General features: G+C 67.2%; 396 protein-coding genes, 7 tRNA genes, 3 rRNA genes, 1 pseudogene and 1 riboswitch (2 of these 408 cut by a window edge). Of the genes and pseudogenes, 199 read left to right on the forward strand and 208 right to left on the reverse strand.

The window, feature by feature from the left end; all coding sequences use genetic code 11:
• Positions 1-434 carry the 3' portion of an alanine--tRNA ligase gene (alaS, locus tag ACZ5XO_RS12710; protein WP_464162700.1) on the forward strand. It extends 2,212 nt beyond the left edge of the window, so the window shows 434 of its 2,646 coding nt (coding positions 2,213-2,646); the start codon falls outside the window, past its left edge; its stop codon occupies positions 432-434.
• Between the two features lie 218 nt (positions 435-652).
• Here the strand turns inward: alaS and ACZ5XO_RS12715 are convergent, their stop codons facing one another.
• Entirely contained in the window at positions 653-1,219 is a 567-nt protein-coding gene (locus ACZ5XO_RS12715) for a DUF2939 domain-containing protein (RefSeq protein WP_464162701.1), read from the reverse strand.
• A gap of 225 nt (positions 1,220-1,444) precedes the next feature.
• Complete coding sequence (locus tag ACZ5XO_RS12720) at positions 1,445-2,665, reverse strand: NADP-dependent isocitrate dehydrogenase (protein WP_464162702.1); 1,221 nt, start codon at positions 2,663-2,665, stop codon at positions 1,445-1,447.
• A 196-nt stretch (positions 2,666-2,861) separates the two neighbouring features.
• On the opposite strand from ACZ5XO_RS12720, the gene ACZ5XO_RS12725 reads away from it, so the two are divergent.
• Positions 2,862-3,998: a DUF1176 domain-containing protein gene (locus ACZ5XO_RS12725; RefSeq protein ID WP_464162703.1), complete on the forward strand. Its 1,137-nt coding sequence runs from the start codon at positions 2,862-2,864 to the stop codon at positions 3,996-3,998.
• 81 nt (positions 3,999-4,079) lie between these two features.
• Here ACZ5XO_RS12725 and ACZ5XO_RS12730 read toward each other — a convergent pair whose 3' ends face one another.
• The 10 genes from ACZ5XO_RS12730 to ACZ5XO_RS12775 all read right to left on the reverse strand — a co-directional run bounded on the left by ACZ5XO_RS12730 (position 4,080) and on the right by ACZ5XO_RS12775 (position 12,934).
• Complete coding sequence (locus tag ACZ5XO_RS12730) at positions 4,080-5,870, reverse strand: DUF885 domain-containing protein (protein ID WP_464162704.1); 1,791 nt, start codon at positions 5,868-5,870, stop codon at positions 4,080-4,082.
• A gap of 87 nt (positions 5,871-5,957) precedes the next feature.
• A complete protein-coding gene (locus tag ACZ5XO_RS12735; RefSeq protein WP_464162705.1) occupies positions 5,958-7,793 on the reverse strand; it encodes a DUF885 domain-containing protein in 1,836 nt (611 codons plus the stop codon).
• 114 nt (positions 7,794-7,907) lie between these two features.
• Positions 7,908-8,153 carry a hypothetical protein gene (locus ACZ5XO_RS12740; protein ID WP_464162706.1) on the reverse strand — a complete coding sequence of 82 codons (246 nt, stop codon included), beginning with the start codon at positions 8,151-8,153 and terminating at the stop codon, positions 7,908-7,910.
• Between the two features lie 6 nt (positions 8,154-8,159).
• On the reverse strand, positions 8,160-8,993 hold the full coding sequence (gene fghA / locus ACZ5XO_RS12745; protein WP_464162707.1) for an S-formylglutathione hydrolase: 834 nt from the start codon (positions 8,991-8,993) through the stop codon (positions 8,160-8,162).
• Between the two features lie 15 nt (positions 8,994-9,008).
• The gene (locus ACZ5XO_RS12750; RefSeq protein WP_464162708.1) at positions 9,009-9,566 is read right to left on the reverse strand and encodes a hypothetical protein; all 558 of its coding nucleotides are present in this window, start codon (positions 9,564-9,566) and stop codon (positions 9,009-9,011) included.
• Between the two features lie 66 nt (positions 9,567-9,632).
• Positions 9,633-10,334, reverse strand: a complete 702-nt coding sequence (locus ACZ5XO_RS12755; RefSeq protein WP_464162709.1) for a hypothetical protein — start codon at positions 10,332-10,334, stop codon at positions 9,633-9,635.
• A gap of 81 nt (positions 10,335-10,415) precedes the next feature.
• Positions 10,416-10,802 carry a VOC family protein gene (locus ACZ5XO_RS12760; protein WP_464162710.1) on the reverse strand — a complete coding sequence of 129 codons (387 nt, stop codon included), beginning with the start codon at positions 10,800-10,802 and terminating at the stop codon, positions 10,416-10,418.
• 94 nt (positions 10,803-10,896) lie between these two features.
• The gene (locus tag ACZ5XO_RS12765; RefSeq protein WP_464162711.1) at positions 10,897-11,283 is read right to left on the reverse strand and encodes a hypothetical protein; all 387 of its coding nucleotides are present in this window, start codon (positions 11,281-11,283) and stop codon (positions 10,897-10,899) included.
• A 62-nt stretch (positions 11,284-11,345) separates the two neighbouring features.
• Positions 11,346-11,810: a GFA family protein gene (locus tag ACZ5XO_RS12770; RefSeq protein WP_464162712.1), complete on the reverse strand. Its 465-nt coding sequence runs from the start codon at positions 11,808-11,810 to the stop codon at positions 11,346-11,348.
• A gap of 17 nt (positions 11,811-11,827) precedes the next feature.
• Complete coding sequence (locus tag ACZ5XO_RS12775) at positions 11,828-12,934, reverse strand: S-(hydroxymethyl)glutathione dehydrogenase/class III alcohol dehydrogenase (RefSeq protein WP_464162713.1); 1,107 nt, start codon at positions 12,932-12,934, stop codon at positions 11,828-11,830.
• 168 nt (positions 12,935-13,102) lie between these two features.
• On the opposite strand from ACZ5XO_RS12775, the gene ACZ5XO_RS12780 reads away from it, so the two are divergent.
• From ACZ5XO_RS12780 to ACZ5XO_RS12790, 3 genes are read left to right on the forward strand one after another with little or no spacing between them, the layout of a single operon-like run.
• Positions 13,103-13,990, forward strand: a complete 888-nt coding sequence (locus ACZ5XO_RS12780) for a LysR family transcriptional regulator (RefSeq protein ID WP_464162714.1) — start codon at positions 13,103-13,105, stop codon at positions 13,988-13,990.
• 10 nt (positions 13,991-14,000) lie between these two features.
• On the forward strand, positions 14,001-14,387 hold the full coding sequence (locus ACZ5XO_RS12785; RefSeq protein ID WP_464162715.1) for a hypothetical protein: 387 nt from the start codon (positions 14,001-14,003) through the stop codon (positions 14,385-14,387).
• Positions 14,384-15,085, forward strand: a complete 702-nt coding sequence (locus tag ACZ5XO_RS12790; protein WP_464162716.1) for an NAD-dependent deacylase — start codon at positions 14,384-14,386, stop codon at positions 15,083-15,085. Before ACZ5XO_RS12785 ends, ACZ5XO_RS12790 begins: the two co-directional genes overlap by 4 nt.
• Here the strand turns inward: ACZ5XO_RS12790 and ACZ5XO_RS12795 are convergent.
• The 4 genes from ACZ5XO_RS12795 to ACZ5XO_RS12810 form a co-directional block, all read right to left on the reverse strand.
• Complete coding sequence (locus ACZ5XO_RS12795) at positions 15,082-15,405, reverse strand: YnfA family protein (RefSeq protein ID WP_464162717.1); 324 nt, start codon at positions 15,403-15,405, stop codon at positions 15,082-15,084. The genes ACZ5XO_RS12790 and ACZ5XO_RS12795 overlap by 4 nt on opposite strands.
• Complete coding sequence (locus ACZ5XO_RS12800) at positions 15,402-15,701, reverse strand: hypothetical protein (protein WP_464162718.1); 300 nt, start codon at positions 15,699-15,701, stop codon at positions 15,402-15,404. The genes ACZ5XO_RS12795 and ACZ5XO_RS12800 overlap by 4 nt, the downstream gene beginning before the upstream one ends.
• Positions 15,702-16,066: 365 nt before the next feature.
• Positions 16,067-16,852 carry an RNA methyltransferase gene (locus ACZ5XO_RS12805; RefSeq protein ID WP_464162719.1) on the reverse strand — a complete coding sequence of 262 codons (786 nt, stop codon included), beginning with the start codon at positions 16,850-16,852 and terminating at the stop codon, positions 16,067-16,069.
• Positions 16,853-17,017: 165 nt separating this feature from the next.
• Positions 17,018-18,049 (reverse strand): phospholipase C/P1 nuclease family protein, encoded by a 1,032-nt coding sequence (locus ACZ5XO_RS12810; protein WP_464162720.1) that lies wholly within the window; start codon positions 18,047-18,049, stop codon positions 17,018-17,020.
• A 402-nt stretch (positions 18,050-18,451) separates the two neighbouring features.
• Between ACZ5XO_RS12810 and ACZ5XO_RS12815 the strand changes: the two genes are divergently transcribed.
• Positions 18,452-19,006 (forward strand): 3D domain-containing protein, encoded by a 555-nt coding sequence (locus ACZ5XO_RS12815; protein ID WP_464162721.1) that lies wholly within the window; start codon positions 18,452-18,454, stop codon positions 19,004-19,006.
• Between the two features lie 104 nt (positions 19,007-19,110).
• On the opposite strand, the gene ACZ5XO_RS12820 is transcribed toward ACZ5XO_RS12815, so the two are convergent.
• Both ACZ5XO_RS12820 and ACZ5XO_RS12825 read right to left on the reverse strand, forming a co-directional pair.
• Positions 19,111-19,443 carry an Mpo1-like protein gene (locus ACZ5XO_RS12820; protein WP_464162722.1) on the reverse strand — a complete coding sequence of 111 codons (333 nt, stop codon included), beginning with the start codon at positions 19,441-19,443 and terminating at the stop codon, positions 19,111-19,113.
• Between the two features lie 50 nt (positions 19,444-19,493).
• Positions 19,494-21,500, reverse strand: a complete 2,007-nt coding sequence (locus ACZ5XO_RS12825; protein ID WP_464162723.1) for a DEAD/DEAH box helicase — start codon at positions 21,498-21,500, stop codon at positions 19,494-19,496.
• Between the two features lie 225 nt (positions 21,501-21,725).
• On the opposite strand from ACZ5XO_RS12825, the gene ACZ5XO_RS12830 reads away from it, so the two are divergent.
• Complete coding sequence (locus ACZ5XO_RS12830; RefSeq protein ID WP_464162724.1) at positions 21,726-21,941, forward strand: flagellar hook protein FlgE; 216 nt, start codon at positions 21,726-21,728, stop codon at positions 21,939-21,941.
• An 18-nt stretch (positions 21,942-21,959) separates the two neighbouring features.
• Here ACZ5XO_RS12830 and ACZ5XO_RS12835 read toward each other — a convergent pair whose 3' ends face one another.
• Complete coding sequence (locus tag ACZ5XO_RS12835) at positions 21,960-22,538, reverse strand: winged helix-turn-helix transcriptional regulator (RefSeq protein ID WP_464162725.1); 579 nt, start codon at positions 22,536-22,538, stop codon at positions 21,960-21,962.
• Positions 22,539-22,706: 168 nt separating this feature from the next.
• On the opposite strand from ACZ5XO_RS12835, the gene ACZ5XO_RS12840 reads away from it, so the two are divergent.
• From ACZ5XO_RS12840 to ACZ5XO_RS12855, 4 genes are all read left to right on the forward strand, one after another.
• Entirely contained in the window at positions 22,707-23,150 is a 444-nt protein-coding gene (locus ACZ5XO_RS12840; protein ID WP_464162726.1) for a VOC family protein, read from the forward strand.
• A gap of 2 nt (positions 23,151-23,152) precedes the next feature.
• Complete coding sequence (locus tag ACZ5XO_RS12845; protein WP_464162727.1) at positions 23,153-23,629, forward strand: SRPBCC family protein; 477 nt, start codon at positions 23,153-23,155, stop codon at positions 23,627-23,629.
• The gene (locus tag ACZ5XO_RS12850) at positions 23,626-24,117 is read left to right on the forward strand and encodes a VOC family protein (RefSeq protein ID WP_464162728.1); all 492 of its coding nucleotides are present in this window, start codon (positions 23,626-23,628) and stop codon (positions 24,115-24,117) included. The genes ACZ5XO_RS12845 and ACZ5XO_RS12850 overlap by 4 nt, the downstream gene beginning before the upstream one ends.
• A gap of 141 nt (positions 24,118-24,258) precedes the next feature.
• Positions 24,259-24,612, forward strand: coding sequence for a DUF1428 domain-containing protein (locus ACZ5XO_RS12855; RefSeq protein WP_464162729.1), 354 nt, complete (start codon positions 24,259-24,261; stop codon positions 24,610-24,612).
• Positions 24,613-24,652: 40 nt separating this feature from the next.
• Here the strand turns inward: ACZ5XO_RS12855 and ACZ5XO_RS12860 are convergent, their stop codons facing one another.
• A complete protein-coding gene (locus ACZ5XO_RS12860) occupies positions 24,653-25,618 on the reverse strand; it encodes a DMT family transporter (protein ID WP_464162730.1) in 966 nt (321 codons plus the stop codon).
• Positions 25,619-25,726: 108 nt separating this feature from the next.
• Here ACZ5XO_RS12860 and ACZ5XO_RS12865 point away from each other — a divergent pair, with 108 nt between their 5' ends.
• Positions 25,727-26,215 carry an Lrp/AsnC family transcriptional regulator gene (locus tag ACZ5XO_RS12865; protein ID WP_464162731.1) on the forward strand — a complete coding sequence of 163 codons (489 nt, stop codon included), beginning with the start codon at positions 25,727-25,729 and terminating at the stop codon, positions 26,213-26,215.
• A 42-nt stretch (positions 26,216-26,257) separates the two neighbouring features.
• On the opposite strand, the gene ACZ5XO_RS12870 is transcribed toward ACZ5XO_RS12865, so the two are convergent.
• The 4 genes from ACZ5XO_RS12870 to ACZ5XO_RS12885 all read right to left on the reverse strand — a co-directional run bounded on the left by ACZ5XO_RS12870 (position 26,258) and on the right by ACZ5XO_RS12885 (position 31,932).
• Positions 26,258-26,521 carry a DUF2798 domain-containing protein gene (locus ACZ5XO_RS12870; RefSeq protein WP_464162732.1) on the reverse strand — a complete coding sequence of 88 codons (264 nt, stop codon included), beginning with the start codon at positions 26,519-26,521 and terminating at the stop codon, positions 26,258-26,260.
• 246 nt (positions 26,522-26,767) lie between these two features.
• Positions 26,768-28,705: an RNA polymerase sigma factor RpoD gene (gene rpoD, locus ACZ5XO_RS12875; RefSeq protein ID WP_464162733.1), complete on the reverse strand. Its 1,938-nt coding sequence runs from the start codon at positions 28,703-28,705 to the stop codon at positions 26,768-26,770.
• A 75-nt stretch (positions 28,706-28,780) separates the two neighbouring features.
• Entirely contained in the window at positions 28,781-30,667 is a 1,887-nt protein-coding gene (gene dnaG, locus ACZ5XO_RS12880; protein WP_464162734.1) for a DNA primase, read from the reverse strand.
• A gap of 128 nt (positions 30,668-30,795) precedes the next feature.
• The gene (locus ACZ5XO_RS12885; RefSeq protein WP_464162735.1) at positions 30,796-31,932 is read right to left on the reverse strand and encodes a patatin-like phospholipase family protein; all 1,137 of its coding nucleotides are present in this window, start codon (positions 31,930-31,932) and stop codon (positions 30,796-30,798) included.
• Positions 31,933-32,128: 196 nt separating this feature from the next.
• Between ACZ5XO_RS12885 and ACZ5XO_RS12890 the strand changes: the two genes are divergently transcribed.
• From ACZ5XO_RS12890 to galE, 3 genes are all read left to right on the forward strand, one after another.
• Positions 32,129-32,395: a hypothetical protein gene (locus ACZ5XO_RS12890; protein WP_464162736.1), complete on the forward strand. Its 267-nt coding sequence runs from the start codon at positions 32,129-32,131 to the stop codon at positions 32,393-32,395.
• Positions 32,396-32,473: 78 nt separating this feature from the next.
• Positions 32,474-32,938 carry a hypothetical protein gene (locus tag ACZ5XO_RS12895; protein WP_464162737.1) on the forward strand — a complete coding sequence of 155 codons (465 nt, stop codon included), beginning with the start codon at positions 32,474-32,476 and terminating at the stop codon, positions 32,936-32,938.
• A gap of 24 nt (positions 32,939-32,962) precedes the next feature.
• Positions 32,963-34,039, forward strand: coding sequence for a UDP-glucose 4-epimerase GalE (gene galE / locus ACZ5XO_RS12900; protein WP_464162738.1), 1,077 nt, complete (start codon positions 32,963-32,965; stop codon positions 34,037-34,039).
• A gap of 57 nt (positions 34,040-34,096) precedes the next feature.
• On the opposite strand, the gene carA is transcribed toward galE, so the two are convergent.
• Both carA and ACZ5XO_RS12910 read right to left on the reverse strand, forming a co-directional pair.
• Positions 34,097-35,257 carry a glutamine-hydrolyzing carbamoyl-phosphate synthase small subunit gene (gene carA, locus ACZ5XO_RS12905; protein WP_464162739.1) on the reverse strand — a complete coding sequence of 387 codons (1,161 nt, stop codon included), beginning with the start codon at positions 35,255-35,257 and terminating at the stop codon, positions 34,097-34,099.
• Between the two features lie 86 nt (positions 35,258-35,343).
• A complete protein-coding gene (locus ACZ5XO_RS12910) occupies positions 35,344-36,639 on the reverse strand; it encodes an amino acid permease (protein WP_464162740.1) in 1,296 nt (431 codons plus the stop codon).
• A 260-nt stretch (positions 36,640-36,899) separates the two neighbouring features.
• Here ACZ5XO_RS12910 and ACZ5XO_RS12915 point away from each other — a divergent pair, with 260 nt between their 5' ends.
• The 11 genes and pseudogenes from ACZ5XO_RS12915 to ACZ5XO_RS12965 all read left to right on the forward strand — a co-directional run bounded on the left by ACZ5XO_RS12915 (position 36,900) and on the right by ACZ5XO_RS12965 (position 45,159).
• Positions 36,900-37,604 carry an HAD family hydrolase gene (locus tag ACZ5XO_RS12915; RefSeq protein WP_464162741.1) on the forward strand — a complete coding sequence of 235 codons (705 nt, stop codon included), beginning with the start codon at positions 36,900-36,902 and terminating at the stop codon, positions 37,602-37,604.
• A 163-nt stretch (positions 37,605-37,767) separates the two neighbouring features.
• The gene (locus tag ACZ5XO_RS12920; protein ID WP_292083616.1) at positions 37,768-38,046 is read left to right on the forward strand and encodes a ribonuclease E inhibitor RraB; all 279 of its coding nucleotides are present in this window, start codon (positions 37,768-37,770) and stop codon (positions 38,044-38,046) included.
• Positions 38,047-38,056: 10 nt separating this feature from the next.
• Positions 38,057-41,356: a carbamoyl-phosphate synthase large subunit gene (carB, locus tag ACZ5XO_RS12925; RefSeq protein ID WP_464162742.1), complete on the forward strand. Its 3,300-nt coding sequence runs from the start codon at positions 38,057-38,059 to the stop codon at positions 41,354-41,356.
• Between the two features lie 114 nt (positions 41,357-41,470).
• A complete protein-coding gene (locus ACZ5XO_RS12930) occupies positions 41,471-41,911 on the forward strand; it encodes a hypothetical protein (protein ID WP_464162743.1) in 441 nt (146 codons plus the stop codon).
• Between the two features lie 82 nt (positions 41,912-41,993).
• Positions 41,994-42,068 (forward strand): annotated as a pseudogene (locus ACZ5XO_RS12935) (DUF1294 domain-containing protein); the annotation flags it as partial.
• A 27-nt stretch (positions 42,069-42,095) separates the two neighbouring features.
• A complete protein-coding gene (locus ACZ5XO_RS12940; protein WP_464162744.1) occupies positions 42,096-42,218 on the forward strand; it encodes a hypothetical protein in 123 nt (40 codons plus the stop codon).
• A 58-nt stretch (positions 42,219-42,276) separates the two neighbouring features.
• Entirely contained in the window at positions 42,277-42,501 is a 225-nt protein-coding gene (locus ACZ5XO_RS12945) for a cysteine protease (RefSeq protein WP_464162745.1), read from the forward strand.
• Positions 42,502-42,563: 62 nt separating this feature from the next.
• Positions 42,564-43,232, forward strand: coding sequence for a glutathione S-transferase (locus tag ACZ5XO_RS12950; RefSeq protein WP_464162746.1), 669 nt, complete (start codon positions 42,564-42,566; stop codon positions 43,230-43,232).
• Positions 43,233-43,300: 68 nt separating this feature from the next.
• Entirely contained in the window at positions 43,301-43,525 is a 225-nt protein-coding gene (locus ACZ5XO_RS12955) for a hypothetical protein (RefSeq protein ID WP_464162747.1), read from the forward strand.
• 141 nt (positions 43,526-43,666) lie between these two features.
• A complete protein-coding gene (gene greA / locus ACZ5XO_RS12960) occupies positions 43,667-44,140 on the forward strand; it encodes a transcription elongation factor GreA (protein WP_400542359.1) in 474 nt (157 codons plus the stop codon).
• Positions 44,131-45,159, forward strand: a complete 1,029-nt coding sequence (locus tag ACZ5XO_RS12965; RefSeq protein WP_464162748.1) for a mitochondrial fission ELM1 family protein — start codon at positions 44,131-44,133, stop codon at positions 45,157-45,159. The genes greA and ACZ5XO_RS12965 overlap by 10 nt, the downstream gene beginning before the upstream one ends.
• Here the strand turns inward: ACZ5XO_RS12965 and ACZ5XO_RS12970 are convergent.
• The gene (locus ACZ5XO_RS12970) at positions 45,156-45,452 is read right to left on the reverse strand and encodes a hypothetical protein (RefSeq protein ID WP_464162749.1); all 297 of its coding nucleotides are present in this window, start codon (positions 45,450-45,452) and stop codon (positions 45,156-45,158) included. The genes ACZ5XO_RS12965 and ACZ5XO_RS12970 overlap by 4 nt on opposite strands.
• 26 nt (positions 45,453-45,478) lie before the next feature.
• Positions 45,479-46,984, reverse strand: coding sequence for a TIGR00341 family protein (locus tag ACZ5XO_RS12975; protein WP_464162750.1), 1,506 nt, complete (start codon positions 46,982-46,984; stop codon positions 45,479-45,481).
• Positions 46,985-47,061: 77 nt separating this feature from the next.
• Here ACZ5XO_RS12975 and trxB point away from each other — a divergent pair, with 77 nt between their 5' ends.
• A complete protein-coding gene (gene trxB / locus ACZ5XO_RS12980; protein ID WP_464162751.1) occupies positions 47,062-48,069 on the forward strand; it encodes a thioredoxin-disulfide reductase in 1,008 nt (335 codons plus the stop codon).
• 36 nt (positions 48,070-48,105) lie between these two features.
• Here the strand turns inward: trxB and ACZ5XO_RS12985 are convergent, their stop codons facing one another.
• Both ACZ5XO_RS12985 and ACZ5XO_RS12990 read right to left on the reverse strand, forming a co-directional pair.
• The gene (locus ACZ5XO_RS12985; RefSeq protein ID WP_464162752.1) at positions 48,106-49,428 is read right to left on the reverse strand and encodes a sensor histidine kinase; all 1,323 of its coding nucleotides are present in this window, start codon (positions 49,426-49,428) and stop codon (positions 48,106-48,108) included.
• Complete coding sequence (locus tag ACZ5XO_RS12990) at positions 49,425-50,120, reverse strand: response regulator (RefSeq protein ID WP_464162753.1); 696 nt, start codon at positions 50,118-50,120, stop codon at positions 49,425-49,427. The genes ACZ5XO_RS12985 and ACZ5XO_RS12990 overlap by 4 nt, the downstream gene beginning before the upstream one ends.
• Positions 50,121-50,245: 125 nt before the next feature.
• On the opposite strand from ACZ5XO_RS12990, the gene ACZ5XO_RS12995 reads away from it, so the two are divergent.
• Positions 50,246-51,307, forward strand: a complete 1,062-nt coding sequence (locus tag ACZ5XO_RS12995) for a hypothetical protein (protein WP_464162754.1) — start codon at positions 50,246-50,248, stop codon at positions 51,305-51,307.
• A gap of 64 nt (positions 51,308-51,371) precedes the next feature.
• A complete protein-coding gene (locus tag ACZ5XO_RS13000) occupies positions 51,372-51,839 on the forward strand; it encodes a hypothetical protein (RefSeq protein WP_464162755.1) in 468 nt (155 codons plus the stop codon).
• A 16-nt stretch (positions 51,840-51,855) separates the two neighbouring features.
• On the opposite strand, the gene ACZ5XO_RS13005 is transcribed toward ACZ5XO_RS13000, so the two are convergent.
• Positions 51,856-53,049 (reverse strand): cell wall hydrolase, encoded by a 1,194-nt coding sequence (locus ACZ5XO_RS13005; protein ID WP_464162756.1) that lies wholly within the window; start codon positions 53,047-53,049, stop codon positions 51,856-51,858.
• Positions 53,050-53,150: 101 nt separating this feature from the next.
• Positions 53,151-53,630, reverse strand: coding sequence for a Dps family protein (locus tag ACZ5XO_RS13010; RefSeq protein WP_464162757.1), 480 nt, complete (start codon positions 53,628-53,630; stop codon positions 53,151-53,153).
• Positions 53,631-53,876: 246 nt separating this feature from the next.
• Between ACZ5XO_RS13010 and ACZ5XO_RS13015 the strand changes: the two genes are divergently transcribed.
• On the forward strand, positions 53,877-54,149 hold the full coding sequence (locus ACZ5XO_RS13015) for a hypothetical protein (RefSeq protein WP_464162759.1): 273 nt from the start codon (positions 53,877-53,879) through the stop codon (positions 54,147-54,149).
• Between the two features lie 37 nt (positions 54,150-54,186).
• Here the strand turns inward: ACZ5XO_RS13015 and ACZ5XO_RS13020 are convergent, their stop codons facing one another.
• A complete protein-coding gene (locus tag ACZ5XO_RS13020; RefSeq protein WP_464162760.1) occupies positions 54,187-54,549 on the reverse strand; it encodes a DUF6481 family protein in 363 nt (120 codons plus the stop codon).
• Between the two features lie 236 nt (positions 54,550-54,785).
• Positions 54,786-54,986 carry a hypothetical protein gene (locus tag ACZ5XO_RS13025; protein ID WP_464162762.1) on the reverse strand — a complete coding sequence of 67 codons (201 nt, stop codon included), beginning with the start codon at positions 54,984-54,986 and terminating at the stop codon, positions 54,786-54,788.
• Between the two features lie 366 nt (positions 54,987-55,352).
• Here ACZ5XO_RS13025 and ACZ5XO_RS13030 point away from each other — a divergent pair, with 366 nt between their 5' ends.
• Positions 55,353-56,432 carry a cell wall hydrolase gene (locus ACZ5XO_RS13030; protein ID WP_464162763.1) on the forward strand — a complete coding sequence of 360 codons (1,080 nt, stop codon included), beginning with the start codon at positions 55,353-55,355 and terminating at the stop codon, positions 56,430-56,432.
• A 12-nt stretch (positions 56,433-56,444) separates the two neighbouring features.
• Here the strand turns inward: ACZ5XO_RS13030 and ACZ5XO_RS13035 are convergent, their stop codons facing one another.
• Positions 56,445-56,654 (reverse strand): hypothetical protein, encoded by a 210-nt coding sequence (locus ACZ5XO_RS13035; RefSeq protein ID WP_464162765.1) that lies wholly within the window; start codon positions 56,652-56,654, stop codon positions 56,445-56,447.
• A gap of 107 nt (positions 56,655-56,761) precedes the next feature.
• Here ACZ5XO_RS13035 and ACZ5XO_RS13040 point away from each other — a divergent pair, with 107 nt between their 5' ends.
• Complete coding sequence (locus ACZ5XO_RS13040; RefSeq protein ID WP_464162767.1) at positions 56,762-57,910, forward strand: acyltransferase family protein; 1,149 nt, start codon at positions 56,762-56,764, stop codon at positions 57,908-57,910.
• Here the strand turns inward: ACZ5XO_RS13040 and nadC are convergent.
• The 5 genes from nadC to ACZ5XO_RS13065 all read right to left on the reverse strand — a co-directional run bounded on the left by nadC (position 57,864) and on the right by ACZ5XO_RS13065 (position 62,728).
• Positions 57,864-58,676, reverse strand: coding sequence for a carboxylating nicotinate-nucleotide diphosphorylase (nadC, locus tag ACZ5XO_RS13045; protein ID WP_464164920.1), 813 nt, complete (start codon positions 58,674-58,676; stop codon positions 57,864-57,866). The two genes, ACZ5XO_RS13040 and nadC, sit on opposite strands and share 47 nt — an antisense overlap.
• Positions 58,677-58,738: 62 nt before the next feature.
• Positions 58,739-60,286, reverse strand: a complete 1,548-nt coding sequence (locus ACZ5XO_RS13050; protein ID WP_464162768.1) for an L-aspartate oxidase — start codon at positions 60,284-60,286, stop codon at positions 58,739-58,741.
• 4 nt (positions 60,287-60,290) lie between these two features.
• Positions 60,291-61,184 carry a metalloprotease gene (locus ACZ5XO_RS13055; protein WP_464162769.1) on the reverse strand — a complete coding sequence of 298 codons (894 nt, stop codon included), beginning with the start codon at positions 61,182-61,184 and terminating at the stop codon, positions 60,291-60,293.
• A gap of 12 nt (positions 61,185-61,196) precedes the next feature.
• Positions 61,197-62,276 (reverse strand): quinolinate synthase NadA, encoded by a 1,080-nt coding sequence (nadA, locus tag ACZ5XO_RS13060; protein ID WP_464162771.1) that lies wholly within the window; start codon positions 62,274-62,276, stop codon positions 61,197-61,199.
• Positions 62,277-62,392: 116 nt separating this feature from the next.
• Positions 62,393-62,728: a GIY-YIG nuclease family protein gene (locus ACZ5XO_RS13065; RefSeq protein WP_464162772.1), complete on the reverse strand. Its 336-nt coding sequence runs from the start codon at positions 62,726-62,728 to the stop codon at positions 62,393-62,395.
• A 174-nt stretch (positions 62,729-62,902) separates the two neighbouring features.
• Here ACZ5XO_RS13065 and ilvA point away from each other — a divergent pair, with 174 nt between their 5' ends.
• Entirely contained in the window at positions 62,903-64,459 is a 1,557-nt protein-coding gene (ilvA, locus tag ACZ5XO_RS13070) for a threonine ammonia-lyase, biosynthetic (protein ID WP_464162774.1), read from the forward strand.
• A gap of 2 nt (positions 64,460-64,461) precedes the next feature.
• Here ilvA and ACZ5XO_RS13075 read toward each other — a convergent pair whose 3' ends face one another.
• The 7 genes from ACZ5XO_RS13075 to ACZ5XO_RS13105 form a co-directional block, all read right to left on the reverse strand.
• Complete coding sequence (locus ACZ5XO_RS13075; protein WP_464162775.1) at positions 64,462-64,761, reverse strand: hypothetical protein; 300 nt, start codon at positions 64,759-64,761, stop codon at positions 64,462-64,464.
• A 49-nt stretch (positions 64,762-64,810) separates the two neighbouring features.
• Positions 64,811-65,212 carry a host attachment family protein gene (locus ACZ5XO_RS13080; protein ID WP_464162777.1) on the reverse strand — a complete coding sequence of 134 codons (402 nt, stop codon included), beginning with the start codon at positions 65,210-65,212 and terminating at the stop codon, positions 64,811-64,813.
• Positions 65,213-65,252: 40 nt separating this feature from the next.
• On the reverse strand, positions 65,253-65,804 hold the full coding sequence (locus tag ACZ5XO_RS13085) for a methylated-DNA--[protein]-cysteine S-methyltransferase (protein WP_464162779.1): 552 nt from the start codon (positions 65,802-65,804) through the stop codon (positions 65,253-65,255).
• Positions 65,785-66,891, reverse strand: a complete 1,107-nt coding sequence (locus ACZ5XO_RS13090) for a bifunctional transcriptional activator/DNA repair enzyme AdaA (protein WP_464162781.1) — start codon at positions 66,889-66,891, stop codon at positions 65,785-65,787. Before ACZ5XO_RS13090 ends, ACZ5XO_RS13085 begins: the two co-directional genes overlap by 20 nt.
• Before the next feature lie 66 nt (positions 66,892-66,957).
• On the reverse strand, positions 66,958-68,088 hold the full coding sequence (locus ACZ5XO_RS13095) for a hypothetical protein (protein WP_464162782.1): 1,131 nt from the start codon (positions 68,086-68,088) through the stop codon (positions 66,958-66,960).
• 23 nt (positions 68,089-68,111) lie between these two features.
• Positions 68,112-68,411, reverse strand: coding sequence for a PadR family transcriptional regulator (locus ACZ5XO_RS13100; protein ID WP_464164921.1), 300 nt, complete (start codon positions 68,409-68,411; stop codon positions 68,112-68,114).
• Between the two features lie 144 nt (positions 68,412-68,555).
• A complete protein-coding gene (locus ACZ5XO_RS13105) occupies positions 68,556-69,878 on the reverse strand; it encodes an amidohydrolase family protein (RefSeq protein WP_464162783.1) in 1,323 nt (440 codons plus the stop codon).
• Positions 69,879-70,168: 290 nt separating this feature from the next.
• Here ACZ5XO_RS13105 and ACZ5XO_RS13110 point away from each other — a divergent pair, with 290 nt between their 5' ends.
• Together ACZ5XO_RS13110 and ACZ5XO_RS13115 are read left to right on the forward strand one after the other, a co-directional pair.
• Positions 70,169-72,820, forward strand: a complete 2,652-nt coding sequence (locus ACZ5XO_RS13110) for a M14 family metallopeptidase (protein ID WP_464162784.1) — start codon at positions 70,169-70,171, stop codon at positions 72,818-72,820.
• A gap of 53 nt (positions 72,821-72,873) precedes the next feature.
• Positions 72,874-73,521 carry a hypothetical protein gene (locus ACZ5XO_RS13115; protein WP_464162786.1) on the forward strand — a complete coding sequence of 216 codons (648 nt, stop codon included), beginning with the start codon at positions 72,874-72,876 and terminating at the stop codon, positions 73,519-73,521.
• Here ACZ5XO_RS13115 and ACZ5XO_RS13120 read toward each other — a convergent pair.
• The 7 genes from ACZ5XO_RS13120 to nhaA form a co-directional block, all read right to left on the reverse strand.
• Positions 73,484-75,091: a hypothetical protein gene (locus ACZ5XO_RS13120; RefSeq protein ID WP_464162787.1), complete on the reverse strand. Its 1,608-nt coding sequence runs from the start codon at positions 75,089-75,091 to the stop codon at positions 73,484-73,486. The two genes, ACZ5XO_RS13115 and ACZ5XO_RS13120, sit on opposite strands and share 38 nt — an antisense overlap.
• A gap of 65 nt (positions 75,092-75,156) precedes the next feature.
• Positions 75,157-76,422, reverse strand: coding sequence for a dicarboxylate/amino acid:cation symporter (locus ACZ5XO_RS13125; protein WP_464164923.1), 1,266 nt, complete (start codon positions 76,420-76,422; stop codon positions 75,157-75,159).
• A gap of 61 nt (positions 76,423-76,483) precedes the next feature.
• On the reverse strand, positions 76,484-77,413 hold the full coding sequence (locus ACZ5XO_RS13130) for a DUF6999 family protein (RefSeq protein ID WP_464162788.1): 930 nt from the start codon (positions 77,411-77,413) through the stop codon (positions 76,484-76,486).
• Entirely contained in the window at positions 77,410-78,150 is a 741-nt protein-coding gene (locus tag ACZ5XO_RS13135; protein ID WP_464162790.1) for an iron-containing redox enzyme family protein, read from the reverse strand. The genes ACZ5XO_RS13130 and ACZ5XO_RS13135 overlap by 4 nt, the downstream gene beginning before the upstream one ends.
• Positions 78,090-79,226: a 3-oxoacyl-[acyl-carrier-protein] synthase III C-terminal domain-containing protein gene (locus ACZ5XO_RS13140; protein ID WP_464162792.1), complete on the reverse strand. Its 1,137-nt coding sequence runs from the start codon at positions 79,224-79,226 to the stop codon at positions 78,090-78,092. The genes ACZ5XO_RS13135 and ACZ5XO_RS13140 overlap by 61 nt, the downstream gene beginning before the upstream one ends.
• Positions 79,227-79,352: 126 nt before the next feature.
• Positions 79,353-81,983, reverse strand: coding sequence for a TonB-dependent receptor (locus tag ACZ5XO_RS13145; RefSeq protein WP_464162793.1), 2,631 nt, complete (start codon positions 81,981-81,983; stop codon positions 79,353-79,355).
• Between the two features lie 231 nt (positions 81,984-82,214).
• On the reverse strand, positions 82,215-83,426 hold the full coding sequence (gene nhaA, locus ACZ5XO_RS13150) for a Na+/H+ antiporter NhaA (RefSeq protein ID WP_464162795.1): 1,212 nt from the start codon (positions 83,424-83,426) through the stop codon (positions 82,215-82,217).
• A 211-nt stretch (positions 83,427-83,637) separates the two neighbouring features.
• Between nhaA and ACZ5XO_RS13155 the strand changes: the two genes are divergently transcribed.
• The 10 genes from ACZ5XO_RS13155 to ACZ5XO_RS13200 all read left to right on the forward strand — a co-directional run bounded on the left by ACZ5XO_RS13155 (position 83,638) and on the right by ACZ5XO_RS13200 (position 94,585).
• A complete protein-coding gene (locus ACZ5XO_RS13155; RefSeq protein WP_464162797.1) occupies positions 83,638-85,095 on the forward strand; it encodes a protein adenylyltransferase SelO family protein in 1,458 nt (485 codons plus the stop codon).
• A gap of 217 nt (positions 85,096-85,312) precedes the next feature.
• Positions 85,313-85,723 carry a DoxX family protein gene (locus tag ACZ5XO_RS13160; RefSeq protein ID WP_464162799.1) on the forward strand — a complete coding sequence of 137 codons (411 nt, stop codon included), beginning with the start codon at positions 85,313-85,315 and terminating at the stop codon, positions 85,721-85,723.
• 150 nt (positions 85,724-85,873) lie between these two features.
• Positions 85,874-86,359 carry a MerR family transcriptional regulator gene (locus ACZ5XO_RS13165; RefSeq protein WP_464162801.1) on the forward strand — a complete coding sequence of 162 codons (486 nt, stop codon included), beginning with the start codon at positions 85,874-85,876 and terminating at the stop codon, positions 86,357-86,359.
• 2 nt (positions 86,360-86,361) lie between these two features.
• Positions 86,362-88,143, forward strand: coding sequence for an acyl-CoA dehydrogenase C-terminal domain-containing protein (locus tag ACZ5XO_RS13170; RefSeq protein ID WP_464162802.1), 1,782 nt, complete (start codon positions 86,362-86,364; stop codon positions 88,141-88,143).
• Positions 88,144-88,254: 111 nt separating this feature from the next.
• A complete protein-coding gene (locus ACZ5XO_RS13175; protein ID WP_464162804.1) occupies positions 88,255-89,418 on the forward strand; it encodes an acyl-CoA dehydrogenase family protein in 1,164 nt (387 codons plus the stop codon).
• Between the two features lie 30 nt (positions 89,419-89,448).
• Positions 89,449-90,342, forward strand: a complete 894-nt coding sequence (locus ACZ5XO_RS13180) for a bestrophin family protein (protein ID WP_464162806.1) — start codon at positions 89,449-89,451, stop codon at positions 90,340-90,342.
• Positions 90,343-90,446: 104 nt separating this feature from the next.
• Positions 90,447-90,710 carry a GIY-YIG nuclease family protein gene (locus tag ACZ5XO_RS13185; RefSeq protein WP_464164924.1) on the forward strand — a complete coding sequence of 88 codons (264 nt, stop codon included), beginning with the start codon at positions 90,447-90,449 and terminating at the stop codon, positions 90,708-90,710.
• Between the two features lie 43 nt (positions 90,711-90,753).
• Positions 90,754-91,473 (forward strand): 16S rRNA (uracil(1498)-N(3))-methyltransferase, encoded by a 720-nt coding sequence (locus ACZ5XO_RS13190; protein ID WP_464162808.1) that lies wholly within the window; start codon positions 90,754-90,756, stop codon positions 91,471-91,473.
• A gap of 69 nt (positions 91,474-91,542) precedes the next feature.
• A complete protein-coding gene (locus ACZ5XO_RS13195) occupies positions 91,543-92,904 on the forward strand; it encodes a glutamate--cysteine ligase (protein ID WP_464162809.1) in 1,362 nt (453 codons plus the stop codon).
• Positions 92,905-92,989: 85 nt separating this feature from the next.
• Positions 92,990-94,585 (forward strand): ATP-binding protein, encoded by a 1,596-nt coding sequence (locus ACZ5XO_RS13200; protein WP_464162810.1) that lies wholly within the window; start codon positions 92,990-92,992, stop codon positions 94,583-94,585.
• Here ACZ5XO_RS13200 and ACZ5XO_RS13205 read toward each other — a convergent pair.
• A complete protein-coding gene (locus ACZ5XO_RS13205) occupies positions 94,582-95,373 on the reverse strand; it encodes a TSUP family transporter (RefSeq protein ID WP_464162811.1) in 792 nt (263 codons plus the stop codon). The genes ACZ5XO_RS13200 and ACZ5XO_RS13205 overlap by 4 nt on opposite strands.
• 148 nt (positions 95,374-95,521) lie before the next feature.
• Here ACZ5XO_RS13205 and ACZ5XO_RS13210 point away from each other — a divergent pair, with 148 nt between their 5' ends.
• The 6 genes from ACZ5XO_RS13210 (at position 95,522) to ACZ5XO_RS13235 (ending at position 99,620) form a co-directional block, all read left to right on the forward strand.
• The gene (locus tag ACZ5XO_RS13210) at positions 95,522-95,728 is read left to right on the forward strand and encodes a hypothetical protein (RefSeq protein WP_464162812.1); all 207 of its coding nucleotides are present in this window, start codon (positions 95,522-95,524) and stop codon (positions 95,726-95,728) included.
• A 23-nt stretch (positions 95,729-95,751) separates the two neighbouring features.
• On the forward strand, positions 95,752-96,357 hold the full coding sequence (locus ACZ5XO_RS13215; protein ID WP_464162814.1) for a hypothetical protein: 606 nt from the start codon (positions 95,752-95,754) through the stop codon (positions 96,355-96,357).
• A 69-nt stretch (positions 96,358-96,426) separates the two neighbouring features.
• Complete coding sequence (locus ACZ5XO_RS13220; protein WP_464162815.1) at positions 96,427-97,176, forward strand: DUF72 domain-containing protein; 750 nt, start codon at positions 96,427-96,429, stop codon at positions 97,174-97,176.
• Positions 97,177-97,342: 166 nt separating this feature from the next.
• A complete protein-coding gene (gene phbB / locus ACZ5XO_RS13225) occupies positions 97,343-98,068 on the forward strand; it encodes an acetoacetyl-CoA reductase (RefSeq protein WP_464162817.1) in 726 nt (241 codons plus the stop codon).
• 48 nt (positions 98,069-98,116) lie between these two features.
• Positions 98,117-98,944 (forward strand): DUF4908 domain-containing protein, encoded by an 828-nt coding sequence (locus ACZ5XO_RS13230; protein ID WP_464162818.1) that lies wholly within the window; start codon positions 98,117-98,119, stop codon positions 98,942-98,944.
• 361 nt (positions 98,945-99,305) lie between these two features.
• Positions 99,306-99,620 (forward strand): YdeI/OmpD-associated family protein, encoded by a 315-nt coding sequence (locus ACZ5XO_RS13235; RefSeq protein ID WP_464162819.1) that lies wholly within the window; start codon positions 99,306-99,308, stop codon positions 99,618-99,620.
• Here ACZ5XO_RS13235 and gloB read toward each other — a convergent pair.
• On the reverse strand, positions 99,617-100,345 hold the full coding sequence (gloB, locus tag ACZ5XO_RS13240; RefSeq protein WP_464162820.1) for a hydroxyacylglutathione hydrolase: 729 nt from the start codon (positions 100,343-100,345) through the stop codon (positions 99,617-99,619). The two genes, ACZ5XO_RS13235 and gloB, sit on opposite strands and share 4 nt — an antisense overlap.
• A gap of 46 nt (positions 100,346-100,391) precedes the next feature.
• Between gloB and ACZ5XO_RS13245 the strand changes: the two genes are divergently transcribed.
• From ACZ5XO_RS13245 to ACZ5XO_RS13265, 5 genes are all read left to right on the forward strand, one after another.
• A complete protein-coding gene (locus ACZ5XO_RS13245) occupies positions 100,392-101,162 on the forward strand; it encodes a class I SAM-dependent methyltransferase (RefSeq protein WP_464162822.1) in 771 nt (256 codons plus the stop codon).
• Between the two features lie 10 nt (positions 101,163-101,172).
• A complete protein-coding gene (locus ACZ5XO_RS13250; RefSeq protein WP_464162823.1) occupies positions 101,173-101,670 on the forward strand; it encodes a SixA phosphatase family protein in 498 nt (165 codons plus the stop codon).
• Positions 101,667-102,023 (forward strand): DUF952 domain-containing protein, encoded by a 357-nt coding sequence (locus ACZ5XO_RS13255; RefSeq protein ID WP_464162824.1) that lies wholly within the window; start codon positions 101,667-101,669, stop codon positions 102,021-102,023. Before ACZ5XO_RS13250 ends, ACZ5XO_RS13255 begins: the two co-directional genes overlap by 4 nt.
• Entirely contained in the window at positions 102,020-103,057 is a 1,038-nt protein-coding gene (locus tag ACZ5XO_RS13260) for a quinone-dependent dihydroorotate dehydrogenase (RefSeq protein WP_464162825.1), read from the forward strand. Before ACZ5XO_RS13255 ends, ACZ5XO_RS13260 begins: the two co-directional genes overlap by 4 nt.
• A 66-nt stretch (positions 103,058-103,123) precedes the next feature.
• Positions 103,124-105,028, forward strand: a complete 1,905-nt coding sequence (locus tag ACZ5XO_RS13265; protein WP_464162827.1) for an ATP-binding protein — start codon at positions 103,124-103,126, stop codon at positions 105,026-105,028.
• Here the strand turns inward: ACZ5XO_RS13265 and ACZ5XO_RS13270 are convergent.
• Together ACZ5XO_RS13270 and ACZ5XO_RS13275 are read right to left on the reverse strand one after the other, a co-directional pair.
• Positions 104,929-105,435 carry a very short patch repair endonuclease gene (locus tag ACZ5XO_RS13270; RefSeq protein ID WP_464162828.1) on the reverse strand — a complete coding sequence of 169 codons (507 nt, stop codon included), beginning with the start codon at positions 105,433-105,435 and terminating at the stop codon, positions 104,929-104,931. The two genes, ACZ5XO_RS13265 and ACZ5XO_RS13270, sit on opposite strands and share 100 nt — an antisense overlap.
• Positions 105,436-105,458: 23 nt before the next feature.
• Positions 105,459-105,947: a redoxin family protein gene (locus ACZ5XO_RS13275; RefSeq protein WP_464162829.1), complete on the reverse strand. Its 489-nt coding sequence runs from the start codon at positions 105,945-105,947 to the stop codon at positions 105,459-105,461.
• 147 nt (positions 105,948-106,094) lie between these two features.
• Here ACZ5XO_RS13275 and ACZ5XO_RS13280 point away from each other — a divergent pair, with 147 nt between their 5' ends.
• On the forward strand, positions 106,095-106,664 hold the full coding sequence (locus tag ACZ5XO_RS13280) for a YqgE/AlgH family protein (RefSeq protein WP_464162831.1): 570 nt from the start codon (positions 106,095-106,097) through the stop codon (positions 106,662-106,664).
• 3 nt (positions 106,665-106,667) lie between these two features.
• On the opposite strand, the gene ACZ5XO_RS13285 is transcribed toward ACZ5XO_RS13280, so the two are convergent.
• The 11 genes from ACZ5XO_RS13285 to coxB all read right to left on the reverse strand — a co-directional run bounded on the left by ACZ5XO_RS13285 (position 106,668) and on the right by coxB (position 116,842).
• Positions 106,668-108,335: a putative bifunctional diguanylate cyclase/phosphodiesterase gene (locus ACZ5XO_RS13285; RefSeq protein WP_464162833.1), complete on the reverse strand. Its 1,668-nt coding sequence runs from the start codon at positions 108,333-108,335 to the stop codon at positions 106,668-106,670.
• The gene (locus tag ACZ5XO_RS13290) at positions 108,332-108,955 is read right to left on the reverse strand and encodes a GNAT family N-acetyltransferase (RefSeq protein ID WP_464162834.1); all 624 of its coding nucleotides are present in this window, start codon (positions 108,953-108,955) and stop codon (positions 108,332-108,334) included. The genes ACZ5XO_RS13285 and ACZ5XO_RS13290 overlap by 4 nt, the downstream gene beginning before the upstream one ends.
• Positions 108,956-108,997: 42 nt before the next feature.
• The gene (locus tag ACZ5XO_RS13295) at positions 108,998-110,212 is read right to left on the reverse strand and encodes a M16 family metallopeptidase (protein WP_464162835.1); all 1,215 of its coding nucleotides are present in this window, start codon (positions 110,210-110,212) and stop codon (positions 108,998-109,000) included.
• Positions 110,213-110,262: 50 nt separating this feature from the next.
• Positions 110,263-110,985, reverse strand: a complete 723-nt coding sequence (locus tag ACZ5XO_RS13300; RefSeq protein ID WP_464162836.1) for an SURF1 family protein — start codon at positions 110,983-110,985, stop codon at positions 110,263-110,265.
• Entirely contained in the window at positions 110,982-111,329 is a 348-nt protein-coding gene (locus ACZ5XO_RS13305) for a DUF983 domain-containing protein (protein ID WP_464162837.1), read from the reverse strand. Before ACZ5XO_RS13305 ends, ACZ5XO_RS13300 begins: the two co-directional genes overlap by 4 nt.
• Before the next feature lie 59 nt (positions 111,330-111,388).
• Entirely contained in the window at positions 111,389-112,267 is an 879-nt protein-coding gene (locus ACZ5XO_RS13310; protein WP_464162838.1) for a cytochrome c oxidase subunit 3, read from the reverse strand.
• A 55-nt stretch (positions 112,268-112,322) separates the two neighbouring features.
• Positions 112,323-112,841 (reverse strand): cytochrome c oxidase assembly protein, encoded by a 519-nt coding sequence (locus ACZ5XO_RS13315; protein WP_464164925.1) that lies wholly within the window; start codon positions 112,839-112,841, stop codon positions 112,323-112,325.
• Between the two features lie 44 nt (positions 112,842-112,885).
• The gene (locus ACZ5XO_RS13320; protein ID WP_464162839.1) at positions 112,886-113,140 is read right to left on the reverse strand and encodes a hypothetical protein; all 255 of its coding nucleotides are present in this window, start codon (positions 113,138-113,140) and stop codon (positions 112,886-112,888) included.
• A 4-nt stretch (positions 113,141-113,144) separates the two neighbouring features.
• Complete coding sequence (locus tag ACZ5XO_RS13325) at positions 113,145-114,113, reverse strand: heme o synthase (RefSeq protein ID WP_464162840.1); 969 nt, start codon at positions 114,111-114,113, stop codon at positions 113,145-113,147.
• Between the two features lie 64 nt (positions 114,114-114,177).
• The gene (ctaD, locus tag ACZ5XO_RS13330; protein ID WP_464162841.1) at positions 114,178-115,830 is read right to left on the reverse strand and encodes a cytochrome c oxidase subunit I; all 1,653 of its coding nucleotides are present in this window, start codon (positions 115,828-115,830) and stop codon (positions 114,178-114,180) included.
• Positions 115,831-115,852: 22 nt separating this feature from the next.
• Complete coding sequence (coxB, locus tag ACZ5XO_RS13335) at positions 115,853-116,842, reverse strand: cytochrome c oxidase subunit II (RefSeq protein WP_464162842.1); 990 nt, start codon at positions 116,840-116,842, stop codon at positions 115,853-115,855.
• 248 nt (positions 116,843-117,090) lie between these two features.
• On the opposite strand from coxB, the gene ACZ5XO_RS13340 reads away from it, so the two are divergent.
• The 4 genes from ACZ5XO_RS13340 (at position 117,091) to tldD (ending at position 120,405) form a co-directional block, all read left to right on the forward strand.
• Complete coding sequence (locus ACZ5XO_RS13340; RefSeq protein WP_464162843.1) at positions 117,091-117,507, forward strand: PadR family transcriptional regulator; 417 nt, start codon at positions 117,091-117,093, stop codon at positions 117,505-117,507.
• Positions 117,504-118,070: a DUF1700 domain-containing protein gene (locus tag ACZ5XO_RS13345; RefSeq protein ID WP_464162844.1), complete on the forward strand. Its 567-nt coding sequence runs from the start codon at positions 117,504-117,506 to the stop codon at positions 118,068-118,070. Before ACZ5XO_RS13340 ends, ACZ5XO_RS13345 begins: the two co-directional genes overlap by 4 nt.
• Positions 118,071-118,089: 19 nt before the next feature.
• Positions 118,090-118,869 (forward strand): GIN domain-containing protein, encoded by a 780-nt coding sequence (locus ACZ5XO_RS13350; protein WP_464162845.1) that lies wholly within the window; start codon positions 118,090-118,092, stop codon positions 118,867-118,869.
• A 105-nt stretch (positions 118,870-118,974) separates the two neighbouring features.
• Positions 118,975-120,405, forward strand: a complete 1,431-nt coding sequence (tldD, locus tag ACZ5XO_RS13355) for a metalloprotease TldD (protein WP_464162846.1) — start codon at positions 118,975-118,977, stop codon at positions 120,403-120,405.
• Here tldD and ACZ5XO_RS13360 read toward each other — a convergent pair.
• Complete coding sequence (locus ACZ5XO_RS13360) at positions 120,402-121,382, reverse strand: TraB/GumN family protein (protein ID WP_464162847.1); 981 nt, start codon at positions 121,380-121,382, stop codon at positions 120,402-120,404. The genes tldD and ACZ5XO_RS13360 overlap by 4 nt on opposite strands.
• Positions 121,383-121,533: 151 nt before the next feature.
• On the opposite strand from ACZ5XO_RS13360, the gene ACZ5XO_RS13365 reads away from it, so the two are divergent.
• On the forward strand, positions 121,534-123,579 hold the full coding sequence (locus ACZ5XO_RS13365; RefSeq protein WP_464162848.1) for a TonB-dependent receptor plug domain-containing protein: 2,046 nt from the start codon (positions 121,534-121,536) through the stop codon (positions 123,577-123,579).
• Positions 123,580-123,715: 136 nt separating this feature from the next.
• Here the strand turns inward: ACZ5XO_RS13365 and ACZ5XO_RS13370 are convergent, their stop codons facing one another.
• Positions 123,716-125,413: a peptide MFS transporter gene (locus ACZ5XO_RS13370; RefSeq protein WP_464162850.1), complete on the reverse strand. Its 1,698-nt coding sequence runs from the start codon at positions 125,411-125,413 to the stop codon at positions 123,716-123,718.
• Positions 125,414-125,698: 285 nt separating this feature from the next.
• Between ACZ5XO_RS13370 and ACZ5XO_RS13375 the strand changes: the two genes are divergently transcribed.
• On the forward strand, positions 125,699-126,880 hold the full coding sequence (locus ACZ5XO_RS13375; RefSeq protein ID WP_464162851.1) for an N-acetyltransferase: 1,182 nt from the start codon (positions 125,699-125,701) through the stop codon (positions 126,878-126,880).
• Here ACZ5XO_RS13375 and mscL read toward each other — a convergent pair.
• From mscL to aroA, 7 genes are all read right to left on the reverse strand, one after another.
• Positions 126,864-127,268, reverse strand: coding sequence for a large-conductance mechanosensitive channel protein MscL (mscL, locus tag ACZ5XO_RS13380; protein WP_105562596.1), 405 nt, complete (start codon positions 127,266-127,268; stop codon positions 126,864-126,866). The two genes, ACZ5XO_RS13375 and mscL, sit on opposite strands and share 17 nt — an antisense overlap.
• Positions 127,269-127,284: 16 nt before the next feature.
• Positions 127,285-127,575 (reverse strand): integration host factor subunit beta, encoded by a 291-nt coding sequence (locus ACZ5XO_RS13385; RefSeq protein ID WP_207823342.1) that lies wholly within the window; start codon positions 127,573-127,575, stop codon positions 127,285-127,287.
• Positions 127,576-127,787: 212 nt separating this feature from the next.
• The gene (gene rpsA, locus ACZ5XO_RS13390) at positions 127,788-129,491 is read right to left on the reverse strand and encodes a 30S ribosomal protein S1 (RefSeq protein WP_464162852.1); all 1,704 of its coding nucleotides are present in this window, start codon (positions 129,489-129,491) and stop codon (positions 127,788-127,790) included.
• Positions 129,492-129,660: 169 nt separating this feature from the next.
• Entirely contained in the window at positions 129,661-130,311 is a 651-nt protein-coding gene (cmk, locus tag ACZ5XO_RS13395; RefSeq protein ID WP_464162853.1) for a (d)CMP kinase, read from the reverse strand.
• A gap of 43 nt (positions 130,312-130,354) precedes the next feature.
• On the reverse strand, positions 130,355-130,651 hold the full coding sequence (locus tag ACZ5XO_RS13400) for a hypothetical protein (RefSeq protein WP_464162854.1): 297 nt from the start codon (positions 130,649-130,651) through the stop codon (positions 130,355-130,357).
• 13 nt (positions 130,652-130,664) lie between these two features.
• A complete protein-coding gene (locus ACZ5XO_RS13405; RefSeq protein WP_464162855.1) occupies positions 130,665-130,952 on the reverse strand; it encodes a hypothetical protein in 288 nt (95 codons plus the stop codon).
• On the reverse strand, positions 130,949-132,184 hold the full coding sequence (aroA, locus tag ACZ5XO_RS13410) for a 3-phosphoshikimate 1-carboxyvinyltransferase (RefSeq protein WP_464162856.1): 1,236 nt from the start codon (positions 132,182-132,184) through the stop codon (positions 130,949-130,951). The genes ACZ5XO_RS13405 and aroA overlap by 4 nt, the downstream gene beginning before the upstream one ends.
• Positions 132,185-132,396: 212 nt before the next feature.
• Between aroA and ACZ5XO_RS13415 the strand changes: the two genes are divergently transcribed.
• The 5 genes from ACZ5XO_RS13415 (at position 132,397) to ACZ5XO_RS13435 (ending at position 134,798) form a co-directional block, all read left to right on the forward strand.
• Positions 132,397-132,864: a TIGR02300 family protein gene (locus ACZ5XO_RS13415; protein WP_464162857.1), complete on the forward strand. Its 468-nt coding sequence runs from the start codon at positions 132,397-132,399 to the stop codon at positions 132,862-132,864.
• A gap of 125 nt (positions 132,865-132,989) precedes the next feature.
• Positions 132,990-133,065: transfer RNA gene (locus tag ACZ5XO_RS13420), tRNA-Ala, on the forward strand.
• Positions 133,066-133,096: 31 nt separating this feature from the next.
• Positions 133,097-133,172, forward strand: a tRNA-Ala gene (locus ACZ5XO_RS13425).
• Between the two features lie 92 nt (positions 133,173-133,264).
• A complete protein-coding gene (locus ACZ5XO_RS13430; protein WP_464162858.1) occupies positions 133,265-133,738 on the forward strand; it encodes a thermonuclease family protein in 474 nt (157 codons plus the stop codon).
• A gap of 148 nt (positions 133,739-133,886) precedes the next feature.
• Positions 133,887-134,798, forward strand: coding sequence for an isopenicillin N synthase family dioxygenase (locus ACZ5XO_RS13435; protein ID WP_464164927.1), 912 nt, complete (start codon positions 133,887-133,889; stop codon positions 134,796-134,798).
• A 75-nt stretch (positions 134,799-134,873) separates the two neighbouring features.
• Here the strand turns inward: ACZ5XO_RS13435 and ACZ5XO_RS13440 are convergent, their stop codons facing one another.
• The 3 genes from ACZ5XO_RS13440 to ACZ5XO_RS13450 all read right to left on the reverse strand — a co-directional run bounded on the left by ACZ5XO_RS13440 (position 134,874) and on the right by ACZ5XO_RS13450 (position 138,575).
• A complete protein-coding gene (locus ACZ5XO_RS13440) occupies positions 134,874-136,691 on the reverse strand; it encodes a ubiquitin-activating E1 FCCH domain-containing protein (RefSeq protein ID WP_464162859.1) in 1,818 nt (605 codons plus the stop codon).
• A gap of 171 nt (positions 136,692-136,862) precedes the next feature.
• Positions 136,863-137,567 carry a monofunctional biosynthetic peptidoglycan transglycosylase gene (gene mtgA / locus ACZ5XO_RS13445; RefSeq protein ID WP_464162860.1) on the reverse strand — a complete coding sequence of 235 codons (705 nt, stop codon included), beginning with the start codon at positions 137,565-137,567 and terminating at the stop codon, positions 136,863-136,865.
• A gap of 42 nt (positions 137,568-137,609) precedes the next feature.
• Positions 137,610-138,575, reverse strand: a complete 966-nt coding sequence (locus ACZ5XO_RS13450; protein WP_464162861.1) for a WD40 repeat domain-containing protein — start codon at positions 138,573-138,575, stop codon at positions 137,610-137,612.
• A gap of 97 nt (positions 138,576-138,672) precedes the next feature.
• On the opposite strand from ACZ5XO_RS13450, the gene ACZ5XO_RS13455 reads away from it, so the two are divergent.
• A complete protein-coding gene (locus tag ACZ5XO_RS13455; protein WP_464162862.1) occupies positions 138,673-139,374 on the forward strand; it encodes an alpha/beta fold hydrolase in 702 nt (233 codons plus the stop codon).
• 182 nt (positions 139,375-139,556) lie between these two features.
• Here the strand turns inward: ACZ5XO_RS13455 and ACZ5XO_RS13460 are convergent, their stop codons facing one another.
• The 5 genes from ACZ5XO_RS13460 to ACZ5XO_RS13480 form a co-directional block, all read right to left on the reverse strand.
• Positions 139,557-139,766: a DUF2093 domain-containing protein gene (locus ACZ5XO_RS13460; RefSeq protein ID WP_464162863.1), complete on the reverse strand. Its 210-nt coding sequence runs from the start codon at positions 139,764-139,766 to the stop codon at positions 139,557-139,559.
• On the reverse strand, positions 139,763-140,860 hold the full coding sequence (locus ACZ5XO_RS13465; protein WP_464162864.1) for a CobW family GTP-binding protein: 1,098 nt from the start codon (positions 140,858-140,860) through the stop codon (positions 139,763-139,765). Before ACZ5XO_RS13465 ends, ACZ5XO_RS13460 begins: the two co-directional genes overlap by 4 nt.
• A 50-nt stretch (positions 140,861-140,910) precedes the next feature.
• Entirely contained in the window at positions 140,911-141,900 is a 990-nt protein-coding gene (locus ACZ5XO_RS13470; protein ID WP_464162866.1) for a cation diffusion facilitator family transporter, read from the reverse strand.
• A gap of 85 nt (positions 141,901-141,985) precedes the next feature.
• Positions 141,986-142,645 carry a hypothetical protein gene (locus tag ACZ5XO_RS13475; RefSeq protein ID WP_314431087.1) on the reverse strand — a complete coding sequence of 220 codons (660 nt, stop codon included), beginning with the start codon at positions 142,643-142,645 and terminating at the stop codon, positions 141,986-141,988.
• A gap of 47 nt (positions 142,646-142,692) precedes the next feature.
• Complete coding sequence (locus ACZ5XO_RS13480; RefSeq protein WP_464162867.1) at positions 142,693-144,009, reverse strand: class I SAM-dependent methyltransferase; 1,317 nt, start codon at positions 144,007-144,009, stop codon at positions 142,693-142,695.
• 202 nt (positions 144,010-144,211) lie between these two features.
• Here ACZ5XO_RS13480 and rplU point away from each other — a divergent pair, with 202 nt between their 5' ends.
• The 11 genes from rplU (at position 144,212) to ACZ5XO_RS13535 (ending at position 151,607) form a co-directional block, all read left to right on the forward strand.
• Positions 144,212-144,691: a 50S ribosomal protein L21 gene (gene rplU, locus ACZ5XO_RS13485; protein ID WP_464162868.1), complete on the forward strand. Its 480-nt coding sequence runs from the start codon at positions 144,212-144,214 to the stop codon at positions 144,689-144,691.
• A gap of 96 nt (positions 144,692-144,787) precedes the next feature.
• Entirely contained in the window at positions 144,788-145,072 is a 285-nt protein-coding gene (gene rpmA / locus ACZ5XO_RS13490; protein WP_207823383.1) for a 50S ribosomal protein L27, read from the forward strand.
• Positions 145,073-145,244: 172 nt separating this feature from the next.
• On the forward strand, positions 145,245-145,778 hold the full coding sequence (locus ACZ5XO_RS13495; RefSeq protein ID WP_464162869.1) for a GNAT family N-acetyltransferase: 534 nt from the start codon (positions 145,245-145,247) through the stop codon (positions 145,776-145,778).
• Between the two features lie 124 nt (positions 145,779-145,902).
• Positions 145,903-145,989, forward strand: a tRNA-Leu gene (locus ACZ5XO_RS13500).
• A gap of 158 nt (positions 145,990-146,147) precedes the next feature.
• Positions 146,148-146,762: a ribonuclease D gene (locus ACZ5XO_RS13505; protein WP_400542033.1), complete on the forward strand. Its 615-nt coding sequence runs from the start codon at positions 146,148-146,150 to the stop codon at positions 146,760-146,762.
• A gap of 8 nt (positions 146,763-146,770) precedes the next feature.
• Positions 146,771-147,433 (forward strand): LPS export ABC transporter periplasmic protein LptC, encoded by a 663-nt coding sequence (gene lptC, locus ACZ5XO_RS13510; protein ID WP_464162871.1) that lies wholly within the window; start codon positions 146,771-146,773, stop codon positions 147,431-147,433.
• Complete coding sequence (locus ACZ5XO_RS13515) at positions 147,430-147,912, forward strand: LptA/OstA family protein (protein WP_464162872.1); 483 nt, start codon at positions 147,430-147,432, stop codon at positions 147,910-147,912. The genes lptC and ACZ5XO_RS13515 overlap by 4 nt, the downstream gene beginning before the upstream one ends.
• A 6-nt stretch (positions 147,913-147,918) precedes the next feature.
• Positions 147,919-148,716: an LPS export ABC transporter ATP-binding protein gene (lptB, locus tag ACZ5XO_RS13520; RefSeq protein ID WP_464162873.1), complete on the forward strand. Its 798-nt coding sequence runs from the start codon at positions 147,919-147,921 to the stop codon at positions 148,714-148,716.
• Between the two features lie 109 nt (positions 148,717-148,825).
• The gene (gene rpoN, locus ACZ5XO_RS13525; protein ID WP_464162874.1) at positions 148,826-150,340 is read left to right on the forward strand and encodes an RNA polymerase factor sigma-54; all 1,515 of its coding nucleotides are present in this window, start codon (positions 148,826-148,828) and stop codon (positions 150,338-150,340) included.
• A gap of 76 nt (positions 150,341-150,416) precedes the next feature.
• A complete protein-coding gene (gene hpf / locus ACZ5XO_RS13530; protein WP_464162875.1) occupies positions 150,417-151,064 on the forward strand; it encodes a ribosome hibernation-promoting factor, HPF/YfiA family in 648 nt (215 codons plus the stop codon).
• Between the two features lie 78 nt (positions 151,065-151,142).
• The gene (locus tag ACZ5XO_RS13535) at positions 151,143-151,607 is read left to right on the forward strand and encodes a PTS sugar transporter subunit IIA (RefSeq protein ID WP_464162876.1); all 465 of its coding nucleotides are present in this window, start codon (positions 151,143-151,145) and stop codon (positions 151,605-151,607) included.
• A 31-nt stretch (positions 151,608-151,638) separates the two neighbouring features.
• On the opposite strand, the gene ACZ5XO_RS13540 is transcribed toward ACZ5XO_RS13535, so the two are convergent.
• Together ACZ5XO_RS13540 and ACZ5XO_RS13545 are read right to left on the reverse strand one after the other, a co-directional pair.
• A complete protein-coding gene (locus tag ACZ5XO_RS13540; RefSeq protein WP_464162877.1) occupies positions 151,639-151,893 on the reverse strand; it encodes a DUF1150 family protein in 255 nt (84 codons plus the stop codon).
• A 61-nt stretch (positions 151,894-151,954) separates the two neighbouring features.
• Complete coding sequence (locus ACZ5XO_RS13545) at positions 151,955-152,374, reverse strand: Hsp20 family protein (RefSeq protein WP_464162878.1); 420 nt, start codon at positions 152,372-152,374, stop codon at positions 151,955-151,957.
• A gap of 205 nt (positions 152,375-152,579) precedes the next feature.
• On the opposite strand from ACZ5XO_RS13545, the gene ACZ5XO_RS13550 reads away from it, so the two are divergent.
• Positions 152,580-153,254 (forward strand): YiaD family glycine zipper/OmpA-like lipoprotein, encoded by a 675-nt coding sequence (locus ACZ5XO_RS13550; RefSeq protein ID WP_464162879.1) that lies wholly within the window; start codon positions 152,580-152,582, stop codon positions 153,252-153,254.
• 69 nt (positions 153,255-153,323) lie between these two features.
• Here ACZ5XO_RS13550 and ACZ5XO_RS13555 read toward each other — a convergent pair whose 3' ends face one another.
• From ACZ5XO_RS13555 to ACZ5XO_RS13565, 3 genes are all read right to left on the reverse strand, one after another.
• Entirely contained in the window at positions 153,324-154,643 is a 1,320-nt protein-coding gene (locus ACZ5XO_RS13555) for a UDP-glucose dehydrogenase family protein (protein WP_464162880.1), read from the reverse strand.
• A 174-nt stretch (positions 154,644-154,817) separates the two neighbouring features.
• Positions 154,818-155,978, reverse strand: coding sequence for an outer membrane beta-barrel protein (locus ACZ5XO_RS13560; protein ID WP_464162882.1), 1,161 nt, complete (start codon positions 155,976-155,978; stop codon positions 154,818-154,820).
• 167 nt (positions 155,979-156,145) lie between these two features.
• The gene (locus tag ACZ5XO_RS13565) at positions 156,146-158,353 is read right to left on the reverse strand and encodes an AGE family epimerase/isomerase (RefSeq protein ID WP_464162883.1); all 2,208 of its coding nucleotides are present in this window, start codon (positions 158,351-158,353) and stop codon (positions 156,146-156,148) included.
• Positions 158,354-158,481: 128 nt separating this feature from the next.
• Between ACZ5XO_RS13565 and argB the strand changes: the two genes are divergently transcribed.
• The 4 genes from argB to ACZ5XO_RS13585 all read left to right on the forward strand — a co-directional run bounded on the left by argB (position 158,482) and on the right by ACZ5XO_RS13585 (position 163,373).
• A complete protein-coding gene (gene argB / locus ACZ5XO_RS13570) occupies positions 158,482-159,411 on the forward strand; it encodes an acetylglutamate kinase (RefSeq protein ID WP_313102387.1) in 930 nt (309 codons plus the stop codon).
• Positions 159,408-160,118, forward strand: a complete 711-nt coding sequence (locus ACZ5XO_RS13575; RefSeq protein WP_464162885.1) for a pyrimidine 5'-nucleotidase — start codon at positions 159,408-159,410, stop codon at positions 160,116-160,118. Before argB ends, ACZ5XO_RS13575 begins: the two co-directional genes overlap by 4 nt.
• A complete protein-coding gene (gene dapD, locus ACZ5XO_RS13580; RefSeq protein ID WP_464162886.1) occupies positions 160,115-160,984 on the forward strand; it encodes a 2,3,4,5-tetrahydropyridine-2,6-dicarboxylate N-succinyltransferase in 870 nt (289 codons plus the stop codon). Before ACZ5XO_RS13575 ends, dapD begins: the two co-directional genes overlap by 4 nt.
• Positions 160,985-161,177: 193 nt before the next feature.
• The gene (locus tag ACZ5XO_RS13585) at positions 161,178-163,373 is read left to right on the forward strand and encodes a S8 family peptidase (protein ID WP_464162888.1); all 2,196 of its coding nucleotides are present in this window, start codon (positions 161,178-161,180) and stop codon (positions 163,371-163,373) included.
• Between the two features lie 78 nt (positions 163,374-163,451).
• On the opposite strand, the gene ACZ5XO_RS13590 is transcribed toward ACZ5XO_RS13585, so the two are convergent.
• Positions 163,452-164,624, reverse strand: coding sequence for an acetyl-CoA C-acetyltransferase (locus tag ACZ5XO_RS13590; RefSeq protein ID WP_464162890.1), 1,173 nt, complete (start codon positions 164,622-164,624; stop codon positions 163,452-163,454).
• Positions 164,625-164,773: 149 nt separating this feature from the next.
• Between ACZ5XO_RS13590 and trhA the strand changes: the two genes are divergently transcribed.
• The 3 genes from trhA (at position 164,774) to ACZ5XO_RS13605 (ending at position 166,539) form a co-directional block, all read left to right on the forward strand.
• Positions 164,774-165,484, forward strand: a complete 711-nt coding sequence (gene trhA / locus ACZ5XO_RS13595) for a PAQR family membrane homeostasis protein TrhA (protein ID WP_464162892.1) — start codon at positions 164,774-164,776, stop codon at positions 165,482-165,484.
• A gap of 72 nt (positions 165,485-165,556) precedes the next feature.
• The gene (gene phaR, locus ACZ5XO_RS13600; protein ID WP_464162894.1) at positions 165,557-166,180 is read left to right on the forward strand and encodes a polyhydroxyalkanoate synthesis repressor PhaR; all 624 of its coding nucleotides are present in this window, start codon (positions 165,557-165,559) and stop codon (positions 166,178-166,180) included.
• The gene (locus tag ACZ5XO_RS13605; protein WP_464162895.1) at positions 166,177-166,539 is read left to right on the forward strand and encodes a hypothetical protein; all 363 of its coding nucleotides are present in this window, start codon (positions 166,177-166,179) and stop codon (positions 166,537-166,539) included. Before phaR ends, ACZ5XO_RS13605 begins: the two co-directional genes overlap by 4 nt.
• A gap of 147 nt (positions 166,540-166,686) precedes the next feature.
• Here the strand turns inward: ACZ5XO_RS13605 and ACZ5XO_RS13610 are convergent, their stop codons facing one another.
• Positions 166,687-167,112, reverse strand: coding sequence for a hypothetical protein (locus ACZ5XO_RS13610; protein ID WP_464162897.1), 426 nt, complete (start codon positions 167,110-167,112; stop codon positions 166,687-166,689).
• Between the two features lie 79 nt (positions 167,113-167,191).
• The gene (locus ACZ5XO_RS13615; RefSeq protein WP_464162899.1) at positions 167,192-167,929 is read right to left on the reverse strand and encodes a glycosyltransferase family 2 protein; all 738 of its coding nucleotides are present in this window, start codon (positions 167,927-167,929) and stop codon (positions 167,192-167,194) included.
• Positions 167,930-168,034: 105 nt separating this feature from the next.
• Between ACZ5XO_RS13615 and ACZ5XO_RS13620 the strand changes: the two genes are divergently transcribed.
• From ACZ5XO_RS13620 to ACZ5XO_RS13675, 12 genes are all read left to right on the forward strand, one after another.
• Complete coding sequence (locus ACZ5XO_RS13620; RefSeq protein ID WP_464162901.1) at positions 168,035-169,708, forward strand: ArnT family glycosyltransferase; 1,674 nt, start codon at positions 168,035-168,037, stop codon at positions 169,706-169,708.
• Entirely contained in the window at positions 169,708-170,622 is a 915-nt protein-coding gene (locus ACZ5XO_RS13625; RefSeq protein ID WP_464162903.1) for a hydroxymethylglutaryl-CoA lyase, read from the forward strand. Before ACZ5XO_RS13620 ends, ACZ5XO_RS13625 begins: the two co-directional genes overlap by 1 nt.
• Before the next feature lie 122 nt (positions 170,623-170,744).
• The gene (locus tag ACZ5XO_RS13630; protein ID WP_464162905.1) at positions 170,745-172,085 is read left to right on the forward strand and encodes a glycosyltransferase family 4 protein; all 1,341 of its coding nucleotides are present in this window, start codon (positions 170,745-170,747) and stop codon (positions 172,083-172,085) included.
• Positions 172,086-172,148: 63 nt separating this feature from the next.
• Positions 172,149-174,836, forward strand: coding sequence for a glycosyltransferase family 2 protein (locus tag ACZ5XO_RS13635; protein WP_464162907.1), 2,688 nt, complete (start codon positions 172,149-172,151; stop codon positions 174,834-174,836).
• Positions 174,836-176,341 carry a hypothetical protein gene (locus tag ACZ5XO_RS13640; RefSeq protein WP_464162909.1) on the forward strand — a complete coding sequence of 502 codons (1,506 nt, stop codon included), beginning with the start codon at positions 174,836-174,838 and terminating at the stop codon, positions 176,339-176,341. The genes ACZ5XO_RS13635 and ACZ5XO_RS13640 overlap by 1 nt, the downstream gene beginning before the upstream one ends.
• Positions 176,338-177,459: a hypothetical protein gene (locus tag ACZ5XO_RS13645; protein ID WP_464162911.1), complete on the forward strand. Its 1,122-nt coding sequence runs from the start codon at positions 176,338-176,340 to the stop codon at positions 177,457-177,459. Before ACZ5XO_RS13640 ends, ACZ5XO_RS13645 begins: the two co-directional genes overlap by 4 nt.
• Complete coding sequence (locus ACZ5XO_RS13650) at positions 177,453-178,535, forward strand: glycosyltransferase family protein (RefSeq protein ID WP_464162913.1); 1,083 nt, start codon at positions 177,453-177,455, stop codon at positions 178,533-178,535. Before ACZ5XO_RS13645 ends, ACZ5XO_RS13650 begins: the two co-directional genes overlap by 7 nt.
• 4 nt (positions 178,536-178,539) lie before the next feature.
• Positions 178,540-179,631, forward strand: coding sequence for an SDR family NAD(P)-dependent oxidoreductase (locus ACZ5XO_RS13655; protein ID WP_464162915.1), 1,092 nt, complete (start codon positions 178,540-178,542; stop codon positions 179,629-179,631).
• Positions 179,631-180,353 (forward strand): class I SAM-dependent methyltransferase, encoded by a 723-nt coding sequence (locus ACZ5XO_RS13660; RefSeq protein ID WP_464162917.1) that lies wholly within the window; start codon positions 179,631-179,633, stop codon positions 180,351-180,353. Before ACZ5XO_RS13655 ends, ACZ5XO_RS13660 begins: the two co-directional genes overlap by 1 nt.
• On the forward strand, positions 180,343-181,725 hold the full coding sequence (locus ACZ5XO_RS13665; RefSeq protein ID WP_464162919.1) for a glycosyltransferase 61 family protein: 1,383 nt from the start codon (positions 180,343-180,345) through the stop codon (positions 181,723-181,725). The genes ACZ5XO_RS13660 and ACZ5XO_RS13665 overlap by 11 nt, the downstream gene beginning before the upstream one ends.
• A gap of 102 nt (positions 181,726-181,827) precedes the next feature.
• The gene (locus ACZ5XO_RS13670) at positions 181,828-182,526 is read left to right on the forward strand and encodes a hypothetical protein (protein WP_464162921.1); all 699 of its coding nucleotides are present in this window, start codon (positions 181,828-181,830) and stop codon (positions 182,524-182,526) included.
• 70 nt (positions 182,527-182,596) lie between these two features.
• The gene (locus ACZ5XO_RS13675; protein ID WP_464162923.1) at positions 182,597-183,277 is read left to right on the forward strand and encodes a hypothetical protein; all 681 of its coding nucleotides are present in this window, start codon (positions 182,597-182,599) and stop codon (positions 183,275-183,277) included.
• Here ACZ5XO_RS13675 and ACZ5XO_RS13680 read toward each other — a convergent pair.
• From ACZ5XO_RS13680 to rfbC, 13 genes are all read right to left on the reverse strand, one after another.
• A complete protein-coding gene (locus tag ACZ5XO_RS13680) occupies positions 183,252-185,387 on the reverse strand; it encodes a glycosyltransferase (RefSeq protein WP_464162925.1) in 2,136 nt (711 codons plus the stop codon). The genes ACZ5XO_RS13675 and ACZ5XO_RS13680 overlap by 26 nt on opposite strands.
• Positions 185,380-187,845 carry a glycosyltransferase gene (locus tag ACZ5XO_RS13685; protein ID WP_464162927.1) on the reverse strand — a complete coding sequence of 822 codons (2,466 nt, stop codon included), beginning with the start codon at positions 187,843-187,845 and terminating at the stop codon, positions 185,380-185,382. The genes ACZ5XO_RS13680 and ACZ5XO_RS13685 overlap by 8 nt, the downstream gene beginning before the upstream one ends.
• 40 nt (positions 187,846-187,885) lie before the next feature.
• Positions 187,886-188,953 carry a hypothetical protein gene (locus tag ACZ5XO_RS13690; protein WP_464162929.1) on the reverse strand — a complete coding sequence of 356 codons (1,068 nt, stop codon included), beginning with the start codon at positions 188,951-188,953 and terminating at the stop codon, positions 187,886-187,888.
• Positions 188,950-190,617: an AMP-binding protein gene (locus ACZ5XO_RS13695; RefSeq protein WP_464162931.1), complete on the reverse strand. Its 1,668-nt coding sequence runs from the start codon at positions 190,615-190,617 to the stop codon at positions 188,950-188,952. Before ACZ5XO_RS13695 ends, ACZ5XO_RS13690 begins: the two co-directional genes overlap by 4 nt.
• A 19-nt stretch (positions 190,618-190,636) precedes the next feature.
• The gene (locus ACZ5XO_RS13700; RefSeq protein WP_464162933.1) at positions 190,637-191,731 is read right to left on the reverse strand and encodes a hypothetical protein; all 1,095 of its coding nucleotides are present in this window, start codon (positions 191,729-191,731) and stop codon (positions 190,637-190,639) included.
• Entirely contained in the window at positions 191,731-191,976 is a 246-nt protein-coding gene (locus ACZ5XO_RS13705) for an acyl carrier protein (RefSeq protein WP_464162935.1), read from the reverse strand. The genes ACZ5XO_RS13700 and ACZ5XO_RS13705 overlap by 1 nt, the downstream gene beginning before the upstream one ends.
• A 57-nt stretch (positions 191,977-192,033) precedes the next feature.
• Positions 192,034-193,203 carry a hypothetical protein gene (locus ACZ5XO_RS13710; RefSeq protein WP_464162937.1) on the reverse strand — a complete coding sequence of 390 codons (1,170 nt, stop codon included), beginning with the start codon at positions 193,201-193,203 and terminating at the stop codon, positions 192,034-192,036.
• On the reverse strand, positions 193,200-195,167 hold the full coding sequence (locus ACZ5XO_RS13715) for a rhamnan synthesis F family protein (protein WP_464162938.1): 1,968 nt from the start codon (positions 195,165-195,167) through the stop codon (positions 193,200-193,202). The genes ACZ5XO_RS13710 and ACZ5XO_RS13715 overlap by 4 nt, the downstream gene beginning before the upstream one ends.
• Before the next feature lie 138 nt (positions 195,168-195,305).
• Complete coding sequence (locus tag ACZ5XO_RS13720; RefSeq protein ID WP_464162939.1) at positions 195,306-196,184, reverse strand: hypothetical protein; 879 nt, start codon at positions 196,182-196,184, stop codon at positions 195,306-195,308.
• The gene (locus tag ACZ5XO_RS13725) at positions 196,181-196,780 is read right to left on the reverse strand and encodes an ABC transporter ATP-binding protein (RefSeq protein WP_464162940.1); all 600 of its coding nucleotides are present in this window, start codon (positions 196,778-196,780) and stop codon (positions 196,181-196,183) included. Before ACZ5XO_RS13725 ends, ACZ5XO_RS13720 begins: the two co-directional genes overlap by 4 nt.
• A gap of 80 nt (positions 196,781-196,860) precedes the next feature.
• Positions 196,861-197,919 (reverse strand): KpsE/RkpR family capsule polysaccharide export protein, encoded by a 1,059-nt coding sequence (locus ACZ5XO_RS13730; protein ID WP_464162942.1) that lies wholly within the window; start codon positions 197,917-197,919, stop codon positions 196,861-196,863.
• A 147-nt stretch (positions 197,920-198,066) separates the two neighbouring features.
• Positions 198,067-198,843 carry an ABC transporter permease gene (locus ACZ5XO_RS13735; RefSeq protein WP_464162944.1) on the reverse strand — a complete coding sequence of 259 codons (777 nt, stop codon included), beginning with the start codon at positions 198,841-198,843 and terminating at the stop codon, positions 198,067-198,069.
• A gap of 117 nt (positions 198,844-198,960) precedes the next feature.
• Complete coding sequence (gene rfbC / locus ACZ5XO_RS13740) at positions 198,961-199,518, reverse strand: dTDP-4-dehydrorhamnose 3,5-epimerase (protein ID WP_464162946.1); 558 nt, start codon at positions 199,516-199,518, stop codon at positions 198,961-198,963.
• 221 nt (positions 199,519-199,739) lie between these two features.
• Between rfbC and rfbB the strand changes: the two genes are divergently transcribed.
• Genes rfbB through rfbA form a run of 3 tightly spaced genes read left to right on the forward strand, consistent with a single transcriptional unit; the run spans position 199,740 to position 202,562 of the window.
• Positions 199,740-200,798: a dTDP-glucose 4,6-dehydratase gene (gene rfbB, locus ACZ5XO_RS13745; RefSeq protein ID WP_464162947.1), complete on the forward strand. Its 1,059-nt coding sequence runs from the start codon at positions 199,740-199,742 to the stop codon at positions 200,796-200,798.
• Positions 200,791-201,693, forward strand: coding sequence for a dTDP-4-dehydrorhamnose reductase (gene rfbD / locus ACZ5XO_RS13750; RefSeq protein WP_464162949.1), 903 nt, complete (start codon positions 200,791-200,793; stop codon positions 201,691-201,693). The genes rfbB and rfbD overlap by 8 nt, the downstream gene beginning before the upstream one ends.
• Positions 201,690-202,562 carry a glucose-1-phosphate thymidylyltransferase RfbA gene (gene rfbA, locus ACZ5XO_RS13755; RefSeq protein WP_464162950.1) on the forward strand — a complete coding sequence of 291 codons (873 nt, stop codon included), beginning with the start codon at positions 201,690-201,692 and terminating at the stop codon, positions 202,560-202,562. Before rfbD ends, rfbA begins: the two co-directional genes overlap by 4 nt.
• 11 nt (positions 202,563-202,573) lie before the next feature.
• Here rfbA and putA read toward each other — a convergent pair whose 3' ends face one another.
• The gene (gene putA, locus ACZ5XO_RS13760) at positions 202,574-205,690 is read right to left on the reverse strand and encodes a bifunctional proline dehydrogenase/L-glutamate gamma-semialdehyde dehydrogenase PutA (protein WP_464162952.1); all 3,117 of its coding nucleotides are present in this window, start codon (positions 205,688-205,690) and stop codon (positions 202,574-202,576) included.
• A gap of 117 nt (positions 205,691-205,807) precedes the next feature.
• Here putA and ACZ5XO_RS13765 point away from each other — a divergent pair, with 117 nt between their 5' ends.
• Together ACZ5XO_RS13765 and ACZ5XO_RS13770 are read left to right on the forward strand one after the other, a co-directional pair.
• Complete coding sequence (locus ACZ5XO_RS13765) at positions 205,808-206,269, forward strand: Lrp/AsnC ligand binding domain-containing protein (RefSeq protein ID WP_207823431.1); 462 nt, start codon at positions 205,808-205,810, stop codon at positions 206,267-206,269.
• A gap of 74 nt (positions 206,270-206,343) precedes the next feature.
• A complete protein-coding gene (locus ACZ5XO_RS13770; protein WP_464162953.1) occupies positions 206,344-207,429 on the forward strand; it encodes a glycosyltransferase family 4 protein in 1,086 nt (361 codons plus the stop codon).
• Positions 207,430-207,541: 112 nt separating this feature from the next.
• On the opposite strand, the gene ACZ5XO_RS13775 is transcribed toward ACZ5XO_RS13770, so the two are convergent.
• The 4 genes from ACZ5XO_RS13775 to phnC form a co-directional block, all read right to left on the reverse strand.
• The gene (locus tag ACZ5XO_RS13775; protein ID WP_464162954.1) at positions 207,542-208,612 is read right to left on the reverse strand and encodes a substrate-binding domain-containing protein; all 1,071 of its coding nucleotides are present in this window, start codon (positions 208,610-208,612) and stop codon (positions 207,542-207,544) included.
• 108 nt (positions 208,613-208,720) lie between these two features.
• Positions 208,721-209,464 (reverse strand): phosphonate ABC transporter, permease protein PhnE, encoded by a 744-nt coding sequence (gene phnE / locus ACZ5XO_RS13780; protein ID WP_464164929.1) that lies wholly within the window; start codon positions 209,462-209,464, stop codon positions 208,721-208,723.
• Positions 209,465-209,529: 65 nt separating this feature from the next.
• Positions 209,530-210,537 (reverse strand): phosphate/phosphite/phosphonate ABC transporter substrate-binding protein, encoded by a 1,008-nt coding sequence (phnD, locus tag ACZ5XO_RS13785; protein WP_464162956.1) that lies wholly within the window; start codon positions 210,535-210,537, stop codon positions 209,530-209,532.
• A complete protein-coding gene (gene phnC, locus ACZ5XO_RS13790; protein ID WP_207823439.1) occupies positions 210,534-211,331 on the reverse strand; it encodes a phosphonate ABC transporter ATP-binding protein in 798 nt (265 codons plus the stop codon). Before phnC ends, phnD begins: the two co-directional genes overlap by 4 nt.
• A 273-nt stretch (positions 211,332-211,604) precedes the next feature.
• On the opposite strand from phnC, the gene ACZ5XO_RS13795 reads away from it, so the two are divergent.
• From ACZ5XO_RS13795 to ACZ5XO_RS13815, 5 genes are all read left to right on the forward strand, one after another.
• Positions 211,605-212,867: a type III PLP-dependent enzyme gene (locus ACZ5XO_RS13795; protein ID WP_464162958.1), complete on the forward strand. Its 1,263-nt coding sequence runs from the start codon at positions 211,605-211,607 to the stop codon at positions 212,865-212,867.
• A 118-nt stretch (positions 212,868-212,985) separates the two neighbouring features.
• Complete coding sequence (locus ACZ5XO_RS13800; protein WP_464162959.1) at positions 212,986-213,306, forward strand: ribonuclease; 321 nt, start codon at positions 212,986-212,988, stop codon at positions 213,304-213,306.
• A 72-nt stretch (positions 213,307-213,378) separates the two neighbouring features.
• The gene (locus ACZ5XO_RS13805; protein ID WP_464162961.1) at positions 213,379-213,894 is read left to right on the forward strand and encodes a hypothetical protein; all 516 of its coding nucleotides are present in this window, start codon (positions 213,379-213,381) and stop codon (positions 213,892-213,894) included.
• Complete coding sequence (locus ACZ5XO_RS13810) at positions 213,894-214,709, forward strand: phosphatase PAP2 family protein (protein WP_464162963.1); 816 nt, start codon at positions 213,894-213,896, stop codon at positions 214,707-214,709. The genes ACZ5XO_RS13805 and ACZ5XO_RS13810 overlap by 1 nt, the downstream gene beginning before the upstream one ends.
• Complete coding sequence (locus tag ACZ5XO_RS13815; RefSeq protein ID WP_464162965.1) at positions 214,709-215,680, forward strand: NosD domain-containing protein; 972 nt, start codon at positions 214,709-214,711, stop codon at positions 215,678-215,680. Before ACZ5XO_RS13810 ends, ACZ5XO_RS13815 begins: the two co-directional genes overlap by 1 nt.
• Here the strand turns inward: ACZ5XO_RS13815 and aguB are convergent.
• From aguB to ACZ5XO_RS13840, 5 genes are all read right to left on the reverse strand, one after another.
• Positions 215,677-216,543 carry an N-carbamoylputrescine amidase gene (gene aguB, locus ACZ5XO_RS13820; protein WP_464162967.1) on the reverse strand — a complete coding sequence of 289 codons (867 nt, stop codon included), beginning with the start codon at positions 216,541-216,543 and terminating at the stop codon, positions 215,677-215,679. The two genes, ACZ5XO_RS13815 and aguB, sit on opposite strands and share 4 nt — an antisense overlap.
• A 2-nt stretch (positions 216,544-216,545) precedes the next feature.
• The gene (locus ACZ5XO_RS13825) at positions 216,546-217,547 is read right to left on the reverse strand and encodes an agmatine deiminase family protein (protein ID WP_464162969.1); all 1,002 of its coding nucleotides are present in this window, start codon (positions 217,545-217,547) and stop codon (positions 216,546-216,548) included.
• 195 nt (positions 217,548-217,742) lie between these two features.
• The gene (locus ACZ5XO_RS13830; protein WP_464162971.1) at positions 217,743-220,178 is read right to left on the reverse strand and encodes a TonB-dependent receptor domain-containing protein; all 2,436 of its coding nucleotides are present in this window, start codon (positions 220,176-220,178) and stop codon (positions 217,743-217,745) included.
• 174 nt (positions 220,179-220,352) lie between these two features.
• On the reverse strand, positions 220,353-221,606 hold the full coding sequence (locus tag ACZ5XO_RS13835) for a capsule biosynthesis protein (RefSeq protein ID WP_464162972.1): 1,254 nt from the start codon (positions 221,604-221,606) through the stop codon (positions 220,353-220,355).
• A 194-nt stretch (positions 221,607-221,800) separates the two neighbouring features.
• Complete coding sequence (locus ACZ5XO_RS13840) at positions 221,801-222,952, reverse strand: outer membrane beta-barrel protein (protein ID WP_464162974.1); 1,152 nt, start codon at positions 222,950-222,952, stop codon at positions 221,801-221,803.
• Between the two features lie 197 nt (positions 222,953-223,149).
• Between ACZ5XO_RS13840 and ACZ5XO_RS13845 the strand changes: the two genes are divergently transcribed.
• Both ACZ5XO_RS13845 and ACZ5XO_RS13850 read left to right on the forward strand, forming a co-directional pair.
• Positions 223,150-224,055, forward strand: coding sequence for an SDR family NAD(P)-dependent oxidoreductase (locus ACZ5XO_RS13845; RefSeq protein ID WP_464162975.1), 906 nt, complete (start codon positions 223,150-223,152; stop codon positions 224,053-224,055).
• Between the two features lie 222 nt (positions 224,056-224,277).
• A complete protein-coding gene (locus tag ACZ5XO_RS13850) occupies positions 224,278-225,480 on the forward strand; it encodes an acetyl-CoA C-acyltransferase (protein WP_464162976.1) in 1,203 nt (400 codons plus the stop codon).
• Here ACZ5XO_RS13850 and ACZ5XO_RS13855 read toward each other — a convergent pair.
• The gene (locus ACZ5XO_RS13855; RefSeq protein ID WP_464162978.1) at positions 225,474-226,181 is read right to left on the reverse strand and encodes a helix-turn-helix transcriptional regulator; all 708 of its coding nucleotides are present in this window, start codon (positions 226,179-226,181) and stop codon (positions 225,474-225,476) included. The two genes, ACZ5XO_RS13850 and ACZ5XO_RS13855, sit on opposite strands and share 7 nt — an antisense overlap.
• Positions 226,182-226,292: 111 nt before the next feature.
• Here ACZ5XO_RS13855 and ACZ5XO_RS13860 point away from each other — a divergent pair, with 111 nt between their 5' ends.
• The gene (locus tag ACZ5XO_RS13860) at positions 226,293-226,904 is read left to right on the forward strand and encodes a glutathione S-transferase family protein (protein WP_464162979.1); all 612 of its coding nucleotides are present in this window, start codon (positions 226,293-226,295) and stop codon (positions 226,902-226,904) included.
• 15 nt (positions 226,905-226,919) lie between these two features.
• Here the strand turns inward: ACZ5XO_RS13860 and ACZ5XO_RS13865 are convergent, their stop codons facing one another.
• The 3 genes from ACZ5XO_RS13865 to otsB are packed head-to-tail and all read right to left on the reverse strand — an operon-like array spanning position 226,920 to position 230,871.
• Positions 226,920-228,326, reverse strand: coding sequence for an alpha,alpha-trehalose-phosphate synthase (UDP-forming) (locus tag ACZ5XO_RS13865; RefSeq protein WP_464162981.1), 1,407 nt, complete (start codon positions 228,324-228,326; stop codon positions 226,920-226,922).
• On the reverse strand, positions 228,323-230,110 hold the full coding sequence (locus ACZ5XO_RS13870) for a glycoside hydrolase family 15 protein (RefSeq protein ID WP_464162982.1): 1,788 nt from the start codon (positions 230,108-230,110) through the stop codon (positions 228,323-228,325). The genes ACZ5XO_RS13865 and ACZ5XO_RS13870 overlap by 4 nt, the downstream gene beginning before the upstream one ends.
• A complete protein-coding gene (gene otsB, locus ACZ5XO_RS13875; RefSeq protein WP_464162984.1) occupies positions 230,107-230,871 on the reverse strand; it encodes a trehalose-phosphatase in 765 nt (254 codons plus the stop codon). The genes ACZ5XO_RS13870 and otsB overlap by 4 nt, the downstream gene beginning before the upstream one ends.
• Positions 230,872-231,054: 183 nt before the next feature.
• Between otsB and ACZ5XO_RS13880 the strand changes: the two genes are divergently transcribed.
• From ACZ5XO_RS13880 to ACZ5XO_RS13890, 3 genes are read left to right on the forward strand one after another with little or no spacing between them, the layout of a single operon-like run.
• On the forward strand, positions 231,055-232,047 hold the full coding sequence (locus ACZ5XO_RS13880; RefSeq protein ID WP_464162986.1) for a KpsF/GutQ family sugar-phosphate isomerase: 993 nt from the start codon (positions 231,055-231,057) through the stop codon (positions 232,045-232,047).
• Positions 232,047-233,321 (forward strand): glycosyltransferase family 4 protein, encoded by a 1,275-nt coding sequence (locus ACZ5XO_RS13885; protein ID WP_464162988.1) that lies wholly within the window; start codon positions 232,047-232,049, stop codon positions 233,319-233,321. Before ACZ5XO_RS13880 ends, ACZ5XO_RS13885 begins: the two co-directional genes overlap by 1 nt.
• Positions 233,322-233,351: 30 nt before the next feature.
• Positions 233,352-234,497: a polysaccharide biosynthesis/export family protein gene (locus tag ACZ5XO_RS13890; RefSeq protein WP_464162990.1), complete on the forward strand. Its 1,146-nt coding sequence runs from the start codon at positions 233,352-233,354 to the stop codon at positions 234,495-234,497.
• 34 nt (positions 234,498-234,531) lie between these two features.
• On the opposite strand, the gene ACZ5XO_RS13895 is transcribed toward ACZ5XO_RS13890, so the two are convergent.
• The 6 genes from ACZ5XO_RS13895 to rpmH all read right to left on the reverse strand — a co-directional run bounded on the left by ACZ5XO_RS13895 (position 234,532) and on the right by rpmH (position 239,251).
• Positions 234,532-235,521 carry an LLM class flavin-dependent oxidoreductase gene (locus ACZ5XO_RS13895; RefSeq protein WP_464162992.1) on the reverse strand — a complete coding sequence of 330 codons (990 nt, stop codon included), beginning with the start codon at positions 235,519-235,521 and terminating at the stop codon, positions 234,532-234,534.
• A gap of 60 nt (positions 235,522-235,581) precedes the next feature.
• Positions 235,582-236,088 carry a DUF3617 domain-containing protein gene (locus ACZ5XO_RS13900; protein ID WP_464162993.1) on the reverse strand — a complete coding sequence of 169 codons (507 nt, stop codon included), beginning with the start codon at positions 236,086-236,088 and terminating at the stop codon, positions 235,582-235,584.
• A gap of 72 nt (positions 236,089-236,160) precedes the next feature.
• A complete protein-coding gene (gene yihA, locus ACZ5XO_RS13905) occupies positions 236,161-236,832 on the reverse strand; it encodes a ribosome biogenesis GTP-binding protein YihA/YsxC (protein WP_464162994.1) in 672 nt (223 codons plus the stop codon).
• 4 nt (positions 236,833-236,836) lie between these two features.
• Entirely contained in the window at positions 236,837-238,636 is a 1,800-nt protein-coding gene (gene yidC, locus ACZ5XO_RS13910) for a membrane protein insertase YidC (protein WP_464162995.1), read from the reverse strand.
• Positions 238,637-238,654: 18 nt separating this feature from the next.
• Positions 238,655-239,083: a ribonuclease P protein component gene (gene rnpA, locus ACZ5XO_RS13915; RefSeq protein ID WP_464162996.1), complete on the reverse strand. Its 429-nt coding sequence runs from the start codon at positions 239,081-239,083 to the stop codon at positions 238,655-238,657.
• A 33-nt stretch (positions 239,084-239,116) separates the two neighbouring features.
• The gene (gene rpmH, locus ACZ5XO_RS13920; protein WP_003164000.1) at positions 239,117-239,251 is read right to left on the reverse strand and encodes a 50S ribosomal protein L34; all 135 of its coding nucleotides are present in this window, start codon (positions 239,249-239,251) and stop codon (positions 239,117-239,119) included.
• A gap of 167 nt (positions 239,252-239,418) precedes the next feature.
• Here rpmH and ACZ5XO_RS13925 point away from each other — a divergent pair, with 167 nt between their 5' ends.
• From ACZ5XO_RS13925 to ACZ5XO_RS13940, 4 genes are all read left to right on the forward strand, one after another.
• Complete coding sequence (locus tag ACZ5XO_RS13925; protein ID WP_464162997.1) at positions 239,419-240,147, forward strand: TVP38/TMEM64 family protein; 729 nt, start codon at positions 239,419-239,421, stop codon at positions 240,145-240,147.
• A complete protein-coding gene (locus ACZ5XO_RS13930; RefSeq protein WP_464162998.1) occupies positions 240,144-241,640 on the forward strand; it encodes a sensor histidine kinase in 1,497 nt (498 codons plus the stop codon). Before ACZ5XO_RS13925 ends, ACZ5XO_RS13930 begins: the two co-directional genes overlap by 4 nt.
• A 65-nt stretch (positions 241,641-241,705) precedes the next feature.
• Positions 241,706-242,593: a hypothetical protein gene (locus ACZ5XO_RS13935; protein WP_464162999.1), complete on the forward strand. Its 888-nt coding sequence runs from the start codon at positions 241,706-241,708 to the stop codon at positions 242,591-242,593.
• A gap of 89 nt (positions 242,594-242,682) precedes the next feature.
• Positions 242,683-243,180, forward strand: coding sequence for a cell wall hydrolase (locus ACZ5XO_RS13940; protein ID WP_464163000.1), 498 nt, complete (start codon positions 242,683-242,685; stop codon positions 243,178-243,180).
• Here the strand turns inward: ACZ5XO_RS13940 and ACZ5XO_RS13945 are convergent.
• Together ACZ5XO_RS13945 and ACZ5XO_RS13950 are read right to left on the reverse strand one after the other, a co-directional pair.
• Positions 243,177-244,208 (reverse strand): oxidoreductase, encoded by a 1,032-nt coding sequence (locus tag ACZ5XO_RS13945; protein WP_464163001.1) that lies wholly within the window; start codon positions 244,206-244,208, stop codon positions 243,177-243,179. The genes ACZ5XO_RS13940 and ACZ5XO_RS13945 overlap by 4 nt on opposite strands.
• 5 nt (positions 244,209-244,213) lie before the next feature.
• Entirely contained in the window at positions 244,214-245,257 is a 1,044-nt protein-coding gene (locus ACZ5XO_RS13950) for a ribonucleotide-diphosphate reductase subunit beta (protein WP_464163002.1), read from the reverse strand.
• A 156-nt stretch (positions 245,258-245,413) separates the two neighbouring features.
• Here ACZ5XO_RS13950 and ACZ5XO_RS13955 point away from each other — a divergent pair, with 156 nt between their 5' ends.
• Entirely contained in the window at positions 245,414-246,061 is a 648-nt protein-coding gene (locus ACZ5XO_RS13955; protein ID WP_464163003.1) for a glutathione S-transferase family protein, read from the forward strand.
• Here the strand turns inward: ACZ5XO_RS13955 and ACZ5XO_RS13960 are convergent.
• The 3 genes from ACZ5XO_RS13960 to ACZ5XO_RS13970 form a co-directional block, all read right to left on the reverse strand.
• Positions 246,058-248,157 carry a hybrid sensor histidine kinase/response regulator gene (locus ACZ5XO_RS13960; RefSeq protein WP_464163004.1) on the reverse strand — a complete coding sequence of 700 codons (2,100 nt, stop codon included), beginning with the start codon at positions 248,155-248,157 and terminating at the stop codon, positions 246,058-246,060. The two genes, ACZ5XO_RS13955 and ACZ5XO_RS13960, sit on opposite strands and share 4 nt — an antisense overlap.
• 104 nt (positions 248,158-248,261) lie before the next feature.
• Positions 248,262-249,581, reverse strand: a complete 1,320-nt coding sequence (locus ACZ5XO_RS13965) for an acetyl-CoA hydrolase/transferase family protein (protein ID WP_464163005.1) — start codon at positions 249,579-249,581, stop codon at positions 248,262-248,264.
• 67 nt (positions 249,582-249,648) lie between these two features.
• On the reverse strand, positions 249,649-250,398 hold the full coding sequence (locus ACZ5XO_RS13970) for a phosphatase PAP2 family protein (RefSeq protein WP_464163006.1): 750 nt from the start codon (positions 250,396-250,398) through the stop codon (positions 249,649-249,651).
• Between the two features lie 274 nt (positions 250,399-250,672).
• Here ACZ5XO_RS13970 and ACZ5XO_RS13975 point away from each other — a divergent pair, with 274 nt between their 5' ends.
• On the forward strand, positions 250,673-252,562 hold the full coding sequence (locus ACZ5XO_RS13975; RefSeq protein WP_464164930.1) for a ribonucleoside-diphosphate reductase subunit alpha: 1,890 nt from the start codon (positions 250,673-250,675) through the stop codon (positions 252,560-252,562).
• Positions 252,563-252,776: 214 nt separating this feature from the next.
• Positions 252,777-253,595, forward strand: a complete 819-nt coding sequence (locus ACZ5XO_RS13980; protein WP_464163007.1) for a lipid A-modifier LpxR family protein — start codon at positions 252,777-252,779, stop codon at positions 253,593-253,595.
• 9 nt (positions 253,596-253,604) lie between these two features.
• On the opposite strand, the gene ACZ5XO_RS13985 is transcribed toward ACZ5XO_RS13980, so the two are convergent.
• Positions 253,605-255,386: a gamma-glutamyltransferase family protein gene (locus tag ACZ5XO_RS13985; protein WP_464163008.1), complete on the reverse strand. Its 1,782-nt coding sequence runs from the start codon at positions 255,384-255,386 to the stop codon at positions 253,605-253,607.
• A 152-nt stretch (positions 255,387-255,538) separates the two neighbouring features.
• Here ACZ5XO_RS13985 and ACZ5XO_RS13990 point away from each other — a divergent pair.
• The 4 genes from ACZ5XO_RS13990 to ACZ5XO_RS14005 all read left to right on the forward strand — a co-directional run bounded on the left by ACZ5XO_RS13990 (position 255,539) and on the right by ACZ5XO_RS14005 (position 261,601).
• Positions 255,539-255,615: transfer RNA gene (locus tag ACZ5XO_RS13990), tRNA-Arg, on the forward strand.
• A gap of 361 nt (positions 255,616-255,976) precedes the next feature.
• Positions 255,977-256,765, forward strand: a complete 789-nt coding sequence (locus tag ACZ5XO_RS13995; protein ID WP_464163009.1) for an ImuA family protein — start codon at positions 255,977-255,979, stop codon at positions 256,763-256,765.
• Positions 256,656-258,215: a Y-family DNA polymerase gene (locus ACZ5XO_RS14000; protein WP_464163010.1), complete on the forward strand. Its 1,560-nt coding sequence runs from the start codon at positions 256,656-256,658 to the stop codon at positions 258,213-258,215. Before ACZ5XO_RS13995 ends, ACZ5XO_RS14000 begins: the two co-directional genes overlap by 110 nt.
• A complete protein-coding gene (locus ACZ5XO_RS14005; protein WP_464163011.1) occupies positions 258,212-261,601 on the forward strand; it encodes an error-prone DNA polymerase in 3,390 nt (1,129 codons plus the stop codon). Before ACZ5XO_RS14000 ends, ACZ5XO_RS14005 begins: the two co-directional genes overlap by 4 nt.
• A 16-nt stretch (positions 261,602-261,617) precedes the next feature.
• Here ACZ5XO_RS14005 and ACZ5XO_RS14010 read toward each other — a convergent pair whose 3' ends face one another.
• Positions 261,618-262,505, reverse strand: a complete 888-nt coding sequence (locus tag ACZ5XO_RS14010) for a hypothetical protein (RefSeq protein ID WP_464163012.1) — start codon at positions 262,503-262,505, stop codon at positions 261,618-261,620.
• A gap of 154 nt (positions 262,506-262,659) precedes the next feature.
• Here ACZ5XO_RS14010 and ACZ5XO_RS14015 point away from each other — a divergent pair, with 154 nt between their 5' ends.
• The 3 genes from ACZ5XO_RS14015 to ACZ5XO_RS14025 are packed head-to-tail and all read left to right on the forward strand — an operon-like array spanning position 262,660 to position 267,004.
• Positions 262,660-264,762 (forward strand): TonB-dependent receptor domain-containing protein, encoded by a 2,103-nt coding sequence (locus ACZ5XO_RS14015; RefSeq protein WP_464163013.1) that lies wholly within the window; start codon positions 262,660-262,662, stop codon positions 264,760-264,762.
• A gap of 11 nt (positions 264,763-264,773) precedes the next feature.
• Positions 264,774-265,907 (forward strand): ABC transporter substrate-binding protein, encoded by a 1,134-nt coding sequence (locus tag ACZ5XO_RS14020; RefSeq protein ID WP_464163014.1) that lies wholly within the window; start codon positions 264,774-264,776, stop codon positions 265,905-265,907.
• A 23-nt stretch (positions 265,908-265,930) separates the two neighbouring features.
• Entirely contained in the window at positions 265,931-267,004 is a 1,074-nt protein-coding gene (locus ACZ5XO_RS14025; RefSeq protein ID WP_464163015.1) for a YncE family protein, read from the forward strand.
• Positions 267,005-267,076: 72 nt separating this feature from the next.
• Here the strand turns inward: ACZ5XO_RS14025 and ACZ5XO_RS14030 are convergent, their stop codons facing one another.
• Together ACZ5XO_RS14030 and ACZ5XO_RS14035 are read right to left on the reverse strand one after the other, a co-directional pair.
• Complete coding sequence (locus ACZ5XO_RS14030) at positions 267,077-267,868, reverse strand: ABC transporter ATP-binding protein (RefSeq protein ID WP_464163016.1); 792 nt, start codon at positions 267,866-267,868, stop codon at positions 267,077-267,079.
• Entirely contained in the window at positions 267,865-268,923 is a 1,059-nt protein-coding gene (locus ACZ5XO_RS14035) for a FecCD family ABC transporter permease (protein WP_464163017.1), read from the reverse strand. The genes ACZ5XO_RS14030 and ACZ5XO_RS14035 overlap by 4 nt, the downstream gene beginning before the upstream one ends.
• Before the next feature lie 68 nt (positions 268,924-268,991).
• Here ACZ5XO_RS14035 and ACZ5XO_RS14040 point away from each other — a divergent pair, with 68 nt between their 5' ends.
• Positions 268,992-269,780: an alpha/beta hydrolase-fold protein gene (locus ACZ5XO_RS14040; protein ID WP_464163018.1), complete on the forward strand. Its 789-nt coding sequence runs from the start codon at positions 268,992-268,994 to the stop codon at positions 269,778-269,780.
• A 56-nt stretch (positions 269,781-269,836) separates the two neighbouring features.
• Here the strand turns inward: ACZ5XO_RS14040 and ACZ5XO_RS14045 are convergent, their stop codons facing one another.
• Complete coding sequence (locus tag ACZ5XO_RS14045; protein WP_464163019.1) at positions 269,837-275,413, reverse strand: IPT/TIG domain-containing protein; 5,577 nt, start codon at positions 275,411-275,413, stop codon at positions 269,837-269,839.
• Positions 275,414-275,623: 210 nt separating this feature from the next.
• Between ACZ5XO_RS14045 and ACZ5XO_RS14050 the strand changes: the two genes are divergently transcribed.
• Positions 275,624-276,574 (forward strand): winged helix-turn-helix transcriptional regulator, encoded by a 951-nt coding sequence (locus ACZ5XO_RS14050; protein ID WP_464163020.1) that lies wholly within the window; start codon positions 275,624-275,626, stop codon positions 276,572-276,574.
• A gap of 56 nt (positions 276,575-276,630) precedes the next feature.
• Here the strand turns inward: ACZ5XO_RS14050 and ACZ5XO_RS14055 are convergent, their stop codons facing one another.
• Positions 276,631-278,832 (reverse strand): TonB-dependent receptor, encoded by a 2,202-nt coding sequence (locus ACZ5XO_RS14055; RefSeq protein WP_464163021.1) that lies wholly within the window; start codon positions 278,830-278,832, stop codon positions 276,631-276,633.
• Positions 278,833-278,951: 119 nt separating this feature from the next.
• On the opposite strand from ACZ5XO_RS14055, the gene ACZ5XO_RS14060 reads away from it, so the two are divergent.
• From ACZ5XO_RS14060 to ACZ5XO_RS14105, 10 genes are all read left to right on the forward strand, one after another.
• On the forward strand, positions 278,952-279,932 hold the full coding sequence (locus ACZ5XO_RS14060) for a DUF1295 domain-containing protein (protein WP_464163022.1): 981 nt from the start codon (positions 278,952-278,954) through the stop codon (positions 279,930-279,932).
• Positions 279,929-280,828 (forward strand): SDR family NAD(P)-dependent oxidoreductase, encoded by a 900-nt coding sequence (locus ACZ5XO_RS14065; protein ID WP_464163023.1) that lies wholly within the window; start codon positions 279,929-279,931, stop codon positions 280,826-280,828. Before ACZ5XO_RS14060 ends, ACZ5XO_RS14065 begins: the two co-directional genes overlap by 4 nt.
• 91 nt (positions 280,829-280,919) lie before the next feature.
• Positions 280,920-282,380 carry a carotenoid oxygenase family protein gene (locus ACZ5XO_RS14070; RefSeq protein ID WP_464163024.1) on the forward strand — a complete coding sequence of 487 codons (1,461 nt, stop codon included), beginning with the start codon at positions 280,920-280,922 and terminating at the stop codon, positions 282,378-282,380.
• Between the two features lie 4 nt (positions 282,381-282,384).
• Positions 282,385-283,530, forward strand: coding sequence for an acetyl-CoA C-acyltransferase (locus ACZ5XO_RS14075; protein ID WP_464163025.1), 1,146 nt, complete (start codon positions 282,385-282,387; stop codon positions 283,528-283,530).
• A gap of 5 nt (positions 283,531-283,535) precedes the next feature.
• Positions 283,536-285,218, forward strand: a complete 1,683-nt coding sequence (locus tag ACZ5XO_RS14080) for an aldehyde dehydrogenase family protein (protein ID WP_464163026.1) — start codon at positions 283,536-283,538, stop codon at positions 285,216-285,218.
• Positions 285,215-286,444: a thiolase family protein gene (locus ACZ5XO_RS14085; protein WP_464163027.1), complete on the forward strand. Its 1,230-nt coding sequence runs from the start codon at positions 285,215-285,217 to the stop codon at positions 286,442-286,444. Before ACZ5XO_RS14080 ends, ACZ5XO_RS14085 begins: the two co-directional genes overlap by 4 nt.
• The gene (locus ACZ5XO_RS14090; protein WP_464163028.1) at positions 286,441-287,919 is read left to right on the forward strand and encodes a class I adenylate-forming enzyme family protein; all 1,479 of its coding nucleotides are present in this window, start codon (positions 286,441-286,443) and stop codon (positions 287,917-287,919) included. The genes ACZ5XO_RS14085 and ACZ5XO_RS14090 overlap by 4 nt, the downstream gene beginning before the upstream one ends.
• A 37-nt stretch (positions 287,920-287,956) precedes the next feature.
• On the forward strand, positions 287,957-289,684 hold the full coding sequence (locus ACZ5XO_RS14095; RefSeq protein WP_464163029.1) for a class I adenylate-forming enzyme family protein: 1,728 nt from the start codon (positions 287,957-287,959) through the stop codon (positions 289,682-289,684).
• The gene (locus tag ACZ5XO_RS14100; protein ID WP_464163030.1) at positions 289,681-290,628 is read left to right on the forward strand and encodes an NAD(P)H-dependent flavin oxidoreductase; all 948 of its coding nucleotides are present in this window, start codon (positions 289,681-289,683) and stop codon (positions 290,626-290,628) included. Before ACZ5XO_RS14095 ends, ACZ5XO_RS14100 begins: the two co-directional genes overlap by 4 nt.
• Positions 290,625-291,110, forward strand: a complete 486-nt coding sequence (locus tag ACZ5XO_RS14105) for a PaaI family thioesterase (RefSeq protein WP_464163031.1) — start codon at positions 290,625-290,627, stop codon at positions 291,108-291,110. The genes ACZ5XO_RS14100 and ACZ5XO_RS14105 overlap by 4 nt, the downstream gene beginning before the upstream one ends.
• 21 nt (positions 291,111-291,131) lie before the next feature.
• Here the strand turns inward: ACZ5XO_RS14105 and ACZ5XO_RS14110 are convergent, their stop codons facing one another.
• The 3 genes from ACZ5XO_RS14110 to ACZ5XO_RS14120 form a co-directional block, all read right to left on the reverse strand.
• On the reverse strand, positions 291,132-292,352 hold the full coding sequence (locus ACZ5XO_RS14110; RefSeq protein WP_464163032.1) for an acetyl-CoA acetyltransferase: 1,221 nt from the start codon (positions 292,350-292,352) through the stop codon (positions 291,132-291,134).
• Positions 292,353-292,371: 19 nt separating this feature from the next.
• Positions 292,372-294,255: an AMP-binding protein gene (locus ACZ5XO_RS14115; protein WP_464163033.1), complete on the reverse strand. Its 1,884-nt coding sequence runs from the start codon at positions 294,253-294,255 to the stop codon at positions 292,372-292,374.
• A gap of 71 nt (positions 294,256-294,326) precedes the next feature.
• Entirely contained in the window at positions 294,327-295,808 is a 1,482-nt protein-coding gene (locus tag ACZ5XO_RS14120) for a carotenoid oxygenase family protein (RefSeq protein WP_464163034.1), read from the reverse strand.
• A 112-nt stretch (positions 295,809-295,920) separates the two neighbouring features.
• Here ACZ5XO_RS14120 and ACZ5XO_RS14125 point away from each other — a divergent pair, with 112 nt between their 5' ends.
• Both ACZ5XO_RS14125 and ACZ5XO_RS14130 read left to right on the forward strand, forming a co-directional pair.
• A complete protein-coding gene (locus ACZ5XO_RS14125; protein WP_464163035.1) occupies positions 295,921-296,991 on the forward strand; it encodes a phosphotransferase family protein in 1,071 nt (356 codons plus the stop codon).
• Entirely contained in the window at positions 296,988-298,172 is a 1,185-nt protein-coding gene (locus ACZ5XO_RS14130; protein WP_464163036.1) for an acyl-CoA dehydrogenase family protein, read from the forward strand. The genes ACZ5XO_RS14125 and ACZ5XO_RS14130 overlap by 4 nt, the downstream gene beginning before the upstream one ends.
• A gap of 137 nt (positions 298,173-298,309) precedes the next feature.
• Here ACZ5XO_RS14130 and ACZ5XO_RS14135 read toward each other — a convergent pair whose 3' ends face one another.
• Entirely contained in the window at positions 298,310-303,850 is a 5,541-nt protein-coding gene (locus ACZ5XO_RS14135) for an autotransporter outer membrane beta-barrel domain-containing protein (RefSeq protein ID WP_464163037.1), read from the reverse strand.
• A gap of 114 nt (positions 303,851-303,964) precedes the next feature.
• Positions 303,965-304,044, reverse strand: a riboswitch (cyclic di-GMP riboswitch).
• A gap of 196 nt (positions 304,045-304,240) precedes the next feature.
• Between ACZ5XO_RS14135 and ACZ5XO_RS14140 the strand changes: the two genes are divergently transcribed.
• Both ACZ5XO_RS14140 and ACZ5XO_RS14145 read left to right on the forward strand, forming a co-directional pair.
• On the forward strand, positions 304,241-305,263 hold the full coding sequence (locus tag ACZ5XO_RS14140) for a helix-turn-helix domain-containing protein (protein WP_464163038.1): 1,023 nt from the start codon (positions 304,241-304,243) through the stop codon (positions 305,261-305,263).
• Positions 305,264-305,652: 389 nt separating this feature from the next.
• Complete coding sequence (locus ACZ5XO_RS14145; protein WP_464163039.1) at positions 305,653-306,816, forward strand: tyrosine-type recombinase/integrase; 1,164 nt, start codon at positions 305,653-305,655, stop codon at positions 306,814-306,816.
• Positions 306,817-306,856: 40 nt separating this feature from the next.
• On the opposite strand, the gene ACZ5XO_RS14150 is transcribed toward ACZ5XO_RS14145, so the two are convergent.
• From ACZ5XO_RS14150 to ACZ5XO_RS14165, 4 genes are all read right to left on the reverse strand, one after another.
• Positions 306,857-307,513 (reverse strand): hypothetical protein, encoded by a 657-nt coding sequence (locus tag ACZ5XO_RS14150; protein ID WP_464163040.1) that lies wholly within the window; start codon positions 307,511-307,513, stop codon positions 306,857-306,859.
• A gap of 85 nt (positions 307,514-307,598) precedes the next feature.
• Entirely contained in the window at positions 307,599-309,227 is a 1,629-nt protein-coding gene (locus ACZ5XO_RS14155) for an RNA-directed DNA polymerase (RefSeq protein ID WP_346487959.1), read from the reverse strand.
• Positions 309,228-309,485: 258 nt separating this feature from the next.
• Positions 309,486-309,755: a sigma factor-like helix-turn-helix DNA-binding protein gene (locus tag ACZ5XO_RS14160; RefSeq protein WP_430820033.1), complete on the reverse strand. Its 270-nt coding sequence runs from the start codon at positions 309,753-309,755 to the stop codon at positions 309,486-309,488.
• A 435-nt stretch (positions 309,756-310,190) separates the two neighbouring features.
• Positions 310,191-310,571, reverse strand: a complete 381-nt coding sequence (locus tag ACZ5XO_RS14165; protein ID WP_464163041.1) for a hypothetical protein — start codon at positions 310,569-310,571, stop codon at positions 310,191-310,193.
• Positions 310,572-310,648: 77 nt separating this feature from the next.
• Here ACZ5XO_RS14165 and ACZ5XO_RS14170 point away from each other — a divergent pair, with 77 nt between their 5' ends.
• Positions 310,649-310,939 (forward strand): helix-turn-helix domain-containing protein, encoded by a 291-nt coding sequence (locus ACZ5XO_RS14170; protein WP_464163042.1) that lies wholly within the window; start codon positions 310,649-310,651, stop codon positions 310,937-310,939.
• A gap of 575 nt (positions 310,940-311,514) precedes the next feature.
• Here ACZ5XO_RS14170 and ACZ5XO_RS14175 read toward each other — a convergent pair.
• On the reverse strand, positions 311,515-312,912 hold the full coding sequence (locus tag ACZ5XO_RS14175; protein ID WP_346487961.1) for a hypothetical protein: 1,398 nt from the start codon (positions 312,910-312,912) through the stop codon (positions 311,515-311,517).
• A 390-nt stretch (positions 312,913-313,302) separates the two neighbouring features.
• Between ACZ5XO_RS14175 and ACZ5XO_RS14180 the strand changes: the two genes are divergently transcribed.
• From ACZ5XO_RS14180 to ACZ5XO_RS14190, 3 genes are all read left to right on the forward strand, one after another.
• Positions 313,303-314,268, forward strand: coding sequence for a toll/interleukin-1 receptor domain-containing protein (locus ACZ5XO_RS14180; protein ID WP_464163043.1), 966 nt, complete (start codon positions 313,303-313,305; stop codon positions 314,266-314,268).
• A gap of 1 nt (position 314,269) precedes the next feature.
• Entirely contained in the window at positions 314,270-314,743 is a 474-nt protein-coding gene (locus tag ACZ5XO_RS14185) for a hypothetical protein (protein WP_040344503.1), read from the forward strand.
• Positions 314,744-315,003: 260 nt separating this feature from the next.
• Positions 315,004-316,293, forward strand: coding sequence for a recombinase family protein (locus ACZ5XO_RS14190; protein ID WP_464163044.1), 1,290 nt, complete (start codon positions 315,004-315,006; stop codon positions 316,291-316,293).
• Positions 316,294-316,420: 127 nt separating this feature from the next.
• On the opposite strand, the gene ACZ5XO_RS14195 is transcribed toward ACZ5XO_RS14190, so the two are convergent.
• The 9 genes from ACZ5XO_RS14195 to ACZ5XO_RS14235 all read right to left on the reverse strand — a co-directional run bounded on the left by ACZ5XO_RS14195 (position 316,421) and on the right by ACZ5XO_RS14235 (position 326,441).
• A tRNA-Met gene (locus tag ACZ5XO_RS14195) sits at positions 316,421-316,497 on the reverse strand.
• 96 nt (positions 316,498-316,593) lie between these two features.
• Positions 316,594-316,708, reverse strand: a 5S ribosomal RNA gene (gene rrf, locus ACZ5XO_RS14200).
• Positions 316,709-316,788: 80 nt separating this feature from the next.
• Positions 316,789-319,568 (reverse strand): 23S ribosomal RNA (locus ACZ5XO_RS14205).
• Between the two features lie 244 nt (positions 319,569-319,812).
• A tRNA-Ala gene (locus ACZ5XO_RS14210) sits at positions 319,813-319,888 on the reverse strand.
• 40 nt (positions 319,889-319,928) lie between these two features.
• Positions 319,929-320,005: transfer RNA gene (locus ACZ5XO_RS14215), tRNA-Ile, on the reverse strand.
• 201 nt (positions 320,006-320,206) lie between these two features.
• Positions 320,207-321,667, reverse strand: a 16S ribosomal RNA gene (locus ACZ5XO_RS14220).
• The 16S, 23S and 5S rRNA genes sit together here with 3 tRNA genes alongside, the layout of an rRNA operon.
• 720 nt (positions 321,668-322,387) lie before the next feature.
• Positions 322,388-323,017 carry a 2-dehydro-3-deoxy-6-phosphogalactonate aldolase gene (locus tag ACZ5XO_RS14225; protein ID WP_464163045.1) on the reverse strand — a complete coding sequence of 210 codons (630 nt, stop codon included), beginning with the start codon at positions 323,015-323,017 and terminating at the stop codon, positions 322,388-322,390.
• Entirely contained in the window at positions 323,014-323,901 is an 888-nt protein-coding gene (locus ACZ5XO_RS14230) for a 2-dehydro-3-deoxygalactonokinase (RefSeq protein ID WP_464163046.1), read from the reverse strand. The genes ACZ5XO_RS14225 and ACZ5XO_RS14230 overlap by 4 nt, the downstream gene beginning before the upstream one ends.
• Positions 323,886-326,441 (reverse strand): glycoside hydrolase family 3 protein, encoded by a 2,556-nt coding sequence (locus tag ACZ5XO_RS14235; RefSeq protein ID WP_464163047.1) that lies wholly within the window; start codon positions 326,439-326,441, stop codon positions 323,886-323,888. Before ACZ5XO_RS14235 ends, ACZ5XO_RS14230 begins: the two co-directional genes overlap by 16 nt.
• 289 nt (positions 326,442-326,730) lie before the next feature.
• Between ACZ5XO_RS14235 and ACZ5XO_RS14240 the strand changes: the two genes are divergently transcribed.
• The 3 genes from ACZ5XO_RS14240 to ACZ5XO_RS14250 are packed head-to-tail and all read left to right on the forward strand — an operon-like array spanning position 326,731 to position 331,276.
• On the forward strand, positions 326,731-329,007 hold the full coding sequence (locus ACZ5XO_RS14240; protein WP_464163048.1) for a WD40/YVTN/BNR-like repeat-containing protein: 2,277 nt from the start codon (positions 326,731-326,733) through the stop codon (positions 329,005-329,007).
• Positions 329,004-330,623 (forward strand): alpha-L-fucosidase, encoded by a 1,620-nt coding sequence (locus ACZ5XO_RS14245; RefSeq protein ID WP_464163049.1) that lies wholly within the window; start codon positions 329,004-329,006, stop codon positions 330,621-330,623. Before ACZ5XO_RS14240 ends, ACZ5XO_RS14245 begins: the two co-directional genes overlap by 4 nt.
• Positions 330,624-330,664: 41 nt before the next feature.
• Complete coding sequence (locus tag ACZ5XO_RS14250; protein WP_464163050.1) at positions 330,665-331,276, forward strand: hypothetical protein; 612 nt, start codon at positions 330,665-330,667, stop codon at positions 331,274-331,276.
• Here ACZ5XO_RS14250 and ACZ5XO_RS14255 read toward each other — a convergent pair.
• The 5 genes from ACZ5XO_RS14255 to ACZ5XO_RS14275 form a co-directional block, all read right to left on the reverse strand.
• Entirely contained in the window at positions 331,273-333,225 is a 1,953-nt protein-coding gene (locus ACZ5XO_RS14255; RefSeq protein ID WP_464163051.1) for a sialate O-acetylesterase, read from the reverse strand. The two genes, ACZ5XO_RS14250 and ACZ5XO_RS14255, sit on opposite strands and share 4 nt — an antisense overlap.
• A 55-nt stretch (positions 333,226-333,280) precedes the next feature.
• Positions 333,281-336,211 carry a glycoside hydrolase family 31 protein gene (locus tag ACZ5XO_RS14260; protein WP_464163052.1) on the reverse strand — a complete coding sequence of 977 codons (2,931 nt, stop codon included), beginning with the start codon at positions 336,209-336,211 and terminating at the stop codon, positions 333,281-333,283.
• Between the two features lie 26 nt (positions 336,212-336,237).
• Positions 336,238-337,884 carry a DUF5597 domain-containing protein gene (locus ACZ5XO_RS14265; protein ID WP_464163053.1) on the reverse strand — a complete coding sequence of 549 codons (1,647 nt, stop codon included), beginning with the start codon at positions 337,882-337,884 and terminating at the stop codon, positions 336,238-336,240.
• Between the two features lie 77 nt (positions 337,885-337,961).
• Entirely contained in the window at positions 337,962-340,967 is a 3,006-nt protein-coding gene (locus ACZ5XO_RS14270; RefSeq protein WP_464163054.1) for a TonB-dependent receptor, read from the reverse strand.
• Between the two features lie 271 nt (positions 340,968-341,238).
• Entirely contained in the window at positions 341,239-342,813 is a 1,575-nt protein-coding gene (locus ACZ5XO_RS14275) for a sodium/sugar symporter (RefSeq protein WP_464163055.1), read from the reverse strand.
• A 166-nt stretch (positions 342,814-342,979) separates the two neighbouring features.
• Between ACZ5XO_RS14275 and ACZ5XO_RS14280 the strand changes: the two genes are divergently transcribed.
• From ACZ5XO_RS14280 to ACZ5XO_RS14290, 3 genes are all read left to right on the forward strand, one after another.
• Positions 342,980-343,753, forward strand: coding sequence for an IclR family transcriptional regulator (locus tag ACZ5XO_RS14280; RefSeq protein ID WP_464163056.1), 774 nt, complete (start codon positions 342,980-342,982; stop codon positions 343,751-343,753).
• A 140-nt stretch (positions 343,754-343,893) separates the two neighbouring features.
• Complete coding sequence (locus tag ACZ5XO_RS14285) at positions 343,894-344,643, forward strand: SDR family NAD(P)-dependent oxidoreductase (protein WP_464163057.1); 750 nt, start codon at positions 343,894-343,896, stop codon at positions 344,641-344,643.
• Positions 344,643-346,439, forward strand: a complete 1,797-nt coding sequence (locus ACZ5XO_RS14290) for an IlvD/Edd family dehydratase (RefSeq protein WP_464163058.1) — start codon at positions 344,643-344,645, stop codon at positions 346,437-346,439. Before ACZ5XO_RS14285 ends, ACZ5XO_RS14290 begins: the two co-directional genes overlap by 1 nt.
• Before the next feature lie 35 nt (positions 346,440-346,474).
• Here the strand turns inward: ACZ5XO_RS14290 and ACZ5XO_RS14295 are convergent, their stop codons facing one another.
• From ACZ5XO_RS14295 to ACZ5XO_RS14325, 7 genes are all read right to left on the reverse strand, one after another.
• Complete coding sequence (locus ACZ5XO_RS14295) at positions 346,475-347,347, reverse strand: aldose 1-epimerase (protein ID WP_464163059.1); 873 nt, start codon at positions 347,345-347,347, stop codon at positions 346,475-346,477.
• Complete coding sequence (locus tag ACZ5XO_RS14300) at positions 347,344-348,198, reverse strand: SMP-30/gluconolactonase/LRE family protein (protein ID WP_464163060.1); 855 nt, start codon at positions 348,196-348,198, stop codon at positions 347,344-347,346. The genes ACZ5XO_RS14295 and ACZ5XO_RS14300 overlap by 4 nt, the downstream gene beginning before the upstream one ends.
• Positions 348,199-348,203: 5 nt before the next feature.
• Positions 348,204-349,646 carry an aldehyde dehydrogenase family protein gene (locus ACZ5XO_RS14305; protein ID WP_464163061.1) on the reverse strand — a complete coding sequence of 481 codons (1,443 nt, stop codon included), beginning with the start codon at positions 349,644-349,646 and terminating at the stop codon, positions 348,204-348,206.
• A gap of 80 nt (positions 349,647-349,726) precedes the next feature.
• Complete coding sequence (locus ACZ5XO_RS14310) at positions 349,727-351,157, reverse strand: sugar porter family MFS transporter (protein WP_464163062.1); 1,431 nt, start codon at positions 351,155-351,157, stop codon at positions 349,727-349,729.
• Positions 351,158-351,227: 70 nt separating this feature from the next.
• Positions 351,228-351,986 carry an SDR family NAD(P)-dependent oxidoreductase gene (locus ACZ5XO_RS14315; RefSeq protein WP_464163063.1) on the reverse strand — a complete coding sequence of 253 codons (759 nt, stop codon included), beginning with the start codon at positions 351,984-351,986 and terminating at the stop codon, positions 351,228-351,230.
• On the reverse strand, positions 351,983-353,134 hold the full coding sequence (locus tag ACZ5XO_RS14320) for a fumarylacetoacetate hydrolase family protein (protein WP_464163064.1): 1,152 nt from the start codon (positions 353,132-353,134) through the stop codon (positions 351,983-351,985). The genes ACZ5XO_RS14315 and ACZ5XO_RS14320 overlap by 4 nt, the downstream gene beginning before the upstream one ends.
• 101 nt (positions 353,135-353,235) lie before the next feature.
• Positions 353,236-354,270 carry a LacI family DNA-binding transcriptional regulator gene (locus ACZ5XO_RS14325; RefSeq protein WP_464163065.1) on the reverse strand — a complete coding sequence of 345 codons (1,035 nt, stop codon included), beginning with the start codon at positions 354,268-354,270 and terminating at the stop codon, positions 353,236-353,238.
• 174 nt (positions 354,271-354,444) lie between these two features.
• Here ACZ5XO_RS14325 and ACZ5XO_RS14330 point away from each other — a divergent pair, with 174 nt between their 5' ends.
• The 7 genes from ACZ5XO_RS14330 to ACZ5XO_RS14360 all read left to right on the forward strand — a co-directional run bounded on the left by ACZ5XO_RS14330 (position 354,445) and on the right by ACZ5XO_RS14360 (position 361,635).
• On the forward strand, positions 354,445-354,609 hold the full coding sequence (locus ACZ5XO_RS14330) for a hypothetical protein (protein WP_464163066.1): 165 nt from the start codon (positions 354,445-354,447) through the stop codon (positions 354,607-354,609).
• 83 nt (positions 354,610-354,692) lie between these two features.
• Positions 354,693-357,305 (forward strand): TonB-dependent receptor, encoded by a 2,613-nt coding sequence (locus tag ACZ5XO_RS14335; RefSeq protein WP_464163067.1) that lies wholly within the window; start codon positions 354,693-354,695, stop codon positions 357,303-357,305.
• A 61-nt stretch (positions 357,306-357,366) separates the two neighbouring features.
• Positions 357,367-358,179, forward strand: a complete 813-nt coding sequence (locus ACZ5XO_RS14340; protein ID WP_464163068.1) for a hypothetical protein — start codon at positions 357,367-357,369, stop codon at positions 358,177-358,179.
• A 96-nt stretch (positions 358,180-358,275) separates the two neighbouring features.
• Complete coding sequence (locus ACZ5XO_RS14345; protein WP_464163069.1) at positions 358,276-360,288, forward strand: oxidoreductase; 2,013 nt, start codon at positions 358,276-358,278, stop codon at positions 360,286-360,288.
• 13 nt (positions 360,289-360,301) lie between these two features.
• Complete coding sequence (locus ACZ5XO_RS14350; RefSeq protein ID WP_464163070.1) at positions 360,302-360,733, forward strand: nuclear transport factor 2 family protein; 432 nt, start codon at positions 360,302-360,304, stop codon at positions 360,731-360,733.
• Between the two features lie 20 nt (positions 360,734-360,753).
• The gene (locus tag ACZ5XO_RS14355; RefSeq protein ID WP_464163071.1) at positions 360,754-361,287 is read left to right on the forward strand and encodes a PadR family transcriptional regulator; all 534 of its coding nucleotides are present in this window, start codon (positions 360,754-360,756) and stop codon (positions 361,285-361,287) included.
• 117 nt (positions 361,288-361,404) lie between these two features.
• Positions 361,405-361,635, forward strand: a complete 231-nt coding sequence (locus ACZ5XO_RS14360; RefSeq protein WP_464163072.1) for an oxidoreductase — start codon at positions 361,405-361,407, stop codon at positions 361,633-361,635.
• A gap of 29 nt (positions 361,636-361,664) precedes the next feature.
• Here ACZ5XO_RS14360 and ACZ5XO_RS14365 read toward each other — a convergent pair whose 3' ends face one another.
• Positions 361,665-362,585 carry a LysR substrate-binding domain-containing protein gene (locus ACZ5XO_RS14365; RefSeq protein ID WP_464163073.1) on the reverse strand — a complete coding sequence of 307 codons (921 nt, stop codon included), beginning with the start codon at positions 362,583-362,585 and terminating at the stop codon, positions 361,665-361,667.
• 113 nt (positions 362,586-362,698) lie between these two features.
• Here ACZ5XO_RS14365 and ACZ5XO_RS14370 point away from each other — a divergent pair, with 113 nt between their 5' ends.
• From ACZ5XO_RS14370 to ACZ5XO_RS14390, 5 genes are all read left to right on the forward strand, one after another.
• Positions 362,699-363,568 (forward strand): pirin family protein, encoded by an 870-nt coding sequence (locus tag ACZ5XO_RS14370; protein ID WP_464163074.1) that lies wholly within the window; start codon positions 362,699-362,701, stop codon positions 363,566-363,568.
• 106 nt (positions 363,569-363,674) lie between these two features.
• Positions 363,675-364,313: a hydrolase gene (locus ACZ5XO_RS14375; RefSeq protein WP_464163075.1), complete on the forward strand. Its 639-nt coding sequence runs from the start codon at positions 363,675-363,677 to the stop codon at positions 364,311-364,313.
• A gap of 63 nt (positions 364,314-364,376) precedes the next feature.
• Positions 364,377-364,673, forward strand: a complete 297-nt coding sequence (locus ACZ5XO_RS14380; RefSeq protein WP_464163076.1) for a putative quinol monooxygenase — start codon at positions 364,377-364,379, stop codon at positions 364,671-364,673.
• 118 nt (positions 364,674-364,791) lie between these two features.
• Positions 364,792-365,688, forward strand: a complete 897-nt coding sequence (locus ACZ5XO_RS14385) for a pirin family protein (RefSeq protein WP_464163077.1) — start codon at positions 364,792-364,794, stop codon at positions 365,686-365,688.
• A 28-nt stretch (positions 365,689-365,716) separates the two neighbouring features.
• The gene (locus tag ACZ5XO_RS14390; protein WP_464163078.1) at positions 365,717-366,115 is read left to right on the forward strand and encodes an OsmC family protein; all 399 of its coding nucleotides are present in this window, start codon (positions 365,717-365,719) and stop codon (positions 366,113-366,115) included.
• A gap of 5 nt (positions 366,116-366,120) precedes the next feature.
• On the opposite strand, the gene ACZ5XO_RS14395 is transcribed toward ACZ5XO_RS14390, so the two are convergent.
• Positions 366,121-367,221 carry an HPP family protein gene (locus tag ACZ5XO_RS14395; RefSeq protein ID WP_464163079.1) on the reverse strand — a complete coding sequence of 367 codons (1,101 nt, stop codon included), beginning with the start codon at positions 367,219-367,221 and terminating at the stop codon, positions 366,121-366,123.
• A 125-nt stretch (positions 367,222-367,346) separates the two neighbouring features.
• On the opposite strand from ACZ5XO_RS14395, the gene ACZ5XO_RS14400 reads away from it, so the two are divergent.
• Both ACZ5XO_RS14400 and ACZ5XO_RS14405 read left to right on the forward strand, forming a co-directional pair.
• The gene (locus ACZ5XO_RS14400) at positions 367,347-368,060 is read left to right on the forward strand and encodes a LamG-like jellyroll fold domain-containing protein (RefSeq protein ID WP_464163080.1); all 714 of its coding nucleotides are present in this window, start codon (positions 367,347-367,349) and stop codon (positions 368,058-368,060) included.
• A 30-nt stretch (positions 368,061-368,090) separates the two neighbouring features.
• Positions 368,091-369,647 carry a carboxylesterase/lipase family protein gene (locus ACZ5XO_RS14405; protein ID WP_464163081.1) on the forward strand — a complete coding sequence of 519 codons (1,557 nt, stop codon included), beginning with the start codon at positions 368,091-368,093 and terminating at the stop codon, positions 369,645-369,647.
• On the opposite strand, the gene ACZ5XO_RS14410 is transcribed toward ACZ5XO_RS14405, so the two are convergent.
• The 3 genes from ACZ5XO_RS14410 to ACZ5XO_RS14420 all read right to left on the reverse strand — a co-directional run bounded on the left by ACZ5XO_RS14410 (position 369,644) and on the right by ACZ5XO_RS14420 (position 372,911).
• Positions 369,644-370,624: an alpha/beta hydrolase gene (locus tag ACZ5XO_RS14410; protein WP_464163082.1), complete on the reverse strand. Its 981-nt coding sequence runs from the start codon at positions 370,622-370,624 to the stop codon at positions 369,644-369,646. The two genes, ACZ5XO_RS14405 and ACZ5XO_RS14410, sit on opposite strands and share 4 nt — an antisense overlap.
• 70 nt (positions 370,625-370,694) lie before the next feature.
• A complete protein-coding gene (locus ACZ5XO_RS14415) occupies positions 370,695-371,909 on the reverse strand; it encodes an MFS transporter (protein ID WP_464164931.1) in 1,215 nt (404 codons plus the stop codon).
• A gap of 174 nt (positions 371,910-372,083) precedes the next feature.
• Entirely contained in the window at positions 372,084-372,911 is an 828-nt protein-coding gene (locus ACZ5XO_RS14420; RefSeq protein WP_464163083.1) for a 2-keto-4-pentenoate hydratase, read from the reverse strand.
• Between the two features lie 171 nt (positions 372,912-373,082).
• Between ACZ5XO_RS14420 and ACZ5XO_RS14425 the strand changes: the two genes are divergently transcribed.
• The 5 genes from ACZ5XO_RS14425 (at position 373,083) to ACZ5XO_RS14445 (ending at position 378,733) form a co-directional block, all read left to right on the forward strand.
• Positions 373,083-374,132 (forward strand): LacI family DNA-binding transcriptional regulator, encoded by a 1,050-nt coding sequence (locus ACZ5XO_RS14425; protein ID WP_464163084.1) that lies wholly within the window; start codon positions 373,083-373,085, stop codon positions 374,130-374,132.
• A 125-nt stretch (positions 374,133-374,257) separates the two neighbouring features.
• Positions 374,258-375,103 carry a 5-dehydro-4-deoxy-D-glucuronate isomerase gene (gene kduI / locus ACZ5XO_RS14430; RefSeq protein WP_464163085.1) on the forward strand — a complete coding sequence of 282 codons (846 nt, stop codon included), beginning with the start codon at positions 374,258-374,260 and terminating at the stop codon, positions 375,101-375,103.
• Between the two features lie 13 nt (positions 375,104-375,116).
• Entirely contained in the window at positions 375,117-375,875 is a 759-nt protein-coding gene (gene kduD, locus ACZ5XO_RS14435) for a 2-dehydro-3-deoxy-D-gluconate 5-dehydrogenase KduD (RefSeq protein ID WP_464163086.1), read from the forward strand.
• Between the two features lie 21 nt (positions 375,876-375,896).
• Positions 375,897-376,943, forward strand: coding sequence for a PfkB family carbohydrate kinase (locus tag ACZ5XO_RS14440; protein WP_464163087.1), 1,047 nt, complete (start codon positions 375,897-375,899; stop codon positions 376,941-376,943).
• A 125-nt stretch (positions 376,944-377,068) separates the two neighbouring features.
• Positions 377,069-378,733: a pectate lyase gene (locus ACZ5XO_RS14445; RefSeq protein ID WP_464163088.1), complete on the forward strand. Its 1,665-nt coding sequence runs from the start codon at positions 377,069-377,071 to the stop codon at positions 378,731-378,733.
• A gap of 27 nt (positions 378,734-378,760) precedes the next feature.
• On the opposite strand, the gene ACZ5XO_RS14450 is transcribed toward ACZ5XO_RS14445, so the two are convergent.
• Genes ACZ5XO_RS14450 through uxaC form a run of 3 tightly spaced genes read right to left on the reverse strand, consistent with a single transcriptional unit; the run spans position 378,761 to position 383,145 of the window.
• Complete coding sequence (locus ACZ5XO_RS14450; RefSeq protein ID WP_464163089.1) at positions 378,761-380,260, reverse strand: UxaA family hydrolase; 1,500 nt, start codon at positions 380,258-380,260, stop codon at positions 378,761-378,763.
• Positions 380,261-380,263: 3 nt separating this feature from the next.
• Positions 380,264-381,733 carry a mannitol dehydrogenase family protein gene (locus tag ACZ5XO_RS14455; protein WP_464163090.1) on the reverse strand — a complete coding sequence of 490 codons (1,470 nt, stop codon included), beginning with the start codon at positions 381,731-381,733 and terminating at the stop codon, positions 380,264-380,266.
• On the reverse strand, positions 381,730-383,145 hold the full coding sequence (gene uxaC, locus ACZ5XO_RS14460) for a glucuronate isomerase (protein WP_464163091.1): 1,416 nt from the start codon (positions 383,143-383,145) through the stop codon (positions 381,730-381,732). Before uxaC ends, ACZ5XO_RS14455 begins: the two co-directional genes overlap by 4 nt.
• Before the next feature lie 41 nt (positions 383,146-383,186).
• Here uxaC and ACZ5XO_RS14465 point away from each other — a divergent pair, with 41 nt between their 5' ends.
• Both ACZ5XO_RS14465 and ACZ5XO_RS14470 read left to right on the forward strand, forming a co-directional pair.
• On the forward strand, positions 383,187-383,369 hold the full coding sequence (locus tag ACZ5XO_RS14465) for a hypothetical protein (protein WP_464163092.1): 183 nt from the start codon (positions 383,187-383,189) through the stop codon (positions 383,367-383,369).
• Positions 383,370-383,487: 118 nt separating this feature from the next.
• A complete protein-coding gene (locus ACZ5XO_RS14470) occupies positions 383,488-386,247 on the forward strand; it encodes a TonB-dependent receptor (RefSeq protein ID WP_464163093.1) in 2,760 nt (919 codons plus the stop codon).
• 83 nt (positions 386,248-386,330) lie between these two features.
• Here the strand turns inward: ACZ5XO_RS14470 and ACZ5XO_RS14475 are convergent, their stop codons facing one another.
• Positions 386,331-387,092, reverse strand: a complete 762-nt coding sequence (locus ACZ5XO_RS14475; protein WP_464163094.1) for an SDR family NAD(P)-dependent oxidoreductase — start codon at positions 387,090-387,092, stop codon at positions 386,331-386,333.
• A gap of 24 nt (positions 387,093-387,116) precedes the next feature.
• The gene (locus ACZ5XO_RS14480; protein ID WP_464163095.1) at positions 387,117-387,914 is read right to left on the reverse strand and encodes an IclR family transcriptional regulator; all 798 of its coding nucleotides are present in this window, start codon (positions 387,912-387,914) and stop codon (positions 387,117-387,119) included.
• Between the two features lie 150 nt (positions 387,915-388,064).
• Here ACZ5XO_RS14480 and rhmD point away from each other — a divergent pair, with 150 nt between their 5' ends.
• The 5 genes from rhmD to ACZ5XO_RS14505 all read left to right on the forward strand — a co-directional run bounded on the left by rhmD (position 388,065) and on the right by ACZ5XO_RS14505 (position 393,137).
• Positions 388,065-389,258, forward strand: coding sequence for an L-rhamnonate dehydratase (gene rhmD, locus ACZ5XO_RS14485; RefSeq protein ID WP_464163096.1), 1,194 nt, complete (start codon positions 388,065-388,067; stop codon positions 389,256-389,258).
• A 12-nt stretch (positions 389,259-389,270) separates the two neighbouring features.
• Positions 389,271-390,134 carry a 2,4-didehydro-3-deoxy-L-rhamnonate hydrolase gene (locus ACZ5XO_RS14490; protein ID WP_464163097.1) on the forward strand — a complete coding sequence of 288 codons (864 nt, stop codon included), beginning with the start codon at positions 389,271-389,273 and terminating at the stop codon, positions 390,132-390,134.
• Positions 390,131-390,883 (forward strand): SDR family NAD(P)-dependent oxidoreductase, encoded by a 753-nt coding sequence (locus tag ACZ5XO_RS14495; RefSeq protein WP_464163098.1) that lies wholly within the window; start codon positions 390,131-390,133, stop codon positions 390,881-390,883. Before ACZ5XO_RS14490 ends, ACZ5XO_RS14495 begins: the two co-directional genes overlap by 4 nt.
• An 11-nt stretch (positions 390,884-390,894) precedes the next feature.
• The gene (locus tag ACZ5XO_RS14500) at positions 390,895-391,797 is read left to right on the forward strand and encodes an amidohydrolase family protein (protein ID WP_464163099.1); all 903 of its coding nucleotides are present in this window, start codon (positions 390,895-390,897) and stop codon (positions 391,795-391,797) included.
• Between the two features lie 62 nt (positions 391,798-391,859).
• Complete coding sequence (locus ACZ5XO_RS14505; RefSeq protein ID WP_464163100.1) at positions 391,860-393,137, forward strand: sugar MFS transporter; 1,278 nt, start codon at positions 391,860-391,862, stop codon at positions 393,135-393,137.
• A 44-nt stretch (positions 393,138-393,181) separates the two neighbouring features.
• Here ACZ5XO_RS14505 and ACZ5XO_RS14510 read toward each other — a convergent pair whose 3' ends face one another.
• Both ACZ5XO_RS14510 and ACZ5XO_RS14515 read right to left on the reverse strand, forming a co-directional pair.
• Positions 393,182-394,762, reverse strand: a complete 1,581-nt coding sequence (locus ACZ5XO_RS14510; protein ID WP_464163101.1) for a DUF5605 domain-containing protein — start codon at positions 394,760-394,762, stop codon at positions 393,182-393,184.
• A gap of 115 nt (positions 394,763-394,877) precedes the next feature.
• On the reverse strand, positions 394,878-395,618 hold the full coding sequence (locus tag ACZ5XO_RS14515; RefSeq protein WP_464163102.1) for a FadR/GntR family transcriptional regulator: 741 nt from the start codon (positions 395,616-395,618) through the stop codon (positions 394,878-394,880).
• A 196-nt stretch (positions 395,619-395,814) separates the two neighbouring features.
• Here ACZ5XO_RS14515 and ACZ5XO_RS14520 point away from each other — a divergent pair, with 196 nt between their 5' ends.
• From ACZ5XO_RS14520 to ACZ5XO_RS14560, 9 genes are all read left to right on the forward strand, one after another.
• Entirely contained in the window at positions 395,815-396,972 is a 1,158-nt protein-coding gene (locus tag ACZ5XO_RS14520; protein WP_464163103.1) for a mandelate racemase/muconate lactonizing enzyme family protein, read from the forward strand.
• A 16-nt stretch (positions 396,973-396,988) separates the two neighbouring features.
• The gene (locus ACZ5XO_RS14525) at positions 396,989-397,939 is read left to right on the forward strand and encodes an aldo/keto reductase (RefSeq protein WP_464163104.1); all 951 of its coding nucleotides are present in this window, start codon (positions 396,989-396,991) and stop codon (positions 397,937-397,939) included.
• Complete coding sequence (locus ACZ5XO_RS14530) at positions 397,936-398,811, forward strand: amidohydrolase family protein (protein WP_464163105.1); 876 nt, start codon at positions 397,936-397,938, stop codon at positions 398,809-398,811. Before ACZ5XO_RS14525 ends, ACZ5XO_RS14530 begins: the two co-directional genes overlap by 4 nt.
• On the forward strand, positions 398,808-400,061 hold the full coding sequence (locus tag ACZ5XO_RS14535; protein ID WP_464163106.1) for an MFS transporter: 1,254 nt from the start codon (positions 398,808-398,810) through the stop codon (positions 400,059-400,061). The genes ACZ5XO_RS14530 and ACZ5XO_RS14535 overlap by 4 nt, the downstream gene beginning before the upstream one ends.
• A gap of 121 nt (positions 400,062-400,182) precedes the next feature.
• Positions 400,183-402,909, forward strand: coding sequence for a TonB-dependent receptor (locus ACZ5XO_RS14540; protein WP_464163107.1), 2,727 nt, complete (start codon positions 400,183-400,185; stop codon positions 402,907-402,909).
• Between the two features lie 138 nt (positions 402,910-403,047).
• Positions 403,048-403,776 (forward strand): SDR family oxidoreductase, encoded by a 729-nt coding sequence (locus ACZ5XO_RS14545; protein ID WP_464163108.1) that lies wholly within the window; start codon positions 403,048-403,050, stop codon positions 403,774-403,776.
• A gap of 22 nt (positions 403,777-403,798) precedes the next feature.
• A complete protein-coding gene (locus ACZ5XO_RS14550) occupies positions 403,799-404,644 on the forward strand; it encodes a fumarylacetoacetate hydrolase family protein (RefSeq protein WP_464163109.1) in 846 nt (281 codons plus the stop codon).
• Positions 404,645-404,728: 84 nt separating this feature from the next.
• Positions 404,729-406,756, forward strand: coding sequence for a right-handed parallel beta-helix repeat-containing protein (locus ACZ5XO_RS14555; protein ID WP_464163110.1), 2,028 nt, complete (start codon positions 404,729-404,731; stop codon positions 406,754-406,756).
• Positions 406,753-409,980 (forward strand): alpha-L-rhamnosidase, encoded by a 3,228-nt coding sequence (locus ACZ5XO_RS14560; protein WP_464163111.1) that lies wholly within the window; start codon positions 406,753-406,755, stop codon positions 409,978-409,980. Before ACZ5XO_RS14555 ends, ACZ5XO_RS14560 begins: the two co-directional genes overlap by 4 nt.
• A gap of 136 nt (positions 409,981-410,116) precedes the next feature.
• On the opposite strand, the gene ACZ5XO_RS14565 is transcribed toward ACZ5XO_RS14560, so the two are convergent.
• The 11 genes from ACZ5XO_RS14565 to ACZ5XO_RS14615 all read right to left on the reverse strand — a co-directional run bounded on the left by ACZ5XO_RS14565 (position 410,117) and on the right by ACZ5XO_RS14615 (position 423,128).
• Complete coding sequence (locus ACZ5XO_RS14565) at positions 410,117-412,210, reverse strand: glycoside hydrolase family 2 protein (RefSeq protein ID WP_464163112.1); 2,094 nt, start codon at positions 412,208-412,210, stop codon at positions 410,117-410,119.
• Between the two features lie 66 nt (positions 412,211-412,276).
• The gene (locus tag ACZ5XO_RS14570; protein WP_464163113.1) at positions 412,277-413,908 is read right to left on the reverse strand and encodes a rhamnogalacturonidase; all 1,632 of its coding nucleotides are present in this window, start codon (positions 413,906-413,908) and stop codon (positions 412,277-412,279) included.
• 92 nt (positions 413,909-414,000) lie between these two features.
• Positions 414,001-415,143: an FMN-dependent L-lactate dehydrogenase LldD gene (lldD, locus tag ACZ5XO_RS14575; protein ID WP_464163114.1), complete on the reverse strand. Its 1,143-nt coding sequence runs from the start codon at positions 415,141-415,143 to the stop codon at positions 414,001-414,003.
• Positions 415,140-415,934 carry a kinase gene (locus tag ACZ5XO_RS14580; protein ID WP_464163115.1) on the reverse strand — a complete coding sequence of 265 codons (795 nt, stop codon included), beginning with the start codon at positions 415,932-415,934 and terminating at the stop codon, positions 415,140-415,142. Before ACZ5XO_RS14580 ends, lldD begins: the two co-directional genes overlap by 4 nt.
• Entirely contained in the window at positions 415,918-416,874 is a 957-nt protein-coding gene (locus ACZ5XO_RS14585) for a 2-hydroxyacid dehydrogenase (protein WP_464163116.1), read from the reverse strand. The genes ACZ5XO_RS14580 and ACZ5XO_RS14585 overlap by 17 nt, the downstream gene beginning before the upstream one ends.
• Positions 416,875-416,882: 8 nt before the next feature.
• Positions 416,883-418,043 carry a fumarylacetoacetate hydrolase family protein gene (locus ACZ5XO_RS14590; RefSeq protein WP_464164933.1) on the reverse strand — a complete coding sequence of 387 codons (1,161 nt, stop codon included), beginning with the start codon at positions 418,041-418,043 and terminating at the stop codon, positions 416,883-416,885.
• A gap of 16 nt (positions 418,044-418,059) precedes the next feature.
• A complete protein-coding gene (locus ACZ5XO_RS14595; protein WP_464163117.1) occupies positions 418,060-418,836 on the reverse strand; it encodes an enoyl-CoA hydratase/isomerase family protein in 777 nt (258 codons plus the stop codon).
• Positions 418,837-418,846: 10 nt separating this feature from the next.
• Positions 418,847-419,983, reverse strand: a complete 1,137-nt coding sequence (locus ACZ5XO_RS14600; RefSeq protein WP_464163118.1) for an ABC transporter substrate-binding protein — start codon at positions 419,981-419,983, stop codon at positions 418,847-418,849.
• Complete coding sequence (locus ACZ5XO_RS14605) at positions 419,980-421,167, reverse strand: CaiB/BaiF CoA transferase family protein (RefSeq protein WP_464163119.1); 1,188 nt, start codon at positions 421,165-421,167, stop codon at positions 419,980-419,982. The genes ACZ5XO_RS14600 and ACZ5XO_RS14605 overlap by 4 nt, the downstream gene beginning before the upstream one ends.
• Positions 421,168-421,189: 22 nt before the next feature.
• Positions 421,190-421,936: an SDR family NAD(P)-dependent oxidoreductase gene (locus ACZ5XO_RS14610; protein WP_464163120.1), complete on the reverse strand. Its 747-nt coding sequence runs from the start codon at positions 421,934-421,936 to the stop codon at positions 421,190-421,192.
• Between the two features lie 13 nt (positions 421,937-421,949).
• Positions 421,950-423,128: an aldose 1-epimerase family protein gene (locus ACZ5XO_RS14615; protein WP_464163121.1), complete on the reverse strand. Its 1,179-nt coding sequence runs from the start codon at positions 423,126-423,128 to the stop codon at positions 421,950-421,952.
• A gap of 90 nt (positions 423,129-423,218) precedes the next feature.
• Here ACZ5XO_RS14615 and ACZ5XO_RS14620 point away from each other — a divergent pair, with 90 nt between their 5' ends.
• On the forward strand, positions 423,219-423,620 hold the full coding sequence (locus tag ACZ5XO_RS14620) for an L-rhamnose mutarotase (protein WP_464163122.1): 402 nt from the start codon (positions 423,219-423,221) through the stop codon (positions 423,618-423,620).
• Entirely contained in the window at positions 423,617-425,062 is a 1,446-nt protein-coding gene (locus tag ACZ5XO_RS14625; protein WP_464163123.1) for an aldehyde dehydrogenase family protein, read from the forward strand. The genes ACZ5XO_RS14620 and ACZ5XO_RS14625 overlap by 4 nt, the downstream gene beginning before the upstream one ends.
• 42 nt (positions 425,063-425,104) lie before the next feature.
• On the opposite strand, the gene adhP is transcribed toward ACZ5XO_RS14625, so the two are convergent.
• From adhP to ACZ5XO_RS14650, 5 genes are all read right to left on the reverse strand, one after another.
• Positions 425,105-426,136: an alcohol dehydrogenase AdhP gene (adhP, locus tag ACZ5XO_RS14630; RefSeq protein ID WP_464163124.1), complete on the reverse strand. Its 1,032-nt coding sequence runs from the start codon at positions 426,134-426,136 to the stop codon at positions 425,105-425,107.
• A gap of 67 nt (positions 426,137-426,203) precedes the next feature.
• A complete protein-coding gene (gene exaC, locus ACZ5XO_RS14635; RefSeq protein WP_464163125.1) occupies positions 426,204-427,721 on the reverse strand; it encodes an acetaldehyde dehydrogenase ExaC in 1,518 nt (505 codons plus the stop codon).
• 132 nt (positions 427,722-427,853) lie between these two features.
• Complete coding sequence (locus ACZ5XO_RS14640) at positions 427,854-428,822, reverse strand: GAF domain-containing protein (RefSeq protein ID WP_464163126.1); 969 nt, start codon at positions 428,820-428,822, stop codon at positions 427,854-427,856.
• A 103-nt stretch (positions 428,823-428,925) separates the two neighbouring features.
• Complete coding sequence (locus ACZ5XO_RS14645; RefSeq protein ID WP_464163127.1) at positions 428,926-429,666, reverse strand: pseudouridine synthase; 741 nt, start codon at positions 429,664-429,666, stop codon at positions 428,926-428,928.
• A gap of 34 nt (positions 429,667-429,700) precedes the next feature.
• Positions 429,701-430,600, reverse strand: coding sequence for a class I SAM-dependent methyltransferase (locus tag ACZ5XO_RS14650; RefSeq protein WP_464163128.1), 900 nt, complete (start codon positions 430,598-430,600; stop codon positions 429,701-429,703).
• A gap of 204 nt (positions 430,601-430,804) precedes the next feature.
• On the opposite strand from ACZ5XO_RS14650, the gene recQ reads away from it, so the two are divergent.
• Both recQ and ACZ5XO_RS14660 read left to right on the forward strand, forming a co-directional pair.
• Entirely contained in the window at positions 430,805-432,679 is a 1,875-nt protein-coding gene (recQ, locus tag ACZ5XO_RS14655; protein ID WP_464163129.1) for a DNA helicase RecQ, read from the forward strand.
• 85 nt (positions 432,680-432,764) lie between these two features.
• Positions 432,765-434,276: a S41 family peptidase gene (locus ACZ5XO_RS14660; RefSeq protein ID WP_464163130.1), complete on the forward strand. Its 1,512-nt coding sequence runs from the start codon at positions 432,765-432,767 to the stop codon at positions 434,274-434,276.
• Positions 434,277-434,280: 4 nt separating this feature from the next.
• Here ACZ5XO_RS14660 and ACZ5XO_RS14665 read toward each other — a convergent pair whose 3' ends face one another.
• Positions 434,281-435,183 carry an alpha/beta fold hydrolase gene (locus ACZ5XO_RS14665; RefSeq protein WP_464163131.1) on the reverse strand — a complete coding sequence of 301 codons (903 nt, stop codon included), beginning with the start codon at positions 435,181-435,183 and terminating at the stop codon, positions 434,281-434,283.
• Between the two features lie 103 nt (positions 435,184-435,286).
• Here ACZ5XO_RS14665 and ACZ5XO_RS14670 point away from each other — a divergent pair, with 103 nt between their 5' ends.
• Positions 435,287-435,739 (forward strand): surface-adhesin E family protein, encoded by a 453-nt coding sequence (locus ACZ5XO_RS14670; protein ID WP_464163132.1) that lies wholly within the window; start codon positions 435,287-435,289, stop codon positions 435,737-435,739.
• On the opposite strand, the gene nagE is transcribed toward ACZ5XO_RS14670, so the two are convergent.
• The 4 genes from nagE to ACZ5XO_RS14690 all read right to left on the reverse strand — a co-directional run bounded on the left by nagE (position 435,736) and on the right by ACZ5XO_RS14690 (position 444,989).
• Positions 435,736-437,442 carry an N-acetylglucosamine-specific PTS transporter subunit IIBC gene (gene nagE / locus ACZ5XO_RS14675; protein WP_464163133.1) on the reverse strand — a complete coding sequence of 569 codons (1,707 nt, stop codon included), beginning with the start codon at positions 437,440-437,442 and terminating at the stop codon, positions 435,736-435,738. The two genes, ACZ5XO_RS14670 and nagE, sit on opposite strands and share 4 nt — an antisense overlap.
• On the reverse strand, positions 437,439-439,976 hold the full coding sequence (gene ptsP / locus ACZ5XO_RS14680) for a phosphoenolpyruvate--protein phosphotransferase (protein WP_464163134.1): 2,538 nt from the start codon (positions 439,974-439,976) through the stop codon (positions 437,439-437,441). Before ptsP ends, nagE begins: the two co-directional genes overlap by 4 nt.
• Positions 439,976-442,087, reverse strand: a complete 2,112-nt coding sequence (locus tag ACZ5XO_RS14685) for a family 20 glycosylhydrolase (RefSeq protein ID WP_464163135.1) — start codon at positions 442,085-442,087, stop codon at positions 439,976-439,978. Before ACZ5XO_RS14685 ends, ptsP begins: the two co-directional genes overlap by 1 nt.
• Positions 442,088-442,250: 163 nt before the next feature.
• Positions 442,251-444,989, reverse strand: a complete 2,739-nt coding sequence (locus tag ACZ5XO_RS14690) for a TonB-dependent receptor (RefSeq protein WP_464163136.1) — start codon at positions 444,987-444,989, stop codon at positions 442,251-442,253.
• Between the two features lie 249 nt (positions 444,990-445,238).
• On the opposite strand from ACZ5XO_RS14690, the gene ACZ5XO_RS14695 reads away from it, so the two are divergent.
• From ACZ5XO_RS14695 to nagA, 3 genes are read left to right on the forward strand one after another with little or no spacing between them, the layout of a single operon-like run.
• The gene (locus tag ACZ5XO_RS14695; protein ID WP_464163137.1) at positions 445,239-445,979 is read left to right on the forward strand and encodes a GntR family transcriptional regulator; all 741 of its coding nucleotides are present in this window, start codon (positions 445,239-445,241) and stop codon (positions 445,977-445,979) included.
• Positions 445,979-447,010 carry an SIS domain-containing protein gene (locus ACZ5XO_RS14700; RefSeq protein WP_464163138.1) on the forward strand — a complete coding sequence of 344 codons (1,032 nt, stop codon included), beginning with the start codon at positions 445,979-445,981 and terminating at the stop codon, positions 447,008-447,010. The genes ACZ5XO_RS14695 and ACZ5XO_RS14700 overlap by 1 nt, the downstream gene beginning before the upstream one ends.
• A complete protein-coding gene (nagA, locus tag ACZ5XO_RS14705; protein WP_464163139.1) occupies positions 447,010-448,176 on the forward strand; it encodes an N-acetylglucosamine-6-phosphate deacetylase in 1,167 nt (388 codons plus the stop codon). The genes ACZ5XO_RS14700 and nagA overlap by 1 nt, the downstream gene beginning before the upstream one ends.
• Before the next feature lie 23 nt (positions 448,177-448,199).
• On the opposite strand, the gene gyrB is transcribed toward nagA, so the two are convergent.
• From gyrB to rpsT, 7 genes are all read right to left on the reverse strand, one after another.
• A complete protein-coding gene (gene gyrB, locus ACZ5XO_RS14710) occupies positions 448,200-450,629 on the reverse strand; it encodes a DNA topoisomerase (ATP-hydrolyzing) subunit B (RefSeq protein ID WP_464163140.1) in 2,430 nt (809 codons plus the stop codon).
• Between the two features lie 134 nt (positions 450,630-450,763).
• A complete protein-coding gene (recF, locus tag ACZ5XO_RS14715) occupies positions 450,764-451,903 on the reverse strand; it encodes a DNA replication/repair protein RecF (protein ID WP_464163141.1) in 1,140 nt (379 codons plus the stop codon).
• Positions 451,904-451,934: 31 nt separating this feature from the next.
• A complete protein-coding gene (locus ACZ5XO_RS14720) occupies positions 451,935-452,489 on the reverse strand; it encodes a hypothetical protein (RefSeq protein ID WP_464163142.1) in 555 nt (184 codons plus the stop codon).
• Between the two features lie 135 nt (positions 452,490-452,624).
• The gene (locus ACZ5XO_RS14725; RefSeq protein ID WP_464163143.1) at positions 452,625-453,047 is read right to left on the reverse strand and encodes a hypothetical protein; all 423 of its coding nucleotides are present in this window, start codon (positions 453,045-453,047) and stop codon (positions 452,625-452,627) included.
• Positions 453,048-453,091: 44 nt separating this feature from the next.
• On the reverse strand, positions 453,092-454,210 hold the full coding sequence (dnaN, locus tag ACZ5XO_RS14730; RefSeq protein WP_464163144.1) for a DNA polymerase III subunit beta: 1,119 nt from the start codon (positions 454,208-454,210) through the stop codon (positions 453,092-453,094).
• Between the two features lie 173 nt (positions 454,211-454,383).
• Positions 454,384-455,820 (reverse strand): chromosomal replication initiator protein DnaA, encoded by a 1,437-nt coding sequence (dnaA, locus tag ACZ5XO_RS14735; protein WP_464163145.1) that lies wholly within the window; start codon positions 455,818-455,820, stop codon positions 454,384-454,386.
• A gap of 529 nt (positions 455,821-456,349) precedes the next feature.
• Positions 456,350-456,562, reverse strand: partial view of a 30S ribosomal protein S20 gene (gene rpsT / locus ACZ5XO_RS14740; protein ID WP_292085084.1) — the 3' portion only. It continues 57 nt past the right edge of the window; 213 of the gene's 270 nt are visible here — the last part of the coding sequence; its start codon lies beyond the right edge, outside the window; it ends in the stop codon at positions 456,350-456,352.

The following is a 456,562-nucleotide window of genomic DNA, read 5'->3' on the forward strand; positions in this document are numbered from 1 at the left end:
GCGTCGAGGGCCTGCAGGCCTCGGTCAAGACGCTGGAGAAGCAGGTCGCCGACCTGAAGAAGCAGCTGGCCCTGGGCGGCGGCGCGGGCGCCAATGCGGCCCCCGAAGAGATCGGCGGCGTCAAGCTGATCGCCCGCGTTCTGGACGGCGTGGACGGCAAGGGCCTGCGCGGCGTGGCCGAGGACTTCAAGAAGCAGCTCGGCTCGGGCGTCGTCGCCCTGGTCGGCGTCGTCGACGGCAAGGCGGCCATCACCGTCGCCGCCACCCCGGACATGGCCGGCAAGGTGAACGCGGCCGACCTGGCCCGCGACGCCGTCATCGCCATGGGCGGCAAGGGCGCCGGCGGCAAGCCCGACTTCGCCCAGGGCGGCGCCCCGGACGGGTCGAAGGCCGAGGATGGCCTGAACGCCATCCGCGCGGCCCTGAAGGGCTGATCTTACCTCTACCCTCTCCCAATGGGAGAGGGTTTGAGCCTCCAAGAGCGCAGCGATTGGCGAAGGCGAAAGGGTGAGGGTTCAACGGTAAAGTCGGCCGAAGGGCGTCGCGCGACGGCTTTCGCCGACTGATGGGACAAGCCCCTCACCCTTTCGCGCAAGAACGGCGGCTGCGCCGCCGTGCGCTCAAGCCCTCTCCCGCCGGGAGAGGGAAGTCATTACTCCGGCCTGCTCAGATCAATCCCCGCCAGCTTCCAGCCGAACAGGTTGCGGCGCTTCATCAGCAGGGAGACCTGCTCGTCCGGCTGGTCGTCGCGGGTCAGGGTGACGGCGAAGGTGTCGAGGTCGCGGTAGCTCCAGGACTGGCGCACCTTCTTGCTCTCGGACTGGTCCTCAGGCTTCGGTCCGGTCTCCGGTTCGACCTTGGCCAGGTCCGGCTTGGGCGCCTCGCCCTCTCGCACCATGGCCGATATGGCCTGGGGGGTGACGAAGGCGTCCACCGCGCCGCCGACCAGGGCCGGGGCCAGAAGCATGCCCAGACCCGACAGGCCGCTGTCGCCCAGTCGGCTGTCCTTGCGCATCTCGGACACCATGCGGGCGCTCAGCTCGTCCTTGAGGCTGGCCCGAAAGGCTGGAAAATCGACCTGACGCTCCAGCGCCCGTTCGTCGCCGCTCCTGGCCGCCTGCACCAGCGACCGCGCCGCCAGGAACGGCGAGGCCGCATAGGCCAGAACGAAGGCCGCCACGGCGACGCCCCCCAGTCGAATGATCAGTTTCCGGTTCATCGGCCCTCCCCTGCCCTACGAACGCGACGGGTAAGCGACATGCTGCGGCACAACCTCGAAAACCCCCAACAGCATTAAGGGCATGGTTCGACGGGGGGCTCAAGGGCGTCGTTAACACCCGGTGTCATTCCGGGACGCGCGCAGCAAAAAGGCCCGCCGGATTTCTCCAGCGGGCCTTGATATTCGCACCTACGCGCTCAAGCAGCGCGAAGCGCGGTAGCGCTACTAGCCGATGTTCGGCAGGGCCTTGCGCAGGTTCTCGGACACCTTGTCCAGGAAGCCTTCGGTGGTCAGCCACGACTGCTGGTCGCCGACCAGCAGGGCCAGGTCCTTGGTCATGAAGCCCGACTCGACGGTTTCGACAACGACGCGTTCCAGCGTCTCGGCGAACTCGAGCAGCGCACCGTTGTCGTCCAGCTTGGCGCGGTGCTTGAAACCGGCCGACCAGGCGAAGATCGAAGCGATCGAGTTGGTCGAGGTGGCCTCGCCCTTCTGATGCTGGCGGTAGTGACGGGTCACCGTGCCGTGGGCGGCTTCGGTTTCCATGATCTTGCCATCCGGCGTCATCAGGACCGAGGTCATCAGGCCCAGCGAGCCGAAGCCTTGCGCCACGATGTCCGACTGCACATCGCCGTCGTAGTTCTTGCACGCCCAGACGAAACCGCCCGACCACTTGATGGCGGCGGCCACCATGTCGTCGATCAGACGGTGTTCGTAGGTCAGGCCACGAGCCTTGAACTCTTCGGCGTAGTCGGCGTCGAACACTTCCTGGAAGATGTCCTTGAAGCGGCCGTCATAGGCTTTCAGGATCGTGTTCTTGGTCGACAGATAGACCGGGTAGTTGCGGGCCAGGCCGTAGCTGAACGAGGCGTGGGCGAAGTCACGGATCGACGAGTCGAGGTTGTACATGCCCATGGCCACACCGGCCGACGGGGACTTGAACACTTCGTGCTCGATGACTTCACCGTCGTCGCCGACGAACTTGATCGACAGGGTGCCGGCGCCCGGCATCAGGAAGTCGGTGGCCTTGTACTGGTCGCCGAAGGCGTGACGGCCGACGACGATCGGCTGGGTCCAGCCCGGAACCAGACGCGGCACGTTCGAGCAGATGATCGGCTCGCGGAAGACCACGCCGCCCAGGATGTTGCGGATGGTGCCGTTCGGCGACTTCCACATCTTCTTCAGGCCGAATTCCTTCACCCGGGCTTCGTCCGGAGTGATGGTGGCGCACTTCACGCCGACGCCGTGCTTCTGGATCGCGTGGGCCGCGTCGATCGTCACCTGATCGTCGGTGGCGTCGCGGTGCTCCATGCCGAGGTCGTAGTAGTCGAGCTCCAGGTCCAGATAGGGGAAGACCAGCTTGTCCTTGATCATCTGCCAGATGATCCGGGTCATTTCGTCGCCGTCGATGTCCACGATGGGGTTGGCGACCTTGATCTTGGCCATGCTCTGCCTCTGTCTCTTAATCAGGGAAGGAATATCGTGCGGGCGGTATAGCGAGACGCGCGCGCGGGCGCAAAGGCTGAGCGGGCAGATCGGCGCCCCGGCGTAAAAAGCCCCCTTACCGCTTGAACCACAGGCCAGCTTGGCCGTTGATGGGCTTCTCCTTTTTCTTCGCCCTTCTGCCGACGAGACGCCCGACATGACGCTTCGCAGCCTGTTGCTGACCGCTTCCGCCGCCCTGACCTTGCCGCTGGCTCTGGGGGCCTGTGGCGACAGGAAGGGCGAAGCGCCGACCGCGACGACGCTCGCCGCCGCCGACGCCGCGATCGAGACCGCGGCGACATCGCCCGCCCCCGCCGCTCAGGCGACGGCCAATCCGCCAAGCGTGACCCGCGAGTTCCGTGATTGGACCGCGACCTGCGACAACACCAACCACTGTGTGGCCTTCGGTTCTGCGCATGAAGACATGGGCTTTGTCCTGGTGTCCCTGGCCCCCGGTCCCGAAGCCCGCCCCGTCGTCCATATGGGCGGCTGGGGTCTGGAGGACGGCCAGGGCTCCGTTTACGCCGTGATCGACGGCCGCCGCTATGCGGGCCAGAACACCAAGATGGACGAGGAGGGCGACGTCATCGCCTTCAGGACCCCCTCGCCCGAACTGCTGCATGATCTGGGCAACGGATCCTTCATGGCCCTGCGACGCGGGGACGAGCAGATGAAGGTCAGCCTGGGCGGGGCCGCCGCCGCCTTCCTGTGGATCGACGAGCGTCAGGGGCGACTGAACACGCCCACGGCCCTGATCCGGCGCGGCGACCGCCCGGCCGCCGAGGTGCCCGCCGGCCCCGCCGCGCCGCGCGTGGCCGTGGCGGCCGCCGTCGCCCAGAACGGACTGGTCCAGGACGATCTTTCCCCCGCCCTTCTGGCCCACGCCAAGGTCAAGGAATGCCTGGCTGAAACCCGCAGGGGCGAACGGTTCGAACCGAGCGTCGAGGTCTTCCGACTGGCGGCTGACAAGCTGCTGTGGGCCGTGCCTTGCGGCGAAGGCGCCTACAACTTCAACCAGGTCTATTTCATCACCCCGGCCGACCGAACCTCGCCCCAGCCGGTCGTCTTCCCCACAGCGACGGGCAGCGAGGAGACCCTGGTCAACAGCCGCTATGATCCCAAGACCCGCACCCTCTTCGCCTTCGGCAAGGGGCGCGGCATCGGCGATTGCGGCCGCATGGGCGTCTGGGCCTGGACCGGCGAGCGCTTCGCCCTGCTGGACGAGAAGGTCATGCCGAGCTGCACGGCCGTTCCCCAGGACCTGTGGCCGACCACCTGGCGCGCGGCGACCTGATCCTCGCTCGGCGTCAGAGATGAAAACGGCCCGGACGCGCGAACGTCCGGGCCGTCTTTCGTTGCAGTCCTGCGCGAGGCCTCAGGCCCGCATCTGGGCCTCCAGCACCGCCAGCGGCAGGGAGCCGTTCATCAGCACCTTGTCGTGGAAGGCGCGCAGGTCGAAGCCGGGCCTGGCCTCGGCCTCGGCCCGCAGGCGGGCGATGACGGTGTGGCCGACCTTGTAGGCGCAGGCCTGGCCCGGCCAGACGGTGTAGCGGTTGATCTCGCTGTTCGAGGCGTCCAGCGGCTTGGCGCCCGAGGCCGCCATATATTCCACCGCCTGCTCGCGGCTCCAGCGCTCGGAATGCAGGCCGGTGTCGACCACCAGGCGCACGGCCCGGAACAGGTAGGACATCAGGAAGCCCACGCGGCCCAGAGGATCAGCCGCATAGGCGTCCAGATCATTGGCGGCGACCGCCTCGGCGTAGAGGGCCCAACCCTCGTTATAGGCCGAGAAGCCCCCCGCGCGGCGCCATTGCGGCAGCTCGCCCGACTCGCGCTGCAGGGCGACCTGCAGGTGGTGGCCCGGCGAGGCCTCGTGATAGGTCAGGGTCGGCAGAGCGAACTTCGGCCAGTTCCCGCTGTCGCGCAGGTTGATGTAGTAGGCGCCCGGACGCGAGCCATCCAGCGGCGGTCCCTGATAGTATCCGCCTGGCGCACCCGACTGGATCGACACCGGCACGCGGCGGATCTCGACGTGGGTTTTCGGCAGACGGCCGAAGACGGTCGGCAGTTTCGGCTCCAGCGCGGCGACCTGTTCGTTCAGCCAGGCCAGCAGTTCTTCCTTGCCCGCGTCGGTGTTGGGGAACAGTTGCGCCGGGTCCCGGTTCAGGGCCTGGACACGTTCGCCCACGGTCCCTTGCGTATAGCCCTGCGACTTCAGGATGGCGTCGATCTCGGCGCTGATCTCGGCGACCTGCGCCTTGCCCATCCGGTGGATCTCGGCGGCGCTCAGGGTGGTGGTCGTGTTGGACTTCAGCCCGTTGGCGTAGAAGGCCTCGCCGTCGGGCAGGCGCCAGACCCCGGCGTCATGCGTCGCCTGCGGGCGGATGGCCTCCAGGGCCGCGACCTGACGGGCCAGGGCGGGCTTGATCTGCTGGTCGACGATGGCGGCGGCGCGGGCGTCATAGCCGGTCAGGTTCAGCGCAGCGGTCTTGCGCACCAGCGACTTGATCATGGCCATGTCTGCGGCCTTGGTGTCGCGCAGGGTGCGGACCTGGGGCAGCATGCGGTCGATGATGAAGTCCGGCGGGATGACGCCCAGGCCGGCGTCCTCGCGCACCTTGTCCGTCTCACCGTCCAGCACGCCCGCGAAGGCCGACAGGCGCGACAGGAAGGCGTCGGCGCTCGCCGCATCCTCGATACGGTGCTGGTTGTCCATGAAGTCCGGCGTCTGGAAATAGGCGCCCGACAACTGGGTCACGACATAGGGCGAGGGCCGGCCCGGCCCCGCGCCATAGGCGAAGCGCGAGGTCTCGGCCGAGGTCTCGCGGCCGAAGGCGGCGATGGCGTAGTTCAGGGCGCCGGCTTCGCTGAGCCCCGTCTGGTCGAAGGCGCGCAGCGCAGCCCAGCGGTTGATGGCCTTGTCGCGATCCTTGCGGATGGCGTCGGGACCGGCTTCGCTGAGTTTGGACGACAGACCGGCGCGCGCGCCCTTGTCCAGACCCAGGTTGGTGGCGCGCTCGGGCGACTCATCGATATCGGCCTCGAACCAGCCGTCCAGCAGGGCGTTCAGGCGCGCGTCGGCGTCGGCGCCAGCGGCATGGGCCAGAGAGGGCGCGACGGCGGCCGTGGCGGCGGCGGTCAGCAGAAGGCGACGGCGATCGATCATGGTCTTTCTCCCCGATGAGGACGGCGCGACGCCGCACGCCCCCTCCCTACGCATACTATCGTCAGGCCGGCGCGCCCGTGTCGTGGTTTAGGCGGGCGTCCAGGCGTTGATGGTCCGCTCCAGCACCGTCAGCGGCACGCCGCCCAGGTTCAGGCCGGTATCGTGGAAGCCCTTGATGTCGAAGCGGGCGCCCAGGCGACGCTTGGCGTCCTCGCGCAGCCTGACCCAGGTGGTGTGGCCGACCTTGTAGCTGGACGCCTGGCCCGGCCAGACGCAGTAGCGCTCGATCTCCGTGGCGATGCTGGATTCCTGATCGCCCAGGGTGTCGACCATGTAGCGGATGCCCTGCTCGCGGCTCCAGCGCTTGTGGTGCAGGCCCGAGTCCGCCACCAGGCGCGCCGCGCGGAACATCAGCGACTGCAGATAGCCGATCTGGCCGAAGGGATCGTTTTCATAGGCGCCGATCTCGTCCGCCAGTTGCTCGGCGTAGAGGCCCCATCCCTCGGAATAGGCCGAGAAGCCCATGACCTTCATCAGCAGAGGGGTGTCCGGCTTCTCCTGCTGCAGGGCGATCTGGAAGTGGTGACCCGGAACCGCCTCATGATAGGTCAGGGTCGGCAGGGTCCACTTGGGCCATTCCGCCGTGTCGCGCAGGTTGATGTAGTAGGCGCCCGGTCGCGATCCATCCAGGGCCGGCCCCTGATAGTAGCCGCCCGGCGCGCCGGCCTCGATGGCCTTGGGCACGCGCTTGATGTCGCACGGCGACTTGGGCAGGCGGCCGAAGTATTCCGGCATGCGCGCCTGCATGGCGACCATCTGGACGTTGAGCTCCTTGATCAGCTCTTCCTTGGCCTCGTCGGTATTCGGATAGACGAAGCGCGGATCCTTGCCGAGAGCGGCGATCCGCTCGCCGACCGAGCCTTGCGTCATGCCCTGCGCCTTCAGCAGGACGTCGGCGCGGGCCGAGATTTCCGCCACCTGTTCCAGACCCATCTGGTGGACTTCATCCGGGGTCATCGACGAGGTGGTGAAGTATTTCAGACCGAAACGGTAATAGTCCTCGCCTTGCGGCAGGCGCCAGACGCCACCGTCATGGGTCGCGCCGGGCCGCACAGCCTTGAAGGCGTCAGCCTGACGCTGGATCGCGGGATAGACCTCATTGGTCAGGATGGCCTGGGCGCGCGCGGCCCAGTCGCCGGGGATGTTCTTCTCGGCGGCGCGACGGGCCAGGGACTGGCTCATGACCGAATCCGCCGGAGCCGTGCCGGTGATGGCCGCCATCTGGGTCAGGGTGCGGTCGATGACGAAGTCAGGCGGCACGGCGCCGGCGGCGAAATCGGCCTGCATGCGGGCGCGCTCGTCGTCCAGACCTTTGGCGAAGTCCGACAGGCGCGACAGATAGGCGTCTGCGTCGTCAGCCGCCTCGATACGGTGCTGGCTGTCGAGGAAGTCGGGGATCTGCTGATAGGCGCCGCCCAGCTGGCTGACCGTATAGGGCGAAGGGAACATGCCGCCGCCATAGGGGAAGGCGTAGCCCTCCTCCACCGTGTCGCCGAAGAACTCCAGCGAGTCGTAATAGGTCTGCTCGTCAGTCGTCAGCTGGGCCCGGTCGATGGCCTTCACGGCCTTCATGCCGTCGCGGAACCTGGCCTTGTCGGCGTCGATCTTGGCCTGCGAGCGGTCGCTCAGCTTGAAGCGGGCGGCGGCCATCGGTCCCCGGTCCATGCCCAGGGCGGTCAGGGTCTCGGGGTCGGACAGGATCATCTCCTGCGCGATCTTGTCCAGCAGGGCCAGGAACTGGGCCGAGGCGGGTCCCGCGGCGGGCGCCGTCGTGGCGGCCTGCGCAAGCGCGCGGGCGGCGCCGGAGGTCGCGAACGCGCCTCCCAGGGCGGCGGTCATCAACAGGCGGCGACGGTCCATCATCGGGCTTCCTCCCAAAAGCAATGGGAGGGGACACTAGCGAAGCCTTGCCGCCCCGCAAGCCGTCACGGTCATGACGCAGATGAAGTTTCGTCCATGCTGCGCCGCCGCATGAAATCAGACCGGCTGGACGTGGGCCTTGAGGCAGTCGCGCACGGCCTTCTTCAGGTCGCCCGGCGCATTGGGCTCGTCCACGCCCTCGGCCGCCAGCACCGCCTTCATCGCCGCGTCCAGACCCTTGGGCAGGGCCGCGATCACCTTCTTCTGACCCTTGTCATGCAGGCAGAAGCCGACCTCGCTGCACAGGGCGGCGAACATCGCGTCGAGGTCCACGTGGGCGAAGTCGGGGGCGGCGTCAGTCATGAAGTCTCAGGCTTTCAGGCGGGTCGCATGGAAGGCCACGTGGTCGTCCACGAAGCTGGCCATGAAGAAGTAGGAGTGATCATAGCCCGGCTGCATCCGCAGGGTCAGCCCCTGGCCCGCCTTTTCGGCCGCCGCGGCCAGCAGTTCCGGCTTCAGCTGATCCGTCAGGAAGCTGTCGGCGTCGCCCTGATCCACCAGGATGTCGTCAAAGCGTCCCGCCGCCGCGCCGCCTTCGATCAGCAGAGCCGCATCGTGTTTCGCCCATTCGGCGCGATCCTCGCCCAGATAGGCGGTGAAGGCCTTCTCGCCCCACGGACAGCGCGTCGGCGACGCGATGGGTGCGAAGGCCGAAACGGACCTGAACAGTTCGGGATGGCGCAGGGCCAGGGTCAGGGCGCCGTGCCCGCCCATGGAATGGCCGAAGATCGAACGCGTCTTCGTGGTCGGAAACGCGGCGTCGATCAGGGCGATCAGCTCGTCCGTGACATAGGTCTCCATGCGGAAATGCGGCGCCCAGGGCGCTTCAGTCGCGTCGACATAGAAGCCCGCGCCCTGGCCCAGGTCATAGGCGGGATCATCCGCCACCCCTTCGCCCCGCGGCGAAGTATCCGGCGCGACGATGATGACGCCGTGCTCGGCGGCGGCCTTGTAGGCCCCGGCCTTGGTGGTGAAATTGTCCTCGGTGCAGGTCAGGCCCGACAGCCAGATCAGGACCGGGAAAGGCCCTTCGCCTGCGGGCGTGAACACCGACAGGGTCATGGGCGTGCCCGTCGTCGCGCTGTCGTGCTTCAGATAGCGCAGGGTTCCGCCGTGAACGACGTGGGTCTTGACCGTTTCCATCAACTCAAACTCCGATCAGTCAGGCCAGACGCGGGCCATGAAGGCGTCGTCCAGTCGGCCGCCGTCCTTCGAGAAATGCGCATACCATTCGCGCGGAATTGGCGGGCTGGCCCCGGCGGGCGGCGCGCCGCCGCCCCAGGCCTCGAAGCCGACCCCGACCAGGATGGGTCCCTCGCGCACGGCGGGCGCGGGCACGGCCTCGACCGCCTTGACCACCGCCGCGAGCGTCTCGGTGTTCGGCGCCGGATCGCCAGTGACGACCCAGGCCTTCGCCCGCCCGCCCGGCTTGACCATCAGCAGCAGCATGCCCGAGGCGCCGGGCTGAACCGGGGCGGCGCGCACGGCGCCCTCGGCCGCCAGCGTCGCGGCGTTGACATAGGGCGACAGGGCCGAGACCTCGACCCGCGCCTTCATGACCGGATCGGGCAGGTACAGAACCACGTCCTTGCCCACCCAGGCCTCGGCCGGCGCTTCGGCCACAGGCGCTCTGTCGGCGCCCCGATCGCAGGCCGCCAATCCCAGCGACAGGCTGAACGCCGCCAGCCCCGCCGTCATCGCCGCTTTCGCCCTCATCTCGTCTCCGCCTTCAAACCCAGGCCCTGCTTTATCCCGTGCGGACCAAGGCAGATAGGCCCGCCGTCAGCCTTCGGGCGTCACCACGCGCGTCGCCTGACCGTTCTCGTCCATAAAGATGATCCGCGCCCCGCCGTCGGCCGCCACGCTGAGCACCAGACGCGCCTTGCCCGCGCCGTCGCGCAGCACCAGTTCCGACGCGCCCGAGCCCTGACGCCCCAGGAAGGCGCGCGGGAAGCCCTCCAGATTGGCGGTCTTCATCGCCTCTTGCTGCTGTTCGGGGGTCAGGCCCGCCAGACTCTCCAGCACGGCGAAGTCGATCGACTCCTCGGGCCGGTCGTTGACGAAGACGCCGGACACCCGTCGCGCCCCTTGCTGGAAGCCCATGATCTGGACCGTCTGGTCCTGTTCATAGCCGTCGAAAGTCAGGCTGCCGCCCGACGTCTTGACGCCGTCGGCGTTCTTGCCGCCGAACACCAGGCCGCCGACCTCGGTGCCTTCCTCGTTCATGAACAGCATGCCCGCCGAATCGCGCCCCGGATGCGGAACCTCGCGCCCGCGATAGGGGATTTCCGGGAAGGCGGTCTGGTTGGAGATCACCATCCGCAGCGTGCCGTCCGGCTCGCGCACATTGATGCGCTGGACGTCGATCTCGGTGAAGCGGGCCGGACCGACGCCCGACACCGCGCCCGAGACCATCACCCCCACAAAGACAGCCGTCAGCACGCCCGAATAGGCGATCAGAGCCTTTTGCGCGTCGAATTTCATGATGATCCTCCCCATTGATCGAGGGGTGGTAGCGGATCAGGCCGACGTCGCCCCGTGGTCAGTTGTCGCAAGCCGGGCTATTTACGACGGCCGGTGAACGGCGCAGATCTTGTTGCCCGACGGGTCGCGCAGATAGGCCAGGTGCATCTCGCCGAAGGGCGTGCGGCGCGGACCGGCCGGGTCCTCGATGGCGACGCCGCCCGCCGCCACGCCGGCCTCGGCGAAGGCGATGACCGCTTCGGGGCTGGCCGCTGCAAAACCGATGGTGCCGCCGTTGGCGTGACAGGCCGCCTGGCCGTCGCGCGGCGTGACCACGCCCAGCATGCCGCGCGGCGTCATGTACCAGATGCCCGGCAGAGGCACATCGCTGGGCGTGCCCGGCTGATGGCCCAGGGCCCCCAGCACCGCGTCATAGAATTTGCGCGACGCCTCGACGTCGTTGGCGCCCAGGGTGACGTGGGTGAACATGGTCTTCCTCCCGATGATGCGCCCGGCCGGTTCGCCGGGCGCAGCAAGCTAGGCCAATAAGGTTTCTTTTGGCAACTGACTAGTTGCACTTCAGCTAGGTGTTAGGTCGCCAGACAGAGCCGTCGCCGCTGACGTCATAGAACCCCACGCCATTTCGCTTGGCGAGGACAAGCCCCAGCTCGCGAGCAATCTCCACCCGCTGCCAGGCGAAGCCTGCATAGATGGCAGTGGGCGCGCAGGAAAAATCACCCGCGTCATCCGGCCTCAACCATGGCCCGAGCCGTGAACGGCGCGGACCGTTGAGAGGCCAGAAACGTCGTCGCATCCCGGCCTCCCACTGCTGCAGACGCGGTGAACAGACAGCAGGATCGTTGTAATCCCACGCCCCGTCCCAGCGCATGAAGGCCTCGTACCATGCCTTGAACGCTTCGGGCTCAGCCGGCACGGCGGACGGCTCAAACACCAGCAAGTCGTAGCTCATCCTCGCCCCCACCCTCGCGCATCAGGTCAAAAGCCTCTTCTGGCAACCGACTATCGCAGAACTCAGACCGGCTTGGCGCCATCGCGGGCATAGCCTTCCATCAATCGACCGTAGTCCTCCACCGGCGGGAACTCGGGATAGTCCACCCGCGCGCCGGACTGGACGCCCGGCAGTCGCTCCGTCGCCCAGGTATCGGCATAGGGGACGACCCAGCCCCCGTCATCCAGCAGGCTGGGCCTCAGGTTCACGAATGCGCCCCCGGCGATGCCGCGCGTGAACAGCCAGTTCTTGCACGACGGACAAAAGTGATGCTCCGGCACAGGATTGTGCAGGCCGCCGATCTCGGTCTCGCCCTCAATCGACAGCCCCGAGGCCGGTAGCATCAGGCTGAGCGAATAGGCCCCGCCCGTCAGCTTCTGGCAGGCGCGACAGTGACAGGCGGCGGCGACAACCGGCGCCTCGGTCACGCGGACCCGCACCTGACCACACAGGCAGGCGCCGCTCCACGGCAGTTTCCAGTCACTCATCGCGCGTCCTTCCGCGTTTAGAAGACGATCACCGAGCGGATGCTCTTGCCTTCGTGCATCAGGTCGAAGGCCTCGTTGATGCGTTCCAGCGGCAGGGTGTGGGTGATCATCGGGTCGATCTCGATCTTGCCGTCCATGTACCAGTCGACGATCTTCGGCGTGTCGGTGCGGCCGCGCGCGCCGCCGAAGGCCGAGCCCTTCCAGACGCGGCCGGTGACCAGCTGGAACGGACGGGTGGCGATCTCCTTGCCCGCCTCGGCCACGCCGATGACGACGCTCTCGCCCCAGCCGCGATGGCAGGCTTCCAGCGCCTGACGCATGACCACGGTGTTGCCGGTGCAGTCGAAGGTGTAGTCGGCGCCGCCGTCGGTCAGTTCGACCAGATGGGCCACCACGTCCGGGACCTCCTTCGGATTGACGAAGTGGGTCATGCCGAAGCGACGGCCCCACTCTTCCTTGTCGCCGTTGATGTCGACGCCGACGATCATGTCGGCCCCGACCAGCTTCAGCCCCTGAATGACGTTCAGGCCGATGCCGCCCAGACCGAAGACCACGGCGTTGGCGCCCGGCTCGACCTTGGCCGTGTTGACCACCGCGCCCACGCCCGTCGTCACGCCGCAGCCGATGTAGCAGGCCTTGTCGAAGGGAGCGTCCTTGCGGATCTTGGCCACCGCGATCTCGGGCAGGACCGTATAGTTCGAGAAGGTCGAGCAGCCCATGTAGTGGGCGATCGGCTGGCCCTTGTAGCTGAAGCGCGAAGTGCCGTCGGGCATCAGGCCCTTGCCCTGCGTGCCCCGGATCGAGGTGCACAGATTGGTCTTGCGGCTCAGGCACGACTTACACTGGCGGCATTCCGGGGTGTACAGCGGGATCACGTGGTCGCCGACCTCAAGGCTGGTCACGCCCGGTCCGACCTCGACCACCACGCCCGCGCCCTCGTGGCCCAGGATCGAGGGGAAGATGCCCTCGGAGTCCAGACCGTCCAGCGTATAGGCGTCGGTGTGGCAGACGCCGGTCGCCTTGATCTCGATCAGCACCTCGCCCGCGCGCGGGCCTTCCAGATCGACCTCGACGATCTCGAGCGGGCGTTTGGCTTCGAACGCGACGGCGGCGCGGGTTTTCATACTTCTGGTCCTTCGGACGTCCCTACGCTCGCGACGCGGTCGCTCGCTGCTTGAGGGACATGAGGGTGGGCGATTGGCGTCTGTTCTACGCCCGTCTGCGTCGTCCCGAAACGGCGACAACCGCAAAACATTATTGTCGTACGACAACAATCATGATCGAACGTCCCGATGAGCCGCTGGGACGGGATCGACGAATTCACCGCTGTCGCCGAGCAGGCCAGCTTCTCGGCCGCCGCCCGGCGTCTGGGTCTGTCGACCTCGGCGGTCAGCCGCGAGATCGCCCGGCTGGAGGACAGGCTGCAGACCCGCCTGCTCCATCGCACCACCCGCCGGGTCGAGCTGACCGACGCGGGCCGCGACTTTCTGGCCTGCTGCCGCCGCCTGATCGACGAGCGCGACGAGGCCCTGGCCGCCGTCCAGCCCGATGATCAGGCCCCGCGCGGCCTGCTGCGCATGACCTGTTCCGTCTCCTATGGCGAGCGCTTCATCGCCCCCGCCGTCAACGCCTTCGCGCGCCAGAACCCGGAGCTGCGGATCGAGCTCGACCTCGATAACCGCCTGCGTGACCTCGTCGGCGACGGCTATGATCTGGCGGTGCGGTTCGGCCACCTGACCGACTCCCGCCTGATGGCGCGACGGCTGGCCTCGCGGCGGCTGATCCTGTGCGTCAGCCCCGACTATCTGGCCCGCCGCGGCGCTCCGCGCGACCTGTCCGAGATCGCCAGCCACGACGGCCTGATCGGCTCGGCCGAGCACTGGCGCTTCACCGAGGCCGGGCGCGAGGTCAGCCTTCGCCCCTCCGGCCGCTGGCGCTGCAACTCCGGCGCGGCGGTGCTGGATGCGGCCTTGCAGGGGCTGGGCCTGTGCCAGCTGCCCGATTTCTATGTGGCCGAGGCCCTGGCCTCGGGCGCCCTCGTCTCCCTGCTGGACGAGGCCCGCCCGCCCGACGAAGGCGTCTGGGCCGTCCATCCCCACCCCCGCCACGTCCCGCCCAAGGTCCGCGCCATGATCGACTGGCTGCACGAGCGGCTGTCGCCGGCGCCCGACCGGCGTTAGGGTCAGGCGAATGCGAAGCCTGCACCCGACCTATCTGAAGATCCGCCGCTGGGTGGATGACAAGCTCGCGAGCCCCGCCAGCCATATTCAGGTCGGCCCGCTTCCCGTTCGGCGCACCCACCTTCCGGCGCTGATCGCGTTCGCGGCCTTCGCACCGCTGCTCGCGCTTCACCTGATCATTGGCCCCCTTCCCGCGCCCGCCTGGTTGATCGGCTGCCTGTGGGCCGTAACCTCGACCGCCTTCATGGGATGGCGCGGCTGGCGATTGATGCGCGCCGCAGGGATCAAGAGCGCGCGCGACTACGACCGACGCGCCAAGTTCAACCTGCCGCGCGAATACGCCGCCTCGGAAAGCCTGCTCGCGCATCAGCGGCGTGAACGGAGAACCAAGCGATGAACCTCGTCGTCCTCACCGGCGCCGGCGTCTCGGCCGAGAGCGGCGTGCCGACCTTCCGCGCCTCGGACGGGCTGTGGGAGGGGCATCGCATCGAGGCGGTGGCGACGCCCGAGGGCTTCGCGGCCGACCCGTCTCTGGTGCAGGACTTCTACAACCAGCGGCGGCGGCATCTGGCCAGGGTTCAGCCCAACGCCGCGCATCGGGCCCTGGCCGATCTGGCGGCGCGGTGGACCGGCGACTTCCTGCTGGTGACGCAGAACGTCGATGACCTGCACGACCGGGCGCACGTCGAGACCCCGCCCGCTGCGGGGTTCGAGCTGATCCATATGCACGGCGAGCTGCTGAAAGCGCGCTGCACGGCGTCGGGCGTCGTCTGCGACTGGACCGGCGATCTGGAGGCCGCGCATGCCTCGCCGCATCACCCGCGCGGGACCTTGCGCCCGCACATCGTCTGGTTCGGCGAGATGCCGCTTCAGATGGAGCGGATCGAGGCGGCGCTGGACGCCTGCGACCTGTTCGTCTCCATCGGCACCTCGGGCGCGGTCTATCCGGCGGCGGGCTTCGTGCAACAGGCGCGCATGGCCGGGGCGCGGACGGTGGAGATCAATCTGGAGCCGACCCAAGGGCATCGCCTGTTCGACGAGGGCGTCTATGGCCCGGCCAGCGAGACCGTGCCCGCCTTCTTCAACGCGCTCTAGCCGCGCGGCCCGAACAGGATCACCCCCGCCCCGATCAGGCAGACCACCCCGCCGATCAGGTCCCAGCGGTCCGGCGTCGTCTTCTCGACCAGCGCCATCCACGCCAGCGAAGCGACGATATAGACCCCGCCATAGGCCGCGAACGCCCGCCCCGCCGTCTCGGCCGGCACAAGCGTCAGCAGCCAGGCGAAGGCGATCAGGCTGAGCACGCCCGGAACCAGCCAGACCGGCGACCGATCCAGCTTCAGCCAGGCCCAGAAGGCGAAGCAGCCGCCGATCTCGGCCAGAGCAGCGAGGGGGTAGATGAGGGCGAGTTTCACGCCTGCACGCGCCGAACCCATGCCCAGAACGGATCAGCCGAAGCCTCGTCGTCCATCCCGGGGGCCGTCTCCACGACCTCAGACGCCGTCTCCGGGATCACCACGCCGAAAGCTTGGCTCAACCAACGTTGGAAATTCAACGGAGGATCAAACGGCGGTGCCTCGGCGTCTCCCCCCCAACAAGCCCCATAGGCTTCGACCGGACGCAGCCGGTGCTCTTCCGGCCAACAGGCATCCAGGTAGCCAATCGCGAGAAAGCGCAGAAACTGGACGGCATCATCGGTAATCACCCCCATCCAAGTGGATCCCGATCCCGACCCGCAATGAACAAACCGCAACCGCCCCTCATCGTCGCGCCACAGACCTGCGTAGGAGCCGTCCCCTCCCGTCCTGACAAACAGATTCAAACGCCTCGAAACTTCGGGGGCGTCAGATACCCAAGTGCCACCCAGGCTCGGTTCAAACTGAATCGCGGACCGGCCAGTCGGAACACCCCATTGGCTGCCAGCATAAAGACTCGCGAAGAGCCGCCCGTCTCGGTCCGCCTCCACCGCCCCAGAGCTCTCCAGCCAATCGAGAGCCTGAGTGATCGGTTCCGGCAGGAGCATCCCCGGCATCGACGCTTGAACCGTTTGACTAAACCGACCTTCAGGCATGGCCTCTACTCGCCCTTCTTCGCTTCCGCCGCGCGCTTTTCGGCCAGCTTGGCCAGCACGCGGCCGCGGCCCTTGGCGAGGGCGTGGATGGCGCCGCGCATGGTGGCGACTTCCTGTTCGGTGAAGGCGGCGCGGCCCAGCATGACGCGCAGGTTCTGGCTCATCGACGGCCTTTTCTCGGGCGGGTGGAAGAAGCCCCCGGCCTCCAGCTCGGCCTCGAAGTGTTCGTACATGCCGATCAGCAGTTCGTTCGACGCGGGCGGCTCGCCCTCGCGGAAGCGCGGCGGCGGGGCGTCGAGGATCAGGGTGCGCCACTCATAGGCGTTGATGGCCACGGCCTGGGCCAGGTTCAGCGAATGGTGCCTGGGATCGATCGGAATGGTGGTGATGCCGGCGCACAGGGCGATGTCGGTGGTCTCAAGACCCGCGCGCTCGCCGCCGAACAGCAGGCCGGTCTTCAGGCCGGACGCCGTGTCGTCATAGAGGATGCGGGCGCTCTCGCGCGGGGTGCGCACCGGCTGGCGCGTCTCGCGCGGGCGGGCGGTGGTGGCGAAGACGGTGTTCAGGTCGTGGATCGCCTCGGCCACGCTGTCGAAGACCCGCACGCCCTCCAGCACCCAGTCGGCGCCCGAGGCGGTGGCCCAGGCGCGGTCCTGGGGCCAGCCGTCGCGCGGGCTGACCAGCCGCAGTTCCGACAGGCCGAAGTTCGCCATGACGCGGGCGACCGCGCCGATGTTCTCGGCCATCTGGGACTTGTCGAGGATGACGACGGGGGGCGTGAGTTCAGTCATGGGGGCTGCATAGTCCTTCTCCCCTTGCGGGAGAAGGTGGCTGGCGAAGCCAGACGGATGAGGGGTCGCGCTGACGCCGACCGCCTCATCCTTTTCGAACCTTGAGAAACCCCTCATCCGAGCCCTTCGGGCCCACCTTCTCCCGCAAGGGGAGAAGGGAGAAATTTAGTCCTCGCCGATCATCGACACCCACGGGTCGACCGTGCCGGCCTCGACCTCGGCCACCTTGACGGCGGGCCAGCCGATGGAAGCCGCGCCGCTCTCGCGCCAGCTGAGAATGATCAGGTCGCGCAGTTCAGACGCGCCCGCCGCCAGACGCTCGTTGACGAAGGCCGCGCCGCGCGGGTCGGCGTCCTTGAAGCCGCCCGCCTTCTCCAGACGATAGAAGGGAATGACCGTACCCAGGGTGGTCTTCAGATAGACGGCGGTGCGGGCGCGCAGGTCCAGACCCGACACCTGCGGCTGGCTCATGGCCGCCTCGACCGTATCGAGGCGGGCGACGCGCGAGGTGAACTCGCCCTCGAAGATCCCGTGGGTGCGGCGCGAGTTGGTGAAGCCCTCGGGGTTCGGGTAGTCGCCCCAGCCATTGAAGTGGATCGAGGTGTGGTGCGGCTGCGAGCCGTCGCCGACATAGTGGGCCAGGACGCCGATGTCGCGCAGGATCAGGGCCTCGCGGCGCTCGCGGTCGGCGCGATACCAGGCCTTCTTGCCGGGGTCGGCCTCGCGGCCCTCGGCGGCGGTGAGGACGCGCCAGTAGGCGAAGTCGCGGCCCAGGTTCTGATAGGCGTCCATCAGGGCGTAGGGCAGGTAGCCGACCTCGTCGATCTTGATCCCCGCCTGCACCAGGGCCGTGTCGAAGTCCGATTTCAGCCGCGGCAGGGCGTCGATATGCGGACCGTTGGCCGTCATCGCATGACCATTGTCGTCGAAGTCGATGAAGTGGGCCGTGTCGCGCTCGCGGTCATGCGGCTGGCCGGCGCCCTTCCAGCGGTCGGGCTCGCGCGCCAGTTCGCCGACGTCGGCGACGGCGCCCGGCGTGCGCAGGAAGGCCGGCAGGTCGTCGCTGAGACCGCGCATGGCCGCCACGCCGATCAGGCGGTGGCCGGTATTGCCCCAGGCGTCCACATGAACGGCGGGGGCCGCGACCAGCATCAGGGCGGCGGCGGAGATCATCAGGCGTTTGACTTGACGCTTCATCGGAGAACACCGGCGGAAAAATTCGTGGGGAAACGACCGCTTATCCCATTCCCGGCCGCGCCTCCAGCCATGCGCCCCACGACGTGGCCGCACGATCACGCCGCCGTTATCTTGAGCCCGAACGCAGACTTTCTTCGCAATAAAGTGTTACATAGCCAGACTTAGGTGTTAACCGAAAAGCTGATCCTCACAGTATAGAACCACAAAGCGCCGAATACTGATTTCGTTGCTGCCACATATGCTGTGACATTTGAGCGATATGCTCATGCACCTGTGGATCAATCGAACGATGATCGTGCTTCGGGCGCACGCCTGATCTCAAGCGACACGTTTTCGCCACAATTGACGGCCAAAAATCCGTCGCCGGATCGTGTCGGGACCGGTGCTTTCCGAGTCTGTTCGATGCTGAACACAGCCGCTGCGCTTGCCATGTTCTGGGCCATGGCCTTCTCCGGTTCCGGAGAGCCTCAACCCTATGAAGCCGTTGTCGCACTCGAAACGGCTGCAATGGAAACCGCTGCGGCGGCTGAAAGTTCCGCTGATGCGTCCGCCCTCTCCGCCGAACAGGCCGAGCTGATGGCGGGCGATCCCGACTGGCGCGCTTCGGCCCGCCTCTATCACGCAGGCGGCGGCGGCGCGACGGGCAACGACTCGCTGGGTTGCCGTCCGATCGCCATGCGCACGGTCGCCGTGGACCCGCGCGTCATTCCGCGCCGCACCAAGCTCTTCATCCGCGAAACCGTCGGCCTGCGCATGAGCGACGGCACCATTCACGACGGCTACTGGTACGCCTCGGACACCGGCGGCGCGATCAAGGGCGCCAAGATCGACCTCTACACCGGTCACGGTCGCGGCTCGATGCGTCAGGCCATGAGCCTGAACATGAAGACCCTGACCATCGCCGACGCCGGCGATTTCGAGGGCTGCCCCCCGGCCTGGGAAACGGCCTCGAACTAAGGGCGACGACGCCCTCCGACAAAAAAGAGCGGCCGGAGCGATCCGGTCGCCCTTTTTGCTTAGGCGGAAACTTGCGAGCCTCGCGACCTCCCGGGCAGGTCCGATCAGAACTTCCGCTTGCCGCTCACGGTCTCGAAGAAGAGCCGGAAGTCGCCCATCAGGCTCCACAGGGGATATTTGAAGGTCGCGGGCCGGTTCTTCTCGAAGAAGAAATGCCCGACCCAGGCGAAGCCGTAGCCGACCAGCGGCATGGCCAGCAGCCACCAGGCGTTGCGCGTCGCGCAGAAGGCCAGGAAGGCGGCGATCACCAGACCCGTCCCGACCACATGGACGCGGCGGCAGGTCCGGTTGGAATGCTCGTGGATGTAATAGGGGTAGAAGGCCCCGAACGAGGCGTATCGGCCTTCTGGCCCTTGGGCGGACTGCTCGGTGTTCATGGCCCCAGCCTGCCCCCGGATCGAACCGGGGGCAAGTCAGGGATCAGCGGTCAGTCGAAGCGCTTGCCGCTCTTCGGACCCTTGGGGCCCTTGGCGAAGGGCTTGCCGGCCGGCTTGAAGCCCGGCTTGCCGCCGGCCTTGAAGTCCGACTTGGGCTTGAACGGCTTCTTGGCGCCCGGCCCCTTGGCGAAGGGCTTCTCATGGGGCTTGTCGAAGAACTGGCTGCTTTCCGGCGCGTCGGCGCGCGGGGCGTAGGGCTTCTTCTTGAAGGCCGGACGTTCGCCCTCGGCCTCGCCCTCGCGCGGTTGCCACGGCTTCTTCTTGAACGGCGGACGGCCGCCCTCCCCGTCCTCGTCGCGGCGGAAGGGCTTCTTGGCGTAGGGGCGCTCGCCGCCCTCGTCGCGGCGGTTGCGCGTTCCGCCCTTGAACATGCCCGAGTGCGGGGCTTCCGAAGGCGTGATGTTCGCCTCCTGGGTGTTCATGGACGCCAGCTTCCTGAAGGCCTCGACGTGGGTGTTGGCGATCTCGAAGCGGGTCTCTTCGGGGAAGGTCTTGATCGAGCCGATCTGCTGCTTGGTGATGCCGCCGATGCGGCAGATCATCGGGATCAGCCACTTGGGATCGGCGTTGCGGTTGCGGCCGATGTCCATACGGAACCAGGACACCTCGTCCGCCTGCAGGCGCTCGAAGGGCGAGGCGCCGGCGGCGAACTTGTCGCCCGGCTCGCGCGGCTTGCGCTGCGGTCCCTGGCCCGGATCGGTCAGGTCTTCGGGCGCCGGCAGATCCTTGCGCAGCAGGACCAGCAGGGCGCGGGCCAGATCTTCCGGCGTGCGCTCGGCGACCAGCTTGGCGATCAGCCCGGCGTCGTCCTCGGCGCCTTCCTGAGCGAAGACCGGGGCGGCCAGCAGGCGCTGCTCGTCCTTGGCCAGGATTTCGTCGGCGGTCGGGGCGGCGGCCCAGGTCGCCTCGACGCCCGCCGAGCCCAGCAGCATCTCGGCCTTGCGGCGACGGCTGCTCGGCACCAGCAGGATGGAGGTGCCCTTCTTGCCCGCGCGGCCGGTGCGGCCCGAGCGGTGCAGCATGGTCGCCTTGTTGATCGGCAGCTCAGCGTGGATCACCAGACCCAGGTCGGGCAGGTCCAGACCGCGCGCGGCCACGTCGGTGGCGACGCAGACGCGGGCGCGGCCGTCGCGCAGGGCCTGCAGTGCGTCGGTGCGCTCGCGCTGGCCCATTTCACCCGACAGGGCCACGGTCGCGAAGCCGCGCTCCAGCAGCGACGACTGCAGGTGACGCACGCTGTCGCGCGTCGAGCAGAAGACCAGTGCGCCCGGCGCCTCATAGAAGCGCAGCACGTTGACGACGGCGTGCTCGATCTCGTTCGGGGCGATGCGCAGGGCGCGGTATTCGATGTCGCTGTGCGGCTGGCTGCGGTCGACGGTGTCGATGCGCACGGCGTCGCGCTGATAGCGCTTGGCCATCATGGCGATGTCGCGGGCGATGGTGGCCGAGAACAGCAGGGTGCGGCGATCCTCGGGCGACTGCTCGAGGATGTATTCCAGGTCCTCGCGGAAGCCCATGTCGAGCATCTCGTCGGCCTCGTCGAGCACCAGGACCTTCAGCGCCGACAGGTCGAGGTTGCCGCGGTCGATGTGGTCCTTCAGGCGGCCGGGGGTGCCGACCACGATGTGGATGCCGAAGTTGAGGGCGCGGGCTTCCTTGCGGGCGTCCATGCCGCCGACGCAGGTGGTGATCTTGGCCTTGGACTCGCCGTACAGCCATTCCAGCTCGGCCGAGACCTGCAGCGCCAGCTCGCGCGTCGGGGCGATGGCCAGCATCAGCGGGGCGTCGGCGGGACCGAAGGTTTCGTTCTCGCCCAGCAGAGACGAGGCCGCCGCCAGGCCGAAGGCCACCGTCTTGCCCGATCCGGTCTGGGCCGAGACCAGCATGTCGGCCTCGCCGTGGCCTTCCAGAACCGCGGCCTGGACGGGGGTGGGCTCGGCATAGCCCTTGTTGGCGAGGGCGCGGTCTAGCGCGGGGTGGATCGCGGGAAAGGGCATATACGACCTGAAAAAGAGCATGGCGGTCGCCGAAACGACCGCGCCCGGCCAAGGCGAACAGCCGGCCGGGCGATGAGGAGGCGGTCTCTATACACCAATAACGGCCCCGATGCGGCGGATTTCCGCAAAAAGACCGCCGTTCACCACGCTTGTTCAGGCGTCATTGACCTCAAAGCCACGATCCTGACCGTCCGCAGAGTTCCTTTCGCCGCCCGGAGACCGATCATGACGATCCCGCCCCTGAGCATCGCCGCCGCCGGAATGCAGAACGCCGCCAACCGCTTCGAGGCCAGCGCCCGGCGCACGGCGACAGGCTCGCTGGACAATCTGGCGGTCGAGGCGGTCGAGCAGATTCGCGCCAGGCAGGACTTCTCCGCCAACGCCGCCGTGGCGCGGACCGCGGACGAGATGACGGGGACCCTGCTGGATATTCTGGTCTAGGCCGGACCCGCCACGCCCTCACCCCGCCTTTTCCGGCAGGTGAAAGAAGTCGATGAAGCGGGCGAAGACGGCCCGGTCGCCCTCGATGCGCATCGCCCCCTCGCCTTCCAGCGCCGCCAGCGGAACCTTGCCATAGACGGCGGCGGCCACGATCGGCGGAGCGGCGCGCACCACGACCTCGGCCTCCTCGACCTCGCCGCGCCGCGTCTCGATCCGCCCGTCGGCCACGCTCACCACCATGCGGTCCTCGTCCAGGGCGAAGCCCAGGCGCATGAGGGCGCCCCCAGCCCGCGCCGGATCGAACATGGTCTCGAACGACTGCATGATGGACACGGCGCTGATCGGCAGGGTCGGATCGTGTTGCGGCGAGCGCGCGGCCCAGCGGCCCAGCACCATGAAGACCGGCTTGATCTCATAGCCCCAGTCGGTCAGCTCATAGACCTGGACCGAGGCGGGCGGCGGCAGCTTGCGCTTCTGGACGATGCCCGAGGCCTCCAGCCCCTCCAGCCGCTGCGTCAGGACATTGGCCGACAGGCCGCACAGGTCCTTTCGCAGGTCGCTGAAACGGCGCGGCCCCATCATGAGTTCTCGTATCACCAGCAAGGCCCATCGCTCGCCGACAAGGTCGAGTCCGTGGGCGGCGCCGCAGGCGTCGTGATAGCGGCGGGAACGCCCGGCGGACTCGTTGGTTACTTTTTCTAACTTCATAGTTGACTAACATAACACGATAGGACACCGTTACGCCAGATCAGGGAGGATCGCCAAATGAACAAGCTCATCTTCGTCAATCTGCCTGTCACCGACCTGCCGCGCGCCGTCGCCTTCTATGAGGCCGTGGGCGCCACGAAGAACCCGATGTTCTCGGACGACACCGCCGCCTGCATGGTGTTTTCCGACACCATCCACGCCATGCTTCTGACCCACGAGAAGTTCTCCAGCTTCACTGACCGCGCCATCCCGGACGCGCACAAGACGGCCCAGGTGCTGATCTGCGTGTCTGAAGACAGCCGCGACGCCGTGGACGCCGTGATCGATCGCGCCGCCGGGGCCGGCGGTCAGGCCGACCCCAACGCCAAGCAAGACTACGGCTTCATGTACGGCCGCAGCTATGCCGACCCGGACGGCCATATCTGGGAGGTCATGTGGATGGACCCCGAAGCCGCCGCCGAGGGCCCCGAGGCCTTCGCCGCCCAAGTCGGAGGCGGCTGATCATGAGCGATCTGTTCGAGCTGAGCGTCAGCCGCGTCTTCAAGGCCTCGCCGGAAACGGTCTGGAAGGCCTTCACACAACACGGAACCGAGTGGTTCACGCCGCGCCCCTGGACCACGCCCCGGGTCGACTACGACCTGCGTCCCGGCGGGCGCGCCGACATCGTCATGCAGTCGCCCGAGGGCGAGCGGCACGAATATCGCGGCGTGGTGCTGGAGGTCATTCCCGAGCGCCGCATCGTCACCACCGGCGCCATGACCGAGGGCTGGATCCCGCAACCGGGCGAGATGAACTTCGTGCGCATCGACACGTTCGAGCCCGAAGGCGACGGCACGCGCTACACCGCCCGCGCCCGCCATTGGGACGAAAAGGCCATGCAGACCCACGCACAGATGGGCTTCGAGCCCGGCTGGGGCGCCGCCGCCGATCAACTGGGCGAGGTGGCCGAGCGTCTCGCCGCACGGGAGACGACGTCATGACCGACAAGATCATTCCCTGCATCTGGTACGACCTGGGTCAGGCGAAGAAGGCGGCCGAGTTCTATGTCTCGCTGGGCCTGCCCGACAGCCGCATCGACCGCGTGGCGACCAGCCCGACGGACAACCCGTCCAGCCCAGAGGGCGCCGAGCTGGTGGTGGAGTTCACCCTGGCCGGACGGCCCTATATGGGTCTGAACGGCGGCCCGACCTTCCCTCAGACCGAGGCCGTCTCCTTCATGATCATGACCGATGATCAGGCCGAGACTGACCGCCTGTGGAACGCCATCATCGACAACGGCGGACGCGCCAGCGACTGCGGCTGGTGCAAGGACCGCTGGGGCGTCAGCTGGCAGATCACCCCGCGCCGCCTGATGACCTTCTTCAGCGACCCCGACCCCGCCCGCGCCAAGGCCGCCTTCGCGGCCATGATGACGATGCAGAAGATCGACATCGGGGCCATCGAGGCCGCTGCTGACAAGGCCGGGTAATCGGCCAAGCTAAGCCGCCTGCCCTGCCGCTTTCCACCAAGACGCCAACCACGCCTGCCCCGACTATCCGCCCCTGCCCCCTCATGCAGCGAGCCGCCGCGCGGCGAGCGTTAGGGGCCAACCTCCGAAGGAGAATGCAAGATGGCCTACATCACCGGCTTCCTGACCCCCGTGAAGACCGAGAACAAGGACCGCTATATCGAGTCCGCCCGCGTCGCCTGGCCCCTGTTCAAGGGCTACGGCGCCCTGGCCCATGTCGAGAACTGGGGCGAGGACGTGCCCGACGGCAAGGTCACCAGCTTCCCCATGTCGGTGAAGCTGGAGGACGGCGAGGCGGTGGTCTTCTCCTGGCTGATCTGGCCCGACAAGAAGACCGCCGACGACGCCTGGGCCAGGATGCAGGAAGATCCCGCCATGGCCGACATGGACATGCCCTTCGACGGCAAGCGCATGATGTGGGGCGGCTTCGAGACCGTCTTTGACGAGCGCGCCTGACGACAAGCGCGGGGGCCGGTCAAGCGCCGGCCCCATCTCTTCAGTGGGCGCTGTCCGGCCTGGCGCGGTGAGCCCGCAGGCAGGTCGCGACACTGAGCACCACCAGGACGAAGGCCAGCGCCTCCATCATCGTCGGCAGGCGTTGCTCCCAGGCGAAGCCGTAGATCAGGGCGAACAGGGTCTCGAACAGGATCATCTGGCCGACCAGGGTCAGCGGCAGCAGCCGGCTCATCCGGTTCCACAGGTTATTGCCGACGATCGAGGCCAGCACCGCCACGCCGACCGAGACGCCCGCCAGGCGCATCCAGTCCCCCGCTTCGTGCTGTGCGCCCGAGGCGATCAGCAGGGCGACCGGCAACAGCAACAGGCTCTGCGCCCCGGTGACGACCCCGGTCAGCAGGTTCCAGTCGTGGGCCGACACCGTCTTCAGTTGACGAAGCCTCCGCGCGTTATTCACCGCAAAGAAGGTCCATGAGGCCAGGGCGCCGACGGCGCAGCCGAAGCCGATCAGCCGCGTCATGTGCGAGGTCTCGGCCGGTGCGGCCAGGGCCTGCCAGCCGATGCAGACCGCCCCGGCGATGCAGAGAAGCAGCGGCAGATGCAGCCGCCTCAGCGGCACGGCGCCATGGTCGCGACTGCCGATGATGGTCACCGCCACCGGCAGAAAGCCGATGACCAGGGAGGTCATGGCGATGCCGCCCGTCTGCACCGCCCCCGACAGCAGGATGTAGTAAAGCGTGTTGCCGGTGAGGCCGAGCCAGAACAGGCTCAGCCAGTCGCCCCGCCCGATCCGCGCCGTCACCGCCTTCCAGCGCGGCGCCAGCAAGGCCGCGGCGATCAGGCCATAGGCGAGGTAACGCCCCACCGTCAGCTGCAGGGGATTGAAGTCCCGCGCCAGCTCCGGAGCCAGGAAGACCAGCCCCCACAGGGCCCCCGCGCCGATCCCGCAGGCCACGCCCGCCGCCGTCCGGTTGCTTCGCCCCTGCTCGATGATGTCCGTCGTCATTTCAGTTCCCGCCTTGTTCGGCGGCGAGCTATATCAAGGGCCGGACGGGGCGTTTCCTCTCGATCACAGGCCCGAACGCAACAAAAACTCGCGCAAAAAAGATCGCCGATGGCCGCACGACCCGCCTCTCCCCAGCGCCCGCTCGACAGCTTCGATCGCGCCATTCTGCGCATCGTGCAGCGCGACGCCCGGACGCCGCAGCGCGCCATCGCCGAAGCCGTCAACCTGTCCGCCGCCGCCGTCCAGCGACGCATCGCGGCCATGGAGGCCAGCGGCGTCATTCGCGGCAATGTCGCCCTGGTGGACCCGAAGGCGATCCCCCTGACCATCACCGCCATCGTCGAGGTCTACCTGCAGGACGAGCGGGCCGAGACGGTCCAGAACGCCAAGGCCCGGTTCCAGAGCGAGCCGGAGGTGCAGCAGTGCTACTACGTCACCGGCGGCACCAGCTTCATCCTGATCGTCGTCACCACCGACATGGCGGCCTATCAGGCGCTGACGCAGCGGTTGTTCGAGGAAAACGACAGCGTCAACCGCTTCCGCTCCCTGATCGCCCTGGACCGGGTGAAGACCGACGCCTCGCTGATCATTCCCTGACATGGGAAAAGGGCGGCCCCGACGAACCGCCCTCTTCTCGCCTCAGCCTTGCGGCGCCTCGACGACCAGACCGACGATCCGGCGCACCAGCGGCAGGATCAGCAGCAGGGTGGGAAAGGCGACCAGCCAGGACAGGCCCCACGCAGACATCCAGACGCCGGGAAAGTCCGGCGCAAGGCCCAGACTGCGGGCCGTGGCGATGGCCGAGACCACAAGGGTCATCAACAGGGACAGGACCAGCGGGGTCACCAGAGCCGCATAGCGCGCCGGCAGGCGACGCAGGGTGATGAAGGCAGGATAGCTCATGAAAGCAGTCTCATGAATGAGGTCGTCGGCCGATATGCATCCGCCCGGTGAACGGGCTGTTCCGGCCGGGACCGGAGGATGCGTTGCCTGACGTGAGACGCTTACGACCTTCACAAGGAAGACGAGTTCGACCTATCGCACCCTCGGGGCCGATACAAGGTCGCCGGTGCGCGCCCCGGCTCCCGGAACGAAAAACGCCGGCGAGGTCGAACCCCGCCGGCGTTGATCGTCAGGCGATCGGACCGATCAGCTGTCCAGGAAGGACCGCAGCTTGCGCGACCGCGAGGGGTGCTTCAGCTTGCGCAGGGCCTTGGCCTCGATCTGACGGATGCGTTCGCGGGTCACGCTGAACTGCTGACCGACTTCTTCCAGCGTGTGGTCGGTGTTCATGCCGATGCCGAAGCGCATCCGCAGGACACGCTCCTCGCGCGGGGTCAGCGAGGCCAGGACCCGGGTCGTGGTCTCGCGCAGGTTCGACTGGATGGCGGCGTCGATCGGCAGGACGGCGTTCTTGTCCTCGATGAAGTCGCCCAGGTGGCTGTCTTCCTCGTCGCCGATGGGGGTTTCCAGCGAGATCGGCTCCTTGGCGATCTTCAGGACCTTGCGCACCTTCTCCAGCGGCATGGCCAGCTTTTCGGCCAGTTCTTCCGGGGTCGGCTCGCGGCCGATCTCGTGCAGCATCTGGCGGCTGGTGCGGACGATCTTGTTGATCGTCTCGATCATGTGAACCGGGATGCGGATGGTCCGCGCCTGGTCGGCGATCGAGCGGGTGATGGCCTGACGGATCCACCAGGTGGCGTAGGTCGAGAACTTGTAGCCGCGACGGTACTCGAACTTATCGACCGCCTTCATCAGACCGATGTTGCCTTCCTGGATCAGGTCCAGGAACTGCAGGCCGCGGTTGGTGTATTTCTTGGCGATGGAGATGACGAGGCGCAGGTTGGCCTCGACCATTTCCTTCTTGGCCTGACGGGCTTCGCGCTCGCCCTTCTGGACCGTCTGAACGATGCGGCGATAGTCGTCGATCGGCAGGCCGGCCTCGGTGGCCACGGCGGCGACGTCGGCGCGGATCTGGGCGATCTGGGCGGCCTCGACCTCGCTGAACTTGGTCCAGCGCACGCCCATTTCCTTGACGCGGTCGGTCCAGTTCGGATCCAGCTCCGAGCCGAAGTAGGCCTTGAGGAACTCGGGACGCGAGATGCCGTAGCTGTCGGCCAGGCGCAGCAGGCGGCCTTCGAGACCGATCAGGCGCTTGTTGATCGCATACAGCTGCTCGACCAGGGCCTCGATGCGGTTGTTGTTCAGCTTCATCGTCTTCAGACGATCGCTGATGGCCGCGGTCAGGGTCTCATAGGCCTTGTGGTCCTTGGCGTTCAGGACCTCGCCCTTCAGGCGGGCCTCGACCAGCTTGTCCTGCAGCTTGCGGAAACCGCCGAAGTCCGAAGCGATCGCGTCCAGGACTTCCATGACGCCGTCGCGCAGCTCGGCTTCCAGAGCCGAGATCGACATGCCGCCGCCGTCGTCGAAGTCGTCCTCGTCCTCGTCCTCGCCTTCCGGCTTGTCGCCGTCGCCGTCAGGCTCGCCGGTCGGCTGTCCCGGCGCAGGCTGGTTGTGCGGCAGGGACGAGGGATTCAGGATGCCGTAGGTGGCGTCCAGGTCGATCACTTCGCGCAGCAGGATGCGGTTGTTCGCCAGTTCCTCGCGCCAGACCATGATGGCCTCGAAGGTCAGGGCGCTCTCGCACAGACCCGAGATCATGGCGTCGCGGCCGGCCTCGATCCGCTTGGCGATGGCGATTTCGCCCTCGCGGCTCAGCAGTTCGACCGAGCCCATTTCGCGCAGATACATGCGCACGGGGTCGTCGGTGCGGTCATAGGCGGACTTGGCCGGGGTCTCGGCCACGGCGGTTTCGGCGGCGGCGGTGACGTCGGTGCCGGTCGCCTCGGCGGCGTCCTCCTCGGCCTCGACGACGTTGACGCCCATTTCCGACAGCATGGCCAGGGTGTCTTCGATGGCGTCCGGGGTCACTTCTTCGGACGGCAGGACCTTGTTCAGTTCCTCCATCGTGACATAGCCGCGGGCCTTGGCCTGCTTGATGAACTTCTTGACGCCGGCGTCCGTCAGATCGAGCAGGGGCCCGTCGGTATTGGCTTCAGTGTCCTGCGTCTCGGTCTGCGCGCTCATTCAGTCTGTCTCCACGACCGCTCGGGGGTGATCAGTCCCCTGCGGCGAAAATACAACGCCCGACGACTTCGTTGGTTACGAAGAAGCCGCGTCTTCCCAAATCGTTCCGGTCTTGATGGCCCGTCGCAATGCATCGCGCTCGGCTTTCACCAGGGTGAAGGCCGAGTTGTCGAACGCCTTGTGGGCATCCGACTTTGCTGACGCCAGCGCCTGCTCCAACGCCGCTACGCGGGTCAGAGCGTCGAACGCCTGCGACCACCGGATCCTCGCCTCGCCGAGGGGCTTGTCTGCAGCCAGGAATGGCGCGCCGGACTTCGCCGCCGCCTTCTCGACCTCGTGCATCAAGGCATCATGACCCGAGTGGGCCAGATGGCGTCGGATCGCGGCCGAGTCAAGGCTCTGCCCCGAAAAGCGTAACCGGACCAGTTCCTGGGCCAGTCCGTCCAGCGCCGGATCGCCGAAGCCGTGCCGGGCGATGGCCTCCAGATGGTCGTCCATCCGCTCGGGGTCATCCACCGCGCCGTGAGCCAGGGCGGCGGCCACGGGCTCGATGGAGCGGAACAGGGCCTGCATGGCCTGGGCGCCCTCGGCCGTCTGGCCCAGCTTGGGCGGCGGCCCACGCCAGCGCCCGCCGGGACCCGGTCGCCCCCCGCCCTGCTGATAGGCCTGCTGCTGTTGCTGCTGACGCGGAAACAGGGCGTCGAAACGCTCGAACAGGTCGCGCCGGTATTGCTCGGCCAGGTCCTTGTCCTGAATGGCGCTGGCCGCCTGACGCAGCCGCCCCTTCAGGCCCGCCTTGCGCTCGGGCGTGTCCAGCGGTTCGGCCTCGGCCTCGCGGCGGAACAGAACCTCGATGAAGGGCCGGGTCTCGTTCAGGGCGTGACGCAGGGCCGGCGCCCCCTTGTCGCGCAGGATGTCGTCCGGGTCCTGCCCGCCCTCCAGCAGGGCGAAGCGGAAGGACCGGCCCGACTTCAGCAGGGGCAAAGACCGCTCGATCGAGCGATAGGCGGCCCGCAGCCCCGCCGCGTCGCCGTCGAAACACAGCACCGGCTCGGCCGAGACCCGCCACAGACGCTCCATCTGCTCCTCGGTCAGGGCCGTGCCCATGGGCGCGACCGCCGGCAGGCCCGCACGCTGGCAGGCGATGACGTCCATATAGCCTTCGACGACGATGATCCCCTGCTCGCCCCGGCTCTCGGCCCCCAGGATGCGGCGCGCCTCGGGCAGGCCGTAGAGGGTGGCGCCCTTGTGAAACAGCGGGCTCTCCGGCCCGTTCAGATACTTGGCCCGGTCGTCGGGGTTCATGGCCCGCCCGCCGAAGCTGACGATCCGCCCGCGCGCGTCCAGGATGGGGAACATCAGCCTGTCGCGGAAGCGGTCATAGGGGGCGCCGCCGCTGTCCGGCGCAATCAGCATCCCGGCCTCGACCAGGTCGCCGGGCCGCGCTCCGCGCTGGATCAGGGCGTTCTTCAGGCCTTCGCGGTCGTTGGGGGCGTAGCCCAGACCAAAGCGTTCCCACTGGTCCTCGGGCAGGCCGCGCTTTTCCAGATACTCGCGCGCCGCCTTGCCGACCGAGCGACGCAGGTTGGCGGCGAACCATTTCTGGGCCAGATCCATCCAGTCGGTCAGGCCCTGTTTCCTGGCCTCGCGCTCCGCCGCCTGAGGGTCCTCGGCGGGAAGCTGCATCCCCGCCTCGCCCGCCAGCCGCTGCACCGCCTCGACGAAGCTGAGACGCTCGGTCTCCTGCAGGAAGCTGATGATGTCGCCGTGCTTGCCGGACGAGAAGTCGTGGAAGAAGCCCTTGTCGTCGTTGACGAAGAAGCTGGGCGACCGCTCCTTCGAGAAGGGGCTGAGGCCCACATATTCCCGGCCCTGCCGCTTGAGCTTCACCGTCCGGCCGATGACGTCGGACGGGCGAAGGCGGGCCTTCAATTCTTCAAGGAAACGATCGTCGAAACGCACGTCTTCAGACACCCCGGCGTGGCGATGAGGGAAAGGCCCGCCGCGACCTCAAGACATGATGATCCCCGACGACCTTTTCCACAGCCCTGTGAAGATCAGGGATAAGTGCGTCGAAACCGGACGCCGCCCTACTTCCACGCCTCGCCGGTGCGGCCCAGGGCCTCGCCCAGATCATAGACGGCCTGCATCGAGGCCTGGTTGAAGTCCAGGCTGTTGGCGCCGTCGTAGTCCTCGGGAATGGCGGCGACATGGAACTCCAGCCCGTTGCGGCTGGCGAAGGCGCGGTTGGCGGCGATGGTGGCGCGAAGCTGGCCGCCCAGCACGGCGTCCAGACTGCGGGTCAGCACCGGGATGGCGGCGTCGCGCGTCACGGCGAAGCGCGGCGCGTCCTTGCCGTTGACCACGACATGCAGGCGCGCGCCCTGGAAGACCCCGGCCACGTCATCCCAGTTCCACATGATCTGCGGCAGGGCCACGAAGGGGTTCATCACCCCGCCGTCGACGTGCATCTCCTCGAACACCGCGCCCTGCCCCTGCGAGCGGATCATGACGGGGGGAAAGGCGCCGGGAATGCTGGCCGAAGCGACCAGCACGTCGCGGAACAGGGCCAGGGCTTCCGGTCCGCCGCGCTCGGCGATGGCGCCCATGTTCCAGATGACGCCGCGCTGGGCGTCCAGATCCGTAGTGGCGACCAGCAGCAGCCGCCCCTTGGCGTGCTCGGCCGCCACCTCGGCCAGCAGGGCCTCGTCGACATTGCGCTCGACCAGTTCACGCAGCGGCAGACCGCTGAACACGCCCGAGCCGACAAAGGCGCGCAAGCCCCGGCTCTTCAGCAGCCCGGTCGCCTCGCCGCCGGTATAGGCCTCCTTCAACCGCGCATCCCAGCGCGGGCCGAGGAAGACGAAGGGGGCGGCCAGGGCGCCAGTCGACACCCCCGTCACCACCTCGAAATCGGGCCGCTTGCCGCTGGCGGTCCAGCCGTTGATCAGGCCCGCCGTGAAGGCGCCGTTGGCCCCGCCGCCGGACAGGGCGATCAGGTCGAAATGACCGTCGGGTCCTTTCGGCACGCCCTCGCCCAGCTGCTGCTCGATGCTCTGCGCCGCCGCCTCGTCCTCGACGGAATAGCGGACATTGGGAAAGCCCACGGGCGAGGCCGCATCACGCTCGTTCAGGCCGAAATCGCTGCGCGCCCCGCTGGCGCAGGCCGACAACAGCAGACCGGCGCTCAGAACGACGGCGACCGTCCGCAACAGGCTGAAACTCATGGGCGTCCTCCAAGGACGAACACCTTAGGCGTGATCGATGACAGATGGAAAAGGACCGGCCACGAAAAACCGCGTTAGGCTTTGATTAACCAAGAAGGCCGCCCCAGCCTCGCCATGGTCCGAATACGAACGAAATACGGGACGACAACCGCATTATCCACAGCCTGTGGATTGATTCGCTTTATGGAAGCTTCCGATGTTCATCGCCATCGCCCGCCCGGCGGTGGAGCCCCAAGGCCCCGACGCCGTCGCCGTCCCCGGCTCCCCCGCCATTCCGTTCCTGACGCCCCGCGCCCTGCACGCGCGCCTGCTGGACAACGCCGCCGCACGGCGTCGCCGGGGACTGGAACGACGGCAGGCTCGCCGCGCCGACGACGCCGCCTACTGGATCGCGGCCGCCCCGATGGCGGTGCGAAAGGCCTGCGAGCTGCGACGGCATTCGACCTTTGTCGAACTGCCCTAGGGCTTTCGCAACCGCAGGAATTACAGAAAACTTCAGAGATCGGGCGCACACCGGCAATACGATCTTCTCGAGTTTTCAATGTCCGATTCCGACCTTCCGCCCGCCGCCTTCCTTCGCCCTCTTCTGGAGATCATGGCGGAAAGACTGGGCGGCGCGGCCATTCTGCACGCCGCGCCTAGCGGACGCATCCTGATGGTGGCGGGCGGCGTGCCAGGCCTGAAAATCAGCGATCCGATCGGCGCCTGCCCCGAGGACTACGCCGACCGCTTTCAGGTTTTCGCCCAGGACGGTTCGATCGCCCGGTTCGAAGACCTGCCGGTCGTGCGGACCATGGCCTCGGGCGAAGCCATCACCGACGAGGTCTGGCTGCTGGGCGGCGTCGACGGCCCTGTGCCGGTCTTCGTCGACTCCTATCCGCTCAAGGACGAGGCGGGCGTCATCATCGGCGTGATCGCCGCCGCGACCGATCCCAAGCGGTGGAGCACACGCGCCGAACGCCTGAAACACACCATATCGGTGCGCGACGGATTCGCCCGCGGCTGAAACCGCCTGCGAAAACCGCATGCCTTGGTCGCGCCCGCCCGCTATATCGGCGGCGTTTCCATCGGCCTGAAGGCGATCATGAGTCTCTCCTCGGACAAGAAGCCCGCCGTTCTGGTAGCGGGCGGCGCCGGCTATATCGGCAGCCACGTCTGCGAGGCCCTGGCCGCGGCGGGCTATCTGCCGGTGACGCTGGACAATCTGTCGACCGGCCACGCCGCCTTCGTCCGCTGGGGCCCTCTGGTCCAGGGCGACGTGACGGACGCCGAAGCCGTGCGTCGCGCCCTGATCGACCATGAGGCGGTCGCGGTCATGCATTTCGCCGCCTCGTCCGTCGTCAGCGAATCGACGGTTCAGCCGCTCGACTACTATCGCAACAATGTCGGCGGTCTGCTGAGCCTGCTGGACGGCATGCGGGCGGCGGGCGTGGACAAGCTGGTCTTCTCCAGCACCTGCGCCATCTATGGCGATCCGAAGGGCGCGGTGATCCGCGAAACCCTGACCCCCGCCCCGATCAGTCCCTACGGCCGGTCGAAACTGATGTGCGAACAGATCCTGCAGGACGCCGCGATCGCCCATGACATCAGGGCGACGGCCCTGCGCTACTTCAACGCTTGCGGCGCCTCGGCCACGGCGGACCTGGGCGAATATCGTCCCGTCGAAACCCACCTCATTCCGCGCGCCATGATGGCCGCCCTGGGTCAGATCAGCGATTTTCAGGTCTATGGCGCGGACTATGACACCGCCGACGGCACTGCGGTGCGCGACTACGTCCACGTCGTCGATCTGGCGGCCGGTCATCTGGCGGCGCTGAACCAGTTGCTGGAAGGACGTCGCGGCTTCACCGCCTTCAATCTCGGGTCTGGCGAAGGCCGATCGGTTTGCGAGGTTCTGAGCGCCGTCACGGCGGTCTCGGGCGCCCCCGCGCCGCGCGCCGTGGGACCGCGCCGCGCCGGCGATCCGCCCTGTCTGGTGGCCGATCCGTCGCTGGCGCGCCAGGAGCTCGGCTTCACCACACGCCATTCCGACCTGGAGACGGTGATCAAAAGCGCCTGGGCCTGGCACAGTCGTCACCATGCACGCGGCAACGTCCTGACGTCCTGACCCCAAGCCTGCGCCCGAAAGAAAAAAGGCGGAGCCTGCGCCCCGCCTTTTTGATCCCTAGGCCTTCATCGAGTCCGCGAAACGGTTGAACAGGTAGAGGCTGTCGGTCGGCCCGGGCGAGGCCTCCGGGTGGTGCTGAACGCTGAAGATCGGCTTGTCCTTGACGGCGATGCCGCAGTTGGTGCCGTCGAACAGGCTGACGTGGGTTTCGACCACGGCGTCAGGCAGGCTGTCGCGGTCCACGGTGAAGCCGTGGTTCATCGACACGATCTCGACCTTGCCGGTCGTCAGGTCCTTGACCGGATGGTTGGCGCCGTGGTGGCCCTGCTCCATCTTCACCGTCTGGGCGCCCAGGGCGATGGCCAGCATCTGGTGACCCAGGCAGATGCCCATCAGGGGCTTGCCGCTGGCGACCAGCTTCTTGATCTCGGGCACGGCGTATTCGCCCGTCGCGGCCGGATCGCCCGGACCGTTAGACAGCACCACGCCGTCGGGATTACGGGCCAGGATGTCTTCGGCCGGGGTATTGGCCGGAACCACGGTGATCTTGGCGCCAGTCGAGGCCAGGGCGCGCAGGATGTTGCGCTTCACGCCATAGTCCACGACCACGACCTTCTTGTCGGTCGCATCGACCTTGGGATAGCCGGCGGGCCATTCCCACACGCCCTCGTTCCAGTCGAAGGCCTGAAGCGTCGAGGCGTCCTTGGCCAGGTCCAGGCCGACCAGGCCGGTCCAGGCCTTGGCCTGGGCCACCAGGGCCTCCAGGTCGAACTGGCCGTCCGGGTGGTGGGCGATGACGGCGTGGGGCGCGCCCTTGTCGCGGATGATCTTGGTCAGCGCGCGGGTGTCCACGCCCGACAGGCCGACCACGCCGCGGCGCTTCATCCAGGCGTCCAGATCCCCTCCCGAGCGCCAGTTGGCCGGATCGGTCGGGACGTCGCGGAAGATGGCGCCGCGGGCCGAGGTCCCCGAACCGTCGCCGATCTGCTCCACGTCCTCGACGTTCACGCCGACATTGCCGACGTGCGGGAAGGTGAAGGCCAGGATCTGGCTCATGTAGGAGGGGTCGGTCAGGATTTCCTGATAGCCCGTCATGGCGGTGTTGAAGACCACCTCGCCGAGGGCCGTGCCGACGGCGCCGACGCCGATCCCCTGCAGGATGGTGCCGTCAGCGAGCGCGAGGACGCCAGTGGCGCCGGACAGAATCTGGGTCGTCATGGCGCAGGCTCCTAACAATGAATACGGGCAGACAAACGGCGGCGTGACTAAAGAGATGCAGGGGCGGGGTCAACACGCCCCGGAGATTAAACCTTCTGGCCCTTTCGCACCCAGACCCAGGCCAGGCTGGTCAGGGCGAAGAATCCGACGCTGGGCAGGATATAGTCGCCCGCCGCCGCCGCGACGGCGAAGGCCGAGAAGACCACGCCCCCGACCGCCAGCAGCCGCCAGCCCGTCTTGCGCGTCAGCTTCCACAGCGTCAGGGCGCAAAGCGCATACATGCACAGGGTCAGGACCGAGGTGACGCCGATCAGGGTCTCGAACTGCTCGTTCAGCTTGGGCTGGGTGCTGGCCACGACCATGGCGCTCATGATGACGCAGTTCAGAATGGGATTGCTCAGCGGCGCCTTGCCCTTCTGCGCCCCGCCGAACCAGCGCGGCAGCCAGCCGGCCTCGGCGGTGCTGCGCGCGGTCTCGCCCGCCAGCATGGTCCAGCCGGCGATGGTGCCCAGCACCTTGATGACGGCGCAGGCCGCGACCAGACCGGCCACCGACGAGCCCATGACCCGCGCCACCAGATCGGCATAGGGGCTGGTCGAATGGACCAGGATATCCGCTGGAATGACGCCGAAGACGGCGATGCTGGCGGCCACATAGACCACGAAGGCCAGGGCCACGCCGCCCAGAGAGGCCCGGCCCACGTCGACCGAGGGGTTCTTGACCAGGCTGGACAGGGCCGCGGCGCTTTCCACGCCCAGGAAGGCCCAGAAGATGATGACCAGCGAGGCCGGCACCGACTTCAGCAGGGGCTGCTCGCCCGGGCTCCACGAGCCGAGGAAGGTGTCGCCGCTGAAGGCCAGGGCCCCGGCGATGATGGCCAGGACGATGGGGATCAGGCCGAGACCCAGGGTGATGGCGCCGAAGCGGGCGGCCGTCTTGGCCCCGCTCGCATAGGCCGCCGTCGTCAGCCAGATCAGGGTCAGGTTGCTGACCATGCCCCACAGGGGCTCCTTCAGCACCGGGAAGAAGAAGGCCAGATAGCCGGTCCCCGCCACCGCCAGTGCCACATTGCCGCTGAGGCAGGCGGCCCAGTAGGCCAGCCCCGTCTGATAGCCGATGAAGCGGCCCATGCCGCGCCGGGTGAAATCCGAAAGTCCGTCGGCGTCGGGCTGCATCCGACCCAGACCGCCGAACACCAGCGCGAGCGTGACGGCCCCCAGGCCGCAGATCAGCCAGCCGATGATGCTGCTGCTGCCCGTCGGCGCCAGGGTCGCCGGCAACAGATAAACCCCCGAACCGATCATGTTGCCGGCCACCACCAGGGCGGCGAGCGCCCATCCGATGCGGTGCGGCGGGTCGGGCAGAATTTCCGTCTGGGTCATCTTCGCCGCATAGACCGAAATGTCGCACCCGTCGCCCCTTTCTCTCCGTCATCCTCCGGCAAGCCGCGCAGCGGCGCCGACCGGGGGACCCAGCGGCGCCCGTCAGGGCGACCCGAAGGGTGGTGCGTAGCAGCCCAAACCCACACGCTGCGCTTGCCGCAAAGATCGCCTTCGGCGCCGCTGGGTCCCCCGGTCTCGCGATGCTCGCCGGAGGATGACGGAAAGTGCTAAACGCCCGCCGACACCTGCGGAGCCTCCCCATGACCATCACCACGGTCGGCCTCGATGCCGACGACACCCTGTGGCACAACGAGACCATCTTCCGCCTCAGCCAGAAGCGTTTCGTGGACCTGCTGGCCGACCACGCCGACGAGCCGGTGATGATGGGGCGTCTGGCCGAGGTCGAGCAGCGCAACCTTCGCCTCTATGGCTACGGCGTGAAGGGCTTCACCCTGTCGATGCTGGAGACGGCCATGGAGTTGTGCGACGGCGCCGCCCCGCCCCATATCGTACGCGAGATCCTGGCCGCCGGCCGCGAGATGCTGGCCCACCCGGTCGAGACCCTGCCCGGCGTCGACGAGGTCCTGGCCGAACTGTCCGGAAAATACCGTCTGGTCCTGATCACCAAGGGCGACTTGATGGATCAGGAGCGCAAGCTGGCGGCCTCGGGCCTGGGCGAACTGTTCGCCGCCGTCGAGATCGTGTCCGAAAAGGACCGCTCGACCTATGACCGCATCTTCGCCCGCCACGGCACCGGCGCGGCCGAGGCCGTCATGGCCGGCAACTCCATGAAGTCCGACGTCCTGCCCGCCATCGAGGCCGGGGCCTTCGCCTGTCACATCCCCTACCACATCACCTGGGCCCACGAGCTGGCCGAAGCGCCGGAGGGCCACCCCCGCTATGTCAGCCTCAGCCGCATCGGCGAACTGCCCGACTGGATCGCCGCCATCGACCGCGCCGACTGAATCCACAACCGCCTCATTCTGGCCCTTGCCCCTCCGGCCCCTCCTCTCTAAACGGGCCGCTTAACCGACAACCTGAACGGATCGGTCGCGGGGGCTCGCCCTGCGTCCGGTTTCTTCGCGCGCGTGGAGCCCGGCGCTGAACAGTCACGAGGAAAAGGATGCTATGGTGCGCGCTGCTCTGGCCGAGCAGGGCGACAGCGGGATCACCCCGCGCCATACGTTGTTCTATTTCTACGGCGACGAGGATGCGCATGGCGATCTCTGCGAGGTCGCGCGTCGTGCGGGTTTTCTGACTCGGGGCCAGGGCGACATGACCGTTCTGGAAACCACCATGCCGGTCGACGAGGCGTCGTTTTCGCCTGTGTCGGCCATGATGCAATCCTGGGCCGCGGCCTTCCAGCTCGACTACGACGGCTGGGAGTGCGCGGTCGTGACGAACTGAGTAGACGCCGATGCCCAAGCGCACAGACATCCAGTCCATCCTGATCATCGGCGCCGGCCCGATCGTCATCGGCCAGGCGTGTGAGTTCGACTATTCGGGCGTTCAGGCCTGCAAGGCGCTGAAGGCCGAGGGCTACCGGGTCATCCTGGTCAACTCGAACCCCGCCACCATCATGACCGACCCGGAGGTGGCCGACGCCACCTATATCGAGCCGATCACCCCGGACATCGTCGAGAAGATCATCGCCAAGGAGCGCCCCGACGCCCTCCTGCCGACCATGGGCGGCCAGACCGCCCTGAACACGGCCCTGGCCCTGAACGCCTCGGGCGCCCTGGCCAAGTACGGCGTCGAGATGATCGGCGCCAAGGCCGAGGTCATCGACAAGGCCGAAGACCGCCAGAAGTTCCGCGACGCCATGGACAAGCTGGGTCTGGAATCGCCCCGCTCGCGCGCCATCCACCACATCGAGGAGGCCGACGACGCCCTGGCCTTCGTCGGCCTGCCCGCCATCATCCGCCCCAGCTTCACCCTGGCCGGCACCGGCGGCGGCATCGCCTACAACATCGAGGAGTTCCACGAGATCGTGGAGCGCGGCCTCGACCTGTCGCCGACCACCGAGGTCCTGATCGAAGAGTCGGTGCTGGGCTGGAAGGAATACGAGATGGAGGTCGTCCGCGACACGGCGGACAACTGCATCATCATCTGCTCGATCGAGAACGTGGACCCCATGGGCGTCCACACCGGCGACAGCATCACCGTCGCCCCGGCCCTGACGCTGACGGACAAAGAATACCAGCTGATGCGCACGGGCTCGATCAACGTCCTGCGCGAGATCGGCGTCGAAACCGGCGGCTCCAACGTTCAGTGGGCGATCAACCCGGCCGACGGCCGCATGGTCGTCATCGAGATGAACCCGCGCGTGTCGCGCTCCTCGGCCCTGGCGTCCAAGGCCACCGGCTTCCCCATCGCCAAGGTCGCCGCCCGTCTGGCCGTCGGCTACACCCTGGACGAGCTGCAGAACGACATCACCCAGGTCACGCCCGCCTCGTTCGAGCCGAGCATCGACTATGTCGTCACCAAGATCCCGCGTTTCGCCTTCGAGAAGTATCCGGGTTCGGAGCCCCACCTGACCACGGCCATGAAGTCGGTCGGCGAAGTCATGGCCATCGGCCGCACCTTCCAGGAATCGATGCAGAAGGCCCTGCGCGGTCTGGAAACCGGCCTGTCGGGCTTTGACGAGATCGAGATCGAGGGCGTCACTGACGCCGACGACGACGCAGGCGCCCGCGCCGCCGTCGTCCGCGCCCTGGGCGAGCCCACGCCGGACCGCATCCGCGTCATCGCCCAGGCCTTCCGCCACGGCCTGACGGTCGAGGAAGTCCACGCCGCCTGCTCCTATGAGCCCTGGTTCCTGCGCCAGATCGCCGACCTGATCCGCACCGAGGGCCACGTCCGCGTCCAGGGCCTGCCCGCGACCGAGATCGAGTTCCGCAAGCTCAAGGCCAAGGGCTTCTCCGACGCCCGTCTGGCGACCCTGACCGGCAAGTCCGAGGCCGAGGTCCGCGCCGCTCGCCGCGCCCTGAAGGTCCGCCCGACCTTCAAGCGCATCGACACCTGCGCCGCCGAGTTCGCCTCGGCCACCGCCTACATGTATTCGACCTATGAGACCGGCGCCCTGGGCCAGATCCCCGAGTGCGAGGCCGAACCGTCGGACAGGAAGAAGGCCATCATCCTCGGCGGCGGCCCCAACCGTATCGGTCAGGGCATCGAGTTCGACTACTGCTGCTGCCACGCGGCCTTCGCCTTCGCCGACATCGGCGTCGAGTCGATTATGGTCAACTGCAACCCCGAGACCGTCTCGACCGACTACGACACCTCGGACCGCCTCTACTTCGAGCCCCTGACGGGCGAGGACGTGCTGGAGCTGATCGACGTCGAGCGCTCCAAGGGCGACCTGATCGGCGTCGTGGTCCAGTTCGGCGGCCAGACCCCGCTGAAGCTGGCCCACGCCCTGCAAGAGGACGGCGTGCCGATCCTGGGCACCAGCGTCGACAGCATCGACCTGGCCGAGGACCGCGAGCGCTTCCAGCAGATGCTGCAGGCCATCGGCCTGCAACAGCCGCCGAACGGTCTGGCCCGCTCGGCCGAGGAAGCCGCGCAGAAGGCCGAGGAAGTCGGCTATCCCGTCGTCCTGCGCCCCTCCTATGTGCTCGGCGGGCGCGGCATGATGATCGTCCACGACCGCGAGCAGCTGGACCGCTACGTCCATGAGGCCATGCGCGTCTCGGGCGACGATCCGGTGCTGATCGACCACTATCTGAACCGCGCCACCGAAGTGGACGTCGACGCCCTGTGCGACGACGAAACCGTCTTCGTCGCCGGCGTGCTGGAACACATCGAGGAAGCCGGCGTCCACTCGGGCGACAGCGCCTGCTCCATGCCGCCCTTCTCGCTGCGCGCCGAGATCGTCACCGAGCTGAAGCGTCAGACCACGGCCATGGCCAAGGCCCTGAAGGTGCGCGGCCTGATGAACGTCCAGTTCGCCATCGAGGAGCCGCACAGCGAAAACCCGCGCATCTTCGTGCTGGAAGTGAACCCGCGCGCCTCGCGCACGGCGCCCTTCGTGGCCAAGACCATCGGCCAGCCGATCGCCGCCATCGCCGCCAAGGTCATGGCCGGCGAGAAGCTCGCCAGCTTCGGTCTGGTCGATCACGAACTGGACCACATCGCGGTCAAGGAAGCCGTCTTCCCCTTCGCCCGTTTCGCCGGGGTCGACACCATCCTGGGCCCGGAAATGCGCTCGACCGGCGAGGTCATGGGTCTGGACTGGAAGCGCGACGGCGAGGCCGATCTGGCCCCCGCCTTCGCCCGCGCCTTCGCCAAGTCGCAGATCGGCGGCGGCACCACCCTGCCGACCGAGGGCTGCGCCTTCGTCTCGGTCAAGGAAGCCGACAAGCCCTTCATCGTCGAGGCCGTCCGCTCGCTTCTGGAGCAAGGCTTCTCGGTGATCGCCACCTCGGGCACCCATGACTATCTGAAGGCCCAGGGCGTCGAGGTCGGTCTGGTCAAGAAGGTGCTGGAAGGCCGCCCCAACATCGTCGACGCCATGAAGAACGGCGAGGTCCAACTGGTCTTCAACACGACGGACGGCAAGCAGGCCCTGGCCGACAGCTTCTCGATCCGCCGCACGGCCCTGATGATGAAGATCCCCTACTACACCACCGCCGCCGGTTCGCTGGCCGCGGCGCAAGGGATCGCCGCCATCCGCGCCGGCGACCTGGATGTCCGCCCGGTGCAGTCCTACAACTGAGCCTCGGCCCAGGCCTGAAAGTCAGCCCCCGGCGTTTCGACGCCGGGGGCTTTTTCATGGCTTGCGCTCGGCCAAGCTTAAGCTACGAGCGAGCGCAACAAGGAGATTTCGCCGATGAGAACCCTGCTGCTGTCGATGACCCTGGCGCTCGCCGTCGCCGCCCCCGCTGCGGCCGCAGAGAGGGAGTATCCTTCGATGACGGACGCCCAGGCGGCAGGGATCGAGCGAGTGACGACGCCCTTCTTTTCGTCGTTGAAGGAAAAAGCCTACGCCAAGGCCTATACGGATCTCTTCGCCGGGACGCTGCTGGCCAGCAAGACCGTCGAGGTCCAGCAGCTGATCAGCCAGACCACCTTCATCATGGAAACCTACGGCCCCATTGAACGGTGGGAGGTTTTCGAATCGGAATGCGCCACCACAGACATCTGTCGGGTTAAGCTCGCGACCTATACGACCAACGGCCCTGTCTACTTCTGGATCAGCCTCTATCAGAGAAACGGGGAGTGGAAGCCGACCTACATCCTGATGGGGGATACGCCCCAGTTCGTCTTCTGAGCCAGACGACCTCCTGTCGGCGCTCACCCTGATCCTGCTGCCCCTGACGCTCGCCAACCTCGTCGCCTTCGGTCTGTTCGCCATTGACAAGGGGCGGGCCAGAGCGGGCCGGCGCCGCATCCCCGAGCGCACCCTGCTGACCGCCGCCCTGTTCGGCGGCCTCGGCGCCGGGCTGGGCCAGCGGTTGCTCCGCCACAAGACACGCAAGCAACCCTTCGCGACCCGGCTGAGCCTGATCGTCAGCCTCTACGGATTGGTCCTGCTGGCGGCTGCGACCCTCCTCGCCTGGCGCAGCCTGACGACCTGAACCGCCGGGCCGCTGATCCGTTCAGGCTTCAGTCGCCCGGCTTTCACGGAGTTCCTCCATGCGCCTGCCCCGCCTCGCCACCCTTCTGGGCGGTCTGCTGCTGTCGCGGCGCGGACGCGGCTTCGCCGGTCGTCACGCCGGCAAGCTGGCCTTGGCCGCCCTGGCCTTCGAGCTGTGGCAGAAGCATCAGGCGGGCCGTCCCGACGCCATGCCGCGCGCCAAGGCCAAGCCCAACGCCAGGCATCACGCCCGCAATCGCTGGAGCGGTCGTCCTCGTCGCTGATCCCTCTGGACGGACCCGACGTCAAGCACTCAAGCTGAGCCTTCATCAGACGGAGCGCGCCCATGATCGTCGTCCATCACCTGAACAACTCCCGCTCGCAGCGCGTGCTCTGGCTGCTGGAGGAGCTGGGCCTGCCCTACGAGATCAGACGCTACGAGCGGAACCCCGCCACCATGCTGGCCCCGCCCGAGCTGAAGGCGGTGCATCCCCTGGGCAAGTCGCCGGTGCTGGACGACGGGGACGTCCGCGTGGCCGAGACCGGGGCCATCATCGAGCACCTGCTGGATACCCATGATCCCGAGGGCCGGCTGCGCCCGGCGCGCGGCACGGTTGAGGGACGGCGTTTCACCTACTGGCTGCACTACGCCGAGGGCTCGGCCATGCCGCCCCTGCTGCTGAAGCTGGTCTTCAGCCAGTTGCCGAAGCGTGCGCCCGGTCTGGTGCGCCCCGTCGTCAACGGCATAGCCGCCAAGGCGCAGAGCAGCTTCATCGACCCGCAACTGAAGGCGCATGCCGATTGGCAGGAAGAGGAACTGGCCGCCACCGGCTGGTTCGCCGGGCCTTCGTTCAGCGCCGCCGACATCATGATGAGCTTCCCGCTGGAAGCCGCCGCCAGCCGCGCCATCGACCTGTCGGCCTATCCCAATATCGCCCGTTTCCTTCAGACCATCCATGCCCGGCCGGCCTGGAAAAGGGCGCTGGAGCGCGGCGGAGATTACGCCTACGCCTGATCCCCACGTTCCCCGATCACGGCTTCGCGACCACGCAACCCCACACGGGCGTTAACGTTTACGACCCCATGCGTCTGTCCGTCATTCAAGTCGTCGCCGCTCTCGCCGCCGCCGTTTGCACCGTTATCGCCTTCATCGCGGCGGGTCTGGGGTTGATCTCGGGTCTGTTCATGCTGCTGGCGATGCTGGCGCTGATCTTCATCGCCTGGACCGCGCTTCGACGCGCCCTGGGACAGGATCGCGCACAGGCCTCGGCGGGTCGCAATACAGGGCCGCCCCGCGCCGAGTCCTGAAGCCCAACCGTGACGATGCTCTTGAGTTTGGCCGAAGGGCGCCCTACCCTCTTGGCCCCGATCGCGTGCGCCCCGTGATCGTGTCTGTGCTGATTTACGTCTCTCATTAGTCTCCGGGCGAAGCAAGAAACTCACGACACAATGGAAAAAGTGCCGATGACGGCCGAGGGCTACCGTGTCCTCGACGAGCAACTGAAGCAATTGAAGCAGGTCGAACGGCCGAGCGTGATTGCGGCCATCTCGGAGGCCCGCGAACACGGCGACCTGTCCGAGAACGCCGAGTATCACGCCGCCAAGGAACGCCAGGGCTGGATCGAAGGCTCGATCGCCGAGATCGAGGACAAGCTGTCGCGCGCCCAGGTCATCGACGTGACCAAGCTGTCGGGCAGCCAGGTCAAGTTCGGCGCCACCGTCACCTTCGTCGACGAGGACACCGAGGAAGAGGGCGTCTATCAGATCGTCGGCGAACACGAGGCCGACGTGAAGCTGGGCAAGATCTCCATCGCCTCGCCGATCGCCCGCGCCCTGATTTCGAAGGAAGTCGGCGACGTGGTCGAGGTCAACACGCCCGGCGGCGTGAAGGCCTATGAAATCCTCAAGGTCGAGTGGAAGTAAGCTCCCCTCCGCACGAGGACGCCACAGGGGCGCGCGGTTCCGCCGCGCGCCCTCTGTCTGTCTGGGTCGCATCCGACGGGCGAACCGGCATCCAGAATCAGGCCCTGGGCCTGGCCGAGGCCGTCGCCCGCCTGACCCCCGCCGAGATCGCGGTGAAGACGGTCCGCTGGCGCCCCGCCTTCGACCGCTGGCCCTCAAGCCTGAAGACCCCCGCCATGCTGGCGCCGGGGTCGTTCGATCCGCGCAGCGTCGCCGAATGGCCCGACCTGTGGATCGCCACCGGCCGCGCCAGCCTGCCCCTGTCGGCGCGCGTGCGCGACTGGAGCGGCGGCAAAACCTTTACGGTCCAGACCCAGGACCCGCGCTGGCGCAACGACCGCTACGACCTGATCATCGCCCCGGCCCATGACGGCCTGTCGGGCGACAATGTCTTCGAGATCATCGGCAGCCCCCACCGTATCACGCCGCAAAACCTGGCCGAGGCCGCGCCCGCCTTCGCCGACCGCATCCAAGCCCTGCCCCATCCGCGCGTCACGGTCATGATCGGCGGCAGGTCGAAAGCCTTCGACCTGACGCCCGCCCACGCCGCCGCTTTAGCCGACCAGATCAGGACGGCGGTTCAGGCGACGGGCGGCTCGCTGCTGCTGACCTTCTCACGCCGCACGCCCGAAGCCGCCAAGGCCGTCATGACCGAGCGCCTGTCGGCCCTGCCCGGCTGGATCTGGGACGGGACCGGCGACAACCCGCTGTTCGCCATGCTGGACGCCGCCGACCATGTCCTGGTCACCGAGGACAGCGCCAATATGGCGACCGAGGCCGCCGCGACCGGCCAGCCCGTCCACATCCTGCCCATGGTCGCGCTGAAGCCCGCCGGCAAGTTCGCCCGCCTGCACGCCGACCTGGCCGCCCATGGCGCCGCCCGGCCTTTCGACGGGTCCCTGGACAGCTGGAGCTACGCCCCGCTCAACGAGACCGAGCGCGCCGCACGCGCCGTGCTGGAGGCGATGCGGACTCGCTAGTCGCAGCCGCCCCCGCCGCCGTCCGACGAACAGCCCGCGTCGCTAGCAGACGACGAAGCGGAAGATCCGGTGTCGGAAATGAAGGTCGCATCGGACCCGCCGCCTTCGCTCTTTTTCTTCGTCTGAGCCAGCATCGCCCCCATCAGGGCCACGCCCAGGCCGCAGCCGATGGCCACGCCCAGGGCGAGCCCCAGAGCCAGGTTGCCCGTCGCCACGCCGACCCCCACCCCGATGGCGACGCCCGCGCCGACGCCGATGGGCAGGAAGGCCGCCGCCTTGGTCGTCGATTTCATCCCGTCTCCCCTCGATGAAACCCGGTCTAGCTGAGCGCCAGTCGGGCCAGATTTTGGTCGCCGCGCTGGCAGGCCGGCCCGGCCTCGTCGCGGATCGACACCCCTGCCGCCGCCAGTTCGGCCAGGAAGACCTGACCCGCGTCCGGTTGGGCCTCTCGGTCGTCTGTCGCCGGCGCGCCGGGCGCCGGGCGGCACAGACTCAGCGCCGGACTGGCCCGCCAGCGCGCCAGGGCCCAGACGGCGCGGGCGCGCGCGTCCGCATCACCCAGGTCCACCGACTTCGGCTCCTGCACCGGCGGCGTCACCCAGACGTCCACACCGTCGAATCGCGCCCGCAGGGCGGCTTCCAGGGCATAGGCGCTGTTCAGATCCAGCCCCGCGTCGGGTCGCAGCAGGACGATGGCGCGCCGCCCCTCGGCGTCGGTCATCACCGCATCGGTGGCGAAGGGCACGGCCTCGGCCAGACGGTTGCGCAGGGCCGCCGCCGGATCGGGCGCCGTCGCCTGACTGGTCTGGACCGCGCGGGCCGCCGCCTGCGGATCGGCCACGACGATCTGATCCAGGGTCGCCGCCACCGGCACGTGCAGGGCCGCCGTCAGCCGCTCCTGCAGCCGCGCCTGGGCGTCGGCCACCAGCTTGCGCGTGCTGACCAGGGTCGAGACGGTCACGCCCCGTCCCTCGCTGCGGGCGTCCAGCAGGGTGATGCGCGACTCGCCCCCGGCGAAGATGTCTTCGACCGCCAGCCGCGTCTCGGCCGTGGCCCGGCTCTCCAGGGCGATGCTGCGCAGCGACAGGGCCAGCGGCACGGCCAGGAGGACGAAGACCACCATGACCGCCACCCCGCGCCAGGGCTTGGGCCGCTCCAGTAGGCGCGGCCGAAAGCCGTAGAAGCCCGCCGTCACCGTCGCCGCCAGGGCGATCGCCACCAGGTTGGTCATGAACAGGAAGAAGGCGCCCCCCGCGATCGACAGGTCGCCGGTCCCCAGGCCGAAGCCCACCGTCGCCACCGGCGGCATCAGGGCGGTGGCGATGGCCACGCCGATGATGGTCTCGCCGCGCTGCCGGATCACCGCATAGGCGCCCGCGACGCCGGAGAAGACCGCGATCAGCAGGTCGAAGAAGTTGGGCCGGGTGCGGGCCAGAATCTCGGCCGTCGGCTCCTTGAGCGGCGACAGCAGGGTCAGCAGGATCGCCACGAACAGCGCCAGCCCCACCCCGACGCCCAGCGCCGTCAGCGACTGCTTCAGCTCGTTCCAGTCCAGCAGCGCCAGCGAGAAGCCCAGGGCCACGATCGGCCCCATCATCGGCGACACCAGCATGGCCCCGATGACCACGGCCGGCGACGACAGCATCAGGCCCAGGGCGGCGATAGAGGCCGAGATCACCGTCATCATCAGATAGCGGCCGTTCAGTCCGCCGTTCTCATAGACGGCCTGGGCGACTTCCGCGTGCTCGACCCCGCGCCGGGCGCTGACCAGCAGGCGGCGCAGCAGGTTGCGGGTCTGGTGAGCGGCGGGATTCTCGACGGTCATGCCCTTTCATACCGCCCTGTGAGGCTTCACGGAACGACGGGCGTCGCGAAATCGGGAATCAGCGCCTAAATAGGGCCATGACCCAAGCTCGTACTGTCCGCCTCGCCGTCATCGGTTCCGGTCCCGCCGGCTGGACCGCCGCCATCTACGCCGCCCGCGCCTCGCTGAACCCGGTGGTCATCGCCGGCCTGCAACCCGGCGGCCAGCTGACCATCACCACGGATGTCGAGAACTATCCCGGCTTCGCCGAGACCATTCAGGGTCCCTGGCTAATGGAGCAGATGCAGGCCCAGGCCGTGCACGTCGGCACCGAGGTCATCCACGACATCGTGGTCAAGGCCGACCTGTCGCAGCGCCCCTTCCGCCTGACGCTGGACAGCGGCGCGGAACTGTTGGCTGAAACCGTGGTCATCTCGACCGGCGCCCAGGCCAAGTGGCTGGGTCTGGACAGCGAAGCTGAATACCAGGGCTTCGGCGTCTCGGCCTGCGCCACCTGCGACGGCTTCTTCTATCGCGGCAAGCAGGTCGTGGTGGTCGGCGGCGGCAACACCGCCGTCGAGGAGGCCCTGTTCCTGACCAACTTCGCCGAGAAGGTCACGGTCATCCACCGCAAGAACGAATTCCGCGCCGAGAAGATCCTGCAGGACCGCCTGTTCGCCCACCCGAAGATCGAGGTGATCTGGGACGTGACGGTCGATGAGATCCTCGGCGTCGTCGACGGCGTGGCCCGCAACGTCACCGGCGTGCGCCTGAAGAACGTCAAGACCGGCGACCTGTCGGAAATCCCCGCCGACGGCGTCTTCATCGCCATCGGCCACGCCCCGTCGTCGGAACTGTTCGCCGGCCAGCTGGAGATCAACTCGGGCGGCTATCTGCGGGTCAAGCCGGGCACGGCCTCGACCGCCATCGAGGGCGTCTACGCCGCCGGCGACGTGACCGACGACGTCTATCGCCAGGCCGTCACCGCCGCCGGCATGGGCTGCATGGCCGCGCTGGAAGCCGCCCGCTTCCTCGCCGAGGAAGACCACAAGGCCGCCCACAATCCCATCAGCCACAAGGAAGCCGAAAAGATCGGCGCCTGGTGATCGACTAAGGCCCGCCCTGTTCCGGCAGGGCGGGCGTCAATCATATTCTCTCAGTCGGGGCAAACGCATCGTCGCCCTCAGCCCGCCCTCGGCGTGGTTGCTCAGGCTCACACGCCCGCCGCTGCGCTCGATGATTGAGCGGCTGATCGACAGCCCCAGCCCCGCCCCGCCTGTGGCGCGGCTGCGCGAGGCCTCCATACGGCGAAAGGGTGAAAAGACCGCCTCCAGTTGATCCGGCGGCAAGCCCGGCCCCGCGTCGTCGATAACGCAGACGATCTCGTTCGCTTCGGACGTCACGGCGACGTCGGCCCGATCGCCATACAGCACAGCATTGTCGATCAGGTTGGTCAGGGCCCGCTCCAGCTGGTCCCGGTCGCCGCGAACCAGATGCTCGCCGTCCGCCGTGAGAGTCACGGCCCGACCCATCGCGACCTGCCGCATCACCACCTCGCGCGCCAAATCCGCCAGATCCAGCGGCTCGACGGTCCACGGCGCGTCCTCGCCCCGGACATAGGTCAGCAGTTGGGCGATCAGACGCTCCATCCGCGCAATGTCGGCGACGGCGACCTCGCGCGGCCCCGCCGCCAGCCCCTCGACCCGCAGGCGCAGGCCGGTCAACGGCGTCCTCAGATCATGGGCCACGGCGGCCATGATGGCGCTGCGCTCCTTCAAGGCCTCGCCCAGACGGTCGCGCATGGCGTCCAGCGCCCGCGCCGCTTCCTGCGCCTCACGCGGTCCGCCGACGAAGGCCTCGGCCCGCCCCTCGCCACGCGCCGCCTCAGCCAGCCGCTGAAACGGCGCCGTCAGCCGTCCCGCCCCCCACAGGGCCAGGGGCAACAGGACAGCAGCGGCGATCAGGAAGGCCAGCCCCATGCGCAGGCGCTGCGGCGTCAGCCAGGGCGACGGCGGCGTCGCCACGACCCAACGCCCGTCCGCATGACGCGCCGCCGCCTCGAAGGGGGCGAAACTCATGCCGGGCGACAGGGCCATGCCCGCCAACAGGGCCTTCAGCCCCTCCGACGGCGCGCGTGACGGAGGCCCGCCCGCCGGAATGCGCTCGGGGCTCAGCGGTCGCACCCGCACCTCGGTCATGGGCGCGTCCAGCAGCACCGCCAGCCCGGCCTGGGCCACCAGAGCCTGTCCCTCGCGCGCGGCCTCAAAGGGCGGCGCGGCGACCACGCGACGCCGCCAGCCCGTCTCCGTTTCTCCGCTCAGGGCCGCCTGCGCATCGGCCAGCGTCACCCGCGCCGGCGGCGGAGCGGGAAAAGCCAGGGCGATGACGAAGGCGACCGTCAGGCACAGCAGGATGGCCGCGACAGTGAAACCTGCCGCGAGAGTTCGGATAGAGAGCCTGTTCATCGCCGTACCGGTGCGCGGAAGCGATAACCTGCCCCGCGCACAGTCTCGATCAACGCCGCCTGCCCCGGCCGCTCCAGCTTGCGCCGCAGACGGCTGACCGCCAGATCGACGGCCCGGTCGAAGTTCTCGGCCAGGGGCCCATGGGTGTTCTCCAGAATCTGGTCGCGGCTGAGGATGCGCGCCCCTGACCGCACGAAGGTCAGCAGCAAGGCGAACTCGCCCGCCGTCAGCTCCACCGCTGCTCCCCCGGGATCCAGCAGGCGCCGCGCCTCGACCTCCAGCCTCCAGCCCTCGAAGGCCAGCGGCCGATCCGTCGCCTCATCGGGCAGCGCGGGACGGCGCAGCACCGCGCGGATGCGGGCCAGCAGTTCGCGCGGCTCGAAGGGCTTGGGCAGATAGTCGGCGGCGCCGACCTCCAGGCCGACGATGCGGTCGGTCGTCTCGCCCATGGCGCTGAGCATCAGCACCGGCGCCCGCCCCTGCAGCCGCCGACAGATCGACAGCCCGTCCTCGCCCGGCATCATCACGTCCAAGACGACCAGATCGGGCAAGGCCTCGGCCAGCCGCGCGTCCATGGCCGCCCCGCCGTCCGCCGTGCGCACGGCGTAGCCCGCGCCCGACAGATAATCGCCCAGCGCCGCCCTCAGGCTGGCGTCGTCATCGACGATCAGGATGTCGGCCGTCGCGGTCATGATCCCCCAGTCCTAGCGCCCCTTCTGTATCTCTGTTGTGTCGGCGCGCTCCGGGCAAGCGCCCTGTCGGACATGAAGGCGATACGGACGCCCGCCAGCCTGCGCCTCCACCTTCGGAGACGCCCATGTCCGCCCTTGTCCTGCTGCTGACCACGACCGCCGCCTCGGTCGCCCTGCTTCACGCCTCTGATTCCCTCTGCACGCGCGCCCTCGCCGCTGCACCTGACCTCAGCTGCGCCGAGGCGGGACGCGGCGTCGCCCTGGCCGCCACCCCGGAGGAGGCGGCGCGGTTGGCCGGCTATGCGCGCGCGGCCGAGGCCCGGTTCGCCGCGCAGTTCGGTCGCGACATCGCCCCCTATGTCGTGATCTCGACCCCGCCCGTCCCGCAGCGCGCGGCCCTGAGCGCCACCGGTTTCACGCACATCCTGCCCTGGCCCGCCCTGCGCACCTTCGACGAGGCCGCCCGTCGCGGGGTTGAACAGGGAACCCGGCGCTTCGCCGCTTCGCAGAACATGACCCCGGCCCAGACCGAGGACGTCGTCGCCCGCGCCCTGTCCCAGATCCCCGACGCCAAGGCCCAGGCCGCACTCGACGCCGGCATGGTCCCCCATGAACTGGGCCACCTGTGGTTCACCCAGGCCTTCTGGCCCCAGCGCGCCTCGACCGACGCCGACGCCCCCCACCACTACGGCGGTCCCGGCCCCGACTGGCTGGACGAAGCCGCCGCCGTCGTTCTGGAGGACGAGGCGACCGCCGCCCAGCGCCGCGACCAGTTCCGCGCCCTGATGAGGGGCGAGACGGTCCCCGCCGTCGGCCCCATCGACGGCCGGTCCCTGCTGCTGGACCTGCCCGGCCTGCTGTCGCGCGAGCATCCCGGTCTGGCGCGCGCCGTCGCCGCCGCCCCTGACGTCGCGGCCAGCGGCGGGATCGGCGTCAGCTTCACCCCGGCCGGCGCCGGTCCCCGGCCCGCCGCGCTGGAGCGCGTCTTCTACATCCAGACCCGCGTCTTCGCTGACTACCTGATCCAGACCTCCGGCCGCCCGACCATCCTCGCCGAGATCGCCGAGGCCCTGGCGTCGGGACGCAGCTTCGAGGCCTGGTTGACCAGCCAGGGCGCCGCCCACGGCCTGCCGGCCTCCATCCCCGATCTGCAGAAGGGCTGGCGCGCCTACGCCGAGCGCCAGTGACCCAACACCCCTTGAATAGCGCCGTTCGCCGCATAGGTTCAGACGGACCGAGGGGGGAAGGCCAATGCTTGTTTTCATGACCGTGACCATGCTGTTGCTGGCCGCTCTGCCCACGACCTCCATAGGGCGGAGCCTGCACCGGCTGCTGGTCGAAGCCCCCGCGCGGTGGCTCAACGCCCTGTCGCCCGGCCGTGTCGCCTTCTACGCGGCCCTGGGGGCGGCGGGCCTGATCCTGTTCGGCCTTTTCGAGCTTGAGGGCCTGCGCCTGTTCAGCCTGTTCACGCCCGAGTTGATCCTCTGGTTCGGCATGTTCGACGTGGCGGTCTTCCTGGACGTCTTCATCCTCGCCGCCGCCCTGGGCGCGACCGCCCGCTTCCGCGCCATGCGCGCCGCTCTGGTGCAAAAAGTCAGTCAGGTCGGCGCCTCCTTGCGGCGACGGCCCGCCGCGAGGCCACGCGCGCCGAAAGCTCGCCCGGTTCGCGCCGACAAGACCGGTTCAGAACCCGACCCAGGCTGGGCTGTCTTCGCCTGACGCCTCGCGCGTCGGGTCAGGCTCCGGGCTTGCCGACTTCCTCGACCGCCATGGCGGTCACGCCGGGCGGCGGCGGCGCCACGGTGACGGTCGGCGCAGGCGCGGCCTCATAGGCCTTCAGCCGCTCATTGATGGCGGCGATCTCTTCCTTGCTGGCCTGGCGACGGCCGCCCAGGCTGGCGACGCCGACGACGCGGGTCTGGCCGTCGATCTCGACCGTGCGCAACTGGTTCGGCGCGGCGCCGGCCAGAGCCTCCTCGACGCTGTCGGCGGCGGTGGCCAGCAGGATGCGAGGCCTGGCGAAACGGGCCTCGTCAATGACGGGCTCGCGGCCCGCCGATCTCTGGACGAAGGCGGCGCTTTCGCCCGGCGCGCCCTTCCAGCGATAGAAGATGTGCGCCCCGACCTGGGTGATCTTGGCCAAGGTCGGCGACCACCAGGGGTGGACGTAGTCGGCGTGATAATGGGTCGCCGTCCCCACCCGCGTCGCCACATGGCCGGCCAGGGCGCGCTCGGCCACGCGGGCCGCGCGGGTCCAGGCCCAGTTGATGGGGGCGCGGCTGAGGGCCCCGTCGCAGGTGAAGCTGAACTGGCAGCCCGTGGTCCGCTCGGCGCCCTGATAGACGACGCCGCAGACCGTGTTCGGATAGTTGGGATCGCGCACCCGGTTCAGCACGACCTGGGCCACGCCCTCCTGCCCCTCGGTCGGCTCCAGCGCCGCCTCGTAGTAGACGGCCTGGGTCAGGCAGCGCAGGGCGCGCTTGCGGTCGGCCTCGGTGGCGGGGCGCAGGTCGAAGGGCAGAGCCGGTTGCAGGGCGCCGAAGGCCGTGGGCATGGCCGCGTTCAGTTGCTGGGCGGCGACGCCCGAGACGCCCGCGTCCAGCGACGGCTTGCCGCCCAGGCTCAGGCTCTCCCACCCCGGCGTCAGGCCGTACAGCTCGGGCAGGTTCAGCGCCGGATCGAAGCGGCGCGCCACGGCCAGTTGCCCGGCGTCCAGCCGCGCCATGACCAGCTGCAATCCGCGCGGGGTCAGATCGCCGCCGGTCGCGCGGGCCACGGCCTCGGCTGTGCGGTCGATGTCGGGGCGCGGGCTGGAGCTGGCCGACATGGCCACGCCCATGACCGCCAGGCTGACGGCCACGGCCATGGGCGCCATGGCGAGGGCCTGACGTCCGGTCGTCTTCAGCTGCGGCAGGCGGCCTTTCAGCATCCAGCGTCCCATGTGCGGCGCTGGCGAGCGCCGGAAGACGATCTCAGTGACCGCCCAATCCGGCGCTTTTCAGGCCCGAAGATTACTGTTCCGTGAGGAGGCTAGCGATCGCCCAGGCTGGAGCGCAGCATCCAGGCGGCCTTTTCATGGGCGGCCAGACGCTGGGTCATCAGGTCGACGCTGGCCTCGTCGCCCACCTCGTCGGCGGCGTCCAGGGCGGCGCGGGCCGTGGCGATCAGCACGCCGTGGTCCTTGATCAGCTCCTTGAGCATCTCGCTGGCGTCCTTCTCCGGGTCGCCGTCCTTGATCGAAGTCAGGTTGGCGAAGGCCGAGGCGCTCTGCGGCGCCAGTTCGCCCAGGGCGCGGATGCGCTCGGCGATGTCGTCCAGCGCGGCCCAGATCTCGTTGTATTGCTGCTCCAGCAGCTTGTGCAGGCTGAAGAACTCCGGCCCGCGGACGTTCCAGTGATAGCCGTGCGTCTTCTGATAGACGGCGAAGCTGTCGGCGAGGACCTTGGACAGTTCGCGGGCGACCTCGTCGCGTTCCCTGGGTTTCAGGCCGGTGTCGATGGCGGCGGTCATGGCGGCTCCTGTTTGCATCACGGTGTGAGTATCCAGCCTAGCAGTTAGGAAATCCGGGCCGCGATCCAAGGGGTCGCGTCCGGCGCCCGACCGGAATCTTCCATCCGCTAACGCCGCAGGTTCGAGCCTGTTGCGTCGTGGAGGTCCCCAGATACGCGGAGCAGAAGTCCCATCACGGACTTGCTACTTCAAAAAGCAATGTTTTCCATGAGAGCTTGCAACCTCAACGCAACTGGAGGTGGCAAAATGACCCGTTTCAAACAGGCCCTGGCGATCATCGGCGTGGCCACGGCGACGACCTTGTCGGCGACCGCGCCCGCCATGGCGCTTTCCGAACCGCTTTACGACTACATCTACTACAGCGACGCCACCAAGACCGTTCAGGTCGGTTCCTGGACGGGGGTCTGCTACAACGGATGGGCGGGCGTCGCCGAATTCCCGGACGGCACGGTCACCGCCCACTTCGACAAGATTCGCACGGGAACCTGCCTGGATAACGGCGGCACGATTCATCAGTAAATGCGACAGCCCCGGCTCGGGCCGGGGCTGATCAACATCAGCGCTGGCGCGCCTTGCGAGCCGCATAGCGCGCGTCACGGGCGGCCTTCTGCTCTTCCTTGGTCAGCTGCTTGCGCTCCTTGCGGGCGGCGCGTCTGGCGGCGTCGACCTCGTCCTGGGCGGCCATTTCGGCGGCCAGACGGGCGGCTTCCTTCTCAGCCTTCAGGCGGCGCTGCTCGGCCTTCTCCAGCTCGAACTGCTGGCGCTGGGCTTCCTTCTCGGCGGCGCGCTTCTCAGCCAGCTTCTCGAACTCGGGGTCCTGCACCGTGGGCTTGGGCTTGAACTTGGCCAGAAGCGCCTTCTTGGCGTCCTGCTGGGCGGAGATACGATCGTTGAAGCCGGTTTGTTTGAGGTCTCGCATGCGTAGAGGCGGTCTTCCTTGAAACTCTGATGGAGGGGCGACGCCGACGTACGGCGGCCCGGCGGGCGTGCAGACATGCGAACGGCCCGGCGCGCTGCCAAAGCCGAATCCGGCGCAAAAAGCAAGCTCTGCCGCCGTTTCGAACCGTCAAACACGCAATTTCGAGCGGAAATCGACGCTCGACAGCCGGATGGGGCGCTTCAGCGCCGCAGACAGGCGACGACTGGAATTGTCAGTCAGCGGTGCGGCTTGTCGATATGTCCGACCGCCGCGCCGGCCGCACCGCCCACGGCCGCGCCGACCGGTCCGGCCACCACGGCGCCGGCGATGGCGCCGGTCGCCGCCTTCTGCTCGATCGTATGGCCGCAGGCGGCGAGACCCAGGGCGGAAGCCCCCAGGGCGAGAACAGCGACGGCGCGGATCGAAATACGGGTCATCAGGCGGAGAACTCCTTGAAATGGTTGAGCTTGCAACGCCTTCGGCCGCGATCAGTTCCGATCTATGGCCGGACTCGGAGCAGAAAGTAGACACTGCCCCCGCAATAGGGTTTCCGCTCCGCCCATCCGGCGATCAAAATCATCGCATTGTAATCGAATACAGATTTCAGAAGATGTTCTGAAGAATAAACACGCCGCATTCATCAAGTGGAAATTGGACAGCTCTAACCGGCGGGCCGCTTTGCTGCGCCGCAATAACAATTGTCGAATCAACCACATTGAGGCCATAAACCGATGGCTTAAGGCCCGCCTTCCGGTGGTCGGCCGTTCGTCGACCCTGGGTCCGGAGCTGGTTCGCGACGCGTCATGTCGCCTGGTTTCGATGAGTACGGGGGCGGCATCCTCGCCCTGCTGAACAGGACTACGCCATTGAGTTTCTCTTCGCACACGCGTGCGCTGATGCACGCCGCCCAGTCTGTTCGCCTGCGCCCCAAGACGGCGGCCGCGGCGTTCGGCGGCGTGGTCAGCCTCGCAGTCGGCGGAGCCTATCTGGGCGGCATGGCCGCCCAGGCCTCCACCGTGCGCGCCCAGGCCGAGCGCCTGCAGGGCGCGGGCGCCGAGGGCTATACCCAGGAAGCCATGGCCGCCGCGGCCGGCGGTCTGGACGCCAGCGCCCTGGCCATCGCTGATCGCCACGATCCCTATTCCGTCGCCGGGTCCGCCCAGCGCGACCGCCAGGCGGAGCTGCTGACCGCCCGTCTGGATGAATCCCGGAACGGCCTGCGCCGCGCCAACCTCGCCAATCCCGCCGCCCAACCCTTCCGCCTCGGAAGCGCCCTGGACCAGTCGCGCGATCTGGATTGCCTGACCAAGGCCGCCTACTACGAAGCGCGCGGCGAAGGCGTCGACGGCATGAAGGCCGTGGCCCAGGTGGTCCTGAACCGCGCCCGTCACCCCGCCTTCCCCAATACCGTCTGCGCCGTCGTCTATCAGGGCTCCAACCGCAGCACCGGCTGCCAGTTCAGCTTCACCTGCAACGGCGCCATGCGCGGCGCCGTGAACCGGGCCGCCTGGAATCGCGCCCGCGACGTGGCCTCCAAGGCCCTGTCGGGTCAGGTCTACGCCGCCGTGGGCAACGCCACCCATTTCCACACCACCGGGGTCTCGCCCGGCTGGCGCAACAGCCTGGTCCGGGTCGGACAGGTCGGCGACCACCTCTTCTATCGTTTCGGCGGCCGCTCGGGCTCCAGCGAATCCTTCCGCTACACGCCCCGCCCTTCGACCGCCGAGCCGCGCCTGATGCAGGCCAGCCTTGAAGCTTCGGAACCGGCCCGATCGACCGGGGGCGCCGTCGCCTATTCCGCGATCCTGGCTCGCGAAGGCGTCAGCCTGCCCAGCGCCCAGCCCGCCTCGTCCGTGACGACCGTCGAGGGCGCGGCCGAATAATCCCGGTCCGCTTCAGCGGTTCTGCGTCTTCCACTGGGGCGTCATGTTCTGCCTCATATTGCCGAACCGCCCTTGTTCACGGGTGTTGACGTCTGCGTCGCCCGGCTGACCGGACTGAACGCCAAGGGCCAGGTCGCGACGATCCCTGGCCTCCTCGACGGAACGCGCGCCGTGGTCCGCGAAGCTGCGCTGCTCCTTCGGGACAGAGGGGGACTTGCTCATGGCGCTCTCCTTTCACTGAAAGGAAACGAGGTCCGGCGCACAGACGTTCCCGGCCTGCTTCTTGCTAGAAGCGGGGCAAACGTCCCAGACGTCCCGGAAAGCGCCGCATGACCCTGACCTCCGCAGCCCCGCCCGCCGCCTCCAAGATGCGCGGCGGCGCGCTCGACGCCCTGAGATTCGTCGCCGCCCTGTTCGTGGTGGTGTTCCATTTCGGGGATACGGCGCCGATCTCGCTGCAGTCGATGCACGGCTTCCTCGGTCGCGGCTATCTGGCCACCGACTTCTTCCTGATCCTGTCGGGCTTCGTCCTGGCCAAGGCCTATGGCGCGGGCGTCGCCAGCGGCAAGGTCTCCCTGGGCCGCTTCTGGCTCAAGCGCTTCGCCCGCTGCTATCCGACCCACCTGATCACCCTGGCCATTCTGGTCGTCATGGTCCTGACGGCCGGCGCCCTGGGGATGCAGGCGACGAACGCGGGGCGTTTCGACCTGGCCGGCCTGCCCGCCCAGATCTTCCTGCTGCACGCCTTCGGTCTGGGCGGCGGTCACTGGAACATCCCCAGCTGGACCATCTCCACCCTGCTGATCTGCTACGCCTTCTTCCCCATGCTGTGGCGGGGCATGCTGAGGATCAACAGCCTCTGGATCAGCCTGGGGCTGGGCCTGGCCATCATCGTCGGCTCCAACGCCCTCAGCCTGGCCCTGCTGGGCGAGCAGCAGTTCAGCCTGCCCTTCCAGTGGTGCATGTTCCGCGCCGCCCCCCTCTTCCTGGTCGGCCTGACCCTGGCGCGGGCGGTTCAGACCGGACGATGGACGGGCGGCTCGGCCCGTCTCGTCGGCTTTGGCGGCGGCGCCGTCCTTCTGGCCAACGCCTGGCTGGTCGGGCCGGACCTGATCAACGTCCTGGCCATCTGCGCCGTCATCATCGGCTGCGGCGCCTCGCCGGTCACCAGGCCTATCCCCGGCGCCGAATGGGGCGCCAAGGTCAGCTTCTGCCTCTTCATGGTCCACACCATCACCGGCGCCGTCTGGTTCGACGTGATCGAGCCCCTGGCCGCCCGCCTGCACCCGGCGGTCGAGAGCGTGGCCTGGGAGGCCTGGGCCATGTGGTTCGGCGCCCTGGCCTTCACCCTGATCGCCTCGGACCTCTACAACCGCTTTATCGACGAGCCGATCCAGAAATGGATCGGCCGCAAGTGGTTCGCCCGGCCGGCTAATTCGCGTCCAGACCCACGTCCAGCTGCGGAACAGAGTGCGTAAGGGCGCCGACCGAGATCACGTCCACGCCCGTCGCGGCGATGCCCGCCACCGTCGTCAGGTTGACCCCGCCTGAGGCCTCCAGCACCACCGGCCCGAAGGCGCTGTCCTTCACCCGGCGCACGGCCTCTTCCAGATCGGCCAGGCTGAAGTTGTCCAGCATGATGACGTCGGGGCGTTCGGGCAGGACCTCGTCCAGCTGATCCAGACCATCGACCTCGACCTCGACCTTCATCAGGTGGGGCGCGAAGGCTTTCGCGCGGCGCACCGCCTCGCCCGCCCCGCCGCAGACAGCGACATGGTTGTCCTTGATCAGGATGGCGTCATCCAGCCCGAAGCGGTGGTTCAGGCCGCCGCCGCAGGCCACGGCGTGCTTTTCCAGCGCGCGCAGACCCGGCGTGGTCTTGCGGGTGTCGGCGATGCGGGCGGTCGTTCCCGCCACAGCCTGCACATAGGTCCGCGTCAGGGTGGCGATGCCGCACATCCGGCCCAGCAGGTTCAGCGCTGTGCGCTCGGCCGCCAGCAGGGCGCGGGCATTCGCCTCGACCTCGACCAGAATGGTCCCGGCCTCGAAGGCCTCGCCGTCGGCGACCTTGAGGTTCACCGTCGCCTGCGGGTCCATGGCGTGAACCGCGATCCGCACCACCGCCCCGCAGGCCATCACCCCGGCCTGACGCGCGGCGAAGACGGCGCTGAGGCGGGCGTCCTCGGGGATGCAGGCCTGGGCCGTCACGTCGCCGACGCGGCCCAGGTCCTCGGCCAGGGCCATCCGTACGACGGGCTCGATCAGCAGGTCCGGCAGGGTTCGGGTCACGCAGGCGTCCTTTAAAATCAGATGGTGGCGGCCAGGGCGGCGAGCACCGCCGCCTCGGCCTCGTCGTCGCGGGCGAGCGTCAGCCGCATCCGCGTATGCTCCGCCGCCGGCAGGCTGTCGGGATAGTCGGCGCGGAAATGCCCGCCCCGGCTCTCGCGCCGGTTCAGTGCCCCCTCGGCGATCAGCCGGGCGGCGGTCAGGACCACGGCGTCAGGATGCGCCCTGGCCAGTCTGTCTATGACGGTGATCAGGGCGCTCAACCCTTCCTCGTCGCGCACCACGCCCGCGAACCGGGTCATGGCGGCGCGCAGTTCGGCCATGGCCTCGGGCGGCAAGTCCCTGGAAACCCGCGTCGCCCTCAAATCAGCCTTCGGCGACTGCACCTCCTGCGCCGCCGCCCGTCCGGCCCGCCGCCCGAAGGCGCCCGCTTCCAGCAGGGAGTTGGAAGCCAGCCGGTTGGCGCCGTGCACCCCGGTCGCCGCGCACTCGCCGATTGCGTAGAGGCCCGGCACGCTTGTGCGCCCCTCGTCGTCGGCGACGACGCCGCCCATGTGGTAGTGGGCCGCCGCCGCCACCGGAATGGGGCTGACGCGCGGGTCCAGACCGGCACGCATGCAGGCGGAAAACACCGCCGGAAACTCATGCGGAAAGGCCTCGCCCACCGCCTTTGTCGCGTCCAGAAACGCTCCGCGCCCGTCCACGCGCGCCGCATGGACCGCCCGCGCCACGATGTCTCGCGGGGCCAGGTCGGCGTCTTCGTCCGCGCCCAGCAGGAAGGCGCCGGTCCCGTCAACCAGCCGCGCCCCCTCGCCGCGCAGGGCCTCGGTGGCCAGGGGCGCGGGGTCCAGACCGACGTCGATGGCGGTGGGGTGGAACTGCACGAACTCGGGATCGAGGATCTCGGCGCCCGCCGCATAGGCCAGGGCCAGCCCCTCGCCGCGCAGGGCCGAGGGGTTGGTCGTCACCTCATAGAGGCCGCCGACCCCGCCGGTGGCCAGGACCACGGCCGGTGCGAAGACCTCGTCCACGCGACCGCCGCTGCGTTCGATCAGGGCGCCGCGCACCCGGCCGTTGACGTCCTGGATCAGGCCGCGCAGCCGCCCGTCCTCCCAGATCTCGATATGCTTGGAGGCCCTCGCGGCGGCCACCACCGCCGACAGGATGGCGCGCCCCGCGCCGTCGCCGCCGACCCGCGCCACGCGCGGCAGGCTGTGCGCCGCCTCCAGCGACACGGAAAAGCCGCCCGCCTCGTCCCGGTCGAAGGGCGCGCCCAGCGCGGCCAGCCATTCCACCGTCTCGCGCCCGCGCTCGGTCAGGGCGCGCGCGGCGTCCGGCTCCACCAGACCGGCGCCCGCCCCTTCGGTGTCCTGCGCGTGCAGCAGGGCGCTGTCCTTCGGCGACAGGGCCGCCGCCAGCCCGCCCTGGGCCCAGGCCGAGGAACAGGCGTTCAGCAGGGGCTCGGGCGTGACGACAAGGGTCTTCGCCGGCGCCGCCTCCAGCGCGGCCGACAGCCCCGCCAGCCCGCCGCCGATGATCAGCGGCCCCTCATGCCGGATGCGCGCCATGCGTCTAACGGCCTCCCACGCCGATGAATCTCAGGCCCATGTCGAAGGCCGGCTCGACCGCACCGCCGGTCAGAGGCAGCAGGGCGCCGATCGCCGCCGCCGCACAGACCGCCGCCGTCGCCAGATAGAGGGCCAGGCTGCGCCCCGCCTCGGGCCAACTCAAACGCCCCCAGGCCGCGCGCCAGACGCCGCGCTTCAGATGGCTGATGACGGCGATGCCGAGGAAGACCGCCAGGATCAGCCGCCCGGTCGACAGCCCCCACCAGACGGCCAGACCGCCGACGGCCAGAAGCGCGACCTGCTCCAGCCGCGGATGCACCCGCGTCAGCACCGGGCCCAGGGCCTTGGACCCGTCCAGCGGCGGGGCGGGCAGCAGGTTCACCAGATTGATCATGGCGATGAAGAAGGCGCCCATCAGCCATTCGGGCGAGCGCAGCCACAGCCCCGCCGCCACGAAGGGGATCATGGCGATCAGACCGAAGGCCGGCCCCGCCAGCGAGACCAGCACTCCGTGCCACTCGCTCTTCGGCTCGCGCTGCGCCTTGGCCAGTCCGCCAAGGAAGGGAATGATGTAGATGCGCGCCGGCCCCATGCCGAGGCGGTTCATCGCCAGAACATGGCCGTATTCGTGGACGAACAGGCCGAACAGGACCGCCCCCGCCACGATGACGCTGCCTGTGATCCACCACAGGAAGCCCGCCATCAGCAGGGTCGAGGCGATGGCCCAGGCCGGATGCTGGCCCTTGTCCTCCAGCGGCGCGGCCTTGCGAGCGCGTGCGGGCTCAGGCGAGGCCTGTTCGGGCGGCAGGTCCCAGGGACCGGGACGGCGCGTGGTGTGGTCGGTGTCGCTCATGGCGTCGAACTGGGCGCGCGACGACCGGCCCGCAACGGGCCGCATCGCCGCAGGGCCTCAGATCAGCTCCACATCGACGTGGTGCCTGGCCTTGATCAGGTCATAGCGCGCCGGGATCGCGGGCGGCGGCAGGTCGATCATCCGCTGCACCGCCAGGGCCGCGCGCTCGGCCATGTCCGGCTCCACCGTCACCTCGAACTTCATGTCGCGCAGGCAGTCGCGAATGTTCTCCAGCGTGATGCGCTTCATGTGCGGGCACAGGTTGCACGGGCCGATGAAGTCGACGCCGGGCACGTCGCCCTTGACGTTCGAGGCCATGGAGCACTCGGTGATCATCACCACCTGCTTCGGCTTCCTGGCCTCGACATAGTCGATCATCGCCGCCGTCGATCCGGCGAAGTCCGACGCCGCCAGCACCTCTTCGGGGCATTCCGGGTGGGCCAGGATTTCCGCGCCCGGATAGGCGGCGCGCATCTCGGCGATGTCATCGGCGGTGAAGCGCTCATGCACCTCGCAGCGGCCCTTCCAGGCGATGATGCCCACGGTCGTCTGGGCCGCGACGTTGCGCGCCAGATATTCGTCGGGGATCAGGATGACCTTGTCGACGCCCCATTCCTTCGCCGCCCATTCCACCACCTGAACGGCGTTGGCGCTGGTGCAGCAGATGTCGGTCTCGGCCTTCACGTCGGCGGTCGTGTTCACATAGGTGACCACCGGCAGGCCCGGATGGCGCTGCTTGATCAGTCGCACGTCGGCGCCCGTGATCGACGACGCCAGCGAGCAGCCTGCCCGCAGGTCGGGGATCAGGACGGTCTTGTCCGGCGACAGGATCTTCGACGTCTCGGCCATGAAGTGCACGCCCGCCTGGACGATGACCCTGGCCTTCGACTTGGCGGCCTCCTTGGCCAGACCCAGGCTGTCGCCGACATAGTCGCCGACCCCGTGGAAGATCTCGGGCGTCATATAGTTGTGGGCCAGGATGACGGCGTCGCGCTCCTTCTTCAGCGCATTGATCTCGCTGATCAATTTTGCCTGCTCCGGCCACTCCAGCGGGGTCACCAGACCCTTGACCTTCTCCCAGACAGGAGCGGTCTCTTCCGCCAGTTCCTTCGACAGACCGAAAGCGCCGTCCGCCATCGCCTCAACTCCCTTGCGGCCGTCTGCGCGGCCCCGACTTATGCTCAAAGTTAGCATAAGCAGGCGCAATGTAGGCTCTTCCGCACACGGCGCAAGGGAAAAGGGCGCGAGCGCCCCTACAGCGCCTCCGCCGCCAGCCGCGCGATCCACAGGGCGGCGCGCTTCTTCAGCTCGTCCTTGCGGGCCATGTCGGACAGGTCCGGCGACAGGCGATCCAGTTGCTCGAAGCGGAAGCTGTCGGCGCCGTGGGCGTTCCATTCGGTCTGAAGCGACCTGTAGGGGCTGCCGCCCATCCTGAGCGCGAACCACAGGCCGTTCTGCTGGGTGTCGATGTGGCGGCTCTGGCCCACCCAGGCGCGGCCGGTGGCTGAACAGATGACAGCGAACACCCCGGCGACGGTTTCGCGGTCCTTGTAGTCGTTGATGAGCGCCTTGCGGTCTACGGACGTCATGGACGCCTCCTTATGTTTTACCCGGATCAAATAGACGAACATATTACCCGGGTAAATATGCAGCGCACAAACAATCCGCCAAGCGCCCGCCGCAAGACCCTTCCCCCGCGTGCGAGTTCTGGCCTAGACCAGAGGTCGTTTGATCCTCCCGACCGCACCGTTTCGAGTTTATTCGTGCAAGACACCGTCCGCCGCATCCTGACCGCCCGCGTCTATGACGTGGCCGAGGAAACCCCTCTGGACCCGCTGAAGCGGCTTTCGGCGCGCATCGGCCGCCCCGCCCTGCTCAAGCGCGAGGACCTGCAGCCGGTCTTCTCGTTCAAGATTCGCGGCGCCTACAACCGCATAGCCAACCTGAGCGAGGCCGAGCTGGCGCGCGGGGTCATCTGCGCCTCGGCCGGCAATCACGCCCAGGGCGTGGCCCTGGCGGCGGCCAGACGCGGCGCGGCCTCGACCATCGTCATGCCCACCACCACGCCGGGCATCAAGGTGGCGGCGGTCAAGGCGCTCGGCGGAAACGTGGTCCTGCATGGAGACAGCTTCGACGACGCCTACGCCCACGCGCGGAAGCTGGAACAGGAGACGGGCGCCGCCTTCGTCCATCCCTTCGACGACCCCGACGTCATCGCGGGCCAGGGCACGGTGGGGCTGGAGATCCTGCGCCAGCACCCCGACCCGATCGACGCCGTCTTCGTCCCCATCGGCGGCGGCGGCCTAGCGGCGGGCGTCGCGGCCATCGTCCGCTTCCTGCGCCCGGAGACGAAGATCATCGGCGTCGAACCCGCCGACGCCCCGACGATGAAGAGCGCCATAGACGCCGGTCAGGTGGTGACCCTGGATCAGGTCGGCCTGTTCGCCGACGGGGTGGCCGTACGCCGCGCCGGCGACGAGACCTTCCGCCTGTGCCGCGACCTGCTGGACGAGATCGTCCTGGTCGACACCGACGCCATCTGCGCGGCGGTGAAGGACATCTTCGACGACGTGCGCGCCGTGGCCGAGCCCTCCGGCGCCGTGGCCCTGGCCGGGCTCAAGGCCTGGGCCGCGCGCAACCCCGGAAGCGGCGCCCTGGCGGCGATCAACTCGGGCGCCAACGTCAACTTCGACCGCCTGCGTCACGTGGCCGAGCGGGCCGAGATCGGCGAGGGCGCCGAGGCCCTGCTGGCCGTGGCCATGCCCGACCGCCGCGACGACTATCACCGCTTCCTGCAAAGCCTCGACGGCCGCTCTGTGACCGAGTTCAACTATCGCTGGTCCGGCGACGGCACGGCCCAGATCTTCGTCGGCGTCTCGCTGAAGACCGGCGGCGCCCTCAAGCAGCCGAGCGCCGCGCGCGAGGCGATAGGGCAAGAAAAAGAAGACCTGATCGAACGCCTGCGCGCCGACGGCTACGCCGTCGAGGACATGAGCGACAACGAAACCGCCAAGCTGCACGTCCGCTACATGGTCGGCGGGCGCACCATCGGCCTGCCGCACGAGCGGCTGCTGCGCTTCGAATTCCCCGAGCGGCCGGGCGCCTTCCTGCGCTTCCTCAACAGCCTGCAGCCCGCCTGGGCCTTGACCCTGTTCCACTATCGCAACCACGGCGACGACGTAGGCCGGGTTCTGGCCGGGATCAGCGTCCCGCCGAACCAGGCGACCGACCTGACGACAGCCCTGGACGAGCTGGGCTATCCCTATGTGGACGAAACCGACAATCCGGCCTGCCGGCTGTTTCTCGACGGCGCGGCCTAGCCTCACGGCCGGGCGAACCAGCGCCAGACGAACAGGACAGCGATCACCGCCAGGGTCACGAGGGCCACGGCCCCGTGCGACATTTCCAGAAAGCCGGTCTGCCACGGGTGCGCGGCGCGCGTGGCGGCGTCGAACGTCCACCATGTGTCCGGTCCTCGAACGCTGGCGCCCCGCCGGATCATCTCGCCGTCGAGGCGTTCCGCCATGGCGGGCCGCACCACGGCGTTCAGCAGGACGCCGACCGCCAAGGGGAGCACATACCAGAGGGAATCGATAAGGGCCTTGCGCCGCAGCGTGGTCATGGACGGAAACAGAGAAGGCCCGCTGGACGATGTCAACGCCGCCGTGCGGTTAGGCCCGGCTGATCGCCTCCGCGATCTCTTCCGCCGGTCGACCGGCCAGATCCTTGGGGATTTCACCGACCAGGCGCTCCTCCAGCGCCTTGTGCCAATGCTTGCGCAGCTGGCCGAGCGTCGTGGGCGCCGCGACCACGGCCAGGGCCTCAATCCTGTTGGTCAGGGCCATGTAGTTCAGAGCCTCGGCCACCCCCATGGCGAAGCCGTCCTCGGCCTGGGTGTCGTTGTCGGGGTTGGCGTCGCTGGATCGGCGGCCCGGCGCGCCGGACAGACGCTCGGGAATCTCTGGCGTCGCCATGGGCTTGAGCTGGATATCGAGGTTGTGGCCGCCGTTGCGGAACAGGCTCAGCTTCGCGCCGTCGGCGACGGCGACGAGGGCCCCGTTGGGCAGGTTCATCATCTGACTCCGGTTTGAGCGCCGGAAAGGGAGGGCGCTGTCAGTCTAGCGCGAACGCCCCTTGCACCGTTCCATCCTGCGACGCTTCGTGCGCCAGCAGCCACCGCTTGCGCTCCAGTCCGCCGGCATAGCCCGTCAGGGTCCCATTGGCGCCGACGACCCGGTGGCAGGGCACGATGACGCCGATCGGATTGGCCCCGTTGGCCAGCCCCACGGCGCGCACGGCGGCGGGCTTGCCGATGGCCTGCGCCAGTTGGCCGTAGCTCCAGGTCCGACCCGCCGGAATGGTCCGCAGCGCCGCCCAGACCGACCGCTGGAATTCCGTGCCGCCGGTCTTCACGGCAAGGTCGTCCAGCGCCGTCAGATCGCCGTCGAAATAGGCGACGACCGCGCCGCGCACCGCCTCCGGCGCCCGCCCCGGCGTCAGCCGGACCTCGCCGTAATGACGGGCCAGCAGCTTCATCATCCGCGCCTCATAGTCGGTGAAGTCGAAGGCGCGCACGGCGCCGTCGGCGTCCGTGACCAGCAGCACCTCGCCCACCGGCGTGGCGATGCGATCCAGGATGAAGACTTCAGGCTGCGTGTTTTTCATCGTCATTCTCCATGATCGCCATGCCGCCGATCCCCGCCTCGCGCAGGTGCAGCACGCCATAGGCCCGCCAGGGCCGCCATTGCTCGGCCCGCCCCGCCAGCCGCTCGTCTTCCAGCCGGTCGCTGGCCATGTCCGCCGCCTCATCCAGCCAGAGGCCCGGCAGACGCAGACCCGGCCGCGCCTTCACCAGCGGCGCCAGCAAGGGGTCCGCCGCCAGATCGCGCCGGATCGCCTCGGGGTCGGCCGACAGGTCGAACAACCGCCGCACCCGCGCCAGCACGCTCGGCAAGGCCTTCAGATCATCCAGCGCCGCCGTGACCGCCAGCCGCTCGCCCGCCTCGAACCGGGCCGAGACCTCGCCCGTCGCCCCGTCCGTCGCGGGGTTCAGAACGCGGCGCCAGACCCCGCCCTCGACCGTCTCGCCGTTCGCTTTCAGCGCCGCCAGCATGGCCTCGACCTCATAGGGCGGGCGATAGGGCAGGCTCAGCCGCACCCCTCCATCCCACGGCCGCTCGGCCCGTGCCCGCAGCGCCGACGGCGGCCGCCCGTACAGGGCTTGAAACGTCTCGTTGAAGCGGCGCACGCTGCCGAAGCCGGACGCCATCGCCACCTCGGCCATCGGCAGGTCGGTCTGGTGGATCAGGGCCTTGGCCAGCAGGACGCGGCGCGTCTGGGCCACGCTGACCGGGGCGGCGCCCAGATGCTGGCGGAACAGGCGGCGCAGGTGTCGCTCGCCCACCCCCAGCCGCGCGGCCAGGGCGTCGACGTCGCCCTCATCCAGCGCCCCGGCCTCGATCAGATTCAGCGCCCGACTGACGGTGTTGGAGGTGCCGCGCCACGCCCCCATGTCGGGCGCAGTCTCGGGCCGACAGCGCAGGCAGGCGCGAAAGCCCGCCTCCTCAGCCGCCGCCGCGCTGACGACGAACCGCATATTCTCCCGCTTGGGCGTCCGCGCCGGGCAGACCGGGCGGCAATAGATCCCGGTGGTCTTCACGCAGGTGAAGAAGCGCCCGTCGAAGCGCGGGTCGCGCGTCAGAACGGCCCGATAGCAGGCCTCCTGATCCAGCATGTCGCGGGCGTTTTCCATGCCCGCAACATGCGCCCGCCGCGCCGCCCTGTCTCGCGGTTTTCGGACATGACGGCGCCGCGTGGTTCAGCGGCTGCGCGCCGTCGCGATCCGCCACAGGTTCTGCGCGATGCTGAAGCCGTAGCCGATCATGGCGATCACCAGAACCCAGCTCAGGACCGCCCCCAGGGTCACAGCGGTTTCCTCCAGCCCGCGTCCTTCCAGACGCAGCGCCTGCAACAGTTCCGTGCCGATCCGGTCAGCAGGCCCGCCCGTCACCTTCGCGACCTGCTCGCCCTGGGTCAGGGTGAACCACCAGCCCGCCTCGAACAGGCGCCACGCGATCCAGATCCCGGCGCCCGCCAGAGGAATTCGCAAGACCCAGGTCACGCGATCCGCTCCACCGCGCGCCACGGTCACGGCGTCCACGACCAGACCCGCGATCACCCAGGCCAGGATGACTCCATAAAGGGTGGACCAGACGGGCGCAGCCGCCACCGCCACCTCGCCGCTGCGCAACATGAACTGGCTCAGCCCGTCAAAGCGGATCACGCCCATCCACCACAGCAGGAAGACGCCGCTGAAAACGATGGACCACAGGGCGTCGGCCACGCGCGCGCCCTGCGCCTTCGCGCCCGCGCCCTTCATTCCCCTAGACAGCCACTCAGCCTTGGCCTTCTCGGTTCCAGCCATCGACGCGCCCCACTTCGCCGGATCGGCCAGACCGAAGGCCGACAGGTCGCGCACCCGCCATTTCGTCAACCAGGCCGGCTTGATGTCGTAATGCTCCATGATCGCACCGGCGAGCGTCAGCGCGCCCAGCAGGGTCAGGGCGCCGGAGAAGAAGCCGTGGAATCCCTGGCTGATGGCCCGGCCGAAATCGGCGGGCGCGCCCAGCACATGGACCATCAGCCCCAGCACCTGCACCGCAGCGATGACGATCAGGCCCGCCTTGGCCCCGAACAGCCAGTAGGGAAACAGCTCCGGTCCGATCAGGCTGTCCGGCCCCTTGCGATAGCGGGCGGCGACGATCAGGGGATGGCCGATCTCGTGCAGGATCGCCTCCTTCTCCTCGTCGCTCAGGGCGCGGCCCAGTTCCTCTTCACGCGCCTCGATCCGGCTCAGGATCAGGTCGCGCAGTTCGGCGACGATGTCCTCGCGGTCCTCGACCGACAGTTGGGCCGCCACGGCCTCCAGATAGCGTTCGATCACGTCCATATCGGTCTCCCTCCCCCGAAATTTCACAGCATTCGATCCAGCGAGGCGTTGATGCCGCGCCATTCCTCGGTCAGGGCGGCCAGCATGGCCTCGCCCCCCGGCGACAGGACGTAGAAGCGCTTCTTGCGCTTCTCTTCCTCGCGCCATTCACTGGTCAGCAGCCCCTGCCCCTCGAGGCGCCGCAGCAGGGGGTAGAGGGTGGATTCCTCCATCTCCAACCCGTCCGCCGCCAGGGCCTGACGCAGGGTGTAGCCGTAGCGTTCGGTCCGCAGGCAGGCGAGCACCGCCAGCACCAGCGATCCGCGCCGCAATTCCAGCCGCATCGTTTCGAACAGATCCTTGTCCACCCGCGGACCACCTCACCTGTCGCCACATAGTGTGTGACACACAGTGTATGAGGCATACTGTATGAGGCTGTCAACAACCTGGGTTGTCTCATTATCGTCGGGACGAGCGCCAAAGCTCTCCTAAGGCGACGTCACCACATCCGTCACGGGCAGGCCGTCGACGATGACGGCGACAATGCTGCGGCTGTTCTCGATCTGCGTCAGCGGGTTGCGGGCCAGGAGCACCAGGTCGGCCTCGTAGCCGGGGGCCAGGCGACCGATCCGGTCAGAAGCTCGCAGCATGGCGGCCCCGCCCGGGCCTGCGGCGTGAAGCGCCTGGGCCGGTGTCAGGCCGGCCCGGACCATCCAGGACAGTTCCTCGTGCGCCGAGTATCCGGGGAAGACGAAGGGATTGTTGACGTCCGTGCCAAGGGCGATCGGAACACCCGCAGCGGCCGCTCGCCTGAGATTGTCCGAGGCCTGAGCCAGATAGCCAAGCGCCCCCGCCTCATCCTCCGCCGCAGCATCCAGAAAGGGCGGAGCCATCAGACTTTCAATGGCCGAAGGCTCGACGCCCGCCAGGGCGTAGGGATCGGACTCTCGCGCCCTGCGCGCCCAGGTAAGGAGACCGTCGTACAGGGCGAACGTCGCCACGAAGGTCATGCCCTGATCGGCCATCCGGCGGATCAGATCATCAGGCAGCGGGTCGACCGGCGCATGCATGAGCCCGTCGACGCCTGCATCCAGCGCGATCCTGACATGATCCGAGGCGCTGACGTGGGCGTACACGGGCAGCGAGTGATCATGCGCCGCCGCGACGATCCGGCTTACCTGGGCGTCGGTCAGACGCGGTTTGGGACGCCAGGGCGGCGGCCCGTCCTCGATGATGATCTTGATCGCATCCGCGCCCGCGGCCTTCCTGGCCGCGATCAGGGCGTCGATATCGGCATCCGCCGCCAGCATGGTCACGCCGACAGCCTCCATGGCCGCTGACGGCGGATCGACAGGCAGGTTGAAGATGGTGGAGATCGGGTGGCTTCCCGGCGCCGTGATCAGAGAACCCGATCCATAGAGGCCGGGACAGGCGCCGCCGTCGGAACGGCAACGCTCGCGCAAGGCCGCGAAGTCCGCATCATTGGCGCCCGTCCCGCCAGGGACGAAGATGGTCGTCACCCCATAGCGCAGGAGCTGCCGCAGGGCTCGCGACCGGGCGGCCTCGTCGGCCGGCGCGATCCCGCCTTCGCCGAGGTGGGCATGAACATCGATCAGCCCCGCCATGGCGAAGCGACCGGCGCCATCGACGCTCGGCGTTCCAGCCGGCGCCGTCAGCGCGCCCGCCGGCGCGATCCTCGCGATCCTCCCGGCCTCGATCAGGATATCCTGCGGCGCCGACGTCGATCCACTTGCGGGATCGACGATCGAAACGCCCGTTACGAGCAGGGACCCCCGCCCCGCCCCGGTCATTGACGGGTCCTCTGTGGACAAGGGCTGCGAAGCCATGGCGCACGACGCCGCCAAGACTGTCAGGCAAGGAAGCAGAGCAGCCAGCGAACGCATCGGCATTCTCCGTCAACACAGGGCGGACCTGTCCACATTCATATATCACAGGTCAATAAAAAGGCCCCAGACCGACAATGTCGGCAGGCGCCGATCAACAGCGAGCCGCCTCATTTCACCGACGGCTGCGCTCTTCGACGAGACTTCCCTTCGTCGTGAAACGACGGTTAAGCTGACGATCAGTCGGGGGAAGTCTCATGTCACGTCGTCGCATCGCCACGCGTCCTTTGCTCGCGCTCAGCCTGGTTCTGGCCGCCGTCGCTTCGCCGGTGACGGCGCAGCAGACGCCGCCGACGCAGGAGGCCGTCCTGGGCCACGCGTCCGGCGAGCGCATCACGCCGCCGGCCGAGGTTCGTCGCTATTTCGAAGCCCTGCGCGCCGCCGCGCCTGAGCGCATGGTCATCGGCGAATACGGCTCGACCTGGGAAGGGCGCCCCCTGTTCTGGGCCGCCGTCGGATCGCCGCGCAACATCGCCCGACTGGACGAAATCAAGGCTTCGGCCCGCGCTCTGGGCGACCCGCGCAAGACCTCGCCGGACCAGGCCCGCGCCCTGATCGCCGACATGCCGGTCATCGTCTGGATGGCCTATTCCGTCCACGGCAACGAGATCAGCCCCGCCGACGCCGCCATGGCCGCCGCGCGCCGCCTGATGGACCCCGCTGACGCCGAGGCCCAGGGCTGGATGCAGAACGCCGTGGTCGTCTTCGTGCCGACCCAGAATCCCGACGGACGCAACCGCTTCATCAACAGCTTCGAAGCCGGCCTCGGGGTCCAGCCCAACCCCGACCCCCTTTCCGCTGAACGCGCCGAGCCCTGGCCGTCCGGCCGCTTCAACCACAACCTGTTCGACCTGAACCGCGACTGGTTCATCCAGTCCCAGCCCGAAACACAAGGCCACGCCGCCCTGATCCGCGACTGGCGCCCCCAGGTCCTGGTCGATTCCCATGAAATGGGCACGGACGAGAGCTTCTTCTTCCCGCCTGAGGCCGAGCCGCTGAACCCCTGGATCTATCCGCCGATCCTGGAAGCGCGCGAACGCTTCGGCCGCAACAACGCCGGACGTTTCGACCAGGCGGGGCTCGACTACTTCACGCGCGAGACCTTCGACGCCTTCTATCCCGGCTACGGCGACGGCTGGCCCGCCTATTTCGGCGCCGTCTCCATGACCTATGAACAGGGGTCGGCGCGCGGGCTGATGGCGCGCCGGTCCACCGGACAGGTCATAACCTATGCCGACACCGTCAAGGGTCACCTGACCGCCACCCTGTCGACCATCGAGACCGCCGCCAGGGATCGCGAACGCCTGCTGAACGACTTCTACGCCTTCCATCGCGACGGCGTGGCGGGCGGACGCGGCGCCTATGTGATTTCACGCTCCGCCGCAGCCGACCCGGCGGCGGCCGACAAGCTTGCGGGCCTGCTGGTCCGCTCCGGCCTGGAAGTCGGCCGCGCCACAGCATCTTTCTCGGCCTGCGGCCAGGCCTACCGGGCGGGCGACTTCGTCGTGAACCTATCGCAACCGCAACGGCGAATGGCGGAGGTGCTGCTGGCCAGAGACGTGCCCCTGGATCCAAAATTCCTGGCGGCCCAGGAAGCGCGTCGCGCCCGCGGTCTCAGCGATCAGATCTATGATCTGACCGGCTGGTCCCTGCCCCTGCTGTTCAATGTCCCCAGCCAGAAGTGCGGCGCCGCTCCTGCGGTGCAGACGGCGGCTGTCGGCCCGGAGATCATCCGCCCCGCCGCGGTCGCCTCGGGCGAGGCGACCTACGGCTACGCCATTCACCCGGGTACGGCGGGGATGCGCTTCCTGACCGCGGCCCTGACGGACAAGCTGCCGGTCCGCTCGATCGAAGAGCCCTTCACCCTGGACGGTCAGGCCTATCCCGGAGGCGCCTTCATCGTGCCGCGCGCCGGCTCGCCCGCCGACCTGGACGACCGTATCCGCCGCCTCGCAGCCGGCAGCGGCGCCCAGGTGACGCCCCTGGCGACGTCCTGGGTTTCCAGCGGCCCCAATGTCGGCTCCGAAGCGGCGACCGTCATCACGGCGCCCCGCGTGGCGATGGCCTGGGACGAACCGACGGATCCGGAGTCCGCCGGTTCGATCAGACACGTGCTGGAGCGTGAATACGGCTGGCCCGTCACCCCGGTCCGCACCCGTCGCCTGTCGAGCGCCGACCTGGCGCGCTATCAGGTGCTGATCCTGCCCTCGGGCGGCGACTATGAGCGCATCCTGGGCGAAAGCGGCGTCGCCAATCTTCGGTCTTGGGTCCAGAACGGCGGCGTGCTGATCGGCGTCGGCTCGGCCAGTCGGCTGCTGACGGATCCTGACGCCCAACTGCTGGACAGTCGCCGCGAAACCGCCGTCTCTCCCAAAGGCGAGCAGGCCGACGCCGGCTCAGGCGCCACCGTGGCCGGCACCGAGATCGCCTCCGATATCGACTACCTGGAGCGGACGGCTCATCGCGACGGCTCGCCGGATTCGGTGGCGGGGGTTCTGGCCCACGCCGTCGTGGATCAGGAACACTGGCTGGGGGCCGGCGTGGCGCGCGAGCTCAGCGTCATGGTGCGCGGCTCGGACATCTACACGCCCCTGACCCGCGATCAGGGCGCCAACGTCGTCCGTCTGGCCGGGCCGGATCAGGTTCTGGCCTCTGGCCAGCTATGGGCCGAAAATCGCCGGCAACTGGCCTACAAGCCGGTCGCCATGGTTTCTGAGGTCGGGCGCGGCCAGGTCGTCGCCTTCACCCAGGACGTCACCATGCGCGCCTTCCTGGAAGGGTTGAAACCCCTCTTCCTGAACGCCGTCTTCCGCGGCCCTGCCCATACGTCGGGGGTGAAGGGCGAATGAGCCCACGTGCGTTCTGTGAAGGAAGCTGAAGCCGTGTTCAGGGCGATAGGGACGTGAGCCGCGCTCCCTGGCCCGGTCTTGCGGCAAGCGCGATCCTGCTCAGCGGTTGCGCCTCCGGCGTCGGCGGCCTGCCGGTGCAATGGCGCGGCGACGGCCCGCCGGTCGTGACCGCCCCGCCCGGCGACTGCCCGCCCCTCGACGGCGCCTACGCCTCGGTCGGCCAGGCGCACGGCGACGAAACGCGGCCGGCCGCGCTCCAGTCCGTGTTCGGTCACGAGCTGGGCCTGACGGAGCTGCTGGCGAGACACGCCGAACCGGCCGTGACCGTCGTCATCGCCCGCGCCGCGGACGGCGACGCCTGGCGCCTGTCCGACGCCCACGGCGCGGTCCGACTGGCGACGGACCGAACGCCCGTTCCCCTCGACCCCGACTGGGCGGTGCACGGCGCGCGCGTCGCCGGTTGCGCGGGCGGACGCCTGTGGATCGGCCTCAGCAGCGTCCGCACCCAGTATGAGACCATGACCGAGACCCGCGCCCTGGGCGTCCTGTCCGTCGGCCCCGACGGCGCCCTGATCGTCGAGACCCGGACGGAGCGTCGCCACCACGCCCTCCTGCCCTGGCCCTCCGTCCAGCGCCGCGCAATCCGCTACGCCTTCCCCGCGATCACTGAAGCCGCGTCGCCAGCGGCGGGGCGGCCGTAACGCTCCAGGCCCGAGGCGCGACCAGAGGACGGCCGCATTTCGCCTCGATCACCGCCCCCTCCTGCGTGGTGAAACGCACCGGCGAGGCGGCCGCGCAGCGCGCCTGGACGGCGAAGAACATCGCCGTCGCCTCCGTCATCGGATCGTGACCCTCGACCGCCGCCAGCAAGGGATCGCCCGACAGCACGCCGCACTTGTCGCCCGTATCCAGCCGCACGCCCTTCTCGGTGCGATAGAAGCCTGTGCTCCCCCCGGCGCAGTTCTCGCCGTTCAGGTGGAACAGGGCCGCCGCGCGGTATTCGTCCGGCGAAGGCTTTTCCTCCAGTGTGACGCCCAACGCCGCCAGCCGCCCGGCCACGCCGTCCCAGCGCGCCGCCCCCGGCCCCTCCATCAGCAGGGCGACCGCGCGTTCGCCCTCAGGCCGTGCGCGGAACTCGGCGACCCCGTAGCCGTCGCCCGCCATGCCCTGGTCCAGAACGTCCTTCCACAGATCGAAGACGTCGCGCGCGCCCGACGACGCCCGGCGCGTCTCCAGGTCGGCCAGCCACTGCACCACCGTCCCGCAGTCATAGACCGCCGAACCGGACCGCAACCGCGCCGGATCATAGTCCCGGTCGCCCAGCGCCTTGCGACACCCGTTCAACCGCTGCGACAGAGCCTCATGCGCCGCCGTCTCCGTCACCGCGCCTGTGGAGACCGCCGCCGCCCAGGCGCCGTATTCAGCCGCGCCCTCGTGCAGCCAGGGCGCCGCCTCGCCGTCCCGGTTCTCCAGCCGATGTCCGTTCCACAGATGGAAGGTCTCATGCCAGACGAAGGTCGCCAGAGCAGAAGCCACGTGCGCCGGCGGTTCGTCCCAGGCCACCCCGTGAAACCGGGTCGAGATGACGCCGCTGTCGCTCACGTCGCCGCGAAAATCCACCGGCCCCGGGCTGTCGGTCGTGACCAGCAGCACCGGCTCATACGGCAGATCCCGCCCCAGCCGCGCGCCGTAGAAGGCCTGGGCCGCGAAGAAGCCGTCGCGCATGATTCCGGCCAGGCTCGGCGACACCGTCTCGCCCATCGCCACCTTGGCCCCTGGATAGGTTTCGACCTGGCTTTGGGGGCCGAGATAGACGGAGCCCCTCTCCGCTTTCGTCGTCGGCAGGGTCGTCTCGCCTGCGGCGGGGCGCGCCGTCAGCTCGGCGTCCATGCCCTGCAAGGCCAGGGCCGGTCCGTACAGAATGCTTCCCGATCCGATGCGCGCCAGGGCCAGGTAGCCGCGGTCCCGCTCGGTCGTGTCGGGCGCGATCAGGATCTCGAAGCTCTGGAACGGCACCTCTCCCTCAACCGCCCCATCCGCCAAGGTCAGGCCCGGCGTCGTCACCGTCCATTCGGTGCGGACAATGTTCTGATCCAGAAACGCCACGCGCGTCGTCGGCTCGGCCAGGCGCCAGGTCACGGCCACCCCGCCGGGCGTCGAGCGCGCCTCGACCGTCGCCGCCTGCTGGGCCAGGGCGGGCGCCGCCACGCCGCACGTCATGACCGCCGCCGTCGCCATCGCGGCGGCCGCGCGCAGAATCGTCTTGTTCATGGTCGCTCCCCTACGCCCCTGGGAGCAGAGCTTGGCCGCGTCGCGGCCGCCTCGTCAACCGAGGTTCACTCGACGGTTTCGGCGTCTCCGCCCTGGACCATGCGAACCACGGCCAGGTCGGCGGTGACATTGCCCAGGGTGCGGAAGATGTCAGGGATGACCTCCACCGCCAGCAGCAGGGGCAGCATTTCCAGCGGCACCCCCATGGCGATGCAGATGGGAGCAATGGAGGCGAAGAAGCTGGCTTGCCCCGGCAGGCCCACCGTGCCGATCGAGATCAGCACCGCCGTCAGCATGGCCGCCAGCAGCTGTCCCGCCGACGGCTCGATGCCGAACAGGTGGGCGCAATAGACAGCGACGCCCAGATTGGCCACCGGGCTGGTGATGCGGAACACCGCCACCGCCAGCGGCAGGACCAGCCCCGCCGTCGATCGCTTGACGCCCAGGTCGTCGACCGCCCGCTCGACCATGACCGGCAGGCTGGCCAGCGACGACTGGGTCGAGAAGGCCACCACCTGGGCCGGGGCCGCCGCACGCGCAAACCGGCCCAGGCTCACCCGACCGAAGATGACGGCCAGCGGATAGAAGATCAGGCCGATGCCGATACAGGCGATGGAGATCAGCGCCACATAGTGCAGCAAGACCCCCGCCGCGCTGGCCCCCGCCGTCAGCCCCACCCCGATCGACAGGGCGAAGACGCCCAGCGGCGCCGCCTTCAGCACCCAGCGGACGATGATGATCATCGTCTCGCCCACCGCCTCGAAGAAGGTCATCAGCGGGACCCGCAGCCGCTCGGGCAGGCCCGAGGCCGCAAAGCCGAAGAAGACCGCGAACACCACCATGCCCAGAATGGCGTCCTCAGCCGCCGCGCGGATCGGGTTGGACGGGGCGATGGTCTTGACGAACTCGCTGAACGGCGCGCCGGCGCCCAGCCCCTCGGCGCCCTCCGGCTTGATCGCCAGTAGCAGGCGCGCGCCCTCCGGGTCGATCGGCCACAGGGCGTGCAGGCCATAGGCCGCCGCCACGGCGTAGACCGTCGCAAAAACGATCAGCCCCCCGAACCACGACACCGCCCTCAGCGCCAGCCGCCCGGTCCGCGCCGCGTCGGCGATGGAAGCGATGCCCGTCACCAGCAGGCTGAACACCAGGGGGATGATCGTCATCCTCAGCGCATTCAGCCACAGCTGGCCCAGCGCCTGAATGAAGTCCGCCGTGACATGGCCGCCCGGCAGGCCCCAGCGCTGCGCCGCCGCCCCGGCCAGCAGGCCCAGCACAAGCGACAGCAGCACCAAGGTGCTGAGAGAGGTCAGGAAAGAACGCGCCGATTTCATGACGGTCACGCTAGCAGCCGCCGCGCCGCGCGCCAGCGGAAAACGCCGTGGACTCCACGCCCTACTTCGGTGCGCCCGAGTTGGCCGGGTCCAGCGGCAGGCCCGCCGCCTGGCGCGCCTTCATCACCCGCAACCAGCCGTGCATGGCCTCCGAATCCAACCCGTGCATCATCAGTCGATAGCCCGCCTGCAACGTCGACAGCGCCACCAGCGGATGGCCGTTCTTGACGAAGGCCATGTGGTAGCTCGTGCCCAGAATGCGAGCGATATAGATGGCCATCACCTCGTCCAGCTGCAGCGAACTGGACGCCCGCACGAAGTCGTCCCTCGGCAGCATCAGGGCGTAGATCGGGGTGTAGAACTCCACCGCCGTCTGCACGTCGACGAAGTTGTGCCACTTGCGCGGAAACTCCTCGAACGGCGGAAACGCGTCCGAGATCATGGAGAAGTCGATGCGTTCCGGCGGCGTCAGCTCCCGCCCCTCGGCGCGCAGGGCGGCGTTCATCTCGATGACGAAGTTGAAGATGTTCAGGTCGTGCTGAAGGAACAGGTCCGGCTCGATGTCCTTCAGCCGCGTCGGCGTCAGCGGCCACTTCGTCACCTTGTCGCCCACCCCCGCGTTCTCGCGCACGAAGGCGGTCAGCTCGGACCCGACGTGGAAGTGCCGCAGGATCACCCGATTGCCCTCGGGCGTCACAAAGGTCCGCAGCCCCCAGTGGATGGTCTTGTGCAGCAGGCCGTTCAGGTTCGGGTATTTGGGCGAAATGACCCGCAGCACCTTCACCAGGCAGAAGAACAGAAACACCAGCGGCCGCGCCACCGGGAACAGCCAGCGCCGCGAGCGCGACCGCGCCCCCAGCAACAGGTCGCGCTTGGCCCCGTCGTCGATCGGCAGGCTGTGGTCCAGATACAGGGCCATCCACGGATCAGGATCCTTGGGGTCGAACCGCGCGGGGTCGAACGGATCCTCGTGCGGCTTGTAGTATCTCACGCCGCGATCTCCTCGATCTGCAGGGCGTAGAGGCGGGCCGTGACGCGGGCGGTCGTGACGATGCGTTCGGCGATGAAGGGATCGGGCAGCACCATGCCCAGCATCTCCTCGAACTCCTTCATGTGCTCGGCGTCGTTGTCGCCATGATAGAGCAGGAAGCGCACCGCCTCGTCGGGCAACTCCAGCCGCTCCTGCACCTTCAGTCCCCACGGCCTGGCCTTGATCGAGCCCAGCCCCTCGATGATGAACATGGCGCCCAGCAGGCCGAAGGGGTCGGGCTTCGACGCCTCATGGAACATCCAGGCCGACAGGGCCTCGGACCCCACGTTCTTGGGCGCCGACTGGATGTCCTCCAGCGCCCCGCCCGCCGCTGTGAAGTCGGCCTCCAGCAGGCGGAAGTCGCGATGCTCCGTCACCGCGTGGCGCATCAAGGTCGAGCGCAGCTCCAGATGATCCTCGCCGATGTTCGACGCCGCCCGGCTCATCCACAGCGCCCCGTCCTTCACCTGCTGGCGCAGGTTGATCAGGAAGGCGTGGTAGTCGGCGACCTCGAACCGCCCGCGCGTCAGCTTGCGGATCAGCGGCGTCGCCTCCAGCCGCTGCTCGAAGTCGGCGAAGACCACCGCCAGCTTCCGCAGAGTATCGGCCACCGCCGCCTCGGCCAGTTGTTCCGCCATCACACAATCTCCAGCATCATGAAGCCGATCATCGCCCGCCCGCTCTCGGGCACGATGCACAGCACCTTGTCTCCGCGCTTTGCGCGTCCCGACTTCAGGAAGGCGTCCAGCATGACCCAGATCGAGGCCGAGCCGACATTGCCGCTGTCCGGCAGCGTCGTGAACCACTTCTCCTCGGGGATCATCGCCGCCGTGCTTTCCAGCAGGCCGACGATCTCCTGACGCAGCGACCGCGCGGAGTAATGGCACAGCAGATGATCGACCTGATCCGGGACGATCCTTCCGGCGTCGACCTTCTCCAGCCAGACGCCGATCCAGGCGCGAATGACGATCTTCAACAGCTCGAAGTCCTGCAACAGCGCCACCGCCCCCGCCGCATGGGCGGCCACAGGGCCTGCGTGGCTCCAGGCGCTGGTCATGTCGGCGCGCGCCTGCGGCGTTGATCCGGCCCACATACAGGGATCAAAACGCCCGGCCAGGGAGGTCATGTCGATCCATTCGACCTTCAGGCTCAGACCGTCGGGCTTCGGCCTCGGCTCCATCACCACGGCGCCCGCCCCGTCCGACAGGGTGAAGCGCAGGAAGTCCGCCTCGATCCGCGCCCGGCCCTTCTCGTCCACCAGGGCCGTGCCCTCATAGAAGGCGGGGCGGAACCAGCGTGAGGAAAACTCGCCCGCACAGGCGGCGGCGGCCTCCGCCTCGCCCGCGCGCACGCTCAGCCACGCTCCCTTGGCCGCCATCAGGGCGCTGGCGCAGACGGACTGATAGCTGAAGGCTTCCAGCGGCCCCGCCCCCAGTTCGGCCTGAACCGCGCTGGCGTGGCCAGGCACCAGATAGTCCCCCTGCGTCGCCGCCGCGCCCAGATGCTGCAGGTCGCCGAGGCTGAGCCCCGCCTCGTCCAGCGCCGCCCGCACGGCGTCGGCGCACATGGAGGCGTTGGAATGCAGCGGTTCGCCGTCCGTGTTCAGGGCGTAATGCCGCCCCTCGATCCCGTTCCAGCGCAGGGCGCGCCGCCCGACGGCGGACGCCCGCCCGCCGATGCGGCCGATGAAGTCCTCCATCCGGTCATTGCCGATCCGCTCGCCCGGCAGGACGGCGCCGGTCCCGGTGATGAAGACGTCGCGAAGCATACTCATGGCGCGGACCTTGGCCGTGCGGTCGGTCCGGCGCAAGCGCGGAAGCACGGGTCGCCGCAAACGAAAAAGGCGGACCGGATGGCTCCGGCCCGCCCTTCGATGTCGCCCTGCCCGAAGGCCGGCGGATCAGTACTTGACGCGCAGGGTCACGCCGTAGGTGCGCGGCTGGCCCATGAAGGCGTTGTAGGTCTGGGTGTCCAGCGCCGGGTTGAAGTAGGTGCCGTTCGGCTGGACCGTGGTCTGGAAGGCGGAACCTTGCAGCGGGGCGTTGATGGCGACCTGCTTGTATTCCTCGTCCGTCAGGTTCTGGGCCCAGAGGTCCAGCGCCCAGCGCTCGTCTTCCGAACCCAGGGTGATGCGGCCGTTCAGCAGGGTCATGGCGTCCTGCATCTTGTAAGGCAGCAGGTCCGAACCGGTGTTGTATTCCGTCGTGTACTTGGCCGACAGGTTCAGACCCAGACGCAGACCCGCGCCGATCGAGCGATCAAAGGCGACCGAGCCGGTCGCCGACCATTCCGGCGCGAACGAGGCCCGGGCGCCCGGCAGCAGCGACAGTTGCGGGAAGTTGCCGGGGTTGGTCAGGTCGGAGGCGACGAAATCACCATACTTGGTGTCGGTGTAGGTCACGCCGCCGTTGAACGACAGGCCCTCGACCGGGGTGAACCAGACGAAGTCGGCGTCAACGCCCTGCGACTTCAGCTCGGGGATGGATTCGACCACGAAGGCCGTGCCCAGGAAGGTGTTGAGCTGGAAGTCTTCGAAGGTCTGATGGAAGTAGGTCAGGTTCAGCAGGACCGTGCGGTTGAACAGGGTGTTCTTCAGGCCCAGCTCGAAGCTGTCGACGGTCTCCGAGGGGAAGAGCAGCGAGCTGGCCGGGGTCACGCCGGTCTGCACGCGGTCCAGGTTATAGCCGAACGACTTGTAGCCCCGGGCGTAGGAGCCGTAGGCCATGACCGAGTCGTTGAAGCGATAGGCCGCCTTGATCGTGCCGCTCAGCTCGCCGTCGTCGGTTTCTTCCGAAATGCGACGGTTGTCGAAGAAGGGGTTGGCCCAGGGCAGGCAGATGTTGCCCGCGACGCGCTGGGCGCTGGCGGCGGCGGCAGTCGGCGTCAGGCCGGCGCCGATGAAGGCGTTGGTCAGGTTGGTGACATTGCCCAGCGCCCCGCCGCAGGCCGCGCCGTTCGTGCCCAGATTGTCCTGCATGCCCAGCAGACGCTTCTTGTCCTGGGTGTAACGCAGGCCCAGGGTGAGGTCGAACTGGTCGGTGACGTGCCAGGTGTTGTTGGTGAACAGGGCCAGGGAGTCCGAACGCTGACTGTAGTGGTCCTGCACGCCATGACCGACGCCGAAGCCCGGTCCGGTCGGCGCCAGGGGCCCCGAGGCCGACGTGCCGCCGTTCAGCAAGCAGCCGGCCAGGAAGGTCGGCGTGGTGCCGGGCCGCGTCAGACAGCCGATGATGTTTCCGCTTTGCGGAATGACGCCGCCGGTGCCGGCGTTCAGCTGCGACGAGATCAGCAGCGACAGGAAGGGCGTGTAGCCGGCACCGTACCAGTAGCTGTCGTTGCGGCTGATGTTCTCACGCGTGGCGAAGACGCCGACCAGCCAGTCCAGCTTGTCGGTCGACCCGGCCAGGCGGAACTCCTGGGTCAGGTTGTCCAGTTCGAAGCCGTAACCGCCGTCGTCCACACGATACAGCAGGTCCGCCGTCGTGTAGTCGAGGTCCATGGCGTTGATCCCCTCCCAGCTCCGCCAGGAGCTGACCGAGGTCAGGGTCGCGTTCCACGAGGGGATGTCGATGTTGGCTTCGGCCGAGAAGCCCATGTCTTCCATGGTCTGGCCGGTGCTGCGGTTGGCGTAGGCCGTGCGCGAGAAAGGCAGGGCGCCGAAGCCGGGCGCCGGCGCCTGTTGCTGGCCGCCGACGGCGGTGATCGCGCCATAGGTCTGGCCCGTGCGCACCTGGGTCGAGACGCAGCAGTATTCGTCACGCTTGGAATAGTCGGCGATCAGTCGGATCGACACCTCGTCCGAGGGCAGGATCAGAAGCTGGCCGCGCGCGGTCCAGAAGTCCTGGTTCTGGTCGTCCTTCTCCTGACGCGGGCCGGCGCCGGTGATCACGTCGTAGAAGCCGTCGCGCTCACGCTTGGCCACATAGAGGCGACCGGCGACCTGATCCGTGATCGGACCGGTGATCGAGCCCGCCACGCCCCAGGCGCCGAAATTGCCATAGGTGGCCTCGGCGTTGAAGCCGGGGGTGAAGGACGGGGCCTCGGTGATGATGTTGATGACGCCGGCCGAGGTGTTCTTGCCGAACAGGGTGCCCTGCGGCCCCTTCAGAACCTCGATGCGGCTCAGTTCGCCCAGATCGCCGAAGCCGACGCCGTTCCGCGAGCGATAGACGCCGTCGATGACCACGCCGACCGAGCTTTCCAGGCCGGGGTTGTCGCCCACGGTGCCGACGCCGCGGATACGGGCGGTGGTCGAGGCTTCCGACTGGGTCGAGGTCACGGTCATGCCCGGGGTCAGGATCTGCAGATCCTTGATGTCGCGCACGCCGGCGCCGTCCAGCGCCTCCTGCGACAGGGTGGTGACCACGATCGGCACGTCCTGCAGGTTCTGCTCGCGCTTCTGGGCGGTGACGATGATGTCGTCGATCGTGGTCGGCCCTTCCTGGGCCGAGGCGGTCCCGGCCAGGCCGAAGGCGACAGCGCCCACGACGACGGCGGACGCGGTGCAGCGAAGAATAGTGTTGAAACGCATATGGCGGCTCCCCGGCTCTATGGCCCGGCCGCCCGCGGCGACCGTGGCGATTCCTGTCCCTGTCGATCCACGCTCATTGAACGGCGTGAATTCTCCGTTGATAGGGGTAAGCCAGGGTCGGGAAAGCGACAAGAAGCCGCAAAGCTGCGAACGGCGATTTCAGCCAACGTCGCTCTACGTGTGGCGAGAAAGCGACAAAAACCGATTACGCAAGGTCAATATTATCAACGTTCACTGCAAGATTTTAGCAGATGAAGCGTTTTCCCTTTGCTGCTGACGGCGCGCGGCGAGGTTCAGAATCACGGCGGCGGCGACAGCGGAAAGCACGGAACCGCCGATCACGCCCAGCTTGACCTCGATCTGCTCGGGCGAATCCACGGCGCCGGGGAAGGCCAGGACGCCGATGAACAGGCTCATGGTGAAGCCGATGCCGCACAACAGGCTGACGCCGTAGAGCTGCAGCCAGCTGGCGCCCGAGGGCTTGTCGCCGATCTTCAGCCTGGCGGCCAGCCAGGCCGCGCCGAAGACGCCGACCTGCTTGCCGAGGAAGAGGCCCAGGGCGATGGCGATGACCAGGGGGGCGAAGGCCTGTTCCAGCGACAGGCCGGCGAAGGAGACCCCCGCCTTGGCGAAGGCGAACAGCGGCAGGACCAGGAAGGCGACATAGGGGTGCAGGTCGTGCATCGCCTCCTTCAGCGGGCTCTGCGAGGTCTCGCGACGCGGCTCGACCGGCACGATCATGGCGAAGGCCACCGCCGTCAGCGAGGTCGACAGACCCGACAGCACCGTCAGATACCAGACCGCGCCGAAGCCCAGGACCCAGAAGGGTCCGGCCAGACGACGACGGCCGATCAGGGCCAGCGCGGCCAGAACACCGGCCACACCCAGCAAGGGCAGCCACTGCACGCCCTGGCTGAACAGGACGGCGATCAGGGCGATGGCCCCGAGGTCGTCAACGATGGCCAGGGTCAGCAGGAAGACCCGCAGCGACGACGGAAGGCCCTTGCCCACCATGGCGAAGACGGCCAGGGCGAAGGCGATGTCGGTGGCCAGGGGAATGGGCCAGCCCTGCGACGGCCCGCCCAGCATGCCCGCCACGGCCAGATAGACCAGGCCCGGGACCGCCATCCCGCCCAGGGCGGCGATGATCGGCAGGGCCAGCTTCTTGGGATTGCTCAGCTCGCCCTTGAGAATCTCGTATTTGATCTCCAGCCCCACCACGAGGAAGAAGACCGCCATCAGGCCTTCCTTGATCCAGCCCGAGATCGTCTCCTCCAGCCGCAGCGGGCCGATCTGAAGCACGTGAACGCTCTTCAGCCAGGCGAAATAGTCGGCGGACAGCGGCGAGTTGGCGACGATCAGGGCGGCGATGGCGGCGAGGCCGAGCACCGCGCCCGATCCGGCTTCGGTCTTGAGAAAGTCGAGCGTGAGCTTCTTGGCCACGGCGGTCTCCGAAATCAGAAAGGACTGTCGTGGCGTCAGGTTATCGACGGACGCCGGACCGGGTTCGCTCCGATGGAGCGCCAGCCTGGCCCCGGCGCGCAACCAGCGGCGCGGGACCTGATCTCTGCGGGGGAAAATACCCAAGCCGCCCCGAGGTTCAACCCTGCTTTCGCGGTTGCGAAACGGCAGACGAACGCGCATCTGCCGCTTCATGCCCGTTTCCCCCGCCTATCGTCCCGAACCGCGTTTCCTCGATCTCGGCCCCGAGTTCGGCGACCCGGTGTCCGCGGCGGACTTCCCCCAGACGATCCTGCGCGTGCGCAACGACCGCGCGGCGGCCGAGGTCGGGCTGGAAACGCTGAGCGACGAGGAATGGCTGAACCACTTCGGCCGCTTCCAGCCCCTGCCCGGCCAGCCCGGTCCCGTGGCCATGCGCTATCACGGCCACCAGTTCCGCACCTACAACCCCGACATCGGCGACGGGCGCGGGTTTCTGGCGGCGCAGCTGAGGGAAATCCCTCAAGCAGCCTTGCTCCGCGAGCAAGGCGATAGGGAAAACAAGGAAGCCCGCCTTCTCGACCTTGGCACCAAGGGCTCGGGCCAGACGCCCTGGTCGCGGCGCGGCGACGGACGACTGACGCTGAAGGGCGGGATGCGCGAGGTCCTGGCCGCGGCCATGCTGGAAAGCCTCGGGGTTCCGACCTGCCGCATCCTGTCCCTGGTCGAGACCGGCGAGGCGCTGGAACGCAACGACGAACCCTCCCCCACCCGCTCGGCCGCCATGGTGCGGCTGTCGCACAGCCATATCCGCTTTGGGACCTTCCAGCGCGCCGCCTACTATGGCCGCAAGGACCAGATCGAGGTCCTGCTGGAGCACGCCCGCAGCCTGTATCACCCGTCCGTCGCGACGGGCGACGCGCCCGGTTTCCTGGCCGCCGTGGTCGAGGCCTCGGCCCGGCTGACGGCCAAGTGGATTTCGGCGGGCTTCGTCCACGGGGTGCTGAACACCGACAATCTGAACGTGACGGGCGAGAGCTTCGACTACGGACCCTGGCGCTTCCTGCCCCATTACGACCCGGCCTTCACCGCCGCCTATTTCGACACCTCCGGCCTCTACGCCTTCGCGCGCCAGCCCGAGGCCGTGTTCTGGAATCTGACCCAGCTGGCCGGCTGCCTGAAGCTGATCGCCGAGGATCAGGTCACGGCCCTGACCGAGGCGCTGAACGGCTTCGGCCCCGCCTATATCCGCCACCTGCGCGCGGCCTTCCTCAACCGCCTGGGGGTCAAGAGCCTGGGCGAGGCGGCGGATCAGCGGCTGCTGGACGCGGCCCTGGCCCTGCTGCGCGACAAGGGCGAGGCCCTGCGCTGGGAGCCGCTCTTCTTCGACTGGTTCGGCGGCTTCAGTTCGGGCGCGCGGGCGCTCGGCGGCGTGCGCGGCAAGATCTATCAGGGCGAGGCCTTCGACGCCTTCCGCTTCGCCCTGCTGGAACATGAACCGGATCGCCCCGAGCGGCTGGAGCATCCGATGTTCGCCGCGTCCGAACCGGAGGAGATGCTGATCGACGAGGTCGAGGCCCTGTGGGCGGCCATCGAACAGGGCGACGACTGGGCGCCTTTGCACGCCAAGCTGGCCCGCCTGGACGCCGCGCGGAGCGCTTGGGCGCTTTAAGTCATCAGCTGATGTCATCAATCGTTGACAGCTCGCTTCGACGGGCCTAGACCACGCTCACGTCCTGCGTCGGGTTACGGGGAATTGTGGTTTCAGCCACGCCGCCGCCGCAGGTCGCGCCTACCCCCGGTTCACAGATTGTTACACTTCCTTGACGATCGCCCCCGGCAATCTGATCTAGCAACTGTTACCAATTCAACCCCCCACGGTTTCGGCCATGACCTCGACGACCTTGACGCCCCGCTCCCGCGCAAAATCCGACTACCTGAACCTGGCCCTGTGGACCTTCCAGGGCTGGATCGCGATGTTCTTCATCGCGGCCGGCTACGCCAAGCTGACGGAGTCGATGGAGAACCTGACCGTGCTGATGCACTGGCCCGCCATGGCCAGCGTCAACTTCGTGCGCGGCCTGGGCGTGGTCGAGATCGTCCTGGCCCTGATGGTGCTCAGCCCCCTGGTGTCGTGGCGCTTCGGCCGCCCCCTGCTGCTGACGGCCAGCGTCGGCCTGCTGGCCCTGCAAACCATCATGCTGATCCTGCACGCCACGGAACTGAATGTCGGTCTGGCCCTGACCAACCTCTTCCTGATCGCCATCACGGCGCCGGTCTTCTGGTTCCGCCGTCACTGATCGCCTGACACAGTTTTCCTCCCCGGATCGGCCGCGGCGGGCGCAAGCTCTCCGCGGCCGATTTGCGTTTGCAGACCCGTGTCGATCACATCTGTCGTGACGGCGATCGAGAAGCTTCCCTTTACGTCCGCGTCAAGTTATGGATGACGCATGGCGACCGCTGACGATCACCGCACCTATTCCATCCGGCACCTGTGCCGCGAGTTCGGCGCGACCGCGCGCGCCCTGCGCTTCTATGAGGACAAGGGCCTTTTGACCCCGGCCCGCAAGGGTCAGACCCGGGTCTACGACGCCCGCGACCGCGCCCGACTGAAGCTGATCCTGAGGGGGCGCCGCATCGGCTTCACCCTGCAGGAGATCCAGGAGATGCTGGATCTGTATGACCGCAAGGACCACAACGTCCATCAGATGGCCGTGGCCCTGCGCCGTCACCGCGCCCAGGTCGAGGCGCTGAAACAACAACTCGAAGACATCGAGGGCGCCATCCAGACGGCCGAGGAGGCCTGCGCCTGGATGGAGTCCAAGCTGGGCGAACACCGCCCCGATCTTCTGCCGGGGGCGGACGAATACGCCAGCCTGCTGAGCGAACGGCTCAACCCCGACAACCACTTCCAGCCTTTCAAAGCGAGAGCTTAACCATGGCCTACAAGGCGCCTGTCCGCGACCTGTCCTTCGTCCTGCACGACGTGCTGGAGGTTGAACGCTACGCCAACCACTTCGCCGACGCCGACCTGTCGCGCGACCTGATCGACCAGATCATCGAGGAAGGCGGCAAGTTCGCCGAAGAGGTCATCGCCCCGATCAACCGTCCGGGCGATCAGGAAGGCTGCCACATCGAAGGCGACGTGGTGACCACGCCCAAGGGCTGGAAAGAAGCCTATCACCAGATGGTCGAGGCCGGCTGGACCAGCCTGGCCTTTGGCACGGAATACGGCGGCCAGGGCCTGCCCTCCATCGTCTCGATGGCCGTGGGCCAGTTCACGGCTGCGGCCTCGGCGGCCTTCTCCATGTATCCGGGCCTGACGGGCGGCGCCTATCACGGCATCGAGGCCTCGGCCTCTGACGAACTGAAGCAGAAGTACCTGCCCAAGATGGCGACCGGCGAATGGACCGGCACCATGAACCTGACCGAGCCGCAGTGCGGCACCGACCTGGGCATGGTCCGCACCAAGGCCGTGCCGAACGGCGACGGCTCCTATTCGATCACCGGCCAGAAGATCTGGATCTCGGCGGGCGAGCACGACTTCGCCGACAACATCATCCACACCGTGCTGGCCCGCGTCGAAGGCGCGGTTCCGGGCATCAAGGGCCTGTCGCTCTTCGTGGTGCCCAAGTTCCTGGTGAACGAGGACGGATCCATCGGCGAGCGCAACGGCGTGTCCTGCGCCGGCCTCGAGCACAAGATGGGCATCCACGGCAACGCCACCTGCGTCATGGCCTATGAGAACGCCAAGGGCTGGCTGATCGGCGAAGAAGGCCGGGGCATGAACAACATGTTCGTGGTCATGAACGAGGCCCGCCTGGGCACCGGCCTGCAGGGCCTGGCCATCGGCGACGCCGCCTATCAGGCCGCCGTCGAGTTCGCCAACGACCGCCTGCAAGGCCGCGCCCTGACCGGCGCCAAGAACCCGGACGGCCCGGCCGACCCCATCATGGTCCACCCCGACGTGCGCCGGATGCTGCTGGAGTCGAAGGCCTTCGTGGAAGGCGGTCGCGCCTTCATCCTGTGGACCGCCCTGCAGGCCGACCTGCAGAAGTCCTCGGACGAGGCCACGGCGACCAAGGCCAAGGACTACATGGGCCTGATCACGCCCGTGCTGAAAGCCTATCTGACCGACAAGGGCTTCCACGTCGCGTCGCTGGCCATGCAGGTCCACGGCGGCTCGGGCTATACCGAGCACTTCCCCGCCTCGCAGTATCTGCGCGATGCGCGCATCACCATGATCTATGAGGGCACGAACGGCATTCAGGCCCTGGACCTGGTGGGCCGCAAGCTGCCGTCGAACGGCGGCCGCGCCATCATGAGCTGGTTCGCCGACATCGACGCCTTCGTGTCCGAGAACGGCGACGACGAGGCCCTCAAGCCCTTCGTCGACGGCCTGGCCGACACCAAGAAGAAGCTGCAGGAAGGCACCATGTGGCTGATGCAGAACGGCATGGCCAACCCGGACAACGCGGCGGCCGCCTCGACCGATTACCTGCACATCTTCGGCCTGACGGCCCTGGCCTATATGTGGGCCCAGATGGCCAAGTCGGCCCAGGCCAAGATCGCCGCCGGCGACGCCGACCCCTACTACGTCACCAAGCTGCAGACCGGGCAGTATTTCGTCGAGCGCATCCTGCCCGACGCCGCCGCCCACCTGACCAAGCTGAAGACCGGCGCCGAAGTGCTGATGCAGATGCCCGCCGAGGCCTTCTGATCCACGACTGACCTACAGGGCCTCTTCCGCTGACGCGGGAGAGGCCCTTTCTCTATCGACCGCGCCCAGACGACCGCCAGAGTCCGAACCGCGCCCGCAGGAAACGCCACGATGAACGTGCTCAACACCCCCGATCCCGACTTCATGCAGGAAGAGGAGATCGTCCTCTTCTCCGACAGCGTCGGCAAATGGATCGACGAGCACGCCCCGCCCGAGAAGATGTCGGAATGGATCGCCGCCTCCAGCGTGCCGCGCGGCCTGTGGAACACGGCGGGCGAAGCCGGACTTCTGGGCCTGTCCCTGCCGGAAGAGGACGGCGGCTTCGGCGGCGACTACCGGCACGAAGTCGTGCTGATGCGCCAGCTGGGCTGGAAGGGCGCGGACCACTTCGGCATCTCGCTGCACAACGCCATCGTCATGCCCTACATCTGGCACTACGGCACGGCCGAGCAGAAGACGCGATGGCTGCCGCGTCTGCAGTCAGGCGAACTGGTCGGCGCCATCGCCATGACCGAGCCGGGCGCCGGGTCTGACCTTCAGGGCGTCAAGACCACCGCCATCAAGTCGGGCGACCACTATGTCCTGAACGGCTCCAAGACCTTCATCACCAACGGCCAGCTGGCCAACTTCATCATCGTCGTCGCCAAAACCGACCCGGCCGAAGGCGCCAAGGGCACCAGTCTGATCTGCCTCGAAACTGATGGAGCCGAGGGCTTCGAACGCGGCCGCAACCTGCACAAGATCGGCATGGAGGCCAACGACACCTCCGAGCTATTCTTCAACGACGTCAAGGTTCCGCTGGAGAACGCCATCGGCGGCGGCGAGGGCATGGGCTTCGTCCAGCTGATGCAGCAACTGCCGCAGGAACGCCTGAACATCGCCGTGCAAGGCGTGGCCGCCGCCGAGCGCGGGCTGGAGGCGACGCTGGACTACGTCAAGCAGCGCAAGGCGTTTGGGAAGCGGGTGATCGACTTCCAGAACACCCAGTTCAAGCTGGCCGAGGTCAAAACGAAACTGACCGTGGCCAAGGTCTTCGTCGACCACTGCATCGGCCTGCACCTGAAGGGTCAGCTGGACGCCGCCACGGCCTCCATGGCCAAATACTGGGTCACCGACATCCAGGGCGAGACCATCGACGAGATGCTGCAGCTGTTCGGCGGCTACGGCTACATGACCGAGTATCCGATCGCCCAGCTCTACAAGGACGCCCGCGTCCAGCGCATCTACGGCGGCACCAACGAGATCATGAAGCTGCTGATCGCCCGCACCCTGTAAAGCGAACAGCCGGGGCGCTAAGGGTGGCGCATGATCGTCCGCTCCCGCCCCGGCCCGCTGCAAATCCTGTTTGCAATTAACGGGTCCATCCTGCCCCGCATCGTCGGGCGACTGGCCCTGACCGTGGTCATCACCGTGGCGGCGGTCATGCTGCACCGCGCGCGGCCGGACCTGCCGGTGCATCTGGCGGCGGCGCCCTTCGCCCTGATCGGGCTGGCGCTGTCCATCTTCATGAGCTTCCGCAACAACGCCTGCTATGACCGCTGGTGGGAGGCGCGAAAGCTGTGGGGCGAGCTGATCATCGCCGTACGATCCTTCATCCGCCAGACGGTCCTGCTGCCCGAGGACCGCCGCACGCCCATGCTGGACGGCGTCGGCGGCTTCGTCTTCGGTCTGGCCGCCCGGCTGCGCGACCGCGACGAAGCGGGCGAGATCGCCCGCTGGACCAAGGTCGCGCCCGCCCACCACGCCACCGACGCCGCCCTGACCGGCGTGGGCCGCCAGTGCGCCGAACTGCTGCGCGACGGCCTGATCGACCCGATCCGCTATTCGGTGCTGGAGCTGCGGCTGACCGAGATGAGCCACGTTCTGGCCGGGTGCGAGCGGATCAAGACCACGCCTCTTCCCTTCGCCTACGCCCTGCTGCTGCACCGGACAGCCCACGCCTTTTGCCTGATGCTGCCCTTCGCCCTGGCGCCGGCGCTCGGGTGGTGGACGACGGCCGTGTCCCTGCTGGTCGCCTACACCTTCTTTGGTCTGGACGCCCTGGGCGACGAACTGGAAGACCCCTTCGGCGACGATCCGAACGACCTGCCGCTGGACGCCATGAGCCGGATGCTGGAACGCGAACTGCGCCACGCCCAGGGCCAGGGCCACGCCGACCTGCCCCCCGTCTGGCCCGCAAAGCGTGACCGGCTGAGCTGAACGGCTGACACAAGAAGTAACTGCGTTATTCTACCCGCTCATCCCCGCGAAAGCGGGGACCCAGTCCTTTTGCGGGGCAGACCGTCGCCTTCTTCACCTACATTATCGCCAGTGGGCGGAACGGCGCCCTCTACACCGGCTCGACCGACGACATCGTCGAACGCACCTCACAGCACCGCGAAAAGGTGTTCAGGGGGTTCTCGGCCAAGTATGGGTGCGCTGTTCTGGTCTGGTACGAGCTTCACCCGACCCGGCACGACGCCTTCATTCGCGAACGCCAGATCAAGAAATGGAACCGCGTCTGGAAACTGGAGCTGATCGAGCAGGCCAATCCGGGCTGGTGCGATCTGTTCAACGACCTGTTCTAAGGCTCTCACTGGGTCCCCGCTTCCGCGGGGATGAGCGGAAAATATGATACGCCTTCACGTCACCTCCGACCTCGCCCCCGGCCTCGCCGTCGCTCCGACCCTCGACCAGTCGCGCTATCTGACCCAGGTCATGCGGCTGAAGGCGGGCGACGACCTGCTGGTTTTCAATGGTCGTCACGGCGAGTGGCGCGCCAGCGTCGCCGAGGTGCTGAAGAAGGGCGTCATCCTGCGCGCCGAGGAGCTGGTGCGCGAACAGACCCACGGCCCCGATCTGGAGCTGATCGTCGCCGTGGTGAAGAAGGCGCGGATCGAAACCATCGTCGAGAAGGCGACCGAGCTGGGCGCCAGCCGCGTGCGACTGGTCCTGACCCACCGGACCAACGCCGACCGGCTGCGGCTGGACCGGCTGGACGCCATCGCCGAGGAGGCCGCCGAACAGACCGGCCGTCTGGACGTGCCCCTGGTCGACGATCCGGTCAAGCTGGACGCCCTGCTGGACGGCTGGGACGCCGAGCGCCGTCTGATGTTCTGCGACGAGACCGGCGGCGCGCCCGCCGTCTCGGCCCTGACGGCTGCGGGCGGAGAAAAGTGGGCCATCTTGATCGGCCCCGAGGGCGGTTTCTCGCCCGAGGAAGGCGAGCGGCTGCGCGCCCTGCCCTTCACCACCGCCGTCTCTCTGGGCCCGCGCATCCTGCGCGCCGACACCGCCGCCATCGCCGCCCTGACCCTGTGGCAGGCGGCCATTGGCGACTGGGAACGTTAGAAGTTTGCTCGCCCCCTCTTGAGCAGGGCCGTATCCTCGCCCATCTAGCCGCGACAGCAGAGGTTACAGATGTCCGACACGGCGCCGCTTTCGAAAGAGCAACTGATTCACGCCATGTCGAAGGGCGAGAAGCCCGCCGACCAGTGGCGCATCGGCGCCGAGCACGAAAAGTTCGGCTTCGACAAGTCCACCCTGCGCCGCCCCGCCTATGAGGGCGACAACGGCATCCTGGCCATGCTGACCGGCCTGCAACGCTTCGGCTGGTCTCCGGTCGAGGAAGCCGGCCACGTCATCGCCCTGGAACGCAAGAACGCCGAAGGCTTCACCGCCTCGATCAGCCTGGAGCCGGGCGGCCAGTTCGAACTGTCGGGCGCCCCGCTGCAGACCATCCACGACATCTGTTCGGAAACCGGCCAGCACCTGATGGAGGTCAAGCAGGTCGCCGACCAGCTGAACCTCGGCTTCCTCGGCGCCGGTTTCGATCCCCTGTGGCGGCGCGAGGACGTGCCGATCATGCCCAAGGGCCGTTACGGCATCATGCGCGCCTACATGCCCAAGAAGGGCTCTCTGGGCCTCGACATGATGCTGCGGACCTGCACCATCCAGGCCAATCTCGACTTCGACAGCGAAGCCGACATGGTCATGAAGTTCCGCACCTCGCTGGCGCTTCAGCCCATCGCCACCGCCCTGTTCGCCTGTTCGCCCTTCACCGAGGGCAAGCCCAACGGCTTCCTGTCGGCGCGCGCCAATGTCTGGACCGACACTGATCCGGACCGCACCGGCATGCTGGACTTCGTCTTCGCCGACGGCTTCGGCTACGAGCGCTACGCCGACTATGCCCTAGACACCCCCATGTATTTCGCCAAGCGCGGCGAGACTTACGTCGACCTGTCGGGCCAGTCGTTCCGCAAGTTCATGACCGAGGGTCTGGACGCCCTGCCCGGCGAGCGCGCCACGGCCAAGGACTGGGCCGACCACCTGACCACCCTCTTCCCCGAAGTCCGCCTGAAACAGTATCTGGAGATGCGCGGCGCCGACGGCGGCCCGTGGAGCCGCATCTGCGCCCTGCCCGCCCTGTGGGCCGGGATCCTCTACGACGCGCCGTCGCTGGCTGCGGCCTGGGACCTGTGCAAGGACTGGGACATCGCCGATCATGAGCGCCTGCGCCGCGACGTGACCCGTCTGGGCCTCAAGGCCGAGGTGGCGGGCCGCAGCGTCCGCGACATCGCCGTCGATCTGGTCGAGATCGCCAAGCACGGCCTGAAGAACCGCGCCCGCTTCAGCGGCGGCATGGTCGACGAGCGCGGCTATCTGTCGGAACTGGAAGACATCGCCGACAGCGGCGTGACCCCCGCCGACCGTCTGCTGGAACTGTATCACGGCGAATGGCAGGGCGACGTCAGCCGCATCTATCGCGACTTCGCCTACTAGGCCGGTCAACGACCTCATCACACGACGGAAATGCGACCTTAACCGGCGTCGTCTAGAAACGGCGGCCAGTATGTAAGGATCGCCCATGACTTTCGCCCCGGCCGCCGCCCCACCGCTGACGGGACAACCGCAGCCGGCGCGCGACACGGCGGCCGATCTGGCGACCTTCTTCGACGTGTCGCTGGACCTGCTGGTGATCCGGGACCTGGAAGGTTTGATTGTCCGGGTCAGCGCGTCCTGGGCCGCCACCCTGGGCTATCGTCCCGAGGACCTGATCGGTCTGGCCATCCTGACCCTGGTCCATCCCGACGACCTGCCCGGCACTCTGGACAGCGTGGCCGAGGTTGAAAATCGTCGCCCCGACGCGCCGGTCAAGGGTCACGTCAATCGCTATCGCCACCGCGACGGCCATTACATCACCCTGGAATGGCGGGCGCGGAAGTTCGGCGACCGCATCTACGCCGTGGCTCGGGACGTGACCGCCAAGATGGCCGCCGAGAAGGCGTTGATCGAGGCCAAGGCCGCCGCCGAAGCCGCCAACCGCGCCAAGTCGGACTTCCTGGCCAATATGAGCCACGAGATCCGCACCCCCCTGAACGGCGTCATCGGCATCGTCGACGCCTTGTCGCGCACGCCGCTGTCACCCGATCAGGCCGAAATGCTCGCCCTGATCGGCGCGTCGGGCGTGACCCTGGAACGACTTGTGTCCGACATGCTGGACGTGTCGCGCATCGAGGCCGGCAAGCTGACGCTGGAGCTGCGCCCCTTCGACCTGGACGAAGCCCTGGCCGCGCCGCTGGACACCCTGCGACGGCGAGCCGAGGACAAGGGCCTGGCCTTTCACCTGGAGCGCCCTGACCACGTGCGCGGCGCCTTCGTCGGCGACAGCGTCCGCATCGGCCAGATCCTGGGCAATCTGCTGTCCAACGCCGTCAAGTTCACCGCCGAGGGTTCGGTCGCCGTCCGTTTCGCCCTGGACGAGGATTACGGCGCCCCGACCCTGTTGTCGTTCGAGGTTCACGACACCGGCGTCGGCTTCGACGCCGACCACGCCGCCCGCCTGTTCCAACGGTTCAGCCAGGCGGACAGCAGCATCACCCGGCGGTTCGGCGGCACGGGCCTGGGCCTGTCGATCTGCCATTCCCTGACCGAGATGATGGGCGGTCGCATCAGCGGAACCTCCACCCCGGGCGTCGGCAGCCGCTTCCGGGTCGAACTGCCCCTGCCGCGCGCCAGTCACGCCGAAACGCGCGCCGCTGCGGCGCCGCCCGCCCTGCCCTCGCGCCCCCTGCGCGTCCTGTTGGCCGAGGACCACCCGGTCAACCAGCGCCTGGTCCAGTTGATCCTGGCCGATCACGTCGCAGAACTGGTCATGGTCGAGGACGGCGCCCAGGCCGTGGCCGCCTTCGCGGCCCAGAGCTTTGATGTGGTGCTGATGGACATGCAGATGCCTGGCATGGACGGCCTGACGGCGACCCGCGCCCTGCGCGCCGCCGAGGCCGCGCGCCCCTCGGTTCGACGCACGCCGATCCTGATGCTCAGCGCCAACGCCATGGCCGAACATCGCGAAGCCGCCCGAGATGCGGGGGCCGACCTGCACCTGGCCAAACCGGTCACCGCCCGCGACCTTCTGAGCGCCCTGACCATGCTGACGCCCGAGGGAACGGAAGCGTCCGCCTAGCCGAACCAGCCCGCGATCATGATCCGCAGAGGGTTGGCCGGATCGGACAGCAGCCGCGCGGTGATGGCCAGGGAGATGATCACCAGAAGAGGCCGGATCAGACGCGGACCGAAGCGCATGGCCGCGTGCGACCCCATCCGCCCGCCGACGAACTGACCCACGGCCATGATCCCGGCCAGGGTCCAGACGATGTGCCCGCCGACCGCCAGCACGACGATGCCGACAACATTGCTCATCAGGTTCAGCGCCTTGGTATGGGCTGTCGCCCGCGTCAGCCCCATGCCCAGCAACATGACCAGGCTGAGGGCGAAGAAGGACCCGGTGCCGGGCCCGAAGAAGCCGTCGTAAAAGCCGATCCCGCCCGCGACCAAGGCGTAGGCCAGGGGCGTCAGCCGGGCGTGGGCGTCCTCGTCCGAGGCCCTCGGCCCGAACAGGAAATACAGGGCGATGCCGATCAGCAGCACCGGCAGCAGGATCATCAGCCAGCGCGAATCCACCAGGGTCACGGCGAAGGCGCCCAGTCCCGCCCCTCCCGCCACCAGAGCCAGAGGCCAGCGGATCAGACGGAAATCCACACGCCCCTTGCGCCAGAAGTTCCACAGGGCGCTGGCCGTGCCGACGCTGCCCTGAACCTTGTTGGTGGCGATGGCGGCGACCGGGTTCAGCCCCACCGACAGCAGGGCCGGCAGGGAGATCAGCCCCCCGCCGCCCGCGATGGCGTCGATGAAGCCGGCGATCACCGACGCGGCGCCCAGCAGGGCGATGATCTCAGGCGTCAGTTCCGGCACGCGCACAACTCTCCCACGACAGCGGCGCTATAGACCCCGGCCGCGCCGCACGCCACTCCTGCCCGCCACGCCTGCCCGCTTGACGAACGCCGCGGTCGCGGGGTTGATGCGAGGTCTTCGGCTCGGCCGGAATCGCAGGGGATGCGTGATGAAGAAGACCGTGGTCGTGGGCCTGCCCATGGGACTGATCATCGGCGTCATCCTGGGCGCCCTGATCGACAATATGGCGATCGGCATCCTGATCGGCCTGGCGCTCGGTTTCGGCGTCATCAAGTTCGGGGGCGGCAAGAAGCCGGCCGACGAAGGCGAGGCCTCACCGCCCCGCGACATGGACGAGCAAGCACCCAAGCCCTAAGCGGGACAGTTGGGGGGGCCGACATGAGCGCATTCGAATTCTTCTTCAGCTTCTACGGCCTGGTGCTGGGCCTGTCGGTGGCGGTGATCGCCACCGGGGCCGCCCGCGCCTTCAAGCACCGCAAGACCGTGAAGATCGGCTGGAAGACGCCGATGCTGGCCGTCTTTGTCGCCCTGGACATCGCCACCTTCTGGGACGCGGCCTGGATGAATTTCAGCTCCGCCCCCTACAGCTACGGCCTGCTGATCGCCGGACTGTTGGTGGCCACGGTCTATTTCGTCGCCACCAGTCTGATCTTCCCCGAGCCGGATGACGAGGTGCAGGATCTGGACGCCCACTTCTGGGCCAACAAGCGCGCCATCATGCTGTTGCTGGTCCTGGCCAACCTGTTGATGATGAGCGGCTCGATCTGGATGAGCCTGCCCAAGGCGCAAGGCGCGCTGATCGCCGGCGGCTACGCCTTCAACATGGCCATCTATCTGATCCTCGTCCTGCCTGCGGCCCTGACGCGCCGGGCCTGGGTGTTCGCTCTCGCCATGGGTCTGCACATCGCCCTGTACCTGGTCCTCGCGGCCGTCAGCATCATCAACCCCGCCGCCATGATGGCCACCTCGATCGGCGCGTCCTGATCCGGTTCGCCGTTGCCCGAGAACCCGCGCCGGGTGCATGAAGAGACCCGCACCCCAGGAGGCACGGCCATGACAGGTTCCATACACATCGGCGTCGGCGGCTGGACCTTCGAGCCGTGGCGCGGGGTCTTCTATCCCGAGGGCCTGACGCAGAAGCGCGAGCTGGAGTTCGCCAGCCGGGCCCTGACCTCGATCGAGATCAACGGCACCTATTATTCGACCTTCAAGCCCGACAGCTGGATGAAGTGGCGCGACGAGACGCCGGACGGCTTCGTCTTTTCGGTCAAGGCCAGCCGTTACTGCACCAACCGCAAGGTCCTGTCGGAAGGCGGCGAGAGCTTCGACCGCTTCCTGTCGCAGGGACTGACGGTGCTGGGCGACAAGCTGGGGCCGATCAACTGGCAGTTCATGGGGACCAAGAAGTTCGACGCCGAGGACTTCGAAGGCTTTCTGAAGCTGCTGCCCAGGGAGAAGGACGGAGTGCGGCTGCGGCACGCGCTTGAGGTGCGCAATCCGACCTTCGCCTGCCAGGAATTCTATGACCTGGCGGCCAAGTACGGCGCGGCCATCGTCTATGCGGTCGACGACGAGGAGCCGACCTGGCCGCAGATCGACCAGGCCACCGCCGACTTCAGCTACGCCCGACTGATGTCCAGCCGCGAAGACGAACCAACGGGCATGACCTCGACCGAACTGGACGCCGTGGCGGACCAGACGCGCCGGTGGGCCGGGCGCGGCGACGTCTTCGCCTACTTCATCTCGGGGGCCAAGGTGCGCAACCCGGCGGCGGCCCAGGCCCTGATCGCCAAGCTGAAGTGACGGACAGCGCACGGACATGCGTTATCGCTTCGTCATCGACATGGGCCAGATTGATCAGGCCGCGTAACAGCGTCTTCTCCAGCAACGCTTGCCAAGCTAAGGCGTAGTCTTGAGGGTGGGGCGTCGTCGGCGACGGCGCCTCAAAATAAAGACAGGGAAACGCATCATGGCGCGAGTGGCTTTGGTTACGGGAGGCACCCGGGGGATCGGCAAGGCGATCGTCCAGCGGCTGAGGGAAGACGGCATGTCCGTCGCCGCCGGTTATTCCGGAAATGACGAGGCGGCGGCCGCGACGGCCCGCGAACTGGGCGTCATGGTCATCAAGGGCAATGTCGGCTCATTCGACGACTGCGCCCGTGCGGTGCAGGCGGTCGAGGCCGAACTGGGGCCCATCGACACCCTGGTGAACAACGCCGGCATCACTCGCGACGGCTTCTTCCACAAGATGAGCGCCGATCAGTGGTCCGACGTCATCCGCGTCAACATGGACAGCGTCTTCAACATGACGCGCCAGGTGATCAACGGCATGCGCGACCGGGGTTTCGGCCGGATCGTCAACATTTCCTCGATCAACGGCCAGAAGGGCCAGATCGGTCAGGCCAACTATTCCGCCGCCAAGGCCGGGATGATCGGCTTCACCAAGGCCCTGGCGCTTGAAAACGCGCGCAAGGGCGTGACCGTCAACTGCATCGCGCCCGGCTATATCGACACCGAAATGGTCGGCGCCATGGATCAGAAGGTGCTGGACAGCATCATCGCCCAGATTCCGGTCGGCCGCCTGGGCAAGGGCGAGGAGATCGCCGACATGGTGTCATGGCTGTCGGGCGAACGTGCCGGATATGTCACAGGCTGCACCCTGTCGTTGAACGGCGGCCAGTACCTGGTTGGCTGAACCCGTTTTGCCTAAAATCCGCCGTTCGGGCGTTCCACGACTGCTGTCATGATGGCTACGGTCGAGGTTGAGGCGGAGAATCCGCCATGCTTCGCCGCCCAGGCGCGCCGCGCCCGGGCGGTTGCGGGCGTGCGCCTCGACCTCGCCGCCCTGCTGGCGCTGACGGCCTGCCTGGCGACGACGCCGGCCGCCGCCCAGGCCCGCTCCAATGTCCAGTCGGAGCAGAGCCGCGCCATCCGCAGCCAGACGGTGACCCGCACCCTGCCCCCGCCGGCGCGTTACGTCTCCGAGGCCGGCCAGGGCTTCATCCTGGACCGGGCAGGAACCCTGACCCTGCTGCGCTTCGACCGATCCGCCGAGACCTGGGCGCTGCGCCCCTCTTCAGCGCCGCGCGGCGACACCATCTATCGCAACGACGCCGGCGAGCAGGTCCTGCGCGTGACGCCCAGCGGGGGCATAACCGTCTATACGACACGCAATCCGGGCGGCTCGCCCGTTTCCGTGGCCGGTCCCGCCGTCAGCCTGGAGCCGACCAGCCTCGGTCCGGTGCAGATGTTCAACCTGATGACCCGGCGCAGCAGCCTGGTCAGCGAGGCCATGGGTCGACTGGTCCGCATCAACCTGTCGGGGGCGGAATCCGAGGCCCTGTGCATCGAGGCCCTGATCGTCACCACCGACGCCGTGGTCCGCATCGCCCGCTCACCCAGCGCCCGCCCCTTCCTGGACCGGCTGCGCAGCATCACCGTGGTCGAAGGCTCGCGCGCCTCGGTCACCTATTCCGGCGGCGACCTGCGCGTCGTGGTCGACCCCAAGCGCGGCATCGCCGGCCGCCCCTCCTCCGCCCGCGTCATCCGCGCGGTGATCCCGCAGGACTGACCGCCGGAAACGGACGGCGCGGGCGTCTGCTTTCGACCCGTTGCGGACGCTGGAGCGCGCTTTCGCTTTCGTCATCCTCCGGCGAGCGCAGCGAGACCGGGGGACCCAGCGGCGCGCGAGAGCGCGAACCTGTCGCACAGATAATCGTCGAACATCTCTCGTAAACAGATCGCCTTCGGCGCCGCTGGGTCCCCCGGTCTGCGCCGCCAAGAGGCGGCTTGCCGGAGGATGACGAAAGCGAAGAAAACGCCGCTCTGGGGATGTCCGCTTCCCACCCTTAGCTGAACTCCGCCTTCCGCCCGACAGTGGACATTGCTGCGCCTCGCGACCAAGCTCCGGCTCCTCAATGGCGGAGGCTTCAGTGACGAACGATTTCCCTCATGGCGTCGTCCATGAAGCGGGCGCGGATATGCAGACCGCCTTGCGGGCGGATCCCGAGGTCTTCGCCCTGTGGTCAGGCCTGACGCCCCTGGGGCGTAACGAGTTCATCTGCTGGGTCGAGGACGCCAAGCAGGCCAAGACGCGTCAGCGCCGCATCGAACGCACGGTTGAGGAACTGCTGGAGGGCAAGAAGCGCCCCTGCTGCTGGGTCGGCTGCATCCACCGCACAGACAAGGCGCCCAGCCCCTGGCAGCAGGCCGTCCTGATCGACGGCAAGGCGAAGGACCGCCCCTAGCCCTTAAACCCGTCCTTGGCCGCACGCCGGGCGGCGAAGTCGGCGGCGTCGGCGGCGCGCAGGAAGGGGTTGAAGCGGCGCTCGACTGCGACCGTGGTCGGCACGGTCGGCTGGCCGCGTTCGCGGGCGGCGAAGATCGCATCAGCGTGGGCTCGCATCTCGGGCCGCTCGTCGAGGCTGAGGGCGAATCGGGCGTTGGACGCCGTATATTCGTGGGCGCAGTAGAGCGTGGTGCTTTCCGGCCAGGCCGCGATGCGGCCGAGGCTGTCCCACATCTGCTCGGCCGTGCCCTCGAACAGGCGGCCGCAGCCCAGGGCGAAGATGACGTCGCCGACGAAGGCCATATCGTTGTCCGCCGCGCGATAGACCACATGGCCCAGGGTGTGCCCGGGCGACAGCACCACCTCGAACACGGTCTCTCCCAATCGCACGACGTCGCCATCGACGACCACGCGGTCCAGCGGGGCCGCGCGCCGGACTTCTTCGGGGCCGACGATCTCGCAGCCCGTCACCGCTTTCAGCCGCTCATTGCCGCCCGTGTGGTCGGGGTGCCAGTGGGTGTTGAGGATCAGGTCCAGCCGGCCCCAGCCCGAGGCCTCGATCTCGGCCAGGACGGCCTCGGCGTCCGGCGTGTCCACGGCGGCGACCATGCCGGTCGCCTCGTCGCGGATCAGGAAGCCATAGTTGTCGGACAGGCAGGGAAACTGGCGCACGGTCAGGGTCATGGACGCATCCTAGCAGCGGGAGCCGTCCGGGGACTATAGTAGCTCCATGAGGCGCAGCATTGACGATCTCCGCACCTTCTACGGCGAGCCGACCGGCGCGCTGGTGCGACGCGTGCTGGCGCGACGACTGGAGGACGCCTGGGGCGAGGCTGAGGGCTGCGACGTTCTGGGCCTGGGCTACGCCACGCCCTGGCTGGACGGCTTCGTCGGGGCCCGGCGCGTCATCGCCGCCATGCCGGGCGGACAGGGCGCCGAACAATGGGCGACGGGGGGACGCAACCGCACCCTTCTGGTCGATGAGAAACGCCTGCCCTTCGCGGCCGGAACCTTCGACCGCATCCTGCTGGTTCATGCTCTGGAAGAGGCCGACGATCCCCGCGCCCTTCTGACCGAGGCGGTACGCGCCCTGGCCCCCGCCGGTCGCATCATCCTGGCGACGGCGGCGCGCGGCGGCATGTGGGCGCGGGCCGAAACCACGCCTTTCGGCCACGGCCGCCCCTTCACGCGCGGCCAGCTGGAGCGGCTGGTCCGCGAGGTCGGACTGGAGCCCGCCGCCTGGTCCCAGGCCCTCTATGTTCCGCCCTGGAGCCCCCTGTTGCCGATGGCCGATGGCATCGAACAGGTCGGACGCTGGATGCTGCCCGGCGCGGCGGGCCTGATCATGCTGGAAGCGACACGTCAGTCCTATGCCCGCATCCGGCCCCAGGGCCTGGCCCAGGCGGTGCTGGCGGGACGGCCCGCCCTGACCCCCTCGCCCGCGTCGCGCGACCATGGGCCGCCCGCCCATGCTCTGGTCGGCGAGCGCAAACGGCCTTAAGGCGAGCCCCATGCAGCGACTGATCATCATGCGTCACGCCCAGGCCGAGAAGAGCGCGGCCGGCGGCGACATCGACCGCCCCCTGTCCAAACGCGGCCGCACCGACGCCCTGGCCATGGGCAAGGCCCTGGCCGAGCGGGGCCTGCGCCCCGACACGGCCCTGGTGTCCAGCGCCCGGCGCACGCATCAGACCTGGGACGCGGTCAGCGAAGCCATGGGCGACGTCGAGGTGCATCTGTCGCCCGCCCTCTACAACGCCTCCTCCGACGTGCTGCGCCGCGCCGTCGAAGCCGCCGAAGACGACGCGGCCTGCCTGATGCTGGTGGCCCATAATCCGGGCGTGCATCAGCTGGCGGTTGAATACCTGATCGAGAGCGCCGCCTCGCCGAGCGTGCTGGACAAGATGAGCGGCGGCTTCCCCACCGGGGCGGCGGCCGTCTTCACCGTCGATGTCGCGGGACGGCCGTCCTACGAAGGCTGGCTGACGCCGCACGATCTGGAAAAATGACCGACGCCCTGCCGACCACGGCCTTCAAGATCCTGAGCCGCGCCGACTGGCGGGCGACCCTGGCCGAGGGCGCCTATGACGGCTCGCCCGTCGACCACGCCGACGGCTATATCCACCTGTCCGCCGCCGACCAGTTGGCCGTCACCGCCGCCAGGCATTACGCGGGGCAAGACGACCTGATGCTGGTCGAGGTCGACCTGGACGCCCTGGGCGAGACCCTGGTCTGGGAGCCGTCGCGCGGCGGCGCCCTGTTTCCCCATATCTACGGCCCCCTGCCTGTTGCGGCGACGCGGGGCGCACGCGCCCTGTCGGTCAGCGCCGACGGCGACATGATCCTGAGCGAAAATCCATGAGCCTGACCAACCTCGGCGCTGTCCTTTTGCGCCAGATGGACCCCGAGACGGCGCACCGTCTGGCCATTCGCGCCCTGCAGGTCACGCCCCTGCCCGCGCCCGGCGGCGACGATCCGATCCTGAAGACCCGCATCGCCGGGCTGGAGATGACCAACCCGGTCGGTCTGGCCGCTGGCCTGGACAAGAACGGCGAGGCGCTGGAGGGCCTGTCGCGGCTCGGCTTCGGCGCCGTGGAATGCGGCTCGGTGACGCCGCGCGCGCAACCGGGCAACCCCAAACCCCGCCTGTTCCGCCTGTCGGAAGACCGCGCTGTCATCAACCGCATGGGCTTCAACAACGAGGGGCTGGAGCCCTTCGCAGCGAGACTGGCCTGCCGCCCCAAGCGCACGCCCATCGGCGCCAACCTGGGGGCCAACAAGGACACCGAGGACAAGGCGGCGGACTATGTCGCGGGTCTGAAGCGTCTGGCCGGTCTGGCCGACTATTTCACCATCAATATCTCCTCGCCCAATACGCCGGGCCTGCGCGCCCTGCAGGGCCGCGAGGCGCTGGACGATCTGCTGGGCCGCATCCATGAGGCCCGTCCGTCCGACGGGGCTCCGGTCTTCCTGAAGATCGCGCCGGACCTGATCGGCGAAGAGATCGGCATGATCGTCGAGGCCTCCCTGGCGCACCACATCGACGCCCTGATCGTATCCAACACCACGCTGGAACGCCCCGTCACGCTGAAGTCCGCGTTCGCAGGCGAGGCCGGCGGCCTGTCGGGCGCGCCATTGAAGCCCTTCGCCCAGAAGGCGCTGGAAGCCGCCGCCGAGGCCGCCGCCGGCCGGCTGCCGCTGATCGCGGTGGGCGGCATCGAGAGCGGCGCCGACGCCTGGGCGCGCATCCGCGCGGGCGCCTCGGCGGTGCAGGTCTATTCGGCCCTGATCTATGAGGGGCCGGGTCTGATCGGCGCCATCAAGCGCGATCTGGGCGCCCGTCTGCGCGCCGAGGGGTTCAGCCACATTTCTGACGCGGTTGGTTCAGGTCGTTGACGGAGCATTAGGGCAAGCGGCCGCATCATCGCTCCGATAGGCGAATTCGCCTGCTCGGAAGGTCGCATGACGCAAACCGCCGCCGACGCCCCGACCATCTGGGCGCCCGCAATCCGCCAACGCCGCAAGGCGATGCTGCAACGCATCGTCATGGGCGCGGCGACCGCCCTGGTGTTCAGCCCCATGCTGGGCTGGCGCTTCAGCGCCATCTGGTTGGCGATCTACACCCTGATCCAGTTTCTGGAGGCCGAGGTCTTCGCGCCCGTCGTCGCTGGCAAGGTCACAGAACCGGTCGGCTGGCGCGGCGTTTACGGCGATCTTGTTCTGATGCTGAACGCCGGCTTCTTCGGCGTCATCGCGGTGCCTCTATGGATTGTCGGCGGCGCCATGGGCGGCGTGGCGGCGTCCGTTCTGCTGTCGGCCGGCATGATCAACTCGGTCATCATGTCCGCCGGATCGATGCGCATCTTCGCCTGCACGGTCCTGCCTCAGCTGGCGATCTTCGCCCTGACCCCGCTGTTCATGGCCCGCTCGGGCGCGGCCCCGCATATCGTCACCGCCGTCTCGGTGGCCATCCTGTCCTACACGGTCTTCTGTCTGAACACGCGACGCCATCTGTTCCGCGCCAACCGGGCGGAGACAGAGGCCCGTATCGAGGCCGATCGCAAGCGCGCCGAGGCCGAGGCGGCCATGGCCAGCCGCAGCGCCTTTCTGGCCGCCGTGGCTCATGATCTGCGCACGCCGATCAGCGCCATCCTGACCGGCGCCGACGAGCTGGATCGCGCCGGGCGCTCCGCCTCGACGCGTCAGCAGGTCGCCCTGATCACCGACGCCGGCATGATGATGAAGGATCTGCTCGACGACCTGCTGGACCACGCCCGTCTGGACGCGGGACGCATGAACATCGAGAGCCGCGACTTCGACCTGCGCCTGTTGCTGTCCCAGACCGCGCGCCTCTGGCAGGGCCCGGCGCGCGCCAAGGGGCTGCGTCTGCGGATGGAGGGCGCCCGCCAGATGCCGCAGATGGTGCGCGGCGACGCCATGCGCCTGCGCCAGGTTCTGAACAATCTGATCTCCAACGCCATGAAGTTCACGGACCAGGGCGCCATCACCCTGCGCCTGCAGTCCTGGCCGGACGAACACGGCGCCCATGTCCTGCTGATCGACATCGCGGACACCGGCTCCGGCATGAGCCCCCGTCAACTGGAGCGCCTCTTCACGCCCTTCGATCAGACCGCCGAGGGCGTGGCTGAACGGTATGGCGGCTCAGGCCTGGGCCTCGCCATCAGTCGTGACCTGCTCGGCCTCATGGGCGGACGCCTGACGGTCCGCAGCACCCCGGGCCAGGGATCCATCTTCACCGTATCCCTGATTCTTCCTCGCGGTGCGGCGATCGACATCCAGCCCGCCTTGGCGCCTGAGGCGCGCGCGACCATCACCCGTCCGCTGGCCCGGTCCGCCCCGATGGTCTCCCCGCCCGAGCCCCTGCCCGAACCGGAGGCGCCGCCCGCCTTGCCGGTCAGTGTCGAGGCCGAGGCCCAGCCTCTCCCGGCAGAAGAGGCTGACGCCGCCTCGCTTCGCGTGCTGATCGTCGATGACCATGCCATCAATCGGCGCGCTATCCAGTTGATCCTGCAGACCATCGACTGCGAGATCGTCATGGCGGAGGACGGCATGGCGGCCCTGGACGCCTGTGGGCGAAGCCAGTTCGATGTGGTCTTCATGGATGTCCGCATGCCGGAGCTGGACGGGCGGGAGACGACACGCCGCCTGCGCGCCGGGGGCGGGATGAACGCCTTGGTGCCGGTCATCGCCGTTACAGCGGACACCGCGCCCGAGGACATCGCGGCCTGCACGGCCGCGGGCATGAACTACTTCGTGTCCAAGCCCCTGACGCCCGGCTCCCTGCTGGGGGCCCTGTCACAGGTGCTGGACGAGGCCGCCGCCGCCGCCGAGAGCGCGGCGGCCTGATCGCCCCGGATCTCGGCCAGGAAAGCAGCCTCGAAGGCCGGGTCTCGCAAGCGGCATTCCCAGACCTTCGTCACGCGCCAACCTTCCGCGCACAAGGCCGCCTCGACCCGCGCGTCGCGCGTACGATTACGCTCGATCTTGGCGCCCCAGTAGCCGGCGTTGGCCTTGGGTTTTCGCGCCCCGCGCGGGCAGTCATGGCCATGCCAGAAACAGCCGTGGACGAAGACGACGAGCTTGCGCCCCTTCATCACCACGTCGGGCCGTCCGGGCAAGCCGCAGCCGCCCAGACGGTAGCCGATCCCGGCGGCGCGCAGCATCCGCCGGACCTTGAGCTCGGGCGCGGTGTCGCGCCCCCTCACCCGACGCATGACCGCGCTGCGTTGTTCCGGGGTGAAGACGTCCGTCATGGATCAGACCATGACAGGCGCGATCAGAGCTGGGCCAGAAGGTGCTCGGCCGAGGACACCTTGAACTCGCCGCCCTGTTCGATGTTCAGCTGGTCGACCACACCGTCCTTGACCAGCATGGAGTAGCGCTGCGAACGCTCGCCCATGCCGAAGCCCTTGGCGTCCAGGGCCAGGCCGACGCTGCGGGTGAAGTCGCCGTTGCCATCGGCCAGCATGATGATGTCGTCCGTGCCGTTCAGGTCGTTGGCCTGGGCCCAGGCGCCCATGACGAAGGCGTCGTTGACCGACAGGCAGGCCACGGTGTCGACGCCCTTGGCGGTCAGGTCGGCGCGGTTGTCGACATAGCCCGGCAGGTGGCGCGCCGAGCAGGTCGGGGTGAAGGCGCCGGGGACGGCGAACAGGGCGACCGTCTTGCCGCCGAACAGTTCAGACGTGGTGACCGGCTTGGGGCCGTCAGCGGTCATGGTGGTCAGGGTCGCGTCGGGGATGCGGTCGCCGATCTGGATGGTCATGGGGGTCTCCGGGGCTGAAGGCCCGGGACATCCGGGCGGCGTTCAGATCCTCAGATAGAGAGCGCGACGGCAATCGCCAAGGCGGCTTCGTCTTCTCCCGATAAGCCGCATCTTGCATCGGGGCCACCGCCCCCCGATGATAGGGACATGACCGCCTTCTCCTCCCTGACCGGGCGTCTTCTGGTGGCCATGCCGGGCATAGACGACGACCGTTTCCGCCACGCCGTCATCCTGGTCTGCGCCCACGACGACGAGCACGCCATGGGCCTGCGGCTGGATCAGCCGGCGCCGGGCGTCACCCTGTCCGAAGTGCTGAAGAAGCTGGACACTCCCGTCTTCGACGCCATGTCGGACCGGTCGGTGCTGATCGGCGGACCGGTCGAGCGCGAGCGCGGCTTTGTCCTGCACACCGACGACTGGACCAATGAGGACGTCACCATGACCTTCGGCGACGGCCTGGCCGTGACCGGCACGCGCGACGCCCTGAGCGCCATGAGCGATCCCGAGGACGGGCCGGCGCAGTCGATTCTGCTGTTGGGCTATGCCGGATGGGGCGAGGGACAGCTGGAGGAGGAGCTCGGCGAGAACGTCTGGCTGACCGCCGACGCCGATCCCGACCTGATCTTTGACGCCGACTATACGACCAAATGGAGCCGCGCCCTGGCCGGTCTGGGCGTCGACGCCGCCCGTCTGTCGACCCAGAGCGGGCGGGCCTGACCTCTAGGCCGAGCGCGCCTTGATCGGGGCCGAGCCGTCGGCCAGGGATTCGTTCAGATAGACCTCGGCCTCCTGGGCCGGAAGCGCGGGGGCGTAGCCGAAGCCCTGGCCGTAGTGGCAGCTGGCGTCCAGCAGCAGGCCGGCCAGTTCGGCGTTCTCGACCCCTTCGGCCACGACTTCCAGGGACAGATCGCGACCCAGGTTGACGACCGACTTGACGATCTTGGCCGAGCCCTCGTCCTTGTTCATCGTCAGAACGAAGTAGCGATCGATCTTCAGCGTGTCGAAGGGCAGTCGCGCCAGATAGGACAAGGACGAGAAGCCGGTGCCGAAGTCGTCCAGCGCCAGACTGGCCCCCGCCTCGCGTAGCTGGGTCAGGACCTCGGCGGCATGGGCGGTGTCGCGCATGATGTCGCCCTCGGTGACTTCCAGCTTCAGCGCGCCGCGCGGCAGGCCGGTTTCCTGAATGATGCGGGCGACATCCTCGACCAGGTGCGGGCGTTCGATCTCGCCGACCGACAGGTTGACGCTGCAGAACAGCTTGCCCGCGCCGGGATGACGATGCAGCCATTCGGCCAGCTGACGCGCCGCCTGGGTCATCATCAGCAGGCCCAGCTCGTTCATCAGACCCATTTCATCGGCCAGGGTCAGGAACTCGTCCGGCGGCACCAGACCGCGCTGCGGGTGGCGCCAGCGCACCAGGGCCTCGAAGCCCGCGACGGCGCCGGTCTTCAGGTTGACGATAGGCTGGTAGAAGGGCTCGATCTCGCCGCGCACGAAGGCGTTGCGCAGGTCCGATTCCAGCGCCAGCCGCGACAGGCTGTCGGTTTCCAGCGCCCGGCCATAGGCGGCGGCGCCGCCACGCCCGGCGGTCTTCGCCTGTTCCACGGCCAGTTCGACCCGGCGCAGCAACTCGGCGGGATCGGGCGCATCTGGTCCGCCCTCGGCGGCGACCGCGCCGATGGAGACGGTCGGATAGATGTCGAAGCCGGCGACGCGCAGCGGCTGTTCCAGCGCCTCGCGCAGACGTTCGCTGGCGCTGGTGACGCCGCGCGGGGCCAGGACCGCGAACTCATCCTCGCCGATGCGGGCAGGCAGACAGTCCTGAGCAAAAGCGCCGGACAAACGCGACCCCAGAGCCGACAGCACCAAGTCGGCGCGTTCATGGCCCAGGGCCTCGTTAAGGCGACGCAGACGATCCACGTCAGCCACGACCAGCTCATAGTCGCCCGGCTGGGCCAGGGTCTCGGCCACCCGAACCAGGAAGGTGCGGCGGTCCAGCAGACCCGTCAGGGTGTCACGGTCCGCGCCCGCGAACTTGGTTTCCAGCGCCACGACCCCGGCCGCGCGCAGACCGTCCTCCAGCCAGACGCCGCGCCACAGGCAGGTCTCGCAACCGCGCATGCGCAGGCGCACGGCGATCTCGGTCCCTTCGGCCTGAGGCTTGAGCAGACGATCGGCCAGGGCGCGGTCCTGGGGCATGGCCAGGGCGGCGAAGGCGGCGCCCGAGCATTCCGGGGCCAGCGGGCCGAGGCCCAGCGAACGGGTCGCGCCGGTGAAACGAATCTGGTCGTCGGCCGGCGTCCAGATCCACAGGGCGGCGTCGGCGGCGGCCAGCGCCTCGATCGCCGTCGTCGGGTCCCAGGCCAGGGCTCTGGATCGTGTGCTCAAAGCGAATCCCGGGTGTAAGAACTGAACGCAGTCGGCCCCGGGACGAACTCGTCCTCGATGACGCCGAACAGCAGATGATCTGCCCATGCGCCGTTAATTTTCAAATAAGCCTTCGCCAGTCCCTCGTGCCGAAAGCCCGCCTTTTCCAGAACCCGGCGCGAGGCCTGGTTGGTCGGCACGCAGGCCGCCTCGACCCGGTGCAGCTTCAGAGCGCCAAAGGCGAAGCCCAGCATGGCCTTGGCCGCCGCCGTGCCGACGCCCTGGCCCGCATAGGGCTGGCCGATCCAGTAGCCCAGGGTGCCCGTCTCGGCCACGCCGCGTCGAATATTGGACAGGGTCATCGCCCCCATCAGCCGCTCTTCATCCGGATCGAAGACGAACAGGGGCCAGGCCGTGCCCAGCTCCATCTCGCGCGCATAGACGCCGAGGCGGCGTCGAAAGGCGGACCGGGTCAGGTCATCCTCGGCCCAGGCCGGCTCCCAGGGTTGCAGGTAATCGCGTGAGCCGCCGCGAAGCTCGGCCCATTCGGCATGGTCCGACGGACGCGGCGGACGCAGCAGGACCCCCTGTCCGCGCAGGACCGGTCCGGTCGCCTCCGCCATCCAGTCGAACAGGGCCATGGCGGCAGATTACCGAGAAGCGCCGCCGACGCCAGCCACGACTTAGCTCGCCTTCAATCGCGCGGCGAAGGCGGCGCCCGCGGGCGCAGCGGCCCTGGGCCCCAGCACCGCCGTGGCCGACCGCCCCGCCTCGATCATCAAACGCCCCACGGCGCGCAGGTCATCGCTGGTCTGGGCCAGGATGCGCGCGGCGCTGTCCTCGGACGAAACCGGCGCGCCGAAGACCAGGGTCTGGGCGGCGTTGCGGCCCGCGCGGCTGGCGGGGCTTTCGTCAGCCATCCACAGGGTGGCGTTCAGCACGGCCTTGGCGCGCGACAGTTCGGCGTCGGTCGGGCCCTTCTCGGCCAGGTCCAGCAGTTCGGCGGCGCTGACCTCGGCCAGTTCGACGGCGCGGTCGGCGGCCGCCCCGGCGTAGATTCCCAGCAGGCCTGCATCCTCATAGGCCTCCTGATAGGCGTCGATGGCGTAGGCCAGACCCCGGTCCTCGCGCGCACTCTGGAACAGGCGCGAGGCCATGCCGCCGCCGAGGATCTCGGTGAACAGCCGCAGGGCCGGCAGACGCGGGTCCAGCGCGCCCATGGACGGCAACTGGAAGACCAGGTTGGCCTGTTCGATCTTGCGCGTCAGCCTGGCCTCGCCGCCGACGAAGACGGCGGGCGCCAGGGGGTCCAGCGGCGTCGCCGCCTCCTGGCCGAACCAGCGCTCGGCCAGGGCCAGAAGCTCGTCCTCGTCGACAGCGCCGGACACCGCCACCACCATGCGGTCCGGCGAATAGAGCCGGGCGCGCCAGTCTGCCACGGCGGCGCGGTCGGCGGTCTTCAGACTGTCCACCGTGCCGAGGATCGGCCGGCCCAGCGACTGCCCGGCGTAGGCCTGGGTCTGGGCCATCTCGAAGACGTGGTCGTCGGGGGTGTCAAAGGCCTCGGCGATCTCCTGGGCCACCACATCCTTCTCGCGGACGATCTCGACCGGGTCGAGCGTGGGGCGGAAGACCAGATCCGACACCACCTGCATGGCCAGGGGCAAGGAGCCGTGCAGGGCGCGTATCTCAAAGCTGGTGCGCTCATAGCCGGTGGCGGCGTTGATCGAGCCGCCCTCGGCCTCGATGCGTTCGACGATATCGCGCGCCCCCATGCCGCCGGCGCCCTTGAACACCAGATGCTCCAGCAGGTGCGACCAGCCTGAGCGGGCCTCGTCCTCCATCCGCGCCCCGCCACGCACGGCGACGGTCAGGGCGAAGGTCCGCAGACCGGGCATGGGGTCGCAGACGACGCGGACGCCGTTGGACAGGGTGTGAAGGCGAGCGGTCAGGATGCGGTGTCCTTGCGGGTCATTCGGCGGCGCAGCAGCACCGCATAGAAGGCGATCAGGGCGACGGCGAGACCGAACCAGGTCAGGGCGTACCCCAGGTGGTTGTTCGTAAAGGCGGCGGGCGGCGCCGAGGGCTTCAGCGCGGCCCAGTCGGGATTGGTCGAGGTGGTGGCGAAGACCGTGAAGGGCGAGACCGGCCCCTGGACCTTCAGGGCGCGGGCCATGGCCTCGGCGTCGCGGCCGTAGAAGCGGCCCTCGGCGGGCGGCGGCGTAAGGGCGCTGGGGGCCGGCGAGCGGCGCAGGACGCCGGTGATGACCACGGGCATGGTGTCGGCGGCGTTGACCGGCGGACGGCTTGAAATCTCGGCGGAGACGAAGCCGCGATCGACCAGCAGGGTCGGGCCGCCCTCAACCGCACAGGTCGAGACCAGACGCACGCCCGCGTCGCTGTTCTCGATGGACTGCAGTTCGACGAAGGGCGCCGCCGACAGGCCGCGGCAGGTCAGGATCACCCGGCGAAACTCGGGGTTGTCGAGCTTCAACGCTTCGTCCAGCGGCAGGGGCGGCTGTCCAGCGGCGGCCTCGGCCGAGGCGATCAGGCCCTCCTTCCACTGCATCCGCTGCACCTGCCAGACGCCGAGCGCCAGCAGGACGCCCAGCAACAGGACGGCGAGGATCGTCAGGATGATCGGGAAACGAGGACGGGCGGCGGACGTCATTTCAGGTCTCGGGTTCTCAGCATCTGCAGGGCCGTCATCAGCCCCTTGCCGGGGCGCATCAGGCCGAGCGCCAGGGCGGCGACCAGCGGCAGCCAGATAATCAGATGCAGCCATATGGGGGGATGCCAGGCGACCTCGACCGCCAGGGCCGAAAACCCGACCAGGAAGCCAGCGATCTGCATGATGAAGGTGGCGGCGCCGTCGCCCGTCTCGACCGAGGCGAGATCATAACCGCAGACCGCGCATGCCGGGCGGACTTTCAGAAAGCCCTGGAACAGGGCCCCCTGCCCGCAGTTCGGGCAGCGACCGCGCAGACCTGCCCGGATCGCCTGTCCTCCAAGCAAATCGGCGCGGGACTGCTCGTCCCGCGCCGTTTGAAGTTCAGAGGCTGGTTGGCCCGTCCTCACCCGAAGGTGACGTAGACGAAGGCGAACAGGAACAGCCAGACCACGTCCACGAAGTGCCAGTACCAGGCGGCGGCTTCGAAGCCGAAGTGTTTCTGCGGCGTCATCTGGCCGGCTTGCAGACGCAGCAGGCAGACGGCCAGGAAGATGGTGCCGATCAGCACGTGGAAGCCGTGGAAGCCCGTCGTCAGGAAGAAGATCGAACCGTAGAGCTTCGAGTTGGCGGCGGCTTCGTTGAAGAAGAAGCCCTCGTGCAGGATGTGGTGATACTCGTAGGCCTGAACGCCGGTGAACAGGACCCCCAGCAGCACCGTGATCAGCAGCCCCAGCTTGGCGGCCTTGCGATCGCCGACCTGCAGCGCATGGTGCGCCCAGGTGACGGTCGTGCCCGACAGCAGCAGGATGACGGTGTTCAGCAGCGGCAGGCCCCAGGGGTCCAGCAGCTCGACGCCCTTGGGCGGCCAGGTCGACCAGGCCTTGCCCGTGTCCATCCAGTTGCCGACTTCGGGAATGATGGCGCGCGACTCGTTAAAGATCGCCATGTCGAAGAACATCCAGAAGAAGGCGACGAAGAACATCACCTCAGACGCGATGAACAGCACCATGCCGTAACGCAGGCCGATCGAGACGACCGGGGTGTGGTCGCCCTTCTTCGATTCCTTGATGACGTCCGACCACCAGCCGTACATGGCGAACAGGACGCCCGCCAGACCAGCGAAGAAAAGCCACTTGGTGCCTTCCGGCAGGCCGAACAGGCCCTTCATCCACATGACCGCGCCGACGAACATGACCACGGAGGCCAGGGACGAGATCAGCGGCCAGGGGCTCGGGTCCACCAGGTGGTAATCGTGATGCGGTTTCGCGTGCGCGTCGGCCATTCCAGGGTCTCTGAATTAAGGCGAGAGATCGTTCTTACAGGGGCTATAGCGTCCGCTATCCGGCTTTGCCAGTAGCTGATTGACCGGAAGCGGCCTGCTGGAAGCCCTTGGTGGGGAAGAAGGTGTAGCTGAGCGTGATTTCGCGCACCCCCTTCGATTCGGCGTCCGTGGCGATCTCGGGAGCGACGAAGTACTGGACGGGGAATTCCGCGGTTTCACCGGGACCGATTTCCTGCCCCTCGAAGCAGAAGCACTGCAGCTTCTGGAAATAGGGACCGGCGCGCTCGGGCACGACGTTATAGGCCGCCGTGGCGTGGATCGGCTGATCCGAGGTGTTGGTCACCTTGAAATAGGCCATGCCGGTCTCGCCGATTCGCACCCGCTGGCTGACCTGCTCGGCCTTGAACTCCATCGGCAGGTTGCGGACGTTGGTGTCGAAGCGGATCAGGACGCTCTGATCCAGAATCTGGGTCGGCGCCGCCTCGGCCTTCTTCACCGTGCCGTCGAAGCCTGTAACCTGACAGAAGAGACGATACAGCGGCACCGCGGCGAAGGCCGCGCCCGTCATGCCCATGACCACGGCGGCGCAGATCAGGGCGACGAGGTTCTTGCGGTCCTTCACTGCGCCGGCTCCGAAACCGGCGCCCCTTCGACGGGGGCGGGCGCGGGCAGAGCCGGGTCGGCGCGCTCGACGGTGGCCAGAGCCGCCGCCTCGGCCGCCTTGCGGGCCTCGGTGTTGCGCTGAAGATTCGTCACGGTGACGATGAAGACCAGGACGATGAAGCCGACCAGGCCCAGGGCGATGGCCACGTTGCGGCGCTTGCGCGCCTGAACTTGCTCGTCGGTCAGTTTGACAAAATCAGGACGGGTCACGCGGTCAGGCTCCCAGGCCCGGCAGCTGTTCGACCAGCAAGGCCGAGAACAGCGCCATCAGATACAGGATGGAGAAGGCGAACAGGTTACGCGCCGGTTTGGCCTCCGCCCGGACGTCATACAATGCGGCCTCTCGCCCCACCGCCTCGGCCTTGTCCGGCTGGTCGCCCGCGCGCGAGCGCCACAGGCGGAAGGCCAGGGCCAGGAAGAACAGACCGCCGGCCACCGACACCGCCAGATAGACGACGCCGCCGAGGCCCAGGAAGGCCGGGGCGATGGCCACGGGCACGAAGATCAGGCTGTAGATGAGGATCTGCAGGCGGGTCGACCGGGCGCCGCGCGCCACCGGCATCATCGGGATGCCCGCCTTGGCGTAGTCGCCGGCCGAGTAGAGGGCCAGGGCCCAGGAATGCGGCGGGGTCCACAGGAAGATGATGGCGAACAGCAGCCAGGCCTGCCAGGGCGCGTCGCCCGTCACCGCCGCCCAGCCGATCACCGGCGGGAAGGCGCCGGCCGCGCCGCCGATGACGATGTTCTGGGGCGTCCGGCGTTTGAGCAGCAGGGTGTAGAAGCCCGCGTAGTAGACGATGGTCAGGGCCAGAAGTCCGCCCGCCAGCCAGTTGGTCGTCATGCCCAGCAGCATGACCGAAAAGATCGACAGGACGACGCCGAAGGCCATGGCGTCATTCTTGCGGACGCGGCCCGCCGCGACAGGGCGTCCACGCGTGCGCCGCATCAGGGCGTCGGTCTCGCCTTCCAGCGCCATGTTCAGGGCGCCGGCGGCACCGGCCCCCACGGCGATGCAAAGGACCGCGATGGCGGCCAGCAGCAGGTTGGAATGCCCCGGCGCCACGACCAGCCCGGTCACGGCGGTGAAGACCACCAGCGACATGACGCGCGGCTTCAGCAGCTGGAAGAAGTCTTCCGGCTGGGCGGTGGTCACAAGGGGAGCTTGGCGGTCGGTCATGGTCATAAAAAGCCGAAGGCCGCCCTTCCGGTTGCGAAAGGGCGGCCTCTCCAGGGTTATCCGGATCGGATCAGTGGTTGTCCGCCTTGACCACCGGCAGTTCGTTGAACTGGTGGTGCGGCGGGGGCGACGACAGGGTCCACTCCAGGGTGGTGGCGCCTTCGCCCCACGGATTGGCTTCGCCCTTGCGACGACGGATCGCGGCTTCGGCCAGCATGACCAGGAAGACGCCGACGCCGACAACGGTGATCAGGTAGCCGACCGACGAGATGTGGTTCCAGTAGGTGTAGGCTTCCGGGTAGTCGATGTAACGACGCGGCATGCCCTGCAGACCCAGGAAGTGCTGCGGGAAGAAGACCAGGTTCACGCCGACGAACATGATCCAGAAGTGGGTCGCGCCGAGGAACTCGTTGTACTTCACGCCGAACATCTTCTCGAACCAGTAGTAGAAGCCGGCGAAGATCGAGAAGACGGCGCCCAGCGACAGCACGTAGTGGAAGTGCGCCACGACGTAGTAGGTGTCGTGCAGGCTGTAGTCGATGCCGGCGTTCGACAGGACCACGCCGGTCACGCCGCCGAGGGTGAACAGGAAGATGAAGCCCATCGCCCACAGCATGGGCGTCTTGAAGGTGATGGAGCCGCCCCACATGGTGGCGATCCAGCTGAAGATCTTCACGCCCGTCGGCACGGCGATGATCATCGTCGCGGCCACGAAGTAGGCGCGCAGGTTGATGCTCATGCCCACGGTGTACATGTGGTGCGCCCACACGATGAAGCCGATGAAGCCGATGGCGACCATGGCGTAGGCCATGGCGAGGTAGCCGAAGATCGGCTTCTTCGAGAAGGTCGAGACGATGTGCGAGATGATGCCGAAGCCCGGCAGGATCATGATGTAGACTTCGGGGTGGCCGAAGAACCAGAACAGGTGCTGGTACATCACCGGGTCGCCGCCGCCGGCCGGATCGAAGAAGCTGGTGCCGAAGTTGCGGTCCGTCAGCAGCATGGTGATGGCGCCCGCCAGAACCGGCAGCGACAGCAGCAGCAGGAAGGCCGTGATCAGCACGCCCCAGGCGAACAGCGGCATGCGGTGCAGGGTCATGCCCGGCGCGCGCATGTTGAAGATGGTGGTGATGAAGTTGATCGCGCCGAGGATCGACGAGGCGCCGGCGACGTGCAGCGAGAAGATCGCCAGGTCGAACGACGGGCCCGTGTGGCCCATGGTGGAGAGCGGCGGATAGGCCGTCCAGCCGCCGCCGAAGCCCTTGCCCGGGCCGCCGTCGACGAACATCGAGATGACCAGCAGGACGAAGGCGGCGAACAGCAGCCAGAACGAGATGTTGTTCAGGCGCGGGAAGGCCATGTCCGGCGCGCCGATCATGATCGGCGTGAAGTAGTTGGCGAAGCCGCCCATGGTCGCCGGCATGACGACGAAGAAGACCATGATCAGGGCGTGAGCCGTGACCGTGACGTTGTAGCCGTGCTTGGAAGCCTCAACGATCCCCAGTTGCTGGATGATCGTGCCTTCCTTGAACAGCTGGATGCCCGGCTCGGCCAGTTCCCAGCGGATCAGGCCCGACAGGGCGCCGCCCACCAGACCGGTGAAGATGGCGAACATCAGGTACAGCATCCCGATGTCTTTATGGTTGGTCGACAGGAACCAGCGGGTGAAGAAACCCGGCTTGTGATCGTGATGATCGTCGTGTGTTGCGGCAGCGGTGGCCATGATCGTTGGGCTCTCGCGTCTGTTACTGGGCGGCCGGCGCGGCGGGCGCGGCAGCGGCTGCGGGGGCCGCGGGAGCGGCGGCGGTCGGGGCCGGAGCGGCGGCGGCGGCGGCCGAAGCAGCAGCGTCGTCAACCACGGCGGCCGGAGCAGCGGCGGTTGCGGCAGCGGCGGCGGCAGCGGCGGCTTCGTCAGCCTTCTTCGTCATGGAGCCGCCCTTGGAGGCGACCCATGCGGCGAACTCGGCCTCGGTGACGACGTTGATCTGGATCGGCATGAAGGCGTGATCGACGCCGCACAGCTCGGAGCACTGACCATAGTAGACGCCCGTCTTCTCGGCCTTGAACCAGGTGTGGTTGATACGGCCGGGAACCGCATCGACCTTCAGGCCGAAGGCCGGCAGGGCGACGGCGTGGATCACGTCGGAGGCCGTGATCAGCAGTTCGACGGTCTTGCCGACCGGAACCACCATCGGCTCGTCGGCGGCCAGACGATAGAGGTGGGCCGGGGCCTTGTCCTCGGGCGTCATGTTCGAAATGTACTCGGCCACGCCCTGATCCGGGTATTCATAGGCCCAGTTCCACTGGTTGCCGGTGACCTTGACCGTCAGATCGACTTCCGGCGTGTCGTGGTAGGCGAACAGCAGGCGGAACGAGAACAGCGAGATGCCGACCAGGATCAGCACCGGCACCACGGTCCAGATGACCTCGATGACCGTGTTGTGGCTCCACTTGGCCGGGGTCGGGTTGGCCTTCTTGTTGTAGCGGATGGCGATCCAGATCAGCAGGCCCAGCACCAGCAGGGTGATGATCGTGATGACCGGCATCAACACCACATTGTGGAAGAAGATCGCCTCGTGCTTCAGCGGCGACGCAGCCGGCTGCAGATCAATTCCGCCCGGGGTCGGTTGACCCAGCAGATCCTGCGCCCATGCCGGCGCGGCGAAGAAGGCGGCAAGGGCGGTCGCGGCGACACCGCCTCCGATCCGCGCCATGGCTCGCGTGCCCATCCCCATTCGATTCCTCATAAACCGTTTCGCAGCCGATACTTGCGAGCAATTCGCAAACACCCCCGGGCCCTTGCGGACCTCGGCGTTTCAGGCCGGTCCTTATCGGCTCGGGTAGCGCTTGCCAAGCGATCAAGACGCTCAAGTGGCGGGTTGAGGCAAAAGTTCGGCGGATTAATTCGCTGTCATGTAGCGACAGCTACCTTGCAGCGCATGATACCTTGCGATATCCATTCGTCATCACCGAAGGGAACGCCATGCCCGACTCCATCGACATCCAACTGAAGAAAGGCGTGCTGGGATTGTGCGTGCTGGCCCTGCTGGCCCGCGACGACAGCTACGCCTACGAAATCGCCAGCCGCCTGTCCGACGCCATCGGCATGGGGGAAGGCACCATCTATCCGCTGATGCGCCGCATGCAGACGGACGGCCTGGTCGAGACCTATCTGGTCGAATCATCCAGCGGTCCGTCGCGCAAGTATTATCGCCTCACCCACGCGGGCCGAACGGCCCTGGAAGGCCAGACCGCCGAATGGCGGGCCTTCGCACAGGCCGTCGAGGCCCTGGTGGCGAACACGGCGCCGCACAGCGAAGCCATAGCGGCGGGCGCACCGGTCGAGCCGGCCGCCCTCACGGACCAATCCGCAGACGCTCAACGGGGAGCTGAACAATGAACCGCGCAGAATTTCTGGCCCGCCTGAAACGCGGACTGGTCGGCCTGCCGACCATCACGGCCAATGAGATCGTGGCCGATTACGAAAGCCACTTCGCCGACGGCGCCGCCGCTGGCCGCACCGAGGCGCAGGTCGCCGAGGCCCTGGGCGATCCCGATCGTCTGGCCCGCGAACTGAAGGCCGAGGCCAGCGCCAAGCGCTGGACCCAGGAACAGTCGCCCCCCGCCGCCGCCGGCGCCATCTTCGGCATCCTGGGCCTGGGCGCGATCGACATCCTGATCCTGCTGCCCATCGCCCTGCCGGTGTTCGGCACTGTCCTGTCCATGCTGATCGGCGGGATAGGGGTCTTCGTGGCCGGCGGCTTCGTCATGGTGGCCGGCTCCTTCATGGGCCTGCCCGGCGGCGCCCTGGCGGCGGCCCTTCTGGGCGTCGGTCTGATGGGCATGGGCGTCTTCATGGTCGCCCTGATGGCCCTGCTGACCAAGTGGCTGATCGACGCCACCATCTGGTACGCCCGCCTGCACTACCGCGTGCTGAAGCCCGCGCTCGAACCCCAAGCCTGAGCCAAGGGAGAATAATGTCATGATCCGCAATCTGCTCATCATCTCCGGCGCCGGGCTGGTCCTCGCCATCGTCGGCATCGGCGGCGCCTTTGCTGTGGGAGGCCGCGACCTGGCCCGCCACGACTGGACCTGGGTGGTCACCGACGACGAGCCCGGCGACGACGGCTTCACCATCGAACGCGGCCAGGTCTCGCCCGACATCACCCGCACCATCGCCTGGGTCGAGGGGCAGCGCCTGGCCATCGATATCCCGGCCGACGTGGTCTACGACCAGCAGGCCGACGCCCCCGGCATCACCGTCTCCGGCGCCGAAACGGTCGTGAACCGCGTCCGCTTCTCCAATGGCCGGCTGACGCTGGATGAAGGTCCGCGCGGCGACCGCAGCTACGTCCGCTGGACCCGGACCGGCATTCGTGGCTGGAGCGAGACCGACGCCCTGAAGATCGTCATCAAGGCCCCCTCGGTGAAGAGCTTCGACCTGTCCGGCCCCACTGAACTGAAGATCCGCGGCTATGACCAGCCGACGCTGGACCTGACCCTGACCGGTTCGTCGGACGTCCGGGTGCAGGGTCGCGCCGAAACGGTGACCGTGGACGTGTCCGGCGCCGGCGACGCCCGCCTGGACGAGCTGATCGTCAACGACGCCAAGGTCCGCGTCAGCGGCTCGGGCGATGTCCGGGTCGGCCCCAACGGCAAGGCGGACGTCGATGTCTCGGGCAGCGGCGAGGTGCGGCTGACTCGCCGTCCCGCCGAACTGCGCCAGTCCGTCAGCGGTTCTGGAGAAGTCACGGAAGACTGATCCGCGACATAGACGATGACTTCACGGCCCCTTTCGTCCCGCGAGAGGGGCCGTTTCGTATGCAGAGCCCGTGACGGCGGCCCCCTCAGCCCCTATCTAGCCAGCATGAGCACCGTCGCCTCCCCCTCCCCCATCCTCGACGCCGCAGGCGTAGCCCCGGACGAGGCCCTGTCGATTCTGCAGACCGCCCTAGCGGGCGCCGACGACGGGGAGCTGTTCCTCGAAAAGACCGAGAGCGAATCCCTGGTCTTTGACGACGGACGGCTGAAGGGCGCCTCCTATGACGCCGTGGAAGGTTTCGGCCTGCGCGTGGTGGCGGGCGAGACCGCAGGCTACGCCCACGCCAATGAGATTTCCGCCGCCGCCATCCGCCGCGCCGCCGACAGCGCCGCCCTGGCCAAGCGCGGCTATGACGGAACCGCCGCCGAGGCGCCGCGCGCCACCAACCAGCGCCTCTATGATCCGGTCGACCCGCTGCTGGCCCCGGTCTTCTCGGACAAGATCGCCCTGCTGGCCGAGATCGACGCCTGGGCGCGCGGCCGCGATCCGCGCGTGGTGCAGGTTTCGGCCTCCCTGGTCGGCGAGCGCCGCGCCATCGACATCCTGCGCGGCGACGGACGGCTGCTCAGCGACCTACGCCCCCTGGTCCGACTGAACGTCTCCGTCACCGTCGAGAAGGACGGCCGCCGCGAGAGCGCCTCGTCCGGCGCGGGCGGCCGCGCGGGCTTCGAGGAATGGGTCGCCCCCGAACGCTGGCAGGCCCAGGTGGACGAGGCCCTGCGTCAGGCCCTGGTCAATCTGGAGGCCGTCGACTGCCCGGCGGGCGAGATGGACGTGGTCCTGGGCGCGGGCTGGCCCGGCGTCCTGCTGCACGAAGCGGTCGGCCACGGCTTCGAGGGCGACTTCCACCGCAAGGGCTCGTCGGTCTTCACCGGCATGATGGGCAAGCGGGTGGCCGCGCCGGGCGTGACGGTCGTAGACGACGGCTCCATCGCCGGGCGTCGCGGCTCCCTGTCCTTCGACGACGAAGGCACCCCGACCTCGCGCACCGTGCTGATCGAGGACGGCATCATGGTCGGCCTGATGCACGACCGGCTGTCGGCGCGTCAGCTGGGGGCGAACGCCACCGGCAACGGTCGGCGCCAGTCCTTCGCCCACACGCCCATGCCGCGCATGACCAACACCTTCATGGAAGGCGGCAAGGATTCGCAGGCCGACATGATCGCCTCGACCAAGCGCGGCCTCTACGCCGCCAACTTCGGCGGCGGCCAGGTGGACATCACCAACGGCAAGTTCGTCTTCCAGTGCACCGAGGCCTATCTGATCGAGGACGGCAAGATCACCGCCCCGGTGCGCGGCGCCACCCTGATCGGCGACGGCGCCACGGCTCTGACCCAGATCCAGATGATCGGCGACGACTTCGCCTTCGACCCCGGCGTCGGCACCTGCGGCAAGGCCGGTCAAGGCGTCCCCGTCGGCATCGGTCAGCCCAGCCTCAAGATCGGCGGCCTGACGGTGGGCGGCACGGCGGTCTAGGGGGCGGCGATCTCCGCCGGCGCCGCCTTCCACTCGGGTCCCTCGACCTCATAGCCCTGGGCCTCCAGCGCATCGAGCACCCCGCCCGTCTCGGCCAGGACGCGCAACTGGGCCACGGCCATGGTGACGCCGGGCTCGCCCAGGGCGGTCTGGATCGCCTCGGCCCACTGACGGCGCAGCAGGGGGGCGATCTCGGGATCGCCCCAGGGCCAGCACAGGCCCAGGGCCTGCTCCAGCGGCTGGGCCATGACCTCGGGCACGCGACGCGCGCGCCAGTCCTGAATGCGGATCGCGGCCCCTTCCGGCCCGGCCTCGGCTGCGGCCAGGGCGCGTTCCAGGCAGACTGCATAGGTCGCAGGCGGGGCGGTGATCAGGCTGTCGACGATCTCGTCGCCCCGCACAGTCCCGACCGGCCGTACAGGGATGCGGGCGTCACGCGCGGCCTTCTTGATGACGTCGGTGGCGTTGCGCGTGCGACCGCGCTCATAGCCGGCCTTGTCGCTCAACAGATCCATGCTGAGAATCATCAGGCTGCTGGTGCGCCAGCCGTCATTGCGTTGATCCGCCATGACCACGTCCAGGCGGGCCTGAACCTCGGGCGACAGATAGTCGGCCGTCGTGGCGCCTTTGGGCAGACTGGCGATGGTGCGAATTCGCCAGATCAGCCGAAAGACATCCGCGGGAGACGCACGCCCCTCCTGCGGGAACAGGATGCGTTGCGAGCGCCGCGTGGCCGCCTCCAGCGCCTCCGGCCGCCATTCGACATCGCGGGGAACTCCGCTGATGGCGCCCACCAGGATCAGGGTGCTGTCTCCCTGCGTCACCTGCCAGATCGGCGCTTCAGAGCGACGCGCGCTGACGATGACCTCGTCCACCGTCGTCACGGGCGAACCCTCGGACAGGTCCTGCGCTCGCGCCGACGTCCCCGACGAGCAGGCGAACACAAGCGCGGAAATCAGCAGGACACGAGACAGCATGGAGCAGGAGGTAACATGCGCGCCGACAGCGTGTAATCTGACTAAACTGTAATGCTGTCAGCGATTTAATCCACCTGTCCGGCTTGTAACTGGAGACTTGGGCTCGTCCCCGCCAAACCTCTCGACACGACCGAGGGAGAGGACGACGCCCATGACCAAGACCATTCTGCTGGCCACCACCGCCGTGCTGACGATCGGTGCCGCCGCGCCTGCTCTCGCCGCCGAAACCGCGCCGACCGCGCCGCGCCAGACGGCCCAGGCCGGCGACCAGGGCGTCCTGGTCTTCACCCCCGACTTCTTTGCGGACGCCCGCCCCAATACGGCGCTGGACATGGTCAACCGCGTGCCGGGCTTCTCGATCAACGACGGCGACGGCGCCCGCGGTTTTGAAGGGGCCGTCGGCAACATCCTGATCAACGGCTCGCGCCCGGCGTCCAAGAACGACACCGGCTCCAATGTCCTGGGCCGCACGGTCGCCACCCAGGTCGAACGCATCGAGCTGGTTCGGGGCGGCGCCCCCGGCATCGACATGCAGGGCTATTCGGTCGTCGCCAACGTCATCCTGAAGACCACCTCCAGCCGCGAGCATGTGCTGACCGCCAACGCCAGCCTGTTCGAAGGCGGCCAGGACCTGTTCGGCGGCTCCTATCAGTTCACGGCCCGCGAAGGCGACCGCACCTGGGGCGTGACCCTGAGCGACGGCATCTCCTCCAGCGACTCCAACGGAGCCGGGCCGGTCGTGCGCGTCGACGCCAACGGCGCCGTCCTGCGCAACGAGCAATATTACAACGACGGCTACGGCGGCGGAAACTCGATCCGCGGCAACTTCTCCACCCCCTTCATGGGCGGCAAGGTCGATCTGACGGCCCGCTACGGCGTCAACGACTGGCACAACATCAACCGCCAGACGGCCCCCGACATCCTGCGCGAGAGCCTTTACGACGAAGACGGCCACAGCGGCGAGTTCGGCGTCGTCTTCACGCGCCCCCTGTCCGAGAAGCTGAAGCTGGAGACCCGGTTCATTCACGAATTCGGCGATTTCGACTCTGTCTCCACCTCTCGCACCCGACTGGGAACGACAGACGAGCCCGAGCAACTGTTCAACGCCGACGGCGAGTCGTCCGAGACCATTCTGCGCGGCCTTGTCCGTTACGAACGTTCGCCCGCCATGGACTTCGAGGGCGGCGGCGAAATCGCCTACAACATGCTGGAGGTCCAGCAGGCCTATTCGGTCGGCGGCGTCGCCGTTCCCCTGCCCTCGGCCTCGGTCAAGGTCGAGGAGACGCGAGGCGAGCTGTTCGGCAAGGCCACCTGGCGGATCAATCCCAGGTGGACGCTGGAAAGCGGGCTGCGGCTGGAATCCTCGACCATCAGCCAATCGGGCGACGCCTCGCAGGAGAAGAGCTTCTTCTTCGCCAAGCCGCGCATCCTGGCGACCTGGACGCCCATGCCCAACAACCAGCTGCGCCTGCGGCTGGAACGCACCGTCGGCCAGCTGGACTTCGGCGACTTCGCGGCCTCGGCCGAGTTCGCCGACGAGAACGTCTTTGGCGGCAATGTGAATCTGGAACCCGAATCGCGCTGGGTCGCCGAAGCCACCTATGAGAAGCGCTTCTGGGGTGAAGGCATCATCAGCATCGGACTGCGCCACGACGAGATCACCAACGCCATCGACGTGATCCCGCTGGACGGCGGCCTGGCGGCGGTCGGCAACATCGGCGACGGCACGCTGGACCAACTGGCCCTCAACGTGACCATCCCCACCGACAAGCTGGGCGTCTCGGGCGGCAAGTTCGGCTTCCGCAACACCTGGAACAAGACCGAGGTCACCGACCCCACCACCGGCGAGAAACGCCCCATCTCGGACGTGCGCGCCAGCCAGGCGACGATCACCTTCCAGCAGGACATCACCTCGTGGAAGCTGCAATGGGGCGGCGCCTGGATCCCTCTGCTGGGTCAGAAGGGCTATCAGCCCGATCAGATCTCGGGCTGGCGCGGCACGGACTATTACGAGATGTGGGCCGAGTACAAGCCGACCCCGACCCTGTCGATCCGAGGCCAGGTCAACATCTGGAACGACTTTGACGTGACCCGCACCGTCTTCGCCGACCGCGACACGCGCCCGGTCCAGTTCGTCGAGACCCGCTTCATCGACCCGCGCACCTTCTGGCAAATCCGCGTGCGCAAGACTTTCTGAGGCTCAAGACCAAGAACCCTCCCCCTCCCGTCGCCCCCAAGCCTGCAGGGGATCAAAAGGGTCTTCCCATCAAACTGAAAAGGGCGGCGCCTCCTGCGAGGCGCCGCCCTTTCCTTGTTCGAAGCCGGTCAGGCGATCAATGAACGCCGGCCATGCCCTTCTTCAGCAGCGGCGACAGGACCAGCAGGACCACGCCGACGGCGACGCCCGTCCAGCCGATGGTCCCGAAGATCGAGCCATAGGTCTGCAGAGCCAACTCCGGGTTGGTCACGACGCCGGCCACGGTGTTCGTGGCCGTGGCGGCGGCGATCCAGCCGGCGACGATGTGAGCCACCGACGACGACAGGAACCAGACGCCCATCATCAGGCCGACCACGCGCGCCACCGACAACTTGGTGATCATCGACAGGCCCACGGGCGACAGGCACAGCTCGCCGATCGTGTGGAAGACATAGGTCAGGAACAGCACCAGCAGCGGCACGCGGAACGACTCGTTGAAGTTGTTCGCGGCCGCCCACGACAGCAGCAGGAAGCCCGCGCCGACGAAGACCAGGGCCGCCGAGAACTTGACCGGCGTCGAGGGTTCACGATTGCGCTTGCCCAGCCAGACCCACAGGGCCGCCATGATCGGACCGCCGATGACGATGACGCCCGGATTGAACATCTGCGTGTAGCCGGCGTTGAACCAGCCCGGCATCTGCGTCGACTGATCGGCGAACAGGGTCAGGGACGAGCCCGCCTGCTCGAACAGGGCCCAGAACAGCACCGAGAAGAAGATCAGCACCTGGGCGACCAGCATGCGCGAGCGCTCGGCGCCCTTCAGACGGAAGACGGTGAAACCGACCACGCCCGCGAAGGTCAGGACCGCGATCGGGATCAGGATGGTCTGAACCACTTCGTGGCGCTGCATCAGCAGCCAGGTCGGAATCACGGCGACGATGCCCGCGATCCAGAAGAAGGCCTCGACCGGCACGCCCAGGATCGAACGCCCCTTCAGCGGAACCGGAGGTCCGCCGCGGCCTTCCAGCCAGGGCTGGCCCAACAGGAAGGTCATCAGGCCCAGCAACATGCCGATGCCCGCCAGACCGAAACCATAGGCCCAGCCATAGGTGAAGCCCAGGTAGGAACAGGCGGCCGTGGCCAGCAGCGACCCCAGGTTGATGCCGACATAGAAGATGGTGAAACCGCCGTCGCGGCGGGGATCGTTCTCTTCATAGAGCGCGCCCACCACGGTCGAGATATTGGCCTTCAGGAAGCCCACGCCCATGATGATCAGCGACAGGGCCAGGAACAGGACCGGCTCGCCAAAGGCGAGGTCCCGCTTGGTCTCGACCTTGTAGCCGCTGGTCGGCGTGAAGGCCGGGAAGCCCTCGTTCGCCGCCGGGCTCGCCGCAGTCTGGCCGGCCGCAGGGACCGTCGCCTGCTCGGCGCCGACCCTGGACACGCCTTCGGGCGTGATGGAGATCTGGACACGCTCGTCGCCCTGGACGGCGAACATGGTGCGGTTCTGGTCACGACCGACGACTTCGATCTGATAGGTCTGATCGCCGATGGTCAGGCTTTCACGTCCACCCGTGCCCTCGAAGGCCATGGTGAAGTGGCCGGCCACCAGCAGAACGGCGCCGATGATCACGGCCTTGCGGGCGCCCAGGTAGCGGTCGGCGATCATGCCGCCCAGAACCGGCATCAGATAAACCAGAGCGGCGTAGGCGGCGTAGATGCCCTGGGCCTCGCCCGGACCGAACAGGAAGTGCTGGGTCAGGTACATGACCAACAGCGCCCGCATGCCGTAGTAGGAGAAGCGTTCCCACATCTCCGTGAAGAACAGGATCACCAGCCCCCGCGGGTGACCCAAAAAGGTCTTGCGAGGCGCCGTAAGCGCGCCCCCTCCATCCGTCGTGCTCAACGGCGAACTCCATGTCAGACGCCCCCGACGGGCGCTAAAGCGGGCAGAAACAGCACGGCCGGGCCGCGCGAACAAGCGTTAACGCCGCGTCCTGTCACCGCAATGACGCATTTGTCACCCCCATCAACACTACCTTAGATTGTTTGAGGCACCTTTTCGACGCGCCATTCAACCCAAGGTGACAGGGGCGCGATCTGAGAAAGGCCGTCGCGCATGACCGTTCGCCGCTTCCTCGCCACCGATATTCCCGCCGTAAACCGGCTTCATCACAACGTCTGGTGGCCTGAACGATCGGCGGAGGGCTGGCGTTGGCTGGACGACAACCCGGTCAGACGCCTGCTGGACGCCCCGGCCGGCTGGGTGATCGAGAACGACGACGGGCAGGCCGCAGCCTTTCTCGGCAACTTCACCCAGCGTTTCTGGATAGGCGATCGCCCGCTCTATGGCGCCACGGGCTTTTCGGTGATCGTGCCGCCTGACCTGAAGGGTCGCAGCCGGGATCTGATCACCGCCTTCCTGCGGCAACCTGGCTGCTTCATCCGCTACACGCTGAACGCCAACGCCCGTTCCTGTCCGCTGTATCAGCGCTATGGCATGCGCCCCTGGCCGCCCGCGACACACGCTCTCAAACTGTCCTGGATCCTCAACCCGACGGCCTGCCTCTACAGTCGAGGCCTGCGGGCGATCGTCGCGCGGGAGCCGCGGGCGGCGCGCTGGCTTGGCGAGCAGTTGATGCCGCTCGGAACCCGTTCGCAAAACGGATTTTCGCCGGACCTTGGGGGCGACGTCCGGCTGTTTGACGATGCGTCCGACGCCCCCGCCTATTCGCGCTTCTGGGATGCTCTACGCGGCCAGGGCCGTCCGGTGGCCGACCGCAGCCCCGCCATGTTGCGATGGCGGCTGACCGACCCGGACATGACGCATCGCCCGGTCCGCCTGGTTCGAGGGATAGACGACGACATCACCGCTCACGCCCTCGCGCTGCTCGGCAAGGGCAACTCCATCGAGCCGCCGGCCCTGGAGATCCTGGACCTCGAAGCCCTGGACCGCGACCGCGCCGCCATTCCCGCCCTGGTCGCCGCCCTGCTGCGACTCGCGCCCTCCCTGGGCGCCGCCAAGGTCCGGCTGCATGTGGTCAGTGAACCGCTTCTGGCCGATCTTGGCGATCTGGCGCGCCGTGCGCGACATGAAGGCGGCTGGGGCCATTGCCATGTCGCCTTCGAGCCGGGCGCCGAGCCGGTCGGTTGGAGTCCGACGCCGTTCGACGGCGACTACTCCTTCTGCATACGCCCCCTGCCCGCGCGAAAGCCCCGCGGGCAAAGGCGAGCCCACGGCTACGAGGTGGAACCCACGGAGGCGAAAGCCGGAGCGTGGAGCGTCAGGGGCGCGCCTTGAGCTCGTCGCGGATCTCGGCCAGAAGGGCCTCGGTCGCGGTCGGGGCGGCGGCCTCGGCCGGCTGCTCGCGACGCATCTTGTTGATGCCCTTGACCAGCAGGAAGACCACAAAGGCCACGATCAGGAACTGGATCAGGGTGTTGATGAAGGCGCCGTACTGGATCGCCACCTTCTCGACGGCTTCGGTCGCCGGATTTTCGGGCACCAGGACCCACTCCAGCTTGGAGAAGTCCACCTTGCCCAGCAGCAGGCCGATGGGCGGCATGATGATCTGATCGACCAGGCTGGTGACGATCTTGCCGAACGAGGCGCCGATGATGACGCCGACCGCCAGGTCGACGACATTGCCGCGCGCGGCGAATTCACGAAACTCGGTCAGCAGGCTCATTCTTCAGTCTTTCGTTTCAAGCGTCGCCAGAAGCGTTCAGACGCTCGCGAAGTTCCTTGCCGCTCTTGAAAAAGGGCACGGCCTTGGCGGGAACTTCCACCGTCTCGCCGGTGCGGGGGTTGCGGCCCGTGCGCGCCGGACGGCTGCGCACCGAAAAGGCGCCGAAGCCACGAAGCTCGACCCGCCCGCCATCCGACAGCGACTCGGTCATCCGCCCCAGGATGACGTTGACGACCCGTTCCACCTCGGCGTGGGTCAGGTGGATGTTCTCGGCCGCCAGCTTCTCGATCAGTTCAGACTTGATCATTCAGGCCCCCGCCTGTGGCTGTTTCAGATGCAGTCGCTTCCGCTCAGGCCCGCACCCTAACCGTCTGACGCCACAGGAATAAAGAGGGCGCATCAGATTAAGAGCGATTCTCACAGGGTAGCCTCGCCATTGGCGCGGGTTCTTGCCCTTGGCGCAAGAAAAAAGGCGGCTGGATCACTCCAGCCGCCCCGTTTTCTGGTCGAAAAGGAAGATTATTCCTTCGAACCGGCCTTTTCACGCAGCGCGGCGCCCAGGATGTCGCCGAGCGAAGCGCCCGAGTCCGACGAACCGAACTGTTCGATGGCCTCGGCCTCGTCCTTCATTTCCAGCGCCTTGACCGACACCGAGACGCGGCGCGTGGCCTTGTCGATGCCCGTGATCATGGCGTCGACGCGATCGCCGACGGCGAAGCGTTCCGGACGTTGCTCGTTGCGGTCACGCGACAGGTCCGACTTGCGGACGAAGGCCGTGACCGGCGCGTCGTCTTCACCGAACTTGACTTCGATGCCGCCCGACTCGACCGCCGTCACCGTGACGGTGACTTGCTGGCCGCGCTTGTAGGTGTCGCCTTCCATCGGATCGCCGCCGAGCTGCTTGACGCCCAGCGAGACGCGTTCCTTCTCGATGTCGACGTCCAGCACCTTGGCCTTGATGGTCTCGCCCTTGCGGTAGCGCTGGATGGCTTCTTCGCCCGAGACGTTCCAGTCCAGGTCCGACAGGTGGACCATGCCGTCGATGTCGTTGTCCAGGCCGACGAACAGGCCGAACTCGGTGGCGTTCTTGACTTCGCCCTCGACGACCGAACCGATCGGGTGGGCCTCGACGAAGGCTTCCCACGGGTTGTTCTGAGCCTGCTTCAGGCCCAGCGAGATACGACGCTTGGCGCTGTCGACGTCCAGGACGATGACGTCCACTTCCTGCGAGGTGGAGACGATCTTGCCCGGGTGGACGTTCTTCTTGGTCCAGGACATTTCCGAGACGTGCACCAGGCCTTCAACGCCCGGCTCCAGCTCCACGAAGGCGCCGTAGTCGGTGATGTTGGTGATGCGGCCGGTGTACTTGGCGTTGACCGGGTACTTGGCTTCGACGCCGTCCCACGGATCCGACTGCAGCTGCTTCATGCCGAGCGAGATGCGCTGGGTGTCCGGGTTGATCTTGACGATCTGGACCTTGACGGTGTCGCCGACGGCCAGGACTTGCGACGGGTGCGAGACGCGCTTCCACGACATGTCGGTGACGTGCAGCAGGCCGTCGATGCCGCCCAGGTCGACGAAGGCGCCGTAGTCGGTGATGTTCTTGACGACGCCTTCGCGGACTTCACCCTCTTGCAGCTGGCCGACCAGCTCCGTGCGCTGTTCGGCGCGGGCTTCTTCCAGGATGGCGCGACGCGAGACGACGATGTTGCCGCGCGGACGGTCCATCTTCAGGATGGCGAAGGGCTGTTCCTTGCCCATCAGCGGACCGACGTCGCGCACCGGGCGGATGTCGACTTGCGAGCCGGGCAGGAAGGCCGAGGCGCCGCCCAGGTCGACGGTGAAGCCGCCCTTGACGCGACCGACGATGGCGCCGTTGACCGGCTGGCCTTCGGCGAAGACGACTTCCAGACGGGTCCAGGCTTCTTCGCGGCGAGCCTTGTCGCGGCTGATGACGGCTTCACCCAGGGCGTTCTCGACGCGCTCCAGGTAGACTTCGACGTTGTCGCCGACCTTCGGCAGCACGGCGCCTTCGCCCTGGCCGAACTCGCGCATCGGGATGCGGCCTTCGGTCTTCAGGCCGACGTCGATGATGACGATGTCTTTTTCGATGCCGACGACGCGGCCGTGAACGACCTGGCCTTCGCCGAGGTCGCGACCCTGCAGTTGTTCGTCAAGCAGCGCGGCGAAATCGTCGCGCGAGGGGTTGAGAGTGTCGGTCATGGAACTCTGGGGTTGAGGCGCGCGACCGAATGGTCCCGCGCGGGTGGATAAACTTGGAAAGGGAAAATCAGGTCGTCAGGACGCGAGGCCGGCGCAAGGGGCGCGAACAAGGAAAGCCAGAACGCCCGCGGAAGCCGAGGTCAGGAGCGTTGGATTTGTCCAGCAAGGTCTAAACCCCGGCCCGGACGCGCGCCGCCTCGACGATACGGCGGGCCGCATCGAAGGCGGCCTCTATACCCAGATCGGTCGTATCCAGCAAGACCGCGTCCTCGGCCTGGACCATGGGGGCGGAATCCCGGCCCGAGTCCCGCTCGTCACGACGGCGAATGTCCTCCAGCATGTCAGCGAAGGCGATGTCCTGCCCTCGTGCGGTCAGCTGCTTCCAGCGCCGCTCGGCGCGAACCTCGGGCGTGGCGGTGACGTAAAGCTTGGCGACGGCGTCGGGGGCGATGACCGTGCCGATGTCGCGACCGTCCAGAACCGCGCCGCCGGGCTGGCGGGCGAAATCCTGCTGCAGCTTCAGCAGGGCGGCGCGCACGCCCGGATGGCTGGCGACCCGGCTGGCCGCCTCGCCCGCATGACGCTCGGTCAGCCGAGCATTTTCAGACAGCCCCGCGAGGTCCAGCGACAGGGCCGCCGCCTCGGCTGCGGCCGCGTCGCCCAGATCCCGCCCCGCATCCAGCACCGCCAGACCCACCGCGCGATACAGCAGGCCGGTGTCCAGATGCGGCAGGCCGTAGTGCGCCGCCAGACGGGCGGCGATAGTGCCCTTGCCCGAGGCGGCGGGGCCATCGACGGCGATGACAAGATTCTTGTTCAAATCGATATTTCCTTCACGGCCCGCCGGGCGTGTCCGCTGCTTCTCACGGCTTCGGTCTCAGGACGCAAGCGATCCTGAAGCATCCGAGCGCGAAAACCAGCAGAACCGCGCTCGATCCCAGCATAATCCCGATACGACGCCAGAAACGTTCGACCGCGACGGTTTCCGACAGATCCAGGGCCGCGTGACCGTTCATACGGCCGTCCGAAAGGTCCCACAGGCCCTCGGCGAAAAAGCCGAGCGCGAACAGCAGAAAGCTCAGACACAGAACCAGCAAACCCGCGCCGATCGCCCTGAGAACGAGATGCGGGGGCAAGGGTCTGGATGCGGGCGTGCTCACGCCGCGCGCCGCGTCAATGCGACCGCTCCCGCCCGAAAAGCGCTCGCCAGGCCGACAGGGCGCAGATCAGCGTCACGCTGGCGCAGCACGCCAGCCCCGCGCCGATAAAGGCGATCATGGCCCAGAAGGCGACCGGATGATCGCCGGCGCTAAGGCCCGGCCCCTTTCGGCCCGGCAACCAGCCGCTCTGAACGATCTCGAACAGCTCGCGGCCGCCGATCCACAGCAGGGCTCCGAGAAGACCAGCCGCGACGGTATGACCCAGCCAGGGCATGCGGGCGGCCGATCCAGACGCCCTCATCCGACGTCCGCGCCCAGCCCGTTCATCACCTCGACGAAACCGGGGAAGCTGGTGGCGATCATTTCCGGGTCCAGCACCGATACCGGCTGCTCGGCGGCCAGGCCGAGGATCAGATGGCTCATGGCGATGCGGTGATCGTGGGCGGTGGCGACGGTCGCACCGCCCTTGACCGAGCCTCCGGTGACGATGAAGCCCTCGGCCTCTTCCTCGACCGCCACGCCGCAGGCGCTCAGACCGGCGACCATCAGGGCGATGCGGTCGCTTTCCTTGACCCGCATCTCGCCGATGCCGCGCATGACGGTGCGGCCCTCGGCACAGGCGGCGGTCGCCGACAGGATGGGGTATTCGTCGATCATCGAGGCGGCGCGGTCCTCAGGCACGACCACGCCCTTCAGCGCCGAATGGCGGGCGGTGATGTCGCCGACGTCCTCGCCCCCGCTGACGCGGCGGTTGGAGATGGTCAGGTCAGCGCCCATCTCGATCCAGGTGTCGAACAGACCGGTGCGCTGCGGGTTCAGCATGACGCCCTCGACCGTCACCTCCGCCCCCGGAACGATCAGGGCCGCCGCCAGGGGGAAGGCCGCCGAGGACGGATCGCCCGGCACGGCCACATGGGTTCCGCTCAGCTTCTGTCCGCCCGTCAGGCGAATGCGCCAGCCCTCGCCTTCCTCGGTCACGTCCACCGTCGCGCCGAAGGCGCGCAGCATCCGCTCGGTGTGATCGCGGCTCTTTTCCGGCTCGACCACGACGGTCTCGCCCGCTGCGTTCAGCCCGGCCAGAAGGATGGCCGACTTGATCTGGGCCGAGGCGACCGTCTGCACATATTCAACGCCGCTCAGGCTCCCGCCGTGCAGGGTCAGGGGCACGCGATCCTCGGCCGCGTTCCAGTCGAAGCGGGCGCCCATGTCGGCCAGGGGACCGGTGACGCGCTTCATCGGCCGCTTGCGCAGCGAGGCGTCGCCGTCAAAGGTCGCGCTCAGGTCATAGCCGGCGGCCGCGCCCATCAGCAGCCGCACCCCGGTGCCGGCGTTGCCGCAGTCGATGACCGAAGCCGGGGTCTTGAAGCCGCCCTGACCCGTCACGCGCCAACGCCCCTCGCCCAGGCGCTCGACCCCGGCGCCGAAGGCCTCGACGGCGCGGCCGGTGGCCAGGATGTCGTCGCCCTCCAGCAGGCCCTCGATCTCGGTCACACCCTCGGCCATGCCCCCGAAAATGAGCGAGCGATGCGACATCGACTTGTCGCCCGGCGCACGGACGACGCCCTTGAGAGAAGCGACAACGGGGCGCGCAGTAAGGGTCGAAGAGGCGGTCACCTGGCCAAAAACTCCAATTGTTCAGGAAACGCCGCGCTGACGCGGGTAAGAAGGCTTTTGACAGCGGCCCCCGTGGGTGGCAAGGGAGCCGGCCGAATTCCGGAATTTCAACTCCTGCCGAAGGTAATCCCGTGGCCAAACCCGAACTGGGCCAAAAGCAGGTCTGCCCGAACTGCCAGGCCAAATTCTACGATCTGAACCGTCGCCCGGCGCACTGCCCCAAGTGCGACACCGAGTTCGATCCGCTTGAAGAAGCAATGCGCAACCGTCGCGTGCGCGGTCGCGCCGGCGCCGGCTTCGCCGCCGACGACGAGGCCGAGGATCAAGTCGCCGACAAGTCGGCTGACGGCGACGACGAGGAAGAAGACACCGAAGCCTCGACCCCCGAGATCGACGAGGAAGGTCATGAGCCGATCTTGACGCCCGACGATGACGACGACGGCGAATCCGGCGCCGACGACGCCGGCATGGGCTCGTCCGACGGCGACGACGACGACGCCCTGGGCGACGACGACGATGACTCGGTGCCCTTCATCGAGGACGAAGACGACGACAGCCTCGACGACGACATCGTCAAGCCGTCGCGCGACGACGATTGATACCAAGGGTCGGAAAAACAAGCGGAAAAAAAGTTGTCAGGGCGGCTTGATCTCTCAAAAGCCCTGACATAGTTTCCGCCCCTCGCTGGGGGCCAAAATCTCCGGCGAGGCCGACCGAAAGGTTCGGGGCTTTAGCTCAGTTGGTAGAGCGCTTGCATGGCATGCAAGAGGTCAGCGGTTCGACTCCGCTAAGCTCCACCATTCGTCGATACATACCCAAGCCGCAAGGCGCGGGGCTTTAGCTCAGTTGGTAGAGCGCTTGCATGGCATGCAAGAGGTCAGCGGTTCGACTCCGCTAAGCTCCACCATCGAAGGCCTCGCGGAGCACCCGCGGGGCCTTCGTCCTTTTCAGCCCTCAGTGATGCGACGTTAACCGCCACGGCCTATCGCCGACGGCAGTATGCGTTTCCAGACCTTCGCCGCCGCCCTCGTCCTGATCCTGCTTTCAGCCGCCTGGCTGACTCTGAATGACGAAAGAGGATCGGCCGCCGCCGGTGCGCCTGCGCCGTCCTGGAATCGGCCGCCCGGCGACGCAGACCTGCTGTGCCGCGTCGCCTATGTCCACGACGGCGACAGCCTGAGGTGTCAGGACGGCGCCCGCATCCGGCTGCACGCGATCGCCGCACGCGAAAAGGACGAAACCTGCTCTTCCGGCCACCCCTGCCCCGTCGCCTCGGGCGCGGCGGCGACCCAGGCGCTGAAGCGCCTGGCCGAAGGGCGGGAGCTGACCTGCCGGTCCATCGGTCGCAGCTATGACCGCCTCACCGCCGTCTGCTGGACCCCCGAAGGCGTCGAGGTGAACTGCGCCATGATCCGCAGCGGCACGGCCGTGATCTGGCCGCGCTACAATCGTCAGACGCCGATCTGCAGCTGACGACGGCGCCGGACTGCCTTTTTCCGCCGATAGAGGGTATGGAAGCCGCCATATTCGCATTCAGAGGCATGATCCGCCCGTGAGCTCATCGCTGACCGCGTCCTCCGCCGAGGACAAGACCAAGACCCGCGCCATCGTCCCCGTGTCGATGAAGGGCTATGACGCCGACTTTCAGGCCTTCGCCGACGCCCTGGGCGCCTCCTTCGCCCGCTACGGCTTCGCCGTCATCGCCGACCATGGCCTGGAGCAGGGTCTGATCGACGCCGCCGTTTCCGACGCCAAGGCCTTCTTCGCCCTGCCTGAAGACGTGAAGCGCCAGTATCACCAGCCCGGCACCGGCGGCGCACGCGGCCTTACCCCCTTCGGCGTCGAGGCGGCCAAGGGCGCCAAGGCCGTCGACCTGAAGGAGTTCTGGCACACCGGCCGCGAGCTGCCTGAAGGCCATCCCTATCGCCAATACATGCGCGACAACGTCTGGCCGACCGAGGTGGCGGGCTTCCAGGAGCACGTCTACGGCCTCTATGACGGTCTCGACGAACTGGGCCGCCGCGTGCTGAAGGCCATCGCCCGCTACCTGAAGCTGGACGACGCCTACTTCGAGGACAAGGTCCAGCTGGGCAACAGCGTGCTGCGTCTGCTGCACTATCCGCCGGTCCCGGCCGACGCCCCGGGCGTGCGCGCGGGCGCCCATGAGGACATCAACGTCATCACCCTGCTGCTGGGCGCCGAAGAGGCCGGCCTGCAGCTCAAGGACGCCGACGGCGAATGGCTGGACATCGCCCCGCCGCCAGGCGCCCTGGTGGTCAACATCGGCGACATGCTGCAGCGGCTGGTCAACCACGTCCTGCCGTCGACGACGCACCGCGTGGTCAATCCGGCGCCCGAGCGTCGCGGCTTCGCCCGCTATTCGACGCCCTTCTTCCTGCACTTCAACCCGGACTTCCCGATCGAGACCCTGCCGTCGACGATCACGGCGGAGAACCCGGACCGCTATGCGGGCAAGACCATCCTGGCCGAGGACTTCCTGACCGAGCGCCTGAAGGAAATCCGCCTGATCTGACCGGACGGAACCACCAGAATGAAGAAGGGCCGGCGGAGCTATCCGCCGGCCCTTTTATCTGTCCCGCGTCCAGCGTCAGCGCGCGATGCGCAGTCGGGTGATGTCGCGACCGATGGCCTTGAAGGCCTCCTTCAGGTCCGTGCCGCTGCTGGCCTGGAAGAAGTGCTTGTCCTTCGAGGTCGCGCAGGCCTCCATCACCTCGATGGCGGTGTCGACGCCGGCGCCGCCGCGGTTCGTGCCCAGACCGAAGCCAACCGTATAGACGACGACGTTCTCGCGCTTCATGGCGTCGCACATGGCGACCGACTGGGCGAAGGGACTGCCGTTGTCGGAGCAGTTGATCTGAAACTCCGCCCGCCCGGCGCTGCCGTTGGACGGCGCGTCGCGCGAGATGACGCCCTGACAATAGGGGGTGTTGAAATCGCCGTCCGTCATCAGGACCACCGCCTTCAGCGTCTTGGAAGGCTCATAGTCCGCCGGGCGGCTGTCGGCCGAGCCCCACAGCGAACCGAACGAAGGCGACACCATGTACCAGCCCCAGGCGATGCCGATCTGACCAGCCGTGGAGCCTGTGGCGGTGTAGCCGTTGATCTTGCTCTTCAGACTGTCGATGTCGCTGGACAGAGGGGAAATCTGGCTGCCCAGGCAGGAATTGTTGCTGTCGGGATAGTTGCGGCCGATCCACTGGCCGACCGCCGGGGCGGCGTCGGTATAGGCCTGCGCACCCGCGCGCTCACTGACGCAGTTGCTCTTCGGCAGGGTTCGCAGCTGATCGTAGCGATTGATGAAGATGCGCTCGTTGCAACCGTCGTAGCCGCACTGGGCCGAGCCGCCGCGACTGTAGTTCGCCTGGTTCGGACCCAGCAGATCGACGCGAAACTGATTGGCGTCGATACGCGTGGCCTGGAAGGTGGCGTTCAGGTTGGTCATCCCCTGCACGCCGGAAATCCGCACGAAATCACCATCCGACAAGGTGTGTCCGGTCGAGGTGACGACCACCGTGCAGTCCGAGCGCCAGCACTTGCGCACCGTCCCGCCCGTGCCGTCGCGGCTGTAGCCGGTCGTGCTCACCCCGTTGAGGCGGAACTGACTCGCGCTCACCCTGGTCACTGTATAGATGCGGTCGTTCAGGTCGGTCATGCGGCTGACGCCGGTCAGCCAGACACGATCGCCGGTCTCGAGACCATGGCTGTTGGCGGTCACCACAGCCGGATTCTGACGGCTGATGGTGCTGACCGTCTTGGCGGCGTCCGCCCAGCCCGCCGCCGTCACCGTGGTCGCCTGTTGCAAGGCGCCGCGCACGGAATCAGCATGGCTTCCGACGTTCACGCCCATCGAATAGGGCACCAGGGCGACCCTGGAATAGAAAGGCGTCTGCTCCTTCTGCACCACCAGATCGATCAGATCCTTGGCCGCCGTCTTCAGATCCGTCAGTCGCGACCCCGCCATCGAACCCGTGATGTCCAGCGCCATCGCCACCTCGACGTTACGCGAGGCGCGCAGCACTTCAGAGGTGCTGCCGACCGGCAGGTAGTCGTCCAGCAGCTTGCCGTAGGGCGGCAAGACGATGTTGGCGACCAGGACCTTCACATTGACGTTGGCGTCCGCGACGATCTTGTTGCCCTCCAGGGTGAAGCTGGCGGTATCGCCGGTTCCATCCTGAAAATAGGCGGGCATATTGGCCTTCAGAGCCGCCATGCCGACACGGTTCAGGTTGACGTCGTCGGTGTACTTGGAGCGCGCCGCCGCCAGTGCGGCCGCGTCGAGCGCATCCTGCAGGTTGGCCTTCACCTTGGAGGCCTGATGGATGTCGATGGCGCCGAAACTGACCATGACCAGGACCGGCAGGGCCAGGGCGAACATCATCGCCACATTGCCGCGTCGGGCCGCCACGAATCCGCGCGCAAGGCCGCACCCCCTTCGCGCCCATCGGTTCACCCCATTCGTCAGCCCGTTCGTCACCGTCTCGGCCCCTGAATTCCACAACGGACACAGGTCCGCATTCAGACGAATGGTGACGCCGTTCGGTTAAGGCTTGGCCCTACAGCGACGGTTAATGCGGCCTTAGCGGTCGACGCAGCGGTCCAGCCCGGCTTCTCGCACCGTGCCCATGGCGGCCTGGATGCGGCTGGCCCGCCTGCGGACATAGGGACCGGGCGAGGCGGCCTTGTAGCGACGGGGGCTGGGCAGGATGGCGGCCAGGCGAGCGGCCTCGCGCGCCGTCAGGTTCTCGGCGCTCTTGTCGAACCAGTGGCGCGAGGCGGCCTCGGCGCCATAGACGCCCGGCGCCCATTCGGCGACGTTCAAGTACATCTCCATGATCCGGCGCTTGCCCCAGACCAGTTCGATCAGTCCGGTGTAGCCGGTCTCCAGCCCCTTGCGGACCCAGTCGCGGCCGGGCCAGAGAAAGACGTTCTTGGCCGTTTGCTGACTGATGGTCGAGCCGCCCCGCACCTTGCCTGAACCGCGCTGCTCGGCGCGTTCATTGGCCTCCAGCGCCTTCTGGATAGCCTCCACGTCGAAGCCGTGGTGCTGACAGAAGCGGGCGTCCTCGGCGGCGATCACCGCCTCGACCAGACGCGGCGAGATCCGGTCAAGCGAGCGCCAGCGATAGTCCATGCCGTGACCGGCGACCGCCTGCTTGACCATCAGGATGGTGAACAGCGGCGGGACGAAGCGGTGCAGCACCACCCCCCCGATCGGAATCAGGGCCAGGATCAGCAGCAGGGTCAGCAGCGGGCGCCGCTTGCGGGTCTTCGCACGGGTCATGACGCCATCCTGCCGGGCTCAAGCTTCAGCGCAAGCGCGATCTCAGAGCGAGACCACGCCCGCCTGACCGTCTTCGTCGGCCCAGGCGACGCGGGCCGCGCCCGAGCTCATGGCCAGGGCGACGATGGGCGCGCCCTTGTCCTTCTTGATGAAGTCCAGCCCCTGCCCCGCCGGATCGGCCCACCAGACGCGGCCGTCCTCCAGCCCTGCCGCCAGACGACCGTGCGCCGGCGCGGCGGCGACCTGGGCGATCAGGGTGGACTCGTCGAAGCCGATCTCGGTCGCCTCGCGGCCCATCGGACCATTGGCGCCGATGAAGGGCCACAGCACTACGCCCTGGGCGCCGGCGGTGGCCAGCAGTTGGCCCTTGGCCAGGAAGGCGAAGCTCTTGATCTTGGACGGATAGCCGCCCATCCGCATGTTCTTCTGATCCTTCAGGCGCCAGCCGTGCATCTGGTTGTCTTGCATGGCGGTGACGACGAAGGCGCCGTCGGGCGAGAAGCCGACCATCAGGTGCGAGCCCGCCCAGGCCATCTTGACCGGCTGCTGCTGCTCGATGCGCGCATACCACAGCCAGGCCCCGCCATAGGTCGAGGTGGCGATGCGGCGCCCCTTGGGATCGAAGGCCACGCCCGAAACCGTGCGTTCGTGCTGGAAGTCGCGGCGGAAGGCCACGTCCTTGCTGTCGATCACCGACAGGGTGCGCCCCGCCGAAAAGGCGATCAGGCCGCTCTCGGCCGAGGCGTCGATGGAATCGATCCACTGTCCTTTCGATGTGGCCAGGACGACGCTCTCGCCCTCGCGGCTCCACACCACCTTGCCGTCGTCGCCGCCGGTGACCACGCCCTCGCCCGAAGGATGGACGACGGCGCACAGGACCGCCCCGTCATGGACCTCGCTGCGGGCGCCGTTCTCGAAGCGCACCGAGCCGTCGCCCAGGGCGAAGATGGCGCCCGTCTTGTCGAACAGGGCGGCGGTGACCTGGGCGTCGAAGGAGAAGGTCGGCATGTCGGCTCACGCAAGGCAGAGAAAGTCAGACGCGCCTCATAGCCTTCCGCGTCGCGTCTGTCGCGCCGCACGCCGACATGAGCCTATAGAGACCGTCATGACCCTGCTGCTCATTCCCGGCTTCATGGCTGACGCCACCCTGTGGGACGCCATGACGGACAATCTGGCCCCGTTCGGGCCTCTGGTCGCTGTCGACCTCAGCCGGGGCGAGGACATCGAGACCATGGCCGCCGCCATCCTGAGCGATGCGCCGGACCGCTTCGTCGCGGTGGGCTTTTCGATGGGCGGCTATGTGGCGCGCGAACTGGCGCGGATCGCGCCGGAACGGGTCACGGCCCTGATCCTGATCGCCACCTCGGCGCGCGGCGACACCGAGGAACTGATCCGCCAACGCCGTTCGGCGCTCAAGGCCGCCCCCCGGGCGTTCAAGGGCCTGAGCCGTCCGGCCATCGTCTCGTCCCTGCATCCCGATCTGGCCGGGGACGAAGCAATGATCGCGCGGGTGCGCGACATGGGCCTGCGACTGGGCGGCGAAGTCTTCCATCGCCAGTCGGCCATGGCGCGGGCCGGCGACCTGGACCGTCTGGGCGAGATCCGTCAGCCGACCCTGATCGTGACGGCGGACGCCGACCGCCTGCGCGGAAGGGATGAGGCCGAGGAACTGCATCGCGGGATCGCGGGCTCGACGCTGGTTCACGTCGCGCACAGCGGGCACATGATCCCGCTGGAGCAGCCGACGGCGCTGGCGAAGGTGATGACGGACTGGCTGAAAACCCTCTCCCATTGGGAGAGGGCTTGAGCGCGCGGCGGCGATGCCGTCGCCCTTGCGCGAAAGGGTGAGGGTTGGCGGCCGAAATCGGCCGAAGGCCGTGGCGGGACGGCTCACGCCGACGGAAAGCGTGAACCCTCACCCTTTCGCCTTCGCCAATCGCTTCGCTCTTGGAGGCTCAAGCCCTCTCCCAATGGGAGAGGGTTGGCGACTTACTTATGCGTCTCGACCCAGCGCTGGGTCATCAGAGCGCCCGAGGCGTAGGCCTCCTGCAGTTCCACGTTCCAGTAGTTGAGCATGTCCAGCGGAATGGCCGCGCCCGAGACGGCGCAGACGACGTGGTCGCCGCCCTTGACGATCTCGAACTCGGGCGTGCCGTAGATCAGCTTGGCCTCGACCCGCGCGCGAGGGGGCGGGTTCATGCCGCGCAAGCCTCGAACCCGGCCTTCAAGGCGGCTTCGTCCAGATCGCGGCCGATGAAGACGGCGCGGCTCCAGCGACGCTCCTTGTCGCCCCAGGGCTGCTGCAGGTCGCCTTCCAGAATCATGTGCACGGCCTGGAAGACCAGGCGGCGATCCTCGCCGTCCACGTCGATGATGCCCTTGGCGCGCAGGATGTTCTGACCCTGCTCGCCCAGCAGCCTGTCCAGCCAGGCGGTGAACTTCGCCCCGTTCAGCGGGCGGTCCAGCGTCAGCGAGATGCCCTTGATGTCGTCGTTATGGGCGTGCCCGCGCGGGCCATGCGCGTGGTCATGGTCGTGATGATCATGGTCGTGGCCACAATGCTCGTCATGAACATGGTCATGCCCATGATCATGGCCGCAGTGTTCGTCGTGGACGTGGCCCTCGGCGCCGTGGGGCGGGTTCACGAAGTCCGGCTTGACCTCAAGGATCCGGTCCAGATCGAAGGCGTGCAGGCCCAGCACCTGATCCAGCGGCACGTTCGAGCGCTCGGCGCGAACGATGGGGGCCAGGGGGTTCAGCGCGCGCAGGCGGGCCTCGACCTCGGCCAGAGCGGCCTCGTCCACCAGGTCGATCTTGTTCAGGATGATGCGGTCCGCGAAGGCGACCTGCTCGCGCGCCTCTTTGGAGTCGTCCAGACGCGCCATGACGTGTTTGGCGTCGACCAGGGCGGTGACGCTGTCCAGCTGGGTCTTGGCCTTGACCTCATCGTCGACGAAGAAGGTCTGGGCCACCGGGCCGGGGTCAGCCAGGCCGGTGGTCTCGACGATGATGGCGTCGAAGGCCGGTTTGCCGGGACGTTGCCGCTTCATCAGGCCGTTGACCACGCGGATCAAGTCGCCGCGCACCGTGCAGCAGACGCAGCCGTTGTTCATCTCGAACACGTCCTCGTCAGCGCCGACCACCAGGTCGTTGTCGATGCCGATCTCGCCGAACTCATTGACGATGACGGCGTAGCGCTTGCCGTGGTCCTCGGTGAGGATGCGGTTCAGCAGGGTGGTCTTGCCGGCGCCGAGGTAGCCGGTGAGGACGGTGACGGGAGTCTTCTGGGTCATGGGCGGCTAGATGGCGGCTGAAGGGCCGGAAGGGAAGAGGCGCCGGGCGCTTAACAGGTCGGACAATCCGGCAGGGCGCCGCTTTCCAGCTGGAAGGTGGTGTGGCTGACGCCAAAACGGCCGCGGGCCACGCCTTGCGCCTCGGCCAGCAGGGCGTCCACGTCGGGTCGGTCGTGGACGAGATGCGCCGTCAGGGCCGTGTCCGTGGTCGACAGACCCCAGACGTGCAGATCGTGCACGGCGCTGACGCCCGGCAGGGCCAGGAAGGCCTCGCGGACCTGATCCACCTCGACCCCGTTCGGCGCGGCGTCGAGCGCCAGATTGACCGAGTCCTTCAGCAGACCCCAGGTGCCGATCATGATGACGGCCACGATGCCCAGGCTGACCAGGGCGTCGATCACGGCCCAGCCGGTCAGCAGGATGACGGCGCCCGCGACCACAACGCCCAGCGACACGGCGGCGTCGGCCATCATGTGCAGATAGGCGCCGCGAACGTTCAGATCCTTGTGCTGGTCCTTCATGAACAGCAGGGCCGTGCCCAGGTTGATGACGAAGCCGATGCCCGCCACCGCCATGATGACGCCGGACGCCACCGGGGCCGGCTCGGCCAGACGCCGAATGGCCTCGAAGGCGATGGCTCCGCAGGCGAAGATCAGCAGCAGCGCATTGCCCAGGGCCGCCAGCACGGTGGCCTTGCCGTATCCATAGGTGCGCTTGGGTCCCGCCGCGCGGCGCGCCAGCCAGGCTGCGCCGCCGGCCATGGCCAGACCCAGGACATCGGACAGGTTGTGGCCCGCATCGGCCATCAGGGCGGTGGAATCAGCCCAGATTCCGGCTCCGAACTCGCAGGCCACAAAGGCCAGATTGACGATCAGGCCAACGGCGTAGCGCCAGTCGCCGGTGTCCACCGGCCCATGATGGTGCCCGCCGATACCGTGTGAATGACCATGATCGTGCCCATGGCTGTGGCCGTGCGCGTGGCCGTGACCCGCATGCGCGTGGTCTTCATGGTCATGGTCGTGTGCGTGATCGTGCGCCATGCACCCCCTCTAGGCCCGCCCACTGCGCCTCGTCAACGAAACTGAACGCAAGTCATTGAATGTAAATATATAACCTATCAGCTACTCAGTGCTGATGGGTCATCACCAGGAAGCCGATCAGGATCAGGGCCACGCCCAGAATGGCCCCTTCATAGCGCGCCCAGCGTTCCAGCCGCAGGATGGAATAGCCGGCGCTGGCGAGCGCCGCCAAAAGGGTCATGCCCAGCACCGTCCCCGCGGCGAAGCTGAGCGTCAGCAAGGCCAGGGCCATGACGCCCTCTGTCGCCGACGACAGATAGATAGGCAGCAGGACCTCGCCCGGCGTCACCGCCATCATCAGCACCAGGCCCCAGAAGGCGGCGCGGTCCGACACGGCGGGCTCGGGAACCTCGGCCTCAGGTCCTGTCGCCGTGATCGGCTTCTGCAAGGAGGCCCGCGCCAGATAGAAGGCGCCGAAGATAAAGAGCAGGGCCGCCGACAGGTGGGGCAGCAGCCCCCCGATCCAGGCGTTCAGCGCCAGACCCGCAGCCACGATCAGCGACCCGACCAAGGCGGTGGAGGCGATGTGGGCCAGGCCCGCCGTCACCGCCACCGTCATGACCCGCATCAGGCTCCAACGCTGCGCCCGGCCCACCAGGACAAAGGGCAGCCAGTGGGTCGGCAGGGCCGCATGCAGGAAGGCCGCGACGAATCCTCCGCCCAGAAGCGATATCAGAACAGGCTGCTGGAGATCGGGCGGCGACATTCCGGCCGCTATATCGTGTTACTTTGTAACGGTCGATACCCTTTTCGCTATCGATAGAGGCTGGCGCGATCCAGCGGCAGCCCCGATGGCCCTGCCCGACGCTTCTGAGCTACGGTCTGATAGACCTGCACCGCGCCTCGCTCGAAACCTTTGGCGAACAAGGCGAAATAGATGAGCCACAGCCGCGTGCGCGCCTCCCCCGCCAGACGGTAGGCGTCCTCGCGACGCTCATACAGACGCCGCGTCCATTCACGCAGCGACAGTTCGAAGTGTTCGCGCATGTCCTCGACGTCCAGGGTCTCGAAGCCCAGACGCCCCAGGTTGGTGACGGTCATGCCGATCGTGTCCAGTTCGCCGCCAGGGAAGATGAAGCGGGTGATGACCCTGGTGGTCGGCGTGGGTCGCAGTTCGCCCTTGCCGCCGCGCCGTACCGACGCCTGATGGAAATAGAGCCCCCCCGGCTTCAACAGACTCCGCATCTGCTCGAAATGCCGTTCGTGGTTGGCGAAACCGGCATGCTCGAACATCTCGACCTGGGCGATGGCGTCATAGGCGCCGCGCTCATCGACCTCGCGATAATCCTTCAGCTCCAGCGTCACCCTGTCCGCCAGGCCGAGTCGTTCGACCTTGGCGCGGGCGAAATCGAGCTGAGCCTGGCTGAGCGTCACGCCGTGAACATGGACGCCATACTTGCTGGCCGCCCAGCAAGACAGCCCGCCCCAGCCGCAGCCGACGTCGAGCATGCGCTGACCGGGCTTCAGCCGCAGCTTGCGACAGATACGGTCCAGCTTCTCCTGCTGGGCCGCCTCCAGCGTCGCATCGTGGCTGGTGAAGTAGGCGCTGGAATAGACCATCTCCGGATCGAGGAAGAGGCCATAGAAGTCATTGCCGACATCATAGTGGAACTGGATGAAGTCCTGGTCCCGCCGACCGTTGCGGTCACGCCCCACGCCGTCATCGCCCGTGGCGTCCCACGCCGGCAGCCGCTCCGCTCCGCCCTCGCCTCGCCCGAACAGGAAGGGCACGGCTTCCCGCAGGACGAGCCCGCGATCCAGCGACCGCTTGAGATGAACCGCCCGACCATGATCCCAGCGATCCGCCGCCTCCAGCGGGCTGCCGCCCTCGATCCGGACGTCGCCCGAGGCGAACAGTTCGAAAAGCGTCATCAGACTGGGCTTGAGAATGATCCGGCGCACCGCGCTCGGCCGCGCGACCACAATCTGGATATCCTCGCGGGCGCCCGGCCCCAGAGGAAGGACCTCGCCATTCCAAAGCCGAAGCGACAGATCCGCCTTGAGATGCTCCGCCACATGACCGACGATGCGACGTGCGGCGACGATGCGCCTGTCTGCGGATTGTTCCATTTCGAGTCCCCTCCTGAACCGTGTTCGCCAATTGCACGGAAGACAGGCCCGGGATAGCTTGTCCGAGGTTTTCAGCCTGCGGACGGGGTTTTCACCCCCGGCACGTTGACTCTGGCGCGCCCTTCCGTATATGTCGCCGCTCTTCGCCCGCAGGGTCTCCTAGCGGGCGCATTCTTTTTTGCGTTCACGCTGAGGCTTCCAAATGTACGCGGTGATCAAGACCGGCGGAAAGCAGTACCGGGTTCAACCGGGCGATGTGATTGTTGTCGAGAAACTCGACGGCGACGCTGGCGCTGCCGTCAATTTCGGTGAAGTCCTCATGCTGGGCGGCGACAAGGGTGTTACGGTCGGCGCTCCGCTGGTCGACGGCGCCGCTGTCGCAGCCACGCTGATCGAGACCCGCAAGGGCGAGAAGATCAAGATCTTCAAGAAGATCCGTCGCCAAGGCTACCGCCGCACGAACGGCCACCGCCAGATGGAATCGGTCCTGCGCATCACCGGCATCGAAGGCGCCGGCGAGAAGGCCAAGTGGGACGGCAAGGTCGAACTGATCACCAAGGCTGAGATCAACGCTCGCGCCCGTGGCCTGGCCCCGCGCGTTGAAGCTGTCGAAGCCGAGGCTCCGAAGGCCAAGAAGGCCCCCGCCAAGAAAGCCGCCAAGGCTGAAGGCGCCGAAGCCTAAGATATTCACCGGCGCTGTCGCAGCGCCTAGCAGGACGAAGGTCGCGCTCAAGCAGCCCGCAAGGGCGGTAGCGCACCAAGGAAGAGGAGCAGCAAGATGGCTCACAAGAAATCCGGTGGTTCGTCGCGTAACGGTCGCGACTCCGAGTCGAAGCGCCTTGGCGTGAAGAAGTACGGCGGCGAGAAGGTTCTGGCCGGCAACATCCTCGTGCGTCAGCGCGGCACCACCTTCCACCCGGGCGACAACGTCGGCCTGGGCCGCGACCACACCCTGTTCGCCACCGTGAACGGCTCGGTGAAATTCACCACCAAACGTGGCGGTCGTTGTTACGTGTCGATTCTCGCGGCCAACGACGACGCTCAGGCCATGGCCGCCGAGTAACGCGAACTGGACAAAATCCGGGATCGCGTTGCTCAAGAAGCCGCGATCCGGACCAGGGAAATTTTCCGCGGGGAGTCTGGATCACCAGGCTCCCCGTTTGCGTTTCCCCGCCTCGCTGACCGCCCGAGCCCTGATGAACAAGGACGGCGGTCGCACCAAAGGGGCGTGACCCATGTGCGTGATTGAAACCTCTCCCGTCGTCGAAACCCGGCGCCTCATCCTGCGTGCGCCCGGCGCCCAGGACGTGACCCGCATCGCCGCCCTGGCCAACGACCGCGACATCGCGCGCATGACCAAGCGCATGCCCCATCCCTTCCAGGTGCAGGACGCCGAGGACTTCGTCCTGCACGTCGCCGCCCAGGACCCGAAGCGGGCCAACACCTTCGTCATCGAGCACGAGGACCTGGGGCCGGTCGGCGTCATCGGCCTGTTCGAGGGCGAGGACGCCGTGCCCGAGGCCGGCTACTGGATCGGCCGTGAATTCTGGGGCCGGGGCTTTGCAACCGAAGCCCTGGAAGGCGCCCTGGTCTGGGCGTCCAAGCGCTGGAAGCGCCGCGCCCTCGTGGCCGGTCACTTCGCCGACAATCCCGCCTCGGGCCGCGTGCTGGAGAAGGCCGGCTTCCTCTACACGGGTGAAACCCGGCCCGCCTTCAGCCAGGCGCGCGGCGCGATCGCCGACACTCGGATGATGGTCTGGCTGGCCTGATAGAACGCTGATTTCACGGGAATTTCGGTCAACAGTGCAGTTTTTTCAGAGATCGGAAAAAAGGCTGTTGACCGCCCCGAAGGTCCCCCCTATTAGATCGCTCCTCGGCGGGGCGACCCACCGGGCCCAGATGGCGGAATTGGTAGACGCGCTGGCTTCAGGTGCCAGTGACTTAACGGTCGTGGAGGTTCGAGTCCTCTTCTGGGCACCATATTCTCAAACGGCGTCGCATCCCGAAGGATGCGGCGCCGTTTGTCATTTCGGCCCCCTGCTTCATCATCGATAACGGCGAAGGTCGGCGCTGCGTCCTAGCGATAGCGTGCGGTTCGTCTATGTTGTCGCCCTGAACGACCACCCGAGTTTCTGCCCATGACTGTTTACCTGCACGAAGGCGACCTGCCCGACGGCCTCGACCTCGGCCCCGAGGTCGCGATCGATTCCGAGACCATGGGCCTGCGCTTCCGTCGCGACCCGCTGTGCGTGGTGCAGCTGTCCTCGGGGAACGGCGACGCCCATGTCGTGCGCTTAAGCCGTCCCGACTACGACTGCCCCAACCTGAAGGCCCTGCTGGCCGATCCCAAGGTGCTGAAGCTGTTCCACTTCGGCCGTTTCGACATCGGCATGTTCGACCTGCACCTCGGCGTCGAGACCCGCCCGGTCTATTGCACCAAGATCGCTTCCAAGCTGGCCCGCACCTACACCGACCGTCACGGCCTGAAGGACGTGGCGCGCGAACTGGCCGGCGTGGACATGTCCAAGGCCCAGCAGAGCTCGGACTGGGGTTCCCCGGTCCTGTCGCAGGCCCAGTTGGACTACGCCGCCTCGGACGTCCTCTACCTGCACGCCATCAAGGCGAAACTGGACGTCATGCTGGAGCGCGAAGGCCGCGCCGAGCTGGCCCGCGCCTGCTTCGACTTCCTGCCCACGCGTTCGCGTCTCGACCTGGCCGGTTGGGACGAGATCGACATCTTCGCCCACGCCTGAGGACGAGCATGAGCGACCGCGACGCCCAGGAAGCGCGCAAGCGCGCCGACGAGGCCCGGGTCGCCCAGGCGGGCGAGCGCTGGCGCGCGCGCTCACGCCGGGTCAAGCTGTATCGCCGCGTCCTGCCCATCGTCATCCTGATGCTGGCGGGCGGGGCCCTGACCTGGACCGTGTTCCGCACGGTCATGTCGGGGGTCGAACGCAAGGCCAGCGAAAGCCGCGAAATCCGCCTGGACAACCCCATGTTCCACGGCCAGGACGCCCAGGGTCGTTCCTTCGTCATCGGCGCCAAGGGCGCGATCCGCGACCCGGCGACGGGCCATTTCCGACTGGTCGGCCCCCTGCTCCGCCTGAACCTGGGCGGCCGCAAGACCACAGAGCTGACGGCGGACGGCGGCACCTATATCGAAGCCAGCCGCAAGGTGGTGATCGGCCCGAACGTCAAGATCTCCGACGGCGGCTCCGGCTTCGTCCTGACCACGCCCGAGGCCGTGGTCGACACCAACACCGGCGTGGTGACCGGCGACAAGGGCGTTCAGGGGCAAGGCCCTCTTGGAACCATAAACGCTTCGTCCTATGCCATCCATGATCAGGGCCAACGGGTCGTCTTCAGCGGCCAGGGCGACAACAAGATGAGCGGGACCATCAACCCCGCAGGATCCGACAGATGACCATGTCCAAGTCGAACACCATGATCGCAGGCGCCGCCCTGCTGCTGGCCCTGACGGTCCCGGCTTCATCGGGAGCGCAAAGCCGCGCTGACGCCTCGAAGCAACCGGTCCAGTACGGGGCCGACGGCGGCGAATACACGCCCAACGGCTTCGCCCTGCGCGGCCGGGCCGAATTGACGCAAGGCGGCAATCGCCTGCGCGCCGACGCGATCACGGGGGTCACGGCCAATGGCGAGCTGAACCGGGTCGAGGCGACGGGCAATGTCTACTTCGTCACTCCGGACCAGAGCATGCGCGGCGATCGCGCCGTCTACACCCTGGGCAACGCCGAGGTGGTGGTCACGGGCGACGTCATCCTGACCCAGGGCAAGAACGTCCTGACCGGCAACCGCCTCGTCTATAACGTCCGCACCGAGAGCGCCCGGATGGAAGGCGGCAATGGCCGCGTCCAGGGCGTCTTCTATCCTCAAGGGAACTGACCCCGCTTGGCGCGCAAGGAACTTTCAGCCCTCAACCTTGATCAGACGGCCGTCGAGGACACGCCGCCCGTCGAGGTCGCGCGCCAGACCGGCCTGCGCGTCGAGCACATCGCGCGCAGCTTCGGCCAACGCCAGGTGGTCAAGGACGTGTCCCTGACCGTCCAGCGCGGAGAGGTCTGCGGCTTGCTGGGTCCCAACGGGGCGGGCAAGACCACCTGCTTCTACATGATCACCGGCCTGATTCCGGCCGACAGCGGCTCGATCTGGCTGGACGGCGAGGAGATCACCCAGCAGCCCATGTACCAGCGCGCGCGCATGGGCCTGGGCTATCTGGCGCAGGAAGCCTCCATCTTCCGCGGCATGACGGTCGAGCAGAACATCAAGGCCGTGGTCGAACTGCGCGAAAAGACCGCCGCCGGCGTCCGCGACGAGACGACCCGCCTGCTGGAAGAGCTGCGCATCGACCACCTGCGCCACGCCCCGGCCACCGGCCTGTCCGGCGGCGAGCGTCGCCGTGTCGAGATCGCCCGCGCCCTGGCCGCCCGCCCCAGCTTCATGTTGCTGGACGAACCCTTCGCCGGCATCGACCCCCTGGCCATCGCCGACATCCGTCACGTGATCCGCTACCTGTCCAGCCAGGGCATCGGCGTGCTGATCACCGACCACAACGTCCGCGAGACCCTGGACATCATCGACCGCGTCTCGATCATCTCGGCCGGTTCGGTCCTGTTCGAGGGCACGGCGGACGAAGCCGTCCACGACGCCGAGGTGCGCCGCGTCTATCTGGGCGAGATGTACGCCTGACGCGTTGCGTCCCTCTGACGAACGCCCCGTTCGCCAGACGTTAAGGTCTCTGCCGCACGATCCCAGCAAGAACCGGGCCAATCGCGCCCGCCGGAGGGATTGAAACGCCGTGATCGGTCAGAGGCTGGAGGTCAGACAGGGTCAGGGGCTGGTCATCACGCCCCAGCTGCAGCAGGCGATCAAGCTGCTGCAACTGTCGAATCTCGAGCTGGAAGCCTTTGTCGAGGGCGAGCTGGAACGGAACCCCCTGCTGCAACGCGACGAGGGCGAACCGGGCGGAGACGCGCCTGCCGAGCCTGCCGAGGCCGCCGCCTCGGGCGACGCCGCGGAGCTGCAGTTCACCGAACCCTCCGGCGAGGCTGAACGCGCGATGGATGCGCGCACCGAGGACCTTTACGACGACGCACCCGGCGAACGCGACGCCGAGCGCAAGCGGGATGCGGGCGAAGCAGGCGAACAACCCGGCCTGTCCGACTGGTCCCGCGCGGGCGGCGGCGGGGGCCTGGACGGCGATGATGTGGAACGTCCCGACACCCGAGACCTGACCCTGTGGGAGCATCTGCAGGCCCAGGCCTCCTCGGCCGGCTTCAGCGCCGCAGACCACGCCATCGCCCTGACCCTGATCGACGCCACCGACGAGGGCGGCTATCTGCGCGGCGAACTTCAGGAGGTCGCCGACCGACTGGGCGTCGATCTGGAACGGATCGAGGCGGTCCTGGCCGTCTGCCACGGCTTCGAGCCGACGGGAGTCATGGCCCGCTCGGCGCCCGAGTGCCTGAAACTGCAGTTGATCGAACGCAATCGCTTCGATCCGGCGATGGAAGCCCTGCTGGACAATCTGGAGCTTCTGGCGCGCCGCGACCTGCCCGCCCTGCGCAAGGTTTGCGGCGTCGACGCCGACGACCTGAGCGACATGATCGCCGAGCTGAAGGCCCTGACGCCGCGCCCCGGCGCCGGCTTCGGCGGCGAGCCGGCCCAGACGGTCGTGCCCGACGTCCATGTCCGCCCCGATCCGGCCGGCGGCTGGCGCGTGGAACTGAACAGCGAGACCCTGCCCCGCCTGCTGATGGACAAGCGCTATCACGGCGTGGTCGCGGCGGGCGCGCGATCAGAGACCGAAAAGGCCTATGTCGCCGAATGCGCCGCCCAGGCCAGTTGGCTGGTCAAGTCCCTGGACCAGAGAGCCAAGACCATACTGAAGGTGGCGTCCGAAATCGTGCGCCAGCAGGACGCCTTCCTGGCCTTCGGCGTCGAGTTCCTGCGCCCCCTGAACCTGAAGACCGTGGCGGACGCCATCGGCATGCACGAATCGACCGTCAGCCGCGTCACCTCGAACAAATACGTGGCCACACCGCGCGGGGTCTTCGAGCTGAAATTCTTCTTCACCGCCGCGATTCAGTCGTCGGACGGCGGCGCGTCTCACTCGGCCGAAGCCGTCCGTCACCGGATCAAGGCGATGATCGACAACGAAGCCGTCGACGGCGACGTGCTGAGCGACGACCGGATCGTCGAAATCCTCAATGAAACCGGGATCGACATCGCGCGACGGACCGTGGCGAAATACCGGGAAGCCCTTAGAATTCCGTCCTCTGTTCAGCGCCGACGCCTGCTGAAGGCCGGTTGATCACGCTGCGGCGAAGCGTCACCACAAATCGGTGATCGGCGTTGACACCAAACGCGACCCGTCGCGTTCTATGCCTATGCAGATCCAAGTCAGCGGCAAGCAAGTGGATGTCGGCGAAGCGCTAAGCTCGCGCATCTCCCAGGAACTCGAAGAGGGAGTCGGCAAGTATTTCGCCCGTGGCGGCGAGAACGCCGAGGTCGTGGTGTCCAAGGACCGCCACGGCTTCCGTGTCGATTGCTGGGTTCGCCTGGCTTCGGGCCAGAGCCTGGTGACGACCGGTTTCGGCGGCGACGCCCAGGGCGCCTTCGCGGACAGCCTGGACAAGCTCGAGAAGCGCGTTCGTCGTTACAAGCGCCGCCTGAAGGATCACCACATCGGTCCCAAGGGCCTGTCGCCCGAGAAGACCGAGGACGCGGCGCGCGAGGTCGCCGCCCTCACCGTCTTCCGCAACCCCGACACGGTCGAGGACGATGCCTTTGGCGACGCCGGGGCCCCGGACGAGCCGCCGCCGGTCGGCATGGTCATCGCCGAAACCGAAGCGGAGATTCGCACCATCACTGTGGGGCGCGCCGTGCTGGAACTGGACATGACCGGCTATCCGCTGGTCATGTTCCGCAACGCCGCCCACGGCGGCCTGTCCGTGGTCTATCGGCGGCCCGACGGCAATGTCGGCTGGATCGATCCGGAACGGACGCTCAAGACGACAAACGGGGCCAAGTCCTAAGACTTCCCCGCGGGGGGCGAAGGCGCTAGAAGACGCCTCGCCCTTCCGCAATGTCGGGTACCAAGGTTCGGGGTGATTATGGACATCGCTGATTTGCTGTCGTCGGACGGAATCGTCCTGCGGGGCGCTGTTTCATCCAAACGTCAGGCGCTGCACACCGTGGCCGAGGCCGCGGCGTCGGCTCTCGGGCTCGATGAGGATCGCGCTCTTGAAGCCCTTCTGGAACGTGAGGCTCTGGGGTCCACCGGACTGGGTTCGGGCGTCGCGGTTCCGCACGCCCGGATCAAGGGCCTGGATCGGGTTTGCGCCGTCTTCGTTCGCCTGGAATCGCCCGTGGCCTATGAGTCGCTGGACGACCGCCCGGTTGATCTGATGTTCGCTCTGTTCGCCCCGCTGAACGCAGGCGCCGAACACCTGCGCGCCCTGGCCGCCGTTTCGCGCGCCATGCGTTCGCCGGAACTGCGCGAGCACCTGCGTCAGGCGCGTACGGTCGATGCTGTTCGCGCCCTGTTCGTCAAGGACGCGCCGGCGACCGCCGCCTGAGACAGGGCGGTCCGGCGCGCCCGGTCACGGATCAATGAACCGAAACCGGCTCCAATTCATGAGCCGCGGCGGCGGCGAAAGCTGTTTCCCGATCCAGCATGACGGCCAGGCGTTCGCCATCGGCGCCATGGACGGCGTAGAGAATCTGATCGGGGTTGATGTCGATGCCCGAGCCGATCTCGACATGGGCGTCTTCCATCAGGTCCGAGGCGCGGATCGCGCGCACATAGACCAGGTCAGGCGCGCCCAGGCCCGCGAAATCCGTCTTGTTCATCATCGGCGTCATAAGACCGCCTCCTTACGCTTGACTGAACGCCCGGCAAGCCGGGCGGTTCGACGGCCGTGTTTCAGCCCGTCGTGATGGGAATGCGCCGGATCTGACGCTCTTGCTCCGGGCGGATCAGATCGACATGCAACAGGCCATGCTCCAACCGCGCCTCGGCGACTTCCAGGCCGTCCGCGAGCACGAAACTGCGGACAAATCCTCGCGCCGCGATGCCACGGTGCAGGAAGGCTTGCTCGCCCTTGCCGGTGTCGTCGCGCTTGCCCGCTATGGTCAGTTGGCGGCCTTCCAGGGTGATGGCCAGTTCCTCGGGCGCGAACCCGGCCACCGCCAGGCTGATGCGCACCGCCGCCTCGCCGCGCTGTTCCACATTATAGGGAGGGTAGCTTTCCGCCGCCGCCTTGGCCGCACGATCGATCAGGGCCCGAGTGTGGTCGAAGCCCAGCAGGAAGGGGCTGTCGAACAGGATGGTGCGTGTCGTCATCGGTCCTCGCAAACAAGCGACCCGACCGTCCGCGTCCTCCCTGAAGCGGCAAGGACGCGCGGTCGTTTGCAACAAATGGTTATAGGCGGCTGCGGGGTCAACCGCACCGCTGGCCGAGGCGAGCGTTCACGTGACATACAGGTTGGAACCTTCACTGTAGGGCCACGTTTTTCGGCCTGACCGTTCCACCGCAAGAGGACATCCCATGCGCGCCAAGCTCATCGTCGCCAGCGTCAGCATCGCCGCCATGCTCGGCGCCGCCGCCTGCACCACGACCGATCCCTACAGCTCGACCCCGAACCGCAACAACACCGGCACCGGCGCCATCGCCGGCGCCCTGGGCGGCGCCCTGCTGGGCTATCTGACCAACACCTCCAATGGCGAACAGGGTCGCAAGAACGCTCTGATCGGCGCCGGCATCGGCGCCCTGGCCGGCGCGGGCGTCGGCCAGTATATGGACCGTCAACAACGCGCGCTGGAGGCCGAACTGTCCGGCACCGGCGTCGGCGTGGCGCGTCAGGGCGACAACCTGGTTCTGCGCATGCCGTCCGACGTGACCTTCGCCACCAACCAGTCGAACCTCGACAGCCGCTTCCTGCCGGTCCTCGACGACGTGGCCCGCGTGCTTCAGGAGTATGATCGCTCGATGGTCGACGTCATCGGCCACACCGACTCGTCGGGCGGCGACGCCATCAACCAGCCGCTGTCGGAGCGCCGCGCTTCGTCGGTCGCCTCATACCTGATCGACCGCGGCGTCATCCGCGAACGCCTCTATGTCGCCGGCAACAGCTCGCGCAACCCGATCGCCGACAACACCACGGTCGACGGCAAGGCCAAGAACCGCCGCGTCGAGATCCTGATCCGTCCGTTCACGGGCTGATCCGGCGACATTGCCGAAACGACAAAGGGCGGCGCTTCGGCGCCGCCCTTCTTGCTTTCCGTCGCGCGACTAGCGGGCGCTGTCAGGCCGGCCGATGGAGGTGTAGCGGAAGCCACGCGCCTTCATGTCATCGGGGCGATAGACGTTGCGCAGATCGACCATGACCGGCTGCTTCAGCAGCAGCTTGACGCGGTCCAGGTCCAGGGCGCGGAACTGATCCCATTCGGTCAGGATGACCACCACGTCGGCGCCCTCGACCGCGTCATAGGGCCCCTCGCGGAAGATCACGCCGTCCAGCAGCTTGGCGGCTTCATGCATGCCTTCGGGATCGAAGGCCTGGACCGTCGCGCCCATGGCGATCAGAGCCGGAGCCACGTCCAGCGACGGGGCGTCGCGCATGTCGTCGGTGTTCGGCTTGAACGTCAGGCCCAGCAGGGCGACGGTCTTGCCCTTCAGGTCCGCGCCGCCCAGGGCGGCCGCGACGCGGTCGGCCATCGCCTTCTTGCGCGCATCATTGACCTCGACCGTGGTCTCGATCAGGCGCAGGGGCGAACCGGCGTCGGTCGCAGTTCTCACCAGGGCCAGGGTGTCCTTGGGGAAGCAGGAACCGCCATAGCCCGGTCCGGCGTGCAGGAACTTGCCTCCGATCCGGTTGTCCAGGCCAATGCCGCGGGCCACCTGCTGCACGTCGGCCCCCAGGCTCTCGCACAGGTCGGCCATCTCGTTGATGAAGGTGATCTTCAGCGCCAGGAAGGCGTTGGCGGCGTACTTGGTCAGTTCCGAGGTGCGACGGCCGGTGAACAGGATCGGCGTCTCGTTCAGGTTGAGGGGGCGATAGAGCTCGGCCATGACCGGACGCGCGCGCTCATCCTCGAGCCCGACCACGACACGATCAGGGCGCTTGAAATCGCCGATGGCGGCGCCTTCACGCAGGAATTCGGGGTTTGAGACCACAGCGAAATCGGCGTCAGGGCGGCGGGCGCGGATGATGCGCTCGATCTCGTCGCCGGTGCCGACCGGGACCGTCGACTTGGTCACCACCACGGTGAAGCCCTCGATCAGGTCGGCGATCTCTTCGGCGGCGGCATAGACATAGGACAGGTCGGCATGACCATCGCCGCGGCGCGAGGGCGTGCCCACGGCGATGAAGACGGCGTCGGCCGAGCGGATCGCCTCGGCGCCGTCCAGGGCGAAGGACAGGCGGCCGTCGCGCACATTGGCCGCGACCAGATCCTCAAGGCCCGGCTCATAGATCGGCATCCGCCCGGCGTTCAACTGGTCGATCTTGGCGACGTCCTTGTCGACGCAGGTCACGACGTGGCCGAAGTCGGCGAAACAGGCCCCTGAAACAAGCCCGACGTAGCCGGTGCCGATCATTGCCACGCGCATGCGCTCATCCTCTTGATGCAGTCAGGCCGAGATAACGTCCAAGCATGACATTCGCCAGTCAACCGGTCGCCCCCGGGCAAAGAAAAAGGGCGGCCGACCCGAATGGATCGACCGCCCTCAATCTTATCGACCATCGAGGTCATCGGGACCGGTTTTGGCCGGTCCCTCAGAGCCTTAGAAGTTGATGTCGATGGTGGCGCGACGGTTGAGCGGCTCGCGCACGCCGTCGGCCGTCGGCTTGGCCAGGTTGGTTTCACCCTTGCCGTCGAGGGCGATGACGCCGCCGTTGACGCCTTGGGCGACCAGGGCGTCGGCGACGGTGCGCGAACGACGGTTGGACAGACCCAGGTTGTAGGCCGGCGAACCCGAGGTGTCGGTGTAGCCGACGATCAGGACGCGGGTCGGAGCGCCCGACTTGGCGTAGTTGGCGGCCTGCGTGACCACCGAACGGGCCTCAGCCGTCAGGTCCGAGCGATCCCAGTCGAAGTAGACCACGAACTGACGCGCAGCCGGCTTGGCCGGAGGCGGCGGAGGCGGCGGCGGGGGCGGCGGGGGCGGCGGCGGGGGCGGCGGGGGCGGAGGCGGCGGCGGGGGAGCGACCGGCTCGGCGCCGAAGGCGTAACGCAGACCCAGGGTCACGGTGTGCGACTGGTCATAGTCGCCCGACCATTCGCCGAACGGAATGGCGCCCGTGCCGGCCACCGACGAATCAAACGCGGCGTCGCCGGTCAGATAGCGGTAGGTCAGGTCGATGTTGGCGCGGTCCGAAACGGCCCAGGCCAGACCCGCGATCGCCTGAGCGGCGAACTTGGTCGAGCTGTCGTCGGCGGTGAAGGTCACGCCCGGGGTGGCGCGCAGACGACCGACGGTGTCGGTGTTGACGCGGTTCACGCCGACGCCCAGGCCGACGAAGGGACGCAGGGTCCATTCCGGCGAGCCGAAGTCATAGATGACGTTGGCCATCAGGGTGGTCGACTCGATGTCGCCTTCCGGCGAGTGGCAAGGACCGGTGGCCGGCGTCAGGTTGCACAGGCCCTGCGTGCCCGAAACGGCGCGCACGGTGCCGATGTCGCCCGAGCGGTAACCGCCCTCGAGCTCAACGCGCCAGTTCGGGTTGAAGCGGTAGCCGAGGCGAGCGAAAGCCGCCCAGCCGTCGTTCACTTCCCAGTTCCAGTTCGCGCCGGTCGTGGACGATTCAGCGTTGATGTCGTCGATGATGTGGTAACCGGCGTCAATCGCGCCGTACCAACCATCCGGCTCAGCCGACGCGGCGCCCGCCGACAGGGCCAGAGCCGCCGCCGCGCTGGATGCCAGGATCAAACTCTTGACGCGCATATAAGCGGCCCTCCGAGATCAGTTATGCGAAGACGACAGAGATGTCGCCTATCCAACCCTTATCAGCGTTGCCGTGAGGGGTCGAGCCGCAAACGCCGCCAATACCAAGGGTTGCAACAACACCGTGGCCCCGAGGCTACACAAACTTAACCCGCAAGGCGTTTTTGTTAACCCAATGTCGCCCGGGGATCCCAATCCTCGCCAAGCAGATGAGAAAAGACGGCCAGCTCCGAGAAGGCTGAAACAACATGATACAGAGAACTGGCGGGCGCTTCTTCATCGACGAAACTGCCGTTCGGCAGCTTCTTGTCTCGCCAGAGACCATCCGGGGTCAAATATAACCACAAGGCCCTCAAGGCCGCCGAGGCGTCATTCATGTAGGCTGTACGAGCAGGCTCTGCGGCTTCTCCAGCCATGATCAACGCCGCCTTCAGCCATTCCGTCTGCGGCCAGAGACGAGCCTGGCTGACACGCACGGAACCATCGCCGTTCAGGGCGTCGATGGCGACGTCATGTCGCTGGCTGATGCCGTCACGACCCGAGACATAGAGACGGCGAGCGACCTCCATCTGCTCCTCGTCGGCACGAAGACGCGCATGGCGCGCCAGCAGCCAGGCCCATTCGAACTGGTGGCCCGGCTCGACCCGCTCGCCGCCTTCCAGTTTCCAGGTCTGGTCCAGCAGCTCACCCAACCGCCCCGTGGCCGGATCGATGAAGATCGTGCGCGCCAGATTGGCCACCCGATCCGCCAGAGCCGCCCATTCGGGATCATCGCTGACCTCTTCCCAGGCCAGGGCGGCCTCGAGAAGATGCATGTGGGCATTGGACTGGAACGGGAAGTCTCCCGCCTCATGGAACGCCCCGTTCTGAGCCGATCGGGTTTCCAGAGCGGCGCAGACGGCCGCACCGCGCGACACCGCCGCCGAGCGGTCCAGCGCCCCCGCCTTCAACGCCGTGGCCAGAGCCAGAAGGTAAAAGGCCTGATCATAGACCATGGCGGCCTCGTCCAGAGGGCGATCGTCCCCGTCCAGCAGGGTGCGCATCAACCCGTCCTCGCGCAGAAAATCCGTTTCCAGACTGGCGAGGCCCGACCGGACGGCGCGCGCCCACGGCCCCTGCCAGCCCAGCAGGCCAGCCTGGGCGTAGACATAGATCTGTCGTGCCTGGACCCGTGCGCGACGCGGCGCCGACGATCGCCGCCCGTCCAGAGCCAGACGCTCGACGAAGGCGCCGTCCTCGCGCTGTCCCAACGTCGACCAGATCGGCAAGGCCCGACGCTGCAGCCAGTCTCGAAGGCGCCTGGCGTCCGCGTCGATCGGCTCGTGCGCACGCCGGGCGAAGTCGGCGTGCTGAGGCGACGACAGCCGGATGCGCTCCACCACCTTCTTGACGTCCTGCGACCGGCTCAGATCACAGACCAGCACCGCATCGGGCTCGGCTATGATCGCCAGATTGCTGACGCCGACGGCGGCGATCAGCATGCCGTCGGCCGCCCGCGTCAGACAGCCGTCGACATCCTCAAGGATCAGTTCGCCCGCCTCGCCCTGCCCGCTGGCGGCGATGGCGTCCCAGGCGCCGAGATCCGACCAGTTGAAGTCCACCTCCAGAACCGACGCCAGGGACGTCTTCTCCATCAGGGCGTAATCGATGGAGACCTTGGGCGCCTGCCGGAAGGCTTCGCCCAGCACGCCGACGTTGCCGCGTCCCAGGGCGTTCATCGAGCGACGGACCGCGCTTTCGATCTCTGGCGCGTGCGCCTTCAGCTCCGCCAGCAGAACCCGGGAAGAAACGATGAAGTTGCCGCTGTTCCAGAGATAGCCGTCGCGAATGTATTGAAGCGCCCGTTCCGTATCCGGCTTCTCGACGAAGGCCGCGATGGGGGACAGGCCCCGGCCTGTCGGCGCGATGTAGCCATAGGCCGAAGAGGGCTCGTTCGGGGTGACGCCCAAGGTGACGATGCGGGCCTCGCGCGCGGCCTCGACCGCCTTGAGAACCGCCGCACGGAACCCGGCATGGTCCGGGATATGGTGATCGGAGGCGATGAAGGCGTTCACGCCCGCAGGATCGCGTCCATGGGTCCAGACCGCCGCAGCCGCCATGGCCGCCGCGGAATCGCGCGCCTCGGGCTCCAGCAGCACCTGGGCGTGAACATTGATCTGCTCCAGCTGGTCCAGAATCCACGCCTTGTGGTCCACGCCGCCGACCACGATGACGCATCCGCCATCGGTCGTCAGCGGGTTCGCCCGCAGCACCGCCTCCTGAAACAGCGAATGATCGCCGCCCAGGGACATGAATTGCTTGGGACGCGAAGGGCGCGAAACCGGCCAAAGACGCGTGCCGGCGCCGCCGCACATGATCACCGGATAGAGAGCCATGACGCTTGGATAACCGACTTCGTCGCGATTGAAAGGCCTGTTTTGGCGACAATCGCCGGGAGATTTCAAAACCCTGGACAGAGGTAGATCGTGACTCACGCCCCCTTCATCGCTATCGAGCGGCCATTATGAAAGAGACTGAACGGCAATCCGAGGAACGCAGCTGGGAAACGGCGAAGACGCTCGCCGAGGCCCTGCCCTATATCCAGGTTTATGACCGCGAGACCGTGGTCATCAAATACGGCGGCCACGCCATGGGCGAGAGCGCCGTGGCGAAACAGTTCGCCGCCGACGTGGTGCTGCTGAAACTGATGGGCGTGAACCCCGTGGTCGTCCACGGCGGCGGTCCGCAGATCAGCGCCATGCTGGACAAGGCGGGCGTCAAATCGGCCTTCGTCGACGGCCTGCGCGTGACGGACAAGGACACCATGCAGGTGGCCGAGATGGTCCTGTCCGGCGCCGTGAACAAAGAGATCGCCCACTGGATCACCGTCGCCGGCAAGGAAGCCGACGTGCGCGGCGTCGGCCTGTCGGGCAAGGACGCCGGCCTGCTGACGGTCGAGAAGACCAAACGCACCAAGCGCGACCCCGACAGCATGATCGAGCACGAAGTCGATCTGGGCTTCGTCGGCGAGCCGACCAAGGTCGATCCCAAGCTGATCAAGGGCCTGATCGCCTCGGAGACCGAGGACTGGGTGCCGGTCATCGCTCCTATCGGCGTGGCCGAGGACGGCATGACCTACAACGTCAACGCCGACACGGTGGCGGGCGCCGTCGCCGGGTCGCTGGGCGCCAAGCGAATGCTGCTGCTGACCGACGTGCCCGGCGTGAAGGGCGCGGACGGCGAGATCATCCGCCAGATGAACCTGGAAGAGGCGCAAGGCCTGATCGACACCGGCGTCGCCAACGGCGGCATGATCCCCAAGCTGGAGACGGCCATGGCCGCCGTCCGCGCGGGCGTCGAGGCCGTGGTCATTCTGGACGGCCGACGTCCCCACGCCATGCTGGTCGAGCTGTTCACCGAGTTCGGCGCCGGCACCCTGGTGAAGGCGAAGTGACGGCAGAGGCGACCGCATCGTCGCTGACCGCGGGCACCGAGATCGGCGCCGACCTGCGTCATGTCCGGTCCTGGGTGTTCGACCTCGACAACACCCTCTACCCGCCGGAGACCAAGTTCCTGCGGCAGGTCGAACAGCGCATCAACCACTATGTGGTGCGCACCTCGGGGCTGGAATCCGCCGAGGCCCTGGCGGTGCAGCGTGGCTATCTGCACGACTACGGCACCTCCCTTGCCGGTCTCATGATGCACTACGAGATCGACCCGCATGACTTCCTGGCCGAGGTCCACGACGTGCCGCTGGACGTGCTGACGCCCGATCCCGGTCTTCACGCGGCGCTGGAGCGCCTGAGCGGCCCCCGCCTCATCTTCACCAACGGCTCGATCGGCCACGCCCGGCGCGTGATGGAAAAGCTGGAGCTGACGCGCTTCTTCGACGGGGTCTTCGCCCTGGAAGACGCCGACCTGATCCCCAAGCCGGACCCGCGCACCTTCCAGAAGATGCTGGGCCGGTTCGGCGTCGATCCGACCACCGCCTGCTTCTTCGAGGACACGCCCAAGAACCTGGAGCCGGCGCACGCCATCGGCATGACCACGGTTCTGGTCGGCCCCAAGGCCTGCACGGCCGAGGGCGCGCACATCCAACACCGGGCCGCCAGCGTCGGCCCCTTCCTGACCACCGCCATGCTGGACGGAGATCCGCAATGACCGACCTGACCCATCTGGAATCCGTGATCGAGGCCGCCTGGGAAGCCCGCGCCGAGGTCTCGGCCGCCACGCGCGGCGAGGTGCGCGACGCCGTCGACACCGCCCTGGCCCTGCTGGATTCCGGTCAGGCCCGCGTCGCCTCGCGCGGCGAGGACGGTGTCTGGACCACGCACCAGTGGCTGAAGAAGGCGGTGCTGCTGTCCTTCCGTCTGAACGACAACGTCATCATGCGCGCGGGTCACGCCCCGACCCTGCCGCTGTCGGCGGATCACCCGGTCGCCGTCGGCCCCTTCTGGGACAAGGTGCCCAACAAGTTCGGCGACTGGAGCGCCGCCGACTATCAGGCGGCCGGCTTCCGTTCGGTGCCGGGCGCCGTCGTCCGCCGCGGCGCGCACGTGGCCAAGAACGTCGTGCTGATGCCCTCCTTCGTGAACATCGGCGCCTTCGTCGATGAGGGCTCGATGGTCGACGCCTGGGCCACGGTCGGCTCCTGCGCCCAGATCGGCAAGAACGTCCACCTGTCGGGCGGCGCCGGCATCGGCGGCGTGCTGGAGCCGCTGCAGGCCAACCCGACCATCATCGAGGACGGCTGCTTCATCGGCGCCCGCGCCGAGGTGGCCGAGGGCGTTATCGTCCGCGAAGGCGCGGTCCTGGCCATGGGCGTCTATCTGTCGGGTTCGACCAAGATCGTCGACCGCGCCACCGGCGAGATCTTCCGCGGCGAGGTTCCGGCCTATTCGGTCGTGGTGCCGGGCGCCCTGCCCGACCCGAACGGCGGCCCGAGCCTGTACTGCGCCGTCATCGTCAAGCGCGTCGACGCCCAGACCCGCGCCAAGACCGGGGTCAACGAACTGCTGCGCGACTAGGACGAATTTGCTCCGGCCACGCTCGAAAACAGGCTCGCCAAGGTCACGAAACATGGCCTAATGGCGCCCTGGGTTTGGGGAGACTCCGGTGGCTTGTCATCGTGTTCGCAGCATTGCCGTTTCACTCGGCGTTCTAAGCCTTCTGGCCTTCCCCCTCGCCGCGTGCGGCGGGGGCGGAGGTGGATCGGGCGGAGTGGTTACGCCTCCGCCGCCACCCCCGCCTCCACCGCCGCCGCCGCCGCCTCCTCCTCCGCCGCCCCCGCCTCCCGGTCCGCCGCCGTCGGACACCTCGAGCGAATACCGCCGTAACTACGGGGTCGGAAACACGGGCGCCATCAAGGCCTGGCAGGCCGGCGCCACGGGACAAGGCGTCACCGTCGGCGTGATCGACAGCGGCATCAAGATGGACCACCAGGACCTGGCGGTGAACATCTCGCCTCGATCAACCGACATCATCGGCGGACGCAACCAGCCCCAGGGGCCAGACATGCACGGCACCAGCGTGGCTGGGGTCATCGCAGCCGCCTACAACGACTACGGCACCGTCGGGGTCGCCTATAATTCCTCCATCCTGTCGATCCGCGCGGACGTCAGCAACTGTTCCGATCCGGATGAGGATTCCTGCTTCTACGGATCCGACCTGGCGCGAGCCATCGACTACGCCGTCAACAACGGCGCCAAGATCATAAACCTGTCGTTGGGCGGCGAGGATCGGCTGGGCGCCGCATTCGAGGCCGCCCTGCAACGCGCCGTCAACGCCGGCGTCGTCTTCGCCATCGCCGCCGGAAACGAGGGCGGCGGCAGCCCTGAATGGCCCGGACGCTACGCCAGCGATCCCCGCTTCAGCGGCGGCATCATCGTCACCGGCGCCCATGACAGCAACAATCAGATCGCCAGCTTCTCGAACCGGGCCGGCGTCTCGCTGACCTATTTCCTGTCGGCGCCTGGCGTTCAGATCTACACCGACTGCGAGGGCGCCTCGTGCTGGGTCGCCAATGGCACCTCCTTCGCTTCACCCGCCGTCGCGGGGGCCCTGGCCCTGCTGCTCGAAGCCTTCCCCAACCTGACCGGAAAGGAAGCGGTCGACATCCTGCTGCGCACGGCGCGGGACGCGGGCGAGGCAGGCAACGACCTGATCTACGGCAGGGGCTTGCTGGACATCGCCCAGGCCTTCCAGCCTGTCGGCGCCACAAGCTCGCCGATGGCGACGGGGCGCTCGATCCAGGTCGCCATTGAGCCCGGCGCCTATGTCGGCGGCGCGTTCGGCGACGCCATCGGCGGCACGGACGCCCTGTCGACCATCGGCTACGACGACTATCAACGCCTGTTCCGCATCGACATGGGCGCGGCCTGGCGCATGGCGCCACGTCGCAGCTATCAGCCGGAAAATCCGACGCCGATGCGACAGTCGCAGGTGACGATGGATGGTCCCGGCGGGGCGCGCCTGTCGCTGGTCGCCGCCGCGCCGGTCGAAACGCCCGAACCGATCCTGAACCGCTACACCCCCTTCGACGCTCCCTGGCTGGGCGACGAGATCAAGCAGGAAGCCCTGTTCGACGTCACCGCCGGGCGCATGTCCTTCGCCGCCTGGCAGGGCAAGGGCGGTTCACGTTCGCCCTTCCGCACCGGCTCGGGCGACGGCTTCGCCGCCCTGGCCCAGGCCGACCACGCCGTGCGCGGAGCCATGAAACTCGGCGATCTCGGCTTCGGTCCGTTGACCCTCAGCGCCGAGACCGGCGCCGGCGACCGCCGCGCCCCGCTGCGTTCGGTCGAGCAGGACGTGTCGTCATATGCTCGGGCCGCCCTGGACTGGCGCGGCGCGCGCGGCGGCCTGTCCTTCAGCATGGGGGCGCTGGACGAGAAGATGGGACCTCTGGGCGCCTATATGCCGACGCGCTCGGACTTCGCCCTGCCGTCGCGCACCCGCTTCGCGGCCTTCGGCGGCGACCTGTCTCTGGGTCACGGCCTGGTTCTGAGCGGCGAGGCCGGCTTCGGCCGCACTGAAATCGAAGGGCGGTTCCTGAACCTGTCCAGCGCCGCCGTCAGCTCGACCTGGCGCCTGGCCTTGCAGTCGGACTGTCCGAGCTGGGCCTTGGGTTGCAGTCGCCTGACCTGGGAGATCTCCCAGCCGTTGCGGATCGAGAGCGGGACCTTCAGCGCCTTCCTGGCCGACGCGCCGCTGGAGTATTTCGATCCCGTCACCTTCTCGGAGCGCCGCTTCTCGGCCAGCCCCTCGGGGCGTCAGATCGATTTTTCGGTTCGCAGCCTGCACCCCCTGCCCGGCGGGTCGGTGCTGCAACTCGAGGCCGTGGCCAGCCGCGACGAGCAGCATCGTGCGGGCGCCCCGACCGGCTACGCCCTGCTGGGCAGCTGGCGACGCGGGTTCTGATCACCTGACCGGGACATGAGAAAGGCCGGCGGATCGCTCCGCCGGCCTTTTGCTTTTCAGCCTGCCCTCGTGAGGTGGTTAGCGCTCGACGCACAGGGCGACGCCCATGCCGCCGCCGATGCACAGGGTGGCCAGGCCCTTCTTGGCGCCCGAACGCTTCATCTCGTGCAGCAGGGTGGTCAGGACGCGCGCGCCCGAGGCGCCGACCGGGTGGCCGATGGCGATGGCGCCGCCGTTGACGTTGACCTTGGCCGGGTCGAGGCCCAGCTCCTTGACCACGCACAGCGACTGGGCGGCGAAGGCTTCGTTGGACTCGATCAGGTCCAGGTCGGCGACGGTCCAGCCCGCCTTCTCCAGCGCCTTCTTCGAGGCCGGGATCGGGCCGGTGCCCATGATGGCCGGATCAACGCCCGCCGTGGCCCAAGAGGCGATGCGGGCCAGCGGCTCGAGCCCGCGCGCCTTGGCTTCATCTGCCGACATCAGCACCAGGGCGGCGGCGCCGTCGTTGATGCCCGAGGCGTTGGCGGCGGTCACCGTGCCGTCCTTGACGAAGGCGGGCTTCAGCTTCTCGATCGCCTCGAGGGTGGCGCCGTGGCGGATGTACTCGTCCTGATCCACGACCACGTCGCCCTTGCGGGTCGAGATGGTCACGGGGGCGATCTCATCGACGAACTTGCCGGCTTTTTGGGCGGCCTCGGCCTTGTTCTGCGAGGCGACGGCGAATGCGTCCTGGGACGCGCGGTCGATGGACCATTTGTTGGCGATGTTTTCGGCGGTCTGACCCATGTGATAGCCGTGGAAGGCGTCAATCAGGCCGTCCTGCAGCATGCTGTCCTTGAAGGCCAGCTCGCCCATCTTCTGGCCGTTGCGAAGCTGGGCCGTATGCGGCGACTGGCTCATGCTTTCCTGACCGCCGGCGACGACGATCTTCGCATCGCCCTGCATGATCTGCTGATAGGCCAGGGCCACGGCGCGCAGGCCCGAGCCGCACAGCTGGTTCAGGCTCCAGGCCGGGGTTTCATTGGCCAGACCGGCGCCAATGGCGGCCTGACGCGCCGGGCCTTGCCCTGCGCCCGCCTGAAGCACCTGGCCCAGGATGACTTCGTCGACGTCCGCCGGCGCCACGCCCGCACGCTCCAGCGCCGCCTTGATCGCGACCTCGCCCAGCTTGGAGGCGGGCAGGGACGACAGGGCGCCGAGGAAGGAGCCGACCGGGGTCCGGGCGGCGGAAACGATCACTACGTCAGTCATGATATTCACTCCGGGGAGAAATTCTGATCGAGGTTGTGCCGCATTGCACACTCCGCGTCACCTCTCGCAAGTGCGAAGTTCAGCACTTCGTCATCATCCAGGCGCAATCTGACGGGAACGATCCCCACGGCGAACGCTTTTCAGGAGTGATGCTGGTGCGGCTGAAATCCTTGGCGAGACGGGTGTGGACGCCCGACGACCTCGACATGATCGAGCACTATCAGTCGCGCGCCGAACGGCTGGCCGACCTGTGGGTCCATATCGTCGGTCTTGGTCTGGCCGCCATCGGCGGCGTCGTCCTGGCGGTGCTGGCCGGACTCTACAGCGGGATCAGCGCCGTGGTGGCGACCGCCATCTACGCCGTCTGCCTGCTGGCCATGCTGACGGCGTCGACCATCTACAACCAGACCCATCCCTGCGCCGCCCGCCCCGTGCTGCGACGCCTGGACGAGGCGGCCATCTTCCTGATGATCGCCGGCAGCTACACCCCCTTCACCACACAGAGGTTCGAAGGCGCCTGGTCGATCGGCTTCACCCTGACAGTCTGGTTGATCGCCCTGTCGGGCGTGGCGGTGAAGATGTTCGCCCCGCGCATCTCCGACGTCTTCTGGAGCGCGGTCTACGTCCTGTTCGGCTGGGTGGCGATCTTCGCGCTGAAACCGATGATCGAGACGGTGCATCCCCTGGCCCTGGGTCTGCTGGTCGCCGGCGGCCTGATCTACACCTCGGGCGTCTTCGTCTTCATCAGCCAGAAGGTGAAATTCCGCCGCGCCATCTGGCATGGCTTCGTCGTCGCCGGCGCCGGCGTGCACTGGGTCGCCATCCTGATCGGGGTGGTCTTGGCGCCTGGCGCGGCCTGACCTGACGGCGCCCTCTGGCCTTCGCGCGCGCAACGCGTGATAGTGCGGCGTTGCAACAACGCGAGAACAAGCGTGGCGGACAAGAAATCCGAGGGCGGAAAAACCCATGACGGCGTGGTCGTCATCAAGAAGTATGCGAACCGGCGGCTCTACAACACCGCCACCAGCGCCTATGTGACGCTAGAAGACCTGGCGCAGATGGTGCGCGAGGGGGTCGAATTCGTCGTCTATGACGCCAAGACCAATGACGAGCTGACGCGTCAGATCCTGACGCAGATCATCTTCGAGGAGGAAAGCCGCGGCGAGGCCCTGCTGCCCGTGCAGTTCCTGCGCCAGCTGATCGGCTTCTACGGCAACTCGATGCAGTCGGTCCTGCCGTCCTATCTGGAGATGTCGCTGGACAGCTTCACCCGCCAACAGGAGCAACTGCGCAGCCAGTTCAGCCGCGCCTTCGCCAACACGCCGGGCGGCGGACTGATGGAAGAGGCCGTGCGCCAGAACATGGCCATGTTCGAGCGCGCCATGAAGATGTTCCCCGGCATGGCCGCCTATGGCCGCCCCGAGGCCGAAGCGGAAAAGGCGCCCCAGGCCGAGACCGCTTCCGCCGCCAAGGCTGACCCCGCCCTGGACGAAATGCGGCGTCAGATGGACGAGATGCGCGCCCAGATCGACCGTCTGGCCGGCGCCGGCAAATGACCGACGGCGTGCGCCCGGTCGGCCCGCTGGAGGGGCCCACGGTGCAGGAGCGCCGCGAAGGCGACCGGCGCGGCCGTGACCGGCGCGCCGCCGCCGAGACTGAAAAGACGTCACGCGCCGTCGTCCCCGTCGGCGAGCGGGTCGATCATGCCGCCTCCCCGGCAAAGCCTGCCGTGTCGCCGCTGGCGCCCCCTGCCCTTTTCGCCGCCCAGGTCCTGGGTCAGAAGGGGCAGAAGCGCGGTCTGAAAGGGGGCGCCCCTGTGCTGGACGCCGCCCGCTCCACCTATCTGGGCGCGGAATACTCGGGCAAGCACGACCGACGCCCTCCCGTGGGCAAGGCGAAGCAGACCGAGGTCTAGGCCCCTTCAGCCGATGGCACGAGGTTTGCGACGGCTCCGGCGTCTTCGACCGGAGTTTCGTCCATGGCCGTCCTCAACCTCGCCGCCCGCCTGTTCGACGTGACCGTGGTCGCCCTGGTCTTCGTCGCCTTCAGCTGAAGCCCGACCTCAGCGCGGGTTCAGGTCGAAGTCACGCCGCGAGGCGATGATGGTGACGATGAAGCCCGCCAGCACGTCCAGCAGCACCATGGTCAGGATCAGGAAGAAGACCGATCCGGCGAACCCCGGCAGCAGCAGGAACTCGACCAGGCAGATCACGAACAGCGCCATCGACAGGGCGTGATTGACGATGGCGACCCGCTGGCTGGAGGTCGACTTCAGCAGCTCGACAAACAGCAGGATCAGCGACAGGAACAGGATCAGGTCGCCGATGCTGACGCTCCACACCGCGCCCGAGGTCATGGGCACGCGGAACAGGACCTCGCCCAGCACCGATGTCGGCCCGAGCAGCGGATCAGCGCCCGCTCCGCCGAGCAGGATCACCAGGTTGTAGATCACGACCGGCACGATCAGCAGCGGTATGGCGATCAGCATGGGCGGCCCCTCCAGATCGCCCTGCTTAACCCTGTTTTCGGCGCGCGGCCATATGGCCGCCAGAACCGGAATGGCGCGATCAGAACTCGCTGATCGCGCCCGGACGGCGCGAGCGCGACTTCAGCCACATCACGCCCAGCAAATCCGAGAACGACGCCCGCAGTCGGCCCCAGTTGGTGTATTTCGACTGGCCCGTCTCGCGATGACGGTGATCGACGTCGAGGTAGCGGTTCTCATACCCCTCGCGGATCATCAGGGCGGGCAGGTAGCGGTGGATGTGATCGAAGTAGGGCAGCCGCAGGAAGACGTCGCGACGAAAGGCCTTGAGCCCGCAGCCGGTATCGTCGGCGTCGTCGGACAGCAGCTTCTTGCGGATGCGGTTGGCCCACAAGGAGGCCTGACGCTTGGCGTTGCTGTCCTGACGCTTGGCGCGAACGCCGCCGACCAGGGCGACGCTGGGCGGCGCGGCGATCAGGGCGTCGGCCAGACGCGGCGCATCGGCGGGCGGGTTCTGGCCGTCGCCGTCCAGGGTCACGACAATCGGCGCGCGGGCGGCGAGAACGCCGGTGCGCACGGCGCGGCTCTGACCGGCGTTGGTCGAATGCGACAGCACCCGCAAGGCCGGCAGTTCCGTCATCGCCGCCTGCAGCTCGGCCAGGGTCGTGTCCCGGCTGGCGTCGTTGACGAAGATCATCTCATAGGACCGACCGGCGAAGGCCTCGGCGATCTCGCGCGCCAGGGGCACGGCGGCGCCGGATTCGTCATGAACGGGCACGACGACGGAGATGTCAGGAGCGGAAGCGAGGCTGTCGGTCATTTGTCGCTCTGTAGCGCATCGCCGGGCCCGAGGAAAACCGGGCCTCGTGAAGAGCTTGCAAGCTGAAGCTTCCGGGGGGCGGCGTCGGCGTGATACGACAGCGGCATGAACCGCCCGAACCTGGATCACCTCATCGCCGGCTGGCGCGGCCCCGTTCTGGCGGCCCTGCTGGCCCTGATCGCCGGCCTGCCCAGCCTGATGCTGCTGCCGCCGCTGGACCGCGACGAGAGCCGCTTCGCCCAGGCCACCGCCCAGATGCTGGAAAGCGGCGATTACGTCGACATCCGCTTCCAGGACGAACCGCGCTGGAAGAAGCCGGTGGGCATCTACTGGATGCAGGCCGTGGCCGTCGGCCTGACCTCGGACGTCGAGGACCGCAACATCCAGCCCTATCGCCTGCCGTCGCTGTTCGGGGCCATGCTGGCCGCCTGGGCCGTGGCCTGGGCGGGCGCGGCCCTGTTCGGCAATCGCGCGGGCTTTCTCGCGGGCGCCATGCTGGGCGCCACCTTCCTGTTGTCGTCCGAGGCGGGCATCGCCAAGACCGACGCCATGCTGTGCGGCCTGACCACCCTTTCGATGGCGGCCCTGGCCCGGATCTATATGGCGACGCGGGCCAATGAGAAGCCGGTGCGTTGGCACAAGCTGCTGTTCTGGCTGGGCATCGGCCTGTCGATCCTGATCAAGGGTCCGATCGGCCTGCTGGTCGTGGCCCTGTCGATCATCGCCCTGTCGGTCTGGGACCGGAACATCAAATGGCTGGGGCGTCTGGGCTGGGGCTGGGGTCTGCCTCTGGTGGCCCTTCTGGTCGGGCCCTGGGCCATCGCCATCACCATCGCCACCGACGGCGGCTTCTGGCGTGAAGCCATCGGCGGCGATCTGGCGCCCAAGCTGGCCGGCGCCCACGAAAGCCACGGCGGCTTCATCGGCATGTACGCCCTGCTGTCGCCGCTGCTGTTGTTCCCCGTCACCCTGATGCTGCCCGCCGCCCTGTCGACGGGCTGGCGCCGCCGGGCCGAGCCGGCCATCCGCTTCGCCGTCTGCTGGCTGGTCCCGGCCTGGCTGATGTTCGAGATCGCCCCGACCAAGCTGTGGCACTACACCCTGCCCACCTTCGGTGCGATCGCGCTTCTGGCGGCCGCCGCCCTGACCCAGCCGATCGGCAAGATCTCCCGCGTGACCGGCGCCCTGCTGGGCCTGTTCGCCGCCGTGATCATCTGCCTGATCACCGTCTATGGCCTGACCGAGTTCGGGCGTTCGACGGCCCAGACCTGGGCCACCGTGACCATCGTCTTCGCCGTCATGGCCGCGGCGGTCGGCGGCTTCCTGCTGCTCAATCGGGCGGCGATCACCGGGGTTCTGGCCGCCATCCTGTGCGGCGTCATCGCCCACGCCGGTCTGGCCGGGACCATCCGCCAGTTGCGCCCCCTGTCCATCGCACCGCGCCTGGTGAAGACCATGGAATCGGCCGAGCTGAGCCCGGCCCAGGGTCGCTATCCCGGCCCGGTGGCCATCACCACCTTCCATGAGCCCAGCTTCGTCTTCCTGACCGGCCGCGACACCCAGCTGACCGACGGCCCCGGCGCCGCGCGCGCCCTGGCCGAGGGCCGCCCCGCCATCGTCGAGGCCCATGACGACGAAGAGTTCCGTCGCGCCCTCGCCGACCTCGGCGCCGCCGGACGCGCCGTCGGCGTGGTCAGCGGCCATAACTATTCCTCGGGCGACGACGTTCGCCTGACCGTCTATGCGCCTGCCGGCGCCGGCGAGAGGAGCGCCCGCTGATGGGCCGCTTCATCCAGATCGTCGAGGTCGGGCCGCGCGACGGCCTGCAGAACGAAAAGGCGGTGCTGGAGCCCGCCGTCCGCGCCGACTTCGTGCGTCGCCTCGAAGCTGCAGGCGCCAAACGGATCGAGGCCGTCAGCTTCGTCCACCCCAAGTACGTGCCCCAGATGGCCGGCGCCGAGGAGGTCATGGCCGCCCTGCCCCCCGCCGAGGGCCACAGCCGCATCGGCCTGGTCCTGAACGGGAAGGGGTATGATCGCGCACTGGGGACGGCGGTGGACGAGGTCAATATCGCCATGTCCGCCACCGACGGCTTCGGCCTGAAGAACCAGGGTCTGAACGTCCACCAGCAGGTGCAGATGCTGGCCGACATCATGGCAGGCCGCGCCAATGCAGAAGGCGCGCCAGGCGCGACGCCGAAGCTGTCGGCCACCCTGTCCTGCGTCTGGGGCTGCCCCTTCGACGGCGAGGTCTCCGTCGAGCAGGTCAGCGATCTGGTCGCCCGCATCGCCGCGCTCGGCGTCGAGGAGATCGCCCTGGCCGACACCATCGGCGTCGGCGATCCGTGGAGCGTGACCAGGAAGGTCGAGGCCGCCCGCAAGGCCGCGCCTGACGCGACCCTGCGCCTGCATTTCCACGACACCCGCAACACCGGCCTGGCCAACGCCTACGCCGGGGTCGAGGCGGGGATCGATGTCCTGGACGCCTCCGCCGGCGGCATCGGCGGCTGCCCCTTCGCGCCCGGCGCGACCGGCAACATCGCCACCGAGGATCTGGTCTACATGCTGGAACGCGCCGGCTTCTCAACCGGCTACGACCTCGACCAGCTGATAGAAACCGCCCTCTGGATCGGCGAGCGGATCGGCAAGCCGCGTTTGAGCGCCTTGAGCCGCGCTGGCGACTGGCGGCCATGAAGGGCGAGGCCTACTTTAATAGCCAGCCCATGCAACCAATCACCGGTTTGCGGATTGATTTTGGCCACGCTGCCTGTGCATCGACACTGGAAAGCTCAACTGCCGAAGAGTTCTGTTCCTAAGTGTCGTCTCAAGATCGCCTGAAGATCGCCGAAGCACGGGGGTCGGTCGTCTGCATCGACGGCTTCAACCTCGCCCTTCCCAAGGGCTCGGGCATTGCCACCTACGGCAGAAATCTCGCTCACGCTGTGAGAGGGTGCGGGCTGTCGCCCCAGGTGCTTTACGGCCCTGCCGGTGCATGCTCGCGCGATCCGCTCGCCAATCTCGCGGCGATCGCCGACGGCCCCCCGCCCAGGCATCGGATCAACAAGAACGAGCGTTGGCGCCGGACCCTGACGACGCGCTTTGGACGCAAGGCCTTTCCTGTCGCCCCGAGCGATCAGGTGATCTGGTCCTCCGCCGGCGGCGGCCGCCCCGAGGCCGATCTGTTCTGGTCGTGCCCTGACCTCTTCACCCTGGCCAATCGGGCGTTCGATAAGTACGGCGTTCTGACGCCCGTCAGGTTCGAAGGCGACCAGCCGCCGCCGCCCGTCATGCACTGGACCTGCCCCCTGCCGGTCTATGCTCGCGACACCCTGAATGTCGTCACGGTTCACGATCTCATCCCGCTGCGCCTGCCCCACACGACAGTAGACGACAGCGTCGCCTACGCTCAGCGCCTGAAGCGGTCGCTGGATCGCGCGGATCATATCGTCGTGGTCTCGGAACAGACCAAGCGCGACCTGGTCGAATGGATGCATGTCGACGAAAGCCGGGTGACCAACACCTATCAGGCGGTCAGCATCCCCCCCGCCCTGGCCCAGCGTGACGAAGGCCTGGCGGCCGTCGATGTCGAGAACGTCCTGAATCTCGGCTGGAAAGACTACTTCCTCTATTTCGGAGCGGTCGAACCCAAGAAGAATCTTGCTCGCGTGATCGAAGGCCACCTCGCCTCCGGGGTGAAGGCGCCCCTGGTCGTCGTCGGCGGGCGCGGCTGGCTGGACGAGGACGAGAACAGCCTGCTGACGGATCTGGCGGCGCGAGCCGACGACCGCGTGCGGCGCTTCGCCTACATGCCGTTCCACCTGCTCATCAGTCTGATCCGCGGCGCCAGGGGCGTTCTCTTCCCCTCGCTGTACGAAGGCTTCGGCCTGCCGGTGCTGGAGGCCATGCTGCTGGGGACGCCGGTTCTCACCTCGCGCGAAGGTTCGCTTCCGGAAGTGGCGGGAGACGCCGCTCTCTTCGTCGACGCCTATGACGTCGATTCCATCAAGCGCGGGATTCAGGCGCTTGATGCGGACGAGAGCCTCAGGGTCGAGTTGAGCGACAAGGGCTCGCGCCAGGTCGATCGCTTCAGCATGGCGGCCTATCAGACGCGGGTCTCCGCTCTTTACGAAGGACTCGGGGTCCGTGTTGCAAGATGATCCCGCCGCCTGCCGCCCCCGCCACGATCACCCGCCGTATTTCCTGCTCTGGATCCTGTTGTCGTGAACGCGTCGAAGAAAAAGCGTAACAGTCCCCTGTCCAAGCGTATCGCGCGCTGGCGCCGGTCCTTGTCGACGCCACGGCCGCCCAGCGACCGGGAACTTGTCGAGGCCAGCGGTCTGTTTGACGCCAAGTGGTATCTTCAGAAGTATCCCGACGTCGCCGCTGCGGGCGTCGATCCCTTGTCGCACTATATGAACGACGGCGCCCGCGAGGGACGCAAGGCCAGCACGCGCTTCGACGCGCGATGGTATGTCGGCGCCTATCCGGACGCAGCGGATTCCGACATGAATCCGCTGCTCCACTACATCCGGAACAAGAAGGGCCGGGTAGGCACCCTTTCCGATCTCAAGGCCGTCACGCCTGAGCAGAAGTCGGATGTCGCCCTGCTGCTCGCCAATGTCCATTTCGACGGGGACTGGTATGCGGCGGCGAACGGACTGGGCAAGGCAGGTCGCCACGCCGCGCTCCATTACCTGCAGTTCGGCGCCGCACGAGGGCTGCCGCCAAGCCCCTCCTTCGACGGCGCTCGGTACTTGCAAACCTATCCCGACATCCGCGACGCCGGGGTCAATCCGCTTCTTCACTATATCCGCCACGGCGAGAACGAAGGTCGCGTCGCCTTCGCTATCGACGATCCGGCCCCCGCCGTCCTGAGCTTCCACACCGAAGCCTCGAAACCGGCGCCTGATCGTCCGGTCAACTGGGTCGCGGGTTCGGATCTGGTCGGCGATGACCTGTCGGGCGTCCTGACCCTGGGCAAGAGCCCGGTGGGCCTGCTGCCGCTGAACGCGACCGGTTCAGGCCTGCCCAAGCGCCTGGGTCAGGCCGCAGAGATTTTCTGCCGCTTGACCGGACGCCCCGCCGAAAGTCTGGCCGGGATCAAGGGCCGTCGCCGCAAGGTCCGGCTCATGATCGGCGACCTGCCCGATCTGAACGCCCTGCGCGCCCCCCTGGATGACGCCTGGTTCGTAAGCGACAGCCGGTTGACCCTCCGGCTGAAAGCCTTGCGCGGCGGACAATCTCCCAAGGACCATGTGCTGCGCGCCTATCAGTTTGTCGCACAGGGCAGCCGGCTGGCGTCCGTCGGCGAAGCGAAGATCGGCTCTCAGGGCGGACTGCTCGCCCTGTCGCTGGAAAACCCCTTCCTGCCCGTGCTGTGCGTGATCTGCAGTCGCGACGGCGCCGTGGTGGACGGCTTCCTCCTGCCCTTCCCCTCGCTTTATCGCGGCGGGGCGCACGCCGCTGAAGCGGAACTGTCGGGACGCGGATCCCAGCATGTGAACCGCGTGCGCGACTACAGTCGCACCCTGGTTCAGGAGCACCTCGGCTGGGATCAGGCGCAGCCTCTGGTCCTGGAGCGCATCCAGGTCGACCTGCGGCAAGCGACCGGCAACGAACGGATTTTCGGCGAACAGGCCCGCGCCTGGCTGGGCGAGATGGGGATCGCCGTCACAGCCGAACACGCCGAGACCCTGGACGCCGGCATTCGGTCCTACCTTGTCGACGCCGTCACGCATGAAACCGTGACGAAGCGCACAGGACAGGGGCTTCTGCGCCTTCCGCCGGACGCCCTGCCCAGCCTCGGCGTCGTCCACTCACGACGGATGCCGGACGGCGTCGGTTCCTATGTCATATGCAGCGCCGACGAGGCCGCTCGTCCCCGCCTGTTCGTCAGCCTGCCGCCGATGGACGAAGCCATCGCGCACCTGCAGCCTGTCGCCGGCGGCCATCCCTATCCCAGCCTGTCCGATACGGGTGTTCCGGTTTCAAAACGCCAACACCGGTCGAGTCTGCTGGCGATCCGCTTCCTGCCAGACGCCCCCCCGATCCCGGCGACCCTGGCCTTCGCCGTCGATGAAGCCACCGCCCGTCCCCTCGTGGAGGGCGGTCGCGCTTCCCGGTCGACGCGTGAACGCATGACCGCCGTCATACGGGCCACCTCCTCCGATGGTCTGCACCGCCTGCTTCGGAGTCTGGCCCGACAGAGCATTGCGGCCCGCCTCGACGTGGTTCTGGCCGTTGATGAAGACGTCACTCTGCCCGAGGACCTGGGCGACGCCTTCGCCGGGTCGATCCGGCGTGTCGACGGCCTGCGCGGCGCCAGCCCCGCCGCTGCGCTGAACCACGCGGTCCAGGACGTCCAGACGCCCTGGATGCTCCTGCTCGACCAGCATGTGGCGCTGCACGATTTCCGTACGCTCGAAACCCTTCGAGCCCTCGCCGGGTACCGACGTGCCGCCACAGTGTCCTGCATGCGCATCCGCCAGGCCGGTTTCCGCGACGGCGCGCCGCTCGTCTTCCATTCCGCAGGGAGTTTCCCCGCCCAGATCGACCTCCAGAGCGCCCCTGGTCTGACCTTTACCTCGCCCGTGACCACCGAGGCCTTCCCCCGCATGACCTATCCGGTGGCGGCCAACGGTCTGGAGTTCGCCCTGGTCTCTCGCAAGGCCTGGGATGAGCTGGGCGGGCTGGACGCCGAGGCCTATCCCTTCGAGGGCTATGGCCTGGCCTTCTGCCTCAACGCCCTGCGCGCCGGCTGGACCCATCTCAACACGACGGGGATCAGCGCCATGGATACGGTCCGCCGGCTTGACGAGCGGGCGGATGCTCTGGGCGTCGACGTGGTCTCCATCGAGGATTGGGGAGCCATCCTGGCGCGAACCGCCCAGATCAGGCGGCTCGACTGATGAAGATCGCCGTCGTTCTGCTGTCCGAGGGTCATGCCGCCCTGGCGGGCGCGCGCATCCGGTATCAGCGGATCGCGCAACCGCTGAAGGCCCTGGGTCATTCGCTCGACCTGCTGCCGATTTCGCAATTCTCAGCGGAGCGGCCGCCCGAGCATGACCTCTACCTCTTCAGCAAGTGCGAGGACGCCCGGAGCCTTATCCTGGCGCGCCAGTTGCGCCTGCAGGGCCGTCATGTCGGCATTGACGGATTCGACGACTATTTCAGCCAGCACCACGACAGCCGACACATACGCCATCGCGAATGGCTGAGCGCAATCGCGCCCTATTGTGATTTCTTCCTGACCTCGACGCCGCGCATGCGGGAGGTGTTCCAGTCCTACATGCCCGACGTTCCCGGGCATGTTCTCAACGATCCCTTCGGCGCCTTCCAGGAGGAAGGCGTCGCCAACCTGATCGACGGCAAACTTCGGGCCGCGCGCACCCATGGCCGGATATCCGTCGCCTGGTTCGGCGTCGGCGACCACCCGAGCTTCACCGTAGGACTGCACGATCTGAGCGCCCAGGCCCAGGCGTTTCGGGCTCTGCAACGCCGCGGTTTCGAGGTTCGCCTGCGGATCTTGACCAACCGCCGCGCCCTGACGCCCCAAGGTCTGGCCCTGCTCGGGCGTCTCGACGTGCCGTTCACCGTCGATGAATGGAGCCTCGCGGCCGAAAACGCGCTTCTGGCCGAAAGCCTGGTCGCCTTCATCCCCGTCAGCGCCCAGTCCTTCAGCATAGCCAAGTCGCTAAATCGCGCGGTCACGGCGCTGACCGCCGGCGCACAGGTCCTGTCGCCCGCCTACCCGCTCTACGACCCTCTTGGCGACTTCATCTATGGCTCCGCCGATGGTCTCGCCGACGACATCCGCAACGGGGACCTCAAGGTCAGCCGAACCCGTATGCCGGCCCTGTCGAAAACCCTGACACAATGGGGCAACCCGGTTCAGGAGGCTGACTTGCTGGCGCGATTCCTGAACAGTCTGCCGCCGCTCGCGGCTGACGCCGCCAGCCGGTGGGGCCAGGAGCGAGGCGGCGTCATTCATGGATGCGTCAGCCCCAGCGTCTGTACGGATCTGGCCCACGCCATGAACCACCTCTCGGTGACCCTGCCCTTCAACGACAGCCGCAAGTCGGACGACCTCCGCTTCATCAGGCAGCCGAAGGGCGTCCAGGTCAGACTCTCGCCCGCCGCAGAGGCCTGTCTCGACACCGAAGTCCGCAAAAAATTCAAGAAGTTCGGCGAACGTCTGGACGGCGGAGGCTTCAAGGCCCGACTCCAGGACATCCTGCCGGGCAGTCGGCTGGAAGCCTATATGATCGACCACCCCGTCACCGCGACGCCGTTGCTGTCGAGCTACGCCGACGGCGTCGCCATCATGCGGGAAACCCTGGCGCGAATGACGCCGGGCGTGGCCTACTTCCTGTCCGAGAAGAGCCCGCCGTTCAGAGAGGCGCCGCGTCCGTGACCCGTCGCAAGATCGTTTTTCTTTTCAACCTGCTGCAAGACGTCAACATTATCCGTCCCGTGGCCTTGCTTGCCCGCGAGATGGATGTCGACGTCGCCTTTCTCTGCTCGCACAAGTTCGCGCCGCGCGACAAGCAGAAGGTCTGGACCCGAGCCCTTCAAACCCTGGCGGCCGAATGCGGCGCGACCATTTCGGAATACGACAGCCCCTTTGCGGCCTATCGCCTGCTGCAGGGCGGATACGGCGCGCTGATCGCCGCCAGCGAATCGAACCTGCCGCCCCACGTCGAAGTCCATGACCTCTTCCGCGTCGCGCCCTCCGGGTACACGCGGGTGACCCTGCAGCATGGCTTCGAATGCATCGGCTTCCTGCAGAACCGCGAGCACGACAAGGCCCACGGTCGCAACGTCCGTTTCGCGGCGGACATCCTCGCCACCTGGATGCCCTCGCACAGGATGGCCTCGATGGCGCAATCCGAACGGGACAAGGTCTTCCTGACCGGACCTGGCCTGTTGCTGCAGCAACCTCGCGACGGCAAGAACCTCGCCGAAGGCATTGTTTGCGAGAACCTGCACTCCGTCCGTCTCAGCGCCAGCGGCGACTTCCGGCAGAACTTCATGACGGACTTCGCCCGCTTCTGCGTCCACCTGGCCGGGCGCGGCGAGACCGTCTGCCTCAGACCGCACCCAGGCGGCCAGTTCCTGATGCGAAACGACATCGCCGCTCCAGCCAATGCGCGGCTGGACGCCCGACCGATCCACGAGGTCGATCTGGGCGCTTTCGCCTTCGGGATCTCGGCGCCGTCCAGCGTCGTCCTGGACATGGTTCTCGCCGGCCTGCCCACCGCCGTATGGGCGGACGCCCGAGGCGTGATGGACCTGGACAACTATGAGGGGCTGACGGTCATTCGCCACCAGGACGACTGGCTGGCCTTCCACCGCGACGCCAGGCTGCGCCCGGACATGATCCGCGCCAGACAGGATCAATTCCTGCGAGGACTGGAGATGCCCCTCGATCCCGCTGACGTCCGTCAGCGCTTCATCGCCTTGCTCACGCTTGCGGCCTGTCGTTTTGACGCGCCCCCCGCCGCGTCCCGACTGGGCGGCCCGACATGCTGAGACCACGACGCCTTCTTGTTCTTTGCGACGCCGTCGGCGCGACGCAGACGATCAGCTTCGTCCAGCCCCTGGCGGAGGATGTCGCCGCCGGACGCCTGGACCTGCAGATGCTGCCGCATGATCCCGCCTGGGTCGATCCGGCGGCGGCCGCGGCCCTTGTCGCCGACAAGGCCCCGGATATCCTGGTCCTGTCGCGCTATACTTCGCACGGCGCCCTGAATCTGATCACGTCCGCCAGGGCCCTGGGGGCGGCGGTCATCTTCCATCTGGACGACGACCTTCTGGCTGTGCCCGAAAGCCTGGGCCCCGCCAAATATGAACACTATAGCCAGCCCGAGCGGGTCGCCGCCCTGATGGCCGCCCTCAACGCCAGCGACCTCGTCTACGCCTCCACGCCGACCCTGGCCGCGCGTCTGGCCGAACACGGCGTCACCGCACCGATCGCGGCGGGCGACATCTATTGCTCGGTCGTCGCGGCGAACATGCTGTCGCCCCTGCCGTCCACCGGTCCCGTCATCGGCTACATGGCGACCGGCGGTCATGGCGCGGATCTGGATCTGGTCCTGCCGGCGATCGAACGCCTGCTCGAAGACATCCCGGACCTCAGGTTCGAAACCTTCGGCACGATCCCGCCCGCTTCAAAACTAGCCCGGTTCGGCGAACGCGTCGCTCACTTCCGTGGCGAGCCCGACTATGGCGCCTTCCTGGCGCGGCTGAACGAACTGGGCTGGTGGGTGGCGATCGCGCCGTTGGAAGACGCGCCCTTCAACCGCTGCAAGGCCGATACGAAGTGGATCGAGTACGCCTTTTGCGGCATCCCCGCCGTAGCGTCGGATCTGCCCGTCTATCACAAGGCCTGCGCCGACGGCGCCGGCGCGCTGGCGGAGACGAACGCGCAATGGCACGACGCCCTGCGCCGACTGGTGTTGGAGCCGCAGGCGCGACAAGACATGCTGACCGCCGCGCGACACAGGCTGGAGGAGTGCTACGGGCGCGCCGTCCTCGCCCGGCAGGTCAACGATATTTTCGATCAGGCCGCCGCCCTGGCGTCCCGACAGAAACACGACCGGAGTTGAATTCATGACGGCGCTGCAAGGCAAACGGATCCTCATCACCGGCGGGGCCGGTTTCATCGGCTCACGCCTGACGCGCGCCCTGGCGAGCGCCGGCGCCTCGGTCGTGATCTTCGACAACCTTCTGGAACAGGTTCACGGCCCCGCTCCCGAACTGGACCTGGCCGGAGAACTGATCCGCGGCGATGTGCGCGACGCCGCCGCCCTGTCCGCCGCCGTCCAGCACGCCCGTCCCGACATCGTCTATCATCTGGCCGCTGAAACCGGCACCGGACAGTCCGCTGACGAGCCGTCGCGTTACGCCGCCGTGAACGTGGTCGGCTGCGCCAACCTGATCGAGGCGCTGAAGGCGCTGGACACGCCGCCGCAACGCGTCGTGCTGGCGGCCACGCGCGCCGTCTACGGCGAAGGCGCCTATGTGGACGCCGACGGTCTGACGTTCGCTCCCGAGCCCCGTTCGGTCGAGGCCATGGCCAAGGGCGTGTTCGACCTGTTCGACGCCCAGGGTCGTGTCCTGACGCCCGCCGCCACGAATGAAACCCTCCCGCCCCGGCCCGGCTCCGTCTACGGCTCCACCAAGCTGATGCAGGAATATCTGCTGCAGCAGACCCCGGCCCCGTGGGACGTCGTCGTTCTGCGGCTGCAGAATGTCTATGGTCCCGGCCAATCCCTGCGGAACCCGTACACGGGCGTGCTGTCCATTTTCTGCCAGCAGGCCATGGCCGGGCAGACGTTGCAGATCTACGAGGACGGCGAGATCTATCGCGACTTCATCTTCGTCGATGACGTGGTGGCCGCCTTTGTCGCCGCCGCGCGCCGACAGGAGGCGGGCGGACGACTGTTCAACATCGGCTCCGGCGAGGCCTCGTCGATACTGGCCGCCGCCGACATGATCCTGGAAGATCTTGGTCTCGTCGATCAGGGCCGTCGCATCAGCGGCGCCTATCGCGCAGGCGACATTCGCCATGCCGTGGCGGACGTGACCAGGGCCCATGCGGAACTCGGCTGGTCGGCACAGGTGCCGTTCCGCGACGGCGTGCGTCAACTGGTGGAATGGGCCCGAACCGACACGTCCATGACTGCGACAAAGGCCCGATAATGACCGCCCCCTTCCCTCGCCACATCCATTCCGGCGTTCAGTATCTGGACTTTCTGGGGCGTTTCGCGCCCGCCTGCGGCGCCAGATCCTACTTCGAGATCGGCGTCAATATCGGCAAGAGCCTGCGCAAGATCGACCTGCCGAGCGTCGGCGTCGATCCGCAGTTCATGTTCCGCGACGATATCATGGGCGCAAAACCTGAACTCCATCTCTTCCAGACCACAAGCGACGCCTTCTTCCAGACCCGCGACCTGAAGGCCTTCTTCCCCCAGGGCGTCGATCTGGCCTTTCTGGACGGCATGCACCTGTTCGAATTCCTGCTGAGGGATCTCATCAATACGGAAAAGGCGATGACGCCCGACGGCGTCATCTTCCTGCATGACTGTCTGCCGGTGAACGCGGAAATGACGGAGCGTGAGCGACGTCCCGGCCAGCGTCGCGATGTCGAGCTGAAATCCTACTGGACCGGCGACGTCTGGAAACTGATCCCCATCCTGCAGCGTCATCGCCCCGATCTCGAGATCACCTTCATCGACTGCCCGCCGACGGGCCTGGTGATGCTCCGCAAGCTGGACCCCGGTTCTCAGGCCCTGAGCACGGCCTATGACGCCATCCTCAAGGAATGGAGCGAGGTCCAATTGACTGACGCCAGTCTGGAAGACTTCTACAAGGGGCTGACGCTGTCCGCCGCCGCCGAGGTGCTGAGCCAAGTTGGCGGCTGAATCTCCACCACTGAGGTTCCTCCCGGTCGGGCGGGCGAAGATCGCCTTCGCGGGGTTCCCCGAGACGCGGATCAAGCGTCTGGTCAGGGCCGCGCGCGGCATCCCGATCAAGACAGGGCCGCTCGAACGCCAGATCCTGCCCGCCAGCGTCTTTCCCCTGACAGCCCAGGCGGGCGGGGTCTTCGTCGGCGGCGTCCGTGCCGACGACGGCGCGCCTGTCGGTCACGCCCAGATCCGACGTCACGACATCCACCAGGTGGTGTTGCCTCCGGAATCCGGGACCGCCTCTCCGACCGCGCCGATGCTGTCAGAAGCGATCTTCGGGGGCGTCCTGTTCAGCGGCTACGGCCATGTCCTGCTCGAGACGCTGAACCGCCTCTGGTATGCGAGCGAACGTCCGGATCTCGATATCCTGTTCGCGGGACTGCCAGGCCATGAAGACAGTCCTTCCTGGAGTCTGCTCGCGACCCTCGCCGACTTGCTGGGGATCGCGCCCAACCGTCTGAAGCTGGTCGTCGAGCCGGTCCGGGTCGCGCGCCTGCACGTGCCTGAACCGGGTCTGGAACTGGGGTTGCGCACCTCCACCCAGTATATCGACTTCTTCCGCTCGGCTCTGCGCGCCCGTTTCGCGGACACGCCCGCGCGCCAGCCGGTGGCCTATGTCTCGCGCTCTCGCCTGCAAGGCGCTGTGCGTCGAGCCTTCGGCGAGACCGCCCTGGATGACGCCTTCGCCGCGTCAGGCGCCGTCGTCTACTGGCCAGAAGCCCTGTCGCTGGACGAGCAGGTCAGGGCCTTCAACGCACACTCGACCTATGTCGGCTTCATCGGCTCGCACCTTCACAACCTGATGCTTCGCTTCGCGGAAGGCGCCGTCGACTGCGTCTACTTCTGCAGCGAAGCGCCCAACCTCAACTTCCTGCAGATCGACATGCTGTTCGAGGGCAAGAGGGTCTATTGCGCCTGCGCCCGCTATGAACCGATGTTCGAGTTCGGCAATCGCGCCCCGTTCCGCATCGCCATGAACCAGGCCATGCAGGCGCTTCAAAGCATAGGCGTCCACCTGCCTCCACCGCCCCCGGACACCATGGACGACGCAGCCTTCGTCGAGGAATGGGCCTATCTCCTGTTCTATTACAAGGTCTTCCGACCATTGGACCTGACGTCGGAAACCCACGGGCAGGACAAGGCCGAACAGGATTTCCGGGCCGCCGTCATGGGCCTTGTCCAGCGACTGGCCCGACAGGGAACCGATCTCGCGCCCCTGCGCTCCGCCTTGCTCAAGGCCTACGACAGGGCGGCCGCCGTCTATCATCGCACTGATCAGGAAGTGGTCCGCAAGGTTCGTGACATGCTGGAAGCCACCACCCCATGACCACGAGACTCTTGCGAAACATTCGCAATATGGCCAGGAATCCCTAGCCAGCAGGGGACGCCCCCCCTACACTCCCTCTCTCCCCGAACTTCGAGACGCCAGATGCTCAAGATTTATGTCGGCTACGATTCTCGCGAGGACATCGCCTGGCGCGTGTGCCGCTACTCCTTGCTTCGCCATGCCGCGGGCGAGATCAGCGTCAGCCCCCTGAAGCAGCCGAATCTTCGCGAGCTCGGGCTTTACCGGCGTCCGGCGGACAAGACGGCTTCGACCGAATTCTCGCTGACGCGCTTTCTCACGCCCTTCCTGGCGGACACCGACGGCTGGTCGATGTTCGTGGATTGCGACTTCCTGTTCACCGGCGACATTACGGCTCTGGTCGCCAGCCTTGACCCCGCCAAGGCCGCCTATGTCGTGCAGCACGAATATACGCCGCAGCAGTCGGTGAAGATGGACGGCAAGACCCAGACGCAGTACCCGCGCAAGAACTGGTCTTCCATGATGCTGTTCAACGGCCGTCACCCCGACGTTCAGGCCCTGAGGCCCGATGTCGTGAACACGGCTGAACCGGCTTACCTGCATCGTTTCAACTGGATCCGGAACGACGCCGACATCGGCGCGCTGGACCGGGAATGGAACTTCCTGGTGGGCGAGTACGAAGCACCGGCCAAGTCGCCCTCGGCCATTCATTACACCAACGGCGGCCCCTGGTTCCCCAACTGGGTTGATGTCGATTACGGCCCGTTGTGGATCGAGGAACGCGACCGCATGCTGGCCGAATATGATGCTCAGGCGGCCTGATCCCCTTGCGCGCGAGCGTCGCATGACGGCGGCCTTCATCCTCACGCCGGTCAAACCCTAGGTCCGCGCCATGGTCGAGCCCCTTCCGCCCTCATCCTCGCCGACCATCCTGGGGTCGATGACGGCGGACGACGCCCCGCTGCCCGCGACCCGGTCGGTCGATGAGGCCCTGATCATGCTGTCGGAAATGGAGCGGGGCGCGCTCTCGGTCCTGACGCGGGAGGGTCTGCCCGATGTTCCCGGCCTCTACAGGCGCAATGGCCCCGGCGCGCCCTGGAGCCTGCTGCCCAAGCCCGCCACGGTCGAGGATCGCTGGCAGGAGATTCTCGACCGGCCGCCGGACGCCGGGTTTCATTATCTGAAGCTCTCGGATGTCGCACGCGCAGAACGGCCGGGATCTGCAGACATCCAGTCGGCGGCGGCTGTCCTGGACCGAACGGACGATCTGCGCGCCCTTCTGACCCGCCCCGGAGAAGAAGAGGCCCAGAACGACGCCCTTCTGATGTTCTGGTCCACCGTCGAGCTGATGATCGTCCTGTTCGCGGGCGACAAGGACAAGGACCCGATCCGCGCCAACGCCCGCCGCGCTCTCGAGTGGGAAACCTGGCGTCGGGAAGCCCTGCGGATATGGGAAATCTCGCCCGCCCTGTCGCTCAGGGCGACGGCCAAGCTGGTGGTCGAACGGCTCGGTCTGTTAGAATCGCATCACTCGGTTCGGCGCCGTCTCAGCGGCCACCGGCCGGAAGCCTGACCGCCGTCCCGTCCAGGCTGGCGTCCAGCCAGTCCATAGCCTCCTGCGGATCGGGTCGCCTCAGGCCGTCGAACGGCCGGGACGAAGCCGTTCGCCAATGCGGATTGACCGATGGATCCTGACGCAAGGCCGGCCCCCACCGTGTCGTCAACGCCGTCCGCTCGGCCAGGTCCCAGGCGATCCGAGCCCGCGTGACGTCATGACCGCGCGTCCGCGATTCAAAATGAGTGGCCTCGATGTCGCCCGCATAGACGACAGACAGCCCCCGTCCGCGCACCGCCAGACAATAGTCGACGTCGTTGTAGGCGATCGCCAGCTCCTGCGCGTCAAAGCCCTCGACCGCGTCGAACACCTCACGTCGCGTCGCCAGGAAAGCCCCTGTCACGGCGGCCGCCTCCCGCGATCGAACCCACCGCTCCAGCGGCCCCTTGTCCCCGGGCGATGCGCCGACGCCCTCATGACGCGGCGAGCCCTCCCCCAGGCCCAGCACCAGGCCGCCATGCTGCACGGAACCGTCGGGATAGAGCAGACGCGCGCCGACCGCGCCGACGCCTGGCTTCTGGAGAATATCCAGCAAACGCCTGTCCCAACCCTGGGTCAGCAACTCGGCGTCATTGTTGAGGAACAGCAGGGTCTGTTCCGAAGTCCGCGACACCGCGAGGTTGTTCAGACGCGACCAGTTGAAAGGCTCGTCCGCAACCAGGGTTTCAAACCGCCCCGCCCGTACGCCGTCGGCCAGGTATCGAGCCGTTTCCGCTTCGACGCTGCGATTGTCGACGATCAGGATACGAACCCGCTCGGGCCGGTCCGCCCGCGACAGAAGCGCAGCGACACAGGTCTCCAGCATCCCGGCCTCGTCGCGTGTGGGAATGATCACGCGAATAGGCTCGTCGTCGCGGCCTGAAGACGCCTCCGTCCTCAAAACAGCCGGCGCGGGCGCCGCCTCCAGCCAGCCGGGTCCGGCGTCACCCGGTTCAGGAAGTCCGTCCCGCGCCGCCGCCGGCAACCTCATCTCGCTGGAGAGCAGGAAGGGCAGGTGGGCGGCGCGTCCGCGCGTAGCCGCATCGACCAGGCCCGCGCGCCCCTCGACCCCGGCGCGCCGCCACATCACCGCGGGCAGGATCGGCGTCGTCGAAAGGTCAATCGGCGAAGGCGTCGGAAAGAAGACAGGCGCGTCAAAGACTTCACCCTCGCCGCCGGTCTGGGTCAGATGATCATGGTCTGCGTAGACGACATCGGCCCCCGTGCGCGTCGCCGCATGGACGAGCCAGGCCAGGGCGAATGGATGCAGGACCACCCCCGCCTTCAACACGACATGCGGGACATTGTCGTCCGGCGAGGAGTCGGAAAAGACGATACGCGGATCCAGGGCCGCGAGCGAGGCGGCCGGATGCCCCGCATGAGCGCCTGCACCACGCACCACGGCCCGCCAGGCTACCCCTTCCTGACGCAACAAGGACTGCAAGGCGCCTCGCAGGCGATAGGGCGCGGCTCCGTCCGCCAGGACACAGACCTCAATGACCGTATTCGTCAGGTTGACCGGCGGCCCTTCCAGATCATAACGCCTGCGCCAGGCGTCATATTGCGAAAGCGGCGCGATGTCGGCGCAGCGCACAGCCTTGAGGACGGCTTCGCCTCCGGCGACCGCGCGCTGCAGAACAGCGAGGCTGCGTCGGGACGGCAGGACATGAAACTCAGGCAGGCGATCCCTCGCCCCGGCCATAACCAGCCCTTCGCGTCCGCCATGGTGACCGGGAAACCGTTTCAACACCTCGGCGAACAGATCCGCCGCCTCGTCCAGCCGCCCGTCGTTCAAGGTCAGATAGCCCAGCTGGATCAGGGCCTCCGGCGTCCGTCTCAGGGTCAGGCTGGCGCGATAGGCGTCCTCGGCCCCGGCGAGATCGCCTGCCTCCTTGAGCATGTTCCCCAACTGCAGCCGACTGCCCGAACGCTTGGGGCGCAGGGCGACATGCCGGCGATAATGACCGACCGCCTCGCTCCAGCGCCCCTCGGCCTGGGCCTCTCGCGCCCGACGCAGAACCTCGTCGGCTTCGGGTGTCGCGACGCCCCGGTTCCGCCCCAGCAGACGGGCGAAGATCGAACTAGACATGGGATCGCCTCCTGGCCGCCGGCCTGACGCGCAGCGCGGGTTGCGCCACATCCGGGTGTTCCGGCGCGTGGTCGCGATCCAGCGACAGCAGAGGACTGTAGAAAGGGTCTCCCTCTGCGATGACCCTTGCCCAGCGCGCCGCGAACCGCGCGGCGTCCTCAGGATGACGCACCTCGCCGGCAGGCCTCCGCGTGGCGGATTCATGATGGATCAGGCGGCTGAATCCGTCGTTGAGCACGGCGAAGCCTCGCTCTCCCAAGCGCAGACACAGATCCGTATCGTTAAAGCCCACCGGCAGAGCTTCATCGAACCCCCCGACGGCGTCAAAGACCTCTCGGCGCATCATCAGGCAGGCCCCTGTCACGGCGGACCATTCCCGGGTCACGACCAGACCGCAATTATAGCCGGGATTGGGTGCGCCGTTGAGGTGCAGGGGGGTGAACTTGAAAGCATGCTCGGCATACCCCCCAGGCCCCACGACCACGCCCGCATGTTGAACGCGACCGTCAGGATAGAGCAGCGTGGCCCCGACAGCACCGACGTCCGGCAAGGCCGCCAGCGCCCGCAGGCGCTCCAGCCACCCCGCCTCCATCGCTTCGATGTCGTTGTTCAGGAAGAGGACGAACTCTCCGGCCGGCGGAGCGGCGGCGACCGCGAGATTGTTCATGCGCGAATAGTTGAACGGCCCCGAGTAGGACAGCCGGGTCACGCTGTCGCCCAGTTCGCGGAAGTAGGCGTCCAGGGCGGGCTCGTCCGAGTCATGATCGATGACCACGATATCCAGCTCGTCGATCGGCGCCGTGGCCTTCAGGGATTCAATGCAGGCGCGCAGCAGATCCGCCCCGTTGTGGGTTGGAATGATCACACGGACACGCCCGCCAGGGTCCTGACGGTCGATGCGATAGGTGTTGAAGACCGGGCCGGGCGCCGCCTGCCCCGCCTCCCCCACACGCTTCAGATGACGATTGATGGCCTCGATCGTAGACGCCGTGGTTTCCGCCACGCGCCTGTGTCCGACGCTGCCGCCATGCGTCCGCCAACGGTAGAGCAGCCCCGGCAGATGCGCGACGCGATCGGCGCGTTCGATCAACCGCAGCATCAGATCGACATCGGCGGAGATGGTCAGCCTTTCATCCAGCCCCCCCACGGCCTTTACAAGGTCGCGCCTGGCGACCACCGGATGCACGAAATACGGATGGCCGAGATAATAGCGCCGGCTGAAGGCGGGACGCGCCACCAGGGCGCGCAGGTCGGCGGTGTTCTCTCCGGTGACGGCCTCGTCCCCATAGAGCAGATCCGCCGCTTCAAGATGCGGTGCCAGCCGAGCGACCGCGTCCGGCTCCAGCCGGTCGTCGTGGTCCAGGAAAAGCACATGCGCGGCCCTGGCCATGTCCAGGGCCCGATTGGTGGCCGCCGCCACCCCCTGGCTCTCCCTATGAACATGCAGCCGGACCCGGCGGTCTCTTTCAGCCGCAGCGGCCAGGATGGCCTTGATCTCGGGCGAGGTTGCGCCGTCATCGACGCAGATCAGCTCCCACCGACCGTCGCTCTGACCCAGAACCCCGCCCAGCGCCTCTTCCAGCCACGCGGGACGAACATCATGCACCGGCATCAGGATGCTGAGCAGCGGCGCTCCATCCGGATCAGAAGGCACGGCGACGGGCATGGGACGGCTCAACCACCTTTGCAGGCCACGGGTCGCGGTCAGATCCAGGGGCGATCCCGCCAGATCCAGCCCGTTATCCGCCCGTCGGACGTGAACCACATCGCCCAGACTTCCAGCACACAGCAACGGCCCGACTTCAAAGCGGAAGCCGGCGTTGATCGGGGCCAGGTCGAGCCCCGCCAGATCATCGCGGACGCTTCCGGTGCGCGTTCGCGCCACTTCACGTCCGTCACTCGTCAGCACGATCTCCACGGATCGGGCCGGGTCACGGGCGTCAAAGGCCCACCCCTCGATCGCCAGGTCGCGCAGGCCGTCGACGCCGCCATCGACCAGGCGCTCGCCGCGGTCGATCTGCAGGGCCGCCAGCAAGGGCAAGGCCTCTGGCCGCGTGAGCGCCAGACCCGCCGCGCGATCTCGTCCCGCCGCCCAGGCCTGGACGAACCAGATGACCGCCTGATCCAGCCGCCCCTGGTGCATCTCCAACTCGGCGCACGCCCTCAGCACCGCCGGGTCACCCGATCCTGTCTTCAGCAGGGTCGCGAAAACGGCGTGGGCGGCGGCGTAATCGCCGGCCTCCTTGTACATATTGCCCAGGCGCAGCCGCACCGCCTGGTGCTCGGGGCGCCGCGCCAGATATCGCTCATAGTGCAGGGCGGCGGCAGACCAGTCGCCGCGATCCCGCGCCGCATCGCCGGCGCGTCTATCCGGGTCGCCGCCTTTTCCCGCAACGGTCCGGAGGCGTCCCCAGATCGAGGATAGTCGCGCGACCGGGAACAGCTCTTTCAAGAACATGAGGGCGTCCCGCCCCCCGTCGCGTCAGTGGTCGACCGGCTCAACGCACAGCCCCCACCAGGGCGTCACAAACCGCGCTCGCCCCGTCGCCCGCCCGAACGGATCGGGTCAGGAAGGCGTTCTGGCCGCGTCGATCAAAACGACCGGTCGCCACCTGCTCGACAAAGGCGCGCCAGCCTTCCCATCCGTCCAGCAGATCCAGGCCCTTGTACAGGTCGGCGCCTTCCGTCGGGATCAGGGCCACCGGCCGATCCAGCCAGGCCGCATCCAGCGCCACGGTCGAGGGCGTGGTGATCACCGCGCTCAACCTGCGGATGACATCAAAGGCGTCATACCGAACGACATCATCTTCCGGATCGAACATCTGGATGTTCGAGGGCCATCCGCCTTCACCGAAACGCGGCAGCCAGCGACCGCCCGGATGCGGCTTGACGACAAAGCGAACGTCCGGAAAAGCCGCCGCCGTCTGTCGCAGATTGCTCTGGAAAGCCTTGCGGAACCCGTCGTCGTAAAGGTTCCAATGCAGATTCTCGAACACCCCGATCGACACGCCATCCTCGTGCCGGCCATGCGCGACGTCGGGAACAGCGCGCCCTGTGTGGGCCAGACGCGGCCGCAGCGCGGGCGAGCACTGCGCCGGGATATGGTTCTCGGGGAACCACACGCAGACCAGGTCGGCCTCGATCACATAGGGCGTCTGATTGCCGATATCGTGCGAACGCGAGATGCCGACATTATCGAGCCCGTGCTGCATGGTCGCCGTCACCAGCCGCGCCACTCGCGCCCGTCGGATGAACCTCTGGGCCAGGGCGTGTCGGGGATGGTTGGATACGACCGGCGCCAGGGCCAGATCGAAGTCCGCCATGGGCACGTCATCGATCGACGGGCTCGGCAGAAGAATGGCCCCATGCGACCGCGACAGCCGCTCAGCCATATGAGGACGCCCCTGCACGAAGGCCGGGGACAGAAAAGGCGTGAAGACGAGATCGCCGCGCATCTGCGCCCGCAGAATGACCGGAAGGATCGCCTCGACCTCGCCCGGCTGGTCTAGCAGCAGGGAGACGCGGACGCCGCGATCCGAGGCCGGTCGTGCGGGCATGGCGCTCACCGCGCCGCATCCTTCGCCGCCAGATATTTCAAGGCGTTTTCCTTGCGGCTGATCTTGCCGCTGGTGGTCTTGACCAGCCAGCCCGGCTCCACGATCTGGACGGACTGCAAGGTCAGGTCGAGCTGGGAGAAGACGCCTTCCTTCACTGCACGCTTCAACGCCGTCCAGGTCTCCGCCGGACGTTCGGATTCCACGACCACATAGCCCTCTTCGCTCTGGGTGCGATCACTGTACAGAGCGAAGGCCACGGCCCGCCCTGGCTTGACGCCGTCGATGCGATTGACCGCCTCTTCGATATCCGTGGCGTAGTAGTTCTTGCCGTGAACGATCAGCAATTCCTTGCGGCGGCCGCAGATATAGAGCTCGCCGTCGGCGAAGAAGCCCACGTCGCCGGTGGTGTACCAGCCGTCCCGCAAGGCCTCGGCCGTCGCTTCGGGATTGCGATAGTAGCCGGAAAAGAGACTGGCGCCGCGCACCACGATGTCGCCCGTCGTCTGGCTGTTCGCGGTCGCCGACCAGGGCAACCGACCGTCCGCGCCGTCGATGGCCACCTCGAGCCCGGCGATGGGACGCCCATTGCCCACATAGGCGCGCCCGTCGGTCGAGTTCAGCTTCACCCTCTGGTTCCGGTCCAGTTCATCGCCATCGACCCGACAGACCGCGGCCGGTGCTCCGAGTTCGGACTGGGTGACGGCGAATACGGTCTCCGCCATGGCGTAGCAGGCCTGAACGGAAGCGGGCGTCACGCCGCAATCGGCGAACTTCTCCGCGAACTGGACGAAGGTCTCCTCCTTGCAGGGCTCCGAACAGGCGATGAAGGCCCGCATCGACGCCAGATCATAGGTCGAGCCAGACGGACGAAGCCGCGCGATATGATTGAAGGCGAAGTTGGGCATCCAGGTCAGGGTGCCGCGATGACGCTGGATCGCCTCGAGCAGCATGGCCGGCTTCGCCACCCACTCGAAGGCGTCGAGCGAAACGATCGTGGCGCCGCGCGCCAGCGGGATCAGGAAGCTCGAGAGCAGCCCCATGTCGTGATAGAGCGGCAGCCAGCTGACGACGACGTCGCTCGATCGGAAGTCAATCGCCCTGGCGTAGCTCTCGGTCTGGACGGCGATTTCGTCGAAGGTGAGCATCACCCCCTTTTTCAGGCCCGTCGTGCCCGAACTGTGCTGAAGCAGGGCCACCTGGCCGGGCGCGGGAGGCGTGCCCGCTTCGCGCGGCTGAAACTCGGCGATCCGCGCCACGTCCGCCACCTCGGCCTTCAACCCCTCCAGCGCGTCGCGCAGCGGCGCGATATTGTCGGTATAGGTCAGAACCAGGCCGGGATCGACGCGGCGGAACAGCTCCCTGTGGCTCGACCAGTAGAGACCGGCGTCCTGCTTGGGCGTCGGAAAGGGCAGGAAGGACGGCGTCAGCCCGGCGTACATCGCCCCGAGGAAGGTGGAATAGAGCTCGACCTGATGGCGCAGCACGATGAAGACCACCGATCCCGGCTCAAGCCCCAGGGCGTCGAACATGGCGGCGGCCCGCAGAGCCTCGGCGCGCAGGGCGGCATAGGTCTGGGGTCGTGTTTCACCCTGGGCGACAAAATGGACGCCGATCCTGTCGCCGTTCTCGGCGGCATGACGATCCAGGGCATGAAGGAGGGTAGACGCGCTCAAAACAGCACCTTGCTTCACGTCAGCGGAATTTCTGCATGATCTCACGCGCAAAGACCGCGCTGCTATTGGGATAGGCCTCGGCATAGCGGTCCGCCACGCGCCGCGCCGCCGCCGATGCGCTCAAACCGTACAGATGAGGCAGGGCGATCCGCAAAGTCATCCCTCGAGAATCGTCAAACGCCAGGCGATGGAACAGAATAACCGCCGCATGCATCAGCTTTCCACGAGAAATTAGCGCACCGACAATATTGTTCGCCCACCGAAGATAGAACTTCTTAGCCTTGTAGAGACGCACACACGTCAAAATATCTGATACGCTCCTGGTATCACGATATGCTTTGAACGCATGATCAAACAGCGCAAAGGCTACGACCCCGTTTTCAGGGTTCGCCCGTTCGGTTTTCATCTTATGGTCAGCAGCGATGACATCGGCGGACAAATCCGCAGTTGTCCATGTCATCCCCATAGACTGCATAACACGAGGATCCGGCAGGGGACGCATAAGATGGCCGACGCCGGCGTCACGGCTTACGCTGTCAAGGAAGGCGTCAAAGCCTCCTTCGCCCAAGGCCTTATCGAGCGCCGAACCTCGCATCAAGCTGAACAGCCGTGCGAAGACCTTTCCCGTATAGTGCGAATGGCTATAAAATTCAGGACTCGACTGGAACGCTTCCAGGACATAGTCGATGTCCGTTGCGTCACGACCAGCCGCGATAGCGCTCATCTCATTGAAGATGCGATCTTTTCGAACTTCCAGGCGAATCTTACGCGCCGCATCCTCAGTATCCGGAAGATTATTGAGCTCAAACGCTCCCAATCTAATGAACGGCATCTTCACCAGTTCATGATCGACCCCCATCGCAAGCCACTTCTCTGACAGATAGTGTTTGCCCGGCGTCGCCTGGACGATGAAAATCGGCCGTTCGTCAGCTTCCCTTATCCAATCAAGGCCTTGAGTGAGGTCGGTATAGTCCGCCATGGCGCCACCGAAATGGATCGGCCCGTCATACGGAAGCCCCGCGACCTTCACCTCATGCTTCGTCAGCGCCTTCAAGGCCGCGCCCAGAAATTGCGCGTGACAATTGCCCCGGATCAGAATTCGACGCGTTTTCATCAAACAGCAGTCACGCTGGTCTTGCGGGCCACAGCAATCAGATCGCCTACGTTTTCACATTCCATAACCTGAGCGATCGGCAAGGGCCGGCCAATCTCTTCTTCAATAAGAAGAACGAGCTCGGTGTGCGTCAAGGAATCCCACCCATCCACATCCATGGCCACAGTGTCCGACGAGATTTCGCTCGCCGGGACTTTAAATAGGGACGCGATAATCCCCACTATTTTCTGATAGAAATCGTCCATCCGTATCTTTCCAATTCGCGCAGCGTTCTACTTGGCCGCAGCCAGGCGATCGCCTCTTCAGCCCTTAATAGCCGACCTGAGGTCCGACTTCATACGGTTGATCGTACTGGTCAATTCCAGAAACTCGATGCTCGGCAGGATCGCCTGGGCCAGATCCGCCTTGGCTATGGTTTCCGATCGCCAGTTCCGCTTGAGTATGGCGCGCAACCGGTCCGGATCGAAGGGCTTCAGGAACCCCGTCTGCATACGATAGGCGTCCGGCCTCTGCATCAGATCGGCATAGGCGCTCAGCAGGCTGAGGTCGTCATCAAAGGGATGCACCGTTCCCATGATCGCAACCGCATCCTCCATCGACACCGGCGCGTACACGAGCGTCGGCTTGGCGTACATCTCGAGCTCGAGCACAACTGACGACAAGGACGACACAGCGCGGGAACAGCAGCGGATCAGATCCAGCGTCGTCCGGCCGGCCATGGTCTCTCGGGTCAGAAGCTCGAGATTCTCTCCGACCTGCTCCATCAGCGGCGCATAGAGGGGCTCCAGCTTGCGCTGGAGCTCCGCCTGGTGAGGCTTCCAGAGGAAGCGGGTCTCGGGATGACGGCGCACCAGCTGCGCCACCCCCTCATAGAAGAGCCGCCGCTCGACCTCCGAAAAGACCGAACGGTGCAGGTTGGACAGGATCAGCACATAGCCGTCGTCCGTCGCCGGCTTCAGATCATGAAACTGGGGCAGGCCGATGCCGTCCTTGCCGGACCAGCCGACCAGATCGTCGCGGAAATTCCTGGCGGCGGCGCCCTGGGCGGCGTTCGCAAACCCCGATCCCGGGGTTCTGGACACTTCGACAAAGGCCGCGCCCTGCTGGAACAGGCCATGCTGCAGCTCCAGCACCGGCACGCCCAGACGCGAGCAGGCGGTGAAGATCTGCAACCCCTTGAGATGGGCGCGATGCGGGGTGGCCAGGGTGGTCAGGCAGACGGCGAAGTCGTCCAGGCGCAGAAGAACGTCGATCAGATTGCCGATCAACTGCACATTGGCCGGCGTCGCCATCGACAGGGGCGCCAGGGTTTCACCCGGGGCCTCGAAATAGACCGTCCAGTCCACCTCGGGCAGGGCCGTGAAAAGGCTGGCGTACATATCGAGGTGCCAGGGTCCCTGGGCCACCAGCAGAACCCGACGACCGCTCAGCTCACCGGGGCGAAAGGCCCGGGCGTAGGGCGTCGCGATCATGTCGACGCCTCTCGCCCGGCACGTTTCGTCAACCGTCGCCAGGCCCGCTTGAAGCTTCGGCCCGCCCGTCTGAACACAGTCGATGCGCCGCCCCACCGCCCCGTCGTCAGGCGGCGCAGGGCCGCCAGCTCTTCAGCGGTGCGGTTATGAAGCAGACGCAGTTCGCGGTTCTCGGCCACCGCCAGACGGAAGGTTTCCTGAGCGCTTTCAAGCGCCGCCTTGTCGCCCAGCGCCGCTTTCAACTCGGCGCCGGTCTTGGAAATCCGCGCCTTGGCCGTCTTGAGCGAACGCTCCAGGTCTTCATTGGCCAGCTGCAGGACTGCAAGACGACGTTCGGCCTCGCGATCCTTCTCGATCCGGGCTTCGGCTGAGCGGAGGGCGGTCCATGCAGAGGCCGCCAGCGCCTGGGCCGCATTGCCCGAAGAGATCATTCGCCAGGCCAGTTTCCCGCGCGCGGCCAGCAAGGTCGGCAGCAGCCGGTTGAACTGGTCCCCCAGATCGAGCGCGTCGCCGCCCTTGACGGTCTCATAGGCGCCGGCAAGCCCCGCGAGGGCCTCGCCTCGCATCCAGAAGATCGCGTGCGGCGCATGGAAGCTGGCCGCTTCACCCGGCCCCTTCACCCCCAGGGCGGCCGCCATCCGGCTGACCTCGTGCCTGTTCTTCAGCCAGAAGGCGTCGTCGCCCGCGTCGAGGTAGGGACTGGAGGGCGACATCACCATGTCGACGGCGACGTCTTCAAACTGTTGCGCCACGGCGTTCAAAACACTGTCTCCGCCGACCAGGTTGTCGACGTAGAAGGAGAGGCGATTATCCAGCCAGGCGTTCATCCGCCGGCCGCCCGAGAAATCGCCGAGCGAAAGGACCAGGTCGAACTGGCGGAAATCCACTTCGTCGGCCCACGCAAACAGCCCCTCGAGGGTGGAGGCAGGTGCGCCGACGCGGACGAGGGTCGCCTCGCCCGGCCAGACCTGCCCGACCTCCGCCGCCAGGGCTTCGGAAGGCGCACGCACATGGATCGTGACTCCGCTTCGCGCGATCACGGTCGAAAGGGCCTGCGCAAGACCTTCCAGGGACGCTGCATCGACCAGGTTCACGAACAGGCCGACCCGCCCCAGGGACAGGGCCTTGCCGACGGCTTGCGGCGCCGCGACCGTGATGGTCTGAAGATTGGCGGCGATCACGGTCGGCGAGGTGCTGCGCACCAGATGGTCCACGATCAGGCCGGCGTCATAGTCGGTATGCTGCCGAACATAATCCAGCGTCCGCGCCGGATAGGGCGCCTCGCGGTGACGCAGGCTCTCCAGGGGGAAGGTGAAGGCCCGATACTTCAGCGTCGGGCAACCGTCCGCCGCCTGCTGGATCGGCGAGGCGATCGTAACATTGCCGAACTCCCCGACCTCGGTCGGGAAGGCGACTTCCCAGGAAAAGCCCCTGGCGGCGAAATAGGCGGTGAACGCCTTTTCGTGATGCTCGATCGAGTCGTCGATCGACACGATGGGGGGCATGGCGGCCCAGTAATCCGCGAACGCCTGGCTGCCCGTCAGCCGCGATCGCGCGGCGATGAAATAGGACTGGACGAAGTTCTGCCGGGTGTCCTTGAAGTCCGTCACGCCCCAGAAGTCGACGCCCGACGCATCCATGCGCTCGAACATGGCGCCGAGGTCCGCCAGGGGGGCGTAGAAGGTGTAGTTCAGCAGGACGAACTCATCATAGGCGGCGATGGCCTCCACGCCGAGACGATCAACGGCGTACTTGTAGCCGCCGACGTCATACCCCTTGTTTTCCCGATACCAGACCTCGTCCGCAGCCTCGGCCAGAGCGTCCTGTCCGGTGCGGTCGACCTGTCCGTTCACGACCACGATCAGGGTTTCAAAATGGGGACGCAGCGCGGCCAGAGACACCTTCACATAGTCGTGGACGATCTCCTGGGGATCCCAGAACAGAAAGACGCCGAGACGTCGCACCGTGCGTCGCACATCGCCTACGGCCGCAGCGCTCTCGGCGACCGATGACGCGCCCTGCTTCGCTCGAGACTGCCTCACCATACCGAAAACTCTCCGCCCTGCTGCCTCGCCCGAACCGCATCGCGGCCCGCCTGCGCCCTAGTGCGCCAGATAAGCGACATCCGCGCTCACGAACTCGAAAGACCCGAGGAAATGCGCCGCCGCGGCCCACACCCGCAGCTCTGCAGCGACAGGTTGTTCCCATCGCTTGGTCAGCTCGACTTCATAAAGGCCGGCTGCGTCGAGTTGAAGCTCAAGAGTTTCAAAATCTTCGACGGCGCCCCACTCGAACTTCAGCGGAGATTCGCGCCCTTCCGGATCGAGATGGAAACGCAACCGCACGCGCCATTCTCCCGCCGGCAGCGAGAAACGCGGACCGTGGAACAGGACACGGGCGCGCCCCGTCAGATCGATATGGGGCGGCGCGACCCGCGATCGCGGCGTGGTCCGATAGTTGAACAGGTCCCACGGCCAGACGGTCTGATGTCCCGGTTGAGGCCCCTCCCCCGCGAACATGTCCAGCGGCGCGGGATCGAGCACCCCGGCCGGGGCCACTTCGGTCACCGGTTGGATCAGGACCTGGCCGATCAAGGGCAGGTCGGCGGAAGCAGCCGACGCCTGGACGACAGCCGCGCCCCGTCGCGCCAGGGTCGTCGCCGCCGCCAGACGCTCCGCGGCCACGGCATAGGCCTTGATCTTCTTGTCCGGGTAATGCGCGGCCATGGCCGCGCAGATGTCTTCCAGAGGTTCCGTGACGACCACGCAGGCGTCCAGATGCGGCGCCATGGCCAGAGCCTGCGCCCCGTCGCGGAGCAGTATGATCTGGCTCTGGGCAGGCGCGTCGCCTTCGAGCGAGACGTCCGTCCCCTTGACCAGGCCCCAGCCCAGCCGGCGCGCCGCGCCCTTGAGACCGATACGCCAGGCCGAGCCCCGGGATGAAGGCATCTGCAGGACGCCCACTCGAACAGTCTTGCTCACGCAGCCCTCAGCCAGGTGTAGATATCGATGGCCTCGTGGATGTCGGTGAACATCTTGGCGCGCCCGCCCTCGATAATGAGCGCACGATCGCAGACCCGGCCCACCGTCCTCATGTCGTGCGACGCCATGATGAAGGCGCGCTGGGCGCGGCGTTCGAACAATTCCTCATTGCACTTGCGCTGGAAGCGGGCGTCGCCGACCGCGACCAGTTCATCGATCAAATAGCAGTCGAAGTCGATGGCCAGGGACAGGCCGAAGGCCAGACGCGCCCGCATGCCCGAGGAATAGTGCTTCACCGGCATGGCCATCTTCGAGCCCAGCTCGGCGAAGCCGTCGACCAGCCCCATCAGCTCCTTGAAGTCGCGCTGATAGACACGCGCCAGGAAGCGGACGTTGTCCACGCCCGTCAGGCTGCCCTGAAACGCGCCGCTGAAGCCGATCGGCCACGAGTTCGTCATGCGCCAGTTGACCCGGCCCTCGGAGGGCGCGAGCGCGCCCCCGAGGATCTTGATCATCGTCGACTTGCCCTGGCCGTTACGCCCCAGAATGGCGAGCCGGTCGGACCGACCGACCGTGAAGTTGAGATTGCGGAACAAGGGCGGCGCGCTGGCGGAGCGAGCATAAGTCTTCCCGAGATTGGAAACCTCGAGCCCGATGTCCTCCGTTGAGAACGACGTCAAAGTTGCCGGTGCTCCCTCAGGCCCGCCCACACGAGGCCGCCCACGCCGTACAGCAACAGCATGGTGACCAGGACCGCCAGAATGCCTCGCCAGCGACGAGGTTCCGTCGCCTTGTCCGGAAGATTCGGATTCACCACCCGTTCCAGATAGAGCTTCTGGCGGCGCGCCGAGTCGCGAGCGGCGTCTCGCGCCGTGCTGGCCGCGCTCAGGGCGCGGTCGGCCAGGGTCCGTTCCAGCATCAGCGCCTCATATCCGCTGACCTTGGTCGCCAGGGAGTCGGCATTGCCCGCCACCTTGCCGCGCTCGATCGTCAGTTGCTGTTCATAGGCGCGAATACGTGCGTCGAGCGCCGGCAACTGGGGACTTTGCGGCGCCTGGCTCGCGATCAGGGCCCGCTCGGCGCGCAGGCCCGCGAGGGTGCCCTGCAGCTCGGCCAGCAGGGCCGACCCCTCCTGGGCCGAGGCTTCCGGGTCGAGCATGCTCTCGCGATTGCGATAGGTGGTCAGACGCTGCTGAATGTCGGAAAGGCGTTGCTCAGCCTCCAGGACATTGCGCTCGGCGTCTTCGACGTCCTGGGCCGCGGCCCGATCATTGAGCCGGTTGACCAGGGTCTCGCCGCTGTCCAGCAGGGCGCTGGCGATCGCCTGGGAGTCGCGCGGCGTGAACGCCTGGACGCGCAGGGTGCTGATGCCGGTCGCGGTGTCATAACCCACCGTCACGCGACGCTGGAACGCCTTGTAGAGATCTTCCTGGGTCTGCCCCTGCCCGGGCGCCGGAAAGCGCGAGAAAATATCCACGCCTGGTCGCGACAGCATGGCCTTCACGTCCAGCCTCGGCTGGAGCGTGCTGAGCGCATCGCGTGAGCGGATGTATTCATGAACGGCGAACGAGTCTGTGCCGTTCGTCGATATCCCGACCCCCTGAAGCGCAACGCCAAGACCGGAAGGCTGCTGCTTCGACGCCGTCTGGACGACGAAATGCGCTTCCGACACATAGCGCGGGGAGGCGATGAAGAGCAGGTAGATCGCCGCCACCAGCGTCGGCAGCAGGACCACGACCCCGAACGAGATCGCCGCGGGCCCCAGGATGAAAGGCGTCTTTATGGCCCGCACCGGTTCACCCGGCGTCGGTCCGCCCAGAAACGTAACGCGAGAGTCGCTCATTCAGTCATTCCCCGCCCATGGCTCAGGCGCATTTGAGGGCTAGTCGGCATCAATATGTTCCTTGGCTCTCGAAATCATGATCAAGCCCAGGACGGTAAGCAGCCCCCCCCAGAAAAGGGGATAGAGCGGGTCGTAGTGAGTTTCAACGAACTCGCCGAAAACGCCCGCCCGCATCATCTCGACAGGATGGGGGATGGGAACGGCGAGATAGATCGCCCGATAGGTCGGCGGCAACCAGGCCGCCATGCTGAACGCGCCGGAAAACGGCAGGATCGCATACATCAGAACCGGCACGATGCGCTCGATCACGTCGAACTCCATCGCCAGGGCGCTGACCACCAGCGCAATGCCGACGGACAGGACAAACAAGGACATCCAGCCATAGTAGAGAAGCAGGGGATCGGCCGGCCAACCGACCTGGCCAAAGGCCACCAGGACCAGGTAGACGATCAGGAAGGCCAGGGTCGTCCCGCCCAACTCCAGCAGGAAGCGCGCCATATAGACGTGCAGGATCTTGATCTTCTGGTGGAACAGAAGCCCCAGGTTCCCTGAAACCGCCCCCATGGAATAGCTGATCATGTGGCGGAACATGATCAGGGCCATGTAGCCGGTCATGACAAAGGGCGCGAGGCGTATGCCGTGCTGATAGGGCGCCTTGATGAAGGACCAGAGCAGGATGACCGCGCCGGTGAACAGCAGAGGCTCGCCGACCAACCAGAGGAAACCCAGGCCGCGCCGCCCATAGCGCGTGATGATCTCCCGCAACATGAGGGAGATCACGATCGTGGCGTGCCGGGAAATCGGTTCGAAAATCATCACCTTGCCGCCTTCACGCCGCCGGAACCCACATCCTTGCAGGCGAGCGCGCCAGGGTTGTTCTCAATCTCGAGCATAGACTCTGAGCACGCCATTCAGCAACGGCGAAGCCGGGGATCAGGCCTGAAGAGGAAGAAGCGGACGCCCGTCATAGGCGAAGTCCACGTCCAGCCCATCCAGGCCCGGGAGGACGGCGTCCTTGTCGGACAGCACCGCGCCGTCGGCCGGCAGAGGCCAGTCGATGCCCACGGTCGGATCGTTCCAGCGCACGCCGCCATCGCAATCCGGCGCGTAGACGTCCGTCACCTTGTAGGCGATCTCGACATCAGGTTCGAGCGTCACGAAGGCATGTCCGAAGCCCACCGGAATATATAGCTGCTCGCCCCCTTCAGCCGTCAGTCGCGCCGACACCCAACGCCCGAACGTCGGCGACTGGCGCCGGAGGTCCACCGCATAATCGATCAGGGAACCGCGCACGCACCGCACGAGTTTGGCTTGAGCGTGGGGCGGCCGCTGGAAGTGAATCCCCCGCACCGTTCCCGTCTGACGCGAGAAGGACTGATTATCCTGAACAAAGGTTTCGTTCACCCCGTGCTTCGCCATCGCCGCTTGCGAATAGGTTTCGGAAAACCAGCCGCGGGCGTCCGCAAAGCGGCGAGGCGTCACCAGAAACACAGGTGATTCAGTCATGAGGCGGAGTCTCGTATAGTCACGCTTGAAAGCGAGCCATGCGGCTTGGAAGGGTCGAGGCCCTTCTAGGGTTGCCGACCGACGACGGCAAGACGACACCTTGACGACAGGCCACTAAGCGGTTGCGAAACCTCTGATCTTTGCTCAAAACCCTCTCAGACCGGTCGTTCCTTCCTGATCCACGATCGTCCAAACAGCGAGTTTCAATGAGAATTCTGGTCACCGGCGGAGCCGGCTTTATCGGCTCGGCGCTAGTGCGGCGATTGATCGAACACAGCGATCACGAGGTGCTGGTTTTCGACAAGCTGACCTATGCCGGCCTGCTCAGCTCGCTTGAGCCCGCAGCGGGGAGCAACCGCTACAGCTTCGTCCAGGCCGACATCTGCGACGCCGAGGCTGTCGCCCGCGTCCTGCAGGATTTCCAGCCGGACATCGTCGCCCACCTCGCCGCTGAAAGCCATGTCGATCGTTCGATCGACGGACCCGGCGAGTTCGTGCAGACCAACCTCGTCGGCACCTTCGTCATGCTCAATCAGACCCTGGGTTACTGGCGCGGTCTGCCCGAGACCCGCAAGGCGGCCTTCCGCTTCCATCACATCTCGACGGACGAGGTGTTCGGTTCGCTGGGCGAGGACGGCTTCTTCACCGAGACGACCCCCTACGACCCCCGCTCGCCCTATTCGGCGTCGAAGGCGGGCTCGGACCATCTGGTGCGCGCCTGGGGCCACACCTATGGCCTGCCGGTGCTGGTGACCAACTGCTCGAACAACTACGGCCCCTACCATTTCCCCGAAAAGCTGATCCCGCTGATCATCATTCGCGCCCTGAACGGCGAACCCCTGCCCGTCTACGGCGACGGCAGCAATGTCCGGGACTGGCTGTTCGTCGACGACCACGCGCGCGCGCTGCAGGCCGTCTTCGAAAAAGGCCGCCCGGGTCAGACTTATAACGTCGGCGGCAACGCCGAACGGAAGAACATCGACGTGGTGAAGGCGATCTGCGCCATCCTCGACCAGCTGCGCCCCCGCGCCGATGGCCAGGCCTACGCCAAGCAGATCACCTACGTCGCCGACCGTCCCGGCCACGATCAGCGCTACGCCATCGACGCCTCCAAGATCAGCGCCGACCTGGATTGGGCGCCCTCGGTGACCTTCGAGGAGGGCATCGCCCGCACCGTGCGCTGGTATCTGGAGAACCAGACCTGGTGGCAGGACATCCTGGACGCCCGCTATGCGACCCAGCGCCTCGGCGTCGCCAATGGCTGATCCACGCCACATCCTCGTGACAGGCGGCGCGGGGCAGGTCGGGCTGGAGGTGGCCGCAGCCGACTGGCCTGCGGACATCGTCCTGCATACGCCGACACGGGCCGATCTGGACCTGGCCAGCATCGAATCCGTGCGGGCGGCCTTTGCCAGAACCCCCTTCGCCGCGGTCATCAACTCGGGCGCCTACACCGCCGTGGACAAGGCGGAGACGGACGTGGCCGCGGCCTTCGCCGCGAACGCCATGGGCCCCGCCGTCCTGGCCGAGGTGACGCGCGAGGCCGACGTTCCCCTGATCCAGGTTTCGACCGACTATGTCTTCGACGGCTCGGGCGACGCCTTCTACGCCGAGGATGATCCCGTAGGACCGCTCGGCGTCTACGGCGCCTCCAAGCTGGCAGGCGAGCTGGCGGTTCGCACCGGCAACCCCCGCTCGGTCGTCCTGCGCACCGCCTGGGTGCTGAGCGTCCACCGCGCCAACTTCCTCAAGACCATGCTGCGTCTCGCCGCCGACAGACCGACCCTCAGGGTCGTGGACGACCAGCACGGTTGCCCGACCTCGGCGCGAGACATCGCCGCCGCCTTGCAGACCATCGCCTTGCGAATGATCGAGGACGACCAGGCGCCCGTCGGCGTCTTCCATTTCGTCAACGCCGGCGAAACCAGCTGGGCCGGCCTCGCCCGGGAAATCTTCGCCCGCAGCGCGGCGACGGGCGGCCCCTCGGCCGCTGTCGAGGGCATCGCCACCGCCGAATATCCCACCCCCGCCAGACGCCCGGCCAATTCCCGCCTGCTGACGACTCGGCTGGCCCGCGACTATGGCGTCGCTCCCCGCGCCTGGCAGGAGGCCGTCGCCGAGATCGTTTCCGAACTCAATGCCGAAAGGACCCCCGCATGAAGGGCATCATCCTCGCCGGCGGATCGGGCACGCGCCTGCATCCCATGACGCTCGTGACCTCCAAGCAGCTGATGCCGGTCTACGACAAGCCCATGATCTACTACCCGCTGTCGACCCTGATGCTGGCCGGCATTCGTGAGGTTCTGATCATCTCGACCCCGCGGGACACGCCCAACTTCCAGGCCCTGCTCGGCGACGGCTCGCAATGGGGCATGGAGATTCAGTATGCGGTCCAGCCCAGCCCTGACGGCCTGGCCCAAGCCTACATCATCGGCGCCGAATTCGTGGGCGACAACCCCTCCGCCCTGATCCTGGGCGACAACATCTATTACGGTCACGGCATCACCGAACTCTTCACCAGCGCCATGCAGCGCCAGGAAGGAGCGACGGTCTTCGCCTATCACGTCAACGACCCCGAACGTTACGGCGTGGTCGAATTCGATGCGGGCATGCGCGCCCTGTCCATCGAGGAGAAACCGGCGACGCCCAAGTCCAACTGGGCGGTTACGGGCCTCTATTTTTACGACGGCGACGTGGTCGACATCGCACGCAGCCTCAAGCCGTCTCCGCGCGGCGAGCTGGAGATCACCGACGTCAACCGGGCCTATCTTGAACGCGGCAAGCTGTCGGTCGAGATCATGGGTCGCGGCTACGCCTGGCTGGACACGGGCACGCCCGACAGCCTGGTCGAGGCCGCCGAGTTCGTCCGGGTCCTTGAGAAGCGCCAGGGCTTCAAGATCGCCTGCCCCGAGGAGATCGCCTTCACCAAGGGCTTCATCGACGCCGACCAATTGGAAGGCCTGACCGCGGCGCTCGGCAAGAGCGCCTACGGCCAGTATCTTCGCGGCGTGATGCGAAGCGCGCTCTAGGCGCGCTTCACTTACAGGTTCAACAGAGCCGGATCGCCGCCCTGGGCCGCGATGTTGACGCTGATGGCCTTTTCCGCCGCGTAGCGGATCAGGCTGTTGGGACCGCCGGCTTTCGGGCCGGTGCCGGACAGGCCCTCGCCGCCGAAGGGCTGGACGCCGACCACGGCGCCGATGATCGAGCGGTTCACATAGACATTGCCCGCCGGGACCAGACGCACGACTTCGTCGGCGAAGGCCTCGATGCGGCTGTGGACGCCCAGGGTCAGGCCATAGCCGCGCGCGGCCAGGCTGGCGGCGACCGACTTCAGGTCCTTCGAGTCATAGCGATAGACGTGCAGGATCGGGCCGAAGACCTCGCGCTCGAGGAAGTCGGGCGTCGGGATCTCAGCGATGGTCGGAGCGAACAGGTCGCCCTTGTCCGCACCGGGGGCCAGTTCGGCGCGGGCGACGATCCTGGCTTCTTTCGACAGGCGCGCGACGTGAGCTTCCAGGTTGGCGCGGCTCTCGGCGTCGATGACGGGGCCGATGTCGGTCTTGCTGTCGGTCGGGTCGCCCAGAACCTGGGTCGCCAGTGCGCCCTTGAGGCCCTCGATCAGGGCGTCGGCGGCTTCCTTGGGCGCATAGAGGATGCGCAGGGCCGAGCAACGCTGGCCGGCCGAGCCGAAGGCCGACAGGATGACGTCGTCGATGACCTGTTCCTTCAGCGCCGTGGTGTCCACGAACATGGCGTTCAGGCCGCCGGTCTCGGCGATGAAGGGGATGATGGCGCCGGGGCGCGCGGCCAGGCCGCGGTTGATGGCGCTGGCGGTGTCGGTGCCGCCAGTGAAGGCCACGCCGTCAATGCCCGGATGAGCCGTCAGGGCCGCGCCGACGATCTCGCCGCGACCGGGGACCAGAGCCAGCAGATCGGGGTTCAGGCCCGCCTTGAAGAACAGGCGGACGGCCTCGGCGGCGATCAGCGGGGTCTGTTCGGCGGGCTTGGCCACCACGGCGTTGCCGGCGGCCAGGGCGGCGGCGATCTGGCCGGTGAAGATGGCCAGGGGGAAGTTCCACGGGCTGATGGCGGCGAAGACGCCGCGGCCGTGCAGGACCAGTTCATTGGTCTCGCCGGTCGGGCCCTTCAGGGTCTGGCGACCGCCGAAGTCGCGCTCGGCCAGCAGGGCGTAGTAGCGGCAGAAGTCGGCGGCTTCGCGCACCTCGGCCACGCCGTCGTTCAGCGTCTTGCCCGCCTCACGCGACAAGAGGGCGACCAGACGGTCCATATCGGCTTCCAGCACGTCGGCCATGGCGCGCAGGACGGGGGCGCGACCCGCCCCGCCGATGCGGTCCCAGGCGACCTGGGCCTCGGCGGCCGCGTTGACGGCGGCGTCCACGTCCTCGACCGAGGCTTCGGACACATGGCCCAGGACCTGCGAGCGGTCGAAGGGATTGGTCACGTCCTGCGCATTGACGCCGGCGCGCAACTTGCCGCCGATGATGGGGCCGGACGTCAGCTTCTCGCTGTCGACGCGCTCCAGAGCCTTGGCGTGGCGCTCACGGTCGGCGGCCTGCGAATAGTCGCGGCCGAGGGAGTTCTGGCGATCGCCGTAGATGTTCATGGGAACCGGAATCCTGGGGTGACGGTCGGGCTGGGCCTCGACGGCGGTGATGGGGTCGGCGGCGACGGCGGCCGCCGGAACGCGCTCGTCCAGCAGGGCGTGGACGAAGGAGGAGTTGGCGCCGTTTTCCAGCAGGCGGCGCACCAGATAGGGCAGCAGTTCTTCGTGGCCGCCGACGGGGGCGTAGGCGCGGACGATAACCTTTTCGTCGGCCCAGGCCTCGTGCGCGGCGTCATAGAGGGCCTCGCCCATGCCGTGCAGACGCTGGTGCTCGATGGTCACGTTGCGGTCGCGGGCCATGCGGCGCACGGCGGCCAGGGTGTGGGCGTTGTGGGTGGCGAACTGGGCGTAGATGTATGGCGAGGCCTCGATCAGGGCCTTGGCGCAGACCAGATAGTTCAGATCGGTCGCCGGCTTGGTCGTGAAGACCGGATAGTCGGTTCGGCCGTTGACCTGGGCCAGCTTGATCTCGGTGTCCCAATAGGCGCCCTTGACCAGACGCACCATCAGGCGGCGGCCCGAGGATTTCGCCAGCTCGGCCAGCTTCTGCACCGTCTCGGTCGTGCGCTTCTGATAGGCCTGGACAGCCAGGCCCAGGCCCTTCCAGTCGCCCAGCGCCGGCTCGCGGGCCAGCCGCTCCAGCAGCTTCAGCGACAGGGCCAGACGGTCGGCTTCCTCGGCGTCGATGGTGTAGTTGATGTCGTATTTGGCGGCGATCAGGGCCAGACGCAGGATGCGAGGATAGAGCTCCTCCCAGACGCGGTCTTCCTGCACCGCCTGATAGCGGGGCGACAGGGCCGACAGCTTGACCGAAACGCCGTGGCCGGCTTCCGGGCCCTGACCCTTGGCGGTCTTGCCCACGGCCTCGATGGCGTCAGCGTAGATCTTCTCATAGCGCTCGGCGTCGGCGGTCGTGCGGGCGCCCTCGCCCAGCATGTCGAAGCTGCACAGCCAGCCTTCGCGGTCCGAGCGCTTGAGCGCGGCCTCGATGGTGCGGCCGACGACGAACTGCTCTCCCATGATCTTGACGGCGGTGGCCACGGCCTGACGGATGACCGGCTCGCCCAGACGCCCGGCGATACGCTTGAGGAAGCCCGACAGGTCGGTTTTCGCTTCCTCGTCCACGTCGACCAGCTTGCCGGTCAGCATCAGGCCCCAGGTCGAGGCGTTGACGAACAGGCTGTCCGACTGGCCCATGTGCGAGGCCCAGTCGGCCGAGCCGATCTTCTCGGCGATCAGGCGGTCGCGGGTGTCGGCGTCGGGGGTGCGCAACAGGGCCTCGGCCAGACACATCAGGGCCAGACCCTCGCGGGTGCCCAGCGAAAACTCCTGCAGGAAGCTCTCGACCACGCCCTGCTTCTTCTGGCTGGCGCGAGCCTGATCGACCAGGGCGATGGCGTCGCGCAGCACGGCGGCGCGCTCGACCGTGGTCAGGCCGGGATTGGCCAGCAGTTCGGCGACCACGGCGCCCTCGTCGCGGAACTTGTTCCGGTCAAGATCGTCCCAGTGCTTCAGGTCGTTCGGCGTCATTATCTCACCCTGGGATCAAACCCTTCGATTTGCGGCATATATGGCGGACTTGGCCGAATGTGCATTGTATGATGGCGACCTGAACCAGAGATTATTCGGCAATCAGGCTCATTCGCCATGCAAATTCTTGACGACACCGACCGCCGTTTGCTGCGCGTGCTGCAGATCGACGGCCGCATCTCCAACGCGGAACTGGCGCGAAGGTGCAATCTGTCGCCCGCCGCCTGCTTCGAACGTGTCAAGCGACTGAAGGACCGCAAGGTCATCACCGGCTACGCCGCCCTGATCGACCCGGCCTCGGCCGACCGCGCCCTGCTGATCTTCATCGAGGTGCTGCTGGACCGGACGACAGGCGACGTCTTCGACGCCTTCGCCGACGCCGTACGCCGCCAGCCCGAGGTTCTGGAGTGCCATATGGTCGCCGGCGGCTTCGACTATCTGATCAAGGCGCGCGTCGCCGACATGGACGCCTATCGCGTCTTCCTCGGCGATATTCTGGTGCGCATGCCCGGCGTGCGCGAGACGCGGACCTATGCCGTTCTCGAAGAGGTGAAGTCGACGACGGTCCTGCCGCTCTAAACCCGTCTCGCCTTCGTCATCTTAACCGTCTAGAACTTCCGGCTCAGCGAAACGGCCCGGGCCCACTCGACTTCATGCGCATTGTTCTGGTCACCGACGCCTGGGAGCCCCAGGTCAACGGCGTCGTCCGCACCCTGACCCGCACCGTGGCCGAGTGCCGCGCCATGGGCCATGAGGTCGAGGTCATCGAACCCAGCCAGTTCAAGACCATCCCCTGCCCCACCTATCCCGAGATCCGGCTGGCCCTGGGCGCGGAAGAAGAGATTCGCGAACGCCTGCGCGCCTTCGAACCCGAAGCCGTCCATATCGCCACCGAAGGCCCGCTGGGCATCGCCACGCGCCGTATCTGCGTGGAGTGGAAGCTGCCGTTCACGACCAGTTATCACACCAAGTTCCCGGAATACGTCTCGGCCCGCTTCCCGATCCCGGTCCAGGTCGGCTACGCCTACATGAAGTGGTTCCACAAGCCGTCGGGGCGTCTGATGGTGGCCACGCCCACCCTGCGCGACGAACTGGTCGAGCACGGCTTCCGCAACGTCTCGCCGTGGACGCGCGGCGTGGACACCGAGCTGTTCCGTCCCGATCTGGAGCCCATCTACAAGGAGATGGGCGGCGAGAACTGGCCCCGCCCCTTCTTCCTCAATGTCGGCCGCGTGGCGGTCGAGAAGAACATCGAGACCTTCCTCGAACTGGACCTGCCAGGCACCAAGATCGTGGTCGGCGACGGCCCCGCCCGCGCCGAACTGGAAGAAAAATACCCCGAGGCCAAGTTCCTCGGCGCGAAGTTCGGCGAAGATCTGGCCCGCTGCTTCGCCGACGCCGATGTCTTCGTCTTCCCCAGCTGGACGGACACCTTCGGCCTGGTGATTCTGGAAGCCATGGGCGCCGGCACTCCGGTCGCGGCCTATCCGGCCCACGGCCCGATCGACATCATTCCGGGCTCTGGCGCGGGCTTTATCGACGACGATCTGAAGACCGCCTGCCTCAAGGCTCTGGAGCTGGATCGCAAGGACGTGCGCGCCTATGCGGAAAAATTCAGCTGGCGCGCCTCGGCAGAACAGTTCGTCGAGAACCTGCAACCATATCCCGAGCCTGCGCGCGGCCGCTTTTGGCGGCGCCTGCGCCGCATCGCCCGGCTGAGGCGCAAGGCGGCGGCCTAGACCCCCTCTTCCCCGGCACGGACCACCATCGTCATCCTCGGGCTGGAAAGAACAAGAGCGCCGCAGTCTTTCGACCACGGCGCTCTCATTCTATCGGGCGACTTGAGCGTCCTTAGTTCGGACGAGCCATCGACGTCATGGCTGCGGCCTTGGCGCGTTCGGCGGTCAGCTGGTCGGCGGGCAGCGGCACCAGGCCGCGGTCCTGCAGGTAGCCGCCACGACCGGCGGCGCCTTCCGACATGAACTCCTGGACGAACTGCTCCAGACCCGGCGTCACGCCCACGTGGGCCTTCTTGACGTAGATGTAGAGGCTGCGCGCCAGCGGATAGGTGCCGTCGGCGATGGTCTCGGCCGAGGGGGCGACGCCGTCGATGGTCTCGGCCTTCACCGTATCCATGTTCTGCTCCAGGAAGGAGAAGCCGAACACGCCCAGCGAACCCGGCGTGCGGGTCAGGGTCTGGACGATGGCGTTGTCGTTCTCGCCCGAGTCGACCCAGGCGCCGTCTTCACGCAGGGTGTGGGTCAGGGTCTCGAAGCGCGTCTTGTCGCTCTTCAGCGCAGCCACCGCCGGAACGAGCTCGCCGCCCGGGGCCATGCCCAGTTCCAGGAAGGCGTCGCGCGTGCCCGAGGTCGGCGGCGGACCGTAGACCTGGATGCGCTGGTTCGGCAGGCCCTTGTTGACGTCGTTCCACGTCTTGGCCGGGTTGGCGACGAAGGCGCCGTTCGGGCCGGGCACCTCCTTGGCCAGACCCTCATAGAGGTCGTTCAGCTCGAAGTTGAAGCTGTTGCCGGTGCGAGCGGTGGCGATGACGATGCCGTCAAAGCCGATCTTGATCTCGACGATGTCGGTGACGCCGTTGGCGACGCAGCGATCGAACTCGCTCTGCTTCATCGGACGCGAGGCGTTGGCGATGTCCGGGGTCGAGGGGCCGACGCCGGCGCAGAAAGCCTGGATGCCGCCGCCGGTGCCCAGCGACTCGATGCGCGGGGCCGCGGTGTTGCCCGAGGTGCGGGCGAAGTTCTCGGCCGCGCGCGTGGCGAAGGGGAAGACGGTCGAGGAACCTGCGGCCCAGATGCCCGCGCGGGCCTTCTGGCTGCCGGGCGCTCCGCCCTCGTTATTGCCGCAAGCCGCCAGGGCCAGAAGCGCCGCCGCAGAGGCGGTGATTTTCAGGGAACGGATCATTGGCCGGACCTCTCCAGACGTCAGTTGGCGACGCTTAGAGCAGCGAAGTGTGACGGTCCGGCCAGACCTTTGTGACAGTCAGGGCAAACTTACCCCGACCGATAGCGATTACAGCAGGCGCTTGCGCATGACCTGCGACAGGGTGTCGATCAGGGTCACGGCGATGACCACGATGATGACGATGGCCGACACCGCGCGGAAGTTGAAGGCGTTCATGCTGTCGAACAGCACCTGGCCGATGCCGCCCGCGCCGATCAGACCCAGGACGGTGGCCGAGCGGCTGTTGGACTCGAAACGATAGAGGGCGAACGAGGTCCACAGCGGCGCGACCTGGGGAATCACGCCCCAGACGATTTCATGCAGCTTGGTCGCGCCGGTGGCGCGCACGCCCTCGACCGGTCCCTTGTCGATCGACTCGACGGCTTCGGAGAACAGCTTGGCCAGAACGCCCGCCGTGTTCAGGGTGATGGCCAGGACGCCGGCCAGAGGGCCGAGGCCCACAGCGGTGACGAACAGCAGGCCGATGACCAGATCCGGCACCGAGCGCAACAGGTTCATCACCCAGCGCACCGGCGTCACGACCCAGGCGGGCGCCATGTTGCGGGCGGCGGCCAGACCCAGGGGAATGCCGAACAGGACGGCCAGGAAGGTGCCCCACAGGGCGATCTGGACCGTCTCCCACATCTTGGCGACGAACATCTTCCAGTCGGAGAAGTCCGGGCGCAGCAGGTCCTGCACGAACAGGCGCGTGCTCTCATTGCCCGAGAACAGCCGCGAGATATTGCCCAGGTCGACGGCGTCGATGCTGTAGAGCAGGACGGCGATCACGCCGCCCCAGACCAGGATGTCCATCGCCCAGGAGACGGCGGACTTTTGCGGCGCGGCCGGAACCACGGCTGGCGTCAGCGGAGCAGAGGTCAAGGCTGGACCTCACGCAGGCTGCGCAGGCGTTGAAGCTCGGCGGTCGCGGCGGCGACGCCGGCCTTGTCGCCCTTGGCTTCGGCTTCGCCGCGCTTCTGATCGGCGATCATTTCGCGGATCGGGTTCAGGTAGCTGTCGTCGGCGGCGGCGAAGCGCGAATACTCCAGACCCGCCAGAACCTTGCGCTGACGCTCGGCTTCGGCGCCTTCACCCTGGCCGTAGGTCAGGAAGAAGCTGCGGATCTTTTCCTTCAGGACCGGGTCCAGGTCTTCACGCACGACGATGCCGCTTTCCGGGATCGGCGGCGAGACCCAGATCTCCTCGATCTGCTCAGCCAGTTGCGGGTTTTCGCGGCGGATGAAGATGGTGTTGACGCTGTTCGAGGTGGCGACGTCGATCACGCCGGTCGCCACGCCGAAGGCGTTGGCCTGGTGGTTGGCCGAACGCACCGTCTTGAAGCACTGCGACGGCACGACGCCGCGCGCGTTGAACAGGAAGGTCATGGGCGCCAGGGTGCCCGAGGTCGACTGGGCGTCGCCGATGCCGAAGTTGTACTGCTTGCCGCAGGCCAGCACCTTGTCCAGCGTGATGCCCGAGCCCTTCTTGACGATCAGGGTCGACTGGTAGCTGTCCAGACCCTCGCGGTTGACCGTGCGGGCGATGACCTCGGCGTTGGCGCGGTCGATGGCCTCGACCTCGGGCTTGGCCGAGAACCAGCCCACCTGGGTATGGTTGCCGCGCATGGCCTCGACCAGAACCGTATAGTTCGAACCGAAATAGGGTTTCACCGGCACGCCGATCGCCTTGGACATGTCGTCCAGCAGCGGCTGCCACAGCGGGCCCGACGAGGCCTGGCCCTCGGCTGACAGGATGGAGAAGGTGATCTCGGTCGGCGCGGCGCCCGAGGTCTTTTCCTCGCCCTTGCCGCAGGCGGCGAGGCCCATGGTCAGGGCGGCGACGGCGGCGACGCCGAGCAGGCGGCGGGTGATGGGGGTGCGGGTCATGCCTTGGCTTCCCAGAACGCGTCCTCGTACTCGGGACCGTAGATTTCAATCAGGCGCTTGGAGTCCAGACCGGTCGAGGGGCCGTCATAGACCACCTTGCCCTTCTGCAGGGCGATGACGCGATCGCAGTAGCGGATGGCGTAGTCGACCTGGTGCAGGGTGACGATCACGCCCATGCCGTCGCGCTTGTTCAGCTCGACCAGCAGTTCCATGACCTTGCGGGCCGAGACCGGGTCCAGCGAGGCGACCGGCTCGTCTGCCAGGATGGCTTGCGCCCCCTGGACGATGGCGCGGGCGATGGCGCCGCGCTGCTGCTGACCGCCCGACAGGGTGTTGGCGCGCTGGGCGGCGTAGTCGGACACGCCGACCCGGTGCAGGGCCGCCATGGCCTTGTCCTTGTCCGCCGCCGGCCAGACGCCGAAGACGCCGCGCCAGCCAGGCAGACGGCCGAGCGCGCCCAGCATGACGTTGGAGAAGAGCGACAGACGCCCCACCAGATTGAACTGCTGGAAAATCATGCCCAGCTTGCCGCGCGCCTTGCGCACGGCGCCGGTGATGCGGCCGTTCTGCTGAACGGTTTCGCCGAACACCTGGATCGTCCCCTTGCCGGGGTCGATGGGGTGCAGGCCGGTGATGGAGCGCAGCAGGGTGGACTTGCCCGATCCGGACGGACCGATCAGGGCGACCATCTCGCCGGCGGCCACTTCGACGGACACGCCGTCGAGCGCCTTCCTGGCTCCGTAGGTCTTCGACACATCCCTTACGGACGCGACGGCGGCGGTTGAAGAACTCATGAACCCGTGGGTGGCGGTTGCAACAGGGGGCGCCGCATGACGCGCCACGCGCGTTTCGACAAGTCTTAATGGCATGGCTGCGTCGATTTCGTCCAGTCTGAGGCCCTGACGCGCCGGTTCCCCTGTGGACGGGATGTGGATGGAGCCACGAAATTACCACTTTACATGACGGTCGCGCATCCCTACATCGCGCGTTCCGGCGGACCCCGTGGTCTAACCGTTAAGCGCTGCTAACGCCGGTCTGGGTTAACAATTAGCAGGGGGTTACGTGAATTGCGCACGTACCAACTTCCCCTGGACCTGGTCCGTGAGCGGTCCCCTGAACGTCCCGTCGCCCTCGTGCGACCGCGTTCGGTTTCCGTAGCGGCGCGCTGGTTCCAGGATAATCTGAAAGCCGACGTCTTCTATGCGGTGAAGGCGAACCCTTCGCGCTGGGTCATCGAGACCCTGGTCGAGCAGGGCGTCAACGCCTTCGACGTCGCCTCCCTGGCCGAGATCGAGCTGGTCCGCTCGGTCAGCCCCAATGCACGTCTGGCCTTCATGCACCCGGTCAAGAGCCGCGGCGCCATCCGTGCGGCCTACGCCGACCACGGCGTGCGCACCTTCGTGCTCGACAGCCATGACGAGCTGCAAAAGATCATCGAGGCGACCGACAACGCCGACGACCTGAACCTGGTCGTGCGCATGGCCGTTTCGGCCGACGGCGCCGCCTATTCCCTGTCGGGCAAGTTCGGCGTCTCGCCGGATGCGGCCCCCGCCCTGCTGCTGGCCGTTCGCCAGGCGGTGCAGGACGGCCTGATGGGCGTCAGCTTCCACGTCGGTTCGCAGTGCATGCGGCCTTCGGCCTATGAAGCGGCCATGTCGCAAGTCAGCCGCGCCATCAAGAAGGCTGGCGTCTTCGTCGATATCGTCGACGTCGGCGGCGGCTTCCCTTCGGTCTATCCGGGCATGGTCCCACCGGACCTGAGCGAGTACGCCGACGCCATCCACCGCGGCTTCAACGAGATGCCCGTGTCGGAAACGACCGAGCTGTGGTGCGAACCCGGCCGGGCCCTGGTGGCCGAGTCGTCGTCGGTGCTGTGCCGCGTGGACCTGCGCAAGGGCGACGCCCTGTATCTGAACGACGGGTCGTACGGCTCGCTGTTCGACGCCACCCACTCGCGCTGGCCCTTCCCGACCAAGCTGGTCCGGGACGGTGAAAGCGCGAGCGAGCTGAAGCCCTTCCGCTTCTACGGTCCGACCTGCGACAGCATCGACCACATGCCGGGTCCGTTCTGGCTGCCGGCCGATGTGCAGGAAGGCGACTTCATCGAGATCGGCATGCTCGGCGCCTATGGCGTGGCCATGACGACCGGCTTCAACGGCTACGGCGAGCACGAGATCGCTGCGGTCGAGGACGCCCCGATGGCTTCGCTCTACGGCCTGGCCCCGCGCTCGATCCCCACGGTCCGCACCTCGGCCGAGGAAGCCGCCCGCAAGGTGGTCCGCCTGTCGCGCCCCAAGGGCAAGGCCGGCGCTCGCAAGCGCAAGCGCTGATCGCGCGCATTCCGCCGTCATCACGGATGCAAGGCCGGTGGAGCGATCCACCGGCCTTCTCTTTATCGGGAACCCTGGCCCCGAGGCCCCGCGTTGTCTCTGGCGAAGGAGATGACAGATGACCGCCCCCAAGACAGACTCCGAGGAAGCCCGCGAAGCCGCCGTCATGGGCGAGAAGCCTGATCTGGGCCACACCCGGGACGCCCTGAAGACCGCGCTGGAAGGCACCGACGTCGGTTCGGATACCCGCGCGGGCTCGCTCAGAGGCGGCTCGGCGTCCGGTTCGGATATTGATCCGGACCAGGACGTCATCAACGCCGCTCTCGCCGCCGAAGGACGACGCGCCAAGAACGAGGGCGACAGACCCGCCGGCGGTCCCGAGGAAGCCCGCAAGGCCACAGGTCAGCCCGGCGACGATGTGGATGCGCCAACCGGCTGAACCGCCTTGCTGCCGCCGCATGGATGGGCCACGGTGTTCATCAAGTTGAACAGTCTCAAGGACGTAGGCGGAATGAAGCGTAGCGTGGCAGCCGTCGCCGTGGCCTTCACGGTCGGTCTTACCGGGTGCGACGGGCGTAGTGAGGCCGCGCCCGAGGCCAGTCCGCCGCCGACCGCCGACAGCGCGTCCGCCGCCGCCGAAACCTCGGCGGCCGAGCCGCTCGCCCCTGCCGCAGCGCCTGAAGCCGCCGTCCTGGCCGAAGCCACAGCCATCGACGGCGCGCCGATGTTCGCCGCCCTCTATCCCGGCGCCCAGGCCGACAGTCCCGCGACGCTCGCTTCAGGGCCGACGGGTCCCGGCGGCCTGATCACCTTCACGACCGACGCCCTGCCCGAAACGGTCATCGCCTTCTATCGCCAACGCGCCGAGGCGGCGGGTCTGGCCCCCGTCATGGCCATGAACCAGGGTGAGGCCCGCGCCTATGGCGCCGCCGCCCGCAAGACCGGCGGCGCCAGCCTGCAGGTCGTCGCCTCGCCTGGTGAAGACGGCCTGACCTCGGTCCAGTTGACCTGGAGCGCCGGGGTCTGATGCGCGGGGCGACCGCTGGATTGATCGTCGTCACCGCCCTGCTCTCGGCCTGCGCCGGCACTCCCGCCGCTCTGCGTCCCCAGGCGGTTCAGGCCGCCGCCCCGGAAGCCAGGGGCTATCTGACCGGTCCCCTGATTCAGGCCCTGGCCGACGCCACGCCGCCGGCGCCCGTCGCCGGTTCGTCCGTCGACCTGGCCGACAAGGCCCGCTCTGAACAGTTCACGGCGCTGGAAGACAGCGACCGTTGGCTGCTGGCCACCGCTCACGCCGAACTTCGCCCGCCACTGGCCCTGCAGCATTTCGACTGCGCCCTGGGCGTGCGTCTGGGCTCGGCGGCCACGCCCCGCCTGAACCAGATGATGCAGCGGCTGTTCGACGATTCCGACGCCGCCGCCGAATTGGTCAAGGCGCGCGGCTTCCGCGCCCGTCCGGTCGGCGACGATCCCGCGCGCCGTCCCTGCCAGCGCGTCAGCGAAGCAGGCCGCAGAAGCGCCTCCTATCCTTCCGGCAGCTCGACCGTGGCCGCCGTCTATGGCGAGGCCTTCGCCGCGCTGGAGCCACGGCACGCGGCCGAAGCCCGACACACCGCTCACGAAATGGGCCTGAGCCGTCTGGTCTGCGGCATGCACTATCCCAGCGACGTCGCCGCCGGCGAGGTGTTGGGCAAGGCCGTGTTCGACGCCGCCGCCGCCACGCCCGGCTTCGACGCCGATCTGGCCGCCGCCCGCGTGGAATTGGCCGCCGTGCGCGCCACCGGCCTGACCAGCCCCGGCTGCGCCGCCGAGCGCCTGGCCTTGGCCACGCCCCTGCCCTGATGTCGTCCCTGCTGGCGCTCCTGCTGTTGGGCGCCGCGCCGGATCCCTGGGCCCTGCCCGCCGCCCGCCCCTGCACGGCGGCGGAGCTGGCTGAGCTGACCGCCGAGGCGACAGCGCCCTATCTTCTGACCTGTCGCGCCGTGCTGTCCGACGACCAGAGCATCCTCCGTCCTATCCTGATCGAGGGCGCCGAGGCCTCGGGCGCCGGGCTGGACTGCAACGGCGGGACAGTCGGCCGCCCCGGCGTGACGACCACCACCCGTCAGCCGACCATCGCCGTCTGGTCGCGCCGCATCACCGCCGAGCACTGGAGCCGCCCGACCGATATCCGCATCGCCAACTGCGTCATCCACGGCGCGGTGCGTGTCTGGGGCATGGGGGCGGACGGGGGCTATGACGATCTGCGCGCCTCGTCGCGCACCGCCGACCATACGGCTATGACGCAAGGGTCGGCGCCCTCGCACATCGCACTGGACCGGCTGACCATCGTGGGGACCGGCTCCATCCCCCTCTATGTCGGGCCGGGCGTGACGCGACTCAGCCTGACGAACTCAACCCTGAGCGGTCGCAGCGACGCGACCGCCCTCTATCTGGACGCCGAGAGCGCCGACAACCGGATCGCGAACAACACCATCGCCGTGGCGACCCGGCGCGAAGCCGTCTCCGTCGACGGCTCCGCCCGCAACCGCATCACCGGCAACCGCTTCGACCTGGGCGGCAGGCCGGGCGTCTTCCTGTATCGCAACTGCGGCGAGCGCGGCGTGATCCGGCACCAGACCCCGTCGGACAATCAGATCACGGACAATGTCTTTTCCGGCGCCGAGCGACTGCGCCCGCAGCTGGTCGTGGTCGGCGCACGCGAAGGCCGCCGGTCCTACTGCGGCGAGGATAGCGGCTATCCCTGGGGCAGCAGCGCCGACGACGGCGACCGCGCCACGGGCAATGTCGTGGCGCGGAACACGCGTCGTTAGGCCGGGCGCCCGGTCGCCAGGGCGCCGTACAGTTCCGGGCGACGGTCGCGGAAGAACCCCCAGGCGGCGCGGTACTGATCCAGGAAGTCGAGGTCGAAGGTGTGGACCAGCACGCCCTCCTCGCCCGTCAGGCTCTCGACCAGATCGCCGCGATGATCAGCGATGAAGGAGTGGCCGTAGAAGCTCTGGCCGGTCTCGGTCAGGGTCTCGTGACCGATACGGTTCGAGGCGATGACCGGCATGGCGTTGGACACGGCGTGGCCCTGCATGGCGCGCTGCCAGGGGGCGGCGGTGTCCAGCGTGGCGTCATGCGGCTCGGAGCCGATGGCGGTCGGATACATCAGGATGTCGGCGCCCTGCAGGGCCATGGCGCGGGCGGCCTCGGGGTACCACTGATCCCAGCAGATACCGACGCCGATGCGGCCGAAGCGGGTGCTCCAGACCTTGAAGCCGGTATCGCCGGGACGGAAGTAGTACTTCTCCTGATAGCCCGGACCATCGGGGATATGGCTCTTGCGATAGACGCCCAGGACCTCGCCGTCAGCGTCCAGCATGACCATCGAGTTGAAGTAGTGCGGCCCCTCCTTCTCGAAGATCGAGACAGGGATGACCACGCCCAGTTCTTTCGCCACCGGCTGCAGCTGGACCACGGCCGGATGCTCGCGCCACGGATAGGCCGCGGTGAACCAGTGCTCCTCCTGCGTCACGCAGAAGTAGGGCCCCTGGAACAGCTCTGACGGCAGGATGACCTGCGCGCCCCTCGCCGCCGCCTGACGGATCAGGCCGATGGTCTTGTCGATGTTCGCCTGCATGTCCTCGCCGTAGGAGGTCTGGAGGGCGGCGACGGTGACGGTGCGGGTCATGTTTACGCGGGCTCCTGCTGGCTGATGCAGTGGAAGGATCCGCCGCCGGTCAGGACGGCGTTCGACGGCGACAGGACGATCTCGCGGTCGGGGAAGACGGTGGCCAGGGCCTCGCCCGCCAGACGTGCGGCCGTGTCATCGCCATAGGTCGGCACGACAATAGCGCCGTTGGCGATCAGGAAGTTCATGTGACTGGCGGGGACGGGGCGCTCGTCGACGTCCAGCACCAGGCCCGGCGACGGGATGCGCAGGACCTTGAGCTGACGACCGGCGGCGTCCGTCGACGCCATCAGGGTGCGGGCGGTCTCGTCATAGACCTCGGCGTTGGGGTCGTTGCGGCCGAAGGCGATGGGGCAGGCCACCACGCCCGGCGCGACGAAGCGAGCCAGGTTGTCGACGTGGCCGTCGGTGTGATCGTTCAGCAGGCCGTCGCCCAGCCAGACCACCACCCTGGCGCCGACCGAAGCGGCCAGGGCGGCCTCGGCGTCGGCCTGGGTCCAGGTCTTGTTGCGGTTCCTGTTCAGCAGGCACTGGCGGGTGGTCAGGACCGTGCCCTCGCCGTCGTGGTCCAGGGCGCCGCCTTCGAGGATGAAATCGTGACGCGTCGTCGGCACGCCGGAAAACTCGGCGATCTGGTCGGCGACCTCGTCGTCGTGGGGATAGTCGTACTTGCCGCCCCAGCCGTTGACGCTGAAGGTCTGGGCCGTCTTCGAACCCGCATTGAAGATCGGGCCGGTGTCGCGCAGCCAGATGTCGCCGAAGCGGGCGGCCACGACCTCGACGCCAGCCACGCCGTCCAGACGCGCGCGGGCGCCCGGCAGGGCCTCGTCATTGCCGACCATCAGCCTGACCTGCTCGCGGCCCGGCCCCGCCAGGGCGCGGACCAGGGCTTCGACCTCGTCCTGGGCCTGCGCGAAATACTCCCCCCACAGCTCGGGATGGCTGGGCCAGCCGACCCACATGGCGCGGTGCGGCGTCCATTCGGCGGGGATGGGTTGGGTCATGGGCGAGGTCGATCCGAATGCAGGGAAGTCAGCCGCGCCAGATAGGCCGAGACGCCACCCGGTTCAATGTTTGCGGGACCATGGGCCGCACCCAGGTCGGCTTCGGCCTCAGATAGCGCAACTCGGCAGGCCCATTCATAAAGAAAGGGCGGTCCGTCTCCGGACCGCCCTTCCCTGTCTTGATTGCGTCTGAACTTAGAAGGTCAGGCGCAGGGTGGCCATGGCGGTGCGCGGCGAGCCCAGGGCGGCGCTGCGGTTGCCCGAGATGTCCGTCGAGATGTTGCCGAGGTATTCCTCGTCGAACAGGTTCATGACGTTGACCTGGAAGTACATGCCCTCGTTGATGAAATCGAGGTCGTAGCGGGCGTCCAGATCGACCACGGTGTAGGCCGGGGTCTGTTCGTCGTTGATCAGGTTCGTCCAGCGTTCATCGACATACTTGCCTTGGACGCCGATCGTGAACGGGCCGCGCTTGTATTCGGCGCGCAGAGCGTACTGCCACTCCGGCACTTCAAACAGTTCCTTGCCGCCCGTCTTGTAGGGAGCCGGGTCGTTCGGGATGTCTTCCTTGACTTCGCTGCCCAGGTACGAGGCCGAGGCGTAGAGCGAGAAGTTGTCGGTGAACATGTAGCCGATCTGGCCGTCAGCGCCCCAGCGATCGACGTCGCCGGCGTTGATGTTCGTGACGATCGTCTCACCCGTCGGCGTACCGTCGGGGTTCAGCACGTCCGTGATGGCGCGAGCGATGTAGTTCTCGAACTTCGACAGGTAGACCGAGCCCGAAGCGATCAGGCGGCCCGACTGGTAGCGATAGCCCAGGTCGATGTTGGTGGCGGTTTCCGGCTCCGGCGTGGCCGGGATCCGGTCATACAGGTCGTCCGTACGCGGCGCCGACAGGGTTTCCGAATACGAAGCGAAAATCTGCTGGTTGGGGGCGAAGCGCCAGGTCACGCCGACGTTCGGCAGGATGTCGTCATACTTGCGCGAGAACTTCACCGGAGCACCCGCCGAGGCGTTCGAACCCGTGGGGGTTTGAGCCGAGCAGTAGGCGTCGAAGGTGTTGATCTGATAGCAGTAGTTCTGCAGGTCGCGCGAGAAGCGCGGCGCGCGCAGGCCCACGTCCAGGGTCACGGCGTCGTTGAACAGGTTGCCGATGTACTGAACCGCGAACTGGCTCAGTTCTGCACGCGAACGACGGTCGCGCTTCTGGAAGGGCGTGCCGTCCAGCGTCAGGATCGGATCGGCGCCACCGTTCTTGTAGCCGCCGAACGGGTTCACCGGGTCGCCGTTCTGACGCAGCAGGCCGTACTCGCCCGTCTGGCGGTGGTTGGCGGTGTCGAAGGTGTACGACAGACGCAGACGGTGGTTGTCGGTCAGAGCGTAGATCAGCGAGGTGTTGACGCTGTAACGGTTGGTGTTGGTGTTGGACGGCGAATACAGCTTGATCCGGTCCATCGTGTCGCCGTCGCCGTTCAGGTCGACGCCGTTGGCGTTCGGGTTCAGCGGATCGAACTTCGAACCCTGAAGGCGCTGGTCATTCTCCCAGATGTTCTGGGTGCCGCCGCCGTTGGCCAGGGTGTACTGGTAGGTCGGGTCGACCGTCAGCGTCAGCTTGTCCGTCAGCGTGAAGCGCGACTGGCCGCGCAGGCTGAAGGTGTTCGAGGGGTTCTGGAAGTAGTTGTAGTAGTTGCCGCAGCCCGGGTTGGCGCCGCCGGCCGACGAACCCTGGTCTTGAACCGTACCGTTGACGGCCGGATCGAACAGGCAGGTCGAGGTGTTGCCGGCGTCGATCGTGCCCGCGTTGAAGCGGTCGACGTTCTTGTTGCCGTAGGTGTTGTTGCGGTTGCGGACATAGCTGCCGGCCAGCGACAGGAAGTCGCCGTTGTCGCCCAGCGGCTGATAGATGCGGCCGTTGTAGGTGTGCTTCTTCAGCTCACCCGGGTTGTCGCCATATTGGTCATAGGTGGTGGCCGAAGCGGCGAACCAGGCGGTGGTGCCCCAGGGGCCGACTTCACCGGTGTCGATCAGGCCGAAAATGCGCTGATAGTTTTCACCGCCGACCGACGGCTGGACGATGGCGCCGAATTCCTTGGCCGGACGGCGCGTCGTCATGTTGATCGTGCCGCCGGTGGCCGAAGCGGTGGGGCTGTCGACGTCGGTCGTGCCCTGGTTGACGCTGGCGCGTTCAACCAGCTCGGGCTCGAGCTGCTGGTTCGAGTAGATCTGGTAGTTGCCCGAGTCGTTCAGCTGAACGCCGTCGAGGTTCAGCGAGATGCGCTGGGCGTCGAAGCCGCGGATGGTGATGTCGCCGCCCGAGTTGCCGTAGGCGTCGGTGTTGGTGAAGTTCACGCCCGGCTGCAGGTTCAGCGACTGCAGAACGGTTTGACCGGCGGCCTGGGTCGACAGGTATTCCTGCGTGATGGTCGAACGCGACTTGCCGACCTGCTCGGCGACGATGGCGCCGTTGATGTTGCGCGGGCCGCGAACGCCGGTCACGACGACATCGCCGACCTGCGAGGCGCGTTCTTCAACGGCTTGCGAAGCGGTCGACTGGGCCGAGGCGGCGCCGGCCATGAGAACGCCGCTCATGAGGGCGGTCGTCGCCCAGAACAGCTGCTTGCGGGTGGTCATCGGTCTGTATCCCCAGTGATGAAAAGGCGTAGCGCCTGCGCGGCAGGCCAGAACGCCTGTCGAGATGGGCAGGGCCTTAAGGCGCATGCAGGAAGTTTGGGCGACAGTCGTGTGACAGTGATATGACAAGCCCCAAAGGTGGCCATATCGCCACACCCCTGTGGATTATCGGATTCAGCCCTGCGACGACGCCTGCCGGGCGAACCTCTCGGCTATGGCCGAAGCGGTCCAGACCATGGCCCGGGGCTCGTGATAATTGCCGTTGATCTGGGTGCGCGCGATCACATGGGCGCGGAAGCGCGTGAAGAGCTGGGGGTCCGCCGCCACAGGCGCGCGCCAGAAACCGTCCAGCGGCTGCTGATCCGTCATGCCCTCGAAATCAAAGAAGGCCTGGCCCAGCACCTTCACCGGCGTGTGGAAACCCAGCGCCGACAGGGCCGCGCTCGAATTGTTGACCACCATGCCGCGAGAGGCGCGGCACAACTGCGCCAGGTTCCCGCCGTCGATGAAATCGACCCGGCCCGACAAGCCACGCTCGGCGGCCAGACGTCGGGTCACCGCCGCCAGATTGACGAGACCGGGATCCAGTGGGTGGTTCTTGACCACCAGGCGCTGATCCGCAGAAGCGTGACGCGCGAAACTGTCCATCACCTCCGCCAGGAAGCCGGCGTTGTCCGCGAACCGGGAGTATCGCAACAGCTGGGCGTCCCCCTCGCGCTGCAGACAGGCGATGAAGTAGGGGCCCCGGGCGGCGATCACGTCCGCCGCCAATTTGCGACGCGACTGGAAGATAAGCTTCAGATAGCGCGCCATGTGGCCAAGGCACTGACGCCAGGCGGGCGTGGTGTAGGGCGAGCGAAAACGGGGATAGAGAGCTCCCCCCGCCCAGACGATGAAATGATAGAGGCTGATATTGATGACGTGATGCGGCAGGATCTTGCCGATCGGCCGCGTCACGGGCAGAGGCGGCGTCGGCGCGCCGTAGCTGGCGGCGTCGCGCGCCAGGGCGCTGGAGGCGTTAACCCCGTTGCGCTCCACCGTGATCCAGTCGGGACGGAAATACCCGTTCTCGAGAACCCATATGGTCGCCTGCAACTGGCCGGCCTGGGCAAGCACCCCCTGATTATAGGGGCCGCCTTCGCCGAAAACGACGATGTCGGTGAAGTCCTGCGACAGTTCGCGCAAACGCGTCGGCCACTGGCTGACGCCCTGATCGAAACGCACCGCGCCGCCTTCACGCCAGCTCGCGGCGTCGCCGGCGTTGAAGATCATGCGGGCCACCTCGGCCCCACGACGGGTCAAGGCCCGGGCCAGCACGCCGCCGAAGCCGCCGAAAGGCGCCGTCACGATCAAAAACCGTCGGCCTTGCAGATCCTCGCCGACCTGCTGGTCGACGGGAGACTGATCAGGATCGAATGGCGCCAGCACGCACTGATTCTTTCTAGGGAGCGAAGCCCCTCCTAGAGCCGACATCCCCTTCATGACAAGTCCCGAGGAACACGCCAGGATTGTCGGGAACTAAACCCCAAGAGGAAGTCGCCGGCCCTTCGAAAGGCCGGCGACCCGCTTCGGTATCGACCATCGAGGTCATCGGGACCGGTTTTGGCCGGTCCCTCAGAGCCTTAGAAGTTGATGTCGATGGTGGCGCGACGGTTGAGCGGCTCGCGCACGCCGTCGGCCGTCGGCTTGGCCAGGTTGGTTTCACCCTTGCCGTCGAGGGCGATGACGCCGCCGTTGACGCCTTGGGCGACCAGGGCGTCGGCGACGGTGCGCGAACGACGGTTGGACAGACCCAGGTTGTAGGCCGGCGAACCCGAGGTGTCGGTGTAGCCGACGATCAGGACGCGGGTCGGAGCGCCCGACTTGGCGTAGTTGGCGGCCTGCGTGACCACCGAACGGGCCTCAGCCGTCAGGTCCGAGCGATCCCAGTCGAAGTAGACCACGAACTGACGCGCAGCCGGCTTGGCCGGAGGCGGCGGAGGCGGCGGCGGGGGCGGCGGGGGCGGCGGCGGGGGCGGCGGGGGCGGAGGCGGCGGCGGGGGAGCGACCGGCTCGGCGCCGAAGGCGTAACGCAGACCCAGGGTCACGGTGTGCGACTGGTCATAGTCGCCCGACCATTCGCCGAACGGAATGGCGCCCGTGCCGGCCACCGACGAATCAAACGCGGCGTCGCCGGTCAGATAGCGGTAGGTCAGGTCGATGTTGGCGCGGTCCGAAACGGCCCAGGCCAGACCCGCGATCGCCTGAGCGGCGAACTTGGTCGAGCTGTCGTCGGCGGTGAAGGTCACGCCCGGGGTGGCGCGCAGACGACCGACGGTGTCGGTGTTGACGCGGTTCACGCCGACGCCCAGGCCGACGAAGGGACGCAGGGTCCATTCCGGCGAGCCGAAGTCATAGATGACGTTGGCCATCAGGGTGGTCGACTCGATGTCGCCTTCCGGCGAGTGGCAAGGACCGGTGGCCGGCGTCAGGTTGCACAGGCCCTGCGTGCCCGAAACGGCGCGCACGGTGCCGATGTCGCCCGAGCGGTAACCGCCCTCGAGCTCAACGCGCCAGTTCGGGTTGAAGCGGTAGCCGAGGCGAGCGAAAGCCGCCCAGCCGTCGTTCACTTCCCAGTTCCAGTTCGCGCCGGTCGTGGACGATTCAGCGTTGATGTCGTCGATGATGTGGTAACCGGCGTCAATCGCGCCGTACCAACCATCCGGCTCAGCCGACGCGGCGCCGGCTGCGAACAGCCCGGCAGCAGCGACACTGGCGAGAAGTTTCAGCTTCATAGTGTCCTCGTTTTTTCTGTTAGTCCGAAAGCCGACGTTTTCACGTGACGCTCGTTGGGCCGAACGATGTCACATCGCTCAGGTTCCGCCTTTATCCCAACGATTGTGGCATGTGTGGCGCCATTCCAACACAAAAGGCGGTTTTTACAGTTGTTGACGCCTGCTAGGACCATTTTGAAACACAACGGAGGCAGGTGATGACGATCAGGTTCGACGGCCAGGTGGCGATCGTGACGGGTGCGGGCGGCGGCCTGGGACGCGAGCACGCCCTGGCCCTGGCGGCGCGCGGCGCCAGGGTGGTGGTCAACGACCTGGGCGGCGCTCGCGACGGCTCGGGCGGGTCGGCCACAGCGGCCGAGGCCGTGGTGGCCGAGATCGAGGCCGCGGGCGGTCAGGCCATGGCCAATGCGGCCTCCGTCACCGACGCGGCGGCGGTCGAGGCCATGGTCGCCGAAGTCATGGCTCGCTGGGGCCGGATCGACATACTCGTGAACAACGCCGGCATCCTGCGCGACAAGTCCTTCGCCAAGATGGATCTGGCCGACTTCCGCCTGGTCATGGACGTCCACCTGATGGGCGCGGTCCACTGCACCAAGGCGGTCTGGGACATCATGCGCGCCCAGAACTACGGCCGCATCGTCATGACCACCTCGTCGTCGGGCCTGTTCGGCAACTTCGGCCAGGCCAACTACGGCGCCGCCAAGATGGCCCTGGTCGGCTTCATGCAGACCCTGGCGATCGAGGGCGCCAAGAACGACATCCGCGTCAACGCCCTGGCCCCGACCGCCCACACCCGCATGACCGAGGACCTGCAGGGCCTGCCTCTGGAGGCCCTGGGGCCGGAACTGGTGACGCCGGGCCTGCTCTACCTGGTCAGCCGCGACGCCCCGACCCGCGCCATCCTGGCCGCGGGCGCCGGCGGCTTCGAGCGGGCCTATGTCACCCTGACCCAGGGCGACTTCGCCGTCGGCCCGGACGCCCCCGAACAGGTCGCCGCCCGCTTCGACGCCATCTCGGACCGCGGCAACGAGATCGTCCCGGAGATGGGCGCGGCGCAGGGCATGATCGAACTGACCAAGGCTCAGAAGCATCACTCTTCTTAAGGGGCCTACCGCGCTTCGCGCTGCTTGAGGCCGAGACGCGCTTAAATGATCTGGACGCGGCGCCTTCCTGCTTGAGGCCCGCGTTCACTTCATCAGAAGGCGCCTTGCGTTGACGTGACGTGAGGCGCCTATCCTCTCTTCGTTAGGCAGGAAACGCGCTCAAGCAGCGAGCGACCCCGTCGCGAGCGATAGCGCCCTTGAAACAAAGAAGGAGCATCGTAGATGCGTGAAGCCGTCATCGTCTCCACCGCCCGCACCCCGATCGGCCGGGCCTATCGCGGGGCCTTCAACGACACCCAGGCCCAACAACTGGGCGCCCACGCCGTCAGGCACGCGGTGGCCCGCGCCGGCGTCGATCCGGCCGAGATCGAGGACGTCGTCATGGGCGCGGCCCTGCAACAAGGCTCGACCGGCACGAACGTGGCGCGCCAGGTAGCCCTGGCGGCGGGCCTCCCCTCCTCGGTCCCCGGCATGAGCCTGGATCGCCAGTGCGCCTCGGGCCTGATGGGCATAGCCACGGCGGCCAAGCAGGTGGTCTTCGACAACCAGAAGATGGCGGTCGGCGGCGGACTGGAGAGCATCTCCCTGGTCCAGAACCAGCACATGAACCTGTACCGGATGAAGGACGAGGCCCTGCTGAAGCTTTCGCCCCACATCTACATGTCGATGCTGGAGACCGCCGAGGTCGTGGCCCGCCGCTACAACATCAGCCGCGACGCCCAGGACGAATACGCCCTGCAATCGCAGCAGCGTACGGCTGCGGCGCAAGCCGAGGGCCGCTTCGACGCCGAGATCGTGCCGATGACCACCAATATGCTGGTCGTGGACAAGGCGACCGGCGAGACCTCGTCGAAAGAGGTGACCCTGTCGAAAGACGAGGGCAACCGCCCCGACACCACGCTGGAAGGTCTGCAATCGCTGAAGCCCGTCTTCGGCGGGGGCGAGGAAATCCAGCAGGGCGAGTTCATCACCGCCGGCAATGCGTCGCAGCTGTCGGACGGCGCCTCGGCCTGCGTGGTCATGGAGGCGGGTGAGGCGGTGAAGCGCGGCCTGCAGCCGCTCGGCGCCTATCGCGGCATGGCGGTGGCCGGCTGCGAGCCTGACGAAATGGGCATCGGCCCCGTCTTCGCCGTGCCCAAGCTGCTGAAGCGGCACGGCCTGACCATGGACGACATCGGCATCTGGGAGCTGAACGAGGCCTTCGCGGTGCAGGTCCTCTATTGCCGCGACACCCTCGGCATTCCTAATGACCGGCTGAACGTCTCGGGCGGCGCGGTGTCCATCGGCCACCCCTACGGCATGTCGGGCGCGCGGATGACCGGCCACGTCCTGATCGAGGGCAAGCGACGCGGCGCCAAGTACGGCGTCGTCACCATGTGCATCGGCGGCGGCATGGGCGCCGCAGGTCTGTTCGAAATCTACTGAGGTCCGCACTCGGCGGCCCGCCGCGCCTCCATCGCTGCGAACCAGCGCTGGCGCAGGACGGCGGGTCGGCCGGGATAGCGGTCGTCCAGAAACTCGGCGTCGACCACGCGGTCGGCGCGGAAGCTGCGGAAGTCCTCGCGCGTCTCGCACCAGGCCAGCAGCAGGCGCGCCCGCTCGTGATAGCCGATCAGGAAGGGCCAGATGATCCGCGTCGTCTCGCGTCCCTGCTCATCGGCGTAAAAGAGCCGCAGCTTGCGACCGGCGTGAATCCAGGCCCGCACCTGGGCGAGGTCCACCGTCTCGATCTTCTGATCCCACGGCGGGGGCGTGGCCACAGAGGGCTCCAGCACCACCGGCCGCAGACGCTCCGGCACGATGGCGGCGATCTTGGCCGTCAGGTCGCGGGCCGCCTTCGCCAGAGCCGGATCGCCGCGCGCCGCCACCCACTGAGCCCCCAGCACCGCCGCCTCGATCTCGTCCGAGGTCAGCATCAGCGGCGGCAGATCGAAGCCGCCGTCCAGCACATAGCCCAGCCCCGCCTCGCCCCGGATCGGCACCCGCTGGCCCAGAAGCGCGGCGATGTCGCGATAGATGGTGCGTTTGGAGGTCTCCAGCTCGGCCGCGATGGCGTCGGCCGTCACTGGACGCGAGGCCCGGCGCAGCACCTGGATGATCTGGAACAGTCGGTCGGCGCGTCTCATGTCCCCACCCTGACCGAACACTGCTGACAGCATGGTGGCAGCAAGGTGTCAGTAGTCAAGACGGACCGCCGCCGACGCTCCGTCGCGGCCCGATATCTGGGAGGACTATCGATGCTGACCCTGTTCCACGCCCCCTGGTCCCGTTCATCGCGCCTGGTCTGGCTGGTCGAGGAACTGGGGGCCGACTGCCACATCCAGTATTGCGACATCCGCCGCATGGACGGCGCCGGCGCCGCCGATCCGAAGAATCCCCATCCCGACGGCAAGGTCCCTGCCCTGCTGCACGACGGCGCCCTGATCACGGAATCGGCGGCGGTCGCCCTCTATCTGACCGGCCTGCACCCCGAAGCCGGTCTGGGCTTTCCCCCGGACTCGCCGCAGCGTGGGCTGCTGCTGACGTGGATGTTCTGGGCCTCCGGCGAGTTGGAGCCGTCCCTGTGGAACAAGATCACCGGCGCGGTCGAGGCCGACGCCTACGCCAAGGCCCGCTACGACGCCGCCGTCACCCGGCTGCTGGAGGCCCTGTGGGAAGGCCCCTGGCTGATGGGCGACCGCTTCACCGTGGCCGACGTCCTGATCGGCAGCACCGTGGCGTGGGCGCGCGAGCACCTGCCGGAAAGCCCGCTTCTGGACGCCTATGTCGAGCGGTTGGCCGCACGCCCCGCCCACGCGCGCGCCATCGCCCGGGACGGGACGCCCCCGCAGTTCGCACAAGCCAGCTAGATCAGCCTGCCGGCGTCAGTCCGCGACGATGTCGTCATCGGCGCGGACGGCGACCTTCCGCAGCGCCCCGACATAGCTGTCGCGCCAGACGCCGACGTCGGTGTCGCGCACCACCTGCATCAAGGCCTCCCATTTTCGGATGCGCTCCTTCAGCGGCATGGTCAGGGCCTTCTTGATGGCTTCGGACAGCTCTTCGCGGCTGAAGGGATTGACCAGCAGGGCCTCGCCCATCTGCTCGGCGGCGCCGGCGAAACGCGACAGGATCAGCACACCGGGATCCTCCGGGTTCTGGGCCGCGACATATTCCTTGGCCACCAGGTTCATGCCGTCGCGCAGGGGCGTGACCAGTCCCACCTTGGCCGCGCGATAGAGACCCGCCAGTTGGTCTCGGCGGAAGGTGCGGTTCAGATAGCGGATCGGCTGCCAGTCCATGTCGGCATAGGCGCCGTTGATGCGCCCGGCCAGGGCGTCCAGCCGCCCGCGAATGTCCTGGTAGGTATCCACGTCGTCGCGAGAGATCGGCGTGACCTGCAACAGGAAGACCTCGCCGCGCATGAAGGGGTTGTCTTCAAGGAACTGTTCGAAGCCCAGCAGCCGCTGCTCCAGCCCCTTGGAATAGTCCAGCCGATCCACGCCGACGATCATCGACCGAAACGCCGCCGAGGCCGCCATCCGGTCATAGGTCTTGCCGCCCAGCACCGAGTCGCGCGCGGCCAGGAAGCCTTCCACGTCGATGCCGATAGGGAAGACTCCGCCCTGGACCCGACGTCCGAAGGCCTCGATCACATGATCGGACGACACCCGCCCCCGCGCCTCGACCTCGACGTAGCGTTCGAACAGGCCCAGCCATTCCTCGGTGTGGAAGCCGATCAGGTCGAAATAGAACATCGACTCCACCAGCCGCCGATGATGCGGCAGGGTCACCAGCAGCTGCCGCGCCGGCCAGGGCGTGTGCAGGAAGAAGCCGATCTTGTTCGTCACCCCCAGGCGGCGCAGGTCCCGCGCCATCGGGATCATGTGATAGTCGTGGATCCAGATGATGTCGTCGGGCTGGATCAGCGGCTGCAGCACCTCGGCGAAGCGACGGTTGGTGCGCTCATAGCCCTCGCCGTAGGACCGCTCATAGGCGGTCAGGTCGACCCGGTGATGGAACAGGGGCCACAGGGTCTTGTTGGCGTAGCCGTTGTAATATTCATCGACGTCCTGCGGCTCCAGATCGACGGTGGCGACGGTGACGCCGGCCCGGTCCTCGATGTTCAGTTCGCCTGTGAACTGTTCAATGGTTTCGCCGGACCAGCCGAACCACAGACCGTCGTATTTGCGCAGCGCCGCCGACAGGGCCATGGCCAGACCGCCCGCCGATCCTGCAGCCGGATCCTTCGGGGCCGAAACGCGGTTCGAGACAACGATCAGGCGGCTCATCGGGCGTCCGTCCACGAACGACTGAGCAGAACCGCGCAGTTGATGATCCCGACCAGGGAATAGGTCTGCGGGTAATTGCCCCACAACTCGCCGTCCTGAAGCGCGATGTCCTCGCTGAGCAGGCCCGCATGGGTGCGACGGCTCAGCATCTCGTCGAAGATGGCTCGCGCCTCCTCGGTGCGGCCATTCAGGTGCAGGGCCTCGATGAACCAGAAGGTGCAGAAGTTGAACGCCGTCTCCGGCTCGCCGAAGTCGTCGGGGTGGATATAGCGGAACAGATAGGGGCCGCGCTTCAGGTCCCGCTCAACGGCCTCGAAGGTCTTGACCTGACGCGGGTCGCGGGCGTCGAGGAAGCCCAGGTCGGTCATCTGCAACAGGGAGGCGTCCAGCTCGGTCCCGCCGAAACTGGCGGCGAAGCGGCCCTCGTCGGGCAGATAGGCCTCGGCCTCGATCCGCGCCCGGATCAGACGCGCCCGTTCGTCCCACAGCTCGCCGCGCTCGGCCAGACCCAGATGCCGCGCCGCCTTGGCCAGCCGGTCGCAGGCGGCCCAGCACATGACGGAGGAATAGGTATGGACCCGTGCGATGGTGCGGAACTCCCACAGACCGGCGTCTGTCTGGTCGTGCATGGAGAAGGCGCGGTCGCCGACCTTTTCCAAGGCATGGAAGTCATCGACCGTGCCGGGTCGCAGCATCCGCTCGTCAAAGAAGGCCTGAACCAGGGGCAGGACGATCTGGCCATAGACGTCGTGCTGGAGATGCTCATGCGCCTGATTGCCGACGCGCACCGGCTTCATGCCGCGATAGCCCTCGACGCTGTCGACCACCCTCTCGCCGATGTCCGCCTCCAGCCCCACGCCATAGACCGGCTGGACGTGGCCTCCCTGAGCGTCGTCCACCAGATTGCGCAGATAGCCGAGGTAGTTCTCCAGGATGTCCACCGCGCCCAGCCGGTTCAGCGCCCGCACCGTGTAGTAGGCGTCGCGCACCCAGCAGAAACGATAGTCCCAGTTGCGCCCGCTCTCGGGGAACTCGGGCACAGAGGTGGTCATGGCGGCGACAATGGCTCCCGTCTCCTCATAGACGCAGAGCTTCAGGGTGATGGCGGCGCGGATCACCGCCTCCTGCCAGTCGAGCGGCACATAGAGGGTCCGGGTCCACAGCTTCCAGTGCTGGATGGTCTGGTCCAGGGCCGCCGACACCCCCGCCATGACGGACTGGTCGTAGCCCTCGTCCGGGCCGAGGAAGAAGGCCAGTTCGCCCTCCAGCCGGAAGGTCCGCTCGTTCTGGACATGGGTGACCGGACAGTTGGTGGTCAGGCGCAGGGTCACGTCCGTGCAAAGGTAGCGGATATGGTTGGAGCCCGAAGTCTGTTCGGCCCGACGCGCGCCCCAATCCGCCGAGGGCCGCAGCCGCACCGTGATGCGCGGCGCGCCCGACAGGGGCCGCACCACGCGGGCGAAGGCGATCGGACGGTAAATGCGCGAATGCTTCAGATGGCGGGGCGCGAAGTCGAGGATCTCGATCGCCGCACCGCGCTCGTCGGTCATGACCGTGCGCAGGACGGCGGTGTTGCGCACATAGGCCTGCTCGATGGCGACCGTGTCGGCCAGTTCAATGGCCCAGAAGCCGTGTTCGGGATCATCGCCGTCCATCAGGGCGGAGAAGACCGGGTCGCCGTCGATACGCGGAGCGCAGGCCCAGACGAAGCGACCCGACCGGTCGATCAGGGCGCTGACCGAGCAGTTGCCGATCGGGGCAAGGTCGAGGTTGGGGCGGCTCATGCGGCGCCTCCTTCAATCTGGTCCAGCCAATCGAGCACGGCGGAGACGTCCTCCAGCCGATAGCGGGCCGCCGTCGGTCGCTCGGCTCCCACCAGGACGCCGAACCCGCCCAGGGCCTCTGCCGCCTCGAAGCCGTGCTCGTCGGTCAGGTCGTCGCCGACCATGATCGGAACCGCGCCGGTGAACGGCGCCTCGGCCATGAAGGCGGTCAGGGCCGCGCCCTTGTCCGTGCCGGGCGTCTTCAGCTCCAGCACCATGGACCCGGGCTGCAGGGCCAGTCCGGTCTCCTGCGCCAACGCAGCCGCGAGAGCCAGGGCCTCGGCCGAAACCTCGGGCGCCTGGCGGTAATGCAGGCCCGCCGCCAGGGTCTTGTCCTCAACGATGACGCCCGGTCGTCCGGACGCGAAGCTGTCGAAAGCGGCCACGGCTTTCCGCACCGCCGGATCGGGGGCGCGATTAGCCAGGGAACCGTCGCCGCGCCGTCTTTGCAGGCCATGCACGCCCGAGGCCGCCCGCGCCGCGCCGTCGCTGATGCGATCGATCTCGCTGAGCGTGCGTCCGCTGACGATGGCGACACGCCCGTCCAGCCGTTGCGTCAGTCGTCTCAGCACCTCGGTCCGGCGCGCATCCGGCCCCACCGCGTCCGGCGTCGGCGCCAGCGGCGCCAGCACGCCGTCCAGATCAAGGAAGAAGGCGGGCTTTTGAAGGACGGCGGGCGGTTCGGGCAGACGTGGGGCGATGGCCCCGGATGCAGACAGCATAAGGTCCAGGCTCGTTTCTTGGCTGTTGTCGAGACTGCTGACAACGCACAGGCGCCTGGATGGTTGTCCCTTGAGGTGACATTTCCGCCGCACCCCCGCCATTGTGCGAACCCTTCATATGGGGCAATTCGCGGTGCGCCATGAAGAACCGCTGCAGCGGTCCGGCGTTCAGGAGCCCAGACCATGCCCAATACGCTTCATTCCTCGCCCGAACAGATCGCGGCCATGACGGACCGCGCGCGCGAGGTCGTGCGTCTGAACGTCCAGGCCCTGGAGGCGCTGGAGCGCTCCATCGACGTGTCCATCGCGCGCGCCTGCGACATCATCCTGTCGCGCCCGGGCTATCTGGTCGTCACCGGCATGGGCAAGTCCGGCCACATCGGCGGCAAGATCGCCGCCACCCTGGCCTCGACCGGCACCAACTCCTTCTTCGTCCACCCGGCGGAGATGAGCCACGGCGACCTGGGCATGCTGCGCCCGGACACCACGCTTCTGGCCATCTCCAACTCGGGCGAGAGCCGCGAACTGCGCGACCCCCTGCTCTATTGCCAGCGCAACGACATTCCGGTCATCGGCATCACCCAGCGCGCCGGCAGCTTCCTGGGCCGTCACTCGGCCGTCAGCCTGACCATGCCCAAGGTGGCCGAGGCCTGTCCCAACGGCCTGGCGCCGACCACCTCGACCCTGATGACCCTGGCCATCGGCGACGCCCTGGCCATGGTGCTGATGGATCGTCGCGGCTTCACCCGGGAGGACTTCGGCCTGCACCACCCCGGCGGCGCCCTGGGCATGAGCCTGCAGAGCGTGCGCGAATGGATGGGCGACAACGCCGCCGTTCCGGCCGGCGTGCCCCTGGACGCCGACTTCAGGGCGGTGGTTTCCGCCGTTTCCGCCGGGCGCAAGGGCGCTGTCGCGGTTCTGCACGCAGACGGAAGCCTGGCGGGGATCATCACGGACGGCGACATCCGGCGCGCCTTCGCCCATGACATCTCGACCATTCGCGCTGAAGACATGATGAGCCGCAGCCCGATCACGGTCGAACCCGACGCGCGGATGAGCGACGTCGTCGATCTGCTCAGCACCAACAAGATCGCCAATCTGTTCGTGGTGGAGGACGATCGTCCGGTCGCCATCATCCACATCGCGGAACTGATGCAGGCCGGCTACGTCTCCTGATGTCCCGTGACATCCTCTTCGACGCCAGCCGCCTGCTGAGCCGTACGGACCGCAGCGCGCCGACCGGCGTGGACCGCGTCTGCCTGGCCTATGCCGAATGGCTGGCCGCGCATCCCGTCTACCGCATGGTGCCGGTTCGCTCCCGTCACGACCAGCTGGCGGCGGTGGATCCCCACTGGTTCCGTGACTGCATGGTCGAGTTGCGCAATCGCTGGAACGGCGGCGGCTCCAGCCGCGACCTCAACGAGAGCGAGCAACGCCTGTTCGCCGCCCTGGAAGCGCCCCTGCCCACGGCCTCGGTCATCGGCGAGGCGCCGGACCCCGACGCCCCCAGGAAGACTCGCAAGAAGGCCCGCGTCTGGAAACAGTATTTCCGCTCGCGCCGGGTCGCGGCGCCGCCCCCGGCGCGGCTTTACTTCAACGTCGGCCACACCAGCCTGAACACGCCCGAAATCCTGACCAGCCTCGCGAGCCAGGGCATCGAACGGGTCGTCATGCTGCACGATCTGATCCCCATCACCCACCCGGAGTTCTGCCGCCCGGGCGACGGCGGAAAACACAGACGGCGGGTTCTGACGACCCTGACGCACGCCTCGCGCATCGTCGTCAATTCCCAGTACACCGCCGATGAACTGCTGGCCTTCGCGGATCGCGAAAAGCTCGCCGCCCCTCCTGTGGAGGTCGCCCATCTGGGTCTGGAGCCCATCTTCCTGAAATCCCAGGCCGCCGCGCATCGACGTCCCTATTTCGTGCATGTCGGCACGATCGAGGCGCGCAAGAACCTGGCCTTCCTGCTGACGATCTGGCGGCGCCTGCAGGAGCGCATGGGCGATCAGGCCCCCAGCCTGGTTCTGATCGGACGCTACGGCTGGGAAAACGAAGCCGTCCTGGACCACCTCCAGCGCTCGCCCAATCTGCAGGGTCTGGTCCACCAGGCCGAGAACCTGCCGGATACGGCTCTGGCGAACCTGATGCGCGGCGCACAGGCCGTGCTGGCGCCCTCTTCGGTGGAGGGCTTCGACCTGCCGGCGGTCGAGGCCTGCGCCATGGGAATACCCTTGATCGCTTCCGACATACCGCCACATCGGGAACTGGTGCCCCAGGCCCTTCTGATCGATCCTCTGGACGGCCTGGGATGGCTGAACGCCCTCGAGGCGGCGACCCGACAGCGCCCGATCGCTCCCGCCTACAGCCCGCCTACATGGCCGGCTCATTTCCAACGGATTGAGGATCGTCTCCTCCAGCCTCTGGCGGCGCCCGGCTCAGCCGGGTAAGCATTGGCCTGAAATCGAAGCAGAGCTGCAATGACCCGTACCGCCGCCAGTCTGATGATCGTCGCCCTCCTCGCCGGCTGCTCGACCCTGCCGCGGGACGGCCCGTCCGGTCGAGGCGTGGTGCAACGCGCCACCTCGGCCGAGCAACAGGGCGATTACGCCCTGGTCGATCTGGACTTCGCCCTGAGCGAACGCCTCAAGGCCGCCCCGCCTCGTTCCTTCAGCACCCTGGCGCTCGCCTCCAGTGAAGCCCCGACCGACATCATCGGCATCGGCGACACCCTGTCCGTCAGCATCTTCGAAGCCGGCGGCGGGCTGTTCGGCGCCGGCGGTGCAGCCGGCGCGCCCAGCGCCCCGCAGACCCTGCCCCCTCTGGTGGTGGACCGGAACGGCGCGGTGCCGATCCCCTTCGCGGGCTCGGTGTCCGTGCAGGGCCAGACGCCCGCCCAGGCGGCCGCAGCCGTCCGCAGGGCGTTGAGCGGTAAGGCCGCCAATCCCCAGGTGATCGTCACCCTGGCAGGCAATGCCTCCAACGCCGTGACCGTCCTGGGCGAGGTGCGGACCCCCGGTCGTCAGGCCCTTTCGCCCAATCAGGACCGCATCCTGGACGTCATCGCCGCCGCCGGCGGTTCCTCGCGTTCCGTGCATGACGTCAGCGTCCGCATTCAGCGCGCCGGCCAGACCTATTCCGCCCCCATGTCCGTCGTGACGACGACCTTCAACGAAAATGTCCGCTTGCAGCGTGGCGATCAGGTCAATCTTGTCTATCAGCCCCGCCGGTTCAGTTCCTTCGGCGCCTTCAACGCCGTCGCGCGGACGGACCTGCCGCCCGGCCCGCTGACCCTGGCCGAAGCCCTCAGCGGCGTCGGCGGCCTGGATTCGAACCTGGCCGACGCCAAATCGGTTCTGGTCTTCCGGTTCGAGCGCCCCGAAGTGGCTCAGGCTCTGGGCATCCAGCAAGCTCCCACGCCGCGCGGCGTGCCTGTCGTCTATCGGCTGAACCTGAACGAAGGTTCCGGCTTCTTTATCGCCAGCAACTTCCAGATCGAGCCCGACGACATCATCTACGCCCCGCGCGCGGGTGCGGCGGAAGCTCGCAAATTCTTCGAATTCGTCCAGAGCGTGACCCGCGTCATCTATGACGTCTCCGTCACCAGCGCGATCAACGTCGACTAGGTTGCGGCGGGCTCGTCGAGCCCGCCGCCCGAGCTCAGATTTGCCCTGAGGCTTCCGCCAGCAAGCGGATCGAGCGCACCCGTGCGGCGGGATCCCAGATCTGGCTGGTGACCATCAGTTCGTCGGCGCCGGTCCTGGCGATGAAGGCGTCCATGGTCGCGCGCACCGTCTCGGGCGAGCCGACGGCGGAACAGGCCAGGGCGGCGTCGATCATGCCGCGCGCCGCGCCGTCGAGGTTTTCGTAATAGCCTTCGACCGGGGCCGGCAGCTTGCCGGGACGGCCCGTCCTCAGGTTGACGAAGGCCTGCTGGACCGAGGTGAACAGCAGACGCGCCGCCGCGTCCGTTTCGGCGGCGAAGACGTTGTAACCCAGCATGGCGTAGGGCTTGTCCAGATGCTCGGAGGGCCGGAAGCTCTGACGATAAACGTCCAGCGCCCGCATCATCTCCCCGGGGGCGAAATGGCTGGCGAAGGCGTAAGGCAGGCCCAGATGGGCCGCCAGCTGCGCCCCATAGGTCGAGGAGCCCAGGATCCAGATCGGCACGGCTTGACCTTCGCCGGGATTGGCGATGATGCGCTGATCGGGGCTCGCCGGGGCGAACCACTGCATCAGCTCCATCACATCCTGGGGGAAGGCGTCGACGTCGCCCTGTAGCGTGCGGCGCAGCGCCCGCGCCGTGGCCTGATCCGAACCCGGCGCGCGGCCCAGACCCAGGTCGATGCGGCCAGGATGCAGGGCGTTCAGGGTGCCGAACTGCTCGGCGATGACCAGGGGCGCATGATTGGGCAGCATGACGCCGCCGGCGCCGACACGAATGGTCTTGGTCGCCGCCGCCACCGCGCCGATAACGACCGAGGTCGCGGCGCTGGCGATGCCGGGCATGTTGTGGTGCTCGGCCAGCCAGAAGCGCTTGTAGCCGAAACGCTCGGCGTGACGGGCCAAATCCAGCGTGTTGGCCAGAGACTGCGAGACATCCGAGCCTTCCGGCACCGGGGCGAGGTCGAGAATGGAAAGCGGGATCATCCGACCGATATGGGGCCGCTTTTCAGCGGCGCCATACCGGCCGAAACGATAGCGCCGTTCTTAGGCGGCGGGGCAGTCGCCGATGCGCTCGGCGGTCATGGTGACCTTGGTCTGGGCCATCTGCGGCGTCGGCGCCGGGTTCAGCTTCGTGGTTACCTCAGTGACGTAACGGCTGTTGAAATCGCCGGTCACGCGAATGGTCGAGTCCATCTTCATGTCGCCCGGCAGGGTGCAGGAGGTCGCGGCCACCATGGCGTCGCCCTGGCGAGCGAAGGCCTGGGTGGTGCAGTCCGCGCCGGGCTGCTGCGTATTCGCCGGCGGCTCCAGCTTGGCCTCGGTGACGCAGACCTCTTGCGGCGGAATGGCGGCGCCGCCGGGAGCCCCCTCCATGGCGGTCGTGACGCGCCACAGACCGGGCCGGGGCGCGTCCAGCGCGGCCTCGACCGAACCGGGGACGTTCTTCGCCCCCTCGCCCGCAGGCGCTTCGGTCTTGCTGTCGTTGTTTCCGCAGGCCGACAGGCCCAGCAGGCAGGCGACGGCCACGCCGCCGATGATGACTGAACGCATGGAGCGCTCCCCTCTCGTTGAAACCGAGGGGTCAACGCCGCTCAAGCGTCGCGGTTCACCCACGCGCCACGTTTAAGTCAGGTCGACGCCCGTGGTGCGCATGATCTCGGCGCGCAGTTCGGGGATGCCGAAGCCCTTTTCGGACGAGGTGACCAGAACCGCCGGATAGGCGGCGGGGCGCTTGGCGATGGCCTTCAGCGTCGCTGCCTGAACCTTCTCGGCCTCGCCCTTCTTCAACTTGTCGGCCTTGGTCAGGACGATCTGATAGCTGACGGCGGCCAGATCGAGGGCGTCCAGAGCCTCGTCGTCGACCTTCTTGAGGCCGTGACGGGCGTCGATCAGCAGATAGACCCGCTTCAGCGTCACCCGGCCGCGCAGATAGTCCCGACCCAGGTCCTGGAACTTCTTGACCGTGGTCTTGGACGCCTTGGCCCAGCCGTAACCGGGCAGGTCGACCAGACGCATCCGGCCGTCCAGGTCGAAGAAGTTCACCTCGCGCGTGCGGCCCGGCTCGTTCGAGGCGCGCGCCAGCTTGTGCATGCCGACCAGGGCGTTGATCAGGCTGGACTTGCCGACGTTCGAGCGTCCCGCGAACGAGATCTCCGGCAGGTCGGGATCGGGCAGTTGCTCGATCTTGGCGCAGCCCAGCACGAAGGTGGCCTGACGCGCGAACAGCACGCGGGCCGCCTCGATCTCGGCGTCCGAATATTCTCCGACCTTGGGCTCGTCCGACGAATAATCCAACCGATCAGGCCTTCTTGAAGCGGGCGAAGAAGGTGTCGATCGGGTTCTCGGCCTTGAAGCGGTGCATGATGACGTACTGCTGCGCGATCGAGAGGATGTTGTTCCAGGCCCAGTAGATCAGCAGGCCGGCCGCGAACGGAGCCATGATGAAGGTGAAGATGAAGGGCAGGAAGGCGAAGATCTGACGCTGCATCGGATCCTGGGCCGGCGGGTTCATAGACTGCTGCAGCCACATGGTCAGACCATAGACGATCGGCAGAACGCCGAGGTGCAGCGGGCCGTTCAGGATGCTGCCCAGCAGCGGCAGGGTGGCCGGGTCCCACGGAACGGCGCCGAACAGGTTCCAGATCGTCGACGGGTCGCGCGCCGACAGGTCGCGGATCCAGCCGAAGAAGGGCGCGTGGCGCATTTCGATGGTGACGAACAGCACCTTGTACAGGGCGTAGAAGACCGGGATCTGCACCAGGATGGGCAGGCAGCCCGCCAAGGGGTTGATCTTCTCCCGCTGATACAGGGCCATCGTCTCCTGCTGCTGCTTCTGCGGATCCGAACCGAACTTCTTCTTGATCTCCTCCATCTTGGGCTGGAGGGTCCGCATCTTGGACAGGCTCTCGTAGGACTTGTTGGCCAGCGGGAACATGATCAGCTTGACCACGACGGTCAGGGCCAGGATGGCCAGACCGAAGTTGCCCAGGACGCCGTAGAAGAATTCCACGACCATGAAGATCGGGCGCGTCAGGAACCAGAACATGCCCCAGTCGATGGCGTAGACGAAGCGCGGCAGGTCCTGGCTCTTTTCATAGCCGGCCAGAATCTCGTTGCGCTTGGCGCCGGCGAACAGACGCTGGGTCTCCTCGATCTGACGTCCCGGCTGGATGGTGCGCGTCGCGCCCAGCATGGCGGCTTCGTGGACGTTCAGCCCGGTGGCGTCGCGGACGGCGAAGCGACCCTCGATGGTTTCCTTCTGGTCCGGGATGAGCGCGGCCATCCAGTACTTGTCGGTGATGCCCAGCCAGCCGCCGGTCGACTGGTTCTCGATGCGCGGCTTCTTGGCCCAGTCCTTGTACTTGACCTGTTCGGTCGTGAACTTGCCGTCGGAGCCGAAGACCCCGATGGCGCCTTCGTGCAGGATCATCTGCTTGCCCAGATCGGCCGGCACGCCCTGACGCTCGACGCGGCCATAAGGGGCGATGGTGATCGGTTGGCCGCTCAGGTTGGCGACGGTGTCGGTGACGGTGAAGAGGTACTGGGCGTCAATGGCGATGACGCGCGTGAAGCGCAGGCCGGCGCCGTTGTCCCAGGTCAGCTCGACCGGGGTGGTCGGCGTCAGGGTCGCGCCCTTGGTCAGGCTCCAGGGCGTATTCGGGCCGGGGACTCCGCCGGGGACGTTGGGGCCGCTCCAGCCGAACTGGGCGAAGTAGGCGTGCTCCATGCCCTGGGGACGGAACAGTTCAACCGGGGGCGAATTCCTGTCCAGGGTTTCCTTGTAGTCGGTCAGGTACAGGTCATCGATGCGCGCGCCCTGCAGCGACAGCGAACCCTTCAGCTTGGGCGTCTGGATCGGCACGCGGGCCGCCGTGCCCAGGGCCTGGGCGCGGTCAGCCACGAAGGCGGTCGGCGCGGCGGAGCCCGGCGTCAGACCAGCGTCGGTCGCCGTGGCGGCCTGCTGCTCGGCGGCGGCGACCTGCTGCTGCTGACGGCGCATCTCGGCCTGCGGGCGCATCACCATGAAGTAGTACACGCCCATGATCAGGGCTGCGCATACGAAGAAGATGATGGTGTTGCGCGAATTCTCGTTCTGCATCGGGGTCAGCGGTCCTGGTCAGCGAGGCTGGGCGGCGGGGCGCGAATCGTCAGAGGCGCGGGCGGGCGATTTCGCCTCGTCTCCCATATCGGGAGCCGCGCGCGGGGTTGCGAGCCTTGTAAGGGCCGATTTCACATCGTCAAGCAGACGGTCCCAATCGCGGTCCGCCGTGCCCATGCGGGCGATGAACACATAGTCGCAGCCAGGGCGCCCGTGCAGGGGCGCCAGAAGCCGCGCGGCCTCGCGCAGGCGGCGTTTGCAGCGGTTGCGCACCACGGCGCCGCCCACCTTGCGCGTGGCGGTGAATCCCAGGCCGATGGCGGGATTGCCGTCGCGTCGGTCCAGTTGCTGGATCACCACGGCGCCGCGGGCCTGAGAAATGCCTTTGGCGGCCGCCAGAAACTGGGGCCGCCGTGTCAGGCGATCGATTTTCATCGGATCGGTCATGCGCCCGCCCTGAAGGGTAATGGGCGCGTGACGTCAGGCCGTCAGGCGCTTACGGCCTTTGGCGCGGCGACGCGCGACAATCTTTTGACCGTTCTTGGTGGCCATCCGCGAACGGAAGCCGTGACGGCGCTTGCGCACGAGTCGCGACGGCTGATAGGTCCGCTTCACGTTCGGCTCCAGGGCTACAAGGTTGCACAACGGACAACAGTCATCCGCTGCAGGAGGCGGGCGTATAAGCGGCGACGACGGACGAGTCAACGCCGACAAGCGATCTGAAACCCGTAACGCCCCTGAAACCGCTAGAGAAGCTGGACCGCGTCGGTTACGGAGCAGGAATGAACCGGGTCAAACGATTTCTGCCCCTCGCCGTCCTGCTGGCGGCGATCGCCCTGATCTTCGGCATGGGCTGGAACCGCTACCTGTCGCTGGACCCCCTGCGCGAGCACGGCGCGGCGTTCCAGGCCCTGGCGGACGAGCATTACATCCTGACCCTGCTGGCCCTGATGCTGGTCTTCGCCCTGCTGACCGCCAGCGTGGTGCCGGGCGTGGTCTTCATCACGGTGACGGCCGGCTACCTGTTCGGCCCCTGGGTCGGGGGCGTGGCCACGGCCTTCGCCGCCACCATCGGCGCCCTGGCTGTCTATTATGTCGGACGCACCGCTTTGGGCGAATCCCTGCGCCGTCGCGCGGCCCAGGACACGGGCCTGCTGAAGAAGGTCTGCGAGGGGGTGGACAGGAACACCTTCTGGTATGTCCTGGTGGCCCGCCTGGTGGTTTCGGTGCCCTTTCACCTGATCAATGTAGCGGCGGGCGTCATGGCGGCCCCCCTACGGCCCTATATGATCGCCACCTTCATCGGCCTGCTGCCCGCCCACATCATCTACTGCTGGATCGGCGCCGGGCTGAACGACATTCTGGTGGATGATCCCAATCCGAACCTGCAGAGCCTGTTCGCCGAATTCATGTGGCCGTTGCTGGGCGTGGCCTTCCTGTCGATGCTGCTGCCCCTCGCGCTCAAATTAGTGCAGAAATGGCGCGCTCGGCACGGCATGGACGCCGCATGACGGAACGGAACGCGATCGAGACTCGACTGCCCCCGCGCCCCCGCGAAGAGACGGGCCTGACCGCGCGCCTCGCGGATGTGCGCCTGCCTGACGTCTGGCGCGAGCGCCTGACGCCCCGCGCGCCAGACGGCCTGTCCAGCCGCCTCCTGCTGCTGACTGTGGCCTTCACCCTGGCGGTCGCCGCCCTGATCATCGTGCCCAGCGCCGCCTCCTTCCAGGAGCGGTGGCTGATGGATCGATTGCAGGCCGCCGAACTGGCCTCGGTGGGCGTCGAGGCCCTGCCCTATTCCGCCGTCGAGGATTCCACCGCTGAACAGCTGCTGAGCATCGGCGGGGTCCAGTCCGTGGTCGTCGGCGAGCAGGGCGTGCGCCGCCTGCTGCTGCAGGCCCCCAACCTGCCCCGCGCGCCCGAACTGATCGACCTGCGCCAGCGCAATGTCGGCGCCCGACTGCTGGACCCGTGGAAGACCTTGTTCGGCCACCCCGACCGCTCTTTGCGGGTGCAGGCCAAGCCGCGCTATCGCTCGGGCGACTTCATCGAGATCCTGGCGCCCGCCCAGCCGCTGAAGACCGAGCTGAAGAGCTTCCTGCTGAACAGCCTGACCATGTCCCTGCTGATCGCCGTGGTCGCGGGCGGACTGCTCTACGCCTCCCTCTCCTTCCTGGTCCTGCAGCCCCTTCGCCGGGTGACGCGATCCATCGAGCGCTTCGCCGCTGATCCGGAAAGCGCCGGCGAGACGCCCTCGGACCGCAAGGACGAGATCGGCCGGGTCGAACGCGAACTGGCCCGGATGCAGGAAGAGGTGCGCCAGTCCCTGCGCTCCCGCGCCCGTCTGGTGGCCCTGGGCGAGGCGGTGGCCAAGATCAACCACGACCTGCGCAACATGCTGACCTCGGCCCAAATGGCGTCCGAGCGCCTGTCCAGCTCGTCCGACCCCCTGGTGGCCAAGGCCCTGCCCCGACTGGAACGCGCCCTGGGCCGCGCCGCCGCCCTGGCGCGCAACGTGCTGGAATACGGCAAGTCCGAAGAGGCCGCGCCGCAATTGCAAAAAATGCTGCTGGCCCGCGTCGTCTCTGTCGCCGCCGAGGACGCGGGACTGGAAGACGATGGCGTGCGCCTGATCCGCGATCTGCCCGCCCGCCTGACCGTCAGCGCCGACAGCGACCAACTTCATCGCATTCTGGTGAACCTGATGCGCAACGCCCGTCAGGCCATCGAAAGCGATCCGGCGCGCGACCGGAAGGGCCGCATCACCGTCCGCGCCGAGGCCCGCGACGGCCTCATCATGCTGCGCGTCACGGACGACGGCCCCGGCATCCCCGAGCGGTTGGCCGGACGGTTGTTCGAGCCCTTCGTCAGCGGCCGCGCGTCCGAGGGCACAGGTCTGGGCCTGACCATATCGCGCGAACTGGCCGCCAATCACGGCGGCGAGTTGCGCCTGCTGGACACCGGTCCCGAGGGGACGACCTTCGAGCTGCGCCTGCCCGCCTGACCGCTTGCCGCCCAGGGCGGACGGCGCCACCCTGGCTGAACATCGATACGACAGGATGAACGCCCATGCTGCTCGCAGCCCTGATGCTCGTTCTGGTCAGCGGCCAGGCCGTCCCGGCGGAAGACGTCTGCGCGAGCCCCCTGCTCTCCGAACGCCTGGCGGCCTCATCCAGCCGCGAAGGCGCCGCCGTCCTGATCCGCTATAGCCGCGGCGGCGACGCCCAGGCCCTGGCATGCGCCGCAGTCCTGGCGACAAAGCATCAGACGGACGCCTCCTGGATGGAGCAACGCGATTTCAAGGCGGCGCGCGCCGCCATCGCCCTTCGACAGGATGATCCCGCCGCCGCCATCGCCCTTCTGGAACCCATGGTCGGCTTCCTGCATCACACGGTAGGCATCCCCGCCGACTTCCACGCCCTGCTGTCAGAGGCCTATGACAGGGTCGGTCGCTATGACGAGGCGGAAGGCCAGCGCCGCATGGCCCTGGCCGTCATGACCGACGAACCGCCCTTCGCGCTTTCAACCGAGGAAATTCACGACCTCACCGCCCGCGATCCGTCCTTCGGCCTGCTGCCGGTCAGTCCGCCGAATCCCGATCAGGTCTTCCTCGACACGGGGTCGATCCGCGTCGAAGGGCCGGTGCGCCGGTACGACACCATCCTGTTGCTGGCGCAGGATGACAACAGCGCCGCCGCCGTCCGGGTGCAACGCCGCATCGACTGCCAGACCCGGCGCGGCGAGGTGCTCAAGGTCATTCGCCTGCGCGCCAATGGCGAGGTGCTGGAAGAAACCATCCCTGAGGATCAACGCGAGGACTTCAACGCCGTCATCAGCCACCGGCAGCGGACGATCTGCCTCGCCGACCCCGGAGCCGAGGCCGCCGAGGCTGACATGATCGCCGCCCTGACCCTGTTCAGGACCCGGGCGGCGTCGAGCGGCTCGGGCCAGGATTGATGCAGCCGTATGCCCGGCGCAGGCGTTGGTTTACATCTGACCTGAAAACGCCAAGCTTCGCCCCGCCTCTTCCAGGCAAGGACGCTCTGATGACCTCTGTTCGCCCCCTCCTCGCCGCCCTGACCGTCGCCCTGATGGTCACGCCCGCACTGGCGCAGACCGCCGCCAAGCCCGCCAAATCCGCCCAGACGCCGGCCTCTGCTCAGGCCCAGGCGGCCCCCAGCGACCCCGTAGCCGATCTGCTGCGCCGTCAGGGCGAACGCTATCATCGCGCCCCGGATTCGGCCCAGGACCCCGACGAACTGCGCCGCACCCAGGCCCTGAACGCCGAGATCACCGCCCAGAACGATCTGGCGGAAAGCCAGGACCGCGCCAACGCCGCCGCCCACGCCAAGGCTCAGGCCCAGTATCAGACGGAACTGGATGCGGCCGAGATCGAACGGCAGCGCCACGCGGCGGATGTAAAGGCCGCGGCCCAGGCCCAGGCCGACTATGAACAGCAAATGGCCGACTGGCGCGCGACCGTGGCCGCCTGCGAACGCGGCGACCGGGCGCGCTGCAACGCCGGACGTCAGTCGCCTGACTAGAGCAGGACCTCGGCGCGGCGCGCGGCGCTGAGCAGACCCGCCTCCAGCACCTCCATCACCGCCACAGCCTCACCCGGCGGGACAGGATTAGGCGCGCGTTCGCGAATCGCGCGTGCGACAGCGGCGTAGTAGGCAGGATAGTCGCCGGGCGGGCCTTTCACGGCATCGGACGCGCCGGTCGCGCCGTCGAGGACCACGCCGGGACGCGGATCGACGCCCCAGCCCGCAGCGTCCGGCGCCAGACCTGACTTCAGCTGGTCTTCCTGAACATCCAGCCCGGCCTTCAGCCAGCTGGCCCGCGCGCCATGAACGGCGAAGCGAGCCTCGGGCGCGGGGGTGACCATGTCGGCGTGCAGGATGACCCGCTTGTCGGCGTAGCGCAGCACGGCGTGGGCATAGTCGGTCGCGCGACCGCCGGAACGCAGGATGGCCAGATCGCAGGTCACCCCCAGCGGCCGTCCGAACAGGACCAGAGCCTGATCGATCAGATGCGGTCCCAGATCATACCAGATGCCCGCGCCTGGACCGTCACCCTCGCGCCATCGGTCGCGCACCTCGGGCCGCCAACGATTGAAACTGCTTTCGAAGCGCACCACCGGCCCCAGCCGATCCTCGGCGATCAGGGCCTGCAAGGTCAGGAAGTCAGCGTCCCAGCGACGATTGTGGAAGACCGACAATAGCTGACCGCGTTCCTCGGCCAGGGTCGCCAGCCGGCGCGCCTGGTCGGCGGTCAGGGTGAAGGGCTTGTCGACCACCACGGCCTTTCCGGCCTTCAACGCCGCCTCGGCCTGCCCGGCGTGCAGGTCATTGGGCGTGGCCAGGACGATCAGGTCGATGGCGGGGTCGGCCAGCACATCCTCAAACGCAGCCAGAACGCGCGTCTGGGGCCACGCCTCGGCGACCGCCTCGGCCTGACGACTGACCACCGCCTCCAGCTCCATGTCCGGGCAGGCGGCGATCAGGGGCGCGTGAAAGGTCCGTCCGGCGTAGCCGAAACCGACCAGCGCCGTTCGGACCGGATGGGCCACGGCGATCAGCCCTCGGCGGTCTCGCGGCGCTTCATCATGGCGTCGAAGCTGTCCCAGACGCCGTCGGCGCCGTGCCACGAACCCTGGGTCGCGGCCTTGGAGTATTCGGTGGCGCGCGCCTCGAAGAAGTTGGCGTGCTCGACGCCCGACAGCAGGGACTGCAGCCAGGGCAGCGGGTTTTCCGTCACGCCGTAGACTTCCGGCAGTTGCAGCTGACGCAGGCGCCAGTCGGCGATGAAGCGGATGTACTGCTTGATGTCGTCCGGGGTCATGCCGTTCACCGGGCCCATTTCGAAGGCCAGGTCGATGAACTTGTCTTCCATCGCCACCACGGTCTTGCAGCAGTCGACGATGTCGTCGGCCACGGCCTGGGTGACGGCGCCCGTCTCCTTGTTGAAGGCGTGGTACAGCTTGATGATGCCTTCGCAGTGCAGGCTCTCGTCGCGCACCGACCAGGACACGATCTGGCCCATGCCCTTCATCTTGGACTGGCGAGGGAAATTCATCAGCATGGCGAAGCTGGCGAACAGCTGCAGACCTTCGGAGAAGCCCCCGAACATGGCCAGGGTGCGGCAGATGTCGGCGTCGGTCTCGACCCCGAACTGGCCCATGAAGTCATGCTTGTCGCGCATGGCCTCGTATTCCATGAAGGCGCCGAACTCGCTCTCGGGCATGCCGATGGTCTCGAGCAGCAGAGCGTAGGCCGCGATATGGATGGTCTCCATATTGGCGAACGAGGCCAGCATCATCTTCACTTCGGTCGGTTTGAACACCCGGCCGTAGCGCTCCATGTAGTTGTCCTGGACCTCAATGTCGGCCTGGGTGAAGAAGCGGAAAATTTGCGTCAGCAGATTGCGCTCGCTGTCGGTCAGGTTGGCGGCCCAGTCCTTGACGTCCTCGCCCAGCGGCACCTCTTCGGGCATCCAGTGGACCTGCTGCTGCTTCTTCCACATGTCGAAGGCCCACGGGTAGCGGAAGGGCTTGTAGGCGGCCGAAGGCGTCAACAGTCCGGCCGTTCCGGGACGGATGATCGAGGAGTGGGCGTTCATCAAAATGACCTGAAGCGAATCCGGAAAGAAGTGAGTTTCACCATGCGTCCGGCGCGGCCCGGCGCCAAGTCGGAATGCGCCTATCTTGCGATCACATTTTCACTCTACCGCTAGATATGGTGGTCAGAGAGGAATCAGATGGGGAGAAGCCTGGGGATGAGTTTCACGCTTTACGGCGCCGCCGGCTCGGGATCGGTCCCGGTCGAGGCGGCCATGACCCTGATCGGACTGGACTATCGCGTCATCGAAGCCGTGACCTGGGAAGGCGAGGCCGAACGCGACAAGGTCGCCGCCGTCAATCCCATACGCCAGATCCCGGCCCTGATCCTGCCGAGCGGAGAAGTTCTCACTGAAAGCGCCGCCATACTGATCTGGCTGGCCGACGCCTATCCCGAGGCGCGACTGGGGCCAAGCATCGCCGATCCGCGCCGAGCGCAGTTCCTGCGCTGGATGAGTTTCATTCCGGCGTCCATCTATTCGATGTTCTGGGTGCGGGACGAGCCTTCAAGGCTGGTCGGCGACGACGCGGCGGCTCAGGCTGAACTGAAGCAGCGCACGGCTGAACGCATCGCCGACTGCTGGCGCGTCATGGACGGCCAGATCACGCCGGGCCGCTTTCTGCTGGGCGACGACCTCAGCGTGCTGGACCTCTATGTCGCCGTCGCCAGTCGCTGGACGCCGCGCCGGGCGCGCTTCAACACCGAAGCGCCGCGCATGGCCGAGGTCGTGCGCCGGGTGGACGCCCTGCCCGCCTTGCAGGATTTCTGGGCCGAACGCTTTCCCCTGGGAGACGACGCCGCCTAGGCGGCCCGGCCCTGCTCTCGAACCGCAGCGGCGCGGAACGTATGGTCAATGGCCGCGTAGAGCCGCTCGTGAGTAATGGGTTTGGCCAGGTGAGCGTCCATTCCAGCCGCCAGACAGCGCGCAGCGTCCTCGGGCATGGCGTCGGCGGTTACAGCCAGAATCGGCACCTGGCTGGAGCCCGCGGGCAAGGACCTTATCCGGCGCGTCGCCTCCAGCCCGTCCAGACCCGGCATCCGCACATCCATCAGGATCAGGTCGAATCCCCCGACCGTCGCCTGGACCACTGCTTCCAGCCCGTCGCGGGCCTCGACCGCCTCACAGCCCGCCGCCTCGATCAACAGACGCAGCATCTGACGATTGACCGGGTGATCGTCGACGATCAGGGCGCGCAGCACGCCCGCGTCTGCGGCATCAGCAGCCGGCGCGTCCAGGGCTTCCAGCTTCGCTGTCAATCGAAACACCGATCCCGCCGATGACGAAGACACCAGAACGACATCTCCGCCCATGCTGCGCGCGTGGCGTCGCGCCGCCGGCAATCCCAGCCCTGCGCCGCCATGACGGCGGCCCAGGGAATCATCCCCCTGAGCGAAGGGTTCAAAAAGACTTGGCGCGAAGTCGGTCGCGATCCCGCGTCCGGTGTCCGAGACATCGACCGTCAGTTCATCGCCTTCGTGGCAGACGCGCAACCGCACCACGCCCTGCTCGGTAAACTTGACCGCATTCGACGCCAGATGCCGCAACGCCCCCTGCAGACGCCGCGCGTCGCCCTTGACGCGCCCGTCCGACTGCAGCGCAAGCTCCACCTCGAAACCCAGCCCCTTGGCCTCGGCCGCAGCGGCCTCGGGACCGACGACCGCATCAATCAGGGCGGCCAGATCAAAGACTTCCTGGCGCGCCGGCCCCTCGCCGCGCGAGACATCCAGCACCTCCTCAACGAGGGTCAGCATGGCTTCGCCCGACTCGCGGATCGCGGCCACCTGGGCCTGGACCTCGGGCGGCAGATCGGCGCGCCGCGACAGCAGGTCGGCATAGCCGCTGACGCCGTTTAGCGGAGTGCGCATTTCATGGCTCATCAAGGCGAGAAAACGCGATTTGACGGCGTCCGCCGCCTCTGCCCGGCGCCGCTGCTCCTGCGCGACAGCCGTCCGTCGCGCCAACCGCGACACGAAGGAACGCCGCTCAGCCATCAGGGCGCTGATCGGCAGGGCCGTCATCGCCCCCACGAGAAGGAAGCCATAATAGAGCGGCATCTGGCGCATGCGCTCCGGAAGGGCGTTCAGCTCCGCCACGTCCGGCACGGACGAGGCGCTGATCGGTCCATGCCCTGTCAGCGTCAGCAAACCGCTGACGGTCGTGGTCATGATCAGGGCGATCGCCATCCACGGCGGCGAGAGACGAAAAGCCGCCAGCATCAAGGGAGGAAAGACCAGAAACAGATAGGGCGAAGACTGGGTGAAGACCCACAGCGTCGCCGCCGCCAGAACGCCGAGGATCACGACAACCTCCAGCGGCGACTGAGCCGCCTGCCGGAAGCGATGCGCGCGGGCCAGCAGCAAGAGACTCGGAGTGACGATCACCAGCCCCAGAAGCTCCATGGCGAACAGGTGCCGCCAGGCGAAGACGGCCCGCGCCAGCGAATAGTCCCGCACGACCACGGCCACGGCCACGCCGATTGTGGCGGTCAGAACCACCGCCGGGGTCGCTGCGCCGATGACGAAAAGGATCACCCTGCGCGGCCGCCGCATATCCAGCGCCGCTCCACACAGACGCCGCGCCAGGACTCCGGCCGTCATAACCTGAACCAGATTCAGAACCGGGTTGAGCCAGACGAAAGGCTGAGCATCGCCGCGCATCAGGGCGCTGACCAGATTCAGCCCGAAACACAGAGCCAGAACCAGACTGGCCCGACGCCTCGGCAACTGCAGAAAGGCCGCCAGCATGACCCCGTTGGCCGGCCAGGCGATCACCGCCTGAAAAGTGGCCGCGCTCCAATGGCCAAGCAACAGACACAGGGCGAACAGCCCGACATAGACAGCCGGGTGAGGCCCTGCCTCTCGACCCGCGTCATGACGAAAGCCTCGCCAGCGTCCTCTCATGCCCCCCATCCTCGTTACGGCGCCCCGTCCCCAACCCTGCTCCGCATTTGTAAAGAAACCCTACCGCCAAAAGAACGAGGTTTTACTTATGGCGGAAGACCGGATCAGATCAGCCCCATGGCGCGGGCCTCGGCCTCCAGCCCCGCACGGAACTGCGGCGCAGCCAGATTGATCAGGGCGCGGGCGCGCTGATCCAGGGTCAGACCGCGCAGATTGACCCAGCCGTGCTCGGTGACGACGATCTGGACGTCATTGCGCGGCGTGGTGACCGGACCGTCCAGCCGGGCGACGATGCGCGAGGCTGTCCCCCTGGCCGCGGTGGAGTGACAGGCGATGATCGACCGCCCGCCCTCGGAGGCCGAGGCGCCGCGTACGAAGTCCAGTTGACCGCCGGCCGCCGTATATTGGCGCCCGTTCAGGTATTCCGAGCAGCAGGCCCCGAACAGGTCGATCTGAAGCGTGGCGTTGACCGAGACCATCCTGTCGTTGCGGGCGATGACGGCGGGGTCGTTCACATAGTCGACCGGGCGGGCCTCCAGCGCGGGATTCTCGTGCAGGAATTCATAGGTCGAGCGGTCGCCCATGGCGAAGGTGAAGACGGTCTTGCCCGGATGCAGGCTCTTCTTCGCATTGGTGACCACCCCGGCGCGCATCAGTTCGACCAGGCCCGGTGTCAGCAGCTCGGTGTGGATGCCCAGGTCGGCGTGGTCGTGCAGGGCGGCGCAGACCGCGTCGGGCAAGGCGCCTATGCCCATCTGCAGGGTCGAGCCGTTCTCGATCAGGCCGGCGATGATGCCGCCGATGACCAGATCCTGCGGCTGCTGCGCAGCCTTGCCCGCCTCCAGCAAGGGCGCGGCGTGCTCGACCAGGGCCGTGACCCGGGAGACATGGACCCGGCAATCGCCGAAGACGCGCGGCATGTGCGGATTGACCTCCAGGATCACCCGCTGGGCCGTCTTCGACACCGCCAGGGCGTAGTCGGTATTGGTCCCGAAGCTGAAATAGCCGTCGGCGTCCATCGGCGAGACAGTGGCCAGCAGGGTGTCGACCCCGATCTCACGCGTCAGGACGTTCGGCGCCTGCTGAAAGCCGGTAGGGATGAACCAGACGCCCTGACGGCCTTCCTCGATCCCGCGCGCCTCCAGCTTCCGCTCGATGGCGCCGTGGAACAGACTGTGGGGGCGCAGGCGGTCGGTCAGTTCGTAGCGCAGCACCGTCTCGCCGGCGATGGCGGTCGACAGCAGGTAGTAGATGTTGACGTCGCCGATCTCGCGCGCCTCGGCCCGGTCGGCCAGGGCCTTCAGCAGGGCGGGCGGCTGGCCGACGCCCAGGGCCATGGCCACCCTGGCGCCCGACGGGATCAGGGCGGCGGCGGCGGCGGGCGACATCAGGCGCTCTGCATGCTGGGCGGCGAAATCGGTCATTGCGCTTCCTCGAACGGCCGTTGGGCTCTGCTCGCTCCGTTATCCGGCGCCTGCCGTCTTCCGGCCGCTAGACATTGGTCGAAGGCGCATCCTGCAAGGGGGCGTCATGCAGCCGCTGGCGTCGTCCTACGGCGTAAGCGATCAGCCACAGGAGCATGGCCCAGGCCGCGCCGACGCTCCATCCGGCGAAGACGTCCGAGGCCCAATGAGCGCCCAGATAGATGCGGGTCAGCCCGATCACCAGGGCGATCAGGATCGCACACCCCAGGACATAGGCCTTCAGCCGCTTCGTCGGCACCGCCCGCGTCAGCATGACCCCGAGCGTCAGATAAAAGACGGTCGACAACAGGGCGTGTCCCGACGGGAAGCTGGCGTTCAATGTCTCGACCGCCTGGAACTCCAGCGGAGGGCGGTCCCGTTCGAACAGAGCCTTCAGGCCTTCGCTCAGCGCCACCCCGCCCGCCAGGCCGACGACCAGCAACAAGGCCGACAAGCGCTTGCCCTGGATCAACATGAAGCCCAGGGCGATCAGGGCAAACAGCGTCAGGACCGAAATCCCGCCCAGAGAGGTCAGGTCCGCCGCCGCCTCGTGCAGCCACCACGGCCCCCAGGGACGGCCCGGATCGTCGGCGAAGGGGCGCACCGCATGCAGCACCGCCTGATCAAAGGCCTGACCGTCGGCCTCGCGCATGTCGTCGGCCACCTCGATGAATGTGAGCGTGCCCAGGGCCACGACCAGCAGGGCGGCGACGGCGGCGATTTCGGTGCGGGCCACGCGCAGGGCGCGGGTCAGAAAGGCGGTCGGATGCGGAGCCATGGGCCGCTAACGGTCAAGCTGGCGGTGCGTTCCCTCACCCCAAGGATCACGCGTTTGTGATCGCGCGGGTCGAGCGGCTTGGCGATTGTCTTTTCCGACTTTTCCACAGCCCCTCGCCGGTGAATCTGTGGACCCCACATCGCCCGGGCAAGATCAAGTCTTTACCTGGCATTAGCGATATGCGCCCATACATCTAGCCGAGCACGGGAATAGAGACACCATATCTAGTGTTTCAAACCGGCACGGTCTTCTTACGATTTTGATCGGGGCAAGGATCAACATGGCTGGCGGCGAAGCTCTGCAGACGACGGAATTCACGACGGTTTCTGCGCCACCGCCCGAGGGCAAGCCGCAGCTGAAAGTGGTCACCGGCCTGCAACTGGACCGCACCCGCGACGCCCTGCTGACCGACTTCGGCAAGAAGACCCTGGAGGACCGCTACCTGCTGGCGGGGGAAAGCTATCAGGACATGTTCGCCCGCGTCTCGACGGCCTACGCCGACGACGCCGAACACGCCCAGCGCATCTACGACTACATGTCGAAGCTGTGGTTCATGCCGGCCACGCCGGTCCTGTCGAACGGCGGCGCCGATCGCGGCCTGCCGATCAGCTGCTTCCTGAACGCCGTGGGCGACAGCCTGGACGGCATCCAGAACGTCTGGAACGAGAACGTCGCCCTGGCCTCGAACGGCGGCGGCATCGGCACCTACTGGGGCGGCGTCCGCTCCATCGGCGAGAAGGTCAAGGGCGCCGGCCAGACCAGCGGCATCATCCCCTTCATCCGGGTCATGGACTCCATGACCCTGGCCATCTCGCAGGGCTCGCTGCGCCGCGGCTCGGCCGCCGTCTATCTGGACATTCACCACCCCGAGATCGAGGAGTTCCTCGAGATCCGCAAACCCTCGGGCGACTTCAACCGCAAGTCCCTGAACCTGCACCACGGCCTCAACATCACTGACGAATTCATGGAAGCGGTGAAGACCGGCTCCACCTTCGACCTGAAGTCGCCGAAGAACGGCGAGGTCATGAAGACCGTCGACGCCCGCTCTCTGTGGACCAAGATCCTCGACATCCGCATGCAGACGGGCGAGCCCTACCTGATCTTCTCGGACACGGTGAACCGCCAGCTGGCCCTGCACCAGCGCGAGCTGGGCCTCAAGGTCAAGCAGTCGAACCTGTGCGCCGAAATCATGCTGCACACCGGCAAGGACCACCTGGGAGCCGAGCGCACCGCCGTCTGCTGCCTGTCGTCGGTCAACGCCGAGACCTTCCTGGAGTGGCGCGAAGAGCCGAAATTCATCGAAGACATCATGCGCTTCCTGGACAATGTCCTGGAGGACTTCATCCACCGCGCGCCTTCGTCCATGGCGGCGGCCGTCTATTCGGCCAAGCGCGAGCGGTCGGTGGGGCTGGGCCTGATGGGCTTCCACTCCTTCCTGCAAGGGCAGGGCGTGGCCTTCGAGTCGGCCATGGCCAAGTCGTGGAACATGCGCCTTTTCAAGCACCTGCGTCGCGAAGCCGACAAGGCCAGCCGTACGCTGGCCGAAGAAAAGGGCCCCTGCCTGGACGCCGCCGAGCAAGGCGTCATGGAACGCTTCTCGCACAAGCTGGCCATCGCCCCGACCGCCTCGATCTCGATCATCTGCGGCGGCGCCTCGGCGGGCATCGAGCCGATCCCGGCCAACATCTATACGCACAAGACCCTGTCGGGCTCGTTCGCGGTCAAGAACCCCTATCTGCAGAAGCTGCTGGGCGAGAAGGGCATCGACACCGAAGCCGTGTGGAGCTCGATCCTCGAACACGAAGGCTCGGTCCAGCATCTCGACGCCCTGTCGGACGACGAGAAGGGCGTGTTCAAGACCGCTTTCGAACTGGACCAGCGCTGGGTGGTCGAACTGGCCGCGGACCGCGCGCCGGAAATCTGCCAGGCCCAGTCGCTGAACCTCTTCATCCCCGGCGACGTGAACAAGTGGGACCTGCACATGCTGCACTGGTCCGCCTGGGAACGCGGCGTGAAGTCGCTCTACTATCTGCGTTCCAAGTCGGTGCAGCGCGCCGCCTTCGCCGGCGCCGAGGACAAGGCCGAGGCCGAGGTCGATCCGAACCAGCCGGACCTCTTCTCGGCGGCCCGCACCGACTACGACGAGTGCCTGGCCTGCCAGTAAGGTCCGAACCGCACATCACAATCGCCTGATCCCACCGCCCGGAGGAACTCTCTTCCGGGCGGTTTCGTTTGGTCGAAACAGGATTGTGGCTTGAAAGAGGCCGTTGCAGTTCCCTCGCGTTAGTGCAGAGTGGTTTCGTTAACGGCTTTGGGAGGAACCGTTGGTGCGTAGGGAGGCTTGCCTCGTTGGTATTCTGATCGCCGTGGGTCTTCCCATGACGGCAAGCGCGCAGGCGACGCCCTCGTTCACCGACGTCGGAAACACGCCCGTGGCGGTTCGCGGCGGCGACGCCGTACAGTTCGAGGACGCCGCAGCCCGCCTGAACAACGACATCGCCATTGCGGCCCCGGACACGCCCTTCGGCGCGCCCCTGGCCCTGTCCGGATCGCCCGCCGGGCGAGACGCCTTCATCACGGGCCAGAACGAGGCCTGGTTCGCAGGCGACGGCTTCACCGACCGCCTGAGGATCACTGCGCGCGGCGAACCCCGCCGGGCCGACGGCGCCCCTGTGCCGCCCCGCGCCCTTGACGCCCGCGCCTATGACGACGCGAGCTACGACGTGACCTATACGCGCGGCTGGATCGCCGCGCGGGGCCGCACGCCCTCGGGCCTCGAAGTCTCGCTGACGCCCCACGCCGGGGTCGGCTTCGGCAGCGACGGCACGACCGCCGAGGCCGGCGCCACGCTGAAGATCGGCGAGGGCCTGGATCGCCTGGCGCCCGACGGCGATGAAGCCTTCGGCGAACGGGCCCGCTGGTATGTCTACGCCGCCGGGTCGAAACGCGCCGTCGGCTACAACTTCGCCCGCACCCGCGACGGCGACTTCGCCCGTTCAGGCATGAGTCACGACACCGGCGCCTTTCTCGGCGACGCCTCCATCGGCGTGGCCTATCGCCGTGGCGCGATGCAGGGCTCGCTGGGCATCGTCTATCGTGAGATCGAAGCCAACGGCATCAAGGCCTATAACGGCATCAACACCGACGTGTCGGAAGGCCTTGTGGCCTTCCAACTGACGATCCGTCCACGCGAATAGGCCATCGCCTTACTGAGTCCGGGCCACGCCCTCGCGTCGACTGTCCGCCGCGCCGTCCCAGCGCCCGTTCCGCCACAACCCGCCATGCAGGCCCGAGGTCTCGGTCGTATTGGGCCGCAGTTCGACGCCGCGCGCCGCCATGCCTTCACGCACCGCCTCGGGGAAGCCCTCGGTGTCAGCGCCGAAGCCGTCGCCCTTCGCCACTAGGTTCGGCAGGTCGACCGCCTGCTGCAGCGGCAGGCCCCAGGCCAGGGCGCCGATCAGGGCCTTGGCGTTATAGGCCAGGATGGACGAGCCGCCCGGCGAGCCCAGCAGGCCCACCAGCCGCCCGTCGCGATCCAGGATCAGAGCCGGCGACATGGACGAGCGCGGCCGCTTGCCCGCCGCCACGGCGTTGGCCGCCGGCGTGCCGTCGCTCGCCGTCGGGACCAGGGAGAAGTCGGTCAGCTGATTGTTCAGGAAGAAGCCGCCCGCCATCCGGCCCGAGCCGAACAGGCTCTCGACCGTGGTGGTCATGCTGACGGCGTCGCCCTTGGCGTCCACCACGACCAGGTGCGACGTGCCCGCCGGCTCGCGCGTGGCGTCCGCACCGACGTTCGGCGCCCCGGCCGGCACGCCATAGGGCGCCGCGCAGCGCAGAGCCGGCGCCAGGGCCGCGCGCTCGGCGACATAGGCCGGATCCAGCAGACCCGCGACCGGCACGGAGACGAAGGCCGGATCGCCGAAATAGCGGTCGCGGTCGGCGTACATCAACCGCTGCAGCTGACCGAAGGCGGCCCAGGCCTCGGGACTGTCCGGCCCCCTGTCGATGTCGGGCGTCTGCTCGGCCATGGCCAGCAGCTCCAGAATGGAGGCGCCGCTGGACGGCGGCGGCGGTACGCAGATGGTGTAGACCTTATAGGGACCGCACACGGCCTCGCGCACCACGGGGCGATAGCCGGCGATGTCGCCGGTCGTCAGGGCGCCGGGACGCGGCCCCTCGTTCACCGCCGCGACAATGGCCTCGGCCAGAGGCCCCTGCTGCAGGGCGGCCGCGCCCTCGCGCGCGATGCGGCGCACCGTCTCGGCATAGGCCGGGTTGCGCAGGGTCTCGCCCGCCTGATAGCGCGCGCCGTCCGGCTTGGTGAAATATTCGGTCGCCCAGCGCGTCTTCGCCTGGGGCGCACCGCCGTTGATCATGCCCGCCAGACGCGGGCTGACGACGAAGCCGTCCTGCGCCAGTTTCTCGGCGTCGCCGAACAGCTCGGACCAGGCCAGGGCGCCGTGCTGTTTCTGAGCCAGGGCCAGCATGGGCACCACGCCCGGCGCCCCCGTCGAGCGTCCGCTCAGCACCGCATCGACGAAGGGCAGAGGCCGGCCGCTCTCATAGAAGAGCTCAGGCGTGGCGGCGGCCGGCGCCGTCTCGCGCCCGTCATAAACGGTGACGGCGCCGCTTTCGGCCTCATAGACCATCATGAAGGCGCCGCCGCCCAGGCCCGAGGACTGCGGCTCGGTCAGGCCCAGCACAGCCTGGATCGCCACCGCCGCGTCCACGGCCGAACCGCCGCGCGCCAGCACCTTCATCCCCGCCTCGACCGCCAGGGGATTGGCCGCCGATACGAACGGCCCCCTGGCGACGGCGGCCGTAGCGACAGCCGGCGCTTCAACCGGAGCCGCTGCGGCCGTCTCGACCTGAACGCCCTCGACCGTCGTCGCGCAACCCGCCAGCAAGAGGGTCGCCAGCGCCGTTCCCGCCGCGAGAGACGAAATCCTGCGCGAAGGCCGCAGATGAGAGAAGGAATAGGCGCGCACGCGAGCACTCCGGGGCGTTGCAGGGAGGCATTATGCCTAGGCCCGCAGGCTCGTGAGGCCAACCCCGCATTTTCTCAAGATTTTCTGAGAAAACCTGCTTGCCAGCCCGAAAGCGACCCGCTAGATACCCGGCCCTGCCCGCAAGGCAGTGCGCACCCGTAGCTCAGCTGGATAGAGCACCAGACTACGAATCTGGGGGTCAGGAGTTCGAATCTCTTCGGGTGCGCCATTCTTGCTGTCGGATGTCACAACAAGTTGGACTCCGACAAAGAAAGTTGGACGGCGCATGCGCTGTCCCGGCATTTTCTCCGCGATTTGCACCGGCGGCTGCCTTCCAGGATTCGCTTCGTGTCTGCCATGACCGTTTAAGATCGGTCACTTGCTGGAAGCCAATCTGAGGTTGAAGCGCAGACTGCCGCCTCAAACTGCCCCAGAAGAGTCAGGCCGTTTAAACGGCAGCGTGTCCGGAACCTGAGGTTCCGCATCATCACCCGATCAGATCGTCCGAAAGGCCGTCTGAAATCGAAAGTGGATCATCGTCTGCCGTCTCGCTTGACTCCCTCCCAGGGTCAGGGCGCATATAAGAACATATGCAGAACATTTATTCTCAGCCTGACGCTCTAGCGGCGCTGAAGACTCGCCTGGAGGCCCTGGATCGGGCCGGCGGTCGTCGCGTCGGCGCGGGCGTCCGCGCAGGAAGCGACGACGCCTTTGCGCCGTTGGCCACGGGCGTTCTGCATGATCTCTACGCCGCCGCCCCTGCCGACGCCGTAACGGTCAACGCCTTCGGGCTGGGCATGGCGCTGCGGGCGGCGGCGGGGCGGCCCATCGTCTGGGGTCTGCATGAGATGATGGCCCAGGAGGCGGGACGGCCGCACGGTCCGGGCCTGCATGAGATGGGGTTATCTCCGCGCGACCTGCTGCTGGTGCGGGCGCGCGACGTGCAGACATTGCTGGCCGCTGGCGAAGAAGCCCTGCGCAGTCCCGCCGTGGGCGCCGTGCTGTTGAGCGCCTGGGGCGAGGCCAAGGCCTTCAGCCTGACGGCCAGCCGCCGACTGGTTCTGGCGGCCGAGACGGACGGCGCGACCCTGTTCCTGGCGCGGGCGGGCGCCCTGCCCTGCCCCAGCGCAGCCGAGACCCGCTGGTCGGTGGCGTCCTGCGCTTCGGAACCCCTGGAAGGCGGAGCGCCGGGGCGGCCGTCTTTTTCCGCGACCCTGCTGCGGCGGCGCGGCGGCGGGGCGACCGGGACCTGGATCATGGAGTGGGATCGTGAGCAGCGAACCTTCCGCCCGCCCGCGCCGCTATCTGGCGGTCTGGTTCCCCTGGCTGCCCAGCGACCGGCTGCGGCGTCAGGAACAGCGGGCCGACGCGCCGCCTGAGGATGCGCCGCCGGTCGTCCTGGCCGAGAAGATCAAGGGCGCGTTGCGGCTGGCTGCCGTCGATCCGGCGGCGGCGCGAGCGGGACTGACCCCTGGCCTGGCCCTGGCCGACGCGCGGGCGCGGACCCCCGCCCTGCGCGTCGTCGCCCATCGACCCGACCTCGACGACGCCCTGCTGGGGCGGGTGCTGGAGGATTTCGGGCGCTTCACCCCCATGATCGCGCTGGACCCTCCGCATGGCCTGATATTGGACGTGACCGGCTGCGCCCACCTGTTCGGCGGAGAGACGGGCCTGATGCGGACGGTCCAGGCGCGGGCCGAACGCGCCGGACTCAAAATCCGGTGCGCCTTGGCCGCCACGCCACAGGTCGCTCGCGCCCTGGCCCGCTTTGGCCCCGGCGGCCGGTTCGAGCCCGGCCAGGACCGCGCCGCCGCGCGCCGCCTGCCGGTCGCCGCCCTGGAGCTTTCGGACAAGGAGGATGAGGCCTTGCGCCGTCTGGGCCTGAAGCGGCTGGGCGACCTGGACGATCGGCCTCACGCGCCCCTGGCCGCCCGCTTCGGCGCTGACTTCCCGACCCGGCTGGCGCGGGTTCTGGGCGACGAGGACATGCGCATCACCCCGCATCGTCCGCCCGCGCCCGTGGTCGTCGACCGCATCTTCTTCGAGCCGATCTCGGCGCCCGAGGACGTGGAGCGGGTCCTGTCCGACCTGCTGGTCGAGACCATGGACCGGCTGGATCAGACGGGCCTCGGCGGCCGCGCCTTCGAGGCCGGCTTCTATCGCGTGGACGGCGAGACGCGCCGGATCGTCGTCCGCACCGGCCGCCCGACCCGCGACACCCCCGCGACCCTGCGGCTGTTCAGCGAGCGGATGGCGGCCCTGGCCGCCCCGTTGGATCCCGGCTTCGGCTTCGACCAGATGCGGATGTCCGTGCCCTGGACCCAGGTTCTGGCGCCGGCACAGCAAGGCCTGGAGCGTGAGACGCCCGGCGAAGAGGCCTTCAGCCGTCTGGTGGATCGGCTAACCGCGCGCCTGGGCCCCGAGGCCGTGCTGCGTTTCGAGCCCTTCGCCTCGCACATTCCCGAACGCGCGGCGCGACTGGTCCCGGCCGCCGTCCGTCATGGCGACGAGACCTGGCCCGACCTCGATCCCGACGATCCGCCCTTGCGGCCGCTGCAGATGTTCGACCCGCCCCAGCCGGTCGAAACCCTGGCCGAGGTTCCCGACGGCTATCCCCTGAAGTTCCGCTGGCGCCGCGTCCTGCACGAGGTGACCCGCGCCGAAGGGCCCGAGCGGATCAGCGGCGAGTGGTGGCGCGCGCCGAACCAGCGCACCCGCGACTATTATCGGGTCGAGGACCGGGACGGCCGCCGCTTCTGGCTGTTCCGCCAGGGTCTCTATGGCGAGACGCCCGAGCCGCGCTGGTTCATCCACGGCCTGTTCGCATGAGGAGGCTCGACCCTTGCGGCGCCTACGCCGAACTGGCGACGGCCAGCAACTTCTCCTTCCTGCGCGGGGCCTCGCATCCCAAGGACCTGGTGTTGACGGCGATCCAGCGCGGCCACGCCGGACTGGGGCTGGCCGATCGCAACACCGTCGCGGGCGTGGTGCGGGCCTGGAGCGCGCTGAAGGAGATTCGCGTCGAGGGCCTGGCCCCGCCGGACAGGATGCGCGACGGCGGCAGTCCCGGCGAGATCGCCTTCATCGAGGACCCGCTGAACGATCCGGCCCTGTCCGAAGAGGTGAAGCGCCGTGCGGCGGACTTCCGCCTGCTGACCGGGACGCGGTTGGTCTTCAACGACGGGACGCCGGACGTCATCGCCTATCCAGAGACGCGGGCGGGTTGGGGTCGGCTGACGCGTCTGCTGACCCTAGGCAATCGCCGGGCCAGGAAGGGCGAATGCGAGATCGGCCTGCGCGACCTGCTGGCCGATCCTGAGGAGCTGATGCTGATCCTCGTCCCGCCCAATCGGCTGACGGGGCTGGAAGAGGTGCTGCTCCGCATGACCGAAGCCGCTCCGGGCGCAGTCTGGCTGGGCGCCGCCCTGCACAGGCGCGGCGACGACCGGCGTCGACTAGCCCGTCTCAAGGCCATGGCGGAGCGGGTGGACGTTCGCCTGCTGGCGCTCAACGACATCCTCTACGCCACTCCCGATGACCGCGACCTGCAGGACGTCCTGACCTGCATCCGCGAAGGCGCGACCATCGAGACCACCGGCCGTCGGCTGGAGGCCAACGCCGAGCGCTGGCTGAAGCCCGAGGATGAAATGGCCCGTCTGTTCAAAGACGCGCCCGAGGCGGTGGCCGAGACGACCGCCTTCCTGTCGCGCGCGACCTTCGATCTGAGCAACTTGAAGTATGAATATCCTGAGGAGCCCGTACCGCCGGAGTGGGAACCCCAGAGCTGGCTGGAAGAGCTGGTCCGACGCCGCACCCTGGTCCGCTATCCCGACGGCGCACCACCTAAGGTTGCAACTCTGCTCAATCGAGAGTTGGAGTTCATCGCCGAGCGCAGCCTGGCCCCCTACTTCCTGACCATCCACGACATCGTCCGCACGGCCGAGAACAAGGGCATCCTGTGCCAGGGGCGCGGATCGGCCGCCAATTCAGCGGTCTGCTACGTCCTGGGGATCACCAGCGTCGATCCGGCCCGCCACGACCTGTTGTTCGAGCGCTTCCTGTCCTCTAACCGCGACGAGCCGCCCGACATCGACGTCGATTTCGAGCATGAGCGGCGCGAGGAGATCATCCAGTATGTCTATGACCGCTATGGCCGTCATCGCGCCGGCATCGCCGCCACCGTCATCCGCTATCGTCCCCGCAGCGCCATCCGCGAAGTCGGCAAGGTCCTGGGCCTGACCGAGGACGTCACCGCGCGCCTGGCCTCGACCCAGTGGGGCAGTTGGGGATCGGAGATCAGCGGCCGCCAGATCGAGCAGGCCGGTCTGGACGCCGCCAATCCCATGGTCGATCGCGCCGTGCGCATGGCGACGCGCCTGCTCGACTTTCCGCGCCACCTGTCCCAGCACGTCGGCGGCTTCGTCCTGACCCAGGGGCGATTGGACGAGACCGTCCCCATCGGCAACGCCGCCATGCCGGACCGCACCTTCATCGAATGGGACAAGGACGACATCGACGCCCTGGGCCTGATGAAGGTCGATGTCCTGGCCCTGGGAATGCTGACCTGCATCCGTAAGGCCTTCGACCTGATGAAGGCCCATTCGGGCGTCGAGCACGACCTCGCTTCCGTCCCGCCGGAGGAGGCGGAGGTCTACGACATGTTGTGCCGGGGGCAGTCCATCGGCGTCTTCCAGGTCGAGAGCCGCGCCCAGATCAACATGCTGCCGCGTCTGAAACCACGTGAGTTCTACGATCTGGTGATCCAGGTCGCCATCGTCCGCCCCGGCCCGATCCAGGGCGACATGGTCCATCCCTACCTGCGCCGTCGCAACGGCGTGGAGAAGGTTCACTATCCCCCGCCCGGCCGCCTCTATGGTCCGCCTGACGAGTTGAAGCAGGTGCTGCACCGAACCCTGGGTGTTCCCCTATTCCAGGAACAGGCCATGAAGGTCGCCATGGTCGCCGCCCGGTTCACGGACGCCGAAGCCAACGGCCTGCGCAAGGCCATGGGCACGTTCCGGGGCGACGGGACCCTGCACACCTACGAAGACCGCATGGTCGGGCGGATGATCGCGCGCGGCTATGATCCTGACTTCGCACGGCGCTGCTTCGAGCAGATCAAGGGTTTCGGCTCCTACGGCTTTCCCGAAAGCCACGCCGCCAGTTTCGCCCGACTGGTCTATGTCTCTTCCTGGATCAAGCACCGCCACCCGGCGGCCTTCGCCTGCGCCCTGCTGAACAGCCAACCCATGGGCTTCTACGCCCCCGCCCAGATCGTGCGCGAAGCGCAGGAGGTCGGCGGGGTCGAGGTGCGCGCCATCGACGTCTCGCACAGCGACTGGGACAACAGTCTGGAGGGGCCTGAGAAGGCGCCCATCCTGCGTCTGGGCCTGCGCCAGATCGACGGCTTCAAGGAGGATTGGGCCAAGGCCCTGTCGGCGGCGCGGGCCGCAGCGCCCTTCGCCGATGTCGAAACCCTGGCCCGCCGCGCCGAACTGCCCGCCGCCGCCATGCGCAAGCTGGCCGACGCCGACGCCTTCCGTTCCCTGGGCCAGGACCGTCGCCAGGCCCTGTGGGCGGTGCGCCGGTTGCCCGACGACGATCCCCTGCCCCTGTTCGCCGCCGCCGAGGCGCGCGAGCGCGGCGCCCGCGAACTGGGCGCGGAGCCCGACGCCCATCTGCCCCTGATGCCGCTGGGCGAACATGTCGCCGCCGACTACCAGACCGCGCGCCTGTCGCTGAAAGCCCACCCCATGGCCATCCTGCGCCCCGTCTTCGCCGCCGAGCGGGTGCTGACCTGCGCCGAAACCGAAGCCAAACGCGGCGGCTCCCTGGTGCAGGTCGCCGGCGTGGTCCTAGTCCGTCAGCGCCCCGGCAAGGGCAACGCCGTCTTCGTCACCCTGGAGGACGAGACCGGCATCACCAACGTGGTCCTCTGGGCGCGGATGCTCGATCAGTACCGACGCGAGATCATGGGCGCCCGCCTGATGCAGATCGAAGGCCTGGTCGAGAAGAGTCCCGAAGGCGTCGTCCACGTCGTCGCCCGCCACGTCATCGACCGCAGCGCCGAACTGTCCCGCCTGTCAGAAGACCATGAGACCAATGTGCAGTTGGCCCGCGCCGACATCATCGCCCACCCGCAACCGCCACGCCACCCGCCGCACCGGCACCCCCGCGACGTCCGCATCCTGCCGGGATCGCGGGATTTCCACTGAGCGCCATCAGCAGACATTAGCCTGCGATCGGAAACCCGTCTTTCGGCGAATTTTTTGGCGATCGCGCGAGCGGCAAGGTCCAAGTATCATCGATCATCAAGCCGTCGAACAGGTCAGTCGGCGTCGCTCCGAAGGCGGCGTGGAAAACACCCTCGGGATCTTGCTGATCGTAGTGTCCCCGGAGCTCGGCGATGAAAGTGTTGTGGTAGGTCGCAAGCCAGATCAGTTTGCGCCGCGCCTTTCGGTCCGTTGTGGCGAGATGGCTCGAAATCAGCCGCCGATGGCTCTCGAGGAAAGCGAACCGACCGGCTTCCAACTCGTCGAACTCACTGGCATCCGCAGCGCGCAGATAGTCGAGGAAATAAGAGCCGTCGTCGGACATGCGGATGAATTGGCGTACGAATTGCGCCTCAGACCGGCTCACCGCTCCGTCCTGCCAGATCGATGCGTCGTCCAGATAGGTGGTTATCGCCTCTTCGTCGATCATGATGCGCGGATAGACGGCCTCCTTGGACTCAATCTCATAGGCGCGAACCATGGCGTTGCGGAAAATCGGCCCCTCTCCGTTCATGCCAAGGTGAACCGGACCGATGGTCAGGCCGCCGCGGATGAAGATGCCGAGGTTCACGCAGGAGATGGTCGCCTGCATCAGGTCGATCAGTTCGTAGACGACCGCCCCGGCCTGATACTGGGTGTCCACGGTGCGGACGCGCACAACGGCGTCCGAAACCGATTCCGAGAAGGACTCCGTCGAAAGGCGCGCCTCAGCCATCCGGGTGACGGGCTCGCCGTCACCAGCCGTGAAGCGACGTAGCGCCGCCACCATGTGCCGGATTTCCTCGGCCGAGCGTGTCTGGAGCTTGTCTCCGACGTCGGTGCCCAGGTCGACCTGGGTCGGGATCACGCCACGCCTTTTCTTCCTTCGGCCGTTTCCGCGCGCCTGAGCGCCTACGCCCGCGTCATCATCGCGACCAAGCGTCGCGAACCGGATGGTTGCAAATGAAAATGACTATCAGTACTCGGTAGCCGTCTCGCATTCGGCTCCGGAATTCGTCCTCATGACTCGCGTCGCCCGCCTGGCTCTGCTCACCTCCGCCGGCCTGTTCACGACGACCGCCGCCTTCGCGCAGAGCGTCACCACCGTGGATGATGTCGTCGTCACCGCCTCGACACGCGCGCAGAAGATCGAGCAGGCCCCGGCGACGATCACCCTCATCACGGCCGAACAACTGGAAAGTCGCGCCTACGCGGACCTGTTCGATGCCGTGCGCGATGTCGAGGGCGTCTCGGTCAGCGGCGGTTCGAATTTCCAGGACATCTTCATTCGCGGCCTGCCGGGCGCCTACACCCTGACGCTGGTGGACGGTCGGCGCCAGTCGACCCGGGACGCCCGTGTCAACGGCAACGGCGGTCTGGAGCAGAGCTTCACCCCGCCCGTCTCGGCCATCGAGCGCATTGAAGTGGTGCGCGGGCCAATGTCGTCGCTCTATGGCTCGGACGCCATTGGCGGCGTTATCAACATCATCACCAGGAAGGTGCCAGACCGCTGGGGCGGGTCGATCGCGGCCGACTACGTCGCCCAGGAAAGCGGCGACAGCGGCGACTGGGCGCAAGGACAATTCTATCTGGCTGGCCCCGTCGTCGAGGGCAAGCTGGGGGCCCAGATCTGGGGCCGGGCCTATGACCGGGCCGAAGACGACATCTTCAACGCTCCCAGCAGCACCGGCGCCATGGGCTCCGAGGAATACAGCCTGACCGGTCGCCTGGCCTGGACCCCTACGCCCGACCACGAAATTCTGCTGCAGGCCGACACCACGCGCATCGACCGCTTCAGCACGGCGGGCAAGACGGTGGCCGCCACCGGGCGCAGCACGCGCAACGAACATAGCCGCGACAGCGCCTCCCTGTCATGGAACGGCGACTGGTCCTGGGGAACCAGCGCCCTGTCGCTGATGCGCGAAGAGTCTTCTCGCGAGATTTTCACCGCCGACGCCACCGGCGTCATGGTCCGCAACCCGCGCGCGCCGGAACTGACCAACACCGTCCTCGACGCCCTGTTCAACCTGCCGCTGACGGGCTCGCCGCTGGGCGATCACAACCTGGTCTTCGGCGGTCAGTGGATCGAGAACAGCCTGAAGGACATCAACCCCGGCGCTCGTGACAATGTCGCCAAGACCTTCGACGTCTGGCAACGCGCCCTGTTCGTCGAGGACGAGTGGACGCTGACGCCGCAACTGGCCCTGACATTGGGCCTGCGGGTGGATGACCACAAGCGCTATGGCGACCACTGGAGCCCGCGCGCCTACGCCGTATGGAGCCCCAGCGAGACCCTGACCATCAAGGGCGGCGTCTCGACCGGCTTCCGCGCCCCGGAAATCCGCGCCGTGGCGGACGGCTACGCCTATGAGACCGGCGGCGCCAACTGCAACTATGGCGCGGGTCTGTGCGGCGTCATCATCGGCGATCCGGACCTGAAGCCCGAGAGCAGCGTCAACTATGAGGTCAGCGCCCTGTGGCGGCCGATCCCGACGCTGTCGCTGAACGCCACCGTCTTCCGGACCGACTTCAAGGACAAGATCGCCGACGACCGGGTCTGCGGGCCTGACGCCAACAACAACGGCGTCTGCGACGTGCCGAGCGAGGTGCTGCGCTGGGACGAGGACCCGCTGTATCAGCTCTACTACTGGTACAATATCAACGACGCCCGCATTCAGGGCGTGGAGCTGGGCGGGCGCTGGCAGGCGACGGACCAGCTCGCGTTCAAGGCGGGCTACACCTACACGGACTCGTCCCAGAAGGGCGGGCTCTACGACGGCCTGCCCCTGTCGCGCACGCCCGAACACATGGCCAGTCTGCGCGCTGACTACGCCGCGACGGAGCGCCTGAACCTGTGGGCCGCGGGCTCCTATCACGGCGAGGAAATCAACGCGGGCCTGCGCGTCGGCATCAACGGCGAACCGATCATGGACGGGGCGCGCCAGGTCGGTCGCCGCTACCCCGACTACGCCCTGCTGGACGTCGGCGCGAACTGGCGTGTGCGAGACGACGTGACGCTGAAGTTCGGCGTCTACAACCTGACCGACAAGGTGCTGGACGTGGCGACCTACGATGTCCAGGGCGACGGCCGTCGCCACTGGATGGGCGTCAGCTGGGATTTCTGAGGATGGGCCGGATGACGGAATTCAAACCGGGCCGTCGCGCCCTTCTGCTGGGTGCCGCCGCCCTTCTGGCCGGCGCCGGGGCCTGCACGCGCCGTGACGACGCGGGCCCATCCTCCCTGCTCAAGGATCTGCGCGATCGCCCCCTGGCGATCACGCCCCCCATCGGCAAGCTGTCGATCGACGACAGCCGTTTCCTGATCGCTCTTTCGCTGATCCATCCCGATCCGGTCAGCCTGCTGGCGGCCTGGGCGGGCGACGTGAACCGTCTCAGTCCCGAGATCTACGCCGCCTATCTGGAAAAATCTCCGGCGCTGGCGACCTTGCCGAAGACGCCGAGCTCTGCCTCCGCCTTCAACGTCGAGGCCGTGCTGGGCGCCCAGCCGCAAGTCGCGCTCGTGTCGCTGGATTCCGGCCCGACCGACGCCCAGGCGGCCCAGCTGGAGCAGGCCGACGTTCGCGTGGCCTATATCGACTTCTTCCAGCACCCGTTCGAGAACCAGTCGCGCAGCCTGTCCCTGCTGGGCAGCCTGATCGGCCGCGAGGAACAGGCCGAAGCCTACAACGCCTTCCGCGCCGCGAAGCTGAAGGTCATCTCCGACCGCGTGGCGGGTCTGAAGGACGAGCAGAAGCCGACCGTCTTCCTGGAGGCCCACGCCGGCAACGGTCCCGACTGCTGCAACTCGGTCGGCGCCGGAAACATCGGCGACTATCTGACCTTCGTCGGCGCCCGCAACATCGGCGCCGAGGTGCTCAAGCAGCCGTCCGGCAAGCTGAACCTGGAGTTCGTGGTCGAGCGCGATCCCGACATCTACATCGCCACCGGAGGCCCGCATCTGGAGAAGACCGGCGGCTTCGTCGTCGGCCCGAAGTACGACGCCGGAACCTCGCGCGCCTCGCTGCGCCGCGTGGCGGATCGACGCGGCCTGTCGACGCTGAAAGCGGTGCGCGAGGGCAAGGTGCACGGGCTGTCGCACCAGCTGATCAACTCCCCCATCGACATTGTCGCCACCGAGGTTCTGGCCAGGTGGATCCAGCCGGAACTGTTCGCCGACCTCGACCCGCGCGCGACGCTGAACACCATCAACGAACGCTTCCTCGCCGTGCCCTACCGCGGCGATTACTGGACCGACCTGGTCCCCGCCTGACGCCCTTTCCAAGGAGAGACCGAATGAACGCCCTGCGCCACAGCGCCCTTCTGGCCGCCAGCCTCATCGCCCTTTCGGCGGCCTCCGCCGCCAGCGCCCAGACGATCGAGAAGACCGTCAAGGTCGCCCCCGGCGGTCTGTATGAGATCGTCTTCAATCCGGCGGACAGCGACATCTATGTCGCCGCCGTCGGGCCGCGCGGCGCCAACCAGGCCCAGATCGTGCGCCTGGACGGACAGACCCTGGCCGCCGAAACGCCGATCAATGTGTCCGATCGTCCGCTCTACGGCCTCGGCCTGAACAGCCGCACCCAGATCCTCTATGGCACCGACACCCGCACCGGCGCGGTCTCGGCCATCGACCTGAAGACCGGCGCCGTCGTCGCCACCATCCGTCACGACGAGGAAGACGACAGCGCCCACGTGCGCGAAGTCATCGTCGATGAGCAAGGCAACAAGGCCTATGTCACCGTCGTCGGCGGCGAAGCGGGCGACACCTCGCGTCCCAACCTGATCTGGGTCATCGACGGCGCGACCCACAAGGTCGAACGGACCATCGCCGCCCCGGTCGGGGGCCTGACCGGCGCCGCCTTCGACGGCTCGACCAATCGTCTCTACGTCACCGGCATGGGCAGCAATGAAGTCGCCGCCATCGACCTGACGACCGGAGAGACGGTCGGCCAATGGGCTTCGCACGGCGAATCCGCCATCAACGTGGCGGTCGATTCCGAGGGGCGCCGCCTGTTCGTCGCCAACCAGAAGTCGGGCGAGCTGACGGTTCTCAACGCCGACACCGGCGCCCTGATCCACAAGGTCGCCACCGGCGAAGGCGCGCTGAGCGTGGCCTACAACGGCGCGGTCAAGCAGATCTATGTCGCCAACCGTCAGGCAGGCACGGTGACGGTGCTGGATTCCGACACCTATGCGGTGAAGGCGAACCTGCCGACCGGCACCCTGCCCCAGACCATCGCCATCGATCGCGCGACCAACGCCGTCTACGTCACCAACAAGGCGCGCGGCCTGCCGCGCAACGCGCCGGCCGGCACGCCCGTCCCGGTCGATGCGACCGGCGACGTGGTGACGCTGATCCGTCCCTGATTTTCACGTTTCCTCCCCAAACTGGCCCGGTCGATCCGTCGATCGGGCCTTTTTTGTTGGGTGTCCGCCGGATCAACCCGCCGTCAGGACGTCGTCGATCAGGACCTGCAGCACACCGCGTTCACAGCGCTGGACGCGCGCCGAGACGCGATAGACCTGGGCCAGAATGTCCGGCGTCACCGCCTGATCCGGCGCGCCGAAGGCCGCCAGCCGCCCCTTCGCCATGACCGCGATCCGGTCCGACACGCGCGCCGCGGCCTGCAGGTCGTGCAGGACGATCATCACCGTCATGCCTCGCTCGGCCGCCGCCTCACGCGCCAGGTCCAGCACGCGCAGCTGATAATAAAGGTCCAGCGCGCTGGTCGGTTCGTCCAGCAACAGCAGACGCGGCTCGCGCGCCAAGGCCTGGGCCAGACCCGCCAGTTGCTTCTGCCCCCCCGACAACCGGTCCAGCCGCTGACCGGCCAGAGCCTCGGCGCCGATGCGCTGCAGGACCTCGAAGGCGCGTTCGACCGCCTGGGCGTCAGTGAAGGCGGCGCCGCCCAGGGGCGTGGCGCGAATGGCCGCCACCACGGTCTCCAGCACCGTCAGGGCCACACCCTGCGGCACGGTTTGCGGCATGTAGGTGACGCGCCTGGCCCGGTCCGCCAGCGACAGGCCGGTAAGCTCGGCCTCGTCCAGCCGGATCGACCCCTTGGCTGGAATCAGCCCGGCCAAGGCCCGCAGAAAGGTGCTCTTGCCCGCCCCGTTGGGACCGACGACCGATACGACTTCGCCCGCGTTGAGCGATGGCAAGGTCAGCCCTTCGACAATGGGCTTCCCGCCGTAACCGGCGCTCAGGTCCTGAACCCGCAGACCTGTCATGCCCGGCCGCCGTTGCGGAAGATCAGCAACAGGAAGACCGGCACGCCGATCACGGCGGTGACGATGCCGACCGGCATCAGCACGCCCGGCACGATGGCCTTGGACGCCGCCGAAGCCAGCGACATGATGACGGCGCCCGACAGGATGCTGGCCGGCAGGAAGAAGCGATGATCCTCGCCCACCAGCAGGCGAGCGATGTGCGGCCCCACCAGTCCGATGAAGCCGATGGCGCCCACAAAGGCCACGGCGGTCGCCGACAAGAGGCTGACCCGCAGCAGGGACAGGAAGCGCAGGCGTTTCACATCCACGCCGAAGCTCATGGCCCGATCCTCGCCCAGGCGCAGCGCTGTCAGGCCGCGTGACGACAGCAGCGAAAACGGGGTGACCAGAGCGACCACCAGAGCCAGGGCCCCGACATTGCCCCAGGTGGCGCGCGACAACGAACCCATGGTCCAGAACACCAGCTGCTGCAGCGCCTCGGCCGACGACAGGAACTGCACCAGAGCCGTCAGGGCGTTGAAGGCGAAGACCAGGGCGATGCCGAACAGGACGATGTTCTCGACGCCCGATCCCTTCATTCGCGCCAGGGCCTGCAGAGCCAGCACCGAACCGAAGGCGAAGACAAAGGCGTTCAGCGGCACCAGCCAGTCCGACCCGATGAAGCTGGCCCCCACGCCCAGCACGATGGCCAGCGAGGCCCCGAAGGAGGCCGCCGACGACACGCCCAGCGTAAAGGGACTGGCCAGAGGATTGTTCAGCACGGTCTGCATCTCGGCCCCAGCCAAGGCCAGGGCTGCGCCGACCAGCGCCGCCATCAGGGCGTAGGGCAGACGCACCTGCCAGACGATGGCCTGCTGCGCCGTGCTGAGCGACGACGGATCGAAGACGCCCTTCAACACAGCCGTTGCAGTGATCGAGGACGGTCCGGTGACGACATCCAGAAGAAGGGCCGCCGCCGCCAGCAGAGCCAGAAGGCCGAGGGTCAGCAACCTTGTTCTGACGCTCCGGGAATAGGCGATCACCGCGTCCGGCGCCGCGTTTACAGCGTCCGTCAATCCGAAGGCCTCCATCTAGCGAATGCGTCGCAATACACGTTCACCCCACAATCGGCTAGGGTGTCGCCATGACGATGGCCCGCCCTGCTTTCACGCCCGCCCCTCCTCCGCTGACCGGAGGATGCCGCAGGCTGCATCTGCCCGCCGCCGGCGAACTGCCGGGCCTCAATCTATGGATGAACCGTCCGGCCTCCGAGCGCCCCGTCCGGGGGTGGCCGGCCATGGTTCTTCTGGATGGCGAAGCCTACTTCGTCGCCGCTGCGGAGATGGCGCAACGCCTGGCGCGGCGGTCCGCGAAAACACGCATCGATCCCCTGATGATCGTGGGCGTCACCCTTGATGATCCCGACGACCGTCATTCAGCCTACAGGTTTTCTGACGCTTCGGATCAACCTCATGCCGGCGCTCTGGGAGCGCAGCTGCTGCATCGTCTGGCGAACGACGTCCTTCCGGCCATGGCGGCGGAAGGGGCGGACCTGGCGAACCTGACCCTGTTCGGGCATTCCATGTCAGGCCTCTTCGCTCTTGAAGCTCGCGCCGCCGCCGCTCCTTTCGCCCGCTATGTCGCCATCAGCCCCTCGATCTGGGCAGCGCCCTCGGTAATTGCGGCCCAGCCGAGCGGACCGGCGGGACGACATGATCTTCTGGTCGTGGTCGGGGACCACGAGGAGAATGACAGCCTGCCCCGCGCCCATCTCGAACGGCGCATGGTCAGCAACGCTCGACGCCTGTCGAACGGTCCAGGCGAGAGGATCGAGGTTCTGGAAGGCGAGGACCATGGCTCGACGCCCTACGCCGCCCTGCCCGCCGCCTTGCGGTTCGCCTCTCTGGAAGCGCATGAGCCGGGCCTGAATTAATCAGCGCCCCCCTGATCGCGGACCGGGGTCGCGGCGTGGCCGCGACCCCGTCGACCTCACCAGCCGTACTTCATCCCGATCTGGCCGCCATGGCTGGTGCTGGCGTCGCCAAAGACGCCGCGATAGCCGAGGCTGAGCATCAGGCGATCACTCAGCGACCACTCGCTTCCCAGGTCCAGGTTGAGCACGTTGCGCGACCAGGCGTTCAGCGGGACCAGATAGGTCGGGCTGGTCGTCCAGTCGGCGTAGCGGACGCCCTGAGCGCTGATGTCCTCCAGTTCGTGCGACCACTCGATACGCGCATTGGGCCGGAACTGGCCGTAGCGGCGGCTGTCCAACGTCCAGCGCCAGGAGACGCCCAGATTGGCCGACAGGCTCTTCTGCTCGATCTCGTCCCAGTTCAGGGCCGACAGGCCGCCGCCGGTCTCGGTGAAACCGTTCAGCGTGATGTCGCGCGCATCCAGTCGAGCATAGAAGTCGCTGACCACGCGCTCGCCGCGCAGGAGCCGGCCAAAGGCGGCCGAAGCGAAGCGCACGTCGCCGGAACGCTCGCCATCGGCATAGCCGTCAGCCTGTCCCGCCAGTCCTTCGACCCAGCGACGAGACGTGAAGTCGAGGTCCGCGTAACCGATCACGCCATCGACATAGAAGGCCTCGGCCGGACGCCAGCTGGCGTAGACGGCGCCGGTGAAGGCCTTGCCGTTCGTGACCGAGCCGTTGTCGCCGATCCGGGTCTTGTCCTCGCCGTAACCGACGCCGCCGCCCACGATCAACTGGTCCGAAACCTTGACGTCCACGCCCAGGGTCGCGCCCTGGGTGGTGAAGCGGCTGTCGCGCTGACCCGTCGCATCCTGACGGCCCCAGTCGACCGAACCGGAGGTCCACAGGCCGACCGAAGCGCCGCCGCTCGTGGCCGGCTGAGCCGCCGCCGCGTTCAGACGGTCATCGCTTGCGACGACCGTTGGCGCGGCCTGCGTCCGTCCCGCCCACAGGTCCAGGCCCAGCATCTCGCGGTCGCGGTCGCCGCCGAGCGCGCCGGGATCCAGGTTGCGATCCTGGCCCAGTTGACGGCGCAGGGCCTGTTGCGGATCGCGGTCCTCATCGGCGCCGCCCAGCCCGAGATTCAGACTCAGACCGTTGGACGAGCCATTGGTCCCGTCGTGCAGATCGCGCAGACGCTGCTGGAAGTTGTTGATCTGGGCGTCGGCGAAACGACGGGCGGAGGTGACCTGACTGGTCGCCACGCCCCTCACCTCGGGATCCAGCGACGGATCCGGACGCGCCTCGACCGTCACGGTCAGGGTGCTGCTCGTCGTCCCGAAAGCGTTGCTCAGGCTGTAGGTCACCACTGCCTCGCCCGAGAAGTCGCCGTTCGAGACGAAGGTCAGGTCATAGTCGGCGCCGACCTTGGTCACGGTCGCCTCGCCCGCAGTCGCCGGGCTGATCGAGACGACGGCGGCGCCGGTGAAAGGCTCGCCCTGAGCATCACTGATCCGCACCGTCACCGGCACGCCCTGAAGGGTTTGCGCCGTCAAAGCTTCAGCGACCGGCAGGGCATTGGCCGTCAGGTCGATCCGTCCGGGCGCCGAGGCTCCGAACGGCAGGTCGATGACATAGTCGAGCGAGGTCGCGCCGCCGTTCGCGCCGGGGGCGAAAACAAGGCTCAGGCCGTTGACGGTCGCCGTGCCGAAGTCCGGCGCCCGCGTAATGCGCAACGCCTGGAACGGTCCGCCGACCAGGGCGGCGGTCGGAGTGAAGGTCACCGAAGCGCCGGCTGTCGCCTGGCCTGACAGATCCGGCGCCTTGCCCGCCACCTGGAAGGTGAAGGTCACGGGCGTGGAATCCCCGCCCGGCCCATAGGCCACCACGGTCACCGTGTCCGTCCCCATGAAGTTCGCGGCGGGCGTATAGATCAGCTGATAGGGCCCGGCCGCAGCCTTGCCCGCTGTCCGGGGCGCGGCCGTGCGCGCGGCCTGAAGCGAAGCCGCCGCAGCGCCGTCGACGACCTCCGCCACGCCGAACCGGCTGGAGACCGTGATGCGGTATCCATCGACTTCGCCTTGACTGATGGCCTCAAGATTGACCGCAATCGTCCCTCCGCCCGCAGAAGGCGGCACGACGACCGGACCGGCCGGTTGTTCAACGACCGGCCGCGCCGGCATCGCTACGGTCAGGGTCACCGTCGCCGCCGCCGAGGTCCCGCCAGGACCCGTCGCCGCATAGGTGAAGCTGTCCGGACCGAAATAGTCGTCCGCGGGCGTATAGGTGACCACGTCGCCCGCCACGCTGACCGCGCCGTGCGACGGCCCCGAAACCACGGCGATGCTCGTGTGAACCCCGGTGATCGATCCGCTCAGGTCAATGGCCTGGGCCGTCTCATAGCCTACGGCCGCCGAAGCCGCCGCAGCGCCCGGAGCCGGCGGCGTCGCCACCGTGATCGTCACCGTCGCCGCCGCCGAGGTCCCGCCGGGACCCGTCGCCGCATAGGTGAAGCTGTCCGGACCGAAGTAGTCGTCGGCGGGCGTATAGGTGACCACGTCGCCCGCCACGCTGACCACGCCGTGCGACGGCCCCGAAACCACAGCGATGCTCGTGTGGACCCCGGTGATCGAACCGCTCAGGTCGATCGGCGTCGGGCTGTTGTAGGCCGCCGCGACCGAAGCCGTAGCCGCCGTCGGCGCGCCCGGCGTCGCCACCGTGATCGTCACCGTCGCCGTCGCCGAGGTCCCGCCGGGACCCGTCGCCGTATAGGTGAAGCTGTCCGGACCGAAGTAGTCGTCGGCGGGCGTATAGGTGACCACGTCGCCCGCCACGCTGACCACGCCGTGCGACGGCCCCGAAACCACGGCGATGCTCGTGTGGACCCCGGTGATCGAACCGCTCAGATCGATCGGCGTCGGGCTGTTGTAGGCCGCCGCGACCGAAGCCGTAGCCGCCGTCGGCGCGCCCGGCGTCGCCACCGTGATCGTCACCGTCGCCGCCGCCGAGGTCCCGCCGGGACCCGTCGCCGCATAGGTGAAGCTGTCCGGACCGAAGTAGTCGTCGGCGGGCGTATAGGTGACCACGTCGCCCACCACGCTAACCGCGCCGTGCGACGGCCCCGAAACCACGGCGATGCTCGTGTGGACCCCGGTGATCGAACCGCTCAGGTCGATCGGCGTCGGGCTGTTGTAGGCCGCCGCGACCGAAGCCGTAGCCGCCGTCGGCGCGCCCGGCGTCGCCACCGTGATCGTCACCGTCGCCGTCGCCGAGGTCCCGCCGGGACCCGTCGCCGTATAGGTGAAGCTGTCCAGACCGAAGTAGTCGTCGGCGGGCGTATAGGTGACCACGTCGCCCGCCACGCTGACCGCGCCGCGCGACGGCCCCGAAACCACGGCGATGCTCGTGTGAACCCCGGTGATCGAACCGCTCAGGTCGATGGTCTGTGCCGTCTCATACCCTACGGCGGCCGAAGTCGATGTCGCGACCGGAGCCGACGGCGACGACACCGTGACCGTCACCGTCGCCGGCGCCGAGGTCCCGCCGGGTCCCGTGGCCGTATAGGTGAAGCTGTCCGTACCGTGGTAGCCAGGGGCCGGCGTGTAAGTCATGCTGGTTCCGATCGTCGCGGCCGTTCCGTGACTTGGGCCTCCCGTTAGCGTCACGCCGGAGGCAGGTCCGCCAGAGAGGTTCAGGGGGACGGGGTTGTCGACGGATCCGAAAGCCACCGCCGAAGATACCGCGCCCGCGATGGGGGCGCTGGTGTAGGTGTACTCACCCGCGACGGAAACGGCGCTGGTTCCGCCCGCCGTCGTCACGCGAATGTCCACAACCCCTGTTCCAACCGGCGCCGTCGCCATGATCGACGTCCCGCCCAAGACCGTATAGCCAGTCACCGCCGTTCCGCCGAACCACACCGAGGTCGCGCCGGACAAGTTGGTTCCGGTGATGGACACCGCCTGGCCGCCGCTGACCGGGCCCGCTGAAGGCGAGATCGAAGTCACCGTCGGCGCCGCGACATAGGTGTACATATCCGCCGCCGAGATCGCGCTGGTCCCGCCTGACGTCGTGACACGGATGTCCACCACCCCTGTTCCAGCCGGCGCCGTCGCCATGATCGACGTCCCGTTTACAACCGTATAACCGGTCGCCGCCGTTCCGCCGAACGTCACCGATGTAGCGCCGGAGAAGTTGGTTCCGGTGATGGCCACTGTCTGACCGCCGCTGGTCGGCCCTGCTGAAGGCGAGATCGCGGTCACCGTCGGCGTCGCGGCATAGGTGTATTGGTCCGCCGCCGAGGTGGCGCTGGTCCCGCCTGGCGTGGTGACGGTGATGTCATAGGTTCCGGCCGCGTTGGCCGGGGCGGTCGCCGTGATCTGGGTGTTGCTGTTGACCGTATAGATCGCGTTCGCCGCGCCGAACTTCACCGCGCCCGTGCCGGCGGCGGCGGAAAAGCCCGTTCCGGTGATGACGACCGTCTGACCGCCGCCGGACGGGCCTGTTGAAGGCGAGATCGAGGTCACCGTCGGCGCCGTGATATAGGTGTACTGGCCCGACACAGTGGGGACGCTGGTCCCGCCTGGCGTGGTGACGGTGATGTCATAGGTCCCGGCCGCGTTGGCCGGGGCGGTCGCCGTGATCTGGGTGTTGCTGTTGATCGTATAGGTCGCGTTCGCCGAGCCGAACTTCACCGCGCCCGTGGCGGCGGCGGCGGAAAAGCCCGTCCCGGTGATGACGACCGTCTGCCCCCCGCCGGTCGGCCCCGCTGAAGGCGAGATCGAGGTCACTGTCGGCGCCGCGACATAGGTATAGTTGATGGCAGCCACGCCGCCTGCGGTGGAGACCATGACCGGCACGGTGCCCGGCCCATGCGCGGGCAGGTTGAAGACTATGGTCGCCGCCGTGACCGACGTCGGGGTGACGTTGAAACCGCCCACCGTCAGGGTCGGTGATTCGAAATTCGCGCCCTGCAAGGTCGCCGCGCCTCCGCTGAGCGGACCTGCGTTGGGCGACAGGGAGGTAATGCTCGGCGGCAGGGGCGCGACGCCTTCCAGGTTCACGGAATTGAACTGGCCGAAATAGTCGATCCCCTCAGGCCCCCAGGCGCCGATCGTCATCACGCCCCCGCCGGCAGCAGACAGGCTATTCATCGCGGACAGGAAGCTCGCCGGCAGGGTTGTCTCCGTGCCGCTGCCCGAGAAGGCGGAAGCGAGCACGGTTCCAGCCTGAACCTCGTCCTGGCCGGCGGCGCTGATCGGCGGCTGCCCGTTCAACGAGACGAAGTAGATCGGATGGGAAACGCCCGAGTGCTGCTGATAGTTGTAGCGGAGCGTGACCGAGGTGAAGTTGCGATTGGCCGGGATCGCAAAGGTGAAATAGGCGAGCTCATAGCCGGTGCCCATGCCGGGCTGCTCTGCGAACATGACGCCGTTGTTCGAATAGTGGCCCATCTCGTTCCAGCCGACGCCATTGATGTCGCCGGGGATCGTCACCTGGCTCTGCGCCGAAGCCGGCGACGCCAGACCGCACAACACGGCGAAGGTCAGGGCCAGACCGGCCAGCCCCGCACAAGAGTTTCGGACAGCAGTCCGCAGAACGTCACGAAGCCCGCGCGCGAAGTCGCTGAACGCCATCTTGCCCCCATGCGGGCGCATGACCCGCAACCTTCACCTTAATCGGGCCTTCGATGAACGAGACTCATTGACCAAGTCTTTACAAATCCAGATCGATCGCATCGACCCATGCGCCGTCGCCACCGGAGGGTTTGACTGCCTTGCGGTCAGCCGATAGGTCTGCCGACGCAAGCATGGATGCGCTCATGAGGTTGGCGACGTCCTGCCTTCAACCTCCTTCAGGGTACGGATTTGACTGAACCCGACATCCGCTCCCTGATCATGGGCAACCCCGTGGCGCGCGCCTTCGCTATCACCGGCGACGCCTGGACGCAGTTGATCATGCGCGAGGCCTTTTATGGCGTGCGCCGGTTCGGCGTTTGGCGCGATCGTCTGGGCACGCCGCGCAGCGTGCTGACCGACCGCCTGCAAAAGCTGGTGGCCGCCGGTCTGCTGGCCCAGACGCAGATCGAAACGGGCGCCCGGACGGAATACCGCCTGACCGAGATGGGCCTGGACATGTTCGGCGTCGCCGTCATGCAGGGCCAGTGGGAGAAGGTCTGGGCCCAGTCGCCGCTTCAGGAACGCTACGCCATCGCCTTCTTTGACCGGGAAACCGGACGAAGACTGACGCCCGTCGTCCTGACCCGCGCGCATGGGGTCGAGGTCAAGGCCGACAAGGTCGACTGGAAACCGGGACCGGGCCTGATCGTCATCCCGCCGCCGACCTCGCGTCGTCGTCGGTCGGCGCCGATCGAAACCGACCGCCCCATCATCGACCGCTCGACCGAGATCATGGGCGACTACTGGAGCTGGGCGGTGCTGTCGGCCGCCTACTTCCGCCTGCGTCGCTTCGATGAGATCCACGCCGCCCTGGGCGTGGCGACCAACATCCTGGCGGACCGCCTGAACCGCCTGGTGCTGCACGGCGTTCTGGAAAAGCGGCCCTATCAGACCGCACCGGTGCGCTTCGAATACCGACTGACCGAAGCCGGTCTGGCCCTCTACCCCATCGTCCTGGCCATGCACGGCTGGAGCCAGCGCTGGCTGGTCGAGGCGGACGAGGCGCCCCTGACCCTGGTTGATCGCGCCAGCGGCGAGGCCATCACCCCGGTCGTCTGCGATCTGGACAGCGGCGAGCCGATGGATCCGCGTCGCATCCGCTGGGAAATCGAAGCCGCCCCCCACGCCGTCGCTCAATAAAAAACGCCCGCCGACACGAGGCCGACGGGCGGTGAGTCAGGACCGGAGAACCGGGATCAGAAGGTCTTGCTGACCGCCACGCCGAAAGAACGCGGCGCGCCAAAGACGCTGAAGCCGATGCTGGCGTTCTTGATGATGTGCTGCTGATACTCCTCGTCGCCGAGGTTCTTGCCATAGACCGAGATCTTCAGTCCGTTCGGCGCCTCCCATGAGGCGAAGGCGCTGATCAGACCATAGGACGGCACCAGGACTTCGGGCGCGTTCGACGGATCGAAGTAGAAATCGTCCGTCCATTGATAGTCGGCCCGCGCCGACAGGACGCCGCCGAACACGTCCCATTGACCATCGGCATAGAGGGTGAACTGGCTGTCCGGGGACCGCGGCAGGATGTTGCCGTCGTAGGGCAGGGTCAGATTGCCCGACGTCGCGTTGGAAGTGAATTTGGCGTCCAGTTGGGTATAGGAGCCGCCGATCGTGATGTTGTGGTTCACCGCCAGCGCGGTCTCGACCTCGAAGCCCCGCACTTCCGCCTCGGCGTTGGAGGTGACCAGGGTCAGGCCCAGCAATTCATAGACCTGCAGGTCCGTGTAATCGAGCATGAAGGCCGCCGCGTTCAGACGCAGCCGTCCGCCCGCCAGGGTCGTCTTGGCCCCGACCTCATAGTTGTCGAGCAGTTCCGATCGCAGCGGCGTCGTGGCCTGGACGCCGGTCTGAGACGCGCTGGGATAGGCGCCGGCCTTATAGCCCCGGTCATAGCTGACGTAGAATCGCATGTTGTCCAGCGGCTCGACCGCCAGCGCCAGCTTCCAGGTCGGCTCTTCGAAAGAAGCGTCCGCCTTGACGTCATAAGGCTGCCCGGTCGGACCCAGGGGAATGCCCGCGGGCGGATTGGCGCCGCCTTCATTGTCGATGGCGACCTGATGCACTTCGCGCTCGTCGTGGGTCCAGCGCGCGCCGACCGTCAGCTCCCAGATGTTCGCGAACGGGACCGTAGCCTGGCCGAAGACCGCATAGCTGGTGTTGGTCGCGTCCTGATTGAAGGTGGTGTCGCCGCCGAGCGACGGCGGGGCGATCGGCAGGGCCGTCTGGACCAGGAACCGCTCCGAGCGCTCGACCTCTTCGCGGAACATGTAGAGCCCGGCGACCCAGTCGATGTTCGAACCCGACTTGGAGGTCAGGCGGAACTCCTGGCTGATCTGCTTGGCGTTTTCCTCAGCCCGGTCGTCAACGGACAGGGGGAAGCCCGGGAACGGCAAGCCGCCCAGATTGTCGCGCCAGCTGTAGTCGTTGCTGCGATAGGAGGTCAGGGACACGACGTCGAAATGCTCGGCGCCCGACCATTCCGCCCGCCCCGTCAGGCCCCAGTTCTCACGCTGCTGATAATTGTCCGCCGAAGAGAAGCTCTGACGCACGTCCATGCCCGCGCGCAGCGAATTGACCAGGGTCACGAAGGGCGCCGGGGTCGATGACGCCAGGACTGGAATGCGGGCGTGGCCCTGCATGTCGTCCTTCGAATAGTCGACGCCGCCCAGGAAGCTCCATTCCCCGGCGTTGTGCAGCACCTGAGCGCGCAGGCCGAACTGCTCGCCGCCCTCGAGGCTGCGGCCGCTGGGCAGGCTTTCGGCGTAGCCGTCGTTCTGGTTCCAGCGCAGGGCCAGACGACCGGCCGTGTCCTCGCCCAGTTCGCGGTTCAGCACGGCCTCAACGCCCCGCTCGTCAAAGCTGCCGAGACGTCCGGTCAACTGGGCGGAATTCTCGAAACGCGGCTTCTTCGTATAGACGTTCAGCGCGCCGCCCGAGGCGTTGCGCCCATACAGGGTGCCCTGCGGTCCGCGCAGGATCTCGACCCGCTCGACATCCAGGAAGGCCAGGGAGCTGGCGCCCGCGCGACCGATGGAGACTTCGTCGATCGATACGCCGATCGAGGGATCGCTGGCGGCGGAATCGCTGGTCGTGCCGACGCCGCGAATGAAGATCTGCGGCTCGCCGATGTTGAACTGGGTCAGGGTCACGCCCGGCGCCTTGCCCGCCACGTCCTGAATGCCGGTCGCCGCCGTCCGCTCCAAGGTCTCGGCGTTGAAGGCGGTGATGGCGATCGGCACGTCCTGCAGGCTCTGCTCGCGGCGCTGGGCCGTGACGACGACGTCGCCGACCGTGACGGCGCCTTCGGCTTGGGTGGATTGCGCCATGGCCGGTGCGGCCAGCCCGGCGGCGAGCAACAGCGTGGCGGCCGACGCGCTGAATGCGGTCTTTCTCATGTTTCGCTCCCTGACCTCACCGGCTCCGTTGATCGGATGCTCCTCGGTCGAAATGAAGCTTGCGCTAGCGAACCGTGTTTGCAAGTCTTTTTATGCAAGTCATGGACGGAGCCGACCGCATGAGACCGGATGGATGGATTTTGGCCGCCCTCGCATGGGCGGCTCTGGCGGCGATCTGGTTCCTGGTCATGCCCCGGAAAACACGCGGCAAAGCATGGCATTACGTCATGATGGCCGCGCCTCTTGTCGCCTTCGCCGCCGCCTTCCTCGCCCCCTCTTCCTTGCTTCGTGAAACCTTGTTCATCTGGATCGCCAGCGGGAGCGCTGTTCTTTCCGTCGTCGCCCTGGGCTGGTTGGTGGGCACGTTGAAGCGCAATCACGGACTGATGGACGTGGCCTATCCGCTGGCGCCGCTGGCGGCGGCGAGCACGGTCTTCGTCCTGTCCGGCCGGCCGCTGGACCTGTTCAGCGGTCTGTTCCTGCTCAGCCTGGGCGTCTGGTCGATCCGACTGGCGGTCCAGACCTGGGGCCACAACATCCACGCCGAGCGTCAGCCCTACGCCCACTGGCGCAAGAGCTTCGGTCCCAGCTGGCTTTGGTGGAGCGCCTTCCAGGTTCATCTGCTGCAGGGCGTGACCGTCTGGCTGTGGTGCGCGCCCTTCGCCTTCATCCTGACGGCGCCCGCGCCGCGCCCGACGCTGCCGCTGGTGGTGGGCGGCGTCGTCTGGCTGACAGGCTTCCTGTTGCAGAGCACGGCGGATCGCCAGCTGGCCGCCTTCAAGCGCGCCCCCGCCAACCGCGGCCGCCTGCTGGACACCGGCGCCTGGGCCATCGTGCGCCATCCCAACTATCTGGGCGAAAGCCTCATGTGGGCGGGCTGGTTCGTGCTGGCCCTGGCGCATCCCTGGGGTTGGGTCACGGCCTTCGCGCCCCTCTATACCGGCTGGTTCATGGGCTATGCCTCGGCCGCGCCGTTCAAGGAGCAGCACATGGCGCGCAGCCGGCCCGAGGCCTGGGCCGCCTATTGCGCCCGCACGCCGCGTTTCCTGCCCTGGCCGCGCCCTCGCCCCACCACCGGAACCGAAGGCGCCGACGCATGAGCAGACTTCAGGATCAGGTGATCGTCGTCACCGGCGCCGGACGCGGCCTCGGCCGGGCCTATGCTCTGGACCTGGCGCAGCGCGGGGCGCGCATCGTGGTCAACACCCGCCCACGAGCGGCCGATGCGCCCGGTTCGGCCGAGGCGGTCGTGGCCGAGATCACCGCCCTGGGCGGCCAGGCCGTCGCCGCACCCCTGGCGGTCGAGGAGGCCGATTCCGGCGAGCGGCTTCTGGCTGCGGCCCTGGACGCCTTCGGCCGCATCGACGGCCTGCTGAACAACGCCGGCGCGCCCGAAGCCAGGACCCTGCACAAGCAGACCACCGACGTCTTTCGACAGGTGTTCGAGGTCAACTTCTTCGGCGCCCTGACGCCGACCCTGCCCATCTATCGCCACCTGCGCGCCCAGGGTTCGGGCCGTATCCTGATGTCGACCTCGGCCGCGGGCCTGCATGGCGTTCACGGCATGGCGGCCTATTCGTCATCCAAGGCGGCGCTGATCGGACTGATGCGGGTCATCGCCCTGGAAGGGGCGTCCCACGGCGTCGGCTGCAACGCCATCGCCCCCTACGCCGCCACCGGCATGACCGCCGACTATCTGGACGACGCCAGCGCCGCCCGCATGGGACCAGAGCGCGTCGCCCCGGTCGTCAGCTGGCTGATGTCGCCCGACTGTCCACTGAGCGGCCAGACCCTGGCGGCCGGCGCGGGCGCCGTGCGGCCCGCCGCGCGGATCGAAGGCCCAGGCCTGATCTTCACCGACGACGTCACGCCTGACGACCTGACGAAACAGGCCGCCGCCCTGATGGATCTGAACGGCTGGCGGACCTTCAGCGACGGCAACGCCGCCTTCGATCACCTGATGGCGGCCATGCGGGAGGCGACCACGACGAAGTGACTTGCGTTAAACGACCAAACTGCTCATGGTCTGCTTAAACAAGGATGGACGCGGCGTGATCGCGTCCCCGCACAGGCAAGGAACAGCCGCCATGGCCGACGACGCCCGCCGGATCGAAACCGGTCCGCTCAGCCCGCTGAACACGCTGAATCCCTATCTGCAGGGCGCCTATGAGCCCGTGGCCAGGGAGACGACGGCGCTGGACCTGCCGGTCATCGGCGAGATCCCGAAAGACCTCTACGGCTGCTTCTACCGCAATGGCCCGAACCCGGCCCAGGCGCCTGAAGGCATGCACCACTGGTTCGACGGCGACGGCATGCTGCACGCCATCTATTTCGAAAACGGCAAGGCGGAATACCGCAACCGCTTCGTCCGCTCGGTCGATCACATCGCCGACCTGAACGGCGGCTGCGGCGCGGGCGGCGTCATGTATCCCTCAAGCCGGGCCAACCCGGCATCGACGCGCGGCGACAAGGTCTACAAGGACACGGCCAACACCGACGTGATCCTGCACAACGGCTCGCTGATGGCGCTGTGGTACATCTCGGGCCATCCGGTCCGGGTCGATGCGCGCACCCTGGAGACCATCGGAATCGAGACCTTCGGCGGCAAGCTGCCGCGCCATGTCTCGGCCCACTCCAAGGTCGATCCGCGCACCGGCGAGTTCGTCTTCTTCGACTATTCGCTCTACGAGCCATGGATGACCTTCGGCACGGTCAGCGCCCAGAACGAGCTGACCCATTTCGAGCGCGTCGAGCTGCCGGGGCCGCGCCTGCCCCACGACATGGGGCTGACGGAAAACTACGTCATCCTGCACGACCTGCCGGTGATCTTCACCGACGCCGGCCTGCGCAAGAGCCAGTGGAACATCCACTTCGCCGACCAGCCCGCCCGTTTCGGCGTCGTGCCGCGCCGGGGTCGGGGCGACCAGATACGCTGGTTCGAGACGGACAGCTGCTACATATATCACGTCGTCAACAGCTGGGAGGACGGCGACGAGGTCGTCATGACCGCCTGCATGATGACGCCCAACGGCTATCCGCTGAACCCCGACTACGGCCCCTATGCGGCCATGGTGAACGTGCTGGCGCTGAACGCCGTGCCCGTCGAATGGCGGATGAACATGCGCACCGGCGAGGTCAAGAAGCGACAGCTGGACGACCGCATCGGCGAATTCCCGGCGGTCAATCTGGACTATGCCGCCCAGCCGACCCGCTGGTCCTATCACGTCGCCATGTCCAAGACCGAGCTTCAGCGCTTCAAGGGTCTGATCAAGTACGACATGCTCAGCGGCGCCGCCCGGACCTATGATTTCGAGCCGCAGATGTTCGGTTCCGAACCCGCCTTCGCCCCCCGCCTGAACGCCAGGGACGAGGACGACGGCTACGTCATCGTCTTCGTCACCGACGAGAACACCGGCCGTTCCGAGGTCCAGATCATCGACGCCAAGAATTTCGAGGCCGGGCCTGTGGCGCGCGTCATCCTGCCCGCGCGGGTGCCGGCCGGCTTCCACGGCACCTGGGCGCGCGGCGACCGGATGGCGAAGGGGTGATCCGATGAGCGCCTATATCCACGACGCCGTCCGCACCCCGCGCGGCAAGGCCCGTCCCGACGGCGGCCTGGCCGCTCTGAAGCCCCATGAACTGGTCACGGGCCTGATCGACGCCATGGAAGCGCGCGGCCATGCGCCACGCGCCGCCGACGCCCTGATCCTGGGCTGCGTCGGTCAGGTCGGCGCCCAGGGCGCCAATGTCGCCCTGGTCAGCAAGCTGCACGCGGGTCTGGACGACGCCGCCTTCGCCTTCAGCCTGAACAACTACTGCGTCTCGGGCCTGACCGCCGTGGGTCAGGCGGCGGCCATGGTCCAGACCGGCGCCCTGCGCTCGGCCCTGGCGGGCGGGGTCGAGATGATGTCGCGCGTCCCCTTCATGGGCGACAAGGCCGACTATTACGAAGACGCCAGCTTCCCGCCGCGCACCCGCTACATCCCCGTCGCCGTCGCCGCCGACCGTCTGGCCGAGGACATCGGTGTGACGCGGGCCGAGATGGACGCCGCCGCCTTGACCTCTCAGCAGCGCACGACCGCCGCAGAGGGCACGCCTCTGACGGCCTCGCGCATTCCGCTGAACGGCCTCGACCGGGAAGAAGCCGCACGCGCCCAGACCACCGCCGACAGTCTCGCGGCCATGCCGGCCGCCTTCGCCGCCCTAGCCGCCCCCTATGCCGACGCGCTGGGGGGACGGGCCATTGACCACCGCCACACGGTCGCCCACGCCCCGCCGATGAGCGACGGCGCCGGACTGGCCCTGATCTCTGGCGAAGCCAAGGGCGCCCGCGCGCGTATTGTCGCCTGGGTCGAGGCGGGGGGTGATCCCGCCGCCTCCCTGACCGCCGGTTTCACGGCGATGGAGCGGGTGCTGGACAAGGCCGGACTGACCCTGGCCGACATGGACCGCATCGAGTTCATGGAGGCCTTCGCCGTCGTCATCGCCAGGTTCACGCGGGAACACCCGACCCTGAGCGACAAGGTCAACGTCGGCGGCGGCCATCTGGCCAAGGGGCACCCCATGGGGGCGACGGGCGCCATCCTGCTGTCGTCCCTGCTCGACGCGCTGGACGCCTGCGAAGGCCGCTATGGCCTGGTCGTGGCGGCGGGCGCGCAAGGCGTCGGCTCGGCCATGATCGTGGAACGAATGGATTGAGCGCCATGAACGCCCCCTTCCCCGTCGCCGACGCCCGTCGCGCCCTGATCGACCGCCACGCCGCCCTGATCGACGCCGCCGTCAAGGCCGTGTCCGCCCGCGCCGCCTGGTCGCCGTTCAAGGACTCGCCCTCGACCAAGATCCACGGCCCGGAGAAGCCTGTCGCCGGCAAGGCCGCCTTCGAGGCCCAACTGAACCGCCCCTTCGATCTGGACCTGCCCGGCGTCATCGACCATGTCGGCGCCGAGGTCTCGCCCTTCACCGGCCAAGCCCTGGGGATCACCTATCCGCGCTGCGATCCCGATGCCCTGATCGCCGCCGCCCAGACCGCCTGGCCCGACTGGCGCGCCGCCGACCCCGAACTGCGTCTGGCCCTGTGCGCCGAGATGGCGGCCCGCCTCTATGACGTGAATTTCGAGATGGCCCAGGCCGTCATGCACGTCGCGGGTCAAAGCTATACCCAGGCCTTCAGCGGTTCCGGTCCCAACGCCCTGGACCGGGGGATCGAGGCCCTGGCCTATGCCGCCAAGGCCATGCGCGACGTGACCCGCAGCGCCCGCTACGAACGCGACTTCGCGGGTGAGGCGGTCAGCCTGGACAAGACCTATATCCTGGTTCCGCGCGGCATCGGACTGGTGGTCTGCTGCGCCAGCTTCCCGACCTGGAACGCCTATCCGGCCCTGTTCGCCAGTCTAGCAACCGGCAATCCGGTCATCCTCAAGCCCCACCCCATCGCCGTCCTGCCCATGGCCATCGTGGCGCGCGAGTGCCGCCGCGTGCTGGCCGACTTCGGCTTTGATCCCGACCTGATCACCTTGGCCGTCGACACCCTGGCCGAGCCGGTGGCTCAGGTTCTGGTCGATCATCCGGCGGTTCAGATCGTCGACTTCACCGGCAGCCCCCGCTACGGCGGCCATCTGGAACGGACGGTGACGGGCAAGCTGCTGTTCACCGAAACGGCGGGCGTCAACACCGTGGTGGTTCATTCGGTCGCCGATCTGGACGCCGTCACCCGCGCCGTCGCCCGCGCCGCCAGCCTGTTCTCGGCCCAGATGTGCACCAGCCCCCAGGTGGTCTACGTCGCCCCCGACCTGGCTGCGGCGTTCAGCGCCGCCCTGGTCGCCCAGATCGACGCCATCGCCGACGATCCGGCCATGGCCGCCGGCATCATGGGCGCCATCCAGGGCGAGGTCAGCCTGAAGGCCGTGGCCGACGTACGCGGCGCCGTCGAACGCCGCCATGGCGTCCGCGTCCTGCGCGAAGCCGCCCCCTACGTCCACCCGCAGTTCCCCAAGGCCCGCACACTGACGCCGCTGGTTCTGGCGGTCGATGGAGCCGCGCCAGACCTCTACGCCGAGGAGCATTTCGGCCCAGTCCTGTTCGTGGTCACGATGCAGGCCGACGCCGCCGTGGCCGAGGCGACCCATCTGGCCCGCACCAGGGGCTCGATCTCCTCCTACCTCTATTCGACGGACGAGGCCTTCATCGACCGTTCGACGCCCCTCTACGAGCAGGCCGGGGCCAATCTGACGATCAATCTGACCGGGGCGATGTGGATCAACTTCGCCGCCGCCTATAGCGACTATCACGTCAGCGGCCTGAACCCGGCGGGCAACGCCTGTCTGGCCGACCTGGCCTTCGTCGCCTCGCGCTTCCGCATCGTCCAGCGCCGTCGGCCTTCCGCATGAGCAGCGCGGTCTTCATCGCCGGCGTGTCGATGACCGCCCTGGGCAAGCGCCCTGCAGAAACGGTGAAGAGCCTGACCGCCGAGGCCGTCCGAGACGCCCTGGCTGACGCGGGCGCTGAGATCAGCGACATCGAGGCCGCCTGGTTCTCCAACACCCGCCAGCCCATGCTGGAGGGCCAGAACACGGTGCGCGGCCAGATCGCCCTGCGTCCGCTGGGCCTGACCGGCATCCCCGTAACCAATGTCGAGAACGCCTGCGCCTCAGGCTCGACCGCCCTCTATCAGGCGATCCAGTGGCTACGCGCGGGCGCGGGCGACATCGCTCTGGTCGTCGGAGCCGAAAAGATGGTCTTTCCCGACCGGCCCGATCGCGTCGCCGCCGCCTTCATGGGCGGGACCGACATCCACGACCGCGAGGGCGTGCTCGCCTATATCACCGCGATGGGCGGCGCGGCGCCGGGCGAAGGCCGCAGCCTGTTCATGGACCTCTACGCCGCCCAGGCCCGCGCCCACATGGCCCGCTTCGGCACGGCCCAGGAAGACTTCGCCCGCATCGCCGCCAAGAACCACACGGCCGCCGCCCTCAACCCCAAATCCCAGTACCGCACCCCGATGACGGTGGAACAGGTCATCGCCGACAAGCCGATCGTCTTCCCCTTCACGCGGGCCATGTGCGCCCCCGTCAGCGACGGCGCGGCGGCCATGATCGTCTGCTCGGCCAAGGGGCTGGCGCGGCTGGGCGCGACCGCTCGCGCCGTGCAGGTGCGCGGCTGCGCCCTGGTCAGCGCCGCCGACCGCGCGCCCGACGACTACGCCAACCATATTGGCCGCCGCGCCGCCCTGGCCGCCTATGAGCAGGCCGGTCTGGGACCGGACGCCGTGGACCTGATCGAGGTCCATGACGCCACCAGCTACGCCGAACTGCAGCAGATCGAGAACCTGGGCCTGGCCGCCCCCGGCGAGGTCGGGACGCGCCTGAAGGCGGGCGACTTCGCCCTGGGCGGCCGCACCCCGGTCAACCCCTCGGGCGGTCTGGTCGCCAAGGGGCATCCGGTCGGCGCCACCGGCGTCGGTCAGTTGTATGAACTGATCCAGCATCTGCGCGGCGAGGCCGGAGCGCGTCAGGTCGCGGGCGCCCGCATCGCGGCGGCCGAGAACGGCGGCGGCTTCCTGGGCGTCGAGGAGGCGGCGACCGTCGTCACCATCCTGGAGCGGACGGCGGCATGATCCGACACCCCATCCGCGCCCTCTATGACGGCCTGCCCACCAAGCGCGACCGCCCCGCCCTGTTCGACGGCGACCGCGTCATCCGCCACGGAAAACTGGTCACACAGGTCGAGGCCGCCGCCGCCGATCTGATCGCGCGCGGCGTGGCGCCTGGCGACCGGATCGGCCTGTGCGCCGCCAACAGCGCCGATCACGTGATCGCCTATCTCGCCATCCTGCGCGCCGGGGCGGTCTGGACGCCGCTGAACCCGCGCAACGGGCCGCGCCTGAACAGCCTGTTCCAGCAGCGCGCCGGTCTGAAGCTGACCTTGCACGACGGCGCTTCCGTCGCTGCCATGGGCGAGGCGTCCCGTCCTTTGGCGCTGGATGACTGGCGCCCGGCCCCGACCGATTCAGCGGCCCTGCCCGCGATTTCCGACGACCCCGATCACCCCTTCGCCCTGAAGTTCACCGGCGGCTCGACCGGGACGCCCAAGGGCGTGCTGCAGAGCGTCCGCAGCGGGGCGGCGGCCCTTCGGTCGCTTCAGCGCTTCTATGACTTCAACGCGGACGACGTGAATCTGGCCGTCGCGCCCCTGACGCACGGCGCCTCGCACTACATCCTGCCAGTGCTGGCGGCGGGCGGGGCCCATGTCCTGCTGGACAAGCCCGAGCGCGAGGCCATCCTGCGCGAGTTGAAGACCCGGGTCACCACCGTCTTCATGCCCCCGACCCTGATCTATCTGCTGATGGAGGAAGGCCGCTTCGGTCTCAGCGACTTCGCCCGGCTGCGCCACCTGACCTATTCCGCCGCCCCCATGCCGCCGGCGCGCATCGCCGAAGCCGTGGCCCGGTTCGGGCCGGTGCTCTCGACCCTCTACGGCCAGACCGAGGCTCCCATGACCATCGCGGGCCTGTCACCCGCAGAGATGGCGAGGCCCGATTTGCGCGCCTCGGTCGGACGGCTGTTCCCGGACACTCCGGTCGCCCTGATGGACGCCGACGGCGAGATCAGAACAGAAGAGGGTGAAGGCGAGATCCTGGTCCGTGGCGATCTGACCGCCACCGTCTATCTGGACGATCCCGCACAGACCGACGCCGCTCGCCACCACGGGTGGCTCAAGACCGGCGACATCGGACGACTGGACGCCGACGGCTTTCTGTTCCTGCTAGGCCGGTCGAAAGAGCTGATCATCAGCGGCGGCTACAACATCTATCCCGGCGAGGTGGAGGCGGCGCTGAACGCCCACCCGGCCGTGCGCGAGGCCTGCGCCTTCGGCGTCGCCGACGATGTCTGGGGCGAACGGCTGGAGGCCGTGGTCGCCCTGGATGACGTCGCCGTCGCGGCCGACGCCCTGACCGCCTTCGTGCGCGAGACCGTCGGCCCTGTGCGCACGCCCAAGGCCCTTCACCTCGTCGCCGCCCTGCCCCGCAATCCGGTGGGCAAGGTGGTGCGCGGCGAGGTGAAGTCACTGATCTATCCGGCGCCTCAATGACCGGAAGACGTAAAAGAGAACCAGGGAGAAGAGCGACATGATCGTCGTGCCGGAGGACCGTATCCGCGACTTCAAGGCGAAGGGCTGGTGGGGCGAGGACACGCTGGACGACCTGTTCCGTCGTCACGTCGCCGCCATGCCGGGCGCCGAATCCGTGGTCGATCCCATCAACCGCGAAGCCATCATGGGCGGCGCCCCGGCCCGCCTGACCTGGGCCGAGGTCGAGGACAAAGTCGCCCGCTACGTCGCCGTTCTGCACACGGTCGGCGTCGGACGCGACGACGTGGTGGCGGTGCAACTGCCCAATGTCATCGAGCTGGGCCTGATCTACCTGGCCTGTATCCGCCTGGGCGCCATCGTCACCCCGGCGCCCGTCCAGTACCGCGAGCACGAACTGGCCTATATCGTCGCCAAGACCGACGCCAAGGCCGTGGTGACCGCCGCCCGCATCGGCAAGCACGCCCATGCCGCGATGATGCTGGCGGTCCAGGCGGACGCCCCTGCCTTGAAAGCCGTCCTGGTGGTCGGCGGCGACGCGCCCGCCGGAACCATCGACCTCGACGCCCGCGCATCCGCGCTGGACGAGGCCGTGATCGAGGCCGGACGCGCCGCCGCTCGCCACGCGAAGATCTGCGCCGACGACATCGTCACCATCTGCTGGACCTCCGGCACAGAGGCCCAGCCCAAGGGCGTGCCGCGCAGCCACAATGAGTGGATCATCATGGGCGCGGGCGTGGCCGACGCCGCCGACCTGCAACCCGGCGCGGTGCTGCTGAACCCCTTCCCCATGGTCAATATGGCAGGGATCTCGACCAGCTTCGTCTCCTGGCTGCTGCTGGGCGGCGTCCTGATCCAGCATCAGCCGTTCGACCTGCAGATCTTCCTGCAACAGGTCCGCGCCGAGAAGATCGACTACACCGTCGCCCCGCCCGCCGTGCTGAACCTGCTGCTGCAGAACGAGGCCCTGCTGGAGGGCGTGGACTTCGACCGCCTGCGGTCCATCGGCTCGGGTTCGGCGCCCCTGTCGGAATGGATGGTCCGCACCTTCCACGAGAAGTACGGCGTCCAGATCGTCAACTATTTCGGCTCCAACGAAGGCGCCTCCTTCCCCAGCGCCCAGAAGGACGTGCCGGACGCGGCCGAACGCGCCGTCCTGTTCCCGCGCCTGGGCGAAGGCTTTAAATGGAAGGCCCTGCTGCACGACCGCATCTTCACCCGCCTGGTCGATCCCGAGACGGAGCAGGAGATCACAGAGGTCGGCGTGACCGGCGAGCTGCGCGTCAAGGGCGCGACCATCTTCTCGGGCTATTGGCGCTCGCCCGAGATCAACGCCCGGGCCTTTGACGCGGACGGCTGGTTCCGCACCGGCGACCTGTTCGAACTGGCGGGGGACCAGCGGCAGTTCTACCGCTTCGTCGGCCGTCTGAAGGACGTCATCATCCGGGGCGGGATGAACATTTCATCCGAAGAAATCGAAGGGCATCTGATGGGCCACCCCGCCGTGGCGGATGTGGCCGTGGTGGGCGCCCCCGACCCCAACCTGGGCGAGCGCCTGTGCGCCTTCGTCGTCTTCAAGCCGGGTCAGACCGCCGACCTCGGCGACATCAACCGCTTCCTGACCAGCGACAAGCACGTCGCCGTCTACAAGCAGATCGAACGGCTGGAGGTCATCGACGTCCTGCCACGCAACCCCGTCGGCAAGGTGCTGAAGCGCGACCTGCGCCAATCCCTCGACGACCAGACCGGACAGTTGAAATCCGCATGACCACCGCCTTCCCCCACCCGATGCGCCTGCCCGTGATTTCGGCGCCCATGTTCCTTGTCAGCGGGCCGGAGCTGGTCATCGCCGCCTGCAAGGCGGGCGTCGGCGGCGCCTTTCCCACGCCCAACTGCCGCACGGTGGCCGACCTCGACGCCTGGATGGGCCAGATCACCGACGCCCTGTCCCCCGGTGACGGGCCTTGGGTCGCCAACCTGATCACCCACTCGACCAACGCCCGCCTCGAGGAAGACCTGAGGCTGGTGGCCCAGTACAAGCCGCCGATCGTCATCACGGCCCTGGGCTCGCCCAAGCCGGTGATGGAGACGGTCAAGGGCTATGGCGGTCTGGTCTTCGCCGACGTGGTCAACATGGCCCTGGCGAAGAAGGCCGCCGATGCGGGCGTGGATGGGCTGGCCTGCATCAGCGCCGGCGCGGGCGGTCACACCGGCCACCTGTCGCCCTTCGCCTTCGTCTCGGCGGTGCGTGAGTTCTTCGACGGCTGGCTGACCATCGGCGGCGGCATCGCCGACGGCGCGGGCGTGGCCGGCGCCATCACGGCAGGGGCCGACATGGTCTACATGGGCACCCGCTTCCTGGCCGCCGCCGAGAGCCGGGCGCAGGATCCCTACAAGCAGATGATCGTCGACAGCGGCCCCGACGACCTGATCGTCTCCTCGGCCATCACCGGCACCCCCGCTTCGTGGTTGAAACCCAGCCTGCGCGCGGCGGGCATGGACCCGGACGCCCTGGGCGGTCCGATCACCCGCGACTATTCCGGCGACGCCGCGCACAAGCGCTGGCGCGACATCTGGGCCGCCGGCCAGGGCCTGCAGAAGATCAACGCCGTCGAACCGACCGCCGTCGTGGTGGAGCGGCTGGAGGCCGAGTACCGCGCCGCCGCCGCCCGCTTCGCCGGGTTGAACACGCCCCGGAGCGTCGCCGCATGAGCGGATCGCCGCAGATGATCCAGCCGCCCGCCTTCGCGCTTGATCCGGCGCAAAGCGGGCTGGAGCTGGCGCGGCGCTGGATCGAAACGGTCTGGCCGGGCGGTTTCGTCAACCGCCTGGCCGCCCGCCCGGTCGAGGCGACTGAGGGTCATATGAGGGTCGAATGCGACATCGACCCCGGCCATTCTAACTTTGTCGGCCTGGTGCATGGCGGGGTGACGGCGGCCCTGGTCGATATTATCGGCGGCGGCGCGGCCATGACCCTGCTGAAGCCGGGCGAGTTCCTGCTGTCCACCGACCTGTCGATGCGCTTCCTCAACGCCGCCCCCATCGGCTGCGGTCGATTGATCGCCGAGGGCCGCGCCGTCTACGCCGACCCGCGCAAGGTGGTGGCCGAGGTCACGATCTCCACGCCCGACGGCCTGACCATCGCCCACGGCTCGGCGGCCATCGCCATCCGCGTCCGGCGTCAGGACGGCTGAGCCGCCCCGAGGCCTGACGCCTCAATCCCGGCCGATCACCAGGCTGACGGTCGTGGTGGTCGAGCCGCCGATGTTCAGCGTCTGGACGTTCTTCGCCCCCTCGACCTGACATGCGCCCGCCGTCCCCGTGGTCTGGCGGAAGGCGTCCAGCGCCATCCGCACCCCGGTCGCCCCGACCGGGTGGCCGCAACCGATCAGTCCGCCCGACGGATTGATCGGCAGCCGCCCGCCGATCTCGATGTGGCCCGCCTCGACCGCCTTCCAGCTGTCGCCCGGAGGCGTCAGACCCAGATGGTCGATGGCCATGTATTCGGTCATGGCGAAGCAGTCGTGCGTCTCCACCGCGTCGATCCCATCCAGCGACAGACCGGCGCGCGCCCGCGCCTCGTCAATGGCGCGCTTGAGCTGGGGGAAGACGTATTCAGCCCCCGCACTCGCCTCGACCTTGCGCTGATAGCTGAGCGGGCCTGAGCGATGCCCCCAGCCCTTGATGCGTGGCAGGCTGTCCAGCGGAACCCCACGTCGCCGGGCGTAATCCGCCGCCCGCTCGACCGAGGCCAGGATCACCATGGCCGCGCCGTCCGTCACCTGACCGCAATCGCTCTTGCGCACCCGCCCCTCGATCACCGGATTGGCCTCGTCGTCGGCCGAGAAGCTGGCGTCGTTGAAGACATAGTCCCGCGTCTGGGCCCTGGGATTCAGCCTGGCGTTGGCGAAATTGATCTGGGAGATGCGGCGCAGATGCGCCTCGTCGATGCCATAGCGGCGATCATACTCGTCGGTCAGTTCCGAGAAGGCGCGCGGCCAGACGTAGCGCGCGTCCTGATACTCATGCCCGACCCAGGCGGCGGCCCCCAGATAGGCGGCCCCCGTCTCGCCCGGCACGTTGCGCATCATCTCCAGCCCCAGGACGGCGGCGGTTCCGTAGCGCCCGGACTCGATGTCCGCCATCGCCGCCAGCAGGGCGATGCTGCCCGAAGCGCAGGCCGCCTCGTGCCGTGAGGTCGGCAGGCCATCGAAGGCCGGCTCGGCCATGGCGAAGAAGCCGCCGAGCTGCCCCTGACCCGAGAACAGGTCGCCGACGAAGTTGCCGACATGGCCGACCTCGATTTCGTCCGGCGCCATGTCCACGGCGTCCAGGCCGCCGTGCAGGGCCTCGGCGAAGCCGTCGCCGATCTCCAGTCCCTCGCGAGCCCAGTTGCGTTTGAAGTCGGACTGCCAGCCGCCCAGAATATAGACCATCGGATATTCTCCTTCAGTTTCAGGCGACGATGACGCCCGGCCCGGCAGGCTCGGCGTAGAGGGCCTCGACCTGGGCCCTGCGGTTGTCGATGACGGCGCGGCGGTTGATCGTCGCCTTGTCCGACACCTCATGGGCGTTCGGGTCGGGCGGAGTGGTCAGGAAGGCCAGTCGCGCGATGCGGGCGCTGGCGCCGTGAGCCGTGGCGTTGTGGGCGATCAGCCGTTCGCGCACCGCCTGCGCCAGGGCGCCGGAGGTCAGGGCCTCGCCCACCTCCATGTCCAGGGCGGCCTTGATCCCGGCGGGCGACGGCCAGGCCAGAACACCGAGCCACGGCCTGTTGTCGTCGCACAGGGCCACCTCGGCGACGAGCGGCGCCAGGGCTTGCAAGACCGTTTCGCGCATCTGCGCTCCGAACACCCAGGAGCCTGTCGACAACTTGAATTGATCCGCCAGCCGCCCTGCGAAGAAGACGCCCCGGGTCGGGTCGTCCCGATCCGTCAGGGTCGCCAGGTCGCCCATGCGGTAATAGCCCTCGGCGTCGAACGCCTCGGCCGTCCGCGCCGCATCCTCATGGTATCCGCCCATGACGTTCGGGCCGCGCACCCGCACCTCGAACCTGTCGGCGTCGTGCGGGACCAGCTTCACCTCGACCCCCGGCACGGGCAGGCCCAGCCCCAGACGGTCGGTATACTGGTGCACCACCATGAAGCCCGCCGTGGTTTCGGTCGCCCCGTAGGCCGAGGTCAGCATGATGCGATGGCCCGTCTCCGCCACCGCCATGGCCTGTATCCGGTCGCTGACCGACTGGCTCAGGGCCGCGCCGCCGAACACCATGACCCGCAGGTCGGAGAAGAAGGTCCGGCGCAGGTCGGCGTCCGCCTCCAGCGCGTCGGCCAGCATGGCGTAGCCGGTGGGCACGTTGACGTAGTAGCGAACTGGCCGTTCGCGCAGATTGCGGATCGACGTCTCGAACAGACCCGGCATGGGCTTGCCGTCGTCGATATGGAAGGCGCCACCCGCCAGCAGGACGGCGCGCAACACCGCCGCGCCGGCCACATGGTTCCACGGCATCCAGCCCAGCAGGTCGCCGGACCAGGCATAGTCCTCGCCGATCACCTGGGCCGCCTGGGCCGTATTGGCGGCGATGGCGCGCAGACTCAGGGGCACGACCTTGGGCAGGCCCGTCGAGCCCGAGGTCATCATGAACTGGGCGACCTGATCAGGTCTCAGGCCCTCGATGCTCGCGGCCACGCCGGGCCCCGGGCGCGTGGCCATGACCTCCGCCAAGGGCAGGGTCGCCCGCGTCAGCGCCTCGGGCGTCGCCGTCAGCACCACCGCATCGCCCAGATCCAGAGCGTCGATCGCGGCGGCGGCCATGCGGGCGTCCTCGACCAGCAGGATCGACGGCTTCAGGCTGCGGATGACATGGTTCAGCCGTCCCAGGTCGCCGCCCAGCAGGGCGTAATGGGCGCTGACCGGCGCCGTCGGCACGCCCGCCGCCAGGGCTCCGAACAGGAAGGCCGCCATGACCGGGCTGTTGGCGCCCATCATCATCAGCGGCCCGCCCCTGTGCTGCGGATGATCCAGCAGCCACTGGGTCACGGCGTCCATATCGGCCTTCAGCTCGGCATAGGTCTGCGCCCCCCAGGCGCCGCCCTGGGCCGGATCGCGACGGGCCAAGGCGATCCTTTCCCCCTCGCGCGCCGCCACCGCGGCGAAGGCCCGCGGCAGGTTCCAGTCATGCGCGGCCAGGGGAATGCGCGAGCGCATGACCATGGCCCCGTCCGCCTCGCGCCGCACCTCCAGATCGACCGGCATCAGGCCGGCGTCACGGAACGACGCCGCTCGCCAAGGCGCCGTTTCCGAAGCTGCGTCCCCCGCCGCCTGCCCCAAAGCCGTCATTGCTGCCTCCCGATCGCCGCCTCAAGACGGTCTGCTAATGAAAGCATGATGAAGCCAGGCGGATCAGCCCGTCAAGCCGCCCCCTCGGGCAGGAACCGGCGGTCGGCCCAACAGGCATGGGTGCCCGAACTGATCTTGTGCGGCAGGGCGATGCGGCAGACCGGCCCCTGATCGAAGCGCTTGCAGTCGATCAGCACGCACTCCGAGCGGCCCGTGTTCTCATCGATAATGAAGCTGACCAGATAACCGTCGTCCTCGTCCGTGGCGTCGATGCGCGGCGCGAAGGGCGCCTCGCTGGCGTAGCGCCCGTCGGGCAGGTTCACCGTCCAGGATTCGCCGGTCTTCAGATCGTGCTTGATGAAGCCGTTGAACAGAAACCAGCCCGGCTTGGTCGTGGTGCTGTAGGCGTAGCGATAGGCTTGACCGGCGTACTGCTGGTTGATGGTGCCGAACTCGACCAGGCGGTCGTCCAGCCGTTCTTCCTTCGTCGTGCCGTCCTTCAGGTTGAAGCGCCAGCGATGCAGTTTCGGTCGGAAACTGTTCTCGTCGACGAAGGCCATCATGTGGGCGTGCTCGGCGTAGATCTCGGGCAGGTCGCCCAGAGGATCCGGCATCGGCTTTTCCTGGAAATAGCCGTCCATGATGATCTCGTCGCCTTCCTCATAGGCGTTGAGGAAGTGCAGGACATAGGTCGGCGCCGCCTCGAACCAGCGAATGTCCTCGGTCGTCCCATAGCGGGGAATGACGGCGAACCGCGACGGCATGTCGGGGCGATAGCGCACGGCGTGATAGCCCGCTTTCAGCGCCTTCTCGTCCCAGAACATCGGGAAGTCGTTCAGGATGGTGTAGTTCTCGCTGAAGATCATGTCGTGCGGCAGACGCGCCCCCGGCAAGGGGATCGGCGTATAGTGCGTCCGCCGCCCGTCCGGCGCGACCACGCCGTAGTACATGTAGGGCGCGTGCTTGGAGTAGTTGAAGAACAGCAGCTCGCCGGTCCGCTCATCCACCCGCGCATGGGCCGACACCCCGTCCAGCGGCGCCCAGGACGCCACGCCTTCGTCGTCCAGGGTGTTGGGGTCCAGCTGATAGGCCTCGCCGCACTGATAGAAGGTCGCCAGAGCCTTGCCCGCGTGGACCACCACATCGGTGCTGGCTGAATCCTTGATGCCCCCGTGGGCGCCAAAGCCAGGACGCTTCGACACGTTCGGGCCGTCCATCATGCCGCCCCACAGGCTCTGTCCCGCCTGCTGCTCCGCCTGGAAGCAGCGCCCCCTCACGAAGCGGTTGCGATAGTCGGCCCTGCCGTTCCTGAAGCTGATCTGGTGCAGCATCCCATCGCCGTCGAACGGATGATGACGGCCCAACGGCGTATGCACCTGGTTCTCGGTGTTGCGGATGTAGACGCCGTCGATATCGGCCGGGATCGCGCCCTCGATCACCTCCAGATCAAAGGCGTTCACCTCCTCATGCTGCGGGGTCCACGGCCCGCTCAGGTAGGGGTGGTTGCTGGGCTTGAGGGTCGCGACGATGGGCGACAACCGCTCGATCTGCATGGCTCGTCTCCTGGCTCTGGACGAAGCCTCGCTCTTTTGGTCTATTTACGCAAGTTACAGATGCGTCTTTTTTCAATACGCTCCAATCGTCCGCCCAGACCGAGTATCCGCCATGTCTCAACAAGCCGCTTTCGAGGGCGCCGGTCCGATTCGTCTCGGTCACGAACTGCCGCTGGATCGACTGACCGACTGGCTGCGGCGTCACGCGCCGAGCCTCGGCGAACTCCAGAACGTCAGCCAGTTCAACGGCGGCCAGTCCAACCCCACCTATCGCCTGGACACGGCCACGGGCGCCTGTGTCCTGCGCCGCAAGCCGACCGGCGCCGTGCTGAAGGGCGCCCACGCGGTCGAGCGCGAGTTCAGGGTGATTTCGGCGCTGCGTCAGGCGGCCTTTCCCGTGCCCGCACCCCTGGCCCTGTGCGAGGACGAGGCCGTCATAGGCTCGCCCTTCTATCTGATGGAGATGGTCGAGGGCCGTATCTTCTGGTCTCCCACCTTGCCGGACCTGACGCCTCGCCAACGCGCCGCCCATTTCGACGCCCTGAACGCCGTGATCGCCCGACTGCACAGCCTCGACATCAACGGGCTCGGCCTCGGCGACTATGGCCGCCCCGGCGATTTCTTCGCCCGCCAGATCGCGCGCTGGTCACGACAGTATCTGGAGGACGACCTGGCCGGACGCGATCCGAACATGGACCGCCTCATCGCCTGGCTGCCCGAACACGCGCCGACGGATGACGGCGCCGTCGCCGTGGTCCATGGCGACTTCCGCGCCGACAACGCCGTCTTCGCCCCGGATCGGGCCGAGGTGCGCGCCGTGCTCGACTGGGAGTTGTCCACCCTCGGCCATCCCATGGGCGACTTCACCTATCATCTGATGATGTATCGCCTTCCGCCGCACATGATCGGCGGTTTCGCCGGCGCCGACCTGACGGCCCTCGGCGTCCCGAGCGAGGCCGACTACCTGGCGACCTACTGCGAGCGCGTCGGACGGACCCCGCCCACGCCCCAGGAATTGCGCTTCTACATGGCGTTCAACATGTTCCGGCTGGCGGCCATCTTCCACGGCATCAAGGGGCGGATTGCGCGCGGCACCGCCTCATCCGTCCACGCCCGGACCATGGCCGACAACCTGGCCGAACTCGCCGCCCTCGCCTGGGCCCAGACGGAGACGATCTCGTGAGCCAGAACGATCTCGAACACGACCGCGTCCTCGCCGAGCGTGTCGAACGCTTCGTCCGCGATGTCGTCATTCCCTATGAAAAGGACCCCCGCGCCACATCGCACGGACCCACGGACGCGCTCGTCGCCGAACTGCGAGGGCTGGCGCGCGAGGCCGGCCTGTTGACGCCCCACATCGGCGCGGACGGTTCGCACCTGTCGCAGCGCGCGACCGCCCTGGTGCTGCAGGCCTCGGGCCTGTCGCCGCTCGGCCCGGTCGCCCTCAACGTCATGGCCCCGGACGAGGGCAATATGTATCTGCTGGGCCAGGTCGCCGACGCCGCCCAGAAGCGCCGCTTCCTGGACCCGCTGGTCCGGGGCGAGGCGCGCTCGGCCTTCTTCATGACCGAACCGGCCGAAGACGGCGGGGCCGGCGCCGATCCCTCCATGCTCCAGACCGTCGCCGTCCAGGACGGCGATCGCTGGATCATCAACGGCCGCAAGGCCTTCATCACCGGCGCGGTCGGCGCCTCGGTCGGCATCGTCATGGCCCGCACCGACAGCGGCGACGGCAAGGTCGCCGCCACCATGTTCCTGGTCGACCTGCCCGACCCCGCCGTGCGGATCGAGCGGGTGATGGAGACGATCGATTCCTCCATGCCCGGCGGCCATTCGATCGTGGTTATGGACCAGCTCGCCGTCGCTTCGGATCAGATCCTCGGCGCGCCTCACCAAGGCTTCCGCTACGCCCAGGTCCGGCTCAGCCCGGCGCGTCTCAGCCACTGCATGCGCTGGCTAGGCGCCTGCCGCCGCGCCCATGAGATCGCCTCCGCCTATGCCGTGAAACGTCACGCCTTCGGCAAGCCGCTGATCGACCACGAAGGCGTCGGCTTCATGCTGGCCGACAATATGATCGCGCTGAAACAGGCCGAGTTGATGATCGACTGGTGTGCGGGGGTCCTGGACACGGGCGCCCTGGGCACGACCGAGAGCTCCATGACCAAGGTCGCCGTGTCCGAAGCCCTGTTCGGCGTGGCCGACCGCTGCGTCCAGGTCATGGGCGGAACCGGCGTCTCGGGCGACACCGTGGTCGAACAGATCTTCCGCGAGGTCCGCGCCTTCCGCATCTATGACGGCCCCAGCGAGGTCCACCGCTGGAGTCTGGCCAAGGCCGTGAAACGCCAGACGATGACGACGCCATGAATCGGCGACAGCAGAAAGCCCCGCTGAGAACTCAACGGGGCTTTGCTTTGTTGCAAGACCCCGCTCCGGCCATCACAGCCTCAGCGGGACGTTGACTATTTCGCCAACGCCGAACTGTGCGGCGAGGGCTTTTCTCCTCAGAATTGAAGTCGAATTCCAGCCTGGGCCTTGAGTTGGTAGCCCTCGCCCGGTTCCTTGACCGAGGTGGCGCCAGACGCTTCACCATAGAAGGTGACCCGGTCGGTCCAGGCATAGCTGCCGCCCACGCCAAGTTCGGCCTGGAGGCGATCTTCCCGCCGCCGCAGCGACGTACCGGAAACCCGGGCCTCGGCGCCGTCCAGCCACTCGTAGGTCAGGTTGGCCACGCCGTAGACATGGCTGCGACGCTGATCCTGCCCGCCCCACTGGGCATGATGATCGACCGCGACGCCCCAGCGAGTCTTGAGGCTGTCGCCTTCGCCACGGGCAACCTCCGCCATGACCGGATCGATGAACCGATCAAAACGAACATCGTCATAGGCGATCTGGATCTGGGGCGTCAGCGTCAGGCCCTTCACGTCCCATCGCTTGCCGACTTCCAGGCTGACAGCCCGTCCCGAGCCGTCGTTGCCGTCGACAAGATGGCCCAGGACATCCGATGCCAGGTCACCCTCGAACCAGTTCACCTGCGCCTGAACGTCGGCGTAAAGGCCTTGCGCTCCGTACCATGTCAGAGTCCCGGTCAGGCCGTAGCTCGTGGCGTCGATCCCCCCTGCCCCGGCTTCCGCGGCGACGCTGCCGCGTGCTTCGCCGTAGTGGATGGCGACGCCGCCGATCAGTGCTGCGCCTTCGCGCTCCAGCAGCGGGGCGTCGACGCCGACCTGCATCTTCCAGCTATCGACGTCCAGTTCCGCGCCCGTGGAAGAGACAACTGCGTCCGAGCGCCGCCAGGCGCCCTCGACGCGCCCCCAAACGCCACGCCCGGCCTCCTGCGACCAGGACCGCTCTCCAACCCGCTGACGCAATGTAGAGACGCCGTTCAGAGCCTGGAGCGTCTGGACATAGCTTTCATAGATCGGCGCGCCGGGCTGATAGAGCGCGGTCTGACCGTCGAGACGGGCCGAACGCAGGTACCAGTCGCCGTCGCCGGGCGTGGTGACCCCGTTCTGATACAGGCGATAGGCATAGGCGCCGATAGCCACCGCCTGTTCACCCTCGAACAGATAGTCGCCCTGGAGCTGGAACACGCCGTTGGAGGCTCCGGCCACGTCGATGATCTTGATGCCGTTGAGCGTCTGCTCTCCGACGCCGCCGCGGTTTGTGACGCTGACCTGGGTCGTGCCCGAGGTCGCGCCCGTCACCACCAGCCGGTCCGCCGAAGACGCGTCACCGCCCAGCACAGCGTCGATCTCGAGCAAGCCGCCGTCGCCGATATAGTCGCCCGCGATCGTCAGGGCTCCGATCCCGTCGTGACCCGGTGCGATGACGCCGCCCGCCCGATTGGTCGTGGCCCCGACCCTGCCGACGCCTTCCAGCCTGGCCCCGCTCATCACCTCCAGAGAGCCGCCCACCACGCCGTCGACGCGCATCACGCCCGACGATACTCGCGCCGCCCCCAGATAGCCGGCGCTGTCGCCGCTCAGAACCAGCACGCCGCCGCCCGCCTTGGAGAAGGCGCCGACGCCCGACAGGCCGCCCGTCAGGGTCAGGGTGGCGTCCGTGTCGACCGACAGACTTCCTGCGCCGTCAAAACGCAGTTCACGGGCGCTGGTCATATCCGCCGTCGTGCGCAGCGCGCCGTCATTGAAGGTCAGAGCTCCCGATGCCGCGCCCAGGTTGGCGTCGCGCGACACCTGCACCACGCCGCCATACAGAGAGACGCCGCCGGTGAAGGTATTGTCCGCCGTCAGCAGCAGGGTTCCGACGTCCGTCTTGACCAGTTCCCCTGCGCCCGTCAGTTGCGAGGCGATCGTGGCCGTCATGTCGGCGCCCAGGGCGGTTCCGTCGCCGACGCGCACCACCGATTGCGTCGCGCCCAAGGTCACGGCGTCGCCCTCGACGCGGTAGCCGTCGACCGCGAACTGCATCCCGCCGACGCCGACCGCGCCCAGGCCGTCGTCAACCGTCACCACGCCCGCTGCGCCCGTAAAGACTGCGTAAGCGTCGTCGGTAAAGCCCGCATTGATCGCGCCGGACGCATCGGTCCAGTTGGCGTTGCCCGTGCTGTTCTGCCAGACGCCGTCGCCGCCGTTGATCTGACCGTTGAAGCCCGGCCCGGCCGCGCCGTCCCAGAAGTTCAACGTCAGGCCCGTCTGGTTGACCAGATTGACCTGTCCCGCCATGGCGGTCTGCACAAAGGCGTCGGCGCCGCTCGGCATGGCGCCGAGCGTCAGTCCATTGTCGGTCAACGTCCCGCTATAGTTGATCAAGCGATAAATTCCGGCCCCGAAATCCCCGCTCGGCGAAATGGACACGTTCAGCATCCCGTCCAGCGTCAGGTCGCCGCCGACCGTGATCAGGTCGTTCAAGGCGCCGCCCGCCACATTCGCCTGACCCAACTGCATGTCGAGCGTGGACCCGTCCGCGAGCGACAGGTCGCCGTTGATGGTCAGCGTCCCGACCTCCTGGCCTGGCGCCAGGGTTCCGCCGTCGGCGATCACCACATCGCCCCCGATCACGCCGAACCCGCCCAGTGTCGCGCCTGCGGCGACGCTGGTCAGCCCGGTCGCCGCCGACTGGTCGCCATGGATCAGCAACGTGCCCGCATCGACGCGCGTGGCCCCGGCATAGCTGTTGTCCCCGGTCAGGATCACGGTCCCGGACCCCGCCTTGCCGAAATCGCCCGCGCCGGAAACCAGACCCGCAAAAACGCGGCTGCTGGAATGGTTGAAGATCAGACGACCGTTACTGACGACATCGCCGACAAAGGCGCCGTCGCCGACCTGCAGCGTGCCGGCCGAGATCGTCGTCCCTCCCGTATAGCTGTTGTTCCCCGTCAGGATGGTCGTGCCCGAGCCCATCTGATGCAGGGCGCCCGCGCCGGAGATCGCGCCGCCAAAGGTGAAGTCGTCCGACCGGTTCACCGCCAGAACGCCGTCGTTCACCACATCGCCCTGGATCGAGCCGCCCGCGCCGCCCGTCCCCAGTTGCAGCACCCCGTCACGGATCGTCGTCCCGCCGGCATAGGTATTGTCCGCCGTCAGGATCAGGGTTCCCAGATCGGTCTTGATCAGACCGTCGACGCCCGCAATCTGCGAGGCGATCGTGGCGGTCATGCCGGCGCCGGCGGCCGTACCGTCGCCCACGCGAATGATCGGCGCCGCATCCGCCAGGATCAGTCCGTCGCCGGTGATCACATAGCCGTCGCTGGCGAACTGCATGCCTGCCGCCTCGACGGCGCCCTGGCTGTTGTCGATCGTGACCAGGCCCGACGCGGCGGCGAACACGGCGAAAGTCCGGTTGCTGTAGGCGGCGTTCAGGGCCGCATCGGGATCCTGGGTCCAGTTGTCGCCCGTCGGCAGGTTCAGCCAGGCGCCGACGCCGCCATCCAGACGCCCGTCGTTCTTGCCCCCCGCCGCCGCATCCCAATAGCGGAAGACATAGCCCGCCGTGTTGATCAGATTGACCTGCTTTTCGATCGAGGTCTGCACCTGAAGATTGCTGCCGGGGGGCGTCGCCCCCAACGTCAGGCCGTTGTCCGTCAGAGCCCCGGCGTAGTCGAACACCCGATAGAAGCCCGGCCCCAAGGCGCCGCCCGACGACACGGCGACATTGATCGTCCCGTTCAGGACCAGGTCGCCGCCGACGACGATCAGGTCATCCGCGCCCGCGCCGCCGAACTCGAAATCCAGACTGGATCCAGCCGCCAGCGACAGATCGCCGTTGATGGTCAATGCGCCCGGAACCGCGCCGCCGGGGGTCAGCCGCCCGCCGTCAGCCACCGTCACGTCGCCGCCGATGACGCCGCCCCCGCCCAGGGTCGCGCCGCTCGCCACCGAGGTCAGGCCCAGCGCCCCCGATTGGTCGCCGTTGATCAGCAGGGCGCCGGCGTCGACCCGCGTCTCGCCCGCATAGCTGTTGGCCCCGGTCAGGATGGTCGTACCGCCGCCGACGTGGTTCACGCGCCCCGCGCCCGAAATCACGGCATCAAACAGATAGTTGGCGTCGGTGTGGTTGAAATTGATCCGACCCGTTGCGCTGGTGACCACGCTGGGGGCCTCCAGACGCCCGGCGCCCGTCGCCGCCTGACCTTCGGCGCCGCCGATATTGAGCGCGGCCTGCCCCGCCCCCATGGTCAGGACGCCTCCGACCCGGATCAGGCCGCCGTCGGCGATCGTCACCGCTCCGCGCGTTCCGCCCGTGGCGACATTGGCGATAACCAGATTGTTCAGCGTTTCCAGCCGCGATCCCGCGCCTGTCACCAGCAGATCGGCCGTCGAACCGATGCCGCCGCTATGATAGCCGATGACGGTCGAGCCGGTCAGGATCGCCCCGCCGTCAGACACCGTCACCGTCCCCCGACGCATATTCAGGGCATTGGTGATGGTCCATTCGGACCCGACCCCGGACACGCTGAGAACGCCCGTGCTGGTCGCACGAAGATTGCTGCCGACCAGGACGTTGTTCCCGGACGAGGTCATCCGCCCGCCGTCAAGAATATTGACGGCCGCGCGCCCCAGTCGAGCCAGGACGGCGTTCCCCGTATTGGTCACCCGCGAACCCGCGCCGACGACGTTCAGGATTCCGGTCGCGGTCCCGGTCGTGCTGTTGCCGATGTCGAGACCGAGGAACGAGGCCGAGCCGCCGCTTCGCACGGTCAGCGCGCCGTCCGTTGCTGAGCTGGCGGCATTGATGGTGCTGATCACACTTGAGGACACCAGACGTGCGTTCGGCCCCTCGACCACCGCATCCCCCGCGCCGATGACAAAGTCGCCAACCAAAACCTGATTGTTTTGCAGCACCAGACGGCCTGCGTTGACCCGCAACGCCCCGGCGAAACTGCTGTCTCCGGCCAGAGTCAGCGTGCCCGCGCCGTCTTTATGCACTGCGCCAGTCCCCGTGACAGCGCCGGCATAGGTCACATCATCGGAACGGTTGAAGCTCAGAATCCCGTTGTTGAGAATGTCGCCGATAACGGACCCACGGGTTCCGCTGTCGCCGATCTGCAGCGTGCCCATGGCGATGGTCGTGCCGCCGGAATGCAGGGCGTCCCGGGTCAGGATCAGCTTGCCCACGCCGTCCTTGATCAGACGCGCGCCGCCCAGAATCGTCGAATCGATCGTCGCCGTGACGCTGGGGTCGGTCGTGATCGTCGCGGCCGCCCCGCCCAGGCTCAGGGCGTCGCCCGTCAGGGCGTAGCTGGTGGTCTTGAAGGTGACGCCCCCGACCGTGATCGGCGCGCCCAACGTCACCAACCCGCCGGCGCCGCCGAACACGGCGGTGTCCTGCGCGCCGTTGTCCCAGATCCCATGAAAACCGCCGCTCCCGTCGCTGTTGTCGCTCCAGGTCGGCGCCGTGACATCCCATTGCCCCGCGCCGCCCGTCCCGACCGCGGCGCCGTTCGGATCCCAATGCCGTTCGCCCGCCTGGGCGACCGTGCCGAACAGGGCCATGGCCGACAGCGAGCTCAGGCAGCAACCGCGCAGCAGCACGTTCTTCCCGCGACGTCCGCCGGCTGGCTTCATCTTCATCGACTTCATGACTTGCATCCTGGTGGCGCGCGCGAACGCTGTCGGGCGGCGTCGCCGCTCCGGCGCTGTGACTATCTGGCTGGATGCGTCCGCGCCGCCGATGGCTGCGCCTGGTCCAACCGCCCTGGCGACCCCGCTACCTTGCCGAGACAAGGCCGGAGGCTTTGCGTCCCGCCGTCACCGGCGGTTTGCCTTTGTCGAGGTCGGCTTCTGACCGTCTCAACTCGCTCGCGAGACCTAAATCTCACAGCGTTACGTTAGCACGCGGTCGCCAGTCGTCGCTTTCCACTGCGTTCCCTGGGACCGTGCGATTTGTCCCAACGACGCATCGTATAGATTTACACCTTGGCCATACGTCTTCAGCTAGAAGGCGACGAATATGGAGGGCCGACCACGAATATGCGCAGCCGCATTTCCATTTCGACCGATGCGGTCGAACCGGCCTTGCGCAGCGACTTCTGGCGCGAGATTTCACGCCCTCTGTTTCAGGTGTCGCTCCTGGAATCGCCCGAACCCACATTGCGCGGAGCCTGTATCTCGCAGCCCGTCGGCGACCTGATGATCGGCGCCATTCGCTTTAATCGACAGCGATATCAGCGAGACAGGAAAACCATCAGCGCCAGCGGCATGGACAGCTATCTCATCCAGTGCCTGACCAGCGGATCGCTGCGCGGCGACTGCGACGGCCGGACGATCGAGGCTGACGTCGGTGACATCTGCATCTTCGACCTCGCCCGTCCCTATGTGACCGAAGCCGAGGCCGGCGCCAGGATCACCATCGTCATTCCACGGACGCGGATCGATGCCGTAATCGGCCATCGCAGCCTGCACGGCCTCACCTTGCGCGCCTCAGATCCGCTGACCCAGATGCTGCGCAGCGTCCTGCTGAGCCTGAACGACATCGCATCGGATATTGACGAAGCCGACGCCCTGGCCGCCGAGACCACTCTGATCGAAGTCCTGATCACCATTGTCTCGCACCGGCTTCTCGGGGCCGACCAGCCCCGAACACCGACGACGACCGCCCTGCGCGCGCGCGTCGAAGCCTTTCTCGACGCTCATCTGACCAGCCCGGACCTGGGGGTCGAGGCCTTGATGCGAGAGTTCGACGTCTCGCGGACCCACCTCTATCGGATCTTTGCGGACAAGGGGGGCCTGGCGTCAGCTATACGTGAGCGCCGCCTGGACGCCGCCTTCCACAGACTGCGACGCGCAGAGGCCATCGACATTTCGATCACGGACGTCGCCCTCGATCTGGGTTTCTCCAGCAGCGCTCAGTTCGCCCGCGCCTTCCGCGCCCGTTTCGCCATGTCGCCCAGCGAGGCCCGGTTCAACGCGGACAGACCCTCCTCCGGCAACGCGGTCCTGTCCCTGCAAGGCCACCTACGGGAGCGACTGATGGAACTGTCGCGAGAGACCTAAACGCTGATCGAGCGCCAGAGCGCGAACGGGCGGAGATGGATCGCAAACGGAAGCGCCAGACGGGGTTGCGTCGCTGTTTTGGGCGCGGACGGCAGAAAGCCCCGCCGAGTGTGTCAGCGGGGCTTTGAGATGTTTGGGTGCGGGAGCAGGATTTGAACCTGCGACCTTCAGGTTATGAGAACGATTTATACTGTTTTCGAATTGGGCGATTTCGCTTCTTATTGAACTCCAAACCCCTACTACGCCTGACTTTCTATTGACCGCACAGCCAATCTGAATCACCGTTCCTGCGATCTATTTCGCCCTGCTTTTCCGTCAAACGCTTCCGTCTTGCTTCCACGGATCGAACGGCTCGAACGGCGGCGATTTCGCTGGGAAAGGACTTGGAGATGGCTGGCGAGAAGTTGAGCAAGCGCGTGGTGGATCGACTAGAGGTGCGCGCCAAAGACTACATCGTGTTCGATGGCGAGTTGCCGGGGTTCGGCGTCCGCGTGATGCCAAACGGCAAACGCTTCTATCTGATCCAGTATCGGCGGCATGGCCGCACCCGTCGCATGGCGCTCGGTCAGCACGGCGTCGTGACGGCCGAGCTCGCGCGGCGGGAAGCCAACCGCATGTTGGGCGCCGTGCGCGGCGGCGGAGATGATCCGGCGACGCTGCGCGACATGGAGCGCCAGGCGGCGACCGTTCAGGAACTAGGTGCGCGGTTCTTGAAGGAGCACGTCGCTGTCCGCTGCAAGCCGACCACCGAGTACGAGTACAGACGCGCCGTCCAGTTCTTCATCAATCCGTTCTTCGGGAAGCAGCGGGTGCGGACAGTGACCTCGGCCGATGTAGCTGAGTTGCATGGGAAGTATGCGCATACGCCCTATCAATCGAACCGGGTCCTGGGTGTGCTCTCCAAGATGATGAACCTGGCCGAGGTCTGGGGCATGAGGGACAAGCGCACCAATCCATGCGACGACGTGAAGGCCTTCCCCGAACGGAAGCGTGAGCGATTCCTGTCGCCCGAAGAGATCGAGCGCCTGGGCGCGGCCCTCCAGGAAGCCGAGCGCACAGGCGCGGAAAGCCGCTTCGCCGTCGCCGCCTTCAGGCTACTGCTGCTCACCGGCTGCCGCCTGCGCGAAATCCAGACGTTGAAATGGAGCTACATCGACTTCAGGGCTGGCCGCTTCCGGCTGCCCGACAGCAAGACCGGGCCGAAGACAGTCTACTTGGGCGACGCCGTCGTCGAACTGCTGCGCAAGCTGCCTGAAGTCGATGGCAATCCCTACGTCATCGTCGGCAAGCTGGAAGGGAGCCATCTAACCGATTTACAGCATCCGTGGCGGCGTATCCGGAAGACCGCTGGCCTGGACGATGTCCGCATCCATGATTTGCGCCACACCTATGCGTCGGATGGAGTGTTGGCGGGCGAAGGCCTGCCGATGATCGGCAAGCTATTGGGACATACGCAGGTTCAGACCACCGCACGGTATGCGCACCTAGCCGACCATCCGGTCAGGGAAGCCGCTACGCGGATCGCTGGACGGCTGGCGTCTGCGCTTGGGTGAGTTGCGCGACGCGTGGACGGCGCGCGCGCCTTTCTGCGGCTCAGCGCCGATCAAATTCTTGGCCAACAGCTGAGCGCAACATTTCGACCAGTTCGACGGGGTTTGAGGACGCAGAAGCGGAACGAAGGAGGTAGTTATATCCTATGAGGAGTGCAGCGTTGCGTCTCGGGTTTAGCAGCAACACATCCGTCCACATGTCACCGTTGCTTTCGACGGTCCGCGCGTAACGGAGGAGCCAGTACATTAGGACTTGACGAAAATCGCTCGCTCCAAAGTTGCGCTCTGTATGTTTGACTTCGATCAGCGTCGAGCCAATGGCAAAATCTCCGTTGCCAGAAGCAACCCAGCCCAACCCTGGAATCAAAGGCGAATGTTCCAAAATCGCCGAGGGCCTCTGCGCCCGAACCGCCTTCAGCATTGTGACAAGATTCTGCGCGGCATGGCTCGCGACCAGTATGTCGTTATCTTCAAGCGACGCAGGAATTCGCGCATCAAAATGGCGTTGCTGCCGCCTCGAGGCGATTGCCAGACATGACTCCCATGAGGCTACTTCATCGTCCCTTAGCTGACTTTCAGCGCGCGCCATTGATAGTTCGAACAACATCGCCTTCTGCAGGCTGGTTCGTTGAATCAGCTCGTCCGGGATTGGGCTCACGTCTGGGAACGAGAACATCTTCGCGTTCAGAGCATTGACCAATCCGCCGGTTAGGCGCGGAAAGAGAACGTCCAGGACGCCAGGAATATCCCGGGCGACGGTCCTCGGATCCCGTGCCGGAAGCCTACTAAACCGCATTTTTTGCCCAGTCCTCAAAACAAGCTGCAAAGCTGTCTGACCCGCTCGCCTCGATGCCAAGTTTCCAAACTTGTCCAAGCGAACCTCGCAGCTGGTCCCTCGTCTTCCTGCCCTCGTCGCCGAACGCGCCTGCCGCGATCCAGAGCATCCTCTGCTCTTCGGCTCCCAGGTTCGGCCATTGATTTCTCAGACGTATGAAATTCGAACGGTCGGCCCAGTGCTTCCAGCAATCAATGCAAGCGCGTCGGACTGAGCCTGATGTCGACATGTCGTAAGCCTGTCGGACAAAAGCACCACGGATATCAGTTCGCTCGAAACGGATAGCTTTTAGGAAATGCAGCATGTTGGCTTCAGGAACCAACAGATGGGGGGCCGCCCCAATAACCCGGTCGAGGAGAACGTCCAACTCGGCAAATATGACGGCAAACTCATCGTTCGACCGGACAGCATAGATCCCGCGCATAATTTTTGACCACGAAGCGCGGAACGAGTTCAGATTGTTGGGGTCCAAGAGTGTGGCGCAAAGTTGGACGGCAACCGTCGGATCCTGGAACTTGAGAGCGCGTCCAATCTGCGCAAGGACGAATGCATCGGGCTGCGACTTCTCCCGCTCCAGATCGAGCAGGAAGGAGATATCGATTTTTTCAAACGACTGCTTGAGCTTTTCATACTCGGCGTTTGCGTTATCAGAGTAGGGATCGAAATGAAGATCAAGTTCTCGCAGAGCGAAGCTTGAGTCCTCCCCCTCTCCCAACTGCGCCGAGACGAAATCTTTGTAATGCTTCGCACTTAAAATTGTGGTCTTGCTGCGATTAAGCGACAGTCCATAGTCAGCCAAGGCGTGTGACAGCGTCGAAAGCGCCATATACGCCTCCTGCTGTGAGCGGCAGACTAGGGTATAGTCGTCTACATAACGATGCCAGACAAGACCTGCGTCGGTCAGCAACCGATCTATGGGCGTCATCATTACTTCTGCCAGAATGCGCGCGCACTGGCCGCCAACAGGTAGGCCGAAGGAACGACCCGCTGCGAGTTGGCTCAAAATGCGATCGATCTGCATCGCCAACGTAGAGTCTGGTGCCAAATCTTTGACTACATTCTCAAGCCGGTGATGGTAGATATGTTCGTAGAAGCTTGCGACGTCAGTCTGTATGACAACTGTTGAATGCTCCTCCAGAAGGGGCTCAGCCTGCGTGGCGACCTTGTATGCCCGCCAAGACTTAGCTCGATCGAACAAACTCGGCCCTTCTGCCGCTAGTCGGTAAGAATGCGCACGCGCGCTCCGATGTCCTTCATTCGCTTCGGCGATCGCCAGTCCGAGGCCGTTCAGATACAGATTCCAGAACGGGTGGATTTTGGTGGTGATACGAAATCCATGAGCACCTGAAGGAACCAACAAGCGTTCGGATGCAATCGCGAGCCCGTTTACGAAGTTCACCGGCTTCCCGAGTGAACCAGACTCAATGCCGTTGAACAATCTCAAACAAATGTCAGCAAGTTCTGGTGCCTTGCCTTTAACGAATGCCGCGTCAAGGTCATATGGCAGCGTGTCGTTGTCACCGCTGTTGCCGATCTCGAGAGCGGCCCGCAGAAAATGCTCACTTTTGACCCTGATCATCCTGATCCTTCACGCCGAAGCAAACGGTTGGTTTCCAACCCGAACAGTACGCGATGCACTGCCGATCACGCATAGTCATTTGTCGCCTACCCAGTTGGTTAGCCGCGAGGTTTGGGAGCGCATGGGACTTGTCGAGGGCAAGGGGTCGCATGGGCGGTGCCAAGGGACATGGAGGTTCGGGTAAGCCAACCGCACCTTCCCTTACCAGCGAGAGATCTACCTTACCCCGATACAGATATGAGCAACCGCCACAATGAGTCAGCCTGCGGCGTTGTCAGCAGAAGCCGCAGCCCCTGCACCGTTTGCAAGCAGAGCCATTGCCTTAGCGAGGTTCGTTCGTACAGCCTCCGGCGCCATATCCAGGTGCCGTCCGATCTCCTCGTAGGACTTCCCCGCCATCCGATGCAGCAGGAATACGTCTCGAGGATCAGGCGGAAGTCGCAGAATCGCCCGCACAAGGGCGCGCTTGTTATCAGCTTTCGCCGGGCGGCTTGGGCGACGTCGTGACGGAGATTTACTCGCACTCATACATCGCCCCTTCTCCCGCCCTTATCGCCGCTTCCACAGCGGCTAGAAGCTCAGCGATAATCTGATCGGCACCCTCAGACGCCATTGGAACAACAGGTCTACCCTGCCCCCATGACAGAGCCCCAGTGGCGTAATGCGGACTGAGAGCCGCCGCCAGTTTGGCAAGTCCCTCTGGCATATCGCGTAGGCCCGCCATGCGAACACACCTCAGAGCCTTGTTCAGGTCGTGCCGGAGGTAGATGCGGTTCCAATCGTCAGTGACCCCGCGTTGGAGGAGATAGGCCTTCAGGGCCAGTTCGATCGCTATAGCCATAGTGTAGGCTCGCGACCCGCCAGTCGGATCACCCGCCGTCTGCGCCATGGAGTGGAAGCTTCGCGCATTACCGACGAGCGTCTCTGCAAGACGCCTATCCGGTCGTCTGCGCTGACGACGGCTCACAACGAATGCCTCATGCGCCCGAGGTCGCGGGCTGCTCGGACGATCAACCCATGAACAACGAGATTTTCCTCGGGCGCCAGGAGGCGTTCGGCGACCTGAAGATTTGCGATGACGCCATCGACGTCACGACTCGGTGCAGTCGGCATAAAGCGCTGCCAGCGTCGAGAACGACGGTAGATCGCCTTCAGTCGCCCCTCGAGTTCGGAAAGACCGTTGATGTGCTCTGCCTCGGCACGGGCGTCGTCTGACAAAGCGAACCAGCCGGGCTGGCGTTCGAGTTGGGTGAGGAGGATGCTCCAGGCGTCCAACTGACGGACGCGCTCGTCATCGAGCGCCAGCCATTGTCGGTGCCAGGATGTAACCTGATCGGCAGACATACGCAGTCCTTCCGTGAAGACAGCACGATGTGCAGGCAGGAGGCGCCCGCTAGCATTTCAGCACGATGTACGCGAAGATGATCACACCGACCCGACATAGTCAATACGGTGTATTCACATGGGAGCACACCGTGCCGATTATAACGCCTCTGCAAGTCAAACTGGCACGCACCGCTGTGGGGTTGGGCGTTAGAGAGCTCGCACAGGAAGCCGGTGTTGCGCCGTCAACTATCCAGAGATTCGAATCCGGTCGGGGAGACATGCAATCGCGCACTCTCGACAAGGTGCAGCAGACTCTCGAAAATTCCGGGGTGATTTTCATACCCGCAGATTCCTCGGGCGGACCTGGCGTTCGTATGAAGGCCTAACCTTCACCAACGTCGCCATGGCGGACTAGCGCCGGGCCGTGGGAGGACAGTCAGGGGTGAGCGCGGCACGCGCTCATCGCCCCGCGACGGCGCAGCCGCCCTTGACCGGCCGAAAGCGGTCCGGCCCACTCAGATAGCCACGACGCACAGAAAAGGCGAGATTTACCGCGCCAATTCAAAGAGATGACCGATGAGGCAAGGTGCGCGCTCGACTCAAACCTTGCCCTATCAGCTTGAAATACGACGAGAAATCGTCCGCCCACCCCCACCGCACCTTGCGGCTTTTATCCTGCCCTCTCAAACTGCTCCCTCGCCCCCGCACTATTGCCTCAACATCTGAGACAAATCAGCTTTGCTGGCGGTGCCTGGGAGACTTACGTAATTGGGTGTCCAGAGGTTGAGATGCGCTTGAACCAAAAGAAGCCGACAGAATAGAAGGCCGCGCCGCGCTATCGGCGAACACCTCTCAGAGCCTGTCACGCGAACGCCATCATGTCGTTCTCTCCATCAGGCCGTTGAGTTCGACAACGTAGTTTGCGTCGGTCAAATCCGGGAGTTGAAACTCTCCCTTCGGATCAAGACGAACCCCGGCCAGGCAACCGCTCGAAAGCCGGGCTCAGCATGAGCTCCTGGTCGATTTTGATGGGGTCGAGAAAACGGGGGTTTCGTACGATAAGTCCTAGGACCCGCCTGAGGAGTTCGATCGCGAGGTGACGGGCATCCGCGGCGCTCGGTGCCTTGGCCTTGCGCTTCAATCCATGCACTATCACCGATCGTTCGGTGTAGATCGCGCTGACCTCGTCGTAGACTTTCTGCATCTCCGTCCTATCGACCTCGAGTCCGACCAAGGCTGCGGCGCGCATGCGGAGCTTCCAGGAGATGGACTCATTGTTCTTGTCGCCCAGAAGGATTTCGAGCCCGATAACCGCATCGAGGATCGCATCGGAGAGGTCTCCGCGCGTCGCCGCTGCGTTGAGGCGGCGCATCGCCAGGGCGAGGCGCGGATCATCCAAACGCCCAACCTGCTGGAGTAGATCTCCGACTGTTCGCATCTGATCCTTGCTCACGCAGGGCAGGTCGTCCCGTGTCCAGGCGAAATCGTCGAACGCTTCCGGGTATTTTCTCGCCGGTGCGGCGGAGACTTCCGGTCTGATTGCCTGCCCGAAACTCCGCCAGCCTCTGGCGAGCCTTATTTCCTGGGCGTATCCGGTCTCGATGCCGGTCACCAGGCGGAACGCGGCGAATATCCGCTCCAGCTCTTCGGTCGCGTTCGACCAGGGTCGGGCGAGGCTGTGACCGAGATTCATGTAGCCGTGGTTGTCGATGCGCCAGCCCGTCACCACGAAGGCATGGGTGGCGGCGGCCAGCACGGAATCATGGCCCCTAGCGCCCCCATAGGCCTTTGCCGACCACCTCGCCCGCTGCACCGCTGGCGACATCTTCATCAGAAAAATATTCGGCGTCAGCCTCATCGCTCGAAAGTCGAACCGGGTCAGGGCGACAGGGGCGAGAAGAGCGAGGTCGAGATCGTCATCCAACAGGGCCCGCACCGGCGGCAGGACAACCGATCGGGCCGTTTCCGGAGTGGCGACGACTTCCCCGAACTTGTTAAAATGACAGTCCAGGGTCGCGCCAAACTGCATCTCCAGAAAGCTCCTTTTGAGATCGTCCACATGGTCGCCGAACACGGGCAGACCCTTCGTGGCCGCCGCGAGCGCAGCGAACGCCGGAAAGCGATCGTTCGGATAGCGCCCGCTTAGGCCGTCCCTTGGTTGATCCTTCTGCGGCTCAATCAAAGAAGAGTAGGTCGGAGGACCGCTCCGATTGTAGAATCCGTCGCTCATCGACGGCATGCCGGCTGAGCCGATCGAGAACTCGGCCTGATGAGACCGTTCTGGTCGTTTGCCGCGCGCGAGTTCCGCCATTACGGCGCTGGTCACTTCGACAAGCGCGGTGCCATAGAGCGCGACCATAGCGTCGATCGCTTCAGCCGGAGTGCGCGAAATGGCAGTTCGGGATCTGGACATCGGGTAGGTTGTACCTTGATAGGCGCTCCGATCACGCCGCTATATATATCTTGGCCCGGCTTCGGGGCCGCGCCGGATGATTGCGCTGGAAAGCCCAAGCCAGGTCCAGTGGCCGAGGCTGACCATATTTGGGCCGCCCTCGTCTCCATTTCGAATGGGCTGGCATGCCCGGCGAATGGCGATTTTTCTTTACCGTCCTTCAGCCATAGCCGCAGCCGTTCGAGGTGCCAAAAGCACCACCCCTGAATTTATGTGGAACAACCAGAACAAAAGGAGCCCTAAAGGCTTGCCTTGAACGCTGTCTGCATCACATTGATAGGCCACACAGGAGATGCCTTGCCGAGCGTATTCTTCTCATACTCGCATGCGGACGAAGGGTTGAGGGATCAGCTCGAAAAGCAGCTCGCCATGCTCAAGCGGCAAGGCGTGATCGAGACCTGGCACGACCGCCGGATCGGCGCGGGCGAAGACATCGACCATGCCATCGACGATCACATCAACAGCGATGAGATTATCCTGCTTCTCGTCAGCCCGGACTTCATCGCATCTGACTACTGCTACGAGATCGAGATGAAGCGGGGGCTGGAGCGCCACGCGGCAGGCAAAGCCGTCGTAATTCCGGTGATCCTCCGCGCTTGCGACTGGCACCACGCGCCTTTTGGAAAGCTCAACGCCACCCCTCGCGACGGTAAGCCAGTTACCCAATGGCCGGATACCGACGAAGCCTTGCTCCAGGTGGCCAAAGCAGTTCGTCGGGCGGTCGAAAGCCTCTCGAAGAAGACGAGCACGCCAGCAGCTCAACCTCGTGTTCCAGCAGTTCCATTCGATGCGCCCACCGTTGAAGCCGGGCCTCGTTCGAGCAATCTCCGGCTGGCGAAAACCTTCACCCAACGCGACAAAGACCAGTTCCAGGCTGAGGCGTTCGATTTCATCGCCCGCTTCTTCCAGAACTCCCTAGCCGAGTTAGGTGAGCGAAACTCAGGCATCGAAGGATCATTCCGCTTTTTGGATGCGAACCGTTTCTTCGCGACGATCTACAAGAACGGAAAGGATGTGGCCCGCTGCACCATTTACATGGGGGGCGGCGCGTTCGGTGGAGGTATCAACTACGTTCAAGGCCACGCCTCAGATAGCAATTCCCTGAACGAGGCGCTCTCCATTCAAGCTGATGACCAAGCCATGTACCTCCGCCCGATGGGAATGGCTTTCATGGCCGGCGAGCGCGATCCGAAACTGTCGCTTGAAGGCGGCGCTGAGTTCTTCTGGGACATGCTGATCCGTCCCCTACAACAAGGCTGGTGAGATGCTGTCGCCCGAAGAATTTACCGTCGGAAACGTCGAGGAGGCACCTCCGGGAAGCATCGTGTTGCCTCGGGGAAAATACGAGTCAGTCGTATTGATCTGCGAAGGCGACGAGGAACCAGTGGCGGTGTTCCTCGGGGCAGAGGGCGGGTTTCGATTTTTCCCGGCGATAGGGACGGATCGTTGGGGAGGTATGATCGTCCCGGATGTCCGCATCGAGGTCGATGAGACAAGCCTCTACAATCCCGAAACGCATGGCATTCATCCGGGGATTATAGTGAGAGAAGGGACCAAACTCTTCATCCGGGGCACGGGGCAGGACACCTTTGGACGTTCGTCGCCAGTCACCGTGAAGTCAGGACTTCCCGAGGGGAGCGGGGGTGCCGCCTTCACTAGATGGCAGGTCGTAGTCGGGCGAGGCGACGAAAAGCGGGCTCTTTACAAGGTTGATCTAGGCGACCCACCCAAAGAGTGAACCTCAACATGCCGTCGCTCAAACCTGCGAACTGGCTCGGTCGCACTGATCAATGCTGATCCAGCGGCTTCAAGCCGCCCAGCCCACGAGGACCAAATAGTTCTCAGGATCATCCGCAGCGGCGCGCCGCGCTGGATGAGAAACCGAACAGTGCAGCACCTTGGCGTAGGGAAAGCCGTCGTCAACTCTCCGCCCCACTCAGCATCTTGCTTTTTTCACGGTGAGCGAAACCCTGTACGTTTTGGACAGGACGATAGATGATGCGTGCGGCAATCTACGCTCGATACTCGTCGGATTTGCAGAACCCTAGGTCCATCGAGGACCAGCTTTCAGTTTGCCGACGGCTCGCCGAGCGACATGGCTTCACGCTGGTCGCTTCGTTCGAAGACGCTGCTTTGTCTGGAGCTTCAGTAGCGAATAGGCCGGGCTTCGCCGCGCTCATGAAGGCAGCGGAAGAGCGAGCTTTCGACCTAGTTGTCTGCGAAGCGCTCGATCGCCTATCCAGATCGCAGGCCGATGTGAGCGCAGCGTTCGAAGATCTACGATTCTATGGGGTGGGGATCCACACCATTTCGGAGGGAGCCGTCTCAGAGCTCCATATCGGCTTAACCGGCACGATGAATGCCCTCCAACTCCGCGAGATTGGGCGCAAGACGAAGCGCGGCCTACAAGGCGTGGCGAGTGCGGGCCGCCACACCGGTGGACGCGTCTACGGCTACTCCCTAGACCGGCGCCTCGACGATCGCGGGGAACTGATACGCGGTTTGCTTGCGATCAACCCCACCGAGGCCGAGATCGTTCGCCGGATCCTGAAAGCATATGCTGCCGGGCAATCCCCACGTAGCATTGCCTCTGACCTCAACGCCGAGTCCATCCCCGCTCCAGGGGGCAGCTACTGGAACGCCTCAACCATCAACGGCAACGCGCGACGCGGCAACGGCATCCTTCACAATGAGCTCTACCGAGGTGTCCTGGTCTTTGGGCGACAGACCTGGGTGAAGGACCGAAGGACCGGCAGGCGGCACGCTCGGGACGGAGACCCCTCCGAAATCATTCGGACGCCCGTCCCTCACCTTCGCATCGTATCGGATCGCCTTTGGCGCAGAGTGCGAAAGGCCCATACAGCGCTCGCTCGGGAGGCCGAGGAGGGTTCACACAGAACGGTCCGGCCAAAGCACCTGCTTTCTGGCCTCATGCGCTGCGGCGCGTGCGGAGGGCCCCTAATCCGCTCCGGTTCTGGGGTACGATTTATATGCTCCTGGCGCCGCGAGAGAGGCGTATGCGCAAACGGTCGTAGCGTGCCAGGCCTATTGGTCGAGGCAGCATACGCAGAAGGTCTTGAACGTCTGCCGGCCAACAAGGCTAGGGAGACGCTCAGGGTTCATCTTGCAAACCTTAGAGCCTCGGATGGCGGCGGACGACCGCCGCTAGAAGCCCTCCGTCTAGTCCGTGAACTCACCGCGTCCGTTGTCGTAACGCCCCTTGAGGAGCGGGGCCGCTTTGCATTCGAAGTCAGGTGGCTGGATGAAACATCGCTCCCAACATTGTGATTCAACCGCCCTCCCCGCCTGGATTTGCGCGCCAGGTGCTTCCACGTGGCTTCCACGGCTCGATTTGGAGTGTTGGATTTTGGGCAGCAAAAAGCCGCTAGACGATTGATCTAGCGGCTTATTTGTTTGGGTGCGGGAGCAGGATTTGAACCTGCGACCTTCAGGTTATGAGCCTGACGAGCTACCGGGCTGCTCCATCCCGCGGCAAGCCGGAGAGTGAGGGAAGAATGGGGTTCGAAGACTGTCCTCAAGGAGCCCGAAGGGCGATAGGACAAGAAGACTGTTTTATGTGGTTGGTAGACCCCGCGGCGACCTACTCTCCCGCGCCTTGAGACGAAGTACCATTGGCTCTGGAGGGCTTAACGACCGAGTTCGGAATGGGATCGGGTGTGGAACCTCCGACATAGCCACGGGGTCAACCAAACACATAAGACAGAAGAAGACATCGTCGCGTATTGTTATCGGCAAGTAGAACCGAATGAGTTTTGCTGAGAAACGATCAAGCCGATCGGATTATTAGTACCAGTAAGCTTCACACGTCACCGCGCTTCCACACCTGGCCTATCAACGTGGTAGTCTTCCACGATCCTCAGCGAAGCCTTGTTTTGAGGTTAGTTTCCCGCTTAGATGCTTTCAGCGGTTATCTATTCCATACTTAGCTACCCTGCTGCACGGCTGGCGCCATGACAGGTCCACCAGAGGTATGTCCATCCCGGTCCTCTCGTACTAGGGACAGATCCTCTCAAGCTTCGAACACCCACGGCAGATAGGGACCAAACTGTCTCACGACGTTCTGAACCCAGCTCACGTACCACTTTAAATGGCGAACAGCCATACCCTTGGGACCTGCTCCAGCCCCAGGATGTGATGAGCCGACATCGAGGTGCCAAACTTTGCCGTCGATATGGACTCTTGGGCAAAATCAGCCTGTTATCCCTAGAGTACCTTTTATCCGTTGAGCGATGGCCCTTCCACTCGGGACCACCGGATCACTATGGCCGACTTTCGTCTCTGCTCGACTTGTCAGTCTCGCAGTCAGGCGAGCTTATGCCATTGCACTCGACGAGCGATTTCCGACCGCTCTGAGCTCACCATCGCGCGCCTCCGTTACACTTTGGGAGGCGACCGCCCCAGTCAAACTACCCACCACGCCATGTCCCGGGACCGGATAACGGCCCTCGGTTAGACGTCAACGACAGTAAGGGTGGTATTTCAAGGATGGCTCCACCAGAGCTGGCGCCCCGGTTTCATAGCCTCCCACCTATCCTACACATACGGTCGCTAACGCCAAGGCGAAGCTATAGTAAAGGTTCATAGGGTCTTTCCGTCTGACCGCGGGAACCCCGCATCTTCACGGGGAATTCAATTTCACTGAGCCTGTGCTGGAGACAGTGGGGAAGTCGTTACGCCATTCGTGCAGGTCGGAACTTACCCGACAAGGAATTTCGCTACCTTAGGACCGTTATAGTTACGGCCGCCGTTTACCTGGGCTTCAGTTCGGAGCTTTCACTCCTCCCTTTAACCTTCAGGCACCGGGCAGGCGTCAGACCCTATACGTCGCATTGCTGCTTCGCAGAGCCCTGTGTTTTTGCTAAACAGTCGCTACCCCCTGGCTTGTGCCACTCATTCCTGCTTGCGCAAGGTGAGTCACGCTTATTCCGAAGTTACGCGTGCAATTTGCCGAGTTCCTTCAGCACAGTTCTCTCAAGCGCCTTGGTATGCTCTACCTGACCACCTGTGTCGGTTTCGGGTACGGTCTCTGCTGGAGTTATTTCCAGGGACAACGCCCCTGCAAGGACAATCCAATAAGCCCTTACAAGTTATGCCATCCGTCACTTCCAGCTGGTGCAGGAATATTTACCTGCTTCCCATCGACTACGCTTTTCAGCCTCGCCTTAGGGGCCGACTAACCCTGCGCAGATTAGCTTTACGCAGGAACCCTTGGTCTTTCGGCGACAGAGTTTCTCACTCTGTTTGTCGTTACTCATGTCAGCATTCTCACTTCCGATACCTCCAGCCAACCTCACGGTTGACCTTCACAGGCTTACGGAACGCTCCGCTACCGCTTGCAGTAAACTGCAAACCCATATCTTCGGCGCATGGCTTTAGCCCCGTTACATTTTCCGCGCAGGATCGCTTGATCAGTGAGCTGTTACGCTTTCTTTAAAGGATGGCTGCTTCTAAGCCAACCTCCTGATTGTCAAAGCAATCCCACATCGTTTCCCACTTAGCCATGACTTGGGGGCCTTAGATGATGGTTAGGGTTGTTTCCCTTTTCACGACGGACGTTAGCACCCGCCGTGTGTCTGCCCGATAGTACTCCTGGGTATTCGGAGTTTGGTTAGTATTGGTACCGCTCGCGCAGCCCGCAACCATCCAGTGCTCTACCCCCCAGGGTATTCGTCGGACGCTCTACCTAAATAGATTTCGCGGAGAACCAGCTATGTCCAGGTTTGATTGGCCTTTCACCCCTATCCACAAGTCATCCGAGAATTTTTCAACATTCACCGGTTCGGTCCTCCAGTTAGTGTTACCTAACCTTCAACCTGCTCATGGATAGATCACCTGGTTTCGGGTCGTCATACGTCGAACTTAGCGCCCTATTCAGACTCGCTTTCGCTGCGCCTACACCTAACGGCTTAAGCTTGCTCGACACATGAAGTCGCTGACCCATTATACAAAAGGTACGCCGTCACCCCGCTTGGGGGCTCCGACTGCTTGTAGGCTTCCGATTTCAGGATCTGTTTCACTCCCCTTGTCGGGGTGCTTTTCACCTTTCCCTCACGGTACTTGTTCACTATCGGTCGTAGAGGAGTACTTAGGCTTGGAGGGTGGTCCCCCCATGTTCAGACAGGATTTCACGTGTCCCGCCCTACTCGAGTCTCTTGCTGTTTGACGGCTACGGGGCTGTCACCCGCTATGGCCGATCTTTCCAGATCGTTCGCCTTTATTTCACAAGAGCACTGGCCTGGTCCCGGTTCGCTCGCCACTACTACGGGAGTCTCGGTTGATGTCCTTTCCTCCGGTTACTGAGATGTTTCAGTTCACCGGGTTCGCTTAATGAAGCCTATGTATTCAGCTCATTATACCTTTCAACAATCCACCAATCGCTGCTCCGAAAAGCAGAGTTGGAAGACTGTAAAGGTGGGTTCCCCCATTCGGAAATAGCCGGATCAAAGGGTGCTAGCGCCTCCCCGGCTCTTATCGCAGCTTGCCACGTCCTTCATCGCCTCTCTACGCCAAGGCATCCGTCAGAAGCCCTTAAACGCTTGATCGTTTCTCAGCAAAACCCATGCATAGGCTACCCGGGGGATGGAAAGAGGTATCCGCCGGACCTACACCTGGTTTTACTTGCCAGACGATGTCTTCTTCGAACCTGTCCTGAAAGCCTATGAGGGGCCGGACAAATTCTTCCTTCACAATGTCAATGCAGACGATCCGAAGATCAGCTGCAAACTTGTTTTGATCGCGATACTCGCCGGGGCTCAAGTAGCCGCCAGGCGGTAGCCCCAAGGGAAATGGTGGAGCCTAACGGATTCGAACCGATGACATCCTGCTTGCAAAGCAGGCGCTCTACCAACTGAGCTAAGGCCCCAATCAGGGAATAGCCAGGAGAGCTTCGGTTTCCGTCGTGCTGGTAGGCCCGGGCAGACTCGAACTGCCGACCTTACGCTTATCAGGCGTACGCTCTAACCACCTGAGCTACGGGCCTTCAGGCAGCGCGACAGCCCAAGACAACCAGGCTCGCGATCACGCCATCACTGTCATGAACCCACATGGCTCAAGGTCGTGATGACGAATGGTTGGAAAGAGAAACGGAGACGGCGGCGTCCCGCATAATGTCAGTGTGCCTAAGCACCCGACTAAATCGGAGCCTCAATAGCCTCGTGAGAGACTGGAGAAGCATCCTTAGAAAGGAGGTGATCCAGCCGCAGGTTCCCCTACGGCTACCTTGTTACGACTTCACCCCAGTCGCTGACCCTACCGTGGTCGACTGCCTCCTTGCGGTTAGCGCATCGCCTTCGGGTAGAACCAACTCCCATGGTGTGACGGGCGGTGTGTACAAGGCCCGGGAACGTATTCACCGCGGCATGCTGATCCGCGATTACTAGCGATTCCAACTTCATGCCCTCGAGTTGCAGAGGACAATCCGAACTGAGACGACTTTTAAGGATTAACCCTCTGTAGTCGCCATTGTAGCACGTGTGTAGCCCACCCTGTAAGGGCCATGAGGACTTGACGTCATCCCCACCTTCCTCCGGCTTAGCACCGGCAGTCCCATTAGAGTTCCCAACTGAATGATGGCAACTAATGGCGAGGGTTGCGCTCGTTGCGGGACTTAACCCAACATCTCACGACACGAGCTGACGACAGCCATGCAGCACCTGTGTCCTAGTCCCCGAAGGGAAAGCCACGTCTCCGTGGCGGTCCAGGCATGTCAAAAGGTGGTAAGGTTCTGCGCGTTGCTTCGAATTAAACCACATGCTCCACCGCTTGTGCGGGCCCCCGTCAATTCCTTTGAGTTTTAATCTTGCGACCGTACTCCCCAGGCGGATTGCTTAATGCGTTAGCTGCGTCACCGAACTGCATGCAGCCCGACAACTAGCAATCATCGTTTACGGCGTGGACTACCAGGGTATCTAATCCTGTTTGCTCCCCACGCTTTCGCGCCTCAGCGTCAGTAATGAGCCAGTATGTCGCCTTCGCCACTGGTGTTCTTCCGAATATCTACGAATTTCACCTCTACACTCGGAGTTCCACATACCTCTCTCACACTCAAGATCGCCAGTATCAAAGGCAGTTCCGAAGTTGAGCTCCGGGATTTCACCTCTGACTTAACGATCCGCCTACGCGCCCTTTACGCCCAGTAATTCCGAGCAACGCTAGCCCCCTTCGTATTACCGCGGCTGCTGGCACGAAGTTAGCCGGGGCTTCTTCTCCGGGTACCGTCATTATCGTCCCCGGTGAAAGAATTTTACAATCCTAAGACCTTCATCATTCACGCGGCATGGCTGCGTCAGGCTTTCGCCCATTGCGCAAGATTCCCCACTGCTGCCTCCCGTAGGAGTTTGGGCCGTGTCTCAGTCCCAATGTGGCTGGTCATCCTCTCAGACCAGCTACTGATCGTCGCCTTGGTGAGCCATTACCTCACCAACTAGCTAATCAGACGCGGGCCGCTCTAAAGGCGATAAATCTTTCCCCCGAAGGGCACATTCGGCATTACCACCCGTTTCCAGGAGCTATTCCGAACCTAAAGGCACGTTCCCACGTGTTACTCACCCGTCCGCCACTAACCCCGAAGGGTCCGTTCGACTTGCATGTGTTAGGCCTGCCGCCAGCGTTCGCTCTGAGCCAGGATCAAACTCTCAGGTTGAGTTGACTTATCTGACCTAAGCTTAAGACGACTAAATCGTCTTGGCGTTAGTTCTACGTATTATTGACGAGATCCCACGTCACCGATCCGAAGACCAGTTACATGGTATGTCTTTTCAAAAAGACCGCAGATTGTCAGTGTCGACTAAAGTTCCGAAGAACTTCGCCAGGACACCGCCGCCTGCGTTTCTCTTTCCAGATCAACGATTTCAAAGACCACAACCGGTAAAACCGGCCGAACCGTTTAACGCCCGTTCGCGGCGGAGGCGGTGTTTAGCGCCCCTGATTTTCCGTGTCAACCAGTTCTTTTTAAAGAACTTTCTCAACACTTCCCGGAACCCGAGAGCCCCAGCGGAGGCGGCCTTCTAAGGAAACCAATCCTCCAAGTCAACCAGGCGATCCGATCTTTCTCGCCCCATCAGGCCGAAACCTTAAGGGCCGCAAAAGATCGACAACGGCAACTTGAAAGCTGCTCGTCGAGCTGATCGGATGATTTGACCGAAGCGCGAAGACTAACTGAAGCCTGCCATGCATGCAAGTCGCTTTTCGGCACCTGCCTCCATCACACGCCGGAAGGCCTGGTTTCCCGGGCACCGCCGCCAACTCGTCTTCGAGCGAGGCGGCGGTATAGGGAAGCCGCCGCGACTCCACAAGCACGAAATCAACCTGGGCCGTAACAAGCTCAGCGCGCCGTTATTTCCGTCTAAGTTCCTCGGCGCCGTCATTCGCGAACGGCCAGGGCCGCCATGAATTCTCGCGCCGCGGCCCCAACGGCTTCCGCTGTCCGACCCGGCCTGTACAGGGCCGAGCCGACGCCGAACCCAGAGGCGCCCGCCGCCCGCCAGCTCGTCATATCGGCAGGACCGACCCCGCCGACGGCGTAGACCGCGGCCGCTCGCGGCAGGACGGCCCGCACGGCCCGCATCCCCGTGGGACCAGCCAGTTCCGCCGGAAACAGCTTCAGCACGTCCGCGCCCGCGTCCAGCGCCATGAAGGCCTCGGTCGGCGTGAAGAAACCGGGCATGGAAAACAGCTCCGCCGCCTTGCTCGCCTTGATGACCTCGGCGTTGGCGTTAGGAGAGATCACCAGTTGCCCCCCGGCGTCAGCGACCGCCTTGACGGCGGAGACATCCAGAACCGTCCCCGCGCCGACAAAGGCGCGTCCATCCAGCGCGTCGCGCAGCCTGCGGATGCTGACCAGGGGGTCAGGCGAATTCAACGGCACCTCAAGGCAGGTGAGCCCCTCCGCGACAAGGGCTTCGCCGATGTCGACAGCCTCATCCGGCGTCAGGCCACGCAGAATGGCGACCAGAGGCGTGGCCGACAGGGCGGAAGAAATGGCTGCGTTCATGGGATGGCCCTCCAGATACGGCTTAGACCGGCCGCCGTCGCGGCTTCCGCCGACGCCAGGCTGACGGACGAGAAGCCGGCCAGACCCAGGGCACGACGATAACGTTCCGCGAGATGAATCTCTCCGACAATCACGACCGACCGAAGTCGGTGAGCGCGACCGGCGGCGACCTCGGCCCCGATCAACAGACCCGACAGGTAGTCGGCCGCGGCCTCGGCGGCCAGGGCGCCGGACAGGTGGCGAACACGAACCGAAAACAGATTCGCCGTCACCGCCGGGTCGGACAGGGCCTGAACCACGCCCTGATCGAATGCGGCCTCGTCCTGGCCCGGATCGCCCATGCCACGCCCGAGAAGGGTGGCGCTGCGGACGGCGGCGAAGAGTTCGCCGGTCAGGAAGGTGCGAAAGGCGGCGATCACGCCGTCTTCAACCTCGATCCACTTGCTGTGGGTGCCGGGCGCGATCAGCAGGCCGCCCTTCCCCGCGCCGAACAGACCCAGGGCCTGGGTCTCCTCGCCCCGCATGACGTCATCAAGTTCCGGCAGGCGCAGGGCCACGCCCGGCACGATGCCGATCCGTCGCCCCGCCTCCGGCCAGACAATATGCCGCGCCAGATCCTCGATCCGGGCAGGACAGGGCCGATACCCCGCATCCGCCCAACCATGCCGCGCCCCGGCCATGCCGCAGATCAAGACGGGCGCGGCCTCCAGCCAGTCGCCGGCGACCTCGGCCAGGACCTGAGGAAAGTCCGCGCTCGTCAGGGTCCCGGCGCCGCGCGCATCGACGCGGCGATCCTGCACGCGCCCCTCGGCGTCGATCCGCATCACTCGCAGGCGAGTGGTGCCCCAGTCGACGCCGATCAGGGCGGTCACGGCGCCGGACACACCGTGTCGCCTTCATTGGAACCCAGGCGAATATCTTCGACCGTCACGCCGAACGCGGATGAGGTCCGCAGGCCCCAGGGCTGATCGACGGCGGCGACGTCGCCTCCGTGTTCGGCCAGACAGGACAGCCGGACCTTCAAGGTGCGCCACTCGCCCAGGGGCGCGGCGTTGAAGATGGCGGTGACGTCCACGCGCCCGGCGCCGAGCGTCAACAGGACCGGGGCTTGCGGACGGCTGTCGATGCGGTAGCGGAAGGCGATCGCCATCTCGCCGTTCGACTGTCGCGTCAGATCGACCGGGCTGGCGGAAATGACGGCATGTCCGCCCGCGCCGGCGAAGGTCAGGGCCCGGGCCGATTCCTGCCCGGCGCCGTCCGTCGAACGGACGCTGACGCCGCCGCGCGGACTGGCCCCGACGCTCTCGCCGCCAAGCCGGAACTCGCCGCCGTCGTCGCGCAGCATCAGCGACCAGGGCGCCACGAAGCGTCCATCGACGAAGTAGCGGTCCAGACTGCTGGTCGATCCGACCACGCCGCTGTCCTCGGACAGGTCGCCGACATGGCCGGGCCGCCCATAGGACAGACCGTGGCCATAGGCGAACTGCGGATCATAACCCTGCTGGCCGACATTCAGCGGCTCGCCCATCGCATCCTTCGGCCAACTGAAGGAAAGGGTCCCGCTGAAATCATGACGCACCTTGCCCGCCGCGTCGCCGATCAGGACGTCGGCCACGCCGCCGCCTTCGGTCCCCGGCAGCCAGGCCGCCACGAAGGCGTCGGACGCATTGATCTCGGGATTGGTCCACATCGGCCGCCCCGACAGGAAGACCGAAACCGTCGGCACCCCCGCCGCCTTCAACCGCTTCAAGGTCTCCAGCGGCTCCGTCGGCAGGAAGTCCAGGGTGTCCACATCGCCCTGGAACTCGGCATAGGGGGTCTCGCCGAACACGACGATGGCCACGTCCGGCTTCTGGGTGAAGGCGCCGTCCACGCTGAGCACGGCCTGACCGCCCGCCGCCTTCACCGCCTCTTCGACGCCGCTCCAGATCGACTGGCCGTTGGGAAAGTCGGCGTTGCTGTTGCCCGTGCCCTGCCAGGTCAGGGTCCAGCCGCCCGAGGCCTGGCCGATGTCATCGGCCTGACCGGCGACCAGAACCCGCGCCCCGGCCCGGATCGGCAGGACCGCGTTTTCATTCTTCAGCAGGACCAGAGACTTGCGAACCGCTTCGCGCGCCAGGGCGCGATGGGCGGGCGAGCCCAGTTCGTTCAGCCGCCCTTCGACCGGACGCTCGTCGTTGAACAGGCCCGTCTTGACCTTGACCCGCAGAATACGACGCACCGCCTCGTCCAGCCGCGCCATCGGAATTTCGCCCGAACGCGCCTGGGCCAGGGTGTTTTCGTAGAGCGGCTTCCAGCTGTCAGGCGCCATCAGCATGTCGATCCCGGCGTTGATCGCCAGGGCGCAGCTCTCGTTCGAGCAGCCCGGCAGCTGGCCGTGAGCGTTCCAGTCCGACACCACGAAGCCGTCGAACCCCAACGGACCGCGCAACACGTCGTTGAGAATGGTCTCGTTGCCGCTGTGCTTGACCCCGTTCCAGCTGGAGAAGCTGGCCATGATCGACAGAACCCCGGCGTCGATGGCCTGGGGGTAGCCGGACAGATGCGTGTCGATCAGCTCGCGCTCGGTCCCGGCGAAGTCGCCCTGGTCCTTGCCGCCCGTGGTGCCGCCGTCGGCCAGGAAGTGCTTGGCGGAACCGGCGATATGGCCCGCCGTCAGTGGATGATCGGCCGACAGGACGCCTTGCAGGCCCAGGGTCATCGGCCCGGCGTAGCTCTGGGCCACCTCCGGATTCTCGGCATAGCCCTCATAGGCCCGGCCCCAGCGGTCGTCGCGCGGCACGGCCAGGGTCGGGCCGAAGGTCCAGTCGGCGCCGGTGACGGCGACTTCCAGCGCGGTCGCCTGACCGATGCGGCGGATCAGATCGGGATCACGCGCGGCGCCCAGGCCGATATTGTGCGGAAAGATGGTGGCGCCGACGATGTTGTTGTGACCATGCACGGCGTCGATGCCGTAAATCATCGGAATCTTCGCGCCCGGCCGCTCGGCCACGGCGTGGCGGAAGGCCTGGGCCAGTTCCACCCATGCCTGGGCCGAAGCCCGCTCGTCGCCGCCCGGCGAGGAATTGCCGCCGGCCAGGATCGACCCGAGGGGATAGCGCAACAGGTCTTCCGGCTTGATCGAGGCGATGTCCGCCTGAATGGTCTGGCCGACCTTCTCCTCCAGGGTCATCCGGCTCATCAGCTCGGTGACGAAGGCCTCGGTCGCGGCGTCGGACATGGCGGCGGGGGATGCGGCGCGAGGCCACAGGCCGGGATGGGCGCGGGAGGCTTCTGTGACGATCGTCGCCTCGGCCGACACATGGTTCACGGGCGCGGCGCGCGGCGTCTGGGCCGTGGCGGCGCAGGCGCCGGACGACAGGGCCATGGACAGGGCCAGAACGGAAACGGCGCCGGAGCGTGAAATCAGGAAGCGCGGGATCATGGGCAGGTCCGTCCGGTCTGTCAGGCCAAGGATAGGACGAAAAGCCCGGCGCGATCAGGACGACCGCGCCGGCAGTTCGCTCAGGATAATGCAAAAGACCAGGACGCCGACGACAGCACGTCGCGAGCACCCGACTGAACCCGAAGTTCGCTCCCGTGACATCGTTGACCGACGCCCTGATTTTTACAGACGCAACTTGATGCACCTGTGACAATCATGTCAACTGCCAACGTTAGCGCTATCATACGCGAGACGCCGCACGTCTCCGGTCCTGGGGAGGAAAGACGGCATGACGGCAGAGATCACCCGCAGAGCCGCCACAGCCCTGACACTGGCGCTCGGGGCCCTGTCCACCACGCGCGCCGCAAGGGCCGAGACGGCGCCCCATCTCTGGCGCAACGTCGCGGTGGGCGCCGGCGGCTTCATCCCCGGCGTCGTCTTCAGCCCTGTCGAACGCGGCCTGGCCTACGCCCGCTCGGACATGGGGGGCGCCTATCGCTTCGACGCCGGCCAGAACCGGTGGCGGCCGCTGCAGGACGCCAGCCCCCGCTCATCCGACTTCGGCGTCGAAAGCATCGCCGCTGACCCTGTGGACGCGGATGTGGTCCACGTCGCGGTCGGGGTTCATCGCGGCGATCCCGGCGCCATGCTGCGCTCCAGCGACCGGGGGGAGACCTGGACCCGGACAGACGTCCCCTTCCGCATGGGCGGCAACGAGGACGGGCGAGGACTGGGCGAACGCCTGGCTGTCGACCCCAATGACAACCGCATCCTCTATTTCGGCTCGCGCCACGACGGCCTGCAACGTTCAACCGACGGCGGCGCCAGCTGGGCCCAGGTCGCCTCCTTCCCGTTGAAGGGGCTGGGAACGCCGACCGGCCGCGCCACGCACGGCGGGCTCAGCTTCGTCGTCTTCGATCCTCGCAGCGGCGTGCGAGGCCAGGCGTCGAAGACCCTGTTCGTCGGCGTCGCCGATCCGCACGATCACGCCCTCTATCGCACCGACGATGCAGGACAGACCTGGCGACCCGTCACCGGCGGACCGCGCGCCGAACTGTCGGCGGCCAAGGCCGAACTGGACTCGCGCGGCCTCCTTTATGTCACCTGCACCCTGGGCATAGGCCCCAACGGGATCACGGACGGGGCGGTCTGGCGACTGGACACCCGGACAGATCAATGGACCGACATCTCGCCCCCCCGTCCGGACAATGACCGTGCGGGCGGCTTCATGGGGCTGGCGCTGGACCGGACCCGCCCCGGCGTCCTCATGGTCTCGACCATGAACCGCTGGGCGCCGGGCGACACCATCTGGCGCAGCACCGACGACGGCCGTTCCTGGACCAGTCTTCGCGAAGGCTCGCGCCGCGACGTCAGCGCCACCCCCTATCTCTACTGGGGCAATGACACGCCGGAATTCGGCTGGTGGATCGCCGCCCTCGCGCTGGACCCCTTCGATCCTGATCGACTGATCTATGCGACCGGCGCCACCGTCTATGAGACCCGCAACCTGTCCGCCGCCGATCAGAACCGCCCGACCGACTGGACGCCCTGGGTCCAGGGCATAGAACAGACCGCCGTCATCACCCTGACCAGCCCCCCCGAGGGGCCGCGCCTTCTGACCGGGTTCGGCGACATCTCGGGCTTCGCCCACGATGATCTGGACCGCTCGCCGGACCTCCAGTTCACGACGCCGGTCTTCGCCAACACCAACCAGATCGACTATGCGGGCGCCGCGCCGGCCGTCGTGGTCCGCAGCGGCACCCCGCACGAGGGCGTCGGCTCCGAAGGACACGACGGCTCGACCCTGGCCTGGTCCGATGACGGCGGACGTCGCTGGAAGCCGCTGGGCCGCCCGCGCCCTGCCTCCGGCGAAACCCCGATCCTCGCCGACAATCCGCGGATGGACCTGTATCGCGACGCCCCGATCACGGTGTCCGCCGACGGCGCGACCTTCGTCCTGGCTACGCCCCAGGTCGTCTGGTCGCGAGATCGCGGCGTCAGCTGGAAACCCTGCGCCGGTCTGCCGCCCCTGCTCCGGCCGGTGGCCGACCGCAAGGACGGACAGCTTTTCTACGCCTTCGACTTCCACACCGGCCATTGGTTCGTCAGCGTGGACGGCGCCGAAAGCTTCGCCCGCGTCCCCTCGCGCGGCCTGCCCGCCGCCAGCGCCGCCGACCGCCCCACCTGGCGCGAACAGGCCTTCCCGCTGAAGGCCACGCCCGGCCATGACGGGGACCTGTGGCTTGTTTCGCGCGCCGGCCTCTACAACAGCCGCGACGGCGGCCAGAGCTTCGACCGCATGGACGGCGACCTGACCGTCGAGATGCTGGACTTCGGCAAGCCCCCGCCCGGCCAGACCTATCCCGCCCTGTTCGCCATCGGTACGCGCGGCGCAGTGCGCGGCGTCTTCCGCTCGGATGATCGGGGACGCAGTTGGATCAGGGTCAATGACGACCGGCATGAATACGGGCGCCGCTATCGCGCCATCGCCGGCGATCCGCGCATATTCGGCCGCGTCTATGTGGCCACCGACGGACGCGGCGTCGTCTATGGAGAACCGGCATGAACCTGTCCCGACGCGGTCTTCTGGGAGCCGGCGCCTCGGCCTCCCTGCTCGGCGGTTGCGCCACGACGCCCGGCGGCGCAGCCGGCCCGTTCAAACCGACATGGGACAGCCTGATCGACGGCTACCGGACGCCCGACTGGTTCCGCGACGCCAAGTTCGGCATCTGGTCCCACTGGGGCCCCCAGTGCGTGCCCGAGTTCGGCGACTGGTACGGCCGCCAGATGTATATCCAGGGCAACCCCTTCTACGAGCACCATGTCGCGACCTACGGCCATCCCAGCCGGTTCGGCTTCATGGACTTCATCGACATGTGGAAGGGCGACCAGTGGGACCCCGAGAGTCTGCTGGATCTCTATCAGGCGGCAGGCGCCCGCTACATCATGTCCATGGCCAACCACCACGACAACCTGGACCTGTTCGACAGCGCCCATCACGCCTGGAACACCACTCGCGTCGGGCCGAAACGCGACATCGTCGGAACCTGGGAGAAGGCCGTGCGGGCGCGCGGCCTGCGCTTCGGCGTCTCCAACCACGCCGCCCATGCCTGGCACTGGTGGCAGACGGCCTACGGCTATGACGCCGAGGGGCCGATGAAGGGCGTTCGCTACGACGCGGCGCGTCTGACCAGGGCCGACGGCGCCGGCAAGTGGTGGGACGGCCTGGACCCTCAGGAGCTCTACACCGGCCCCAGCTTCGCGCCGCCCGACGGCATCGCCTCCATCGCCGAGATGAACGCCTGGCACGACGCGCGCGACGGACAGTGGATCGAGACCCCGCCCCCGAACAACCCCGCCTTCGTCCGGTCCTGGGTCGCGCGCCAGCGGGACCTGATCACCAGATATCGGCCGGACATGGTCTATTTCGACAACTACCAGCTGCCGCTGGGCCGCTATGGGCTGGAGGCGACGGCGGAATACTACAACGCCTCGCTCGACTGGCGCGGCGAACTGCCCGTCGTCAACGGCAAGCGCCTGGACGAGCGGCAACGCAAGGGGATCACCGAAACCGTCGAGCGCGGCTTCTCGGACAGCCTGCGCGCCGAGCCGTGGCAGACCGACACCTGCATCGGCGACTGGCATTACAACCGCGCCCGTTTCACGGGCCACTACTACGTCCCCGCCCACAGCGTGCTGCAACGGCTGGTGGACGTGGTGTCCAAGAACGGCAATCTGCTGCTCAGCATCCCCCAGCGCGGCGACGGCTCCATCGACAGCGACGAACGCCAGATCCTGACCGACATCGCCGCCTGGATGAGGATCAACGGCGAGGCCGTCTTCGACACCCGCCCCTGGCGCATCTACGGCGAAGGGCCGACCGAGGTGCAGGGCGGGATGCACGGCGAGGGCGCGGCCCGCCCCTGGACCGGCCAGGACATCCGCTTCACGATCAAGGGCGACACCCTTTACGCCTTCGCCCTCGACTGGCCCGAAAGCGCCCGGCTCAGCATCCGCGCCTTGCGCGCCGGGGCGGCCGGACGCGTGGATCGGGTCGAAATGCTGGGAGGCGACGCCCTGTCCTTCCGCCAGACGGACGAGGCCCTGATCATCGACCTGCCCGCCGCTCGCCCGGTGACGGTCGCGCCCGCCCTGCGGCTGTGGGGCGCCGGTCTGGTCTGAGGTTGCTGCAACAAAGGCGACGCCTGGGGAGAACACACGCCATGAAGACCGCATTCGCCATCAGCCTCGCGCTGGGCCTGTTATCGGCGCCCGCCCTGGCCCAGACCGCAGCGCCCGCCGGGTCGCCCCAGACCGAGCGTCCCTTGATCGAACGGCTGATCAACACCCCCTTCGTGCAGAACTGGAACACCTGGGGCCTGGCCTCGCCGCCGACGCCCCAGGCGGCGCAGGGCGTGACGGGCGGCCAGGCGCTGAGCATCGATGTGCGCCGCGCGGGCGACCCCTGGTCGGTCGGCGCCGTCATGACCAACACCGGAGCCGTCAAGTCCGGGGACGTCCTGCTGCTTGGCGTCTGGGTGCGCGCGGCGGCCCTGCCCGCGGATCAGACGATCACACGCATCCCCCTGCTGTTGCTGGAGGGATCGTCCGAACCCAAGCCGGTTCTGGCGCGCGCGTCCGACGTCGCGGTCGGACCGGACTGGACGATGATCTATGCTTCCGGCGTGGCCGAGGCCGACTTCACGCCCGGACAGACCAGCATCATCATTCAGATGGGGCAGGCCCGGCACAGGCTGGAGTTGGGCCCGGCCCTGCTGTTCAACTTCGGCCCCGACTATGATCGGGCGCGCCTGCCCCGCAATCCAGAAGACTAGGGGATCAGGCCTTCGAACGGGACCGCCGGCAATCCGGCGGGTCCGTAGAGGTTGCACACCGGACTGTCGGCCCAGCAGAAGCGCACCTTGACGTCAGACGGTCTCGCCGAGGTCAGAACGACCAGGTCGCTCGACAGGCTGGCGTCGACAAAGCGGCAGTCGTCGTTCGCGTCGCAGAGCTCAAACCCGACCGGACGATCCGACCCATAAGCGACGAGTCGTGCGCCTGAAGCATAGCGGATCTGTACGCCATCGGCGGTGCGAGCCACCGACAACGGCTGTGGCGAGACCGGTTGCACGGCCCCGTCCAGACGACGGGCCTCCAGCGCCAGACGACGCCCCACCTCCAGCTTGTTGGTAGGGTGGATGTCGTAACGATCACCGATGTCGATGGCGACGGCCAGCCCCGCCAGGGGATCGGCGCCGACGACCGCGCGCTGGCTTTCGCGCAGGGCCGCCCAGTAGGAGTTCGTCGGTTGCTCGGCGGCCGGGCCGAAATTGGCCAGTTGCACCACCAGGGCCCTCATGTCCGGGCTCTCGAACCTCTGGCGCCAATCCGCGAACAGGGCGGGCAACAGCCGACGATAGCCCGTCGGGTCGCCGATATTGGACTCGCCCTGATACCAGGCCAGGCCCTTCAGCCCCCAGGGCCCCAGAGGCGCGATCATGCCGTTATAGAGGGTCGTCGTGCCGCTGCCGCCGATCCAGGGCGTGCGCGGCGGATTGGGCAGATCGCCCAGCGGCGCCGCGATCCGATGCCGCCAGCCGGACGACAGGGCGATGCTGGTTCCGTCCGCCAGCCGCAGGCGTTTGCTCTCCGCCGCGCCCCAGGCCCCGCCGCCGCCGTTGGTGTCCAGCACCCCGACCGCGATCAGATTGCGGCCCGGCTTCAACGTCCCCGCAGGAAGCGCATAGACCCGCGGCGTGTCCCAGCCCTGCTGGCCGCCGACATAGCGGCCGTTGACCCAGGTGACGTCCGCATCGTCGACCGGCCCCAGTTCCAGGGTCGCGGCCTGACGCGCCTGCGCCGCCGTCAGCTCGACCTCCTTGCGCAGCCATATGATGCCGTCGAAGGTCTGAAGGCCCTCGACCGTGCTTTCCCAGAAGCCCCCGGCGGGGATCGGCGCCCAGTCGGCGTCGCGGGTTTGCGCCAGGTTCCAGCCCTGTTGCGTGCCCGGATCATGCGCCGCCCACCAGGCCTGGGTGATCTGGCGCCACTGGGCTTCGCCCCGCTGCGGATCGCGCGCATAGGCGTCCAGCGCTTCGAGCGCCTGGTCATGCCCGCCCAGTCCGACCACCGCCTCGCGGCTCAGCCAGTCCTCGATGATCGACCCGCCCCAGGAGGCGGCGATCAGGCCGACCGGCACGTCGTCCGTGCGACGCAGGTCGCGCCCCATGAAGTAGCAGGCGGCCGAGAAGTCACGCACGCTGTCGGGGCTTGTCGTGCGCCATTGGCCGATCGGCTGAACGGCTTCGGCCGGCGCGGGCTTGCTGGCGCGTTCGACCAGGAACAGCCGCATCCTGTCGTCGCGTGCGCCGCCGATCTCGCTCTCGGCGTTGGTCGCCTGACGGACCGCGAACTCCATGTTGGACTGGCCCGAGCACAGCCAGACATCCCCGACCATGACGTCGCTGACGCTCTGCTCCCCACCAGCGGCGCTCTCGGCCGTCAGCACATGGGGCCCGCCGGCCGGCAGGGCCGGCAGGTTCGTGCGCCAGCTTCCGTCGGCGTGCGCCGTCGTCTCGGCCCTGGCCGCGCCCAGGGCGACCGATACCCGCGCGCCGGGCGTCGCCCGCCCCCAGACCGCGATGGGGCGCTCGCGCTGCACCACCGCATGATCCTGGAACATGGCGTCCAGCAAGGGCGCGACGGTCTGGGCCTGAACCTGCCCCCCGCCGATAGGCACAAAGGCGGCGACAGCGGCGGCGGTGAGCAAGAATGAGCGCATCCGCGCCTCCTGACGGCGTTGGCCCGCCCCGGACAGCCGGGACGGGCGGTCGGTGTTAGCGCCGAATCTCGACCGGCTGACCCGAGTAGCGAATGGTCCGGGCCGGAGCGGCGTCGAAGTTTCCGACATCCGCGCCCGGTCCGCTGACGAAGCGCACGTGGATGGTGCGGTCGGTCGGCATGCCCGGATAGGCCCCGGTTCGGGCGCCGATGGTCAGGACGCCTGCGGCGTCATTCCACTGCATCGGAATGTTCGAGAACTCGCCGCGCTCATAGGCGTAGTTCACGCCCTGATCCTCGTAGAGCGAGAAGGCGCCATCCGCGCCGGTATAGACGATCAGGGTCAGCGGACCGTCCAGCTTCTCGGCCGTGTACTGGATCGCCGGGCCGGTCGGCAGGATCGAACCCGCGCGGACATAGACCGGGATCTTGTCGACACCCGCCTCCACCGTGACCGAACGCCCGCCGCCATACTTCTGGCCGGTCAGCAGGTCGTACCAGTCGGCGCCCTGCGGGAAGTAGACCGAGCGGCTGCGCGCCTTGTAGTCGGTGACCGGCGCCACCAGCAGGGCGCGGCCGAACAGGTACTGGTCGTTGACGTCGCGCGCCTGGCGATCGTTCGGGAAGTCCATGACCAGGCCGCGCATGATGGTGGCGTCGCGGTGATAGACGTCCCCGGCCAGGCTGTAGATGTAGGGCATCAGCCGATAGCGGGTGCGCATCTGTTGGGCATAGGCGTCGTACATCGCCGTGCCGGGCTGGGCCAGATTATAGACCTCGCGCAGCGGGAACTCGCCGTGGGAACGGAAGATGGGCGAGAAGGCCCCGAACTGGAACCAGCGCAGGTTCAGCTCGTCCCATTCGGCCTGATCTTCGGGCTTCATGCCGGCGGGGTTGGAATAGCGCGCCTCGACCGAGAAGCCGCCGATGTCGTGCGTCCAGTTGGCCAGACCCGACAGACCGGTGTTCACGCCCGCCGAAATCTGGTCGCGCAGGTTGTCCCAGCGCGCCACCACATCGCCCGACCACAGGGTCGAGCCAGTGCGCTGAAGACCGCCCCAGGCCGAGCGGGTCAGGATGTAGGTCCTCTGGTCGCCCTGCTCGCGGCGGAAATTCTTGTAGACGTTCTCGGCGTTGATCAACGGATAGGAGTTGAAGACATAGGCGCCCGGCCCGATCGCCGTCGGTCCCATGCGCAGGGTCCGTTCGGGGATGTCCAGGTTGGAGTGCATGTCCGGCTCGACCGAATCCAGCCACCAGCCGTCAAAGCCCATGCCCTTGAAGCTGTCGGAAATCTGCTTCCAGTAGAGGTCGCGAGCGGCCGGCAGATAGGGATCGTAGAAGCTGTTGGCGTAGCCCGGTCCGACCCAGTCGCGCGCGCCGACGTCGACGTTGCGCGTGTACATGCCGCCGATGGCGTCCAGCTGCTTGTAGTGATCGGTCGTCGGATAGAATTTCGGCCACACCGAAATGATGATGTTGGCGTTCATGTCATGAACGTCCTTGACCATCTGGGTCGGGTTGGGGAAGCGCGCCGGGTCGAACTGGTGCGAGCCCCAAGCGTTCTCGGGCCAGTAGAACCAGTCCTGCACCACATTGTCGATCGGCAGGCCCAGCTCGCGATAGCGGCGCACCGTGTCCGTCACCTCGGCCTGGGTGTTGTAGCGCTGGCGGCTCTGCCAGAAGCCATAGGCCCAGCGCGGCAGCATGACCGACTTGCCGGTCAGACCGCGATAGTTGGCGATGACGCCGTCCAGGTTGTCGCCGCCGATATAGTAGTAGTCGATGGCGGTCCCGACTTCCGACGCCAGGCTCAGCGCCCCCTGATCGGCGGCGGGCAGCGGGTCCATGTGGCGCAGCGAGATATAGCCGTCCTCCGGGATCCACTCGATGCGGATCGGCACGCGCGTGTCGGCGGCCATCTGAACCTGGAAGTCGTGGTCGAAGGGGTTCCAGTTCTGGCGCCAGTTGTCCTCGACCAGCTTGCCGTCGATCCAGACCTTCACATAGCCGGACGAATAGAGACGGAACTTGTGCAGACCCGCAGCTGGCGTCTCGAGCGTGCCTTCCCAGACGACCTTGACGCCCGCCTGCCCCGGCTTGCCCATGTCCCCCGTCTGCACCGGCTGGCCGGGTTGCGACTTGAAGCCCTCGGGCCAGCGCGACCATTCGCGGATGAACTCGTAGTTCACCTCGGTTTCCTGACGCTGAACCTTCAGTTCGTCGTTCTGATAGTAGCTGGCGGTCAGGCCGCCGAACCGGCCGGTGGCGTCGCGCACGATGAACTGGTCGGCGATCATGCCGTAGGGGCGCGGATCGCCGAAACGGGTGATCGAGTTGTTGTCCCACAGAACGCCGTAGTTGCGGCTGGACACCACCAGGGGAACACCGACGTCGATGTTGTGCTGGGCCAGCTGAACGTCATGCCCCTTGTGGTTCATCACCCCCTGCTGATGCTGGCCCAGGCCATAAAAGGCCTCGTCATCAGGGCTTTCCCAGATCTGGCGCGTGGCGAGAAAGCGATGGTCGCCCTTCTGGTCCTCGACCGTGACGGGGCTCAGCTCACGGCTGCCCGCGCGTTCCTTCAGGACTTCCTGCCCGTTTTCATCGAGGAAGCGGACCGCGCCGGTGCGACGCGACACCTCGGCCGAGGCCTCAGCCGTCTTCAGCACCACCAGTTCGCCACGCGTCTCGACCTGGAAAGGCGTGGACGTCGAGGGTTCGGCCGTGACCATCAGACTGGGCGGCAGGTCCATGGACGCGTTCTCGGTCGCCGTGACGCGAATGGTCTCGGGACCATAGACCTCCAGACGCACGCGTCGCGCAGCACCCTCCTCAGGGGTGACGATGACGCCGGCGGGAATGCGCTCGAAAGCGGCGGCCTCGATGGCGGCGGGCGAGGCGGAGTTCATCGCCGTCGCACAGGCCCCCAGCGGAGCGGTCATCAGGGCGGCCAGGAACAGGCGGCGGGCGAGAGTCGGAATCATGGCGGGCGCTCGCTTCTTACTCGGGATCAATAGGTGGCGGTGACGACGCGCAGCAGGCGCGGCCGGTCGGTGAAATTCAGGCCATAGTCGGTCTGGTCGCCGTTCCAGATGCGCTCGAACACCCATTGTCCGGCGTCGTCGAAACGGCCCTCCTCATAGCGGACGACCATGCGGCGTCGGCCATCGGTCGCAGGCTTGGCCGTAAAATCGATACGGGCGCGATAGCCGGTGACGATGAACTCGCCCGGCGCGACCTCGGCGATCAGGGCTCCCCCGTTGGGCTTGTCCGTGCCCGGCACGTCCGCCAGCGGTCCCAGCCAGGTCCAGTCGGGTTGACCGAACTGCCAGCGGCGATAGCCGACGGTGGCCGTCCAGTCCCCCAGGTCCAGGGTCTGCGAGGCCCGGTCGTCCGGCTCGGCGACGCCCCAGACCTTGCCGGCGAAAGCCGCGCGCGCCCAGACCCTCTGCCACGGCGCGACCAGGCGATAGACGTCGCGGAAGGGCGTCAGCGCCTTCTCGTCCACCGCGGGCGCGCCGAGCGGATAATTGGCGTAGCCGGTGTAATCGATCCCGAACGGCGAGAAGCCGATCCCGCCGCGCCCGAGCACGGAAAACAGATAGCGGGCGTAGGGCGTGTCATTGCCGGTCTCGGCGACGAACAGGGCGTTGTCCGGTCGGGCGTAGCGATCCAGATGCCCCTCATAGGTGCGCGATTCCCGATTGTAGATGTCGGGGCTAAGCATGGCGATCGACGGCGCGGCCGCCTTCCAGACGTCGAACACCGGCCAGACCGGACCGCCCGAGGCGTAGTTGGTCGGCGCCGTGCGTTCATGCGGGTCCGGCAGGGCCGCGTTGACGTACATGGGCAGCGGATACTCGCGCGCGCCCGCCTCGGCGACCGTGTTGACATAGGTGGCGATCGACCAGGCGTGGAAGAACTCCTCGGCCTCCTCGCCGAACACCGAGGACCAGCTGCCCGGCGCCTTGCCGGTGCGGTCCAGCAGGGCCCGGGGCACGGGACCTTCAAAGGCGGCCTGGGCGGCGGGCGAGTAGTCCCGCACCGAGCCATAGGTGCCGACTTCGTTCTCGGGCTGGACCATGATGACGGTGCGCTGGCGCTCATCGACCTGGCGGATATGGCGCATCAGGGCCGCGAAGGCCCGCGCGTCGGCGGCGAGCGTCTCCTGGCCATAGGGCGACATGGCGTAGGATTCCGTCCCGTCCTTCTGGATCAGGTGCGGGAAACGCCCGGGATTCAGCTTGACCCAGGCCGGGGCGTATTTCGGCGAGGTGTTCTTCCAGGTGGCGAACCACAGGATGACCAGACGCACATCGCTGCGACGCGCCTCCGCAATCAGATGATCCACGAAGGAAAAGTCGAAACGCCCCTCCTCCGGCTCGATCTGCTCCCAGGCGATGGGGACCTGAACCGTATTGGCGCCGACATAGCGCACGGCGGGCCAGGCTTCGGCAAGGGGCGCGGGATAGTTGGTGGAGTTGTTGACCTGGCCGGCCAGCATGGTGAAGGGCGCGCCATCGACCATCAGGGCATGACGCCCGTTCTGCTCGACCAGTTGCGGAATGGGCGACTGCGCCCGAACGGGGCCGACGCAGGTCGCGAAAATCAGAGCCGCGGCCAGGGCGCCGCCCAGACTGGATACGAACAGTTTCATCGGCGTCTCCCCAACGTCGACTACAAGAAAACAGACGGAGCGCCGGCGAACCGACGCCCCGCTTCAGACTGGCTGGATCAGAACCGGGCGCGCAACACGGCGGCGACGCGACGGTCGGTGTCGACCCAGCTGTAACGCGGCATGCGGTCGCCATGACCCACACGCAGGATGGTGCGCTCCTGGGTCAGGTTGGTCGCCTGAACCCCCAGCTTCACCCGATCATTGATGGTGAAGAAGATAGAGCCGTCCAGCTGGCCGTAGTCTTCCGACCAGACCGGGGCGTTGATGTTCGCCGCCGACGTGGTCAGCAGGTACTTCTCACGCCAGTTCCAGGCCAGACGGGCCGAGATCCGTCCACGCTCATAGAGGGCCGCCAGATTATAGCTGGTGGGCGACATGCCTTCCAAAGGCAGCTCCAGATTCCCGCCGCCGGCGGTCTGGTTCGGGTCGAAGATGTTGACCGCCGTGTTTCGGCCGCCGTCGCTGTCGATGTAGGTGTAGTTGGCCTGAACCCCCAGGCCCGCGAACGGTCCCGGCAGGAAGTCGAAGAACTGCTGATAGGCGATCTCGAAGCCCTGAACAGTGCCTTCTTCCCCGTTCATCTGACGCGTCACGTCGAAGTCCAGCGTCACGCCGTTGTTGGTGAAGCTCTCGCGGCTGACGCCCGAATAGATGTAGTCCTTGATCTTCTTGTAGAAGACCGCCGCCGTCAGGCTGCCCGTATGCGAGAAATACCATTCCAGGCTGGCGTCGAACTGATCCGCCATGATCGGCTTCAGATTGGGATTGCCGCCGGTGCCGGTGTAGGGCGAGGTCGGATTGAGCGTATACCCGTCCGCCGCAAAGTTCACGGCCAGGGTCGTATAGGGCTGCATCTGGTTGAAGTCCGGCCGCACCATGGCGCGCGAGGCGGCGAAGCGCAGCTGGAGATCGTCCCTGAGGTGAGCCCTGATGTTCAGGCTGGGCAGCACCTCGGTATAGTCATTCGAGGTATTGACGCCCTGGATCACGCCGCCCTGGGCGAAGGCCGTGGCCTGGTTGAAAGCCGCGCAGGACGCCGCATCCGGACCGGGGCAGACCTGGCTCGACAGGGTCGGCAGTTGCACGCGGGCCTGGGTGGAAGCTTCCGTCTTGACCACGCGGACGCCGACATTGCCGTCCACGGGCCACGGCAGGGCCGTGTCGTTGGCGAAACGCAGATGGGCGTAGATGGCGTGGGTCTTCTCGTCCTGCTCCGTCACCCCGGCGGTCGGGTTGTCGCCGCCAGGCGTGAAGTTGGCGAAGTCGGTCGAGGCCGGCGACCATCCCCATCCCTGACCGCCGTTCTCCGCCGTGCGGCCGGTGATCGCCGAGAACAGGTCATAGGCGTACTGGCGCCCCTGGCTCACGGTGCTCGCCGTCGGCAGCCAGAAGCCGCCGGGCGCCGCGATGTCGCCGCGGAAGAAGTTGTCGAAGGCGTAGTATTCGGTGTGCGACGGCAAGGCGGCGTTCAGGCTGCCGTCGTTCAGGAAGACCGGGGTGTATTCCCCCATCCAGTTGGTCAGGCCCCAGTACTGGGCCGACAGGATGCTCCAGTTCCAGTTGGTCTGCCGCGTGATGTAGGTCTTGTCCGTGCCCCGATAGCCGACGGCGATGCTGCGCAGCCAGCTGCTGTTCTCGAAATTATAGGTGGCGTCGCCGCGCCAGGCCAGGGACTCCGCCTCGTTGTCCTCGACGTGGTCCATGGCGTAGCCCCAGTAATAGTCCTGGGCGCGGTTCAGATCGCCGCCGACGATCTCGATCGACGGCACGGAGCCGCCGATGTCAATGATCGCACTGAGCGGATCCGTGCCCAGCATGGAGCGCTGGGTGCCGACCGTCATGCTCATCAGTTCGGCCGTCGACTTCACATACTGGATGTCGCCGCTGAACTCCCAGGCGCCGGGCGTGTACCGGACGTTCAGCGAGTAGTCGCCGGTCGTCTTGTGGTCCTCGCCGTAACGGGTGTTGCCGTCATAGGTGATGCCTTCCAGCGTCCCCATGCTTCCCACGGCGGACGCCGTGGGCCAGCACCCGCCGCCGGCGTTGTAGCCGGTCAGGGTGCCGCTGATCAGAACGCCGTTGTCGTAGGTCAGGCCGGGTGATGCGCACAGGGTGGTGGCGTCCTGGATGCCGCCGACGCGCTCGATATTGGTGGGATCGGCCTTGCTGTAGAAGCCCTGCGCCGTGAAGAGCAGGTCGTCGGTCGGCCGCCACTGCAGCGCCAGGGCGTAGGCGGTCCGCTCCTGCTCCCAGCGACCGTCGCGCCAGCCCAGGTATTTCGGTTGATAGACGGTTTCGCCCCCGACCTGGACCGGATCAAAGCGGTCCGTCGTGATCGAGTTGGTGCGGTTTCCGACATTGGACAGGCTGAAATTGGCCAGCAGGCCGACCTCGCCGAACCCGGTCTGCCAGCGATCCGAGAAGATGGCGCTGCCCGACCAGTAGCCGTCCTCGACCAGGTCGCCGTAATTATAGTCAGCCGAAACGGCGACCAGTCGGTCCGCCTGATCGAACGGCATGCGCGTCTTCAGATTGACCGTGCCGCCGATGCCGCCTTCGATCTGGTTGGCGGCGGGGTTCTTGAACACGTCCACGCCCGCCAGCAGGTCCGCCGAAATATCCTCGAAGGACAGGCCCCGGCCGTTGCGCGCCGAGAAGATGTCGCGGCCGTTGGTTTCCGAACGCACCCAGGACAGGCCGCGAATGAAGACGCCGCCGCCCTCGGCCGCCAGACGGGCGGGATCGCGCGCCTCGTTGGTGCGCTGGAGCGTGATGCCCGAAACCCGCTGCAGAGCCTCGGACACGGAACGGTCCGGCAGGGCGCCGATGTCCACCGCCGTGATGGAATCGACGATGACTTCCGAATTCTGCTTGATCGCCTGGGCCGAGCGAAGCTGGGCGCGAATGCCGGTGACGACGACCTCGTCGACCGTGGTGGCGTCTTCCGACTGTTGAGACTGGGTTTCCTGAGCCAGGGAGACGGCCGGCGTCAACGCCGCCACCGCCACCATGGACGCCCCGCACAACAGGGCCACACGACGCGCGCGATTATATCGAGACACCAGTCTCTTTCCTTCCTGCTGGTCGCACCCGGCGCTTAAGCGTCCGTGGAACGACATCCCTCCCTATGTGACCCTCCCGCACTCTGGAGACGCGGCTCACGTTTCAAGGATGCACAAAGTTTCACGCGTTGAAAAGCTATTTCTGATAGCGCTATCATCCATCCAGGGGTTTGCGCCGGGTTTCCCGGCTGACCGCCCTTGATCAGGCTACGGAAAGAAGAAAGGCGCCGCTGATGCCAGCGACGCCCTCCGCCTTCCGCCTGGATCGATGTCACCACCAGATCGAATAGACCGCGATCAGGAAGGCGATCACGCCGACGGCGGCGATATTGAAGCCGATGGACGTCCTGTAGCTGACGCCGTCCAGACGAATTTTCATCGTGTCCGGCTTGGGCGGCGACAGTAGGGACACCACCACCGCCGCGATCAGGGCCGCGACAAAGACCAGGCCCACGCGGTTCATGAAGGGCAAGATGAACAGGTCCATACGGTCCAGCTGCCACAGCAGACCTGACAGGGCGACCCCGCCGATGGCGGCCGTCAGGGCGCCGGCCTCGGAAGCACGCTTCCAGAACAGGCCCAGGATGAAGATGACCACGATCGAGGGGGTGAAGAAGCCCGTGAAGTCCTGGATGAACTGGAAAGCCTGACTGAAACCGCCCAGCAGGGGGCGCGCCGTCAGAATGCCGATGATCACCGCGCCGACGGCGGCGAGACGCCCCACCGCCACCAGATGGGTTTCGGAAGCCTCCTTCCGGACCTTGGCGTAGAGATCCAGGGTGAAGATGGTCGAGATGGAGTTCACCTTGGACGCCAGCGAGGCGATGATGGCCGCGATCAGGGCGGCGAAGACCAGCCCCTTCAGACCGACCGGCAGCAGGTTCATCATCGTCGGATAGGCCTGGTCCGGCGCGGTCAGGTTCGGCGCCAGGACCAGGGCGGCCATTCCGGGCAGCACCACGATCACCGGCATCAGCAGCTTCAGATAGGCGGCGAAGGCGATGCCCTTCTGAGCCTCGGCGACCGACTTGGCCGCCAGGGCGCGCTGAATGATGTACTGGTTAAAGCCCCAGTAGCTGATGTTCATGACCCACAGGCCGCCCAGCAGGACGGCGATGCCGGGCAGTTCCTGATAGTGCGGATTATCCTTCGACAGGATCATGTCGAATTTCTCCGGGAACTGGGTCAGCAGGGTGTGGAAGCCGGCCGCGGCCCCGCCGTCGCCGCCTATGGTCGACAGGGCGATGAAGCCGATGATCAGGCCGCCGCAAACCAGCAAGGCCACCTGGACGATGTCCGTCAGGGCCACCGCCTTCAGACCGCCCCACAGCTGATAGGCCAGGGCGAAGACGCCGATGGCGACGATGGCGTAGTCCTGGTTGAAGCCCGTGACCGTATTCACCGCGATCGACCCCAGCCACAGGATGGAGGTCACGTTGACGAAGACATAGAGCAGCAGCCAGAAGACGGCCATGACGTTGCGGATGGTCGGCCCGTACCGCTGCTGCAGGAACTGCGGCATGGTGACGATGTCGTTGCGCAGGAAGATCGGCAGGAAGAACTTGCCCACGATCAGCAGGGTCAGCGCCGCCATCCACTCATAGGAGGCGATGCCCAGGCCGATCACATAGCCAGACCCGCTCATGCCGATGATCTGCTCGGCCGAAATGTTGGCGGCGATCAGGGACGCGCCGATCGCCCACCACGGCAAGCTCTTCGAGGCCATGAAATAGTCCGTCGAAGTCTTGCGCTCTCCGCCCTTGTCTCGAGAGACCCACTGGGCCAGACCGAAGATGGCGATCCCGTAGATCGCCAGAATGACCAGATCGACCGTCGCGAGCGACATGAAGCTCTCCCCTAGCCTCGCCCCTCCACGGGCTTTGACCCAGGCTTAGGCGAGCGTTTTGTTATCGTCCAATGGTTTTCATATCTGGCGATGCATTTTAAGAGTGGATTTACAACGCCCCGCCGCCGCACGCCGACCGGCCCGGAGCGTCGCAGGAAGAGAAACGATGACGCTTCAGGACGACACCGACGACCGCAAGTATCGCGCGCCCGCTCTTGAAAAGGGGCTGGACGTGCTGGAGCTCCTGTCCACCCACGGCGAGCCGATGACCCCTTCGCAGATGTCGGTCGAGCTGGGCCGATCGGTCAGCGAACTGTTCCGCATGATTCAGGTGCTGGAGTTTCGCCGCTACATTGAGGCGACGACCGAAGGGTATCGCCTGACCAACCGCCTGTTCACCCTGGGCATGGCGCAGGCGCCCGTGAAGTCCCTGGTCGAGGCGGCCCTGCCCGCCATGCGCGCCCTGGCCGCCTCCACCGTTCAGTCCTGCCACCTGGTGGTGCCGACCGACGACCAGATCGTCGTCGTCGCCCGGATCGAGGGCCCGGGCGATCTCGGCTACTCGGTGAGACTGGGCTATCGCCGCAACATCATCGACGCCAGTTCGGGCCTGATGTTCTACGGCCGGGCGTCCGAGGCCGCCCAGGCGGATCTGAAGGCGCGGCTCCAACCCCAATACGGCGTCGAGCGGGTCGCCCGATACATCAAGGCGGCCGAAGCGGCCGGGGCCCAGGGCTATGTCCGGCGCGAGAGCGACTTCGTGGCCGGCGTCACCGACCTGGTGGCGCCGATCATGGGGGCCGACAGCATCATCGCCACCCTCATCACCCCCTACATCCAGCGCACCCCGCCGGTCTGCGACATCGACACGGCGCTGGAGCATCTGCGCGCCGCCGCCGCCTCGATCTCGGAGGACATGTCCGCAGTGGCCCAGCCCTGAAATTCACGCGCAGCCCCCTGCGGCGCGTTGACTTGCGCCACATGTCATATCATTTTCGTCTGCAAGATTGCTTTCAACAGTGAAAGATCGATCCGCCGTGATCGATGCGGGCTTCGGCCCGCCGTGATGCAGGGAAACGCATGGCCGCCATCTATCCTGACCTTGCCGGCAAGGTCGTCATCGTCACCGGCGGCGCCGGCGGCATAGGCGAATCCATCAGCCGCGCCTTCGCGGTCCAGGGCGCCCGCGTCGGTGTTCTCGACATCGACCAGGCGCGCGGGGATGCGCTGCAATCCGATCTCGGCGACAGCGCCCTGTTCGTCCCGTGCGACGTGACCGACATCCCGGCGCTTCAGTCCGCCATTCAGTCGGTTCGTGACCGGTTCGGCTCCATCGACGTGCTGATCAACAACGCCGCCCATGACGAGCGGCACGACACCCTGTCGGTGACCGAGGCCTACTGGGACAACCGCATGGCGGTGAACCTGAAGCATCAGTTCTTCGCCGCCCAGGCCGTCCTCCCCGACATGAAGGCGACCGGCAAGGGCGCCATCGTCAACCTCGGCTCCTGTTCGTGGGTCATCGGACAGGGCGGCATGGCGGCCTATACGGCGTCCAAGTCGGCGGTCCTGGGGCTGACCCGGTCGCTGGCCCGCGACTTCGGCGAATTCGGCGTTCGCGTGAACGCCGTCGCGCCCGGCTGGATCATGACCGAGCGCCAGCTGGCGCTGTGGGTGACGCCGGAGACCGAAAAGAGCATCTACGAAAACCAGTGCCTGAAGCGCCGCCTGGTCCCTGACGACGTCGCCCGCGTCGTCGTCTTCATGTGCTCCGACGAAGCCGGGGCCATCACCAACCAACACCATATCGTCGACGGCGGCTGGAACTGATGAGCGACCAATCCGACAAGCGCCTGCGCAGCCGCGCCTGGTTCGACAACCCATCCAACCCCGACATGACCGCCCTCTATCTGGAACGGTATCTGAACTACGGTCTGACGCTGGATGAGCTGCGCTCGGGCAAGCCCATCATCGGCATCGCCCAGACGGGCTCGGACCTCAGCCCCTGCAACCGCCACCATATCGAACTGGCCAAGCGGGTGCGCGAGGGCATCCGCGAGGCGGGCGGCGTGGCCCTGGAATTCCCCGTCCACCCCATTCAGGAAACCGGCAAGCGTCCCACGGCGGGGCTGGACCGCAACCTGGCCTATATGGGTCTGGTCGAACTGCTGTACGGCTATCCGCTCGACGGAGTCGTCCTGACCATCGGCTGCGACAAGACCACGCCCGCCTGTCTGATGGCGGCGGCGACCGTGGACATTCCCGCCATCGCCCTGTCGGTCGGCCCCATGCTGAACGGCTGGCACAAGGGCGAGCGCGTCGGCTCGGGCACCATCATCTGGAAGGCCCGCGAGATGATGGCGGCGGGCGAGATCGGTTATGAGGAGTTCATCGACCTGGTGGCCACCTCGGCGCCCTCGGTCGGCTACTGCAACACCATGGGCACGGCGACGACGATGAACTCCCTGGCCGAGGCCCTGGGGATGTCCCTGCCCGGCTCGGCGGCCATTCCCGCCCCCTATCGCGAGCGGCCCCAGGTCGCCTATCTGACCGGCAAGCGCATCGTCGACATGGTGCGCGAGGACCTGAAACCGTCGGATATCCTGACCCGCCAGGCGTTCGAGAACGCCATCGTCGTCAACTCGGCCATCGGCGGCTCGACCAACGCCCCCATCCACCTGACCGCCCTGGCCCGTCACGCGGGCGTCGATCTGCCTCTGCAGGCCTGGGAAGAGGTCGGGCACCGGACGCCATTGCTGGTGAACCTGCAGCCCGCCGGCAAGTATCTGGGCGAGGACTTCCATCAGGCCGGCGGCGTTCCCGCCGTAGTGGCCGAGCTGATGCGGCGCGGCCAGATCCATGAGGACGCCCTGACCGTCAACGGCCGGACCATCGGCGACAACTGCCGGGACGCCGGCGTCGTCCTGCCCGACGTCATCCGCGACTTCGACACGGCCCTGGTGAATGATGCGGGCTTCCTGGTCCTGTCAGGCAATGTCTTCGACAGCGCCGTGATGAAGACCAGCGTCATCAGCGCCGAGTTCCGTGACCGCTACCTGTCCGATCCGGCCAGCCCCGACGCCTTCACCGGCAACGTCGTCGTCTTCGACGGACCCGAGGACTACCACCATCGCATCGACGATCCGGCCGAAGGCGTCACACCCGACAGCATCCTGGTGATGCGCGGCGCGGGCCCGGTCGGCCATCCCGGCGCGGCCGAGGTCGTCAACATGCGGCCGCCCGCCTATCTGATCAAACAGGGGGTCCACGCCCTGCCCTGCATCGGCGACGGACGCCAGTCCGGCACCTCGGGCAGCCCCTCGATCCTGAACGCCTCGCCCGAGGCGGCGACCGGCGGCAACATCGCCCTGCTGAAGACCGGCGACCGGATGCGGATCGACCTGAATACGCGCCGCGTCGACGTGCTGATCGACGAGGCCGAGATGGCCGCACGCCGCGCCGCCTTCGAGGCGGCTGGCGGTTACAAATACCCGGCGTCGCAGACCCCCTGGCAAGAGTTCCAGCGTTCCATGATCGGCGAGCTGGAGACCGGCGCCGTGCTGGAGCCCGCCGTCAAATATCACCGCATCGTCGACACCCTGGGCCTGCCCCGCGACAACCACTGACCGGCCCGCCGTCCGCTGTCGCGCGGACGGCGCGTTCAGTCTTCGATGCGGATCGTCATCGATATGGCCAGCGACTGTCCCGGCTCCAGAACGACCAGGCCCGTCGCCTCGCCGGACGGCGCGTGGACGGCGTCCGGACGATGCGTCACCGGCTCGATGCAGACGAAGGTCTCTCCGCGCGGCGCATAGACCTGGGTCCAGCCTGCATTGGGGCTCGCATCGACCAGCACCGTGCGTCCGCCCGTCGCCAGGCGCGCCGGCCCCGTCCATCCGGCATAGGCGTGATCGACGAAGGGCGCCTCGACCAGGGCCACGCCCTCGCTCCAGTCGATCAGTTCCCCCGGCGACGCCAAGCGATGCGGGATTTCGCGGTCGTCCGTCAACCAGACCCCGGTCGCCGCCAGTTGCAGCCATGCGTCATCGGACCGCGTGAAATAGGGATGCAGCCCCAGTCCCATCGGCTGGGCCGTCTGATCCGTATTGGTCGCCCTCAGGTCGATGCGCAGCCCCGCCTCGGACAGGCGCACAGTCTGTTGCGCCGACCACGACCAGGGCCAACCTTCGGCGTCACCGGCCCAGTCCAGCCTCATGGTCGCATGGTCAGGGCCCTGCGCCGTCACCTTCCACGGGTTGAGCCATCCGTCGCCATGCAGGGCGTGCGGCGCGAAGGCCTCCAGCACAGGCAAGGCCACGGCCCGCCCCTGAAACTGGAACCCGGCGTCGGCGATGCGGTTGGCGTAGGGGATCAGGGGGAAGCAGGCCGTCTCCAGGATCGCTGAAGCCGTCTCGGGCGTGGGGCGCAAGACAGGCCGTCCGCCAAGGCCGAGGCTGGTGATCGCGCCGCCCAGCTCAGGCCGCAGTTCGCAGATCCAGTCGCCCGCCGTCAGACGGATCACGCGAGATTTCACAGCACGATCCGGTGTTGCGGCAGGCCCGGCGTCTCGACTCGCACGTGATAGAGCCCGCCCAGCGTCGGCTGCGCCGCGCGCTTGTCGGCGTTCCCCAGCCAGGCCGTGGTGCAATAGAGGTCGCGCCCGTCCGCCCCGCCAAAGGCCGCCTTGGTCACCGTCTGGACCGGAAAGCGGATGGTCCCGAGACGCTGACCATCGGGCGCGAACCGCGCCACGCCCCAGCCGTTGAACAGACCGACGTGCAGCACCCCATCGGCGTCCATGCTCGGCCCGTCGCAATAGCCGTCCTCGGTCGTCGCAAAGACGCGCCGGTTCGACAGGACGCCCTCATGATGGTCGAAGGCCAGGACCGTCTTTTCCAGCGTATCGTGGTGGTAGAGGGTCCGTCCGTCGGGGCTGAGACACGGCCCGTTGGTGACGCCGTAGCCGTCGTCGTGGCGCGTCAGCTCCCCCCTTAACCAGCGATAGAGGGCGCCCGTTCGGCCTTCCTCGCTATCGTCCATCGAACCGAACCACAGGGCGCCGTCGGGCGCGACGAAGCCGTCGTTGAGCCGGTTCTGAGGCCGATCCGCCTCGACCGGCTGGAACAGGGAAAAGTCGCCCATGTCCACATCGAAACGATAGAGGCCGCCGCGCACGCCGCAGATCAGCGACCCGTCCTCGGCCGGAAGGGCGAAACCGATCTGGTCCGGGGCGCCCCACGAAGCCTTTCCGCCGCTTGCGGGCGTGTAGCGATGCAGCCGCCGCCCCTTGATATCGACGAACCACAGACAGGCCCGGTCGGCGTCCCACACCGGCCCCTCGCCCAGTTCGGCCTGAACATCCCAGACGAGGGTCGGCGTGGTCATGCCCCTCAGCCCGCCGAGTAGCTGGTCTTGATCTGGGTGTAGAACTCGACCGCCGCGAATCCCTGTTCGCGCGGGCCGTAGGACGACTTCTTCGTGCCGCCGAACGGCACATGGTAGTCCACCCCGGCGGTGGCCAGGTTGACCATGGTCATGCCGGCGCGGGCGTTCCGCTGGAAGTCGCGGGCGTGCTTCAGCGACTGGGTGACGATGCCCGCCGACAGGCCGAACTCGACGCCGTTGGCGACCGCCAGGGCCTCTTCATAGCTGGCCACGCGAATGGTCGAGGCGACCGGACCGAAGACCTCCTCGGTGTTGATCCGCGCGTCCGGCAGGGTGTCCGCGATCAGGGTCGGCTGGACGTACCAGCCCGGCTTTTCGAGGCTCAGGCGCTCGCCGCCGGTGACGATCCGGCCGCCGCCGTCCCGGGCGATGTCGATGTAGTTGTACGACACGTCGCGCTGGGCCTCGGTCACGGCCGGGCCCATCTGGCTGTTGGGGTCCAGCGCGTCGCCGACGCGAAGCGCCGCCACCTTCTCGGCCAGCAGGGCGACGAAGCGATCGTGGATGCCGTCCTGCACGATCAGACGGCTGGAGGCGGTGCAGCGCTGGCCGGTGGCGAAGAAGCTGCCGTCCAGGGCGATGTTCACCGCCCGCTCCAGATCGGCGTCGTCCAGCACGATCAGCGGGTTCTTGCCGCCCATCTCCAGTTGCACCCGGGCCTGACGCTTGATCGCCCCCTCGGCCACCCCGGCGCCGACGCCCTGCGAACCGGTGAAGGAAATGCCGTCCACACCTGGATGGGCGACGATGGCGCGGCCCACGTCGCCGTCGCCGATGACCATGTTGACCACGCCCTTGGGCAGGCCCGCCTCATGCAGGATGGCGATCAGGGCCTCGGCCGTGGCCGGAGTCGGACCGGCGGGCTTGATGACGACGGTGTTGCCGAAGGCGATGGCCGGGGCGATCTTCCAGGCCGGGATGGCGATGGGGAAGTTCCACGGCGTGATCAGGCCGAACACCCCGACGGGCTGGCGATAGGTCTGGATCTCGACGCCCGGACGGGTCGAGGCCAGGTTCTGGCCATGAACCCGCAGGGCCTCGCCGGCGAAGTATTTCAGGATGCGGGCGGCGCGCATGGTCTCGCCTATGCCCTCCGGCAGGGTCTTGCCCTCCTCGCGCGACAGCAGGCGGCCGATCTGGGGCGCACGCTCCATCAACAGGGACCCGGCCCGGTCCAGCACGTCGAAACGCACCTCGGGCGAGGCGTCGGCCCATGCCGGGAAGGCGGCGCGGGCCGCCTGAACCGCCTGATCCACTTCTGCGGCCCCGCCCTTGGGCGTGCGGGCCACGACCTCGCGCGTGTCGGACGGGTTCAGGCTCTCGCCCGACAGATCCCCGCCCACCTTCTCGCCGCCGATCCAGTGCGAAAGTTCCAGCGTATCGGTCATGGGAAAGTCCTTTCTAAGGGCGACGGGCGGCGGGGGAGCGCCGCCCGTCTTCGGGGAGAAGCATTAGCAGAGGGCGGCCGTCAGCCCATGTCTTCCAGTTCACGACCACGCGTCTCCTTCACCCAGGCCTGGACGAGGAAGAAGGAGATCAGGGCGCTGACCGCATAGAAGCCATAGGTCACGACCAGACCCAGCGTCGCCGCCATCCAGGGGAAGCTGACCGAGATGGCGAAGTTGGCGATCCACTGGGCGAAGCCGGCGACGGCCAGGGCCGAGCCGCGCATCTGGTTGGGAAACATCTCGCCCAGCATGACCCACATGACCGGACCCCAGCTGAGGTTGAAGAAGACCACATAGGCGTTGGCCGCGATCAGTGCGGTCAGGCCGGTCTGGTCGTCCAGATGCAGCGAGCCGTCGACCATGACCGCCTTGGAGAAGCACCAGGCGACGACGGCCAGGGTCACGAACATGCCCGCCGATCCGATCAGCAACAGGGGCTTGCGTCCGATCTTGTCGATCACCGCCACGGCGCCCAGGCAGGCCGCGATCGACAGGACGCCGGACAGGATGTTGATCTGCAGGGCGTCGTTTTCCGAGAAGCCCACCGACTGCCACAGCACCGCGCCGTAGTAGAAGACGATGTTGATGCCGACCAGCTGCTGGAAGACCGCCAGGATCAGACCCGCCCAGACGATGGGACGCACCTTGCGCGTGGCCGGGTCCAGCAGGTCGGCGAAGCGCGGCTTGTGGTCCGCCGCCAGCGAGGCGCGGATTTCGGCGACCTTGCGGGCGCCCGCGCCCTGGCCGAACAGCTTGGACAGCACGGCCTCGGCCTGAACGTCCTTCTTCTTGACCACCAGGAAGCGCGGGCTCTCGGGAATGGCCAGCAGGGCCAGGAAGTAGATGGCGGCCGGCACGACCTGCAGCCAGAACATCCAGCGCCAGGCCGGATAGCCCAGCCAGAACTCCGCCGTCGACCCGCCCGCCGTCTTGGCCAGGGCGTAGTTGGCGACGAAGGCCCCGGTCAGGCCGGTGATGATCATGATCTGCTGCACCGACGACAGCCGCCCCCGGATCGAGGCCGGGGTGACTTCGGAAATATAGGCCGGCGACAGGACCGAGGCCGCGCCGACGCCCAGGCCCCCGATGAAGCGGGCGATGATGAAGTGGGCCGAACTGTCCGCCGCCCCGGCCCAGATCGCCGAGATGATGAACATGACGGCGGCGATCTGCATCACCGTGCGACGCCCCACGGCGTCCGCCAGTCGGCCCGCCGCAAAGGCGCCGAAGGCGCAGCCCAGCAGGATGGCGCCGACGTTGAAGCCTGTGCCCAGCGCCGACAGGTTGAAGGCCGCCTCCAGCCCGTCCTGGGTGCCGTTGATGACCCCGGAATCATAGCCGAACATGAAGCCGCCGATGGTGGCCACGGCCACGATCAGGGCGATGAAGGCCATGTTGACCCGATCACTCCCCGCGATATCCGGGCCTGATGCCCCTGTCGGTCCCGCCATTTTCGACCCTCCCCAGGTCTTGCTTGTTCGCCGCCCGTCGTTGATGCGGACAGCAGTCGCTCAGTTTGCGTCAGCGCCAGCCCGCGTCCACGAAATACTCATGCCCGGTGATGAAGCGGGCGTCGTCCGAGGCCAGAAACAGGGCCAGGGCCGCCACGTCGCGCGGCTCGATGCGCCCCTTCAGACACTGGGCGGCGACGATCTCGGCCTCGCCCTCGGGCGTGTACCATTTCATCTGACGCGGGGTTCTGACATTGCCCGGCACGATGCAGGCGACCCGCACCCCGTCCGCGCCCAGTTCCCGCGCCAGCGCCCGCGTCATGCCCTCGATGCCCGCCTTGGCAGTCTCGTAGATCGACAGGTCCGGCAGGCCCAGATGCCAGCTGATCGAACCCAGGTTCAGGATCACCCCCCGTCCCTGCGCCCGCATCGCCGGCGCCACGGACTGGGCGGCGAAATAGAGGTGACGCAGGTTGACCGCGATCCTGTCGTCCCAGTAGGCGGGCGTGACCTCGGCCAGGGCGTGCCGGTCATCGCTGGCGGCGTTGTTGATCAGAACGTCAACGGCGCCGAAGCGGGCGACCACGTCCTTCAGCGCCGTCTGCAGCGCCTCAATCCGCGTCAGATCGCACCAGTGGAAGACCGGCGCCGGGTCCAGATGCGCCAGAGACGCCTCCAGAGCGCGGGACTCCGTCTCCGCGACGTCGAAGAAGACCACGCGCGCGCCCTGTCGAGCAAAGGCCTCGACCACGCCTGCGCCGATGCCTGACCCGCCGCCGGTGACGACCACCAGGCGGCCTTGCAGCGAAGGATAGACGGCGTCGCTCATGCCGAGGCTCCCAGCAGACCGCGTCCGGCCAGGTTCTTCATCAAGTCACCGACGCCCATCGTCCAGGGCGGCGCCTGATCACAGGTCGTGACGATATTCTCCAGCACCCCGAGCCGCTCGGACGATACCCGCACCCGGTCGCCGATCTTGTGGGTAAAGCCCTTGTCCGCCTCGCCGCGATCATCGACCGGAGCGAACATGGTGCCGAGATAGAGGGCGAAACCGTCTGGATACTGATGCGCGCTCAGGGTCTGGGCCACCAGATCCTCAGGGGCGCGGCTGATCAGCCGCATGGAGCTTTCGCCGTTCATGACGAAGCCGTCCCGCCCTTCGACCTCCAGCCGCACCGTGGCGACGCGCACGTCGTCCATGCTGAAGCCGTCGTCGAACAGACGGATGAAGGGACCGACCGCCGCCGAGGCGTTGTTGTCCTTGGCCTTGCCCAGCAGCAAGGCCGACCTCCCCTCGATGTCGCGCAGGTTCACGTCATTGCCCAGACAGGCGCCGACCGGTCGTCCGGCGGGATCGCAGACGACCACGACCTCCGGCTCCGGGTTGTTCCAGTCCGAGTCGGCCCGCACGCCGACCGCCGCGCCCCAACCCACCGAGGCCAGAACGGGCGCCTTGGTGAAGATCTCGGCATAGGGACCGATCGCCACTTCAAGATACTGCGACCACAGTCCGTCAGCGATCAGTTGCGCCTTGACCGCTTCGGCCTCGATCGAACCGGGCCGTAGGTCCTTCAGATCTCCGCCGATGCGGTCCAGCAGGCCCTGGCGGATGGCGGCGGCGGCGGCTGCGTCACCACGCGCCCTTTCCTCGATCACCCGCTCCAGAGCAGAGACCGCGAAGGTCACGCCCGACGCCTTGATGCATTGCAGATCCAGCGGCGACAGCAAGTCGACCTGTCCTTCCGGAGCCCAGGCCGTGCGGAAATCCATGTCGCCCAGCGGGCCTAGGTCGCGCCCCTGGGCGCCGGCCAGGTCCGGCGACGCCAGGGCCTGCGCCGTGGTCGATGCAACCGAAGAAATGTCCACAACCCGCCCGTCCCGCACCAGGACCGGCGTCGGCCCTTCGACCGTCTGGATACGCCCGACCAACAGAGCCTGACGCCAGTCGGACGGCAAATGTTCGATGATGGACGCCACTTTCCCCTCCGCCGACGCGAGGCGGAACCCCGGCCGGTCTCTGTGTTAGCGCTATCATCAACCCAGCCGAGACCGTCCGTCAAGTATTTTCACTGGTGAACTTATGCGGCGTTCAAAGGCGGCGCGCTCGACTCGCGCTTCACCAGAACATGATCAAGAAGGCGTTCGCCGCGCCCGCCGGCCTCGTCATCGCCCTGCGGCCCGCACAATTGGCCGATGGCCGCCTCGGCCATGTCGGCGATCGGCTGGCGAATAGTGGTCAGGGCCGGCCACAGGGTCGTGGCGATCTGGGTGTCGTCGAACCCGACGATCGTCAATTCCGCGGGCACGTTCAGCCCCCTTCGATGGGCCGCTGCAATGGCGGCGGCGGCCATTTCGTCATTGCTGGCGAAGATGGCGGTCGGCCGCTTCGTCGCCGACAACAGGCGCTCCGCCGCCTCGAATCCCGAGCGATAGGTGAAGTCCCCCGCCTCGATCAGGCCCTCGGCCGCAGGCGTGGCCGCTCGCATCTCGGTTTCGAAACCGATCAGACGCTCGGCGCTGGCCGTCTGGTTCGACGCCCCCTTGATGAAGCCGATGCGGCGATGGCCGAGCTCCAGCAGGTAACGCGTCATCTCGGCGGCGGCCGCCATGTCGTCGATGCGTATGCTGGCCGCCCCCGAGCGAAAACGTCCGGCAGCCACAGCGACCGCTTCCAGCCCGTGCGCCTGAAGCTCGGCCAGCGCCGCCCATGATTCGCCGTGCGGCGGCGGCAGCAGCACGCCCTTGACCCCCGAAGCCGCCAGTCGCGCGATCGCCCGCCGTTCGCTCTCGGGATCAACCTCGCACTTCTCGATCAGCAGTTGCGCCCCGGCCTTGTGCGCGCCTTCCAGCGCCCCGAGCAGAAATTCCGTCAGATAGCCGGCGCTGGGGTTGGAATAGAGCAGGCCGACCCTCCCCGCCCCTGCGCTGGCCAGGCTCCGCGCGGCGGCGTTGGGCGTATAGCCCAGCGCCGCCACGGCGCTCAGAACGGCCTCGCGCGTGCTCGCCCGAACGCCCGGCGCATTGTTCATCACGCGCGAGACGGTCATCGGCGAGACCCCCGCCATGCGCGCCACGTCATTGATCTTGGCGACGGCGGGTTTGCTGCCGGGCATGAGCTCCTCCGGCGCCTCCCAACGGCACCAAGGCGTCAGGAATAGCAACTGTCGCGGGAACCGCCAAAGCCTCGGTTCCGCCCCTGCGTCATCGCCCCGGCGCCGTGTCCGCTGGAGCAGTATCTGGGCAGGCTGCCGAACTATGACGAGGACGCCTACATCAGCGACAGCTGGATGTTCAACGCCTCGGCCCAGTACGATCTGACCGACCACGTCCGCCTGTCGATGACGGTCAACAACCTGTTCGACGAAGGCCTGTCACGGGCCGGAGGCGAAGGCCGCCCGGCTCGCAGACTCCGGTTCTGGAACAGTTACCGCAAGGCCTTTGCGCAAACGTGACGTAACGGAAGCTTTTCTGAAGAAAGCTCGTCGTCATCGCCTCCTACCCCGCAGCCATTGGTAAAGCTCCGGGGACAACCTTCATGACCATCGCCTTTCGTCGCGCCGCAGCCTGGCTGCTGGCGAGCACCGCCCTGTGCGCGCCCGTCCTGCTGACGCCGGCCGTCGCGGCCGCCCAGGACTCTTCGGCCGAGGCCGCGTCCGAAATCGACGAAGTCGTCGTCACCGGCCAGCGCGAGGCCCAGCGCGCCGCCATCGCCGTCAAGCGCGCGCAGTTCGAGGTCATGGACGCCGTGTCGTCCGACGACATCGGCAAGCTGCCGGATCACAACACCGCCGCCGCCCTGCGCCGCATCCCCGGCGTATCGATCATGGAGGACCAGGGCGAGCCGCGCTGGCCGATCCTGCGCGGCCTGGCCTCGACCTATAACCGCACCACCATCGACGGCGCCTTCGTCGGCTCGGTCGACGAGAGCGCCCGCACCGTGCCGATGGACATCGTCCCCTCGGTCATGGCCGGCCGCCTGGAGGTCATCAAGACGGTGACGCCCGAGAACGACGGCAACGCCATCGGCGGCGTCATCAACGTGCGAACCCGCAGCGCCTTCGACCGCAAGGGCCCCTTCTTCGACGGCATGGCCTCCTACGGTGTCTATGAGCGCAGCGGCGACGTGCGCAACGACGATCCGTCCTATCGCCTGAGCTTCGCCACCGGCCGCCGCTTCGGCGCCAATGACGAATGGGGCGTGGTGGTCGGCGCCTCGCACGAACAGCTCGACTACGACATCCCGCAGGTCGAGGTCGCCGCCCCCTCGGTGCGCGAATACGACGCCGACGGCAAACCGGTGGATTCGGGTTCGCCGACCGGCAACGGCATCCAGGTGCCGACCCAGAACCGCCTGTTCTGGTACAACAACACCAAGCAGCGTTCGGGCGTGAACGGCAAGCTGGAGTGGCGTCCGTCCAACACCTTCCGCTGGGAAGCCTCAGCCCTGTGGGCCAGCATGGAGGACGACGAGGAGCGCATCGAGTTCCGCACCGAGCCGAACGGAAACGTCTCGAACCAGACCCCGACCTCGGGAACCTTCGCGTCAGGCCGCAACATCGTCGGCCTAAACCAGCCGATCACCCGGCGCGAGATCGGCCTGGTCCGCAGCGGTTTCCAGTGGGACGCCGCGCCCCAGTGGACGCTGGACGGCGACCTGTCCTACTCCAAGGCCCAACTGGAGACGCCGAACACCGCCTATGAGTTCCGCACGGCGGCCCATTCCGACTTCGGCTTCAGCTACGACACTTCGGACTTCTTCCCGATCTTCACGCCGACCAACCCGACCGCCTTCCGCGACCCCACGCGTTACAACCTGCAGCAACGCAGGGTGTCCCTGACCACCAGCGACGAGGACACGGTGCAGGCCCGCTTCAACGCCGCCTTCGACGACGGCGGCTTCGATCGCAATCTGAAGATCAAGTTCGGCGGCCTGATCCGCTCCAGCGACCGCGCCTACGCCAGCAGCCGTACCGACTATAAGACCGCGCCCGGCTTCGCCTTCACCTTCGACGAGGTGGACGTGGCCGGCCCCAGCGAGCTGATCCAGAGCCGCTATGACCTGGGCGCCCGCATCGACGCCGGTCTGGCCGAGCGCTTCTTCGAGGCCAACCGCGACCGTTTCACAGCCACGACCGCCCTGCCGACCGGCGACTATGACGTGACCGAGGACGTCTACGCCGCCTATGGCCAGGCCAGCTATCGGATGGGCGACGTCACCGTCCTGGGCGGACTGCGCTACGAGAAGACCGAGGTGGAGTCCCAGGCCGTCCGCAACACCGGCGGCGTCCTGACCCCGGCCCACAACGAGGGCGGCTACGAGAACTGGCTGCCCAGCGTCCACCTGCGCTGGGACGTGCGCGAGGACATGGTGGTGCGCGCCGCCTGGACCAACACCATCGGCCGCGGCGACTTCGGCTCCCTGGCCGCCAGCGAGAACCTGAGCTTCGACGGCTCGCAACCCACCCTGTCGCGGGGCAACCCCAATCTGAAGCCTCGCGAGAGCGAGGGCTTCGACCTGTCGTTCGAATACTATCCGACGGACGGCCTGGTCTCGGTCGCGGTCTTCAGCAAGTCGATCGACAATGAAATCTTCACCCTCAGCGCGGTCGAGCGGATGGACGTGGGCCGGGGCCTCGAGGACGTTCTGGTCTCTACCCCGATGAACGCCCAGTCGGCCGAAATCCGCGGGATCGAGCTGGGCTTCCAGCAGGCTCTGACCATGCTGCCGGCGCCCTTCGACGGCTTCGGCGTCAGCGCCAACGCCACCTTCCTGGACACCGACTTCACCTTCCTGACCTCGGCGGGCGAGCGCCACACCGGCCTGTTCCAGCAGCCGGACACCACCACCAACGCCTCGATCTACTATCAGCGCGGTCCGCTGGAGGCCCGCATCTCGCACAACTACGTCGGCGGCTTCCTCGAGACGATCAACGACACCATTCCCAACGCCGACCAGTACTGGAAGGGCCGCCACCTCTATGACGCCTCCATCAGCTGGCGTTTCGACAACGGCATGACGGTCTTCGTCGAGGGCCAGAACCTGAACGACGCGGGCCGCCGCGAAGTGACCGGCCCGAACCGGGGCTATCTCCAGGAGTCGGCCGAGTACGGCCGCACCTTCTGGGTCGGCCTGTCCGCCAGCTTCTGATCCTGCCCTTCAGGCCGCCTTTCCGATCGGGAAGGCGGCCTTTCCGCTTGAAAGCCCCCTCATGCTGATCACGACCCTCGCCGCCCTCGCCCTGTCCGCCTCCCAGACGCCCGAAGCCCCGCCCCCCGCCCCCGTTCTCGCGGGACAGCTGGAAACCGTGCGCCGCTATCCGTCCGATGCTCGCCAGGGCGTGGCGGTCGGCCCCCACGACGTCTACGCCGTCTCCAACTGGTCCCTGACCCGCTACGACAAGGCGACCGGCGAGAAGAAGGCCCAGTGGTCGGGCGATCCCAAGCGCTTCCCCCACATCAACTCCTGCACCCTGATCAACGCCGAACTGGTCTGCGCCAGCTCCAACTTCCCCGGCACGCCGCACGTCAGCACGGTCGAGGTCTTCGACGCGCAGGACCTGCACCACATCCGCAGCGTCTCCCTGGGCCTGGGCACCGGCTCCCTGACCTGGATCGAGCGTCACGACGGCGCCTGGTGGGGGATGTTCGCCAACTATGACGGTCGCGGCGGCGAGGCTCCGCGCGACCACCGCCACACCACCCTGGTCCGCTTCGACGACCAGTGGCGGCGCACCGAGAGCTGGGCCATCCCGGCCTCCATTCTCGGCCGGATCGCGCCGATGAGCATCTCCGGCGGCGGCTGGGGCCCGGACGGACGACTCTATCTCAGCGGCCACGACCACCCCGAGCTCTATGTGGTCGCCTTCCCTGACGGCGGCGGCGTGCTGGATCACGTGGAGACCCTGGGCATGGAGGCCGAAGGTCAGGCTGTCGACTGGGACGAGAGCGAACCCGGCGTCCTTTACGGCATCACCCGCCGCACGCGCGAAATCCTGGCGATGCGGATGATGAAGTCCCGGTGACATGGCGAGATGGAGGGCGCTCACGCCCTCCCCTCTTGCATAACGTCGAGATCGGGATACTGGTTATGCAACTGATTGCATAACCAGGCGGCGACCATGGCCTATCCCGAACTGCTCAAACCCCTCGACCTCGGCTTCACCACCCTGAAGAACCGGGTGCTGATGGGCTCGATGCACGTCGGGCTGGAGGAGGTCGAGAACGGCTTCGAGCGCATGGCCGCCTTCTACGCCGAGCGGGCGCGCGGCGAGGTCGGGTTGATCGTCACCGGCGGCATTTCCCCGAATGAGCGCGGCCGTCCCATGCCCTGGGGCGCCAAGCTGACCACCGAGGAAGAGGCCGAACACCACCGGTTGGTCACCGCCGCCGTCCACGCCGAGGGCGGCAAGATTGCGCTGCAGATCCTGCACTTCGGCCGCTACGCCTACCACCCGGACCTGGTCGCCCCCTCCGCCATCCAGGCCCCCATCACGCCCTTCGCCCCCCACGCCCTGACCGGCGAAGAGGTCGAGCAGACCATCGCCGATTTCGTGAACTGCGCGGCTCTCGCCCGGTCCGCCGGCTATGACGGCGTCGAGGTCATGGGGTCCGAGGGCTATCTGATCAACGAGTTCATCGCCGCCCGCACCAACCAGCGCGACGACCAATGGGGCGGCTCGTACGAGAACCGCATCCGCCTGCCGATCGAGATCGTGCGCCGCACGCGTGAAAAGGTCGGCCCCGACTTCATCATCATCTACCGCCTGTCGATGCTGGATCTGGTCGAGGGCGGTTCGACCGCCGACGAAGTGGTGCAACTGGCCAAGGCCATAGAGGCGGCCGGAGCCACCATCCTCAACACCGGCATCGGCTGGCACGAGGCCCGCATCCCCACCATCGCCACCAGCGTCCCGCGCGCCGCCTTCGCCTGGGTGACCAAGCGCCTGAAGGGCGAGATCTCCATCCCCCTGGTCGCCACCAACCGCATCAACACCCCCGAGGTGGCCGAGGGCCTGCTGGCCGAGGGCTATTGCGACATGGTGTCGATGGCCCGTCCCCTGCTGGCCGACGCCGCCTTTGTGCAAAAGGCGCGCGAAAACCGCGCCGACGAGATCAACACCTGCATCGGCTGCAACCAAGCCTGTCTGGACCATACCTTCGCCGGCAAGATCACCTCCTGCCTGGTCAATCCGCGCGCCTGCCACGAGACCGAACTGGTCATCGCCCCGACTGAAACCGCCAAGACCATCGCCGTGGTCGGCGCCGGCCCGGCGGGCCTCGCCTTCGCCGTCACCGCCGCCGAACGCGGCCACGACGTCACCCTGATCGAAGCCGCCAGCGCGGTCGGCGGCCAGTTCAACATCGCCCGCAAGATTCCCGGCAAGGAGGAGTTCAGCGAGACCCTGCGCTACTTCCGCAAGCAACTGGACCTGACCGGTGTCAAGCTCCGTCTCAATACCCGCGCCGAGGCCAGCGCCCTGGCCGACGAGGGCTTCGACGAGATCGTCCTGGCCACCGGCGTCAGCCCGCGCACGCCCGAAATCGACGGCGTGGATCACCCCAGGACCCTGTCCTACCTCGACGTCCTGCGTGACGAGGTTCCGGTCGGGAAGAGCGTGGCCGTCATCGGCGCCGGCGGCATCGGCCATGACGTCAGCGAATACCTGGTCGAGCGGCATGGACCGCCGTCGCTGGACCGCTTCTTCCGCACCTGGGGCGTCGATCCCGACTACAAGACCGCTGGGGGGCGCACCGCGCCGCAGGTCGAACCGGCCGAGCGACAAGTCTTCCTGATGCAGCGCTCAACCGGCAAGGTCGGCGAGCGTCTGGGCCGCACCACGGGCTGGATCCATCGCGCCGCGCTCAAGATGCACGGCGTCGTCACCGCCAGCGGCGTCTCGTACAATCGCATCGACGACGAGGGCCTGCACGTCACCATCGACGGAACCGACAAGACCCTGCCGGTCGATCACGTGGTCATCTGCGCCGGGCAGGAGCCCCTGCGCGACCTGCACGACGATCTGGTCGCGCGCGGCTGCTCGGTCCGCCTGATCGGCGGCGCCGACGTGGCCGCCGAACTGGACGCCAAACGCGCCATCGACCAGGGCGTGCGCCTGGCCGCCGCCATCTGAAGGAGGAAAGCCCATGACGACGCTGAACCTGAAACCCGCCGCCGCTGCTTCCCTGGCCAGATGGCACGACATGGTGGCCCGCGCCGACGTGAGCGACCTGCGCGCCATCGTCCACCCGGATGCGACCTTCCGCTCGCCGGTGGCCTTCAAGGCCTACCACAGCGCCGACGCCCTGATCCTGGCGCTTGGCACGGTCATCACCGTGTTCCAGGACTTCGCCTACCACCGCGAAGCCGCCACCGCCGACGGCCTGAACGTGGTCCTGGAGTTCAGCGCCCGCGTCGGGGACAAGGGCGTCAAGGGCATCGACTTCATCCGCTTCGACGAGGACGGCCTGATCACCGACTTCGAGGTCATGATGCGCCCGATGAACGGGGTCCAGGCCTTGGCCGCCGAGATGGGCGCGCGCCTCGGCGCCCTTCTGCCCGCCTTCAAGGCCTCCTGAGGTTCGGCTATTCAGCCCCCATGTCCCTGCCTCACGCCCTGCTGACGTCACTGGCCGAACGCCCCGGTTCGGGGTCAGAGCTGGCGAACCGGTTTGACCGTTCGATCGGCTACTTCTGGCAGGCGACGCACCAGCAGATCTATCGCGAACTGGCCCGGCTGGAGGCCAGGGGCTGGATCCGGAGCGTCGCCGTCGAAGGCGCCCGTGGCCGAAAGCGCCGTTATGACGTCCTGCCGGAGGGACGGAGTGAACTGGCCCGCTGGACCGGCGCCGACCTTGAGCCGCCCGCCATTCGCGATGAGCTCATGGTGCGTCTGCGCGCCGAGGCGGTGCTCGGCTCCACCGGCCTGGACGCCCGGCTGATCGATCTTCTGGACCACCACCGCGCCAGGCTGGACGCATACCGCGCCATCGAACAGCGCGACTTCACTCCGCCTCCTTCTCGGCGCGACCACCGCCTGCGCCATCTGGTTCTCAAGGCCGGCATGGATTTCGAACATCAGCGGATCGTCTTCTACGAGGAAGCCCTGGCGATCCTGAACGCGGTCGATTGACGGCGATCAGACCGCCCTCGACGCACCGTCGTCATTCCGTCTCCGTTCGAACGGCGCCCCTGTCATCGAAAACCATCAATAGCGCTCTCGCACGGCCCCAGTCCGTCAGGAGCGACGATGAACCCGTTCTACTGCCTTATCGACACGCCCGAGGCCATCACGCCCGAGCTGTGCGTTCTGGCCGCCCGGACCGAACAGGCGGCTCTTCGAGAGCTGGAGGAACTGGTGCAGGCATGGCCCAGATTCGAGCGTATCGAGTTGTATCAGGGCAATGCCCGACTGCGCAGCTTCACGGCTGACGCCCTGCGCCCGCCATCCCCGGACATGGCCTGGAGCCAAGCCGCCTGAGCCGGGCGCTTCTTGAACAAGGCCCCGACCTAGCGCACCGTTTCGCCGTGGATCTGCTGTTCGGCGCACCCCTGGACCAGAAAGTCGAGCAACAGCCTGACCGAGGGCAGCAGTCCCCGCCGCGAGGGGAAGACCGCGTGGACGATCCACTTCTTCGGCCGCCAGTCGGGCAGCAGGTCGATCAGACGCCCCGCCTCCAGATCGCGCGCCACCGCCACTGTCGGCAGCAGGACAACGCCCAGCCCGTTCAGCGCCCCCTCGTGCAGCATGTGCAGGTCGTCGGTCACCAGACGGGGCGCATGGCGCACCGAGGCGGTCATCCCGTCCCTGTGGTTCAAGGCCCAGACGTGGTCGCGATGCGCCGGCCCGAAGTCCAGACTGGGCCAGTCGTTCAGATCGGCGGGGCCGCTCGGCGGCGCGAACCGCGCGATCAGCGCGGGCGAGGCCACCAGACGGTGCACGCTCTCGTCCAGCTTGCGCATGACCAGGTCCGTGACCTCCAGCGGCGGCTCGCGCACGCGGACGGCCAGATCAAAGCCCTCGCCGATGACGTCGACCCGGCGGCTGGTGCTGTGCAGATGCACCTCGACCTCGGGATAGACGGCCATGAACCGGGCGATCAGTCCGCCCATCTGATAGGTCAGCAGGCCGGGCGTGCAGGCGACACGGATGACCCCGCGCGGCTGGGCCGCCACATTGTCGATCACCGCCTGGGCCGCCTCGGCCTCGACCAGCATGGCCAGGCAGTGGCGGTAATATTCCTGACCGACCTCGGTCACCGAGAACTTGCGCGACGACCGCTGGATCAGGCGCGTGCCCAGCTGGTCCTCCAGAAAGGCGATCCGTCGGCTCAACTTGGACTTCTGCATCCCCAGAGCCCGCGCCGCCGGAGCGAAGCCGCCGTGGTCCACCACCTGGACGAAGTAATAGAGGTCGTTGAGGTCTCTCATCGTCCTATCAATAGAACGCAGCGAGGCGATTTCGCAATCTTCTGCGGTCGGCGTTCCACCGTCATAAGACCTCCAACGCGATCGGCGAGGCCCGGTCGCCAAGGAGACACACCATGAAGAAGGTTCTTGGACGTTACGGCAATGATCGCGGCCACTGGGTCGGCGACGGCTTCCCGGTTCGCTCGCTGTTTTCCTATGACAGCGTCGGCAAGCAGGTCAGCCCCTTCCTGCTGCTCGACTACGCCGGTCCTCATAACTTCGAGCCGACCGACAAACGTCGCGGCGTCGGCCAGCACCCGCACCGCGGCTTCGAGACCGTGACCATCGTCTATGACGGCGAGGTCGAGCATCGCGACTCGACCGGCCAGGGCGGCGTTATCGGCCCCGGCGACGTCCAGTGGATGACGGCGGGCGGCGGCATCCTGCACGAGGAGTTCCACTCGCCCGCCTTTGCGCGGACCGGCGGCCCCTTCCGCATGGTGCAGCTGTGGGTCAACCTGCCCGCCAGGGACAAGATGACCCGCCCGGGCTACCAGTCGATCCTGAACGCCGACATTCCAAGCGTCGCCCTGCCTGACAATGCAGGCACGGCCCGGATCATCGCCGGCGCCATGGACGACTCGAAAGGCCCGGCCAGCACCTTCACCCCCATCAATGTGTGGGACGTGCGGCTGAACCGGGACGCCGAGACGACGCTGGACCTGCCGGAAGGCCACACCGCCATCGTGGTCGTCCTGTCGGGCCACATCACCGTCAACGGCGATCAACCCGCCGGGTCCGCCGAGGCCCTGCTGCTGGACCGTCAGGGCGACAGCGTCACCCTGCACGCCGATACGGACACGACCCTGCTGATCCTGACCGGAGAGCCGATCGACGAGCCCATCGTCGGCTACGGCCCCTTCGTGATGAACAGCGAGGACGAGATCCGCGCCGCCATCACGGACTTCAACAGCGGCCGCTTCGGCGACATCCCGGCCGCCTGATCCCTCTCACGAAAACGTAAGGCCCGGTCTTCGAACCGGGCCGCAACCCCCGCCCCGAACGGACATTTGTCCGAGCGCGGCCCCATGCCTGAAAGGAACGACCCCCATGACCAGCGAACCGATCCGCGACCCCAAGAGCGACGACCTTCTGACGCCCGAGAATTCGGCCTTCATCATCATCGACTATCAACCGGTCCAGGTGAACTCGATCGCCTCGATGGACCGCCAGCTTCTGGTCAACAACATCGTCGGCACGGCCAAGGCCGCCGTCGCCTATGGCCTGCCCATCGTTCACTCGACGGTCAATGTGAAGACCGGGCTGAACAAGCCGCCGATCGGGCAACTGCGCAAGGTCCTGGCCGACTATCCGACCTATGACCGCACCACGATCAACTCCTGGGAAGACGTGGAATTCCGCAAGGCGGTCGAGGCGACCGGCCGCAAGAAGCTGATCATGACGGCCCTGTGGACCGAGGCCTGCCTGACCTTCCCGGCGCTCGACGCCCTGCGCGAAGGCTATGAGGTCTATGTCGTGGCCGACGCCGTCGGCGGCACCTCGACCACGGCCCACGACATGGCCCTGCGCCGCATCGAACAGGCCGGCGGCAAGATGATCTCCGTCCCGCAGCTCTTCTGCGAACTGCAGCGTGACTGGAAGCGGTCGGAAACCGTTCCCGCCTTCATGAACCTGTTCATCGAAACCGGCGGCACGGCCGGGATTCAGTTCTCCTACGACAAGGACTGATCCCTCATGGGCGGTCCGTTTCCCCGACCGGACCGCCCCCCTTTTCTTCCGAGGAGGCCCGCCATGGCCGAACTGTTCGTCACTGTCGGCCTGCGCGCCAAGGCCGGAAAGGAAGAGGCCCTGAGGCAGGACCTCATCGCCGTCGCCCGCACCTCCCAGCATGAGGAAGGCGCCCTGCGCTACGAACTCTACGAGGACAGCGGCCAGCCCGGCCTCTTCATCTTCATCGAGCACTGGGCGTCCGAAGCGGCCCAGTCGAAACATCACAACGACGGCCCCCACATCCGGCATTTCCATGAGCACGGCGCCGCCAATGTCGAGCGGACCGAATTCTTCCACCGCCTAGACCGCCTCGCCTGAGACCGCCTCGCCCTTTCCGATGGCCCATCGCTGAATGGCCGCAGGTCCGGGACGCTTTGCGCTCTGAAACCGCCACCGTGCAGACTACACTCAACACCATCTCGGAGGAGAAAGCCCCATGATCGAACTCGTCATCGACCAGCGCCGCAAGGATCTCGGCGGCTTCGAGGTCGGCCGCGTTCTGCCCTACGCCAGGCGCCGCTCAGTCGGTCCGTTCGTCTTCTTCGATCACATGGGCCCGGTCGACATGCCGGCCGGCCTGCCCCAGAGCGTCGACGTGCGCCCCCACCCGCACATCGGCATCTCGACCCTGACCTATCTGTTCGACGGCGAGATCACGCACCGCGACAGCCTGGGCGTCCAGCAGGACATCCGCCCGGCCGAGGTCAATTGGATGACCGCCGGCAGCGGCGTCACCCATTCCGAACGCTTCGAGCGCGCCCGCCGCGAAGGCGCCCGCCTGGAAGGCATCCAGGCCTGGGTCGCCCTGCCTGACGGCCAGGAAGAGATCGCCCCCTCCTTCCAGCACGTCGGAACCGCCGACCTGCCGACCTGGAGCGAGGACGGGATCAAGGGTCGCCTGACGGCCGGCGAGGCTTTCGGCATGAAGGCCGGGGTCAGCACCTTCTCGCCCCTGCACTATCTGCACCTTGAGCTGGAGCCCGGCGCCCGCTTCCAGACTCCGGCCGAGCATTCCGAGAGCGCGGTCTATGTCGTCTCGGGTCTGGTCGAGATCGACGACGGCCGCCCCATCGGTCACGGCCAGATGGCGGTGCTGGAAAAGAAGATCGCCTCGGTGATCTGCGCCCTTGAACCCTCGACCGTCATGGTCCTGGGCGGAGAGCCGGTCGGCGAGCGCTTCATCGACTGGAACTTCGTCTCCTCGTCGAAGGACCGCATCGAACAGGCCAAGGCCGACTGGCGCGCCGGACGCATGAAGCTGCCCGACATGGACGATCAGGAGTTCATCCCCCTGCCGCCCGACCCCGCAGATTCCGCCCCTCCCATGTCCTGACCCCAGCCTTCTGAACGGAACCGCACTCATGGCTATCGCCCACGCCCATATCGGAACCGCCCGCTACCGGACATCGATCCGGACGGGCGGCGACCTGAAGCACGAGCTGACCGCCGACGAACCCGAACGCCTGGGCGGCGCCGACAGCGGCCCGGCCCCCTTCGACCTGCTGATCTCGGCGCTCGGCGCCTGCACCGCCGTCACCCTGACCATGTACGCCGAAAAGAAGGGCTGGCCGCTGGAAGGGCTGGACGTGCGTCTGGAATATCTGGGCGGTGAGACCCCGCCGCGCATCGAGCGGGTGCTGACGCCGGCCGGACCTCTGGACGAGGCCCAGCGCGCCCGCCTGGCCGATGTGGCCGAACGCACGCCCGTCACCCTGGCCGTCAAGAACGGCGTGCCGGTGCATACGACCCTGGCGCCCTGAAGGGCCTATGCGGCTCGCGCCGACACCACCGCCTCGACCACGTGCGCGCGATAGAGCACGTTGAGCAGGTCCGTCTGGGTGATGATGCCCACCAGAACCCCGTCGTCGTCGACCACCAGGGCCTCGTGCACGGCGCCGCTGGACAGCACCGGCATGAGCGCTTCCACCGGACTGTTCAGCGCCACGGTGAAGGCGGCGCGATTCTCCAGCTGGCCAACGAGGCGAAGTCCCCCGGCCAGCAGCTCCGCCCGTCGCGCCAGCCCCACCACGCGTCCCCGCGCGTCAACCACCGGCGCCGTTCTCAGGTCGTGCGCCTGTAGCCGGTCCAGGGCGCTTTTCGCCGTCTGCTCCGCACTGACGGAAACCACGTCCCGGGACATGACGTCGGCGCAGGGGATGGCCGCGTGCAGTCGCTCGTGCGCCTGGACCTCGACCTGGCGGAACAGGGCGTCGAGGTCGTCGTGGCTCACGTCCAGCAACTGGCCGTAGTGCGCCAGCGCGTTGTCGATATCGGTCCGCGTATAGCCGAAACGCTCCGTGGGCGGCCGATCACGCGTATGATGCGGACTGGAAGCCTGATCGACGCGATGCGGATAGGCGCGGCCGGACAAGCGGCCATAGACGCTCGCCGCCAGCACCAAGAGGGCAGAGCAAAGCCCGACCGGGACGAGGGGGTAATCCAGACCCACCGGCGTCGATGACGATGCGGCGAGCGCAGCGCCGAGCGCCATGGCGCCGCCTGGCGGATGCAGACACCCCAGCACGCTCATGGCGAAGATGGCCAGACCCGTCCCCGCCACGGCCGCCAACAAGGGATCCGGGATCAGCAAACCACAGGTTACGCCTATGAGGGCTGACAAGATGTTGCCGCCGATGACCGCGCGCGGCTGGGCCAGAGGGCTGGCGGGCAAGGCGAACACCAGGACGGCCGAGGCGCCGATCGGCGCCGCCAGGAGGGGGACTAAAGAAAGCCGTCCCTCGGTCAGACTGCGCGCCAGAATTCCACAGGCCGCAATCCCCAGGGCCGCACCCAGGCTGTATCGAAACGCCTCCTTCCAGGATGTGGAGAGGCCTTTCGCCAGCAGATGTTTCAGAACCGGAACCATGGGGCGACATCTGCCCCGGTCCGATGGCGGCCTCAAGGCAGATGAACTGCCCCCGGGCGCTAGAAATTCTACCATCCCCGTCTAGTCTGTCGCTCACCGTCCCGCATCGACCAGGGAGTTCCAGCTTGCCCCTTCCCCTTGAATCTGTCGGCCGCCGCGCCGTCCTGGCCGGCGGACTGGCGCTGGCGACCAGTCGATGCGCAACGCTCGCCGCCCCCCCGGCGCGCCCGACCCTGTGGACCTTCGACCGCCTGTCCCAGGTGGGCGGGCACGCGATGAAGGTGGAAGGAGCCCCCCGGCTGAGCGACTCGCCCTACGGCGGCGCCTTGCTGTTCAACGGCGTCGACGACGCCCTCTTTATCGACAACCACCCCCTGGCCGGCGCCGGGCAGTTCACCTTCGAGGCCCTGTTCCGACCAGACGGCGGCGCACACGAACAGCGCTGGTTTCACCTTCAGGAAACGCCGCCGGCGACGGGGGTCGATCAATGGCCCGGCACGCGTTTCCTGTTCGAGATCCGGGTCTATGACCGCCAGTGGTGCCTGGACGCCTTCACAAGGGGACCGGGCTACAGCGAGGTGCTGATCTTCCCGGACAAGCTGCACCCGATCGGCGAATGGGCCCATGTCGCCCAGACCTATGACGGCGCGACCTATCGCAGCTTCGTCAACGGCGTGCTGCAAGGCGAGACCCCCATGGTCTTCACCCCCCAGGGCTCGGGCGCGAGCTCGGTGGGCTGCCGCTTCAACCGGGTGAACTACTTCAACGGAGCCGTGCGGGCGGCGGCCTTTTCGCATACCGCCCTGGCGCCCTCGGCCTTTTCGCTGCTCAGGTCCTGACACCGGTTTCTCTTCATCAGGATGGCACTGATGCCGACACGACGATCCGTTCTTCTCGCCGGCCTCGGCGCCTCCATTCCGCCTGCAACCGCATGGGCCGGCCAAGGCGACGCGCCCCGGATCGACACGCGTCACGGCCCCGTCGTCGGTCGCCGTCAGAACGGGCTGGCCGTCTTCAAGGGCGTCCGCTACGGCGCGCCGACGCGGCGCTTCCAGCCGCCCGAGCCGCCCGCGCCCTGGCGCGATCCGGCGCCCGCCTTCGACCATGGCGCGGCCAGCCCTCAGCGCGGCGGCGAACCGAACCAGAGCGAGGACTGCCTCTTCCTCAATGTCTGGACGCCGGGCGTGGATGCAGGCCGTCGGCCGGTCATGGTCTATATCCACGGCGGCGCCTATTCGAGTGGATCCGGGTCCGATCCTCTCTACGACGGAACAAGGCTGGCGGCGCGCGGCGACGTGGTGGTGGTGACGCTGAACCACCGGCTGAACGCCCTGGGCTACGCCTATCTGGCGCGGCTGACGCCGGGGTTCGAGGACTCCGGCAATGTCGGCCAGCTGGACCTGATCCTGGCCCTGCGCTGGGTGCGCGACAATGTAGCGGCCTTCGGCGGCGACCCGGACCGGGTCATGGTCTTCGGCCAGTCGGGCGGGGGAGCCAAGATCGCGACCCTGATGGCCATGCCCGAGGCGAAAGGCCTGTTCCACCGCGCCGCCACCATGAGCGGCCAGCAGGTCACGGCTTCCGGCCCCCTCAACGCCACGACCCGCGCGACCGCCTGGCTCAAGGCCCTGGGCCTGACGCCGGATCGCGCCCACGAAGCCGCCGACCTGCCGGTCGAACGCCTGCTGGAGGCGCAAGGTGTGGAGGACCCGATCCTCGGGTACGGCGGACTCTACTTCGGGCCGGTGCTGGATTTCCGCAGCCTGCCGCGCCACCCCTTCTATCCGGACGCCGCACCGCAGGGGCGGAGCATCCCGATGATCATCGGCAATACGCGCGAGGAAACCCTGGGCTTCATGGGCGATGATCCCAGGAACCTCGGCCTGACCTGGGACACGCTGGCCGCACGGATGTCGCCCGGCGTCATGCGCATCGACATCACCCCCGAAGCCGTGATCGCCGCCTATCGCCGGATGCATCCCGACTGGTCTCCGGATCAGGTCCTGATCGCCGCCACCACGGCGGGGCGGTCATGGCGCGGCGCCGTGATCGAGGCCGAGGAACGCGCCAAAGCAGGGGCGCCCGCCTGGGTCTATCAACTGGACTTCCCCGGCGAGACGGCCTCGGGCCGCAAGGGCGCCTTCCACACCGCCGACATCCCTCTGGTGTTCGACAATGTGAATGCGCCGGGATCGCGCACGAACGGGCCGGGCGCGCAGATCGTCTCGGATCAGATGAGCGACGCCTTCATCGCCCTGGCGCGCACCGGCGATCCCAACCACGCGGGCCTGCCGCGCTGGGACCGCTATGAGCTGCCGACGCGCCAGACCCTGCTGTTCGACGTCACGTCGAAAATGGCGAACGACCCGCGCGGCGACGAGCGCGCCTTCTTCTCGGCCATCCCCTACATCCAGCCGGGGACCTAGAGCGCAAAGTCCAGACGGGCGGCCCAGGCGCGCGCCAGCTCCGGCCAGACCGCAGCCGGCCGCCCCTGGATCAACCGAACGCCAAAGCCATGCCCGCCCTCCTGGAACAGGTGGGCCTCGGTCTTCACACCCGCCGCCTTCAACGTGGCCAGCAGCATCAGACTGTTCTCGACCGGGACGGAGGCGTCGTCCATGGCGTGCAGCAGGAAGACGGGCGCCGCGCCCGTCCAGTTCATCCGCTCCAGCGAATAGGCGGCGATGCGCGCCGCGCTAGGCGTCTCGCCCAGCAGGTGGGCGCGCGATCCGGCGTGGACGTGCGGGTCGCTCATGGTCGCCACCGGATACATCAACACCGTCAGATCCGGGCGCAGCGAGACCTCGTCCGCCGCATCCAGCGGGGCATAGACCGCGTCCGTCCGCGCGCTGGCCAGCCCCGCCAGATGCCCGCCCGCCGAGGCGCCCAGAACCGCGATCCGGTCGGGGCGAACGCCGAACTCGGCCGCGCGACTGCGGATCAGGCGGATGGCCCGCTGGGCGTCCTGCAAGGGCGCGTCCGCCCCCGCCGCCCAGCCGTCGGCCGGCAGGCGATAGCGCAGGACGAAACAGGTCGTGCCGCTGGCGGCGAAGACGCGGGCGACATCGAAGCCCTCCTTGTCCAGTACGGCCCAGCGATAGCCGCCGCCGGGGATCAGCAGCATGGCCGAGCCGTTGGGGCGCTCGGGCCGCATCACCGTCATGATCGGGTCGGTGGTGTACTGGGCGTAACGGTCGCGATAGGCGGGGTCGGTCGAGCGCTCGGGCACGACGGGGACGACCGTCACCCCCTCCCCGCCCGGCGCGCCCTTCGGCCACAGATGGACGACCTCGGTCGGATCGGGCGGCGCTACGGTCTGAGCTTTCGCAATAGTCGGCAAGGCCGCAGCCAGAGCCGGGACCGCCGCGCCCATCGCCAGCAAACCACGTCTATGCAGATCCACGTCCGCCTCCTCCAGAATTGAAGAAGGGCGCCCGCCCCCTCAGACGAGCGCCCCTCTCGGCGTCAGATCCTTAGACCTTGGCCGGTTCGTATCGTGGCGAGATGATGTGAACCACCAGCAGCGCCACCAGGTAGGCCGAAGCCGCCACCACGAAGATCGGGGTGTAGGTGCCGATCTTGTCGAGGACGAAGCCGGCGTACTTGGCCATGATCATGCCGCCGATGCCGCCCAGCATGCCGCCGATGCCGACGACCGAGCCCACGGCCCCGCGCGGGAAGACGTCGCCGGGGAAGGCGTAGAGGTTGGCCGAAAAGCCCTGGTGAGCCGCCGTGGCCAGACCGATGATCAGCACCGCCACCCACAGGTTCGAGGCGAAGGCGGCGAAGGCGACCGGCACGGCGCACAGGGCGCAGAGCAGCATGGTCAGCTTGCGCGCCTTGTTCAGGCTCATGCCTCTGTGCATGAACTTCGACGACAACCAGCCGCCGCCGACCGAACCGACGTCCGACAGCAGATAGATGGCCACGATCGGCGGGCCGAAGGTCTTCAGGTCCAGGCCGTAGCTCTTGCCCAGGAAGTCAGGCAGCCAGAACAGGAACATCCACCAGATCGGGTCGATCAGGAACTTGCCCGCGGCATAGGCCCAGGTTTCCTTGACCGTCAGCAGCTTCTTCCAGCCGATCTTCTCGACGGTGTCGGCCGGGTCCTGCTCGATCCATTCCAGCTCGGCCGTGGACAGCTTCTTCACTTCACGCGGACGGCGATAGACCAGCAGCCAGATCGGCAGCCAGATCAGGCCCAGCAGACCGGTGACCACGAAGGCCATCTGCCAGCCGAAGCTGAGCACCAGGACCGGAACCAGCAAGGGGGTGACGATGGCGCCGATATTGGTGCCAGCGTTGAACAGGCCGGTGGCGAAGGCGCGCTCCTTCTTGGGGAACCACTCGGCCACGGCCTTGATGCCGCCGGGGAAGCCGCCGGCCTCGCCGACGCCCAGGATCATGCGGGCCATGATGAAGTGCGACAGGTCGCGGGCCGCGCCATGCATCATATGGCCGATCTGCCAGATGAAGAAGGCGACCCCCAGGCCCCAGCGCGCGCCGATCTTGTCCATCACCCGACCGAAGATCAGGTAGAAGACGGCGTAGGAAGCCTGGAACCAGAAGACGATGTCCGCATAGTCCGTCTCGGACCAGCCGAACTCGGTCGACAGCGTCGGCTTCAGGAAGCCGATCATCTGGCGATCGACGTAGTTGATGACCATGGCCGCGAACAGCAGCCACATCACGATCCAGCGGTACTTGCCCGCCGGCGGCGCCGTCACGCGGATCGGCCCCTCCCCGGCGGGTGCGGCTTTCGAAGCGTCACTCATGGTACGAGACCCATTCCCTTGGTTTCCTCGCGCGCCCCGTCTTCTTGACCGTTCTCGACGGCGGACAGGGTCGCGCTGTGGTTGATACTAGTTCTGCGTTGGATGCGGCACGGCCTTCACGACCGAGCAGCGGACCTCCCCCACGCCTTCGAATACACACGCCGCCTCACTGTCGGCGTAGATGCGGTGAACCCCGGTGACGGCGCCGGTCGAAACCAGCATCCCGGCGGTCAGCGGCCGGCCCCATCGCGCGCAATGCTCCAGAAGGAAGCGCACGGATTCCAGGGCTCCTCCGGCCAGGGAGAGCGAGCCCCCCTTGCCGACGCTGACGCCGTCGATGACGGTTTCAACCTGGATCGCGTCCAGTCGCTCGCGCCAGTTCGTCAACTCCGGCCCGATCACCAGACCGCCGTTATTGCCGAAATCCGAGGCGACCACGGCCGAGCCCAGGTCGTTGATGGCCGACAGCGGGCTGCCCGCCAGCTCCACGCCGATGAAGACGGCGTCGATCTGATCGGCGGCCTCCTCGATGGTCCAGTCGATCTTGGCGGGGTCGGCGTCAAGGCCGATACGGGCGATGAACTCGGCCTCGACGGCGGCGAACCCGCCTTCGATGGCGGGCAGAGGCGTCGGCGCCTCGCCGACGGTCCAGACGTTGCCAGCGAAGATGGCGCCGGCCAGACGGTGAACCCCCAGGGCCGACTGCTGCGCCGGAGGCACGCCGCCGACCTTCCAGCCCGCCACCCTGTCCGGATACAGCGCGATGGCGGCGTCCTGAATGGCGTAGGAGCGCGCCATCTCCTCAGGCGCTTCGCCCGGATAGGTCGGGACGGCGCGCGCGGCCAGGCGCGCGCGGACGAAGGTCTCGGCGACAGCCTGATCGGCGTCCGGCGTCTGAACGGAAGCAGCCGTCATGCACGGCGCTCGCAGGAAATGGTCTGGTCGGTCAAATGACGCCCCATTGAAAACACCGAATAATGGGCGGGTCAGGAAACCGGTGTCAATCCGCCTTGAAAACAGCCCATGGCGCACAACGCCGAGCGGGGCTATGCCTAACGCCAAACAAGAACACAAAGGGGAACGCTGTTGTCGCAAGACGATTCGCGCTCAGCCAAACCCGGCAAGCGAGCCACCATCAACGACGTCGCCCGCGTGGCCGAGGTCTCCAAGAAGACGGTTTCGCGCGTCATCAACCAGTCGCCCTTCGTGCGTGAGGACACGCGTGAGCGCGTTCAGGCCGCCATCGACGAACTGGGTTTCATTCCGGATCCCCAGGCCCGCGGCCTGGCCTTCCGCCGCTCTTTCCTGGTCGGGATGATCTATGACCAGCCCAGCCCGACCTATGTCGTCAACCTGCAGCAGGGCGTGCTGGACGCCCTGAAAGGATCCGGCCTCGAGCTGGTGGTTCACCCGTGCAGCCGCGCCTCCCCCACCCTGCTTCAGGACATTCGCGGCTTTGTCGAGCGCCAGCGTCTGTTCGGCGTCATCATGCCGCCCTCGGTGTCGGAGGACGAAGGCGTCATCGACCTGCTGCGCGAACTGGACTGCCCCTATGTCCGCATCGCCTCTCTGGCGCTCGATGAGCCCCAGAGCATGGTCGTGACCAATGACTGGATCGGCGCCGCCGAAGCCGCTCGCCATCTGGCCGATCTGGGCCATCGTCGCATCGCCCTGGTGCGCGGCCTCGCCTCCTTCCGATCATCGGTCGTGCGCGGTCAGGGCTTCATCGACGCCCTGGCGGCGCGCGGCATCGCCGTTCCGCCGGCCTACGACCTGCAAGGCGCCTATACTTTCGAGTCGGGCGTCGAGGCGGGTCACGCCCTGCTGTCCCTGCCGGAGCCCCCGACCGCCATCTTCACCCTGAACGACGACATGGCCCTGGGGGTCATGCAGGCGGCGCGCGAGCGCGGCATGGAATTGCCTCGAGACCTGTCGATCGTCGGCTATGACGACCTGCCGATGGCGGCTCGCGTCTGGCCCAACCTGACCTCCGTGCGCCTGCCGATCCGGGACATGGGACGGATGGCGGCCGAAAAGCTGCTGGCGCCCATGCGCGGCGTCGATCCGGCCAAGCTGGTTCAACCCGAAGTGCGCCCGGCCCTCGTGGTGAGGAACTCCGCCGTCCCCGTCGCCTGACCAGGACGCCCACCGGATCGCGCCTCTTGCCCTAGACTCTGACACCGGTTACCTAACCAATCAGAAGACGGGCGGTTGAACCCGCCGCAGACGATTCCCGTTCGAGGAATTCAGGAGGATCCAAGGTGTACGACAAGGTTTATCACGCGACCCATCCCGACATGATGGACGGCGCGACCAATGATCAGCTGCGGGATCGTTACCTCATGACCGGGCTGTTTCAGCCGGGTCGCGTCAGCCTGAACTATTCGCACAACGAACGCATGGTCATTGGCGGCGCCGCCCCGACCGACGCGCCGGTCAGCCTGCCGCTTCATTCCGAACCGCCGTCGCTGGCCGGAAAACCCTTCCTGGTCGCTCGCGAACTGGGGGTGGTGAACATCGGCGGCGCCGGCTCGGTCACCGTCGACGGCGAAACCATCGCCCTGGCCTTCCGCGACGGCCTCTATGTGCCGATGGGCTCGTCAGAAGTGTCCTTCGCCTCGGATGACGCCGCCAATCCCGCCCGCTTCTATCTGATCTCGACGCCGGCTCACGCCCGCTATGATCTGACCAAGATCTCGATCAGCGAAGCTGTTCCCCTAGAAATGGGTTCGCTGGAAACCTCCAACGAGCGCACCATCTACCAGTACATCGTCCCGGCCAAGGTGAAATCCTGCCAGCTCCTGCTGGGCGTGACGGTGCTGAAGCCCGGTTCGGTGTGGAACACCATGCCGCCCCACCTGCACGACCGTCGCTCCGAGGCCTACCTCTACTTCGGCCTGGGCGAGAACGACCGCGTCTTCCACTTCATGGGCGAACCCGACAAGGCGCGTCACATCGTCATGGCCGACGGCGAGGCTGTCATGAGCCCGCCGTGGTCGATCCACATGGGCGCGGGCACGTCGAACTACACCTTCATCTGGGGCATGGGCGGCGAGAACCTCGACTACACGGACATGAACAAGCTCGACATCTGTCAGCTGAAATAGGGGGCGATGGGGCATGGCTGATCCTTTCGATCTGACCGGCAAGGTCGCCCTGGTCACCGGCGGCAACACAGGCCTGGGTCAAGGCATCGCCGTGGCCCTGGCCGCGGCGGGCGCCGATGTCGCGTCTGTCGCCCGTCGCGCCTCCGACGACACGGTCGGCAAGGTCCTGGCCAAGGGCCGCAAGGGCGTCTCGATCCAGGCGGATCTGACTTCGATCGAACCGGTCGAACGGATTCTCGACGAGGCGGAAGCCGCCCTCGGCCCCGTCGACATCCTGGTGAACAACGCCGGCATCATTCGCCGCGCCGACGCCGTGGACTTCACCGAGCAGGACTGGGACGACGTCATGAACGTCAACCTCAAGGTCCTCTTCTTCCTCAGCCAGGCCGCGGTGAAGCGGATGATCGCCGGCGAGCGCGGCGGCAAGATCATCAACACGGCCTCCATGCTGTCCTATCAGGGCGGCATTCGCGTGCCGTCCTACACCGCGTCCAAGTCCGGCGTGGCGGGACTGACCAAGCTGATGGCCAACGAGTGGGCCAAACACGGCATCAACGCCAACGCCATCGCCCCGGGCTATTTCGCCACGGACAACACCCAGGCCCTGCAGGACGACCCGGTGCGTTCCAGGGAAATCCTGGGCCGCATCCCGGCCGGGCGTTGGGGCGATCCGACCGACCTGGGCGGCGCCGCCGTCTTCCTGGCCAGCCGCGCCAGCGACTACGTGCAGGGCATCACCCTGCCGGTCGACGGCGGCTGGCTGGCGCGCTGATCCCGCGCTAGCGTCCTGACCATGAGCAATCCTCGCCCGAACTCCAAGATTCTCTGCTTCGGCGAGATGCTGCTGCGGTTCAGTCCGAACCAGAACGAGCTGCTGCTTCAATCCCCGGCCCTGACCGCACGTCCGGGCGGGGCCGAGGCCAATGTCGCTGTCGCCCTGGCCCGCTTCGGCGCGCCGGCGGCGATGGCCACCGTCCTGCCCGACAACGCCCTGGGCCAGGCCGCGCGCGACGAGGTCCGGCGCTACGGCGTGGACACCACTCCCGTGGTCTTCGCGCCCGGCCGCATGGGCCTCTACTTCCTGACGCCCGGCGCCGTTCGCCGTCCGTCCGAAGTGCTCTACGACCGCGCCGGTTCGGCCTTTGTCGAGCGTGTCGCCGACGCCTTCGACTGGGACGCCCTGCTGGGCGGCTATGAGTGGCTGCACGTCTCGGGCGTCACCCCCGCCACCGGCCCCAACGGTTCGCGCGCCGCGGTGGAACTGGTCGAGGCTGCGGTGCGCAAGGGCGTCCGCATCAGCTACGACGGCAACTTCCGCGGCAAGCTGTGGGAGCAATGGGCCGGCGATCCGCCCGCCACCCTGGGCAAGATGCTGGCCGGCGCCGAGATCGCCTTCGCCGACGACCGCGACTTCGCCCTGGTGCTGAAGACGAAGTTCGAGGACGCCGATCCCCATGCCCGGCGCCGTCTGGCCGCCGCCGCGGCGTTTGAAGCCTTCCCCCGCCTGCAACGCATCGCCTGCACCCTGCGCGTTCAGGAAAGCGTCGCCGATCAGGCCCTGTCTGCGGTCATGCTGACGCGCGGCGCCGATGGCGAGGTCGTCGAGACCTCGACCGAAGCCATCCACATGACCGGGGTCGTGGATCGGGTCGGCGGCGGCGACGCCTTCGCCTCCGGCGTCCTGTTCGGCCTGTGGAGCGGCTGGTCCGATCAGGAAGCCCTGGACTTCGGTCTGGCGGCGGCGGGCCTGAAGCATTCGGTCCCCGGCGACTTCAACCTGTTCACCGCCACCGAGGTGCGCGCGGCCATGGGCGACGGCGGCTTCGACATCCGCCGCTGACGGCATCGTGAAACCAGAGGCGTTTTCAGCCGCGCGCTGACGCTAGGAAACCGGTGTCAATCATGGTTAGCTTCGCCGCCGCAAACAGCCGCCAGAGCTGTGAGGCGACGCATCGAGGAGACGCCATGCCCGCAACGCCCCTGAACCGCCGCGCCCTTCTGGCCGCCGGCGCCGCCGCCTTCACCGCAGCCGCCGCGCCCGCCCTGACGCCCGCCATGGCGAAAACCGTCCTGCAGGCCGCGCCCGACCGCGCCGCCATCCTGGCCGCCATGAAGCGTGCGGCCCGCTTCATGACCGACGAGGCCGCCGTCGAGGGCGGCTATGTCTGGAACGTCCTGCCCGACTTCTCGCGCCGCTGGGGTGAACTGGAAGCCTCGCCGACCATGATTTGGGTCCAGCCTCCGGGCACGGCGACCGTCGGCCACGCCTTCCTGGACGCCTATCACGCCACCGGGGACGAGCAGTTCTACGAAGCCGCCAAGGCGGCGACCGACGCCCTGGTGCGCGGCCAGCACCCGGCGGGCGGCTGGAACTATGTCATCGACACGGCGGGCGAGGAATCGCTGAAGCGCTGGTACGCCACCTACGGCAAGAACGCCTGGCGGATGGAGGAATTCCACCGCTACTACGGCAACGCCACCTTCGACGACGCGGGCACGGCCGAGGCCTCGCAACTGCTGCTGCGGGTCTATCTGGAGAAGCGCGAGCGCAGATATCGCGCGCCGCTGGACAAGGCGATCCAGTTCGTCCTCGACGCCCAGTACGCCAACGGCGGCTGGCCCCAACGCTATCCCTTCGTCCAGAACGGCGGCGTCCACGGCCACGCGGACTACACCCCCTACATCACCTTCAACGACGACGTGGCCGGCGAGAACCTGGAGTTCCTGCTCTACGCCTGGCATGGCCTGGCGGTGAACGGTCGCGGCGATGCGCGCCTGCTGGACGCCATCCATCGCGGCATGGACATCTATGTGAAGACCCAGCAGCCCATGCCGCAACCGGCCTGGGGTCTGCAGCACTTCCCCGACACCCTGAAGCCCGCCGGCGCCCGCACCATCGAGCCGCAAGCCTTCGCCACCCACACCACGGGCGCCAATATCAAGTCGATGCTGGGCTTCTATCGCCTGACCGGCGATCGCAAATACCTGACGCGCCTGCCCGAGGCCCTGGACTGGCTGGATCAGGTCAAGACGCCCCAGAACCTGATCGCGCCGGGCCGCACCCACCCGACCTTCATCCTCGAGGGCTCGAACACCCCGGTCTATATCCACCGGCGCGGGTCCAACATCACCAACGGCCAGTATTACGCCGATGCGAACCCCAACAACCTGATCGTCCACTACGGCTCGTTCCGCAACGTCGACACCGTCGCCCTGCGCCGCGAGTACGAGGAACTGGCCGCCCAGTCGCCCGAGGAGGCCAGCCGCCACTCGCCGCTGAAGGCGCGCGCCGGCTCGTTGAAACTGCCGAAATACTTCACTTTGCAGGACGTGGACGTCTGGGACATGTCGTCCGACGCGCGCCGTCTGGCCAGGCCCGCGCCGGGCCGCGCCGCCGAACTGGTTTCGGGGCTGAACACGCGCGGCTACTGGCCCTCGCCCCTGACCACCACCTCCAACCCCTATATCGGCGAGGCCCCGGCGGCGGTGACGGGCGGCGAGTATCAGACCACGCGCGTCGGCGACCTGTGGGACACCTCGCCCTACAACACCGACTATCCGGTCGAATGCGTCTCGACCCAGGTCTTCATCCGCAACATGGGCGAACTGATCGAGGCCCTGGAGGGCTGACGCCCGGCGGGCCTTCGGGGTCGGCGGCTAGAGATAGGCGCCGACCTGCCAGGGCACGAACTCGTTGTCGCCGATGCCGAGGGCCTCGGACTTGGACGGCTCGCCCGAGGCGACGGCCAGCATCCGCTCGAAGATGGCGCGGCCAACCTCTTCCATCGCCACGCCGGTCAGCACCGGAGAGGCGTCGATGTCCATGTCCTCGTCCATCCAGCTGGCCAGTCTGGCGTTGGAGGCGACCTTGATCGACGGCGCGGGCTTGGCGCCGAAGACCGAGCCCCGCCCCGTAGTGAAGACGATCAGATTAGCGCCCGAGGCGATCTGGCCCGTCGCCGAGCAGGGATCATAGCCGGGGCTGTCCATGAAGCTGAGCCCCTTGCTCGTCAGCGGCTCGGCATAGCCGATCACATCATTCAGCGGCGTGGAGCCCGACTTGGCCACCGCCCCCAGCGACTTTTCCAGAATGGTGGTCAGGCCGCCCTTCAGATTGCCGGGCGATGGATTGTTGTTCAGCTCCATGCCGTGCTTGTCGGCATAGGCCCGCCACCATTCCAGACGCGCGTTCAGCCGATCCGCCACCGCCTGCGAGGCCGCACGGCGCAGCAGCAGATGCTCCGCGCCCCAGATCTCGGGCGTCTCCGACAGCATGGCCGAGCCGCCGTGCGCGACCAGCAGGTCCACCGCCGCGCCCAGGGCCGGGTTGGCCGTCACGCCGGACCATCCGTCCGAGCCGCCGCATTGCAGGCCGACCGTCAGATGCGCGGCCGAGACCGGCTGACGCTCGACCTTGGCCGCCTCGGCCACCAGTTCGCGGACGACCTCGATGCCCGCCTCGATGGCGCGAGCCGTGCCCCCGGCTTCCTGAATGGTCAGGGCGCGCAGGGTCGGACCGGCTTCAAGGCCTTCGTTGGCCAGCCAGGCCGGGATCTGATTGGCCTCGCAGCCCAGACCGACGATCAGGATGGAATGGAAGTTCGGATGCCGGGCGTACCCCGCCAATGTCCGCTGCAGCAGGGTGGTGTCGCTGGACAGCGAAGACCCGCCGCAACCGCCCTGATGGGTGAAGGCGACCACGCCGTCCACGCCCTCAGGCAGACTGGAATCCGGGAAGGCGTCGGCGATGCGGCGCGCCACCGTGGCCGAGCAGTTCACGCTGGTGAGGACGCCGATGTAGTTGCGGGTGCCGACCCGGCCGTCGGCGCGGACGATGCCGTTGAAGGTCGCGCCCGACAGCGGCGCCGGCGCACGGACGTCCGCCCCGACCTCGGCCTCACGCCCGTCCTCGGCCATGGCCAGGTTGTGGACGTGGACATGATCCCCGGCGGCGATCGCCGCCCTGGCCCGCCCGATGACCTGGCCGTAACGACGGACCAGACCGCCCGCCTCCACGGCATGACGGGCGATCTTGTGCCCGGTGGCGATGTCGGCGCGGGCGGGCGCAGCCAGACCCTCGGGCGTGTCGCCGACGGCGATGTCGTCCAGGGCGATGGCCACATCATCGGCGGGGTTCAGGATCAGGACACGGCTCATGCTCTACTCCGTCACGCGGCGCGCGGCCTCGACCGCGCCGTGCTCTCTCAAGGACAGGAAGGCGCCGGTGACCGCATCGACGAAGCGTCGATCAACGGCCAGGGCCTCGGGGAAGACGGCGGACAGGGTCAACAGGGCGCGGACCTCCGCCTCGTCGTTCTCGGACCCCGCGATCAGTTCGGCGGTGCGCGCCGCCAGAGGGTCGTCGACCACCACGGTCTCGCCGCTCTCGGTCACACCCTCCTGCCAGCGCATCCATGCGGCGACGCCGAGCGCCAGGGCCTCGATCCCCTTCCCCTTGGCCAGCCGCTCCGCCATGCCGGCCAGCAGGCGCTGTGGCAGCTTCTGCGACCCGTCCATGGCGATCTGGCGCGTCCGATGCATGAGGGCCGAGTTGGAGAAGCGGGCCATCAGCTCGTCGCGATAGGCCGTCACGTCCAGCCCCGGCGGCGGGCTCAGCGTGGTTTGCGCCTCGTCCCACAGGGCTTCGATAAAGGCGCGGAAAGCCGGGACAGCCACAGCCTCATGCACATGCTCATAGCCCGACAGCGCCCCCAGATAGGCCGTCGCCGAATGCGCCCCGTTCAGCAGGCGCAGCTTGGCGTCCTCCCACGGCTCGACCGCGTCGGTCAGTTGCACGCCGAAGGCGGCGAAGTCCGGCCTCTCGCCCGCGAACCAGTCCTCGATCACCCACTGGGTGAAGGGCTCGGCCTTGACCATGCCCTGGTCCTCGACGCCGAGACGGGCGCTCAGGCGGGCCACGTCGTCGGGGATGGTGGCCGGCACGATCCGGTCGATCATGGTCTGGGGAAAAGCCCCCTCGGCCTCGATCCACTCGGCCAGAGCGGGATCAATGCGCCGAGCCATGGCGATGACGCCGGCGCGGATGCGCTGGCCGTTATGCGGAAGGTTGTCGCAGGAGATGACGGTGAAGGGCTTGAGCCCCGCCGCCTTCCTCGCCTGCAGGGCCGCAACGATGAAGCCCGGCGCGGTGCGAGGCGAGGCGATATCGGCCAGATCGGCGGCCACGTCCGGGTCGTCCAGCAGCAGGTCGCCGGTCGCCGGATCAAGACGATAGCCCTTCTCGGTCACCGTCAGGGTGACGATGTGGACGTCCGCGTCGACCATGGCGGCGACCAGGGCCGCAGGGTCTTCCGGCCCGACCAGAACCCCGCACCCGGCGCCGATGACCCGCAGATGCTCATCGGCCCCGTCGCGCACGACCAGGGTGTAGAGGCCGTCCTGCGGGTTCAACTGGTCGCGCACGCCCGGCGAGCGCAGCGAGGCCCCCAGGACACCCCAACGCATGTCGCCGCTGGCCAGGGCGTCGTCGAACACCACCGCCTGGTGCGCGCGATGGAAGGCGCCGATGCCCAGGTGAACCACGCCGGTCTTCACCGCCGCGCGGTCATAGGCCGGACGCGCGACGTCGGCGGGCAGGCCCTTCAGAGCCGCATTGTCGAGACGGGTCACAGCTTGTAGGCCGCCTTGACCAGACCATAGGTCAGGGCGTGGGCCAGCTCATGGGCCTCGTCCTCCTCCATGCGGTGCTCGACCACCAGCTTGGCCAGGAAGCCGCAGTCCATGCGCCGGGCCACGTCGTGACGCGCCGGGATCGACAGGAAGGCGCGGGTGTCGTCGTTGAAGCCGACGGTGTTGTAGAAGCCCGCCGTCTCGGTGACCTGCTCGCGGAAGCGGCGCATGCCCTCGGGGCTGTCGTGGAACCACCAGCTGGGCCCCAGCTTCAGCGCCGGATAGTGACCGGCCAGCGGGGCCAGTTCGCGGCTGTAGGAGGTCTCGTCCAGGGTGAACAGGATCAGGGTCAGGCGCGTGTCCGACCCGAAGCGGTCCAGCAAGGGCTTCAGCGCCCGGACGTAATCCGTCCGGGTCGGGATATCGCAGCCCTTGTCGCGGCCGAAACGGTTGAAGACCGTGGCCGAGTGGTTGCGGAAGCTGCCGGGGTGAAGCTGCATCACCAACCCGTCCTCGACCGACATGGCGGCCATCTCGGTCAGCATCTGGCCGCGGAACAGCTCGGCGTCGGCTGCGCTGGCCGGGGCGGTCGAAACCCGCTTGAACAGGGCCTCGGCGTCCGCCTTTGACAGGTCGGCGGTGAAGGCGGTCGGGTGCCCGTGGTCGGTCGAGGTGGCGCCCATCTCGATGAAGAAGGCGCGGCGGTCGCGCAGGGCGGCCAGATAGCCCTCCCAGGTCATCGTATCGCGGCCGGTCTGCTCGGCCAGGATCTTCAGATTGTCGCGGAAGCCCTCATAGTCCGGGTCCAGCACCGGATCGGGACGATAGGCGGTCAGGACCCTGCCCTTCCAGCCTGAGGCGTTGATGACCTTGTGGTGCTCCAGCGTATCAAGCGGGCTCTCGGTCGTGGTCAGGACTTCGATGTTGTAGCGGTCGAAAAGGGCGCGCGGCTTGAAGGCCTCGGTCTTCAGCGCAGCGTCGATGACGTCGTAGTAGTGGTCCGCCGTCTCGGCCGACAGGCGCACGTCGATGCCGAAGGCCTCGGCATAGACCCAGTCGTGCCACATCCGCGAGGGCGTGCCGCGGAACAGGTGATAGTTCTCGGCGAAGCGGCGCCAGATCTTGCGCGGATCGGCCTCGACCGGCCCGCCGTCGGCGCGCGGCACCCCCAGGTCCTCCATCGCCATGCCTTGCGAATGCAGCATCCGGAAGACGTAGTGGTCGGGCGTGATCAGCAGTTCGGCCGGGTTGGCGAAGTTCTCATCGCCCGCGAACCAGCTGGGGTCCGTGTGGCCGTGCGGGCTGATGATCGGCAGCCCCTTCACCTCGGCGTAGAGCCGACGCGCCACGGCGCGGGTGTCGGCGTCAGCCGGAAACAGACGATCGGGGTTCAGGCGCAGCGGCTGGGTCATGCGAAACTCAAGGCTTGAAGACAGGCGAACGGGAATTCCGGATGACGCAGGTCGAATCGCGCGTGCAGACGATCACCGTGATCGGCGTCGGCATGAGCATCTCCCTGAGCGCCGTCCGTCTTGGTGCGGTCGGTCGTTGGTTTTCTTCAGTACGAACAGAAGCTTCGAGCGGCGTCCGATCGGCGTTCGCCATCGTCTTGCCACACGTCGGAAACTGTGCGTAGCTTTATATGACACCGGTGGCACTGGCTGACAAACGCCAAATGACACCGGTTCCCGCGATCGCGGCGGCTGGAACGGGGACGCACGATCCCCGAAAGGCTCAACTGGGAGGAGGATATGATGACCCACCACGCTACCCGTGCGCGCCATGCGCTGACCCTCGGCGCTTCTCTGGGCGCCCTGACCCTGGCGCTCGGCGGCGCCGCCCAGGCCCAGGACGTCGCTCAGGAGCCGACCACCACCGTCGACGAGATCGTCGTCACCGGCTTCCGCGGCAGCCTGGCCCAGGCGCTGAACGTCAAGAAACGCGAAGCCGGGGCGGTCGACGTGATCGTCGCCGAAGACATCGCCGACTTCCCGGACCAGAACCTGGCCGAAGCCATCCAGCGCATCCCGGGCGTCGCCATCACCCGCGACGCCGGCGAGGGCCGCAACATCTCGGTGCGCGGCCTCGGCCCCGACTTCACCCGCATCCGCATCAACGGCATGGAGGCCCTGGGCACCACCGGCGGCACCGACAGCTCGGGCGGGACCAACCGCGGCCGCGGTTTCGACTTCAACGTCTTCGCCTCGGACCTGTTCAACAGCATCACGGTGCGCAAGACCGCCTCGGGCGAAACCGAGGAAGGCTCGCTGGGCGCCACGGTCGATCTGCGCGCCGCGCGTCCCTTCGACTACAAGGACGGCTTGACCGTCGCCGTCTCCGGTCAGCTCGGCTACAATGACCTGGCCCAGAACGCCGACCCGCGCGGCGCCTTCCTGATCTCCAACACCTGGGCGGACGGCAAGTTCGGCGCCCTGCTCTCGGTCGCCTATTCGACCCGCGAGGCCCTGGAAGAAGGCCACAGCACCGTGCGCTGGCAGGGCGGAAACATCGGCCGCGCCGGTCAGGGCCAGGGCGTGATCAACGCCTTCACCCCGCGCCTGCCGCGCTACGGCATTCTGGAACACGACCAGGACCGTCTGGGCGTCACCGCCGCCCTGCAATGGCGCCCCAGCGACGCGACCGAAGTCAGCCTGGACGTCCTCTACGCCGACTTCAGCGCCACCCGCTTCGAACACTTCCTGCAGGCGCCGGACTTCAGCGCCAGCGGAAACGCCGGCCGCAACGGCATCATCGTTCGCGACTCCTTCGTCGACGCCAACGGCAACATGCTCTACGGCCGCTTCGACAACGTCGATGTGCGCTCGGAGTCCCGCTACGATGAACTGTCGACCGAGTTCACCCAGGTCACGCTGAACTTCAAGCACGACTTCAACGACCGCTTCCGCATGGACGCCCTGGTCGGCTCCAGCAAGTCGGCGCACGACAACCCGATCCAGACGACCCTGCTGTTCGACAAGACGGACACGCAGGACTACGTCTACGACTATCGTCAGAACGCGAACCTGCCGCTGATCAGCTACGGCTTCGACGTCAATGACCCGGCCCAGTGGCGCCTGTCGCAGATCCGCATGCGCCCGCAGACGGCCGACAACACCTATGACACCGTCCAGGTGAACACGGTCTTCGACATCAACGACAACTTCCAGCTGAAGACCGGCTACTTCTTCAAGGACTACACCTTCGCCACGACGGAACAGCGCCGCGACCCGGCCAGCTGCACCCCGCCCCTGGCGGTCACGGCCAACGCCGAGGCCTGCATTCCCGCCGCCGTGGCCGCTGCAGCGATCGGCAGCTACAGCCACACGGTCGGCTTCGCTGACGGATGGGACATTCCGTCCGGCACGGCGCTGAACTGGCTGATCCCCGACTATCAGAAGGCGGCCGACCTGTTCGGTTTCGACAACTACGCCCTGAGCTGGATGCCTGCGAGCGGCAACAACCGCTCGGTCGAGGAAAAGACCACCGGCGCCTACGCCCAGATCGACTTCGATCTCGACACCGCCCTGCCGATCCGCGGCAACGTCGGCGTGCGTTACGTCAACACGGACCAGTATTCCAAGGGCTATCAGATCGCCGCCGGAACGCCGATCCAGGTTCGTTCAAGCCGCAGCTATGACGACTGGCTCCCCTCGGCCAACATCGTCATCGAACCGCGCGAAAACCTGCTGGTCCGTCTGGCCGCCGCCAAGGTCATGGCGCGTCCGGGCCTGGGCAGCCTGACCCCCGGCGGCAGCGTCTCGGTTTCCGGCAACAACCGCACCGTCAACTCGGGCAACCCCCTGCTCGACCCGACGCGCGCCACCACCTACGACATCGGCGTCGAATGGTATTTCGCCCCCGAATCCATCCTGGCCCTGGGCGTCTTCCACAAGAAGATCGACAGCTTCGTCGCCACCAACGCCGTCACGGCCCCCTTCAGCGGCAACGCCTTCGGCATTCCCGACAGCGTGGCCATCGCGGCCTGCGGCTCGGTGGCTGGCTGCTCGCCCTCGGCGGACTGGGTCTTCAACCAGCCGGTCAACACCGACGGCGGCGACCTGACCGGCTTCGAAGTCTCCTACCAGCAGCCCTTCACCTTCCTGCCCGGCATCTGGTCCAACTTCGGCGTGATGGCCAACTACACCTTCGTGGACTCGGAGATCGAGTACCCGAACGGCGTCACCAACACCCTGACCGAGCTGTCCAAGAACGCCTACAACGGCACCCTCTACTACGAGGACGAGCGTTTCAGCGCCCGTATCTCGGGCACCTACCGCGACGGCTACCTGACCCAGGTTCCGGGCCGCAACGGCAATGCGATCGAGGGCGTGGTCGACACCTTCAACGTCGACACCTCAGCCTCGTGGCAGGTCAACGACAGCTTCACCCTGACGCTGGAGGGCATCAACCTGACCGACGAAGTCGCGACCCAGTACGTGGGCGACTACAACCTGGTCTCGGTGCATCACCATACGGGCCGTCAGGTGTTCGCGGGCTTCCGCTACAAGTTCTGAGCAAGCTTCCACCGCCCTTCCTGAGCGGTGCACTGGGGCGTCGGCGATCTGGTCGCCGACGCCCTTCTTTTTAATAGCCCTGCCTACTGCAGGTTCACAAAGGCGCCGCCGTCCACCAGCAGGGCCGCGCCGGTGACATAGGCCGCCATGTCCGAAGCCAGGAAGGCGACCGCGCCGCCGATATCCTCGGGCTGGCCCAGACGGCCCAGCGGGATGCGGCCTTCCATGTATTGGCGCTTGGCCGGATCAGACAGGTCGTCCTTGTTGATGTCGGTCAGGATGGTGCCCGGCAATACCGAGTTGCAACGGATGCCGTGCTTGCCCAGAGCGATAGCACAGGACTGCATCAGGCTGTGCACCCCCGCCTTGGTCGGGGTGTAATGGGTCTGGAACTCGCCGCCGACCAGGGCCGAGATCGAGCTGATGGCGACGATGGCCCCGCCATTGCCCTGCTTCACCATCTGATTGGCCGCCGCCTGGGTCATGAAGTAGGCGCCGTGCAGATTGACCTCCATGGTCCGCTTCAGCGTCTCGGCCGGCATGTCGAGGAAGGCGTGGAAGGGGCAGATGCCGGCGTTGGAGACGAAGACGTCCACCTTGCCGAAGGCCTCGACCGCCGCATTCACAAAGGCGGCCGCCGTTTCCGGCAGGGCCACGTCGCCCTCGACCGAGATGCAGCGACGCCCCAGCGCCTCGACGGCGGCGATCACTTCAGCGGCGGCCTCTGCGCCCGCATGGCTGTTGATCGCCACGTCCGCGCCCTGCCTCGCCATTTCAACGGCCACGGCCGCCCCGATGCCTCGCGATCCTCCGGTGATGAGGACGACCTTGTCTTTAAGCAGCATGGGGGCTCCGTACAGGTAAGCGTGTTAGGTTTTAGGGGTCCAGCCCAGTTCGCCGCTGATGGCGTCGGCGGCGTCTGTGACCGTCGCAGTCAGTTCGGCCATTCGGGCGTCGGACATGTATTGGGCGGCGGAGGAAACGCTGATCGCGGCCACGATGCGTCCATCGACCGAGCGGATCGGCGCGGCGACGCAGCGGACCTGATCCTCATTCTCCTCGAGGTCGAAGGCGTAGCCCTTCTCGGCGTAGCCACGCATCCGCTCCAGCCAGACCAGGCGAGCGGCGGAATCCACCGACGCGCCCTCCGGGGCGTAGAAGTCGCTCCACTCCGGCTCGGACTTGTCGAGGATCAGCGCCTTGCCCAGACCGGTCGAGGCGATGGGATGACGCTCGCCCAGGCGCGACCCGATGTTGACGCGCCGACGTCCCGGCACCTTGTCCAGGTAGAGGGCGAAACGACCGTCCAGCACGCCGAGGTGCACCGTATCGTCGGTCACCGCCGACAGATGCTCCAGATAGGGGCGCGCCACGCGCGGCAGGTGCATCTGCTGGCTGGCGGCGTGGCCCAGCTCCAGCAGCTTCGGCCCCAGCGCATAGCCCTCCCGCGGACGGAAGGACAACAGGCGACGATCCACCAGGGCCGAGGCCAGGCGGTGGGTGGTGCTGCGCGACAAGGCCAGTTTTTCCGACAGGTCCGCGAGGGGAAGCGAGCCGTCCATCAGGGCGTCGATCACGTCCAGCCCCCGCAAAAGGGTCTGGCTCCCGGAAGCCTTGCCCCCGGTTTCCTCGTCGCCGTCGCCCTGCTCGGTCCTGATTGACGCCATTCGTCCCATCTCGTAGTTTTCTTTCCCAGAATATAGAATATCGTGCAAGTGATCCGCCGCCAGAAGCGGGCAGCTTGATCAATTCCTAGGAGAAACGCCAGTGTCGTCCCGCATGATGGGAAAGCTGCGCCAGAAATTGGCTGCATCCCGATGAGCCGCCTGCCGAAGATCAGACACGTCCGCGCCTTCGTCGTGAAAAACGACGGAACCGGTGGCGGCGCCGACTATCACGACCAGGGCGACGGCCACTGGATCGACGACCACATCGCCACCCCGATGGCGAAGTATCCGGAATACCGCCAGAGCCGTCGCAGCTTCGGCATCAATGTGCTGGGCACCCTGGTCGTCGAGATCGAGGCCGACAACGGCGTGGTCGGCTTCGCCGTGACCACCGGCGGCGAGCCCGCCGCCTATATCGTCGAAAAGCACCTGGCCCGCTTCCTGGAAGGCCGCGATCCGTCCGAGGTCGAGAAGATCTGGGACCAGATGTATTTCTCGACCCAGTACTACGGCCGCAAGGGCCTGGTGGTGAACGCCATCTCGGGCGTGGATCTGGCCCTGTGGGACCTGCTGGGCCGCCTGCGTCAGGAGCCGGTCTTCGCCATGCTGGGCGGCGCGGTTCGCGACGAGCTGACCTTCTACGCCACGGGCGCGCGCCCGGATAAGGCCAAGGAACTGGGCTTCATCGGCGGCAAGATGCCCCTGCACCACGGCCCGACGGAGGGCGAGGAAGGCCTGCGCAAGAACCTGGCCGAACTGGAGGCCATGCGGAACGCCTGCGGCGACGACTTCTGGCTGATGTTCGACTGCTGGATGGCTCTGGATCTGAACTACGCCACGCGCCTGGCCCACGAGGCCCACAAGCTGGGTCTGAAGTGGATCGAGGAAGCCCTCAGCCCCGACGACTACTGGGGCTATCAGGCCCTTAAGAAGAACGCGCCCAAGGGGATGCTGGTCACCACCGGCGAGCACGAGGCCACCCGCTGGGGCTTCCGCATGCTGCTGGAAATGGAATGCTGCGACATCATCCAGCCGGACGTGGGCTGGTGCGGCGGCGTGACTGAACTTCAGAAGATCTCGGCCCTGGCCGATTCCAAGGGCGTGCTGATGATCCCGCACGGATCGAGCGTCTATTCCTACCACTTCGTCGTGACGCGCCATAACAGCCCGTTCGCGGAGTTCCTGATGATGGCTCCGGGCGCCGACGAGATCGTGCCGATGTTCCATCCGCAACTGATCGGCGAGCCCGTTCCGGTGAACGGCAAGCTGAAGGTTCCCGACACCCCCGGCTTCGGCGTCGAGCTGAACCGCGACATCGCTTTGCACCGCCCCTACGCCCGATAAGAAGGCCTCACCATGAAACTCCTGCGTTACGGCCCCAAGGGCCAGGAAAAGCCCGGAACCCTGGACGCCGAAGGCCGCATCCGCGACCTGTCGGGCGTGGTCGCCGACATCACCCCGGACCAGCTGTGGGGCGAAGGCCTCGCCGCGCTGAAGGCGATTGATCCCGAGACCCTGCCCCTCGTCGAGGGGGCGCCGCGCTACGGCGTGCCGGTCAATGGCGTGCGCAAGTTCATCGCCATCGGCCTGAACTTCGCCGACCACGCCGCCGAATCCAACCTGCCGATCCCCACCGAACCCGTGGTCTTCACCAAGGCCGTCTCCTGCCTGACGGGTCCGAACGACACCGTTGTCATTCCTCGCGGTTCGGAAAAGACCGACTGGGAGGTTGAACTGGGCATCGTCATCGGCCAGCGCGCCTCCTACGTCGACCAGGCCGACGCCCTGGATCACGTCGCGGGCTACGTCCTGATCAACGACGTGTCCGAGCGCGCCTTCCAGACCGAGCGCGGCGGCACCTGGGACAAGGGCAAGGGTTGCGACACCTTCGGCCCGGTCGGCCCCTGGATCGTCACCACCGACGAGGTGGGCGACGTGCAGACCCTGGACATGTGGCTGGACCTCAACGGCCAGCGCATGCAGACCGGCAACACCCGGACCATGATCTTCGGCGTGGCCGAGATCGTCTCCTACGTCAGCCAGTTCATGACCCTGGAGCCCGGCGACCTGATCACCACCGGCACCCCGCCCGGCGTCGGCCTGGGCCAGAAACCCGAGCCCTTCTACCTCAAGGCCGGCGACGTGATGGAGCTGGGCATCGAGAAGCTGGGCAGCCAGCGCCAGTCGGTCGTCGCCTGGTCGAAGGACATGGTGGCATGAGCGCCTATCAGGGACGTTTCAACGGCCGCACCGCCGTCGTCACCGGCGGCGCCTCGGGCCTGGGCAAGGCCTCGGCCGCCCGCATCGTCGCCGAGGGCGGCAAGGTCGTGCTCTGGGACCTGAACGAAGACGCGCTGAAGGCCGCCGCCGAGGAAGTGGGCGCCGTCGCCACGGTGGCCCTGGACGTCGCCGACCCGGCCGCCGTCGAGGCCGCCGCCAGGACCTCGCATGAGGCCCTGGGCGGACGCATCGACATCCTGGTCGCCTCGGCCGGCATCACCGGCGCCACCGTGCCCGTGCACGAATTCCCGCTCGACAGCTGGAAGCGCGTGGTCGACATCAACCTGAACGGTGTCTTCTACTGCTCGCGTGCCATCGTCCCCTTCATGCTCGACAACGGCTATGGCCGCATCGTCAATGTCGCCTCGGTCGCGGGCAAGGAAGGCAACCCCAACGCCTCGGCCTATTCCGCGTCCAAGGCCGGGGTCATCGGCTTCACCAAGTCCCTGGGCAAGGAACTGGCCGGCAAGGGCGTCATCGCCAACAGCCTGACCCCCGCCACTTTCGAAAGCCCCATCCTAGAGCAGCTGCCCCAGAGCCAGGTCGACTACATGCGCTCCAAGATCCCCATGGGCCGTCTGGGCGAGGTCGAGGAAAGCGTCGCCATGGTCTGCTTCATGGCGTCCGAGGAATGCAGCTTCACCACCGCCTCGACGTTCGACACGTCGGGCGGCCGCACGACCTACTAGGGACGCCGCAGGTGGGACGCGACCTTCGCATCGTCGACTGCCACGTCCACCTGTGGGACCTGTCGCGCGCCCGCTATGGCTGGTTGCAGGACGATCCCCTGCCGAACAATCCGGCGGGGGACATGTCCCCGATCGCCCACCGGGACTACCTGCTGAAGGACTACCTGGCCGACACGACGAACTGGCGCGTGGACAAGATCGTCCACGTCGAGGCCGGTCAGCCGCGCGGCCATCAGTTGGCCGAGACCGACTGGCTGCAGGCCATGGCCGACGACCATGGCTATCCGCATGGCGTCGTCGCCGGGGCCGACCTGACCGATCCCTATCTGGACGCCCTGTTGGAGGCCCACGCCGCCCGGCCCAACGTTCGCGGCGTGCGCCAGATCGTCTGCTGGCACGCCGATCCGATGAAGACCTACAATCCCGTCGATCCGCTGCTCGACCCGGTCTGGCGCGCGGGTTTCGGCAAACTGGCGCGTCACGGCCTGTCCTTCGACCTGCAGCTCTATCCGTCGCAGATGGCCAATGCGGTCGAACTGGCCGACGCCCACCCCGACATTCCCCTGATCATCAACCACGCGGGCCTGCCGACCGACCGCAACGCCGAGGGCTTGGCGGCCTGGCGTGCAGGGCTGAAGGCCCTAGCCGAACGGCCGCAGGTCTCGATCAAGATCTCCGGCCTCGGCATCACCGACCGCGCCTGGACCCTGCAGTCCATTCAGCCGGTCGTCCTGACCTGCATCGAGACCTTCGGAACGCGCCGCGCCATGTTCGCCAGCGACTTCCCGGTCGAGCGCGTCCACGGAACTTTCGACGCCTTCTATTCCGCCTTCGACGCCATCGCCGCCGGTTTCTCTGCCGATGAGCGCGACCGTCTGTTCGCCGCCAACGCCGAGGCGATCTACCGCATCTGACCCATCATTCGCCGAGCCCGCATCAAGACGGCGCCGGTCCCGAGGAAGCCCACGAGGACGACATGAGTATAGAAACCGACGCCGCCCCCACCCCCGGCGGTCTCGCCGTGCCCGCCGGCAACCTGCGTGGTCCCCTGGCCTTCGCCATCGCCTGCTTCCTGATCTGGGGCCTGGCCTACGGCCTGCTGGACGTGCTGAACAAGCATTTCCAGGAGACGCTCAGCATCAGCCAGGCGGACAGTTCCTGGCTGCAGATCGCCTACTTCGGCGCCTATCTGCTGCTCAGCCTGCCTGCGGGCATGCTGCTGAACGCGCGCGGCTACAAGTTCGGCATCGTTTCGGGCCTGTCCCTGACGGCGGTCGGCGCCCTGCTCTTCATTCCTGCCGCCAACGCGGGCGGCTTCCTGCCCTTCATCGGCTCCATGTTCGTCCTGGCCGCCGGTCTGTGCGTGCTGGAGACCTCGGCGGACACCTACGTCAACGTCCTGGGCGATCCGGCCAAAGCCTCGCAGCGCCTGAACCTGGCCCAGTCGTTCAACGCCCTTGGCGTCTTCATCGGCCCGATGATCGGCGGCGCGGTCTTCTTCAGCCCGACCACGACCGAGGCCCTGGGCGGCGCGACCCGCTCGATCCAGATCGTCTATGGCCTGATCGCCGTGGCCGTCCTGATCTTCGCCGCCGTCGTCTGGCGCGCCCGTCTGCCCGAGACCGGCCTGGCCGATCACGGCGGCGCCGTTGAAGGCGACGCTCCAGCCAAGCCCCATGCTCCCAAAGGATTGGCGCAGCAGCCCCACTTCATCGCCGGCGTAGTGACGCAAGCTCTCTACATCGGCGCCCAGGTCGGCATCGGCGCCTACTTCATCAACCTGGTGACCCATAACTGGCAGGGCCTCAGTTCGCAGCAGGGCGCCTTCATGCTGTCGCTGGCCGCCATCGGCTATCTGGTCGGCCGTTTCGCCGCCACCGGCCTGCTGCTCAAGGTCAGGCCGCGCCCCCTGCTGACCACTTATGGCGTCATCAACGTCGTCCTGACGCTGATCGTGGCCGCGGGCATCGACAAGGTGTCCCCGATCGCCCTGATCGCCGTCTTCTTCTTCATGTCGACCATGTTCGCCACCATCTTCGCCCTGGGCACCACGGGCCTGGGCGCGCACACCAAGAAGGCCTCGTCCCTCATGGTCATGGCCATCGGCGGCGGCGTCCTGCTGCCCTGGCCCATGGGCAAGCTGGCTGACCTTTACGGCGCCAACATCGCCTTCCTGCTGCCCGCCGCCTGCTTCGCCGTGGTCGCCTGGTACGGCTGGAAGGGCGCGGGCCTGGGCCGCCCGCACATCCGCTGAGGCCTGCAGGGAGCGGACCGACCGCTCCCTGTTTCATCTCCGCATCAAGCCACGCGCGTCACACGCACCGCCATCCACGGCTGCCCCGGCAGGGCGACCGTCGGACGGGCGGGATCGTGGAAGAAGTACTTCGTCTGCTTGGCCGCCATCACGAACTCGCCCGGCGCCGGTTCGATGGTCATGTTCCAGGTGTCGATCAGTTCGACCCGGAAGCGTTCGCCGCCCTTGATCTCGTCACGCGGCAGATCGACGGCCCATTCGGTCGGCGCTTCATCGCCGAAATAGCGCAGATAATACTGACCGGGGACGCCGCCCAGATGCTGCTCCCACCACTTGTCGATCGGCTCGACGCCTGGCGCAGGCCCGGCCTCCATGATCGACTTGAGGAAGGCCAGACGCGGCGCGCTTTCGCCGCGAAGCTCTCCCCCCTCGCCCAGCCAGAAGCCATCCCCCTTGCTCCGGGGCAGGCATTCGCTGTGGCCGACATAGGTCCCGCCGATCAGACCGTGCCAGAAACCGCGCACCATCTCGGGCCCGGTCAGGTCGCCCCAGCGATCCTCCAGAGAACCTTCGTAGCAGACCTCATCGAAAATCACGGGCTTCTTCCAGACGCTGCGATAGGTCTCGGCCCGCGCATCGTCCAGGACGGCCGAACCATTCTGGATGCTGGCGTGCGTCACCCAGGGCTTGCCGTGGTCATAGAGTTGGCGCCAGTTGTGGATCGAGCGCAGCCGGCCATAGGGGTCCTGGGCCTGGACCAGCTGGAACAGGCGGTCGAAATCAGCATCGGTCTTGGTCTTCAGCAGGTCGTATTCATTGGCCAGCGACCACCAGACGTTCCTGTAGGCGGCCAGGCGCGCCACAACATAGCGGACGTAGTGGTCGTCGGCCTCGGCGCCCATCTCCTCGAAACCATAGGTCTCGTCATAGGGATGGAAGAGGATGACGTCGGCCTGGATCCCCAGGGCGCACAGGGCCGCCACACAGGCGTCCAGCCGCTGGAAATAGGCGGGATTGAAGCGAGCGAAGTCCCAGTCTCGCTGGCCCGAACCCGTTTTCTCATAGGGGAAGAGCGGCTCATTGGTGTCGATGGTGGCGTTGGGGAAGACCAGCAGGCGCAGCTTGTTGAACGGCGCCGCCCGCAGCGTCTCCAGCGTCTGGCGGCGCCGCGCCTCCGGCTGATGGGTCCAGCCATAACTGGTGGTGCCGATCTGGCGGAAGGGCGTCCCGTCCGCATGGGCGAAGTGGTAGCCGTCCTTGACCGCGACCGGACCATGGTTGGCCGGCGTCGGCGCCATCGCCTCGAACCGCCCTTCGCGACCGTTCAGCCCCGGCAGATCGCTTTCGACGCGCCAGCGCCAGACGCCCGTTTCCGGCGGCGAGAAGCGGATGCGATAGACGTCGCCGCCGTCATGGAAGCCCGGCGCGCGAACCGTCGTGGCGCCATTGGTGAAAACACCGGTCAAGCCGACCCGAAAGGGCGCCTCGGCCCCCGTCGCCGTCAGCGCGATCTCATGGAGCCCCCAGCGCTCGACCTTCGCCGCCTCCGCCCGCGCGGCGCCGGCGCCCAGTCCGGCCAGGGCGGCGCCGGCTCCTGCGGCGGCCACGACCGATCGGCGTGTCATCCCCTGCTTCATCGTCTCGTCTCCCGTTGATTGCGGGAGACATAAGCCGATCAAAAATCATCATACAAGTTATGTATTATCGATCGCGGCCTTGCGCCGCGCCGACGGCGGCCGTTCAGGTCTTCGGCAGCTTGGCCGGACGGCGCTTCTTCCAGGAGCCCTCGATGTGATCGCGCATCGCGCGCGCGGCCGCCTCGGGGTCCCGCGCCATGATGGCGTTGTAGACCTTCACATGCGCCTCGTGCGTGGCGCGGATGTGCTCCACGTTCAGCTTGCCGCTGTAGCTGTGGGTCTTCACGGCCTTGCTCTGGATGCTGTCGATGATGGCCTTGCTCAACCGATCACCCGACAGGCGCATGATGATGTCGTGGAAGGCCACGTCCTCATGGACATAGCCGGCCGGCGTGGTGATCAGGCCTTCCAGCTTCTCCATCTGGCGCGTCAGTTCCTCGGCCGCTTCAGGCGTCAGCTTGCGCGCGGCCTTGGCGGCCATCTCGCCCTCCAGCGAGGAACGGATCTCCGACAGGTTGTCGAGATAGGACAGGCCGTCCTCGCGTCGGAACAAGGCGCTGAGGATCATCGGGTCCAGCAGGTTCCACGACGACGGATCCTGAATGATGGTGCCCCGTCCCTGCTGTGACACGACCAGACCCTTTTCCGTCAGGGCCGTCGTCGCCTCGCGCACGACGGTGCGGCTGACGCCGTAGATGTCGCACAGCACGTTTTCGGGCGGCAGGGCTGATCCGGACGGGTGGATCTCGGTGACTATGGCGTTCACCAGGTCCTCGACCACGGCCGCCGCCAGACGGGGACGGCGCAAGGGGCGCTGAAGGGCGGCGTTGGCGGCAAGGGTCATGGTGCGTCTTCGTCTCATGGATGGCCCGACGTCGTCGCCCCGGGCTCGTGGGATCATATCACGAATATCGCAGTCACCCCGCCGACGCGGTCCCTGTCAATCCTCAAGACTTTCAAAGGCGAGGCTTGCCAACATCTAAACATCATACATATTATAAAAAGACTGAACGCCGACAATCTGGTCAGAGACCCGCCTCATGAAAATCACCGGCTATCGCAGCCTGACCACGGTCCACGACTGGAAACGTCCGGTCGGCGACGTCAACGGCGTGATCGCCTCGGGCGTCACCGAAGTGCCCATTCTCCTGCTGGAAACGGACAGCGGCCTGACCGGGGTCGGCCTGGGGCAGCATGTGGACATCGCCCGCGTCTTCCCCGCCGTCGAGAATGAAGACCCGCGGGCCGTCTCGGCTCTCTATGATCGAATGCTGGCCCAGGTGTTCAAGAGCGGCCATGCCGGCGCCACCTACGGCGCCATCGCCGCCATCGACATGGCCCTGTGGGACCTCAAGGCCAAGATGGCGAACGAGCCTCTGTGGCGGACCCTGGGCGCCCGCGACAGGTTCGTGCCCGGCTACGCCTCGGGCCTCTGCTACGGCCTGGACGACGACGCCTTCGAGGCCCTCTACGTCCGCTGGGCCGAACTCGGCTTCACCTCGGCCAAGATCAAGGGCGGGCGCGATCTGGATCGCGACATCCGTCGCCTGCTGAAGGCCCGCGACATCTTCCGCGCCAATACCGCGCGACCGGCCCTGATGCTGGACGTCAACGAATGCTGGACCCGCAAACAGGCGGTCCGCCATCTCGGCGAAATCGAAAGCCAGATCGACCTGACCTGGATCGAGGAGCCCCTGCGCCGTTGGGACGCCGAAGGCCACGCCGTCGTCGGCCGCGCGGTCAGGGCCGCCGTGGCCACCGGCGAAAACCTGACCGGCCTGGATCAGTTCGGCCCCCTGTTCGACGCCCGGGCCATGGACATCGTCCAGACCGGCAGCGTCTGGGGCGTCACCCATTTCAATCGTGTGGCCATCGCCGCCCACGCCCACAACCTGCCGATCTCGCCCGTCGGCTACAACGCCAACCCGGTGGCGCACGCCGCCGCGGCCGCTCCCAACAGCCTCGGCGTCGAGGTTCAGGACTTCCACTTCCCGGTCGGTCTCAAGGTGGACCAGCAGATCGGCGACGGCGGCATCATCCTGGGCGACGCGCCCGGCCTCGGCATCGAGGTGGATGAAGCGGCCATCGCCGCCAACCGCCTGAACGGCGCCTGGGAGGTCATCGAAGGCCCGCACGTCAGGCCCGAACGCGCGGGACTTGATCTGGGGCATCCCACCCCTAAGACAGACGTCGAATGACGCAGGAAACGCCCGGATGCAGACCACCAGACTGAACCAGGACGGCCCCGCCGTCTCCGTGCTCGCGCTCGGCGGCGCCTCGCTGGGCGGAGTCTATCAGGCCGTGTCGCAGACCGAGGCCGACGCCGTGGTCGCCGCGGCCCTCGACGCCGGCGTCAATCTGATCGACGTCGCGCCCTACTATGGCCTGACCCGGGCCGAGACGGCGCTCGGCGTCGCGCTGAAAGACCGCGCGCGCGACAGCTTCGTTCTGATGACCAAGATCGGTCGCTACGGCGACAAGACCTGGGACTTCTCGCGCGAGGCGACCCTGCGCAGCCTGGATGAAAGCCGCGCCCGCCTGGGCGTCGACTACATCGACGTGCTGCAGTGCCACGACATCGAGCACGGCGATCGGCGGCAACTGCTGGACGAAGCCCTGCCCGCGATGCGCGAACTCAAGGCCCAGGGCGCCATCGGCCGCGTCGGCGTCACCGGCTACGACCTCGCCTTGCTGGAGGAGGTCGCCCTGACCCAGGGCGTCGACACCGTCATGGCCTACTGCACCTATACGCTTCAGGATCAGCGACTGGCCGCTAGCGCCCGCCGCCTGAACGCTGCCGGCGTCAGCGTCTTCAACGCCTCGCCTCTGGGCATGGGCCTGCTGACCGATCAGGGGCCGCCCGATTGGCACCCTGGCCACCCCAGCGTCCATGCCGCCGCCGCGGAAGCCGCCCGCCTTTGCCGCGAAGCCGGCACGGACCTGTCCCGTGTCGCCCTTCAGTTCGCGCTCCAGACCGCCGCCGACCAGGGCATGACCTCGACCGTGGTCGGCATGTCCAGGCCGTCGAACCTGGCTCGCAACATCGAGGCCCTGACCGCGCCCATCGACACCGATGTCCTGACAGCGGTCGAGGCCGTGCTGGCGCCGGTGCTGAATCAAGGCTGGGACGTCCTGCCCGGCAACGGCGGCAAGGCCGGCGGATGATCGACGCCCACCTGCATCTCTGGGACCCATCGCGCCTCGACTATGACTGGCTGCGTTACGTGCCGGCCATCGGCGGGCGCCACGCCCCCGAAGACTGGGCGGCCGAGAAAACAGGCCTGGTGCGCGCCGTCTTCGTCCAGGCGGACTGCGCCCCGGAGCAGGCGCTCGCGGAAGCCGACTGGGTCGCCGAACTGAAACACCCCGCGCTCGATATCCTGGCCGTCGTGGCCTTCGCGCCGCTGGAGCGGGGCGCCGAGGTCCAGCCCCATCTCGACGCCCTGATTGAACGCCCCCTGGTCCGCGGCGTGCGGCGATCGGTGCAGAACGAAGCCCCGGGCTTCATCGCCGCGCCCGACCACCTCAAGGGTCTGGTCCTGACGGCCGAGCGGGGCCTGACCATCGACGTCTGCGCCCGCGACCACCAGTTGCCCGAGCTGCATCAGACCCTGACCGCCCTGTTCGAGCGCGCGCCTCAGGCCCAGGTCGTCCTGGATCATCTGGGCAAGCCAGACATCGCCGCCGCCGACGGCGACCTGAACCACGCCGACTGGGCCGCCAACCTGAAGCGGCTGGCCGCCCTGCCCAATGTCTTCGCCAAGCTTTCGGGCCTGACCGCCCAGGACGCCTGGGACGCCCGTCGCGACGACGTCGTCGCCCGCTACCTCGACCACGCGCTCGACTGCTTCGCACCGGACCGCCTGATGTTCGGGGGCGACTGGCCCGTGGTGAACCTGGCCGGAGGCCATGGCCGCTGGCGCGACCTGTTCGAGACCGCCATCGCCGCCCTTCCCTCGCATGAACGCGAGAAAATTCGCACCGAGACCGCCCGCGCCTTCTACCTCGGCGGCGCCGACAAGGATCTGTCCGCATGACCACCGAGACCGTCTCCCTGCCCGCCAACGGTCAAGGCCGCCGCCGCCTGCAGCTGTCGTTGATGATCAACTTCTTCCTGCTGATGGCCCTCTACAGCGGCGTGCTCGGCGTCCTGCTGCCCAATCAGATCGCCGAGATGAACCCGGGGAACAAGGCCAACAACCTGGCCGTCCTGTTCGCCATCACCTCGGTCTTCTCGACCCTGACCACCCCCATCGCCGGGGCCCTGTCCGACCGGACCAGGTCGCGTTGGGGCCGGCGTTCGCCCTGGATCGCCATCGCTTCGCTGATCGGCTCCCTATGCCTGTTCGGCGTATCCTGGATGACCAGCTTCTGGTCGCTGATGGTCTTCTGGGTCATGGCGACAGTGGCCTACAACTCGATGCAGCCGGCGATGACGACCGTGATCGCCGACCGCTTCCCGCCCGAAACCCGCGGCGTCGTGTCCGGCGTTGTCGGCGCCGGCATGACGGCCGGCCTGACCGCCGGCACCGTCGTCGCCGGCTACCTGGCCGGCGCCCAGGTCCTGGCCTACAGCCTGTTCGCCCTGGCGATCGCCGCCTCGTGCATCGCCTTCGTGGTCATCAACCGCGAACCCTCCAGCGCCAGCCAGCCGCGCCGACCCTTCTCGTGGATCGCCTTCGCCAAGGGGTTCTGGATCAGCCCGAAAGAGCATCCTGACTTCGCCTGGGCCTTCGCCGGGCGCTTCACCATCTACATGGGCTATCAGGCCGTCGCCGCCTACATGCTCTACATCCTGCGCGACTACATCGGCCTGTCCGACGCCCAGTCGAACATCGCCATCGCCAATCTGGCCATCCTGACCCTGATCTGCCTGATCGTGTCCTCCCTGGCCTCGGGCTACCTGTCGGACCGCTTCCAGCGCCGCAAGCCTTTCGTTATCGGCGCCAGCCTGATCATGGGCTGCGCCATGGCCGCGCCGCTCATCCTGCCGACCATGACGGGCATGTGGATCTACGCCGGCGTCATCGGCGTCGGCTACGGCATGTTCATGTCGATCGACATGGCCCTGATGACCCAGGTTCTGCCGCAGAGCGCCGAGGGCGACGAAGGCAAGGACCTCGGCGTGCTGACCACCGCCGTGAACATTCCCCAGATCATCAGCCCGGTGATGGCGGCGGTTCTGCTGAACCTCTTCGGCGGGAGCTACGCCGTCATCTTCATCGCCGCCGTCATCTTTGTCTTCGGCTCGGCCCTGTGCGTCGCGCCGATCCGCTCGGTTCGCTAGGGCTGCGAAATGTTATAATACGTATGATGATAATTTGACATACCGGAACGTCGTTCGTAGGGTTCCGGCAAGGCCGAAAAACAAACAGGCCGCCCAGGTTGGAACCCAGCAGGATCTCACAATGTCCACCAAGACCACTTTGATGGCCGCGACCGCCTTGGGCGTGTTGTCGGCCCTGGCTCTGCCCGTCGCCGTCATGGCGCAAGACGCGCCGTCGAATGACACCGGTACCCAGGATGCGACCACGGTGGACGAGATCGTCGTCACGGGCATCCGGGCCAGCCAGCAACAGTCCATCGACATCAAGCGCAAGGCCGTTGGCGTCGTCGACTCCATCGCTTCGGAAGACCTGGGCAAGCTGCCTGACCAGAACGTGGCGGAATCCCTGCAGCGTGTCCCCGGCGTGACCATCGACCGCAACCGCGGTGAAGGCCGGTTCGTCACCGTTCGCGGCTTCGGGCCCAAGTTCAACGCCGTGACCGTCAACGGCCGCACCCTGGCGACCGACAACAACGGCCGCGAGTTCTCCTTCGACGTCCTGCCGTCCGAGATCATCTCCGGCGCCGACGTCTACAAGTCGCCTCAGGCCAACATCAACGGCGCCTCGATCGGCGCCACCGTCAACGTGCGCACCCTGCGTCCGCTGGATCAGCGCCAGGCCTTCGCCGCCGCCGGCTCGGTGGGTTCGACCTGGGCCGAACTGGCCGACAGCTACAGCTCCGACGTCTCGGGCGTTCTGTCGTGGCGCAATGACGACCGCACCCTCGGCTTCGCCCTGGCCGCCTCCTACGTCGATCAGGACACGCGCAACGACGAGTTCACCATCGGCGCGGGCCACGTCTTCCGCTCCAGCACCGACAGCTACTACAATCGCGGCGGCGTCCAGGGCGCCCGCATCGGTCCGGACGTGGCGCCGTTCGACAAGGTCTCGATGCCGTCGAACCTGTCGCCCTTCTTCTTCGAGCGCAGCAAGCAGATGCTGGGCCTGAACGCCTCGGGCCAATATCGTCCCCAGGACAACCTGACCCTGACGCTCGACGCCATGTACGTGAAGGCGGACATCACCGAGCGGCAGACCGGCCTGGCCTTCGACTTCGCCGGCGGCGACCTGGTCGAACAGGTCGTGGAAGGCAATGAAGCCGTCTATCAGCGCTATGCTGGCGGCTTCGTCGATCAGATCATGCAGTACGACACCCGCAACGTCGAAACCCGCCAACTGGGCTTCAACGCGGACTGGCAGGTTACGGACGAACTGAAGCTGTCGTTCGACATCTCGACCTCGACCTCCGAGCGCAAAAGCGACCAGGCCCCCAGCTTCACCACCATCCGCCGCAAGGGCGTCGACCTGTGGTGGGACCGTCGCGGCGGCTCGCCCATCTATGAATACGGCTTCGGCTATCCCGGCTCGACCGCTGACGCCGCGACCGACCCCAACGGCCTGACCGCCCACTACTACATCTGGAACAGCGCCGGCCGGACCAAGGACTCCATCGACGAGTACCGCATCGACGGCGAATGGGCGCCGGGCGGCAACGTCACCCTCTTCGCGGGCATGGGCTACCAGAACCGCGTCAAGGACATCTACGGCACCTCCATGCCGTTCGGCCAGCAATGCGCCTATTGCGACTCCAACGAAGCCCTGCCGTCGGACCTCTTCTCCCCGACCAACATGAACTTCTTCGACGGTCGCGGCGGCAACATCATGCACGACTGGCTGACCTATGATCCGAACGCCCTGATGGCCTATGTGAAGGGTCTGGCGGATCGCGACGGCAAGCCGTTCGCGCCCAGCGTCTACGACCCCTCCGGCTCCTCCGTGGTCGATGAGAAGGTCTGGACCGGCTATCTGATGAGCCAGATCGACGCCGATCTCGCCGGCATGCCGCTGACGGTGAACATGGGCGTTCGCATCGAGGACACCTCCTACACCTCGTCCGGCGCGTCGCGCACCGTGCTCAGCGCCAAGCCGAACGGCGCCGGTCAGAACATCATTGTCCTGTCCGACGTGGCCCCGATCAGCTTCAAGGGCGAGTACACCGACATTCTGCCGTCGCTGAACGCCCGTCTTTCGGTGACCGACGACCTCATCGTCCGCTTCGCCGCCTCGCGGGTGATGACCCGTCCGACGCTCAGCGACCTGTCGCCGCGCCAGTCGATCCAGACCAACCCCGGCAATGAGTCCATCAAGCGCGGCAACCCGGATCTGAAGCCCTTCCGGGCGACCCAGATGGAAGCCGGCGTCGAGTGGTATTTCGCGCCGACCTCCCTGCTGTCCTTCGCCGCCTTCTACAAGAACCTGGACTCCTTCGTGACCACCAGCACGACCAAGGAGCGCGTGGACGAGGTCGAGTTCTCGGTCACCGTGCCGAGCAACGGCGAGGGCGCGACGATCAAGGGCATCGAACTGGGCTATCGCCAGACCTTCGACAACCTGCCTGCGCCGTTCGACGGCCTCGGCGTGCAGACCAGCTTCACCTACGCCGACTCTGACGCCGAATACTCCAACGCCGGCGGCGCCTCCTATGGTCTGGAAGGCCTGTCGAAATACTCCTACAGCCTGGTCGGCTTCTACGAGAAGGGTCCGATCCAGGCCCGCCTGGCCTACACCTGGCGCGACCAGTTCGTGGCGGTCGCCGTCGGTCGCAACAGCGAGCCCGAGTACTTCGACGCCTACGGCCAGCTCGATGCGGGCGTCTCCTACGACGTGACCGAAAACACCACCGTCTTCCTGGACGCCCTGAACCTGACCGACGAGGAAGAGTTCCTCTATTCGGTCTCGCCGGACCGCACCAAGGAGTTCCGCACGACGGGACGCCGCGTGTCGGCCGGGTTGCGCATGCGCTTCTGATCCCCCCTCCTCCTTGCCGCATTCGGTACGCCGCCCCTCGCTTGTCGGGGGGCGGCTTTTCTTTGTTCCGCGCCCGTCTTGACGCCCGTGCGGCAGGGGCCTAGCAAAACATAATACGTCTTATGTTTTGAGGATTCAGTGATGAGGCTGGCAGGCAAGACCGCCCTGGTGACGGCGGCGGCGCAGGGGATCGGGCGAGCAACGGTCGAGGCCTTCCTTCGCGAAGGCGCGAACGTCATCGCCGCCGACATCAACATCGCCCCTCTCAAGGATCTGGACGGCGTCACCGTGCGCCAGCTGGACGTGACCGACCCCGAGGCGGTCAAGGCGATCGCGGCCGACTTCCCCCAGGTCGACGTGCTCTACAACTGCGCCGGCTATGTCCACGCCGGCACCATCCTGGACTGTGACGAGGACGCCTGGGCCTTCTCCAACAGCCTGAACGTCACGGCGCAGTACCGCATGATCCGGGCCTTCCTGCCGCAGATGATCGCCAACGGCGGCGCCTCGATCATCAACATGTCGTCGGTCTGCTCCAGCATCAAGGCGGTGCCGAACCGCTTCGCCTACGGCGCCACCAAGGCCGCCGTCATCGGTCTGACCAAGTCGGTCGCCGCCGACTTCGTGACCCAGGGCATCCGTTGCAACGCCATCTGCCCCGGCACCGTCGAGACCCCGTCCCTGCTGCAGCGACTGCGCGACACCGGCGACTTCGACAAGGCCTACGCCGAGTTCACCGCCCGCCAGGCCATGGGGCGGTTCGGCCGCCCGACCGAGTTGGCGGCCCTGGCCGTCTACCTGGCCTCCGATGAGTCCGCCTTCACCTCCGGCACGATCAATGTGATCGACGGCGGCTGGGTCAACTGAGCCTTTCGCAGGAACCGTCCAGATGAAACTCCTTCGCTTCGGCCCCTTGGGTCAGGAAAAGCCCGGCGTGATCGACGCCGACGGCCGCATTCGCGATCTCAGCGGCGTCATCGCCGACGTGGACGGCGCCGCCCTGTCCGACGACAGCCTGGCCCGTCTGCGGGCGCTCGATCTGACCGCCCTGCCCCTGGCGCCGGAAGGCGCCCGCTACGGCGCCTGCGTGGGCAAGGTCGGCAAGTTCCTGTGCATCGGCCTGAACTACGCCGACCACGCCGCTGAATCCGGCTTGCCGATCCCGGACGAGCCCGTGCTCTTCTCCAAGGCCACCTCCTGCATCGTCGGCCCGAACGACACGGTCCTGAAGCCGCGCGGCTCGACCAAGCTGGACTGGGAAGTCGAGCTGGGCATCGTCATCGGCAAGAATGCGTCCTACGTCTCGGAAGAAGAGGCCGAGGCCTGCATCGCGGGCTACTGCACCATCAACGACGTGTCCGAGCGGGCCTTCCAGACCGAGCGCGGCGGCACCTGGGACAAGGGCAAGGGCTGCGACACCTTCGGTCCCATCGGCCCCTGGCTGGTCACGCGCGACGAGGTGCCGGACCCGGCGGATCTTCGCATGTGGCTGACGGTCAACGGCAAGACGTTCCAGGACGGATCGACGGCCACCATGATCTTCAAGCCCGCCTTCATCGTCCACTACGTCAGCCAGTTCATGAGCCTGCAGCCCGGCGACGTCATCTCGACCGGGACCCCGCCCGGCGTCGGCCTGGGCCAGAAGCCCGACCCCGTCTATCTGAACGCCGGCGACGTGATGGAGCTCGAGATCGAGGGGCTCGGCCGACAGCGACAGGTCGTCGCGCAGGCCTGATTTCCTCCCTCGCCCTGCATTGACTCCGGGGTCCCATCCGCTACGCTGATTTCATAATACATAATATGTTTATGGGAGTGCGTCATGGGGCAAGGTGCAGGTTTCGGCATGATCACGGCGGGCCTTCTGTCCGCCGGGATCATGCTCTCGGCGGCGGCGGCGAACGCGCAGACGACGATTCACGTCTCGCCCGACGGCCATGACCGCAATCCCGGCAGCGCCGCGCGGCCGGTCAAGTCCCTGACCCGCGCCCAGGCCCTGGTCCGCAACCACAACCGCAACGAGGACGTCACCGTCGAGATCGCGGCCGGCGCCTATCGTCTGGATCAGCCCCTGGTCTTCACCGCCGTCGACGGCGGCCAGGGCGACCACAAGGTGATCTGGCGGGCGCGACCCGGCGAACGCCCGACCATCTCGGGCGGCTTCGACGTCACGGGCTTCACGGTTTCGGATGCGGAACGCCGCATCTATGTCGCCGACATCCCCAAGGGCCTCGACGCCCGTCAGGTCTGGGTCAACGACACCCTGGCCGAACGCCCCTGGCTCGAGATCAGCCACTCGGATGTGAACTTCACCGCCACCGGCATGGAGATCACCAACCCCGACCTGGCCTTCATCGGTTCGATCCAGCACCCCGACCGCCTCGAGGTCGAGGCCACCGGCTTCTTCACCGACCGCTTCTCCCCCGTCGCCTCGATCAACGGCTCGACGCTGACGATGCAGCAGCCCGCCTGGGACAACAACACCTGGGGCTACGACACCATCTCGAAGCCCATCTTTCCCGATGACTCCCGCCTCTTCCTGGTCAATGCGCCTGAACTGATCGGCAAGACCAACGACTGGCACGCCAAACCCTATCAGTGGTTCATCGATCCGAAGGCCGGCAAGCTCTACCTGCGCATCGCCCAGGACGACGACATCGCCAAGCTGCGCGTCACGGTCCCCGCCCTGCCCTCGCTGATGTCGATCAGCGGCACGCCGGAGACGCCGATCCGTAACCTGACCTTCAACGGCCTGCGCTTCTCCTACACCTCGTGGATGGGGCCGTCGGAAGCGACCGGCTACGCCAACCAGCAGAGCGGCGCCTTCCTGAAGGACGTCTCGCCGATCCGTCCCGCCGACGCCTGGTCCACCTGCGGCTGGGGCTGCCCCGAATTCGAATCCATGCGTCAGCTCTGGCACCAGATCCCGGCGGCGGTTCAGGTCGCGGCCGCCCGCGACATCGTCTTCGAGAACAACCACTTCACCCAGCTGGGCCAGATCGCGCTCGGCCTGGGCAATGAAGCTGTGGCCAACCTGTCCGGCGTCGGCCTTGCGGTGCAGGACGTCCGCGTCAGCCGCAACCACTTCGGCGTCCTGTCCGGCAGCGCCATCATGGCTGGCGGCGTCCGGCTGGACGCTCACCACCCGACCGATCCCAATCTGATCAACCGCAACATCGAGATCGCCGACAACGTCATCGCGGGCGTCAGCCAGGACTACAAGGACAACGCCGCCATCCTGACGACCTATATCGACGGCGCGCGCATCCTGCACAACGACATCACCGACGCGCCCTATGACGCCATCGCCGTGGGTTGGGGCTGGGGCTACAACGACGCCGGCGGCAATCCGAACTACGACGAGAACCAGAAGGGCTATCTCTACAACACCCGCTTCACCACGCCGACGACGCTGCGCAACACCCTGATCGAGGGCAACCGCATCCACGGCGTGAAGACCTGGTACATGGACGGCGGCGCCATCTACAACCTGTCGGCCAACCCGGACTCGATCATCCGCGGCAACCACATCTTCGACATTCGCGACAAGATCGGCCTCTATCTGGATGAGGGCTCCAAGCACTTCACCGTCACGGGCAATGTCATCGACACCCAGGGCAAGTGGTTGAACATCAACACCGCCGGCAAGATGTACCAGCGCCGGATCTCGACCGACAACACCGCCACCGGCAACTGGCACAACTCCCTTCGCACCGGCGGTCGCTGGCTCCGCGAGATCGGCAACGTCGCCGAGGGCAACTTCCTCTTCCCGGCGCGCGACTGGCCGGCCGAGGCTCAGGCCGTCATGGACGCCGCCGGACCCCGTCCCGTTTCGGACGCGTCGCGATGAGCGCCGTTTCGCGTCGCGGCCTCCTGGGCGGCGCCGGCCTGGCCGGTCTGGCCGCCGCCGCCCCCGCCGCCTCGGCGCGCGCCCTGCAGGCGCCGCCGCTCGAAATTCTCGACCTGAAGGCCTCATCCGCCGTGGCCCCCATCGGGCTGGAGGACCAGGCCGTGCGCCTGTCGTGGCGGCTGCAAAGCCCCGACCGCGACGTGAAGCAGACCCGCTACGAGATCCAGGCCGCCAGCACGCGTGAACTGCTGGAGGCCGGCGCGCCCGACCTGTGGCACGCGGGCGAGGTCCTGACCGACCAGAGCATGGACGTGTCCTGGCTGGGCAGTCCGCTGAAATCACGCCAGGTCGTCTGGTGGCGCGTGCTGATCCGCGACAACAAGGGACGGCGCGCGACCAGCGCCCCTTCGCGCTTCGAAATGGGTCTGCTCCAGCCCGCCGACTGGCGCGCCAAATGGATCGCCGCGGAGACCGAAACGGCCCGCGCCGACCGTCAGGCGGGTCTGCTGTGGATGCGGGGCGACCGCCCGGCGGACAAGTCGGATCGCTTCTTCCGTCTGACTTTCAACCTGCCCTCGGCGGCGGACGTCACCCTGTTCTCCATCGCCAATTTCGACGCCGAGATCTGGCTGGACGGCAAGACGCTGGAGCGGCCGAACCATCCCTCCATCTCCTTCGGCGTGGCCCCCATCGCCGAGACTCGCCACCGTCTGGCCGGCGGACGTCACGTCCTGGCCTTCCGCGTCAAGGATCCCGCCGCCTTCAACGAGCCCAAGTTCTTCGAGATCGCGGCCGCCGCCATGATCCGCGCCGACCTCGGCGGCGGACGCGTCGTGCGCATCACCTCGCGCGGCATGAAGACGGCCCTTCACGCCTCCCGGGGATGGGAGCAGCCGGGCTTCAGCGACGCCCGCTGGGCGACGGCCGAGGTGTCGAAGAACCAGCCCCAGGCCTGGCCCGGCTATGGCGCCTTCCTGCTGCGCAAGGGCTTCAGCCTGACCCGGCCCGTGGCCCAGGCCCGGCTCTATGCGACGGCGCTGGGGGTCTATGAGGCCCAGATCAACGGCAAGCGCGTCGGCGACGCCCTGCTGAGCCCCGAGAGCACCGACTTCCGCAAGACCGCCCTCTATCAGGTCCATGACGTCACCGACCTGCTCGCCAGCGGCGACAACGCCATCGGCGCCATGGTCGGCGACGGCTGGTACGGGAGCTACCACGCCCCGGCCGGCCGCTACGCCTTCGGCGACGCCCCCCTGCGCTTCTTCGCTCAACTGGAGGTGACCTATGCGGACGGCACGCGTGAAGTCATCGTCACTGACGATAGCTGGCGCCTGACCGAAGCCCCGGTCACCAGGGGCGAGATCTATTATGGCGAGGACTATGACGCCCGGCTCGAAAAGGCCGGCTGGTCCGCGCCCGGCTTCGACGCCGCCGGATGGCGCGCCGTCGACATCGCCCCGACCCCGCCCTGCGTCCTCAAGGCCCAGGTCAGCCCGCCCCTGCGCCGCATCGAGACGCTGAAGGCCAGATCGATCACCAAGGTCGGCGCCCACTACGTCCTCGACTACGGCCAGAACTTCTCGGGCTGGTCGCGGCTGAAGGTGCAGGGGCGTGCGGGCCAGGCGGTGACGCTGAAGTTCGCAGAGGTTCTGCAGGCGGACGGTCACGTCGATCAGTCCAACCTTCGCGCCGCCCGCGCCGCCCTCGTCTACACGCTGAAGGGCGATCCGGCGGGCGAGACCTATGAGCCGCGCTTCACCTATTTCGGCTTCCGCTATGTCGAGGTCGAAGGCTTCGAGGAAGCCATGGGCCGCGCCCCCACGGTCGATGACATCGAAGGCGTCGTCGTCTCGTCCAACCTGACCGAGACGGGCCATCTGAGGGTCGCCAACCCGGTCATCCACGGCCTTTGGCGCAACACCCTGTGGAGCCAGAGGTCCAACTTCTTCGGCGTGCCCACCGACTGCCCCCAGCGTGACGAGCGTCTGGGCTGGACCGGCGACGCCAATGTCTTCTGGGACGCCGCCGCCTTCAACATGGACGTGGCCGCCTTCACCGAACGCTTCGCCGGCGACATGCGCGACGCCCAGGGCCCGCGCGGCGAGTTCCCGGACTACGCCCCCGCCGGCTGGCAGGAACTAGGCCTCGGCGCCTCGCCCGGTTGGGCCGACGGCGGGGTCATCCTGCCCTGGACGGCCTGGCAACGGTACGGCGACACCGCCGTGGTGGACCAGAACTGGGCGGCCATGACCCGCTACCTGGGCTTCATTCTGGAGCACAACCCGGACCTGATCTGGCGTAACCAGCGCGGTTACGACTTCGGCGACTGGGTGGCGCTGGACGCCGTCAACCCCGGCGACGAAACCACGCCCAAGGCCCTGATCGCCACCGCCATGTGGAAACACTCGGTCGACGCCATGGCCGAGATGGCGCTGGGGTCCGCGCGTCGTCCCGAGGCCGTGCGCTATCGCGATCTGTCGCGCCGCATCACCGCCGCCTTCCAGCAAGAGTTCATCCGCCCCGATGGTTCGATGGGCAACGGCTCGCAGGCCGGCTACATCCTGGCCCTGCGCTTCGGCCTCGTCCCCGACAGCCAGCGGGCCGCCGCGACCGGTCATCTGGTCGCCGACATCCGCCGCCGCGGCACCCTGCTGTCCACCGGCTTCCTCGGCACGCCCTACAGCCTGGACGCCCTGGCCGACAATCGTCAGGACAGCCTGGTCTATGACCTGCTGCTGCGAACCGACTTCCCGTCCTGGGGCTATATGATCCGCAAGGACGCGACGACCATCTGGGAGCGTTGGAACGGCGACGTCGGCGACGTGGCGATGAATTCGTTCAATCACTACGCCCTGGGCGCGGTGACCGGCTTCGTCTTCCGTCGCATCGCCGGTATCGAGCCGGTGAAGGCGGGCTTCCTGACCTTCCGGTTCGACCCTGTGCTGGACGCCCGCGTCCCGCGCGGCGGCGGCGACTACGACAGCATCCTGGGGCGGATCACCACCGACTGGGAGTTGAAGTCCGACGGCGGCTTCGACCTCCATCTGGTCGTGCCGGCCAACAGTCGCGCCGAGGTTCGCCTGCCCGCCCGCTCCCTCGACAGCGTGCGTGAGAACGGTCGCCCTCTGGCCCAGGCCGAAGGCGTCGTCGTGCGCGGCATGGACGGCGACCGTCTGGTGCTCGAGGTCGGCTCCGGCGACTACCGGTTCCTCTCCAGGGCCTGACCCTTCTCCCGGGCAGATCCTGCGCCCCCCTCCCGGCCCCCCGCCGGGAGGGGGTTTTCATGTGCGGGTCTCCACGCAAAAAGAAGCCCTCCCGGCAGGGGTCCGGGAGGGCCATCAGTTCTGGAAAGGATGGAGATCAGGGGGTGGTGCGATAGTTCCAGCGCACGCTGTCGCTCAGCACGCGACCGCTCGCATCCGCCGTCGCCTCGATCAGATTCTCGCCGGTCGCCAGATCAATCTCCCAGACGGCGGCGTGGTCCTCGACCGGCACGGCCGTCCAGTCGCCGCCGTTCAGACGCAGCCGCACCTGATCTTGGTTGGAGAAGACCTTCACCTTCACCCGCTGCGTCCGCTTGTTCACATCGCGGCGGCTGGTGATGTGCAGCATCGGCTCGTCCGACCAGTTGGCCTGGTACCAGTAGTAGGCGTCCTTGCGCGTCTGGCGGTCCTCGGTGACCAGGCCCTTGTCGTTGATGGCCGGGCGGTCGCCCTCGTTGCGCTTGAACGACGGGAAGTCGAAGCCCAGCCAGATGAAGTTGGACCACAGGTAGGGCCGCTGGCGCATCTCGCGCCAGTGCACCTCATGGAAGGTGGTCTGCCACTGTTCGGGGTGCCAGTAGCCGTCGGCCACCGGGCGACGCATCACCGGGTCTTCCTGATGCAGGATGCTGGCGCCGGCGCCGTATTCGCTGACGCCGATGGGGCGGTGCGGCATCCGGGCGTGCAGTTCGTCGGCCCAGGGTCCGATGTCCTTGGGCTCGGTCCAGTACCAGCCGAAGTAGCGGTTATAGGAGACGGTGTCGCTGTGCTGGGCGATGGAGTCGTCGTCCGCCAGGCAGCAATGGGCGTAGGTCGTCGGCCGCGTGGGGTCCATCTCCTTGGCCGTGCTCTGCAGGGCGGCCATCAGGCGATTGGCCGCCTCGCCCGAGGTCCGCAGCTCGTTGCCGATGCCCCACAGGCCGACCGAGGGGTGATTGTCGTTCTGGGCGATCAGTTCGCGCATCTGCTGGACCAGGTTCTCGCGGAACTGGTCCGACGGGTCCATGTCATCGATCAGCGGCACCTCGGTGACCAGCAGCAGGCCCAGACGATCCGCCGTCTCATAGACGCGCGGCGGGTGCTGCATGTGCGCCAGACGCAGGGCCGTGACGCCCATGTCGGACATGATCTGCATGTCCTCGTCGATCTCGGCGTCGCTGACGATGGGGCCCTTGCCGAAGCGGGTCGGCATCTGGATGTTGGCCCCATAGAGGGCGTAGGGCTGGCCGTTGAGCAGGAATTCGCCCTGGTCGCTCAAGCCCACGGTGCGGACGCCCAGCGGAACCTCGGCGCTGTCGATCGCCTGACCGTCCACCAGGATCTCGGACACAGCCTTGTACAGATAGGGCGAGGCGCGGCCCGTCCACAGCCTGGGGTTGGCCAGCGTCAGGCTCTGCTCGACCGTCTGGCCCTGTCCCGCCGTCAGCGTCGCCGGCGTGCGCGTCTCGGCCACGACCGCGCCCTCGGCGTCCGTGATGCGCGTCAGCACCTCAAAGCGTTTGGCCGAACGACTGTCATTGCGGACAAAGAGCCGCGAGCTGATCTGGGCCTGCGTGGGAGACAGGGCCTCCGTGCGAACGTGCAGGCCCGGCCCGCCGTGCTGCATCAGGTCGATATGCAGGTCGGGCGTCTCGATCAGCTTCACTTCGCGATAAAGGCCGCCGAAGATGTTGAAGTCGCCGTTCAGCGGAGCGTAGCGGGGGTTCTTGGCGTTATCGACCCGGACCGCCAGCAGATTGCCGCCGCTGCGCAGGGCGTCCGTCACGTCATAGCGGAAGGCGGCGTATCCGCCCTCGTGCGTGCCGACCGACCGGCCGTTCAGATAGACCTCGGCCTTCAGCGTCGCCCCGCCGAAGTGCAGGAAGTAGCGTTTGCCCGGCTGCGGCGCCTGGTCCAGCGTCAGACGGTACCAGGCGGGGCCGCGATAATAGACGCCCTCGGGCTCGCCGCGCGCCTTGGCGCCGCCGATGCCGGAATCCTCGGCGTTATAGGTATGGGGCACGACCACCGAACCCCAGGCTCGATCATCGAAACGCGGCGCCTGGGCGCCCGTCGCGTCGGTGCGCGTGAAGCGCCAGCCCTCGGTCAGGGGCGTCACCTCGGCCGCCAGGGCCGCGCCGGCCGTCAGCGCCCAGAATGCGCCGCCGATGATCAGGCGCGCGCGCAGGGATGGGGGGGAAAGACGCTTCATGGATCCTCCTCGCGCCCTTGTCGGGCGTCGTTGTCGTGTCGTTCAAGACCTGGGGGCCAGGCCCCTTCAGCTCAGGCGGCTGATGTCGCCGGTCTGGATGTCGCGGCTGCGCACCGAACGCACCGCCGCGCGCGGCGCCAGGCTGGAGCGCAGGCCGTCAATGACTGCGCCCTCGACGCTGTCCATCACCACGGCAGGGCGCGCATCGGACTGTTCGACCTCGAAGGTCGTGTCCTTGACCGTGATGTTGCGGGCGTGGCGGACGTAGAGGCCGTGCGCGGGGAAGGTCCCCATGAAGTTCGGTTCCAGCGAGGAGTTGATGCGTTCGGGGATCTCCCGCGCCGCCTCCTCACGCGTGCCGCCGCCGGACGAACGCACATGGATGTCCGAGAAGCTGACGTCCTCGATGATTCCGCCCGGAATGCCGACCACCCCGCTGGCGAAATCGCCTCGCGCTCCCGAGACATTGATGTTCGAGAACCGCACGCGCCGCACGCGTGACATCTCGGCCCCCCGCGGCGCCCGGTTGCGCGCCGACAGGCGTACGAAGATCGGATGATTGACGGGGTTCCTCAGGATGATGTCCGAGAAGGTCACGTCCTCCAGCACTCCGCCGTCGATGGCCCCCATCTGCAGCCCGCGCGTGTTCTCGCAGATGCAGTCCGACACCAGGATGTTGCGGAAACCCGCCGCCGAGTCGGTGCCCAGCTTGATCCGGCCCAGCACCCCGACATTGTCGACCGACATATAGGGCGAGGGCTGGTAGGTGCCGTCGACCACCGTCCCCAGCAGATAGCCGCTGGTCTTGCAGCCGATGACGCTGACGTCCTCGCACATGCGGAACTCTTGCAACGCCATGCTGCTCTTCAGCACGATGGCGTCGTCCTTGGGCGCGTTGACCAGGCAGTTGGTCACCTTCACGTCGCGGCAGGCGTCGATGTCGATGCCGTCGCGATCGGTGTCCACCGTCAGGCCGTCGATCCGCACATTGGTCGAGCCCAGGACGTAGCAGGCGAAATGCCCGCCCTGCAGGATGGTGAAGTCGCGCAGCAGGACGTTGCGGCACCCCGTCAGGCCGATGGCCTTGTTGCCGCGCCCCTCATAGGCCATCTCCCGCGGGATGGCCCGACGCGCCTCGTCGGCGGTCATTCCCTGCTCGGCCGGCGATTTCCAGCCCGCTATGCCGTGCCAGCGCGGCGCGGGCCCTTCGCGATCCAGACCCAGGCCGTGGATCAGGCCCTTGCCGATGATGGCCACGTCGTTGACGCCGTCGCCATAGATCAGGCTGTTGTGGAAGTGGCTGACGCCATAGTCCTGAAGCTGCTCGTCGAAGACGTTCTCGGGCAGGTCGTACTGACCGGCGTGCTTGCGCGGGTCCGCCGCCTCGATCACCGACCCGTTCATCAGCACCAGGGTGATGAAGCTGCGCAGACGGATCGAGAAACACAGATAGTGCCCGGGCGGAACCACAACCGTACCGCCGCCTCTCGCGGCGGCCGCCTCGATGGCCTTGTTGAAGGCGTCGGAATCGATAGCGATCCCGTCGCCCACCGCGCCATAGTCGCGGACATTGTAGAAGCCGCCGAGAGAGCCGGAGGCCCGCACGATGGACGGACTCATCGCCATGGCGGCGCCCAGTCCCAAGGTCACGAAACGACGGCTGAACTCCGCCTTCTCGCCTGTTGCGCCATCCGCCATGCGTCTCACCCCATTCTTGTCGTTGGGGCTATGTTGTATGATGTATTATATTGAATCAAGCCTGTGCGGACGGACAGCCCTGCGACATGAGGTCAGTCGAGGGGGCGGGCCAGCACCTCGCGCGTGATCTCGTTGATCGACTTGACCCCCGTCAGGGCCATGGCCACGCGCATCTCGGCCTCGATCATCTTCAGCAGGCGCGCCACCCCCGCTTCGCCGCCCGAAGCCAGGGCGTAGATATAGGCGCGGCCCAGCAGGACCCCCCTGGCGCCCAGGGCCAGCATGCGCACCACGTCCAGTCCGGTGCGCACGCCGCCGTCGACCAGCACGGTCAGGTCGTCGCCGACGGCGTCGGCGATGGCCGGCAGGGCGCGGGCGCTCGAAACGGCGCCGTCCAACTGCCGCCCGCCGTGATTGGACACCACCAGGCCCGTGGCGCCGAAGCGCAGGGCGTCGCGCGCATCCTCGGGATCAAGGATCCCCTTGATGATGATGTCGCCCTTCCAGACGTCGCGGATCCACTCCAGATCCGACCAGCTGATCGACGGATCGAAGTTCTGGCCCAGCCAGCCGATGTAGTCGGCCAGCCCCGTCGCCTTGCCGCGATAGGCCGAGATATTGCCCAGGTCGTGCGGATGACCGCGCAGACCCACATCCACCGCCCATTGCGGCTTGAACGCCGCCTGGACCATGCGCCGCGCCCCCGACCAGGGGCCGCTCATGCCCGAATGAGGATCGCGATAGCGCGAGCCCGGCACTGGCATGTCCACGGTGAAGACCAGCTTGGTCACGCCCAGGGCCATGGCCCGCTCCAGCGCGTCGCGCATGAAGGCGCGGTCCTTCAGCACATAGAGCTGGAACCAGATGGGTCGGCCGCCGCCGTCCACGACCTCCTGCATCGAGCAGACGCTGACGGTGGACAGGATGTAGGGGACCCGGGCGGCATGGGCCGCGCGCGCCACCTGCACCTCGCCGCGCCGCGCCGACATGCCGCCCAGACCGATCGGCGCCAGGGCCACAGGCATGGCCGTCTTCTCGCCGAACAGTTCGGCCTCCAGGCTCAGGCTCGACACGTCGCGCAGCACCCGCTGGCGCAGGGCGATGCCCGCCAGGTCGGCCACATTGTCCCCCAGCGTCTTCTCGGCGAAGGCCCCGCCGTCGATATAGTCAAACAGGAAGCGCGGCAGGCGGCGCCGGGCGGCTTCACGGAAGTCAGTGGTCGAGGCGATGATCATTGGTCGTCTTTCAACTGTCGATCCGCGCCGAGTTTCAGCGTCAGGTCGGCGTAGGCGGGCATGTCGGACAGGATGTGGCGAGTCAGCCGCTCATAGTACTGGACGAAGGCGGCCACCTCGGCGTCGGTCATCACGCGGGCGCCCTCGGGCGCCGTCGCGCGCAGGGCCTGCTCCTGTTGCCCCCGCCAGCCTTCGACCACTTCAAAGCCCGGCGCAGCCAGAAACGCCAACCGGTCGATCCGACTGAACAGGTCCGCATAGGGACCAGCCAGCATTGCATTCACATGCCGTCGCCAGACCCCCTCGGCATCACGCTCGGCCTCGAGCGCGTTGATCGGCTCGGCCAGGGCCGTCTCGGCCTGCGGCCGTGCGCCGACGCACCAGCCTTCGAAGATCAGCACGTCCAACGGACCATCGTGCCTCGGCCATTCCGTCTCGGGCGCCGGATCGTCCGTGGCCTTGTCGAAACGCGGCAGGGTCACGCCCCGCCCCGCCTTCACCGCCTCCAGCAGCGCCAGCCCCTGCGCCACGTCATGGGTTCCCGGGACGCCGCGAACGGCGAACAGAGGGTGGACGTCCCGCGCCAGAGCCGCTCGCCGGTCGTGCGACAGATAGAGGTCGTCCAGCGACAGGATCGCCGTCCTGACGCCGCGCGCGTTCAACCGCTGCGCCAGGCCTGCGGACAGGGTGGACTTGCCTGAGCCCTGCGCGCCGCACAGGCCCAGGACGAAGGGCTCGTCGCCCCGCCAGCCGTCCAGCGCCCCCTCAACGGCTTCAAGCGACCCGGTCAAGCAGGGGCTCTCCGTCGAAGAAGCGATCCAGATTGTCGGCCACCCGCATGCCCATGGCCGTACGCGTCTCCAGCGTCGCGCTGCCCAGATGCGGCAGCAGCACCGCGTTCGGCGCCGCCAGCAGGGCCGGATTGATCGCCGGCTCGCCCTGATAGACGTCCAGCCCCGCCCCGCCGATGACGCCGTCGTTCAGAGCCTGGGCCAGATCCTCCTCGTTCACCACCGAGCCGCGCGCCGTATTGATCAGAATGGCGCCCGGCTTCATCCGCTTCAGCAGTCCGGCGTTGATCATGTGATGGGTCTGCGGCCCGCCCGGCGTGTGCAGCGACAGGACGTCGGCGACCTCGGCCAGCCCCTCCAGGGAGTCGAAATAGACAGCCCCTTCCTCGTCTTCGGCGCGACGACGGCTGTGATAGGCGATGCTCATACCCAGCAAGGCCTTCGCCCGCTCGGCGGTCGCCCGCGCGATCCGGCCATAGCCGACCAGCCCCAGGGTCTTGCCCGCCAGCGACTGGCCCAGCAGATTGGTCGGGCGCCAGCCGCGCCATTCGCCAGCCCGCAACTCGCGCTCGCCTTCGCCCGCGCGGCGCGCGGCCATCAGCATGAGCAGCAGCGCCAGCTCGGCCGTCGCATCGGTCAGGACGTCGGGCGTATTCGTCACGACCAGACCCGCCGCCCGCGCCGCCTCCAGATCAATATGCTCGTAACCCGCGCCATAGTTGGCCACGATCCGCACCCGCCCGCCCGGGGCCGACAGCACCTCGGCCGGGACCTTGTCCGACACCGTGGGGCACAGGGCGTCGTATTCCGTCATGGCCGCACGCAGCTGGTCCAGCGTCAGCGGCGTGTCCGTCTCGTTCAGCGTCACGTCATAGCGGGCCGAAAGCCGCGTCTCGACCGCCAGCGGCCAGCGTCGGCTGATGAGAATTTTCGGCTTCATGTCCCGCCTCAGATCAGGCCGCGCCGGGCCAGGTTGCGCATCAGGTCGGCCGCCCCGAAGGTCCAGGGCTCGCACTGGTCGGTCGGTCGCACCCGATTCACCAGCGCCCCCAACCGGTCGCAGGCGATGCGCACCACGTCGTCGGTCGCATGGGTGAAGCCCTTGCCCTTTTCGTAGCGGTCCTCGACCGGCGCGAACAGGGTGCCGAGGAACAGGACCAGGCCGTCAGGATAGCGATGGTGCGCATTGATCGCCTGGGCCGCCAGATCCGCGGGGTCGCGGCTGATCTGGTCCATGGCCGAACGCCCGTTCATGACGAAGCCGTCCGAGCCGGTCACGGTCAGCGAAATCTCGAGCGCACGCACGGCGTCCAGATCAAACCCGCCGTCGAACAGCCGCACGAAGGGGCCGACGGCGGCGGCGGCGTTGTTGTCCTTGGCCTTGCCGAGCAGCAGGGCCGAGCGCCCCTCCACGTCGCGCAGGTTGACGTCATTGCCCAGGGCCGCCCCGATGATCGCGCCGCGCGAGCTGACGACCAGCACCACCTCCGGCTCGGGGTTGTTCCAGGTCGAGGCGGGGTGAACGCCGATGTCCGCGCCCGCGCCGACGCTCGACAGCGGCTGCCCCTTGGTGAAGATCTCGGCGTCGGGACCGATGCCGACCTCCAGGTACTGGCTCCAGGCGCCGGCCGCGATCAGGGTCTGCTTCAGCGCCGCCGCTTCCGGCGAACCGGGCTTCAGACGACGCAGGTCGTCGCCGACCAGATCACGGATATGGTCGCGGATGCCCGCCGCCGCCGTCAGGTCGCCGCGCGCCCGTTCCTCGATCACCCGCTCCAGCATGGAGGTGACGAAGGTCACGCCCGCCGCCTTCACCGCCTGCAGATCAATCGGCGACAGCAGCCAGGGTCGCGTCGGATCGCGCGTCTCGGGATCGGTATTGGCCAGGATGTCCGCCAGAGCGCCCGCATCCTCGCCCGCCGCCCCCGTCAGGGCCGCCGCCGGATCAGCCGCCTCGCACAGGTCGCGAGCGGTGGGAAAGGCGCGCGACACATCCGTCAGGCGCTGGCCGTCCACGCGCACCACCACCGGCCCCTGGACCGCAGGCGACCAGATGCGGCCGAACAGAAGGGCGCCGGCGTCGGCGGGCAGGATGTCGGCGGGAGACAGGCGCATCTCGTGATCCTCAGCGATACTTGAACACGGGGGCGCGCTTCTCGGCGAAGGCGGCGCGGCCCTCGCGCGCGTCCTCGGTGGCGAAGCAGATGGTCTGCAGGTCGCGCTCGTACTCCACGGCCTTTTCATAGGGCATGGCGTGGGCGGCCTTGAGATTCAGCTTGGCCGTTTCGGCGGCGATGGGCGCGCGCGAGGCGATGACCTCGGCGATGGCGCGGGCGCGGGCCAGCAGGTCGCCCGGTTCGGTCACCTCGCTGACCAGACCCCAGCCCCTGGCCGTCTCGGCGTCCACCGGATCGCCGGTCAGGATCATCAGGGCCGCATTGGAGGCGCCGATGGAATGCGACAGACCCGCCGCCATCCCGCCGCCGCCGATCCAGCCCAGCTTGATCTCGGGCGCGGCGAACTTCGCATTGGTCGAGGCGATGCGGATGTCGCAGCTCATCGCCGTCTCCAGCCCCCCGCCCAGGGCGAAGCCGTTGACCGCTGCGATGGTCGGCTTGCGGCACAGACGCACCGCGTCGCAGTAGTCGCCCCGGTTCCGGAACTGCCAGGGTGTCTTGTAGTCATCCAGGGTCTTGATGTCCGACCCGGCGCAAAAGGCCTTCTCGCCCGCGCCGGTGATCACCACGCAGCGGATGGTCTCGGAGGCGTCGCATTCAGCGATGGCCGCCTCGATGGCCTTGGCCATGTCGGGCGTGACGGCGTTCAGCTTCTGCGGTCGGTTCAGGGTGATGACGGCGACATGGCCGTCCACCTCGAACAGCAGTTCGGTTTCTTCGCTCATGGCCTTGTCCTCAGGTTTCGGCGCCGCGCGGCCGATGCCGCACGAACAGCGCCTGCAGATGGTTCAGCACCGCGTCGGCGCCGTCGCCGGCCTCCAGTCCCTGACGCAGGCGCTGCGACACGGCGGTCTGGAAGGCGATGGCGCCGTCATGGCGCGGACGCAGGCTCGCCCCCTCCAGCGTGGCGAAGGTATCGGCGTAGAAACCGCCCCAGCGTGCATTGACCCCGGCGTCGCGCCAGGCGCTTTGCAGCGACGGCTGGCCTTCATGATCAGGAATGAAGCCGCTCTGGGTCTCGGCCGACATCAGCCAGCGCAGGTGGTTCAGCAGCTCCGGCGTCACTCCGCAGCGCTTCGATACGCCGATGCCGGTGCCGCCCAGCATGGAGCCGACCGGTCCGTCCGCGCTGACGCGCGGCGCGTCGGCAAAGCCCAGAACCTCGCCCGGCGCATAGTTCACATAGCCATAGACCAGCGGGCACAGGACCACGTCGTCATGCGCGCTCATGTGCTCCAGAATGCCGATCGGGTTCATCGCGGCCAGCGCCTTGGGGCTGCGCGCCGCCAGACGGGACAACAGGGTCCAGGCCTGGCGTCCGGCGTTCCGATCGACGAAGTTCTCGCCGTCAGCGACCGGCGTCGCGCCAAAGGCGGCGCAGATGGACTGGAAGCTGAGCGCGGCGTGCGGCCCGGACAGGGACATCGCCACCCCGCCCTTTTCCGAAAGGCTCGCCACAGCCTCCCACGTCGTGGGCGCCCGCTCCATGGCGTCGCGTCGCCAGGCCATGACCTGGGTCGCCGCGTCCAGCGGCAAGGCCCAGTGCCGCCCGCCATAGCGATAGGAGGACAGGCTGCGGCCCATGACCGTCGCATTCCACCCGGCGATCTCCTCGGCGCTGAACAGGTCCTCCAGCGCGATCAGACAGTCCGCCGCCACGGCCTCGCCGACATGGGGGTGGTCCAGCACCACCAGGTCATAGAGCGCGCATTGCTCGCCGATCGGACGCTCCTCGAACCCTTCCAGCGAATGGCGGTCCCAGCTCAGGGCGAAACCGTCGCGCGCCGGCTCGATCCGCGCGGCGGCGGCCTCCAGCGCGCGATAGCCGCGCGGGTGGTCCCAGGTCAGGCCGCGATAGACGGGCGTCGTCATCCCGCCCGCACCACGCCCGCCGCGATCAGGGCCTCGATCCGGGCCGGATCATGTCCCGCCTCGCCCAGGATTTCGCGCGTATGCTCGCCGACCAGGGGCGCCCCGCGCTCGATCACGGACGGCGTTTTCGAGAACCTGATCGGGAAGCCCGGCGTCTTCACCCGGCCCTCGGTCGGGTGATCGTATTCGACGAAGGTTCCGTTGTGCTTGATCTGCGGGTCTTCGACCACGTCGGCGTAGCCATAGACCGGGCCGCACCAGATGTCGTTCTCGCGGAACAGGGCCAGCCACTCTTCGCTGGTGCGGTTGACCAGGCGCCGGCGCACGCAGGCGTAGATCTCGTCACGGTGGGTCCAGCTGTCGGTCTCGTCGTCCAGATCCGCGAAGAAGGGTTCCTCGATCAGTCGGCCGAGGGTCTTCAGCGAGGCCATGGCGATGGAGATATAGCCGTCGCTGGTGGCGAACACCCCGTAGGGCGCGCGGATATAGCTGTGGGCGTGCGGCTCGGCCGAGCGGGTCTGAGGCTTGCCGCCGACGGTGAAGACCGACATCTCCTGCATCTGGATGGTGGTGATGGCGTCCAGCATGTTGATCTGGACCAGTTGCCCCTCGCCCGTCCGCTCGCGGTGGAACAGGGCCGCCAGGGCGCCCTCGAAGGCGGTGTAGGCGGTGATGGCGTCGACCAGATACTGGCCCGCCGGCGACGGCGGCTGATCGGCCGACCCCGAGGACATCATGGCCCCCGACATGGCCTGCAGCAGCAGGTCCTGCCCCGGATAGTTCTTGTAGGGCCCGTCCTCGCCATAGCCGGACATGGAGACATAGATCAGGCGCGGATTGATCTTCGACAGGGTCTCGTAGTCGACGCCCAGACGTGCGGCCACGCCGGGACGATAGTTCTGCAGAAAGACGTCCGCCGTCTTGACCATCTCCAGCAGCAGGGCCTTGCCCTCGGCCGCCTTCAGGTCGACCGCCAGCGACCGCTTGTTCCGGTTCAGCGACAGGAAGGAGACGTTGATCTGATTGCCGCGCGCCCCGCCGGCCGAGACATGACGCTGCCATTCGCCGGTCGTCGGCTCGACCTTGATCACATCGGCGCCCATGTCGCCCATGCGCTGGGCGGCGAAGGGGCCGGCCATGGCGATGGAGCAGTCCAGAACGCGGATTCCACTGAGGATTCCCATTGTCTTCAATACCCTTGAAAGATCAGCTCATCACCCAGCCGCCGTTGACGTGCAGCGTCTGTCCGGTGATGAAGCCCGCCTCGTCGGCGGCGAAAAATGCGATGGCGTGGGCGATGTCGCCGACGTGGCCGCGACGCTTGACGGCCTGGCTGTCCAGCACGTGGCGGACATAGCCTTCGGGGTCAGGGTGGATGGCCTCGGCATCAGTGGGAAAAGCGCCCGGCGCGATGGCGTTGACGGTGATCCCATAGGGTCCGAATTCGCGCGCCCAGGCCCGCGTCAGACCGATCAGCGCCCCCTTCGACGCCACATAGGGCGACAGGTTGGCCCACTCGCCCGAGATGGTGATGCTGGAGATGTTGATGATGCGGCCGAAACCGCGCTCGCGCATCCCCGGCAGGGCTTCCTGCACCGCCACGATCCCGGCGTCGACATTGATGCGCTGGACCGCCTGATGCTCCGCGATCGAATAGTCTTCAAACGGCCGCGACGGATAGACGGCGGCGTTGTTGATCACGACGTCGAAGCCGCCGACCTCGGCCAGCCGCGCCTTCAGCTCGGCGCGAAAGCCCTCGAGATCGGACAGGTCGGCGGTCGACACCACCAGCCGTCCGGTCGCGACCGAAGCCGCCGCTTCTTGCAGGGCCGCCACCTTGGCCGGGTCGTTGTCGACCGCCACCACCGTCGCGCCGCGCTCCATCAGTTGCAGGGTCGTCTGCAGGCCCAGTCCGCCGGCCGCCCCCGTATAGAGCACGACCTTTCCGTCCATATCCCGCGCCATCTCAGCGCCCTCCGATCGGCGGATAGACGCCGGACGGTTCGGGATATTCATCCTGCGGCTGCGGCTGCACGCCCTCGATGCGGCGCACGGCGGCGGCCACGGCTGCGGCGTCCGGCAGGATGCGGAAGACGCTGTCGTAGCGGCGCTCCTCGCCGTGCTCCAGCTGGATCAGCTCGCCCCGGTCGCGGGCGAAGTCCTTGCCCAGGACGTGATTGGTCGAGGGCTCGATGCCGAGCGCGTAATGGCCCGCGTGCAGGTTCTGCCATTCATACATGGCCGGGAACTGCGACTTCAACGTCTCCACCTCGAAGCCGAAACCCAGCGCCTCGTTGACCAGGGCGACGTTGACCCGGCCTTCCGCATCGGCGGCCATGTCGTGCTGCCAGACCTGTTCGTGGAAGTTCAGGATCGGCGCCGGCAGGGTGCGATAGCCGGTCCCCTGCTTGCGATAGTCCTCGCCGGCATGAGACGCCCAGACCACGTCGCGGATCGGCGCCACATAACGCGAGCCTTCGCCCAGCACCGGATAGCCGACGTTGATGTGATAGCAGTACATGTGCGGCGTTCGGTAGAAGCCGTGATTGACCACCCGGTCATGCAGATGGATCTCGTCCGTTCCGACCCTGGCCTCGATGCGGCGGATCAGATGCAGGTCTTCACCAAAGACCGTGGACTGCTGCACCACCCCCTCGGCCCACAGGATGCAGTCGTCGCCTTCCCAGCGCTCGCCATAGCCGGTCAGTTTCGCCGGAATGGTTCCGACCCGGCCGTGCAGGGACGAACTGACCGACTTCCTCGGCCCGTAGAAGTAGTGATCCGCCGGGTCGTCATGCATGAACAGGACGTGGTCCAGGCCGCAGGTGACCATCAGCCCCGAGAAGGAGCGGAACCAGCCCAGCCCGCCCTCGCCCTCGTATTCGTGCAGGCCCGGATGACGGAAGCCCGACGGCGAGTGCCAGCCCACCGCCCGCCCGCTGTGCTCGCACTCGGCGATATCCATGGCCCGGTCGATCAGCACCGTGAAGCGCAGCCCGGTGCCGGTGCGGAACTCCAGCTGACGTACGCCGCGTTCGACGCCGTCGCCCAGGGTGGACAGCCGCACTCCGGCGAACTGCGACAAGGCGCCGGTGCGCTCGGCCAGGGCTCGACGACTCAGCGTACGGCCATAGAGTTGGGTCACGGCTTGCCTCCCTAAGCAGGCTCGTTATTATAATATGTATGATGTTTACAGGCGTCCCTTCGGGTCCGTCAACGCCTTCCGGAGTTCCCGTTGAGTTCAGCCACCACGCGCCGCTGTTTCGCCGTCGATCTGCACGACGACGCCGAACAGATAGCCCGCTATCGGGAATGGCACCGGGCGGGCGGCCCGCCCGCCGCCGTGACGGACGCGATCCGCGCGGACGACGTGCGCGAGCTGGAGATCTGGCTGATCGGCGACCGGATGTTCATGATCCTGGAACAGGGCGACGCCTATGACGCCGTCGCCAAGGCCGCGCGCGACAAGGCCGACCCTGACGTTCAGGCCTGGGACGCCCTGATGCGCACCTTCCAGAAACCCCTGCCCTTCGCCCCCGACCAGACCTGGGTCGAGATGACCCGGATCTACGCCCTGTCGGAACAGCCCCAGACGGGCGACGACGACACCCAACCCGCTCAAGGATCGCCCTCATGACGACCGCCTCCCTTTCGCTCAGCCACTGGATCAATGGCGAACAGGTCGCCGCCGACCGCCCGGCCGAAAGCCTGAACCCCTCCGATGTGCGCGAGGTCGTGGCCCTCACGCCTCAAGGCGGCAAGGCCGAGGTGGACGCCGCCGTCGACGCCGCCAGGGCCGCCTTCCCCGCCTGGTCCGAGGCTTCGCCCGAGGTGCGCTCGGACGTTCTGGATCGCGCCGGAACCCTGCTGATGGAACGCCGCCAGACCGTGGGCGAACTGCTGTCGCGTGAAGAAGGCAAGACCCTGGCCGAAGGCATTGGCGAGACCGCCCGCGCCGCGCGCATCCTGAAATACTTCGCCGGCGAAGCCCTTCGCCTGCATGGCCAGAACCTGGCCTCGACCCGGCCAGGCGTCGAGGTCCAGACCTACCGCCAGGCCGTCGGCGTCTATGGCCTGATCACGCCGTGGAACTTCCCCATCGCCATCCCCGCCTGGAAGGCCGCGCCTGCCCTGGCCTTCGGCAACACCGTGGTGCTGAAGCCGGCCGGCCATACGCCCGCCACGGCCGAAGCCCTGGTCGCCATCCTGCATGAGGCCGGCCTGCCGAAGGGCGTGCTGAACATGGTCGTCGGTCGCGGCGACGTCGGCCAGGCCATCGTCGATCACGCCGACATCGACGGCGTCAGCTTCACCGGCTCGCAGAGCGTCGGCGCCGGCGTCGCGGCGGGCGCGGTCAAACGCCAGGCCCGAGTGCAGCTCGAAATGGGCGGCAAGAACCCGCTGATCGTTCTCGACGACGCCGATCTGGAGCGCGCCGTCGCCATCGCCCTGGACGGCAGCTTCTTCGCCACCGGCCAGCGCTGCACCGCCTCCAGCCGCCTGATCGTGCAGGACGGCATCCACGACCGCTTCGTCGCCCTGCTGGCCGAAAAGGTCGCGGCGCTGCGCGTCGGCGGCGCCCTCGACCCCAACACCCAGATCGGGCCGGCGGTGTCCGAGGATCAGCGCGAGACCTCCTATCGCTATATCGACATCGCCCGTTCGGAAGGCGGCCGCATCGCCGCCGGCGGCGAACGTCTCAAGCTCGACGCGCCCGGCTGGTACGTGCAGCCGACCCTGATCGCCGACACCGACGCCGCCTCGCGCATCAACAACGAGGAAGTCTTCGGCCCCGTCGCCTCGACCGTTCGCGTCAAGGACTATGAGGCGGCTCTGGAGGTCGCCAACGGAACCGAGTTCGGCCTTTCGGCGGGCATCGTCACCCAGTCGCTAAAGCACGCCCGCGACTTCCAGCGTCGCGCTCGGGCGGGCATGACCATGGTCAATCTGCCGACCGCCGGCGTCGACTATCACGTGCCCTTCGGCGGGACGAAGAAGTCCAGCTACGGCGCCCGCGAGCAGGGTTTCGCGGCTGCCGACTTCTTCACCCAGATCAAGACCAGCTACAGCGCGGGCTGAGCCCTCACCCGAGGCGGAGACCTGGTCTCCGCCTCGGACCGCTCAGCGCATCGACATGACCACCCGGCCCTCGATCTGGCCCTTGTGCATCCGGGCGAAGATGTCGTTGATGTTGTCCAGCGGCTCGACCGTATTGATCGACTTCACCTTGCCGTCGGCGGCGAAGTCCAGCGCCTCCTGCAGGTCCAGCCGCGTGCCGACGATGGAGCCGCGCACCGTCGTCCCGTTCAGCACCATGTCGAAGATCGACAGCGGGAAGTCCCCCGCCGGCAGGCCGTTCAGGGCCACGGTCGCTCCGCGCGCCGTCATGCCCAGCGCCTGCTCGAACGCCTTGGGCGAGACGGCCGTGACCAGCACGCCCTGGGCGCCGCCGTCGGTCTGACGCTTGATGTCGGCGGCGGGGTCGTTGGAGGTCCTGGCGTTGACCGTCACCGTCGCGCCCAACCGCCGGGCCAGGTCCAGCTTGGCGTCGTCGATATCGACCGCCGCCACGTTCAGCCCCATGGCCCTGGCGTATTGCACGGCCAGATGGCCCAGACCGCCGACGCCGGAAACGACCATCCAGTCGCCCGGCTTGGTGTCGGTCATCTTCAGGCCCTTGTAGACCGTGACCCCGGCGCACAGGATCGGCGCGATCTCCTCGAAGCCGATCTGATCGGGCAGGTGGCCGACGAAGTTCGGATCGGCCACCACATATTCGGCGAAGCTGCCGTTGACCGAATAGCCGGTGTTCTGCTGCTCGTGACACAGGGTCTCCCAGCCGCCCAGACAGTGCTTGCAGTGGCCGCAGGCGGTGTAGAGCCACGGCACGCCGACGCGGTCGCCTTCCTTGACGTGCTTGACCCCGGCGCCGACGCCGGAGACATAGCCGACACCCTCGTGCCCCGGAATGAAGGGCGGGTTCGGCTTGACCGGCCAGTCGCCCTCGGCCGCGTGCAGGTCGGTGTGACAAACGCCGGTGGCCTCGATCTTCACCTGGATCATGCCGGGGCCGGGCGTCGGGACCGGCGCATCCTCGATCACCAGGGGCTTGCCGAACTCACGCACGACGGCGGCCTTCATGGTTTTCGCCATGATCACTACTCCTCGTTTGGGTCGCGAACAGAAAAGGCGCGGACCGAAGCCCGCGCCTTGATCGAGATCAGAAGAAGCCCAGCTTGTCCGGGCTGTAGCTGACCAGCAGGTTCTTGGTCTGCTGATAGTGGTCCAGCATCATGCGATGGTTCTCACGCCCGATACCCGACTTCTTGTAGCCGCCGAAGGCCGCGTGGGCCGGATACTGATGGTAGCAGTTGGTCCAGACGCGGCCCGCCTGGATGGCCCGACCCGCGCGATAGGCGGTGTTCATGTCGCGCGACCACACCCCGGCGCCCAGGCCGTATTCGGTGTCGTTGGCGATGGCGATGGCTTCTTCCAGCGTCTTGAAGGTGGTCACGGCCAGGACGGGACCGAAGATCTCCTCCTGGAAGATCCTCATGTCATTGGTGCCCTTGAACACCGTCGGCGTGACGTAATAGCCGCCGGCCAGATCGTCCTTCAGCACCGCCTGGTCACCGCCGGTCAGCACCTCGGCGCCCTCGTCCTTGCCGATCTTCAGATAGGACAGGATCTTCTTGAGCTGCTGGTCCGAGGCCTGGGCACCGACCTGGGTAGCCGGGTCCAGCGGGTCGCCCTGTTTGATGGCTTCGACGCGGGCGATCGCCTTCTCGATGAAGGCCTCATAGATGTCTTCGTGGATAAGGGCGCGGCTGGGGCAGGTGCAGACCTCGCCCTGATTCAGCGCGAACATGGCGAAGCCTTCCAGCGCCTTGTCGAGGAAGGCGTCGTCGGCGTCCATCACGTCCTTGAAGAAGATGTTCGGCGATTTGCCGCCCAGCTCCAGCGTCACCGGGATGATGTTCCGGGTGGCGTATTCCATGATCTTCTGACCGACGGCGGTCGAGCCGGTGAAGGCGATCTTGGCGATGCGCGGGTTGGTGGCCAGGGGCTCGCCGACCTCGACGCCGGTGCCCGAGACGATGTTCAGCACGCCCGGCGGCAGGATGTCCTGGATCAGCTCGGTCAGCAGCAGGATGGAGGCCGGGGTCTGCTCCGCCGGCTTCAGCACGATGCAATTGCCCGCCGCCAGCGCCGGGGCGATCTTCCACGCCGCCATCAGGATGGGGAAGTTCCACGGAATGATCTGGCCGACCACGCCCAGCGGCTCGTGGAAGTGATAGGCGACCGTGTCGTTGTCGAGTTCTGAAATGCCGCCTTCCTGCGCGCGGATGCAGCCGGCGAAATAGCGGAAGTGGTCGATGGCCAGCGGGATGTCGGCCGCAAGGGTCTCGCGCACCGGCTTGCCGTTGTCCCAGGTCTCGGCCTCGGCGATGGCCTGCAGGTTCTGCTCCATGCGGTCGGCGATACGGTTGAGGATCAGGGCGCGCTGGGCGACGCTGGTCTTGCCCCAGCCGTCCCTGGCCGCGTGGGCGGCGTCCAGCGCCAGCTCGACGTCGGCCGCGTCCGAGCGAGCCACCTCGCACAGAACGCGGCCGTTCACCGGGGAGGTGTTCTCGAAATAGCGGCCGTTGACCGGGGTCACCCATTGGCCGCCGATGAAGTTGTCGTAGCGCGCCTTGTACCTGGGCGTCACGGCGCGGATGAATTCGGGCTTGGTCACGAAAGGCCTCCTGCTGGTTTCCTCGGGCGCCGATTGTCCGGCGTCGTTTGAGACCAGTTTGGTCGGCAGGAGGCTGAGCGCCAGACGGCGGCGAAATGGTGCGCCGCAAACCTGTCGCAGGATTGCGACAGGTCAGTGCAGGTCGATCAGACCCAGACGATGCAGCTTGCGGTGCAGGGTGGCGCGACTGACGCCCAGAGCCCGCGCCGCCGCCGAGACATTGCCCCCGCTGCGAGCCAGGGCGCGGCGCACGGCGCCCCGTTCGGCCTCCAGCAGGTCCGTCTCGACCCCACCCGGCGTCAGCAGGTCGGAGGCGGGCAGCTGGGCCGCGATCCGCTCGTCGGTGATGGACAGCGACAGCCGCGCCGCCCGCGTGGCGCCGATGACCAGGTCGTCGCGGTCGACGGCCAGCAATGCCGCCGCATTGCGCTCGCTAGCCCCGCCCGCCAGCACGATGCGCGCGTCGGCGAAGGCCTGGCGGAAGCTCTGGGCCTCGATGGCCCGGGCCGCATCCGAAACGGCCGCCGAGATCAGCCCCAGGATGGCCTCGGTCGCGTCGGCCCGGCAGGACGAGACATCCAGCGCCCCGGCCAGCCGCCCCAGGTGGTCATGGATGGGGTGGGTGATGCAGCTCAGCCCGGTGTTGCGCGCGTGGAAATGCTGTTCGCGGTGGATGGTCACCGCGCGATGCTCGGCCAGAGCCGTGCCGATGCCGTTGGTCCCCTCGACCGCCTCGGACCAGACGGCGCCGGGCCACAGGCCCCATCGGTGGAAGGTCTCATCGTCCGCCGCCGCCCCGCGCCGCTCGACCGGCACGCCCTCGGCGTTGGTCAGCAGGACGCAGCATCCCACCCCGCCGACGGCCAGAAACAGCCGGTCCAGCACGCCTTCGGCCGCGCGCGTCATCGGCTCCATCGCCTGCCGCGCCTCGCGCAGCTGCTGTTCGGTGATGGTTTCGACCCGACCATGCTCGACAGGATCAAGACCGTAGAGGGTCATCGACCGGCGCCACGACGCGGCCAGAGCCGAGCGCGCGCCCGCGCCGTCATCCAGCGCCTGCCGGATCAGACTGCCATGATCGTCGCTTGCCCGATGAGCCATCTTCGATCTTCCAGTGTTGCGGACTGATCTGACGTCCAAGCGCGCCCGGCGTCAACAGGCAGGCCCGCAGCCTCGCCCCCCGCCCCGTCAGGACGGCGGAGGCTCAGGCGAAAATCAGCTCGATCTCGTCCGGCGTCAGCAGCCGCCACGCCCCCGGCCCCAGATCGCCCGGCAGGACCAGCCCGCCCAGCCGTTCGCGGTGCAGGGCCTCGACGTGGTTCCCCGCTGCGGCGAACATCCGGCGCACCTGATGATAGCGCCCCTCGGTCACCGTCAGCAGGGCCTCGGTCGGCGACACCACCTCCAGAACGGCAGGCGCCAGCGGCTTGTCCTCGCCCTCCAGCACCAGATCACCCGAGGCGAACAGCGCCCCCTCGGTCCCGGTCAGGGGCCGCGCCAGCGTCGCGCGATAGACCTTGGCCACATGACGCTTGGGGCTGATGACCCGGTGCAGCAGGTCGCCGTCGTCGGTCAGCAGCAGCAGGCCCGAGGTCTGCTTGTCCAGCCGGCCGATGGTCGAGATGGCCGGGTCGCGACGCTTCCACCGGTCCGGCAGGACGTCATAGACCAGCGCGCCGTCTTCCTTGCGCGAACAGGTCATGCCCAGCGGCTTGTTCAGCAGCATGACCAGACCGGCCACCGGGTCCAGCGGCTCGCCGTCGATCTCCATCCGCGTCGGCAGGTCGGGCGTCACCGAAATGCGCCTGGACACATCTGTCAGATCGGCGCCGTCCAGCACGATGCCGCCCGCCTTGCCCAGCCGCGCCATCTCGGCCCGCGAGCCGTAGCCCATGGAGCCCAGCAGCTTATCGACGCGGCTGGTGGGGATCTTGGCCTTGCTCATGCCCTACCGCCCTTCGGGCTGCTTGAGGGCGACACTACTTCACCGCCTCGAAAATCTTGTAGCCGCCCTGATCGGCGACCATCCGCACCCGCTTGAAGGCGGCGTTCAACTCGGCCTCGTAGGGCAGGTGCCGGTTGGCGACCAGCCAGGCCACGCCGCCGGTTTTCAACAGGGCCGCCGCCTGGCGGATGAAGTTCTGGCCCAGACGCCGATCCTCGGCCCCGCCGTCGTGGAAGGGCGGATTGCTGACGATGAAGTTCAGTTCGCCCGCTGTCGGCAGGGTGCGAACATCGGCCCATTCAAAGGTCGCGCGCGGGTCCTCGACGTTCTTCCTCGCCGCTGCCACGGCGCGCCGGTCGAGGTCGATCAAACGCAGGGATGTCACCGCCGGCGAGCGCAACGCCACCAGGGACAGGGTTCCGAAGCCGCACCCCAGATCGGCGCCCGCCCCTTTCAGCGGCGGCATGACCTGCGCCAGCAGCGCCGTGCCCGGATCGACCCGGTCCCAGGCGAAAACGCCCGGCTGCGACCAGGCCTCCAGCCCCTCCACCTGTTGCAGGGTGCCCGCCGCAATGGCCGCGTCCAGCCCCTCGATCGTCTCGGGACGGATGACGACGCAGCGGCGATGGTGAGCCTTGGCGGTCTCGCCGACCTCGAGGCCGAAGCCCTTCAGCTCCTTGCCCAGACGCGAGCCGCCCTTGTCCTTGGGCGCCATGACGTCCAGCCGTCCGCCGACCTTCAGCGCCCGCAGCGCCAGCGCCAGGGTGTAGCGCCGCTCCACCACGCCCGGCGGGGCGTAGATCATCGCCTCGTCCGCCGAACCGGGGGCAAGGTCTTCCAGCGCCGTCGCCCCGGGGATCAGGGGCGAGGTCTGCACGGCGCCGGTCGGCACGTCGAACACCGCCGGCGGGCGGCCATAAAGGATCGTGGTCATGGCGCGGGCCTATAACGCCTTCCTCCCTGTTCGCGAAGCGAATGGGGAGGGGGACCACGAAGTGGTGGAGGGGGCGACGCCGACCTCAACCGTCGAGACGCCCCCTCCGTCACGGCCGCTGCGCGTCCGCGCCACCTCGCCATTGCTGCGCAACAGGGAGGAGAAGCGGGTGACACCCCGGAACGGATCAGGCACAACCCGCCGATGCTCGCTGACCCCCGCCGTTCCACCTCCCCCGCCCCGCTCGACCTGGGCGCCGCGCGCGAGGTGCTGGGCCGCGTCTGGGGCCATGCCGATTTTCGCGGACTGCAGGCCCATGTCGTGGCCGAGGTTCTGGCCGGGCGCGACGTCATGGCCGTCCTGCCGACCGGCGGCGGCAAGAGCGTCTGCTATCAGATCCCCGCCATCCTGCGCCCCGGCGTCGGTCTGGTGGTGTCCCCGCTGATCGCCCTGATGACCGATCAGGTCGAGGCCCTGAAGCAGCAGGGCGTGGCCGCCGCCCGTCTCGATTCCGGCGTGCCGATGGAAGAGCGCTCGGCCATCTGGCGCGCCGCCCGCTCGGGCGAACTGGACCTGCTCTACGTCTCGCCCGAAGGTCTGGCCGCCGGCTCCATGCTGGAGCGCCTGTCCGAGATCGACCTCAGCCTGATCGCCATCGACGAGGCCCACTGCGTCAGTCAGTGGGGCCACGACTTCCGCCCCGACTACCGCTCGCTGGGTCGTCTGGCCGAGATCTTCCCCGGCGTCCCGCGCATCGCCGTCACCGCCACCGCCGACGCCCGCACCCGCGACGACATCCTGGCCTCGCTGCGCCTGGGCGAGGCCCGCGTCTTCGTCGATAGCTTCGCCCGCCCCAACCTGCAGCTCTCCGCCGAGCGCAAGATCAACGGCTCGCGCGCCCGCACCGACGCCGCCGTGGTCGAGCTGGTGCGCGAGCGGCGCGGCAAGTCGGGCGTGGTCTATTGCGGCAGCCGCGACGGCTGCGAACGTGTGGCGCAAACCCTGCGCGACGCCGGGACCAACGCCATCGCCTATCACGCCGGTTTCGACGCCCGCGAGCGCGACCGGCGTCTGGAGCGCTTTCTGGCCGAGGACGGCGCCGTCATGGTCGCCACCATCGCCTTCGGCATGGGCGTCGACAAACCTGACGTCCGCTTCGTCATCCACGCCGATCCGCCCGGCAGCCTCGAGGCCTACTGGCAGGAAATCGGCCGCGCCGGACGCGACGGCGAACCGGCCGAGGGCATCACCCTCTACGGCCCGTCCGACATCGCCTGGTCGCTGCGCCGCCTCGAAGGCCGCCCGATGGCCGAGGAGGTCAAACAGGTCCAGACCCGCAAGGTCCGCCAGTTGTTCGCCATGCTGGACGGGGCCGTCTGCCGCCCCCAGGCCGTGCGCCGCTACTTCGGCGAGACCGACGCCCAGCCCTGCGGCGTGTGCGACATCTGCGGCGACCCGCCCGCCACCTTCGACGCCGTGGTTCCGGCGCAAAAGGCCCTGGCCGCGGTCCAGCGTCTCGGCGAACGCTTCGGACGCACCCGTGTGGTCGACCACCTGCTGGGCAAGACGAAAGACGTCCAGCCGTGGGAGTCGAACCTCTCCACCTGGGCCATCGGCGCCGACCTGTCGCTGACCGGCTGGCGCGACGTGATCGACCACCTGCTGTTCGAGGGTCTGCTGGTCGAGGACCCGAACGAGGGCAAGCCCATCATCCAACTGGGCGATCCCGAGGCCGTCCGCGCCGTCTATCGCGGCGAGCGCCCCGTTCAGGTGCGCAAGGCCCCGGTGCGCGTGGTCGAGGCCGAGCGCCCCCGCCGCAACGCCGGCCGCAACCTGGCCGTCGAAGCCCTGGACACTGACGTGCGCGCCCGCTTCGAGGTCCTGCGCGCCTGGCGCCGCGACCGCGCCGCCGAACAGCACGTCCCGCCCTATGTCATCTTCCAGGACAAGACCCTGGTCGAGATCGCCCTCAGCGAGCCGCGCAACCTCGACGCCCTGGGCCGCATCTCCGGCGTCGGCGCCGGCAAGCTGGAACGTTACGGCAAGGGCGTCCTCGAGGCCCTGGCCGCGGCGGGCTGATAGGTCTTCCGTGACCAAACCGTAACTGGAACTGCCCGCTCCGCCCTGCCATGTCAGTCGCCGACACGGGGAAGGGAAACCAGATATGAAGCGGCTTCTGGCGACGGGCGTCGCCTGTCTGACGATGGCGAGCGCAGCCCATGCACAGGCTTTGGCGCAGGACGCCCCCGCTGATGCGCTCAAGCCGATGGATCAGCCGCGCGACTGGTCGGCGACCCTGGTTCAGGACGCGACCGCCCTGCACGACATCATGATCGACAGCCACCCCGGCGTGCATGATCCGCTCAACCCCGCCTTCCGCCCCCGGCTGGACGAGGGCCTGTCCACGGCCCTCGGACGCGCCCGGACCACGACCGACGCGGGCGGCTGGTGGTGGGCGCTGCGCGCCTATGTCGCCAGCTTCGAGGACGGTCACGTCGGCATCAACGTCACCCAGCCGAACTACGGCTTCGCCACGCGCTGGCCCGGCTTCCTCACCGTCTATCGCGGCGCCGACCAGATAGTGGCCGACCGTGACGCGGGCGACGCCGCGACGCCGCCCCTGGGCGCGCGTTTGATCGACTGCGACGGCGTGGCCGCCGATGCCCTGGCGGAACAGCGCATCGGCCAGTTCCGGGGCCGCTGGTTCCTGGAGGCCCAGCGCGTCCTCTACGGCGACTGGCAGTTCCTCAGCGCGCAGAACCCATGGATCAGCGAGATGCGTCAGTGCCGCTTCGAAGCCGACGGCGCGACCCGGACCTACGCCCTCAACTGGCGCGCCACCCCCGAGGACATTTACGCCCGCCGCGCCAAGCTGGCCCAGCGCGCCGAGACGGATTTCGCCCTGAAGCATTTCGACGACGGCGGCTTCTGGATCTCGACGCCCTCGTTCAACGGCGATCCGTCCAGCGAAACCCATGCGAAGCTCACGGCCCTGATCGCCGACATGAAGGCCAAGCAGGAGCCCCTGCGACTGGCCCCCTATGTGGTTCTGGACCTGCGCGGCAACGGCGGCGGCTCCTCGCACTGGAGCCAGCTGATGGCCCAGGTCCTGTGGGGCGACGACTGGATGATCGCCCATCCCGAGCCCGCGATCGAGGCTGTCGAATGGCGCGCCTCGGACGGCAACATCGCCCAGATCGCCGGCTTCCTGGAACAACTGCGCGCCACCAACGGCTCGCCCGAATACATCGGATGGGCGGAAGACGCCGTGAACGGCATGAAGGCCGCCCAGGCCGCCGGTCAGGTCTATTGGCGCAGCGCCAATACACAGGACCCCGACGCCGCCCCGCCGCCGCCTGCGCCGCAACTGATGGCGGGCCGGGTCTATGTCCTGACCGATTCCAGCTGCGGCTCGGCCTGCCTGGACGCCGTCGATCTGTGGAAGACCGCGGGGGCCTTCCAGGTCGGGCGCGAGACTTCGGCCGACACCGTCTACATGGAGATCCGCGAAGCCCCCCTCGCCAGCGGCCTGGCCCGGATCGCCGTGCCGATGAAGGTCTATCGCGGCCGCGCGCGCGGCAACAACGAACCGCAGCGCCCCGAACATGTCATCGAGGGCGACATGAGCGACGACGCGGCCTTGCTGGCCTCGATCCGTCGGCTTCAGCCGGACTGACGCCTCAGCGCAGGAAGCGCTCGACCGCCGCCTGGAAGCGGCGCGGCTGGTCGATCATGACCATGTGCTCGGCGCCTTCGATCCGTTCGAAGGCGGCCGGGCGCGGCAGGGAGCGGTAGCCGGCGCGGAACAGGCCGTCGATGTGGCTGCGCGGGCTGCGGTCGTCGGCGCTCCAGCCATAGACGACGGTGACAGGGGCGGTGATGGCGGGCAGACGCGCGCGCAGATCGACTGTCATCACCTCATACAGGCCTTGCGCCAGGGTGCGCCGGTCGCCGCCCTGCCAGCCCAGGGTGCCGAACAGGCTGTCGGCGGCGCCGCCCATGTCGGCTCCCATGCCCTGGGCCTGGGTCTTCAACGCCTCGTCGCCGAACAGCAGCAGGCCCTGATAGGCCAGCCGCGCCAGGGGTTCGACGTCGCCGGTCGTGGCGCCCGCGCTGATCAGCGAAGGGAAGAAGGGCGAGGCGTCGACCACCATGACCCGGCCGACGCGCGCCCCCGCGTCGGCGGCGACCCTCAGGGCGATCTGCCCGCCCATCGAATGGCCGATGATGGCGGGCCGCGTCAGGCCCTTCTCGTTGATATAGCGCCGGATCTCGGCCGCCGCCGGTCCGCCGACCAGACCTTCGCCATTCTCCCCCGGCGGCACGTCGCCGAAGCCGCGAACGGTCACCAGATGCACCCGGTAGCGTCCCTCCAGGGCGCTGGCCGTCCTGGCCCAGACCGCCGAGGTCGAGGCCAGGCCAGGGATCAGGATCACGTCCGGCCCCTCGCCGCGCGCCTCGACCACGATCCGTTCCGAAGCGAAAGCCTGGCTCCGCGACGGGGGGGACGCCGCCGTGGCGGCCTGGGCGAGCGATGTCGGCAGGCCGATCATCAGGGCAAGGATCAGCAGAAACTTCTTCATGAGACGAGCCTAGGCACGGATAGCGGCGATTCATCGGCAAGCCGCACCAGTTGAATTTTCATCGTCCAGGGTGTGAAGTCACGGCAATCCTGGGGAGGAAGAAATGAAGCAATCCGTCGTCGCTCTCATGGCCCTGGCGGCCGGCGCCCTGATCAGCAGCCTGGCCGACAAGGCCGCCGCCGAGGAATGGAACGCCTTTTCCTCGAGCGCTCGCGTCGCCTACCTCGCCGACCTGTCCAGCATCTCCGTGCTCGGCGACGACACCAGCATCAATGTGGCGCGCGTGGCCTTGCCGGCGACGCCGGGCGACTACAGTCACAAGGTCAACGAGTACGCCATTCGCTGCGCGACCAACCAGTCCCGCATCGTGGTGGAGATCGAGTACGGCCCCGACGGCGCCGAGCTGGACCGCTATCCTGAAACCGACGTCGTCTGGGACACGCCCGCCCCCAACAGCCTCGGCGCGCTGATCAAGAGCATCGCCTGCGACAGCGTCCGCGCCCAGGGCGAGAACGCCGCAAGCATCAAGGCCTATATCGACGGCCAGGCCGGCTAGACGCCGGCCGGAGTCTTCGGGCCGAGCAAGATCTGCACCCTCTTCGCGCTGGTGCGGACGAAGCCGCGCGGCGACAGGGCCGCCAGCCGCGCCGGGTCGATCGCGTCCCTGTTCAGGTCGATGCAGAGGCGTCCTGCCTGACGCCGGACGCGTTCGATATTCCCGGCTCCGCCCAGGGCCTCCAGCAGCTCGGGCGCGAGCGTGGATGCGACTGTCTCGGCCTCTTCGCCCGTGGTCCGGGGCCTGCCTTCGGACGCGGGATCCAGGGCCAGGGCGCTTCGGATTTCATCCGCCACGGCGTCGGCGATGGGACCCAGGACGACCTGCAGCTGATCCGGGGCCGGAGCGATGACGCCACGCGCGCCAAGACGCTTCAGCGCCGCTTCATCGACCTGGTCACGCGAACGGATATGCAAGCGAAGTCGCGTGGTGCAGGCCGCCACCGCCGTCAGATTGCCCGCCCCGCCGAGGGCCGCGACAAAGCCCGCCGCCCGGTCGCCGCCGACGGCGGATACAGGCCCCGCCGCGACCGGCTCGTCGTCCCGTCCCGGCGTCTTCAGGTTGAAGACCGTGATGGCGACGCGGAACAGTCCGTAATAGAGGCCCCCGTAGATCAGCCCGACCGGCAGCAGCATCCACGGCCGGGTCGCGCGGCCATAGTTCAGCACATAGTCGAACAGGCCCGCCGAAAAGGTGAAACCCAGCCGCGAGCCCAGCAGGTCCATCGCCACCATCGACACCCCGGTCAGCACCGCGTGGATGGCGTAGAGGACCGGCGCCAGGAACATGAAGGTGAACTCGATCGGCTCGGTCACCCCGGTCAGGAAGGCCGTCAGGGCCAGGGAGAAGAGCATGCCCCCGACCTCCTTGCGCCGCTCCGGTCGGGCGGCGTGATACATGGCCAGGCAGGCGGCGGGCAGGCCGAACATCATGACGGGGAAGAAGCCGCTCATGAAGACGCCCGCGCTGGGATCGCCCGCGAAGAAGCGGTTCAGGTCCCCCGTCGCGCCGTTGAAATCCCCGACGATGAACCAGGCGACATTGTTCAGGATGTGGTGCAGGCCGGTGACGATCAGCAACCGGTTCAGCAGGCCATAGACGAACAGGCCGAACTCGCCCGAGCCGACCACCCCGCGGCTGAAGACGTCGATGGCGTGGTCGATGCCGGTGAAGGTCAGGCCGACGACGGCCGCCACGGCCAGACCGGCCACCCCCGCCACGATGGGCACGAAGCGGCGCCCCGCGAAGAAGGCCAGATAGTCCGGCAGCTTGAAGGTCGAGAAGCGGTTGTAGCAGGCCCCGGCGATCAGGCCGGCGACAATGCCGATGGGCACGCCCAGCCGCGACAGGGCCTGATCCTTGAAGGCCTTGGAGGCCGCATCCGCCGCATCGCCGGTCAGCCCGGCGACGGCCTCGGGCGGAACCGCCAGCAGGACCTTGGACGCCTCGACCGAAATCAGGAAACAGACCACGCCCGCCAGTCCCGCGGCGCCGTTGTTGTCCCGGGCCAGACCCACCGCCACGCCGACGGCGAACAGCAGGCCCAGGTTGGCGAAGACCGCCTGTCCCGCCGCCGAGATGAAGGCGATGTCGAGCAGGTCCGGCTGCCCCAGTCGCAACAGCAGGCCCGCCACCGGCAGAACGGCGATGGGCAGCATCAGGGCCCGGCCGAGCGGCTGCAGGCTGGACAGTCCGATCTTCATGCGACCGCTCCGACGACACGGGATTTCAGCAGGACGGCCAGGCGCTCGTCGGCCAGGGCGCGCACGGCCTCGGCGCTATCCAGCGCCAGGGCCTGGGCCGCCAGTTCGCGACAGTCGGCCAGAGTCAGCCCCCGCAGCAGGGCCTTGATCTCGGCCGTCATGGACGGCGTGGCCGACAGCTCGGTGACGCCGAGACCGATCAGGATGGGCGCGGCCAGCGGATCTGAGGCCAGTCCGCCGCAGACGCCGATCCAGCGGGTGTCGGCGGCGCCCGCCGCCGTCTGGGCGATCAGGCGCAGCACCGCCGGATGCAGGCTGTCCAGCTGGGCCGCCAGGTGGGCGTTCTGGCGATCCATGGCCAGGGCGTACTGCGTCAGGTCATTGGTGCCGATGGAAACGAAGTCGATATGGGGCGCCAGCAGGTCGGCCGTCATGGCCGCCGCCGGGGTCTCGATCATGACCCCCAGCAAGGGCGCCGCGCCGCCGGTCTCGGATACGGCGATGTCCAGCAGGGCGCGGACCTGACGGACCTCCGCCGCCGAGGCGATCATCGGCAGCATGACCGCGACGGTTCCGCGAGCGCGCACCCGACAGACCGCCCTCAACTGGGTCAGCAACAGATCAGGCCGATGCAGGCCGGTTCGCACCCCGCGCAGGCCCAGGGCCGGATTGTCCTCATGCGGCATGGGCAGATAGGGCAAGGGCTTGTCGCCCCCCGCATCCAGGGTGCGGATGACCAGGGGCCGTCCGTCCAGGGCGTCGGCGATGGCCTGATACTGGGCCAGTTGCTCGTCCTCGGTCGGGGCGCTCTGGCGTTCGAGGAAGAGGAATTCTGTGCGCAGCAGGCCGCAACCCTCGGCGCCCCCCGCCACGGCGGGCGCGGCCTCGGCCACGTCGCCCAGATTGGCGAAGACCTCGATGCGGACGCCGTCGGCGGTGCGGCAATCCTCGGCCGCCAGGGCCCGGGCCTCAAGACGGCGACGGTCGCGCGCGGCGGCGGCGCTCTGCGCGCGCGCCTGACGGGCGGCCGACGGGCTGGCGACCAGGCGTCGGCCGTCGGCGTCCAGCACCACCAGGGCGCCGTCCTCGACACGGTCCAGACCCGAACCGACCGCCACCAGGGCCGGGACCCCCATGGCGGCGGCCAGGATGGCGACGTGCGAGGTCGGTCCGCCGCGCGCGGTGCACAGCCCCGCCACCTTGACCGCGTCCAGGGCGATCAGCTGCGACGGCAGAAGGTCGTCCGCCAGGATGACCGATCCGGCCCCCAAGACCATCGGTGCGGGCGCGGCCTCGCCCGACAGCTCGACCAGGACCTGACGCTCCAGATCCATGAGGTCGTCGGCGCGTTCGGCGGTACGGGCGTCGCCCAGCGACCGGAACAGGGCCACTCCGGCCTGGGTCGCCGTGCGCCAGGCGAAGCCGGCGCCCCGGCCCGCCTCAATGGCTTCCTGCGCCGTGGCGAGCAGGCCGGGATCGTCCAGGAAGGCCAGATGTGCGGCCAGAATGGCGCGGCGATGGGCGCCGCCGGACGCCACCGAGGCTTCGATACGGCTGCGTACGGCGCTGAGCGCCTGCCGCAGGGCGGCCTGTTCCAGCGCGACGCCGCGACCGTGCTCGGGCGTCTCGATCTCGGCCTGGCGCAGACGCACCGCGTGGCCGATCACCAGGCCCGGCGCCGCCGTGACGCCTGAAAAGATCAGTTCGCCGTCCTCGCCTGTCGTCGGCCCGGCGGCCGTCGCGGTCTCGACGACGGACGCGACAGACGCAGGCTCGCCCCCCTCGCCCAGCCCCGAAGCGATCAGGGCGACCACGGCGTCCAGGGCGGCCTCGGCCTGCGGTCCGCCGGCGCTGACGGTCAAGGCGTCGCCGTCCCTGAGACCCAGGGTCATCATGGCGGTCAGACTGGTCGCGTCGGCGCTGCGCTCGCCGAGGGTCAGACGGACGCGCGCGTCGAAATCCCGAACCGTCGCGGCCAGACGCGAGGCCGGACGGGCGTGCAGCCCATGCGGCAGGGGCGCCCGCACCGAACGGGTCAGGATCGTCTCGAACGAGGCCTCCACGGCGGCCGTCGTCGCGATCCGACGCACGGCCATGACCGGCTCCCCCGCCACAACCAGACGGTTCAGCGGCAGAACGCGAACCTCGCCCTCATTGGCCAGCAGCACCGGCGAGATCAGATTTTTCGCGCCCGCCGCGATCACCTCGAGATCCAGGCTCAACAGCAGATCGCCCGTCCTGACTGCATCCCCGGCGGCGACGTGGGCTGTGAAGCCCGCCCCTTTCAGGGTCACCGTCTCCAGCCCCAGATGGATCAGAACCTCAACCCCCGCGTCCGAGCGGATGCTGACGGCGTGGCCCGTTCGCGCGAGGCTCGACACCACCCCGTCAAAGGGGGCGCGCACCGTCGCGCCGGTCGGGTCGATGGCCAGGCCGTCGCCGACCATGCGTCCGGCGAAGGCGTCGTCAGGCACCTCGTCCAGAGCACAGACCCAGCCGTCGATCGGCGCATGAACGATCAGCTCGGCCGTCATCAGTCGTCCCCGCGCCGGGCGTCGGGATCGGAGACGCGGACCCAGTCGACGCCCCACATCGGGTCCAGTTCCTTCTGCGTGAACTTCAGGCACAGGTCATGCCGTCCGCCCCGGGCCGGCAGCTGGCCGGACAGGGTGGTGATCCCGTCGTTGCCCGCCGCCTCGGCCAGGGGCAGGATCAGGGCCGGCTCGCCCTCGCAGCCGTTGATGCGGACCTCCAGTTCGCCCGCCGGGGTGCGCGGCGTCCCAAGACGGATCCTGTCGCGATCGGCGCCGATCTGGAAGTTGAAGGGAACCTGCCCCACGGCGGCTTCGAAACGCAGCCCCTTGCTCAGGTCCGCCGACTGATAGATCCAGCAGGGATTGAGGATGTCCATCAGCAGGGCCGGACGCTCGCCCTCCAGCGGGGCGTCGTCGATCAGCGACAGCGGCAGGGCCGCGCTGCACAGCTTCATCTGATGATCGTAACGCCGCTGACCGTCGGCGGGCGGCGTGGCGGGAACCTCGGTCAGGCCGCTGGTCGCATAATCGATGCCGAGGCTGCGATAACGGACCAGTTGCGGCTCCAGACGGGCGCGGAAATCGTCGAAGTCCATCCGCGCGTGCGGGGTCCAGGCCATTTCCGCCAGGGCCGAGATGCGGGGGAAGGCCTGATACTCGACCCGGTCCTCGGTCCGCATGTGTTCGGTGAAGAGGTTGCCCTGCACGCCCAGGACGCGCCGCGCCTGATCCGGGGTCAGTTCGTCCGGCGTCGGGTCAAAACTGTAGACGTCGCGCAGGGTCGAGGTGAAGCCGCGTCCCGGCGCTCCGTCATCGGCGCTCTGGCGGTTGTCGAAATACAGCACGGGCGCCGGCGACATGACCGTGTCATGGCCCAGGCGGGCCGCCTCGATGGCGCCCTCGACCCCGCGCCAGGACATGACGCTGGCGTTGGGATTGATGCCGCCTTCCAGGATTTCATCCCAGCCGATCATGCGGCGGCCGTGGTCGTTCAGGCGTTTCTCCAGGCGCGCGACGAACCAGGACTGCAGCTTCTCCTCGTCGGCCAGACCCAGTTCGCGCATCCGCTCCTGCACGCGGGGCGAGGCCTTCCACTGATCCTTGACCGCCTCGTCGCCGCCGATGTGGACGTATTCCGAAGGGAAGAGCTCCACCACCTCGTCCATGACGTTCTCGAAGAAGACAAGCGTCGCCTCCTCGACGTTGAACAGGGTCGGATAGACGCCCCAGTCGGCGGGCACGGCCGGGACGGCGGCGCCGGGCACGTCGGTGACGCCCAGTTCGGGATAGGCGGCGATCGCCGCGCTGGCGTGGCCGGGCACGTCGATCTCGGGCACCACGACGATATTGCGCGCGGCGGCGTAGGACACGATGTCGCGCACCTGGTCCTGGGTGTAGACGCCGCCATAGAGACGCGGGCGGCCGGTCGCCGGATCGATGTCCTTCTGCGCCGCCGCGCCTGCATGAACGCGCCAACCGCCGATCTCGGTCAGCTTCGGATAGCGCCTGATCTCAAGCCGCCAGGCCTGGTCGTCCGTCAGATGCCAGTGGAAGACGTTCAGCTTGTGCAGGGCCATCCAGTCGATGAAGCCCTTGATGAACTCCGGCGACTGATAGTGTCGGGCCGAGTCCAGCATGACGCCGCGCCAGCCGAAGCGCGGGGCGTCGGCGATGGCCACGGCGGGCACGGTCGCCGCTCCCTGACCGCCCTCGGCCGTCGCCAACTGCCACAGGCTGATCGAACCATAGAGCATCCCGCCGAAGTCGCTCGCCGTGATGACCGCCCCGCGCGGGTTCACGTCCAGACGATAGGCGTCGGCGGCGGTTTCAGGAGCGCGACGGAAGACGACGGCGCCAGGCGCGGCCTCGCCTTCGCGCACCGTCAGGTTCAGGCCGCGCGTGCGTTGCATCAGGTCGGCGAAATAGGTCGCCGCGCGCTGCGCCTCCGCGTCGTCGCGCGGGACGCTCAGCACCGTCGCGTCGTTCAGGACGAAGACGCCCTCGGCGGGCGTGACGACGGCGGGCCGCGGTATCACCGACCCGACGGGGGCTTCGGCCAGGGCGACAGAACCCGGAGCCAGGGCCGCCAGCACGGCCAGAAGGGACGTCAACCGCGGGGCGAGGCCCCTTGATCGAACCACCTGGGTCATACGCAGTCTCGCATCAAAAAAAGCGCGCGGGACGGTGACGCCCCGCGCCAGTCTGGCCTCAGGAGAGGGCCTTGGCGATAGGCGGAACAGGGGGCGACGAACGCCGCCCCCCGAACGCGACGTCCTAGAACTCGACGCTCAGCGTCGCCATCAGCTTGCGGCCGGTGCGATAGACGCCCCGCGGCAGGCTGACCGTATTGGCGTAGGCGTAGTATTCGCTGTCGAGCAGGTTCTGACCCGACACCGTCAGGCTGACCCGATCGTTGAAGGCGTAACCCGCCGTGGCGTCGAGCCCGGTGTAGGCGCGGACATACATGTCGTCGCCGCGATCCACCCCGGTGAAGTACTTGGACCGCCAGGTGTAGGTCACGCGCGCCGAGAAGGGCCCCTGTTCGAAGAAGGGGCTGATATTGACCTGGTGCTTCGAGTTGAAGGGCAGGTCCTGACCGTTGTCGGCGCTGCCGTCGACGTAGGTGTAGTTGGCCAGCAGGCCCAGGCCGTAGGCGTAGTTCTGCTGATAGGCGAAGGTCGCGCCCTTCAGGTCGGCCGAACCGGCGTTGGTCGGACGGCTGATCTGATAGGTGGTGACGGCGTTCTGGGCCTGGTTGAAATGCTCTTCCGGCGCGGTCTTCTGCAGGATGTAGTTGTCGATCTTCTTGTAGAAGATCTCACCTGACAGGATGGCGTCAGGGGCGAAATACCATTCGGCGGCCGCGTTCAGGTTGGTCGACTTGTAGGGGTCGAGGTCCGGATTGCCGCCGCCGCCGGTCAGGATCTGATCCGACAGCCAGAAGTAGTTGGACATGTCCGCATAGTTGGGACGCGAGATGACCTTGGCCGCCGCCAGACGGATGATCAGGTCGTCCGAGGCGTTGATGGCGACGTTCAGGCTGGGCAGGAAGTCGTCGTATTCCTTGCTCTTGACGCTCCACTCCCAGTCGGCCGCGGTCGTGCCGCAGCCGGTCGCCGTCTGATTGACGCAGACATAGCCGCCGCTTTCCGACTCCGTGCGGACATAGCGCAGACCGACGTTGCCGCGGATACGATCGCTCTCGAAGTCCGCCTGGGCGTAGACAGCGTTGATCGTCTCCTGGACGTTCCAGTTCTGGGCCGTGAATTCGGCGTTGCCGAAGACGGTCGGCACCGGCGCGGCCTGCCACGGACGCAGGTATTCCCCGGCCTCGATGTAATCGGCCAACGCCTTTCCATCGATACGGAAGCGGGTCTTCATCTGGTCGTTCGCCCCGTCGAAGCCGTCCAGGTAATTGCCCGGAACCTGACTGGGGTTGAACATGGCGGCGCTGTCCGGCGCGCCATAGATCTGAACCGTCACGCCCGACATCTTCTGGTCGGTCTCATGCTGACGATACTTGTAGCCGAACTGGAAGCGGTTGAAGAAACCGTCGCGATCGAAGCCGAGATCGGCCTGGGCGTAGGTCTCCTCGTCCATGGTCGGCTTGGAGACGATGTTGCCGCCCCAGCCGGCGTTGTAGCCGGTCGGACCGACGGACGGATCCCCGCCGCCCCAGCCGCCGTCGAACGCGAACTTCGACGCGTCGTTCAGGACATCGCCATTGGCGTAGGTCAGGACGCCGGGCGACCCCGGAGCGCCGGTGAAGTCCACCGTATAGTCGGCCCAGTTCAGGAACTCGCCGAACAGCTGACGCTGCGTACCGCCGTCAGCCTTGGTGTAGCCGATGTCGCCCGACAGGTCCCAGCCGTCGCCGCGATACTTGGCGTCGAAGTGGTAGCTGTCCGAGGTCATGGCCGCCTCGCGATACTGGATGTCCAGCACGCTGAGCGCGTTCTTGAAGGAGGCCTTGGTGATGACGTTGTTGTCGACCTGGATGTCGGTCAGGGCGCCCAGGCTGTTCCACGTATTGCCCTGGAAGGCGAACAGGGCCTGATTGATGTTGTCATAGGTGGCGTCGATGCGCAGCCAGTCGAAGTTCAGATCCAGGCTGTCGTTCGGACGCCACTGGACCGCCACGGTGTAGCTGTTGCGCTCCCGGCTCTGCTCGAAGAAGTGGGTGCCGAAAGCGTTCAGCCCCTTGGCGTTCGGATTGGCCAGCAGGGTCGTGGCGCAGGTCCCGACGCAGTTGCCGTTGGCGATCGAATTGCCGCCCGGATTTTCGGCGTTGCCGCCGGCGTAATAGCTGGCCGGAATGGTGCCATAGGCCTCGAGCCCGTCCCGGCGCAGGTCGTCAGCGGCGCGTTGGGCCGAGACCAGGACGCCGAAGGTGCGGTCCTCGTTGCGCCAGCCGCCCAGGAGAGACAGTTGCGCGTCGCCGCTCTCGGACCGGTCATTGTAGAGATAGGTCACGGCGCCCGACAGGGTGTGCCGACCCAGGTCCAGCGGGCGCCGGGTCGAAACATCGACGGTGCCGCCGATCGACCCTTCGTCGATGCGGGCCTCGGGCGACTTGTAGACCTCGACCTTGCCGACGATCTGCGGCGCCAGCAGGGCGTAGTTGAAGGTCCGCCCCGGCTGATCGAGAATGAACCAGTCCGCCGAGGCGACCGTCTGGCCGTTCAGCAGGGTGCGGTTCAGCGCCGGGTCCGTGCCCAGGATCGAGACCTTCTCGCCCTGACCGAAGGCGCGATCGACCGTGACGCCCGGAATGATGGTGATGGCCTCGGCCACGTTCGAGCTGGGGAACTTGCCCACATCCTCGGCGGTGACGACGTCAATGATGGCGTTGGCGTTGCGCTTGGTGTCGATGGACTGCTGCAGCGACGCGCGGATGCCGGTGACGACCACCTCATCGACCGTGGTGGTCGGCGCATCCTGGGCGGCGGCGGCGCCGGCGACCAGCGCCAGGGCGCTGACGGAACCGGCAAGCAAGGCGTGACGGATACTCATGGCGCTGGATCTCCCCTCCAGAGACCTGCCCCCGCAGGTCCGACCTACCCAATTCAAGACCAATATGGTCCGCCTCTCTTTCGTCAGGATCGAGAGAACATGGGAATTGACGGGAGAGTTTCACCAAAGCGTCGCATCCTGCAAGACCAAAATTCACATTGGGCCTAAACTTTCTTCATATTGGTCCTTGATTGGTCGCGTGACATGGGTTCAGATGCGGTCGTCGGGATGCATTTGGGGGAAAAGGTCATGGCGTTCCTGGAAGCCATCGGATCACTGGACGCGCAGCGGCCCGCGCCCCTGTATCAGCAGTTGCAACAGGCGGTGCGTCAGGCCATCGAGCGCCGCGCGCTGAAGCCTGACGACGCCCTGCCGCCCGAACGCGATCTGGCCCACGAACTGTCGGTGTCGCGCATCACCATTCGCAAGGCGTTCGACGGCCTGGTGGCCGAGGGCCTGCTGACCCGGCGCCAGGGCGCGGGCACCTTCGTCGCCGCCCGCGTCGAAAAGAGCTTCTCCAAGCTGACCTCCTTCTCCGAAGACATGGCGGCGCGCGGACGCAAGGCCACCAGTTCCTGGCTGAGCCGCAGCCAGGGATCGGTCACGCCCGAGGAATCCCTGACCCTGGGCCTCAGCCCGGGCGCTCCGGTCTATCGTTTCCATCGTATTCGCTACGCCGACGGCTCGCCCATGGCGCTGGAGTATTCGACCGTTCCCGCCAGCTGCCTGCCGGACGCCGAGACGGTGGACGCCTCCCTCTATCAGGCCCTCGCGGCGAGCGGGCGCCGACCCAACCGCGCCCTGCAGAGGCTGCGCGCCGTCCTGTTCACCGACGAACAGGCCGAGTTGCTGGGCGTCGCCCGCGGCGCGCCGGGCCTGCTGATCGAACGGCGCGCCTTCCACAACGGCGAGCCGGTGGAAGTGACCCAGTCCTATTATCGCGGCGACGCCTACGACTTCGTCGCCGAACTCAACGACGGACCCGCCTGATGCGCGCCGAAGACACCCGGATGTTCGCCGAGGCCGCCGCCTCCGGTCGCCTCGTCGCCGCCCAGCTGGCCGCCAACGCCGGCGTCATCGCCCAGGCGGCGAAGCGCCTGCGCATGCACCCGCCGACCGCCGCCCTGATCTGCGGCCGGGGCAGCTCCGACAACGCGGGGGTCTTCGCCCGCTATCTGATCGAAACCGAGGTCGGGGTCATGACCAGCCCCATGCCCCTGGCCGTCAGCTCGGTCTATGGGCGCGCGCCCCATGTGCCCGACGGCCTGTGCCTGGCCGTGTCCCAGTCGGGCAAGAGCCCCGACCTGGTCGCCGCGGCCGCCGGCGCGCGCGCGGGCGGCGCCTTCGTCATCGCCCTGGTCAATGTGGAAGATTCGCCTCTCAGCCAGGTGGCGGACCTGACCATTCCCTTGCGCGCCGGCCCGGAACTGTCGGTCGCCGCCACCAAGAGCTTCATCGCCAGCCTCAGCGCCATCGCCCATCTGATCGCGGAATGGAGCGGCGACGCCGACCTGTCCGCCGGCCTCGGGAGCCTGCCGCGACAACTGGACGACGCCTGGGCCCAGGACTGGTCCCTCACCCTGCCCGCCCTGACCGAGGCGACCAGCCTCTATGTCGTCGGACGCGGCGTCGGTTTCGGCGTCGCTCGCGAGGCCGCGCTGAAGCTGAAGGAGACCTGCGGCCTGCATGCCGAGGCCTTCTCCACCGCCGAGGTCCGTCACGGGCCGATGGCCCTGGTCAAGACCGGCTTCCCCGTCCTGCTGCTGCCCCAGTCGGACGCCACGCGCGGCGACGCCGAGGATCTGGCCGCCGACTTCGCCCGACGCGGCGCCCGGGTCTTCTTCGCCGGGGCCACGACCGCGCCGGGCGTCGTCTCCCTGCCCACCGTCAGCACGCACCCGGCGCTGGAACCCATACTGCTGATCCAGAGCTTCTATCGTCTGGCCGCCACGCTCTCGACGGCGCGCGGCTTCGATCCGGACCGCCCGCCCTATCTCAACAAGGTGACCGAGACGGTTTGATGCCCACACTTCTGGCCAACGGCCCCATCCTGACCGACGGCGCCTTTCGCGACGATCACGCCGTGGTCGTCGACGGCGCCCGCATCGCCGCCGTGGGACCGGAAGCCCGCCTGCGCGAAGCCTTTCCGGACGCCGCGGTTCGAGACCTGAAGGGCGACCGGCTGGTTCCGGGCTATATCGACACACAGGTCAACGGCGGCGGCGGCGTCCTGTTCAATGACGCGCCCACGCCCGAGACCATCGCCCGGATCGGCGCCGCCCATCGCCGTTTCGGCACCACCGGCTTCCTGCCTACCCTGATCAGCGACGAGCTGTCGGTCATCGACCAGGCCATCGACGCGGTCGAGCAGGCCATGCTTGAGGGCGTGCCGGGCGTGCTGGGCCTCCACATCGAAGGCCCCTTCCTCAACGTGGCGCGCAAGGGCATCCACGACCCGAACAAGTTCCGCACCCTGGATGATGACGCCGTGCGCCTGCTGACGCGCATGAAGACCGGCCGCACCCTGATCACCCTGGCGCCGGAGACCACCACCCCTGACCTGATCACAGCCCTGGTCGAGGGCGGCGCCCTGGTCGCGGCCGGCCATACCGACGCCGACTATCAGACCATCCGCACCGCCCTGGACGCGGGCGTGACCGGGTTCACGCACCTGTTCAACGCCATGTCGCCCCTGACCAGCCGCGAACCCGGCGTGGTCGGCGCGGCCCTGGAAAGCCAGACCGCCTGGTGCGGAATCATCGTCGACGGCCATCACGTCGATCCGGTGGTGCTGAAACTGGCCCTGCGCTGCCGTCCGGCCGACCGCTTCATGCTGGTCACCGACGCCATGCCCAGCGTGAACGCCCCCCATCCCGGCGACGGGGAGGATCACTTCTACCTGCAGGGCCGCCGCATCTCGGTGAAGGACGGCGCCTGCCTGGACGAACGCGGCGTTCTGGCCGGTTCCGATCTCGACATGGCCGCCGCCGTCCGCAACGCCCGCGATCTGCTGGGCCTCGACCTGCCGACCGCCGTCATGATGGCGTCCAGCGCCCCCGCGGCCTTCCTCGGCCTGTCGCACGAGCGTGGCCGGATCGCGCCCGGCCTGGCGGCGGACCTCCTGGTGCTCGACAGCGACCTGTCCCTGGTCGAGAGCTGGATCGACGGCGTCGTCCAGCGCCCCTGACGTCCACCGCCAGACGTCCGCCGTCAGACGTCGACGGCGGCGTCCAGGGCGTTGTCCTGGATGAACTCGCGGCGAGGCTCCACCACGTCGCCCATCAGCTTGGCGAACAGGTCGTCGGCGTCGTCGCCATGCTCGACCTTGACCTGCAGCAGGGTGCGGGCGTTGACGTCCAGCGTCGTCTCCCACAGCTGCTCGGGGTTCATCTCGCCCAGACCCTTGTAGCGCTGGATGGCCATGCCCTTCTTGCCGGCGTCCAGCACGGCGTTCAGCAGGTCCAGCGGCCCGCGGATCGTCGTGGTCTTGTCCTTGCGGCGATAGACGGCGGGCTGGTCGAACAGGCCCTCAAAGGTCGCCGCGCGTTCGGCCAGACGGCGGGCGTCCAGCGAGCGCCCCAGCTGTTCGTCCAGGACGATGGTCTCGCTGACGGCGCGGCGAACGCGGCTGAACACCACCCCGCCCTGCTCGGCGCGGTCGCCCGACCACGGGCCGTCGCCTTCCTCGGCATAGAGGTTCAGGCGCGTCGCGGCGTTGGCGGCGCGCGTCTCCAGCTCGCCGGCGCTCTCGGTGAACAGGCCGGCCAGGGCCCCCTGCTCGATGGCGAAGGCGGGGGCGCGGGCGGCCAGACGATCGACCAGGGCCTTGAAGGCCTTGGCCTCGCGCACCAGGGCCTGCAGGTCCAGACCCATGCGGCGTTCGCCGGTCGACAGGTCCAGCTCGGCGTCGGCGCAGCCTTCCTCGATCAGATAGGCGTCCATCTCCGCCTGATCCTTGACGTAGCGGTGCTGCTTGCCCTTCGACACCTTATAGAGCGGCGGCTGGGCGATATAGACGTGGCCGCGTTCGATCAGCTCCGGCATCTGACGATAGAAGAAGGTCAGCAGCAGGGTGCGGATGTGGGCGCCGTCGACGTCAGCATCCGCCATCAGGATGATCTTGTGATAGCGCAGCTTGTCGGCGTTGAAGTCGTCGCGGCCGATGCCGGTGCCGAGCGCCAGAATGAGCGTGCCGATCAGGTCCGACGACAGCATCCGGTCAAAGCGCGCGCGCTCAACGTTCAGGATCTTGCCGCGCAGGGGCAGGACGGCCTGGTTCTCGCGGTTGCGCGCCTGCTTGGCCGAGCCGCCTGCGGAATCGCCCTCGACGATGAAGAGTTCGGACTTGGCCGGATCGCGTTCCTGACAGTCGGCCAGCTTGCCGGGCAGGCTGCTGATCTCCAGCGCCGACTTGCGGCGGGTCAGGTCGCGCGCCTTGCGGGCGGCTTCACGCGCCGAGGCGGCCTCGATGATCTTGGACACGATCATCTTGGCCTCGACCGGGTGCTCCTCGAACCAGGTGCCCAGGCCTTCCGAGCACAGGCTCTCGACCGCCGGGCGCACCTCGGACGACACCAGCTTGTCCTTGGTCTGCGAGCTGAACTTGGGATCCGGCACCTTGACCGACAGGACGCAGGTCAGGCCCTCGCGTGCGTCCTCGCCGGTCGGCGCGACCTTCTCCTTCTTGGCCAGGCCCGAGCTCTCGATATAGCCGCCCATGACGCGGGTCAGGCTGGCGCGGAAGGCCGACAGGTGGGTGCCCCCATCCCGCTGCGGGATGTTGTTGGTGAAGCACAGCATGGTCTCGTGGTAGCTGTCGTTCCACCACAGGGCCAGGTCCAGCTCGATGCCGTCCTTCTGGCCGCGAATGACGATGACGTCCTTCAGGATCGGGGTCTTGGACTTGTCGAGGTGGCGCACGAAGGCTTCGACGCCGCCCTCATAGTGCAGCATGATCTCGACCGGCTCGGCGCCGCGATGATCCGACAGCTTGATGACCACGCCCGAGTTCAGGAAGGCCAGCTCGCGCAGGCGGTGCTCCAGCGTCTTCAGGTCGAAGTCGATGTGGCTGAATGTGGTGACCGACGGATAGAAGGTGACCTCGGTGCCGGTCAGCAGACGGCCCTTGTCCTCGCGCATCGGCGCGTCGCCGATGACCGCCAGGGCGCGCACGGTCTCGCCGCGCTCGAAGCGGACGCTGTGCTTCTTGCCGTCGCGATAGATGACCAGCTCCAGCCAGTCGGACAGGGCGTTGACCACGGACACACCCACGCCGTGCAGGCCGCCGGACACCTTGTAGGAGTTCTGGTCGAACTTACCGCCGGCGTGCAGCTGGGTCATGATGACCTCGGCGGCCGAAACCCCTTCCTCGGCGTGGATGGCGGTCGGGATGCCCCGTCCGTTGTCGGTCACGGTGACCGAACCGTCCTCGTTAAGGGTGACCGTCACCAGGTCAGCGTGGCCGGCCAGGGCCTCGTCGATGGCGTTGTCGACCACCTCATAGACCATGTGGTGCAGGCCCGAGCCGTCGTCGGTGTCGCCGATATACATGCCCGGGCGCTTGCGCACCGCGTCCAGGCCTTTGAGAACCTTGATGGAATCGGCGCCGTATTCCGGCGAAGTCTCAGTCTGGTCGGTCATGAAAACGTCGGCTCAAGGTCCGCGGACGGACAGGGAAAAGACAGCCTTCCAGCCATCCGCGTCAGGTCGCAAATCACCGCGCCCCGACACCGATAACATATAGGAAATTCGACGGGAAAAGCGAGCCTTTAGGGTCAGCCGGACAGGCCGCCGCCTTCCACCGCAACGAACTGCGCCCGCCCTTCCAGCGCGGCGAACAGGCTGCGCTCCGTCCCCGTCATGAAGGCCTGCAAACCCAGCGCCTCGATCTCGTCGAACAGGGCGGCGCGGCGCGCTTCATCCAGATGGGCCGGGGCCTCGTCCAGCAGCAGGACCGGCTGCGCCTTCACTCCCTCGTCCTGACCCGCCAGCCGCCCGACCTGGGCCAGGATCAGGTTCAGCACCAGGGCCTTCTGCTCGCCCGACGACCCCTCGGCGGCGGGCCGGTTCTTCTCTCGGTGCAGCGCCGTCAGGTCCGAGCGATGCGGCCCGAACAACGAGCGGCCGGCCGCCGCATCGCGCGCCCGCGCCCGCACAAAGCCCTCGCCCAGCATGCCGACCACATCGGCCTCGTCCGCCCCCGCCGCCGCCATCTCCTCGGCCGCGCCGGTCAGGCCCAGATCAGCCTGGGGAAAGGGCCGGTCGTCGCGCGCGTCGATGCCCGCCTGCAGCGCCGCCAACGCCCGCGTCCGCGCCACGGCGGCCCGCGCCCCGGCCTCGGACAGCCGCGCCTCCAGCGCATCCAGCCACAGGGGGTCGGCGGGCCTTCCCTCCGCCCCGTCGGTCAGCAGCTTCAGCCGCTCGCGCAGGGCCTTTTCATAGGTCGAGACCGTGGCTGCATGATCAGGATCGGCGGCGAAGACCAGCCGGTCGAAGAACCGCAGCCGCCCCGCTCGCGCGTCGGAAAACAGCCGGTCCTGCTCGGGCGTGGCCCAGACCGGGCGCAGATGGTCCAGCAGCCGTCCCGGCGGGGCCGTCTCGCCGTCGATGCGGACGACGCGCCGCGCCGCGCCCGGCGTCTGCACCCCGGTGCCCAGACGCACCTCCTCGCCGTCTTCATCCAGCGTCACCATGACGGCCCAGGCCCGGCCCACGGCCTCGCCCGGCTCGCGCCGCCCCATCTCCTGCGCCGTCGCCCCGCGCAGCCCCTTGCCGGGGGTCAGCAGGCTGATCGCCTCCAGCAGATTGGTCTTTCCCGCCCCGTTCGGCCCATGCAGCACCACGGCCCCGCCGGAAACCGGCAGGCTGGCGCTCGCATAGGAACGGAAATCGGTCAGGGCGAGGGAGGTGATCACCCGCCCTCTCTATCGGGCTGGACCACAGGCGTCACGCCTCGCCCGAATAGCGAACTCGCCAGGCTTCCAGCGTCGCGCAAACCGCCTCCGCCCCATCCTGCCAACCCCAACCGAGATCGCAGTCGAGCGTGGTGGTCCTCTCTCCCTCTGCCCTGAAGCCTTCCCACACCGGATTGCCGTTGAAGGCGTCGTCCTGATGATCCCAGCCGACAACATCATGCATGCTGGCGGCCGGACGCTCCACGCGAAACTGCTTCACCTCGTCCCATCGGACAAAACGAGAGTGGCCACGGACATGCGAACGGAAGCCCGACCGCCCCAAGGTAATGGTGTCCCCCCACCATATCGCACGTATGGCGAAGCCGAGTTGAAGGGCGACGACAACCAAAGGCACAAGGCCCAACGCCGACAAGAACGGCTCCTCACGGAACCCGTCGAGAAATACCTCCCGCCCCATGGTGACCCACAAGAACCCGTGGATTCCCGCCAGAAAACAGAGACCGACGGCAGAAATGGCGACCCCTGCAAAAGTCCGCCATCGCGCCTTTCGTATCACCGTGACCGGTGGGCCGCCGTTTTCAGACATGCAGCACCACGGCCCCGCCGCAAACCGGCAGGCTGGCGCTCGCATAGGAACGGAAGTCAGTGAGGGCGAGGGAGGTGAGGCTCAATCTATCCGCTCATCCCGGCGGACGCCGGACCGGCCTGTCGGCCCACACCCTCACGTCCCGTATCGCGCTTTCCAATCATTCAACACCTCCAGCAGGGCGTCCGCTTTCAGTTCATAGACTGGCAACAGGCGGCCATCGGCTTCTGACGGCAACCCACGGAAAACCCATAGACCGAAGTTCACGCGCTGAGGTTGGTCAGTCACCGCATACAGCACGTAGGCATACACCGGCGCACGAAGGACCCAGAATCTATCGACGTTGCTCCAACGCACGAGCGGTCGCTGCTTCAGACCCATCACCCGAAACCCCTCTGCCGAAAGTACGAGGTTTGCGGGAAACAGCGCGCCAACCAGAATCTGGACGGCGAACAAGCCAACGACAGCGCCCCAAAACCAGCCGAACAACGACAGCAGCGGGTCCTCCGCCCTTATCAGGGCGAAGGCGAGCGATGCGTACAGTACAAACAACAGCATCTGCCAGGCTTTTGGCAGACGCCGAGCGACTACGACCCGCTCACTCACACCCGCAGCGGCATCAGCACGTACTGCACGCCCGGATCGGCCGGGTCCAGCACCAGGGTCGGGCTGGCCGGGTCGGCGAACTTGAAGTGGGCGGTCTCGCCGGTGATCTGGCCGGCGACGTCCAGCAGGTAGCGGGCGTTGAAGCCGATCTCGAACGGCTCTTCGGAATAGCCGATCTCGACCTCTTCCTCGGCCTGGCCGGCTTCCATGTTGCGAACGGTCAGCTTCACCCGATCATTGTCAAAGGCCAGCTTCACAGAGCGGCTCTTCTCGGCCGAGATGGTGGCCACGCGGTCGACGGCCTTGGCGAACAGGGCGTTGTCGATGTCGGCCTGCTTGTCGTTGCCCTTGGGAATGACGCGCAGATAGTCGGGGAAGGCGCCGTCGATGACCTTGGAGGTCAGGCTGGCGTGGCCGAACTCGAAACGGATCTTCTGGGCCGAGACCTGGATCTCGACCGAACCGGCGCCGTCGTCCAGCAGGCGGCGGACCTGATCCACGGTCTTGCGCGGCACGATGACGCCCGGACCGCCCGCCGCGCCTTCCGGCGCCGGGGTCTCGGCCAGGGCCAGGCGGTGGCCGTCGGTGGCCACGGCGCGCAGCAGCGGAATGCCGCCGTCGGACACGGTGTGCAGATAGAGGCCGTTCAGATAATAGCGCGTCTCTTCGGTCGAGACGGCGAAACGGGTCTTGTCGATAAGACGGGCCAGGTCCTCCTTGGGCAGGCTGTAGCGCGCGCCCGAGGTCTCGGTGGACATGACCGGGAAGTCGCCGGCCGGCAGGACCGGCAGGTTGAAGCGCGAACGCCCGGCCGAGATGACCAGACGCGGATCGTCGCCCGAATAGGTCAGCGAGACCTCGGCGCCGTCCGGCAGCTTCTTGACGATTTCATACAGGGTGTGGGCCGGGGCCGTGATCTGGCCCTCGACGTTCACCTGAGCCTCGGCCTCGTCGACCATCTCCATGTCGAGGTCGGTGGCGGCGAAGGACAGGCGGTCGCGCCCGGCGCTCAGCAGCACGTTCGACAGGATCGGAATGGTGTTGCGGCGCTCGACCACGCTCTGAACGTGCCCGAGGGCTTTCAGGAGCGCGGAACGTTCGATGGTCAGCTGCATGTGGTCTCGCCCGGGCCGCGACGCCTTTTTCAGCGTCGCCGTAAGGATGGGCTGGAACACTAGCGCATTGAGCGGCGGGGGCAACGGGGGGCCGACATCCTGCGACGTCTACCCCCGCTATCCACAGGCCTGCGGTGGCGCTTTAGACGCGCCGCTTGCGCGCTGCTTCCCTTTTAGCCGCGCAGCTTGCGCGTCAGGGCTTCCACGTCGCGGGCGATCTGCTCTTCCTTGGGCATCAGCTCCTCGATCTTGCGCACGCCGTGCAGGACGGTCGTGTGATCGCGCCCGCCGAAGCGACGGCCGATGTCGGGATAGGATCGGGTCGTGTGCTGCTTGCACAGGTACATGGCGATCTGGCGCGGGCGGGCGATGGCGCGGGTGCGGCGCTCGCTCAGCAGATCGGCCTGCTTCAGGTTGAAGTGGTCGGCGACCGTCTTCTGGATCTCGTCCACGGTGATGCGGCGCTCGGGTCCGCCGCGCAGGGCGACGCCCAGCAGGCTCTGGGCCTCATCCACCGTCAGGGCCGACAGGCGGGCGCCGGCGACGGCGGCCAGGGTGTTCACGGCGCCTTCAAGCTCGCGCATCGAGCCGGGGGTGCGGTCCACCAGATGCTCCAGCACCTCGGCGCGGGCCTCGCCCGAGACGACGCCCAGCCGGGCCAGGGCGTTCAGACGCGACTGGGCCACGGCGATCTTCAGGCTGCGGTCGGCGGCCTCGACCGGGCAGGTCAGGCCGGCGGCCAGATGGCTGCGCAGACGCGGCTCGACGTCGGTCAGGGCGGTCGGGGCGCGGTCGGCCGACAGGACGATGCGTTTGCCGTCCTCGATCAGCGAGGTCAGGGTGTTGAGCAGCTCTTCCTGGGTGCTCGTCTTGCCGCCGACGAACTGGACGTCGTCCAGCAGCAGCATGTCGGCCGAGCGCAGGCTTTCCTTGAAGGCCGCGGTCGAGCGATCCTGCATGGCGCGCACGAAGGTCGACAGGAAACGCTCGGCGGTCAGATAGACCACCTTGGCGTCCGGGCGCAGGCGCTGCGCCTCCCAGGCGATGGCGTTCAGCAGGTGGGTCTTGCCGTAGCCGTAGGGGCCGCAGAAGAAGACCGGGTTGAAGTGGCCGTCGGCCCAGCTGGCGACCTGTTTGGCGATGGCCAGGGCGAAGGCGTTGCCCTGCCCCTCGACGAAGCTGTCGAAGGTCAGGCGCTCCTGCAGGCCGGCCGCGCGCACGGCGCGGGCGCCGTCGGTCGAGGGGGCGAAGGTCGAGGCGTTGAGGGCGGACACCGGCGCCGGCGCGACCACGCCGCCCACCGAGGCCAGGCGCGGGGCCTCGCCGGCGGGGAAGGCGGTGGCCGGGGCGGGCGAGCCCACCTCGGCGCGGCAACGCACGTCCAGACGACGCGACAGGCCGTCCAGGCCCAGCCACAGCTCGTTCATGCGACGCAGGGCGTTCTTGCGCACCCAGTCCCGCGCATAGGCGGTCGGCGTCACCAGGATCAGATTGCCGTTGGCGTCCAGACGCACGGCCGAGGGCGCGATATAGCTGCTGAAGGGCCCGTCGCCGATCTCGGTCTTCAGGCGGCCGGCCGCCTCGTTCCAGATACGGTCAGGATCCGTCATGCCCGTCATTAGTGCGCCCCCGATCATTCTCAGACACCCGCCAGAGTAAAGTTTAGTCCACCGAACGAACGCCCTTCGAAGCGGTCCAGTCCGGGACGACTTCTCCTGCCCCGCGAAGCCAGGCTTCGCGAGTGGGGTCGTACTCACAGACAGACATCTCCCGCCGAGGGAAACCGTTGATTTCCCTCGCCTTCATCCAGATTGGATGGAAGTGCGTTACCCCTCGAACTTACGCACAGCGGAGCGGAGATCAACGCTGATTCGAGTCGAGATTCGCACTTAAATTGTTTGACTCCGGCAAACCTCGGCAGCGCTTGGGAAAATGGCGATTTCGCCCCATTCCCTAACGCCGGATTCCGTAAAATTCCGCATGCGACTTAGCAGCGAACAGCAAGACGGCGAGGGAGCTTGTGCTTCCTCGCCGTTGAAATCGTTAGATTTTCTTGCGACAACCCCGTTACGGGTCGTCCGAACGCGTTAAATGACGTCGTTTGACAAAGACGTGAAAGCCCGTCCGACGTCGCCTAAATCAGGCGGCCGACAGCTTCTTCAGCTGGGCGGCCAGGCGCGAAACCTTGCGCGAGCCGGTGTTCTTGTGAACCACGCCCTTCGACACGGCGCGCATCAGTTCCGACTGGGCCGTGATGAAGGCGCCCTTGGCGGCTTCGACGTCGCCGCCGGCCAGAGCTTCCTGGAACTTGCGGAGGTAGGTGCGAACGCGCGTACGGCGGGCCTTGTTCAC

The organism is Brevundimonas sp. T2-11 (assembly GCF_055397675.1).

Bases quoted from the DNA above. Each gene is read 5' to 3' on its own strand.
- ACZ5XO_RS14235 (WP_464163047.1), bottom strand. From the start codon at position 326,441: ATGATCCCGCGCTTCCTGATTTCACGCTCCGGCGCCGTTTCCGTTCTG.
- ACZ5XO_RS13610 (WP_464162897.1), bottom strand. From the start codon at position 167,112: ATGCTGATCGCCATACCGCTGCTGATCGTGCCGGTCGTGATCTACAAC.
- ACZ5XO_RS13095 (WP_464162782.1), bottom strand. From the start codon at position 68,088: ATGGACGTGATCGAACGCTATCTGGAGGCCGTGGCGGCCCAACTGTCG.
- ACZ5XO_RS14720 (WP_464163142.1), bottom strand. From the start codon at position 452,489: ATGTCTGAAAACGGCGGCCCACCGGTCACGGTGATACGAAAGGCGCGA.
- ACZ5XO_RS14360 (WP_464163072.1), top strand. From the start codon at position 361,405: ATGAACCCGTTCTACTGCCTTATCGACACGCCCGAGGCCATCACGCCC.
- mtgA (WP_464162860.1), bottom strand. From the start codon at position 137,567: ATGACCCGTGCGAAGACCCGCAAGCGGCGCCCGCTGCTGACCCTGCTG.
- ACZ5XO_RS14155 (WP_346487959.1), bottom strand. From the start codon at position 309,227: ATGATCAGGGTCAAAAGTGAGCATTTTCTGCGGGCCGCTCTCGAGATC.
- ACZ5XO_RS14310 (WP_464163062.1), bottom strand. From the start codon at position 351,157: ATGGCGGGACCGACAGGGGCATCAGGCCCGGATATCGCGGGGAGTGAT.
- ACZ5XO_RS12800 (WP_464162718.1), bottom strand. From the start codon at position 15,701: ATGGGGGTGATTACCGATGATGCCGTCCAGTTTCTGCGCTTTCTCGCG.
- ACZ5XO_RS14640 (WP_464163126.1), bottom strand. From the start codon at position 428,822: ATGGCTCATCGGGCAAGCGACGATCATGGCAGTCTGATCCGGCAGGCG.
- ACZ5XO_RS13435 (WP_464164927.1), top strand. From the start codon at position 133,887: ATGAAGGGCTATGACGCCGACTTTCAGGCCTTCGCCGACGCCCTGGGC.
- ACZ5XO_RS13005 (WP_464162756.1), bottom strand. From the start codon at position 53,049: ATGCTGAAAGGCCGCCTGCCGCAGCTGAAGACGACCGGACGTCAGGCC.
- ACZ5XO_RS13025 (WP_464162762.1), bottom strand. From the start codon at position 54,986: ATGACCCGTATTTCGATCCGCGCCGTCGCTGTTCTCGCCCTGGGGGCT.
- ACZ5XO_RS14135 (WP_464163037.1), bottom strand. From the start codon at position 303,850: ATGAAGTCGATGAAGATGAAGCCAGCCGGCGGACGTCGCGGGAAGAAC.
- ACZ5XO_RS12770 (WP_464162712.1), bottom strand. From the start codon at position 11,810: ATGAGTGACTGGAAACTGCCGTGGAGCGGCGCCTGCCTGTGTGGTCAG.
- ACZ5XO_RS13815 (WP_464162965.1), top strand. From the start codon at position 214,709: ATGTCGTCCCTGCTGGCGCTCCTGCTGTTGGGCGCCGCGCCGGATCCC.
- ACZ5XO_RS13925 (WP_464162997.1), top strand. From the start codon at position 239,419: ATGAACCGGGTCAAACGATTTCTGCCCCTCGCCGTCCTGCTGGCGGCG.
- ACZ5XO_RS14095 (WP_464163029.1), top strand. From the start codon at position 287,957: ATGATCGTCGTGCCGGAGGACCGTATCCGCGACTTCAAGGCGAAGGGC.
- ACZ5XO_RS14385 (WP_464163077.1), top strand. From the start codon at position 364,792: ATGATCGAACTCGTCATCGACCAGCGCCGCAAGGATCTCGGCGGCTTC.
- ACZ5XO_RS12910 (WP_464162740.1), bottom strand. From the start codon at position 36,639: ATGACCCAGACGGAAATTCTGCCCGACCCGCCGCACCGCATCGGATGG.
- ACZ5XO_RS13840 (WP_464162974.1), bottom strand. From the start codon at position 222,952: ATGAAGCTGAAACTTCTCGCCAGTGTCGCTGCTGCCGGGCTGTTCGCA.
- ACZ5XO_RS13050 (WP_464162768.1), bottom strand. From the start codon at position 60,286: ATGGCGCGCATCCGGCATGAGGGGCCGCTGATCATCGGCGGCGGGCTG.
- ACZ5XO_RS13265 (WP_464162827.1), top strand. From the start codon at position 103,124: ATGACGCAAACCGCCGCCGACGCCCCGACCATCTGGGCGCCCGCAATC.
- ACZ5XO_RS12775 (WP_464162713.1), bottom strand. From the start codon at position 12,934: ATGAAAACCCGCGCCGCCGTCGCGTTCGAAGCCAAACGCCCGCTCGAG.
- ACZ5XO_RS13260 (WP_464162825.1), top strand. From the start codon at position 102,020: ATGAGCCTGACCAACCTCGGCGCTGTCCTTTTGCGCCAGATGGACCCC.
- ACZ5XO_RS13705 (WP_464162935.1), bottom strand. From the start codon at position 191,976: ATGGACGATTTCTATCAGAAAATAGTGGGGATTATCGCGTCCCTATTT.
- ACZ5XO_RS14725 (WP_464163143.1), bottom strand. From the start codon at position 453,047: ATGCTGTTGTTTGTACTGTACGCATCGCTCGCCTTCGCCCTGATAAGG.
- ACZ5XO_RS13350 (WP_464162845.1), top strand. From the start codon at position 118,090: ATGATCCGCAATCTGCTCATCATCTCCGGCGCCGGGCTGGTCCTCGCC.
- ACZ5XO_RS14390 (WP_464163078.1), top strand. From the start codon at position 365,717: ATGGCTATCGCCCACGCCCATATCGGAACCGCCCGCTACCGGACATCG.
- rfbD (WP_464162949.1), top strand. From the start codon at position 200,791: ATGGCTGATCCACGCCACATCCTCGTGACAGGCGGCGCGGGGCAGGTC.
- ACZ5XO_RS13245 (WP_464162822.1), top strand. From the start codon at position 100,392: ATGAGGCGCAGCATTGACGATCTCCGCACCTTCTACGGCGAGCCGACC.
- ACZ5XO_RS14305 (WP_464163061.1), bottom strand. From the start codon at position 349,646: ATGACCGATACGCTGGAACTTTCGCACTGGATCGGCGGCGAGAAGGTG.
- ACZ5XO_RS13700 (WP_464162933.1), bottom strand. From the start codon at position 191,731: ATGAAAACGCGTCGAATTCTGATCCGGGGCAATTGTCACGCGCAATTT.
- ACZ5XO_RS13015 (WP_464162759.1), top strand. From the start codon at position 53,877: ATGACCCGTTTCAAACAGGCCCTGGCGATCATCGGCGTGGCCACGGCG.
- ACZ5XO_RS14085 (WP_464163027.1), top strand. From the start codon at position 285,215: ATGAGCAGCGCGGTCTTCATCGCCGGCGTGTCGATGACCGCCCTGGGC.
- ACZ5XO_RS14565 (WP_464163112.1), bottom strand. From the start codon at position 412,210: ATGAAGCGTCTTTCCCCCCCATCCCTGCGCGCGCGCCTGATCATCGGC.
- ACZ5XO_RS13075 (WP_464162775.1), bottom strand. From the start codon at position 64,761: ATGACCACGCTGCGGCGCAAGGCCCTTATCGATTCCCTCTGGTATGTG.
- ACZ5XO_RS13465 (WP_464162864.1), bottom strand. From the start codon at position 140,860: ATGACCCAGAAGACTCCCGTCACCGTCCTCACCGGCTACCTCGGCGCC.
- ACZ5XO_RS12760 (WP_464162710.1), bottom strand. From the start codon at position 10,802: ATGTTCACCCACGTCACCCTGGGCGCCAACGACGTCGAGGCGTCGCGC.
- ACZ5XO_RS14570 (WP_464163113.1), bottom strand. From the start codon at position 413,908: ATGGCGGATGGCGCAACAGGCGAGAAGGCGGAGTTCAGCCGTCGTTTC.
- ACZ5XO_RS14325 (WP_464163065.1), bottom strand. From the start codon at position 354,270: ATGCCCGGCAGCAAACCCGCCGTCGCCAAGATCAATGACGTGGCGCGC.
- ACZ5XO_RS14045 (WP_464163019.1), bottom strand. From the start codon at position 275,413: ATGCGCCCGCATGGGGGCAAGATGGCGTTCAGCGACTTCGCGCGCGGG.
- ACZ5XO_RS13940 (WP_464163000.1), top strand. From the start codon at position 242,683: ATGACCTCTGTTCGCCCCCTCCTCGCCGCCCTGACCGTCGCCCTGATG.
- ACZ5XO_RS14105 (WP_464163031.1), top strand. From the start codon at position 290,625: ATGAGCGGATCGCCGCAGATGATCCAGCCGCCCGCCTTCGCGCTTGAT.
- aguB (WP_464162967.1), bottom strand. From the start codon at position 216,543: ATGACCCGCACCGTCACCGTCGCCGCCCTCCAGACCTCCTACGGCGAG.
- ACZ5XO_RS12970 (WP_464162749.1), bottom strand. From the start codon at position 45,452: ATGAAATCGACGACCAAGGCGGCGGCCTTCCTGCCCATCGGCGTCGGC.
- ACZ5XO_RS14145 (WP_464163039.1), top strand. From the start codon at position 305,653: ATGGCTGGCGAGAAGTTGAGCAAGCGCGTGGTGGATCGACTAGAGGTG.
- ACZ5XO_RS13860 (WP_464162979.1), top strand. From the start codon at position 226,293: ATGCTGACCCTGTTCCACGCCCCCTGGTCCCGTTCATCGCGCCTGGTC.
- ACZ5XO_RS14120 (WP_464163034.1), bottom strand. From the start codon at position 295,808: ATGCAGATCGAGCGGTTGTCGCCCATCGTCGCGACCCTCAAGCCCAGC.
- ACZ5XO_RS14405 (WP_464163081.1), top strand. From the start codon at position 368,091: ATGCCGACACGACGATCCGTTCTTCTCGCCGGCCTCGGCGCCTCCATT.
- ACZ5XO_RS13065 (WP_464162772.1), bottom strand. From the start codon at position 62,728: ATGACGTCCGTAGACCGCAAGGCGCTCATCAACGACTACAAGGACCGC.
- ACZ5XO_RS14510 (WP_464163101.1), bottom strand. From the start codon at position 394,762: ATGACACGCCGATCGGTCGTGGCCGCCGCAGGAGCCGGCGCCGCCCTG.
- ACZ5XO_RS13470 (WP_464162866.1), bottom strand. From the start codon at position 141,900: ATGGCGCACGATCACGCACACGACCATGACCATGAAGACCACGCGCAT.
- ACZ5XO_RS12830 (WP_464162724.1), top strand. From the start codon at position 21,726: ATGACGATCCCGCCCCTGAGCATCGCCGCCGCCGGAATGCAGAACGCC.
- ACZ5XO_RS13660 (WP_464162917.1), top strand. From the start codon at position 179,631: ATGACCGCCCCCTTCCCTCGCCACATCCATTCCGGCGTTCAGTATCTG.
- nadC (WP_464164920.1), bottom strand. From the start codon at position 58,676: ATGGCCCTGGCCGAGGACCTGGGCCGCGTCGGCGACGTGACGGCCCAG.
- ACZ5XO_RS13160 (WP_464162799.1), top strand. From the start codon at position 85,313: ATGACCTCGACGACCTTGACGCCCCGCTCCCGCGCAAAATCCGACTAC.
- ACZ5XO_RS12815 (WP_464162721.1), top strand. From the start codon at position 18,452: ATGCTGAACACAGCCGCTGCGCTTGCCATGTTCTGGGCCATGGCCTTC.
- ACZ5XO_RS13255 (WP_464162824.1), top strand. From the start codon at position 101,667: ATGACCGACGCCCTGCCGACCACGGCCTTCAAGATCCTGAGCCGCGCC.
- ACZ5XO_RS14605 (WP_464163119.1), bottom strand. From the start codon at position 421,167: ATGGGAATCCTCAGTGGAATCCGCGTTCTGGACTGCTCCATCGCCATG.
- ACZ5XO_RS13515 (WP_464162872.1), top strand. From the start codon at position 147,430: ATGACCATGTCCAAGTCGAACACCATGATCGCAGGCGCCGCCCTGCTG.
- ACZ5XO_RS14275 (WP_464163055.1), bottom strand. From the start codon at position 342,813: ATGTCGCTCGCGACGGTCGATCTGGTCATTCTGGCGATCTACGGGATC.
- ACZ5XO_RS13855 (WP_464162978.1), bottom strand. From the start codon at position 226,181: ATGAGACGCGCCGACCGACTGTTCCAGATCATCCAGGTGCTGCGCCGG.
- ACZ5XO_RS13365 (WP_464162848.1), top strand. From the start codon at position 121,534: ATGACCAAGACCATTCTGCTGGCCACCACCGCCGTGCTGACGATCGGT.
- ACZ5XO_RS14175 (WP_346487961.1), bottom strand. From the start codon at position 312,912: ATGGTCGCGCTCTATGGCACCGCGCTTGTCGAAGTGACCAGCGCCGTA.
- ACZ5XO_RS14395 (WP_464163079.1), bottom strand. From the start codon at position 367,221: ATGGTTCCGGTTCTGAAACATCTGCTGGCGAAAGGCCTCTCCACATCC.
- ACZ5XO_RS14595 (WP_464163117.1), bottom strand. From the start codon at position 418,836: ATGAGCGAAGAAACCGAACTGCTGTTCGAGGTGGACGGCCATGTCGCC.
- ACZ5XO_RS14330 (WP_464163066.1), top strand. From the start codon at position 354,445: ATGTTCAACGCCTCGGCCCAGTACGATCTGACCGACCACGTCCGCCTG.
- ACZ5XO_RS13325 (WP_464162840.1), bottom strand. From the start codon at position 114,113: ATGACCATGACCGACCGCCAAGCTCCCCTTGTGACCACCGCCCAGCCG.
- ACZ5XO_RS14300 (WP_464163060.1), bottom strand. From the start codon at position 348,198: ATGACCACGCCGACCCTCGTCTGGGATGTTCAGGCCGAACTGGGCGAG.
- ACZ5XO_RS14660 (WP_464163130.1), top strand. From the start codon at position 432,765: ATGAAGCGGCTTCTGGCGACGGGCGTCGCCTGTCTGACGATGGCGAGC.
- ACZ5XO_RS12945 (WP_464162745.1), top strand. From the start codon at position 42,277: ATGCGCCTGCCCCGCCTCGCCACCCTTCTGGGCGGTCTGCTGCTGTCG.
- ACZ5XO_RS12855 (WP_464162729.1), top strand. From the start codon at position 24,259: ATGGCCTACATCACCGGCTTCCTGACCCCCGTGAAGACCGAGAACAAG.
- ACZ5XO_RS13480 (WP_464162867.1), bottom strand. From the start codon at position 144,009: ATGGAACAATCCGCAGACAGGCGCATCGTCGCCGCACGTCGCATCGTC.
- ACZ5XO_RS13625 (WP_464162903.1), top strand. From the start codon at position 169,708: ATGGGCCGCTTCATCCAGATCGTCGAGGTCGGGCCGCGCGACGGCCTG.
- ACZ5XO_RS14520 (WP_464163103.1), top strand. From the start codon at position 395,815: ATGAAAATCACCGGCTATCGCAGCCTGACCACGGTCCACGACTGGAAA.
- ACZ5XO_RS13385 (WP_207823342.1), bottom strand. From the start codon at position 127,575: ATGATCAAGTCTGAACTGATCGAGAAGCTGGCGGCCGAGAACATCCAC.
- ACZ5XO_RS12810 (WP_464162720.1), bottom strand. From the start codon at position 18,049: ATGAAGCGTCAAGTCAAACGCCTGATGATCTCCGCCGCCGCCCTGATG.
- putA (WP_464162952.1), bottom strand. From the start codon at position 205,690: ATGACGCCGAACGACCTGAAGCACTGGGACGATCTTGACCGGAACAAG.
- ACZ5XO_RS13140 (WP_464162792.1), bottom strand. From the start codon at position 79,226: ATGAGTATGCTTCGCGACGTCTTCATCACCGGGACCGGCGCCGTCCTG.
- recQ (WP_464163129.1), top strand. From the start codon at position 430,805: ATGCTCGCTGACCCCCGCCGTTCCACCTCCCCCGCCCCGCTCGACCTG.
- ACZ5XO_RS12720 (WP_464162702.1), bottom strand. From the start codon at position 2,665: ATGGCCAAGATCAAGGTCGCCAACCCCATCGTGGACATCGACGGCGAC.
- ACZ5XO_RS14470 (WP_464163093.1), top strand. From the start codon at position 383,488: ATGACCCACCACGCTACCCGTGCGCGCCATGCGCTGACCCTCGGCGCT.
- ACZ5XO_RS13995 (WP_464163009.1), top strand. From the start codon at position 255,977: ATGCAGAACATTTATTCTCAGCCTGACGCTCTAGCGGCGCTGAAGACT.
- ACZ5XO_RS13495 (WP_464162869.1), top strand. From the start codon at position 145,245: ATGTGCGTGATTGAAACCTCTCCCGTCGTCGAAACCCGGCGCCTCATC.
- ACZ5XO_RS12785 (WP_464162715.1), top strand. From the start codon at position 14,001: ATGCGAAGCCTGCACCCGACCTATCTGAAGATCCGCCGCTGGGTGGAT.
- ACZ5XO_RS12890 (WP_464162736.1), top strand. From the start codon at position 32,129: ATGTTCATCGCCATCGCCCGCCCGGCGGTGGAGCCCCAAGGCCCCGAC.
- ACZ5XO_RS12915 (WP_464162741.1), top strand. From the start codon at position 36,900: ATGACCATCACCACGGTCGGCCTCGATGCCGACGACACCCTGTGGCAC.
- ACZ5XO_RS13110 (WP_464162784.1), top strand. From the start codon at position 70,169: ATGTCACGTCGTCGCATCGCCACGCGTCCTTTGCTCGCGCTCAGCCTG.
- ACZ5XO_RS14625 (WP_464163123.1), top strand. From the start codon at position 423,617: ATGACGACCGCCTCCCTTTCGCTCAGCCACTGGATCAATGGCGAACAG.
- ACZ5XO_RS14540 (WP_464163107.1), top strand. From the start codon at position 400,183: ATGTCCACCAAGACCACTTTGATGGCCGCGACCGCCTTGGGCGTGTTG.
- ACZ5XO_RS13845 (WP_464162975.1), top strand. From the start codon at position 223,150: ATGACGATCAGGTTCGACGGCCAGGTGGCGATCGTGACGGGTGCGGGC.
- ACZ5XO_RS13010 (WP_464162757.1), bottom strand. From the start codon at position 53,630: ATGACCGCCGCCATCGACACCGGCCTGAAACCCAGGGAACGCGACGAG.
- ACZ5XO_RS13850 (WP_464162976.1), top strand. From the start codon at position 224,278: ATGCGTGAAGCCGTCATCGTCTCCACCGCCCGCACCCCGATCGGCCGG.
- ACZ5XO_RS14090 (WP_464163028.1), top strand. From the start codon at position 286,441: ATGATCCGACACCCCATCCGCGCCCTCTATGACGGCCTGCCCACCAAG.
- ACZ5XO_RS13080 (WP_464162777.1), bottom strand. From the start codon at position 65,212: ATGAACCTGCCCAACGGGGCCCTCGTCGCCGTCGCCGACGGCGCGAAG.
- gyrB (WP_464163140.1), bottom strand. From the start codon at position 450,629: ATGACCGACCAGACTGAGACTTCGCCGGAATACGGCGCCGATTCCATC.
- ACZ5XO_RS13170 (WP_464162802.1), top strand. From the start codon at position 86,362: ATGGCCTACAAGGCGCCTGTCCGCGACCTGTCCTTCGTCCTGCACGAC.
- ACZ5XO_RS13475 (WP_314431087.1), bottom strand. From the start codon at position 142,645: ATGTCGCCGCCCGATCTCCAGCAGCCTGTTCTGATATCGCTTCTGGGC.
- ACZ5XO_RS12885 (WP_464162735.1), bottom strand. From the start codon at position 31,932: ATGAGTTTCAGCCTGTTGCGGACGGTCGCCGTCGTTCTGAGCGCCGGT.
- ACZ5XO_RS13190 (WP_464162808.1), top strand. From the start codon at position 90,754: ATGATACGCCTTCACGTCACCTCCGACCTCGCCCCCGGCCTCGCCGTC.
- ACZ5XO_RS12780 (WP_464162714.1), top strand. From the start codon at position 13,103: ATGAGCCGCTGGGACGGGATCGACGAATTCACCGCTGTCGCCGAGCAG.
- ACZ5XO_RS13035 (WP_464162765.1), bottom strand. From the start codon at position 56,654: ATGAGCAAGTCCCCCTCTGTCCCGAAGGAGCAGCGCAGCTTCGCGGAC.
- ACZ5XO_RS12765 (WP_464162711.1), bottom strand. From the start codon at position 11,283: ATGAGCTACGACTTGCTGGTGTTTGAGCCGTCCGCCGTGCCGGCTGAG.
- ACZ5XO_RS13155 (WP_464162797.1), top strand. From the start codon at position 83,638: ATGCCCGTTTCCCCCGCCTATCGTCCCGAACCGCGTTTCCTCGATCTC.
- rhmD (WP_464163096.1), top strand. From the start codon at position 388,065: ATGAGCCGCCTGCCGAAGATCAGACACGTCCGCGCCTTCGTCGTGAAA.
- ACZ5XO_RS13430 (WP_464162858.1), top strand. From the start codon at position 133,265: ATGCGTTTCCAGACCTTCGCCGCCGCCCTCGTCCTGATCCTGCTTTCA.
- ACZ5XO_RS13085 (WP_464162779.1), bottom strand. From the start codon at position 65,804: ATGAAAAACACGCAGCCTGAAGTCTTCATCCTGGATCGCATCGCCACG.
- ACZ5XO_RS12740 (WP_464162706.1), bottom strand. From the start codon at position 8,153: ATGACTGACGCCGCCCCCGACTTCGCCCACGTGGACCTCGACGCGATG.
- phnE (WP_464164929.1), bottom strand. From the start codon at position 209,464: ATGGACATCCTGGTCTGGGGCGGCGTGATCGCCGTCCTGCTCTACAGC.
- ACZ5XO_RS14450 (WP_464163089.1), bottom strand. From the start codon at position 380,260: ATGAGCCGTGTCCTGATCCTGAACCCCGCCGATGATGTGGCCATCGCC.
- ACZ5XO_RS13810 (WP_464162963.1), top strand. From the start codon at position 213,894: ATGCGCGGGGCGACCGCTGGATTGATCGTCGTCACCGCCCTGCTCTCG.
- ACZ5XO_RS13685 (WP_464162927.1), bottom strand. From the start codon at position 187,845: ATGTTCTTGAAAGAGCTGTTCCCGGTCGCGCGACTATCCTCGATCTGG.
- ACZ5XO_RS13650 (WP_464162913.1), top strand. From the start codon at position 177,453: ATGCTGAGACCACGACGCCTTCTTGTTCTTTGCGACGCCGTCGGCGCG.
- dnaA (WP_464163145.1), bottom strand. From the start codon at position 455,820: ATGACGGATCCTGACCGTATCTGGAACGAGGCGGCCGGCCGCCTGAAG.
- ACZ5XO_RS13405 (WP_464162855.1), bottom strand. From the start codon at position 130,952: ATGAGGGCGTCTGGATCGGCCGCCCGCATGCCCTGGCTGGGTCATACC.
- ACZ5XO_RS14495 (WP_464163098.1), top strand. From the start codon at position 390,131: ATGAGCGCCTATCAGGGACGTTTCAACGGCCGCACCGCCGTCGTCACC.
- ACZ5XO_RS14700 (WP_464163138.1), top strand. From the start codon at position 445,979: ATGCGCGCCGAAGACACCCGGATGTTCGCCGAGGCCGCCGCCTCCGGT.
- ACZ5XO_RS14375 (WP_464163075.1), top strand. From the start codon at position 363,675: ATGACCAGCGAACCGATCCGCGACCCCAAGAGCGACGACCTTCTGACG.
- ACZ5XO_RS13275 (WP_464162829.1), bottom strand. From the start codon at position 105,947: ATGACCATCCAGATCGGCGACCGCATCCCCGACGCGACCCTGACCACC.
- rpmA (WP_207823383.1), top strand. From the start codon at position 144,788: ATGGCTCACAAGAAATCCGGTGGTTCGTCGCGTAACGGTCGCGACTCC.
- ACZ5XO_RS13615 (WP_464162899.1), bottom strand. From the start codon at position 167,929: ATGACCGACAGCCTCGCTTCCGCTCCTGACATCTCCGTCGTCGTGCCC.
- ACZ5XO_RS12820 (WP_464162722.1), bottom strand. From the start codon at position 19,443: ATGAACACCGAGCAGTCCGCCCAAGGGCCAGAAGGCCGATACGCCTCG.
- ACZ5XO_RS14165 (WP_464163041.1), bottom strand. From the start codon at position 310,571: ATGTCTGCCGATCAGGTTACATCCTGGCACCGACAATGGCTGGCGCTC.
- ACZ5XO_RS14525 (WP_464163104.1), top strand. From the start codon at position 396,989: ATGCAGACCACCAGACTGAACCAGGACGGCCCCGCCGTCTCCGTGCTC.
- ACZ5XO_RS14080 (WP_464163026.1), top strand. From the start codon at position 283,536: ATGAACGCCCCCTTCCCCGTCGCCGACGCCCGTCGCGCCCTGATCGAC.
- ACZ5XO_RS13935 (WP_464162999.1), top strand. From the start codon at position 241,706: ATGCTGCTCGCAGCCCTGATGCTCGTTCTGGTCAGCGGCCAGGCCGTC.
- ACZ5XO_RS13830 (WP_464162971.1), bottom strand. From the start codon at position 220,178: ATGACCACCCGCAAGCAGCTGTTCTGGGCGACGACCGCCCTCATGAGC.
- ACZ5XO_RS14070 (WP_464163024.1), top strand. From the start codon at position 280,920: ATGGCCGACGACGCCCGCCGGATCGAAACCGGTCCGCTCAGCCCGCTG.
- ACZ5XO_RS13825 (WP_464162969.1), bottom strand. From the start codon at position 217,547: ATGACCCAACCCATCCCCGCCGAATGGACGCCGCACCGCGCCATGTGG.
- ACZ5XO_RS14020 (WP_464163014.1), top strand. From the start codon at position 264,774: ATGACGGAATTCAAACCGGGCCGTCGCGCCCTTCTGCTGGGTGCCGCC.
- ACZ5XO_RS13200 (WP_464162810.1), top strand. From the start codon at position 92,990: ATGACTTTCGCCCCGGCCGCCGCCCCACCGCTGACGGGACAACCGCAG.
- ACZ5XO_RS14530 (WP_464163105.1), top strand. From the start codon at position 397,936: ATGATCGACGCCCACCTGCATCTCTGGGACCCATCGCGCCTCGACTAT.
- ACZ5XO_RS14260 (WP_464163052.1), bottom strand. From the start codon at position 336,211: ATGATTCCGACTCTCGCCCGCCGCCTGTTCCTGGCCGCCCTGATGACC.
- ACZ5XO_RS14185 (WP_040344503.1), top strand. From the start codon at position 314,270: ATGCTGTCGCCCGAAGAATTTACCGTCGGAAACGTCGAGGAGGCACCT.
- ACZ5XO_RS13230 (WP_464162818.1), top strand. From the start codon at position 98,117: ATGATGGCTACGGTCGAGGTTGAGGCGGAGAATCCGCCATGCTTCGCC.
- ACZ5XO_RS13345 (WP_464162844.1), top strand. From the start codon at position 117,504: ATGAACCGCGCAGAATTTCTGGCCCGCCTGAAACGCGGACTGGTCGGC.
- rnpA (WP_464162996.1), bottom strand. From the start codon at position 239,083: ATGACCGATCCGATGAAAATCGATCGCCTGACACGGCGGCCCCAGTTT.
- ACZ5XO_RS13565 (WP_464162883.1), bottom strand. From the start codon at position 158,353: ATGGCTCTCTATCCGGTGATCATGTGCGGCGGCGCCGGCACGCGTCTT.
- ACZ5XO_RS12845 (WP_464162727.1), top strand. From the start codon at position 23,153: ATGAGCGATCTGTTCGAGCTGAGCGTCAGCCGCGTCTTCAAGGCCTCG.
- ACZ5XO_RS14100 (WP_464163030.1), top strand. From the start codon at position 289,681: ATGACCACCGCCTTCCCCCACCCGATGCGCCTGCCCGTGATTTCGGCG.
- ACZ5XO_RS13360 (WP_464162847.1), bottom strand. From the start codon at position 121,382: ATGCTGTCTCGTGTCCTGCTGATTTCCGCGCTTGTGTTCGCCTGCTCG.
- ACZ5XO_RS13880 (WP_464162986.1), top strand. From the start codon at position 231,055: ATGCCCAATACGCTTCATTCCTCGCCCGAACAGATCGCGGCCATGACG.
- ACZ5XO_RS13950 (WP_464163002.1), bottom strand. From the start codon at position 245,257: ATGAACGCCCACTCCTCGATCATCCGTCCCGGAACGGCCGGACTGTTG.
- ACZ5XO_RS13590 (WP_464162890.1), bottom strand. From the start codon at position 164,624: ATGACTGACGTAGTGATCGTTTCCGCCGCCCGGACCCCGGTCGGCTCC.
- ACZ5XO_RS13765 (WP_207823431.1), top strand. From the start codon at position 205,808: ATGCAAATTCTTGACGACACCGACCGCCGTTTGCTGCGCGTGCTGCAG.
- ACZ5XO_RS14315 (WP_464163063.1), bottom strand. From the start codon at position 351,986: ATGAGCGACGCCGTCTATCCTTCGCTGCAAGGCCGCCTGGTGGTCGTC.
- ACZ5XO_RS12790 (WP_464162716.1), top strand. From the start codon at position 14,384: ATGAACCTCGTCGTCCTCACCGGCGCCGGCGTCTCGGCCGAGAGCGGC.
- ACZ5XO_RS13105 (WP_464162783.1), bottom strand. From the start codon at position 69,878: ATGACCGGGGCGGGGCGGGGGTCCCTGCTCGTAACGGGCGTTTCGATC.
- ACZ5XO_RS13100 (WP_464164921.1), bottom strand. From the start codon at position 68,411: ATGCGGCTGGAATTGCGGCGCGGATCGCTGGTGCTGGCGGTGCTCGCC.
- ACZ5XO_RS13315 (WP_464164925.1), bottom strand. From the start codon at position 112,841: ATGGGCATGACGGGCGCGGCCTTCGCCGCGGTGCCGCTGTATCGTCTC.
- ACZ5XO_RS14335 (WP_464163067.1), top strand. From the start codon at position 354,693: ATGACCATCGCCTTTCGTCGCGCCGCAGCCTGGCTGCTGGCGAGCACC.
- ACZ5XO_RS13885 (WP_464162988.1), top strand. From the start codon at position 232,047: ATGTCCCGTGACATCCTCTTCGACGCCAGCCGCCTGCTGAGCCGTACG.
- mscL (WP_105562596.1), bottom strand. From the start codon at position 127,268: ATGAGCCTGCTGACCGAGTTTCGTGAATTCGCCGCGCGCGGCAATGTC.
- ACZ5XO_RS13300 (WP_464162836.1), bottom strand. From the start codon at position 110,985: ATGACGTCCGCCGCCCGTCCTCGTTTCCCGATCATCCTGACGATCCTC.
- ACZ5XO_RS14285 (WP_464163057.1), top strand. From the start codon at position 343,894: ATGGCCGCCATCTATCCTGACCTTGCCGGCAAGGTCGTCATCGTCACC.
- ACZ5XO_RS13375 (WP_464162851.1), top strand. From the start codon at position 125,699: ATGACCGTTCGCCGCTTCCTCGCCACCGATATTCCCGCCGTAAACCGG.
- ACZ5XO_RS13620 (WP_464162901.1), top strand. From the start codon at position 168,035: ATGAACCGCCCGAACCTGGATCACCTCATCGCCGGCTGGCGCGGCCCC.
- ACZ5XO_RS13980 (WP_464163007.1), top strand. From the start codon at position 252,777: ATGACGGCAAGCGCGCAGGCGACGCCCTCGTTCACCGACGTCGGAAAC.
- ACZ5XO_RS14280 (WP_464163056.1), top strand. From the start codon at position 342,980: ATGACGCTTCAGGACGACACCGACGACCGCAAGTATCGCGCGCCCGCT.
- ACZ5XO_RS14065 (WP_464163023.1), top strand. From the start codon at position 279,929: ATGAGCAGACTTCAGGATCAGGTGATCGTCGTCACCGGCGCCGGACGC.
- gloB (WP_464162820.1), bottom strand. From the start codon at position 100,345: ATGACCCTGACCGTGCGCCAGTTTCCCTGCCTGTCCGACAACTATGGC.
- ACZ5XO_RS13800 (WP_464162959.1), top strand. From the start codon at position 212,986: ATGACCGCCCCCAAGACAGACTCCGAGGAAGCCCGCGAAGCCGCCGTC.
- phnC (WP_207823439.1), bottom strand. From the start codon at position 211,331: ATGAGTTCTTCAACCGCCGCCGTCGCGTCCGTAAGGGATGTGTCGAAG.
- ACZ5XO_RS12750 (WP_464162708.1), bottom strand. From the start codon at position 9,566: ATGAGGGCGAAAGCGGCGATGACGGCGGGGCTGGCGGCGTTCAGCCTG.
- ACZ5XO_RS13775 (WP_464162954.1), bottom strand. From the start codon at position 208,612: ATGATCCGTTCCCTGAAAATCACCGCCTCTGCGGCGGCGCTTCTGGCC.
- ACZ5XO_RS13000 (WP_464162755.1), top strand. From the start codon at position 51,372: ATGCTTGTTTTCATGACCGTGACCATGCTGTTGCTGGCCGCTCTGCCC.
- carB (WP_464162742.1), top strand. From the start codon at position 38,057: ATGCCCAAGCGCACAGACATCCAGTCCATCCTGATCATCGGCGCCGGC.
- otsB (WP_464162984.1), bottom strand. From the start codon at position 230,871: ATGCTGTCTGCATCCGGGGCCATCGCCCCACGTCTGCCCGAACCGCCC.
- kduD (WP_464163086.1), top strand. From the start codon at position 375,117: ATGGCTGATCCTTTCGATCTGACCGGCAAGGTCGCCCTGGTCACCGGC.
- ctaD (WP_464162841.1), bottom strand. From the start codon at position 115,830: ATGGCCACCGCTGCCGCAACACACGACGATCATCACGATCACAAGCCG.
- ACZ5XO_RS12850 (WP_464162728.1), top strand. From the start codon at position 23,626: ATGACCGACAAGATCATTCCCTGCATCTGGTACGACCTGGGTCAGGCG.
- ACZ5XO_RS13030 (WP_464162763.1), top strand. From the start codon at position 55,353: ATGTCGCCTGGTTTCGATGAGTACGGGGGCGGCATCCTCGCCCTGCTG.
- ACZ5XO_RS14420 (WP_464163083.1), bottom strand. From the start codon at position 372,911: ATGACGGCTGCTTCCGTTCAGACGCCGGACGCCGATCAGGCTGTCGCC.
- nagE (WP_464163133.1), bottom strand. From the start codon at position 437,442: ATGAAGATCGGACTGTCCAGCCTGCAGCCGCTCGGCCGGGCCCTGATG.
- ACZ5XO_RS14690 (WP_464163136.1), bottom strand. From the start codon at position 444,989: ATGAGTATCCGTCACGCCTTGCTTGCCGGTTCCGTCAGCGCCCTGGCG.
- ACZ5XO_RS13280 (WP_464162831.1), top strand. From the start codon at position 106,095: ATGACCGCCTTCTCCTCCCTGACCGGGCGTCTTCTGGTGGCCATGCCG.
- ACZ5XO_RS13165 (WP_464162801.1), top strand. From the start codon at position 85,874: ATGGCGACCGCTGACGATCACCGCACCTATTCCATCCGGCACCTGTGC.
- ACZ5XO_RS14030 (WP_464163016.1), bottom strand. From the start codon at position 267,868: ATGACAGGTCTGCGGGTTCAGGACCTGAGCGCCGGTTACGGCGGGAAG.
- ACZ5XO_RS13125 (WP_464164923.1), bottom strand. From the start codon at position 76,422: ATGAAATCGGCGCGTTCTTTCCTGACCTCTCTCAGCACCTTGGTGCTG.
- ACZ5XO_RS13195 (WP_464162809.1), top strand. From the start codon at position 91,543: ATGTCCGACACGGCGCCGCTTTCGAAAGAGCAACTGATTCACGCCATG.
- ACZ5XO_RS14115 (WP_464163033.1), bottom strand. From the start codon at position 294,255: ATGACGGCTTTGGGGCAGGCGGCGGGGGACGCAGCTTCGGAAACGGCG.
- ACZ5XO_RS14055 (WP_464163021.1), bottom strand. From the start codon at position 278,832: ATGAGAAAGACCGCATTCAGCGCGTCGGCCGCCACGCTGTTGCTCGCC.
- adhP (WP_464163124.1), bottom strand. From the start codon at position 426,136: ATGGCGAAAACCATGAAGGCCGCCGTCGTGCGTGAGTTCGGCAAGCCC.
- ACZ5XO_RS13960 (WP_464163004.1), bottom strand. From the start codon at position 248,157: ATGAGAGGACGCTGGCGAGGCTTTCGTCATGACGCGGGTCGAGAGGCA.
- ACZ5XO_RS14550 (WP_464163109.1), top strand. From the start codon at position 403,799: ATGAAACTCCTTCGCTTCGGCCCCTTGGGTCAGGAAAAGCCCGGCGTG.
- ACZ5XO_RS12860 (WP_464162730.1), bottom strand. From the start codon at position 25,618: ATGACGACGGACATCATCGAGCAGGGGCGAAGCAACCGGACGGCGGCG.
- ACZ5XO_RS13340 (WP_464162843.1), top strand. From the start codon at position 117,091: ATGCCCGACTCCATCGACATCCAACTGAAGAAAGGCGTGCTGGGATTG.
- ptsP (WP_464163134.1), bottom strand. From the start codon at position 439,976: ATGACGGCCGAGCTGATCGTTCATGCGCCGATCGACGGCTGGGTCTGT.
- yidC (WP_464162995.1), bottom strand. From the start codon at position 238,636: ATGCAGAACGAGAATTCGCGCAACACCATCATCTTCTTCGTATGCGCA.
- ACZ5XO_RS13555 (WP_464162880.1), bottom strand. From the start codon at position 154,643: ATGCGCGTGGCAATGATCGGCACCGGCTACGTCGGGCTTGTTTCAGGG.
- ACZ5XO_RS13175 (WP_464162804.1), top strand. From the start codon at position 88,255: ATGAACGTGCTCAACACCCCCGATCCCGACTTCATGCAGGAAGAGGAG.
- ACZ5XO_RS12735 (WP_464162705.1), bottom strand. From the start codon at position 7,793: ATGATGGACCGTCGCCGCCTGTTGATGACCGCCGCCCTGGGAGGCGCG.
- ACZ5XO_RS14440 (WP_464163087.1), top strand. From the start codon at position 375,897: ATGAGCAATCCTCGCCCGAACTCCAAGATTCTCTGCTTCGGCGAGATG.
- ACZ5XO_RS14110 (WP_464163032.1), bottom strand. From the start codon at position 292,352: ATGGTCTATATTCTGGGCGGCTGGCAGTCCGACTTCAAACGCAACTGG.
- ACZ5XO_RS13955 (WP_464163003.1), top strand. From the start codon at position 245,414: ATGAGTTTCACGCTTTACGGCGCCGCCGGCTCGGGATCGGTCCCGGTC.
- ACZ5XO_RS13455 (WP_464162862.1), top strand. From the start codon at position 138,673: ATGACCCTGCTGCTCATTCCCGGCTTCATGGCTGACGCCACCCTGTGG.
- nagA (WP_464163139.1), top strand. From the start codon at position 447,010: ATGCCCACACTTCTGGCCAACGGCCCCATCCTGACCGACGGCGCCTTT.
- ACZ5XO_RS13540 (WP_464162877.1), bottom strand. From the start codon at position 151,893: ATGACGCCGATGATGAACAAGACGGATTTCGCGGGCCTGGGCGCGCCT.
- ACZ5XO_RS13890 (WP_464162990.1), top strand. From the start codon at position 233,352: ATGACCCGTACCGCCGCCAGTCTGATGATCGTCGCCCTCCTCGCCGGC.
- ACZ5XO_RS13735 (WP_464162944.1), bottom strand. From the start codon at position 198,843: ATGATTTTCGAACCGATTTCCCGGCACGCCACGATCGTGATCTCCCTC.
- ACZ5XO_RS12840 (WP_464162726.1), top strand. From the start codon at position 22,707: ATGAACAAGCTCATCTTCGTCAATCTGCCTGTCACCGACCTGCCGCGC.
- ACZ5XO_RS14245 (WP_464163049.1), top strand. From the start codon at position 329,004: ATGAACCTGTCCCGACGCGGTCTTCTGGGAGCCGGCGCCTCGGCCTCC.
- ACZ5XO_RS14585 (WP_464163116.1), bottom strand. From the start codon at position 416,874: ATGAAGCCGAAAATTCTCATCAGCCGACGCTGGCCGCTGGCGGTCGAG.
- ACZ5XO_RS14015 (WP_464163013.1), top strand. From the start codon at position 262,660: ATGACTCGCGTCGCCCGCCTGGCTCTGCTCACCTCCGCCGGCCTGTTC.
- ACZ5XO_RS14505 (WP_464163100.1), top strand. From the start codon at position 391,860: ATGAGTATAGAAACCGACGCCGCCCCCACCCCCGGCGGTCTCGCCGTG.
- ACZ5XO_RS14480 (WP_464163095.1), bottom strand. From the start codon at position 387,914: ATGGCGTCAATCAGGACCGAGCAGGGCGACGGCGACGAGGAAACCGGG.
- rfbB (WP_464162947.1), top strand. From the start codon at position 199,740: ATGAGAATTCTGGTCACCGGCGGAGCCGGCTTTATCGGCTCGGCGCTA.
- ACZ5XO_RS14445 (WP_464163088.1), top strand. From the start codon at position 377,069: ATGCCCGCAACGCCCCTGAACCGCCGCGCCCTTCTGGCCGCCGGCGCC.
- ACZ5XO_RS12715 (WP_464162701.1), bottom strand. From the start codon at position 1,219: ATGAACCGGAAACTGATCATTCGACTGGGGGGCGTCGCCGTGGCGGCC.
- ACZ5XO_RS12725 (WP_464162703.1), top strand. From the start codon at position 2,862: ATGACGCTTCGCAGCCTGTTGCTGACCGCTTCCGCCGCCCTGACCTTG.
- ACZ5XO_RS14350 (WP_464163070.1), top strand. From the start codon at position 360,302: ATGACGACGCTGAACCTGAAACCCGCCGCCGCTGCTTCCCTGGCCAGA.
- aroA (WP_464162856.1), bottom strand. From the start codon at position 132,184: ATGTCGCATCGCTCGCTCATTTTCGGGGGCATGGCCGAGGGTGTGACC.
- ACZ5XO_RS13965 (WP_464163005.1), bottom strand. From the start codon at position 249,581: ATGACCGATTTCGCCGCCCAGCATGCAGAGCGCCTGATGTCGCCCGCC.
- ACZ5XO_RS14650 (WP_464163128.1), bottom strand. From the start codon at position 430,600: ATGACCACGATCCTTTATGGCCGCCCGCCGGCGGTGTTCGACGTGCCG.
- ACZ5XO_RS14600 (WP_464163118.1), bottom strand. From the start codon at position 419,983: ATGACGACGCCCGTCTATCGCGGCCTGACCTGGGACCACCCGCGCGGC.
- ACZ5XO_RS14365 (WP_464163073.1), bottom strand. From the start codon at position 362,585: ATGAGAGACCTCAACGACCTCTATTACTTCGTCCAGGTGGTGGACCAC.
- ACZ5XO_RS13805 (WP_464162961.1), top strand. From the start codon at position 213,379: ATGAAGCGTAGCGTGGCAGCCGTCGCCGTGGCCTTCACGGTCGGTCTT.
- ACZ5XO_RS13900 (WP_464162993.1), bottom strand. From the start codon at position 236,088: ATGCGTTCAGTCATCATCGGCGGCGTGGCCGTCGCCTGCCTGCTGGGC.
- hpf (WP_464162875.1), top strand. From the start codon at position 150,417: ATGCAGATCCAAGTCAGCGGCAAGCAAGTGGATGTCGGCGAAGCGCTA.
- ACZ5XO_RS13180 (WP_464162806.1), top strand. From the start codon at position 89,449: ATGATCGTCCGCTCCCGCCCCGGCCCGCTGCAAATCCTGTTTGCAATT.
- ACZ5XO_RS14370 (WP_464163074.1), top strand. From the start codon at position 362,699: ATGAAGAAGGTTCTTGGACGTTACGGCAATGATCGCGGCCACTGGGTC.
- ACZ5XO_RS14255 (WP_464163051.1), bottom strand. From the start codon at position 333,225: ATGCGCTCATTCTTGCTCACCGCCGCCGCTGTCGCCGCCTTTGTGCCT.
- ACZ5XO_RS13020 (WP_464162760.1), bottom strand. From the start codon at position 54,549: ATGCGAGACCTCAAACAAACCGGCTTCAACGATCGTATCTCCGCCCAG.
- ACZ5XO_RS14225 (WP_464163045.1), bottom strand. From the start codon at position 323,017: ATGAACGCAGCCATTTCTTCCGCCCTGTCGGCCACGCCTCTGGTCGCC.
- ACZ5XO_RS13460 (WP_464162863.1), bottom strand. From the start codon at position 139,766: ATGAACCCGCCCCCTCGCGCGCGGGTCGAGGCCAAGCTGATCTACGGC.
- ACZ5XO_RS14515 (WP_464163102.1), bottom strand. From the start codon at position 395,618: ATGACCCTTGCCGCCAACGCCGCCCTTCAGCGCCCCTTGCGCCGTCCC.
- ACZ5XO_RS14665 (WP_464163131.1), bottom strand. From the start codon at position 435,183: ATGAAGAAGTTTCTGCTGATCCTTGCCCTGATGATCGGCCTGCCGACA.
- coxB (WP_464162842.1), bottom strand. From the start codon at position 116,842: ATGGGGATGGGCACGCGAGCCATGGCGCGGATCGGAGGCGGTGTCGCC.
- ACZ5XO_RS12895 (WP_464162737.1), top strand. From the start codon at position 32,474: ATGTCCGATTCCGACCTTCCGCCCGCCGCCTTCCTTCGCCCTCTTCTG.
- ACZ5XO_RS14190 (WP_464163044.1), top strand. From the start codon at position 315,004: ATGCGTGCGGCAATCTACGCTCGATACTCGTCGGATTTGCAGAACCCT.
- dnaN (WP_464163144.1), bottom strand. From the start codon at position 454,210: ATGCAGCTGACCATCGAACGTTCCGCGCTCCTGAAAGCCCTCGGGCAC.
- ACZ5XO_RS12990 (WP_464162753.1), bottom strand. From the start codon at position 50,120: ATGACCGCGACGGCCGACATCCTGATCGTCGATGACGACGCCAGCCTG.
- ACZ5XO_RS13710 (WP_464162937.1), bottom strand. From the start codon at position 193,203: ATGATCGCGACGCCCTACGCCCGGGCCTTTCGCCCCGGTGAGCTGAGC.
- ACZ5XO_RS13675 (WP_464162923.1), top strand. From the start codon at position 182,597: ATGGTCGAGCCCCTTCCGCCCTCATCCTCGCCGACCATCCTGGGGTCG.
- trxB (WP_464162751.1), top strand. From the start codon at position 47,062: ATGACCCAAGCTCGTACTGTCCGCCTCGCCGTCATCGGTTCCGGTCCC.
- ACZ5XO_RS14345 (WP_464163069.1), top strand. From the start codon at position 358,276: ATGGCCTATCCCGAACTGCTCAAACCCCTCGACCTCGGCTTCACCACC.
- ACZ5XO_RS13090 (WP_464162781.1), bottom strand. From the start codon at position 66,891: ATGGAAAACGCCCGCGACATGCTGGATCAGGAGGCCTGCTATCGGGCC.
- ACZ5XO_RS12865 (WP_464162731.1), top strand. From the start codon at position 25,727: ATGGCCGCACGACCCGCCTCTCCCCAGCGCCCGCTCGACAGCTTCGAT.
- ACZ5XO_RS14160 (WP_430820033.1), bottom strand. From the start codon at position 309,755: ATGAGTGCGAGTAAATCTCCGTCACGACGTCGCCCAAGCCGCCCGGCG.
- nadA (WP_464162771.1), bottom strand. From the start codon at position 62,276: ATGGCGGACGGCGCTTTCGGTCTGTCGAAGGAACTGGCGGAAGAGACC.
- ACZ5XO_RS13310 (WP_464162838.1), bottom strand. From the start codon at position 112,267: ATGGCCGACGCGCACGCGAAACCGCATCACGATTACCACCTGGTGGAC.
- ACZ5XO_RS14695 (WP_464163137.1), top strand. From the start codon at position 445,239: ATGGCGTTCCTGGAAGCCATCGGATCACTGGACGCGCAGCGGCCCGCG.
- ACZ5XO_RS14140 (WP_464163038.1), top strand. From the start codon at position 304,241: ATGCGCAGCCGCATTTCCATTTCGACCGATGCGGTCGAACCGGCCTTG.
- lldD (WP_464163114.1), bottom strand. From the start codon at position 415,143: ATGATCATCGCCTCGACCACTGACTTCCGTGAAGCCGCCCGGCGCCGC.
- ACZ5XO_RS12930 (WP_464162743.1), top strand. From the start codon at position 41,471: ATGAGAACCCTGCTGCTGTCGATGACCCTGGCGCTCGCCGTCGCCGCC.
- ACZ5XO_RS13870 (WP_464162982.1), bottom strand. From the start codon at position 230,110: ATGAGCCGCCCCAACCTCGACCTTGCCCCGATCGGCAACTGCTCGGTC.
- ACZ5XO_RS12985 (WP_464162752.1), bottom strand. From the start codon at position 49,428: ATGAACAGGCTCTCTATCCGAACTCTCGCGGCAGGTTTCACTGTCGCG.
- ACZ5XO_RS14465 (WP_464163092.1), top strand. From the start codon at position 383,187: ATGACGCAGGTCGAATCGCGCGTGCAGACGATCACCGTGATCGGCGTC.
- ACZ5XO_RS14340 (WP_464163068.1), top strand. From the start codon at position 357,367: ATGCTGATCACGACCCTCGCCGCCCTCGCCCTGTCCGCCTCCCAGACG.
- ACZ5XO_RS13770 (WP_464162953.1), top strand. From the start codon at position 206,344: ATGCGCATTGTTCTGGTCACCGACGCCTGGGAGCCCCAGGTCAACGGC.
- ACZ5XO_RS14005 (WP_464163011.1), top strand. From the start codon at position 258,212: ATGAGGAGGCTCGACCCTTGCGGCGCCTACGCCGAACTGGCGACGGCC.
- ACZ5XO_RS14475 (WP_464163094.1), bottom strand. From the start codon at position 387,092: ATGCTGCTTAAAGACAAGGTCGTCCTCATCACCGGAGGATCGCGAGGC.
- tldD (WP_464162846.1), top strand. From the start codon at position 118,975: ATGAGCACCGTCGCCTCCCCCTCCCCCATCCTCGACGCCGCAGGCGTA.
- greA (WP_400542359.1), top strand. From the start codon at position 43,667: ATGGAAAAAGTGCCGATGACGGCCGAGGGCTACCGTGTCCTCGACGAG.
- ACZ5XO_RS14610 (WP_464163120.1), bottom strand. From the start codon at position 421,936: ATGGACGGAAAGGTCGTGCTCTATACGGGGGCGGCCGGCGGACTGGGC.
- ACZ5XO_RS14075 (WP_464163025.1), top strand. From the start codon at position 282,385: ATGAGCGCCTATATCCACGACGCCGTCCGCACCCCGCGCGGCAAGGCC.
- ACZ5XO_RS14490 (WP_464163097.1), top strand. From the start codon at position 389,271: ATGAAACTCCTGCGTTACGGCCCCAAGGGCCAGGAAAAGCCCGGAACC.
- ACZ5XO_RS13040 (WP_464162767.1), top strand. From the start codon at position 56,762: ATGACCCTGACCTCCGCAGCCCCGCCCGCCGCCTCCAAGATGCGCGGC.
- rpsA (WP_464162852.1), bottom strand. From the start codon at position 129,491: ATGACCGACACTCTCAACCCCTCGCGCGACGATTTCGCCGCGCTGCTT.
- dapD (WP_464162886.1), top strand. From the start codon at position 160,115: ATGACCGACCTGACCCATCTGGAATCCGTGATCGAGGCCGCCTGGGAA.
- ACZ5XO_RS14415 (WP_464164931.1), bottom strand. From the start codon at position 371,909: ATGTGGCTGCTGTTCGCGGCCATGGTCATCAACTACGTCGATCGCCAG.
- ACZ5XO_RS13290 (WP_464162834.1), bottom strand. From the start codon at position 108,955: ATGGCCCTGTTCGACTGGATGGCGGAGGCGACCGGACCGGTCCTGCGC.
- ACZ5XO_RS12975 (WP_464162750.1), bottom strand. From the start codon at position 46,984: ATGACCGTCGAGAATCCCGCCGCTCACCAGACCCGCAACCTGCTGCGC.
- fghA (WP_464162707.1), bottom strand. From the start codon at position 8,993: ATGGAAACGGTCAAGACCCACGTCGTTCACGGCGGAACCCTGCGCTAT.
- ACZ5XO_RS12825 (WP_464162723.1), bottom strand. From the start codon at position 21,500: ATGCCCTTTCCCGCGATCCACCCCGCGCTAGACCGCGCCCTCGCCAAC.
- ACZ5XO_RS14250 (WP_464163050.1), top strand. From the start codon at position 330,665: ATGAAGACCGCATTCGCCATCAGCCTCGCGCTGGGCCTGTTATCGGCG.
- ACZ5XO_RS13215 (WP_464162814.1), top strand. From the start codon at position 95,752: ATGAGCGCATTCGAATTCTTCTTCAGCTTCTACGGCCTGGTGCTGGGC.
- ACZ5XO_RS12920 (WP_292083616.1), top strand. From the start codon at position 37,768: ATGGTGCGCGCTGCTCTGGCCGAGCAGGGCGACAGCGGGATCACCCCG.
- ACZ5XO_RS14380 (WP_464163076.1), top strand. From the start codon at position 364,377: ATGGCCGAACTGTTCGTCACTGTCGGCCTGCGCGCCAAGGCCGGAAAG.
- ACZ5XO_RS14025 (WP_464163015.1), top strand. From the start codon at position 265,931: ATGAACGCCCTGCGCCACAGCGCCCTTCTGGCCGCCAGCCTCATCGCC.
- trhA (WP_464162892.1), top strand. From the start codon at position 164,774: ATGCTGGTGCGGCTGAAATCCTTGGCGAGACGGGTGTGGACGCCCGAC.
- ACZ5XO_RS13505 (WP_400542033.1), top strand. From the start codon at position 146,148: ATGACTGTTTACCTGCACGAAGGCGACCTGCCCGACGGCCTCGACCTC.
- carA (WP_464162739.1), bottom strand. From the start codon at position 35,257: ATGACGACCCAGATTCTGTCCGGCGCCACTGGCGTCCTCGCGCTCGCT.
- ACZ5XO_RS13210 (WP_464162812.1), top strand. From the start codon at position 95,522: ATGAAGAAGACCGTGGTCGTGGGCCTGCCCATGGGACTGATCATCGGC.
- ACZ5XO_RS14645 (WP_464163127.1), bottom strand. From the start codon at position 429,666: ATGAGCAAGGCCAAGATCCCCACCAGCCGCGTCGATAAGCTGCTGGGC.
- ACZ5XO_RS13550 (WP_464162879.1), top strand. From the start codon at position 152,580: ATGCGCGCCAAGCTCATCGTCGCCAGCGTCAGCATCGCCGCCATGCTC.
- ACZ5XO_RS13120 (WP_464162787.1), bottom strand. From the start codon at position 75,091: ATGAACAAGACGATTCTGCGCGCGGCCGCCGCGATGGCGACGGCGGCG.
- ACZ5XO_RS14125 (WP_464163035.1), top strand. From the start codon at position 295,921: ATGTCTCAACAAGCCGCTTTCGAGGGCGCCGGTCCGATTCGTCTCGGT.
- ACZ5XO_RS12870 (WP_464162732.1), bottom strand. From the start codon at position 26,521: ATGAGCTATCCTGCCTTCATCACCCTGCGTCGCCTGCCGGCGCGCTAT.
- ACZ5XO_RS14265 (WP_464163053.1), bottom strand. From the start codon at position 337,884: ATGAAACTGTTCGTATCCAGTCTGGGCGGCGCCCTGGCCGCGGCTCTG.
- ACZ5XO_RS13450 (WP_464162861.1), bottom strand. From the start codon at position 138,575: ATGCCGACCTTCTCCTTCGACGCCCAGGTCACCGCCGCCCTGTTCGAC.
- ACZ5XO_RS12730 (WP_464162704.1), bottom strand. From the start codon at position 5,870: ATGATCGATCGCCGTCGCCTTCTGCTGACCGCCGCCGCCACGGCCGCC.
- rplU (WP_464162868.1), top strand. From the start codon at position 144,212: ATGTACGCGGTGATCAAGACCGGCGGAAAGCAGTACCGGGTTCAACCG.
- ACZ5XO_RS13545 (WP_464162878.1), bottom strand. From the start codon at position 152,374: ATGACGACACGCACCATCCTGTTCGACAGCCCCTTCCTGCTGGGCTTC.
- ACZ5XO_RS13605 (WP_464162895.1), top strand. From the start codon at position 166,177: ATGACCGACGGCGTGCGCCCGGTCGGCCCGCTGGAGGGGCCCACGGTG.
- ACZ5XO_RS13680 (WP_464162925.1), bottom strand. From the start codon at position 185,387: ATGTCTAGTTCGATCTTCGCCCGTCTGCTGGGGCGGAACCGGGGCGTC.
- ACZ5XO_RS14355 (WP_464163071.1), top strand. From the start codon at position 360,754: ATGTCCCTGCCTCACGCCCTGCTGACGTCACTGGCCGAACGCCCCGGT.
- ACZ5XO_RS13535 (WP_464162876.1), top strand. From the start codon at position 151,143: ATGGACATCGCTGATTTGCTGTCGTCGGACGGAATCGTCCTGCGGGGC.
- ACZ5XO_RS13295 (WP_464162835.1), bottom strand. From the start codon at position 110,212: ATGCCCGGTCTGCGGACCTTCGCCCTGACCGTCGCCGTGCGTGGCGGG.
- ACZ5XO_RS13055 (WP_464162769.1), bottom strand. From the start codon at position 61,184: ATGCGGCCCGTTGCGGGCCGGTCGTCGCGCGCCCAGTTCGACGCCATG.
- uxaC (WP_464163091.1), bottom strand. From the start codon at position 383,145: ATGACCCAGCCGCTGCGCCTGAACCCCGATCGTCTGTTTCCGGCTGAC.
- ACZ5XO_RS14170 (WP_464163042.1), top strand. From the start codon at position 310,649: ATGATCACACCGACCCGACATAGTCAATACGGTGTATTCACATGGGAG.
- ACZ5XO_RS12805 (WP_464162719.1), bottom strand. From the start codon at position 16,852: ATGACTGAACTCACGCCCCCCGTCGTCATCCTCGACAAGTCCCAGATG.
- ACZ5XO_RS14040 (WP_464163018.1), top strand. From the start codon at position 268,992: ATGACGATGGCCCGCCCTGCTTTCACGCCCGCCCCTCCTCCGCTGACC.
- ACZ5XO_RS13220 (WP_464162815.1), top strand. From the start codon at position 96,427: ATGACAGGTTCCATACACATCGGCGTCGGCGGCTGGACCTTCGAGCCG.
- ACZ5XO_RS13640 (WP_464162909.1), top strand. From the start codon at position 174,836: ATGAAGATCGCCGTCGTTCTGCTGTCCGAGGGTCATGCCGCCCTGGCG.
- rfbA (WP_464162950.1), top strand. From the start codon at position 201,690: ATGAAGGGCATCATCCTCGCCGGCGGATCGGGCACGCGCCTGCATCCC.
- ACZ5XO_RS13250 (WP_464162823.1), top strand. From the start codon at position 101,173: ATGCAGCGACTGATCATCATGCGTCACGCCCAGGCCGAGAAGAGCGCG.
- ACZ5XO_RS13670 (WP_464162921.1), top strand. From the start codon at position 181,828: ATGCTCAAGATTTATGTCGGCTACGATTCTCGCGAGGACATCGCCTGG.
- ACZ5XO_RS14240 (WP_464163048.1), top strand. From the start codon at position 326,731: ATGACGGCAGAGATCACCCGCAGAGCCGCCACAGCCCTGACACTGGCG.
- ACZ5XO_RS14060 (WP_464163022.1), top strand. From the start codon at position 278,952: ATGAGACCGGATGGATGGATTTTGGCCGCCCTCGCATGGGCGGCTCTG.
- ACZ5XO_RS13560 (WP_464162882.1), bottom strand. From the start codon at position 155,978: ATGCGCGTCAAGAGTTTGATCCTGGCATCCAGCGCGGCGGCGGCTCTG.
- ACZ5XO_RS14670 (WP_464163132.1), top strand. From the start codon at position 435,287: ATGAAGCAATCCGTCGTCGCTCTCATGGCCCTGGCGGCCGGCGCCCTG.
- ACZ5XO_RS13930 (WP_464162998.1), top strand. From the start codon at position 240,144: ATGACGGAACGGAACGCGATCGAGACTCGACTGCCCCCGCGCCCCCGC.
- ACZ5XO_RS14290 (WP_464163058.1), top strand. From the start codon at position 344,643: ATGAGCGACCAATCCGACAAGCGCCTGCGCAGCCGCGCCTGGTTCGAC.
- ACZ5XO_RS13865 (WP_464162981.1), bottom strand. From the start codon at position 228,326: ATGAGCCGCCTGATCGTTGTCTCGAACCGCGTTTCGGCCCCGAAGGAT.
- ACZ5XO_RS14560 (WP_464163111.1), top strand. From the start codon at position 406,753: ATGAGCGCCGTTTCGCGTCGCGGCCTCCTGGGCGGCGCCGGCCTGGCC.
- ACZ5XO_RS14555 (WP_464163110.1), top strand. From the start codon at position 404,729: ATGGGGCAAGGTGCAGGTTTCGGCATGATCACGGCGGGCCTTCTGTCC.
- lptC (WP_464162871.1), top strand. From the start codon at position 146,771: ATGAGCGACCGCGACGCCCAGGAAGCGCGCAAGCGCGCCGACGAGGCC.
- ACZ5XO_RS12995 (WP_464162754.1), top strand. From the start codon at position 50,246: ATGTCCGCCCTTGTCCTGCTGCTGACCACGACCGCCGCCTCGGTCGCC.
- ACZ5XO_RS13895 (WP_464162992.1), bottom strand. From the start codon at position 235,521: ATGATCCCGCTTTCCATTCTCGACCTCGCCCCGGTGCCGGAAGGCTCG.
- phbB (WP_464162817.1), top strand. From the start codon at position 97,343: ATGGCGCGAGTGGCTTTGGTTACGGGAGGCACCCGGGGGATCGGCAAG.
- ACZ5XO_RS12955 (WP_464162747.1), top strand. From the start codon at position 43,301: ATGCGTCTGTCCGTCATTCAAGTCGTCGCCGCTCTCGCCGCCGCCGTT.
- ACZ5XO_RS13655 (WP_464162915.1), top strand. From the start codon at position 178,540: ATGACGGCGCTGCAAGGCAAACGGATCCTCATCACCGGCGGGGCCGGT.
- argB (WP_313102387.1), top strand. From the start codon at position 158,482: ATGAAAGAGACTGAACGGCAATCCGAGGAACGCAGCTGGGAAACGGCG.
- ACZ5XO_RS13970 (WP_464163006.1), bottom strand. From the start codon at position 250,398: ATGGCTCCGCATCCGACCGCCTTTCTGACCCGCGCCCTGCGCGTGGCC.
- ACZ5XO_RS14535 (WP_464163106.1), top strand. From the start codon at position 398,808: ATGACCACCGAGACCGTCTCCCTGCCCGCCAACGGTCAAGGCCGCCGC.
- ACZ5XO_RS13270 (WP_464162828.1), bottom strand. From the start codon at position 105,435: ATGACGGACGTCTTCACCCCGGAACAACGCAGCGCGGTCATGCGTCGG.
- phnD (WP_464162956.1), bottom strand. From the start codon at position 210,537: ATGACCCGCACCCCCATCACCCGCCGCCTGCTCGGCGTCGCCGCCGTC.
- ACZ5XO_RS13145 (WP_464162793.1), bottom strand. From the start codon at position 81,983: ATGCGTTTCAACACTATTCTTCGCTGCACCGCGTCCGCCGTCGTCGTG.
- rpoD (WP_464162733.1), bottom strand. From the start codon at position 28,705: ATGAGCGCGCAGACCGAGACGCAGGACACTGAAGCCAATACCGACGGG.
- ACZ5XO_RS12950 (WP_464162746.1), top strand. From the start codon at position 42,564: ATGATCGTCGTCCATCACCTGAACAACTCCCGCTCGCAGCGCGTGCTC.
- ACZ5XO_RS12755 (WP_464162709.1), bottom strand. From the start codon at position 10,334: ATGAAATTCGACGCGCAAAAGGCTCTGATCGCCTATTCGGGCGTGCTG.